We start from the raw sequence: 442503 nt of genomic DNA, 5'->3' as shown, positions 1-442503 counted from the left end.
CAATCGAATCCGGGTTCACAGCCGGAGCCGGCGCTTGATGTGATCACCATCGGCCGTTCCTCGGTCGATCTTTACGGCCAGCAGATCGGTTCGCGGCTGGAGGATATCGGCTCCTTCGCCAAGTCGGTCGGCGGCTGCCCAGCCAATATCGCCATCGGCACGGCTCGGCTCGGCCTCAAATCCGGCCTCATCACCCGCGTCGGCGACGAGCAGATGGGACGCTTCATCCGCGAGCAGTCGGCGCGCGAAGGTGTGGCGACAGACGGCATCGTCACCGACAAGGAGCGGCTGACGGCGCTGGTGCTGCTGGCGGTCGAGGCCGAGGGCGTGTCGCCGATGATCTTCTATCGGTCGGATTGCGCCGACATGGCGCTCGATGAAGGCGATATCGACGAGGATTTCATCAGATCCTCGCGCGCCGTTCTCGTTTCCGGTACGCATTTCTCGCGGCCGAATACGGAGGCTGCGCAGCGCAAGGCGATCCGCATCGCCAAGGCGAACGGCCGCAAGGTGATCTTCGACATCGATTACCGGCCGAACCTCTGGGGCCTTGCCGGCCATGCGGAAGGCTTCGAGCGCTACGTGAAATCCGACCGGGTCTCCTCGAAGATGCAGGAGACCCTGCCGGATTGCGACCTCATCGTCGGCACCGAAGAGGAAATCCTGATCGCTTCCGGCGCCGACGACGTGCTCGGCGCGCTGAAGGAGATCCGTCGGCTGTCGCCGGCGACGATCGTGCTCAAGCGCGGCGCCATGGGCTGTATCGTCTATGACGGGCCGATCGCCGACGATCTCGAAGCCGGCATCATCGGCCAGGGTTTCCCGATCGAGGTCTTCAACGTGCTGGGCGCCGGCGATGCCTTCATGTCCGGCTTCCTGCGCGGCTTTCTGCGCGACGAGCCGCTGGAGACCTGTGCCACCTGGGCCAATGCCTGCGGCGCCTTCGCCGTCTCCCGCCTGCTCTGCTCGCCGGAATATCCGACCTGGGCGGAACTCGACTTCTTCCTGACGACCGGCAGCAAACACCGGGCGCTGCGCAAGGACGAGGCGCTCAACCATATCCACTGGGCATCGACCCGGCGCGGCGAAATCCCGCTTTTGATGGCGCTGGCGATCGACCACCGTTCGCAGCTCGTCAGCGTCGCCGATGAGCTCGGCGTCGGCCATGAGAAAATCGTCGCCTTCAAACGGCTGGCGGTGGCGGCAGCGGCGCGGGTTTCGAACGGCCGCGACGGCTACGGCATGCTGATCGACGAACGCTTCGGCCGCGACGCTTTCTTCGATGCGGCGACGAAGAATTTCTCCTGGATCGGCCGGCCGGTGGAATTGCCGGGCTCGAAGCCGCTGCGCTTCGAATTCAGCCAGGATATCGGCTCGCAGCTTGTGGAATGGCCGCTTGGCCATTGCATCAAGTGCCTGTGTTTCTATCATCCTGATGATCCGGCTGACTTGAAGACGGAGCAGCAGGAGAAGCTGCGGACGCTGTTCGAGGCCGCCCGCAAGGTCGGCCGCGAGCTGCTGGTGGAGATCATCGCCGGCAAGAACGGGCCGCTCACCGACGATACGATCGCAACCGCGCTGGAGGAGCTTTATGCGCTCGGCATCAAGCCGGACTGGTGGAAACTGGAGCCGCAAGCATCCAGTGAAGCCTGGAAGAAGATCGATGCAGTGATCGCCAAAAATGATCCATGGTGCCGCGGTATCGTGCTCCTGGGGCTCGAGGCGCCCGCCGACGAACTGATCTCCTGCTTCGAGGCGACGCTGGCAGCTCCCTCCGTGAAAGGCTTTGCTGTCGGGCGGACGATCTTTGCCGATCCGGCGCGCGCCTGGCTTTCAGGCGAAATGAATGATGAGGAAGCGATCGCCGATATGGCCGGCCGTTTCCGACACCTGACAGAAGCGTGGTTGAAGACGCGCGGGCATCAGTAGGAATCGAAATAAGACCCCTCCCCAACCCCTCCCCACAAGGGGAGGGACTTAACTTGGGGCACCCGCCTCACGCCATGAGCGAGCGTCCCTTCGGACGAGACGTTGCGGCGAGAGTTTGGAGAGCCCGGCAGGTTAGCCCCTCCCCTTGTGGAGAGGAGTTGGGTAGGGGAAAACAGATAGAGAGTCAAAAGTCCGGGAGGACCCGATGGGCAAGACGATACGGTTGACGATGGCACAGGCCGTCGCGCATTTCTTGAAAGTACAGATGACGATCGTCGACGGCAAGAAAGTGCCGATCTTCGGCGGCGTCTGGGCGATCTTCGGTCACGGCAACGTCGCCGGCATCGGCGAGGCGCTCTATCAGGTGCGCGAGGAATTGACCACCTATCGCGCTCACAACGAACAAGGCATGGCGCATGCCGCGATCGCCTATGCCAAGGCGAATTTCCGCACGCGCTTCATGGCCTGCACGAGTTCGATCGGCCCCGGGGCGCTGAACATGGTGACGGCCGCCGGCGTGGCGCATGTCAATCGTATTCCCGTTCTCTTCCTGCCGGGCGACGTCTTCGCCAACCGCGCGCCAGATCCGGTGCTGCAGCAGATCGAGGATTTCGGCGACGGCACGGTTTCGGCCAATGATGCCTTCCGTTCGGTTTCGCGCTATTTCGACCGCATCACCCGACCAGAGCAGATCATCTCGGCGCTGAAGCGCGCCATGCAGGTCCTGACCGATCCCCTGGATTGCGGCCCGGTGACATTGTCGCTCTGCCAGGACGTTCAGGCAGAAGCCTTCGATTATCCGGAAAGCCTGTTCGATGAAAAAGTCTGGACGACCCGCCGGCCGCAGCCGGATGCGGACGAGCTGGCGAATGCCATTGCGCTGATCAAGGCGTCGCAGAAGCCGGTGATCGTTGCCGGCGGCGGCGTGCTTTATTCGCAGGCGACGAAGGAGCTTGCCGCCTTTGCCGAGGCCCATGACCTTCCCGTCGTCGTCACCCAGGCCGGCAAGTCGGCGATCAACGAGACCCATCCGCTGGCACTCGGCTCGGTCGGCGTCACCGGCACGTCGGCGGCGAATGCGATCGCGGAGGAAACGGACCTGGTCATCGCTGTCGGCACGCGCTGCCAGGATTTCACCACCGGCTCCTGGGCGCTGTTCAAGAACGACAACCTCAGGATGATCGGGCTCAATATCGCCGCCTATGACGCGGTGAAGCACGACAGCCATCCGCTGGTGACTGACGCCCGCGAAGGGCTGAAGGCACTGTCGGCAGGGCTTTCGGGGTGGAAGGCGCCGGCAGCCCTCGTCGAGAAGGCGGCTGCGGAGAAGAAAGTCTGGATGGAGGCCGCCGACAGGGCGATGGCGACGACCAATGCCGCCCTGCCCTCCGATGCGCAGGTGATCGGCGCGGTGACGCGCACGCTCGGCGGCGAGAATACGACAGTGCTTTGTGCTGCAGGCGGCCTTCCCGGCGAATTGCACAAGCTTTGGCCGGCGACGGCGCCGGGCAGCTATCACATGGAATACGGCTTTTCCTGCATGGGCTATGAGATTGCCGGCGGGCTGGGCGCCAAGATGGCGCATCCGGAACGGGATGTCGTCGTCATGGTCGGCGACGGTTCCTACATGATGATGAATTCCGAGCTAGCGACCTCGGTCATGCTTGGCCTCAAGCTCAATATCGTCGTGCTCGACAATCGCGGTTATGGCTGCATCAACCGGCTGCAGATGGGAACCGGCGGCGCCAACTTCAACAATCTGCTCAAGGACTCCTATTACGAGGTGATGCCGGAGATCGACTTCCGCGCGCATGCCGAAAGCATGGGCGCCATCGCCGTCAAGGTCGCCTCGATCGCCGAGCTGGAGCAGGCGATCGCCGACTCGAAGAAAAACGACCGCACCTCGGTCTTCGTCATCGACACCGATCCGCTTGTTACCACGGAGGCCGGCGGCCACTGGTGGGATGTCGCGGTGCCTGAGGTCAGCCCGCGCGAACAGGTCAACGAAGCGCGCAAGGGCTATGTCGAAGCACGCGCCGCCCAGCGCATCGGCTAATCTATCGCTATCATTTCTCGGAAGAGCGTCCCGGCTCTTCCGCAATGCTTTTAAGGAGAATGTTGATGAAGGCCAAACTCGGCATGTCGCCCATCGCCTGGTGGAACGACGATCTTCCTGAGCTCAGCGACGATGTGTCCCTGGAGGAATGCCTGCGGCAATCACGCGGTGCCGGCTTTACCGGCATGGAAAAGGGCCGCCGCTTCCCCGACGATCCCGAGGTGATGCTGCCCATCCTTCGCGCCGCCGACGTCACGCTGTGCGGCGGTTGGTTCTCGGGCACGCTTGTTGACGAGGAGCTTGCTGCCAACAAGGACCGCATCGCGCCGATGATCGAACTGTTCAAGGCCGTCGCCGCGCCCTGCATCGTTTATGGCGAAGTCGGCCGTTCCATCCAGGGCGACCGCTCCAAGCCGCTCGCGACCAAGCCGCGTCTTTCCGATGACGAGATGAAGGCTTATGCGCACCGCGTCACCCAATTCGGAGAATGGTGCGCCGAGCAGGGCATGCCGCTCTCCTACCACCATCACATGGCCGCCGTGGTCGAAACCGAGCCGGAACTCGACGCCTTCATGCGCCATTCGGGCGAAGGCATCCCGCTGCTGCTCGATGCAGGGCATTTGGCCTTTGCCGGCGGCGACGTGCTGCGCGCCATCGAAAACCACCACGCCCGCATCAACCATGTTCACGTCAAGGATATCCGCAAGCCGGTGGTGGATGGGCTGGATCGCAGCCGGCAGTCCTTCCTCGATGCAGTGGCGCTTGGCGCCTTCACGGTGCCGGGCGACGGCTCGCTCGATTTCGGCGCCATCGTCCAGCGGCTGGCCGATGACGGCTATGAAGGCTGGTTCGTCGTCGAAGCCGAACAGGATCCACGCAAAGCCCCGCCGCAGAAAATGGCCGAGATCGGTCACGCCGAGTTGATGCGCGTCATGACGGCTGCTGGCTATACCGTGGAAACGGAAGGCTTCCCCAAGGGATCATAAAGCCTGGTTGTCCGGAGCCTCCTCCCACAAGCGGCGCGCCTTTTCGGGCCGCTGGAGCAAGAAGCCCCCTCATCCGCCCTCCGGGCACCTTCCCGGTGAGGAGAAGAGGAACAGAAACGGCGCGGCATGTCCCCTCTCCCCTCGGGGAGAAGGTGGCAGCAGCCGGATGAAGGGTCTGCACCCGCCAATTTACGAGGAAAAACACCAATGCCAAATCTCAAGGTGAAACCGTCCGGCACCCACGGCCGCGTCACGCATGTCACCCCGGAAAATGCCGGTTGGACTTATGTCGGCTTCGATCTGCATCGAATGAAGCCGGGCGAGACCGTTTCGGGAGAGACGGGCGATCGGGAAGTCTGCCTCGTCTGGGTGACCGGCAAGGGCAAGGCGTCCGCCGGCACAAAGGATTTCGGCACGCTCGGCGGCCGGATGAACCCGTTCGAAGGCGCACCGCATGCGCTCTACATCCCGATGGAATCGACATGGTCGGTGACGGCGGAGACCGATCTGGAGCTCGCAGTCTGCTCCGCACCCGGCGGCGGCACCTATCAGGCGAAGGCGATCCCGCCCGGCACGCACCCGCAGGTGACACGCGGCAAGGGCACGAATGTGCGCTACGTCAACAATATCATGCCGGAGGACGACAGTTCGGCGCATTCGCTGCTGGTCGTCGAGGTGATCACGCCGGGTGGACATACCTCCTCCTACCCGCCGCACAAGCACGACCAGGATGACCTGCCGAACGAGAGTTTCCTGGAAGAGACCTATTACCATCGGCTCAACCCGCCGCAGGGCTTCGCTTTCCAGCGCGTCTATACCGACGATCGTTCGCTCGACGAAGCGATGGCGCTCGAGGACGGCGATGTGACGCTGGTGCCGAAGGGCTACCACCCCTGTGCCGCCTGCCATGGTTACGATCTCTACTACCTCAACGTCATGGCCGGCCCGCAGCGGATCTGGAAGTTCCACAATGCCGCCGAGCATGAGTGGCTGATGAAGGCGTGAAGGCTTCTTCAGATCGCTAAATAATCTGACAGCGCGAAACTGCCGCTGATGGTTCACTGCCTCCATCCAAACACGGATGGAGGATCACCATGCACAGCTCGAATTTCACGATACCGGCGCGAAATATTCGCTCTTCGCGCTCTATACGGCCAGGCCTTTTTCTTGCGATCATCACCGCTGCCCACTGGCTGGCACGCAAGGTGAGCGAACGACGCAACCTGAATGCGTTGATGGAACTTTCCGATGAGCAGCTGAAGGATATCGGCCTTTCCAGGGGGCAGACGGAAAGCGACGTCCACGTCTATAGTCGCTACTGAAACGTCAGCGTGATACCATGCCCTACAGCGTAGCGCGTCTTTTCAGACGCGCGAAGAACGTCGTAGCATTTTGAACCGCTGCATAATTCTTTCAATCGATCCCGATTTAGGGAATTATGCGGTCGGTCGCCTCGTCGGGCGGCCGTCTGACCCGGAACACGCAATGTCGCAGTTTTCAACAGCGCCGCTCCTGAAAACGAAGACGGTCACCATTCGTGACATCGTCTGCAATGGCGAGTGCCGGCACAAAAGCGACGAGGAATGCGCCCACAGGACGAGCCTCGTCTATCCCTATCGCGGCGTCTTCATGCGGCATGTCGGTCGCAATGATACGGTGGCCGAAGCCAATCAGGTCTTGTTCTTCAATACCGGCCAGGGATATCGGATCAGCCATCCCATCGAGGGTGGCGACGCCTGCATCGATCTGGCAATCGACGAATCCATGCTCGAAGAGCTTACCCCGAAGGAGCAGGTGCAGCCCGGCCCGCCCTTTGCCTTCCGCCGCCAGCGCCGGCGGATCGATCCGCGCGCGCAGGCCCTGGTCGCTCTCCTGCGTCATGGTCTCAGCCGCAACGTCGCCGAGACGCTGGAGGCGGAAATATTGGCGCTGACGCTGGTGCGCCGTTCGCTCGGCGAGCGCACATCGCATGCGGCGGGTGCCAGTGCCGGCCGGCAGAAACTCGTCGACCGTGCAAAGCTGGTGCTTTCCTCCGATCTCGCGCGGCGCTGGACGCTTTCGGAAATCGCCACCGAAGTGGGCGTCTCGCCCGTTTATCTCACCCAGGTCTTCCAGCAGGTCGAGGCGACGCCGCTCTATCGCTACCAGCTGCGGCTGCGGCTTGCCCGCGCGCTCGATCTGCTCGGCCAGTATGAGGATCTGACGGCGCTCGGTCTCGATCTCGGCTTTTCCAGCCACAGCCATTTCAGCGCTTCCTTCAAGCAGTCTTTCGGGCAGACTCCAGCCGAATTCCAACGCGCGGCGCAGCTGCGGCGCAGGTGAAAGCCTACCGCGCCGCCATGTCTTTTCGAGAGCCGCAAGCACGCCGCAGCACTTTGAATGATGCAGGATGTCGATCGCTAAAGATTTCGACAGCGGCAATCCGGTGTTCGATGGTCTTATGAGCCTGTCCCGATCGCGGGACGATCAACCGGAGGATCACCAGATGAAGAAGACTACGTGCGCTGCCTGCGACTGCGAACTCGGCGCGGAGACCATCACCGTCAAGCTCGGCGGCAAGACTGTCGAGGTCTGCTGCCAGGAATGCGCCGAGGCGCTGAATGAGGCGGAAGCCGCGACATCGGCCGCTTCGAGCAGCAAGGAATAGACGACATCAGGCAAAAGCCGCGCGGCTTTTCCGTCTATATCTTTGTATTTCGCAATTCCGGACGCAAAATCGCTGCGCACTTTGCTGGAATTGCTTCAGACGGGCAGAAGCCCGTAACGCCAGCCGCGGCGTTTTGCATTCTGCGACAGCACCAGGAAGGCAAGGATGAACATGCCTGCCTCGGCAAAGACCGGCACCATCCAGATCCCCTGCTCGCCGAAGACGAAGGGCAGCAGGAAGGTGAGCGGCAGGGTGAGCAGATAGGGCCGCGACAGGCCGAAGATCGCCGCGCGCGGCGCATCGCCGATCGACTGGAAATAGGATGACAGGATCAGCATCTGCCCGAAGAGAAAATAGGCGCCGATCGTCCAGGGCAGAATTCGCCTGACCTCGGCGATGATCGCCGGATCGGCGACGAAGAAGGCGCCGAGACGGCCAGCCAGCAATTCGACGGCGATCTCCACCAGAGTGCAATAGACGAGTGCTGCGAGCATGGCGATCTGCAGGCTGCGGCCGACGCGGAGCCCGAGGCCGGCACCATGATTGTTGCCGGTGACCGTCTGCAGGGCGATGCTGAGGCCAAGCAGCGGCAGATAGGTGAAGGTCATGATCCTCGTGATGATGCCGTAGGCAGCCACCGTCGCGACGTAGTCATGCGTGCTCCAGAGCGAGATGTTGATCAGAATGGCGGCCGAGGCCAGCGATATGCCGATGAAGCCGAGGCTCATGGGCGCGCCGAAGGCGACGATGCCGCGCCATTCGGCAAGAGCCAACCCTCGGGAAGGCCTCAGTGCCGCCGGCCGACGCCAGCGATAGGCGAGCACGGCCGCAAGACAGACGAATTGCGATGCGATGGAGCCGGCTGCCGAACCGAGCACACCCCAATGCATCACCGCCATGAACAGCCAGTTGGCGAGGATGTTGAGCAGCGAGGCCGACAGCGTCACCAGCGTCATGAAACCAATCTTGCCTTCGCAGCGCAATCCGTCGAGATGCAGCGACAGGAAGAAGCTGACCGGCGCACAGGCGATCATCGCGCCCATGAACAGCATGGCGCCATGGGCAACAGTGGCATTGCCGGCGGCACCGGCATCGATGATCTGCCGGCCCATCGCCCAGTAGACCAGATTGAGGATGAGGGTAACGGCGAGCGCCAGCGCATGCGCGCCGGCAAACACCCGACGCGCCCCATCGCGATTTCCGGCACCGAGCCGGCGGGCGAGGATGCTCGCCATGCCGTTGGAGACGAGCGATTGCAGGGCGACCAGCAGCATCAGCCCGGGGAAAATCAGGCTGACGGCGGCAAGCGCGTCCGGGCCGACATAGGCACCGAGGAAGTAGGCGTCGACGACGGTGAACAGGCCGTTGACGGTGGTGATCGCGACGATCGGTGCCGCCGTCCTGATGAAGACGCCGGGCAGCCAGCCGGTGAGAAAGGCATTGCCTTCGGAAAGATCGGTCATGGGGAAATCCGTGCGATAGGAGGCAGGGTCCGATCCGGCTTAAAAGTCATGCGGATCCGGACGACCTCAAAAGGATAAAAACAATCTAGAGATCGAGCACCAGATGCGGCACGCCGTTCGAGGTCTTCCTCGGCGACACGCCGTCGGCATCGATCTGCGCGTTCACACGCCGGCGAAAGGCCGAAAAACTCTCGAAGGTGACGACATCTACCGGTTCGTCGAAATGGATGGTGATCCTGTGGAGGTCGCCGCCCGGTAGGGCCGAAAGCGCCAGAACTTCGCCGGTGAACGGCTGGTTGAGATAACGGCCGCGAATATGCGCGCCGACGAAGAGCAGCGTCTTCGGGCTAGCATTGGGCCTTGCCGCAAGGGCTGCGAGCGTGTTCCAATCGCGCGCGCCGTGCTGGCGGGCAATCACTTCCAGGGCCGCACTGTGGGTCAACGGGGTGCCGCGATCGTTCATCGCCTGGCGCAGCCGCTTGGCCTGGGCCTTCAATTCGTCAATGGCAGGATAGGTCGTCGTCATGGAGTGAGCCTTCGCAAGGCATGCTCTTCGACTGCAGATGGGAGCTCGCATTACCGCCAGTCAGCATGCACAAGGGGCCGTGACCATGATCGCGAGGGCTTCACCATGGATTTTCATCCGCGAGCGGCCGGTGCCTCGAACCGGCCCTGTGTATGCGCGAACGCCGCCGACATGTCAAGAATGGCGCATGTGCATCAGGAATGAGCAAATTTGGGGCAAATCTGCACGAAATCGGTGCGATTTTCCCGCAAGTTTCACAGAAGCATTCAATCTTAGCGATGTTCTTCAGCAAGTGTCAGCATTCTTCCGCTAATATCCTGTCGTAGAACAAGCGGAGGCTAAAAGGGCCTTTCAGATGCACCTCGACACAGAACACCCCAAGCCGGAACGTGCTTACAGGGAATTCAATCTCGACAGACCCGGCAACATCATCTTCGTCGGCCATCACCTCAGCACCGGGACGCAGGTGCGCTGCCTGATCCGCACCATCACGCTTGCCGGCGCATTGCTCGAAGTCAGCCCGAACCTGGACATGCCGAGCCATTTCTTCCTCGAAATCCTTGGCATCCATGACGAGATCGGTGCGACCATGGTCAAGCGCGACGGCGAATTGGTGACGATCAGCTTCAATATGCTGATCAATCCTGAATTCCTGCACCACGTGTTGCGACTGAACTTCGAAAGCTGAGGTTTTTCCCGATCTGTGAATCATCGGGGCGCGGCACCTTTGTTTCGCCGCCCCGTCTTGCGACGAGACGCACGATTGCCGGAACGGCCCAGAGAAATCCGCGCCATTCCGGACGATCGAGCGGATCGGCCAAGGGATCGCGGCGGATCCGGCGATTGCGGATTTCGATTTCCCTGAAGAGAACAACCCAGTTGAGATCCATTGCTTCATCCTCCATCTATTGTTGGAGCACTTGAGCTAAGTCTTCGCACCCTTCCGATGTAGAGGCGCGGGGGAAAGGGGGTTTTCATCCATGAAAGATGCCAGCTGGGACGACCTGCAACTTTTCTTCCATGTTGCGACCGGCGGCGGGCTTTCTGCGGCGGCGGTGCGTACCGGGCTCAGCGCGCCGACGATCGGCCGGCGCATGCTGGCGCTCGAAAGGGTGACGGGCCGATCGCTGTTCAGCCGCGGTCCCACCGGTTATCTGCTGGCCAAGGACGGGCAGGAGCTGCTCGATCGCGTGCGGCTGATGCAGGATGCGGCGCGTGCGATCTCCGACTGGCGCGGCGAGGTGCTGACGCTGCCGATCGTCTCGACGGCCGCCGACAGCTGGACCTCGCGCTTCGTCGCCGACCATCTGGCCAGCGTCTGGACGCCGAAGGACGGCTTCCGCATGTGCTACAAGACCTGCGATACGAGCGTCGATTTCACCTATCGCGAGGCGCATATCGCCGTTCGCCACAGCCGGCCGGACAGCGGTAACGTCGCGATCCGCCGTTCGGTCAAGGTGGCGCATGCGGCCTATCAGGCGGCCGGTAATGACGAGGCCAACTGCAACTGGATCTCGCTCGGCACCGATAGCGCCATCACGCCGGCCGACAAATGGACTTTCGAACAGCCGGATTCCTGGATCACCAGTTGGACGAACACGCCGCATATGCTGTTTTACCTGATCCGCGGCGGCGCCGGCCGCGGGGTTCTTCCCTGTTTCATCGGCGATCAGGAGCGCAGGCTCGTCCGCGCCGGGCCCGTGATCGACGAGCTGACTTACGAGATGTGGATCGTTGCGCATGACGACGAACGGCAACGGCCGGAGGTCAGGATTGTCATCGACCGCCTGGCGGCGCTCTTTGCCGATCATGAGGAGCTGTTTGCCGGGCAGAGATCATCGGCATGACACGAAAACGCGGGCCTCTCGACCCGCGTTTCCTCAGGGTGCCGCTAGAGCGGTAACCGCTCTATCCTTCTGTTTCTACGCAATTCCGGACGGAAAACCGCTTCACACTTTTCCTGGAATTGCTCCAACGGCTCAGGCGGCGAGATGCCGCTCGATCTCGTCGACCGGCATATTGGTATAGTCCTTCGCCACTTCCGCGGTGATCATCGCCTGCGTATCGGCGCGGAGTGCGGGCCGCAGGGCGCCAAGCGCCTTCGGCGGTGCAACGAGGACGATGCGACGGGCATTCTTTTCCTGCACCAACTCGTCGAGCTTCTCCGCCACATGTTTCAGAAATTCGGCTTCGGCCTGATCCTGCCAACTGGTCTCCTCGACAGCGCTGCCGCTGAGTCCGTCTGCAGCATGGGTTCGGCCAGGCTTATCGGCGCCAATCTCGCGATCCGGCGCGCTCGGCTGCGTCAGGGTTTCCAGCACCTTCAGGTTCACCAGTTGGGCATCGCCGGCATTCTGCATGATCAGAGCCTTGGCTCCATCGCAGACCACGACCCATGATTCCCAAGGGATTTTGACATCAGTCATCTTCAACTCCTCGCTGTCGTCATTCGAAGCGCGCCGTGCTTCATCGATCAAGGCACAACGCTCGGCCATTGAAAGAGTTCGGGAAAATTGCGCCGAAATCGAACGGGGCGGCGATCCGGCCGGCCTTTGCTGCGTAGAAAGGCCAAGTTCGGGAGATTGACGATGAAGACATCACTGCTCGCCTATGCCGGCACCTTTCTCACCCTTCTCATCTGCGACGGGATATGGCTCGGCCTCATCGCCCGCAACTTCTATCGCGACCAGTTGGGAGCGCTGATGCTGCCTTCACCCAATCTGGCGGTCGCCGCTCTGTTCTACCTGTTCTTCGCCGTCGCGGTGGTTGTGCTTGCCGTGCTGCCGGCGCTGTCGGCGGGCTCGATTGCCACCGCGTTTCTTCATGGTGCCATTCTGGGACTGGCGGCCTATGGCACTTATGACATCACCAATCTCGCCACGCTTCGCAACTGGCCACTCGCCATGAGCCTGGTCGACATGGCCTGGGGCACGCTGCTGACGGCGCTGACCGCCGCCGGCGGATATCTCGCCGTCAGATTTTTCGGCTGAAACGGGAGCCTCCTGTATCATTCCTTAAACCGGAATGGAATTCAGGAATTATGCAGCAGTTCAAACCGTTACAGTATGCTTTGCGGCTCTCGAAAAGACGGCGCCGCTGTAGGAGATGAAAGCCGCGTCCCAATAATGAACATCTGGGCGTCCCGCTTGGGAACAAAATTTGAACTCGTTAAAATTGTAATTTTATATTTGACGAATGTGCAAAACATTCATGTGACCTTGGTTGGAGCAAGACCCCAGCTTGAATGAAATCAAGACCCAAAATGTGCCCTGTCTGACGGAGAATGTGAATGACTATGCTCCGCGCTACACACCTTGCCACGGTCAAGTCCGCTGTCTACGACCTGCGCTGGGAAGAATTCAGCGTCAAACGGCCAGCCCGCATCGTCGCCGTCCGGCCGTGCCTCACAGGCGTCTCCATGCGAAGCGCCGAGATCATCGATATCTCCCAGGGCGGCGCCACCTTCATCGTCTCGACCACAGCCGGTCTGCCGAAGCATTATTATCTCAACATTCTCGGCCTCGCCTATCGCATCGGATGTGCCGAGGTCTATCGCCATAAGGAACGCATCGGGGTGCGGTTCATCAACATCATGGACCCCGAGGTTCTGCGCCGGGTCGTGCGCACCGATTTCCTTGTCGGCAACATGGAAGCAATCGCCGCCCGACGCGCGCCGATCTTCCGCGCGTGAACCGGCCCATAACAGGCTTATTGCAGAAATAATCTTGCTTGCGTTGGCCGTGCCCGGGCCTATTGTTGCGCCGATTGTCAATATGTCCGGGAAACTGCCTTCGCATGTCCGCCTTTTCGCGCTTCACACCTCTTGCCAGCGCCCTGCCCTCCACAGTTCCCTTCGTCGGTCCCGAGGCGATCGAACGCCAGCGCGGACTTGCCGTTTCGGCGCGCATCGGCGCCAATGAGAACGGCTTCGGCCCAGCCGCTTCCGTGTTTGCCGCGATGCGCGAGGAGGCCGGCAATATCTGGAAATACAATGATCCGGAGAATTTCGCGCTCAGAGAAGCGCTTGCCGCCCATCTCGGCGTCCCCTCCACCAATATCGCCATCGGCGGCGGCATCGACGAATTGCTCGGCCAGATCGTCCGGTTGGTGATCGAGCCGGGCGCGCCCGTCGTCACCTCTCTCGGCGCCTATCCGACCTTCAACTTCCATGTCGCCGGCTTCGGCGGCCGACTGGTGACGGTTCCCTACGCAAACGACCGGGAGGATCTGGGCGGGTTGCTCGATGCCGTGAAGCGTGAGAATGCGCCGCTCGTCTATTTCGCCAATCCTGATAATCCGATGGGAAGCTGGTGGGATGCCGACAGCATCGTCGCCTTCGCCCGGGCGCTGCCTGAGACGACGCTGATGGTGCTCGACGAGGCCTACAGCGAGACGGGACCGGCAGATTCGCTGCCGTCGATCTCTTCGCTCATCGACCTGCCGAACGTCGTTCGCACCCGCACCTTCTCCAAGGCCTACGGACTTGCGGGCTCGCGCACCGGCTACGCGATCTCGACTGCAGGCACGGCGCAGGCCTTCGACAAGATCCGCAACCATTTCGGCATGAACCGGCTGGCGACGGCAGCAGCGCTCGCGGCGCTGAAGGACCAAGTCTATCTCGTCGAGGTGGTCGGGAAAATCCATGCGGCGCGGGAGCGGATCGGCGGCATCGCCCGGGCGAACGGCCTCGTCCCCCTGCCCTCGGCAACAAATTTCGTGGCGATCGACACAGGGCGCGACGGCTCTTATGCGCGGTCGATCGTCGACGGCCTGATAGAGCACGGCGTCTTCATCCGCATGCCTGGTGTGGCGCCCCTCAACCGCTGCATCCGCATCAGCGTCGGGCCGGAGGCGGATATGGCGCTGCTCGAACAGGCTCTGCCGCAGGTTCTGAAAAAGATCGGCCGATAAAACAGAAGAACCGCGGCCGGTGGAGGAAATCCGGTCGCGGTTCTCTTCTCCCGGCGTCGGCCCCGTCCAAGGCGCCCCGCCAGCCCCCTCTTTTTGAGGTTGTTATTGCTGCTCTTGTCGAATTCCTGATCGGAGACGGTTTTAGTGAACCGTCATCCACTCGCGGGCGGCGCGCAGCGCTGCCACGAGCTGCATCTTGTCCATGGCGGCGGCCACGTCGGCACGAAGCTCGGCGGCGCGATCGTTGCCCTTGATTGCGGCGATGTTCAGCCATTTGTGGGCTGCGACGAGATCGACTTCGCAGCCGCGGCCGGTCGCATACATCAGACCCATTTCACAGAAGACATCGGCGCTGTTGTCGCCACCCATGGTGGCCGTTTCAGCATTGTGCATTTCAAAGCGTGCCATCGGTTTTATCCCTGTTAGCCTGTTTATGACTTACCCTGTTTTACCTCTGGGCCTTGCCGTCTATCGCGGCTTGCGGCCCTTGCGGTCCGGCGGGTTTGCCCCGCTCGTTTGATGGCTTCACTATGCCAAGCGGCCTTCAAAAAACGCCTAAAATGCATGATTAATTTGCGACAAACAAAGTGCAAATGCTTGGTAAATTTGGATTTTTGTTAAACATCAGACTCCTTGCGAATTAAGGATTTTCGTTTGAATTTTACGAAAGATTCAGATTTGAAAATAAACGGATCATTCATCATGAAATCAGCAGGCGATATCTTTACAAGCTCGCCGCATGGCTTTTTTCTCCCGTTTCACCCGATCCGCAGAGCAGCGATCGGCCTTATTTACCTTTACGTTTGCGTCAGTTATTTTCGCGACGATCAAGGACATCATGGAGGAAAAGATGATCCGCAGCTTCGTTCTCGCCAGCATTATTGCAGTGATTGCGGGTATCGCGCATGCCGAGGAGCCGATCGTCGGCAACTGGAAGACGGCCGCCGGCGATACGGCGGTGATCGCATCCTGCGGCGGCAGTTATTGCGTGACGCTGAAGACCGGCAAATATGCCGGCCGAAAGATCGGCACGCTTGCGGGAACCGGCGGCAGCTATGCCGGTGAGATCACCGACCCGGCCGCCGAGAAGACCTATAGCGGCGCAGGCAAGGTTTCCGGCAATTCGCTGAGGATGCAGGGCTGTGTGATGAAGGTCCTCTGCAAGTCGCAGACCTGGACGCGGCTCTGAGGCCATAGGGCGCCTGCGCAACGATCTCAAATGCAGAAGCATGCCGACGACGCGGCGGCATGCTTCGAAGCCCCTTGCGGCCACTCCTCCGCTACGCCACCCGGCGAAGTCGAATGGTGTCGAACTCCCCCGGCGAACCATTCCTCATCCTCTTCGCAACCTGGCCGAGCCTGTCCGGCAAGCTGAACGGCGGATGAACCGGTATCTCAGCACTCGTTCAGCCGTCGCATGCCAAAACTCTTCTCACGATAGAGTTGCGTATCGGGGACAAGGGGATGAACATCTATATTCTGGCAAGACGCTTTAGCATCATCACGCTGTTTGCGGCGATCTTCGCGATCACGTTTTCGGCAGTCGTGGTGCATAATGGCGGCGGCGGCGCACAGTCGCATTTCGGGGCAAGCTACACCTGCCTGGAGAGAAACGGTACCTTCTGCGCGCCTACGGTGCGGTGACTAAAGCGCATCGTGCGATGCGCTTTAAGTCTTTGGTTTATGCATGTCGTTGTCCCAAAACGGCTGCGCACTTTTGGGCGACAGGCATTCGCACCAGACAGGCAAGAGGATAAAAAATCGGAATCCGCCGGCGCGCGTCGTTTGCTTGTCAAAAACAACTCTCTATAATGCGTCATGAACAAACGAATCTCCCCTCTGTCGCCCCTCGACATATCCTCTCCACCACCTTTCCAGCCACAGAGCTTTGATGATCCCGCCAAGGCCGTCGAGACGCTGACGGCGCTTTACGAGCGCAATACCGCGTTCCTCATCCAGAGCTTCGCCGAACTTGCGCAGGGCGCTCCGATCTCCTCCCGCTACCGCGCTTTCTATCCGCAGGTCAGCATCGAGACGACAAGTTTCGGCCATGTCGATTCGCGGCTTTCCTATGGTCATGTCACGGCACCCGGCATCTATACGACGACTGTCACCCGTCCGAAGCTCTTCAAGCATTACCTGAACGAGCAGCTGGCGCTCTTGATGAAGAGCCATAATATTCCTGTCATCGTCTCGGAATCGACGACGCCGATCCCCTTGCACTTCGCCTTTGGCGAAGGTGCTCATGTGGAAGCATCGACCAACGCATTCGTCGACATTCCGATGCGCGATATCTTCGACACGCCCGACCTCAACACCACCGACGACGAGATCGCCAATGGCGAATATATCCCGCCGCCGGGAGAGCCCTCGCCGCTCGCGCCGTTCACCGCGCAACGCATCGACTATTCGCTCGCCCGATTGTCGCATTATACGGCGACGCATGCCGAGCATTTCCAGAATTTCGTGCTGTTTACGAACTACCAGTTCTATATCGACGAATTCTGCAGCTGGGCGCGCAAGCTGATGGCGGAGGACAGCGACGGCTATACCGCCTTCGTCGAGCCCGGCAATGTCGTCACCCTTCCCGGCTCGAACGCGCCGGAAACGGATGCAGCCCTCACCCGCCTGCCGCAAATGCCGGCCTACCATCTGAAGAAGAAGGGCCATGCCGGGATCACCATGATCAATATCGGTGTCGGCCCCTCCAACGCCAAGACGATCACCGACCACGTCGCCGTCTTGCGCCCGCATGCCTGGCTGATGCTCGGCCACTGCGCCGGTCTTCGCAACAGCCAGCGGCTCGGCGACTATGTTCTCGCCCATGCCTATATGCGCGAGGATCATGTTCTCGACGACGACCTGCCGATCTGGGTGCCGATCCCGGCGCTGGCTGAGGTGCAGGTGGCGCTCGAAGCCGCCGTTGCCGAAATCACCGGCTATGAGGGTTTCGAGCTGAAGCGCATCATGCGCACCGGAACCGTCGGCACGATCGATAATCGCAACTGGGAACTGCGCGACCAGCGCGGGCCGGTGAAGCGGCTCTCCCAGGCGCGCGCAATCGCGCTCGACATGGAATCGGCAACGATTGCCGCCAACGGCTTCCGCTTCCGCGTCCCCTATGGCACGCTGCTCTGCGTCTCCGACAAGCCGCTGCACGGCGAATTGAAACTGCCGGGCATGGCGACGGCCTTCTACCGCACGCAGGTCAACCAGCATCTGCAGATCGGCATCCGCGCCGTCCAGAAGCTTGCCGCCATGCCGAAGGAAGCGCTGCATTCACGCAAGCTGCGCAGCTTCTTCGAAACGGCGTTTCAATAAGATATCAGGCGCGGCCCGGCCTTGTCCGCCCGGCCGCGCACTGTTCTCAAGCGCTTGCGGCAAGCTGCAGCGCTTCGATCAGGCCCGCAAACGCCGCCAGCACGATCACAGTCCTCACCAGTACCTTCATCACCTCGGCAATCTCAACCGGCGGCATCGTGCGTGCGCCACGTGTGACGATCAGATGTGCTATTCCGATTTCAAACATGCTCATTGCTCCATCTCCTCGATGTTGTCAGATGAAGCCTTGTCGAGCGCTGCCTCGGCCTTTCGACATTGCGATCGACGAAAAGATATTTTTCTTCCCTGTCGAAAAGCGCCTAGGCTGTTCGTCCAAGGGCTGTGAAAGCACAGCACGGAGGACAAGGAATGAAATATCTTTGCCAGGTCTGGTTCGACGGCACGGTGCTGTCGGCCATGTCGCAGGAAGAGAAGAACAAGCTCGATCGGGATTCGCTCGCCTATGACCGCGATCTTGCCGACAGCGGTCATATGATCGTTGCCCAGGCGCTGCAGGCGCCGCAATCGGCGGTCACGGTTCGTGTGCGCGGTGGCGAGATGTCGGTCACCGACGGTCCCTTTATCGAGACGAAGGAGGCGCTTGGCGGCTTCATTCTGATCGACGCCAAGGACCTCAATGACGCGATCCGCGTTGCGGCCGGCATTCCGCTAGCAAAGCTTGGCGCGATCGAGGTTCGCCCCATCCATGAATTCGGCTGAGGAGGTGACGCCATGAAGTTTCTGGGCCAGATCTGGTTCGATACCGAAAAGAGCAAGCGGGTTACGCCAGAGGAATGGGAGGCCGTCACCCAAGAATGCATCGTCAGCGACGACAGCTGGCGCGAAAGCGGCCATATGTTGAGCGCGCTGGCGCTCTACGAGCCGGAGCAGGCCGTGACGCTCAGGGTTCGCAATAGCACCGTTGCCGCGACGGACGGTCCTTTCGCCGAAATCAAGGAGCATCTCGGCGGCTTTGTTGTGATCGAGGCCAGGGATATGGAGGAAGCGAAGGCGATCATTTCCACCTTCCCGATCCTCAAATATGCATCGATCGAAATCCGGCCCGCCTATTCGATCAAGGATGGGAGATAGCCATGCGCTTCGTCTGCCTCATCTATAATTCCGCCGATACGGACGGCACACTCAGCCAGGTCGAGGGCGATGAGCTTGTCAGGGCGCATTTCCAGTATGACGAGGAACTTCAGCGCAAAGGCATCATGATCCATTCCGATGCATTGGAAGGTCCTGACTGTGCCTCTGTGTTGAGGGTGCGCGATGGCACTCTGTCTTCGACCGACGGCCCATATGTCGAGACCAAGGAGCATCTGGCCGGCATCTACATCATCGAGGCGGCCGATCTGGAAGATGCACGCAAGGTCGTCGCGGGCATTCCGAGCGTCCGGGTCGGGTCGATCGAATTGCGCCCGGTGAGACTGCTCACCCTGCCGCAGTGAGGGTCCACCGTTGGAACAGGTGATCGAGGATATCTACCGACAACATTCGCGCCGGGTTCTGGCGACGCTGATCCGCCTGCTCGGCGATTTCGACCGGGCAGAGGAAGCGCTGCACGATGCCTTTGCGGCGGCGGCGCGGACATGGCCGGTTGACGGCATGCCCAACAATCCCGTCGCCTGGCTGGTTTCGACCGGCCGCTTCAAGGCGATCGACCACCTCAGGCGGCGCGCGCGCTTCAACGCCTCGCTGCAGCATATCGAGGACGGCCTTTACCCTGATGGCACAGAAGCGGAGATCGGCGACATGGAACCGATCGAGGACGACATGCTGCGGCTGATCTTCATCTGCTGCCATCCGGCTCTTGCCGCCGATGCACAGACCGCGATGGCGCTGCGCGAGGTCTGCGGATTGACGACGGAAGAGATTGCCCATGCCTTCCTGGTGCCGGCGCCGACCGTCGCGCAGCGCATCGTGCGCGCCAAGAACCGCATCAGGACGGAGAATATCCCTTATGAAGTGCCTGTCGGGGCGGAGCTTCCGGAGCGTCTCGACCGGGTGCTGCACGTCATCTACCTCGTCTTCAACGAGGGCTATTCGGCATCCTCAGGCAGCACGATCGTCCGCGCCGACCTGACAGCAGAGGCGATCCGGCTAGCGCGGCTGCTGGCAACCCTGCTGCCGCATCCGGATGTCGCAGGCCTGCTGTCACTGCTGCTCCTGCAGGAGTCGCGCCGTGCTGCCCGGCAGGATGTCGATGGCGCGCTGGTGCTGCTTGCCGATCAGGATCGCTCGCGCTGGGACCGAAGCAAGATTTCAGAAGGGCTTTCGCTGCTCGCAAGCGCCCTGCGCGCGCCTGATATCGGCATCTATACGGTCCAGGCGGCGATCGCGGCGGAACACGCGAAGACCGGCAGCACCGAGGAAACGGACTGGCGGCGCATCGCCTTCTATTACGACCTGCTGATTGCCGCCCACCCCTCAGCAATTGCCGAGCTCAACCGCGCCGTGGCAATCGCCATGTCCGAGGGGCCGGGAAAAGGACTGGCGCTTGTCGACGCCATTCTCGGCAAGGGGGAACTGACGACCTATCACCTCGCCCATTCGGCGCGGGCGGATTTTCTGCGCCGGCTCGGACGCCGGGCCGAGGCGATTCAAGCTTATGAAACGGCGCTGACATTCTGCCGGCAGGAGCCGGAACAGGTCTTTTTGCGCAAGCGCATTCTGGAGCTTACGACCTAGCCTTGCCGCCACGTCCGAGCGGCAGTGAAATCGCAGTTCCGGTCAGCGCCGAGACGATGATCAGCAGGTGGGCATTGACGCTCGCCTGCGCCAGCGCGGCCAGAGCCAGCCGCTCGCTTGAGGCGCCCAAGGCGATGGCGCCCGCGGTGATGCCGGCCGGATAGGTGCCGACGCCGCCCGGCGCATGCATCGGCAGCACGGAGGAGAGCTCACCGCCGAGCGCGCCGCCGAAGCTTGCCGCCATCGGCAGCACGCCCATCAGGCCGAGCGCCCATGCCAGCACCATCACCTTCACCAGCCAGTTGACGATGGTCATCGCCCAGGCGCGCGCGAAGGCGATGGCATCGAGCGGCAAGCCGTTTTCGATCTCGGCGACGAATTTCTGCGCTTTCTTCGGCAGCAGCTTCGCGGCAAGGCGCAGCAGCGGCTTGCGGGCAGCGAAAGCTGCGACCGGCAGCAGCAGGAAGGCTGTCCAGAGCGACCAGGCAACAGCCGCATCGGCTGAAGCGACGGCAAAGCCGATGCCGGCAGCGGCCAGGAGGGCGTGCAGGTCGAGCAGCCGCATGACGAAGAGCGCCGAGGTTCCGCGCGTCAGCGGAATGCCGAATTCGGTGCGCATCAGCAACGGAAAGCTGGTCTCGCCGGTGCGGAAGGGCAGCATGATGTTCAGCAGGTTGTGGATCTGCGTGACGCGGAAGAGGACCGCGAACCGGCCAGCCGTCTCGTTCGGAAAATAGTCATAGATGCGCCAGGTGCGGAGGAAATAGGTGCTCGTCAGCAGCACAAGTGCGCCGATGACGGGACCTGCGCCGACATCGGCCCACTGCCTGATGATGACAGGCCAACCCCAGAACCATTGGATGAAGAGGCCATAGGCTGCGACGATGACGACCGTCAGAACGGTCATGCGATTGCGCATAAACCAGGATTGCCGGCTTTCAACGATCGAACTCTTCATGTAGTAGGCATTCCTCGCTTGGGTCGGCATGGGCCTGGTCCCGTCGCCAAGCCTTTTAAGAGACCAGGCCTTTTAAGAGAAATGAAGGTTGCGCACAACGGCGGAGTGATGGCGATGGCGGTGAAAACGCTTCCACGCCGACGATCTGAGCGGCCGACCGGTAAATGATGGCGCCTTGCCGGCTTGACGTGGAGATCGATGTTGGAGCGGATTACCAGAAGCGTTACGAGCGCAAGCATTTTTCTGGCAGGCTATTTCCTGCTGAACATCGCGCTGCGCATCGCCTTGCCGCATACGCTCGATCTCGACGAGGCGGAGCAATCCTTCTACTCGCAATACCTGCTTGCCGGCTACGGCCCGCAGCCGCCCTTCTACAACTGGATCCAATATGCCATCGTTTCGGTGACCGGCATATCGATGTGGGTGCTCTCGGTGCCCAAGAACATCATTCTCTTCGGCTGCTATCTTTTCTACGGGCTTGCTGCCCGCGAGGTGCTGAAGAGCCGTTCGCTCGCTGCCGTCGCCATGCTCAGCCTGATTACTCTGCCGCAGGTCGGCCTGATGGCGCAGCGCGAATTGACCCATACCGTCGCCCTGCTGTTTGCGACCTCGCTCTTCCTCTTCGGTTTTTTCCGCACGCTGCGCCAGCCGACGATCGGGAGCTACCTCATCATCGGCATCGCCACCGGCATCGGGCTCATCTCGAAATACAATTTCGCCATCCTGCCGGCGGCCGCCCTCATCGCCGTGCTGCCGGACCGGGAATGGCGCAGCCGTCTCATCGACTGGCGTTTGCTGCCGGCGATCGCACTCGCCATTCTGATCGTGCTGCCGCATGCGCTCTGGCTGCCTGACAATCTCGCCAGCGCCTCTGCGCCGACACTCGAGCGGATGACCGCCGAAGACCTGGCTCCCGCCGGCCTTCCCCGCATCGGGCAAGGCTTGCTGTCTCTCGTCATCGCCGTCCTCGGCTTCGTGGCATTGCCGGTCGTTGTCGTCGCAGCCGCCTTCCGGCGCGACTTCTTTCGCGCGCTCTCCTCTTCCAACCCGATGGTCCGGGTGATCGAGCGAATGATGATAATCAGCCTGATCGCATTCGTCGGCGTGGTCCTCTTCGCCGGCGCGAGCGACATCCACGAGCGCTGGCTCGACCCGTGTCTGCTCGTCCTGCCGATCTATCTGTTCCTGAAACTGGAAACTGCTGGTCTTGATCTTTCCGCCGGTCTTGCCCGCTTCCGGCCCGTGGTGCCGGTCTTCATGATCGTCATCCTGTCGATCCTTCTCTTCCGGATCGTCGGCATTCAATACATCGGCACTTATACGAGAACGAACGTACCCTTTTCCGGCTACGTGGCTGAATTGACAGCGACCCGCAGGCCGGTTCTCATCGTCGCGGGAACCAAGTTCGTGGCCGGCAATCTGAGGCTGGAGTTTCCCGATGTTCCCGTCGTGATACCGTTCTTCCCGGGTCCTGGGGTTCCCGAATATGCGGCCGCGAAGGGGCCCGTGCTCGTCATCTGGCGCGGCGAGACTGCAGATGACCCAACAATTTCCCCCAGCTTCGCCAACGATCTCGTCAAATCGGGCATTCATCTGCAGGAGTTGAACACGCTGACGCTGCCCTATCTCTTCGGTGACGGCAAACGTAGCTTCTCCATTGGTTACTCCTGGGTGGAGGGCGGCGCGAAATAGCGCCCGGTCTGCCCAGCCGATTGCGGGGAAACCGGCATTGCCCGCTGGCAACGGGCGGACACTTCATGTAGTAGCCTTCCGCAAGTGCGGCGACAGCAGTAAAGCTTGCTCGGCCGTCCGGCCTTTTGGAGATGAAAGTTGCAGACAACGGTAGAGCCCATTCGCGGTACGAATGACCCGGTACAATCGCTCGAGCTGTCGCTGGTCGTGCCCATTTTCAACGAAGAGGAAAGCGTCGGCCCGCTTATCGAGCGTGTCGTGGCTGCGATGGCCGCCTACCCCCATCGCTGGGAGCTGATCCTTGTCGATGACGGCAGCACTGATGCGACGCTGGTCAACGCCCGCAAGTACGTCGGTCTTGAGGGGCTGGCGCTCAGGATCGTCGAACTCCAGCGCAACTTTGGCCAGACTGCCGCCATGCAGGCCGGCATCGACACCGCCCGGGGCCGTCTGATCGCGACGATGGACGGCGACTTGCAGAACGACCCGAAGGACATTCCTTCGATGGTCTCCGAGCTGGAACGGCGTGAACTCGACCTCTTGGTCGGCTGGCGCAAGAACCGCAAGGACGGTCTGCTCTTGCGCAAAATCCCCTCCTGGTGCGCCAACTACCTGATTGGCCGCATCACCGGCGTCAAGCTGCATGATTACGGCTGCAGCCTGAAGATCTACCGTGCTTCGATCATCAAGCAGGTGAAGTTGATGGGCGAAATGCACCGCTTCATCCCGGCCTGGGTCGCCGGTGTCGTGCCGAGCTCGCGCATCGGCGAGATGGCCGTCACCCACCATGCCCGCGAGCACGGTGTTTCGAAATACGGTATTTCGCGCACCTTCCGCGTCATCCTCGATCTGCTGTCGGTGATGTTCTTCATGCGCTACAAGGCGCGGCCGGGGCATTTCTTCGGTTCGCTCGGCCTCGGCCTCGGCGCGCTCGCCATGCTGATCCTGCTCTATCTCAGCTTCGACAAGTTCATCTTGGGCAACGATATCGGCACGCGCCCAATGCTGATGGTCGGCGTCGTGCTGCTGCTGTCGTCGGTGCAGATGATCACCACCGGCATCCTGGCGGAAATGATTGCGCGCACCTATTACCGCGACGACGCCTCTCCGAACTACATCGTGCGGCAGATCTTCGACGATCAAAGCCAAGCCTAAGCCGGCAGCACGATGCTGGAGCGCGCGACGAGTACGATCAGAACCGCGGGCCTGCTGCTTGCGGCCTATTTCGTGCTCAACATCGCGCTGCGCATCGCGCTTCCGCATTCGCTGGAGCTCGATGAAGCCGAGCAGTCTTTCTTCTCGCAATATCTGCTGGCGGGCTACGGCCCGCAGCCGCCCTTCTACAACTGGATGCAATATGCCGTCGTTTCGGTGACGGGCATGTCGATCGGCGCGCTGATCGTTCCGAAGAACATCCTGCTGTTCCTATCCTATCTCTTCTACGGCCTTGCCGGGCGACGCGCGCTGAAGGACGAGGCGCCTGCCGCCGTCGGCATGCTGGCGCTGATCACCCTGCCCCAGGTCTCCTACATGGCCCAGCAGGACCTGACCCACACGACGGCGCTGCTCTTTGCCAGCTCGCTGTTTCTCTACGGCTTCTTCCGCACCCTCGACCGGCCTGACATGGCGAGCTATCTCCTGCTCGGGCTTGCGACCGGCATCGGGCTGATCTCGAAATATAATTTCGCGCTGATGCCTGTCGTCTCCTTGATCGCCATCCTGCCCGATGCCGAATGGCGGCGCAGGGCGTGCGACTGGCGCATGCTGGCCGCGATCACTGTCGCGCTCGTCATCGTCCTGCCGCACGCGATCTGGCTGCAGGGCAATCTCGGATTCGCCTCTTCCGACACTCTGGTCAAGATGGCTGCCGGCAGTGAACCGGCCGGCGCCGTGCGGATCGGCAAAGGCCTTCTCGCCTTTCTCGTCGCCATCATCGCCTTTGCAGCGCTGCCGGTCGTGATCTTCGCCGCCACCTTCCGCCGGGATTTTGTCCGGGCGCTTTCGGCGGGCAATCGCTGGACTGGGATGATGGAGCGGATGATGCTCGCAAGCCTCGCCGGCATCGTTCTGATCGTGTTGTTCACCGGCTCCACCACGGTTCGCGAGCGCTGGCTGGACCCGTTCCTGCTGGTGCTGCCGATCTATTTCCTGGCGAAAATGCAGGCGGCCGGGCTCGACCTTTCCGCCGGGCTGCGCCGCCTCCGGCAGGTCGCGCCGGTGCTGATGGCCTGCGTGCTGATCGCACTCGGCTTTCGTGTCGTCGGCGCCGGGCTGATTGGCGCCTACAGCAGGCCGAATGTACCGATGGCCGGTTTTTCGCGCGAGATGACGCGACAGGCGCAACCGGCGCTGGTGATCGCCTCCGACACCTATATCGGCGGAAACATGCGGTTGCAATTTCCCGATGTGCCCGTCGTGATCCCGGATTTTCCGACACCCGGCATTCCGGCCTATGCCGAGGCCAAGGGGCCGGTGCTGATCGTCTGGCGCGGCAAGAAGACGGCGACGGCTGCGGATGCGGTCATGCCGGAGCGGTTCTCATCAGCGCTGACGGCGGCCGGCATCGCGCTGCAGGAGATCGGCTCGCTCTCGCTTCCCTATTATTTCGGCCGCCAAGGCGATAATTTCGCGCTCGGCTACGCCTGGGTTCGGCCGGAGACCAGATAGAATGACCGAGACCAACCGTCGTGACATCAGTTGGATTTTCGTTCTGCTGGCCGCCTATTTCGTGCTTCAGGTCGGCGTGCGGCTCGCAACCTCGCATTCGCTCGATCTCGACGAGGCCGAACAGGCCTTCCGCTCGCAATGGCTTGCCGCCGGCTACGGCCCGCAGCCGCCCTTCTACAATTGGCTGCAATACACCGTCTTCCAGTTTGCCGGCGTCTCGCTTACCGCCCTTTCTATCGTGAAGAACCTTCTGCTCTTCATCTCTTACGTGCTGTATGGCCTGACCGCGCGACTCGTGCTGCGCGACAAGGCGCTGGTGGCGATCGCCACATTCGGGCTGCTGACCATCCCTCAGATGGCTTTCGAGATGCAACGCGACCTGACGCACACGGTCGCGGTGTTCTTCTCGGCCAGCATCTTCTTCTACGGCTTCATTCGCACCCTGAAGCAGCCGAGCCTGGGCTCCTATCTCATCGCCGGCATCGGCATCGGTTTCGGCCTGCTTGCCAAATATAATTTTGCGATCCTGCCGGCGGCAGCCCTGATTGCCGCGCTTTCGGATGCGCGCCTGCGGCCGCGGATCTTCGACTGGCGGCTGGTGCTAACGGCGGCAGTGGCGCTCATCATCATCCTGCCGCATCTCTTCTGGCTGAAGGACAATCTCGATTTCGCCACCGCACGCACCCTGGAGAAGATGACCGCGAGCGGCCATGCGAGCTACCTCACACAGGTCGCCATGGGCGTCAGTTCGCTGGCTCTCGCCATCATCAGCTTTGCCGGATTGACCGTGGCGGTGTTCGCGGTCGTCTTCGGCAGGAGCCTTCGTCCGGCACTGGCTGCCGGTTCGCAATGGACGCGGCTGCTCGAGCGGATGATGCTCGTCTTCCTGGCCGGCATTCTGCTTCTGATCGTCTTCGGCGGTGCAGCCGGCATCAAGGATCGCTGGCTGGTGCCAATGCTCTTCATCCTGCCGCTCTATTTCTGCCTGAAGATCGAGGCCGCAGGCGTCGCGACAGACAGGGCGTTCCGGCGTTTCATACCCATCGTCGCCGTCATCATGATCGGCGTGCCGGCCACCCTTTACGGCAGTGTCGCGGCCGCACGCTTCACCGGCCATTACGAACGGCTGAACAGGCCTTATGCCGGCATGCTGGACATCCTGCGCAAACAGGCCGAACCGGCGGCGATCCTTGCCGGGGACAGCCTGCTCGCCGGTAATCTCAGGCAGGATATTCCCGGCGTGCCGGTCCTCTCGGTGGATTATCCCGGCTTCAACCCGGATCTCTCCAGTCGGCGGCCACTTCTCCTGGTGTGGCTCCTCCCGCAGAAGGGGGGAAGCGAAGCGCTTCCGCCTGATATGGCTGAATGGCTGCAGGCCAATCTCGGCGCGTCCGCACCGCAGGCGTCGGTGATCGACGTGCCTTATTTCTATGGGCGCGGCGACGACCGCTATCGTTTCGGCTATGCCTGGGTCAACCAGCCGGGCTGAGCGGCATCAGGATTTCAGTTCCTTCCAGGCCAAATCCAACGCCAGTTTCGTGATACTTGCTATTTCAATCACTTCAGTGTCGCTGATGGCCAACTACGGCGAGGCCAGCACGCGATTGCGGGTTGCTCTACTATGCTTGGAGACGACTGGGCCATCGGTTCGTTGGCCTATCCATCTTGATTGAGTATTGTAAAAGTATTGTATTTGTCACATAATCAGAGCAGGGAGTAAATTTACATGGCACGGGCAAAAACCTTTTCCCTTGGCGATACCTATGACGGGATCCTATCGGATCTTGTCCGCAATGGCCGGTTCGGCACCGAAACCGAGGCCGTGCGGGCAGGCATCCGTATGCTCGCCGACCACGAGCTGAAAATACAGGCGCTGCGTAGGGACATTCAGGCGGCGGACGCCGAGATCGAAGCCGGCCTCGGCAAGGAATACGCTACCGGCGCGGATCTCCTCAAAGACGTCATGAACGAAAGCTAGGGCCATCAAACCGAAACGCCTGATTATCGCTCCATCCGCCATTGAGGATCTGCGGAATATTCGGCGCTATATCGCCGAGAGCAGCCCCCACTACGCGCAGGAATTCATGGCCGATCTGACCGCGAAGATCGCCTGGATCGCCGAAGTGGACTTCACCGGATCTCCCCGCGACCACATTGCGGAAGGCCTGCGCGGCCTGCCCTATCGGAACCGCTGCATCTATTACCGCTCCTATCACGACCGCATCGTGGTCCTGCGCGTGAAACACGGTGCCGAAGATATCAAGCCGCAGGATTTTGAACTCTAGGCCCGAAGGCTTTCGCTAGACTGATAGCGGCTTTCCCTATGGCTGGCTCGACGAGCCGGGCAGAGCGCAATCAGGATTTCAGCTCCTTCCAGGCCAAATCCAGCGCCAGCCTGGTAATCCTCGCCATCTCGTCCACCTCGGCGTGGCTGATGACGAGCGGCGGCGAGGCGAGCATGCGGTCGCCGGTGGCGCGCAGCACGAGGCCGTTCGCCAGCGCGTGGTTGCGCACCAGCGCACCGACCTCATCGGGCTTGGCATAACGGGTGCGCGTGCTCTTCTCGGCGGCAAGCTGCAGGCCGCCCATAAGGCCGATGCTATCGGCCTCGCCGACCAGATCATGTTCGGCGAGCGCTGCCCAGGCCCTGCCGAAATAGGGACCGATATCGTCGCGCACACGTTCGACCAGTCTTTCCTCCTCGATGATGCGCAGATTTTCCAGTGCGGCGGCAGCGCAGACCGGGTGGCCGGAATAGGTGAAGCCGTGGTTGAAGTCGCCGACATCGTTGATCAGCACATCGGCGATGCGGTCGCTGACGAGCACGCCGCCGATCGGCAGGTAGCCGGAGGAAAGCCCCTTGGCGATCGGCGCCAGATCGGGCTCGACGCCGAAATACTGATGGCCGAACCAGGCGCCCAGCCGGCCGAAACCGCAGATCACCTCGTCGGTCACCAGCAGGATATTGCGCGCCTTGCAGATGCGGTCGATCTCCGGCCAGTAGGTCTCGGGCGGGATGATGACGCCGGCAGCGCCCTGCACCGGCTCGGCAACGAAGGCAGCGACATTCTCCTCCCCGAGTTCGTCGATCTTCACTTCGAGCTCGCGGGCAACCTTAAGACCGAATTCGGCGGGTGAGAGATCGCCGCCCTCGCCGTACCAATAGGGCTGGCCGATATGGACGATGCCCGGGATCGGCAGGTCGCCCTGCTCATGCATGAATTTCATGCCGCCGAGGCTGGCGCCGGCGACGGTCGAACCGTGATAGCCGTTCTTCCTCGATATGACGATCTTCTTCGACGGCTTGCCGATGGCGCTCCAATAGACGCGCGCCATGCGGAACCAGGTGTCGTTCGCCTCTGAGCCGGAGCCGGTGAAGAAGATGTGGTTGAACCGCTCCCCGGCATGGGAAGTGACCTTTTCCGCAAGCAGTGTCGCTGGCGTCGAGGTCGTGCCGAAGAAGGTGTTGTAGTAGGGCAGCTCATTCATCTGCCTGGTGGCGGCGTCGGCGATCTCCCGGCGGCCATAGCCAATATTGACGCACCAGAGGCCGGCGAAGCCATCGAGATATTTCCTGCCGTGATTGTCGAAGATGTAGACGCCCTCGCCGCGCTGGATGATACGCGCGCCCTCGGCATTCAGCTTCTTCATGTCGGCGAAGGGATGCAGGTGGTGCGCAGCGTCGATCGCGGCAAGATTCGAGGGTGGGTAAGTATCGGGCATGACTGGTAAAAGACCCTCGCGGATTGAAAGGCTGATGTCGATGAGATAGGAGCTTGGCCTTGTCCCGGAGGATTTTCAAGGTCATGGCGAGCGACAGGATGGACGGCAAGGCCGACGGCGGCGATCCGCGCTTCGAGATCCTGATCGTCGGCATGAACGGCGACCTGCGCGGCAAGCAGCTTCCGCCCAGCGCCGAAGACAAGGTCTGGGCCGGTGACATCCGCCTGCCAACGTCGACGCAGTCGCTCGACATCTGGGGCGACGATAATGACGATCTCACCGGCCTGTCGCTGACGATCGGCGATCCCGACGGCAAGGTCGTCCCCGACCGGCGTAGCCTGGCGCCGATGCCCTGGGCGCCTGAGGGCTCGATGCAGGTGCTCGCCACCATGCATGAATTCGACGGCAGCCCGAGCTTCATGGATCCACGCGCCATCCTCGCTTCGGTGGTCGAGCGCTATGCGGCGCGCGGGCTGACGCCCGTCGTCGCCACCGAGCTGGAATTCTACGTGATGTCGGGAGACTGGCGCGAGACCGGACGACCTTGCCCGCCCGAAAGCCTCACCTATCGCGGCGAGCCGAACGGTTTCCAGCTCTACGACATGAGCGCCGTCGACGCGCTCGATGGCTATTTGCAGACGCTGAGGGCCTATGCGAAGGCGCAGGACCTGCCTGCGGATGCGACAACGGCGGAGTTCGGTCCGGGCCAGTTCGAGGTCAACCTGCTGCACCGCGCGGACGCGCTGGCTGCCGCCGACGATTGCCTCTATCTCAAGCGCATCGCCGAACAGGCGGCGCGCCGGCACGGGTTGAAATCGACCTGCATGGCCAAGCCCTATTCCGAACATGCCGGCTCCGGCCTGCATGTGCATGCGAGCATCATCGACGGGCAAGGCCGCAACATCCTCGATGCCAAGGGCGGCGAGCCGAAGCTGCTCAAATCGGTGACATCAGGCCTGCTCGATACCATGCGCGCGGCGCAGCTGATCTTCGCCCCCTTCGCCAATTCCTACCGCCGCTTCCAGCCGGGCTCGTTTGCGCCTGTCGATCTGACCTGGGGCAGCGGCCATCGCGGCACGGCGATCCGCATCCCCGACAAGGATGGTCCGGCCGCACGCATCGAACATCGCGTCGCCGGCGCCGACGCCAATCCCTATCTGCTGCTGGCGGCGATCCTCGGCGGCATGCTCGCCGGCCTCGACGGCGAACTCGACCCCGGCGAAGAGACGACGCCCTCGCACATACCTGCGAATACGACCCGACTGACGCATGATTTCCTCAGCGCCGTCGAGACCTTCCGCACCTCGCCCTTCATCGCCGATATCGTCGGCGCACGTTATCAGGCGCTCTACGGCGACACCAAGCGCAAGGAAGCGCTTGCGCATCTGCGCACGGTTTCTGATTTCGACTACCGCACCTATCTGCCGCGGCTCTGAAATTACGCGGCGGCCGACTTACGCGGCGGGCTCGCGACGTTCGCTGGCGTCCACCTGCGCGGCGAGACCCTGCTTGACGAGAACCTTCAATTCGCCCGGATGCAGCCGGATCGAGACATCGCGTTGGAGCGGCAGCAACTCGCCGTCCATGACGCAATTGGCTTTGGAGCGCAGTTTGGGGAAATGCAGGTGCACCTCGGCCGGGTGCATCACCATGACATCGGCATTCTCGCGGACCTTGCCGCGCAGCATGTCGATGGCGAGACGGGCGACGCCGAGAGGCTTCAGCGGATTTGCCGTATAGAAGCCGAGTTCGCCGCTTGTCAAATTATCGGCGTAGAGCAGCGCATTCTCACCGAAGGGATTGTTGGAGACTGATATCGCCGACACCCTGCGGCGCTCGCGCATGCCGGCCGCCTCGAACTCGACCTCGAATTCCGGCGGATTGAACACGACGCCCAATGCCGCCTTCGTGCTTGCCCGGATCTTGCCCAGCCGGGAACGATAGCTGTAGGCGTTGCGGTAGCGCACCATGCGGGCATGCAGGCCGGCGGAAAACTGGTGGATGAAGGGCCGGCCGTTGGCGCTGGCGATATCGACATTGTCGACCTCGCCGGAGGCAAGCACATCAAGCGCCTGCCAGATATCGAGCGGCACACGCAGCGAGCGGGCAAAGAGGTTCATCGTACCGGCAGGCACGACGCCGAGCGCAATGCCGTTTTTCCAGGCGATCGATGCCGCCGCCGAAATCGTGCCGTCGCCGCCGCCGGCGACGATGCCGTCGATATCATCGCGCTTGGCCGCCCGCTCCATGGCGGGGATGATTTCCTTTCCGGAGAAGACGATGGCGTCGAAATCGTGCCCCGCTTCGCGGAAAGCCGCCTCCGCCCTCTTTTCGTAGGCCAGCATATCGGTGGTCTTGAAGGTACCGCCGTCGCGATTGAAAAAGCCTACAAGCTTCATGAGAGCTCCCGTCTGTGGCGCGGAAATGCTCCTGCCTTGCCCTTGAGATGGTTGCAGTATCGGCGATTTCAAGCGCAGCCATCTTTCCGGAGAAAGGGCAGAAATGCAAAAATTGCAATAGACGTATGCACATAGCAGGACGCTGCACTGCAAAAAATGCACTCGACGGCAGCCGAGAGGTCACGGATAGATGGCGTATCGGAGACATCGTCTCCACCTCCCGCCATTTCCACCGATCGGCTCGCGGCCGCGCCTGCGCCAGGGGCCATTGCCAAGCAGAAACCGCCTCGAGGAGCTCTCGTGAGTGAGATTGCCGCCAATATTTCGGTCGATAGCCGGAACTCCATTGATAGCCAGGATGAAAAGCTGCCATCGGCAATGACCGTGGCGCTGGTTCAGCTGGCGCTCGCCTGCGGCGGCTTCGGCATCGGCACCGGCGAATTCGCGATCATGGGGCTGCTGCCCAATGTCGCCGAAACCTTCTCGGTCACCACGCCGCAGGCCGGTTACGTCATCAGCGCCTATGCGCTCGGCGTCGTCGTCGGCGCACCGGTGATTGCCGTGCTCGCCGCGAAGATGGCGCGCCGCACGCTGCTTTTGATGCTGATGCTGATCTTTGCCGCCGGCAATATATCAAGCGCCATGGCGCCGACCTTCGAAAGCTTCACGCTGCTGCGCTTCGTCAGCGGCCTGCCGCATGGCGCTTATTTCGGCGTCGCGGCCCTTGTCGCCGCCTCGATGGTGCCGGTGCATCGCCGCGCCCGTGCCGTCGGCCGTGTCATGCTCGGCCTGACCGTTGCGACACTTCTCGGCACGCCGTTGACGACATTCTTCGGCCAGTCGCTCGACTGGCAGGTGGCGTTTTTCTCGGTTGGCGTGCTCGGCCTGCTGACGGTGGCGCTGATCTGGTTTTACGTTCCGAAGGACAGGGTTTCCGAGGAAGCTGGCTTCCTGCGTGAACTCGGCGCCTTCCGCCGGCCGCAGGTGTGGCTGACGCTCAGCATCGCCGCCGTCGGTTACGGCGGCATGTTCGCGATGTTCAGCTATATCGCCTCGACGACGACTGAGGTGGCGATGCTGCCGGAAACAGCCGTCCCGATCATGCTGGTCCTCTTCGGTGTCGGCATGAATGCGGGCAATTTCATCGGCTCGTGGCTCGCCGACAAATCGCTGCTCGGCACGATCGGCGGGTCGCTCATCTATAATATCGTCGTGCTGACCACCTTCTCGCTGACCGCCGCCAATCCCTATATGCTGGGGCTTTCCGTTTTCCTCGTCGGCTGCGGTTTTGCCGCCGGCCCGGCGCTGCAGACGCGGCTGATGGATGTCGCCGCCGATGCGCAGACGCTTGCTGCCGCTTCCAACCATTCCGCCTTCAACATCGCCAATGCGATCGGCGCCTGGCTCGGCGGCCTCGTCATCGCCGGGGGCTACGGTTTTGCGGCGACCGGCTACGTCGGTGCAGCGCTATCCTTTCTCGGCCTTTTCGTCTTTGCAGCCTCGCTACGCCTCGAGCGCCGCGACCGGAGCGCGCAGGCCGTCTGAGGCCAGGCGCAGCTCGCGGCCTTCCGGGCTGCAGAAGACATAATCGTCACCCCAGGCGGCCAACGCCTGGATGACAGGCTTCAGCGTCAAGCCGAGCGGCGTCATTGCATATTCGACCCTTAGCGGCACGACCGGATAGACGGTGCGTGATACCAGACCGGATTCTTCCAGTTCACGCAGTTGCTTGGTCAGCATGCGTTGGGTCACGGCCGGCAGCTTACGCCGCAATTCATTGAAGCGCAGCGTTCCTTGCATCAGATGAAAGAGGATGACGCCCTTCCACTTCCCGTCGAGGTAAGTCAGCGTCGCTTCGACCGGGCAGCCGGGGAAATTCTTGACGAGCTTGGCGCGCGGCAATGACATTTTACAGTATCCTTTTGGGTACTACGTACAGAATTTGTGCATTCTTGCGTTGTCAGACCATAGTGCGCATCTAGCTTCCGTGCAACGAACACAGGAGTTTCCCATGCGCGCCGTCGCCTATAAAACGCCCCAGCCGATTTCCGCCGAGACCTCGCTGATCGATGTCGAGCTGCCGACGCCGGAGGCAAGAGGCCACGATCTGCTCGTCGAGATCAAAGCCATTTCGGTCAATCCCGTCGACGTGAAGGTGCGCGCCCATTCCGCGCCGCCCGCAGACGAACTCAAGGTGCTCGGCTGGGATGCCGCCGGCATCGTCAAGGCCGTCGGCGCCGATGTCACTCTGTTCAGGCCCGGCGACGAGGTATTCTATTCCGGCGTCATCAGCCGCCCGGGCAGCAATGCCGAATTCCATCTCGTCGACGAGCGCATCGTCGGCGCCAAGCCGAAGAGCCTCGACTTCGCGGCCGCGGCCGCCCTGCCGCTCACTTCGATCACGGCCTACGAAGCGCTGTTCGACCGGCTGAAGGTGCAGGACGCGGTTTCGGGAGCGGCACGCTCCATCCTGATCATCGGCGGCGCTGGCGGCGTCGGCTCGATCGCCATTCAGATCACCCGGGCATTGACCGACCTGACGGTGATCGCCACGGCCTCGCGACCGGAAACGCAGGACTGGGTGAAGGAACTCGGCGCGCATCACGTCGTCAACCATTCCCAACCGATCGCGCCGCAGGTGGCAGCGCTCGGCCTCGGCGCGCCGGGATTCATATTCTCGACCACCAATACCGACAGCCATATCGGCGAGATCGTCGAAGCGATCGCGCCACAGGGCCGCTTCGCATTGATCGACGATCCGAAGACGCTCGACATCGTGCCCTTCAAGCGCAAGGCCGTCTCCGTTCATTGGGAACTGATGTTCACCCGCCCGCTCTACGGCACGCCCGACATGATCGAGCAGCACAAGCTGCTGAACAAGATTTCCGAGCTCGTCGACGGCGGAAAGATCCGCACGACGCTTTCAGAGATCGTCGGGCCGATCAATGCGGTGAATCTCAAGACAGCGCATGCCATGGTCGAAAGCGGCAGGATGAAGGGCAAGGCGGTGCTTGCAGGATTCTGAGATTGTGGCCAGGAGGGCCGGTGTTTTCGGACCCGCAAGCTCACATAGACCATACCCGTCCATAATGCCGCATCGCAGGGTGCGGCATTATGGCGTTAAGCATTTACCCCGCTTGACTTTTTTCGCGTTCGGGACCACCTAGCATCACACGTGGACGACACTCGTCAGCCACGGATTTTAACGGAGCCATCATAACGATGCCAAGCGACAGTAGCAGTCGATTGCCTTTGCCGTACGCGGCCCTCGTGCGCTGACCGACTCCTGTCGGCTCGCCCGATCGGACGCTACGGCGGATCGACGGAAAGGCGAGCCTCAAATGAATATCAATCGCTTCCCCCTTCGGGCAGGCCATGCCGCCCGTGCCTTTATCAACAACAGCCGCGGCGCAACGATCGCCGAACGCGTCGAATCGTTGAACGCGCTGAGCGTCCAAGACGCCGGGCGTATCTTGTCCGGCATGGCGCTGGACTATGCCGTCAACATTCTCGACCGGCCGGAGCTTCGCAACGCCGCACAGATCCTGGCGCTAATGGGCGCCGAGGACGCCGCACGGCTGCTGCACGGCATGTCCAACGACCGCGTCGCCGACGTGCTGCTCGAACTCGACGGCGAGACCCGCGCCCGGCTGTTCTCCAGCCTCGACGAGCCGGTGCGCATCGCGATCCAGCATCTGATGGGATATCCGCCGCGCACGGCCGGCGGCATCATGACGACGGAATTCGTCAGCGTGCCTGACAGCTGGAGCGTCGCCCGCACACTCGACCATGTACGCCAGGTCGAACGCTCGCGCGAGACCGTCTACGCCATCTATGTGCTCGACGAGGTCAGCCATGCGCTGCTGCATGTGGTGACGCTGCGTCGCCTCATCACCGGCGAGCCGGACGCTTCGATCCTCTCTGTGGCACAGAAGGGCGCGCCGGTTTCGGCGGATCCGCTGATGAAGCAGGAGGATGTCGCCCGGCTGATCCGCAAGCACGACCTGCTCGCCCTGCCCGTCACCGACGAACATGGCCAGATGCTCGGCATCGTCACCGTCGATGACGTGATCGACACGATGATTGCAGACACGACGGAAGCGGCCCAGAGGTTCGGCGGCATGGAGGCGCTCGGCCAGCCCTACATGAAGATCAGCTTTGCCGGCATGATCCGCAAGCGCGCCGGCTGGCTCGCTGCGCTGTTCCTCGGCGAGATGCTGACGGCAAGCGCCATGCAGCATTTCGAAGGCGAGCTGGAAAAGGCCGTGGTGCTGACACTGTTCATCCCGTTGATCATGAGCTCGGGCGGCAATTCCGGTTCGCAGGCGACCTCGCTGATCATCCGGGCGCTGGCGCTCGGCGAGCTGAAGCTTTCGGACTGGTGGAAAGTGCTCTTGCGCGAACTGCCGACCGGCGTCGTGCTCGGCGCGATCCTCGGCCTGGTCGGCTTCATCCGCATCGTCTTCTGGCAGTCGGCCGGGCTCTACGATTACGGCCCGCACTGGCAGATGGTCGCCGTCACGGTGTTTGCCGCCCTGATCGGGATCGTCACCTTCGGCTCGATCTGCGGTTCGATGCTGCCCTTCGTGCTGCAGAAGCTCCGGCTCGATCCGGCCAGCGCATCAGCCCCCTTCGTCGCCACGCTGGTCGATGTCACCGGGCTCGTCATCTACTTCTCGGTGGCGCTGCTCATCCTCAGCGGGACGCTGCTCTAACCCGCAAGCAAGCCCCGAGGGGAATTATTTTCCCTCGGGCAACTTCAACGGCCCATGCGTCTTCATGCTGCGGATGGCGAAGTTCGAGCGGATGTCGCTGACATTCGGCAGGGTCAATAGCGTTTCCGTCAGAAGCCGTTCGTAGGCGGCGAGATCCTCCACCACCACTTCGGCGAGGAAATCGGCCGTGCCTGAAATCAGGAAGCAGGAGACGATCTCGGGGATGGCGAGCAACGCCTTCTGCTGCGCCTCGGAATTTTCGCGGCTGTGCTGGACGACCTTGAATTCGACGAAGACGGTCAGGCCGAGACCGACCTCCTTGCGGTCGATATCCGCCGTGTAACCGCGGATGATCCCGGACCGTTCGAGATTGCGGATGCGGCGCAGGCAGGGCGACGGCGAAAGATTCACCTTCTCGGCAATCTCGACATTGGTAGCCCGCGCATCCTCCTGCAGGCACTTCAGTATGGCGATATCAAATTTATCGAGATTTGGCATTTTCGCGATCCCCATCGGCATCAATTGGCAGAAGATTGCGCATAGCATGCTTTTTGAGCTAGAGATAGCAAGGACATGCCTTGGCCTCTGGCGCTAATCTTTTCCTCAACCGGACAGGCTCCGGACGGAGGAAAGGATTAAAACGATGACCACCATTGCTTTCACGAACGACAAGTCGCCGTCGCAGGTACTGGGTTATGCCGGCGGCACTATTACCGTGCTGATTTGGGCGACATGGTTTCTTGTCACCCGCCACAGCGCCGCAACGCCCCTCGGCTCGATCGATATCGGGCTGATCCGCTTCGGAATTCCGGCGCTGGTGCTTTCGCCTGTCTGGCTGAAGACGGGACTGCTGCCGAAGGGCCTGCCGCTTCACCTTCTGGCGATCATGGTGTTCGGTTCGGGCGCCGTCTTCTTCCTGCTGACCACGCTGGCAATCCATTCCACGCCGGCGGCCTCTTCGGGGATTCTGCTCGGCGGCTCGATGCCGCTCGCCGCGGCGCTGATCGGGATTGCGCTGTTTCGCGAAAGACCTGACGGCACACGCATCGCCGGGCTTATCGCAATCGTTGCCGGCGTGCTGATCCTGCTCACGCGCAGCCTTGCAGACGCCTCGCTGCCATGGACGAGCTTCGTGCTGCTGCCGGCCGGCGCCATTCTCTGGGCAAGCTATACGCATGCCTTCCGCCGCTCCGGTCTGACCGCCGTACAGGCAAGCGCCCTGATCGCCGTCTGGTCTTTCCTGATCATGGGCGCGCTTGCCCTCACCTTCGGCATCTCGCTGCCAGAGGCTACTCTCCCGGAGATCGGCCTGCAGGTGCTAAGCCAGGGCGTTCTTTCCGGCCTCGTCGCCATGGTCGCCTACGGCACCGCCGTCAGAACACTCGGCGGAACACAGGCTGCCGCCTTCACGGCGCTGACGCCGGTTCTCGCTACGCTTGGCGGCGGCTTGTTGCTTGGCGAAGCAATCGGCATGACGGAAATCAGCGCCGCCGTGATCACCGGCATCGGCGTGGCGCTGTCAACGGGTATCGCCACGCCACGCCGCTGAAATCCAACAGCAACAGCAGATCGAAAGCCGCCTGCAGCCATCGCTGCGGCGGCTTTTTCAATGGAGAGGGCGTCGTTACCGAGCTTGGAACGGACACGTCAGGCCTGGATGACGACGACCCTGGCGCCGACTTCGACGCGGCTATAGAGGTCGATCACATCGTGGTTCATCATGCGGACACAGCCGCTCGACATGGCAAGACCGATCGATTGAGGCTGGTTGGTGCCATGAATGCGAAAATGCGTGTCGTTGCCGCCGCGATAGAGATACATCGCCCGCGCACCGAGTGGGTTGTTCGGGCCGCCCGGCATGCCGCCGGCAAGCTTGCGATAGCGCTCTTCGCGGCGCTGCATGTTTTCCGTCGGCGTCCATTTTGGCCACTCGGCCTTGCGGCCGATATAGGCGTTACCAGCAAATGCCAGCCCCTCGCGGCCGACACCGACGCCATAACGCATCGCCCTGTTATCACCGAGGACGTAATAGGCGCGACGCGCAGGCGTGTCGACGACCACGGTGCCGGCAGGATGCGTGGTTTCGTAGGCCACCTCCTGGCGGCGGAGCTCCGGCTTGATCTTGTCGATCGGCACCTGCCTCAACGGGAATTTTTCATCCGGAAGTGCGGCGTAATTCGTCTGGCTGTTCAGGCCGGTCGAAGAGCAGCCGGCCACGAAAAGCGGGAGAGCGATCAGGAAGCCCCGGCGCGAGATCGTCATGAATGTGTCCTTAGTGCGTCAACACGATGTCGCAAGCTAAGGAAATTATGGTTAACGAACGGCTAACAGCCTCCAGCAGGAGGCGATCACGAAGTCGTCAGCGCGTGGAAATTGTCGGCCGCGACGATAAATCCGCCTCACATATTCGGGTAGACCGGCCCCTCGCCGCCCTGCGGCGGCACCCAGTTGATGTTCTGGTTGGGGTCCTTGATGTCGCAGGTCTTGCAGTGCACGCAGTTCTGGGCGTTGATGACGAAGACGTCCTTGCCGTCCTTCTCAACCCATTCATAAACGCCGGCCGGACAGTAGCGCGTCGACGGGCCGGCATAGATGTCGTGTTCCGAACTCTTCTGCAGCGCCATGTCCTTGACCTGCAGATGCACCGGCTGGTCTTCCTCGTGATTGGTGTTCGACAGGAACACCGAGGACAGGCGATCGAAGGTCAAGACGCCATCGGGTTTCGGATAGGCGATCGGCTTGTGCTGCGAGGCCGGCTCCAGGCTCTCAGCATCGGTCTTGCCGTGCTTCAGCGTGCCGAAGAAGGAGAAACCGAGGAGCTGGTTCGTCCACATGTCGAGCCCGCCGAGCGCCACGCCGAGCGCGGTACCGAACTTCGACCACAGCGGCTTGACGTTGCGCACACGCTTCAGGTCGCGGCCGATGTCGCCCTTGCGCCATTCATTCTCGATCTCGATCACGTCGTCATGGCTGCGGCCGGCGGTAATCGCCTCGGCGATCTTCTCGGCCGCCAGCATGCCCGACAGCACCGCATTGTGGCTGCCCTTGATGCGCGGCACGTTGACGAGACCGGCCGAACAGCCGATCAGCGCGCCGCCGGGGAAGGAAAGCTTCGGCACCGACTGGTAGCCGCCCTCGGTGATGGCACGCGCCCCATAGGACAGCCGCTTGCCGCCCTCGAAAGTGGTGCGGATCGCCGGATGCGTCTTGAAGCGCTGGAATTCCTCGAAGGGATAGAGATAGGGGTTCTTGTAATTGAGGTGGACAACGAAGCCGACGGCCACCAGATTGTCTTCCAGGTGATAGAGGAAGGAGCCGCCGCCGGTCTTCATGCCGAGCGGCCAGCCGAAGGAGTGCTGCACCAGGCCCGGCCTGTGGTTCTCGGGCTTGACCTGCCAGAGCTCCTTGATGCCGATGCCGAATTTCTGCGGTTCACGATCCTTCGAAAGGTCAAACTTGGCGATCAGCTGCTTGGCGAGCGAGCCGCGCACGCCCTCGCCGATCAGCACGTACTTGCCGAGCAGTTCCATGCCGCGGGTATAGTTCGGGCCGGGCTCGCCGTTCTTCTCGATGCCCATGTCGCCGGTGGCGACACCGATGACGGCGCCTTCGTCATTGTAGAGCACTTCGGTTGCGGCAAAGCCCGGATAGATCTCGACGCCGAGTTCTTCGGCCTTGGTCGCCAGCCAGCGACAGACGAGCCCAAGCGAGACGATGTAGTTGCCGTGGTTGTTCATCAGGGGCGGCATCAGCACATTGGGCAGGCGAACAGAGCCGGCCGGACCGAGCAGCAGGAAGTGATCGGCGGTGACTTTGGTCTTAAACGGATGATCGGCCTCGTCGCGCCAGCCGGGCAGCAGCCGATCAATGCCGATCGGATCGACGACGGCGCCAGAGAGGATATGCGCGCCGACTTCCGCGCCCTTCTCCAGCACGACGACGGAGAGCTCCGGATTGACCTGCTTCAACCGGATCGCCGCCGCAAGGCCGGCAGGACCGGCGCCGACGATCACCACGTCGAATTCCATGCTCTCGCGTTCTGGCAGCTCAGTCGTCTCGGTCATTCACTCGTCTCCGCTTGGCGGCACGCGGCCGTCATCCCCGTCATGGCACTTTCTTGTCAAAACGAGAAAGCATTGTCGAGCCGGGATACGACAGCCAATCTTCCAATTCGCACAATGATGACGCCTCGTGCGGCAGAATTACATAACGCTTACGTCAACGTCAATTATCAAACGCTGCCGAACCGGTCACATCCCCTTTCCTTTTCCGCCGCTTGCGCCTTATACATCGCTCAAAGCTATCGGAGGACAATCATGGATCTCGGCATCAAGGGCAAACGGGCACTCGTCCTCGCCTCCTCGCGCGGCCTCGGCCTCGGCATCGCCGTGGCGCTGGCGCGGGAGGGCGCAAACGTGCTGCTCTGCGGGCGCAGCGGCGAACAGCTGGAGGCCAATTGCAAGGCGATCAATGGTGAAGGCAACGGCCGGGCCGACTGGATCTGGGCCGATCTCGGGGACGAACGCTTCGTCGAGATGACGACGACGGCGGTGAAGGAGAGGTTCGGCGGGCTCGATATCCTCGTCAACAATACCGGCGGACCAACGCCCGGCACGACTGAGGACATGACGGGCGAAAAGCTCGAAAGCTATTTCCTCTCCATGGTCGCGCGGGTGATCACGCTCACCAATGCGCTGCTGCCCGGCATGAAGGCGCAGGGCTGGGGCCGCATCCTCACGGTTGCCTCATCCGGCGTGATCGAACCGATCGCCAACCTGGCGCTGTCGAATACGCTGCGCCCGGCCCTTGCCGGCTGGAGCAAGACGCTTGCCTCCGAAGTGGCGGGCTTCGGCGTCACCACCAACCTGCTCTTGCCCGGCAGCATCCTGACGGCGCGGCTCGACGATCTCGACGGCGCTGCGGCAAAGCGGACCGGCAAGAGCCTCGAGGAGATCCGTACCGACAAGGAGGCGCGCATTCCGGTCGGCCGCTATGGCAAGGTCGAGGAATTTGCCGCAACGGCTGCCTTCCTATGCAGCCAACCGGCAAGTTATATCACCGGCTCGCTCATCCGTTGCGACGGCGGCGCGGCGCGGTCCGTCTGACCATTCCCTCTCAGCCGACGTGGGCCGCCGTCGCCCATGTCGCCACACTTCGGATCATCTGTTCGACGTTCGCCGGATCATCCGCAAGTTCGGCGAGTTCGGAAAGCCGATGGAATCCCGTCAGGACTGCAATGCGCCGCCGGTCGAGCCTGCGGCCGGTCAGCATTTCATAGGCCGATATGATGCGGGCGGTCAGATCGGGCGAAATGAAATTCGAGTAGATGAATTCCTGATGCAGCGGGCCAAAGCCTGAATCGGCGAAATCATAAATGCCGTTCAGCCTCCTTTGCGCATGATCGAAGGCCATGTTCCAGCCATGACCGTCGAAGAAGCCGTAGATGTTGCCGTAAGGGTCGGGCGGCAAGGCTTCGAAATCTGAAATAATGGCCTGCGCAAAGCTCCTGATGTCAGGCGGCAGCAGCGGCAAAGCCTTTATTCGCACCGTATCGGGCGATTGCCATGGCTGGATCGTTCCTGCACCGGCCGACCGTATGCGATCGACATCGAGCACATGCAACTCGGCGTAAAAACGCGCGAGATCTTCCGCGAGGCGCTGACGATCGCTTTCGCCAAGCGCATCGTAATCTTCGGCAATGAGATGTTCGCCCTCGAGCTTGGCATGGCTGGAGAAGATCGGCGGCCCGTCGTGAATGCGCATGTCGGGAACCGCCATCGACAGCGACGGTCGAACAATGTCGAGCAAGGCGGCTTCCTTCACAAGCGCTCTTTCCGCGCCGAGATTGCGGGGAAACTTGAAGATCAGCGTGTCATCGACGTCGACGGCAAGCGAATCCCAGCCCCTCGCCGCCAGCTTGAAGACGGAGGCCGTCAGTTCAGGAAATATGCTTGTTATGAGAGAGCGAAATTCGCTGGTGTCCAACTCGGTCATGACGACCTGCCTTCTTGGTTTTTCCCGTGTTCTTCCCGCGCGCTGAACGGCAGGCGGATCGACATCGCCCTCTGCCGAACCGCTTGCGTCTCTGCCGCCAAACGGCATTGGGTAACACTGACGCTATATTAGTATAGTTTGAATATTACGGAATATTCATTACAAAAATTTAAGCCGTTATAACCACTTAGTGATCACACCCCGGGAATTATGTCTTTTTTGCGCCGCAATATAAGTGGCTCAATCGGGGCATAATATTCGCAACCTTGCTCCCGCAACCTTGCCCAAAGACCGGTCTCGCCCATGAAGAAATTTTGGATCACCGTCAGCGTTATCGCAGTTGCCGCCGTCGGCGTCTGGCAATTCGGGAATATGGTCTCTTATGCCTCCCGCATACCCTACCTCTCGCAGTTCACCAAGCAGCCGGAAGCCAGCAATGGCGGCGGGCAGCAGGCGCAGGCCGATCAGGTGCAGGCCAATCAGGCGCAGGATGGTGGGCAGCATCAGGGCGGCGGGCGCAGACGCGGCGGCGGCCCAACCGTCGTCAAGACTGTTGCAGCCGTGAAAACGACGCTGCCGATGGATGTGACGGCGACCGGCTGGGCCGATGCCGATGACAATACGACCATTGCCGCGCAGGAACAGGGTCTGATCGTCAGCATCGATGCCGAGGACGGAGCGACGGTTAAAGCCGGCGACCTGATCGCCAAGCTGGACGACCGGACGGCCAAGGCGACCGTGGACAAGGACAACGCGATGATCGTGCGCGACACGGCAACCCTTTCGGAAGCCGCGACCGCATTGACCCGCGCGCAGGACCTCTTCGACCAGAAGGCCGGCACCCAGCAGGCCCTCGACCAGGCCGTAGCCGCCCGCGATACCGCCGCGGCCACGGTGGAAGCCGACAAGGCGTCCCTTGCCTCCGATCAGATCATACTTGAGCACACCGACATCCGCGCTCCCTTCGACGGCCGGCTCGGCGATATCGCCATCAGCAAGGGCGCTTTCCTCAATGCCGGCGCGGCAATCGTCACCATCGCGAAATACGATCCGATCTATGTGAAATTCCACCTGCAGGAGCGCTACCTGCGTGAGCTGAAGAAAGCCCTGGCGGCCGGCCCGGTCGAGGTCAGCACTTCTCCCGATTCCACCAAGGGCGAAGTTCGCAAGGGCGAGATCAGCTTCTACGACAACACGGTCGACACCGCCTCGGGCACGATCCTCGCCAAGGCGAAATTCGAGAATGCCTCCGGCGCGCTCTGGCCCGGCCAATCGGTCAATATCGTGGTGCACTTCAACAATGACGAACAGCAGGTGGTGGTGCCGACGGTTGCCGTCAGCCCCGGCCCGGAGGGTTTCTTCGCCTTCGTCGCCACGGACGGCAAATCGCATCTGACGCCTGTCACCGTCGCCCGCGCAAATGGCGGCTTCACCGCCATCGCCTCAGGTCTTTCGGAAGGCGACCATGTCGTTGTCGAAGGCCAGGGCCAGCTCAGCGACCAGCAGGCCATCAACGAGCAGTTCAACGAAAAGACGCTTGATGTCGCCTCCGCCGAAGAGCCTCAGCAACAGCAGCAGTCCGAGACGATCGCGGTGGGGGCTGAGCAATGATCCTCCCTAATTTCTGTATCCAGCGTCCCGTCGCGACGACGCTGCTGGCCATCGGCGTCATTCTGGCCGGTCTTGCCGGTTACCAGCTCGTGCCGGTCGCGGCACTGCCGCAGGTCGATTTTCCCACCATCAACGTTTCGGCGCAGTTGAGCGGCGCCTCGCCGCAGACGATGGCGACCTCGGTTTCGACGCCGCTGATCAAGCAGTTCGAGACCATTCCCGGGATCACCGAAATCAGCGCCTCCAGTTCGCTCGGCAGCACCAGCATCGTGCTGCAGTTCGACCTCAGTCGTAATATCGATGCGGCCGCAGCCGACGTGCAGGCCGCGATTTCGCATGCCACCCGGCAACTGCCCGACAATCTGACGACGCCGCCGAGCTATCGCAAGACGAACCCCGCCGATGCGCCTGTCATGCTGCTCTCGGTGCAGAGCAACACCATGCCGCGCAGCAAGCTTGACGACATCGCCGAGAACATCATCTCGCCGTCGCTTTCGACGCTTCCCGGCGTTGCCCAGGTCAGCGTCTACGGTGCGCAGACCTATGCCGTGCGCGTCGAGGTCGATCCCAACAAGCTTTTGACCCGCGGCATCGGCATCGACACCGTCAACAAGGCGCTTGCTGCCGCCAACAGCCAGCAGCCTGTGGGAACGCTGCAGAACAATTCGCAGAGCATGACCATCACGGCGAACACGCAGCGCACCAGCGCCGAACAATTCCGTTCGCTCGTCATTGCCAATCCGAACGGCGCGCCGATCCACCTCGGCGATATTGCCGACGTACAGGACAGTGTTGAGAACCAATATACCGGCAGCTGGTATGACGGCCAACGCGGCATCATCCTCGCCATCCAGCGCCAGCCGGACGCCAACACGGTCGATGTCGTCGATGCTATCAACGCCAAGCTGCCGCAGCTTCACGCTGAAATTCCGCCCTCGGTCAACACGGTCGTCATGAACGACGCCGCAAAGCCGATTCGCGATGCCATCTCCGATGTGAAGTTCACGCTGCTCCTGACGATCGGCCTCGTCGTTCTCGTCATCTACCTCTTTACCGGCCATGCCACAGCAACGATCATTCCCGGGCTTGCCGTTCCGCTGTCGCTGATCTCGACCTTCGGGATGATGTATGTGCTGGGCTATAGTATCGACAACATCTCGCTGCTCGGGCTGACGCTCGCGGTGGGGCTCGTGGTGGATGACGCTATCGTCATGCTCGAAAACATCCTGCGCCATGTCGAAGAAGGCATGCCGGTGCGGGAAGCGGCGATCAAGGGTGCGGGCGAAGTCAGCTACACCATTATTTCCATGTCGGTTTCGCTGATCGCGGTGTTCATCCCGATCCTGCTGATGGGCGGTGTCGTCGGCCGCGTGTTCAACGAATTCGGCATGGTGGTTGCGATCGCGATCATCTCCTCGGCAATCGTCTCGCTGACCGTCACGCCGATGCTCGCCTCGCGTCTGTCCAACCCCCAGAGCCGCCCGCCGCTCATCATCCGCATTTTCGATGCCGGCTTCGAGCGGACGCTGCGCGGCTATGACAGGGCGGTCGGCTGGTGCCTTCAGCATCGCGTCATAATCCTCGGCGTTTTTCTCGGCTCGGTGGCGCTGACGATCTATTTCTTCATGGTGCTGCCGACGAGCTTCTTCCCACAGGAGGATATCGGCCGCCTGACAATCAGCACGCAAGCCCGGCAGGACATTTCCTATTCCGCGATGTCGGCGCTGCAGCAGCAGGCGGCAGCCGTCGTGAAAGCGAACCCGGCAGTCAACCATGTGATGTCGACGATCGGCGGCAACCCCAACAAGCCGCAGAACAACGGCTCGATGTTCGTCGAACTCAAGGACAAGAAACAGCGTGCGCCGCTTGACCAGACGCTGCGCGAGCTGCGCACGGCGATCAACAAGATCCCAGGCTTACAAGCCTTCGTGACGCCGAACCAAAGCCTGCGCTTCGGCGGCCGCCAGACCGCCAGCCAATATCAGTTGGTCGTGCAGGCGCTGAACGTCGACCAGACCAACCTCTGGTCCGGCAAGATCCAGGCAGCGATGCGCAAGGATCGTCTCTTCACCGACGTGACGTCGGACGCCCAGAACAACGCCCTGCAGGCCAATATCGTCATCGATACCGAGCGGGCAGCCGCCTACGGGATCGACAACGACACGCTGCGCACGACGCTACAGGAATCCTTCAGCGGATATTCCGCTGCGGAAATCCAGTCGACCGGCGACAGCTACGACGTTATCGTCGAATACGACACGAGCAAGCCCTGGGATGATCAGAAGCTCTCGGAAATCCGTGTCGCATCGGCCAATGGCAGCCTGGTGCCGCTTTCGAACTTCGCGCATGTCGAGCGCACTGTCGGCCCTGTGACCATCAACCAGACGGGCCAGCTCGTCTCGACCACCGTTTCCTTCAACCTGCCGGAGGGCGTATCGCTCAGCGACGCGACGGCCAGGATTGATCAGATCAAGACGGAACTCAGCATGCCGGCCGACGTCTTCACGTCCTATGGCGGTACGGCTGAGATTTTCGAGCAGTCGCAGGGCAATACGCCTTATCTGATCCTGGCGGCGGTGCTGACCATCTATGTCGTGCTCGGCGTGCTCTATGAAAGCTTCATCCATCCGCTCACCATCCTGTCCGGCCTTCCGGCCGCGGCATTCGGTGCGCTGTTGGCGCTTGATATCATGGGCTTTGACCTGTCGATCATCGCCCTTATCGGCCTCTTGATGCTGATCGGCATCGTCAAGAAGAACGCGATCATGATGATCGACGTGGCGGTGGAGACCATGCGCACGACCGGCGAAAAGGCGACGGTAGCGATCCACGAGGCCTGCGTGCGACGCTTCCGGCCGATCATGATGACGACCTTCTGCGCCCTGCTCGGCGCCTTGCCGATCGCGCTCGGCACCGGCGCAAGTTCGGAACTGCGCCAGCCGCTCGGCATCGCCGTCGTCGGCGGCCTGATCGTCTCGCAGATGCTGACGCTCTTCATCACCCCGGTCATCTTCGTCGAGATGGACCGCTTCGGAAACTTCCTCGGCCGCCTGATCGGCCACAAGAAGGTTGAGGAGCCAGAGCTGGAAGAGGCAAGGGCGATGGCCGCCGAGTAACGGCGGTCTGCAAGCCTCGGCTCTGCTGATTTGCCTGGAGACTTGCCTCTTCTCTCAAGCTTGGAGAAGAGGCAACAGCAGCATGTCAGCGAGGATATGGACCTTCAAATCCTCTTGAATGTGTCACGCCCCTGTGGCATCACGCGCCCTCCTGAATCCGGGCGCTCCTGCGCCCTTTCGCGGAGCGATGCTCCGTCTCCAATAACAATCGGCATGAAGAGGTGCGGGCATGGCTCAGGCGCTGGGTTTCGACTTCGGCACGACGAATACGGTTCTCGCCATGGCGGATGGTGGGGCGACCCGCTCGATGGCGTTCACGAGCACGACGGGTACCGCCGACAGCATGCGCACGGCGCTTTCCTTCATGAAGGATGCCCAGCTCGGCGCGTCAGCACTGAAGGTGGAAGCCGGCCATGCGGCGATCCGCCAATTCATCGACAATCCCGGCGAATGCCGCTTTCTGCAGTCGATCAAGACCTTTGCGGCGAGCGCGCTGTTCCAGGGCACGCTGATCTTTGCCAAGCGGCATAATTTCGAGGATCTGATGGAGGTCTTCGTGCGGCGCCTGCGCAACTACGCCGGCGACAACTGGCCTTCGGACGTCAGCCGCATCGTCACCGGCCGGCCGGTGCATTTTGCCGGCGCCAGCCCCGATCCGGCGCTGGCAACCGAACGCTACAATGCGGCGCTGTCGCGCTTCGGTTTTCCCGAGATCCACTATGTCTATGAGCCGGTCGCCGCCGCCTTCTACTTCGCGCAGAACCTGAAGCGGGATGCCACCGTGCTGGTCGCGGATTTCGGCGGCGGCACGACCGACTATTCGCTGATCCGCTTCGAAACCGTCGCCGGCAAGCTGACGGCAACGCCGATCGGCCATTCCGGTGTCGGCGTCGCCGGCGACCATTTCGACTACAGGATGATCGACAACATCGTCGCGCCGCTGATCGGCAAGGGCAGCCATTTCAAAAGCTTCGACAAGATTCTCGAAGTGCCGTCCAACTACTATTCCAGCTTCGGCCGCTGGAACCAGCTGTCGATCTTCAAGACGACGCGCGAATTCGAGGATCTGAAGAAGCTGGTGCGCACCAGCCTAGAGCCGGAAAAGCTCGAAATCTTCATCGACCTCATCGACCATGACGAGGGCTACCCGCTCTATCAGGCGGTGTCGGCGACGAAGATGGCGCTGTCGGCTTTGGAGGAAGCGTCTTTCGATTTCGCGCCGCTTGGTCGCGGTGGACATCGCAGCATCAAGCGGAGCGATTTCGAAGGCTGGATCGCCGACGATCTCGCCCGCATCGAAGGCGCGCTCGACGACGTGCTCGACAAGACCGAGACGAAGCCTGCGGAGATCGACAAGGTGTTCTTGACCGGCGGCACCTCCTTCGTGCCGGCGGTGCGCCGCATCTTCACGGAACGCTTCGAGCACGACCGGATCGAAAGCGGCGGCGAACTGTTGTCGATCGCCCATGGTCTGGCGCTGATCGGCGAACGCGACGACATCGCACAATGGACTGTGCAATAGCGCCGACAAGGGCGGGCAATCTGCCGCCCGCCCTTTCAATGCCCCTGTCACTCCGCTAGACTTGCCGCATGATCTCCGCCAACGACCTTTCCCCCGCCGAGCTTGCAGCGCTTCTGCATTTCCATGCGGATGCCGGCGTGGAATGGCTGCTGGAGGAAGAGGCGATCGACCGCTTCGCCGAGTTCGAGGCGATGAAGGCCGCCCGCCGCCCGGCGGCGGCGCAGCAGCAACATCCTGCCGCTGGGGAACGCCCTGCCCCAGGTCAGGCACCGCCGCGTCCGAATGCAGCGACGCGCCCAGCGCCTGCCGAACGCGCAGCGTCCGGTCCGCAGCCGGCAATCCCGGACGGCGAGGCGGTGCAGCAGGCGCGCTTCGTCGCCGAAACTGCGCGATCGCTTGTCGAACTCAAGACCGCGATTGAAGCCTTCAGCAGCTGCAACCTCAAGCACAGCGCCCGCTCGACCATCTTTGCCAGCGGCGATGCCGAAAGCGGGATCATGGTGATCGGCTCGGCGCCGAGCGCCGAAGACGATCGCGAAGGCATGCCCTTCTCGGGGAAATCCGGCCAGCTGTTCGACAAGATGCTGGCCGCGATCGGGCTGAAGCGCTCAGCCATTCTGCTGACGCAGGTCATCCCCTGGCGCCCGCCTGGCAATCGCGCGCCCTCGGCGGCGGAAATGGACATCTGCCGACCCTTCATCGAGCGGCAGATCGCGCTTGCCGAACCGAAGGCGATCCTGCTGCTCGGCAATTTTTCGGCGCGTTTCTTCTTCGGCGAAAACGATACGATTCACGGCCTGCGCGGCCGCTGGAAGGAGATTGCCGTTGCAGACTGTGTCATTCCTGCCATAGCCAGCCTGCATCCGCAGGATCTGTTAACCGCACCTGTAAACAAGCGGCTGGCTTGGAACGACCTGCTCGCCTTTCAAGCGAAGCTTAAGTCCCTCTCTTTGCTTAGAAATTAGCCAAAGTTGAATAATTTGTGAATCAATCCATGCGTTTTTCGCATGGCTGCATCCCGCCGTGATGCATTGCGGAATCTATGCTGCATCGCAATATCAGCTGTGTCTTGGGAGGAATCACAGGAACCAAGGCCATGAACAAGCGTTTTCGTCCTATCCATAGCGGGTTTGAAACCCTTCGCCTCGCCGGCGACCAGGTTCGTTCCACTCAAGGCTACAGCCGTTTCGGCTTTGCCACGAACGAACAGATGATTGCCCGCGGCACCGGCATCAACAGCCGTACGGCGCGCCCGAACGCGATTTTCTCCGACTTCCAGCAATATTGAGCAGGAATTCAACGTGTCGCAGCGTCCTTTGCGCGTCTTAAAAAGACGCGCAGCGCTGTAAGCGCTTCGCCTACCCTTCGTATCAAGAGTGCCCCAACATGTCGACGATCCTGATATCGCTTCTGCGCAACATCGAAACCTTTGAGCATATCCGCGTTGCCGTCTGTGCTGCGCGGGAATATGAGCGTGAGCTTTCGGTCAAGCCGGCCGACGCCGGATGCCGCATTGGCGCAGGCACTGCGGCAATCGTTCTCTGATCAAATTGCCATTTCCTCGATTTGGGCCTTTGCCCATTCGAAGGCCTCGTCGACATAGGCGAACTTGACCGCCTGCCAGGCGCAATATTCCTCGACGAAATCCCGCGATATCCAAAGATGCGTCTTGCGCGGCTCGTCATACCAGCCGACGCAGCCGCGTTGCGCCGCCTTTGCCAGCAGCCGCTGCAGATGAGTGCGCGACATCATGAAATCAGCAGCAAGCGCGCGAGTTTCGACGCGGCCGACGGACAATCTCCCCGGCTCGCTGCTTTCCATATCCATCCGGGCGATGAAATTGTCGACGACGAGGCCGCCGGCCTCCGTCCAGAGGAACAGCGCCACCTGTTCCGGCGGTTCGCGCCAAGCGGCATCTTCGAGGCAATGGCGGGCAATGCGCGGCTGAATGAGCCGCATCAGTGATGGATTTGCCTGGAAAAAGGCTGCCCTTTGACCGCCGTCGAGCAGGTCGAGTGCACCGAGATTGGAGAAAAGCCAGGCAAACATCCCCTGATGGCTGACATCGGCCGGTTCGAAATGACGAGGTCGCCGCCGCTCGTCGCCGGGCGTGTGGGTTATGAAGCGGTAGGTATAGAGTTCCTCGATGAAGGCGAGCACGGTGTTGCGGCTCGCCACCTTGTGCGCGGTGATGCGCCCCGTCAACCGCACGGCGGTGAAACCCGACGTCGGGTCGCGCGGATCATATTCCAGGTGGAGAGCATAGGCAGTCTGGGTCAGAAGCCAGCGTTGATGCGAGGCAAGCAGTCGCGCCAGCCGCGGACCGGCGTCGAACATGCCGCGCATCTGCCCAGCCAAAAAGCGAATGCTCATCAGAAAGGAAGAGTTCCCCACCAATTGCTCCGCTGTGAATGCCATTATGCTTTTCTCCACCTCCGCTCGCCGGCCGGCGTTCGGAGCAACGACACCCAGAGCTCCTCCGGCATCAGCGGCCATTCAGACATGCACAGCTTGGAATAAATGATACTCTCTCATGTTCAACAACCATATTCCTCAGGTCCGCGATATCCCAAGAATTCGCCATTCTTTTCACTCGTTGAGAGCAAGTTTCAAGCCACCGCAATCTTCGCGTTAAAACCGATATTGCGCGCTGGCGGGCGTCAGGCTTGCGGCGTCGTGGCCTTGCGCGCCTCCCTCTGTTCGATGCCCAGCTGATGCTCGCGATAGATGATGAAGATGCCGGCGGCGACGACGATGGCGGTGCCGATCAGCATGGTCACGCTCGGCACGTCGCCGAAGACGAAGTAGGCAACGATGCCACCGAGCAGGATCGAGGTATATTCGAACGGCGCGATGGTGGAGACATCGGCATGGCGGTAACTTTCCGTCAGCAGAATCTGCGCGACGCCGCCGCAGAAACCGGCCGCGATCAGGCAGAGCGCTGTCGGCCATGGCAGGATGAGCCAGCCGAAGGGAAGAGAAGCCAGCGAAAAGACCGAGGCGGTGATCGAGAAATACAGCACGATCGTCGCCGTCTTCTCCTCTTCGACGAGGCGGCGCACCTGGATCATCGCCATGCCGCCGAGAACGGCCGAGAACAGCACGCAGAGCGCGCCGACGGCCTGCTCCGCCTCCATGCCGCCGTCGCGAAACAGCGTCAGTTTCGGCCAGGACACGATGGCAACGCCGACGATGCCGACCAGGACGGCGCTCCAGCGATAGATGCGCACGGTCTCACCGAGAAAAACGGCAGCGAAGATGACGGCGACGAGCGGCAACGCGTAGCCGAGCGCGATCGCCTCCGGCAGCGGCAGATGCAGCAGGCCGTAGAAACCGAAAGCCATCGACAAGATGCCGATCGTGCCGCGCCTGAGGTGACCGATTGGATTGGCCGTGTAGAAGGCGGCGCGCAGCTGCCTGTTATAGGCGAGATAGGCCATGATCGGGAAAAGCGCGAAGAACGACCTGCAGAAGGTGACCTGACCTGGCGGGATGTCTGAGCCGGCCAGCTTGATGAAGGTCTGCATGGCCAGGAAGACCACGACCGACGAGACTTTCAGCGCAATGCCTCTCATCGGGTTTCTGAGAACCGAGTGCATGATCCTGGCTCTTAATACTGCTCAAGCGGAATGGGGGGACGCGTTCGACTCGGGAACGCAGCGGGCGACGTCTTCCATCGTAGCGAAAGAAAAAACCGATTGGCGAAAAAATCGCGAGCAAGGCGGGAGAATCGCAAATCGCCTTTCAGCCGCGGGCTCAATCGTGCCGTATGTGCGCCACAGCTCCGAAATCACCCTCTTTTCAGCCATTCCCCCTAAAATGTTCACCTCTGACTGCTCGGCGTTAACCAATTGAAAACCATAGGCAAGCATCGTTTTTTATCGCTGATCTCGAAATTTTCTTCACCACACAAACAATTGCCCGCTCCTTCCAGGATCATATTTGATGAAGCCGCTTAGCGCCGAAACCATTGCCCAGTCGCAGAATGCGACACCGCGGTCCATGCGCGTCGTCACCGACGGCATCAGCACTGACCTCGAGCGCTTCAGCGCCGACAACACCCATATCGTCAAGCAGATCAAGCTGCTGGCGATCAATGCGCTGATCGAGGCGGCCAGAGCCGGCGAGACCGGAAAGGGCTTTGCCGTCGTTGCCAACGAAGTGCAGCGACTGGCGCAGATCGCAACCGACATTACCGGCAGGTTCGAGAGCAACGTGGTCGGCCGCATCGGCCTCAGCCGCGCCATGGCCGATGCGCTGGTCGAAGAGATGGAGGGCGTTCGCCTCACCGATCTGGCGCAGACGCTGGTGCAGCTCATCGTCCGCAATCTCTTCGAGCGCACGGCCGATGTGCGCTGGTGGGCGACGGACCCGTCACTCTGGCAGGCGCTGCAGAACCCGAGCCGGGAAACCGCCGCCTTTGCAGCGGAGCGTCTCGGCGCCATCAACCGCTTCTACACCGTCTATCTCGATCTCGTCATGACCGATCTGTCGGGCAAAGTGGTCGCATCCGCCAATCCCAAGTTCCAGCGCAAGATCGTAGGCACGAGCCTTGCCAGCGATCCGTGGTTCCGCGCAGCGTCGGCCTGCTCCTCCGGCGACGCTTATATCGTCGACGACGTCAAAGGGAGCCCGCTGCACGATAACAGGCATGCGCTCGTTTATGCCACAGGCATCCGCGAAGCGGGCAAGCTCGACGGGCGGCTGGTCGGCACGCTCGGCGTCTATTTCGACTGGCAGAACCAAGGCCAGGCGATCGTCGAGAAAGAGGCGAACCTGCCGCCGCAGCTGGCGGAAAGAACGACGGTCATGCTGCTCGACGGCAAGAGCCGGGTCATCGCCACCACCAATCCCGCCTTGCTCTTTTCCCATTTCGCGCTCGCCAATCCGTCCGGCCAGGCGAAAGGCAGCTACTACGACAATAACGGTTCGATCGTCGCCTTCGCGCGCACTCTCGGCTACGAGGATTACGACGGGCTCGGCTGGTACGGCGTCGTCGTGCAGCAGACCGAAAACGACGCGACGATCAAGGCCGCACTCAATCTGAAGTAGAGGACTTCCCCCGTCAGCTGCGTTCATCCGTATCCAATAAGATATTTTGCCCGCGAACTTGGTGTTCGCGGGCAATTTGCTTTAAGTTTAGTTCAGACTTTAATGTAATCATGCCCGGCAAAATTTATGGCAGAGTGCGCCCGCCTCTGTATTCCGCGGTTGTCCAATAACGGTCTTCAGGAAACACCATGCGAACAGATACCGGCCAGGTCATTCATCTGGCAGATTACCGTCCCACCGACTTCGTGCTGGAACGCGTGGACCTCACTTTCGAACTCGACCCGACGGAGACAAAGGTCGAGGCGCGTCTCATTTTTCATCGTCGCCCGGGCGCCGATCCGGCGGCGCCGATCGTTCTCGACGGCGACGAACTGACGCTGTCGGGGCTTCTGTTAGACCAGGTGGAGCTGGACCCTTCACGCTATGACGCAACCCCGGAAAGCCTGACGGTGCGCGACCTGCCGGAGAGCGCCCCCTTCGAGCTGACGCTCACCACCGTCATCAACCCCGAGGCCAATACCAAGCTGATGGGCCTTTACCGCACCGGCGGCATCTACTGCACGCAGTGCGAGGCGGAGGGCTTCCGCCGCATCACCTATTTCCCGGACCGGCCCGACGTGCTTGCGCCCTTCACGGTCAACATCATCGCCGACAAGGACGCCAACCCACTGCTTTTGTCGAACGGCAACTTCCTCGGCGGCGCCGGCTACGGCCCCGGCAAGCATTTCGCCGCCTGGTTCGACCCGCATCCGAAGCCGAGCTACCTCTTCGCGCTCGTGGCTGGCGATCTCGGCGTCGTCGAAGACACGTTCACGACCATGTCCGGCCGCGAGGTGGTGCTGAAAATCTATGTCGAGCACGGCAAGGAACCGCGCGCAGCCTATGCCATGGACGCGCTGAAACGCTCGATGAAATGGGACGAAGAGAGGTTCGGGCGCGAATACGATCTCGATATTTTCATGATCGTCGCCGTCTCCGACTTCAACATGGGCGCGATGGAGAACAAGGGCCTCAACGTCTTCAATGACAAATACGTCCTTGCCGACCCGGAAATCGCGACCGATGCAGACTATGCCAATATCGAAGCGATCATCGCGCATGAATATTTCCACAACTGGACCGGCAACCGCATCACCTGCCGCGACTGGTTCCAGCTGTGCCTCAAGGAAGGCCTGACGGTCTATCGCGACCACGAATTCTCTTCCGACCAGCGCTCGCGCGCCGTCAAACGCATTGCCGAAGTGCGCCACCTGAAATCGGAGCAGTTCCCGGAAGACGGCGGCCCGCTCGCCCATCCGGTGCGGCCGACGAAATATCGCGAGATCAATAATTTCTACACGACGACCGTCTACGAAAAGGGCAGCGAAGTCACGCGCATGATCGCGACGCTGCTCGGCAAGGACGGCTTCAAGAAAGGCATGGACCTCTATTTCGACCGCCATGACGGCCAGGCCGTGACGATCGAGGATTTCGTCAAATGCTTCGAGGATGCAAGCGGGCGCGATTTGACGCAATTCTCGCTCTGGTACCATCAGGCCGGCACGCCGCTCGTCACCGCATCGGGCAGCTATGATGCGGCGGCCGACACCTTCACCCTGTCGCTCGAACAGATGATCCCGGCAACGCCCGGCCAGCCGAGCAAGGAGCCGATGCATATTCCGCTCAGCCTCGCGCTGTTTGGCGAAAACGGCGGCAAGATCGAGCCGACCTCGGTCGACGGCGCGGAATATATCGGCGAGGTGCTGCATCTCACAGGCCGCACCCAGACGGCGATCTTCCATGGCATCGCCTCGCGGCCGGTCGTTTCGATCAACCGCGGCTTCTCGGCGCCGATCAACCTGCATTTCGACCAGAGCCCGGCCGATCTCGCTCTTCTCGCCCGCCATGAGACCAATCATTTCGCCCGCTGGCAGGCGCTGACCGATCTGGCGCTGCCGAACCTCTTGAAAGCGGCACGCGACGCCCGCAAGGGCAAGCCTGTCGTCTGCGAGGCAACCTTCATCGAGACGCTGATCGCAGCCGCCGCCGACGAGGCCCTCGAGCCCGCCTTCCGTGCCCAGGCGCTGGCTCTGCCGAGCGAATCCGATATCGCCCGCGAACTTGGCGGCAACAACGATCCCGATGCCATCCATGCCGGCCGGCAGGCGATCCTGAAACAGATCGCCGATGCCGGAAAGGATGTCTTTGCCGGCCTCTACGCCGCGATGAAGACATCAGGCGATTTCAGCCCGGATGCGAAGAGCGCCGGACTGCGCGCACTGCGCAATACCGCCCTCACCTACCTCTCTCATGCCGAGCAGACGCCGGCCCGCGCCAAGGCTGCCTTCGATGCGGCCAACAACATGACCGATCTCAGCCATGCGCTGACGATCCTCGCCCATCGTTTCCCCGACAGCGCGGAGACCAGCGAAGCGCTGGCAAGCTTCCGCGACCGCTTCGCGGAGAACGCGCTCGTCATCGACAAATGGTTCGCGATCCAGGCCGGTATTCCGGGCGCCAAAACCCTGGAACGGATCCGCGCCCTGATGGACGATCCGCTCTTCAAGCGGAGCAATCCGAACCGGATGCGGGCGCTGGTCGGCACCTTCGCCTTTGCCAATCCGACCGGCTTCGGCCGCGCCGACGGCGAAGGCTACCGCTTCCTCGCCGATCAGATTCTCGATATCGACGAGCGCAACCCGCAGCTTGCCGCCCGCATTCTCACCTCGATGCGCTCCTGGCGCTCGCTCGAACCGACACGTGGCGATCACGCCCGCTCGGCGCTGATCGAGATCGAGCGGGCCGCCGATCTTTCGACCGACGTGCGCGATATCGTCGAGCGCACGCTTAAAGGGTAATTTGATTCGACCGGCCGTCCCGAAAAATTCGGCGGCCGGTCGCCCAGCTCCCCCGAATCACCTGGAAAAACCCGAAATTATAAATAGTTAACGGATTTTTACCTTTGCCTCTGGACAAGGCGAATCACCCATGATTCTCTAGGTCAGGTTCGAGCGAGCGGCGCGCGAATCACATGAGGGACAAGGCGAAGAGATGATGGACGTGCGGCGGGCAACCGTGGCCGGAGGACGGCTGCGTGTCGAATTTGACGGGCTGAAAGCCTGGCGCGACAGCCTTTCGGGCCATGCGACATCGGAACCACTTCTCCGTTATCTGCCGAAGGCCGAGCTCGTCTTGAAGCGGGCCATTCCGGCACTGATCGTCGCCTTCCTCTCCGTCGTCGCCGCCTCGCATTTCTTCGGCATGATGAGCGAATATGGGCGCCTGGAGGCCTCGGCGCGCCATGCCACGGCCCTTTCGGCGGCAACCGCCTCTGCCGTGTTTGCCGATGCGACCGACATCTTCGACCGCGGCGATATCGCCGAGGCGCAGGCCCGCCTCGCTAAATTCCTGCCGCAGGACCGGCTGGACAACGGCGCCTTCGTGCTGCTCGTGCAGGCAAGCGGCAAGGTTTTCGCCGCAACCACCGCCGGGCTCTCGCATGTGGGCACCAATGTCGGCGATTTCTTCCCCGAGGTTTCGGCGATCCGGCGTTTCGGCGATCGCGCCGACGTCATCGAAACGACGATCGGCGGCGTACCGCATTATGCCGAGATCACGCTGATGGGCAATGCCGGCGGTTATATCGTCGCCGCCACCTCGCTCGACGAGATCGGCCGGCTCTGGCGCGAGGAACTGGCGCTCAACGTCACGCTGTTTGCCGGCATCTCCTCGATCCTGCTCGTCATCCTCTATGCCTATTACACGCAGGTGAAGCGCGCCCGCGATGCCGACGACATCTTTCTGGAATCGAACCTGCGCGTCGAGACGGCGCTGTCGCGTGGCCGCTGCGGCCTCTGGGACTTCGACTTCGAGAACCGCGAATTCTTCTGGTCGCGTTCGATGTACGACATGCTTGGCCTGCCGGGTTCCGACAAGACGATGGGCTTCGGCGAAGCCGCCCGGCTGATGCATCCCGATGACGGCGGGCTCTACGAGATCGCGCGCGCCATCGGCAAGGGCGCTTCCGGCCAGGTCGATCAGATCTTCCGCATGCGCCATGCCAGCGGCCACTATGTCTGGATGCGGGCGCGTGCCCAGGTGATCCGCAGCAATTCCGGCCGCATGCACCTGATCGGCATCGCCATGGACGTGACAGAACAGCATCGGCTCGCCCAGCGTTACGCAGAAGCCGACCAGCGCCTGGCCGACGCCATCGAATGCACCTCGGAAGCCTTCGTGCTCTGGGACAAGAACGATCGGCTCGTCATGTGCAACACGCATTTCCAGCAGGCTTATGGCCTGCCGGACAGCGTACTCGTGCCCGGCACCGAGCGCTCGACCGTCAATGCGGCCGCCGCCCGTCCTGTCATCGAGCGGCGGATTTCCGATGCGGACGGCTCCGGCTATTCGCGTACGACGGAAGTGCAGCTTGCCGACGAGCGCTGGCTGCAGATCAACGAGCGACGCACCCGCGACGGCGGCAAGGTCTCGGTGGGAACAGACATCACGTTGATGAAACGTCATCAGGAGCGGCTGCGCGAATCCGAACGCCGGCTGATGGCGACGATCGGCGATCTTTCCGCCTCGCGCCAGACGCTGGAGACCCAGAAATCCGAGCTGTCGACGGCCAACGCCAACTACCAGGCGGAGAAGGAACGCGCCGAGGCCGCCAACAAGGCGAAATCGGAATTCCTCGCCAACATGTCGCACGAGCTGCGCACGCCGCTCAACGCCATCCTCGGCTTCTCGGAGATCCTGCAGAACCAGATGTTCGGCCCGCTCGGCTCGCTGAAATATGACGAATATGCCCGCGATATCCATGACAGCGGCAAACATCTGCTCAACGTCATCAACGACATTCTCGACATGTCGAAGATCGAGGCCGGCCATGTCAGGCTGCATTGCGAGCGCATCGACCTCGTACCGCTGATCGAGGAAAGCCTGCGCTTCACCGCCATGCCCGCGGCTGAAAAGAACATCGTCATCGAACAGCGCATCTGCTCCGGCCTGACGCTGATGGCCGATCGCCGGGCAATGAAACAGGTGCTGCTCAACCTGCTCTCCAATGCGGTGAAGTTCACCGACAATGGCGGCCGCATTGCGTTGCGTACACGCCGCGTCGACGGCGCCGTCTTCGTCACCATCGCCGACACCGGCATCGGCATTCCACGCTCGGCGCTGTCGAAGATCGGCCAGCCCTTCGAGCAGGTGCAGAGCCAGTATGCCAAGAGCAAGGGGGGCTCCGGCCTCGGGCTCGCCATCTCCCGCTCACTGACCTCGCTGCACGGCGGCCGCATGAAGATCCGCTCACGCGAAGCGGTCGGCACCGTGATCTCGCTGCGCATTCCCGACGATATCTAAAGCGCGTCGCGATCCTTCAGATTCGCTTGCCACGCTTTAGGTCTTTGGTTTTGCTCATGTCGTTGTCGCAAAACCGCTCCACACTTTTGCGCGACATGCTTTAGGTTCAGATCAGAGCCGGCCTTTGTCAGCCGGCTGATGCGGCGGTGAAAACCGCCAGCTGAGCGGCGAAAGCGCGCTTGTATGCCGGCCTCGCTTCGCCGCGGGCGACATAGGCGGAGAGGTTCGAATATTCCTCCAATATAGCAGATCCCTTCAACCTGAGCAGCACCGACACCATCAGCAGGTCGCCGGCGCTGAACGCCCCATCGAGCCAGTCGGCATCGCCAAGACGACGGGAGAGGTCGCTCAACCGTTTTCGGATGCTGCCCTCGGGGGCAGAAAGGCGCTGGTCGTACCAAGGCTTGTCGCGCTCGAGGATCATGACGAGAGCGCGGTCGAAGATCGGTGGTTCCACCGTGTTGAGCGCGGCAAACATCCATGTGAGCGCCCGCGCCCGGGCATTCGCATCGTCCGGCAGCAGGCCTGCATGGCGCTCGCCGATATGGAAGACGATGGCGCCGGACTCGAATAAAGCGAGATCGCCTTCTTCATAGGTCGGGATCTGCCCGAAAGGCTGCAGCGCCAGATGCGCCGGTTCCTTCATCTCTTTGAACGAAACAAGACGAACGTCGTAAGGCTGGCCAACCTCTTCGAGCGCCCAGCGAACGCGCATGTCGCGCGCCAGACCCCTGCCGCGATCGGGCGACCGTTCAAAAGCGGTAATGGTAATCGTCATTGGTGTTCTCCATCGCTTGCCTGTCCTGAAGACGATTGGCTAAACGAGATTCCGACAGGCGATGCTCGCGATAATCCTCGCGGTTGTTCCATCTGATGTGAGATCAGGCTTTCACGACATTCAGGAATATTTTCCGAACCGCTTTCGAAAGCCGCTTCACCTCTCCTTCCAGCGTCTTGATGTCAGGGCAGTCGCCAGCGCGGCAGACGAGTTCGACGAGGCCCGCCGGCGCGTCCTTCGGATCGAACAGGCCGTCGATGGAGAGGCGGATCAGTTGCGAAAGGCCGGTATAAAGCGCGAAAGCCTCGAGGCATATGTCGAGATCGACGGTTGCCATCAGCCGGTCGCCAAGCACCTTCAGGGCTTCGCCGGTGCTCATCCCATTGACGGCAATGCCGACACCCCTGGTCGGCGCGATCAGCGCCAGGTACTGGGCGATGAATTCGAGATCGATGACGCCGCCGGGGATCAGCTTCAGGTCCCACGGGCCGGATGGCGGCTTTTCCTTGTCGATCAGTTCGCGCATTTCGGCGACGTCATGCGCCACCTTGGCAATATCGCGATCGGCCGACAGCACCTCCCGGACGATCAGTTCCGCCTCGGCGATCAAGCTCTCATTGCCGCAGATCAGCCGGGCGCGGCTGAGCGCCATATGCTCCCAGGTCCATGCTTCTTCGCGCTGGTACTTGCCGAAGGCATTGATGCGGGTGGCAACCGGCCCCTTGTTGCCGGATGGGCGTAGCCGCATGTCGACCTCATAGAGCACACCTTCGGCGGTCGGCGCCGACAAGGCGGCCATCAGCCTTTGGGTGATGCGGGTGAAGTAACGCGTCGCGTCGAGCGGCTTCGGCCCATCGGATTCGGAGGCCGCGTCGTCATAATCATAGAGCAGGATCAGATCGATGTCGGAACCGGCCGTCAGCTCGAAACTGCCGAGCTTGCCCATGCCGGCGACCGCGATGCGCCCGCCGGGATAATCGCCATGTGCTGCCCGCATCTCGCTCACCACGGCATCGAGTGCTGCTGCAATGACGAGGTCGGCGAGATGCGTGAAGGCGCGTGCGGCCATCACGCCGTTGATCGCACCAGTGAGCAGGCGGATGCCGATCAGGAAGCGCTGCTCGGCGGCGAAGATGCGCAGCCGGTCGAGCACCTCTTCATAGTGGCGCGCCTGGGCAAGCGAACCCTTCAGCCGTTCACCGAGATAATCACGCGTCGGCAGCTCGGCCATCAGGCCGGGATCGAGCATGCCATCGAAGACATGCGGCTTGGCGGCAATCACCTCGGCAAGCCGGGGTGCCGAGGACATGATGTTGACGATCAGCGACAGCAGCGCCGGGTTGCTGCCGAGCAGCGAGAAGAGCTGGATGCCGGAGGGAAGGCCGGAGATGAAGCTGTCGAAGCGCAGCAGCGCCTCGTCGGCGCGCTTGCTTTCGCCGAAGACCCGCAGGAGCAACGGCGCCAGCTCCGTCAGCCTTTCGCGCGCCTCCACCGATTGTGTCGCGCGGTAGCGGCCGTAGTGCCAGGTGCGGATGATGCGGGAAATGTCGGACGGCCTGGTAAAACCGAGTTTCTTCAGCGTCTCCAGCGTATCCGGGTCGTCGCCCTGGCCGGTGAAGACGAGGTTGCCGGTGTCGGTGGAAAGCCTGCTCTCCTGCTCGAAAAGATGGGCATAACGCCGCTCGACCGTCTTCAGCACGCCGACCAGCCGTTCGGAGAAGCTCGGCGTGTCGGAAAAGCCCATCATGAAGGCGATGCGCTTCAGGTCGGCATCCGTTTCCGGCAGCAGGTGGGTCTGCTCGTCGCGCACCATCTGGATGCGATGCTCGACATCGCGCAGGAACCAGTAGGCCTCCGTCAATTCGTCACGGGTCTCCGCGTCGATCCATTTCGCCTTGGTGAGTTCTCCGAGCGTTTCTTCCGTCGCCCGGCCGCGCAAGGCCGGCATGCGGCCGCCGGCGATCAGTTGCTGCGTCTGGACGAAGAATTCGATCTCGCGAATACCGCCGCGGCCGAGCTTGACGTTATGACCCTTGACCGCGATGGCGCCGTGGCCCTTGTGTGCATGGATCTGCCGCTTGATCGAATGGATATCGGCAATCGCCGCGTAATCGAGATATTTGCGGAAGACGAAAGGGGCAAGGCCGCGCAGGAAATCGCCGCCCGCCGTCAGGTCGCCGGCAACGGCGCGCGCCTTGATGAAGGCCGCCCGCTCCCAGTTCTGGCCCCTGCCCTCGTAATAGATCATCGCCGCATCGACCGGGATCGCCAGCGGCGTCGAACCGGGATCGGGGCGCAATCTGAGATCGGTGCGGAAGACGTAGCCGTCGGCTGTGCGCTCCTGCAGGATGCGCACCAGCCGGCGCATCATCCTCGGGAAGACCTCGATCGCGTCGTCCGGGTCGGGCACGATACCGGCCTCTTCGTCGAAGACGACGACGAGGTCGATATCGGAGGAATAGTTGAGTTCGGATGCGCCGAGTTTGCCCATGCCGAGCACGATCAGCCCGGAGCCGTCGCTCGGTGCTGCCAGATCCCGCAGCCGCAGCTTTCCACCCTCATGCGCCGCCAGCAGCAGATGGTCGATCGCGGCGGCAACCGAAGCTTCGGCAAGCTCACTCAGCCAGGCTGTCGTCGCCCGGCCGTCGAAGATGCGCGCGAGATCGGCGAGTGCGACGAGGAAAGCCACCTTGCGCTTGATGATGCGCAGCCTGCTCATCACCACGGATTCCGAAGGCGCCGCCCCCTCGCCGTCCCGTTGCCAGCAGCGCCGCGCCTCGGCGACCAGCGCCTCGATCTGCGGCTCCAGCGGTTCGGTGATGGCGCCGGCGAGGATGGCGGGATCGAGATTGACAATTTCGCGCAGATAAGGCGACAGTGTCAGCACGGCGGCAATGAAATCGCGAAGCGGGCCTTCCGTCTTCAGCATCGCAGCCACCGACGGCTCACTCCTGCCGGCCTCCTGAAGGTCGGCCAGCGCCAGCTTCAACTCCGTCTGGTTCAGCGGACGCAGCAGCCCTTCGGCGACATCCTTCAGGCCATGCGTCGATTTCGTCAGCATACGCTCTCCCTCTTTCGCGCCTCAGGAGCGGTCCCGCAGAATCGCGGGAACGCCTCCTTCAACCGGCATTAAACTAGGGTCTCGGCGGAAAACCGCCAATACGCGATTCAGCCGATCATCGGCATCGAACCATCAGGCAGCCTTGGCCGGGAAGATCATGCTGACGGTCAATCCGCGCTGTTCCGGCTTATCAGGATCGGTATCGGAGAGTTCCAACCGGCCATTGTGCAGCTCCATCACCGCTTCCACCAGCGAAAGCCCGAGCCCCGTCCCGGGCTTCGACCGGCTTTCATCGAGGCGGACGAAGCGCTTCACCACGTCGTCTCGCCGGTCGGCCGGAACGCCCGGTCCGTGGTCGGCCACGGAAAGGCAGATGCCGTCCGGGCGGCGGGCGAGTTTCAGCGATACCTTGCCCGCGCCTTCGGTATCGGCGGAATATTTGATGGCATTGTCGAGCAGGTTGAAGATCGCCTGGCCGATCAGCTCGCGATTGCCCTGCACCTCGACATCCGGTTCGATGCTGGAGCTCAGGCCGAGCCCGGCCTCCTCCGCCGCCGGTTCGTAAAGCTCGGCGCTATCGGAGACGATGGCCGAAAGCTCGACTGGCGACATTTCAGCCGCGACCGATCCGGCCTCGACGCGGGAGATCATCAACAGCGCGTTGAAGGTGCGGATCAGCTGATCCGATTCGGAAATGATGCCTTCGAGCGCGGTGCGCCGCGTCTCGCCGTCGGCGATATCGAGCGCATCGGCCGCCTTGTTGCGCAGCCGCGTCAGCGGCGTCTTGAGATCATGGGCGATGTTGTCGGAGACCTGCCGCAGGCCCTCGTTCAGCTTCTCGATGCGCTCCAGCATGGTATTCAAAGACATCGACAAGCGGTCGAATTCATCGCCCGATCCGCCCACCGGCAGGCGCTGCGACAGATCGCCGGCCATGATCTTCTTGCTGGCATCCGACATGCGGTCGATGCGTTTCAGCGCGTTGCGGCCGATGGCGAACCAGATGATGATCGCGCCAAGCCCCATGATCGCCAGGGCCACCATCAGCGCCTGGCGCACCAGCAGACGGAAACGCTCGGGGTCGCCGAGGTCGCGGCCGATCAGGATTCTGAGGCCATTGTCGAGCACGAAGATATTGGCGATCGCCCTATGGCGGCGCTCGACGCCGCTGTCGGTATAACGCTGGTAGCCGAAGGGCGCGGAAGTCCAGCCGATCTCCTCGAAGACACCCGGCTGCACCGAGGCGACGTTGCCGGCGAGAATATCGCCCGAGGGGCCGGCGATGATGTAGAGGTTGGCGCCCGGCTGGCGGGCACGCCGCTCCATCGTGCGCAGCAGAAGGTTCATGCCGCCGGTGTCGTAGGCGCGCTGCACCTGCTCCACCTCCTGCCTGACGGCGTCGCGGATCTGGCCCGTCAGCAGCCGCTCCGACATCGCCGTCACATAGAAGACGAGCGTCGCGGCGCAGATGGCGAAAAGCAGGATGTAGAGTGCCGAAAGGCGGACTGCAGTGGACTTGAAGAGAACCTTGAAACGGCTCATCCCTCATCCTTGATCATATACCCCGCGCCGCGAATGGTCTTCAGGAGCGGCTGGCTGTAGTCCTTCTCGATCTTCGAACGCAGGCGCGAGACATGGACGTCGATGACGTTGGTCTGCGGGTCGAAGTGATAGTCCCAGACGTTTTCGAGCAGCATGGTGCGGGTCACCACCTGGCCGGCGTTCTTCATCAGATATTCGAGCAGGCGGAATTCGCGCGGCTGCAGCAGGATCTCCTTGCCGCCGCGGCGCACCTCGTGGGAGAGCCGATCGAGTTCGAGATCGCCGACGCGATAGACGACGTCCTGATCGGGCGTGCCCTTGCGGCGGCCGAGCACCTCGACGCGCGCCAGCAACTCGCTGAAGGCATATGGCTTCGGCAGGTAGTCGTCACCGCCGGCACGAAGACCGGTCACGCGGTCATCGACCTGGCCGAGCGCGGAGAGGATGAGGACCGGCGTATGGATGGCCTTGCGGCGCAACTCGCTGATGACGGAAAGCCCGTCGCGGCGCGGCAGCATGCGGTCGATGACGATGACGTCGTAGGTATTTTCCGACCCCATGAACAGGCCGCTCTCGCCGTCGCTGGCGTGATCGGCGACGATGCCCGCCTCGCGAAAGGCTTTCGTGAGGTAGACCGCGGCTTCGAGATCATCTTCGATGATGAGAATCTTCATGCGGCCGACATTACCCACCAGCTGCGTTTCGGCAAGGCTCAAAGCATCTTCCTGCGGGGCGGCGCTCATCGCGATCATCCTTCAAAGGTCAGAAGAATCGAGCCGCGCGGACTTTCGTCCGCACGGCTCCAAGTTGTCTTAGGGATCAGCCCTGGCCGTTGATCGGAAGCGCTACGAAACGGCTTCCTTCGTTGGACTGGATCTGGAAGAGCGCGCGGGTGCGGCCGTCCTTCTTGGCCTGGTTCAGCACCCTGACGACCTCGTCGGGGCTGGAGACCTCCTGGTTGTTCACCGAAGTGATCTTCTCGCCTTCCTTGATGCCCTTGTCGGCAGCGTCGGAGTCCGGGTCGATGCCGGTGATCGCCAGGCCCTTGCCGTCATCGGAAGGGCCGACCGTCAGGCCGAGATCGGCAAGCGCCTTCTCGGAAGCCGGTGCCTCAGGCTGCTGCGGCTGGCTGTTGTCATCGGCAGACGCATCCTTCTGGTCGATCGGCAGCGTGCCGAGTTCAACGGTGAGAGGCTGGGCCTTGCCGGCGCGCCAGACCGAAAGCTCGACCTTGCTGCCCGGCTGCATCGCGCCGATGCGGCGGCTGAGATCACGGGCATCCTTGATCGTCTCACCATTCAGCGCGGTGACGACGTCGCCGGCCTTCATGCCGGCCTTGTCACCCGGCGATCCGGCCTGCGGGGCAACGACCAGAGCGCCGCTCGGCTCGGAAAGGCCGATGGATTCGGCGATGTCCTTGGTTACCGGCTGAATCTGGACACCCAGCCAGCCGCGCGAGACCTGGCCATCCTTCATCAGATCGGCGACGACGTCCTTGGCGGTCGAGGCGGGAATGGCGAAGGCGATGCCGACGCTGCCGCCCGACGGCGAGAAGATCGCGGTGTTGATGCCGACGACTTCGCCGCTGAGGTTGAAGGTCGGACCGCCGGAGTTGCCGCGGTTCACGGCGGCATCCACCTGCAGGTAATCGTCATAAGGACCGGAGCCGATATCGCGGCCGCGAGCCGAGACGATGCCGGCCGTGACCGTGCCGCCGAGACCGAAGGGATTGCCGACGGCAACGACCCAGTCGCCGACGCGGACATTGTTGTCGTCGGCCCAGTTGACGTAGGTGAACTTCTTGCCCTTGCCGTCGACCTTCAGCACGGCGAGGTCGGTGCGCGGATCCTTGCCGATCAGCTTGGCATCGAGCTCGGTACCGTCATTCATGACGGCGACGAAGGCCTGGCCATCGGAAACGACGTGGTTGTTGGTGACGATATAGCCATCCTCGGAGATGAAGAAGCCAGAGCCCTGGGCAACGGGGCGGAGGCGACCCTTGCCGCCCGGACCATTCGGACCACCATTCGGTCCGTTCTGGCCGAAGCGCTTGGGATGGCCCTGCTGGTCATTCGGATCCTGGCCGAACTGCTTGAAGAACCGCTTCAGCGGATGATCGTCGGGAAGGTCGTCGAAGCCGCGGCCGTTGAAATCGAAGGAGAAGCCGTCATTGTTGTCGGAGACGGGATTGACGCGGTTTTCGACCCGGACGGAAACGACGGCCGGCGAAACGGCGTCGACGACATTGGCGAAGCTCGGAACGGCAGGCGCCTGAACCTTGACAGCTTCGGCATAAGACCGGGTGATTTCGAGCGGAACGCCGGTTGCGAGCACAGCGGCTGCGATACCGGCAACGGTAGAAGCCTTGAGCACGGTGGCGAGGGACGGACGTCCGTTGAAATTCTTGAGCATTGGAGCACCTTCTCTTGTTCTTAGATCTTCAGACCGGCGACGCCGGATCAGTCGATGACTAAGGATATAGGACGCCGCACCTTACTGCGAACTGTCCGGCCAATGAAAAGTTGGTAATGTTTGGCAAAGGGCCAAACGCATATGGTTTGTGCCGAAGGCTTGACCTCTTGGGTGAAGCCCTCGCCGCTAAACGCGAGACGAGCGATCAGCATATTTTGCATGGTGTAAGTGTCCGTCCAAGAACGGCGGCTGGTCCTGAGGAGTGGCTTAATAGCGGCGATCAGCTTTTGAACCGCGCAATCGTTTAGGGATGTTCTGCGGGCCTAAACCGCCGCCCATCGAATTCAACTAAGACGACGCCATGGAAGGGAAGCCCAGCCACTATCAACTCAGAGATTAGGCCATTGTCACAAACTGCCACTTTTCGCTGATCGTCAAATTCGCAAGACACTTCGGCTTGACCGGGAGCCCGGTACTTAAACTTTTCACCCTTGAATAAAATTGTCGCGCCATCGTCCGAAAATACCGGTGGCATTCTGGCGCAGCCAGAGAGCAGCCCTGCTGCCAACACCGTCAACACACTAAGGAACTTGGGGATTTTGAGAGCAGCATAGGTCATTGATCTGATTTCCAGCCATAGGGCGCCTCATGTCCTATTCGTCATCGAATGCAATAACATGAATGTCTGGAAGTTCCTGTATTGCGACAAATACGGAGAGGTCGAATGGTCTGGACACCCTCTACCCGGCGTCAACATGATAGAAGCGGCATGCGCTACGCAAGCGATATGGCAGATCGCGAATGGAGCATGATCGAGCCGTTCATGCCAGCTCATCCACGGCAACGTAGATCTGCGGCCATCCGCCGGACAACTTCAGGAACTCATTGTTGCGACCAATGAATTGCTATCGCTTCTGAAAACTTAGCCTCAAGTCGGCGTCCTTTTATAGCGTTGCCGCCGGCGGGCCGCCTACTTTTTCAAAAGCTCGCTCAGCTTCGCCTGCTCGTCGGCCGTCAGCTTGCTTCCGGTCGGCTTGCCGACCCTGTTGCGGGCAAAGACCAGCAGTGACAGCCCGCCGGCGAGGACCAGCAGCAGCGGTGCGCCCCAGAGCAGCCCCGTCTTCATGCTGACACGCGGCTTCAAAAGCACGAACTCGCCGTAGCGCGAGACGATATAGGTCAGCACCGCTTCGTCGCTGTCGCCGTCGGTGATGCGCTCGCGCACCAGCAGGCGCAGGTCCTTGGCCAGGTCGGCGTTGGAATCGTCGATCGACTGGTTCTGGCAGACCATGCAGCGCAGTTCCGCCGAAAGGGCGCGGGCGCGCGCTTCGAGCGCCGGATCGGCCAGCACCTCGTCCGGATTGACGGCAAAGGCGGGGGCGGCCATCAGCAGCAAAGCGACAGCCAGGAGGAGACGGCGCATCATTCGGCCGGCTCCATTGCAGGAGCTGCCGGCTTTGCCGGCTTCGCCTTGCGGCGCGGGGCGCCGACACGCAGGCGCCGGTCGCTGAGCGAGACAAGGCCGCCAAAGGCCATGATCACCGCTCCACCCCAGATGCAGAGAATGAACGGCTTCCACCAGATGCGCACGACGATGCCGCCATCCTTGGTGGCGTCACCGAGCGATACGTAAAGCTGGCTGAGCCCGAAGGTCAGGATGCCCGCCTCCGTCGTTGGCATCTGCCGGGCGGTATAGAGCCGCTTGGCCGACCAGGTATCGGCAACCGCGACACCGGCACGACGGATGGTGAAGTGGCCGCGCTCCTCGGTATAGTTCGGCCCGGTCCCCGGCTGCATGCCGTCGAAATGCAGGCTGTAACCGCCAGCCTCGGTCACCTCGCCGGGCTTCATCTCGATGACGTGTTCGCTCTGGAAGGTCGTCACCGCGACGATGCCGAGCACGGTGACGCCGAGCCCGGCATGGGCAAGCGCCGTGCCGAAGGCCGAACGCGGCAGGCCGGAAAGCCGGCGCCAGGCAAGGCTGCCCGCGACCTTGCCGATGCCGGCGCGATACCAGAGATCGGCGACCGCACCGAGGACCAGGAACAGCCCGGCAGCCAGGCCGAGGACGGCAAGCACCGGCCCGCCATGTTCGATGTAGAAGAAGACCACTGCGGCAAGGAAGGCGAGGCCTGCGACGACATAGAGCCGCTGCAGCGCGCCGAGCAGATCGCCGCGCTTCCAGGCCAGCATCGGCCCGAACGGCACGATGACGATCAGCGGCGCCATCAGCAGGCCGAAGGTCAGGTTGAAGAAAGGCGGTCCGACGGAGATCTTGTCGCCGGTCAGCGTTTCCAGCAGCAGCGGATAGAGCGTGCCGGTGAGCACCGTGCCGCAGGCGACCGTCAGGATCAGATTGTTGACGACGAGCGCGCCCTCGCGCGAGATCGGCGCAAACAGCCCGCCGGCGGCGAGCTTCGGCGCGCGGAAGGCAAACAGCGACAGCGCCCCGCCGATGAAGATCAGCAGGATGCAGAGAATGAAGACGCCGCGGGAGGGGTCGCTGGCAAAGGCATGCACCGAGGTCAGCACGCCGGAGCGCACCAGGAAGGTGCCCATCAGCGACAGCGAGAAGGTGAGGATGGCGAGCAGCACCGTCCAGATCTTCAGCGCCTCGCGCTTTTCCATGACAAGCGCCGAATGCAGCAGGGCGGTGCCGGCGAGCCATGGCATGAAGGAGGCGTTTTCCACCGGGTCCCAGAACCACCAGCCGCCCCAGCCGAGCTCGTAATAGGCCCAGTAGGAGCCCATGGCGATGCCAAGCGTCAGAAAGGTCCAGGCGGCCAGCGTCCAGGGCCGCACCCAGCGCGCCCAGGCGGCGTCGATGCGTCCTTCTAGCAGAGCAGCAACGGCAAAGGAGAAGCAGACGGAGAAGCCGACATAACCGAGATAGAGCAGCGGCGGGTGGATCGCCAGACCAACATCCTGAAGCACCGGGTTGAGATCGCGGCCCTCGGCCGGCGCCGGGTCAAGCCGCAGGAAGGGATTGGAGGTCAACAGAATGAACAGCGTGAAGGCGACCGAAATCCAGGCCTGCACGGCCAATACGTTGGCCTTCAGCGTCTCCGGCAGATTGCGGCCGAAGACGGCGACCAGCGCGCTGAACAGCGTCAGGATCAACAGCCAGAGCATCATCGATCCCTCGTGATTGCCCCAGACGCCGGAGTATTTGTAGAGCAGCGGCACCAGCGAATGCGAATTCTCCCAGACGTTTTTGACAGAGAAATCCGAGACGACATGGGCATAGGTCAGCACGGCGAAGGAGAAGGTGACAAGCGCAAACATCGCCAGCGAGCCAACCGTCGCCACATCCATCATCGCCCGGTCGTGACGACGGGCTCCGATCACCGGCACGATGGAGAGGATGAGCGCCGTGGCCAGCGCCAGCATCAGCGCGTAGTGGCCGATCTCGATGATCATGGCGTCGCCTTCACTTCCTGCCCCTGAACTTGTTTCCCCTGAGCTTGTTTCCCAGAGTTTTCCTGGCCCTGAGCTTCCTGGCCTTGGCCTTCCTTCCACAGCCCCTGGGCTTTGAGCCTGTCGGCCACGTCCTTCGGCATATAGGTCTCGTCATGCTTGGCAAGCACGGTGTCGGCGACGAAGACGTTCGTTCCGGCAGTGAACATGCCTTCGGTGACGACGCCCTGGCCCTCGCGGAAGAGATCGGGAAGGATGCCGGTATATTTGACCTTCACGGCATTGGTGCTGCCGTCTGTAACGGCAAATTCCACCGTCGAGCCGGTGCCGCGCACGACGCTGCCTTCCCCGACCAGGCCGCCAAGACGGATGCGGGTTTCCGGCGCCACCGGCGTCTTGGCCAGATCCGCCGGCATGTAGAAATAGGCGACCGACTGGCTGAAGGCGAACATCACCAGCAGCACGGCGGCGAGGATGAATCCCATCCCGCCCGCAATCACCGCGAGGCGCTTCTGCTTGCGCGTCATTGCGTCGCTCCCTCCGTGGCTATGCCGAGTTCCCTGGCAAGCGCCAGCAATTGCCTGCCCTGTTCGCCGGGCGGCGGAAAGGCCGCAAGCCCGCGCTTCAGGGCGCCGGCGGCGCGATCCTTATCGTTCAATACGGCGTAAGAGCGGACGAGCCGCATCCATCCCTCGAAATTGTTCGGATCCTCGCTGAGCTTGGCATCGAGGCTTTCGACCATGCCGCGGATCATCTGCTGCCGGTCGCCGGCGTTCATGGTCTCGGCTGCCGCCACATCCTGCTGCGTGGGATTGCCTGGGGCACTTGGATTGGTGCCCGGGGCAGCCGAACCGGCGCCCGGGGCAGCCGAACCGGCGCCTGCCGGCGCGCCGCCGTTCATGGCGATATGCTGGTTGACCAGCGGCAGCCAGGGCGCATCGGCGGGCGATTGTTTCGCCAGCGCCTCGAAGGCCTGGCGCGCCTCATCGGGCCGTCCCGCCTGCTCCATGCTAAGGGCGATATAGAAGCGGGCGCGCGGATTGTCAGGCTCCAGCATCAGCGATTGTTCCAGCACCTGGCGCGCCTCCTCCGTCACCACCCCATCGGAGACCGCCATCAGCGTCTCGGCAAGGCCATCGAGCCGGACCGGGCTCGGGCCGAGAAGCCGGATGGCGTTGCGGTAGGCCACTTGCGCGTCGTTGACGCGCATCGTGCGGAAATAGATCGGCGCCAGCACGTCCCAGCCCTTGCCGTCATCAGGTTTCTCAGCCAGGTGCCGTTCCGCCTTGGTGATCAGCACCGCCACGTCGTTGCCAGGGTTTTCCAGCCGCGCTTCGAGCGGCTGCGAGGGCAGGTCCGGCCTGCCCGTCGTCAAATAAAGACAGAGGCCGAGAACCGGCAAGAGCAGGAGGACGAAGGCCTCGGTGAAACGGTGATGCCGCGCGGGTTTCGGTGTCTCAGCCGGCTCGTCAGCAGACACGGCGATCAGCCGCCGACCGATTTCCGCCCTGGCATAGTCAGCCTCCTCCGGGGTGATCAGCCCGCCATCGAGATCGCGGTCGAGTTCGCGCAACTGGTCGCGATAGACCGCCGTCTCGCCCGCACGGATATTATCCGCCGCCTTCGCTCCGCGCAGAAGGGGGTAGAGCAGGATGACGGCGAGGGCTGCCGTCAAAGCGGCAACGAGAATCCAGAACAGCATGTCGCCCAAATACGTGAAGCGCGCCTTCATTCCAACTGCCAAAGCCGGAATGACGAAGATTTGAGGCTAGCACATAATCCCTATGTGCTGGTTTAAAGTGATAGAGCGTCCTTAGCTCGTCCTGTCGGACGCGCGGCGCTCTATAAGCCGCAATTCAGAGCGGTGACCAGCTACCGTCGTCGTTGCGGCAGGCAGCGCCCCGCGCCACCGTGTCCTTGCCGTCGACGGTCAGCGTGTGGGTGTATTGCCTGCAGTTCTGCGAACCGACCTGATAGGGCGCAGCCGCAACGACCTTGCCGATCACGTCCTTGCCGGTCCAGAGCACAGGCTGGCCGACGGCGGCCCCTTCCAAGGCCCGATATTCCGCCTCGAGCGCCCGCTGCTTGTCGCTGTCGTTCAGCGTCACGCCGCTGCGGCCGACGATGCCGCCCTGCAGCGCGGTGATGAAGGCAGCCGATGCCGAGGGCTTGCTCGAAAAAATGCCGCGCGAGGCGGCACTCTTCGTCGTCGTGCAGCCGGACAGCGCGACGGCGACGAGAAGAGCGGAAGCGATCATGCCTTGCGAGCGTAAAATCATTGCGTCGAACCACGATCAGGGGTCAATTTCAGCCGATCGAAGTGCAGCGTCCCCGTGTCAGCATTAAGGCAAAGCATGCTATGCATTTGCCAGTATCTTTGTGACATCAAGCAGTTGCTCATGCAACATCCTTTGTGACGCCAGGCAGGATAAGCTTCGCCTTCAGCCCGCCCCATTCACCTCGGGAAAGCTCGAGCCGTCCCTGGTACTCATTGGAAATCTCGGTGACGATCGAAAGGCCGAGCCCGGTTCCCGGCTTACTTTCGTCGAGCCTGCGGCCACGTTTCAGCGCCTCGCGGATCTGATCCGGCTCCAGGCCCGGCCCGTCATCCTCGACGGCGAGCTCCACCCAGTGGCGGCGCGCGCTCGCCTCAACCCCCTTCACATCCTCGCCGGCCTCGACGGCCGAGAGCCGCACCCTGCTCTTGGCAAAACGCGCCGCATTTTCCAGGAGATTGCCGACGGTCTCCTCGAGATCCTGCTGCTCCATGGCAACGGCCAGATGCGGCGGCGAAACGACGAGATCGAATTCGGTATCGACGTTCAGCCGGCGCATGACGCGCACCAGCCGCTCTAGCGCCGGCTCGGCATCGGTGCGGGCGAGCACGGATTCGCGCTGCGCGGCAATGCGCGCCCGATTGAGATAGGACTGCACCTGCCCCTGCATCGATTCCGCCTGGCTGCGGACCAGCTCGCCATGGGATTTCTCCAGGACGCGCGCCTCGTTGAGCAGCACGGCGATCGGCGTCTTCAGCGAATGCGCGAGATTGCCGACCTGCATGCGGGCCCGCTCGACGATGCGGCGGTTGCTGTCGATCAGCGCATTCACCTCGTTGGCGAGCGGCAGGATTTCGCGCGGGAAGTCGCCTTTCAGTTGCTCGCTCTCGCCGGCGCGGATACGCTCCAGTGCGGCACGCGCCTTGTCTAGCGGCTTCAGACCATAGAGAATCGCCAGGGCGTTGACGATCAGGCTGCCGACGCCAAAACCGGCAAGCGCCAGATAGAGGCTGTGGGAAAAGGTGCGCACGTCGTCCTCGACGACATCGACATTGCCGGTGACGCGGACGCGTGCCGCGCGCCCGTCGGTATCAAGCACCACTTCGGTCTCGGCCACCTGCACACGGTTCCCAGAGGCATCCGTCACCTGATAGTACCGCTCGTAATTCTTGTCGAAAGGCGCCTCGACGACGGAGGGAACCGGGATGAGCGCCGAGCCGAGCGAAGGCGAGACCAGCGGTGCGGTCGTATAGGTGCCGAGCGGCTCCACCACCCAGTACCAGCCGGTCTTCGGCTGGGCAAAGCGCAGGTCGCCGAGCTGCGGGCTGCCGCTGAGTGCGCCCTGATCGCCGATCGTCACCGAATTGATGACATTGTAGAGCTGCGCCCTCAACAGATCCTGGAAACCGCGTTCGGCGCTCTTGCGGTAGAGGGTGGAGATCAAGAGGCCGATCACCACCAGCGCCACCGTCGACCAGACCGTGGTCAGCAACAACACACGTGCGGTGAGCGACTTAATTCGCATGTTTCGGCGCTTGGATGCGGTAACCCAGACCGCGCACCGTTTCGATCAGGTCGACGCCCATTTTCTTGCGCAGGCGGCCGACGAAGACTTCGATCGTGTTGGAATCACGGTCGAAATCCTGGTCGTACATATGCTCGACCAGTTCCGTGCGCGAGACGACCTCGCCCATGTGATGCATGAGATAGGAAAGCAGCCGATATTCGTGCGAGGTCAACTTCAGCGTCGTGCCGTTGACCGTCGCCTTCGAGGATTTGGTATCGAGGCGTACCGGCCCGCAGATGATCTCGGATGAGGAATGCCCGGCCGCACGCCGGATCAGTGCCCGAATGCGGGCCAGCACTTCCTCGACATGGAAGGGCTTGGTGACGTAATCGTCGGCACCGGCATCGATGCCGGCGACCTTGTCGCTCCAGCGGTCGCGCGCCGTCAGGATCAGCACCGGCACGCCGCGGCCGGCGCCGCGCCATTTCTCAAGAACGGTGACCCCGTCCATCTCCGGCAGGCCGATATCGAGGATGATGGCGTCATAGGGTTCGGTGTCGCCGAGGAAATGGCCTTCCTCGCCGTCGAACGCCTGGTCGACGACATAGCCCGCCTCCTTCAGCGTGTCGGCCAGCTGCCGGTTCAGATTAACGTCGTCTTCGACTACCAGGATGCGCATCGGTCCGCCTTCGTCCGCTTCAAATCGATCAATGTCCTGAATAAGCCGATTCCGCCTACATCGGAACCTTTACCGTGACTTTGCGTGGGCGCTGGCCGTTGCCCTGCACAAGAACGGTGATGATGCAGGTATCGCCCACCGGTTGCACGGACAGCAGCTGGCCGCCGGTCTGCTCGACGACCTGGGCTGCGGCGGCGCTGCAATCGCCTCCGACACGCACGACAAAAGTGCTCGTGGCGTCCGGTGAGGGCGCCGATACCACCAGTCCGGCGGCCAATGCTGCGACGCTCAGAGGAAAGGCCATGTGTTATGCTTTCAAGGTAATGCCAACTTGCCCCGAATATGTACTCACGCGACCTGAATGGCAAATGAATGCGCTGTAATGCAGGGTGTTTAGAACTGTTCTCGACTGTTCGGGACAGCCTGTTTCAGCGCCCCAAAACGATGTCCTCCAGCCTTGGAATCCACGCGTTCTTTATCACCTCTCGTAAAGGTGGGGAGCCGGCGGGACCGACACCATAGTCTTTGTCTGCGAATCGTCCGCGCTCTTCTCATTCCTGCCGACCGCAGCTTTCACCGGCCGGTTGAAACTGTTATGTCCTTGCTGCCCCCGCATTTCAGACCGTTTCAGCACCAATGCCAAAATCCTCCCGCTTCCGCTCGGCGCAGACGGTCACCGTCCTTGCCGTTACCCAGCTGATCGGCTGGGGCACGACTTTCGACATGCTCGGGGTCATGGGCCGCGTCGTAGCGCCGGATCTCGGCCTGGCGAACGAGGTGGTATTTGCCGGCCTGACGATCATGATGGTGGTCAGCGCCATCGTCGGTCCCGCGACCGGCCGATGGCTCGGCCGCTATGGTGCTGCCCGAGTACTTTCGGCCGCCTCGCTGACCTTTGCGCTTGGCCTGCTTCTGCTTGCCGCCGCAAACGGCATCGTGCTCTATGCGAGCGCCTGGGTCATCATCGGCATCGGCGGCGCATTTGGCCTCTCGGCACCAGCCTATACCGCCGTCGTCGAGCGCGAGGGGGCGAACGGCAAACGCGTCATCGCCATCCTGATGCTGTTCACCGGGCTGTCGAGCGCCATCTTCTGGCCGATCCTCAGCCTGCTCAACGAGACGGTCGGCTGGCGCCTCACCTTTCTCGTCTGCGCGGCGCTGCAATTCTTCGTCTGCTTGCCGCTGCATCTTTTCGCCCTGCCGAAACCGATCGCAACGCATGTCGAAGGCGGGGCGGCTGAAATCGCCCCGGTGCCGCTATCGAAAGCGGCGCAGCGCAAGGCCTTCTTGCTGATTGCCGCGGCGACGACGATCTCGACCTTCATCACCTTCGGCATCTCCCCATCGCTGCTCGAGATCTTCCGCCAATCCGGCGCCTCGCCGGCCGTTGCGCTGCAGCTCGGCTCGGCGCGCGGCGTCATCGGCATCTCGGCGCGTTTCCTCGACATGCTGCTCGGCCGGCGCGGCAACCCCATGCTCAGTGCGATCACGGGTATCAGTCTGGTGATGTTCAGTTTCCTGACAATGCTGGTCGCCAGCCCGTCGACACCGCTGCTCGTCACCTTCATCCTGCTCTACGGCTTCGGTGCCGGCGTCATGACCGTCGCCCGCGCGTTGCTGCCGTTGGCGCTGTTTTCACCGCGCGAATTCGGACTGCAATCGGCCAGGCTGTCGCTGCCGCAAAATCTCGCCAACGCCATCGCCCCGGTCATCTTCACCGCCATCCTCGACCGCGCCGGCACCGGCCCGGCGCTCGCCGCCTGCGCCGTTCTCGCGGCATTGTCGCTCACCTTCGTGCTGATGCTGATGGCGCTGGTGCGCGGCGCCCGCGCATCCGAGTCAGCCATTCTTAATGTCTCCTGATTATCACCCACGCATGGACGAAAGCGGCTTTTAGCCCGCGCGCCGCAACCGCTGCGGCAACCAGACCATGAACCAACAGCCCCTTTTGATGAATCTTTTGAATCGCTTGCCGCCGCTTTTTCGAAAGTTGAGTTCGGTGGCTCAGAAGCTGAGTCAGCTTCGCAACGATCCGAATCCGGACAGTCAGTCATCCATTTGAAATTTCAATTGAATGTAGCCTGGCAGTTAAATGCTTTGGCAATTCAGAGCGGCCGCGTCACCGCCGTGCGGCTGTCGTAATCGGCGGCGATGCGCTTTTCCCGGAGTGGCCGCACGCGCTCGATCGAGAGCTGGTAATCGGGATGCGCCTTGTAGGCGGCAAGGGCCGCCTCATCGTCGAATTCGCCATAGACCACAAGATCGATCTCGGTGCCCAGCTGATCGGTCTTCACGTTGGTGCCGATTTCCAGCAGCCGCGCATGCGGAATGCCGGTCAGAATCGAAAGCCCGGCCCTCACCTCCTGCAGATGTTCCTCCTGCACAGTGAAGAAGACGATATGACGGATCACGCGGAAGCTCCTGTCAGATTTATCAAAATGATGGAGCGACCTTGGCGCATCCTATCGGATGCGTGGCGCTCCAGGCGTCAGCCGGGCGATAACATGCGAGCCCCAGGCCTTCAACCGCGCGAGCATGCCCTGCGCAGCATCGGGACGTATCGCCGCATCGAAATCCATGGCGTAAGCTGCGAGTTTTTCCGCCCGGTCGGTGCCATTGACGATGCGGCGCGCATTCACCCAGTCGGCGGTCGTTGCATTCAGATGATCGGCGAGCTTGTGGCCGGTAAAGCTGCCCTGCAGCATGCCCTCGATCAGGATCGTCACCGCCGCATCCATCTCCATCGCCCGGTCGGGTTCGGCAACGAGGTCGATCCCCGTCAGCGCACTCATCGCCTCATAGTTCCGCTTATGGGTGAGCTGCACCAGGCCGCGGCCGAGCCAGCTGCAGCCATCCTCGTCCGGCCGCCAGTAGGGCGTCTTCACCCAGGAGAGCCGGCCTGCGGCAAAGGCCGTCTCCAGGATCTCGACCGCGCGCGCATCGCTTTCCGCCAGCGTCTCACGCACCGGCTGCATCGTATAGGCAGTCTCGTGATAAGCGGTTGCGAGGATATAGGCGAGCCACCGCCGGTCGGCATCGGCAAACCGTTCTTCCCAAGCGTCGAGAATCGCCGTGATGCCCACTACCTGAGGCTGAGTCAGGTTTCCTTTGAAGAGTCGGTGCCGTACCGTATCGAAAAAGAATGCCCGGTCCATGTGGACAACCATTCCGCGCTTCCCTCGAAATATCATGGTTAAAACCGTCTTAATCGATTAAATTCCATTTAATCGTTTAAAGTGTTTAAACCACTGATTTACACGCCTTTTGTCTTATGCAATGCATCTTCTTGCCCCGAAGCCTTACCACGAACAGAGGAGACTTCCGATGCAGACGCCCGCCAATAGCCAAACCACCATTCCTCAGCATGTCGTCGATCAGATGGAAAACGAATGGCGCCAGGTTCGCCCTGAACGGGAAAATACGCGCCCGGCCCAGCAGCCTCAACAACAACGCTGAAATACACGCAAAACGTTACCAATGTAAGCTCGAGCGCCGCGCTGCGCTCGATCAATGCCCCGGCCAGTCGATGTGGCCGGGTGAATTTTTCACAGTTGCAATCAACGTCCCAGCGGTTTGCCCCCTCATCACATTACCGCCCCTCATCGCATCACAGAATCAAACCGTTTCGCCAGCGTGTCCAATGATCGGGTAAAAACCATCCTGTCGTCCAGCGCGCGCGACAGCACCAGCGCGCCTTGAATGCCCGCGACGCCCTCTTCGGCGAGCGTTTGCGCCTCCCCCTCGGGGCAGCCTGCCCGCATCAGCGCCGAACGCAAGGCGTCGATCCAGCGGATGAAATAATCGCCGATCGCTGCTGAAAACCGCTCGCGGGTCTCGTCAAGCGCAAAGGCGCCGACGAGGCAGATGCGACGACCGGAGCGGAAATAATCGCTCACATTCGTCCACATCGCGGCGATCGCCTGATCGGCGTCGTCCTTTCTTAGCGGCTGATAGATCGCATGTTCGAACCAGGCATCGACATCGGCGAGCACGGCGCCCGCCATCTCCTCCTTGCCGCCGGGAAAGAAGTGGTAGAGGCTGCCCTTGCCGATGCCGGTGCGTTCGGTGATGCGGCTGAGTGACGTGCCCTCATAGCCGAGCTCGCGGAAGATTTCCGCCAGCAGCGGTACGATGTCGGCGCGTTCGTAGACGGTCTTCACCCGCGGCTTCCTTGGCTTGTTTAGAGGCCGAGTTCGGTCAGACCGGGATGGTCGTCCGGTCGTCGGCCGAGCGGCCAATGGTACTTGCGCTCCGATTCCCGGATCGGCAGGTCGTTGATGCAGGCGAAGCGGCGTTGCATCAAGCCGGCGGCGTCGAACTCCCAGTTCTCGTTGCCATAAGAGCGGAACCAGTTGCCGCTGTCATCGTGCCATTCATAGGCGAAGCGCACGGCGATGCGATGATCGGTGAAGGCCCAGATCTCCTTGATCAGCCGGTAATCCAGCTCCTTTGCCCATTTGCGGGTGAGGAAGGCGACGATCTCGGCGCGGCCGGTGATGAATTCGGCACGATTCCGCCAGCGGCTGTCCGGCGTATAGACGAGCGAGACGCGCTCGGGATCACGGCTGTTCCAGCCATCCTCGGCAAGACGGACTTTCTGGGTGGCGGTCTCAAGGGTGAAAGGCGGGACGAGGCTGGACATGAACTCTCCTGTACTGATTGGTTATTGTTGTACCTATCGGTACACTCGTTGGCAAGCTGGCTCGAAGCGACGTTTCGCCTCAGAGGTCGCGATGCTGGCTCCATCGCAGCGGCAGGGCGTCCGGGCGAAGCACGATCGCTTCGGGCGTGAAGCGCCACAGCCGTTCCGCCCGTTGAAAGGTGGCGATCTCAGGCGAATCCAGCAGCACCTCGACCTTTCCCGTCATCTGCAGCATGTCGCCGCTTTCGAAATCGATGAACACCAGCCCCGCCTTCGGGTTGACGAGGAAATTACCGAGCGTGTTGAAGAACCGATTGCCGGGAAAGTCGGGAATGGTCAGCACGCCGTCGGCGCCGATATGGACGAAGCCGGCATTGCCGCCGCGATGGGACACGTCCACCTGCCGCTCGCCATTGTCGCGGTCGACATAGGAGGCGACGAAAAACGTATCGGCGCCCTCCACCATCTGTCGCGCCCGATCGTCGAGTTGGCCGGAATGAATGGGTGGCATCGTCGTGGGCATATCGGGATCGCGGACGAAGGCGGAAGAGCGAAGCTGGATATATTGCGGACAATTGCCAAAGCTCTGGCCGACGCGCACTTGGAAAGCTCCAGCATCCGTCCTGCGGATCACGCCGTTCAGCCGGTTGCGCCGCCGGGTCTCGAGCTGGATGCCGAGCATCGCGATCGCATCGCCGTCCTCCATGCCGGCGTCGGCAGGATCGGCTGCGTCGCGCGGCAGGCGGACCTCGAGAATCTCCGGCTCCGGCGAAGCCATGAAACCCGGGCGCTCAGCCCGCACCGTTGCCCAGACATCGCCCTTGGCATCGACGGCGCCGAGCACGACGAAAGGCAGCATCGGAAAGAAGGCGCGGTGCTGCTCCGGCATGGCCTTGCGGACGAATTTTCTTCCCGGCCCATCCATGCGTTCAGCGACACCGACACTGCGCTGCATGGCGAGTTCACCCACATGCCAGGGCGATGTGGCGTCCTGTCTTGTCTGCTCGAGCATCACGGCCTCCTTTTGAGCACCATTTGGGGAACCGGGACAGCGACCTGCCCCGGCGGCTTGTCACGCGGCAAGGCCGATCTTGGTCTTGCGAAAACCGACGAAACCCGGCAGCGCCTCAATGCGCGCAAGCCAGGCACGAACGCCTGGATAGGCCGAGATATCGACATTACCCTCCGGCGCATTGGCGATGTAGCTGTAGAGCGCCACGTCGGCGATCACAGGATTGTCGCCGAGCAGGAAGCTGCGGCCGTGGAGCTCCGCCTCGATCAGCGCGAGAATGCGGTGCGCCCGGCCGATCACCTCGTCGGTGCGGAAATCGGCGCCGAATACGGTGACCAGGCGCGCAGCACATGGTCCGTAGGCGATCTCGCCTGATGCAACCGAGAGCCATTTCTGTATCCGCGCCGCGGCCACCGCCTCTTCCGGCAGCCAGTCGGTGCGGCCGTATTTGCGCGCGAGATAGACGAGGATGGCAGAGGAATCGGCAATGACCGTGCCATTGTCGTCTAGCACCGGCACCTGGCCAAAGGGATTGAGCTTCAGAAAGTCCGGAGCCTTGTGGGCGCCTGCCGCCATGTCGACCTCGACCAGTTCATAGGGCACGCCAAGCAGCGACAGGAACAGGTGAGCCCGGTGCGAATGGCCGGAAAGCGGGTGATGATAGAGTTTCATGATGGTTCCTTTGGTCTTCTAATCGACGGGACGCGGTTGCCGATGGCCGCTTCGAACCATCTGCTACATAATTTACTGCCTTCCATCTGACTGCAGTAGAATGCTAATCTGGAAGGCATGTTACCAATTTATGGAAGGATAGAATGGATCGCCTCGACGCCATGACCGTGCTCCTTGCCGTCGTCGAACAGGGCACCCTGTCGGCCGCCTCACGGCATCTGCGATCGCCGCTCGCGACCGTCAGCCGCAAGGTTTCAGAACTGGAAGCACATCTCAACGCCCAGCTGCTGCAGCGGAGCAACCGGAAGATCACGCTGACTGAAGCCGGCCGCTCCTATGTCGAGGCGGCGCGGGAGATTCTCGATCGGGTGGAAGAGGCGGAACGGACGGCAGCCGGTGAATACAGCACCCCGAAGGGCGAGCTGACGATGACCGCACCGATCGTCTTCGGGCGGCTGCATGTCCTACCCGTCGTCGTGGATTTCCTGAAAGCCTATCCCGATATCAATCTGAGGCTGATGCTTGGCGACCGGTTATCGAACCTCGTCGAGGATCATATCGACGTAGCGCTCAGGATCGGCAACCTGCCGGACAGCAACCTGATCGCCACAAGGCTCGGCGCGATCCGCCGTACGGTCTATGCCAGTCCGGATTATCTGACGCGGCACGCCCTGCCCCGGCATCCAGGCGATCTCGCTGGGCATGACTGCGTCACCTTCGAGGGTATGGCCTCGATGCTAAGCTGGACATTCACCGAGGGGAAACATGATCTCGCAGTGCCGATCCGCTCGCGGCTGGCCGTCAACACTGCCGAGGCCGCGGTCGATGCGGCTGTCGCCGGCCTCGGCATCACCCGCGTGCTCTCCTACCAGGCCGCACGCGCCGAGATGGCCGGCCTGCTGGTGCCGCTGCTCCAAGATTTCGAACCGCCGCCGGCGCCGGTGCATCTCGTCTATCCCGCGCAGGGACTGGTGCCGCTGAAGCTGCGGGCGCTGCTCGATTTCGCGACGCCGCGCCTGCGCGCTACGCTGAACAGGCCCTAAAGCGCGTCGCGATCTTTCAGATTCGCCCCTCGCGCTTTAGGTCTTTGTTTTTACGCATGTCGTTCTCGCAAAACCGCTGCACAGTTTTGCGCGACATGCTTAGGCGAGCTTGCCCTCTTCCGCCTTGTAGAAATACTGGCTGGCGACCAGCCAGCCCTTCAGCGGCCGCAGCGGCGGAATGCAGGTGGCGAGCATGAAGGGACCGGTGACCAGAAGCTGCACCCAGATCGGCGCCGAAAAGGCCACCTCCAGCCAGACGCCGAGCAGCACGCTCGGGATGCAGGCGAAGCAGATGACGAAGAAGGCCGGGCCGTCGGCCGGATCGGCGAAGGAATAATCGAGGCCGCAAACCTCGCATTCCGGCTGCAGCGTCAGGAAGCCCTTGAACATATGACCTTGGCCGCAGCGCGGGCAGCGCCCCCTGATACCGGTCTGTATCGGAGGAAGTGGGGGATATTCCGTATCCATGACGATCTCGCTTTTCTGTGCCGCAGACATTGATGCGATCAATGCCCTATAATGACTGCACGCAATATAATTACATTGGAAGGAAATTACCAGTCAATTCGCCAGAATGCCGCAGAGCTCCCAGCGCAGGCCGGCAGCAAGCTGACTGCAGATTTCCGAAGCAGCATTTGGGTGCGGCCGATCTGATTCTTGACCGCTTCCGGCTTTTGTCAGTGCCTAATCAGCCCGTGGCGGAATTCTGCGTCAGAAGAACGACGCCGCCATCTCAGGCGGGCCTTCCAGCGCATGGGCCATGAATTCCAGTGCGCCCTGCAGTTTCTCCCGGGTGATCGGTCCGCCAAGGCAGACGCGCACGGCCTCGGGTGCCGTGCCCTCGACCGTGAAGGCATCGCTTGCGACGACGCCGATGCCGGAAGAACGGGTATGGCTGCCGAAGGTGGAGCGGGTCCAGCCGTTGGAGAGCGGCAGCCAGATGTTGAAGCTGATCGGATCGGCGCGGTAGCTGCCGGCCGGCAGGATGGCAGCGACCATTTGCTGGCGGGCGGCGGCCTCAGCGCGGATGAAACGCAGGATCGTATCGGCCGTGCCGTCCTCGATCCAACGGGTGGCGAGCGCCACGGTCAGTGGCGAGGCCATGACATTGTTGGCGCGCATGGCGCTGACGAAGGGCCACACGGCCTTGCTGTCAGGCGCCACGACATAGGCAAGGCGCAGACCCGCGCCGATGCATTTCGCCAGCCCGCCGATATGCCAGGTCAGATCGGGCGCCATGGCGGCGAGCGGCGCCGGGCCTTGCTGCGGAATGAAACCGTAGGCATCGTCTTCGACGATCGGTACATGATATTTGCGGGCGACGGCGCAGATCTCCTCGCGGCGCCTGGCCGGGATGGTCAGCGTCGTCGGGTTCTGCAGCGTCGGATTGAGATAGAGCGCCTTCGGTTTCAATCTCTCACAGGCGTCTGCAAAGGCATCCGGCAGGATACCGTCCTCGTCCATCGGCAAGCCGACCAGATTGAGCCGCAGCTGGGCGGCGATCGAGCGCATGCCGGGATAGGTGATGATTTCCGAAAGCACGGTTTCGCCCGGTTTCGCAAGCAGGCCGAAGATCGCCAGCAGGGCCGGATGGGCGCCGGGTGTGACGAAGATGCGCTCTTGCGAGGGCACCAGCCCGCGACGGCTGAGCCAGGAGGCAGCAGCCTCCTTGTCCATGCTGGAGCCGCCGAAACCCTGGTAGCGCAAAAGCGGAATGAGGCTCGCCGCCACCGCCGACATGCCCTCGCGCATGCGGGCGATCAACTCGGGGTCGTCCGGTTCCGGGGGCATGTTCATCGAGAAATCGACGATGGAGGCGCGGCGGGGATCGGGCGTAGCGTCGGGCGCGAATCCCTGGCGCTCCTTGTCCGCGCCACCGGTGACGAAGGTGCCTCGGCCGACATGCGAATCCACAAGCCCGCGCTTCTGCGCCTCGACATACCCTCTGGCCACCGTCGTGAAATCGACATTCAGCCGCTTGGCGAGTTCGCGTTGCGGCGGCAGCCGATCCCCAACCACCAGATGCCCGCTGCGCAGATCCATTTCAATCACATCCGCGATCGCCATATAACGGGGGCTGCTGCTGCGGCTGAGATCGGGATGCCAGTCTTTCATGTCGTGATCCGTGTCAGTCTGATTCCTGATGAGATTGACCGTATATTGTTGCACAGGGTCGCTGTCACGAAAAATGTCGCGCCTCCGAGTCCGGAGAGCGACGCAGGACGGAATGCCACAGCTTTTGCGCACGCCTTGATACGTTTAATGACGGATTGTCGCCGGATTTGACTACTATTTGCGCAAATACAATCTGGCATGGCGACCGCGCTGTCGCAGGCCGATTTCGGCAGCGTGCGCGCCAATGACGCTTTCACCCGAGAGGGCCCGGGTGAGGCGCGAGGACGGCAAGACAATCGGCCGCGTCTTCAGCGCGCATTGACGAGGGTTTGCCGCGCGCTATGGCTTCAGGCGTGCGCCGCGAAAGCGTCAATGCCGGTCAGCCTTGCCGACAAGATCCACAGGCGTGCCGCCTCCTCGGGATCGACTGCATGGTCGCTGACGCCGCCGGGATCTCCATCGGTTGCGCGGATGGCGACATCGCAGTCCTCGCAATAGAGGCCTCCGATACCGTCGAGTTGCGGTGAGGTCGCCGCCCAAACCTGGGTGGCGGCCCCCTGGGATGGCGTCTTGAATGTCGGGTCAATCGGATTGCCGTCCGCATCGATCCAGCCGGCACCGACCATTTCCTCCTTTGCGAGATAACGCTGCAAGGGGGTAAAGATCTTGCCCGGGTGCAGCGAGAAGGCGCGGATGCTGGTGTCGCGCCCGAGCCTGTCCAGATGCACGGCGAAAAGTGCGTTGGCGGTCTTCGACTGGCCATAGGCCTGCCATTTGTCGTAACCGGTCTCGAATTGCACATCCTCCCATCGTATGGCCGAGTTGTGATGGCCACCGGAGGAAACCGAAACGATGCGAGCGCCGCGCGAGATCGCCGGCCAAAGGCGGTTGACCAAGGCGAAATGGCCGAGATGATTGGTTGCGAATTGTGCCTCCCATCCGTCGCCGACACGCGTTTCCGGGCAGGCCATGATGCCGGCGCTGTTGATCAGAATGTCGATGCTGCGGCCAGACGCGACAAACCGCTCGGCAAAGACGCGAACGCTTTCGAGGTCGGAAAGGTCGAGCCGATCAATCTCTACGCCATCGATACCGGCGACCGCGCTACGCGCCGCCTCGATGCTCCTTGCGCCGATGGTCACCTGAGCGCCAGCGCCCGCCAGAGCGCGTGTGGTTTCGAGCCCGAGGCCGGAATGGCCGCCGGTGACGATGGCGCGCTTGCCGGAGAGATCGAGACTGGCCAGAACCTCGTCGGCAGTCGTGTGGGCTCCAAATCCGGAGCCGATGGGGACTTGTTTGTCACTCATGATAATTACCTTTGTTCTGCGACGTTACCGTCGCTCGGGACGACGGTCGCGAGAATAAGGCGTGGCCTCCAGACGATCCATGCGCTAAAGTCCAACATATCTTCGCCATCGTCCGGATTTTTACATGGACCCGTTATCCGATGTTCTCGCATTGCTCAAACCGCGCAGCTATGTTTCCGCGGGGCTTGACGCTGGCGGCGCCTGGGCGATCGATTTTCCGCCCCCTGATGGCATCAAGTTCAACGCGGTGATTTCAGGCGCGTGCTGGCTGAGCGTCGATGGCGTCCCCGAAGCTGTCCGCCTGGAGGAAAGTGACTGCTTTCTGCTGACGAGCCGCCGAGCTTTTCGTCTCGCCAGCGATCCGGCTCTCGAAGCGATCCCGTCCGATGCGATCTATTCGATCGCCCGCGACGGCATTGCGACTTGCAACGGCGGCGGCGATTTCTTCCTGATCGGCAGCCGTTTTTCCTTTTCGGGAGGAAATTCGGACATCCTTCTCGGAATCCTGCCGCCGATCGTCCATGTGAAGAGGGATTCCGATCACGCCGCCGTGCTGCGTTGGTGCCTCGATCGGATGACGCGCGAATTGCGCGACCAGCAGCCGGGTGGCTTTCTGATGGCGGAGCATTTTGCTCATGTCATGCTCATGCAGGTGTTGCGCCTCCATGTCGCATCGCCGAATGCGCGCGGCGTCGGCTGGCTTTTCGCGCTTACCGACCGGCGGATCGGCGCGGCTATCGGTGCCCTGCATGCCGATCCAGCCCGCAAGTGGACCTTGCAGTCGCTGGCTGAACGGGCCTCGATGTCCCGGTCCAGTTTTGCTCTCCACTTCAAGGAAATGGTCGGACTTGCGCCGATGGATTATCTGACGCGCTGGCGCATGCTTCTCGCAGGTGACCGATTGACAAACTCGGCCGAAGCAATTGCCGGTGTCGCCCTGTCGCTCGGTTATGAATCCGAAAGCGCATTCAGCACCGCTTTCAAGAGAGTGATGGGATGCTCGCCGCGGCAATATGGTCGCGCTCAGCCGCCCGCCGGTGCCATGCGAGATAGTCTCGGCCCTCAGTGAAACCTTGATTGGTGCAGGCATCGGAGGGAGGTCGCGCGTTGGCCTGCCGAAATTCCGTCCGATACGGTCTTGCACCCGCCGTCCATTCTCTTACCTATCAAGGAAGAATGCGCCGGATTTCGGCCTTTCGCGCCGGTGCCCATCGGGATGAAAGCATGAATATCGATCCGATTTTGCGGTCAGTCGTGGCCGTCCGTTCCTCCATTCCGGAGGATGCATTCACGGCGGAGACGCTGGGCACTGTCCGGGAGGGCAGCGGCGTGGTCATTCGCGACAACGGGCTGGTGCTAACCATCGGTTATCTCATCACCGAGGCCGAAGAGGTCTGGCTGACGACCCATGAGGGGCGCGTGGTTCCCGCCCATGCACTTGCCTATGATCAGGAAAGCGGCTTCGGCCTGGTGCAGGCGCTTGGACCCCTGAATGCGCCTGCGGTGGATCTCGGCGACGCGGCGACGGCCAAGGCCGGCGATCCCGTCGTGCTGGCCGATGGCATCGGAGAATTCGTCCAGGCAAATATCGTCGCCCGGCAGGAATTCGCCGGCTATTGGGAATATCTGCTCGACGAGGCGATTTTCACGGCACCAGCCCATCCCTCATGGGGCGGTGCAGCACTGATCGGTTCGGACGGCAAGCTTCTCGGCATCGGTTCGCTTCGCCTGCAGATGAGCGATGGCGACGAGGTCGCCGATATCAACATGGTCGTGCCGATCGACCTTTTGCCACCGATCCTCGACGATCTCTTGAACCGCGGCCAGGTCAACAAGCCGCCGCGGCCCTGGCTCGGCGCCTTCTCCGCCGAGAGCAATGGCGGCGTGGTGGTCATGAGCGTGGCCGAAGGCGGACCGGCCGCCCAGGCGGGCCTGCGTCAGGGCGATATCATTTCGGAGATCCGCGACGAAGAGGTCGATGGCCTGGCCGATTTCTACCGCAAGCTCTGGAGCAGCGGCCCGGCCGGCGCCGAAATCCCCATGCGGATCCTCAGGAACGGCCGGGAAGCCTGGCTGCGCATCAAATCCGCCGACCGCAACAGCTTTCTTAAGAAACCGCAGCTGCAGTAAGGTCGCGCCAACGTCGTGAAAGCCGCTGGCGCTCATTCGAGCGGATTGTCCGGCATCCTTATCCCGCCTCAAAGATTTTCAGATGTGATCGTCAGGAAGCGCACCGGCTCGGCGCTGACCTCCACCTCGATGAGACCCAGCCTGTTCAGGGCCAGGTCTATCGATCGCCTCGCCTGCACCTCCGGCGCCTGGTCGAGCACGATCGACATGATGCCACGGCTGAGATAGTCCTGCGTCTCTCCCGTCAATTCGTGGCCGACCCAGAACGGCCGCCTAGCCTTGTTTGCCTCGAGCACCCTGGCAACGCCCTTGTTGTCGCCGCCTGCACTATAGACGCCGATGATGCCGGGTTCGCGCCGGAGGGCCGCTTGCAGCAGCTCGATGGCATTGTGCTCATCATCAAGGTCGAACATGACCTCGATGAAACGATGCTCGTTTGAACCCTCATTCGAAGCCTTGTCGGCGAGATAGCTGGAGAAGCCGCGGATCCGCTCCTTATGGTTCTCATAGGCGCCGCTGTGGCAGAGAGCGACGAACGAACCGGGGCGCTGCGCCAGCATGCCCGACATGTAGTGAGCCGCGGTGCGTCCGGCAGCGTAGTTGTCGATGCCGACATAGGGCAGTTCCGGGGCAGGACGGGTCATGATCTGGACGACGGGAATGCCGAGACCGGCCGCCTTGCGCACGCTGGTGACGACATCGGCATGGTCGGGCGCAACCACGATCAGCGCCGACCGGCGTGCCGTCGGGTTGGCGATATAGCGAGCGAATTGCGCCGGCTCGTTCTCGCGGACGAAGGTGCGGTGAACGACAATGCTGTCGTCGAGCGAGGCGGCGATGCGCTCGAACGCCCGGTTCAAACGCGAATAGAAGCTGGTCTCCGGACGAACGAGGATCACCTCTATCCGGATCAGGCCGCGATGGGCGACCGGCAGGCTCAGCCGGTATTCAAGCCGTCTTGCCGCCAGGAACACCTTCTCCACCGTTTCAGGCCGCACGCCGCCGCGGCCGTTGAGGACGCGCTCCACGGTCGCGGTGCCAACGCCGGCCTGCCTGGCGACATCCTTCAAAGTCACCTTCATCAAGCTCACTCACTCCCAAAGCTGACACAGCAGAGCACCGGGCTGCTGCGCGGTCAATGATCAAATTTGATCAAGGAAGCATTGGAGCATGGGGGCGCCGCGGCAGTATCGTGCTGGCAATCCGGGAGGAGCACCGGACGTCCGAAACAAACGAGATCAAGGATCATCCGCCGGCCCGATGCGGCCGGGGGATGACGGAGGAACCAGATGAAGATCGCACTCGACCCGCATATGCACCGTCACCTCAACCTGCGCGACCTCTGCCGCAAGGCGGCAGAGCTCGGCTACGAGCATATCGAGCTTTCACCGCGTGACGACTTTCTGCCCTGGTGGGTGCGCCCGCGGGCGCACAAGGAACGCATTGCGGAATTCAAGGCGGCCCTGAAGGATCACGGCGTCCAGCTCGCCTCGATCCTGCCGATGTACCGCTGGGCGAGCCCGCATGAGGACGAGCGGCAAGCGGCAGTGCGCTACTGGAAGGAAGCGATCACGATCGCCGCCGAAATGGGCTGCGATACGATGAACTCGGAATTTGGCCGCGGGCCGTCGCCGGATCGCAGCCACCGCGCCAGCTGCTGCGGCGGCATGCATACCCACGAACACAGCGAGGCTGCCTGGTGGCGCTCGATAGAAGAGCTCGTTCCGGTGTTCGAGCGCGAGGGCGTCACGCTCAACATGGAACCGCATCCGGAAGACTGGTGCGAGACGCTGCACCCGGCGATCGACATGCTGAAGACCATCGGCTCGAAGAACGTCAAATTCCTCTATTGCGCGCCGCACACCTTCTATTTCGGCGACGACATGGCGCGGATGATCCGCGATGCCGGCCCGCTGATTGCCCATGTGCATGTGGCCGATACCTATAACCACAAGGCGTCGTCAGGGCTGCGCTACATCATCAATCCGCCGGGCGCCAAGGTCACCATCCATCAGCACATGGATATGTACCAGGGCGAGATCAATTGGGATGTCTTCTTCTCCTCGCTCGCCGCGGTCGGGTTCGACGGCATCATCACCGCCTGCGTCTTCGGCTGGGAGGAGCGCGCCGACGATTCCGGCCGCTTCATGCGCTCTGAAATCCAGAAATATGTCGACAAATACTGGCCCGGGAAACTTGGCTGATCGTCAGCATCCGCCCCGGCACCCCACTATCAGGAATAAAACCGTGACCATCACGATTACGACCGCCCCCTGCTGCTGGGGCGTGGACGACGTCAACAATCCAAACCTTCCCGCCTGGGAACGCGTCTTCGACGAGGCGGCAGCGGCCGGCTATGGCGGCCTCGAACTCGGGCCTTATGGTTACGTGCCGCTCGATGATGCGCTCGTCGCCAAGGCGCTCTCCGAGCGCAATCTCTTCATCGTCGCCGGCACGATCTTCGACGATCTCGTCTCTTCTCAAAATCGGGAGGCATTGCTGCGACAGACGGACGAAATCTGCGCCGTCATCACCAGGCTGCCGCAGCCGGAACAGATGGCAGGCCAGCGGTTCAGGACCCCCTATCTCACGGTCATGGACTGGGGGCACGACGAACGGGACTATGCCGCCGGCCATTCCGATCGTGCGCCGCGTCTCGACAAGGCTTGGGCCGGGATGATCGCCAATATCACGGCGATTGCCGAACTCGCTCGGCGCAAATACGGCGTGCGCGCCGTCATCCACCCGCATGCGGGTGGCTATATCGAATTTGCTGATGAGATCGAGCGGGTGGCCGCCGACATTCCGCAGGAGGTCGCCGGCTTCTGCCTCGACACCGGCCATAGCTATTATGCCGGCATGGATCCCGTGGAGATGCTTCGCCGCTATGCCGACAGGCTCGACTACGTCCACTTCAAGGACATCGACCAGACGGTATTCGACCGTGTGCTTGGCGAGAAGATCCGCTTCTTCCAGGCCTGCGGACAGGGCGTGATGTGCCCGATCGGCCGCGGCGTCATCGATTATCCCGCCGTCAGACGGACGCTCGAGGAGATCGGTTATCACGGCTTCATCACCGTCGAGCAGGAGCGCGATCCGAGGAATGTCGCCGGCAGCCTCGAAGATGTGAAGCAAAGCCGCGATTACCTCAGGTCGGTCGGATTCTAGCGCATTTCCGTTTTTCTTCGAAACACGGAAACGCTCCATCTCTCTGTTTTGCGCAATTCCGGACGCAAAACCGCTGCGCATTTTTGCTGGAATTGCTGGGGAAAAAACTATGACGAATGACAGGAGAAAACCGATCCGCTGGGGCATGGTCGGCGGCGGCAGAGGCAGCCAGATCGGCTATATTCATCGCTCGGCAGCGCATCGCGACGACGTCTTTGCCCTTGCGGCAGGCGCCTTCGATATCGATCCGGAGCGCGGGCGCGCCTTCGGCGTCGATCTCGGGCTCGACGAAGCCAGGAGCTACCGGGACTATGCGACGATGTTTGCGGCCGAGGCCCGGCGGGCCGACGGCGTCGAGGCGGTGTCGATCGCAACACCCAACAATACCCATTTCGCGATCTGCAAGGCAGCACTCGAACATGATCTGCATGTGATCTGCGAAAAGCCGCTCTGCTTTACGATCGCCGAAGCCGAGGAGCTGAAGGCGTTTTCGGAGGCGCGCGGCCGTATCGTCGGCGTGACCTATGGTTATGCCGGCCACCAAATGATCGAGCAGGCGCGCGCGATGGTCAGGAATGGCGATCTCGGCGAAATCCGCATCGTCAACCTGCAATTCGCCCATGGTTTCCATAGCGCTGCGGTGGAGGAGCAGAATCCCGCGACACGCTGGCGCGTCGATCCGAAATTCGCAGGGCCCAGCTATGTCCTCGGCGATGTCGGGACCCACCCGCTTTATATCGCCAAGGTCATCCTGCCGCACCTCAAGATCAGGCGGCTCTTGTGCACCCGCCAGAGCTTCGTCAAAAGCCGCGCGCCGCTGGAAGACAATGCGGTGACCCTGATGGAATATGACAATGGCGCGATCGCCACCATCTGGTCGAGCGCCGTCAATGCCGGCTCCATGCATGGCCAGAAGATCCGCATCGTCGGCTCGAAGGCCAGCATCGAATGGTGGGACGAGCGGCCGAACCAGCTGTCTTACGAGATCCAGGGCGAACCGGCCCGCATCCTCGAGCGCGGCATGGACTATCTCTACCCCGAGGCCAGGATCGACGACCGGATCGGCGGCGGTCACCCGGAAGGTCTCTTCGAAGCCTGGGCGAACCTCTATCGCCGCTTCGGCTTTGCCATCAACAATGTGCGAGGCCTTGCCCCTGCGGGGATCGAAGACCTCGTCTTTCCCGATGTCGATGCCGGACTGGAAGGGGTGCGCTGGGTGGAAAACTGCGTGCGGTCCGCCGATTCTGGCGGGATCTGGCTGGATTACAGCTAGGATCCTCTCCTCAGATGGCACCGTATGCCGGCTTTACACGGCTGCGCTGGAGATCTGTCCAAGAACGCCTTCATACCCCCTCTCAGATAAGCTGATCGTCATCTTCCGTTGCCTGGGGCGCGCGGCGACGCGTGCTGTCGTTGGCGGCTTTCTTATGCTCGTCGGCAGCTGCCTCGCGGATTTTCTGGAAGCGGTTGTCGCCCGCGTCTTCTGCGGCTGGCTGCGGGTCGGTCTTTTTCACGAAACGGATCATGGGTCATTTCCTGCTTTGACAGTGGCAGCGCTCCGCACCATATCGGAGCGCTCTGGAAAATGGTGTCAGACGGCAAGCGCGGTGGCGCAGGCTTGAACACTTCGGCTGTCGGGTGAGGTTTGCCCAGGCATGGTCGCCCAGCCGCCGGCCTCGACAAACTGACGCTGCTTGTAGCCTTCGGTAATCGCCTTGAACTCGATCAGTTTAGCGCTTGCATCCGGCGCCGCATTGAACCGCTCGACGCAAATGGCGGACGCCAGCTCTCCGCGTGCGATGTCGCCGGCGGCGGCTGCCGCTTTGCTTGATGTGCCGCCTGTTACCCAACCTCCCCAGCTGAATCCGATGATCATCGTGGCGATCGCCGTGACGACGCAGGCCCAGGCGAGAAGCGTCTTGGATGGCTGATAACTGTCGAAACGCTGGGTAATCGATGTCTTGCTGCTGCTCTGCACGGACATTGGAATTCTCCTTGTCTGTTGTTCGGATTGTGCCATCCGGCGACGCCGGAACGGTTCAGGCTGGCCTCAGTATCCCATAGCGCCCATGCCGCCATTTCCGGCAGCAGACGCAGTGTCTCTTGCGGGAATGTCGGCGATCATCACCTCGGCGGTGATCAGCAGCGCCGCGATCGAACCGGCGTCCTGCAGAGCGGTGCGCACGACCTTGGCAGGATCGACGATGCCGGCCTCGATCATATCGACATAGGTCTCCGTCTGTGCGTCGAAGCCCTGATTGTGATCATTGCTGCCGGCGAGTTTTCCGACGACGATCGAGCCCTCGAACCCGGCATTGTCGACGATCTGCCGGATCGGGGCTTCGAGCGCCCTGAGCACGATCGAGATGCCCGCCGTCACGTCGGCGTTCTCCCCGGTCAGTCCCGTCAGCGCCGACTTCGCGCGCAACAGTGCCACGCCGCCGCCGGGCACGATGCCCTCTTCGACCGCCGCACGGGTGGCGTTCAGCGCATCGTCGATGCGGTCTTTCTTTTCCTTGACCTCCGTCTCGGTCGCGCCGCCGACGCGGATGACCGCGACGCCGCCGGCGAGTTTCGCCAGGCGTTCCTGCAGCTTTTCCTTGTCGTAGTCTGAGGTGGTGTCTTCGATCTGCGCCTTGAGCTGCTGGATGCGCGCCTGGATGGCCGCTTTCTCGCCGGAGCCGTCGATGATCGTGGTGGTCTCCTTGTCGATCAGCACACGCTTGGCGTGGCCGAGCATATCGAGCGTGACGTTCTCGAGCTTGATGCCGAGATCCTCGGAAATCATCTGGCCGGCGGTCAGCACGGCAATGTCTTCCAGCATGGCCTTGCGGCGATCCCCGAAGCCCGGCGCCTTGACGGCCGCGACCTTCAGGCCGCCGCGCAGCTTGTTGACGACAAGCGTCGCCAGCGCCTCGCCTTCGACGTCCTCCGAGATGAGGAGCAGCGGTTTACCGGTCTGTACGACGGCTTCCAGGATCGGCAGCATCGCCTGCAGGCTGCCGAGTTTCTTCTCGTGAACGAGGATATAGGGCTCCTCCAGTTCCACGCGCATCTTCTCGGCATTGGTGACGAAATAGGGCGAGAGATACCCACGATCGAACTGCATGCCTTCAACGACATCGAGTTCGGTCTCGGCGGTTCGCGCCTCTTCGACTGTTATGACGCCCTCATTGCCGACCTTGTCCATCGCCTTGGCGATCATCTCGCCGATGGTGGCGTCGCCATTGGCGGCAATGGTGCCGACCTGTGCGATCTCGGCTGACGATTTGACCTTCATCGCCCTCGCCTGGATTTCCTTGACGACGGCGGTAACGCCGAGATCGATGCCGCGCCTGAGATCCATGGGGTTCATGCCGGCAGCGACGAGCTTTGCGCCTTCGCGGAAGATGGAGGCGGCAAGCACCGTCGCCGTCGTCGTGCCGTCGCCGGCAAGATCATTGGTCTTCGAAGCCACCTCGCGCACCATTTGCGCGCCCATGTTCTCGAACTTGTCTTCGAGCTCGATCTCCTTGGCGACGCTAACGCCGTCCTTGGTAATGCGCGGTGCGCCATAGGCCTTGTCAATGACGACGTTGCGACCCTTCGGGCCAAGCGTCACCTTGACGGCGTTGTTAAGCAATTCGACGCCGCGCAGCAGGCGGTCGCGCGCGTCGGTGGAGAATCTGATTTCCTTGGCAGACATGATGTTTCTTCCCAGTTCGATCTTGAGATGCGGGTCGGAAATTCGACCCTCAGGCGGCTTTGTCAGCAGCCGCTTCGGTCTTTTCGACGATGCCCATGATGTCGGTCTCCTTCATGATCAGAAGGGTTTCGCCATCGATCGTGACCTCTGTGCCCGACCATTTTCCAAACAGAATGAGATCGCCGACCTCGACATCGAGCGGGACCAGAGTGCCGCTTTTGTCGCGCAGGCCCGGGCCGACTGCGACCACTTCACCTTGCTGCGGCTTCTCCCTGGCGGTGTCTGGAATGATGATCCCGCCCTTGGATTTGACATCGCCTTCCGCACGTCGAATGACGACGCGGTCGTGAAGTGAACGGAATTTCATAGAGGTCTTTCTGCTGCCGGCGCGTATGGCGGCTGCAGTACATAAATAGCACCCGTGGCACTCGATTGATAGGAGTGCTAATAAATATTGTTCACCAAGGGAATTTCTTGAAAAATTCAGGAAATCAATTTGAACGGATATTTTGTATTAATCCAGAAATGAAAAGAATTTTTTCGCCGTCGCGCTCAATTTTATTTAGCATATCGTGACCTTAATTTAGCGTTTTTTATAGATAAATCCGAATTATCTTGATTTGAACTCAATCAAGGCGCAATGATAGGCCTCGTCGATTTGGCCGACTTGGCTTCGCGGTGTCAGAGACCTACGACCCGCCATCACCACTGAATTCTCGATAGCGAATGTATGACGTCGTTCCGGCGTTCATTTCGCCTGTTCCGATCCGGAATGAGCTTGGCGCTGACCGCGGATGTACCGGCAGCCTCGAGTTCGTCCGGCTCGGATCTCAACGATACAGGAACGCTTCAGTGTATTCCTGCGGAGGCCTCAGCCGTGACAAGTCGCACCACAGAAACCGTCGTCCGTTTTTCATCTCCATTCCGCCTGCCCGGTTTCGACGGGGCGCAGCCAGCCGGAGAATACCGCGTCGATTATGACGAGGAATTGATCGATAGCGTTTCCAGGCTTGCCTGGCGACGGGTCGGCGCCTTCATCCACTTGCCGGCGATCGCCGCGCAGAGTTCGACGCAGCAGATGATGCCTGTCCACCTGTCAGATCTCGAAACCGCGCTCGAAAAGGACCACAAACTGTCATGACCGCTACGCGCATCCCGCAACGCAATGGACGCTCGATCCGACGCGAGGCAGCAACACATATCTTCAAGGTGGGGCAGACCGTCCGGGTGAAGGACGGGTTCCTGGTCGTTCCCTCCAAGCTCCCCGAGACATACCGCATTACCGCTACGCTGCCTCTGAGAGGAAATGTGCTGCAATACCGCATCCGCAGTGACGATGAACGTCATGAGCGGGTCGCGACGGAAGACAGCCTGGAACTGGTAAACCTATCGCCCGCCGGCAGCGGCGCAACACTGATCGAGAGGACGTTTGGCCATGGCCACGGCCCGAATGACGAAAGGTTGACATCGTGAACAGCCATGAAGACGAAGCCGAACGAAGACGGAATGCCTTTGCCGTCGGCACATGGGAAGACAAATGTGGCGCGTCCGGTCGCTACTCCATGGAGATCGAACACGACCGCCGGATCGAATCCGCCCGTTCGTCGACCGTCTATCGTGTCTCAGCAGGCGTTCCAGTGCTCGCCGACCATGCCATGACCGGCAAGAGCCGTTCGGAGGCCGGGAAAGACATGATGTCCTTCAATCTTCTCAACATAGGATACCGGAAGGAATGGCTCAGGCTGTCGGACGCCGCTCGGAGTGCTCGTGAGACCCCGCCGGTTCAACCGTGGCGCTAGCCTTCCTGAACCAAAGCCGTAGCTTCGATGCGGCGAGAAATGCTGTGCGCTTCGTCGGCCATGACGGCATGTTCCAGGTGTTGTTCTTCATCGAGGTTGGCGCTCTGGCGAAATCCGACACCGCATTGCAAAGAACCGGGCCTTCGGAAACGAATTGGCTTTCGTTATTCGACGCCCTGCGCAACTCCATTCAGGACGTGGCACACAAAGCCTATTCCTACCGCCGCCGCGCTTTCTATACTCTAACTGCGGCGGATTTCCGCTAGGCGGATCCGGACGCGCGAGAACGCTCCATGTTGATCCGTTACGGCTATGAAATTACGCTGACCTGCCCGCAGCCGACCGCATTGGTATGCCTGTTGTCGGTTCATGATGATCGTGCGGCCGACATCAGAATTCCGGAAACGGTCTTCACCACGCCCGATGTTCCCACATCGACTTATCGCGACCTCTTCGGCAACCGCTGTCTCCGGCTGATTGCCCCGGCGGGCGACCTGACCATATGGGGCGATGCGACGATCGAAGACGACGGCAAACCCGACAGGTCGCTGCCAGGCGCCAGGGAACTCCCGGTTTCGGAATTGCCGGATGATTGCCTCGTCTACCTGATGGGCAGCCGCTATTGCGAGACGGATCGTCTCAGTCAAATTGCGTGGGATATGTTCGGCACCGTCTCACCGGGCTGGGGCCGCGTTCAGGCGATCTGCGACTTCGTTCACGGCCATATCCAATTCGACTACATGCAGGCGCGATCGACGCGGACAGCCTTCGAGGCGTTTCACGAACGTGTCGGCGTCTGTCGCGACTTTGCGCATCTCGCAGTGGCGTTGTGCCGTTGCCTCAACATTCCTGCCCGATATATCAACGGCCATCTCGGCGACATCGGTATTCCGGTCGTCGATCCGATGGACTTCAGCGCCTGGATCGAGGTCTTCCTGGACGGTGCATGGCATACATTCGATCCGCGCAACAATACGCCGCGGATTGGTCGTATCATCGTCGCACGCGGGCGCGACGCCGCCGACATACCGCTCATCAATTCCTTCGGTCCGCATGTGCTGAAGGCGTTTCGAGTCTGGACCTATGAGGTGACGAACCTGCAACAGATGCAAAGCGTCGCCGGGGGCGCTGTTTAGAACGAGACCCGGGCGGATGCGCGGCAATGTCCAGCCTCAGGCTTTGCCGCAGGCGCCTGCAGTCGGCGGACTGCCTGTCCCACAGTAGCTCCTGGCCGAACTGCGCCCTCCCCCAAAATCACGTGACAGCGTTGCTCGCCTTGTCTTAACTAGCACATTGCCGGTTCAGGGCCGACTCGCACCGAAAGCCGGTGCGGATGTCTTCGAGTGGAGGGCCACTTCTCGCTCGGTCTCAAAAACATAATGATCGGCCGGAGATCGATCCCGGCGTGCCGGTCCGCGTTGCCGACCGCTCCGGGCCGCTTGGGCTTGCGCTGAAAAGCGGCAATTTCGGCGCCCCCGATTTCTTCGCCAAGGCGCTGGGCAGGATCGCCGGCCATGAATGATCCGCACCCACGATACGGGCCCCTTCGTTGACTTAAAGCGCGTCGCAATCTTTCAGATTCGCTCCTAGCGCTTTAAGTCTTTGTTTTGCGCATGTCGTTGTCGCAAAATCGCTGTAGACTTTTGCTCGACATGATCTGGTTGAAAGATGTTGGCGTCGAGCCATCTTGGGTGTGAGCAATCCTTCGGGGATTAGCGGAAGATAGGGAGTTCGCAGTTGATGTTGGATCATATCTCCATCGGCGTAAAAGACCTCGAAAGAGCTCGCCGTTTCTACGATGCGGCGCTGGCGCCGCTCGGATATGAGCGCCTGTCCAATTCCGACACCATGATCGGCTACGGCCCGGAAAGGGTCGGGCTCTGGGTGATGCAGGTCGAACAGCCCGTGGTTGCCGACATGCGATCCGGGCTGCATTTCTGCTTCGTCGCGCCTGATGAGGCCGCGGTCGATGCCTTTCACGCGGCGGCCGTCGCATCCGGCGGCACGGATAATGGTGAACCGGGTGTGCGGCCGGATTATGGGCAATTCTATTACGCCGCCTTCATCATCGACCCGGACGGCTACCGCCTCGAAGCGTATTTTCACAAAGGCGAGCTGTAACCGGCCGCCCTAACCTTTTGTTTTCACGCAATTCCGGACCGCTGCGCAGTTTTGCTGGAATTTGCGCTGTCTTTTGTTCTGCGCAATTCCGGACGCAAAACCGCTGTGCACTTCTGCTGGAATTGCTTTAGGCCGCGGCTCTCGAGATCGATACGCAGCAGCCGGAGGCTTCGAGCGCCTGGCTGGCGACGTCGAGGAACAGGCGACGGAACCAGCGCGCCCGGCCGTCGGCCTGGTCGACGCGGCGATAGAGCATGGTTACGGGATCGGCCGGCAGCGAAAGCGGCGGCTCGCAAATCGTCAGCCCATGCAACTGCGCCATGCAGCGGCCGATCGACTCCGGCACGGTGGCGATGGCCGGCATGGCCCGCAGCGCCGTCGGCAAGGCGGAAAAGCGCGGTACCGTCGCCACCACCTGTCTGACGTGGCCGGTGCGGCTCAGCGCGATGTCGATGCTGGTCGCGGCATTGCCTTCGAACGAGACCGTGACATGCGCGACATTGGCAAAATCCTTGAGGCTCAGCGGCGCCTTTAGCCGGAGTTGAGCTTCGTCATAAATGCAGATCGAGGCCTGGTCGAACAGCGGCGCACGAATGTGCCAGGAGGCCGGTTCGTCGTGCACGGAGACGCTGAAGTCGAAGACGCCCTCGTCCAACCGGCGCGCGGCATCGCGTTTCTCGGAGGCGACGCCGATCAGCCGGGCGCCGGGTGAAAGCTGAAGAAGACGGGCGGCAAGCGGGCCGAAGAAGGCCGATTCGAGATTGTCACACATGCCGATGCGGAACTCGCCCTGCCAGCTTGCCGGATCGAATTCGGCCTGCGGGCGGATGGCGCGCTCGATGCCCGACAGCGCATCCTCGATCGCCGGGGCGATGGAAAGAGCGCGCGGCGTCGGCTGCAGGCCGCGGCCGACACGCACGAACAATTCGTCGTCCAGCGCCTCGCGCAGGCGCCGCAAAGCGGCCGACAGGCCGGGTTGGCCGAGCAGCAGCCGTTCGGCGGCACGACTGACGTTGCGCTCCTGCATCAGCACTGAAAAGGCCAGCAGGAGATTGAGGTCGATCTTGCGAAGCGTGACATCATTCATCATCATCAGTAATACCTGGCATGGCTACTATCAATTTGCAATAGGAAAGGAAGCTGTACATTTTCTCGTTCCCTGCCGCCCGGCAACCTCCCCCGATGAGGCGGCAGCAAAGAAGGAACGATTTCGATGACTCTTTCAAAATCGCCAAGCGGGGCGGGGCTGGCATTGCTGCTGCTCTGCGCCGCCAATTTTCTCGACGCCATGGACGTCTCCACCATCGGCGTTGCCTTGCCTGCCATCCAGGCCGAACTCGGCATGGAGGCGACATCGCTGCAATGGGCCGTCAGCGCCTATGTGCTCGGCTATGGCGGCTTCCTGCTGCTCGGCGGCCGGGTCGCCGACGTCTTCGGCCATCGCCGCGTCTTCCTCTGGTCGCTGGCGATCTTTGCCGCCGCCAGCATCGCCGGCGGTTTCGTCGATAGCGGGCCGACACTGATCGCCGCCCGCTTGATCAAGGGCATTGCCGCCGCCTTCACGGCGCCAGCGGCCCTTGCGCTGCTGCTCTCCGTCTTCGGCGAGGGAACCGCACGGGCAAAGGCGCTCGGTGTCTTCTCCTCCACCGGCGCCGCCGGCTTCGTGCTCGGCATGGTGCTCGGCGGTGCCGCGACGATCTTCAGCTGGCGGGCGACGCTCGTCATGGGCGCGCCCGTCGCCATCCTGACGCTCGTTGTGGCGCCGCTGGTGCTGCCCGCCGACCCGAAAAGGGCGGGACCGAGACCTGCCTTCGACTGGGCCGGCGCGCTGACGATTACGCCCGGCCTGTTGCTCTTCGTCTTCGGCATCACCAATGCCGCGGCCGCCGGCTGGCAGGCGTTCCCGACCTGGGGTTCGCTCGCCGCGTCGCTGGTGCTGATCCTGCTCTTCCTCGTGGTCGAAGCGCGCCATGCCGATCCGATGGTGCCGCTCGGCATGTTCCGCCGCGCCAAGCTCCGGCATGCCAATGCGATCGCCGCCCTCTTCCAGGGTGCCTATGTCGGCTTCCAGTTTCTGGCGACGCTCTACTATCAGAACGTCATCGGCTGGTCGGCCTTCACGACGGGCTTCTGCTTCGCCCTCGGCGGTGTCTTCGTGATGTTCCTGGCGCCACGTTTTGCGACGGTCGCGCAAAATCGCGGTGCTACCCGGCTGATGGCAGTGGGTGTCGGCCTGCAGGCCTTCAGCTACATCTTCTGGGTGACCGCACTCGGACATGTCGATCCGATCCTGCTCGTCGTGTTCTCGCAGATCCCGCTCGGCCTCGGTTACGCCCTGACCTACCCCTCGGTGCAGGTTGCGGCCCTTTCCGATGTGGAGGATGACAAGGCGGGGCTCGCCTCCGGGCTACTCTTCGCCTCCTTCCAGATCGGCGGCGGCATCGTGCTTGCGGCCGCCTCGGCGGTCTTCGCCGCCGCACCGCATTTCGGCTGGAACCCCTATGTCGCCGGCATCGCTTTCGTGGCATCGCTTGCGGTGGCGATCACGCTGCTTGCAGCCGCCGGTCCGCGGCCATCGGCCGCCCGGAGGCCTACCTATCAAGCGGCGGAATGATCCTCACAGCCCGCACTCTGACCGGTGCGGGCTGCTCATGAACCGGAGCTAAATCTGCGGCAAGAATCCCGTTGCGTTGCCTGGGCGAAAGGCGCATGGTCGCAACTTCGGCAGCCATTGAACGGGCGCTGCCGACTGAGGATCTTGGTATCCTCGCCCCGATGAAAGGAGGACCGATGTCTTCCACTTCCGAAAAATCGCATCTGACCTCATCCGATCTCGACATGCTTCAGGGCGTGCTCGACGACGCCGGTTACGACGCCAGAATCCTGATCGACGACGAAAGGGTCTTCAACGTCGCGGCCGTGCTGCTGATCAGGCTGTTCGAGGAGGGCGTCACCTCTCCGGCCCTGCTCTCGCTGGCGCTCGAACACCATTTCGGCAAGCTGAAGACGCCGCCGAAACCGGTAACCCCCGTCTTTAACCGATATGCGATACAAGGATTGCCCCGCGAAGACGCGCCGGCAAGAGCGCCGCGGGTCTTTTCAGACGCGCTAAGGACGCTCTAACACTTTGAGTTTGCGCGTAATCCATTCGGAAATCGATTCCGATTTCGGGGTTATGCGCTAGCGGCAAGCGAGCCGCTCGGCTCCGAAGGATTATTGTGCGGAAAACCCTCTTGCTTTGTATCTGCGTCGCAGCGGCCGGTTATTTCGGATGGGTGCAGTTCGGGGCTTACCAACAACGGCAGCAAGCTAGGGATTTTGCCGACATCGACAGGGAGCGCCGGGTGGCGCTCCTGGAAATCGATGGCTGCCAGGCGCAAGTGGATATGCTTTTGTCGATGACAGACCGCCTGCTCAAGGCCGGCGGCATGCTGGTACCGCTCGATATCGGACGGGACATAGAACTCTGTTTGGCCCGCGGCATCATGTCGACATCGGGCCGATCGGAGATGGAAAGAACGAAGCTGATCCGCCTGTTTCCCTTAGAATAGGATGTCGTCCGAAAACCGCTGACACTTTTCGGCATCATGCTCTTGCGGATTGAACCCTGTGGAAATATGGCTTTCCTGCGGCGGTGGCCTTAATGGCGACTCAATTTTACGCTAAGAGGATGGCTCGCTGATTTGGCCGATGCGGCATTTGCGGTGACCGGAGTTCCGGCCCGCCATTTTCCCGATCGCGAAAGCATGGTGACGTCCCGTCTCAACGTCGGGTTTGGCTTTCGGTGACCTCTCCGGTCATCCGCCTCCAGACTGCGATGCGGTTTCAGCAGGCATCATTTTCATTCCATCCCTGCGGCCCGGTGTTGTCGGGTTGCCCCTCATGACGATCCCGCGATCTCTGATCGCGACCGACAAGCGGGGCGAATACCACGCAGGCTGCGGCTTTCAATTTCGATCTAAAGGGAGATTTTATCGATGGCAAAAGGACAAGTAAGAAGCAATCGCGAGGTCCGGAAGCCGAAGAAGGACAAGCAGGCAGCGAAGGTGGAAAGCACATTCGCCAATCAGATGAAGACGGCGACCAAAACCGCCCCGCAGGGCAGTGCTCCAAAGAAATAGAACCTCTTATCGAGCCCCCGCTCCGCCCCCGTGCGCATAACAGCGCAAGTGATAGCGCGTCTTGTCGAACGCGCCGCGCTCCGGCGTGACACCATCACCCATTGACATGTTTTCAGAAAAACAGGAATTGCTGCAACCATGACCACTCTTCATACGATGTACCACTTCGACTATCCGCTCTTCCTCATTCGCTCGGCCGTGGTGATTGCACTCGGCTTTTCGGCGATCGTCGCCTTTCACGGCGTCACTCTGTGATCGAATCTGCGCGCCGCAGCGAGTGCGAGGAAATCCAAGTGGCCCCTTTGGGCGAGCCCGGCGACAACCCGGAGCGATCCGAAAACCCGGATCGATCCGCAGAGCAAGCCGAGCTTTTCGCTGAAAAACGCTGGCTGAAAATCCTTGCCGGATATCGCCAGCCACGAGCCGGACGCAGCGCTTTCGAGCTTGTCGTCACCGTCGTCCCTTTCGCGCTGTTCTGGGCTACCGCATGGGCAGCGGTTCATTACAGCTTCTGGCCCGGCCTGATCCTCGTCCTTCCCGCCGCCGCCTTCCTGCTCCGGCTGTTCATGATCCAGCATGATTGCGGCCACGGCTCGTTTTTCGCCCGTCGCCGCGTCGACGACTGGGTTGGACGCACGATCGGCATCCTGACGCTGACGCCCTACGACTATTGGCGCCGGGCGCATGCGGAACACCACGCCTCGGCTGGAAACCTGGACGAACGCGGCGTTGGCGACATCGAAACGCTGACGATCGCCGAATATAACGCGCTGTCGCGCTGGGGCCGGCTCGGCTACCGGCTCTACCGGCACCCGATCGTGATGTTCGGGATCGGACCGGCATGGCTGTTCCTCTTCAAGCAGCGCCTGCCTTTCGGCATGATGCGCTCCGGCGCCCTGCCCTGGGTCTCGACCATGGCGACCAATCTTGCCATCGCACTGGTCGCCGCGCTGCTGATCTGGGCGGTCGGGATCGTCCCCTTTTTACTGGTGCATCTGCCGACCGTTCTTCTGGCAGGTGCTGCCGGCGTCTGGTTGTTCTATGTGCAGCATCAATTCGAGGAAACACATTGGTCGAAGAAGCCGGACTGGCAGTTCCAGCATGCGGCCCTCCACGGTGCCTCGCATTACGACCTGCCGCCAGTGCTGCGCTGGATCACCGGCAATATCGGCATCCACCACGTGCATCATCTGTCGAGCCGGGTGCCCTACTACCGGCTGCCGGAGGTGCTGCGAGACCATCCTGAGCTTGCCGATATGGGCCGCATCACGCTCATGGAAAGCCTGCGTTGCGTCAAGCTGGTGCTGTGGGACGAACAGACGAAGCGACTGGTCTCGTTTCGCGACGCAGCGCGCCTCGCCGCCGCCCGGTAACGGGCTCGAGAGCGGTTTAGACGACATCATGCTCCAATTCAGATTTTAGGCCGATCCGGCCTAAAATCATGCTGCTCTAGCGATAACCCGTTACGTCAGCCGGTCTGCCGGGCTCCTGCACTTCCACCATGTAGCGCCAGCAATCCGGCCGCGAACCGTCGATATCGTCGAAACCATAGGTCTTTGCGATTGCGCCGCTCGATAGCGACTGGCCGTTCCAGCGGGCGCGGTCGGGATCGGCGGCGATGGCCGCAACGGCCCGGCCGACGAAGCGCGGGGTTTCGGAAATGGCGAAATGCGGCTGTACCTTGGTCGCCTCGCGCCAGTTCTCCTCGCGAACACCGTAGGCATCCAGCATCATTTCGGAACGCAGCCAGCCAGGCGTGATCGAAACGGCGGTGGCGCCGTGTTTTTCCAAATCTTGCGCATGCGCCCAGGCCATGCGGGTGACACTCGTTTTGACGAGGTCGTAAAAGGGCGAAAGCCGGTAATGCGTGGCATTGTAATCAGCCGTGCCGTCGGTCATCTCCACCAGCAGCCCGCCGGGCCGCTCGATCATCAGCGGCAGGGCGTAATGGGCGGTAATCAGATGCGTCTCGATGCCGAGCCGCAGCATGCGCAGGCCGTTGTCCAGCGAATGCTCCCAGACTGATTTGTCCCATTCGAACAGTTTCTCGCCGCCCCAGATGTCGTTGACGAGAATATCGAGCCGGCCGGCCTCGCCGCGGATGCGGGCGACCAGCGCCTCGACCTGTTCCTCGACGAGGTGGTCCACTTGCACGGCAATGCCCCTGCCGCCTGCTGACGTCACCAACTCGGCCGTCTCCTCGATCGTCTCCGGTCTCATATATTCGGATTGCTGAGCGCGCGTCGTGCGCCCCGTCACGTAAACGGTGGCGCCGGCGGCGCCGAGTTCCACTGCGATGCCGCGGCCGGCGCCGCGCGTAGCACCCGCCACCAAGGCCACTTTCTCCCGCAAGTTCGCTGTCACTTCTCCATCCTCCACGCTAGAACGGCCTTTACGCCGTCATGGAAACCGCCCGGGTTTATCTCTTTGTTTTTACGCAATTCCCGGCAAAACCGCTTCGCGCTTTGCCTGGGAAAACCGCTTCCCACTTCTCCTGGAATTGCTTCAGCTGGCGCTCCTTGTATATAAACGAATGATCGTTTACAATGACGGCGAATGCAAGGGAAATTTCATGCCGCGCCGCCGCACACTTTCCGATGAACAGCTTCTCGCCATGGTGCTGGCGCTGATTCAGGCCGAGGGGCCGGATGCGGCGACCTTTGCGGCGGTGGCGAAAGCAAGCGGCCTTTCCGGCTCGACGCTGGTGCAGCGTTTCGCGACGAAAGCGGCGATGCTGCGCGCCGCGCTGCTTTACGCCTGGGACAGGCTGGATGCGGAAACGGCGCGGCTTGCCGGGACGGTGCCGAAAACGCCGGAAGGCGCCATCGCGCTGCTCGTCGGCTTGTCGCAGGATTACGGCGACAATGCCGCCGCCTATGGTGAGGGGCTGCTGGTGCTTCGCGAGGATTTCCGCGATCCGGTGCTACGCGCCCGAGGGGCCGCCTGGGGAACAGCACTGACAGCGGCGATCGCTCGGTGTTTCGGATCGGCGACCGCGCCGGAAACGATCGCCCGGCTGATGCTGTCGCAATGGCAGGGCTCGCTCATCTGGTGGGGTTTTGGCGCAGAGGGTCCGGTGGATAGCTATGTGGAGACGGAGCTTCGGCGCTTCCTCGCGGCAATAAAGCCCTGAGCCCGCCTAGAGCATGATGCCGAAAAGTGTCAGCGGTTTTCGGACGACATCATGCTCTAACTATTTAAAATCATCCTGTTCTAGGCTTCCTCATCGTCCTTCTCGCCCACGGTCAGCGGCCAGTCGACCACATAGTCCTCGAGATCGTCGATATCGATTTCATTTTCGTTGATCGTGCGGCCTCGCGCAGAAATACCGGCGGCATGGACGGTCTCCGGGTCACCGGAGACGAGCGGGTGCCACCAGTAGAGGTCGTGGCCTTCATTGATCAGCCGGTAGCCGCAGGTCGGCGGCAGCCAGGCGATATCGGGCACGTTCTCCTTCGTCAGTTGCACGCAATCCGGCACGAAATCCCAACGGTTCTCATAGCTCGAGCAGCGACAGCTTTCGCCGTCGAGCAGCTTGCAGCTGACCGAGGTGAAATAGATATCGCCGCTATCCCATTCCTCGATCTTGTTGAGGCAACAGAGACCGCAGCCGTCGCAGAGGCTTTCCCACTCGGCGGCGGTCATCTCGGCAAGCGTCTTGCTCTTCCAGAAGGGCAGATCGTTCATCGTCGTTTCATGCAACAGCGGCCCGCAAATTCGCGTGACCCTCATGCATCTCTCTTGTTATCGGCCGCAAAATCAATCAATCCTTCAGTATACTCCTGGTACTCGGAGAATTCTCTCCTGGTATCGGAGAGATTTGCGGCCATATGCGGGCCTCGCGCTTTCGTCGGATATGACCGAAGCGCGATCAGGCGGGAATACAGGACGTGCAGGATCCGGACAACCCAGGAAATGGGCCAGGAAATGGGCCCGAAAACGGGCCAGAAAAAAGGCCCGGAAAAGCGGCGAACGAGGCGGCGGACAAGCGGCCGGCGAAGAGCCGTCACCTTCTGCTGCGCATCGATTCCTGGATCGATTCGACCGTCTGGAACGCCGGCTTCCGCGCCGCCGAGATCTGGGAAGACATCACCATCTTCTTCCGCCGCTTCCGCGTGCGCGGCTGGAAGCGCATGGTCTTCGAACTTGCCGGCGAAGGGCTGACGCTCGGGGCGGCCGGCTCCGTGCTGATGCTGCTGCTTGCCCAGCCCGCCTTCGAGGCGACCAAGGAGGACTGGCGCAACCGCGGCGATTTCGCCGTCACCTTCACCGACCGCTACGGCAACGTCATCGGCCATCGCGGCGTGATCCACCAGAATTCCGTGCCGATCGACGAACTGCCGGATTCGCTGATCAAATCGGTGATCGCCACCGAGGACCGGCGCTTCTTCGACCATTTCGGTATCGATTTCATCGGCCTCTTCCGCGCCATGAGCGAGAATGCGCGCGCCGGCGAAGTCGTGCAGGGCGGCTCGACGCTGACGCAGCAGCTCGCCAAGAACCTGTTCCTGTCCAATGAACGCTCGATCGACCGCAAGGTCACCGAGGCGTTCCTGGCATTGTGGCTCGAGGCGAACCTTTCCAAGAAGGAAATCCTCTCCACCTATCTCGACCGCGCCTATATGGGCGGCGGCACTTTTGGCGCGGCTGCGGCGGCACAGTTCTATTTCGGCAAGAACATCACCGACGTGAACCTTGCCGAATCCGCCATGCTCGCCGGCCTGTTCAAGGCGCCGGCCAAATATGCGCCGCATGTCAACTTGCCGGCGGCGCGTGCACGCGCCAACGAGGTGCTGACCAATCTCGTCCAAAGCGGGCTGATGACCGAGGGTCAGGTGATCGCCGCCAGGCGCAACCCTGCCACCGTCGTCGATCGCAACGAGGTGGAATCGCCCGATTTCTTTCTCGACTGGGCCTTCGACGAGGTGCAGCGGCTTTCACCGCGTTTCCACCAGCATTCGCTGATCGTGCGCACGACGATCGACATGGGCATCCAGCAGGCGGCCGAGGATTCGGTCGAGACGTCGCTGCGCGAATATGGCGAAGCCTATCACGCCAAGCAGGGCGCGATGGTGATGATCGAAAACGGCGGCGCCGTGCGCGCCATGGTCGGCGGCCGGGACTACGGCGAGAGCCAGTTCAACCGCGCCACCAGGGCGCTCCGTCAGCCGGGATCCTCCTTCAAGGTCTACACTTATTCAGTGGCGATGGAGAGCGGGATGACGCCGCAGACGACGATCGTCGACGCGCCGATCTCCTGGGGCAATTGGAGCCCGCACAATTATGCGAACCGCTATGCCGGCCGCATCACGCTTGAGACCGCGATCGCCCAGTCGATCAACACCGTGCCGGTGCGGCTCGCCAAGGAAAAACTCGGTATTCAGCCGATCCGGGCGATGGCCAAGAACCTCGGCGTCGAAACGCCGATCCGCGATGACGTCACCATCCCGATCGGCACGTCCGAGGTGACGGTGCTCGACCAGGCGACGGCCTATGCCACCTTCCCAGCCGGCGGCTACCAGTCGCGCCGCCACGGCATCACCCAGATCCTCGATTACGACGGCGACGTGCTCTACGATTTCGACCATGACGAACCGGCGCCGAAACGCGTGCTGTCCGAACAGGCCGACGCCTATATGAACCAGATGTTGTCGCGTGTTCCCTATGTCGGCACGGCGCGCAAGGCCGCACTCGACAACGGCATCCTGACGGCCGGCAAGACCGGCACGACCCAAGCCTATCGCGACGCCTGGTTCGTCGGGTTCACCGGCAATTACACCTGCGCCGTCTGGTTCGGCAATGACGACTACACCTCGACCAACGAGATGACCGGCGGCTCGCTGCCGGCGATGACCTTCAAGCGTGCCATGGACTACGCCCATCAGGGCGTCACGTTGCGCGCCATCCCCGGCGTCGACCCCCCCCTGCCTTCGGAAAAGGATCTCGCCAAGACCGCTGCCGCCAAGCCGCAGGACGGATTGCCGCAGCTTATCCGGCCGCGCATGCTCTCGGTTCAATCGACTGACATCCTCAAGAAGCTCGGCGAAAAGCTGAAGGATGCCGCCCCGCTCGCGCCGGCGAAGGTGGCGAGCGCGGAGTAGTCACGCGCCGATCCCGAAATCAGCATCCATCCGCATCGATGCATCGGCCTGAATGCCGCTGCCGCATACGGCATGACCGTGGATCAATCGGCCTCTATGGCACGGCTTGGCATTCCACCCTGCCAGAATCAGTGGTAACCCTTTCATCCGATATGGTTTCCAAGGTCATGACGTGTTTCGATTTCCCCTTTTTATCGCGATCACGCTGATCGTCGCCTTTGGCGGCGGGATCATGATTTCGCTTTATGCGCTGGATGCGACACAGGGCTTTGGGGCGATCAAGCTCGGCGCCTGGGAGGCCTTTCCGGCGTTGCAGACGGTCGAGGCCGATCCTTATGCCAAGTCGCACCGGGCACGCGCCGGCAAGCTGCTCTACGGCAGCGCCGAGGGCCTGACCTTCACGGCGAGCGTCGACGACGACGGCGCGCGGCTGAATGCCGGCTGCCGCTACCGCATTAGCGGGCAGACACCGCCTGCCCGGCTCTGGACCCTTTTTACCGCCGACAATGGCGGCAATCCGGCGGCGGTGACGACCGGGCATCCCTCAGCGCTGAATTCCTGGACGGTGCTGCGCCAGCAAGACAGCAGCTTCTCGATCGACATATCCGCCGTCGCGCAGCCGGGCAACTGGCTGGCCTTGCCACGGGCCGGCACCTTCCGGCTGGTGCTGACGCTGTTCGACACACCGACCGCCGGCAGTTCCGGCGTGATCGACCTCGCCATGCCGAAGCTCACCAAGACCGGATGCGGCAATGCTTAGGATATTCTTCGCCGTCCTGACCGGCCTTTTCGGCGCAGCCCTGCTGCATCTCGTCATCATCCTGTCGCTGCCGCATTTCACCGGCAGGGATGCGGCGACCCGCGTGGAGGCGGAGGGCGATCTCAACAATTTCTACCTGCTCGGCAACCAGTATGACGAGGCAGGCCTTGCCAATGGCGACCCCTTCCTGCGCACCGCCGTCTGCTCCTTCGATGTCGAGGATGCACCGGTGCATTTCACTGCCAAGGGCAATGTGCCCTTCTGGTCGATCGCGATCTATGACAGCGCCTCCAACGAGGTCTTCAGCATGAACGACAGGACGTCGGTCGGCGGTGCGCTCGATGTGCTGGCCGGCAGTCCGATCCAGCTGACCGACCTGCGCAAAAACCTGCCACAGGAGCTGCAGCAGGCGATCCTGGTGGAAATGGCACGGCCGGACGGTTATGCCGTGCTGCGGACGCTGGCGCCGCAGGCGAGCTTCGATGAGGCCGCGCGCAACTTCCTGACGGAAGCCGGCTGCGAGCAATTCGCCGCTCGCTGAGGTTGAAAAGCGCTTACTTCTTGTTGACGCGCGGCGCGGGCGCCGGACGATGTTTCGGGCTCTCGGCCAACCGCTCGTAGCGGACGCCGGTGAACCAGAGGATCTTGGCTTCGCGGGGCTCCTTGTCCGGGCGACGCGGCGCCCGCGGCCGCCGATCCGCCAATGCGACTACTATTGCCATTCTCGTCTCCATGCACTGCCCGAGACGGATGAACTTGCGATGGATTTCACCCTGCCCGCCAATGTGCGAGCCGGCGCGTCCTGCAGTGCCGGGATAACCGGACCGAGGGCATTCGCGCCTTTCCCACGGCACCTGATTGAAATACCGTGATGCGGAGTTTCAACGATCCAACTGCTCAAATCGCGTCGTTCCTATCCGAATTGAGACACATGACAGTTAACAGTTTACTAATGTTCGGTAGATGCCAAATACAGTTCACCTCACTTCCCCTTTAACGCTCGAAGAGTTGATTTGGTTTCACGCCGCCCGCGCAAAGGCCCGGATGGGGATCGGCGCGTAAAATTAGAAACAATTCATATAGTTGGCATTGACGCGGCAATCTGCCTGCCAGAAAAGGGGCGATGTTGCAAAAATGCCGCATGAAAATATTTAATTGCGAGGCGCTCAGATGCGCGTATGTTCGCTCATGTCGATCACACGTTTCCGGGCACCGATCGATCGGGAATCTTCCTCGCTCTTGCCGGAATGCGGAGGGTAAACGGTGTCTTTGCTGGTGAATTCATCTTTCTCGCCTGAGGATCTCGACGTTCTGCGCAGTGCTCTCGATGCCTGGTGCGCGGAACGGCACATCGACATCAAGAGCGTCGAGGCGCAGTTCGCCGCATCAGCAGCACTCGACCTCTATCAGGCCGGTCACGACAGCCGCGAAAAGCTGCTGCACGCGCTGCGCGATCACAGGATCGCCTAAACTTTCCACCATCACTTCGGCGATGAGCAATCCTCAGAGCGCCCTTCCAAACCGTGCATTTTTATATTGCCGGCTAACCATGCCTGGACACGCTAAGCGTGTATATTTCTGTTGCTTTTTAATAAAATCTTCAGCATGCATTAACCCTACCGGTGTAGGATTTGTTCATAACCGTATGGCCTGACATGCGTTCCGCCAGCGCATATCGGCCCATGGTCCCCTTGTTCTGCGTTTTCGGGGTGTTTTTGTGCGTGACCGGTTTCGAGACCTAGAAGGCCCCTTGGCCGTCAGGAAAAAGGACGTGGTGTTAATGGCGACTGTCAGCAGTTTCGAGAACCTGTCTCATCCGACACGGTCCGAACTGCGCCAATTTGCCGAACTTTTCATGCCGCTGTTCCAAGCCTCCTCCGACGAGGCCAAGCGCCAGGCGGTCGCAGCGCTGTCCCAATGCGAGAACATGCCGGCAGCCGTAGCACTGTTTATCGGCAACCAGCCGATCGAGATCGCAGCCCCTTTTCTTGCCGCCTCCAAGGCAATCGCCGACGATACGCTGATTACCATCGCGCGCATGCAGGGTGCAGCGCATGTCAAGGCGATCGTCAGCCGCGATTCACTCTCGCCAAAGGTCATCGATGCGCTGGTGGCGCTGCGCCAGAGCCAGCCGCGGCCCGCGGGCGCATCGGCGCCGATCATGGAATCGCCAGCGGTCCCGCTTTCGCCAGCGCCGGCCGAGACCAACGAGGCGGATGCGCTGGAAGAACAGCGGGTTGCCAATGAAGAGGCGTTGCGCGAACGTATCCTCGGGCTTGCCGGTCATCTCGGCCGTGCCGACGAAGACAGGCTCGGTCTGCGCACGCTCACCGACATTCAAGAGGCGCTGCTGGTGCGCTTCGCGCGCTCACGCGAGGCAACGCATTTCGCAACAGCACTTGCCGATGCGCTTTCCGCCAGCCGCTGGCTTGCCGAGCGCATCATGCTCGACCTTTCCGGCCAGCAGCTTGCCACTACACTGACGAGCCTCGGCATGGGCTTTCTCGATGCCGTCTTCGTGCTCGAAAGGCTCTATCCGCACCTTGCCGAACAGCAGCACAACGTCACGCGGGGCTGGATGGTGCTCGATGCGCTCGACCCGGAAGAATGCCACGAACGCGTCGAAGCCTGGCGGCGTGCCGATCGCTACACCTACAGGCACGACGTGCCCAATGTGCCTGCACCTCAGGAAACGCCCAACCACCGCTTCATCCGCCAGGCGCCGCCGCAGCGCGACATGCGCATCATGGGACGGCGGTCTCGCTGAGCCGCGGGCTGACCTTGCCACATATCAGCGGTTTGAAATGGCGCTGACCTGACGGCTGCCTCCGGCCGTCATCCGCTGTCCCTGACAAGGGGGATCATATCCCCCAGTTCATCCGCCTCCAGCTCGACGATCCAGAGATCGGGATCGAATTTGCGTTCGCGCTCCAGCATCGCGCGCACCGCTTCCGGTTCGCTGCGCAACAGGCGGATCTCGAACAGGCGGTCGCCGGCCTGGCCTTCGTCGAAAGCGGTCTGCGGCGCCGGCGCATAGAGCGTTTCCAGGCCGTCGCGGAAGTGCTGACGGATGAAGATCGCACCCGCTTCCTCCGCACCCTTCTTCTCGACGGCGGCGAAATCGCCGCTGGCGAAGACGCGGCGCAGCAGGGCTGAAACGAAGATGTCGGCGCGTAATCTCATCGGTGCGGTATAAAGCATGTCGCGCAAAAGTGTGTAGCGGTTTTGCGATAACGGCATGCGGGAAAATAAGGACTTAGAGCGCGAGGAGCGAATCTGAAAGATTGCGATGCGCTAGCCCCGGAGCGCCGGTGGCGGCAATGCAGGGTCAGAGCTTGACCCCAGGGGTCAGACCTTGATTGCCAGCCGCAATCCTCCCCAATGCCGTCCCCGGACGGTGATCGGAGCGGAGATATCCTTCATCATCACGAAATTACCGCCACCCATGTCGCGCCTGTAGGTCTGGACGAGGAAGGGCGCGGTGCTGCGGCCGGCGGCAAGGCCGACGCGATCGGCGAAGATGCGGCGATTGCGGCAATTGGCGGTGTTCCAGACGCTGTCGCCAGGTCGCTGGGCTTGCGAGAATTTCCGGTTGTGGGTCGGCAGATAGCCGTTCTCGTCGATCGCCGCGCAGAAGGCGATGCGCTCGTCCAAGGCTGTGACGGGTTCCTGGATCGGCGGCAGCAGGCGGTCGGCGAGTTCGGTGAAGGCTGCCATCACCTGTGCCGGATCGGTGCCCTGTATCGGCCGATACCGTCGGTCGAAGAGAGCATCGAGCCCGATCTGCCCTTCCGCGACGGCGCGCTCGAAGGCGCCGGAAATCTGCCTTGCCACCGACTGCGCTTCCTCGATCCAACGGCTGTCGGCGGTCTTGACGCCGGCACTCGCCGTCAGCTGGATCAGGGTTTCCGAGAGGCCGACGACGCTGTCGACGCGTTTTGCCGCCTGCTGCAGCCTGATATTCGAGCCGGCGACCTCGGCCGACATCTCGCCGAGTTTCTCGACGAAGCCAGCGCATTGCTGGTCGACCGCCTCGGTGGTGTTGGCCATGACAGTCGAACTGTCGAGGATGCGGGTGATGACATGTTCCATGTTTTCGAAGGCGCCGCGCATCGCTTCCGACTTGTCACGCACGCCTGCGGCACTGTCGCGCGCATCGCTGCCGACGGCCGACAGCCGGTCGATCTTCACCCGCAGCTCGTCGAGCGTCTGCTGGATGGAACCGGTCGCCTTCGAGGTCTGCAGCGATAGCGCCCGGACTTCGGTGGCGACGACGGCGAAACCCTTGCCCGCATCGCCGGCGCGTGCCGCCTCGATCGCGGCGTTCAGCGCCAGCAAGTTGGTCTGGCGGGCGATGGTGCTGATCTCCTCGGCGATATTGTCGACATCGGCAAGCGACTTGGAGAAGCCGGCGATCTCAGCGCCGATCTCGTTGGAGGACTGGACCATGTGGCCGATCTCGACGACGGAGCCGGTCAGGCGGTCGGCCGATTCTTTCAGCATGTGGCGGGCCTCGGCCGCCGTGCGGTCGGTCTCGCGCAGCGATGCGGCGACCGAGCGATTGGTCTCGGCAATCGACAGTGCAGTGCGAGTGACATGATCGAAGGCGGAGGCATGCCGGGCCGACATCCCCGCCATGTCCTGGATGGCGCCGGCGATATCGACGAGATCGATGCCAAGCGTGGAGGCTTCTTCGGCAAGACGCTGCAGGATGTGGCGCAGCGCCTCGGGATCGGGGCCTCCCGCTTTGACCGCCGGTTCTCCGGCCAGATCGTCTATCGCCTTCAGCGCATGCATGCCCGACGCTCCCCCGTCCCAATCAGAAAAGCTTCAGGCAACATGGTTAACAAGTTGCAAACAGCCGCAGCACCTTAGACTTAGGTTGTAGGGAAATCGAACTCCGTGACTGTGGGCCGGCCGTGTGGCGCCCCATCAGCTGGCGATGAAGCCCGTCAGCCGCTCGCTCAGCTGCCAGAGGCGCTCGGCGAGTTCCGGATCGGTTGCCCAAGGACGGACGCCGAGCATCTCGGTCGAATCGCCGGGAACGGCGGTGGCGATATCGCAGTTCTCGCAATAGACGCCGCCGAGACCGTCGAGCTTCTCGCTGACGGCGCACCAGACGGTGGTCGAAGCCCCCTGCTCTATCGTCTTCTTGTTGTTTTCCGGATCGATGACCGGCTTGCCGTCCTCGTCGACATAGCCGCTCGCCTTGAGGAAGTCGCTTGACTGATGGCGGACCAGATTGGTGGTGACGATACCGCCGGGATGCAGCGAGAAGGCCCTGATACCGTGCTTTGCACCCAAAGCATCCAGTGACACCGCAAAGAGAGCATTTGCCGTCTTCGACTGGCCGTAGGCGAGATAGGGCGCGTATTCGCGGTTCTCGAAATTCGGATCGTCGAAATCGACGCCGGCGAAGACGTGGCCGCGCGAGGAGACGGCGACGACACGCGCACCCTCGGCCTTCACCAGCGCCGGCCAAAGGCGGGCAGTGAGCTGGAAATGGCCGAGATGATTGGTGGAGAACTGCGATTCGTAACCGCGGGCATCACGCGTCAGCGGATTTGCCATGACGGCAGCATTGTTGATGAGAAGATGCAGGGGCTCGCCGCTTTCGAGGAAGCGGTCGGCGAAGTCGTCGATCGAGCCGGGGTCCATCAGGTCGAGCTTTTCCAGCGCAAGGCCGGGAATGCTTTCCACGGCCGCCTTGGCTTTTTCGAGATTGCGGGCGGGGACGACGACCCTGGCGCCGGCTTCGGCGAGCACACGAGCCGTCTCGAGACCAAGACCGGAATAACCGCCGGTGACGATCGCGACCTTGCCTGAGAGATCGTGCCCGACAATGACCTCCTCGGCGGTCGAGGCCGCACCGAAACCGGATCTGATGGGAGCCTGTGGAGTGGACATGACATGCCTCCGTTGTGCGTGATGGCCTTATGTACGCCCGGGAAATGGGATTCTGAATGCTTGCAAATCCCGATTTCCTGCTTCATCGTTCAAAAATGACCAGCGATCCGCTCTCCGAAATGCTCAATCTGCTTGATGCGCGCTGCCTAGTGTCCGGTGGGCTGATCGCCGGCGGCGCCTGGGCGCTGCGTTTCCCCCGGCCAAACCGGATCAAGATCAGCGCGGTCGCCAAAGGGCGCTGCTGGCTTTGCCTCGACAATGGCAGTGAGCCCATTCTGCTCGAGGCAGGCGACGTTGCGCTTCTGAACGGCCGGCACTCCTTCATCCTGGCGAGCGACCTTGCCGTTGCGCCCACTGACGCGGTCGGCGCCTTCAAGGAGAAGGTTGACGGCATGGCGCGCCAGGGCGTTGGCGAGGATTTCCATTATCTCGGCGGCCACATCGCGCTCGGGCCGCAGGGCATGGAGCTGCTGTCCGACGTGTTGCCGCCGCTCATCCATGTGCGCGCGGCCCTTGCCGAAGCCGGGGTGCTGCGCTGGCTGCTCGACCAACTGGTGCGGGAGATGGCGGCAAAGCGGCCCGGCGCCCTGCTCGCCTCGACCCAGCTTGCGCAGTTGATGTTCGTCCTGGTGCTGAGGGCGCACATCATGAGCTCGGCGCCACTGACGGTCGGCTGGCTCCGAGCCTTCGGCGACGATCGCATTGCACCGGCGCTGCGGCTGATGCATGGCGATCCCAGCCGCTCCTGGCAGCTTGGCGAATTGGCAACGGCGGCCGGCATGTCGCGCACGAGCTTTGCGCTGCGGTTCAAGACAGTGGCGGGGGTTGCGCCGCTCACCTATCTCACCGGCTGGCGCATGCGCCTTGCCGAACGCGAGCTGCGGGAGGGCAGCATGCCGGTTTCGGCGCTGGCGCTTTCGCTCGGCTATACATCCGAAAGCGCCTTCAGCAACGCCTTCAAGCGGATGACAGGTATCGCGCCGAAGCGCTATCGCGTGGCGATGTCCCGCGAGGCCGGGCCGATCGAAGAGGCGGTGGATGTCGAGGGCCAGGCGATGACGCCGCATTACCGGCTGTTGAAGGCGGCATCTTAATGGTTAGAGCATTTCCGTTTTTCTCCAGGTCGCGGAAATGCTCTATCTTTTTGATTGCGCAATTCCGGACGCAAAACCGCTGCGCACTTTTGCTGGAATTGCTCTATATCGCCCCGATTTCCTTGAGTTTCTTCAGCACCGCCTGGTTCGGCTCACCGTCTTCGGGCAGGTTGTAGTGCTTCTGAAAATGGCGGATGGCCGCGCGGGTCTGCTCGCCGGCAACGCCGTCGACGCCGACATTGGCATAGGCCATGTTGGAAAGACCCTTCTGGATCTTCAACACCAGGTCGACATTGGTGATTTCGCTTGAGGGAACCTGCTTTGCGGCTGACGGAGCCGTTTTGACTGTCTTTTCAGCGCTACGGATCGCCGCCGCCACCGGGTCTTCCGCCGCTGCCTTCGAGCTTACATCCTCGGGCGGCTTTTCGGCGGGCACGGTCGAAGGCCCCGCGGCATCGGTCTTTAGCGCTGCCAGTACCTCCGGCGTCGGATCGCCGGTCTGGCTCATGCCGACGGTCTCTTCGAAGAACAGGATGGCCGCACTGGTGCGCGGGCCGATGATGCCGTCGGGAATGCCGTTATAGAGGCCGCGGCGCACCAGCTGCTGCTGGATATCCATGACCAGCTGGCTCGGCTGTTGGCCAGGTGCGGCAGGCGCCGGCGTCGCATTGGTGGTGGCGGCGTCCTGCGGCCGTTCGATCCGGAATGTGGTGACCTCGCCCTGTTGCTCCTCGGCCGGGCGGCGGGCACCGAGCACGGTTGGAGACTGCGGATCACGGGTGCGGAAAATCGGATGCGGATGCAGGCCCGGCTGATACCAGAGCGCATTGGCGGCGACGAAGGAGAAGATGACGACGAAGGTGATCGTGCCGCCGGCGACCGACGGATTGCGGCCAATGACGCCGCCAAGCACGGATGCGCCCTGCAGGCCGAGCCCGCCAAGGGCGGCCGCACCTGACATCAGAAGGCCCGGCTGCTGCCGTCCCCTTTTTCCCTTAGGCGATTTTCGCTTGCGCGCGGCCATCGAAACGCCCCTCTTCCAATTCTGCGCCTGTATTGACCGCGCCCTTCAGCCGCGGCGGAAACTCGACAGTCGCGCCATGACCGGCGTCTTCGGCGTGCTGGGCACCCGAGCCGTCCACCGCGATCTCGATGGTGATGATGGTGCCTTCGCCGGGTTGGCTGGCAATGGCGAAATGCCCGCCATGCAGCGCCACCAGCCCCTTGACCAAGGAGAGGCCGAGGCCGGAGCCTTCGAACCGGCGGGTATAGTCGTTCTGGATCTGGACGAAGGGCTGGCCGAGCAATGCCAGCTTGTCGGCCGGGATGCCGATGCCGGTATCGCTGACCGTCAGCTTGAGGATGCCGTCGCGCGCTGCCGCATCGACCGAGACGACGCCGCCGGCCTCGGTGAATTTTATGGCATTGCCGACGAGATTGATGAGGATCTGCTGGATAGCGCGCTGATCGGCGACGATCTCGCCGAGATCGCGCTGGATACGGCTCGTCAGCGTGAGGCCCTTGGTCTTGGCCTGCAATGCCAGCATCGATTCGCAGGATTTGACGGAGCTTGATATATCGAAGGCTTCGAGGATCAGCTCGTAGCGGCCCGCTTCAATCTTGCTCATGTCGAGCATGGTGTTGACGACGGAGAGCAGATGCGCGCCGGATTCGCGGACCAGGCCGACATATTCGCGCTGGCGGTCGTTTTCGAACTTGCCGAAATATTCACCGATCAGGATATCGGAAAAACCGAGAATGGCGTTCAGTGGCGTGCGCAGCTCATGGCTGACGGCGGCGAGGAAGCGCGACTTGGCGTCGTTTGCGGATTCGGCATCGGCCGCGCGGTTCTGGGCTTCGTCACGCAACTGCTGCTCGACGGAGACATCACGCAGCTGGGCAATGATGGCGGCAAGTTCGCCATCGGCATCGCGCCGGGCAGTCATGTCCATTCTGAGATAGGCGAACTGGCGTTGATCGCGCGAGACCGAGGGCCGGTCGAGGCGCAGATCGACGCTCTGAGCATCCTCGCCCCGGCGCAGGTCATCAAGCGCCTGCAGGAAAAGGATGCGGTCGGAGACATGCACCTGCTCGAGGAAGCCCCTGCCCTTGGGATCGCGCATCCAGGCAAGGAAATCGCGCCGGTCGCGGCCGCCGACCGTCGCCACACTGCCGTGCGGGTCTAGGAAGAAGACGAGGCCGGGGGTGGCTGCAAGGAAGAAATCCTCGGCCGACTGCGTGGCGATACCGGCAGACGAACCCTGACGGGCGAGCGCGATGCTGCCGACAGCGGAAAAGAGAAAGGCGGCGCAGACCATGGCGACACCCGCCGGCAGCGCGACGGCCGGACTGGTGACTGCCGAAAGGCCGATAGGAGCGGCAACGAGAGCGGCCGACGAGAGCAGCACGAGGCGGCGCAGGATCGCGAGTTCGCGTTGGCGTGCGGCTTCGCCGCCGCCCGTCCGGGAGAGCCAGCTTGTCGCTGCCCGGTCTACGAGGGCCGTCATCCAGCCGCCAATGTTACTCAATACACGCACGCAATACCCGCCCGAAAGGCTGTCGATCGATCCGGACAATAGGCCTTGGCGACTTAAAGAAAGGATAAGGCAAAAGCGCTGTTCACAGGCTGAAACGGCCGAAATTCCCGTTTTGAAGCATCTGGAAGGCTCTTTGCCTTTTGTGGTTAATAGCAGGTAAGCGACGGATTTTCCTCATATTTCAGCATTGCGTTAACTCTTGTGGCAAGGCGAGCTAGCAAAAGCCCTGCAATTGCAAGCAGGTGCTGCCCTGATGCTTAACGGCGATCGCTCGCATTCGACTAAAATGCGGCTCAAATACCGTTCGCTAAAATTTGAACTAAATTTGCCGCAAATGCGCGTGAGTTTCGAAAAGCGGCATTCGCAACTTGGCGGTAGGGTGAAAACACACCGGACAACCGGCCTGATTCGGCGACAAGAACCGGACGGGGAAAACAGGATGGGCGACGACAATGTGGTTTCTGATCAAAGGATCCTTCTGGTTTGGCCTCGTGCTCGTGCTTCTTTCCGTCTTCAGCACGGAGAGTTCCGACAAGTTGGCCAACGGCCCGCAATTGCAGCTTTCCGACGCGTTCACGGCGGCAAGTGGCGCCTATGACTATCTCACCGGCATGTGCTCGGAAAAGCCCGAGGTTTGTGCCAAGGGCGCCGAAACCTTCACCGCGCTCGGCTACCGGGCCCGCGAGGGCGCCCGCGTCGCCTACGAACTTCTCGACAGCCAGTTCAAGGACGAAGCGCCGGCGACCGCAAAGCTTGTCGAACCGCAGATGCCGGTGGCGCTCAACATGCCTTCGCTGGCAGCACCTGCTATCCAGGAAAAGATGCGCGAGGCAAAGGCTGCACTCAACCAGCCGATGCCTTACCGCCCGCCCGTCGAGGATAATGCCTCTCCTGAGACGGTGGTAACCGGCGCGATCCCGCTGCCGACGCCGAAGCCGGCGACCTGACAAATTTTTCGCGGGCATTCGTCCGCAATACCTTTCGGTTTTATAGCTTGCATCGGCGGTCCGCATGACGCGGAGATACCCCATGCCTGACGTGCCTGCCCTGTTTAATTCAGCATGTTGCTGCGCCGTGAGGATGCCCATCCCTCACGGCGTTTCTTTTGCGGTTCAGCTTTTGATGGAAGCGCAGAACCGCTCCAATCTTTTGTGTACGCAATTCCCGGCAAAATCGCTGCGCGCTTTGCCTGGAATTGCTTTAGCGGTTCAAATCTGCCGGTCTTTCACCTATATGCAGTTCTAGAGCATTTCCTCACGCATTCCGGACGCAAAACCGCTGCGCACTTTTGCTGGAACGGCTCTAACAGTGAAAGGCTTCTCCATGGCATCCCTCGACCAGATCATCGACGACTTCGCTTTCCTGGACGATTGGGAAGACCGCTACCGCTATGTCATCGAACTCGGCAAGGCGCTGCCCGACCTGGCCGAGGCGAAGCGCACCTCCGAGAACAAGGTGATGGGTTGCGCCAGCCAGGTCTGGCTGGTGACGCATACGACAGGCGATCCCGACAACCCGGTCATGAGCTTCGAGGGTGATTCCGACGCCCATATCGTGCGCGGCCTCGTCGCCATCGTGCTTGCCACCTATTCCGGCAAGACCGCATCCGAGATCGCCGGGCTCGATGCCTTCGAGATATTCTCGAAGATCGGCCTGGTGGAGAACCTGTCATCGCAGCGCTCGAACGGACTGCGCTCGATGGTGAACAGGATCCGCGAAGAGGCAAGAGTGCGCGCCGCGGCTTGACCGCGATGATGGCTGATCGGCCTTCGGAGCCACAGCCGATCGATTCGGACAGCGCGCCTGCCTTCGCACATCGAATACATTAACACTTGCTGATAGTATAGGAATACATTCTAAGCCTGTCGGCAAAGCATAAGACAGGGTCGCTCAGACTATCTTAGCGCCCGTCCGAATCATCTGGGAAGGGTTGGATTACCAGCGCGATTCAGCTTTTGATAGAAGCGCAGAACCGCTCCAACCTTTCGTTTTACCCAACTCCCGGCAAAACCGCTTCGCGCTTTGCCTGGGAAAACCATTTCGCACTTCCTGGAATGGCTCTATCGAGATTATTTTCCTCGCCTTGAAAAGGCACACAAAAAAGCCGGGCACAAGACCCGGCTTTTTGTCGTCGATGCTTTCGAAAAAGCTCAGCCGCGGCCGCGCTTGCGGCGCTGCCCGAGGCCCATTTCCTTTGCCAGGCGCGAACGCGCTTCGGCATAAGCGGGCGCTACCATCGGGTAATCGGTCGGCAGGTCCCACTTCTCGCGGTATTCTTCCGGCGAGAGACTGTGATGCGTCATCAGGTGACGCTTGAGGGACTTGAAGTTGCCGCCGCATTCCAAACACGTGATCTGCTCGTCCTGTACGGACTTGCGGACAGAAACTGCAGGCTTCTGCTTTTCGACGATCGCCGCAGCAGGCTGCGGTACGGACGTGTTGCTCAGTGCCGAATGCACGTCGGAAATCAGATTGGCCAGGTCGCTGACCGGTACAACATGGTTGCTGACATAGGCCGCGACGATGTCGGCTGTCAGTTCCACAAGCAGCTCCGGCGCATTGCCGGTCGCTATATCCGTCATATTTTTTCTCCTGTTAGCATGCACAAACGGTCTTTGACTGACATGCCAAAGACCCGCCTCGTAGAAGCGAACAGCAAAAGCACCGGAAGCGACCTTCTGTTTCGAAAAACGTGAAATCCACCCCTAGATTCCGAAGAGCGAGACCTGTCCTTATACTGCCTGATTGGAAACCGCTACGTCATGCTCCAGGCTATGGCCTCAGTTTAGACATTAAAAATCAAAACTGAGGGACTTGGAAGCAGTACGATTGCAATTCACAATCAGAACTCTACTTGCATTTTCAAATACCATCGTTTGACCAAAAGGCCAATTATTATTTGTCGTTTTTCTTGAGAAAAAATGACAGATGAAGAATTGAGGGGCATTCCGCCAAGCTTTACTCACAGCTTCCTGTGCATAAGTTTTGCATAAATCTGGTAAAGTCGCTGAACAGAATAGGCTCAGCGATCCCTGATATCGTCACGGACCGAGAGTTCACCGAGATCATATCCTGAACGGTGGGCAGCTCTGGCAAGCAGATGGGCAGAGACCGGCGCCGTCAGCAGGAAAAAGATAAAGCCGGCGATGGCGCGGGCGAGAATCGCCAGATCTTGCGAATAGAGGCCGGCGGCGAGGAGCAGTAGGCCGGAGCCGACAGTCCCCGCCTTCGAGGCCGAGTGCATGCGCGTGTAGAGATCGGGCAGCCTGACCAGGCCGATCGCCGCTGCAAGAGCAAAGAGCGCACCGACGATCAGCAGCAGGGCGGTGATGGCAGCCACGATATAATCGATCATCGCTTCTTGCCCCCTGCCCGCTTTTGCGTGTTGCCATTTGCCGCAGATGCAGACGGCTTCGATTTGATGTTGCCGCGCGACAGCACAAAGCGGGCGAAGGCGACGGTCGCCAGGAAACCGACAAGGCCGAGCGAGATGGCGATATCGATATAGAGCGAAAACCTGGTCTTGACCGCGATGACCGCTATGAAACCGATGGCGATGCCGGTCAGCATGTCGAGGGCGAGGATCCGATCCGGCAATGTCGGGCCGGCAACGACGCGCCAGACGGCGAGGATCAGCGCCAGGCCGAGGATGACGAGTGCGGTCGAGGATGCGACCGCGATGATGGCGGCAGGTGTGATCACCGGAAAGCCTCCATGATCTTGCGTTCGAAACCGTTGGCGATATCACGTTTGGTTGCCTCAGGATCGGAACAATCGAGCGCATGGACATAGAGCGTGCGGCGATCTGTGGAGACGTCGACCGAAAGCGTGCCAGGTGTCAGCGTGATGAGGTTTGCGAGCAAAGTGATCTCGAAATCGCTCGTCACCGTCAGCGGGAAGGCAAAGATGCCGGGCTTCAGCTTCATATCGGGCGAGAGGACGGTGACCGTGACCTTCCAGGCCGACAGCGACAATTCCTTGAGAAACAGAGCGGCGAGCGAGAGCACCGGGCGGAAGCGGGGGATAATATATTCCTTGCCGCCGAAAGATTCGCGGATGATGACCAGCGCCAAGGCCCCAAGCAGCAAGCCGAGGACTAGATTGTGCAGCGAGGCGCTGCCGGTGACGGTGACCCAGGCAATGGCAAGCAGCAGGTTGAAGAGGAAGAAGATCACGGCGCACCTCCTACCGGGAAGACCGAGTGAAGATAGGCCTGGGGATCGGCAAGGCCGGCAGCTGCCGATTGCGACAGCGCCAGCAGCTGTTCCGGCAGGATGCCGAAGCCGACGACCAGCGCTGTCAGCGCGGCGAGCGGCAGACCGGTGCGCCACCTCGGTCCGGACGGCGTCAGTGCTATGGCCGCCGGGCGCCAATAGGCGAGCAGGAAGAGGCGGCCGAAGGCGATCGTCGTCAGAAAACCGCCAACCAGGATCGAGGCTGCCAGCCACCAGGCGCCGAGATCGAGCGAGGCCTTGACGAGAATGACCTTCGGCCAGAAGCCGGAAAAGGGCGGCAGGCCACAGGCGGCAAGGAAGAGCACGAGGGAGAGCGCGGTGAAGCCGCCGCTTTGCCTGTACAGCCCGCCGAGGGCCGACAGTGAAAAGCCGCCGCCGCGACGGGCGATCTCGCCGGCGGCAAGATAAAGCGCCGTCATCAGCACCATGGAATGGAGCGCATAGAAGACCGCACCGCTGATGCCGCCTAGCCCGCCAAGCGCGACGCCCGCAAGCATATTGCCGATGCCTGATATGACGACATAGCCGAACAGCCTGCGAATATCGTTTTCGGCAAGCGCGCCGAGAGCGCCGACGAGAATGGTCGCTGCGGCGGCGAGCGCGATCACCAGGCTCAACTCCTGGCGTTCCACCGGTAGCAGCATGACCATCACCCGGATCAGCGCGTAGATGCCGACCTTGGTCAGCAGGCCGGCAAACAGTGCCGACACGGTGATGCGCGGCGTATGGTAGGCGGCCGGCAGCCAGAAATTGACCGGAAAGGCCGCCGCCTTCATGCCGAAGGCGAGCAGGAAGAGGCTTGCCAGCGTCATCAGCGGCGCCGTGCCGCGCAAATCCGCAGCTTTTGCTGCGATATCGGCCATGTTGAGGGTGCCGAAGGCGGCGTAGAGGATGCCGACGCCAATCAGGAACAACGTCGTGGCGATGAGATTGAGCACCGCATATTTCAGCGCGCCGTCGATCTGCTCACGTTCGGAACCAAGGATGATCAGCCCGAAAGAGGAGATCAGCAGCACCTCGAACCAGACATAGAGATTGAAGACATCGCCGGTGAGAAAGGCGCCGGTGACGCCGGCCATCAGCAGCATCAGCAGCGGGAAGAAACCATATCGCCGGCCGCTCTCACCAATATCGGCCAACGCATAGATGCCGCCGGCGAGCGCGGCAAGGGCTGCGGTGAAGGCCATCAGCGCACCGAAGAGATCGACGGTGAAGGCAATGCCGAAGGGTGGCAGCCAGCGGCCCATGACCATGGTGAGCGGCCCTTCGGCGGCGACCTTGGCGAGCAGTGCCGCATCGATCAGCGCCAGCGCGGCAAGGCCAGGGATGGCAAGCCAGGCCTGCAGGCGGGGATAGCCGCGCAGCATCAGCAGGACGGCACCCAGCGTGATGCAATGGGCGACCGGCAGGATGGCGAGCCAATGGCCGATCGGCACCGGGGTGGTGATCAGGGCGGCGGAGAGATCGACGGTAGAGGTGGGGGCGGCCATGCGATCAGGTTTCTTTTCCGGTCGGCGAGGCTTGCTCCCTCTTCTCCCCAGCGGGGAGAGCGACTGTCTTGTTTGTCAAGCGTTTTGCCATGGTCGTCCGTCCCTTATGATGGCGTTGAGGATGGTGAGCAGCTTGCGCATGGTTGCGACGGTGGCGACGATCTTGGGCTTGCCGGCCGCGACCAGCCTGTCGCGGAAGGCCTTGAGGTCAGGGTTGTATCGGCTGGCGACGAGGGCGGCCATGAATAGGACGGCGCGTACCTTGCCGCGGCCGCTGCCGATGAAGCTCTTGCCTTTCCATTTTCCCGACTGCCGCGTCCATGGGGCAAGACCAGCCAGCGAGGCGATCTGGCGCCGGTCGAGGCTGCCGAGCTCGGGCAGTTCGGCCAGCAGCGTGCGCGCTGTTGTCGCTCCGACACCCGGCACCGAGGTCAACAGCGCCTCGCGCACCCGCCAGACCGGCGACTTGCGGATATGGCTGTCGAGATCGGCATCGAGGCTTTCGAGCTCGCGCCGCAAGGCTTTCAGCAGGCGCTTGATGCTTTCCTGCGCCTGCTTTGCCAGCGCCATGCGCAACCGGTTCTCCTCGGCCACGACCATCTGCACGATCTGGCGCCGGCGAGCCACAAGCTCGGAAAGCGCCTGTGTCTCGGCATCGCGCAACGGCCGGATCTCGGGCTTCGTCGCCAAAACGAAGGCGGCGATGACGGCGGCATCGATCGGATCGGTCTTGGCCCTGCGGCCGATCGCATGGGCATAGGCGCGCACTTGCGCCGGATTGACGACGAGCACCGTCAATCCGGCTGCGGACAATCCGGCAACCGCCAGCATCTCGAAGCCGCCGGTCGCTTCCAGCGCAATCGCATCAACACCAATGCCTTTGAGCCGCTCGGCCAGTTCATCGATGCCGGCATGGTCGTTGCCGACGGCAAAGACCTCTTCTTGCGGCAGGATCGCAACATCCAGGCGCTCTTTCGAAACGTCGATCCCAACAACAATCTCCATCTGATCCCATCCTTGCCTAATCGGGCTTTGCTTTCGCAAGCGGCCCTGGCGACTGTTCGGGTTCAATGGAACGGCGGACGGAGACCCAGGCTCTCCCACGGGCTTGGTGTCCCAAAGGTGCATCGGTCTTCCATCCGCCACCGCAACAGGCATTACAGCGCCAGGAGCGGATAAAGGGAAGTTACAAAGGTGCCCGTCGGGGCGGATGAGGGGGGTGAGGAGCATTGGCGACGAACGCCCGAAGCGTAAGCGAAGGGCCATGTTTTCGCCACAACGAAGGATGACGTGTGCCGTGCTGCCCCCCTCATCCGACCCTTCGGGCCACCTTCTCCCCGCTGGGGAGAAGAGGGAGATTGCCGGCAGCGCTTCAGCCCAAATTCGCATAGCCATTCTCAATACCCCAATGGCGGCAGCGGCCGGTCGTCGGGCTCGGCGGCACGCATATCGCTGGTGTTGTCGGTGCCGAGGTCCTGATAGGCGCGGTAGGTCAGCACCAGCAGGAAGGCAAGGAAGGAGAAGGAGATGACGATCGCCGTCAGGATGAGGGCCTGCGGCAACGGGTTGGCGGTGCCTGCGGGCAAACTGTCGAGACCCAGCGGGATGATCGGCGGCACCTCGCGCGTCAGCCGACCGCCGGTAAAGAGCAGCAGGTTGACGGCATTGCCGAGGATGGCGATGCCGAGCATGATCCGGATCGAGAATTTCGACAGCATCAGATAGATGGCGGCGGCAAAGAACAGGCCGACGAGGATCGCGAGAAGCGGCTCCATCATTCCACCTCCTTTTCCTCGAGCGCCAGTGCGATCGAGATGATGGCGCCGAGCACGACGAGATAGACGCCGACATCGAAGAGCATGACGCTCGACAGCGGCACCTCGGCGCCGAAAAGCGTCGGATAGATCCAGAGGCCGGTCATGAAGGGAACGTCAAACAGGATGGAGAGAAGACCGGCCGCTGTCGACAGGAGCAGACCGAAGCCGGCAATCGACAGCGGATGGAAGTACAGTGCGCGGCGAACGGCGCCAACGCCGCGGGCAATGCCGTAAATCGCCAGTCCCGAGGCAGCGATCAGCCCGCCGATGAAGCCGCCGCCCGGCTCGTTATGGCCGCGCAGCAGCACGAAGACGGAAAAAAGCAGCATCAGCGCGGTGAGAAACGGGGCGACGGTGCGGAAGATGAGGGTGTTCACGGCACTCAGCCCTCCGCCGCGGGATCATTGGCGGCAAGCTTGCGCTCGCTGCCGGCGCGGATGCGGATCAGCGCCAGGATGGCAAGGCCGGTGACCGCGACAACGGCGATTTCGCCGAGCGTGTCGGTGCCGCGGAAATCGACGATGATGACGTTGACGACGTTGGCGCCGTGAGCGATCGATTTGGAATAGGCGTTGAAGAAGGCCGTCAGCGCATCGTTGAACGGCGCCTCGGTCGCCCGCATCAGCACAAGCGTGAAGCCGAGGCCGCAGACAAGCGCCAGCGCTCCGTCGAAGAGCTTGCGGCCGAGCGGCCGCCGATCGGCGGGAGATAGGCGAAGCCTGGTCATGACCAGCGCGAGGATGACCACCGAGAGCGTTTCGACCATGAACTGGGTAAACGACAGATCCGGCGCGCCGAACAGCAGGAAGATGATGGCAACGGCGAAACCCTGGATGCCGAGCGAGACGATCGCCGTCAGCCGGTCGCGGGCAACCAGCACGGCGGCAAGGCCGAAGGCGGCGATCAGGAAGACCGCCCATTCATAGAGCCTGACATCGGCCGGCCAGGCCGGAAGGCGCGGCAGTTCGCCATAGACGACTGGGGGGATGATGAGGATGGCGGCAACGCAAAGGAAGCTGCAGGTGACATAGATCTCCAGCCGCCCCGGTTGGAGCACACGCATGAGGCGGCCGGCGAAGCGGACAAGGCCCGATATAGCGACATCAAAGCCATGGTCCGGCCCACGGCCTGCCGCGCGCAAGAAGACGGCCATCAGGACACGGGCGCGCGCGAGCTGCCAGTAAACGCCGATACCGAGCAGCACGGTCAGGGCAGAAAGCGCCAAGGGCAGGCCGATATGCGGCGTCAGCGAAATATCGATGTCGACGGGTGTCTGGCGGATGGCGGATGCGATCGGCGAGGACAGGACGGTATGGGTGAAGGTCGAAAAGATCGCCGCGAGCAGGCCGAGGACGGCGAGAACAGCCGGTCCGAGCCAAAGCAGGACAGGTGCTTCGTGCGGAGGTTTCGGCGTCTCCACCGGCCGGCCGAGGAAGGGTTTCAGCGCCACGGCGAAGGCGACGGCGAACATCAGCGCATTGCCGAAGACGGTTATCGCGGTAAACGTGATCGCGCGGACATCGGCACCGACGAGTGCCGTGTAGATCTCCTCCTTGGCGAGGAAGCCGAAGAAGGGCGGCAGGCCGGCCATCGAGAAGGCCGCCGCAAGCGCGATCATCCAGGTGAGCGGCATCGCCCGCATCAGGCCACTGAGCCTGGTGATATCGCGCGTGCCGGTCTCGTGATCGATGATGCCGGCGACCATGAAGAGCGCGCCCTTGAAGAGGGAATGCGCCACCAGATAAAGCGCCGCCGCCTCGACCGCATGGTCCGAGCCGAAGCCGATCAGCATGACGAGCAAGCCGAGCGAGGAGACGGTGGTATAGGCAAGCTTGAGCTTCAGGTCGGTCTGGCGGATGGCGAGTGCGGTGCCGACCACCAGCGTCAGCCCGCCGAAGAAGGGCAGAAGGATTTCCCAGGCAGGGGTTGCCCCCATGACGGGATTGAGCCGCATCAGCAGATAGACGCCTGCTTTCACCATCGTCGCCGAATGCAGATAGGCCGAAACCGGCGTCGGCGCCTCCATGGCGTTCGGCAGCCAGAAATGAAAGGGAAATTGCGCCGACTTGGTGAAGGCGCCGCCCAGGACCAGAAGGAGGGCCGCGAGATAGAACGGGCTTTCGCGCACGACATCGCCCGTTCCGATGAGCCGCGACATCTCAGTGACGGCTGAGATGTCCCAGAGGAGCAGCAGGCCGGCCAACAGGCAAAGCCCTCCCCCGCCGGTCACAACAAGCGCCTGCAGGGCAGCGCGGCGAGCCGCCGCACGTTCGTGATCGAAGCCGATCAGCAGGAAGGACGTGATCGACGTCAGTTCCCAGAAGACGAAGAGCATCAGGAAACTGTCGGAAACGACGACGCCGAGCATCGCGCCCATGAAGAGGAAGATGAAGGAGAAGAAGCGGCCCTGATCCTTGTGTCCCTTGAGATAGCCGCCGGCATAAAGCACGATCAGGGTGCCGATACCGGTGATCAGCAGCGCGAAGGCCAGCGACAGGCCATCGAGGAACCAGGAGAAGGAGAGATGAAAACTCGGCACCCAGGAATACCCGCCGGTGACGACCTCGCCGCGCGCGATCTTGGGAATGAAACGCAGAAAATGCAGGAAGGCGAGCAAGGGAGCGATCGCCAGGAGCCAGGCACCGTTTGCGCCGAAGATGCGAATGACGAGGGGAGCGGCAAGAGCGCCGACGAGCGGCAGACACAGGGCCAGAAATGTCAGAGCCGTGACATCGGCCATGTCTCCTCCTCTACTGCATGAATCAAAATATTACAGTCCCTTGCACGTCCGACAAGACGCGCGGCGCTGTAAAGGCAACAGACGAAAAGCCAGCGAAAACCGGCCTGTCTTCTGGCTTAGGCGAAACGGGGGAGCGTCTCAAGCGATTTCGGCCGCAAGCCGCACTGCATGGCGATGTTCGAAGCCGATCAGGCCATCGGTCGGGAAAGGCGCGTCAGCAGGCGGGTGATGCAACCGTGCAGGATGAAGACCAGAAGCGTCAGCGGCCAGAGCAGGCAGGCGAAGAGCCCGGCGAGACGATGGAGCGTCAAGCCGTCATGGTTGGCCCAGCCTTCCAACAGCGTGACCGCCATGGCGGCCACGGCCACCAGGCCGTAGAGCAGGACGATTGCTGCCTCAAACACCAGTGATTCTCCAATGCACGTAACATTAACCCTAACAGGAAACCCCTAACGGATGTAAAAGCAAGCGTCTTACTCCAATTGCGGTATGTCGCCAATCTCATGGCGCGGCGCTGGAGACTTGATGAAGTGAACGCGGCGCACCACATTTTGCGCAAACGGAAACGCCCCTCGGCGAAAGGAGCACCTCATGTCCGAAACTGCGACCACCGCCAAGATCCACAAGACCGATGCCGAATGGAAAGAGCAGCTCACCCCCGAGCAATACCGCATCACGCGCCAGCACGGCACCGAACGCGCTTTTACCGGCCCCTACTGGGACTCCTTCGAGACGGGGCTTTACCGCTGCGTCGGCTGTAATGCCCCGCTTTTCCGCTCCGACACGAAATTCGATGCCGGCTGCGGCTGGCCGAGCTATTTCGAAGCAGTGTCGCCCGAAGCGGTGATCGAGCATCGCGACACGACCCACGGCATGGTGCGCACCGAAATCCGTTGCGGCAGCTGCGACGCCCATCTCGGCCACGTCTTTCCGGACGGCCCACCGCCGACCGGCCTGCGCTACTGCATCAACGGTCACTCCATGGTGTTCGAGCCCGGGAAGTAATCGCCCGGCCGAGCAAGCGGCAAGCGGTTCATTCGGATGCGACGAGCCCCTCATCCGGCTGCCGCCACCTTCCCCCCGCTCGCGGGGCGAAGGGGGATAGCCGCAACCTCTCCGCTCCTCGCTCACCTCTGGCAGGGCACGTCCCCTCGCCCCGTTTACAGGGTCCGAAGGACGGGTCGAGACGAGTGGCTCCACCCCTGTAGGGTTAGGGTGAGAGGCAATCATCAACACTGAAAGACGCCTGCGTAGCTCGACCATACGGCCGGCGAGCCCCCGATCATTCGTGCTCAGCGGGACAGGGCCAGGTTGTCGGTGCGGAGAGGCCGGCCGGCAGCTTGGTCGAGGCATCGCCGCAGGCAAGATCGATCTGCGCCTGTTCGAGCCCGGTTGCGGCCGAGAGGTCAAGGCCTTCGATGTGGGTCAGGAACATGAAGGCGCGATCGAACATCGGCGTGGTTTCGAAGGTCGCGCCGGAGAGATCGGCACGGGAGAGATTGGCGAACGAGAATTTCGCCCCCGTCAGCACCGCCTTGTCGAAATCGGCGCGGCCGAGCTCGGCCTTTTCGAAGCTCGCGCCGGCGAGCCGGGCGCCGGCGAAATTGGCGCGCTGCAGCTCGGCGCCGGCAAAGGAAGCGCCATCGGCGGCGATATTGGCGAAGCTGGAGCGATAGGCCTCGATCTTGGCGAAGTTGGCGCCTTCAGCGTGCGCGCCCTCCAATGAGGCACGCACCAGCGTCGCTTTCTCCAGATTGGCGGATTTGACATTGGCCCCGGCAAGGTCGGTCAGCGAGAAATCGGTGCCGACGAGGTTGGCGCCTTCGAGATCACTGCCCTGCAACATCAGGTTCTTCTTGGTGCAATCCTGCCAGTCGAGCTGCGGCGAGGCCATGCTGCCGCAATCGGCGGCCCGGGTGACAACCGGCGGAAATGCCAGAAGGACGAGGGCAAGGAGACCGAGCGACGATCTTTGCATTGCCATTGAATTAATCACCCCCATAACGCTTACAATACGCTTCAGGCCGCTTTCCGCGAAGCAGGCCGCTTCCACATTCTTACACAGCTCAGACTACAATAAAAAGATGGCGCGCGCCGTTCACAATGGCTTTGCCTGATGGGTCTGGGGCTTTGCCTGATGCGTCTGGGGCTTTGCCTGATGCGTCTGGGGCTTTGCCGGGCAGGCAGGTCAATCCGCCTTGCCGGGCAGGTGGATCAATCCACCTTGCCGGGCAGGCGAAGTTCCATGCAGGTCAGGTCCAGCCAGCGGCCGAATTTGGTGCCGACCTCGGAAAATCTGCCGGCGATGCGGAAACCGAGCTTTTCGTGCAGCCTGATCGAGGCGGTGTTCTCGGCCTCGATGCCGGCAATCATCACATGGATATTGCCGGCCGCAGCACGCACGATCAGCTCCCGCATCAGCCGCTCGCCGATGCCGCCACCGCGGCAATCCTTGTCGACATAGACGGAATGTTCGACCGTGTGGCGGTAGCCGTCGAAGGCGCGCCAATCACCATAGGAGGCGTAACCCGCGACCTTGCCCGACATTTCGGCGACGATGACGGGAAAGCCGCGCGCCTTGCGCGCCTTGAACCATTCCAGCCGATTTTCGAGATCGACCAGCGTGTCGTTCCAGATCGCCGTCGTGTGCTCGACGGCGTGATTGTAGATATCGCGGATGGCAGAAAGATCGGCTTCGGTGGCGTCGCGGAGTAGGACAGCGTCTGTCATGATGCTCGGGTTCATATTGTTTGCGAAGGCGGGCATACGCCCCGCCTCGAGAGATGTAAACGGCGGACGCAAAACAGGAACGGCTTCGGGCACATCAGTCGTTCAGAGGCCTGGTGGCGACAGGCTGAAACAGGTGAAGACGGCCGAATAATGCACGGCCGCCGCGGTGACGACGAAGCCGTGCCAGATGGCGTTCTGGAAGCGCAGCTTCTCCCAGACATGGAAGATGACGCCGAGTGAATAGATGACACCGCCGATGACGATCAGCAGCATCGAGGCGGCGGGAATGCGCGAGGCGACGGGCTCGGCCACCAGAACGCCGCTCCAGCCCATGGCGAGATAAAGCAGGATGGCAAGACGGTCGAAACGCCCGGGAAAGACGCATTTCAGGATAATGCCGACGGCGGCGAACAGCCAGATCGCGACCAGCATGAACAAGAGCAGCGGATCGTCGGCGCCACGTTCGAGGAACGGCGTGTAGGTGGCGGCGATCAGCAGGAAGATCGCCGAATGATCGAAGCGGCGCAGATACCATTTCGTGCGCGAGACCGGCCAGGCGTTGTAGGAAAAGGAAATGGCAAGCGTCAGCACCAGCCCGACGCCGTAGATCCAGGCGGCGGCGAGCGCGCCGTAGGAACTCCAGACCGTGGCGTAGAAGATCAGCACGGTGGCGCCGATCAGCGCCAGCACGAGACCGACGCCATGGACGATACCGTCGGCGATCAATTCGTATCTGTCATAAGCCCAGCGAATGCCGTTGAACTCGGCCATGCACGCCAATCCGTTTGATACCCCGATTGCAATCGTCTCATCGAACGGACGGGCGCGCAACTGCGGCAAAGCGCACGGGCGGTAAATCTTCGTGACAGGCTGCACTTGCGCAAGATCAAACCTTCTGCCGGTCGACCAGCACCGAGCATTTGGCATGGCGCACGACCCGGTCGGCAGTGGCGCCGATAAAGTAGTTGGAAAAGTCGGGAACGTGCGAGGCGACGATAATCAGGTCGGCGCCACGGCTTTCGGCAGTCGAGATGATGGCTTTGGCGGGCGGACCGTTGGCAATTTCGACGGTTGCCGTGACGCCGGCTGCGGCGATCAGCGCTTCCAGCTTCTCGCGGCCGTCCTTCATGGCGTCCTCGACCATATTGGCCGGCAGTTCGATCGCGACATAGCTCGGCACATCTTCGATGACGTTGAGCGCGATGATCTCACCGCCGTCATCGAGCAAGGACGCGGCCTTGCGGAGGATCTTTTCTCCCTTGTCGATGCCGCCGAGCGCGATCGCTACGATGATCTTCCTGTACATGGCTTCCCTCCATGACTGAGATGTATAAGTTTCCTCTAAAGAAGATATGGGCGCATTGATCGCGATCAAGTGGACACAAGTCATCGTCAACATCTGTTCAACGCTTCATCCTCAAAAACGGATCTTCTGTGAACAATCGGAATGGGCCATATAGGGATCAAGTACGGCAGCCGAGGGGAGATTAGAGGCGAATGAACCGGCGAAACTTCCTCGGGCTTGCCACAGGCGGCATGTTTGCCGCCACCGCCGGTACGCCTTCCATCTTACAGGCCAATTCAGAGGCAGGAGAACAATCCATGACGACCGAAACTTCCTATGCGCTGACGCGGCCCGCCTATATCGACCAGTCGCATCTCGTCGTCACCGACCTCGGTCTCGTTTCCGGCTTCTATCAATCGATGCTCGGCCTGAAGGTGATCGAGAAGACGGCGAGCGGCGAAGTGCTGGGTGTCGGCGATCTGCCGCTGCTGACGCTGACGACCACAAAGAATGCGACCATCGCGCCGCGCAACGCCGCCGGCCTTTTCCATACCGCCTTCCTGATGCCGAACCGGACCGAGCTCGCGCGCTGGCTGCGCCATGCGGCACAGAACAATGTCGTTCTCGACGGCGCCTCGGACCATCTCGTCAGCGAAGCGATCTATTTGTCCGATCCCGAAGGCAACGGCATCGAGATTTATGCCGACCGGCCGCACGAACAATGGAAATTCCACCAGGACGGCATGGTGGAAATGGCGACGCTGCGCCTCGACCTGCAGGCGCTCTACAACAGCGCGCCTGATGAGCGCTGGGACGGCATGGCTGTGGGGACGGCGATCGGCCACCTGCATCTGCAGGTCGGCGACATCCCGCAGGCCGACGCCTTTTACCACGACGTCCTTGGCCTCAAGCTGATGGCGCGCTATCCCGGCGCGAGCTTCTTTGCGACCGGCGGCTACCATCACCATCTCGCCGCCAATATCTGGAACAGCCGCGGCGCCACGGCACGCGCCGGCAACATGACCGGGCTTTCGGACTACAAGGTCCGTTTCAACGACAAGGCGACGCTGGATGCGGCGGTCTCCAAACTCGACGCGCTGGAGATCAACAGCGAGAAGCGCGACGGCGGCGTGTTCCTGAGGGATCCCTGGGGCATCGGCCTGACGCTTTCGGCGTAACTCCTGCAACAACGGATCAGCCCTATCGGTTGAAGGAATAACGGCGGAAATCGGCCTGCTTCGGTTGCACGCCGGACGGCAAAGGGCGCCAAATGCTGTGCACCTTCACGTGCACCGCGCCACATTGTCACACCCTTGAGGAACCGGAACCCTATCGGCGCGTTTCCGTGAGGAAGCAATGGGGCTTCGGGGACCTCACCGCATGGGCATCGCCAATGGCATCCGCAAACAAGCAAAGAAGATCGCCATCGGCGAACGCCACACCAGCGCCTGGGCGCAGTCGCTGAAGGAGGCGGCCGAAGAGTTGCCGCCGCCACCGCTGCACCGGCTGGAAAAGGATGGGCTCGACGTCAGCATGGCCTGGGCGATCATCGGCATCTTCGGCATTCTTTTCCTTGCCGCCGTCTATCTGATGTCGCTGATCCTCATCCCGATCACGCTTGCGGTCGTCGTCGGCATGATCCTCGGCATGGCGGCAGAAAAGCTCAGCAGGATGGGGGTGCCGCGGCTTGCCAACGCCTTCATCCTGTCAACCAGCGTGGCGCTGGTGATCTTCCTGTTGATCAACTCGCTCGCCGACCCGCTGATGACGCTTGCCAATGAGGGTCCGGCCTTCGCCGAGCGGACCATAAACCGCGTCATGCCTTATCTGGAGCGCATCAGATGGCTGCATATCACGCCGGCGACATTCGAAAGCGGGTCGATGTCGATCGGTGCGCTGCTCGAAAACACTGGCAACGTGCTGCACGTGGTGACAAGTAGCCTGACGCCGGCTCTGGTGCAGGGGATGATCTTCTTTGCGGCGCTGCTGTTCTTCCTCGCTGGTCGGGTCAACCTGCGCAAGACGATCATCATGACCTTCCGCACCCGCACGCAGCGCCTGGCGGCGATCCGTGTCATCAATGCCGTCGAGCAGGTGCTCGGCTTCTATTTCGCCACGGCCTCGCTGATCTATGTCGGGCTCGGCGTGGTCATGACTGTCATTGCCTATGCCGGCGGGCTGTCTGCCCCGGTGCTCTGGGGCTTCTTTGCCTTCCTGTCGAGCTTCATCCCCTATCTCGGCATCACGCTGATGACGTTTGCCGTCGCGGTCGCCGGCATCCTGACCCATGACGGCCTCCTTATCGGCCTGATGCCGGCCGCAGCCTTCTTCACCGTGCATCTGCTCATGGAGAACCTGATCTTCCCCGCAGTGATGGGACGGCGGCTGGAAATCAATCCCTTCGTCGTCTTCCTCGCCATCCTGTTCTGGACGTGGATGTGGGGCGCCGTCGGCGCCATGCTGGCGCTACCGCTCTCGCTGATCGTCATGACTGTCATTGACGAACTGCTGATCGAGGAAAAGCCGCAGCCGCAGTTGCCGAAATGATCAACCGGGGGGACGTCAGTGGCATCTGATCTCGATCTTGCCGAATCCGATCACGACCAGATGGTGAGCGGCCGTTCTCTCTGGGGGAAGAGCGGCATACGGCCGGAATGGCGGCCGACCGAGGAGAGCTTTTCCACCGACGTCGCCGTGATCGGCGGCGGCATCACCGGCGCATTGGTTGCCGAACATTTGACGGCGCGCGGTTTTTCCGTAGCGGTCATCGACCGGGAGGAGCCCGGTTTCGGCAGCACCGCGGCGAGCACGGCGATGCTGCAATGGGAAATCGACAGTACGCTCACCGAGCTTGAGGATTATTACGGCTTCGAGCGCGCGGCCGGCATCTACCGCCGCAGTGGTGCCGCGGTCGCCGGCCTTTCCAAACTGATCGCAGCAAACGGGATCGCCTGCGGCTTCCGGCCGCGCAACACGCTCTATCTCGCCGCCAATCGCGAAGGCGCGCGCGACCTCTTGGAGGAGCGCCAGCTTCGTCGCCGGGCGGGCCTGCCCGGCGTCTATCTCGAACATCCCGATCTCTTCACACAATTCGAGCTCGACCGCGATGGTGCGATCTATTCGCCGGGTTCGGCGGAGTGCGATCCGCTGCTTCTGACCTGGGCCTTGATCGAGATGGCGTTGCGGCGCGGTGCGCGGCTGGTGAGCGCTTCCGTGGCTGCGCTTCACAGCGAAGGTGGCCGCGTCTTGGCGGAAACGGATGGAGGGCACGTCATCGAGGCGCGGCATGCGGTGCTTGCGACCGGCTATTCGATGCCGGGCCTCGACATGCCGAAGCTGCACCGGTCGAGTTCGAGCTGGGCGCTCGCCACCGTGGCGCAGGATCCGGCGAATTTCTGGCGCGACAGAGCGCTGATCTGGGAGGACAGCCACCCCTATCTCTACATGCGTACGACGCCGGACAATCGCATCGTCGCCGGCGGCGAGGATGACGAGACGAGCGACGCGCAAACGCGCGACCGCAAGCTGCCGGCCAAGATCATCGCAATCCAGGAGAAGATGAAGCGGCTGTGGCCGAAGGCGGATACACGCGTCGCCCATGCCTGGTGCGGCACCTTCGGCGAGACGACCGACGGCCTGCCGCTGATCGGTCCGGTGCCGGAGATACCGCATGTGTTCGCAGCCTATGGCTACGGCGGCAACGGCATCACCTTTTCCTATCTCGCCGCACAGATGATCGGCGCCATGCTCGTAGGCATGCAACGGGATTGGTTCGAGGATTTTGCGGTCGACAGGGATGGGCCGGGTTTGGCGCGCTTTCATTCGGGAATGCATAGAAGCGAGACGGAAAGCCAAAGGCGCTGAAATTTCAGTCGTCTAGCTGGCTTGCTTTCTTGCACTCATTCGCAATTCTTCAACATGTTTAGCCACTTCGCGAACGTTTGGGATACCGATAAAGGCGAATTTTTTGACGCTATCCCCGTCTCCCTCCCGGCGAAAAGTCAGGGTTCCCGAGCGGTCCCATTTTTCCCGTACCTCCACAACGTTGATGGCCGTTGGTGCTATCGTCGTTGCTCGGCGCCTGATCAGATTTCGAACGATGAGAAGCCTGCGATCGGTGGCAGCGTAAGCGGTTCGGCCCGTAGCGATCATCTCGAAAACCGCGCCCGCTATGGCCGCGACACCGGCCAGTAAAAAGACTCCGGGGAATATGATGCCCATTATTCCATCCGCCTTTTCGACGATGGCAAGCGCATTGTCAGCCGGTAGAAAGCCAGCGCAACCGGAGATCACACAAATTAGGCCGATAATTAATTCAGGACACTTGGAAACGAAAGTTCCCCAGGCACCTGGTTGCCCTGTCCAGACAACAATTTCGGAGGGATGAAGCTCATTTTGAATTTCGCCTTCGACATTCCAAATCGCACGAGGCATGCGCTCCCCTACGTCCCCTCAACCGAAAAAACAAAAACAGCATTATTCGTTTTCCAGGGGTGAGCAAGCGAAGAGATCCGAAACCCTACTCGGTCGTCTTGTCGTCGCCGGTGTCCTCGACATCCTCGAGGCGGACGAACTCCGTGCCCTTGGCCTTGAGATCGACCAGCGCCTTGGCCACGCCCTCGCCGGCCGCATGGGTCGGCTGGTTGACGTGGGAGATGACGACGTCGCCGTCCTTGGCCGAGGCGATGCGTTTTTCGGTGATGACAGCCCCGAGCAGCGAGCCGCCGTCGCCGTTCACCGAATAACCGGCAATGCGATAGCCCATGGCGCGGATCTCGCCGATGGCGGAAAGATCGTATTTGGCAGTCGAGCCCCTGAACCAGTGCGGCGCCGGAATGCCGGCCGCGACCATGGCGGCAGCGCCGCCTTCGACTTCCTGCCGCACCGCCTGCCGCGAGCCGGCCGACGCGATGCCATAGATCAGCGTTGGCGTGTCGACGGCCGGAATATGGTTCTGGCCGTGGTTTTCGAGTTCGAAGAGATCGGGATTTTGCAGAAACACGCCAAGTGCTTCGGGATTGCGCTTCAGCCAGCGGCCAGTGACGAAGATCGTTGCCGGGATGCGTTCACGCACCAGCGTCGAAAGGATGCGCTCGTCCGCCTGCCCCATGCAGGCATCGAAGGTCAGCGCAATGCGGGCATGGCCTGCGATATTGGAACGGGCGATGTGCAGATGCGGCTCGACGAGCTTTGGCGCCGGCGCCTTCGGGGCCGGACTAACCGCCGTCGGCACGGCTGACGGAATTCCGTCCGCGAATGCAGCGGAGATACTGACGAGAAGGAACGCCGAAGCGAGCAGGATGCGGTTCATACGACGGATTTCTATGATTCGAGCTGCCGATTTTAGCGACAGCTCTCCCCCGGCGCCATGCGGCCGGTTGTCACCGCAGCGGCTTGGACGGACAGGGCAGCATCAATCATAGAGATAATACTTGTCCCACTTCTCGCGCGGCACCTTCTCGCCGATCTCGTAGTTGAGTTCGCGCACGTTGATATGCTGCGGACCGGTGATGCAATTGTAGGAGAGATGGTACCAGTCGCCCTTGCTGCGGAAGACAGCACCCGGCGCGTCCAGCGAATTGTCGCCGGGGATCGGGTCCTTGAAGGTGTAGGCGATCACCTTGTCGGGCTTGAAGCCAGTGCTGTCCTTGTTGATGCGGCTCATCGCCTCGGTGTCGCAGCTCTGTTCCAGGCGGGTCGAGGGATCGAGTTTTTCCAGCTGCTTCTTGATGGCGGGATCGACGGCAAAGGCGGGGGCTGCAAGGCTTGCGAGGGATACAAACAGGATCAGACGTTTCGGCATTGCGGAGAGAATCCCTTACTGTTCTGCAATTTCTACCCTACCGCCGACAGCTTGCCGGGAGCTTGGCACGTGCAAATTCACTGAGATAGCGGACTTTCTTAAATATTGTGGTGACATCAAGGCAAGGTGGGCAGAGCGTCCTCCTTGTCTGTGGAAGGTCATCTGCGCCCTTGCCGCACCCTTGCCGCTTGATCCGGCGGCGGCGCGCCTCTATCTCTTGCCAACCCGACATTCCGACCCGGAGCCATTCCTTGTCCGTTTTCAAGAGCCTGCCGACACCGCCTGCCGCACCGAAGAAGCCCGTCTCCGATACGCGCCACGGCATTACCCGCACGGACGACTATGCCTGGCTGCGCGCCGACAACTGGCAGGCGATGTTCAAGGATCCGTCGATACTCGACCCTGAGATCCGCCGGCATCTCGAAGCCGAAAACACCTATATGAACGCGGCGATGGAGGACACCAAGCCGCTGCAGAAGGTGCTGTTTGCCGAAATGCGCGGCCGCATCAAGGAAGACGACAGCTCGGTTCCGATGAAAGACGGCGCCTATGCCTACGGCACCTTCTATGTCACCGGCGGCGAACAGCCGCGTTATTTCCGCATCGCCCGCGACGGCAATGTCGCCGACGAGGCGATCCGCACGGTGCTGCTCGACGGCGACAAGGAGGCGGCCGGCAAGGCCTATTTCCGCCTCGCCGGCCTCGACCATACGAGCGACCACAGCCGCGGCATCTGGGGCTATGACGACAAGGGCTCGGAGTTCTTCACGCTGCAGGTGCGCGACCTCGAGACCGGGCAAGACCTTGCCGACCGGATCGAGAATACCGGCGGCGGCGGCGTCTGGGCGCCCGACGGCAAGAGCTTCTTCTATTCGGCGCTCGACGAAAACCACCGGCCGTCGAAGGTGTTCCACCATATTCTCGGCCAGCCGCAGTCGGAAGACCGGCTGGTCTATGAGGAAGCGGATGCCGGCTTCTTCATGGGCGTCGGCGGCTCGCTGCTCGACGATTTCATCTATATCGACATTCACGACCACGAGACCAGCGAATACCGGCTGCTATCGACCAAAGACCTCACAGCCGAGCCGAAACTGGTGGCGGCACGCGAGGAAGGCATCGAATATTCGCTGACCGAAGGCGGCGACGTCTTCTACATCCTCACCAATGACGGCGGTGCCAAGGATTTCAAGATCATGGAAGCGCCGGTCGACAATCCGGTGAAAGAGAACTGGCGCGAAGTGGTCGCCCACAAGCCTGGCACGCTTGTTATCAGCCACATGGCCTATGCCCGCCATCTTCTGTGGCTGGAGCGCAAGGACGGGCTGCCGCAGATCATGATCCGCAATCGGGAGACCGGCGAGGAACATGCGATCGCCTTCGCCGAGGAAGCCTATTCGCTGGGGCTGCAGGGCGCGGCGGAATATGACTCGGATATCATCCGCTTCTCCTATTCGTCGATGACGACGCCGTCGCAGCTCTATGACTACAACATGGTGACGCGCGAGCGCACGCTGCTTAAGACGCAGGAAGTGCCGTCCGGCCACAATCCCGACGACTACGTCACCCGCCGTGTCTTTGCGCCGGCATGGGATGGCGAGAAGGTGCCGGTCACCCTGCTCTATCGCAGAGATACCCCACTCGACGGCAGTGCCCCCTGCCTGCTCTATGGCTATGGCGCCTACGGCATCACCATTCCGGCTGGCTTCAATACCAATTGCCTGTCGCTCGCCGATCGCGGCTTCGTCTATGCGATTGCCCATATCCGCGGCGGCAAGGACAAGGGATTTTCCTGGTACGAAGACGGCAAGATGGACAAGAAGACGAATACCTTCAAGGACTTCGTCGCGGCGGCCGATTATCTGAATCAACAGAAGTTCACGTCTTACGCGAAGATCATCGCCGAGGGCGGATCGGCCGGCGGCATGCTGATGGGTGCGGTTGCCAACATGGCGCCGGAGAAGTTCGCCGGCCTCATTGCCGCCGTTCCCTTCGTCGACGTGCTCAACACCATGCTCGACGACACCTTGCCGCTCACCCCGCCGGAATGGCCGGAATGGGGCAACCCGATCGACAGCAGGGAAGAATACGAGCAGATCGCATCCTACTCGCCCTATGACAATGTCGGCGCAAAAGCCTACCCGCCGATCCTGGCGCTCGGCGGCCTGACGGACCCGCGCGTCACCTATTGGGAGCCGGCCAAATGGGTAGCGAAGCTGCGCGACAAGACGACCGGCGGCGCGCCGATCCTGCTCAAGACCAACATGGACGCCGGCCACGGCGGCGCCTCCGGCCGCTTCCAGCGGCTGGAAGAGATCGCGTTTGAATATGCGTTTGCGATCAAGGTTGCCGGCAAGATGTAAAGGTTTCGGAGGAGCCGATGACGGTCTTTGTTGCATTGCTTCGCGCCGTCAATGTCGGCGGCACCGGCTCTTTGCCGATGGCCGAGTTGAAGACGATCTGCCAAGGCCTGGGCTTTTCCGACGTCAAGACCTACATCCAGAGCGGCAACGTGCTTTTCCGTTCGGATGAAGCGGAAAAGACGGTAGAGGAGCGGCTTGACGAGGCGCTCGGCAAGACGATGGGCAAGCGGCCGGGCGTGATGGTGCGCCGCCGCAAGGAACTCGATGGGATCGTTGCCGACGCGCCCTTTCCTGATGCCAAGCCGAACTTCCTGCTCGTCTATTTCCTGCCTGAAAAGGCGCCCGGCGATGCACTGCGATGGTGGCGCCCGACGGCGAGGAGGCGAAGCTCGCCGGCCGGGAAATCTATGTGCACTATCCCAATGGTTCCGGCCGCTCGAAGCTGAAGCTGTCGGCGCTGAAGCCGGGGACATCGCGCAATCTCAACACCGTGCGCAAGCTCGCGGACATGGCGGCGGCGATGGAGGACGGGGACTGAGGAGGTTAGCGCAATTCCGGACGCAAAACCGCTTCGCACTTTTGCTGGAATTGCTTTAGGCCCTCGGCATCGCTGCCACCGGCAGGAAGAGCATCCTCACGAAGGTGCGGAGCATCAGCACCTGCTCGGCCAGCGTGTTCGGTTCCTTCAGCGTCTTCGACAAAACGATGCCGCCTTCCAGGACGGAGGACACCATGTCGGCGAGCTGGTCGACGTCGACGGGTTCGCGCAGCGGATAGACAGCCACGATGTCCCGGAGCATGCGGCCGAAACGGCGCCGCCAGGCAAGCACCGCATTCCGGTTGATCTCCTGTATCTCCCGGTCGAACAGCCGTTCGTAATAGCAGATGCCCGCCACAAGGCAGCCGGGATGGCCGTTCGGCAGGTCGGAGAGCAGTTCGGAAAGCAGCTTCAGGCCGAGCAGGAAGGATTGCAGCGGATCGTCGGTCAGATCGCGCGCGCGGCTGAAGATCTCATCATAGATGCGCTCGTCATTTTCGATGTAGCGGTTGAGCAACGCCTTGGCGAGTTCGTTCTTGTCCCTGAAATGATAGAAGAAGCCGCTCTTGGTAATGCCGGTCTCGGCGATCAGCTCCTCGATGGAGGTGCCGCCGAAACCCTTCTGCAAGACTGCCGCTTCGGCCACATCGAGGATGCGGGTCCGCGTTTCCTCGCCCTTTCGCATGTCCCCTCCTGTACCGCCGGTACAGTTTTCAGCGCCACTCGTTCAAGCTTTCTTACGCCCCCGACGGCTTCGGCTGAAGCAAGCGATTGATATCAATCGGCAAAAGCCAAAACCGCCTGGAGTATACCGCAAGTCGCCTAGTTTGACAGCCGATTAAGCGCCAGAACATAATTCATCGACGGCAGCCAATCGGGGGCCGCGAGGGAGAGGCTTCAACAATGGCAAAGTACAGAAACGGTTTGCCGCAGCTCAAAGGCGGCACCTTCATTACCGACGGCGGCATGGAAACGACGATGATCTTCCAGGAAGGGATCGAGCTACCGCATTTCGCCGCCTTCATATTGCTGTCTTCCGAAGACGGGCGGCAACGCATGCGGAATTACTATCGCCGTTATCTCGATATCGCACGGCGGCACGGCACGGGCTTCGTGCTCGATACCGCCACATGGCGGGCCAATCCGGACTGGGGGCAGAAGCTCGGCTATACCAGCCAGGCCCTGAAGGCGGTCAACGAGAAAGCCGTCGACCTGCTCGTCGACTTACGCAGCGCCTATGAGCGGCCGGAGCAGCCGATCGTCATCAGCGGCGCGATCGGCCCGCGCGGCGACGGTTACAAGGCAGGCTTCATGGATGCGGCCGAAGCGGAAGACTACCACGCCTTTCAGATCGGGGCTTTTGCCGGCACGGAAGCCGACATGGTGAGCGCCTTCACGCTGACCAATATCGACGAGGCGATCGGCGTGGCGCGGGCAGCACAATCGCTCGGCATGCCCTCGGTCATCTCCTTCACGCTCGAGACGGATGGCCGGCTGGTGACAGGCCGCAGCATTCAGGAGGCGATCGAAACGACGGATGCGGCGACCGGCGGAGCCCCGGCCTATTACATGATCAACTGCGCCCATCCGACACATTTCGAAACAGCGCTCGATCCTGGAAGCACTTGGGTGAAGCGCATTTCCGGCATCCGCGCCAATGCCTCGACCATGAGCCACGAGCAGTTGGACAATAGCGAAACGCTGGATGCGGGCGATCCCGAAGATCTCGGCCGCCGCTACCGCAAGCTCATCGACCGCATGCCCGCGGTGCGTGTGCTTGGCGGCTGCTGCGGCACCGACCACCGCCATGTCGCGGCGATCTGCGAGGCATGCCTGCCGCAGGCGGCGTAACGACCTGAGAGGGAGGAGACGTTGTATCCGGCTAGGGTATGCCGTGTCAGCCTTTGGCGGCGGCGCCTTTCCTCTGTTTGGCCTTGTAGCCGGTGATCTCCTCGCCAGCAGTCGGCGAGAAGCGCAGGTTCCAGAAGGTCGCGGTGATCGAGATGATCGTGACGACGATGAAGGCTGCCGAGAAATCGCCAAGGGCCGGCGTCTCAGTGCCTGACAAGGCCATGGAGCCGTGCAGCGCCAAGGCGCCGATGCAGATGCCGAGCGACAGCATCAGCTGCTGGAAGGTGGTGTAGAAGCTCGTGGCCGAGCTCATCCGCTCCTTGCTGATCTCGTCATAGGCAATGGTGTTATAGGCCGTGAACTGGAATGACAGGAAGAAGGCGCTAAGCACCAGGACGACGAAGATCAGAGGCATCGGCCAGTCCGGCCGGAAGGCGGCACAAAGGCCATAGCCGATCGTCCCGAGGATACCGTTGAGGATGAGGCTCCTGCGGAAGCCCAGCCGGCGGAAGACAAACTTCGCCATCGGCTTCATGGCGAGAGCGCCAAGCGCGGTTGCGATGATAATCTGGCCGGCGGCGGCGGCAGACAGGCCGAAGCCGATCTGGAAGAGCAGCGGCAACAGGAAGGGCTGCGCCCCCTGGGTGATGCGCGTCAGCGAACCGGCGATGACCGACGTGCCGAAGCTCGGCACCTTCATCAGCGAGAAATCCATGATCGGCGACGGGTGCTTGCGGGCATGTCTGAGATAGGCGATGCCGAAGAGCAGGCCGATGGCGATCAGGAAGATCGAGAAGGCGCCCTCGCCTTCATGGCTCGACATTTCGAAGCCGAAGAGCAGCGAGCCGAGCGAGATGCCCGAGAGGACGAAGCCGATCGTATCGAACGGACCACTTGCCTTGCCCTTTACCTCGTCGATGTAGATCGAGACGAAGATCATACCGATGATGCCGATCGGCACGTTGATATAAAAGATCCAGCGCCAGTCGAGATAGGTGACGATGAAGCCGCCGAGCGGCGGGCCGACAATCGGGCCGATCAGCGCCGGCACCAGCAGCCAGGACATGGCGCTGACCATATCCTTGCGGTCGACGCTTCGCATCAGCACCAGGCGCCCGACCGGCATCATCATCGCGCCGCCGATGCCCTGAAGCAGCCGCGCCAGCACCAGGAAGGACAGCGTCGGCGCCAGCGCGCAGAAGATGGAGCCGACGACGAAGACCGCGATCGCCGAGCGGAAAACGGTGCGGGAGCCGAAACTGTCGGCCATCCGGCCGCTTGCCGGAATGAAGATCGCAAGGCTCAAGAGATAGGAGGTCAGGGCGATCGACATGGCCGGGGCGCTGACGCCGAAATCGCGCGCCATGGTGGGCAGCGCAGTCGCAAGCACGGTCGCATCGATGTTTTCCATCAGCATCGCACTCGCGACAATCATCGCGATCACCCGGAAATTGGGCGTGGCGCGCCGAACCATCGGCGCCTGGTAAATCTGATCCGACATCGTCCGGGATCACTCGCGGTGGCGCGGCGGAGCACACAAGGCAGCAAGGCCGCGGGGGGATGACATGGCGCAAAGCCAAGGGGAGACGATTTGCTATACGCCCGCGATCATGGCGGCGCTATGTCGTTTATGGCAAAGCTGCTTTGACGAGAGGTAAAGGCAGATCACGATTCCTTGCATGGGTCTGATCTTCGTGAAGGTCTTCCCCGGCTTGCGCGGCATGCATCCTAGCCCTACCTATGAACCATGACCTCCGCCCTGCAGAAAAACCGGCCCGGTGCGGCCTTTCCGTTCGACAACAGCTATGTTGGTTTGCCGCCGCACTTCTTTGCGGCGCAAGTGCCGACTGCGGTGGCGGAGCCCTGGTTGATCAAGCTCAACGAGGCGCTCGCCGCCGAACTCGGGCTCGACGTCGAGGCCTTGCGCCGCGACGGCGCGGCGATCTTTTCCGGCAATCTCCTTCCCGAAGGGGCCGAGCCGCTGGCGATGGCCTATGCGGGGCATCAGTTTGGCGGCTTCTCGCCGCAGCTCGGCGACGGGCGGGCGATCCTGCTCGGCGAAGTGGTCGACCGCAACGGCAAGCGCTACGATATCCAGCTGAAGGGCGCCGGGCCGACACCGTTTTCGCGCCGTGGCGATGGCCGGGCGGCACTCGGACCGGTGCTCAGGGAATATATCATCAGCGAGGCGATGTTTGCCCTCGGCATTCCGGCCACGCGGGCGCTGGCGGCGGTGACGACAGGCGAGCCGGTCTATCGCGAAGAGGTGCTGCCGGGCGCGGTTTTCACCCGCGTCGCGGCAAGTCATATCCGCGTCGGCACGTTCCAGTATTTCGCGGCCCGGGGCGACACCGACGGCGTGCGGGCTCTGGCCGATTATGTGATCGACCGGCACTATCCCGCATTGAAAGAGGCCGAGAACCCCTATCTCGCGCTTTTCGATGCGGTCTGCGAACGCCAGGCGGCGCTGATTGCCCGCTGGCTGCATGTCGGTTTCATCCATGGCGTGATGAACACGGATAATATGACCGTCTCCGGCGAGACGATCGATTTCGGCCCCTGCGCCTTCGTGGATGCCTATGATCCGGCGACCGTCTTTTCATCCATCGATCAGCATGGGCGTTACGCCTATGCCAACCAGCCCGGCATCGGCCAATGGAACCTCGCAAGGCTCGGCGAAACGCTGCTGCCGTTGATCGACGCCGAGCCCGACAGCGGCGTCGACAAGGCGAATGTCGTGATCAAGAGTTACGGCGAACGGTTCCAGGCGCATTGGCTGGCCGGCATGCGCGAAAAGATCGGCCTTGCCGGCGAAGAGGACGGCGATCTCGACCTGGTGCAGGCGCTGCTGTCGCTGATGCAGGCGCAGGGTGCCGATTTCACTCTGACCTTCCGGCGGCTGTCGGATCTTGCCGGCGATGACGCAGCAGAGCCCGAATTTGCGGCGAGTTTCCGCGAGCCGGACGCCTGCGGCGCGTGGCTGACGCAGTGGCGCGAGCGGCTGTCACGCGATCCGCAGACGGCCAGTGAGCGCGCCATTGCCATGCGCAGCGTCAATCCGGCCTTCATTCCGCGCAATCACCGGGTCGAACAGGCGATCGAGGCCGCCGTCGAGAACGGCGATTTTTCCCTGTTCGAGGCGCTGCTGGGCGTGCTTTCGAAACCCTATGAGGATCAGCCTGGCTTTGCCGCCTATCGGGAACCGCCGAAGCCCGACGAACGGGTGCTTGCGACCTTCTGCGGAACGTGACGGGCGCTCTCGCCCGTTTTGGTGGCGCAGTTACGCCATAGCGATCCGCTTCCATCCGGCCCGACGCCCCGTTCGGCGCACCGGCACCCTGCGGCAATTGTGGCCGTTGAAAGGCATCTCCTTCGCGCTATCTGCCGGATCGGCGGGACTTTTCCGCCGATCCTCCACCCCGGCTAACCTCAGCGGGAGACAGCCTTATGGCGATCGTCATCACCTCCATTTTCTTCATCATCATCGGGCTGGCTCTTGGCGGCGGCGGGCTGTGGCTCGTCACGCTCGGTGGCAGCGTCTTCTATCTGTTCGCCGGGCTGATGTTCCTGATCACCGCCGGGCTGCTGCTGGTGCGCAAGGCGGTGGCGCTCTGGGTCTATGCGGTGCTCGTCGTTGCTGCGCTCGCCTGGGCGATCTGGGAGGTTGGCTTCGACTGGTGGCAGCTCGGGCCGCGCGGCGGCATGATCATCCTGCTCGGGCTCTGGCTGCTGACGCCATGGATCCGCCGGCCACTCGGCCTGCGCAGCCCGACGGGCATCGCCTACGCCGCGAACCCCTGGCCGCTCGCCGTGCCTGTCATCCTCGCCATCCTCGTCGCCCTCTATTCGATGACGACCGACCCGCATGACCTTGCCGGCGAGCTGCCTAAGGATACAGTTGCCGCCAACCCCGCCTTCGGCGGCAGCGTGCCGGATGGCGAATGGCATCAATATGGCCGCACGGCCTTCGGCCAGCGCTATTCGCCACTCGACCAGATCACCGCCGAGAACGTCTCCACCCTCAAGGAAGCGTGGCGATACCAGACCGGCGACGTCAAGCGGCCGGACGATGTCGGCGAGACGACCTATCAGGTGACGCCACTCAAGGTGAAGGACACGCTCTATCTCTGCACGCCGCATAACTGGGCGATCGCGCTCGACGCCAAGACCGGCAAGGAGAAATGGAAATACGACGCCAACTCCGGCATGAACCCCGACCGGCAGCATCAGACCTGCCGCGGCGTCACCTATTATGCCTATCCTGCCGTTGCCGCCGGCCAGCCCTGCGCCGAACGCGTCTACCTGCCGACCTCCGACGCCCGGCTGATCGCGCTCGATGCGGCGGACGGGAAGGTCTGCACCAGCTTTGCCGACCAGGGCGTGCTGCATTTGGAAACCGGCATGCGCTACAACCCGGCCGGCTATTATTATTCCACCTCGCCGCCGGTCGCGGTGGCGGGCAAGATCATCGTTGGCGGGGCGGTGAACGACAATTATTCGACCGAGGAACAATCCGGCGTCATCCGCGCCTTCGACATCAACACCGGCGCGCTGGTCTGGAACTGGGATTCCGGCAATCCCGATGTGACGACGCCGATCACCGGGGACCAGACCTACACGACCAACTCGCCGAACAGCTGGTCGGTCTTCAGCGTCGACGAGGCGCTCGGCATGGTCTACATCCCGCTCGGCAACCAGGTGCCCGACCAGATCGGCATCAACCGCAGCGACAATGTCGAGAAATTCTCCTCCTCGATCGTCGCGCTCGATATCGCCACCGGCCAGATGCGCTGGGTGCGCCAGACGGTGCATCACGATCTCTGGGACATGGACGTTCCGGCCCAGCCGGCGCTGATCGACCTGACGAAGCAGGACGGCACGACCGTTCCCGCCCTCGTCGGCCCGACCAAGCAGGGCGATATCTATGTGCTCGACCGGCGCAGCGGCGAACCGATCATTCCGGTCAAGGAAATCCCGGCGCCTGATGGAGCGGTCTCGGGCGACCGGACCTCGCCGACACAGCCGATCTCGGACCTCACCTTCTCGCCCGAGCAGCTTCAGGAAAAGGACATGTGGGGCGTGTCGCTGTTTGATCAGCTCGCCTGCCGCATCGACTTCCACCGCTACCACTATGAGGGCCGCTACACGCCGCCTTCGCTTAAAGGAACGATCGTCTATCCCGGCAATTTCGGCACCTTCAACTGGGGCTCGGTGGCAGTGGATCCGGAGCGGCAGATCATGTTCGGCATGCCGACTTATCTCTCCTTCACCTCACGGCTGGTGCCGGCCGCCGACATTCCGCCGCGAGGCCAGGACGAGAAGGGCAGCGAACAGGGGCTCAACCGCAATGACGGCGCGCCCTACGGCGTCTTCATGGGCCCCTTCCTCGGACTGCTCAAAATCCCCTGCCAGGCGCCGCCGTGGGGCTATGTTGCGGGCGTCGACCTGCGCACCGGCAAGATCGCCTATATGCATAAGAACGGCACCGTGCGTGACATGACGCCATTGCCGCTGCCCTTCAAGGTGGGCGTGCCGGGGATCGGCGGGCCGATGCTGACCAAGGGCGGCGTTGCCTTCCTGGGGGCTGCGGTCGACGACTACCTGCGCGCCTATGACGTGACAAACGGGCGAGAGCTCTGGCAGGCGCGGCTTCCCGCCGGCGGCCAGGCGACGCCGATGACTTATACGGCTGATGACAACAAGCAATATGTCGTCATGGTCGCCGGCGGCCACGGCTCGGTCGGCACCAAGCCCGGCGATTACGTGATCGCCTATACGCTGCCTTGATCGGGAGCCCTCCTCCAGCGGGACAAAGGCCCCTCCCCAACCCCTCCCCACAAGGGGAGGGACTAACCCGTGGCGGGTCCCTGCCGCCAAAATACGTCGCCACATGCTGCATCGTCAGGAATGAAATGCGATGGGTGCCACACAGCAGCCCCTCCCCCCTGGGGAGGGGTTTTCACACGCGACAACTGTCGATCACCCCCTTCGCATTTTCCCACTCACACCATCTCGACGACCATGCGGCCGACTTCGGCAAAGATCGGGTTGAGCTCCTTCACCGGCACGGTCGTCTCGCTGATATAGACGGCAGCGACGATCGGGCCGCGATCCGGCGGCCAGATTACCGCGATATCGCCGAGCGAGCCGTTCGGGCCGGTGCCGGTCTTGTCTCCGACCTTCCAATCCGCAGGCAAGCCGGCCCGCAGCCGTTCCTTGCCTGTGGTGCTCGCCACCAGCCAGGCGATCAGCCTGTCTGAGGAGGCTTCGGTGAGGACCGAGCCGAGCGTCAGGTTGCCGAGCGTGTCGAGCATCGCATCCGGGGTCGTCGTGTCGCGCGGATCACCCTTCCGGCCCTCGTTCAACGTCGGCTCGGTGCGGTCGAGACGCGTCGTGCCGTCACCGATCGAGCGCAGCCAATCGGTCAGCCCGGCCGGACCGCCGAAACTTTCGAGCAGCAGGTTGCCGGCGGTGTTGTCGCTGACGGTCACCGCCGCCTCGCAGAGTTCGGCAAGGGTCATGCCATCGGTTCCGGCATGTTTTTCGCTGATCGGCGAATAATCGACGAGCTTGTCCTTGCCGTAGCTCACCCGCCGATCGAGGTTCTCCTCGCCCTTGTCGGCCCGGGCAAGCACGAAAGCGGCGGCCAGCGCCTTGAAGGTGCTGCACATCGGAAAGGCCTCGCTGCCGCGATAGCCGAAGGAGATGCTCGTCTCGGTGTCGAGCACCGAGACCCCGAGGCGGCCGCCGGTGCGTTTTTCCAAAGCGGCAAGGCGGTGTTCGATATTGTCCTCGCCCTCGCCGGCACTCTCTTTGGCACTCTCCTTGGCCCCCTCCTCGGCATTGGCTCGAAGCGTCAGCACGGGCAGGCACAATGCCGAGCCTATCAGCATGCGGCGGGTCAGACTGAGATCCATGAAATCCTCCGGCGAATCAGGAGGACAGAGCTAAGCAGCGATTGCGGCGACTTGTCGTCCCCGCGGCGATGTTAATCGTCCGCCGAGCGATGCTAATCGTCCGTCGGGCGATCTTGTCGTCCGCCGAGCGTCTCCGCCCGCCCCGATCATGCGGCACGCGTGACCTCGACCGTCACATGCGACAATTCCTCCAGCGCCGAGAGCCTGCCCTTGTAGAAAGCCGGATCGCGCGGCTGCGAGGTGAGGACGGCGACGATTGCGGCATGATGGCCGGGGCCGACCTGCCAGACATGCAGATCGGTGATCCGGTCGTCCTCCGTCTCGATGGCGCCGCGGATTTCGGCCGGCAGCGTCTCGCCTTCGGAAATGACGTCGAGCAGGACGCCGCCGGAAGATTTCATCAGGCTCCAGGACCAATTGGCGATCACCAGCCCGCCGACGATGCCCATCAGGGGATCGAGCCAGAGCCAGCCATAGAGGCTGCCGAGCGTCAGCGCCGCGATGGCGAGTACCGAGGTCAGGGCATCGGCGATGACATGCAGATAGGCGGAGCGGATATTGTTGTCGCCAGTCTTTGCGTGGTGGGCACCGTCGCCATGACTGTGATGCGCATGGTGGCCATGCCCGTGATGGCCATGGTGATGGTGCGCATGATCGCCATGCGCGACATGGCCGCCGCCAGCCAGTAGCCAGGCGCTGACCAGATTGACGGCAAGGCCGATGACCGCCACGGCGATCGCCTGGGCAAAACCGATCGGCACGGGATTGGAAAGGCGCAGCATGCTTTCCCAGGCCATGAGCAGGGCGATCAGGGCAAGGATGATGGCGCTGGCGAAGCCGGCGAGATCGCCGAGCTTGCCGGTGCCGAAGGTGAAACGCGGATTGCGCGCCTGCCGACGGGCGAAGAGATAGGCGAGTGCGGAAATCAGCAGAGCACTGGCGTGGGTCGACATGTGCCAGCCATCGGCGACCAGGGCCATGGAGCCGTAGACGGTGCCGGCGGCGATTTCCGCCACCATCATCACTGCCGTCAGCGCAATCACCAGCCAGATGCGCCGCTCGTTGCGCGTATGATCGGCGCCGAGGAAGACATGATCATGTTCCAAGGCATTGATTCCAGCCTTCTCGATTCCGGCACTCATGACAGGCTCCTTCGTCGCCGCGCTTAGAGCGGTTCAGCGTTTCATGAAAACGCAGAACCACTCTAAGCTTTTGTTTTTACGCAATTCTCGGCAAAACCGCTTCGCGCTTTGCCTGGGAAAACCGCTTCACACTTTTGCTGGAATTGCTCTAGCGCATATAGGTTCTCAAGACTTCCGATATTTCCTCGACCGCCTCCGCCCTTGCTGCATCGTCGGCCGCATTCAGCACATGCTCACGCAGGTGATCGTCGAGAACCTCGCCGGTCAGCCCGGTCAGCGCGCCGCGGATCGAGGCGAGCAGTTGCAGGATCTCGCCGCAGGGGCGCTCAGCCTCGAGCGCGCGCTCGACCGCCTCCATCTGCCCCTTCAGGCGGCTGATGCGGGCGACGAGCTTCTTTTTCTGCAGGGTGGTGTGGGACATGATGGGTTCTCATATAATATAGGGGGGTATGTTATCAAGAGCGAAGCCGGGGTTCAATGCCGGTGATGGGCTCCGATCCGCCATTGACAAAGCCCGCGTTTCCGACGATCTATGATCCATGATCAAGAACGCGCACCAGAGCCGCTCGTATTTTTGGCTGTACCTGTAAAGGGCGGCTGGACAAGATCATATTGTCAACAAGCCGCCGTCAGGCGGCTTTGTTGTATCGGCAGCGTCCTGACGGCAGAATATCAAAGGACGCGAAGACCATGACCGAAATCGAAGACAGCGAAATTTCACTGATGCGCCCATCGGTGGTGACGATCCGCGCCGCCAAGCCGCGCGACCTGCCCGAACTCGGCGAGATGATCGCCCTGCTTGCCACCCATCATGGCGATGCGGCTGCCACAACGGCAGAGCAGCTGGAGCGTGACCTCTTCGGCCCGCTACCCTGGATCAATGCGCTCGTCGCCGAAACCAGCGAAGGGCTGATCGGCTACGCCATTCTCGTGCCGCTCTACAGGGCGCAGGAAGGCAAGCGCGGCATGGACCTGCACCACCTCTTCGTGCGTGACGGCCATCGCGGCCACGGCACTGGCCAGTTGCTCGTCGACCGGGCGCGCGAGACCGCGCGCAATGCCGGCTGCGGCTACCTCTCCGTCAGCGCCGCGACCGGAAACGTGCTGGCGCACCGCTTCTACGAACAGCTGGATTTCACCGCCCGTCCGGTGACCGGCATGCGCTATATGCAGTCGATCGCTTGAGAAGAGCGTTCGATAAGTGCATTCCCAGCATGGCCCTTGGATGATCCATTCGGTGTCGGTTTGTTTCGGAAGCCGACACGATGGGCCATGGGATGGCCAGGCAGCCGTGGAATGACGCGCATTGCAAGGAAGGTCGTTTCAACCGATTGCAGGTTAGACCATGAATCAGCAAATCCGGCTTTTTGGCGCTATTGCGGTTCGACCCGCCGTTCTTCCTCTCATATCCCCGTTCGAAACGGCCACGGGATTCACGGTTGCGGTCAAGTGGGAGCTCAATCCTGTCGTAAAGAAGCAGATTGAAGCGGGGGAAGCTTTTGACGTCGTCATCACCAATCCGAACCTGGTTCAGGATCTGACCGCCTTGGGGAAAGTCAAGGCGGGGAGCCAGGTAGCGTTCGGCCGGATAGCAATGGGGGTGGCGGCCAAGGCAGGCAGCCGACCGCTCGGCATTGGGTCCGTGGAAGCATTTGCGCATGCGTTGAAGAGCGCCAGATCAATCGCCTACGCCAGTGAAGGAACCAGCGGCGGCTACTTCTCCGGTTTGCTGGAACGCTTGGGAATAGCAGATGAGGTCAAGCCCAAGCTGGTCGCCATATCAGGAGGGCAGACAGCACCGGCCGTCGGCCGTGGTGAGGCCGAGTTGGGGGTTGTTCCCGTGACATCGATTCTCGCCGCGGCTCCCGAGGTGATGCTTGTCGGTCAGTTTCCGGCAGAACTCCAAAGTTACATCGACTTCGACATCGGCATCAGCGCCGATTCAAAGGACGCAGAAGCTGCCAAGCAGCTGTCGGAATTTCTGACGTCGACGGCGGTTGACGATATCCTGGCGGCAAAGGGCGTCGAACGCCGCTAAAGAAGCGCGGGTTCTTGACGCGGGTACCAGCCGCCATCGCTAACGGCTCGGCACCGCCTTCAGATAGGCGGCGATTGCCTCGCGGTCGGAAGCCGGCAGATGGGCGATGTTCTGCTGCACATCGACCATTGAACCGCCGACGGAATCAAAATCGGGGGTGAAGCCAGTTTCGAGGTAGCTGGCGATATCGGCCTCGCTCCAGGAGCCGATGCTCTTGGAGGCCGGGGTGATATCGGGCACGCGGCCCTTGCCTTCCGGATTGGGCGCGCCGGCAAGCCACATATCGGCCTTGAAGCCGCCGAGCGCATCACGCGGCGTATGGCATTCGCCGCAATGGCCGGGACCCTCGACGAGATATTGCCCGCGCCTGATCTTATCGTCGCTCTTTGCCAGGGCGACGCGCGGCTGGTCGCTGAAATAGAGGAATTTCCAGCCGCCGAGCGCAAGCCGGATGTTGAAGGGGAACGACAGTTCATGCGGCGGCGCGACGTTTGCGCTCTTCGGCAAGGTTTTCAGGAATGCGAAGAGATCGTTGATGTCCTTGTCGCTCATGCGGGAATAAGAGCCATAAGGAAAAGACGGGTAGAGATGCTGTCCGCCCGGGCCGACGCCGCGCTTCATCGCATTGCCGAACTCGGCAAGCGTCCAGCCGCCGATGCCGGCTTTTTCATCGGGTGAGATGTTCGGCACGTGGAAGGTCCCGAAGGGGCTCTTCAGCGCAAGGCCGCCTGCAAGTGTCAGCTTGGCATCGCCTTGGGAACCGGGCGCGGCATGACAGCTGACGCAGCCGCCCGTCCAGAAGACCATCTGGCCGTTTGCCGGGTCGGGCGCGCCGAGACCCGCCCAATGGCTCTCCGGCAGCGGATCGGGTGCGGTGACGAGATAGAAGGCGCCCCCGCCGAGGACGGCGACGCCGATCAGACAGAGCAGTAACCGGATGAACCTGCGGACCATGCGCCGCCTCCCCTGTTGTCGACATTTGCGCCGTCGACCCACATAAGGCGACCCGCGCCGGCGGCAAGGCGGGCGCGGATCGCGTATCCGGAGCATTCCATTTTCCTCGCGTCAGGCGGAGGCAAGCCGCCCACCCTTGCTGGAATTGCTCAGTCGGTCTATCACTCCTTGATACGATAGGCCTTGTGACAGCCGCCGCAATTGGCGCCCAGCGTATTGACCGTGGCGCCGACGGCTGCAGCATCGGCCGGAAGCTGAGCGAGCGCAGTTTCGGCGTCAGTGGATAGCTTTGCGGCGCGCGCCTTGAAGTCATCCATGTTTTCCCAGACCTTCGGGCTGACCTCGGGATCGTTCATATCGCTGCCCGGCTTGAACTGATCGGGAAAGACCTTGGCAGTCGTGGCAATCGTCGTCAGCGCCGTCTTCACCGCCTCGGCGTCATAGGGTTTGGTGCCCTTGGCGATGGCTGCCAAGGCCCCGGCCGAACCGCCGATCTGCTTCATCAGCGCAATGCGCGAATCATGGGTGCCGTCGGCGGCGGTCACCGAACCGGCGGCTATTCCTGCCATCGCTGCGGCCGCAGCTACTGCTTTCCAATTCATATTCCTCTCCATTTCTCCTCGGCCAAGGTGGCCGATGGCCAATCTGCACCGGGAGCATGACAAAATCCATGCGTCCTGGCAGTCACGTTTTGCCGGAGCATCATAAAAACAATGTGATAGGCCTTGGCGTTCAGGCGCTTTTCCACCCCTGCCAGAGGCTGAAGGCGGAGACGACAACCAGCAGCAGTCCGGCGAAGCGGCCGACAAAGGCCGTAACGTCAGGATTGGCTACGAGCAGGTCGCGGCTGCGGCCGGCCGTCATCGCCAGCGAGCCGTAGATGGCAAACTGGGTGACGACAGTCATGACGCCCATGATCAGTCCCTGCATCCAGATCGGGCCATATTCCGGCCTGAGGAACTGCGGGTAGACGGCAAACATGAAGATATAGGCCTTCGGATTGACGAGACAGGTGACGGCGCCCTGGCGGAAAGCGCGCCAGCCGGAGCGCGCGGTTCCCGGCCCGACCGCCTCGACGGTGATCGAACTGCGGATCAGCGAAATTCCGATCCAGATCATGTAGGCGACGCCGGCAAAGAGCAGCACGTTGAAAAGCTGTGGCAGCATGGTGACGAGCACACCGACGCCGGCCGCGCCATAGGCCGAATGCACGGCGCCGCCGGCCATGATGCCGCCGGTCGCCGCCAGCCCGCGTTTGACGCCGCCGGTCAGCGAATTGGCGAGCACGAAGAGCATATCCATGCCCGGCACGATGATGATGCCGAAGAGAAGGGTGAAGAAGAGCCAGAGGTTTTCGTGGTAGTTCATGTCAGTTACCGCCTTGGGTTCTGCGGGCCGTTTTCAAGAGACCCTGATTGATTTCAATCCGATAGGCGGCTCTATACGGGAACCCAACTGACAGTGTATTGTCAGGAGCATGGCGGATGGGAGAGGTTAAATGCGCAAGGCCTCGCGGCTTTTCGAGATCATTCAGATCCTCAGGCTGGCAAGAAAACCGATGACGGCGGCTGTCATGGCCGAGACGCTTGAGGTAACCGTGCGCTCGATCTATCGCGACATCGCGGCCCTTCAGGCGATGCGGGTGCCGATCGAGGGCGGGCGCGGCATCGGCTACATCATGCGGCCGGGCTTCGACCTGCCGCCGCTGATGTTCTCGATCGAGGAGATGGAGGCGATCGTGCTGTCGCTGGCGCTGCTCGAACGGACGGCGGACGAGGAGCTGAAACAAGCCGCGCGCCGGGTGAACCAGAAGATTGCCGGCGCCGTGCCGGCGCCGCTGCGCCAGGCGATGGATAACAAGGCGCTTTATGCCTGGGGCTCGATCGCGCAGCCGGCAGGCTTCGATCTGGCGATCGTCCGCCGCGCGATCCGCGATGAACGCAAGCTGATGCTCGGCTACCGCGACGAACTCGGCCGCGCCAGCGAGCGGACGATCCGGCCAGTCGCGCTGATCTATTATTCGCAGACCGCCAATATCGTCGCCTGGTGCGAGCTGCGCCAGGCGATCCGCAATTTCCGCAGCGACCGGGTGGAGCGCTGCGCGACAGCTGAGGATTTCTTCAAGGGCGACGGCGACCGCCTGCGCGAACTCTGGACCAGCGGGTGGACGGAGAAGGCTGTGCCGGCTTGATGCGTGGTTTGCAGCACAGCTGTCCGGAGAATGCCGCAACGTCTCGACTCCCTCTTCTCCCCAGCGGGGAGAAGGTGCCCGTAGGGCGGATGAGGGGGCCGGCGAAGCCGGTCTTTCCAACAACGCCCATGCGGATTTCGACCGCGCTGGCGTCGTCTCAACCGTGTTCAGGACGCGGGGGAACGGCGTTACCGTCGGCGTGGCGGAATAGGTTTTACGTGAAGGATGTGCCGTGCAGCCCCTTGCATGTTCAATTTGCACTGATTGTTGGATGATCTGTGCGCACTCCGGCGGATGGCCATCCGCCGGAGTGCGGACGGCCGGGACCGCAGGCCCCTTGGCGTGAACCGGGGATGAGATTGGTCCGGCCGTCCTCGCGTTTGTCCTGAACAGATGATGGGGAGCAAGTCCCGCATGCAAGGCAAGGTTTCGTTCCAAGAAGACGCGATGCCGGTAGTTTATGCCGGTGTGGACGTGAGTAAAGAGTGGCTCGATATTCATCTGCATCCGCTGGGCGAAAGCCGGCGGTTTAGCAATGACAAGACCGGCATCCGCCAGCTGAAACGGCTGCTGGCCAGGCATCGGCTCGCAAGCATCGTGATGGAGGCAACCGGCAAGTTCCATCGCCCCGCCCATCGCTCGCTTTGGCTCGATGGCTTTGCCGTCGCCGTGGTCGATCCGCTGCGCGCCCGCATGTTTGCCCGTGCCTGCGGCTATCTCGCCAAGACCGACCGTCTCGATGCCCGTTTCCTGGCGCTCCTGGCCGAGAGCCTGCGCCCGCCGGCCGACACGCCGCCAAGTCCTCACATCGAGGCCTTGCAGGAGCTGGTCAATGCACGATCAGCAGCCAAATGCGACATCACCGCCCTGCAGAACCGCAGCAAGACTGCCACCACCGCCCTTCTGCGCGGCGAACTCAACCGCCTCGTGCGTCGGCTGGAACAGCATGTCGAACGTCTCGACAAAGAGATCGAGCGACGTGTCGGCGAGGATCCGCAGCTCTACCGCAAGGCCGAGATCCTCACCTCCATTCCCGGCATCGGCCGCGTCACGGCCCTGGCATTGATGGCCGGCATGGACGAGTTGGGCAGTTGTTCGGGCAAGCAGGCCGCCATGCTGGCAGGGCTTGCCCCAATCGCTAACGACAGCGGTGCCCGAACCGGACGTCGTTCCATCCGCGCCGGCAGGCCCGCACCCCGGCGCGCGCTCTACATGGCCGCCTTGTCGGCATGTCGCTACAATCCCGCCCTTGCTCGTTTTGCAGACACACTCAAAGCCGCAGGAAAACCAGCGAAGGTCATCCTGGTCGCCGTCATGCGTAAATTGCTCGTTCTGGCAAACTGCCTCCTATCTCACGATCGCCTCTGGACCCCAAATCCGCCTTGACAACCAACACAGATTCTCATCCGCCTGCCGGCACCTTCTCCCCAGGGGAGAAGAGGATATGGCGTGACCTCTCCGTTCCTCGCGCCCTCTTGCAAGGCGCGTCCCCCTTTCCCGCAAGCGGGGATCCGAAGAACAAGCCCGAGCATGGAGGTTGGCGACTCTGTCAGCCACCTGTCACAACCTAATAAGGCAGCGTGCGGCTCACCTCGCGGCCGAAGCCGCGGATTTCGATGCGGTCGGCTTGGACCTCGACGATCGCGAAGGCGTTTTTCGTCTCCGTGTCGACCACGCCCTTGAAATTGACGAAGTGACAGCCGCTGACCAAGCCGTAATTGCCGACGTGGTCGTGGCCGTTGAGATAGGCGACGACATTGCTGCTGGAGGCGAGCAACTCGACGATGCGCTCGCTGTCCCACATGCCGTGCTCGCTGGGCGGATGCACCGGATAGTGATTCATGACGATCACCTTCTCGCCGGCCTCGGCCGCTTTTGCGATTTCATCGCCAAGCCAGGCGAATTGTTCGTCGCTCAGCGCGGCATTCCAGCGATGGGCGTTCCTGGCACCCTTGGCCTGCAGCTCCGCCAGCATCTCTCCGGCCAGCGCGCGATGAGGATGGCCTTCGGGCGGCGCGAAGATGCTGACCTCATTGCCGTCGAGCACGATGAAGCGCCAGCCGTGGCGCGAGAAGCTGTAATAGGGCGCCGGCATGCCGAGACGCGCGGCGACGTCGGAGAGATGGCCCGGAGAGACCGAGAAATCATGATTGCCGAGCAGGAAGAGCGTCTCGTGCCTGAGCTTCTCATAGACCGGCAGGATATCGTCGAAGCTTGAAAAGCTGCGGTCGATGACATCGCCGAGCGTCATCACGAAGCTCAGCTCCTCGCCATTGAAGACCTCGATCGCCGCGGCGACCTTGGCGAGGCTGTTGGCGTAATAGCGGTCCATCGCCACGTGCGGCGCGATCGCCGCATATTGCGGGTCGGCGATGATGCCGAAGCGGAACAGGGGAGAAGCAGAGGAAGACATGGGGCGTGATTAGGAGCGGCCGATGACAGGGCTGTGACGACTTCGCGTGAAAACAAAACACCCGGCGCTTTGGGCGCGCCGGGTGCCGAGTTCGAAGATGCGGACGACATCGTCCGCCCATGGCGGCGAGTCTGGTACCGCTTACTTCGTGGCTGCTTCGTAGCGTTCCAGGACGTAGTCCCAGTTGATCAGGCTATCGACGAAGGCCTCGAGATACTTCGGGCGGGCGTTGCGATAGTCGATGTAGTAGGAGTGTTCCCAGACGTCGACGCCGAGGATCGGGGTGGCGCCGTGAACGAGCGGGTTTTCGCCGTTCGGGGTCTTGGAGATTTCGAGCTTGCCGTTCTTGACGGAAACCCAGGCCCAGCCGGAGCCGAACTGGGTGGCGCCGGCAGTGGCGAAATCGGCCTTGAACTTGTCGTAGCCGCCGAGATCGGAGGTAAAGGCCGCTTCGAGCTTGCCCGGCAGCTTGTTGCCGCCGCCGCCCTTCTTCATCCACTTCCAAAAATGGATGTGGTTGTAGTGCTGGGCGGCGTTGTTGAAGAGGCCGGCATTGGTGCCGAAGGACTTCTTGACGACGTCTTCGAGCGAGAGGTCCGAAAGACCGGCTTCGGCGGCGAGCTTGTTGCCGTTGTCGACATAGGCCTTGTGGTGCTTGTCGTGGTGGAACTCCAGCGTTTCCTTCGACATGAAGGGAGCAAGCGCTTCGTAATCATAGGGAAGTTCAGGCAATTCGAAAGCCATGTCAGATCTCCTCTTGGCAATAGATTGCGTCTCGGCAGGTGAGGCGGAACATAGGAGGGGAAAGGGGGAGAGGCAACCGGCGAATTATCAAAAAATGACCGGCCGGAGGAAAATTTGCCTCAGTTGCACGGTTGGAGTCGTGCGTAGAAATCGCCTGGGCAAATCAATGGGAATACCCGCCCCGAAAACCACTTTGCCTGTTATGGAGATCAACGGAGACCCGATATGAACAGGAATATAATCCAGCTTCTCACTGCCGCCGTACTGCTTTGCCTGGCAGGTGCGGCGCATGCCTCCTCCGATGACGCCTGGAAGCAGCTCGCCGCTGACGTCGAGGCCAAATGCAAGAAGGCAGCGGTCACGATCGAGAAGCCCAGCGCCACCGTCGATCCCTTCGGCAGCTCGCATTACGGGCTCGCCCTGGTGACAGGCAAGCCGAAAGGCGCCAAGGGGCTGATTGCCCAGATCTGCGTCTACGACAAGCAAAAGAAGACCGTCGAGATCGGCAGCGAGCTGGACGCCAAGACGCTTGGTCTCATGCCGGCAAAATAGGCCGCTATGAGGTTACTTACCGTGCTGGTTTGTGCCTTGCGTCACATTTCTGGGGAACCGAAGCCTACGCTCAGGAGTTGAAAGCCTGGGCTTTAGGGAGGTGCCGGCATGTCAGAGCTTCGCAGCAGGGCGGAAGATCAGCAGAAAATCTATCAGCGTTGGGCACCGGTCTATGACCGGGTGTATCGCGGCATCCTGCGTGATGGCCACCGCAAGCTTGCAGCCCTCGCCGCCGCGGCCGGCACCGATATCCTGGAGATCGGCGTCGGCACCGGCCTGACGCTCGGGCATTACCCGCGCCACTGCCGGGTAAGCGGCATCGACATTTCAGAACACATGATCGCGCGGGCGCGCGAAAAGGCGAGACGCGAGAAGCTGCAGCATGTGCAGGCGCTTGATGTGATGGATGCCCATGCGCTCACCTTTGCCGACCGGTCTTTCGATGCGGTCTGCCTGCCCTTCGTCATCACGCTGATCCCCGAGCCCGAACGCGCGCTCGACGAATGCGCGAGAGTGCTCAGGCCGGGCGGCGAGATCATCCTTGCCAGCAAGCTTGGCGACGGCGCCGGTCTGCAGGGCGCGATCGAAACGGCGGTGGCGCCGCTGGTGCGTCACATCGGCTGGTCCTCCGCCTTCCGTATTCACCGCATCGTCGCCTGGGCCGAGCGCCGCGGTGATTTCGCTCCTGCCGATATCCTGCCGGTCTTTCCGAATGGCTTCTTCAAGATTATCCGGCTGAAGCAGCACGGACTTGCCGCCTGAGACCGGAAACTTTTTCCCCGCGTCGCTTCTTCTGATGCTACCGTTTGTCTGAGGGGACTACATGACATCGGATTTCTTCGTCTTCATCGTCGTGGGTTTCTGCGCACAGATCGTCGACGGCGCACTCGGCATGGCCTTCGGCGTGCTGTCGACGACGAGCCTTCTCGCCTTCGGGGTGCCGGCCGCCAATGCCAGCGCCATGACGCATGTGGCAGAAATGTTCACGACCGCCGCGTCGGGCCTTTCGCATGCCTATCATCGCAACGTCGACTGGCGCCTGGTCGCGCGGCTTGCACCGGCCGGCATGATCGGCGGTGCGATCGGCGCCTATCTGCTTGCCAATATCGACGGCAAGGTGATCGAGCCCTTCGTGTCGGCCTATCTGATCGCGATCGGACTGGTGATCCTCTACAAGGCCTTTCGGCCGCCGCCGAAGCGGGATGTCCGCGACTGGATGGTGCCGCCCGTCGGGTTCTGCGGCGGCGTGCTCGATGCGATCGGCGGCGGCGGATGGGGGCCGATCGTCACCAGTTCGCTCGTCAGCCGCGGCCATGACCTGAAGCGGGTGATCGGCTCGACCAACTTCACCGAATTCGCCGTGACACTGACGATTTCCCTGACCTTCATGCTGACGCTTGGCTGGTCGGAGCTCAATTCGGCGATCGGCCTGATCATCGGCGGCGTCATCGCTGCCCCCTTCGGCGCGATCCTCGTCAAGCGGCTGCCGGTGCGGCCGCTGATGGTGGCGGTCTCGATGATCATCATCGGCACTTCGGCGATGCGGATCCTGTGAAGATCGCTGCGCTAGCGCATAGTGGAACAGCGTCCTTTGCGCGCGTCTGAAAAGACGCGCGGCGCTGTAGGGTTACAGATTCCGGCCGAAATAGACATCTACGGAGGCGATCTTGTCGCCGCGGAAGCGAAGGCTCTCGATGTTGCGGAAGCTGCCGCCGTCCCGTTTTTCGGCGCGGTAACGGATGACCGCCTCGTCGCCGTCGATCGCCAGGAATTCGATGTCGAATCCGCGGAAGACCGGCTCCTTCGGCCAGCAGCGCTCGAAATAGGTCGCCCGGTCGATGTGGTCGTCACGCGGACTGGAGAAGGTGAAATCCTCCGTCAACATGACGCCGACGATATCCTTGCGGTCGTCAAGATAGGCGGCGTAGAGATGACGGATAGTCTGCTCTCGGGATGTGCGCATGTCGCTCATGGCAATGTCCTCGGATTAACCGATTGCATGATGCAATCGGTCTTGTTCTAGCACTTTTACCTGGGAGGGTCCAGGTTGCAGCGGCAATTTCCAAAGACAGGCCACCAATGCGGAAGCGCCGTCTTGAAGGACGGGCCATAGCGCGGTTATATCAGCGCGTGCCCGCCCTGGAACGACGGGCGCATCCGCCGCTATGGCCTATGCGCTCGACCTCGAAAAGCTCGATCTTCAGGACAGATTTACCCGCGCCGATCTCCTCGTCGCGGCAAAGGGCACATCGTTTCATCAGGCGCGGTGGAACCCGCGCTCGCCGCATATTTCCTCAAATCGGAACCGATTTTAGGAAATATGCAGATTTCAAAGTGTTACAGCGTCCTTTGCGCGCCTTAAAAGACGCGCGGCGCTGTAGAATCAATGCCGAGGCCGAGAGAATGACCGATACGCAATTGGACGCCGCCAGCGCCAGGCCGGGCTCGGTGTACTGGAAGCGCAACCTTACCATCTCGCTCATCGGCTCCTTCACCACGATCGTGGCGATGACGCTGCTGCTTCCCTTCCTGCCGCTTTATGTCGAAGAACTCGGCGTCAGCGACCATGCGGCGATCGTGCAATGGTCGGGCATTGCCTATGGCGCCACCTTCTTCGCCGCGGCTCTCGTCGCGCCGCTCTGGGGCCGGCTCGGCGATATTTACGGCCGCAAGCTGATGCTGGTGCGCGCCAGCCTCGGCATGACGCTGGCGATCTCGCTGATGGGCATGGCCGGCAATGTCTGGCAGTTGGTGGCGCTGCGCCTCTTCGTCGGGCTTGCCGGCGGGTATGCCTCCGGCTCGATGGTGCTGGTGGCGACGCAGACGCCGAAGGACCGTTCGGCCTGGGCGCTCGGCGTGCTCTCCTCCGGCATCATGGCCGGCAATCTCGTCGGGCCGCTGATCGGCGGGGCGCTGCCGCCGATCATCGGCATCCGCGGCACGTTTCTCGCTGCCGGCGGCATGATCTTCCTCGCCTTCCTCGCCACGACCTTGCTGATCAAGGAAGAGAAATCGCCGGCTCGCGAGCAGGCGGCCAAGGCAAGCGGCGGCTGGAAATCCATTGCCGACAAGCGGCCCGTCATCGCGATGCTGGCAACGGGCATGCTCTTGATGTTTGCCAATATGTCGATCGAGCCGATCATCACCGTCTATGTCGCGCAGCTCGTGCCCGTCGAATCCCAGGTGACGATGATATCGGGCATCGTCATGTCGGCGGCTGCCCTCGGCAGCATTCTCTCGGCCTCATGGCTCGGCAAGCTCGCCGACAGGATCGGCCATTGGCCGGTTATTGCAGGCGCGCTCGCCGTCGCCGGGCTGCTGCTGATCCCGCAGGCCTTCGTCACCAGTTCCTGGCAGCTGATCATCCTGCGTTTCCTGATGGGTGTGGCGCTCGGCGGGCTGCTGCCCTGCATCGCCGCGGTCATCCGCCACAGCGTGCCGGATAGTGCGGCCGGCAGCATTCTCGGGCTTTCGATTTCCTCGCAATATGTCGGTCAGGTGGCCGGCCCCATCCTTGGCGGTTTTGTCGGCGGCCATATCGGCATGCGGGCGGTGTTCCTCGGCACCTCCGTGCTGCTTCTCGCCGGTGCGGCCTATGCCTGGATCGTGCGCCCGAGGGATGGGGAGACTCGGGACTCGTCCTAAGGATTATTGGCACTCCCGCAGATCAGCTCGACGCCTGACCGGGCGATCGCTTCCAACGTCTCGCGGCTGTCGCCGGCGCGGGCGCGGACGGCGAGCGAATGCATGACGGCGGAGGCGAGCCTGGCGAGCATCCGCGGATCGGCGCTTTCCGGAAGCTCGCCTCTTTCCACGCCAAGCCGCATGCGCTTTTCGATCTCGTCGTCGAAATCGTTGAGGCTGCGGCCGAGCACTTCACGGACCCGCTCATGCTGGACCGCCTCGGCCGATGCCGTACCGATCAGCAGACAGCCGCGAGCGGCGGTTTCACCGTGCAGATAGATCGCCAGCGCACCGGCATAGACGCGGGCGATATTGTCGCGCAGCGGCAGTGACGGGTCGAGCGCCTCGGCGAGCGTATTCATGCCGTCCTGCCGATAGCCCTCCAGCGTATCGAGATAGAGATCCTCCTTGTCGCCGAAGGCGCCGTAGAGGCTCGGGCGGTTGAGGTTGGTCGCAGCACTCAGATTGTCGAGCGAGGCGGCGGCAAACCCCCTGTCCCAGAAGACATCCTGCGCCTTGCCGAGCGCCGCCTTGGCGTCGAAAGCCCTCGGGCGGCCGAGCTTCTTCCCGTCTTTCATATTTGTACCGTTTCGCATTAAATTCTTGACGAGAGCTATTTTATGCGAAACAGTACAGATGTTCAACACTGTCGGCCGGCGGCATCGACCGCCTCCACAAGGAGAGGAAACCGCAATGAAACTTTATATGCACGCCGCGGCCTGCTCGCTTTCGCCGCACATCATCTGCCGGGAGCTGGGGCTCGATATCGAACTCGTCCAGGTCGACCGGCAGACCCACAGGGCGAGCACCGGCGAGGATTATCTCGCCATCAACGGCAACGGCTATGTGCCGGCGCTGATGCTCGACGATGGCAAGGTGCTGACCGAGGGGCCGGCGATCGTGCAGTTCCTCGCCGACAGCGTGCCCGAAGGGGCAGCCCTGTTGCCTGAGGTCGGCAACATCCGCCGCAACGAGGTGCAATCCTATCTCAACTTCATCACCGCCGAGCTGCACAAGCCGATGGTGCTGCTCTTCAATCCGATTTATTCCAGCGTTCATGGGGAGATCCGCGCGCTGATCTCGAAGCGGCTCGCCTGGCTGAACAGCCGTCTTGCCGGACCCTATCTCACCGGCGATACGTTTACGGTGGCGGATGCCTATCTCTTCGTCTGCCTGAACTGGTCGCCCTGGACCGACATCGATCTCAAGCAATGGCCGGCGCTGCACGGCTTCATGGCCCGTGTTGCGGCACGGCCGAAGGTGCGCGAGGCGCTGCAAGCCGAAGACCTCGAAGCCTTCGATGCCGACGGCGTCTATTTCGCGCCGCATGCCTATCTCGCTTCGGCCGGGCGGACGGGCTCGCCGGTGCAGCCTTGAACACGGCGCCAACCGGATGCGGGTAGCAAGCGGTGGGATTGCCGAGGCGCTCGGCTCTGTGAAGGCCAATTGACGATTTTCCACGCGCCGGCGATTATCCGCCGGCGCTTGATGATCCTTCCCGAACTTGCCGGATTATCGAAAGGCTGCGCCGACTGCATCTTGCCTCCCGTGAAAGCCGAAGAGCCGGCTGCCCAACAACAGGAGATGACAATGAGCAAGACGATGAAAGCCTACAGGGTCCATGCCTTTGGCCCGCCGCAGGCAATTGTAGCTGAAGAGATCGAACGACCCGTGCCCGGTGAAGGCGAAGCGCTGGTAAAGGTGAAGGCATCAGGTGTCGGTCCATGGGACGGCTGGATTCGCTCCGGCCACAGCGCCCTGCCCCAGCCGCTGCCGCTGACGCTCGGTTCCGACCTTTCCGGCATCGTCGAAGCCGTCGGGCCCGACGTGAAGCACGTGGCGCCAGGCGATGCGGTTTATGGCGTCACCAATCCGCGTTTCATCGGTGCCTATGCCGAGTATGCGATTGCCGCGGCCGGCATGATCGCCCGCAAGCCGGCAACGATCGGCGACATCGAAGCGGCATCGATCCCGGTGATTGCGGTGACGGCGCGCCAGGCGCTGTTCGACCATGCGAAGCTTGAATCCGGGCAGACCGTGCTGATCCACGGCGCAGCCGGCAATGTCGGCGCCTATGCCGTGCAGTTCGCCCGCAAGGCTGGTCTTACCGTCATAGCGACGGCGAGCGGCAGCGACATCGAGATGGTGCGCAACCTCGGCGCCGACACGGTGGTCGATTTCCGCAGCCAGCGTTTCGAGGAGGTGGCGGATGAGGTCGATGCCGTCATCGATCTCGTCGGCGGTGAAACACAGACACGCTCCGTTACGGTGCTGAAGCGTGGCGGCCGGCTGGTTTCGGCTGTCTCGCAGCCGGACCAGGAGCTGGCCAAGGCGCATGGCGTCGAGGCCTTCTTCTTCCTTGTCGAGGTGACGACAGCGCAGCTTGTCGAGATCGCGGCGATGGTGGATGCCGGCGCGCTCGTTACCCAGGTCGGCACCGTGCTGCCGCTTTCCGAAGCGATTGCCGCGCATGAGATGCTGGAGGGAACCCGGCCTCATGCCAAGGGCAAGATCGTTCTCACCGTTGCCGCATGAAAGAACGAGGAAAGGCCGGGCATCGTCCCGGTCTTTCCGCATTATCCGGCAATCAGTGCTTGTCGGGCACCGTCAGGTCCTTGTCCTTGGTGTCGACGATGAACACGGCAAGCAGGCTTGCCGGCTCGGTCCTGCTGGCGTTTTCGCTGACGGCATGCGCCGAACCCGGCATTTCGAAGAAATTCTCCCCTGTCTTGTAGATCTTCTCCGGTTCGTCGCCGACCTTGCTGCGGATTGATCCGGTGAGGATCTGCGCGTAGACGAAAGCCGATTTCGCATGGTGGTGGGCAACCGACTTGCCGCCTGGCGCATAAGCGACGATGAAGGCGACAAGGCTCTTGCCGGGGCTGTTCGGCAATTCATGGCGAAAGACCGGCGTCACCTTCTCGCCGTCGTCGGCATGGCCGATACCGAAACTTGCGGCGGCAAGAGAGGCCGCGACAAGAATGATCGTTGCAGATCGCCTCATGACTCTCTCCTTGAAAGGTGGCGCCGGCATGGCTCAACGCCAGTAATTGTTGGCAGCGGCGACCGTCTGGTAATTGATGGCGATAACCTGCGAGGCGGCGATCAGGCTGTCGGCATCGTCCTCGTAGATCACCCGTAGCTTCTTGCGGATTTCATCAGAGGGCTGGGTCATCTTGACGCCCATACGCGAAAGCTTGATCGCGAGTTCGAAACCCGCCTGCGGTGTCTCGGTGATAAGGCTTGGCAGCCATGGATCGCTCATCGTCGTTCTCAATGCGTCGGAAAGGAACGATCGCATTAGAGCCGGCGTGATGAATTTCCTCTTTGCCGATAGGCGCATGGATTGGACGTTTGGGACGAATTCAGCCGCGCTGCACACGCTCTCTTGTCTGAATCGGACACTTTTTTTTGCAGGTCGGGAGACGTGTCGCGAGCGGCGCGATTGCGGTTCGCGGCAGTCGTTCTATAGTGCGCGCGAGGTCCGGCTACGCCCCCTTTGCCGCGGCCCGTGCAAGGAGAGCGACCATGTCGGAGACCGGCGCCTACGGCCGGCAATTGGCTTCGCGGTTCAATCTGGAGGAGGTCCCGACCATCGTTTCGCGGGCCATCCGGAAAGCCAACCTTGCCGTCACCGAGATCCATTCCGAAGCAGACAGACGCGAGTTGTCGAAACCCGTCCCCTACGAGGATGCCTTTCTCATCACACTGCTGATGCGGGACTTTCCCAATCACCAGTGCTGGGAGGACGACCGGCCGGCCGCGGCCCGCAATCTTGCGGCCGGCGACATCATCTTCTACGACCTCAAGCGCCAGCCCTATGTGCTGACCGACGGGCCGCATCACTCCGTGCATTTCTACCTGCCGCGCCCGGTGCTGGACCAGGTGGCTGATGATGCCGAAGCGTTGAGGATCGGCGACCTCGCCTATAGGGCCGGCGCACCCGTTTCCGACGAAACGATGAAGCATATGATCCTTGCCATGCGTCATGCCTTTTCGCGGCCGGAGCAGATCGGCAGGCTCTTCGTCGACCAGATGGCGCTCGCCATGGCGACGCATGTGGCGGAAAATTATGGCGGCCTCAGACCCGAATGCCGGCCGATCCGCGGCGGACTGGCGCCCTGGCAGGAACGACGCGCCAAGGAGCTGCTCTCCTCAGGCATCGGCGGCAGCCTGTCGATCAGCGAGCTTGCACGCGAATGCAGCCTGTCGCAGCGGCATTTCTGCCGCGCCTTCCGGCACTCGACCGGGCTTTCACCGCATGCATGGCTGCAGAAGAACCGTATCGAAAAGGCAAAGTCGCTTCTTTGTCTGAAGGGATCGACACTGACGGAGATCGCCCTTGCCTGCGGCTTTGCCGATCAGAGCCATTTCACCCGCGTCTTCACGCAGCTTGCCGGCGTTAGTCCCGGCGCATGGCGACGAGCTGCCTGTTCGTCGGTCACGTGGCCGCCGCCGTAGGGCCAAAGCACTGACCTGGATTTGACTTCAGAGCGCGCTGACAGCCACCGGCAAAGCGCGCTTGTGAGTGGTCGCCCGATAGGCGGCGAGGATGCGGCGGCGGGCAATCTCGCCGACCGGCTTGCCTTCGAGGAAATCGTCGATCTCGTCATAGCTGACACCATAGGCCTCCTCGTCGGGACGCAGCGGGCGCTGGTCCTCGAGATCGGCGGTCGGCACCTTGAACACCAGGTCGTCCGGGGCGCCGAGCCGTTTTGCCAGCAGGCGGACGCGGCGCTTGTTAAGGCCGGCGAGCGGCAGAATATCGGCGGCGCCATCGCCGAACTTGGTGAAGAAACCCATGACCGCTTCGGCCGCATGATCGGTGCCGATGACGAGGCTGCCAAGCGCTCCGGCAAGGGCGAATTGGGCGATCATCCGCTGGCGCGCCTTGATATTGCCGAGGATGAAATCCTGCCGGCCGGCATCGGCAAAGGCGAGGCCACCGTCCTGCGCGGCGGCAAGCATCGCATCCGCCGGCGCCTTGATATTGACCACCATCGAGCGGTCGGCGCCGATCGTTTCCAGCGCCCTTCCCGCATCCGCCTCATCCGCCTGGACACCGTAGGGAAGGCGCACGGCAATGAATTCGGCCGCATGGCCGCTGTCACGCAGCTCGCGCACCGCCTTTTGAGCCAGCAGCGCCGCCGTCAGCGAATCGACGCCGCCGCTGATGCCGAGGACGTAGCCGCGCATGCCCGAGGCGACGAGATAATCCTTGAGGAAAGCAGTTCGCCGTTCGATCTCCCGCTCAGGGTCGATATCGGCGGCAACACCCAGTTCGCGGATGATCTCGCCTTGTTCGTCGAACAGCACAGTCATAAGCCTCTTCCTCCCCGCTTACGGAATTTCGGCGCCACTATGGCGAAAAGATGAGGGAAGACGAAACCGTTCCGGGCAGACCTGCCATGCATTTTATGCAAGTGGGCGTCGGGGGCTTAGGAATGAACTGCCTGACCTCACAGCAATAAGGCTGCCCCTCACCCTAACCCTCTCCCCGTTCTGACGGGGAGAGGGGACGTGCCTCAAGCAACGGTGGAAGGCAGTAGAGACGTTGCGGCATATCCCTTCTCCCCGCTGGCGGGCAGAAGGTGCCGGCAGGCGGATGAGGGGCGGACCGGAGATCTGGATTCTGCCAGCTGGATGGGCTTGCCCCTACCGCACAATCGTGAACAGCTCGACCGGATCGGCAAAACCCTTCAGCCTGTGCGCCCCGACCGACACCACATCCCCTGCCCCCGCTTCCTCGCGAAACGGCTCCGACATCAGCAGGGCCTCTCCCAATTCGCTGCAGGCGGTCTGGATACGGCTGACCAGATTGACGTCGCCGCCGATCAGGGTGAAGTCGAGGCGTCGGCCGGAGCCGACATTGCCATAGCTGACCTCGCCGTAATGCAAGGCGATGCCGGCCTTCACACCGATGCCCTCATATTGGAAATGGTCGATCTCCTCGAGGATGGCGCGGGCCGATGCCAGGGCCGCGCCGCAGGAATGGACCGCGTCGTAGCCCGGGAAGAAGGCGAGCACGGCGTCGCCCATGAATTTCAGCACCTCGCCACCCTCGCGGGTGATGGCCGGCACGATTCTGTCGAAATAGGCGTTCAGCAGGCCGAGCACGGTGCTGCCGGGCAGCCGGTTCGACAGCTCGGTAAAGCCGCGCAGATCGCAAAGCAGGAGTGCCGCCTCCATCGATTCGATCTCGTCGCGGCGGATGCGACCGGCCAGGATGCGGCTTGCCGTCAGCGGGCCGATATAGGTATCGAGCAGGCTGAGCTCGACCTGGCGCAGGATGCGCAACTCGCTGGTGTTGCGCAGCGCCGGCAGGATGCGCTCGATCACCTGACGCTCGGAGGCGGTGAAACCGCCCGGCCGCCGCGTGCCGAAGACGGCGGCGCTGACCGGACCGTCGACATTGCAGAGCGGCGCGATGACGAGCTGCATCAGGCCGCGATCGGCGAAGACATCGATATGCTGCCAGCGGCCATGCACGCTTTCGCCGGTATCGACGACCAGCGGTTCGCGGGTTTCCATGACCTTGCGCAGCGGCGTATTTGATATGGCGACGCGGGCGCCGTGTTCCCGGTCGTGGATCTCGACCGGCTCGCCCGGCGCCCAGGCGATGGTGCGGCCGATGAACTCGGGATGCAGGGTCATCAGATGCAGCGTCAACCGGTCGACCGGCAGGCCGAGCGCCTGAAGCCTGCGGCCGAGGCCGGAGACCAGGCCCGCTTCGTCGAGCGCGTGGCATTCGTCGCCGGAGAGCCATTCGATGATGGAGAGCAGTGCGCCGACACTGACGGCATGGCCGGCTGGCTTGGGTTGGAGTCTGTCGGTATCCGGCGCATAGATCGTGGTTGTCATGGCTTTCTCCTCCTTAAGGGAGGCGGGGCGCTAGTGAGCGCCGCCGCCGGAGAGTTGACCGGGTTTTCTCAGAAGCAGGCTTGCAAGCAGGGCGACGACCAGGGCGACGCCGAGCAGGAAGAAGGTGTCGCTGAAGGCCATGATATTGGCCTGCTTGCGTATTTTGAGCGCGATGGCGACGACGGCCTTGTGGCTGGCGAGCGCCTGATCGCTGACACCGTGGCTCATGAAGTAGCCGGTGAGCCTGGCAATGCGATCGCGGGTGGCTTCCTCGAAGACCGAGACCGAGTTGGTCAGGATATTCGAGTGGAACTGTTCGCGCTTCGACAGGAAGGTCTGCAGCGAAGCGATGCCGACGGCGCCGCCGAGATTGCGCATCATGTTGAAGAGTGCCGAAGCCGAACCGGCATTCTCCTGCTCGATGCCTGCGGTGGCGATCGCCGAAAGCGGGGTGAAAACGAGCGCCTGACCGATGGCACGGACGATGTTCGGCCAGAACAGCTGGTCGCTCGCATAATCGCCGGTCATGTGCACGTTCATGAAGTTCGAAGCGGCAAAGAGGGCAAAGCCGATAATGATCAGCAGGCGCACATCGAAACGCTTCATCAGCCGCGGCACCAGCGGGATCAGCAGCAGCTGCGGGATGCCGGTCCAGGCGAGAACCATGCCGATCTGCTCGGAATTATAGCCCTGGATGCGGGTCAGATAGATCGGCAGCACGAAGACAGAGCCATAAAGCGCAATGCCGAGCAGGAAATTGGCGACGATGCCGAAGCCGAAGTTGCGGCGCACCAGCAGGCGAAGGTTCAAGAGCGGCTGGGCGGTCTTCAGCTCGATGATCAGGAACAGCGTCAGCGAGACGGCGGCGATGACCGACAATCGGACGATGAAATCGGAGCCGAACCAGTCTTCCTTGTTGCCCTCTTCCAGCACGGTCTGCAGGGCGGCCAGACCGATCGCCATGGTGATGATGCCCGGCCAGTCGCCCTTGGCGAGCAGCTTGAGGTTCATCGCCCCGCGATCGAGCGAGGCCCAGAGCATGCCGACCATCAGAGCGCCAGGCACCAGGTTGACATAGAAGATATATTCCCAGCCCCAGTTCTCGGTGAGGTAACCGCCGATCGTCGGGCCGATCGCCGGCGCGAAGGTGGCGGACAGGGCAAAGAGGGCCAGGCCGATCGGCTGCTTGGCCTTGGGCAGCAGCGTGATGATGATGGTGAAGGCCATCGGGATCAACACGCCGCCGGAAAAGCCCTGAATGGCGCGCAGGATAATCATCTGCTGCAGATTGGCCGCGAAGGCGCAGGCAACGGAAAAGATGAGAAAGAGGATGGCGTTGGTGAGCAGGTAGTTGCGGAGCGAAAAGACGCGCGCCAGCCAGGCGCTGAGCGGAATGACGACGATCTCGGCGATCAGATAGGAGGTCGAAATCCAGCCACCGTCATCCGTGCCGGCGCCGATCGCGCCCTGGATATCAGCAAGCGAGGCGTTGACGATCTGGATGTTGAGGACGGCCATGAAGGCGCCTAGCGTCGAGCCGACAACGGCTGCCCACATGCGCAGCGGGCTCATGACGGCAGGTGCCGCGGGCGCTGCGGCGGCGGGGCGCGCCAGCGAATTGCCGTTTGCGGCGATCTGAAGAGTGGCCATGGCTTATCTCCTTCCGGCTCTCGCGGGAAACTTTCTCATGACGGGGTTCCGGTGATCATTCGGGGAATGATCGGGATCATTGGGGAATGATCGGGATCATTGGGGAATGATCGGGATCATTAGGCAAGCAAAGGAAGGATCATCCAGCGTGGCTGGATAATCCCTCTTCGGCCGCCCCAGAGGCTTGGGCAGGCTTGGTCTCGCCAACCTTGGTCTCGGCAGCTTGGGTTTGGGCAGCCTTGGTATCGATTTCCGGCTCGACCGACATGCCCGAGCGCAACAGGACGCTCAGCGCCTCGTCGTCGATGACGATCTTGACGGGGATGCGCTGGACAATCTTGGTGAAATTGCCGGTGGCGTTGTCCGGCGGCAGCAGCGAGAATTCCAGCCCGCTTGCCGGCGAAACGCTGTCGACATGACCCTTGATCGAGATATCGGGAAAGCTGTCGACCTTGATCTCGACCGACTGGCCGGGGCTGATATAGGTCAGCTGTGTTTCCTTGAAATTGGCGACGACATAGACCGCATGCAGCGGCACGACTGCCATCAGTTGCGTGCCCGAAGTGACATACTGGCCGACCCGGATAGACCGGGCGCCGACCGTGCCGTCAACGGCGGCGACGATGTCGGTATAGGAGAGGTTGAGCTCTGCCTGGTGGGCGGCGGCGGCCGCACGGTCACGCTGGGCGACGGTCTGTTCGCGCTCAGTCTGCAGCACCGGCACCTTATTCTGAGCCGTGACGAGGGCTGCCCGATCGCGCTCGACGGCAGCAGCGGCCTGGTCACGGGCCGACTGGGTCTGCTCGGCGCGAGACTGGGTGCCGGCGCCGTTGGTGATCAGGCGGGCCGAGCGGGCGGCATCGGATACTGCGAAATCCAGCGATGCCTGCGAGGCATCGATCGTGGCCTTGGCCTGCTCGATGACGGACTGCTGCAGGGCGATCTGGGCGTCGATATTGGTGATGGCGGCTTCCGCTGCCTTCACATCGGCCTTGGCCTGCGACAGCGCTGCCTGGAAGTCGCGATCATCGATGCGAGCGAGAACCTGGCCGGCCTTGACCGCGTCATTGTCGTTGACCAGCACTTGGCTGATATAGCCGGCGACCTTCGGGGCGATGGTGGTGTAATCGGCCTTCACATAGGCATCGTCGGTGGATTCGATGAAGCGGCCGACCGTCCAGTAGCGGTAGCCGAAATCGCCTGCGAAGGCGACGCCAGCAAGCAGTGCGGCTGCAAGGACGGCGCGCTTGACGATGCGGCGGCCGGTCTTTTTGGGAGTTTCCGCAACCGGCGCTTCGGTGGCCGGTGCTTCGGCAGCCGGCACAGGAGCCGCCTCGGCGGAAGGCGCCCTGGCGGCTTCCTCGGCCAGGATCTGCTCGGCCTGCCTCGCACTTTCGAAAACTTGCCTGTGGGGTAACTCGACCATCCTAATTCTCCTTCATCGTTGGCCTCCTCTGTGAGAGGCCCTGTTCGATGCGAAGGAAAATGCACCCTGACATTCATTTTGATAATCTGCTTAAATCGGGAAGGATCATCAACTCTCAGCGGATAATCCGAGGGCAATATGGATCGACTGACAAGTCTCACAGTCTTTGGCCGCGTGGTCGAATGCGGCGGTTTTTCCGCCGCCGCGCGCCGGCTCAACATGTCCGTCACGATGGTCGGCAACCACGTGCAATCGCTGGAGGACCGGCTCGGTGTGCGCCTCCTCAACCGCACGACGCGCAAGGTCAGCCTGACGGAAACCGGCAAATATTATTATGAGCGTTCGTCGCAGATCCTGGCCGAACTCGATGAGGCGGACCGGACGGCGGGCGCGCTGAGCACGACGCCGCGCGGGACGCTGAAGGTCTACACCAGCAGCGCCATCGTGCGTTTCCTGCTGCCTGTCGTCAGCGAATTTATGGAGCTCTATCCGTCGATCGCACTCGATTTCAGCGTCGGCGAGCGGATGGTCGACATGATCGAGGATGGATACGACCTGGTGATGCGCACGGTACCACCGCCGGATTCATCGCTCGTCGCCCGCAAGCTGACGCCGTGGCGCCATATGCTCGTCTGCTCGCCGGCCTATTTCGAGAGCCATCCGATGCCGAAGACGCCGGCCGAGGTCGCCGATCACAATTGCCTGCAATATGCCTATTACCCCTATGGCGACGAATGGCGCTTCGAGGATGGCGAGGGCAACAAGGAGAGCGTCAAGATCAGCGGCAACGTCGTTTCCAACAGCGCCGAGATGCTGCGCTTCCTGACGCTGACCGGGCGCGGCATTTTCCTGGCACCGAGTTTCGTCGTGTTCGACGACATCGCCGAAGGGCGGCTGATGAAGATCATGCCGGACTACCGGCCGGTGGAATTCAATATCAACGCCGTCTATCCCAACCGCAGCCATCTGCCGACGAAGGTGCGGCTGTTCATCGACCTCTTGGCGGAGAGATTTGCGGAGCATCGGAAGTGGATGACATGAGCAAGGCAAACCTCGGTGCAAGAGGCTGCCCTTCACGCAATAGAGCTGTCAGGCATAGCCGCAACCATTATCGGCGTTGAAGCTGTGAACCGGGCGGCGCGCCGTCAGACTGAATGCAGAAACGAGGGACAAGACCATGGTTGATTTGAAGAAGCATCTCGACGATCTGCGCAGGAAATTCGCAGATAGCGCCGAATTTTTCGATCCGCGATTCCGTCGGGTGGCTGAGAAGATTTTCAGCGGCGGCACGCGCGCGGCCCCCTATTCCGGCGTCTCGACCTTTGCGAGCCTACCCTACAAGGAGGTGAACTTCGCCGCTCCCGATTTTGGTGATCTGCAAGTCGCCGTCGTCGGCATCCCGATGGATCTCGGCGTCAGCAACCGGCCGGGATCAAGGTTCGGACCGCGGGCCGTACGCGGCATCGAGCGGATCGGACCCTATCACCACGTTCTGGATTGCGCCCCAGCCTATGACCTGCGTGCAGCCGATATCGGCGATGTGCCGTTTGCGAGCCGATATCGCCTGGAGCAATGCCATGAGAACATCGAGGCGGCCATCACAAAGATCGTCGAGGCGGGTGTCATCCCAGTCTCGGTCGGCGGTGATCACTCCATCACGCATCCAATCCTGAAAGCGGTCGGGGCGCGGGAGCCGGTCGGTCTTATCCATATCGACGCGCATTGCGATACCGGCGGTCCTTTCGACCAGAGCAAGTTCCACCATGGCGGCCCCATGCGCAACGCCGTGCTGGACGGCGTTCTCGATCCGACCCGCACCGTGCAGATCGGCATCCGAGGTCCCTCCGAATATCTCTGGGAATTCTCCTATGAATCCGGGATGACCGTCATTCATGCCGAGGAGATTTCCGGCATGGGCATTCCAGCCATCATCGAAAAAGCCCGACGCATTGTCGGCGACGGTCCGACCTATCTGTCCTTCGATATCGACAGCCTGGACCCGGCCTTTGCCCCCGGCACCGGAACACCCGAGCCCGGCGGTCTCACCACCCGGGAAGCACTCGAGCTGCTCCGGGGTCTCAAGGGGATCAATTTCGTCGGTGGCGACGTGGTCGAAGTCGCGCCGCAATATGACAGCACCACCAACACCGCCCAGGCGGGGGCTCAGTTTCTCTTCGAAATTCTAAGCCTGCTGGTGTTCAGCCCTTCAGTTCAGGGCCGGTGACGTCCGCGCCGGCGCTTGCACTTGCTGCGCGCCGGCCCTGCGCTTGCGCTCCGGGCGTTCGCCACTGCAATCGATTCACTGGATCGATTGCTCCCGCTTTGCGGGATCGTGGCTCACTCTTCACTCTCGCTTCTGCCGAAGGCCCAGTCCATGTAGAGTTCCAGCGCCTTGCGGGTGACTGGGCCTTCCTGGAGGTCGCGGCCGTCGAGACGGATGACGCCGACGACTTTGGAATAGTTGCCGGTGGTGAAGATCTCGTCGGCTTGCATGAAATCCTCGACGGAGAGCGTTGCTTCGTGCACGTCGAAACCGGCCTTGCGCAGCAGGCTGATGACGCGGGAACGCGTAATGCCGGCGAGGAAGGTGCGGTTGGCGGCCGGTGTCAACACCACGCCGTCCCTGACCATGAAGACGTTCGAAGAGGCGGTCTCGACGACGTTGCCGTTCAGGTCGCGCACCAGTGCATTGTCAAAACCGCGGCTGCGCGCTTCGGCGATCATGCGGCCGCTGTTTGGATAGAGCGAGCCGGTCTTCGCCTCGGTCATCGCCGTTTCCGGCGACGGGCGGCGATAGGGCGAGACGGTGAGGCTGGTGCCGCCATGGCCGCCCATCGGCGCCTCGAACAGGCAGAGCGCGAAGCGGGTCGAGTCCCCATCGACCGAGACGACGCTGCCCGGCGAACCATGTTCGCCCCAATACATCGGCTTGATGTAGATCGGTGTCGCGCCATCGAATTTTGCGACGCCTTCCCAGGCAAGTGCCACAATCTCCTCGGCTGTTTTCACCGGCTTCAGGCCCATGGCGAGCGCCGAGCGGTTGATGCGCTGGCAGTGCAGGTCAAGATCCGGCGCGATGCCGTCGAACCAGCGAGCACCGTCGAAGACCGTGGAGCCGAGCCACATGGCATGCGAGGTCGGCCCGATCAGCGGCGGATTGCCGGGGAGCCATTCCCCGTCGACATGTGTCCAGGTGGTTGAACGGGGTGTTGTATCGACGGCCATGATGGTTTCCTCCTGAAGCCGGAGAAGGAAAAGCCGCCACGGCTAGCCGGGTCAAGGACAAATCGGGGCAGGAAACGCGGAAGCAAGAAAATGCCGGAAGCGGGTGCGAAGCCGCAATATTCGTGCGCAGTCACACGGGCCTCAGCGATGGGTGCATCAGCAAAAATGATGGAATGGAAGGTTGGAATGGCTACTTGTCGCATGCGATGATGGGTGGAACCGCCGCTTAAGAGCGTCGCATCGACTTTTATCCATGCCACGCTCTTAAGCTCTTTTTTATGCATGTCATTATCCCGGAACCGCTGCACACTTCCGGGCGACATGCATTCGGCAGCAAGGGAAGACGCCGATGAAAGCCATGTTTTACGAAGCCTTCGAACAGGCGCCCGAAATCCGCACCGTTGCCGATCCGACAGCGACAGAGGACGGTGTCGTCATATCCGTTGGGGCCAGCGGGCTCTGCCGCAGCGACTGGCACGGCTGGATGGGGCACGACCCGGATATCCGGCTGCCGCATGTGCCGGGACATGAGCTTGCCGGGAGGATCGTCGCCACCGGCCGCGGTGTCATGCGTTTCAAGGTGGGCGACCGGGTGACTGTGCCCTTCGTTTCCGGCTGCGGCCATTGCGGAGAGTGCCATTCCGGCAACCAGCAGGTCTGCCCGAACCAGTTCCAGCCGGGCTTCACCCATTGGGGGTCGTTTGCCGAATATGTGGCGATCGATTATGCCGACACCAATCTGGTGCACCTGCCCGATACGATCGACGATGCGACGGCGGCAAGCCTCGGCTGCCGCTTCGCCACCTCGTTTCGCGCCGTCGCCGACCAGGCGCGCACCGGGCCTGGCGAATGGATCGCCGTGCATGGCTGCGGCGGTGTCGGGCTGTCGGCGATCATGATCGCCACGGCGCTCGGAGCGAATGCGATCGGCATCGACATTTCCGAGGAGAAACTTGCCTTTGCGCGGGAGTGCGGGGCGGTGGCGACGGTCAATGCGTCAGGCGTCGCCGACGTGGCGGAGGCGGTGCGCGAGATCACCAAGGGCGGCGCGCATGTCTCGATCGACGCGCTCGGCCATCCCGTCACCTGCTTCAACTCGATCAAGAACCTGCGCCGGCGCGGGCGGCATGTTCAGGTGGGGCTGATGCTCGGCGAGCATGCGACGCCGCAAATCCCGATGGCACAGGTGATCGGCCACGAGCTGGAAATCTACGGCAGCCACGGCATGCAGGCCTGGCGCTACGATGCCATGCTGTCGATGCTTTCGGCCGGAAAGATCGCGCCGCAGAAGCTGATCGGACGCCGTGTCAGCCTCGAGGAGGCCGTGCCGGCGCTGATGGCGCTGGATAAGGCAGAGGCCACGGGGATCAGCGTGATTACCCGGTTTTCATGAGGGAGCTTCGCCCTCCCCTCGAGTGGCGAGCAAAGGTGGGAGAGCAAGCGGGTTTCGTCCGATATTGTCTTGCTCCGGCTGAAAAGAAAGGGACCGAGACATTGCCACGATTCCGCTTCTCCCCAGCGGGGAGAAGATGCCGGCAGGCAGATGAGGGGGTGAGCGACGGCAGGAGCGAATGCGCTGAGCGAGAGCGAAGAGCAATAATGAATGACGTGCCGTGTGGCCCCCTTGCATGTTCAAACTGCATTCATTGTTTGATGATGGGTGCGACCCCTGGGGGATGGCCATCCCCCAGGGGTCGGACGGGCGGGACCGTAACCCCCTTGGCTTGAACCGGGGATGAGCCTGGTCCGCCCGTCCTTCGCGTTTGTCCTGAACAGATAGTGGGGAGCAGGTCCCGTATGCAAGGCAAGGTATCGTCCGAACGCACCGCGATGGCGACAGTTTATGTCGGTATCGATGTCTGTAAAGAGTGGCTGGACATTCATTTGCATCCTCTCGGCCGCAGTTTTCGGGTGACCAATGACACGGCCGGTCTGCGCCGCCTCAAGCGGGAGCTCGATGCGCTTGACCAGATGCCGCGCTCGGCGCTGCACATCGTCATGGAAGCGACCGGCAAGTGGCATCGCGCCGTTCAGCGTTCTCTGCATGCCGATGGCTTTTACGTGTCGGTCGTCGATCCGTTGCGCGCCCGGCTGTTTGCCAAAGCTTGCGGCTTTCTCGCCAAGACCGATCGGCTCGATGCGCGGCTTTTGGCCATCATGGGAGAAGCCCTCAAGCCCGCACAGACCCCACCGCAGGACCAAGCGCTGGAAGCCCTGCAGGAACTGGTCAATGCGCGATCTGCGGCCAACGGCGAACGCACCGCCCTGTCCAACCGGATGAAGACGGCCGTGACCGCCTTCCTGCGCAAGGAACTGACGCGCCGGCTTGCCGCGCTCGATACCCATATCGCAAGACTGGATGCCGAGATCGAGCGCAGCATCGGCGCCGAGCCCGAGATGCGCCGCCGCCTCGACATCCTCATCTCCATTCCCGGCATCGGAGCCGTCACCGCCGCAAGCCTGATCGCTGGCCTTTGCGAACTTGGCGCCTGCTCCGGCAAGCAGGCGGCCATGCTGGCTGGCCTTGCGCCGCTCGCCTGCGAAAGTGGCGAGCGGGCCGGACATCGCGCCATCAGGGGCGGACGCCCCGCACCCAGGAACGCCATCTACATGGCCGCCCTGTCCGCCTCCCGTCACAACCCCGACCTCGCGCACTTCGCCGAAAGACTGAAGAAGGCCGGGAAACCCAACAAGGTCGTCCTCGTCGCCGTCATGCGAAAGCTCATCGTGCTCGCAAATACCCTCATCACTAAAAACCGTATCTGGACACCAAATCCACCTTGACACCAAACACAGATGCTCATCCGACCCTTCGGGCCACCTTCTCCCCGCTGGGGAGAAGAGGGAGCAAGCCGCGACCTTAGCAGGCGGGCAACAGACGCTATTCAGCCACGCCGATCGAGGCGAGAAAAGCTGATGAAGCCGGGATCTTCGACTTGTCCTTGATCTCGATGATGAGGCGCGGGTTGCTTTCGAGCTTGGCAAGGGCTGCGAAGACGGCATGCCAGCGGATCGTGCCTTCGCCGAGGCTCCAGTGGCGGTCGGCATATCCGTCGGCATCCTGCAAGTGGACATGCTGCAGGCGATTGCCGGCGGCCTTGACGTAATAATCGACCGGCGGCGCACCGGTATAGCCATGAGCATAATGGGCATGGCCGGTATCTATCGAGACGGCGACGGCAGGCGAATTGAAGCTTTCGGCAAGCGCCACGCGAATATGCGGATCCTTGTCCTCGATGTTCTCGATGACCATGGTGCAGCCGATATCCTCGGCGCGCCGGACGGCGTCGCGCAGGGTCATGTGCGTGCGCTCGGCCAAAGCTTCGCGGGCGCCGGCATTGTCGTCGAGATTGTTGTAGGACCAGGACGTATAAGGGCTGTGGATGACCATATGGGTCGCGCCGATGGCGGCGCACACATCGAGGCCCTGCAGCAGGCGCCGGGTGACGATGGCGCGGATATCCGGATCTTCCGAGGCGATGGTGAAGCCCCAGAACGGGCCGTGAATGCCGAGGCGGCCGCCATGACCGTCGAGAAGCCGCCTGGCGCGGGCGGCAAGCGGCGCCCAGTCGCCGTTGAGAATCTCGGCATCGACGAAGCTCTGCAATTCGAGATCGCGGGACTTTTCGAAGAGCCAATCACGGTGAAGTTCGACTTCATCGAGCGTCATGGCGGCGCCGACGACGGGAAGAGAGGACATGGATGCGCTCCATCAATGTGAATGATCAATGTGAATGCCGGGACGGCGTGGAAGGACGGTCCCAGGGAAGGCCAAGAACAGCCGCCGCGTTCTATGCACCCCTTCTGTGTCGGCGGTATTACAGGCGCAGAACCTTTCGAACCCCTCCGGCCTCAGTCATTTCCGCATAGCTGATGCGGCATTGGCGGGCCTTGCGGAAACGACCCGAAGTACCGATATCGGCCCCGACAGTCTCGTGACGCAGTGGCGCGCGGGCGGCGCTGAATCCCTGGCAACGGAGCCGTTTGTTCAGCGCTTCGGCCGATATAGCGCGCTTCTTTGAAAGCGCTCGGCGATGTTACCCTCAACAACAGGGCGGGTTGTCAAAGGCGTCGCAAAGGTCTAACGGCTGCGCCCGCAAGAAAAAGCCCACAAGAAGAAGCCCTGTAAGAAAAAGAAAGAGACATGATGTCCAACTCATTTGTGAAAATTCCTGCGAGCGATGAGGCCAAGCGGTTTTTCGTCCTCGGCGACCGGGTCGAGCGGCGGCTTAGAATCAGCGGAACCTGGCTCAATATCTTCGACGTCACCGTGCCATCAGGCAGCCGGACGCCGAAACATGCGCATGCGAGCCCTGAAGTGTTCCGCATCCTCGAGGGAAACCTGACGATCTGGCGCCTGAGCGACAGCGGCCCCGAAGAGATCGAGGCCAGCGCCGGCGACATCGTCACCATCCCGCCCTTCATGGTGCACGGCTATTCCAACCGCGGAACCGTCCCCGTGGTCTTTTCCGCGGTCGTCGACCGGGACATGGCCGAATTCATCGAAGCGGAAGGCACGACTGAGCCACCGAAGGCCAGCCCCTCGGCCGACACCATCGCCCGCATGACGGCGGCTGCCAATGCCTACGGGATCACCATTCTCGCGGCCTAGCGGCCGCATCTGGTGGCGTCATTCCGCGGCCATGCTCTCCTCGCCCGGGGAGCTTGGCCGTAGAGCTGCAACTGCGAAGGAGGCGAGCTCAAGAGCTGACAGCTCACACTGGCTTGAAGGCAGTGCGCTAATAATTCTGGGGTCCCATAAGGAGATGATTGAGGCGCAAAAGCAGGCAGCGGCCGTGTCAACATTCCTCGGAGCAAACTCTTCAGTCGCGATGCCGGTAGCAACGAGCTCTCCCACATACGCTTGAAGTCGCTTCAGGTGGTCTCTGAATGATGGCCAATTGCCTTCTGCGGCGAGAACAATGAGGTCGAACATCTGGCTATCGCCGTGACGTGCTCGCAGCATCAAGCGGTGTTGTCCGAGCGCGGTTTCTTTCAGGCGGCTCGCCGCACTGGTGAGCTCGCCGCCAGCAAACGGGGTGAAGCAGAGGTCAGTTTCGAAGAAATTCCCGGCAATGGCATCCCAAATCGCCGCCTTGGAGGGGAAGATTTTGTACACACTGGCCGGCGACTTCCCCAGCAGTCGAGCGATATCGACGACGTTTGTTTTCGAGAGCCCGTACAGCCGGCACGCTGCCGTGCCGGCTTCGATGATCGAGGACAAATAGCCAGTCTGCGGCTGGTTTTTTACAGTCGTGCCAATTTCCATTTGCCAATCCTATCTAGTCCGCATGCTGGGCGGGTCTCAGATAGCGTCTGATCGAGGCGGTTGACGATCAGTACGCGATCTGGCCATCCACCATCTTTCCCCCATTCGAGGAGAGCTCTCGCTTCAGGATTTCTCGCGCCTCCGGGCTGATGACCGCGACTGGAGCCGCAACGGCTACGCGCGCTGCCGAGCCGGCGAAATTGGCCGCTGTCATCCCGATCTGATCGGCAACGCTCGCCTTTCCGCCCTCGAGGCTCTGCCCTGCCAGCCGCCGCCCGAGCAGGCGCACGATCTCAGGACTGTCTGCGAAGGCATTGTGGCCGAGCGGATCGTTCGTCGCGATGGCGCTCGTGTCGATAACGGAAACGCCGAGTTCGTCGAGAAGAGGCGCATAAGGTCTGAGATCGGACCCGCCGACGCGGTTGACGCCACCCGATAGCCAGCTCGACATCGCCAGCGCCTTGTCGCGTGTCGATGTCAAAATCACAAAGTGCGGCCGCTTCGGCCCCATCTCGGTGAACTGGCGACGGAACACGTCGATGTCGATGTCCGGCGATGCGAGAACGACGTTCTTCACCTTCGTCGGGATTGATTTCTCGCGCATGGCGACGCCGCGTAACGCCTCGGCCGCAAGCCAGCCGCCCATGGAATGGGCGAGGATCGTCACATCGGAGACGTCGGGACTTTTGACAGCCTGGAGGATCAGATCCTCCAGAGCCCGACGCGAATAGTTGGCGCTCTCCTTGTCGTAGAGGTAATCGAAGACACGGCCCCTTGACGGCCAGGTGAAGAGGATCGGCGCGGCGTCGGTTCCCGAGTCATGGACGATCTGCGCGAAGCGGAAGACAGCATCGGCGTAGGTGTTGTTGAAACCATGCACGAAAATGATGACCTGATGCTTCGTGTTTCGATTCTTCCGGTACCAGTCGAACGCCTGGCCCTCGGATTGCACCTTGGCAACCTGCGTGACCGCAAACTCCTTTTGCGGGTTGGGCGGCATGCGGGACGGCCACTGTACCTCCCCGATCTTGCGGTTCCGATCGGGCGGGATGGATACGTCGACGCTGTTAAGGGAAATCGCCGTCCCGCGGTCGCCGGAAAAGAGTTTGCCGGGATCCTCCGAAGGCTTGCGTGTTGTGGCGACGAGCATGGTGACCCGGCTCGTGCCGGCCGGGGCCACGGCGAGAGGCTGCAGGACATCCTGCACCCGGTTGGCGCAACCCGATGCAACGAGTGACAGGGCCACAAGGACCGGGACGGCGCGGCCCACGCGGGCAGCGATCGCCTTGACGAACCCAAATCCAAAGCCGGTGAGACCCTGGGCAATGTGCCCAGGGAGTGAGAGGGATGTGGTCATCTCAGTGCTGCTCGACTTCGCGAGGAATCCGGAACCAGGCGATGTAGAGCGCCGGCAAGAAGAGAAGTGTCAGCGCCGTTCCGACGACGATCCCACCCATCATCGCGTAAGCCATCGGACCCCAGAAAATCTCATGCGAGATCGGGATCAGGGCCAGCGTCGCCGCCGCGGCAGTAAGCATGATCGGTCGCATGCGGTGTTCGGTCGCCTCCACCACCGCCTTCCATGCCGACATTCCCTCTGCACGCAGCTCCTCGATCTGCACGATCAGGATCACGGAGTTGCGGATGAGGATTCCGACCAGCGCGAGCACGCCCAGCAGTGCGACGAACCCGAGCGGCGAGTTGCTGGCGAGCAGCGCCACGACGACGCCGATGAGCGCCAGCGGAGCCACCGAGAAGACCAGGAATAGCCTGTGGAAGCTCTGAAGCTGGATCATCAAGAGCGTCGCCATGATGACGAACATAGCCGGCGCCACCTTCGCAATCGGACCTTGCGACTTGGCGCTTTCCTCGACCGCGCCGCCGATCTTGACCGAATACCCGGCCGGTAGTGTCTTTTCAAATGCCGAAACCTTGTCGGAGAGCGCCTTCACGACGGTCGCCGGCTGCGTCGCATCGCCGATTCCGGCCTTGATCGTGATGGTCGGAATTCTGTCGCGCCGCCAGATTGTCGGCTGTTCAAGTTCGTAGTGGAAGGTTGCGACCGATGACAGCGGCACGGATTGACCGCTGCTGCTCTGCAGTTGCAGGTCAAGCAGGGTGTCGATCGAGCCACGCTCCTTTTCCGCGGCACGCCCGATGACATCGACCAGATAGATGTCGTCGCGGACCTGCGTCACGGCATTCCCCTGTACGACCGTGTTGAGCGCAGTGGCGATGTCCTGGGACGAGACGCCAAGCTGTCGGGCCTTGTCCTGCAGCACGTCGATTTTCACGACGCGGGCCGGCTCGTTCCAGTCGAAGGCAATGTTCCTGAGGGAAGGATAGGCGCCGACGATCGAGCCCAGCTTCTGTGCCAGGTCGCGCACCGTCTGCAGATTTTCGCCGGACACACGGTACTGGATCGGCTTGCCGACCGGAGGGCCGATGTCCAGAAGCTTCACGTAGGCGTCCGTCCCCGGAAAGGTCTTCTGAAGATAGGTTTCCATCTGCCGCTTCAACTTGTCGCGAACGTCGAGATCCCTGGTGACGATGACCGTCTGGCCGAAGGAGGCGACTGCCGGCTGTACGTCGAAGGAGAGTACGAAGCGCGGCGCACCCCTGCCAACATATGTCGACCAATGTTCGACGCCTTGGTTGCCGGCCAGCATCTCACGCTCGAACTGGGCCATCTGGCGGCTCGTTTCGGCGATCGAGCTGTTCTGCGGCAGGTTCCAGTCGACGATCAGTTCCGGGCGATCGGAGCTCGGGAAGAACTGCTGCTGCACCATCGACAGGCCGGCGATCGATCCCGCGAAGAGAAGGACCGTTGCGACGATCGTCATCCAGCGCCAGCGCAGACAGAATTGCAGAAGGCTGGAAAAAACTTTGGCAAACCGACCCTTGTGCTCGGCGTGCTTCTTCATCGTCTTCGGTAGAATGGTCACGCCGATCAGCGGCGTGAACACGACGGCGACCACCCACGATACGACGAGTGAAACCGCGATGACGACGAACAGGGTGAAGGTGAACTCGCCCGCGTTGCTCTTGTTGAAAGCGACGGGGATGAAGCCCGCGACCGTAACCAGAGTGCCGGTCAACATAGGAAACGCCGTCGATGTGTATACGTAGGTGGCGGCCTTCGTGAGACTGTCGCCCGCTTCCAGCCGTGCAACCATCATCTCGACGGCGATCATGGCGTCGTCGACGAGGAGGCCGAGCGCGATGATCAGCGCTCCAAGCGAGATGCGCTGCAGCGATATGCCGGTGTAGAACATGACCATGAACGTGATGGCGAGAACGAGCGGGATTGCGATTGCCACCACCAAGCCGGCCCTCATCCCCAGACTGATGAAGCTGATTGCGAGCACGATTGCGACCGCCTCGAACAGGGCTTTCGTGAAGCCGCCGACTGCCTCTTCAACCACTTTCGGCTGATCCGAGACCTGTTCGACGGCGACACCGACCGGCAGATCCTGAATGATCCGGGTCATCGTCTTTTCGAGCGCTTCGCCGAAGGCGAGCACATTGCCGCCGGTCTTCATGCCGATCGCCAGTCCAATCGCCGGCTTTCCATTGAAGCGGAAGAGCGACGTCGGCGGGTCGACGTAGCCGCGGGTGATCGTTGCGACGTCGGTCAGCGGGAAGAACCGGTCGTTTACCCGAAGGTTGATCCCGCGCAAGGTGTCTTCGGAAATAAAGCGCCCGCCGACCCGCAAGGCGACCCGCTCCGGCCCCGTTTCGACAAAGCCGGACTGGGTGACTGCGTTCTGCGCCTGGAGCGTGGCAATGATGGCGGAACGGTCGATGCCGAGGGCGGCGATCTTGCGGGTGGAGAACTCGAGGTAGATCACCTCGTCCTGTGCGCCGACGATGTCGACCTTGCCGACGTCGGGGATGTTGAGGATCTGCGTTCGGGCACCCTCTGCGAAATCGCGCAGTTCTCTCTGACTGAGGTCGTCTGCCGTGAAGGCAAAGATATTGCCATAGACGTCGCCGAACTGGTCATCGAAGAAGGGTCCGACCACGCCTTGGGGGAATTCGTGCTTGATGTCGTCAATCAAGTTGCGGACGCGCGACCAGGTGGGCTTTACGTCCCGCGCGTTCGTATCCGGCAGCAAATCGACGAAGACGATCGTTTGACCGGCAGTCGTAATGCTGCGGGTATGTTCCAGTTTGTCGAGTTCCTGGAGCTTCTTTTCGATGCGGTCGGTAACCTGCTGCGTCACCTCCTGGGCAGAAGCGCCCGGCCACTGGGCCTGGATCACCATCGTCTTGATCGTGAAGGACGGATCCTCCTCGCGGCCGAGTCCGAGATAGGCAAAGGCGCCCGCCACCGCGAACATGATCATGAAGTACCAGACAAGAGAACGATGCTCGAGCGCCCAGTCAGAAAGGTTGAATTTATTCACGGGCGTGGCTCCTGTCCGAGTTGCACTTTCTGTCCATCGGTGAGCTCATCGATTCCGGCTATGACGATCTCTTCCCCTTCCCGCAGCCCCGCTTGAACCAGGACAGAACGGGGGGCGGACGCCGGACCTTCCAGTTCAACCGTTCTTGGAGCGACAGTGGCCGTCGAGCGATCTACCACCCATACCTGGCTGGTCCCGCCTTCATGGCGGATGGCGGAGAGCGGCAGCATGATCGCCTGCTTCCCTTCTCCGACAACAAGCGGCGTCGCAGTGACCACGGCGCCAAGGCGGAAGATGTCCGGCGCCTGATCGATCCCGATCTTCAGCCGATAAGTGCGGGTATTGGGATCGGCCTGCGGTGCGATCTCGCGGACCACCCCAGTCGCCTGGATCCTGCTGTCGAGCTGGAGGGCGACATTGAAGCGGTCGTCCAGGCGAACGCGACTGAACTGCGCTTCCGGCACGTCGACGACCACGTCGCGCTGCTCGAGGCGTGCCAGTTTCAAGACCGGTTGGCCGGCCGAGACGGTCTGACCCATTTCCGCGGACGTGGCGGTCACGACGCCATCGAACTCGGCCCTCAGTTCGGCGTAGCCTAGCTGCTCATGCGCCTTCGCAAGGCTGGCCGTCGCTTTCGCAGCATTGGCGGTAGCCGACTTGAGCTGCTGCTCGGCAAGATCGTGATCGGCAACGCTCGCTGCATTGCTTTGGACGAGCCTTCGCTTGCGCGTTTCCGTCGTCGCCGCGTTCTCCAACTGCGCCTGGGCGTTGCGCAGTTCGGCTTCCGCGCTCCTGACCGCGAGCTGCAGAGTGAGAGGATCGATTTCCGCCAGGACATCGCCTTTGTGCACCAAGTCGCCGACATCGACCTTGCGAGAGACCATTCGCCCGAGCGTCCGAAACGCCAGGTCAGTCTCGATGCGGGCTCGCACCACGCCGGGCGAGCTTACCGCTTTGTCCTGTTCGGCCGCAGCCATGACAACTTTGACAGGACGGGGGGCCGGCTCCTCCCTCGCGACGGAGTTCTGATCGCAGCCTGCAAGCAGCGACACTGACAAAAGAAGCGGGAGAGAGGTGCATATGCGATTGAGGGTCATCTCACTTGCCTTCCCAGGCGACGGCCTGGCCTTCCTTGAGAAACTTTCCGCCTTCGGTGACGATCAGGTCTTGTGCAGCGACGCCGCCGGTGACGACGAAATCGCTCTGGCGGTACCGGTCGACCGAAATCTTCCGGAGCGAAACGGTTTGGTTTTGAGTGTTGACGAGCCACACGGCTGGTTCGCCTTCGGCTGATGCGATTGCGGTATAGGGCAGCACGATGCCGTCGCGCGGCGAGGCGCGCAGCTTGCCCACGACCGGCGTTCCGAGCGGCCATGGCGCGCCGTCCTGGAGCCCCACCTTGATCCGGATCGTGCCTGCCTTCGCGTCTATGACGGGCGAGACCTCGCGTATGCTGGCATGGACGTCGCGCGAGGGGTCGGAGACCGGTGCGACCTCGACGTCGTTCCGCGGCCGGCCATCCAGAAAGAATGCCTCGAAGACGTCGAACACCGCATCCCGCGGTCCGTCGTGGGCGAGCGTGAAGGCCGACTGAGCTGCTGATACCACCTGCCCGGCTTCGATGCCGCGCGCCGTGATGATGCCGTCTGCAGCCGCTTTCAACTCGGTGTAGGACAGCGCGTCCTCGCTCGTCGCGAGCGCGGCCTCGGCCGCCTCGAGGGAAGCCCGCGCACTCAGCAACTCCTTCTGTGCATCGTCAAAGACCGCCCGCGGAACGGCCTGCGACTGCAGGAGCGACTTGGCTCGATCGAAGGCGAGTGTCTTCTGCGCAACGATGGCCTGCGCCGACTCCAGCGCGGCGCGGGCGACGCTGACATCCGCCTGTTGTTCCGTGTCGTTGAGGCGGGCAAGGACGTCGCCGGCGTGGACATGCGATCCGACGTCGACCCTTCTCTCAAGAACCCGGCCGCTGACGCGAAAGGAGAGGTCGGTCTGAACCCTAGCCTTCACCTCGCCGGTGATTTCCGCACCCGGCTGATACTGAGCCTCGGCGGCCGCGACGACGCGGACCTGCTGCGGCGGCGGCACAACTTCGGCTTTTTCTTCGCAAGCAGCCAGAACTGCGCAGGCGAGACCAATTCCCAGCAATCGAAAGGACTGCATTTTTTGCTCCGGTACGGTTTGCGACCAAAAGGAGAGCCACGGTGTTCGCCGCAGTCTTCAATCTGATTGCGAATGAGGGCCATTTGCGATGTTGACAACGCCCACTTAAAGATTGGAGTGGGCAATGTCAACATCGCAAAGCAAAAATGTTGACACACGCAACATCGAGTTCGAGTGGAATGGCTGCAAGCCACTGGTCGCGCGGGATTTTCCGGAGGGTGGCTCCAGATCCGATGCGCTGCGGCCCCCAGCGTTCCCCCGCCTGCCTAACCGCCCCTCGCCCGAGGGGGCATTGAGAAGGTTGCAGACCGGCCGCGCGAGCGCCTGATTATGTCACGACACGACGTATGGCAGGCCGTCTAAGACCCCGTCAGCAGGTTCGACAGCGGGCGGGCGGTGGGCCTTGCTCAAAAGCCTCGAGCGTCGTCCTTCCTTCACACTGTCTCAGAACCGGGCGAGACGGTCCCCTGCCCGTCACCGGCCAAATGCTTACAGGGCGGCGCGCTTTGCCTCGGAGAGGTCTTTGCGACCTCATGAACCGCTTTCGCCCTCGCCATTGAGAGCCAGCGCAGAACGGATGCAATCAAGCAAAGTCTGTCCGTTGAACGGCTTTGTCAGACAGCCGACGACGTCCGCGCCCAACGCTGACGCGCCCATATTCTTTTCCGGGAAGGCGGTGATCAGAATAGTCGGAATGCTCTTGCCCAGCGCGACGAGCCGGCGGTGCAGATCGAGTCCGCTCATTCCAGGCATATTGATGTCCGTCACGAGGCAGGCCGTGCGGCGGACATCAGGAGATATCAAGAAATCATCTGCGGATGAAAAGGACTCGGCGTCAAATCCCATCGACCTCATGAGCCCCTTTATAGCGTCCCGTATCGACTCGTCGTCGTCGACGATCGCAATCAGAGGTCTCTTGGTTGGCACTGCCGCCTCCCAACTTCGCCGACCGGCATCGTGCCGAATTAGCGTTGTGGCGCGCTTGACTGGATGGATTTAGTATTGAACGGCGACAAAGGCGTCGCAAGCTATACAATCGTATAGCGTGTCTAAGACTTGCGCGACGAGCGCGGCATCGCCGGGCATGTGGCGCATCGGCATGCCACGGCAGACAGCTGGACGCGCAAGCGCTTTTGGGGCCGCCCGCATCTAGCCTTGTGGCCGAGGTAATTATCGCGCATTCTGGTGTGCGAAAGAGGACCCGTTTCGGCAATAGCGAAGGAGACAGGAGGAGTGTTCTCATCGCGTGACCGGCGCTATGCTTATGCTGGTTGGCCTCGCCCGCTGCCGCTGCAGTGGGGCTCGATAGTATATATTCCCAAGACGTCGAATCACCTTGGGAGTTCTGACGATTGACCGAGGCGCCAGCAACCATCATTGTCATCGATGATGACCCGGAGATCCGCGAGGCGCTTGGCAGTCTGCTGCGTTCCGTCGGCTTTGCCGTCAACCTCCTTGCTTCGGTCGGCGACTTCCTCAGATCTGGGCGACCCGACGGACCGACCTGTCTCGTGCTCGATGTCCGCCTTCCAGGGCAAAGCGGCCTTGATTTTCAGCTTGCGCTGTCGCGAGAAAATATTCAGTTGCCGATCGTCTTCATCACCGGGCACGGCGACATTCCCATGTCTGTCCAGGCGATGAAGGGGGGCGCCGTCGAGTTCCTAACGAAACCGTTCCGAGACCAGGATTTGCTCGACGCCGTTCACGTCGGCCTGGCGCGCGACCGCGTGTGGCTTGAAAATGAAAAGTCATTGGCGACGGTGCGCGCGCGTTTCGATAGCCTGACGCCGCGGGAGCGCGAGGTGATGGCTTTGGTGGTGACCGGACGGCTTAACAAGCAAATTGCCGGCGATCTAGGCGTGAGCGAGATTACCGTGAAGGTTCACCGCAGCCAGGTCATGCAGAAGATGGGTACCAGATCCCTGCCCGAACTCGCGCGTATGGCTGACAAACTGATGCTCGCGCCGGGAAAGCCGCAAACGCACTCGTAAGGGTCTTGGCTGCGCGTATAGGTTACCCCCTCCTCATTGGTAATCGAACCGTCCTGGTGGCCAATAGCGCCGGCGGGAGCTCTCCTCTATGATGCAGGCTCCTTTCCTTCTCCACCTCCTCCCAGGCCGTATCGGCCCGCCTTGAGCCTCCCTACCCCCGCGGGAGGCTCCTTTTTGGACTCAGAGCCGGCAGACACTTTCGACTTCAACACCGACAACGAATCGCACCTGACGGTACGACAGGCACGAAGCACGCCGATGTCGTGCTCGCCTTTTATCTTCGGCGACACCGCGGCCGTACCACCTGCCGGCCTGCCGGGTTAGACAAGGAGAGAGACTGTCGGCCCAGTCGTTGTCGGGCCACGGATGACGTCGCCGACATGTCAATCGCTGAGCGGAATTCGCTGATGGGTGTCGGTGCCGGTATTCCAAAGTATCGCAAGACGATACCACAGTATAATTTCCCGTCGTCCCTTCCATCGCTAGCCTCTACTCGTTGCCTCGGGACAGGCAGGTCGCGAATCCCCCCGTTGCTACCACCACGCTTCGGCGCTCCCTCCATCCGAAGCTCTGCGGGTCCACGATCCGCCTGACCGCCCAGCAGCCGTTGGGCGGTCTTTCGTAGCGGTGGACCACGTATCGAACGGGTGGGTGATGGCCGCTCGTTGTTGGGACGAACAGGCGAGATGTGGTAAGAAAGTGGGGAAGTGGTCGCGGTTCGTCATGTGCTCGCTTTGGCCAATTTGACGGACGGATTCCCGAAACGAAAGTGGCAGTGCCAGATGCGACAGGCGAGATGACGAAGTCGGCAAGCAGGCACATCCTCTTTCTTCGGTGTTGGTGGAGATGGGAGTTTGGAGGTTTTTTGGGAGGACGGTGAGCGCGTGCTCCATCGGGAACGGCGCCGGGGTGCCGACGGCAAGTGGAACCCGGTACTGGTCGTGCTTTCGACGCTCGAATACCCGACGCCTTCGAGCCTCGGCCGCCTCGACCATGAATATGCATTGAAGGATGAGCTCGATAGCGCATGGGCAGTGCGACCGCTTGAGTTGGTGCGCGAAGGCGGCCGGACCATGCTGGTGCTTGAAGATCCGGGCGGCGAGCCGCTCGCCGGGCGGCTCGGAATGGCTATGGAAACGGAGCTTTTCCTGCGCCTCGGGATCGGCATCGCCGCTGCGCTCCGTGGGGCCCACCAGCGCGGTCTCGTCCACAAGGACATCAAACCGGCCAATATCCTGGTAACGGGCACGGGCGCCGAGGTGCGGCTAACAAGCTTCGGGATCGCCTCGCGCCTCTCCCGCGAGCGGCAGACTCACGAGCCGCCCGAAGTGGTCGCCGGAACGCTCGCCTACATGGCCCCCGAACAGACCGGGCGCATGAACCGCTCGATCGATTCCCGCAGCGACCTTTATGCGCTCGGCGTGACACTCTACGAAATGCTGACCGGCAGCCTGCCGTTCTCCGCCTCCGACCCGATGGAATGGGTGCATTGCCACATTGCACGGCAGCCGACGCCGCCCAACGAGCGGGTGGCGGATGTTTCACCGGCAGTCTCGGCCATCGTCATGAAGCTGCTCGCCAAGACGGCCGAGGAACGATACCAGACGGCAGGCGGCGTCGAGCACGATCTGAGCCACTGTCTCAGCCAATGGGAAATGCAGCACCGGATTGACGCATTCCCACTCGGCGAACGCGACATCCCGGACCGCCTGCTGATTCCCGAGAAGCTTTACGGGCGAGAGCACGAGGTCGAGATCTTGCTCACTGCCTGGGACCGCGTGGTGTCGAGCGGCGCGCAGGAGTTGGTGTTGGTCTCTGGCTATTCCGGCATCGGCAAGTCGGCGGTGGTCAATGAACTTCACAAAGCTCTGGCGCCGCCGCGCGGCCTTTTTGCGTCCGGCAAGTTCGATCAGTATAAGCGCGATATTCCATATGCGACCCTTGCGCAGGCGTTTCAGAGCCTTGTCCGGGAGCTTCTCGCGAAGAGCGACGCCGATTTGGCACTCTGGCGCGAGACGCTGAGGGAGACGCTGGGACCGAACGGACGGCTGATGGTCGACCTCGTCCCCGATCTGAAGCTCATCATCGGCGACCAGCCGCCGGTCCCCGAACTTCCGCCACAGGAGGCGCAACGGCGTTTCGAGCTGGTATTCCGGCGGTTCATCGGTGTCTTCGCCCAGCCGGAGCATCCGCTGGCGCTGTTCCTCGACGATCTCCAGTGGCTCGACGCGGCGACGCTCGATCTGCTTGAAGATCTCTTGACCCGGCCGGATCTGCAACACCTGATGCTGGTTGGTGCCTATCGCGACAACGAAGTCACCGCCGCCCATCCGCTGATGCGGAAGCTCGACGCGATCAAAACCGCCGGCGGCAAGGTAGCGGAGATCACCCTTGCGCCGCTTACCAAAGACGATCTCCGGCAGTTGATTGCAGATGCGCTCCACTGTCAGACCGATCGTGCAGCCCCGCTCGCACAAATGATGCTCGACAAGACCGGCGGCAATCCGTTCTTCGTCCGTCAGTTCCTATTTTCGCTCGCCGAAGAGGGAATGCTCGCCTTCGATCATGACGCGGCATGCTGGTCCTGGGATCTCGGGCGCATTCACGCCAAGGGATACACCGACAACGTCGTGCACCTCATGGTCGGCAAGCTCGAGCGCCAGCCGCCCGAAACGCGGGAGGCGCTGCAGCAGTTCGCCTGTCTTGGAAACATAGCAGATATTGCGACGCTTTCGCTCGTCCTCGGGATACCGGAGGAAGAAGTCGCCGGCGCCTTATGGCCTGCCGTCGCTCATGAACTGCTCGAGGGGTTGGCAGGCGCATATCGGTTCGTCCACGATCGCGTTCAGGAAGCCGCCTATTCGCTAATCCCGGAGGAGCGACGCGGCGAGTTGCACCTCCGCATTGGGAGGTTGCTTGCGGCGAACACCGCGCCGGAGCTGATTGACGATTATGTTTTCGAGATTGTCAGCCAGCTCAACCGGGGAGCCGCACTGATCACCTCAACTAAGGAGCGCGAGCAACTGGCCGAGTTCAATCTGCTGGCCGGCAAGCGCGCAGCGGCGTCGACGGCATACGCCTCGGCACTCAACTATTTTGTTGCAGGCACGACGCTGCTGCCGGAAGACGCCTGGGAGCGCCAGCGTCAACTGACCTTCGCGCTTGAGCTGAACCGAGCCGAATGCGAGTTCCACCTTGGCGCGCTGCCGGACGCGGAGGAGCGATTAGCACAGCTTTCCAATCGTGCTGTCTGCTCCGACGATCAGGCTGCTGTCGCCTGCCTGCGCATCGATCTCTATGCTGCGCTCGGTCAGACCGGCCGGTCGGCCGCGGTCGGTCTCGACCATGTGAGGCAACATCTCGGCATCGACTGGGCGCCGCATCCGGCCGACGAGGAGGTTCAAAGAGAATACGGCCGAATATGGTCGCAGCTCGGCAGCCGCGCGATCGAGGAACTCATTGATCTGCCGTTGATGCGCGACCCAGCATCCGCCTCGACGCTGGATATTCTCACCCGGCTCGTTGGGGCGGTATGGCATACGGATGCGAATCTGGCTTGCATGGCAATCTGCCTGGCTGTGAACCTGAGCCTCGAGCGAGGCAACAGCGACGGCTCCTGCTACCATTATGTGTCGCTTGGCTATATTGCCGGACCGCGCTTCGGCGACTATGAGGCCGGATTCCGGTTTGGTCAGCTAGGCTGCCATCTGGTCGAAAAGCACGACCTGAAGCGCTTTCAGGCCAGGACTTACAAAGACTTCGGGGCTCACGTCATACCGTGGACGAGACATGTCCGAACCGGCCGCGACATCTTGCGGCGAGCGCTTGAAATTGCCAACCAGTGCGGCGACCTCACGTTTGCCGGATACAGCCATGTCAGTTTGAACTCGAACCTGCTGGCCGCGGGAGATCCGCTTATGGAAGTGCAGCGCCAAGCGGAGATTGGCCTCACGTTTGCGCAGGAGGTGCGGTTCCAGTTCGTGATAGATCTCGCCAGTGCGCAACTCGGACTCGTCCGGACGCTGCGCGGGTTGACCCGGAAATTCGGCTCCTTTGACGACGACGGATTTGACGAACTTGAGATCGAACGTCGGTTTTCCGAAAATCCGAATCTTGCGGAAACCTGCTACTTTGTCAGAAAACTGCAGGCGCGGTTCTTTGCCGGCGACTATGAGGCGGCCGTCGATGCGTCATTGCGGGCGCAGAGGCTGCCATGGACATCGGTGTCGCATTTCGAAGAAACGCCGGAGCATCATTTCTACGGTGCGTTGGCCCGCGCCGCATGCTGCGACTATGCTGTGGCTGAGCCGCGGGCGCGGCATACGGAGGCTCTGGTTGCCCACCACCGACAGCTTGAGATCTATGCGAAGAATTGCCCGGAGAACTTCGAGAACCGAGCCGCGCTGGTCGGCGCCGAAATAGCACGCCTCGAAGGCCGCGAAATCGACGCGGTGCGTCTTTACGAACAAGCGATCCGCTCGGCGCGCGCAAACGGCTTCGTTCATCATGAAGCCCTCGCATATGAACTTGCCGCCCGCTTTTACGCGCAGGGAGGCTTCGAGGATTTCGCACGTCTCTATCTCCGCAATGCGCGTGGCTGCTATCGGCGCTGGGGCGCCGACGGTAAGGTGCGGCAACTTGACCAACTCTATCCTGACCTGAGAGGGGAAGAGCGCGTTCCCTCTCCGACAAGCACCATTGGTGCACCGGTCGAACAACTCGATCTCGCAACCGTTATCAAAATCTCGCAAGCGGTGTCGGGCGAGATTGTGCTTCAAAAGCTGATCGACACCGTGTTGCGCACCGCCGTTGAGCAGGCGGGCGCCGAGCGCGGCTTGTTGATCCTGTCGCGTGGCGGTGAGTCGCGGATCACGGCAGAAGCCACGACGGGCGGCGAAACGGTCGTGGTGCAGATGTGTGACGAGATCGCGACAGGGACCGCCCTGCCGCAATCGCTCCTTCATTATGTCTTGCGCACAAGCGAAAGCGTGGTTCTCGACGACGCCATAGCTCAGAACCCATTTTCCGCGGACCCCTACATTTGTCAGCACCGTACTCGTTCTATTCTCTGTGTGCCGTTGCTCAATCAGGGCCAACTGGCCGGGGTACTCTATCTTGAAAACAACCTCGCCCCTCGGGTCTTTGCGCCGGCCAGGATCGCGGTGCTGAAACTGCTCGCCTCTCAGGCGGCGATCTCACTGGAGAATACCCGGTTGTACCGCGATCTCGCTGAACGCGAAGCCAGGATCCGTCGCCTGGTCAAGGCCAACATCATCGGAATCGTCATCTGGGACATCGAAGGTCGCATTCTTGAGGCCAACGACGCGTTCCTCCGCATGGTGGGATACGACCGAGAGGATCTTGCCTCTGGTCGGCTATGTTGGACGGAACTGACGCCGGCCGAATGGCGCGACCGCGACGCACGGGCCATCGGGGAGCTGAAGTTGATCGGGGCGGTCCAACCGTTCGAGAAGGAGTACTTTCGGAAAGATGGCAGCCGTCTGCCCGTGCTGATCGGCGGTGCCCTATTAGAAGAAAGCAGGAACGAAGGTGTCTCATTCGTCCTCGATTTGACGGAGCGCCGGCAGGCCGAAGAGGCGTTAAGGGAGAGCGAGGGAGCCCTGCGCGAGGCGCTGGGGCAACTGGCCCACGCAAACCGCGTCGCCACAATGGGGCAGCTCACTGCATCCATCGCCCATGAAGTCAATCAACCGCTCGCCGCGTCGCTCACCAACGCCCAGGCGGCCTTGCGCTGGCTCGGCAGCCATCCGCCGAATCTGGAGGAAGTGGCTCAGGCGCTCGGCCGGATCGTGGATAACGCCAATCGGGCCGGCGATGTCATTGGCCGGATCCGTGCCTTGGTCAAAAAGGAGCCCCCTAGCAAGGGGCAGTTCGACCTCAATGAAGCCATTCGTCACGTGATTGCCTTGACCGGCAGTGAAGTGCTCCGGCAAGGCGTCACGCTGCAGACCGAATTCGCGACGAGTCTCCCGTCCGTGGAAGGAGATCGCGTCCAGGTGCAACAGGTGGTCCTAAATCTGATCATGAACGCCATCGAGGCGATGAGCGGCATCGATGCGGAAGAGCGCGAGTTGCTGATCAGCACCGAGATAGCGGCCTCAGGAGGCGTGGTCGTCGGGGTACGCGACTCGGGTCCAGGCATGGACCCGCAGACCATGGACCGTCTTTTTGAGGCATTCTACACGACCAAATCCAGCGGCATGGGTATGGGCCTGGCGATCTGCCGTTCAATCATCGAGGCTCACGGGGGCCAAATGTGGGCCGCCGCCAATGACCCTCGTGGGGCACTGTTTCTGTTCAGCCTGCCTCTCCAACGAGATGAAACGATCGGCGCAAAGCCAGCCGACGAAATGGCGGTGTTGGGAAACTGCGTAGGACCAACACCCGGCTGAAGCACTCGCAGCAAGTAGGTCTCGCGCAGTCTCAAGGCCTTAGGCAGGGCCTCTGGTCTCCATCACGAGACGAACAATGTGCGGCCGGAGCTGGATTCATCTTCACGACGCCGCGATCGGGCCGATGGGGCGGTGGGGAGCATCCACATGTCTGAACCAGCTAGAAGGTGCCGGGCACCAAGCTCGATGATCCTCAATTCTGGACCCAAGACGCGGCTCTGGCTTAATGCATGGTCGCGGAAATCACTGAAGGGGTAAGACTCCCGAGGTCGTCCAGGAGACGGACAAGCCCGGCGGAGTAGCAAAAAAGACCGAACTGGGTTCCAGTAACGTATAGGGTAAAGACAGATCTCCAGGCGTGCATAGCTTGCCCCCAGGGACACTCGATCGTTTCGCGCGGCATGACGGCAAACATCATCAAATGAGCCTCCAAGTCTGTCGTCGGCAGTGATGAAATATCTGGCGGCGTGTGGAGCGGAGAGCCCGGAGCCCAAGGCCCGGCGTCCCCATATGCGCTGGGAAAAAGCGTCAATGGGACCAGCTCGATTTGGATGCGGTGGAGGTCATGTGTCATGGTGTCAATCCTTAGAAAGAACGCGGAGGAGCGAAGAGGCAAACGGTCCGACCCCATCGGCTCGCCGGCCACCTATCGTTGGCGAACCGGTCTCAAGTCTGTTCTTGATGCAGGCATCACGAGGCGTGATGAACTCCTTCGCGAGCTTGATGACATTGCCGCGCGGAATAAAGTGCCCTGACCGTAACAGGACGCCGCTCGACCGGCTATTGATCTTGAGGAAGGATCGGGTAGCGAAGAGGAGGGGATGCCTTATACAGGGGTTTAGGAGTCCCTCGTCGGGCCTGCTGCCGGAAATCAGACCACCACCCGCTCCTTGCCGATAAAATGCCCTCGGCCGAGCCGAGCATAGCACCCTAGCAGCCCGCCTGATGCTGCCTCCGTATAACTTGCGCATACACAAGTATGATGGCGGAGCTACGCGGCTTGTTTTACCTTTTGCTCATGAGTGCTGGCTTCCCCAGGCTGGTCATGTTGGCACCGGCGTCGGCAGCCATTCACTAGATGTGAGCTTTCCGGAGGTTGTCCATTCGGAGCGGATTTAGGAGACTGGAGTTACCACACCTCAGTTTTCCAGGATCACTCCGAATGAACATCCATAAGAATGCCCGACTGACCCCGTTGCGTCGAGAGGAAATGGCTTTGGCCGTTGCCAAAGGCCAAGTGTCCAAAGCCCAGGCTTCCCGCCTTTATGGTGTCTCGTCAAAGATCGTTTCGCGCTGGGTCGAACGGTTCAGGGCACAAGGACGCGCCGGGATGGCGGACCGCTCGTCCCGGCCCAAAATCAGTCCACGTCAGACGGGTCAGTCCTTGGCAGAGCGCATCGTCGCACTTCGCCGTCAGCGCCGGACAGGCAAGCACATCGCCATGGAAACAGGCGTGTCGCCCGCCACCGTCAGCCGCGTTCTCAGGCGTGCAGGCCTGTCACGGATGAAGGATGTCGATCCCGCCGAGCCGATTGTACGTTACGAATATGCCGAGCCGGGTGGTCTGATCCATCTCGATATCAAGCGCCTCGGCCGCTTTCATCGCGTCGGCCACCGCATCACCGGCAACCGGACCGGCCAAAGCAACTCGCGTGGTGTCGGCTGGGAATACGTCCACATCTGCATTGACGATGCCTCCCGCATCGCCTTTACCGATATCTTCCCCGACGAAACCGCCGTTAGCGCCATTGCCTTCCTCAAGGCGGCCGTCACCTATTATCAGAGCCTGGGCATCACAGTCACGCGGGTGATGACCGACAACGGCGCCTGCTACAAGGCCAAGGACTTCGCAACCACCTGCAAGGCACTCGGCCTCAAGCACATCCGCACCAAACCCTATACCCCCAAAACCAACGGCAAGGCGGAGCGCTTCATTCAGACGGCTTTGCGAGAGTGGGCCTATGCATGCGCCTATCCGTCATCCGAACACCGAAAAGCCCATCTGCCAAGCTGGACCCATATGTACAATTGGCATCGTCCGCACGGCAGCCTGAAATCAAAAACACCCATCAGTCGCCTCGGCCTCAACCGAGACAACCTCTTGAGCATCCACAGCTAGACGTTGGAACCATGGCCGATTTTCAGGTTCTAAAACCGTTAGGAAGGGACGCAGAATGCCGACGGTATCTCCGACTCCTATCACGCCTCCAGACGAGCGCGTTGTTACCGCCCGAGAAGCGCTTGAGCCCCTCTACGAGAGACTTGAGCTTCACACCGACGCCACCCTGCTGTCGGCGGCAATGGAAGCCGGATGGCCGGCCGACGAGGCAACGAAGGCGCTGGCTGCCCTTAGATTGCACGACGCCCTCAATATTCTTGGCCGAGGGAATTGAGGTCCAAGCATATCGATGCATAGCCCGACGGCCAAATGAAATGGCAGGCTTCGCAAAGTTCTAAAGGAATTGAACCGACGAGGGATTATCCGGAATTGGATAGTAAATGCCACCGCAACCGAAAGCGAACAAGTTACGGCTTTCGGACGCAGATGGGGTCCTCAGGCGGGGGGTCGGGAATCCTGGGTTTGCCGTGCTCGTTCACGCCAGCGTCAATTTTGATGATCATCCGAACGTCGGCTGCATTCTCCACACCGAATTCAGTTTCCAGCATCCGATGAACGCCCTAGTCGAAAGGATGTCGAGCTCAAGGTTTTCAGTCTGTCTGAGGGCCGTACGAGCACGCCGGTCATCGACCATTGCTTCTAACATCGTTCTGCAAAACACCAGAGGCTCTCTTGGTTGCCACGATTTAGTAGATCGACCAAATTATCGGCCTCCTCGGCGGTGAGCATGTCCATGACAAACCCATCGATGATGGCCGGCTGTCCGATGACTTTATCGACCACAGTCCAGTAAATATTGAGGTTCTTACAACGGGTATATCTCGGCGCTGCCATCGTGAACGGCCTCCGTGTGGTAATGACTTTCGTCAATTGTGAGCGGTCTACAAGACATGACTGCCCGGTGGCTCTTGGACATCTGCGAGGCTCATGACGCTAGGCGGCAGCTCGACAGAGAAAGAGGGCTCCCATTCAGCGGGTGGTAAAGGAACCGTTGCACCACAAAGAGTTAGGCGGCTCGTTGCCTTTAAGAAGGCGCTCACAGTAGAGCATTTTTGTACCCGCTAATGAAGAGATGCGTTGGAATCAGGCATGCTATCTATTCGTATAGCCTTCCAAAAGCTCGCATCGTCCCCATTGATGGCGAGCGGCACGTGGTGCCGCGGCTTGCACCTAGTTCCGCTCGTAGGTGTCCGGATGACCAATTCGAAGCTGCCTTCCGCCAGCCAAGAGTCTTGCACGTTCGGACTTCGGCTATACCCCCCAGGACAAGCCTGAAGATCTTGCGAGAGACGAATCCGAAGAGCTCCCGAGGGACGAACGCTACGACGCCGCGTTAGCAGAGCCCGGAGCGCTGCCGCGGGACGAACTCGAGGGATGCCTGCGCTCAGCAGCTCCTTCTGGACGTCATCAAAGGCCGCCCTCGGAACAGCCTGCGACTGCAGGAGCGACTTCGCCCGATTGAAGGCGAGCGTCTTCTGCGCAACGACGGCCTGCGTCGACGCCAAGCGCGGCACGGGCGACGATAATTTCCGCACCCGGCTGATACTGAGTCCCGGCGGCCGCGACGATGCGGACCTGCTGAGGCGGGGGCGCCACCTCAGCTTTCTCCTCGCAGGCAGCAAGGACTGCGCAGGCGAGACCAATTCCCAGCAATCGAAAAGACTGCATTTTTTGCTCCGGTACGGTTTGCGAAGAGAGCCGCTTGTTGATCGCCAGCTTCAATTTGCTGCGTGTAACAGGCCATCGTCCGATGTTGACAACGCCCACTTTGCATGCGTAAAGTGGGCGATGTCAACATGTCTAGGCCAAATATGTTGACACACGCAACATCGTTGCAAGATGAGCAGGCACGACCAGATCTCTGCTGCCACTGTGGATCGCACACCCACTAAAGGTGTGTCACCGGATATTCTCAAAGAATCCAATGGGATGTGATGAAACGAGTCGAAAAGAAAACATCAAGGGCGGAGCGGAAGGCAAGGCGTCCTGATGAAATACTGGAGGCCGCGTTCGAGGAATTTGCGGCGAAAGGTTATGCGGCAACGCGTGTCGAAGACGTCGCAAGCCGACTGGGGATAACAAAGGGAACGGTCTACCTCTATTTCCCGACCAAGGAAGTTCTTTTCCAGGAAATGTTTCGCCAGGCCTCGACGTCATCCGCGGACCTGTCGACCGCCATCGGCAGCCTTCGTGGATCCTGCGCCGACCGGATACGAGGCCTGCTGCTGATCTCCTATGAAAGCACGGCCAACGACCGAAAGACGAGAGAACTTCTGCGCTTGTCCCTCGCCGAAGGCACTCGCTTTCCCGAAGCGGTCGATTTCTATCATGGCAAGTTCATCGCGCCGACGCTTGCTGCCCTCACGGCCCTCGTCGAGCAAGGCGTGAAATCGGGAGAGTTTCGGCAAGACGCGGCGGCCCATGCGCCGGACGTACTCGCGAGTTCGATTTTTCACGTTGCCGTCTGGCGTCTCATGTTTGCGGGTCGAAAACCGATCGACGGCAAGGCAATTGTTGAGGCGCACATCGACCTCGTGATGAGCGGACTCGTGCAGCGTTCGGGACGCAGGTACTGATCTGGCGAAGTACGTCAGAGCGGAGGGAGCTTGGCAGTCTTCGATGCGTGGCAAGGCCGGATGCGTCGTGCGACGTCCGGCCTGAACCTCCTTCCGGTGCCGAGCGGAACCTAATTCCCGCCAGGCACGCGATCGTAATTCGACGATGGAACTTCACCCGTCACCAAGATATTTCCCTGGATCTTATAGACGATCCGTAGATTGGCGGCTGCGGCCTGAAGCCAACCGACCGCTTCTTCCGATGTCCATGCCGTACCCTCTGGCGGCAGGCTCTCAAACAGGCCGGCAATCAGAGGATTCACAGACGGGGAGCCGCTATTGCCGCCGCTTTGGTTCGTCCCGCCGCCAACGGACGGGCCGGAGCGGCTCTGATCCGAAGAGCTCGCATATACCTCGCCAGAAGAGCCTGAAGACCTGGCGTCAGACGAACCAGAAGAACCAGCGTGAGACGAACCCGACGATGCCCCGTTAGCAGAGCCCGCGCTGCCGTGGGACGAACTCGAGGACGCCGTGCCAGAGGAGCCCGTAGCGGAGCCAGACTGGTATCCATAGGAAGAATACGTCGTTCCGCCCGTGCTCGAGGCTGCCGCAGCACCGGTGACGACGCCTGCCGCATACCCGCCCAGGACGTAGGCTTCGCGGCGATAGTATCCACGCCCATAGTCTCCACCGCCATAGTCTCCACGGCCATACCCTCCGTGACCATAGTCTCCAACGCCGTGGTCCCCACGACCATAATAGCCACGGCCAAAGTATCCGTTGCCGTTGCCAAACACCTTGAGATCGCCAGAGTTGTTGACGGTGAGGTTGCCCGAGTCCTTTGCGGCGATGTTGCCCCCGGAGTTCATCAAGGCGCGGTTCCCATTGATGTTACCGCCTGAGTTCAGCGTGTTGCGGATATTTCCGGACAGGTTGCCCCGTCCGCGGCCAGGCCCTTCCGCCAATCGCCCCTTGGCGCCACCGACATTTGGCAGACGAGTACGAGGGTTCACCGGTGGACGGTTCTGCACGTGCATCGGCGGGCGGCCATGGGCCATCGGCGGACGCTGTATGCCGCCCATCTGTGGACGTGGCACCCCTCCCGGCCCTCCCGACGGCAGATGTGGTGGGCCTCCAGACGGCAGGGGCGGTGGGCCGCCGGGCGGCGGTGCAAACTGACCGAAGGCCGCGTCCGATGTAATGGCCGTCAAGGCGAGAAAAGCAAAGCAGGTGCGCTTCAGATAGGTCATCACTTGGCCCTTTCCGTTTCCGGCGCGGCGGCCGCAGTCGGCTCAATCTTTTTCACACCAGCGGGAGGTTCAAAGGTGAATTCGGAGTCGGACAGAGGGGATTTGGTCTGCCAACCCGTGAATTCGACAACGAAGCTGGGTTCCCCCTGCAGCAACGGGTATGTGACGACCAGACGATGCGGCGTCGCTGCGCCATTTTTCTCGACCCACAATTCGAGATCGATGCCGGACTTCTGAGAGAAAAACAGATGCCGACACTCGACGCCGTCGACGGTAGCCGTTCCCACCTGCCAGGCGGCCATGGCATCACTCAGCAGGACTTTGTCCGGAGAGGCTGCAAAAAGGACGCTGAGCGGAAAATCGACGTCCAGCTTGGTTGCTACCTCGTTGAGCGCAGATGGTATGTCGCCCGATGCGGGGATCGTCGCGTAGTTCTTGCTGTCGGGAAAGAAGACCGATGCCGCCTTGCCGTCGTAGAACAGATCATGCTTGCCGTCATCGCCGTTGAACTCGACGGCGATCCGGTCGGGACGACGCACCGTGATTTTCATCGTATGGAAGATGTGAAGCGGTTGTCCGGACTGATCCAGGTAAATGCTGATCGTTCTCGCCGTGATCGTCAGGTCGCTGGCAAGGAGCGTCTTTCCCATCTGCGCAACGGCGGTCGCGGCCTCGTCGCTGACCGCTTTTTTTACGGGCGGTGTCGGCTCATCCGCTCGGGCTGTCGGCAGCGCGGTGAATCCTACGATCATGCCGAGCGCGGTAGTCTGGAGCGCATTCCGCAATGTCGCGGTCACCCGGCGCACGCTTGCGCGGTCAACAGACGGACTGGTGGCGATAGACGGTCGCCGGGCCTTCAAGAGGGCCCGCCGCAAACCATTATAGACTTCCATGTTCATTTTCCTTTGATACTCAAGAACGTGATAGCGCGAGCCGACTGTGGCTCGTCGCGAGGTAGAGTTGGTCAGGGTGCTGGAGCGTTCCTGTCGCACAGCGCCGCAAAGGGCGTCGTGCGACCGCAACCGATCCTACTGCATGAACCAGCCGTGGCTCACGACCAGCGACTGGCCGGTCACCGCATTGGACCTGGCCGCCGCGAAATAGAGAACAGCGTCGGCCACATCATCGGTGCTGGTAAACTCGCCGTCGACCGTATCCTTGAGCATCACCGTCTTGACCACCTGCTCCTCGCTGATGCCGAGCTCCCGTGCCTGCTCCGGGATCTGTTTGTCGACGAGCGGCGTGCGCACGAAGCCGGGACAGACCACGTTGGCCGTGACGTTGTGCTCGGCTCCCTCCTTTGCCAGTACCTTGGCCCGTCCGATCAGTCCGTGCTTGGCCGTGACATAGGGCCCCTTCAGCTTCGAGGCTTCCTTGGAGTGCACGGAACCCATGTAGATCACCCGGCCATAATTGGCGGCATACATGTGATTGAGGCAGGCGCGCGTGGTCAGAAAGGCGCCGTCGAGATGGATCGAAAGCAGCTTTCTCCAGTCGGCAAAGGGAAAGTCGACCAGCGGCTTGACGATCTGGATACCGGCGTTGCTGACCAGCACGTCGATCTTGCCGAACCTGGCGACCACCTCGCCGACGGCCTTTTCCACCTGCTCCTCGTCGGCGACGTTCATCGCCACGGCGAAGGCATCGCCGCCCTTGCTCTTGATCTCGGCGGCCGTTGCGTTCGCGGCGTCAAGATTGAGGTCGGCGATCACGGGAATGCCGCCTTCGGCTGCGAAGCGAAGCGCGATCTCCTTGCCGATGCCGCTCGCGGCTCCGGTGACAATCGCCACTCTTCCATCAAATCGAGACATGGATAGTTCCTTTCAGTTGCGGGAGATCAGTCGTGTTGGAGGTAGTCGAATACGACCTCGCCGAGGCCGAGCGTCAGGTCGGCGATGTAGTGGCTGGCCGACGTGACCTCGCGCACGGGGAGACGCGCGACGTCGCACATCGCGTGTTCGAACAATTGCAGGGCTGCCGGGCCGGCCCATGCGCCCTTCAGGGTCACATCCTCGAGATAGTAGCGCACGAGTTCGCAAATCCGGGGCGAACCGTCGACGTCCGGGATGACCTTCAGCACGAAGGCGGGCTTCGCCATCGCCTTTGCCAGCGGCTCCAGCGGGAGCTCGCGATGCTTGTAGCCCATGGTCGCCCTCACGCAGAGAACCGAGCCATAGTGCAGCGTTCCGACGAGCGTCTCCTGCTCGTGCGACAGTTTCGGCGTTGCCAGCTTCTTCGGAAAGCCCCAGATCTCGCGGCCGCCGGCGATCGGAGAGTTGTCGTCAAGGTACATGGCATGCACGTAGCTGCCTTCCTGCACCTTGCCCGATGGCGTCGTGAAGCGCACCGGAATGACCTGCCCGGTTTCCGGCTAGTCGCCGAAGCCAGTTGAATCCGGCATGCGGATGAATTCATAGGCGACGGTGTCGCCGATCACTTCCAGCGGCTCCGGCACGACGGCGCGAAGGGTCTCCGGATCGGTCCGGTAGTGGATGACGACAAATTCGCGGTTGTAGAACTTGTAGGGTGGCCTCGGATAGGCCGGATTGTTGAGCGGCATCGCGAAGGCATTTTCGCGGACTGCGGCGATCTTCATGGTCGTGCTCTTCTCTTTGGGTGAAATCTCAATCGAAGTCGAAAATGGCGACGCCGTCCGGCGTGCCGGGCCGCTGCAGCACCTCGGGGTGGCGCAATGTTTGAAGGGCGTCGTTGTAGCCGGAGGCCCAGTGCTCCTCCATCGTCAGCCGGGAGAACTCGTAATCCTTGGAGCTCGCTTCGTATTTCTTGGCGCGATATATGAGCTGGACGATGTTGTAGACCTTCTCGTCGGCCTGATCGACGAGAAGCTTGATCTCCGGATCGGCTTGCAGCAGGGCGTCCTGCGGGACGAGCTCCACGAGATGGCCGAGTGCGCGGCGCAGCCGCTGCTGCGTCCTGAAATGGTCGGTCGCCGCGCGCGTGCGGCTCGAGAAGCGGATATCCTTCTGCCGTAGTTCGATTCCGAGCAGGTCACGCGGGAACTCGCCATTCGCGCTCCAGAGGTCAACCTGAAAGGCCAGCGTGTCCTGGCGCGGCGCGTTATCGAGGACCCATTGCAGCGGCGTGTTCGAGATAAGGCCGCCGTCCCAGTAACACTCGCCGTCGATCCTCGTCGCCGGGAAGCCAGGCGGCAGGGAGCCGCTCGCCATGATATGTTCGGGGCGGATATTGTGGGTCGTAGTGTCGAAATACTCGAAGTTGCCGGTGCGCACGTTGACGGCGCCGACGCTGAAACGCATGGCCCCTGTATTGATGCGGTCAAAGTCCACCAGCCGCTCCAGCGTCGCCTTCAGCGGTGCGACGTCGTAGAAGCTTTCCGCCTCGATGCTGCCGGCGGATGAAAAGAAAGGTGGCACCGGACGGGGCCTGAAGAAGCCCGCGGCGCCGTCCATAAGGGTGGCGAAGGCATGTGCCTGATTGAGCAGGCCACGCGCGAAATCACCCTGGAGCCCCATCGCCCCCAACATCGCCGAAAACAGAGTGGGAAACCCGTGAGCCGGGGCGGTTACCGTCTCCCAGAAGCTCCTGAGCGCCTCCACTCGTCTTTCGGGCGGATTGCCGGCGATCAGAGCGCTGTTGATGGCACCGATGGAGATGCCGGCGACCCAGTCAGGATGCAGACCGGCTTCGGCCAGTGCTTGATAGACGCCGGCCTGATATGAACCGAGCGCCCCTCCGCCTTGCAACAACAGCGCGATACGCTCGAATGGCGGACGCTCCGCCATGCGGTGCCTCTTGTTTTTGACGGGATGTTGAGCGGCCATCAATGTACCTTTTTTGTTGTAGCGTCCGTAGGCGCCGATCGCGTGCTCGTATTGCGCCGAAATAGCAGACGGAACGGGCGCGCCAGATGTTGACAACGCCCACTTAAAGATTAGAGTAGACAATGTCAACATCGCGCAGTCAAAAATGTTGACACGAGCAACTTAAAAACCTAATGGACGAATATGACCAAAGATATTTCCACCACAGAGCAGCGCCCGTATCATCATGGCGACCTGCACAGGGCGATCGTAGAGGCCGCGCTCGATGTCCTCAGCGAATCCCAGAGCACGGAATTTTCGCTGCGGGAGCTCGCCCGACGAGCGGGCGTCAGTCACAACGCCCCCTACAAACACTTCGCCGACAAGCGCGAATTGCTGGCCGCCGTCTCGGCAGTCGGATTTGAGCTCCTTGCGAAGCGGATGGCCGATGCGACGAAGGAACTCGACAGTCCGCGCGAGCGGCTGGCAGCTATAGCGCGCGCTTACGTTTGCGGCGGCGTCAACAATCCAGCGCTCTACAGATTGATGTTCGGCGGCTACCTTGGTGGCCAGGACAATGGGCGCCCTGCGATCGAAAGAACTGCGGCCTACAGCATGAAAGCCGTTGTGGTAGAGGCGATATGCGACGGCGCTCTTGGGCGCCTCATTCCCAACACCGCGGCAAACACGCGTATGATCGATGGTGCCATTCTAATATTCTGGTCGCAAATGCATGGACTGACCTTGCTGCTGGTAGACAGCCTCGTCGGCCCCAGCGGCAAGATTGAAGAGCTGAGCGAGGGCGTGTTGCAAGGCATGCTCGACGGATTGTCGAATTGTATCCCGGAAATACCAGTCGGCGTGTGGGTGGGGCCTCCGCCTGCCGAGTAGAACCTCCCAAGCCTCGCGCTGGTAAACCTTTGAATTTTTGACCAGCACGCCTGGGCATTGGGGCTGGTCGGCGATCCGCCCTGTTACTTACGTGTCGCGCGCCGGCTCGTTCCGAGAGGAGAACCTCATGGACGCATACATTTCTGCTCTGATGGGGCTCGCCGGCATCGCGATTGGCAGCCTGACCTCGTTTGCCACCACCTGGATGACGCATCGATCACAGGTGAAGGAAAAACAACGCGAGGCCGAGGCTGCCAAACGCGAAAAGCTGTTTTCGGATTTCATCGCCGAAGCGACGCGGCTTTACGGTGACGCAATAAGCCACCAGAAAGACGACGTTTCCGACCTCGTGCTGCTTTATGCACTGGTCGCCCAGATGCGTCTGATCTCATCCCGTCCAGTCGTGGATGCAGCCGAGCTCGCAATGGCAAGGATCGTCGAAACCTATTTGACGCCCAATCGCTCGCTCTCTGAAATCCGCGATCTTGCCCGTTCCGGCGCGATGAACTTTCTCCTCGATTTTGGTGAGGCTTGCCGGGCAGAATTGGCGACAGGGCACCTGGCTGTCGGACGATAGGATTTGCGGAACAGAGCCACCGGGCAGACAAAACCGGAATCGCGACCCAGGAAGGCCGCCGCTATAGGACGCTGCGATGAGATCCGCCTCGCGTCAGGTGTCGGCTCGGAAACGAGATCATTCATTCATCATCGCCTGCAATTTCAATCGGCTCATGAGTTCATCCAAAGCCGCTTCCACCGTTTTCAAAGCCGTATCGATGAGGATTGCATCGTGCCATTCGTCATAGGCTCTTTCGGAAGTCTCTTGCCATGTCGGCTTCACGAGACCTTCGACGTCAGTGAGGCGCGTTTCGACACGGTTGCGGTGCTCGGCTTTGTCCGAGCAAATGACCTCGACCTCCGCGGCCATCACCCCAGCCGCTTGTGCGACCGAAAGCCACGCCGACCGGGTTATCCGAAGTGGGTTGACGGAGTCGGCAATGACAGTCCTGCCAAGGGTCAGATTGTCTCCGGCAATACCGTAAGCCACGATATAGCCTGCAGGCCCGGCATCATCGGCTATTCCGGAAGCGCGGATTGCTTGCTCGATGGTATCGACGCGCACATGGACCGCATTCAACCGCTCGGCCAAAGCGCGGGCAATCGTCGTCTTTCCACTGCCAGGCAGACCGCCAAAGATAATGAGCATCGTGACCTCGGCGTTGGTTGCAGAAGCTCCACGAGAAAGTCAGATCAGCTCGCGGTCGCGCAATACTTCACCATTAAGGCCCGGTTCGCAATTCCTTAGTCAGCACCGGGTTATCACCACCGGCCTCAACGGCGGTCCACCCGAGCGCGCCGTAGAATCCGACGGCGTCTCGCGCCGCATTCACAACCAATCTCTCGACCCCGTGTTGTGATGCGAATTTTTCGAGGCCCGTCATGAGCATCCGCCCGTACCCTTTTCCCTGGCATTCCGCCCTGATCGCGACGGTTCGCACACACGCCGCCGCATCGTCCATCAGATCGAGGCGAGCCGCACCCACTGGCGTATTTTCAAGCAGAAGCGGCAAAGGGAAATACCCATCCCTTCGATCATCGGGATGGCTCGCATCATAGCCAATCAACCCGCGGGCCTCGAAAAGGACAGCGCGGCGGATGTCGTGGTAGGCGTTCCAGTGTTCATCCGCAGACACCTGGACGACTATCCAGGCGTCTTCGCCCTCGTCATTCGGAAATCTGGGCTCGTTCATCGATGGCCTCGACGATGCTCGTGGACAACCGGCCGGTAAAATCGGTGACGGCCTCACGGCTCGATAACAGGAATTTCGGACGGGAAAAGACCGAGAACAATCGCGCGTGCGTCTCGAAAGAGTTCCAGTTGTTCATTCTACTCCGGTATTCGGCCACCCACTTCAAAAGGCCATCGAACTGAGTTTGGGACTCGCCGCCCTGGATGCCTCGCAGCTTGATGTTGGCGATGCATTCTTCCTCCGGCAGATCAATCCAGATCAGGGTCGTCGTGCGGTTGAGGACCATGTTCGCCAGCTGCCCGTAAACGCCCTCCATGACCCAGGCATCGCGCTCGGCCGCCGCCCTGACCATCTCGTCCCGCAACGCTCTGTCGCGATCGATGCCGTAGCGCCCCGGCTCCCAATGCATGTCATCAAGGTGGACAACCGGATGGTGAAGCTGCTCAGCGATACGACAGGCGAGCCATGTTTTACCCGCGCCGCCGTTGCCCATGATGAGCATGCGGTCAAAGGCGGCTGAGGGATTGGGAAACGTCATCGGCAACTCCGAGGACTTTGCGCTGATGCTGGTTTGTGTGACCTTAGCGCGAGATATTGAATGCTTTCAAATCAAAATTGAGCGCGCGCCATCCTTGCAGCTGTGGCCGCTTGAGGAAAACAATGCTTGCCGCCTTCGAGGGCGCGTGTGGCGCGGCGCTCAGCAGCGTCGCGCGCCAAATGTCCTAGAACTCTTCCCAGTTGCCCTCGGTCGAAGCCGGTGCGGCTGAGGTGCCGAAGGCGGCTGCGAGCTTGCCGCCGAGTGCGCGCGCCGGCGAGGGAGCGGGCCTGGCATGGTCGGTGGCTGAGGCGGGAACCGGTCTGCGCGCCGCAAGCGTCGCCGCGACCGGGCGTGCCAACGGCCTGGCAATCGTCCGGGCGGCAGGAGCCGCGTTGGCCGTCTGGCCGAGATTGAACTGTGCCAGACGCTCCGAAAGGGCAGACACTTCCGTCACCAGCGTGTGCGAGGCGGCATTCGATTCCTCGACCATTGCGGCATTCTTCTGGGTCGACTGGTCCATCTGGTTGACCGCCGTGTTGATCTCCAGGAGACCCGTCGACTGTTCACGGGCGGCCTGGACGACTGCCTGGACGTTGCTGTTGATCTGCTGGACTTCGGCAACGATCGCCTGCAGCGCCTTGCCGGTCTGGCCGACGAGATCGACGCCACGCTTGACCTGGTCGCCGGACGAGGTGATCAGCGCCTTGATCTCCTTGGCGGCCGTCGCTGAACGTTGCGCGAGTTCACGCACTTCCTGTGCGACGACGGCAAAGCCCTTGCCGGCCTCCCCCGCACGTGCTGCCTCAACGCCTGCATTGAGGGCCAGCAGGTTGGTCTGGAAGGCAATATCATCGATCACGCCGATAATGTTGGAGATCGACTGCGACGATTGCTCGATGCCGGTCATGGCGTCAACGGCATTGCGCACGACCTCACCAGACTTTTCTGCACCATCCTTGGTGCGGCTGACGAGCGTTCCCGCCTCCTCGGCGCGAAGGGTGGAGTCCTTGACCGAGGTGGTGATCTGCTCGAGTGCTGCGGCAGTCTCCTCGACGGAAGCGGCCTGCTGTTCGGTGCGGCGGGCGAGATCGTCGGCGCCGGAGCGGATTTCCTCCGAACCGGCCTGAATGACGGCAGCGTTTTCGGAGAAAGAAATCAGGGCTGCCTGGAGCTTTTCGACAGACGCATTGAAATCGACGCGGATTTCGTCAAGGGAGTCGGTGAATGGCTTTTCCAGCCGGACGGTCATATCTCCATTGGAAAGGCTGGCCAGTCCGTTGCCGAGTTCGCTGACCGCGAACTTGATCGAATCCTCACGGGCGGCATGGAGGACGGAACGTTCCTGTCGTTCGATCTCTTCGCGGGACCGGGAGCTTTCCGCATCCGTTTCCAGCTTGATCTTCTGGCGATTGCTTTCCAGCAGGATGGCGAGGGAACGTGAGAGGTCGCCGATTTCGTCCTTCGCATTCTTGTCGCTCAGTTGCACGTCGAGCTGGCCATGGGCGATGCGATCGGTCTCGGCAATCACGCCCTCTATGCGGCGGATGAATTTGCGGGCAATGAGCCAGCCTGCGAGACCGAGCAGGAGGGTAGCGATGGCGGTGATCGCAACGGCGCTCCATGCCATGTTGTTGAGTTGGGCAAAGACGGTGGATTTAGGCACCGAAACGACGGCATACCAGTTGAGGTCATTCGTGAGCTTTACCGGATAGGCGACCGAGAAATAGGTCTGGCCGTCCGGGCCTGCGATCTCCTGCTCGACGCCGGGCTTGGCGATCAACTGATCCCAGCCGGCCGTGAGATCACCGCCATCCTTGATATTCTTGCCTGCGAGCTCGGCGGAGGGATGGCTGATGATGCTGCCGGCGCCTGTCACGAGGCTGAGATAGCCGGTCTCCATCGGGTGGACTGCCGAGATCGCCTTGTTGGCGTCGTCGAGCGAAATGTCCATGCCGGCGACGCCCAGCGCCTTGCCGTCGACCATGATCGGCTTGGCGACCGAGGTCATCAGCACGTCCTTGCCGTCGACCGCGTAGACATAGGGTTCGATGACGACGGTCTTTTTCTGGGTAAAGGGAAGCTGGTAGTAGTCTCCGGCGCCCGACACGCCATAATCGACCAGCGGCGTGTGCTGGATCTTGTCGCCACTCCTGACCCAGTAAGGCACGTAGCGGCCGGTCGTGTCGTGGCCGTCCTTGCCGACGAAATCCTTGTCCTTGCCGTCGAAGGCATTCGGTTCCCAACCGGTCCAAACACCGAGCGCCATCGAATTATCCTGCAGCATGTTCTTCAGCAGGTCGTCGGCGGTCGCACGATTGGAATTTCCGCCTTCCTTCATCGTCGACAGCGACGTTTCCAACGCATTGACGATGCCGAGCGCCACGCTCATGGATTTCTCGACGCTAAGCGCGTTGGTGGCAGCGATCTGGAGCATCTGATCGAGGCTCGATTTGCGCATATCGTTATAGGCGATGTAAAAAAGAACGCTCGATGCCGCGATCGTCGCGACGACACCGCAGGCTGCCACGGAAAAAATGTTGCGTCCGGTAGCCGATTTGAACTGCATGCGCTTACCTCCTCGAACGGGCAGGTCATCGATCGCGCACCGATCTATTCCGTCCCGGCTTCCCCCTGACCGAGAACTGATTTCGAGACGTGCCTGCACGTCGCGGAAATCGTTCGCAATATAAAGAAAATACGAAGAGGCTGTTAATTTACGGTGTATTGCGCCGGCTTTACCTATGACCGGGCAGCTCGCAGCGCCTCTTTTTAAGACGCGCAAACGCGATGCTGCTGCCGTTGGCGAAACTGTCACATCAAGACGCTATAAGGATTTTCGCCCGGCACCTCTTGCGTCGGCACTGTTTCACCGTCAAAATTGCGACATGCCTGACAGCGACCCATCCAGTACAAGCTCCGCCCCTTCCAACCGGGATCTCCCGACCGACGAAGCAGGCGACCACTGTAGACGGTGCGATGACCTCCGCCTCGCCTCAAGCATATCAAGGTTCCCGCAGAGAGCCGCTTCCCAGACCATTGTCGATGACGGGTGGCCGCGGGGCCTACCCGGTTTTACCGATGGCCCATGACTTTCACTTCAGAGGAGCGGTCTGATGCAACCTGCACTGATGTCAACACGATGAGGGAAAGACGATAGGCGATACGTATATACGTCTATAGAGCGTCCCTTCGAATGCCTCGCCGCTTCGCCCGATGAATGCGGCATTACAACCTCAAAGAATAGGGTCCCTGTGTTTCTGGAAATTGGAATTGTGGCGTTTCTCACCATCCTGAATGGTGTGCTCGCCATGTCGGAGCTGGCTGTTGTGTCTTCTCGAACGGCCCGCCTAAAGGTTCTCTCCGACAATGGAAGCAAGGGTGCAGCCCAAGCGATCAAACTTGCCGAAAATCCCGGTCGTTTTCTCTCTACAGTGCAGATCGGCATCACGCTGGTCGGCGTTCTATCCGGCGCGTTCTCAGGGGCCACGCTCGGCGGCCGCCTGAGCGGATGGCTGGAAGCCCAGGGGATGTCATCGACGGCGGCCGATGCCATTGGCGTAGGTTCAGTCGTTGTGGCAATCACATATCTTTCGTTGATCGTCGGCGAACTTGTTCCCAAGCAGATCGCATTACGGGAACCCGAAGCGGTTGCGGCCAAGGTCGCGCCCGCTATGGCGGTACTTTCAAAAATCGCGCTGCCACTCGTGTGGCTTCTGAACGCCTCCGGAAATCTTGTGCTCAAGCTCTTGGGCCAAACAGGAAAAGGTGGCGACAATGTCTCTGACGCAGAGATCAAAACTGTTCTGGCCGAGGCGCAGTCGGCTGGCGTTATTGAAAGCGAAGAGTCCGCGATGATATCAGGCGTCATGCGGCTGGCGGACCGCACCGCCCGAGCGCTTATGACGCCCCGGCGAGACGTCGAAATTATTGATATCGACGACAGCCTTGATGAAATTCGGACCCAGTTGCACCGGACGAAGCGGTCGCGGTTGCCCGTTCGAAAAGGCAGTTCGGACGAGGTGATCGGCATCCTTCCGGTCAAGGACTTCTACGACTCGATGTCCGAACACGGCACTGTCGACATCAAGGCTCTGACGCAAGACGTCCCGGTGGTTTCAGATCTTTCAACTGCCATCAATGTTATTGAAGCCATCAGGAAATCGCCCGTTCACATGGTGCTGGTTTTCGACGAGTACGGCCATTTCGAGGGGATTGTCTCGTCGGGTGACATTTTGGAAGCAATCATGGGGGCTCTCCAGGAGGGACCTGTCGATGAACAGGCCATCGCTCGTCGAGACGACGGTTCTTACCTCGTGTCGGGCTGGACGCCGATTGACGAGTTCGCTGAATTCTTAAACCTCAGGCTCGATGGCGATCTGGAATATCAGACTGTCGCCGGCCTGGTGTTGGAAGAGTTGAAACATCTGCCGGAATTGGGCGAGAGCTTCACGAGAGATGGATGGCGCTTCGAAGTCGTCGATCTCGACGGGAGGCGTGTGGACAAAATACTTGTATCGGCTGAGTGAAGATCGGCGGGTGCTTCGTCGCCGGCGACTTCGCCGATGAGATCGTCAAGCTCGATGGCCGCAACATCGACAAGATCCGCATCCACCACATGGACGATGTGGCCTGACAGCAGGAGTGAACGCCATGGCATGGTCCGCCAATCAATATGTGAAATTCGAGGACGAACGCACGCGACCGGCGCGTGACCTGTTGGCACAGGTGCCGCTGCAAAACATTCGTCATGCCATCGATCTCGGCTGCGGACCGGGCAATTCGACCGAACTGATCATCGGGCGCTATGGCGCGGCCGGCGTCTCCGGCGTCGACAGCGACATGAACATGCTGGAGGCAGCACGCAAGCGGCTTCCGGGCACTGCCTTCGTCGAGGCGGATCTCACCCGCTGGCAGCCGGACGAACCTGCAGACCTTTTGTTTGCCAATGCCGTCTTCCAATGGCTGCCCGATCATCTCGATATCTTCGACCGGCTGATGGACGGGCTTTCCGAAGGCGGCGTGCTTGCCGTGCAGATGCCCGACAATCTCGGCGAACCCTCGCATCTGGCGATGGAGGAAACGGCGCATGCCGGCCCGTGGAAGACTGCCTTCGAGGCGAAGAGCGTGCGCCGCAAGGCCCTGCCGCCGCCGTCCACCTATTACAGCCGGCTGATCGCCAAAGCTTCACGCGTCGATATCTGGCACACCATCTACAATCACCCGATGGCGAATCCGGCGGCGATCGTCGAATGGGTCAAGGGAACCGGGCTGATGCCCTATCTCGCCCACGCCGGCGAAGAGCATCGCGAGGCATTCCTGGCGGATTACCTCAAGCGGGTGGAAAAGGCCTATCCCAAGATGTCGGACGGGCGGGTGCTGCTGCGGTTTCCGAGGATCTTCATGGTGGCGGTGAAAGGGTAATCGGCCGCCCGCCAACAAGGTGACGTGAGCTCAGCCACTCCGGATGGTGTCAAATGCCTGTTATCCCTCGCCTGCATATGTTGCGGCAAAACCAGCGCGCAGTATAGTCGGCCGGAAAATCCAAGGAGATGACACATGGACGCTGCCCCTACCCCGCCGGTCACCCTCGTCATCTTCGGCGCCACGGGAGACCTGACGCGCCGCCTGCTGGTGCCGGCGATCATCAATCTGACACGCAGCCGCCTCGTCGGCGAGGATCTCCACATTCTCGGCATCGGCATTGAGCCGGGTGACGACGAATTCCTGCGCGGACGGCTCGACCAATTCCTCAGCCATCTGAGCGGCGAAGAGCCGACGGTGACGGACGAGGCCTGGGAAAGCCTGCGCCGGCGCATTTCGTATACGTCCGGGGATTTCACCAAGGACGATATTTTCGTCGAGATCGGCAAGCGGCTGGGGCCGAATGCCAATGCCGCTTTTTATCTCGCGGTGCCGCCATCCTTTTTCGGCACGATCGTCGAGAAGCTCGCCGCCCACGGGTTGACCGATGAAAGCGACCGCGTCTTCCGCCGCGTCGCCATCGAGAAGCCGTTCGGCACCGATCTCGCCTCGGCACAGGCGCTCAATGCGCAGATTCTCGCCCAGGTCGAAGAAAGCCAAGTCTACCGGCTCGACCATTTCCTCGGCAAGGAGACGGTGCAGAACCTGATGACGGCGCGCTTTGCCAATATGATGATCGAGTCCTTGTGGAATAACCGCTATATCGACCATGTGCAGATCACCGCCGCCGAGATCGTCGATGTCGGCAGCCGCGGCAAATTCTATGATGCAACCGGCGCGCTGCGCGACATGGTGCCTAACCATCTCTTCCAACTGCTGGCGATGATCGCCATGGAGCCGCCGAACAGCTTCGATGCCGAAGCAATCCGCAACGAGAAGAGCAAGGTGCTGAAGGCGCTGCGCATCTATACGCCTGAGGAGGCCAAGACGCATGGCGTGCGCGGCGCCTATGGTGCTGGCCCGCTCAATGGCGCCGAGCTTCCGGCCTATCGCGACACAAAGGACATCTCGCCCGACAGCAGGACTGAGACCTTCGTGGCGCTGAAACTCTATGCCGATACCTGGCGCTGGGCCGGTGTGCCCTTCTATCTCAGGACTGGCAAGGCGCTGACGGCGCGCGACACCGAGATCGTCATCACCTTCCAGCCGGTGCCGTTTGCGCAGTTTCGCGAGACCGAGGTCAATAGTCGCCTGCCGCCAAACCGGCTGGTGATCCAGGTGCAGCCCGACGAGGGCATGAGCATGGAAATCTCGATCAAATCGCCGGGGCTTTCCGTCGATACCGTGCCGGTCTCGCTCGATTTCCGCTATGCCGACAAATTCGATATCGCCAAGACGACCGGCTATGAATCGCTGCTCTACGATCTCTTCATCGGCGACCAGACCCTGTTCCAGCGCGCCGACGGCATCGAGGCCGGATGGGCGGCGGTGCAACCCTTCCTCGACATCTGGGCTGGGGATCAGAGCGTACCCGACGCTTACGCGCCGGGCAGCATGGGACCGGCCTGCGCCTACGAACTGATCCAGCGCGACAGGCGGCAGTGGCATGAACTCGGCGTTTTGTTGCACAGAAACGGCAAATAAAGACGGTTCTGCTTTCCAATCCGGGACTATCCCGTCAGCGGCAGGCGTCGCTTAGCGTACCGTTGCGCTCGGCCGCGCGGTACTGACGCGTTCCGGGCCGTGGGCAAGTGGGCCGATCCCGCGGAATGACGACGTTGATATCACCGGTTTCGACTGGATCGAGTGGAATCATCAGTGCGCCATTGGATTCCGCCCCCGGCACCGTGCCGGGCGGCATACCGCCGAAGCGGCCGCTATAGTCCATATCAGCAAGCGCCTGGGAGAAGGCCGGCGCGGCGAAGCCGAAGAGAATGATCGAGGTTGCTGCAAGAAACATACGCATGATGCTATTCCCTATGGTTTCAGCGATGCGACAGAAACAGCAGAACGACCTCATTGTTCCCCTGGAAGCGGGGGCAGAGCGGGCGATCTCCAGCTCAATAGCGCCAGCGCGACAGCAGTTTGTCGAGGCCTGTCGGATAGAGATCGATGCCGGCGTTGCGCAGCCTGCCGCGGCCGAACCAGCGCGCTGTCGCCGCCGTCTCGTCGAGTTCGCAGTAGCGGATTTCGTCGCGTTCGTAGAGCGATGCATCGGCTAGTTCGATGTCGGCGGCGAATATGAATTCGTGACCGGTCGCGCCATGATGCTCGTAGATGTTTTCAAGCAAATGCCAGGGGCCGACGATTCGGATATCGGTCTCGAGCTCCTCGGCGAATTCGCGGTGCAGGGCCTCTTCGCGGCTCTCGCCGAATTCGATCGCGCCGCCGAGCGGGCGAACGCCCTTGATGCGACCGCTGTCATCTTCCACTTCGGCGGCGAGGAGCTGATCTTTCCGCCAGGCGAGGCCGATCACCTTCACCCTGATCTGCTGCGATGGGCGCCAGACGGTCATCTGCTCTCCTTCCATAGGGACAACGCTTGCTTTTCACCCCGGTGACGAGAACAGTGAGCCCCGCAATAAAGCGAGGCTCCTGCAGATCCCTCGTCTCAGACGAACTGGCTGAGGCCCGGGACGGAAGCGACGACCTCGTCGACGACTTCCTCGCCGGCATATTGCTTGGCGATCGCGATGGTTTCCTTGGCAAGCGAGGTGATCTCGCCCATGCCGAGGCCTTCGCCCATTAGTTGCTGGCCGAGCCCCATGATGCCCCCGCCGCCGAGCGAGCTCATCAGCCCGCCAAGAAGACCGCCGCCGCCGGCACCTGCGCCGTTGAACTGGGCGACGAGATCGGCGCCGCCGGGGATCGCTTCGATCATCTTGGCAACCGGGCCATCGGCGGCCTCGCGCTGCAGGAAGCCGAGCATCATGCCGAGCGCCTTTTCGGCCAAATCAGGCGCAATACCCACGCGATCGGCGATCTGGGTCACAATTTCATTCATCGTCAGCCTCCTGTTTTTTGACGTTAACGTCAACGTTAATCGAGATTTGACCGCAACTCAAGCCGGCCCCTCCCCGGGCGGCACTTTGTCCAGTTTTGCTTTCAATGCAAACAGTTGTCCGCATCCATCTCCCTGCTTATAACAGGGAAACGATGGTTCGATGAAGGCGACAGAAGCAAGCCTTCTCATACAAATGGCGGCAGAGCCCCAAGGGAGCATTCCGAATGATCGAGGAAGGCAAGATTTTCATCGGCGCGAGCCGCAATCCCGATGACAGCATCAACAAGCCGGAATATCTCGACCTGAAATTCGGCAACCGCCACGGCCTCGTCACCGGCGCTACCGGTACCGGCAAGACGGTGACGCTGCAGGTGCTGGCTGAAGGCTTCTCCCGGGCCGGTGTTCCCGTCTTTGCGGCCGATATCAAGGGCGACCTGTCCGGCATCGCCGCCAAGGGCGAGCCGAAGGATTTCCTGACGAAGCGAGCCGAGCAGATCGGCTTCACCGACTATGAATTCGACCAGTTTCCGGTGATCTTCTGGGATCTGTTCGGCGAGAAGGGCCACCGGGTGCGCACTACCATCGCCGAGATGGGACCGCTGCTGCTCGCCCGCCTGATGGATGCCTCCGAACCGCAGGAAGGCGTCATCAACATCGCCTTCAAAATCGCCGACCAGGGCGGGCTGCCGCTGCTCGACCTCAAGGATTTCAGCTCGCTCTTGAACTATATGGGCGAGAACGCCAGCCAACTTTCCAACCAGTACGGGTTGATCTCCAAGGCGTCAGTCGGCTCGATCCAGCGGGCGCTGCTCGTTCTCGAACAGCAGGGCGCCGAGAATTTCTTCGGCGAACCGGCGCTGAAGATTTCCGACATCATGCGCACCAGCAACAACGGCTACGGCCAGATCTCGGTGCTGGCGGCCGACAAGCTGATGATGAATCCGCGGCTTTACGCCACCTTCCTGCTCTGGCTGCTCTCGGAGCTCTTCGAGGAATTGCCCGAGGTGGGCGACCCCGACAAGCCGAAGCTCGTCTTCTTCTTCGACGAGGCGCACCTGCTCTTCAACGATGCGCCGAAGGTGCTGACCGAACGTGTCGAGCAGGTGGTGCGGCTGATTCGTTCCAAGGGCGTCGGCGTCTATTTCGTGACGCAGAACCCGCTCGACGTGCCGGAAACGGTGCTCGCCCAGCTCGGCAACCGGGCACAGCATGCGCTGCGCGCCTATTCGCCACGCGAGCAGAAGGCGGTGAGGACGGCCGCCGATACTTTCCGTGCGAATCCGGCCTTCGATTGCGCCACCGTCATCACCAATCTCGGCACCGGCGAGGCGCTGGTCTCGACGCTGGAGGCCAAGGGCGCGCCTTCGATCGTCGAGCGCACGCTGATCCGCCCACCCTCCGGCCGCGTCGGCCCGGTGACCGATGACGAACGCCGGCAGATCATGGACAGGAGCCCGGTTCTCGGCGTCTATGATGAGGACGTCGACCGCGAATCCGCCTTCGAACTGCTGGCCGCGCGGGCGAAGAAGGCGGCCGATGCCGACGCCGCCAAGCGGGCGCAGGAAGAAGCGCCTCAGCAACAGGGCAGCACGACCTCCGGCTGGAGCCTGCCGGGCTTCGGCGGCAGCAATGACGACAACCAGGGCCGCGGTCAATCGCGCGGCCGAGCGCCCGGCTATCAGCGCGAAACGGTGGTGGAAGCGGCAATGAAGAGCGTGGCGCGCACGGTGGCGACGCAGGTCGGCCGGGCGCTGGTGCGCGGGATATTGGGTAGTTTGAAGCGGTAGGCGTTTCGCAGCAGAGTGCCACCTGCCCCTCATCCGCCTGCCGGCACCTTCGCCCCGTTTACGGGGAGAGGGTTAGGGTGAGGGGCAGTCTCTGGAAGAAGCCGCCCGGCGGCAAGTCGGCTGCTTTGCCTTGAACCTGATGCCTTTATTCCCTAAATTACCTGCCATCGACCATTTCAACAGGATGTGTGCCGCAATGGATTTCAACCCGATCGCAACGCCAGTTCGCCTTGCCAACGGGGAAATCCATATCCATGCCTGCATCCATCACTCTCTCCCAAATTTCATGGTCCGCGCCTGACGGGCGGCCGCTTTTTTCCGATCTCGACCTGAGTTTCGGGGCGGAGCGTACCGGTCTCGTCGGGCGCAACGGCGTCGGCAAGACGACGCTGCTGAAGCTCGTCTCCGGTGAGGTCCAGCCGCATTCGGGCACGGTATCCGTCAACGGCAGCCTTGGCGTGCTGCGGCAGAGCGTTCAGGTGACGTCTGAAGAAACGGTTGCCGATCTCTTCGGCGTGACCGATGCGCTCGCTATTCTTCGCCGTGCCGAAGCCGGCGAGGCAACGGCCGACGAGCTTGCAGCGGCGGACTGGATGCTGGAGGCGCGCATCGCCGCAGCGCTCAATCGGACGGGGCTCGACGCACCGCCGGAGACGCCGCTTGCCGTGCTCTCCGGCGGGCAGCGTACCCGTGCCGGGCTTGCCGCGCTTGTTTTCACCGAACCGGACTTTCTGCTGCTCGACGAACCGACCAACAATCTCGATCGCGAAGGCCGCGATGCGGTGATCGCGCTAATGTCAGGCTGGCGGGCTGGCGCCATCATCGTCAGCCATGACCGCGAACTGCTCGAAAGCGTCGATGCGATCGTCGAACTGACGTCGCTCGGTGCCACGCGCTACGGCGGCAATTGGAGCCATTATCGCGAGCGCAAGGCGCTCGAGCTCGCGGCGGCACGGCATGATCTCACTGACGCCGAAAAACGCATGGCCGAGGTCGCAAGAAAGGCGCAGGCGACGGTGGAGCGTCAGGCGCAACGCGACAGCACTGGGCGGAAGACGGCCGCCAAAGGCGGCATTCCGCGCATCGTGCTCGGCGGTATGAAGGAGCGAAGCGAAACGACGGGTGGCGACAATGCCCGTCTCGCCGACCGCCGGCGCGCGCAGGCACTGGAAGAGGCAAGGGCGGCGCGCGAGAAGATCGAGATCCTCCAGCCTTTGTCGGTCACCCTGCCGCCGACCGGGCTGCCCGCCAGCAAGATCGTGCTGAAGATGGATGGCGTGACATCGGGCTACCAGCCTGATGATCCCGTCATCCGCGATCTCTCCTTCGATGTGACGGGACCGGAGCGTATCGCCGTCACCGGCCGCAATGGCTCGGGCAAGACGACGTTGCTGGCGCTTATTACCGGCGAGTTGAAACCCTGGGCCGGCACGGTCAACGTCATGACCGACCTCTCGATGCTTGATCAGAAGGTCAGCCTGCTCGATCCGTCGATCTCGATCCGCGACAATTTCCGCCGGATCAATCCGCTTTCCGATGAAAATACCTGCCGGGCTGCGCTTGCCCGCTTCATGTTCCGGGCGGATCCGGCGCTGCAGACCGTATCGACGCTCAGCGGCGGGCAATTGCTGCGGGCGGGCCTTGCCTGCGTGCTCGGCTCGGCACCGCCGCCGCTGTTGATCCTCGACGAGCCGACCAACCATCTCGACATCGACTCGATATCAGCGGTCGAGGCCGGACTGCGCGCCTATGACGGCGCGCTGCTCGTCGTCAGCCACGACGAAACGTTCCTTCAGAGCATTGGGATCACGCGGCGGTTGGAACTGTCGCCCGCCGACCCGGGATAATTCCGGCTCATGCCTGCTGCCGGCCTCCGACGCGACGGCTCCGGCAGACGGCGACGATCAACGCGGTGACGCAGATCAGGAGTTCAAGAGCGCAGGTCCAATGCAACATGAAACTCACGACCCAATTGCTGTAGGTCGCCGGCACCGTCGTCAGCTCGAATTTCGACCAATCGAATGGCGCGAGCCAAAGCATGGGCGCAGCGACGGTATCCATAACCATGTGAAGCATGACGGCTGCGAAAAAGACGGCGGCCGTGGGAAGCCAGTCCGGCGTCAGTCGACCGATCGCCGGCAGGGCCGTGGCGGCGAAGCCGAGCCAAAAAAGCGGCCAGTGGGAGACATAGTCGTGATGGTGGACTTTGCCGCCGGTCAGGAAGAAATAGACCATGTCGAAATCCGGCAATACGCTGCCGATCAAAGGCTGCGGTCATGATGCCGGGTGCGGCGGACCGCTGCCGCGCGGCGCTCCCGAGAAGGTAGCCTGCCGGCAAATGGGCAATGAGCATGCGTCTTATTCTCCCGGTCGGTCCCGAAGAATTTTCTATGCGCGGTTTATGGCTAGAATCGGCACAGGTCCGGCTCCCTTGCCTCTTTTCGCGGGCAATGTTATTTGGGTCCCGCAAGCTTTTGAGAAAGGAGGATCACGCAATGCAATATTATTTTCGGTTTAATCGCCAGCGTGGTCCCGTCAACGCCCTGCAAATGCGTTTGCAGGGCTGACCAGAGACCGTTTCTCGACATCTCTTCCTGGTCTGCCCTTCGTGGCCAATGCGACGCCGTAGATGACAGCGCGCATTCCTCTCATTTGCCGGGCTCGAACCGCGCAATCCCGTGATGGCTGAACGCCCCCGGACCGCGCTTGATACCCGGTCAAGACCAGAGAACGATCATGACACTCATCAATATCCGCAGTCTCGGCGTGACGCTGGGCAATCCGTTGTTTTCCAAGCTCAATCTTGTCGTCAATGCCGGCGACCGCATCGGCCTCGTCGCCGCCAACGGCCGGGGGAAATCGACGCTGCTTGCCTGCATCACCGGCGCGCTGGAGCCGAGCGAGGGCGAGATCACCAAAGCGCGCGGGCTGACCGTCGGCCATGTCGCGCAGAATGTGCCGCCTGCCCTTTTCGACACGCCATTCTACGACGCGGTGCTGCAGGCGTTGCCGGCCGATCAGGCCGAAAGCGAAAGCTGGCGGGTCGACGTGGTGCTGGACTCGCTCGACGTGCCGGAGGCCATGCGCGGCCGGCCGCTCAAACAGTTGAGCGGCGGATGGCAGCGGCTTGCCATGCTTGCCCGCACCTGGGTGAGCGAGCCCGACGTGCTTCTGCTCGACGAGCCGACCAACCATCTCGACCTCGAAAAGATCGCGCAACTGGAGAGCTGGCTGAATGCGCTGCCGCGCGACGTGCCGGTTATCCTGTCCAGCCACGATCGCGCCTTCCTCGATGCGACGACCAACCGGACGCTGTTCCTGCGGCCGGAGCAATCGCCGGTTTTCGCCCTGCCCTACACGCGCGCACGCGCCGCCCTCGACGAGGCCGACGCTTCCGAAGCCCGGCGCTATGAGCGCGATATGAAGGTGGCGGAGCAGTTGCGCAAGCAGGCGGCCAAGCTCAACAATATCGGCATCAATTCCGGCAGCGATCTGCTCGTCGTCAAGACGAAGCAGCTCAAGCAGCGGGCGGAGAAGCTGGAGGATGCGGCAAAACCGGCGCATCTGGAGCGCTCGGCCGGCGCGATCCGGCTTTCCAATCGCGGCACGCATGCCAAGGTGCTGGTGACGCTGGAGGATGCGGCGGTGACGACGCCGGATGGAACGCTGCTGTTCAAGACCGGCCGGCAGTTCATCTGCCAGGGCGACCGCATCGTGCTGCTCGGCCTCAACGGCGCCGGCAAGTCGCGGCTGGTGTCGATGCTGAAACAGGCGATCGAAAGACCGGAGACGGCGCGGGACAGCATCAAGGCGACGCCGTCGCTGGTGCTCGGCTATGGCGACCAGGCGCTTGCCGATCTTACCGACACCGACACGCCGATCGGCACGATCATCCGCCGTTTCGATGTCGGCGACCAGCGGGCGCGGGCCTTGCTGGCCGGCGCCGGCATGACGATCGGCATGCAGGCAAAACCGATCGGCCAGCTCTCCGGCGGCCAGAAGGCCAGGCTCGGCATGCTGGTGCTGAGGTTGACCGAGCCGAACTTCACCCTGCTTGACGAGCCGACCAACCATCTCGACATCGAGGGGCAGGAAGCGCTGGAGAGCGAGCTGATGGCGCACGAGGCGAGCTGCCTGCTGGTCTCCCATGACCGCAGTTTCGTGCGGGCGGTGGGAAACCGGTTCTGGCTGATCGAGAAGAAGCGGCTGGTGGAGGTAGAGAGCCCCGAAGGGTTTTTTGCTTCGGTAAAGGGTGTGGGGTGACAGATGTTGACGGCATGCCGTGCCGCCCCCTCATCCGCCCTACGGGCACTGGCCGGGGCCCGAGCCACCGGTCTCGACCCGTCCTTCGGCCCCCCGAGGGGAGAAGAGGGAATCGAGACGCTGCGGCATATCTCTTCTCCCCTCGGGGAGAAGGCGGCGGCAGCCGGATGAGGGAGGCCCCACGGCACGCCGCCAACAATGCGTCAAAACCTACCGCTTCGGGGCCACCAGGCAGAAGAAGGCGCCTTGTGGGTCGGTGGCCTGGATGATCCAGCTGCCGCCGGGGACTTCCATCGGGCCGTGGACGACCTTGCCGCCGCCTGATGTGAGGCGTTCGGTTGCAGCATCGAGGGTCGGCACGATGAAATAATAGCACCAGAACGGCATCGGAAGGTTTTCCGGCTTGGTCATCATGCCGCCGATCTGCCTGCCATTGTAGGCGAAGAGATAGTAGACGCCCATCGGGCCCATATCGAATTCGCTGTCTTTCGTCCAGCCGAACCGCTTGGAATAGAAGGCCAGCGCCTCTTGGCCATTGCCGGCGTAGAGTTCGCGCCAGCCGATATTGCCGGGCGCATCGACGGCCAGTTCCGGCATGGGCTTGTCCATCGGCGCCGGCGTCATGATGCAGAGCACCGCACCATGCGGATCGGCGACGACGGCGAAGCGGCCGATGGTCGGGATGTCTTCCGGCGGACGGCGGACCGAACCGCCATTGGCGGCGAAATCCTTGGCCGACTGGTCGACGTCGTCGACGTCGACATAACCCGTCCAGTTCGGCGGAATGCCCTTGCCCTCGAGTTCAGCCGGAAATTCCATCAGGCCGGCGACGCCGATGCCGTTCGCCTCGAAGATCGTATAGGTGGGCATGCCCTCCATTTTCATTTCGGAGGTGGTCCAGCCGACGACCGAGCTGTAGAATTTCGCGGCAGCTGATGTGTCGGGGGTCATCAACTCGCACCAGATGAACTTTCCATGCGTCTCAGACATCATACTCTCCCTATTTCGACGCCCCTCTTCCGAGGCCTCATACGAGGCCCCTTTTTCGAGGTTGAGCGCCGTGGTTGTCAGATCCTGCGGGCGTAATGCGCTTCCATGAACTGCTTCCAGGAGCCATCCGGCTGTCTGGCGCTGGAGATAAAGGTGCGGTGATCGGCGTCGGTGAAGGTGATCTGCTCGCGGTAATCGGCAAGGCCCTCGCCAGTGAAGTCGGGCCCTGTCGTATAGAGGTCCAGCACATTGCCTGACGCGTCGACCTCGCCCTCATAGACCCACATATAGTCCATCATGCTGCCGATCCAGCTGCCGATGTACTTGCCTTTTGCGGCGTTGTAGCCGAGCGTCAGGATGCTGGTGGCCTCATTGCCGTCCGGCATGCGGCCGGTCCCTTCGGCGACGAACCAGATGCCGTGCAGCGAGCGGACGGTCTCGGTCCAGGGTTCGCCGCCCGTCATGTCGGGCGCGGTGACGGTCCAGTCGCCGACCAGTCTTTCCAGGAAGGAATGTTCCTTCAGCACTTCAGCGGTCTTCATCATCTCTTCTCCCTGAGTGATGGTGGCCTATGTCAGTGACAGCAGGATGGCGCCTTCGGGGCCTCCTGGTATTCGTCGTGGCGGCGCACGAAATTCATCGTGCTGTCCTCGTTGCGGCCCTTCGGCGCGCGGTCGAGGATCATCAGGGTGCCGATCAGTTCTTCCGGCCCGCGGGCATAACTCGAATAGGTATGGAAGACCTCGGCTTTGTCATTGCGATAGAAAGCGCTGAGGCCCGGCAGTTCGTCATTGGCATCAGCCGGCTGCATAGGCGTGAAATTGTAGAAGACCTTGTCTTTGGCAAGATCCTCCGGGCTGAAAGAAACGTGATAATCGAAATTAAAATCGCTGCCGAAGGAGGAGACCCAGGGAAATTTCCAGCCCATGCGCTGTTTATAGGCGGCGATCTTGTCGAGCGGTGCGCGCGAAACGGCGACCCAGGTGACGTCGTGATGGTTCAGATGCGGCAGGGCGCCATCGACATGATCCGACAGGAAGGAGCAGCCGGTGCAGCCGGCATCCCAATCCGGGCCAAGCATGAAATGGTAGATCAGCAGCTGGCTGCGGCCGTCGAAGAGATCGGCGAGAGATTTCCTGCCCTCCGGCGTTTCGAAGACATAATCCTTGTCGACCCTCACCCAGGGCAGCGCCAGACGGGCAGCGTTGACGCTGTCGCGCAGCCGCGTCGCCTCCTTCTCCTTTGCCAGCAGGGCACGGCGGGCTTCGAGCCATTCTTCGCGGGAAACAACCTCGTTCTGCATGAAATGCGCCCTCCTCCAGCGCTTGCCGGTGAAGCCGGCTCATCTCCTTCTCCTTGACTAAATACATTGATATCAATAGAAATGGAGCATGTCAAATTCGATCGAGATTCCCTTTTCCACGACGCTGATGGTGCGCGACACCTGCCTCTGCCTGCATGTGCAGCGGGCGGCGCGCGCACTTGCCCGGCTGTTCGACGACGCGCTAAGGCCGGCCGGGCTGACCAACGGGCAGTTTTCGCTGATGATGTCATTGAACCGGCCGGAGCCGCCGCCGATGGGACCGGTCGCCGCCCTGCTCGCCATGGACCAGACGACGCTGACGGCGGCGCTGAAGCCGTTGCAGCGCCAGGGTTGGGTGAAGGTGATGGAGAACCCGAGGGACAGGCGCGGCCGGCTGCTGAGCCTCACCACTGAGGGCAAGGCGGTGCTGGCAAGAGCGCTGCCGATCTGGGAAAGCACGCATGCGATGATCGACGGAAAGCTGCAGGATGGCAGCACCGCAAGGCTGCGGCAGGATCTGCAGGCGCTGTCATCAATGACGGGCGAAACGCCGAAGCCGGCCGGATAGTACCCTACCCGGCCGGCAGATGCGGCAGCCGAATATGGCCACCAACTTTTTAGATCGATCAGGCGACCGTGACCGGGACCTCGGTCGAGGTGCGCATGGCGTGGCTATAAGGGCAGACGATGTGAGCCGCGGCTGCGAGCTTTTCTGCGGTTTCGCGGTCGAGACCCGGGATGCTGACTGTCAGCGCCACTTCGATGCCGAAGCCACCGCCATCTTCACGCGGGCCGATACCGACCTTGGCGGAGACCGTCGTGTCTTCCGGAATCTTGACCTTCTGCTGACCCGCGACAAATTTCAATGCACCGAGGAAGCAGGCAGAATATCCGGCAGCGAAGAGCTGTTCGGGATTGGTGCCGGTCGCGCCGTCGCCGCCGAGTTCCTTGGGAACGGTCAGGGTCACGTCCAGAACGCCGTTTTCGGAAACGGCGCGGCCTGCGCGGCCGCCAGTGGCAGAGGCTTTGGTCGTATAGAGAATAGGCATGACGATCTCCTTTGGTTGGCCCTTCGATCGGGTTGGATTTTTAATATCGCGCAATTAAATTGTACGCAAGTGAATTTTGCAAATTGCATTTCGAATTCCAAAGGAGGACAATCTGGCCTTAGAACAGGATGATTTTAAGCAGCATCGGCCTAAAATCTGAATCCTGTTCTCAATTAAAGAGTTAGACATGATGCCGCCCGAAAACCGCGCACACTATTCGGCATCATGCTCTAGGGCAGTTCCAGCAAAACTGCGCAGCGGTTTGCGCCCGGAATTGCGTGAAAACAAAGGGATAGAGCATTTCCGTGATTCGAAGAAAAACGGAAATGCTCTGGGGATGATGGATATGAGAGCGCAAACGACGAAGACGATGGAGATACCGGAAGAGGAGAAGCGGCTGGAAAAGCAGTTGTGCTTCGCGGTCTACGCGACGGCGCATGCCTTCACCCGCGCCTACAAGCCGATCCTCGACAGGGTCGGCCTGACCTATCCTCAATATCTGGTGATGCTGGTGCTGTGGGAACGCGGCGAGCTGCCGGTGAAGATGATCGGCGAGCAGCTCGACCTCGATTCCGGCACGTTGTCGCCGCTGTTGAAACGGCTGGAACAGGGCGGGCTGATCAAGCGCATCCGCGACCTGCGTGACGAACGGCAGGTGATCGTGTCGCTGACCCCAAAAGGCCAGGCAATGAAGGGAGAGATCGATACGATCATGACGGCGATCGGGCAAGCCGCAGGCTGCACGCTTAAGGAAATGGCCGAGATGCGCGACATGCTGCATCGGCTGCGGGGCAATCTCGGGCGGCCCGGCACGGGCGACGGCTGAACGCATCACCCGGTAGAGCCGGCGTGCGCGCCGAGAGATCAGGACTGCGGCTTAGCCGGCGACCGGCGCTTCTTTGCAGGCGCCACCTTAGGTTCGGCCTCGGCCTCCTGCTGCAAACGCAGCGCCTTCAGCTTCTCCGTCTTCTTGTCACGGGCCGATGCCTCGGCGGCGATGATGGCGCGCGCCGTGTGATCGGTCGCTTCCGCCTTGTCGCGAGACGAGAGCTTGGCAGGATTGAAGAATTCTCCCTTGGTGGCGGTCATGTGCCCCTTTCCCAGGTGATGGCGGCGCTGTCGCATAATTCCTTAAATCGGAATCGGTTCAAGGAATTATGCAAAAATTCAAAGTGTTACAGCGTCCTTTGCGCGTCTCGAAAAGACGCGCGGCGCTGTAAGCCATGGCTCGACGGCAGAAACCATGATTCAGGCTGAACCGTGATTGCACGGTTGGGCCGTGATGCCACGGTGGGCCGTGATGCCACGGCCGGGATTAGCGGGTCGGGCGGAGAACCTTCTTCGGTGCCGGCAGCAGACCTTCGCGCTGCAGCTTCTTGCGGGCGAGCTTGCGCTGGCGGCGAATGGCCTCGGCCTTTTCGCGGGCGCGCTTCTCGGACGGCTTTTCAAAAGCGCTGCGCGCCTTCATTTCCCTGAACAGGCCTTCCCGCTGCATCTTTTTCTTGAGCACGCGGAGCGCCTGATCGACATTGTTATCTCTGACGAGTACCTGCAAAACGATATCCTTCCTGTCGCGGCGGCGAGGCCGCACTGTCCAAAATTAAAAACCCGGGCCAAAATAAAAAACCCGGGACTACTTCCCGATTTTGATGCTCGAAAACTTCAGCCAGGGTTCGGCGCCATCGGACTTGGCCGCCGCTTGGGGGGAAACCCTGGATGGCGATTCCCCGGTATCGATGTCGGCCTCAGTGATGCGGCGCTCGAAATTCTCTGCGTCGAACTGGACGCGGTACTGCACATGCCCATGGTCGTTGGGCAGGATGCTGGAGATCCGGCACCGCTTGTCGGCTTTCGCCGTGCGGGTGAGGCCGGACTTCAGCACGATCATGTCGCCGACTTTATAGTTTGGTCTGCCCATTTCAGCGTCCCTTCGACTCTTCGGCTGCTCAATCGGTCAATCAGAACGACCCGGGGGTCGCTCCGGAACGACCGAAGGCCATTCCGGAAAAGCCTGCGATCAAAGCAAAAAGGCCGGGCTCGTACCCGACCTCTTCCAGTCACTCAGCCCGCTGCCCGTATGGTCAGCTCGCTGGCATCTCTGGTCAGCCCGCTGCCAGTACATCCGTGGCCAGCTTGCTGCCAGCACATGGCCAGCCTAGGCGAATGACAAATCATGCGGCCTGAAGGTTGTCAGCCGAATTCTTGCCCGACTTCTTGTCGCGGACGAGATCGTAGCGGATCTTCTGACCTTCAACGAGTTCGCGCATACCGGCGCGTTCAACCGCTGAGATATGGACGAAAACGTCGGTAGAACCATCATCCGGCTGAATAAAGCCAAAACCCTTGGTGCCATTGAACCACTTGACGACGCCTGAATTCATAACGATCTCCTTTTCAACCGTTTGTGTTCGCCTGCGGAGAGATATCCGACAAGCCGTATCGATGTTGAGAGGATATCTGACGGTGCGCTCAAGCGCGTGGACAAAGGTCGCAAGCAATTCGATACGCACCATGTAGGATATTTAGCGAATTAAGCAATGGTATTTCGGAAAATAATTCTCTTGTGGGCGCAAAATGAAGCGCTTTCCCGGGGGGCAACGCACTTGCTTGCCCGGGGGCAAAGCAACTGCTTGCCCGGGGCAAAGCAGCCGCTTGCCTGGGGAAAGGGATTGATCCGAGGCGGCCGGATCGCGACCGCCTCGGTGAAAATTACTGCCAGACGACGATCGGCGCCTTTGTCGGAACGCGATCGTAGAGATCGATGATATCCTGGTTGAGCAGCCGCACACAGCCCGACGAGACGGCCTTGCCGATCGAGCGCCAATCCGGATTGCCGTGCAGGCGGTAGAGCGTGTCCTCGCCATTCGAGAAGATATAGAGCGCGCGGGCGCCGAGCGGGTTCTTCAGGCCCGGCTCCATGCCGCCGTTCTCGATCGAATATTTGACGAGTTCCGGCTGGCGGGCGACCATCTCGTTCGGCGGCTTCCAGCGCGGCCATCTCTGACGCCACTGGATGACGCCCGACCCCTGCCAGGCAAAACCTTCGCGGCCGATACCGACGCCATAGCGCATCGCCATGCCGCCATTCTGGACGAGATAAAGGAAGCGCGACGGCGTATCGACGACGATGGTGCCGGGGGGCTGGCCGGTGGGATCGACGACGCGCTGGCGATAATAGCGCGGATCGATCTGTTCGTAGGGAACGGCTGGAATGAGAAAGCCGCCGTCCTCGACGGGGCCATACATGACGGCAAGCTCGGCCCCGCTCGGCACGCTCGACGTTTCCGTCGACTGGAACAGCTGCATGGGCGAACGATAGATGATCGTCGTATCGCCTGATGTTACCGTGTTGGCTGAGGAGGCGCAGCCGGTAAGCGCGGAGGCTGCGGTTAACGCCGAAAAGGAAAGAAAGCTGCGGCGGGAAAGGTGTCTATCGAAGCTCATGACGCGGGACTGATTTCCTTATGATGCGGGAAGCGGAACAAACCTATGATTCGTCCAATGCCGGTAACGACATTAGGAAATCTATCGGCTTGCGCTAAATAAACCATAGCTTCACGCAGACGTGTCCGACCGGGAGCGGACGATATGGGCCGCGCTGTTGCAGCGCTACATCACAACGATCTCGGCCCTGGTAGGAATGCGGTTATAGAGATCGATGACATCCTGGTTCAGCATGCGTACGCAGCCCGACGAGGTGGCCTTGCCGATCGACTGCCAGTCGGGCGTGCCGTGGACGCGGTAGAGCGTATCCTGCCCGTCCTTGAAGATATACATGGCGCGCGCGCCGAGCGGGTTCATCAGCCCCGGATTCATGCCGCCATTCTCCGCCCCGAAGGGACGAACCTCAGGCTGGCGCGAAACCATTTCGACCGACGGCGTCCAGCGCGGCCATTTCTGCTTCCACTGGATGACGCCGCGGCCCGACCAGGCGTAACCGTCGCGGCCGAGGCCGACGCCGTAGCGCATCGCCTTGCCGTTGCCCTCGACGAAATAGAGGAAATGCGCCTTGGTATCGACGACCACGGTGCCGGGACGCTCGGCCGTCTGATAATCGACCTCCTGGCGCAGGAACTGCGGCTGCACGCGGCTGACCGGGATTGCCGGTAGGGTGAAATCCTCGTCACGAAGCTCACTATACATCGCCATATGCACGGGATTGGTCACCGGCAGGCCGTAGGTCTGGTGGAACTGTGTCTTGTAGAGCTCGCGCGTCTGCGGCACCGGCTGATCGGGGATCGGCCGCACCCGGCGCGGATCGACGCCGGGCGGCTGATAGAAGACCGGCGAGGTTTCCTGGACGAAGCGGGCGGGCGAATCGGCGGCGACATCAGGAATGAGGATGTTGCAGCCGCTCAGCGACGCAACTGCAATCACGAGCCCGGCAATCGGGAAGACCCGGCGCAGAAAATTCATGGAACCACCCTTATCAACGATCGGCAGACAGCGATATCTGCCGGAACGATGGCATCCGCGGCTGGCGCGAGGCTGGCGTTGGGGTGGAAAGGCAAGATCAGGAAACGACGAGCCCGCCGCCATCGATGGCGGGATCGCGTATCAATCATCCGTCACACTTAATCGCCGGTGCCGGCGTCGGCAAAACTCAGGCCGCCACTCCGTGGAAGAAGCGGATGCTCTGTTCGATCTCGGTCGGCAGCGCCGAGGTGTGGTTGCCGGCGACGGTTTCAGTCTCGATCTGAACGCCGGCGCCGCGGGCGCGGCGGGCAAGCAGATCGGCGCGATCGTTGAAATGCGGCTCCTCCGTACCGTGAACGACGCGGACCGGACATTTGAAGCTGTGGGCGTAGCACAGCGCCGAACGCACCTCGAATTCATGCGTATTGCTGTCGTCGAAGCGGATATCCTGCGGATAGCGGTTGAAGAAGCGGAAGGCATCGGGGTTGCCCGAAATCGGCGCGGCGGCGCGGAATTTATGGGTAGTCATCGCCGTCAGCATCGTCAGCGTGCCGCCGATGCTGTGGCCGGCGATGAACAGGCGTTCGGGATCGACACCCGGCAGATGCGCCAGGCGCTCGGTGGCGGCGAGAACGTCGTCGACCTCGTCGTAAAAGCCGGAGAAATTGCCCATCTGGCCGTTTTCGCCGCGCAGCGACGGCATCATCACGACATAACCGGCGTCCATATAGGGTTTCATCAGCTGCCAGTGACCGATGCCCATGGCATTGCCGCCATGCAGGAAGAGCACGGCAGGCTTGGCGGCGCGGTCGCGCTTGTATTTCGAGACCCAGGCCGCCAGTTCCAGTTCGCCGTAACCGGAGCGGTAGAAGATCTTGTCGGCATCGGCAGGCGCATTCAGCGATTCGTATTTGTCGGGCGCCGGGCCTTTCTGCAACAGCTTCGTGCGGAAATGGTGGCGGACCTTGGCGTAGTCGTGCTTGGCAAGGCGCGGCTCGTCCGGGACATCGAAAGCCGCCGCCATGCGCGGCAGGACAAGTGCACCGGCAAGACCCGCCAGAACGGCACGGCGTTGATGGAAAAAGGAATTTTGTTCACGCGAGCTCATAACGCAGCATCCATCATTTCCCCGGCCATTCTAAATGAGCATGATGCCGTCCGAAAACTGCTTACATTTTTCGGCATCATGCTCTGGAAAATCTGCACCGGAAGATCGCTGCCGCCAATACACATCGTGTTGAAAATATTGCCCTGCGTCATTTTGCGCAGGATCACCCCGGCTTGGCGTCGATCATGGCGATCAGCGTGCGCAGCCGGTCGGCCTCGTAGGAGGGCTTGTCGGGGCGAAGGCGGGCGATGCGGGGGAAGCGCATGGCGACCCCCGATTTGTGCCGGGTCGAGCGGTTGATGCCCTCGAAGGCCACTTCGACGACGAAGCCGAACTCCCTGTCGGCGCGCACGGCCCGCACCGGGCCGAAGCGCTCGGTGGTATTGTTGCGCACGAACTTGTCGAGCACCTCGAGCTCGGCATCGGTGAAGCCGAAATAGGCCTTGCCGACAGGCACCAGCTGTTCGCCGTCCTCGTCATCGGCCCAGACGCCGAAGGTGAAATCGGAATAATAGCTGGAGCGCTTGCCGTGGCCGCGCTGGGCATACATCAGCACCGCATCGACATTATAGGGGTTGCGCTTCCACTTGAACCAGGGGCCTTTCATGCGGCCGGCCTGGTAGACGCTGTCGCGGCGCTTGATCATCACGCCTTCGATGACCGGATCGGGCGGGGCAGCACGCAGAACGTCGAGCTCTTCCCACGACGAGAACGGCACGAGCGGCGAGAGATCGAAACGGTCATGGGGGGCGCGGTCGATGATCTCGGTCAGCCGATCGCGGCGATCGACATAGGCAAGACCGCGAACATCTTCCTCATCGTCGAAGAGCAGGTCATAGGCGCGGATGAAGGCGGGATAATCGCCAAGCATCTTCGACGTCACCGTCTTGCGGTTCAGGCGCTGCTGCAGATCGGAGAAGGTGCGGGTCGGGCTGTTGGAGCGGGCAGTGCCGCCGACCAGCAATTCGCCGTCGACGACACCGGAAAAATTGATTGCGTCGAGAACATCGGGAAAGGCGCCTGAAATGTCGTCGCCGGAGCGGGAATAGATCTTGCGCCTGTCGCCGGAGCGGGAGAGCTGGACGCGGATACCGTCCCATTTCCATTCGGCGGCGTAGTGGGCCGGATCAAGGCCGGTAAGGTCGCCCTCCTCCACCGCATTGGCGAGCATGACGGAGTGGAAGATCGCCGGTGTGGCCAGCACCGGTTTTTCGCCGCCACCCGCCAGCCATTCGAACAATGTCTGATAAGGCGGCTGCAGGCCATGCCAGAGGGTTTCGATCTCGGTGACGTCCTTATCGCCGAGATCGGCCAGCGCCTGCTTGGCAAGGCGGGCGGAAACGCCGATGCGCATGGCGCCGGTCGCCAGCTTGATGAAGGCGAAACGGCCAGACGAATCCAGCCGGTCGAGCAGGTCGCGGACGAAACTGCGCACTTCGGTACGGCCGAGCGCATTCATGCCGGTGACGACCTCGCCGAGACGCGGCTGGGCGAGTGCTGCGCGGTCTATATCCCTCTCATTGTCCCAGACGAGCGAAATGGTCTCGGCGAGATCGCCGACATAATCGTAGGAATAGCGAAACAGCACCTCGTCCATGCGCTCGAGCACCAGCTCGCGCAGCATGGCGGGCTTGACGTTGCGCACCTCCAGCGTGCCGGCGATGGCGGCAAGGCCATAGCCGCGGTCCGGGTCCGGCGTGTCGCGGAAATAGTCGGTCAGCAGCTTCAGCTTGCCGTTGCGGCTGGGGGTGAGCACCAGGCGGTCGAGGAGGTCGGCGAAGGCTTTCATGGGCGCCTCCCGGCTCGGGGGGAAGGCCCCTCCCCAATGGCATATGGAAAAGACCCCTCCCCAACCCCTCCCCACAAGGGGGAGGGACTTAACGTGCAGCTTTCGCCGGATGCCCCATCGAACAGCCAGTATGCGGTTGGTCTATTGGTTTGCGAGGCGGTGCCACGGTTTAGCCCCTCCCCCTTGTGGGGAGGGGTTGGGGAGGGGTTTTCAGCAACTAACTCCACTGTTAATCCCCCTCGTCCTCGTAGCCCACCAGATGCAGCGGTTTTGCCTTGATGCCCTGCAATTGGCACCAGCGCACCAGCGCCTCCTCGCGGCCATGCGTCACCCAGACCTCGGCCGGGTGCAATTCCCGGATGGTTTCCGTCAGTTCCGGCCAGTCGCAATGATCGGAGATGACGAGCGGCAGTTCGACGCCGAGCTGTTTGGCACGCTGCCGCACCATCATCCAGCCGGAGGCGAAGGCCGGCAGCGGCTCGTTGAAGCGCCGGGCCCAGCGGTCGGCGAAGGCGGATGACGGGCCGATGACGACCGCCCCCTTGAAGGCGGACTTGTCGCGGCTTTCGATCGTCGCCGGCAGCAGCTCGCCGAGATCGATGCCCTGCTCGATGTAATAGTCGCAGAGTTTTTCCATGGCGCCGTGGATATAGATCGGTTCGGCATAACCGGCATCGCGCAACAGCCGGATGACGCGCTGGGCCTTGCCGAGCGCATAGGCGCCGACGAGATGGGTGCGTTCGGGAAATTGCCGCAGCGATGCCAAGAGCTTGCCGATCTCGTCCATCGGATCGGGATGATGGAAGACCGGCAGGCCGAAGGTCGCCTCGGTGATGAAGACATCGCAGGCAACCGGCACATAGGCGGCGCAGGTCGGGTCCGGTCGGCGCTTGTAATCGCCGGAGACGACGATGCGGGTGCCATTCTTCTCGATGGCGATCTGGGCGGAGCCGAGCACATGGCCGGCCGGATGAAAGCTCACCTTGACGCCGTTGACCAGCAGCTCCTCGCCGAAGACGGCGGCCTGCTCGCTGGCGCAGAAACCGTCGCCGTAACGCAGGCGCATGATGTCGAGCGTCTGGCGGGTGGCAAGCACATTCACATGGCCCGGGCGGGCGTGATCCGAATGGCCATGGGTGACGAGCGCCTGCTCGACCGGCCGCACTGGATCGACATAAAACCCGCCTTCCGGGCAATAGAGCCCCTCCGGGGCGGGATAAAGCAGCGCATCAGGTCTCATGAAACGAGAGATAGCGGGAAATGGACGCGAGGCCAGAGGGCGGGAGGAAGGGACTGTGGAATGGACCGCGGCTCAAGGTCCGCGATCGTCATGAAATGTCCTTTTGTTTTGGCGCAATTCCGGACGCAAAACCGCCGCGCACTTTTGCTGGAATTGCTACCCCGTCTAGAAAGCCGACCACCACCGCGTTGAACTCAGCCGGCCGCTGCAGCGGCGCGAAATGGCTGACGCCTTTGAGATAGATCATCTCAGCGTTCGGAATGCCGCGGGCAAGATATTCGGCATGGTCGGGCTTGATGAATTCGTCGTGCTCGCCGAGGACGATTGCGACCGGCACGCGGATCAGGCCCAAGTCGGCGGCCTGATAGTTCGGCTCCGTTCGCATCATCAGGCTGACCGCCTCGACGAAGGGATTAAAATCGTCCGGCGTGGTGGACAATGCGGCATAATCCCTGGCGTGCCGGCTGAAGCATCGGTCGATGACCGGGGTCGGAACAAATTCCAGCGTGCCGCTCGGATCCATGTTGCAGGCAAAGAAGAAGACGCCCTCGACACGCGACGGCGCCGTCATGGCGAGGATCAAAGCGATGCAGGCGCCGTCGCTCCAGCCGACGATCGCGGCCTTTTCGATATGCAGTGCGTCCATGACGGCAAACACGTCTGAAGCCATCAACTCGTAGCTATAGGGACGGGCATCGCGGGTGCTTCTTCCATGGCCGCGGCTGTCGATCAGCACGACACGGCGGCCGCGGCGCAACAGTGCCGGGACTTGATGGCCCCAGTTGCCGCTGTGACCAAGGCCGCCATGCAGCAGAATGACAGGAGGACCGGCGCCGTAGGTCGCATACCAGATGCGGGCGCCGTCATGGGCGACATGACCTTCGACCACGGCCGGCGGCAACGGGGCGGCGCCATGCGCTTCGAAATGGATAAGCTCGTCGTCGTGTTGTGCCATAGCGATGAGAGTCCCGTCCGGCGAATAATCGATGGCATAGAAAAGCCGGAAAACAGCCCAAGAACAACCAGAATCGCTTTCTAGCCCTTGCGATGCAACCAGGGGATCAGCATTGGGCAGGAAGCTTTTCTATTGCGCGGCGGCAATCGCGCTCGCCTCGGCGGGCATTTACCTCGCCAATACCAGCCTGCTTGCCGAACATCGGCCGGGAAAACCGGTGCTGCTCGCCCATCGCGGCATCGCACAACGATTCGACGAAACCGATCTCAAGAACGACACCTGCACGGCAAGCCGCATGCTGCCGCCGAAACACGATTATCTGGAAAACACACTTCCATCGATGCAGGCAGGTTTTGCGGCGGGCGCCGATATCGTCGAGATCGACGTGCATCCGACGACGGACGGCCAGTTCGCCGTCTTTCACGACTGGACGCTGGACTGCCGCACCGACGGGCACGGCGTCACGCGCGAGCATTCGATGGCTGACATGAAAAGGCTCGACATCGGCTATGGCTATACCGCCGATGGCGGCAAGACCTTTCCCTTTCGCGGCCGGGGCATCGGCATGATGCCGACGCTTGCCGAGGTGCTGTCGAGTTTTGCGGATCGGCGCTTCCTCATCAACGTCAAGAGCCGCGATCCTTCCGAGGGCGAAAAGCTCGCCGCGGTGCTCAATGGACTTTCCCGGGAAAGACGAGCCGAGATCATCGTCTATGGCGGTGACGAGCCGATCGACGTGCTCCGCCGGATGGCACCCGATATCAAAACCGCCTCGCGCAAGAGCCTGAAGGGCTGCCTGTTCGGCTATATCGGCTATGGCTGGACCGGCCTGCTGCCGGACGAATGCAAACATGCGATGATGCTGGTGCCGATCAATATCGCGCCGTGGCTCTGGGGCTGGCCGGACCGTTTTCTCAACCGGATGCACGATGCCGGGACCGAGGTCTTCGTGCTCGGCCCCTATCGGGGCAGCGATTTTTCCACCGGCATCGACGACCCCTCGCAACTGGCGCGGCTGCCGCCAAACTATGCGGCGGGTATATGGACGAACGAGATCGAGGCGATCGGCAAGCTTGCCAAATAGAGCTTGAAAGACGTGGCATCGACCTGATCGATGCGGCGTCTTTCAATGTTTCCTTTTGTGCATGTCGTTCTCCCAAAACCGCTGCACACTTTTGGGCGACATGCACTAGAGACTGCGCGCCCGCAGCAATGCCGGGATCTCCTCCGGCGAGACCGGCTTGGAGAAGCGGAAGCCTTGCGCCTCCTCACAGTGCGCCTGGCGCAGGAAATCCATCTGGGCGTCGGTTTCGACGCCTTCGGCGAGAACCGAGAGCTTCAGCGTCTGCGCCAGCGAGATGACGGCCGAGGCGATGGCGACGGCGGTCTTGTCGCCCGGCAGGGCCTCGACCAGCGAACGGTCCATCTTCAGGCGGTCGAAGGGGAAGGTCTTCAGTGCCGCCAGGCTGGAGTAGCCGGAGCCGAAATCGTCGATCGACAGGCGAACGCCCAGCGCCCGCAGCGATTCCATCATGGCAAGCGCGCGTTCGGCATCGTGCATGACCACGCTTTCGGTGACTTCAAGCTCCAGCCAGCGGGACTGCAAGCGGTGGCGCTCCAGCGCCTCGGCGACATGGGTTGCGAAATCCGGATCGGCGAACTGTTTGGCCGAGACGTTGACGGCGATCGTCAGCGGCGGCAGGCCCATGTCTTGCCAAAGGCGCGCCTGACGGCAGGCCTCGTTCAGCACCCAGAGGCCGAGGGGGACGATGAGGCCGGTCTCTTCGGCGAGCGGAATAAAATTGACCGGCGGCACCCTGCCCTTGGCCGGATGGTTCCAGCGCACCAACGCCTCCAGCCCGGTGATGCGGCCGGTGGCGACATCGACCTGCGGCTGGTATTGCAGGAACAGCTGCTGGCCGGTAATCGCCTGGTGCAGCTCCTCCTGCTCACCGAGCGGCATTCCCACAGGCGTGCTGCCGCCCTCGTGATGTTGCAATGTATTGCGACCGAGCTCCTTGGCGCGGTACATGGCGCGGTCGGCATTGGCCAGAAGCTCTTCCGAGGTCGCGCCATCGAAGGGGAAGGCGGCAACGCCGATGCTCGAGGTGACGGTGATCTCGCCGTCCGCGCCGCGGATCGGCCGGTTGATCGCCTTCTGCAGATCGCGAAGGCGGCGCGTGATGCCGGCATCGTGGCTCGACTGGTGGACGAGCACGACGAGGAATTCGTCGCCGCCGAGACGCACCACCATATCGGACGCCCTGACGCTGTTGGCCATGCGGGCGGCGGTTTCTTTCAGAACTTCGTCGCCGGCGGCGTGACCGCGGCCGTCGTTGATGTCCTTGAAATTGTCGAGATCGATATAGGCGACAGTCACCTTGCGGTTGTTGCGTCGGGCCTGGTCGAGGATGCTCGCCAGCCGTTCCTTCAGGAAGGCGCGGTTCGGCAGGCCGGTGAGATCATCGTGATGGGCCATGAAATGGATGCGGTCATCGACGCGCTTGCGCTCGATGGCGATGCCGGCGATATGGGTGGCGAGCGCCACCAGCGTCATTTCGTGCTCGGTGGGACGGCGGACTTCCCGGGAATAGAGCGCGAACGTGCCGAGCACGTTGTTCTCCGACGTGGCGATCGGCGTCGACCAGCAGGAGCGGAAGCCGAACGGCGCGATCATCGCGCGGAAATCCTCCCAGAGCGGATCGACCGTCACATCCTCGACGATCACCGTCTGGCCGCGCCAGACGGCGGTGCCGCAGGAGCCGACCTTGGGGCCGATCGTGACGCCATCGATCAGGCGGCTGTAGCCGCCGGGCAGATTGGGAGAGGCGCCGTGATAGAGCCGCGTGCCTTCGCCGTCGAGCAGCAGCACCGATCCGTCAATCCCATCCAGCTGCGCCTCGATCATCAGCACGAGCGCCTCGAGGATCATCGGCAACGGCTCGTTGCGGGCGATCATTTCGAGCAGGCTCGCCTGGCCGCGATGCAGATCCTCCTGGCGCGTGCGTTCGGTGATATCACGGGAAACACCGATCAGGCCGACGATCTCGCCGCGATCGTTGCGCAGCGGTATCTTCGAGGTCAGCCGGCATATCGGTCTTCTGCTGCCGGGAAGGACGTAGGATTCCTCCATGTCGATGCGGGCTTCGCCCGTCGCCATGATCTGCTGCTCGATGTCGAAATGGCGGCGCGCCGTCTCGAAATCGAACAGGTCGAAGTCGCGCTTGCCGGTGATCAGATCGGCGCGCTCCAGGCCGAGGCTGCTGGCGGTGACGGCGTTGGCGAAAACGAAGCGGCTGTCACGATCCTTGACGTAGAGGAAATCCGGAAGTTCGTGGAGGATCGCCTTGAGGCGCAGGTTCTCGATGCCCTCGGAGAGGTGGTGGGCGGTTGATGCCATCATTGCCTCCGTCGCGGCGACGATGCGTCGCGTTTCGGCCGTCAGGGCATCGGTTGATTCCCATCGCCTGGCACCCAATTCGCGCATGACCCCATTCCCCTTGCGGCCGAAGGCCGTATCCCGCACTCGCCATAGAAATTCCCTTAAAAGTAGTCCTCATTTCCTTCGGCTTGCTTAAATGAAAGGGTGAACAAGAGGACAATATAAGCGGCGATATTCTGCCCTCCGCCGCGGCTGCAACTGCAATTTCGGCCCCCTGCTCTCAACCTGTGCCAAAAGAATACATGCGCGGCTGGCACATTTCCTGCTACGGGCGCATTATGACAAGCAATCCCCGGATGCCTTCACGCCGCGACATGCTTTTCTTTCTCACCGCCTCGGCCGTTGCGGGAGCGGCATCGCGCGCCCTCGCCTCGCCGCGGAGGGCGGCCGCTCAGCCTGATCTGCGCGGTGCGATCGACGCGGCGGAATATCGCGCCATTCCCGAAAGCGGCGACCGCAAGACCCGCAACCTTGAGCAGATGATCGAACAGGCGGCGCGCGAGAACGTGCCGGTGTTCCTGCCGCCCGGTACCTACCGGGTCTCCAACCTCACCTTGCCCGACAATACGCGCATATCAGGCGTGCCGGGCGCCTCGCGGATCGTCTATACCGGCGAAGGCCACCTGTTTTCGGCCGAGAACGTGCGGCGGATCGAGCTTTCCAATCTCGTCATCGACGGCGGCAACCGCAGGCTTGGCGACTATGCCGGCGGGCTGTTGCAATTCACCGGCGTCGACGAGGTGCTGATCGACAATTGCGAGATCGGCGGCAGCCGCAAACACGGCCTGCAGCTGGAGCGCTGTGGCGGGCGGATCGAGCGCAGCCGCATTTCGGGGGCTGCCCAATCCGGCCTTTACGCGGTGGATTCCACCACCCTCTCGGTCACCGGCAACACGGTTTCGGATTGCGGCAATGGCGGCATCCTGGTGCATCGCTGGAAGAAGGCGGAGGACGGCACGGTTGTCTCCGGCAACCGCGTCTCCAATATCCGCGCCAATGACGGCGGCACCGGGCAAAACGGCAACGGAATCAACATCTTCCGCGCCGACGGAGTGATGGTGGTGAATAACCACATCTCCGACTGCGCCTTCACGGCGATCCGCGCCAATTCGGCCTCGGACATTCAGATCAGCAGCAATCAGTGCCGACGTTCCGGCGAGACGGCGATCTATGTCGAATTCGCCTTCGAGGGTGCCGTCGTTTCCGCCAATATGATCGACGGGGCGGCAAACGGCATTTCGATCGCCAATTTCGACGAGGGCGGGAGGCTGGCGAGCGTCACCGGCAATGTCGTGCGCAACCTGACGCTGAAGGGCCCCTACCAGCACGAGGTCGGTTTCGGCATAGGCATTGCGGCGGAGGCCGATACGCTGATTTCAGGTAATGTGATCGAAGGCGCGCCGCGCTGGGGGCTGCAGATCGGCTGGGGTCCGTATCTGCGCAACGTCGTTGTGACAGGCAATGTGGTGCGCAAGGCCCCGGTGGGATGCGCCGTCTCGGTCGCCGATGGCGCCGGGACCGCCCTCATCACCGACAACATCTTCCAGGAAACCGCCGAAGGCGCGGTTTTAGGCTTCCAGTGGGAGAAGAAGGTGTCCGGCGAGATGGCGGGCGGCGGCTCGCCCTATGCGCAGTTGACCGTCGAGCGGAACCGCATTTCCTGAAGGCCATCAAAAGCTTTCATCGTCCCATCAGCCACCAGGACTTTTCCCACGCTGATCCGGCATTTACGGTCCCGCGGACAACATCGAGGGGATACGTTCATGCTGACAATCTACGGAGTCTATCGTTCGCGCGCCTCACGCGTCTATTGGATGGCGGAGGAGCTTGGGGTCGAATTCCGCTCGGTGCCGGTGCTGCAGGCACGGCGGCTGGCAGATCCGCTGTCTCAGGAGGCGCCGCTCAATACACATTCGCCGGAATTCATTGCCGTCAACCCGATGGCGCAGATCCCCAGCATTCGGGACGGCGACCTCGTCATGCACGAGTCGCTGGCGATCAATCTTTACCTCGCGCGTCGATATGGCGGACCGCTTTCCGGCCAAACCGTCGAGGAAGACGGATTGCTGACGATGTGGACGGTCTGGGCGGCTGCGGAGGTCGAGCCGCACACGGTGAAGATCGTGCTGACCTATGATAACGGGCTCGAAAACAGCGAAGGCGGTCAGCAGACGATCGCGGTTTCCTGCCGCTCGCTGCGCAGGCCGCTGGCGGTTCTCGAAGGCCACCTTGCCGGCCGGCAATGGATCGTCGGCGACCGCTTCACCGTCGCCGATCTCAACATCGCCGAGGTGCTGCGCTACGCCCAGACCGAAGAGGCGCTTATCCAAGCGCATCCGAATATCAAAGCCTGGATCGAGCGCTGCCAGTCCCGCCCGGCCTACAAGGCTATGCAGGCGACCCGCGGCAAGGAGCCGATCGAAGTTTGAGGACTACTGGAAAAGGGCGAGCGTGCCGGCCATTTCCTCGCGGATCCAGGCCTTGAAATCCTTGACCTTCTTCGGCTCGCGCGTGCCTTCGGCGGTGACGAAATAATGGCCGAAGCCGGTCCGCGCACGAATGCCGAAAGGGGCGGCGAGCCGGCCTTCAGCGAGCGCAAAGGCGGCAAGGGTCTGCCAGGCCAGCATGACGCCCTGGCCGGCAATCGCCGCATCGAGGCAGAGCGAGGCATCGTTGAAGACGTGGCGGGTTGGAAGGGTTGCGCCTGAGAGTCCGACCTCGCGCATCCAGACCTCCCAGGTGAACATGGCGTGGCCATCGATGATGGCCGGCAGTGCAAGGATATCGGCGGGTTCTTTCAATGTCGCTGCCATCTCCGGCGAACAGACGGGAAAGACCTCCTGTGCCAACAGCAGTTCGGCCTTCACATCCGGCCATTTGCCGCTGCCGACGCGAATGCCGATATCGACGTCGCAAAGGGCCGGATTGACGAGATTCGTCGTCGCATCCAGCCGCAGCTTGATGTCGGGATGACGCACGGCGAAACGATCCAGCCGATAGACGAGCCAGCGGGCGGCGAAAACCGGCGCCACCGAGATCGTCAGGATCGTATCGTCCTTGCGGCTCGCGATCGACACCGCTGCCGAAAGACGGGCAAACCCCTCGTCGAGCGCCAACAGCACCGGCCGGCCGGCTTCAGTGGCGATCATGCCCCTGGCGGTGCGCTCGAAGATCACCTGCCCGAGCTGGGCTTCGGCCTTGATGACCTGCTGGCTGACGGCGCCAACCGAGACGCCGAGTTCGTCGGCGGCGGCCTGGAGCGAGCCGAGACGCCCGACGGCCTCCAGCGCGCGCAGGCCGTTGAGATGGACCATATTCAAGTTCTTCATATAGTTTTTCTATAGCGCCGCCGCATTAATCTCAATTGAAAATCTGCCTATTGAAGCCGACATTGCAAGCATAGGCAATCCATTCAAACACAGTTCGTGAGACGGATAGGACAGCTTGGCCGGTGGAAGCCACTTTGCGATCATCCTTCTACGCCACTGAAGAAAGCGAGGCCTGCCATGTCATTGCTGAAGTTTTTCTTGAGACCTGCCCTTCCGGCGGGAAGCACAGGAACTGCCCCGGCTTGGAAGGACGATCCGTTGCGGCATCCTGAGGTCGAGCGCATGTCGATGCGCGAAATCGCCGATCTGCCGCTCGGGATGCCGGCCGGCTTTCCCAAAGAGGCCAAGCCGCCGCTGGCGAAATGCGCCTGAAGATATGGTAGGTTCGCCCTGGCAGAAAGGGCGGAACCATGGCCGGCAATGTCGATGCAATCTTCGAACGCCTGAAGCGCCTGGCGGCGGAAGCCGGGCTGCCTGATGTCGAGGAGAGCACCTCCTACGGCAATCCGGCGCTGAAGGTCGGCGGCAAGAGTTTCGTTGCGGTGAAGAATGCCGAGACGATCGTGATCTCGATTTCGCTCGACGACAAGGATCACCTGCTGGAGATGGCGCCCGACGTCTATTTTCAAACCGATCATTATGTCGGCTGGCCGCATCTGCCGGTGCGCGCCGCCATGATCGGCGACGAGGAACTGCGGCTGCGGCTGATCGGCGCCTGGCTGTTCCGGGCGCCGAAGAAGCTTGCCGCCGGATTTAAGGATCAGGCCCGATCATAGGCCAGCGCCCGCTGCACGGCGGGGCGCTGCAGCATGCGGGCGTGGTGGTCGCTCGCCTTTTCGAACCGGGCGGGATCCACCCCGTCGGACGGCAGCCAGTCGGTCATGACGAAGAGGTAGGGATCGGCGAGCGAATAGGCCTCCCCCATCACCCAAGGGCCTTCGAACATCGTCTGCTCGATCAGCGTGAAACAATCGGCCATGTTTTGCGGCACCTTGGCCTTCATCGCCTCGATGGCCGCCGGCTCGTCGGCCCAGCGGGAGCCGCGCGGGCGATGGGCATGGTTCACATGCACGGTCGAGCAGATATAGCTGTTAAAGGACTGGAGCCTGGCAAATTCGAAAGGATCGTCAAGCGGCGCCAGCTTGGCGGCCGGCGCGCTCTGGGCGATATAGGCCAGGATCGCCGGTGTTTCCGTCAGCACGCCATAATCGGTGATCAGTGCCGGCACCCGGCCCTTCGGGTTGATCTTCAAATAGTCCGGCGAACGCTGCTCGCCATCGCGGAGGCTGATCTTCTTGACTTCGAAGGCCAGGCCGGATTCTTCCAGGGCAATAAGGCTTGCGAGCGCGCAGGTTCCGGGCGCGTAGTACAATGTCAGCATGGTTCGCGACTCCCTTTCGGCAAGGGTTATAGCGCAGGGGTGCGCGGGTCGGAACTGGTGGGATTGGGTTTTGATCGTCCATCGGGACAAGGGTGGGTGCGTCGGGCGCGAGGGCATAATCGATGTGCCGCGTGGCCCCCTCATCCGACCCTTCGGGCCACCTTCTCCCCGCTGGGGAGAAGAGGGCGCAAGCCGGGCGCCCTCTTCTCCATTGCAACGCTTCAGAGGAGCGAGGCGCAGCCACGAGTCCGCTTCTCCCCAGCGGGGAGAAGATGCCGGCAGGCAGATGAGGGGGTGAGCGGCAAAGCCGCGAATGCTCTGAGCATGAGCGAAGGGCAAGGCACAGGCTCGCGACGCTGCAAACCCGGCTCAGCCGCAGCCCGGCACATCCTCCAGCCGGTGCCAGACCGGGATGCCGCGTTCCCGGGCGATGCGGACGTCGTTGTCCGCTCCCTTGGAATCGCCGGGCAGGCGCAGCACGCCTTCGCAGAGCTGCAGCAGCCGGCCGGCGACCGGGTGGAAGATCTCTTCGTAGAGCGCGTCGCCGACCGACCGGCCGCCGGCGGCATGCCAGATCGGCAGGGCCACCCATTCGCCGATCATCGGGACATGGCCGGCTTCAAACAGCGCGTGCGAAGGCGCTTCCAGCCGCTTCAGGTTGGCGGCCATCTTTTCCGGGTCGTCGCCCGTTCCGGACCGATAGGGCCCGGCAATCAAAATCAACATGATCCACTCCTTCGCTCCGCTTATGCGTGAGCACTCCCGGCCTCATGCACGGGATTTCGTGAAAATGCACGATATTTCTTGAATGTCGAGTCACTTCGTGCAATATCGGGCTATTCTGTTTAATTTCGTGCAGAGAGACGATGCTGACAACCCAACGCAAGACCCTCATTCTCGACATCCTGCGCCGTGACGGCCAGGTGATCGCCAAGCGCGTCGCCGAGGATTTCGCCCTGTCGGAAGACACGATCCGCCGCGACCTCAGGGAAATGGCGGCGGAGGGGCTGTTGAAACGGGTGCATGGCGGCGCGATGCCGCTGGCGCCAGACCTGCCGGATTTTACCGCCCGGCGCAGCGTCTCATCGCAGATCAAGGCGCGGCTGGGGGCGGCGGCGGCGGCGATGGTCAAGCCCGGTCAGATGATCTTCCTTGACGGCGGCACGACGACGGCTGAGATCGCCAGGCAACTGCCGCGCGACATGCCGCTGACGGTTGCGACCCACAGCCCGACGATCGCCGCCGAGCTGGAACACCACCCGACGGCCGAGGTGATCCTCACCGGCGGACGGCTCTACAAACATTCGATGGTGGCGACGGGAGCAGCGGCGATGGCGGCGATCTCGCAGCTTCGCCCCGACCTCTTCTTCCTCGGGGTGACGGCCGCCCATCCGGTGCACGGGCTTTCCACCGGCGATTTCGAGGAAGCGGCGATCAAGCGGCACATCGCCCGCTGCGCGGCTGAAACGCATGTGCTGCTGACCGAGGAGAAATTCGACCTCGTCTCGCCCTGCCCGGTTCTTGGCATTTCCGAGGTGGCGGGGCTGATCGTGCCGGCGGAGATGACGGCTGAACAGCTGAAACCCTATCGCGATCTCAACGGCGCAATCGCCGCAGCATGATGGCGCTGCGGGAGGGCCGAGGTGCTGCAGCATGCGGCAAGAGGCTTGCGGCAAGGGCCGCGATGAAGGCCGCCAGCACGGCATAGGCCGGCGCCATGCTGCCGGTTCCAAAGGTCAGCACCGTCTGCAGATATGGCTGCGCCAGAGCGATGACGACGGAAAGTGCCGGCATGTCGAGCAGGGTCCCGGCGATCCGCGACAGTTCCGGCATGAAGGCTACGCCGGCAAGCGCGCCGTAGACCGCCGTCAGGCGGAGTGTGAGGCGCAACGGCACCGAGGCTGCAAGCGGTATGTCGCCATCCTCGAGCGCAAACATGAGATAGGTGACAAAGGCCGCCAGAAACAGGAAGGCGACCGGCAGCAGCGCCAGCGTGGCGGGTTGCGTCAGAGCCGCCGCATCCGCTGCAATGAAGAGGAGGATCGGCGTGGAGGCAACGAACCAGATGGCGACGATCGGCCCCCAGAACCAGATGAGCGAGAGCGTGTGAAGACGCAGCAGCGTCGCCATGAAGAGTATGCCGATCGCGGTCCAGATGCAGGCGGGTTTGAGCACGCCCGATATCAGCCGGAGGGCCGGCTCGCAGGCGCCGGCCATATCGCCGCAACCGGACAGTTGGATCATGAGCCAGGTGATATAATCGAGGCTCAACGTGGCGAACAAGAAGATGCCGATACCCATCAGCATCCACCAGAGATAGCGGCCTGCAAACATGCCCTGCCCCCATGGCTTCCAGGACTGTGTTCACGTCGCCGCGAAAGGGTGCATCCGCGATCGCAGGACGTACCCTTTTTATATTAGGTAATTCTTATTTTTCTAATAACTTATATATGCAAGCTCGCACTCACCCGGCCAAGGCGGAGGTGACCCTAACATCGCCGACATGGATGCCGTTCCAATTGCGCATCGGCGTTGCGGCATAGGCCATCAGGCCCGCATGCACCTCGCTCTCCGTCTCGAAGAAACGGGCGAGCGTCGCCGCCACCATGGCTTCGGCGGCGCGGGTCATGCCATCCTCGCATTTGAGCGCAATGGCGATGCCCTTTTCCGGGATCGCGGCACAGAAGACGCCTTCGGCGCCTGTCTTGCAGAAGATGCGGCCTGGGGCGATCCGCATCAGCGCCGTGCAGGCGCGGCCGGAGCCGGCGACATAGAAGGGCTCGGCCATGCAGGCCTCGATCAGGCGGCGGGATGCCTTGGCGCGCAAGGGTTCCAGGCCGGTGCCGGTCGCCATTTTGGCAAAACCATGGGCCAGGCTGCGCAGCGGCACGGCATAGGTCGGGATCGAGCAGCCGTCGGTACCGCAGCTATCGGCGCCAATCACAGTGCCGGTCAGGCTTTCCATTGCCGCGCGGATCTCGACCTGCAGCGGGTGGAGATAACCGACATAGCCCTTTGGATCGAGGTCCTGATGGCAGCAGGCGCAGATGAAACCGGCATGTTTTCCCGAGCAATTGTTGTGCAGCGCCGTCGGCGCATCGAGCGTGCGAGCCTGCTGGATCAGGATCTTCTGGCTCATGGACCAGTGGGCGCCGCATTCCAGCGTTTCGATATCGCGACCGGCGCGCGACAGCATGGAGTGGGCCAGCGCCACATGCTCGTCCTCGCCATTGTGCGAGGCGCAGGCCAGCGCCAATTCTTTGTCACCGAAGCCATAGGCATCGGCAGCACCACTCTCGACCAGCGGCAGCGCCTGCATCGCCTTGCAGGACGAGCGCGGGAAGACCGTGGCCTCGATGTCGCCCAGCGAGAAGACGAGCTTGCCATCGCCATCGACGACAGCCACCGCGCCACGATGGCGACTTTCAACGAGCAGGCCGCGGGTGACTTCAACGGTGACGGGATTGGTCATGAGCTTTTATCCGGATGCTGGCGGGATAGCGCAGTCCATAACGCGTCACGCGACGAAAGCCAACGGGGTTGAAGCTGCCCCTCACCCTAACCCTCTCCCCGTAAACGGGGCGAGGGAACGTGCCCTGCGAGAGGTTGGTAGGGAACGGAGACGTTGCGGCATATCCCCTTCGGCCCGTTTACGGGGTCCGAAGGACGGGTCGAGACCCGTGGCTCGACCCCGGTTGGTGGCGGCAGCCGGATGAGGGGCTTTTGTGGTCTCGGCCCTACGTCAAACGCTGCCCTCGGGGCCGCCTGCGCTTTTCTATTCTCTTTCGACAACGATTTTCCGCAGGACACCGCCACTGTCAGGAACCTGGACTTCGATGGCTTTGCTCTTATTTCCGGGTTTCGCCTTGCCGCAAATTGCAATCGCAGCCCTCATGAGGCCTCTGTCAGTCATGCGTTCTCTGTCAGTCGGTATAACTGGCTTAAAAGTATCTGTGGCTTCTCTCGCCGATTCCCATGTCATCTGGAAACCACATCCCCTCATCACAAGATCCCGAAAGAAGTGTTGAACGAGCGGCCGACCGTCAGGGGCAACGCTACTGCAACCTGCAACGGCGAAAGAAAGCGCAACAGCGCCAACAAAGCGAAATTTCATTGTCCCCATCCAATTGATCAACCCCGGCGAGCACTAAGGGCAGAAGATTGATAGAGTCAATCGGCCATGAGCACGGCGAATTTACCAGTTGGAGGCTCAGCCTCGCCGCGGGCTCGGAGCGCGATCACATCGTCCAAATATTCATCACATAAATTGACCGAGGCGATCGAAAACTATCGTTTCTCTGATAGGTCCGATGCGGCTAAGAGTGGTGCATCAGGAACCGCTCCCCATGCCATCCACCTTTTCCTTGATCCTTCGCGACAACAGGATCCGTATTCCGACCGTGACACTCGTCGCGCTGGCCTTCACCTATGCTTCGACCGCGCCCTACCAGTCGATCATCGGGATCAACGAACTCGGCTTGAGCAATGGCGCCTATTCGGCGCTGGTGTTCTTCTCGGCAATCGTCAACGTCACAACCAGCCTGACGCTCGGCATCTGGTCGGACAGGCTGAAAGAGCGCCGGCCGCTGGTGCTGGGGCTTTGCGTCGCCGGCATGCTCGGCTTCGGGTCGATCGCGATCTTTCATAGCCCCGTGGTCTTCATCTTCTCCACGCTGTTGCTGGTGCCGATGAGCAATTCCACCTATTCACTGCTGTTCGCCAGCCTGCGCGCCAGGACCAACCAGATGGACCGCGGCCAGGGGGCGGCGATCACCGCAACGGTGCGGGCACTCTTTTCCGGCTCATGGGCGCTGGCGCCGGGGTTGATCGGCCTCTATCTCGTCAGTTCGCCGTCGATGACGCCGGCCTACGGGATCGCGGCATTGGCAAGCTGCACCTGCTTCTGCCTGTATTTCTTCTTCGCACCCCGAAATGGCGCCGCCGGCCCTGCCCCCGATCACGCCGGCTTCTTTGCTTCGCTGAAACGGATCTTCGTGCCGCATGTGCTGTCGCGCGTCACCGTCATGGCGATGCTGTTCGGGTTGCAGCGGCTGAACGCCATGCTCCTGCCGCTGATCATCACCCATGCGGCCGGTGGCACTGTGGTTGATGTCGGCTTCATGGCAGGCTTGACGGCCTTGCTCGAGATGCCGTTCATGATGATGTGGGGCTTTGCGCAGCGCCGCTTCCGGACCGTACATGTGCTTGCCTTCGGCGCGCTGATCTATTGCGTCTATCTGCTGCTGCTCGGTTTTGCTTCCGCGCCCTGGCACATCTACGCACTGCTTCTCTTCAATGCCTGCGGGGCGGCAGCGATCCTCAGCGTGCCGATCACCTATCTGCAGGACCTGATCGCGGACCGGCCGGGACTTGGAACCTCGCTGATCTCGCTGAACACTTTCATTGGGGTTGGCATCAGCGCCGGCCTCTTCGCCTTCGGCACCGCAATCACCGATTATTCCGGCACTGCCTTCGTCGGCGCGGCCGCGGGTCTGGCATCGATCGGAGTGCTGCTCTATCTCGAAAGCAGCCGGCGGCAGGCGCGGCAGTTGGCTTGAACCACGACGTTCCGATCGACAGGCGTCAACGCGGCGTGACGCGGTAGGCGCAGCGGCGGGCGCCGAGGAGGATGTGTTCACTGCGCTCGATATCGGCGCCGAGGACGGCGCGGAAGGTTTCGAGTTCGGAGCGGCAGAAGCCGCTGCAGGCGGCGGCGGCGGCGCAGATCGGGCAGTGGTTTTCGACCAGCATGAAGGAGCCGTCTGCCTCCTGCCAGTGATCAGCCATATAGCCCTCGCGGGTGCGAATCGCGGCAAGGGCCTCGACGCGCGAGGCAAGGTTGTCGGCATTGCCGAGTTCCTGCCGATAGCGCTGCAGCGTCTCGGCCTCGCGGGCGGAGATGACGGTATCGAGGGCTGCGGGGCCGAGCTGTTCTACGAGCGTGCCGAGGAGATTTGCCGTCAACTCGGCATGGCCATCCGGGAACTGGCGGTTGCCGCTGGCCGTGAGGTGCCAGAGCTGGCGCGGCCGGCCCCGGCCCGCGGCGGCAACGGTGACCGATTCCACCAGCCCCTCCTCCGCCATCTTCGACAGCTGCTGGCGGGCGGCCTCACCCGAAATGCCGAGTGCATCGCCGATCGCAGCGGCAAGCTGCGGGCCGTCGGTCTTTATCAGGATCAGGATCCGGTTGGCGGGGGACTGGCGCATATTTTCCAAGTCAAGTCTTGTTTTAATCAGGATGACGTGTAATTTTCCAATTTATAACTTGGAAAATAATCCTTCGCCAGCAAAAATATCGAGTTCCTCCCATGTCGGATATCGACCAGATCGCAGCCATCCCGAACCCCAGTTCCCTTTTCCGCCTCTTTCTGCCCGAGCACCTGCCGGCAACCTTGATGCTGGCCGGCGGCGTGACGCTTTATGCGGTGGAGAGTTACATCATGGCGACGATCGCGCCTTCGATCGTGCGCGATATCGGCGGCCTCGCGCTGTTTTCCTGGGTCACCAGCCTGTTCGTCGCCGCCGCGGTGCTCGGCTCGATCTTCGTCGCCATGCGGCCGCGCGGGATCGGACTTCGATCCGTCTATGTGATCGCAGCACTGGTCTTCGGCGTCGGCAGCCTGATTGCCGCAGCCGCACCGTCGATGCCGGTGGTGCTGATCGGTCGCGCGGTGCAGGGTCTGGGAACAGGCGCACTTGCAGCGCTCGGCTATGCCTTCATCCGCTTCGTTTATCCCGAGCCGCTATGGCCGAAGGCCTCGACGCTCTATGCGGCGATCTGGGGGGTCTCGACCGTCATCGGGCCGACACTCGGCGGCTTCTTTTCTTCGGGTCACGCCTGGCGCTATGCTTTCATCGTGCTCGTGCCGCTCGGGCTGCTGATGGCGTTCCTGGCGCCGCGGCTTCTGCCCGAGGTCGAGGACGACCGCGAGCAGGAGAAAACCCCGGTTGCCCAGATCGGACTGCTGCTTGCTGCCGTGCTAATGGTGAGTGCGGCCGGCGCGATCGAGACGACGGGCGCCAAAATCGCTTTGATCGCAGCCTCGGTCGTCGCGGTCGCCGGCATGCTCTTCATCGAGGGCCGAAGCCCGAACCGGCTCTTGCCGTCCGGCGCCGTCAGCCTTTCCCGGCCGATTGCACGGGTCTATCTGACGATGCTCGCCTTGACCGTCGTGCTCGTCAGCGATGTCTTTATTCCCTATTTCCTGCAGACCCTGCATGGGGTGGCGCCACTCGCATCGGGTTATCTGGTGGCGCTCGTCGCCCTCGGCTGGACATTCGCGGCCTTCCTCAGCGGCTCGCTGACTGGCAGACGGGCCTATGCGGCGATCGTCATCGGCGCTCTCATCGAGGCGGCAGCGACCGCTTGCCTCGCCGTCTTCCTGGCCAAGGACAATCCCGAGGGGCATATGCTCCTCATCGTGCCGGCGGCGATCGGCATGTTCATGATGGGCTTCGGCATCGGTCTTGGCTGGGCGCATCTCGTCGCCATGGTGCTGAAACTCGTCGCCGACAACGAGAAGGACAAGGCTTCTGCCGCGATCCCGACAATGAGTTCGCTCGGTGGGGCGTTCGGGGCCGCCTTTGCCGGCGTCATCGCCAATGGCGCCGGCCTCGTTCATCCCGGCGGCATATCAGGCGCGCTGTCGGCGGCGCACTGGCTCTATCTGCTGATGGCGCTGCCTGGTGTTCTCGCCCTCGGCGTGTCGCTGACATTACCGCGCCGCGCGTCCGATAGGACGCACTAAGAGCGCCCTATCTCTTTGTTTTGGCGCAATTCCCGGCAAAAGCGCTTCGCGCTTTGCCTGGCAAAACCGCTGCACACTTTTGCTGGAATTGCTCTAGCCAACGCGCAGCATGACCTTGCCGACATGGCTGCCGTCTTCCAGCAGCCGGTGGGCTTCGACAACCTCGTCGAAGGCAAAGACCTTGTGGATGACGGGCGCGACGGTGCCGGCGGCGAGCAGCGACCAGACCTCGGAGAGAAGATCGTCGCGGATGGCGCGTTTTTCTTCCGCCGTGCGCGGCCGCATGGTGGAGCCGGTGACCGTCAGGCGCTTGACCATGATCGGCGAGAGGTTGACCTTTTCGGCGATCGCGCCGCCGAGGAAGGCGATGATCGACAGGCAGCCATCCCTCGCCAGCGAGGCGATGTTGCGCTCGAAATAGGCGGCACCGATCATGTCGAGGATGATATCGACGCCGTGGCCGGTCTCGGCCTTGATGACCTCGGCGAAATCCTCGGTCCGGTAGTTGATCGCGCGTTTGGCGCCAAGCTTTTCGCAAGCCTCGCATTTCTCCTTCGAGCCCGCCGTCGCGTAGACCTCGGCGCCGAAGGCGCGGGCGAGCTGGATCGCCGTCGTGCCGATGCCGCTGGAACCGCCATGGATCAGCACCGTCTCGCCTTCCGTCAGCCCGGCCATCTGGAAAAGGTTGGCCCAGACGGTGAAGAAGGTCTCAGGCAAAGCTGCCGCCTTCACCGCATCATAGCCTTTGGGAAAGGGCAGGATCTGGCCTGCCGGCAACAGGCAATATTCGGCATAGGCGCCGCCATTGGCGAGCCCGCAGACCTTGTCGCCGACGGCATGGCCGCGGACGCCGGGGCCGACGGCAACGATTTCGCCCGACAATTCCAGGCCGAGGATCGGGCTCGCATCCTTGGGCGCGGGATAGCTGCCCTGGCGCTGGGCAATATCGGGGCGGTTGACGCCGATCGCCTCGGCGCGCACCAGAACCTGCCCGTCATCAGGCACGGGAAGCGGGCGCTTGCCGATCGTCATCACCTCCGGCCCGCCAAATGACGGCAGATCGACGAAACGCATATCCTGAGGCAATGGCATGACCGGCTCCTCCCTGGAACGGTTCAGCTTTTGGTGGAAGTGGGCGGAACCGCTCTAGCTTTTGTCTAAAACATAGGAAGTAAATCAGCCCCGGAGGCTTGGGAAGGCTTGATGTGGCAGAGGCGTCAATTCGCCTCGCCCACTGCATAAGTGCTACAGCGTCCTTTGCGCGTCTAAAAAGACGCGCGGCGCTGTAGGAGATGGAAGACCAGGCCTTCCTCGCTTTCCTTGGCGGCCGATTTGATGATGGCGATCTCGGCGCTGACGCGGTTGATATCGTCGATGACGAGGCCTCCCGGCAGTTCGATGACGCCGATCGAGCAGCGCATCAGCGGGAACAAAGCTTCGGCGCCGGTGCGGTCGTGACCGAGGATGCGGCCGGCGGCGCGGTCTTCGTCGGAATAGAGATCGCGCACGTCGTCGTGGAAATCGCTGATCAGCCGGTCGAGGATCTCCGTCAGTTCCTCCTTGGTCCAGCCGACAATGCCGATGAAGAAATCGTCGCCGCCGACATGGCCAAGGAAATGGCGCTCGGCGAAGAAATAGCGGCGCATCAGCGCGGCAAACAACGAGATCGCGTGATCGCCGAGATGGAAGCCATAGGCATCGTTGAACGGCTTGAAATTGTCGAAGTCGCAATAACAGAAGTGGCGGAGCTCATCGCCGTCGCGGCCGGACTGACGCATGAAATCGCGGATGGCGCGATTGCCCGGCAGGCCGGTCAGCGGGTTCTGGTCCTGCGCGGTCTTCAGCTGTTTCTCGTTGATGACCTTGATCAACGAGGCGGCGGAGACGACGCCAGCATAACGCATATTGTCGGTCAGGATCAGGCAGTTGCTGCCTTCCATATTGGCGAAGATCGCCATCAGCTGCTCGGCGTCGCTGTCGAGGCCGACGATCGGCGCCATCTCGACGAAATGCGAGATGCTGCGCTCATACATCTTGTTCTTCAGGAGATCGCGGCCGAAGGGCTGGTAGATATATTCCTTGAGGTGATGCTCGTGGATGATGCCGCGCGGCTCGTCATTGGCATTGAGGACGGGAAAGAAGGCCTGGCGCGGATTGCGCCGGAAGAGTTCGAAGACGCTGTCGATGCTGTCATTCTCGTAGACCGTCGGCAGCAGCTCGATCTGCTTGCGGATGAGGATTTCATCGAGCGACTGGCTGCCCCGCTTGCTCTTGCCGAGCTCCTGCAGATGCGGGAAGGACGGCGCCAGCTCTGATATATGCGTCGTCGGACGGGAGATGAACCAGCCCTGGACGAGGTCGACGCCATATTCGCGGCAGGCGATGAATTCGGCCTCGGTCTCGATGCCTTCGGCGATGACGCGCGTGCCGAGCACGTGGGCAATGTTGACGATGCTTTTCAAGAGATGACGCTTGCGCGGGCTGCGATCAATCTCGGCAACGAAATGACGGTCGATTTTGAGATAATCGACGGGATAATCGCAGAGCAGCTTCATCTCGCCATGGCCGACGCCGAAATCGTCGATCGCCAGCTTGAAACCGGCCTTGCGCAGCCTGGAAACCAGGCCGGAAAATTCCGGCACGCTGGTATTGTCGAAACGCTCGGAGAATTCGAAGCAGACGGAGGATGGCGGAATATTGGCCTTGCGCAGGTGTTGCAGCAGGGTCTCGACCAGGCTTTCGCCATGCGGGATGAGCCGGACATCGAGATTGAGGAACAGCGTCGAGGTGGAGAAATTCGACAGAGTCGCGAATTTGGCGAGTGCGCGGCTGGCGACCATCTGCTCGAGTTGCAGCAGTTGGCCGGCCTGGTGAGCCTCGTCGAGAATGTCGACCGGCGTATCATAGCCGATGCGGTCCTGGCCGCGCATCAGGGATTCGTAACCAAAGACCGTGCCGGTACCGGCCTCGACGATCGGCTGGAAGGCATTCTCGACGACGAGCTTGGCAAGGGTTACGATCTGATCGCTGGCGTAGCGGCGCAGGACATCCGGCGCGACGGTGGCAGCCAAGGACATGCCGGTCTTCATTGTGGCTGATCTCCACTGTGACTTGTTCTTTTTCGTCCGGAACATGCCGCAGAAGGGTCAATGAACTCTTTCGCCAGTGTGAAAGTTTTATGAAACGCGCAAGCGTGCCCTACGCGCTCCGCGTTTATTCAATTTTCCAATGCAATCAAATGCTTGCTCAGGCGGAGCGACGGCGCTCCGCCTCGTGATCGGCGAACATGTCGGCGACGCATCTGCCGCCGGATGGAGCGTCGTCGTCAAGAATATCGTCCCGGAACTCATTGAGCTTGCGGGCGGTATCCCAGAGACGCAGCGCCTCGCGAACGACCTCGCTGCTCGAGGCATAGCCGCCATTGTCGACGGCGGCGCGGATGCCCGCTGCCTGTTGCGGAGAGATGGAAACGGTGACCATCGGCATGAACTTCCTCCCTTTTCTGATCAGACAGAACCCTGCCTCTGGGGGACGCATGACCATTTTCAGCATTCTCGGCGATCTCGCCGGTGCCTTGGTGCATTCGCACATCGGACCGCCCGCTTGCCGGGATCGGCCCATAACCCCTTAAGTCTAATCCCCTGTCATAGCCTTGTCAAAAAAGAACGGCCGCTCTCCACAATCTCAACGGCGGATACCGAGGCCGAAGGCAATCACCGTCGAGCCCTGGACGATAAGATCGGCCGCCAGGAACAGGCCGAGGATCCACAGGCTGTTCACCGGCCAGCCGAGCGCGATGACGAAACCGGCAAGGGCGGTGATGACGCCGCTTGCGACAATCCAGCGCCAGCCCTTGACCGGCTTCATGCGCATGCCGACCCAGGTGCGGAAGACGCCGGCGATGACGAGGGCGAGCGAGAGAAACAGCGTCAGCGCCGCCGAAGTCAGGATCGGATTGACGAAGGCGCAGATGCCGGCAAGCACATAGAGCAGGCCGCTCAGCATCCAGAACAGCACATGATCCCAGCCGCGCACCTGGAAGGCGTGGACGAGATAGATCACGCCGCCGGCCAGCATCAGCATGCCGACATAATAGACCGAGACGACGGTGGCGAGCATCAGATTGCCGAGCGCGATCAGACCGCAGACGAGCAGCAGCACGCCGAGGCCGACGAACCAGATCCATTTCGACTGCAGCGAAGATGTCGGCGTTCCCTCGAAGACATCGGCCATGGCGCACCTCCTGTTGGATTCAACATATGCTGCAGCAATTTTTCAGGAAAAGATCTGCGCTAAATCAAATCGAAAAAGATTTTTATTGATTGATCAGTCAATCAAAAATAACTTAGCTCCGGTTCATAGGAGTTGGCGCGGTTTGCCGAAGGTCGGAATGGAGCGGGTGCGCCGCAAGGCGCTTGTCGATGCGGCGCTGCGGGTGATCGGCGATCACGGCTCGCTAACCGTCACCATGTCCGACATCGCCCGGCAGGCTGGCGTGTCGCCAGCCCTTGCCCATCATTATTTCGGCAGCAAGGAACAATTGCTGATCGAGACGATCCGCTCGCTTCTGAGACAATTGCGCAACGACACGGTGGCGGCGCTTAAGGCCGCCAGGACGCCGCGGGCGCGGCTTTCGGCCATCATCCGCGTCAGCTTCCATGCCGACCAGTTTGCGCCGGGCACGATTGCCGCCTGGCTTGCCTTCTACGCCGAAGCGCAGCGCTCGGAAGAGACGCGCCGTTTCCTGGTGATCTATGCCAGGCGGCTGCGCTCCAATCTACTGGCCGATCTGAAACTGCTGCTGCCCGCTGACGCCGCAGAACGCATCGCCGAGGGCGCTGCGGCGATGATCGACGGGCTCTATATCAGGCAAAGTCTGAAATCGGCGCCGATCGGCATTGAAGCCTCGATCGCGCTGACGGAAGATTATCTGAATGCGCTTTTGGCCACCGCCTCCCCCTCTCCCGGAGGGAGAAGGAACGACCACATCGAACCACCCAAGGACAAATGACATGAAAGCCCAGCCGAAAGCCTCGCACTTCATCGACGGCGAATATGTCGAGGATACCGACGGCACCGTCATCGAGAGCCTCTATCCCGCGACTGGCGAGGTGATCGCCCGGCTGCATGCCGCAACGCCCGCGATCGTCGAACGGGCGATCGCAGCGGCCAAACGCGCCCAGCCGGAATGGGCGGCGATGAGCCCGATGGCGCGCGGGCGCATCCTGAAACGGGCGGCCGAGATCATGCGCGAGAGAAACCGGGCGCTTTCCGAACTCGAGACGCTCGATACCGGCAAGCCGATCCAGGAGACTGTTGTCGCCGACCCGACCTCGGGTGCGGATGCTTTCGAATTCTTCGGCGGCATTGCGCCGGCCGGCCTCAACGGTTCGCATATCCCGCTCGGCCAGGATTTTGCCTATACCAAGCGGGTGCCGCTCGGTGTCTGCGTCGGCATCGGCGCCTGGAACTATCCGCAGCAGATCGCGTGCTGGAAAGCTGCGCCGGCGCTTGTCTGCGGCAATGCCATGGTGTTCAAACCGTCCGAGAATACGCCGCTCGGGGCGCTGAAGATCGCCGAGATCCTGCACGAGGCGGGACTGCCGAAGGGGCTCTTCAATGTGATCCAGGGTGACCGCGACACCGGGCCGCTGCTCGTCAACCATCCCGATGTCGCCAAGGTGTCGCTGACCGGCTCGGTGCCGACCGGCCGCAGGGTCGCGGCCGCCGCCGCCGGCAACCTCAAGCACGTGACGATGGAACTCGGCGGCAAGTCGCCTCTCATTGTCTTCGACGATGCCGATCTCGATTCGGCGGTCGGCGGCGCGATGCTCGGCAATTTCTATTCGACCGGCCAAGTCTGCTCGAACGGCACGCGCGTCTTCGTGCAGAAGACTGTTAAGGACGAATTCCTAAAGCGGCTGAAGGTCCGCACCGAGGCAATGCTGATCGGTGATCCGATGGACGAGGCGACGCAGGTCGGGCCGATGGTCTCCTGGGCGCAGCGCGAGAAAGTGATCTCCTACATCGAGAAGGGCAAGGCCGAGGGCGCGAGCCTGATTGCCGGCGGCGGCATTCCGAACAACGTCTCCGGCGAAGGCTATTACGTGCAGCCGACGGTCTTTGCCGACGTCACCGACGACATGACCATCGCTCGCGAGGAGATCTTCGGGCCGGTCATGTGTGTGCTCGACTTCGACGCCGAGGACGAGGTGATTGCCCGCGCCAATGCCAGCGAATTCGGCCTTTCCGGCGGCGTCTTCACCGCCGACCTCACCCGCGCCCACCGCGTCGTCGACCGGCTGGAAGCGGGCACGCTCTGGATCAACACCTATAATCTCTGCCCGGTGGAAATCCCCTTCGGCGGCTCGAAACAATCCGGCTTCGGCCGCGAGAATTCGCTGGCCGCGCTGGAGCATTATTCCGAGCTGAAGACGGTCTATGTGGGCATGGGGCCGGTGGTGGCGCCTTATTGAAGGGTGCAAGACCCCTCCCCAACCCCTCCCCACAAGGGGGAGGGGCTAGTATGCGGCACCGGTTTTATCCTCCTTCGGTCTCATCGCTTGTAGCGCTGATTTTGAAGTGAGGCGGAGCGGCAAGTTAAGCCCCTCCCCCTTGTGGGGAGGGGTTTGGGGCGGGGTCTTCGAACCGTTGCAAAAGAATCTAAGGGAACGTCATGCAACAAGCAGATTTCGTCATTATCGGCTCGGGCTCCGCCGGCTCCGCCCTCGCCTATCGCCTCTCCGAGGACGGCAAGAACAGCGTCATCGTCATCGAGGCGGGTGGCAGCGATTTCGGGCCGTTCATCCAGATGCCGGCGGCCCTTGCCTGGCCGATGAGCATGAAGAGATATAATTGGGGTTATCTGTCCGAGCCGGAGGCCAACCTCAACAACCGGCGCATCACCGCGCCGCGCGGCAAGGTGATCGGCGGCTCCTCATCGATCAACGGCATGGTCTATGTGCGCGGCCATGCTGAGGATTTCAACCGCTGGGAGGAGCTCGGCGCCAGCGGCTGGGCCTATGCCGACGTGCTTCCCTATTTCAAGCGGATGGAACATTCGCATGGCGGCGAAGAGGGCTGGCGCGGCGCGGACGGGCCGCTGCATGTCCAGCGTGGCGGCTTCACCAATCCGCTCTTCCGCGCCTTCGTCGAGGCCGGCAAACAGGCGGGTTTCGAGACGACGGAGGATTATAACGGCAGCAAGCAGGAAGGCTTCGGTCTGATGGAGCAGACCATCTTCGGCGGCCGCCGCTGGTCTGCCGCCAATGCCTATCTGAAACCGGCACTGAAGCGGGACAATGTCAGGATAGTCTACGGCTTTGCGCAGAACATCGTGATCGAGGACGGACGGGCGACCGGCGTCGAGATCGAACGCAACGGCAAGATCGAGGTGGTGAAGGCGAACCGCGAGGTGGTCGTCTCTGCCTCCTCGTTCAACTCACCGAAGCTCTTGATGCTGTCGGGCATCGGTCCCGGAGAACACCTGCAGGATATGGGCATTACGGTGAAGGCCGACCGGCCGGGGGTCGGCGCCAACCTGCAGGATCATATGGAATTCTACTTCCAGCAGGTCAGCACCAAGCCGGTGTCGCTCTATTCCTGGCTGCCGTGGTTCTGGCAGGGCGTGGCGGGCGCGCAATGGCTGCTCTCGCGCGGCGGGCTCGGCGCCTCCAACCAGTTTGAAGCCTGCGCCTTCCTGCGCTCCGCGCCGGGGCTGAAGCAACCCGACATCCAGTACCATTTCCTCCCGGTGGCGATCAGCTATGACGGCAAGGCGGCGGCGAAAAGCCACGGCTTCCAGGTTCATGTCGGCTACAACCTGTCGAAATCGCGCGGCAGCGTGAGCTTACGCTCCGCCGATCCCAAGGCCGATCCGGTGCTGCGCTTCAACTATATGAGCCATGCGGAGGATTGGGAGAAATTCCGCCACTGCGTGCGCCTCACCCGCGAAATCTTCGGACAGAGCGCCTTCAACAACTATCGCGGCCCGGAGATCCAGCCGGGCGAAGGCGTGCAGAGCGACGAAGAGATCGACGCCTTTCTGCGCGAACATCTGGAAAGCGCCTATCACCCTTGCGGCACCTGCCGCATGGGCGCCAAGGACGATCCGATGGCGGTGGTCGATCCGCAAACGCGGGTGATCGGCGTCGATGGCCTGCGTGTCGCCGACAGCTCGATCTTCCCGCACGTCACCTACGGCAACCTGAACGGGCCGTCGATCATGACCGGAGAGAAGGCAGCCGACCATATCCTCGGCAAACAGCCGCTGGCGCGCTCGAACCAGGAGCCGTGGATCAACCCGCGCGCCGCCGTCAGCGACCGGTGATGCGGAGCGCGCGCCAAAAAGCGAACCTCTTCTACTCGGCCGCTTCGCCCCGGTCTCGCTTTTCAGCGTTTTGCCACACTGCTTTGATGGAAACGTTCGACGGCGGTATCCATCCGCACCCAGTCATGTTTCGACTGCTCGAAAATCGACAGGACGGGGGCGGGGTAATGGCGGTCCGCCAGCGCGCCGACGGCTACGCCGATCATCGCCGGCAGCTTGTCGGCCGTCCAACAGACCGATGAGCCGCAGTTCGGACAGAAATAAATGTGCACCTTTCCGCCGCTTGCCCCATCGCGCGTGAACTCTTTCCTCGCCCCGGAAATGCTGACGGCCTCGGCCGGATAAAAGGCGCCGACGCCGAATGGCGCGCCGGTCCTCCGCTGGCAGTCGAGGCAGTGACAGGCGACAACCAGTTTTGATTGTTCCGGGAGCGTGAGTGTGAGAGCGCCGCAAGCGCACCGGGCATCGGCCATTGGAAAACCCTCCGTTTTCTGACGTGGGATCAGGTTGAGACTTCAAACCGGGATGGCGATTACTTCTTGCGATCAAGCTCGTTCGACAGCAGACACCGCAGCGCCTATCCCGGCAATCTGGAATTCGGCGTTTTCACGGAAGCAGAGCCGCTCTAACCTTTTCCGATGGGCGGCCGGATCTGGAAGCTGACCTTACGCCAGCAGCCGGGTGACTTCGGCGCTGTGCTTTGGGGCGATGGCATCGGCGATGGTCGTCGAGAACAGCACCTTGCGGGTGGCGTCGGCCACCTTGGCGAAGACGTGGCGGATCTGGCAGTTCTGTTCGCCGTCGCAATCGTCGCATCTGCGGTAAGCAGTGATCGAGAGGCACGGCAGCGGCGCGATCGGGCCGTCGATGATGCGCAGGATCTCGCCGAAGGTAATCGTGTGGGCGGGCTTCAGCAGGAGATAACCGCCCTGCTTGCCGCGACGGCTGGCGACGACGCCGTGATGTTTCAGGTCGAGCAGGATCTGTTCGAGGAACTTCTTCGGGATCTTCTGCTGCGCCGCGATATCGGAAATCATCACCGGTTCGTCGGCATCGGCATCAGCCAAGACCGTCAGCGCTCGCAGCGCATATTTCGCCTTTTGCGTAATCATTTTTGACCATCGACACACACAGGCGGCGCGAATTTCCGCACCGCTACGGAAGTACTTTCACCTCTATGGCACAACCAGCATGAACGGAATTTGAACGCGCCGGAGAAAGCCTTGAGAGACAAGCGTTTTGGCCTTGTTTTTCGCCCTCGGCCAAGCACGCTTAATCTATGCCAAAACCGCGCCTTCTGCACCATTTTCGGCATCACTTCAGATTTCGGATTGACAGGCTGCGTGTAACTCTACTATTTCTATAGACATTCGAGCTGCCGATGTGGATTTTCATCCGCAGGCGGCTGCTTTTCTGCATCGCGGCAGCTTCGGAGAGATATTTGCTCCTCCGGCCGCAGCTTTCGAAATCCCTTTTTCTGTCCGATCCATGCGTGAACTGCGATACTCCGGTCAACAAAGGACAGGATTCTCATGACTGCTATCAATACGATTGCGGAAGAAGGGCCGATTGCGGAAGCCGAGGCGCTGAACGACAGACTGGCAGGCCTCGACCTTGCCGGACGTCTGTCGCTGGTCTCCGGCCTTGGCGGCCGCGTGGTGTTCACGACGTCACTCGGCATCGAGGACCAGGTGATCACCGCCGAGATCGGCACGCACCGCCTGCCGATCGATATCGCGACGCTGCAGACCGGCCGGTTGTTTGCCGAGACGCTGTCGCTGATCGACGAGACCGAAAGCCAGTACGACATCCATATCCATCGTTTCGAGCCCGAGAAGGCCGATATCGACGCCTATGCGGCGCAATACGGCCTCAACGGTTTCTACGAGAGCGTCGAAGCCCGCCATGCCTGTTGCGGCGTGCGCAAGCTGAAGCCGCTTGCCCGTGCCCTCGAAGGTGCTGCGATCTGGGTCACCGGCCTGCGCCGCGGCCAATCGGCTAACCGCGCCGAAACGCCCTTTGCCGAATACGACGCCGAACGCCACCTGCTGAAGGTCAATCCGCTCGCCGACTGGGACCTGGAGGCGATCAAGGCCTTCGTTTCGGCGAACGGCGTGCCGGTCAATCCGTTGCACGCCCGCGGTTATCCCTCGATCGGCTGCGAACCCTGCACCCGGGCGATCAAGCCCGGCGAGCCGGAACGCGCCGGCCGCTGGTGGTGGGAGCAGGACGAAACGCGCGAATGCGGCCTGCACGTCGCCGAAGAGGCCGCAGCGATCGCCGCACAGTAAATCACCCCACGGCTTTCCCAATCAGGGCGCGGCGACCGCCGCAGCCTTGGGAAAGTCAACATTCCCTGGGAAAGCCAACATTCCCGGGGAAAGCCAACATCAAGTTTTGCGGCGAGCCGTAAACGACCGATAGCCTGGAGTAACACATGCCCGATAGCCGTCCGGATACGGAACTCAGCAATCCGCAGAGCGCCAAGGCGCCGCTCGACCCGCATCTGAAAGCGCTGGAAAACGAATCCATCCACATCTTCCGCGAGGTTGCGGCCGAATTCGAGCGTCCTGTCATGCTCTATTCGATCGGCAAGGACTCCTCGGTGCTGCTGCACCTGGCGCGCAAGGCCTTCTATCCCGGCCGCGTGCCCTTCCCGCTGCTACATGTGAACACCGGCTGGAAATTCTCCGAGATGATCGCCTTCCGCGACGAGACCGCGAAGAAGTATGATCTCGATCTGATCGAGCACATCAATCCGCGCGGCAAAGCCGAAAACATCACGCCGTTTACGCATGGATCGGCCGCCTTCACCGACATCATGAAGACCGAGGGGCTCCGCCAGGCGCTTGATGCCGGCCAGTTCGACGCCGCTTTCGGCGGTGCGCGGCGTGATGAGGAAGCCAGCCGCGCCAAGGAGCGCATCTATTCCTTCCGCACACCCGATCATCGCTGGGATCCGCGCAACCAGCGGCCGGAACTCTGGAACATCTATAACGGCATGATCCGCAAGGGCGAGAGCGTGCGCGCCTTCCCGCTGTCGAACTGGACCGAAGTCGATATCTGGCGCTACATCCAGGCCGAGGACATTCCGCTGGTGCCGCTCTACTACGCCAAGAAGCGGCCTTTCGTGGAGCGCGACGGCATGATGATCCTGGCTGAGGATCCGCGCCTGGAACTGCTGCCCGGCGAAGTTCGCCAGGAAGGCATGATCCGCTTCCGCACCCTCGGCGACTTCCCGCTGACCGGCGCCATCCGCTCACAGGCCACCACCCTCGAAGAGGTGATTGCCGAACTCGAAATTGCAACGGTGTCCGAACGCCAGGGCCGCGCCATCGATCGCGACCAGTCCGGCTCCATGGAAAAGAAGAAGCGTGAAGGATATTTCTGAGATGACTGCAGCCCAAACCGCCGTCTCGGCCGCCACTGTCGTCAGCCTGCCCGCCGCCGAGCCGCTCAAGGCCCAGCGCGATACCAGGCCGCTGCGCCTGATTACCTGCGGCAGCGTCGATGACGGCAAGTCGACCTTGATCGGCCGCCTGCTCTGGGACACCAAGGCGGTCAAGGAAGACCAGGCCGCCACCCTGCAGCGCGATTCCACCGGCAAGCAGAACGATCTCGGCCTGCCCGACTTCGCATTGCTGCTCGACGGCCTGCAGGCCGAGCGCGAACAGGGCATCACCATCGATGTCGCCTATCGCTATTTCTCGACCGACAAGCGCTCCTTCATCGTCGCCGACACGCCCGGCCACGAGCAATATACCCGCAACATGGCGACCGGCGCCTCGACCGCCGATCTCGCCATCCTGCTGGTCGATGCGCGCTTCGGCATTCTCGAGCAGACGCGCCGTCACGCGACGATCGCCTCGCTGCTCGGCATCAAGCAGTTCGTGCTTGCGGTCAACAAGATCGACCTGACGGGCTACGACCGCGCCGGCTTTGACAAGATCAGCCATGATTTCCGGGAATTTGCCCTGTCGCTCGGCGTCAAGCAGATCACCGCCATTCCGATGTCGGCGCTGAAGGGCGAAAACGTCGTCTATTCCGGCCAGGCCGCCATGCCCTGGTACAGCGGCCCGACGCTGGTGGAGACGCTGGAGCTTGCCACCGTGCGCTCGTCGCAGACGGTCGGCTTCCGCCTTTCCGTCCAGCGCGTCTCGCGTCCCGGCGAAAGCTTCCGCGGTTATCAGGGCACGGTTGCCGGCGGCTCGGTCAAGCCGGGCGACAGCGTCATGATCCTGCCGTCGGGCATGGTCGCCAATGTCTCGAAGATCGTCACCTTCGATCTCGTCCGCAATGCCGCCGTTGCCGGCGACGCGATCACCCTGGTGCTCGACCGCCAGGTGGATGTGGCGCGCGGCGACATGATCGTCTCGATCGACGCCCAGCCGCAGGTCGGCCTGGCTTTCGACGCACAGATCGTTGCCTTGCAGCCTGAGGGCATCGAGCCCGGAAAACGCTACTGGCTGAAGAGCGGCAGCCGCCGCCAGCGCGTTCAGGTGCAGCCGCTCAGCCAGCTGGAACTGAAGACTGGCACCTGGAACGCCGCCCAGCGGCTCTACATGAACGCCATCGGCAAAGTCCGGCTCATCTTCGACGAAGCGGCGATCTTCGACCCCTATGAGCAGAACCGGCTTTCCGGCTCCTTCATCCTGATCGATCCGGAGACCAACAACACGGTTGCCGGCGGCATGGTGACCGGCAAGCGCAGCGAACTCGGCGGCCTGCACAATGGCGAAGCCCGCGTCATCCTCTCGCTTCCGGCCGATCTTGCCGAGCAGATCATGGCAAGCGAACTCTTCGCCAGCCGCAGCCACGAGGCCGAGGTGCGTCGCATGACGGCCGCCGAAGCGGCCGATCTCTGGTCGAGCGCTGCAAGCGATATCTAACAAGGGATAAGGGATAAGGGGCCAGCAAGACTGGCCCCCCTCACTGCAGCCGAATCTGCTGGCTGGCCGATTCCCTGTCGGCCTCTACGGCCGCTAAAAAAATCAGAGTTTGCAGAAAACCGACTTTTTCAATTCACGATTCGCTGTTTACCGCTTGCCCGCGGGCCAATGTGGGGCCATTCTTAGATCGGATCCTGGCGGTGCGGTAAAACGAGAGGTCAGGCCCTGCAACGCTCAATCTCGACCTCGACGCACTTAACGTGGCGCCTTTTCTCGACTGATCCCCGAGCGAGGAGGTTGTCCATGTCCACGCACTATGTCGACCATCCGCTACAACCGGGCGACCGGGTCCCGAACGTTGTGTTTGATGCGATCTCGCGCGAGGGGAAGATCGCACTTGATGATTTTCGTGGCCGCAGCCCGTTGTTGATCGGTTTGTTTCGAGGCCTGCATTGTCCGTTCTGCCGGCGCCATGTCGCGGCCATGGCATATCTCAACCCGATGCTGCGTGAGAAAGGCGTCCAATCCCTGGCGGTGGTAAACACCCCGGTCGAACGCGCGCGGCTCTATTTCCGTTACCATCCGATACCCGATCTTCTTGCTGCATCCGACCCGGGACGGGCTTCGCACCAAGCCTTCGGCTTGGGCGAGGTCGGGATCGACACGGTCATGGCGATACGGATCGATCTTCCGGGCGAGTTGCCCGAGCCCATGGGCGTGATGGCAATGGACGAATTTCTCAACGAGAAGGAAGGATATCAAATTACGGAAGCCGATCAGCAGATGATGACTGCCGACCACGGGCAGCTTGTCGGTCAGTTCCTAATCGACCGGGAGGGCATCGTACGCTGGAGCTTCACTGAAGTTCTTGAGGCTGGGCTCCAGACATTCAAGGCACCGAATTCCGAAGAATTGATGTCGGTCGCTTCCCAAGTCGTGCATTGACAACGAAAAACTCGCTCGACGACCCACCGCCCGAGTGGTGCTCGGTGGGTTGAAGCATCGTTCGAGATGCTCATGGGTTCGCTGTTTACCGCTTGCTTGCTGGCGACTGCACTCCGCCCTTGGCCATAGATCGCCAGTGGAATTTGAAATCCAGCTTGCCGCAAAGAACCGATCAGAACATGAGACCGTGCGATGAGGTGTCCGCATCTGCTTGCTGCCTGAAGCCGTCAGATGGCTACCTTTAGACTTACGCATTTCTGCGATCTACATTCGAGTTTCTGTGAGCTTGAAATTATATCAGATCTCAGCCCCTTCGCATCGCCCATCCTAGCCATTTGCGGTTCGGGCCTGCGCTTCACCCCCCATTCAACGTAATTTCACCGTGCAAGCGGGAGGAGTTTCCATGGCCAATGCCCAATGCGCCTGCGGCGCTCTGAGACTGATGCTCAGCGAGCCACCACAATTGACAGCTCTCTGCCACTGTTTGGCCTGCCAGCGCAGAACGGGTTCGCCGTTCAGCGCAAATGCTTTCTACTCGATGGGCTGTGTCGAAATATCTGGAACGTCCACAGAATTCATTCGCACTGCCGAGAGCGGTCGCAAGGTCCGAATGCATTTTTGCCCGACGTGCGGCTCGACCGTCTATTGGAAGGCCGATGTTGCGCCGTCCTGGATCGGGGTGGCGGTAGGCTCCCTTGCCGACCCGGCCTTCGCGTCGCCTGCCATGTCAGTCTTCGAACAATCGAAACATCATTGGGTGCAGCTTGACGAAACGGTAGAACACTTTCAAAGCCTTCCAATCCTTCAAGAATGAATCGACGCCGGAAGGCCGGTAGCGCACCGAACTTCGGCTTTTGGCCTGAAGCGAACGTCGAACAAGACCTACGAGATCCGGGAGATCGTCTACTCCTTCGACAGCAGCCTGTGGAGCGCCTATGAGTATTAAGATCCAGATCGCGAGGGCGCAGCTCGGGACAGCCCTCGACCTGTTCATCCGGGACAGGGATCCCTATTCGGTCCACTCACTCGCCTGTGGTGGCAGTGAGATCGTTGAGGGCTTGGCAAAGGAAGCCGACCTCCCCTCGATTTCGACGCATATCCTGCAGACGATCCCCGACATCGATCAACGGAAGCTCAAGCGTCTTAGGAATCAGCACTGGAACGCCTTCAAGCATTTCTACGAGCAAGACGGCAAAACTGTCCGCGATGACGAAGCCCTAATGGCTGACTTCGCCGACGAAGCCAATGATGCCGTCCTCTTCGGCGGATGGCTCGACTATCTTCTGGTCATGACCTTGCCCCCAAGTTCTATCCAGTTTTGAGTTCGCTCCAGCGGTTTTTGGTTGCTGTTGTTGGTTCGGTAGCGGCGGGTTGCGGTGCGGAGCCATTTCGGCTGCGCAGCACCGCATCACGTCGCGGGTTGAGTGTCTGAGCGAATTCGGCCGGTGTCAGCCAGCCAAGGCCTGAATGCGGGCGTTGATCGTTGTAATCGCTACGCCAGTTTGAAAGCGCGGACCGGGCGTGAGCAAGCGACGAGAACAGAGTTTCATTCAAGAACTCGTCTCGCAGCCGCCCGTTGAAGCTTTCGATAAAAGCGTTCTGGATAGGCTTGCCAGGCGCAATGTAATGCCAGTCAACTTTGGTCCGGTCCGCCCATTGCAGGATCGCGTTGCTGGTGAACTCGCTGCCGTTGTCGCTGACGATCATCCTCGGCTTGCCGCGCTCCTCGATAATCCGGTCAAGCTCCCGTGCGACGCGAAGACCGGAAAGCGATGTATCGGCGACGAGCGCCAGGCACTCCCTCGTGCAATCATCGACGACGGTCAGAATCCGCAACCTGCGCCCATCGGTGAACTGATCCGACACGAAGTCTAGCGACCAACGATCATTGGCCACCATCGGCACCAGCATCGGCGCTCGCGTGCCTATCGCTCGCTTGCGACCGCCGCGCTTGCGCACCGTCAGTTTCTCCTCCCGATAGAGCCGGAAGAGCCTCTTGTGGTTCACGAGGTGACCCTCCCGCCGGAGCAGCACATGAATGCGTCGATATCCGAAGCGGCGACGTTCATGCGCCAACGCCTTCATTCGCTCGCGAAGCTCATGATCATCGTCGCGCCTGGTCTCGTAACGGACCGTCATTCGGCAAAAACCAATGGCTTTACACGCCCGCCGTTCGCTCATCTCATGATGGCTCATCAGATGCGCGACAGCTTTCCGCTTGGCCGCGGGCGTCACCACTTCTTTCCCAAAAGGTCTTTCAAGGCAGCATTGTCGAGCATCGCATCCGCCAGAAGCCGCTTCAGCTTCGTGTTCTCGTCCTCAAGCGTCTTCAGCCGCTTGGCCTCGGACACCTCCATGCCGCCGAACTTGGCCTTCCATTTATAGATGCTGGCATCGCTGACGCCATGCTTGCGGCAAAGCTCCGAGACCGGCGTGCCTGCCTCGTGCTCCTTCAATATGCCGATGATCTGTTCGTCTGTGAAACGATTGCGCTTCATCCTCTGGTCCTCTCAATGGGCCAGAGCTTACTTCAAAATGGATTATTTCAACGGGGCAAGGTCAGTCACCAAGCGGTTGCCAGTTGAAGCCCAGGTGTTTCAGGTGTGGTGGTACGCGACGAATCCGAAAAGCATGAACCCCGATGTCGATCCCTCGCCATGGCAATCTCTCTTTCCGAAGATCGATACGCAGTCTCGGGAGGAGCAGAAACGTCGTCTTAGGCGTGCGGTCGAGAGATGGCGGAATAGCAAAGGAATCCTCCGGGATCCTCGCACGGAGCTGGAACCTCTGTCTCCGAAGGCCTGACTTCAATCTGGCATCTCGGTATGGACATGCTTGAACGCTTCTATGAAAGCCCCCTGCAGATGCTTCGGTGGGATAGATAGGAAGGCGCAGGCGATCGCGGCGAAGGCTTCTATCGCATCCATCGGAGTGGTGAAATTCGTCTCGCTTCGTGCGATTCCAAGGATCTGCATGATCGAGTTGATCTCCTGGAACTCGACCGCATGGTTCAGTTGGTGACCGAATTTATTCCGTACCTTGTTGAGCTGGATGATCCCTGGGTCGCACGAAGGATGCGCTGGACTTGCCTGCAGGAAGCATCTTAGCCTTCTGCGCAAAGGTCAGCCGCAGTTCGTCGAAGTCCTCGATACCGAAGAACTCAGTGAGGTAGCTGTTCATAAAATTCTCGACGACCAAGTGCGACCGCAGCACACGGCCAATTGCATCGTGGTCCGTTGAAGCTAACTGGAGGAAGCGAGCGTTGTGCCGATGGAAGTCATCTTCGATCTCTTCCCAGTGAGGCTTCAACACAGCCATCGCTTTATCAATGCCCTCGATCTCGCGCATCTCATTCCTCCTTCTACTCACTTCTGGATCAGGTTAAATGGCTGATCGCCGATCGTCCCGCCAGGAATCGGGCGACTTTATGCTCGCTAACTGGAGCTTCGAGGATTGTCATGTCCGCTTCGAGTTCACTGCTTCCCCGCCAACTGAGCGCACTACTTCCCCCAGTGCGTTTTTCAGCGCATCGACGACGACGCGGACGGAGGGGACGTCTTTGATATCCGAATGGACAACCAGCCAAACCTCTCTTGTCAAAGGCTGTTCGGTCTTGATGCGCTGGAGACCGCTGGACTCCGGGACGGCGAAATCGGGGAGCATGACGACACCGGCGCCAAGGCGTGCGGTTGCGGCCTGAAACTCCAGAACGGACGACCGCACGGCGATCGGCCGGCTGGCGGCCAGTTCGATCAGCCGCAACTGCTGCGGTGAGGCGTTCATGGTTTCGTCGTAACCGATGAAGGTCCAATCCGACGGGGAAACCGTTTCGAGATAGGTCTTTGATGCGTAGAGATGGAAGCTTGTCTCGCCGAGCTTGGCAATGGCGTAGTCGCCGTCCTCGGGACGCGACATTCGCACGGCGATATCGGCCTCTCGTCGGTTCAGCGACGCGAGGCGTTTTTCTCCGACCAGCGTGATCTCAACACCCGGATGGTCTCGCCTGACGGCGGCGATCGGCTTTGCGAGCAGCACGCTTGAGAGAGCGGGTGGCGCGCTGATCCTCACATGGCCACGCAATTCCGTGGCGCTGCTGCGGCCAAGCTGCTCGATTGCCGCAGTCTGCGCGGCGACAAGAGCTGCGTGCCTGGCAACCTGCTCTCCGTCCGAGGTCAACATGATGCGCCGTCCGCGGCGGTCGATCAGCTTACGTCCCAGACTGGCTTCAAGCGACGAAACGCGCCGGCTGATCGTCGCATGTTCGACGCCGAGCTGCTTTGCGGCACCAAGCAACGTTCCCGACTGCGCGAGCGCCAGGAAATGCCGAAGGTCGTCCCAGTCGATCTTTGTGAATTCTCTCCCAATCATTGTGAAACAATAGGGAATTTTCACACATCACACCATCGGCTAATTTGTGCCCATGAAGGAGCACGAGCGATGACCGACCAAATCATATGGCTGAACGCCCCCGGTGACGTCACCCAGTTCCATGTCGAGGAGCATCACCATTCTGAACCTCCCTGTCATGGCGAGATAAAGATCCGTCATCAGGCGATCGGAACCAACTTTCTCGACGTCTATCACCGAAAGGGCCTCTATCCCATGCCGTCCTACCCCTCGGTGATCGGTGCCGAGGCGGCGGGCATCGTCGAAGACGTCGGTCCTGGCGTCTCCCTGTTCCAAAAGGGTGACCGCGTTGCCTATGCCGGGCCGCCGGTTGGCGCCTATCGCTCCACGAGGAACATTGCCGCCGAAAGGGCGATCAAGCTTCCGGATGCCGTTACAGCGAAAACGGCAGCGAGTTCGCTGCTCAAAGGCATGACCGCCTACATGCTGCTGAAGAAGACCTATGATGTGCGTGCAGGAACTCAGGTTCTGATCCATGCGGCCGCGGGCGGGCTTGGAAGCATCCTCGTTCGTTGGGCCAGATCGCTCGATGCCACCGTGATCGGGACGGTCGGCTCCTCCGAAAAGGCCGCACTCGCCGCATCTTATGGAGCCGATCACCTTATCGTTGGACGAGAGGCCGATATCGTCGGGGACGTGAAGCGGCTGACGAACGGGCTTGGTGTCGACGTCGCCTATGACGGGATCGGCGGCGACTCGCTTCTCAAAAGCATACGCTCTGTCCGACCATTCGGCATGGCAGTCACCATCGGTCAGGCCGCCGGTGCTATTCCACCGGTGCCCGTCGAGGAACTTCGCCCCGGCAAGGCACTCTGCCATCCGAGCATCATGGCCTGGTGCGCTGACATCGGACAGTATCGCGAGGCTGCTCTGGCTGCCGTCGGGGCGATGAAAACAGGGATCGTTTCGCAGATCGGTGCCGAATATCGTTTGGCCGATGTTGCCAAGGCGCACGAAGAGATGGAATCCGGACGCTCGGCGGGCAGTATTCTGCTGATACCCTGATTGCTCAGCGAAACAGCGCCGGCAGAGACCATGGTTCGGCGCTTTCCGATCGTCCCGGCGCGGGTTTCGACGTTCTGATCCGGGATGTCGAACCGATTTGTACCGCGCCTGACTGGGAGCCATTTATCCATAAAATGGCATTATGTTATGTATTTCAGATATCTACAGCCATAGAACCTGTTGAGATAGGGTGCCTGCCATCGAGGTGGGCTCTCGGCACAGGCCGACCGTCCTCCCCGCAAAATGACGCCTGGCACCGCAGTCGGCGTCAATGACAGGGAAAGGTTTGAAGCTCTATGTCTGCACATGAAAAGCCACTGATCGCGATTGCCGGTGCAACGAGCAAACAGGGGCGCAGCGTCGCCGCGGCACTCCTTGAGAGCCAACGTTTCCGGGTGCGTGCTTTCACCCGGAAGAAGGATTCACCTGAAGCCTTACGTCTGGAGGAACGCGGCGCTGAAATCGTAGCCGTCCCGCTCGAGCTTGGCCGTCAAAAGGACCTCGTTGCCGCCTTCAAAGGCGCTGATGGCGCATTTCTGATGACGCCGCCGATCGCCCCGCCGGAAACCATCGAGGCTCCTCTCGGCCGACAACTGGCGGATGCCGCCGTTGAGGCCGGCGTCGGGCATATTGTTTTCAGCACGCTTGAGAATGTCGACGAGATCACCAGGGGCAAGAAGTATGCGCCGCATTTTACCGACAAGGCGCGCGTAGCAGACTATATTCGCGGCCTGCCGATCTCCCATTCCTTCGTCATGCTGGCATTCTTCTACACGAATCTGCTCGAATATTATGTGCCGCGCATGGAGGGCGATACGCTCCTCCTGCCGGTTTATCTTCCTGAAGATTTTCGAGCACCTTTTGTCGATCCGCTGACGGCGACCGGGCCAGTCGTGCTTGAAATTTTCTCAAACCCCGAGCGTTACAACGGCAAAACGCTGCCGATCGTTGGCGACATCATTTCTCCGCGCGAAATGGTCGAAACCTTTCAGCGCGTGACCGGGCGCAAGGCCGCTTATCGAAACGCTTTCACCCGGGATGGCCTGCTGCACTATTTTCCAGAGTTTGCCGCCAACGAACTTCTCGTTCGAGAGATTCTGGGGATGGTCGAATATGCTGTCGACTATGGCTATTTCGGCAAGGAGCACGATCTTGAATGGAGCCGTCGCCTGAACCCCGACACGCTCAACTGGGAGCAGTATCTGCGGACGACGGGGTGGCGTGGCGATAAGCGGTCTTTCGGACTCTAAAGCGCGTCCCGATCTTTCAGATTCGCTTGTCGCGTTTTAGCTCTTTGTTTTTCCGCATGTCGTTAGCGCAAAACCGCTGCACACTTTTGCGCGACATACTTTAAATCATGACGACCGGATTCCCGGCAATTTGGAAATCTCGGCGACAAGAAAGTCGACCAGAAGCCGAACGCGGGCAATGGCGGCACGCTCCGGAACGATCAGCAAGCTCACCGGAACCGGTAAAGGACGATAGTCGCCAAGCACGACCTCGAGCTGGCCGTCGTCCAGAAGATCGTGGACCAACCAGAGGTGTGCGGGGCCAATGCCGCGTCCGGCGGCAAAGGCTTCGCGCGCCGCAAGCCCGTGATCGACGCGCAACTTGCCACTGACGGGGATCATCAGGCTTGTGCCATCGGGAGAGGAAAGAACGAGCTGATCGCTGCCGGCCACATTGGACATCACGACGGTTTCGTAGCGTGACAGATCGGCTGGGCGCTGGGGCCGTCCGTGGACGGACAAATAGGTCGGTGCGCCCACCAGCAGCCGATGGCTTTCGCCGAGCGCATGCAGTTTCATCGCGCTGTCGGCGAGAGGCCCAAGACGGAGTGCCACGTCGACGCCTTCGCGAACCAGATCGATACGCTCGTCCGTCAGGTTGAGGTCGACCCGGATGTCCGGATGCTTGTCCTGGAAATCAAAGATCAGGCGCGTGATGTGCATCACGCCGAGCGCTGCCGTACAAGAAAGCCGAACAGCGCCCGCCGGGGCCTGACGGGCATCTCTTGCTTCTTCAGCAGCCTGTTCGACCAGGCGCAATATCTGAAGGCAGTTCGTATAATAGCGGCTGCCCTCGTCGGTCAGGGTGACGCGTCGCGTGGTTCGGCTGAGAAGCGGTACGCCGACCGCCTGCTCCAGTTCATTGAGGTGCCGGGTTACTGTGGATTGACCGATACCCAACTCTCTTGCGACCATCGACAGGTTGCCGCGTTCGGCGACGCGAACAAAGGTGCGCATTCTGTCGAGAGACAGTCCCGCATTATCCATTTTTCAGCACAGTGATCGTCATTCCCTCGGTATAGGGAATAATCCGGGCTGTGCCTAGTTCGAGCAGATCGGCCGGATTGATCCGGCCGGTCGCTGTTCATCCGAATTTGACAAGGTTGAGGACAGGCAACGGCCCGCCGGGGAATTGCGCGAGCTTGCCGCCGATCGAAATCGGCCCGAGATCGATGCCGGCAAAGCCCAGTCTGGAGATCAGCGCCCCCACCTCGGCCTTCGATTGGGCATCGTCGCCGGAATAGAAGAGCACGCGGCTGCCGCCCTCGGCGCGGGGATCGACTGAAACCAGATGCGCCAGAAGATGGTTGAATGCCTTCACGACGCGAGCGCCGGGCACCAGGCTCGCGAAGACTTCCGTTGACAGGCGGCCATTCAGCTCGGCCGGCTTGAACAGCGGTCCTTCGATCGGATTGTTGGCGTCGATCACCACGCGGTCCGCCCAGTCGGGAAGACCCGTCAATGCCTTGGGAAGCTTTGACCAAGGAACGGCGACAAGGACGAGGTCGGCTTTCGCCGCCTGTTCGATCGTCCCCGCCGTAATGTGCGGCGACAGCTCCTCGGTCAGTTCCTGTAATGTGTCGGGGCCGCGACTGTTTGAGATCGTGGCAGCGATGCCGTTGCGGGCAAGGGCCCGGGCGAAGGCGGAGCCGATCTTGCCGGCGCCAATGATACCGATGGTCATTGCGATAACTCCATTGTTTGGTTTCGATGGAGCGAATATCGCCTCGTTATTCCCCTGTGATTAGACAGAATTGCCTGTTATCAATTTCAAGCATTCATTGAAAGTCATGGTATGGAGACGCTTGCAAACCTGGAATCCTTCGTACGCAGCGCCGAGCTTGGGAGCTTCTCCTCGGCGGCACGGCGGCTCGGCCTGACGCCGGCGGCGGTCAGCCGCAATGTCGCAGCACTTGAAGGCAACCTGAAGCTCAGGCTGTTTCAACGAAGCACCCGAAGTCTGACGCTCACGGAAGCAGGCGAGCGTTTTCTGCACGCAATCCGTGACCATCTGGACAGCCTGCAGGGAGCGATCTCGGAGGCATCGAACGAACAGTCCGAACCATCCGGCGTGCTGAAACTCAGCATGAGCCCGACACTCGGCATCGGCTACATCCTTCCGCTATTGCCGGAGTTCATGCAGCGATATCCGATGATCCGGCCGGAATGGATGTTCGAAAACAGACAGGTCGATCTGATCGCCGAGGGCTATGATGCGGCGATCGGCGGAGGGTTCGAATTGACGCCCGGCATCATCGCCAGGGCATTGGCGCCCGCTCATATTATCCCCGTGGCATCACCGGGATATATGGGCGATCGGGTTCGGCCTCATGATCCGTCCGGCTTGCGCGAACTCGACGGTATCGTCATGCGCTCGATGCGGACCGGTCGAATTCACCAGCGGCAGATGTGCAATCTTGCTGGAGATGAGCAGCCTGCGGCCTTGAAAGAGACGATCATCGTCAACGATCCCGCGGCAATGCGATCCGCCGCGCTGCTCGGCCTCGGTGTCGCGATGATCGCCAAGGCGGATGCTCTTGGTTATCTGGAGAGCGGCGAGCTGATCCGATTGATCCCGGCATGGTATGCCGATGCAGGCCCGATTTCGATCTATTATGCAAACCGCACCCTGCTGCCCTCCAAGACAAGGGTGTTCATCGACTTCCTGACGGAGGTTTTTCAACGTGAGCGGTGGCCGGAACGATTTGCAGGAACACTGGGCTGATCTCGGCAGACACAAAGCTGGCAGATCGTACCAGATTGCCGCGTCAAGCCGCGCTAGCGCGTCGAGCCGCGCGGGATGATGGAGAAGCCGCAATCGACCTTGTCTTCGCCGGGTGGTTCGTCGCGGACGGCGCGCAGCAGCATGTCGGCGACGCGGTAGCCGATTTCGTAGCGTGGAATCTGCACCGTCGTCAGCGTCGGCTGGGTGAAGGCTGAAAATTCCAGATCGTTGAAGCCGCAGATGCCGACATCCTCCGGCACGCGGATGCCGCGCGCGGTGCATTCGATGAGGACGCCGAGCGCTAGATCGTCGCTTTGGGCAAAGACGGCATCGATATCCGGCACGCGCTGCAACAGGCGGGCAAACAATTCCCTGCCGAGGCCGGTGCTGCTTCCCTCATTTCCGCCAATGGCGAGATCGGGATCGAAACGGCCGGCTTCCCGCATCGCGGCCTGATAGCCTTCCTTCCGGCGGCGCGAGCGAATATCCGTTCCGCGGCCGATGAAGCCGATCCTCTCATAGCCCCTCGACAACAGGAAACGGGTGGGTTCGGCGCCTGCCGCATGATGATCAAGGCCGACGACCAGCCTTGCCGGCTCCTGGCTGAGATCGGTGATATGGGCGATCGGACAGGTGGCATTCTCGATCAGCGGCAGGAGATCACGATAGGATTCGGCGCCGGCGATGATGACGCCGGCCGGCTTCTGCGTCAGGAAGGATCTGAGCTCGCCCGCCTCGCCGTCGGCATGATGGAGCGTACTGGAATATTGCACGCGGAATTCGGTGGCGCGCAAGCAATCCTCGATGCCGATCATCAGGCCGGCGAAGCCGTGCTGGTGCAAAGCGGGCGTGATGACGCCGATGATGCCGTTATGGAGGCCGGCGAGCGCCCGGGCGGCAAGATTGGGGATGTACCCCATCTCGTCTACAGTGCGCAGGATGGTCTGACGGAGATCCTCCGAGACGATTTCTGGATTGCGAAGCGCGCGCGAAATCGTGATGGGGCTGACCCCCACCTTCTTCGCCACATCGCTCAACTTCACATGCGCGCCGCGCCTGGCTTTCCGCCCCCGCTCCACTGCTGCCCTCATCCCCCCCTATACGTCGCCCGCGAGACTCGCTTGCCCTCGAATCGCGGCCTTTACTTTTTGAAGAAGAAATAATTTAGAGTCTACTAACATTTTATATTCGCAACAGAATCCGGAATACAATTCCAGAAAGAGCAACAGGATCGTCTGCCGGCAAATTACGGACGCATGCGGCGATCGGATCACCGCCTCCAGGAATAAGTCCATTTATTGTCGAATAAAAACATCGCGGCGGCGGCCAAGCGAGGCAAAATCAAGCCGGAATTTTTGAGAAGCTCAAACGCTGCGTGAGCGAAGATTAAATTCCAGTCATATCTTACAAATCGGCAATATAAACATGATCAAACTTTAATTTGTAAATCCGCTTGGTGGGATCATATGAATTCCGAGCGCCAATTCTTCTCTCCCCCCGGTCGCCGCCCCTCGACGACTGCGCATTTCCAGGAGGAATTGGCGCCAAACGCCATCCGACGCCAGGTCCCAAGACATGGAACCACGACGCCATCCAAAGCCAACGCTCTCGCAAGGGACCACCTTCCAAGGGATCACCACCATGTCACACATCCTCCGCAACCATCGCACCGCAGCCCTTGTCGGGGCCGCCATCATCGCCGGCGCGGCATGCCTGCCCTTCGCCATCAACGCCTCCAGCGCCTTTGCCGCGCCTTCGGATGCCGGCGGCGCTCTTGCCCCCAGCGGCTCCTTCGCGTCCATCGTCGATGCCGACAAACCTGCCGTCGTCACCATCACCACGACAATGAAGGCGACCGATGTCAGCGCCGGAGAGCAGGAGTCGCCAATGGACGAACAGTTCCGCCAGTTCTTCGAGGATCAGGGCATCCCGCTGCCGCACCAGGCGCCGAAAAACCGGCCGTCGCAGCAGGCAATGGCGCTCGGCTCCGGCTTCATCATCAGTACTGACGGGGTGATCGTCACCAACAACCATGTCATCGACAATGCCGTCGACATCAAGGTGACGCTGGATGACGGCACCGAACTGCCGGCCAAGCTGATCGGCACCGATCCGAAATCCGATGTCGCCGTGTTGAAGATAGAGGCGGGCAAGCCGCTGCAGACCATTGGCTGGGGCGATTCCGACAGGCTGAAGCTTGGCGACCAGATCCTGGCGATCGGCAACCCCTTCGGCATCGGCACCACTGTCACGGCCGGTATCGTCTCGGCGCGCGGCCGCGACCTGCACAGCGGACCCTATGATGATTTCATCCAGATCGACGCGCCGATCAACCACGGCAATTCCGGCGGCCCGCTTGTCGATCGCAGCGGCAATGTCGTCGGCATCAACACCGCCATCTATTCGCCGAACGGCGGCAGCGTCGGCGTCGGTTTCGCCATTCCCTCCGATGAGGCCAAGGCGATCGTCGCCAAGCTGCAGAAGGACGGCTCGATCGATCACGGCTATCTCGGCGTGCAGATCCAGCCGGTCACTAAGGATGTCGCCGATGCGGTCGGCCTCGACAAGACCGGCGGCGCGCTGGTCGCCGCCGTCACCGACGATACGCCGGCCGCCCATGCCGGCCTGAAGCCCGGCGATATCATCACATCGGTCGGCAGCGAGAGCGTCAAGACGCCGAAGGACCTGTCGCGCCTGGTCGCCGATCTTTCGCCGGGCGCCAAAAAATCACTCAGCGTCTGGCGCGACGGCAAGACCATCGATCTCAACGTCACCGTCGGCACCAATGAGGAAGGGCAGAAGCAGGCCGCGGCTGAAAGCCCCGACGCCCAAGACCAGAGCACCGGCCAGCCGAGCCTCGGCATCGGCCTTGCCGATCTGACGCCCGATGTGCGCCAGCAGCTCAACCTGCCGCGCTCGGTCAGCGGCGCGGTTGTCGCCAAGGTCAACCCGGACAGGTCGGCGGCTGCCGCCGGCATCCAGTCGGGCGATGTCATCGTCTCGGTGAACGACAGACCGGTCCACAATGCCCGCGACGTCAAGACCGCAATCGCCGATGCCGGCAAGGCCGGCCGCAAGTCGGTGCTGCTGCTCGTCGAACGCGACGGCAACAAGACGTTCGTCGCCGTGCCGTTTGGGGCAGCCTGACGGCCGCCCGAGTTTTACTGCAAACAGGAAAAGCCTGCTTGAGGCGGGCTTTTCGACGGACCGGAGCGGAAAAGCCTTGGAGCCAAGCACCGCTCAGTCGGCGGGAAATCCATAGGGCGCCGTCCGCTCCTCTATTTGCTGCTCATATTTCCTGCTCAGGGAGATTTCAGCTTCGTCCTCTTTGAGCGCATGCGGAATCTGCCCCTTTGGCCGTTTGCTTCCTGCTGTTTTACCGCATCGGATTGGCTGCGTTGCGCAGCCTCCAATTGCTGCCGCGTCGGGAGATCATGGTCGTAGGTAGAAGCGCTGAATGCAGTCGCATTATCGAACGGACCTTTGTGTGGACGCGCCAGACCATAGGCTTGGTTGTCAGTGCTATCGATCCCCTGCTCCGCTGACGATGACCGCGCTTGACGCGCCTGCGCTATGAGATCGTCTGCAGTCGGGCTTAAGGTTGCGATTTTTCGCACGAAGGCGATGATTTTGCTTTTCCTGGCCCTGTCCTTTTGATCGGCGTGAATCCCAGACATGTCTTCTTCCTTGCTCGTCATGTCATCGCAACGATCGATCGAGGGGTGCCGGCGACATCGCAGCAGGCCCGTTCACGGGATCTCGGACAGTCGTTCAGGCAGCCTGGTTTTGGGAAAGCGGTAAGCTGGCGGCCGCAGCGATGCGTCCGCACGCCCAGACGCCGTATAGTGCGCGATCCGATAGGCTTTCACCGGGGCGCCGCCGTCATCCTGCCACCTGGCAAAGGAGGCGTCTTCCATTGCCTGCGGAAGCGGGCCTGAACTCAACTGTGTCGCGAGATACATTTTCAGCGACGACCTCAACGCGGCTTCATCGACGACGCCCATCTGGAAACAACTAATGAGGAAACTTGTGGCGGTGATCTCACCATCATCGGCCGCGTGGGTTTCGCCGCCGCGAAAGCCGGCCTTTCGCAGGATACGATCGAGCATCCTCAAATTGTCGACACCGAAAAACTGATCTGATGTGGAAGACATGGCGTCCTCCTTCGTTGGGGCTAGGGTTGATTGGCGTCAGGGTTTACTGCCGCGCCCCAAGCAGCGGTGCCCGTATCGTGCCCGCCGATGAATCAGCTTGCGCTCATTACCACCTCACCGCAACCTCATTCGGCGGCGGCCATTGATAATGGCGTGGCGGAACCCATTTTAGTGACAGGAGGATTCGCATCATGCAGTTCAACGATGAAGCGACCCTCACGAAGCCGTCGGCACTGCCGGTGGAAAGGCGTGCACTGGTCGATCACCTGAGAGAGGCGATCGCGCGCCTGACACACGGGCTGGCAGCCGCCGGATTGCTGGAATTCGTGCCGCCTCTGCTGGAGATCAACAAAGTTCTCCGCGATATGACGGACGAAATTTCCCGTGCGGATTCGCTCTATTCCGATGAGGTTATCACGGGTACGATGCGCTTGATCAAGACATCGGAAGCTTTGCTTGAAAACCGGGTCATCGTGCAGACCATCCATTGAGATCTGCCGACGCTCGGACATGCAGGCAGGCTGGTGGCCAACCATCTGGCATCAAGCTGCTCGCTCCCTCGTGCATCCATCATCATCACCGGTGCCCGAGTTCCGCAGGTCGGCCGCGCCCACTTCCAAGGATAACCGCAATGACACTTATTTTCCCCAACAGAAGCCGCAGCTTCGACGAAGCGCGAAAAGGTGTCCGCTTCACCGGCTATGACGGCATGTTCGAGGTCAGGTTTCTGGTCGAAGAAGCAGCGCTCGGCAGCGCGGTCACCCACAATTCTTCCGAGGCCGCATACCTCAATGCCTTTGATGCGGCGCGTTCTTCCATTCAGGAGGCCGCATCGAGAGCCTATCAGCATCGACGCGGAAACAACTTCACGCTCACGGCCGCAGATTTTCGCTGATCGCGGGGAAGCGCCGAACGAAACGGCCGTCATCCTGCTACTGCCGGATGAGACAGGGGGAGCAAAGCATATGGTTTCCACACGATACCGCCCGAAAGACCTGAAGCTGGCGCGTCGCCATATCGTGAAGGCGGCGCATCGCGTTGCCGATCAGGAAATGCTGATCAGGAAACTATTGCGCAAAGGCAGACCCTCCGGATCGGCCTATGCGCTGCTCAGCAGGCTCTACGACGATCAACGGCAGAAGCTCGATCGGCTGAAACTGATCGAAGCGATGGTTGAGGTAGAAGGGCAATTGTGTATGGAAGTGCCCCGCAATCCCGGCACCTCCGCGCCGCCCTTTGCGATCGTGCACAGCAGCGGGATCTCACTGCCGGACCGGCAATCCGCCACGCCTTGCAGCGCAGATGATTGGCGCCCATATCTGGTGTAGTGGCAGTTTGTGAACGGGCGCTGCTTCCCGGGATAATCAGAGTTACCCGGCCCCAACCAAAGGAGGGCATCATGTCTTCCACGGTAAACATCCATTCGTGGAAACGCCTCGCCCAGCATATCGGCAGGTTCCGGTACATCGACTTTCTGGTGAAATCGACACCAGCAATCTGTCTGGCCTTTATCGTCTATATCATTCTCAACGATGTCTTCTGGTAGGCGCTGGAAGACTGTTGCGGCGAGCCAAGACGCTCTGCTGCCTATCGAATGAAGGGCTGAAACGCTGACGGAATTGGATAACGTGATGCAACTGCGAGAAATGGGTGAACAAGACTGCCTCGCCTTTCTGGCAGGCCACACCCGTGGCCACCTGGCATGTCTCGGCGACAAATATCCCTATATCGTTCCCATTCAGTATGCCTATGAAAAGGACCGGCTTTTCATATTTTCCATGCCGGGCCTGAAGATTGATCTATTGCGGGCCCATTCACCCGCCTGTGTTCAGGTTGAAGAATTCGGCGAAAACCGAACGTGGAAGAGCGTGCTTGTTCAAGGCACCTATGATGAGCTGACCGATACGCCGGCCCGGCATGACGAACGCCTCCACGCCTGGTCTCTCCTGCAAAAGCAACCGTTTTGGTGGGAACCCGGATCGCTTGCTCTAAACTCGGAAAGCGAAGACAACCCTGCTCCCTCCATATTCTTCGGCATTTCGATTGACGTGGTATCGGGAAGGCAAGTGGTTTAAGGTGCCGCCTTCAGACCTGCCGCGCCTCCACCATCGATTCTCGGCGCGGCTTTGCTGCACGATATATGGAACTCCAGACAGACACGGCTAAGCGCTGTCCGATACCAGCCTTCCCATAGGGGCGCGGATTGCTTGATGCATCTTACCAACGCGGCTTGCTGAACCAGCATCGCGTTCAATGCCACACGACCACCCACAGGGAAAACGATGACAGACGCACCCGAGACTGAAGCCCTTTTCAACATCACCGGACACTATGTGCAGGAATTGAAGACCGTTCTCGAAAGCGAGAAGATCATCGAAGGCGCCGACTACGAAAACAGCGCCTTCGACGAAAAACGACGGAACGAAGGACTTCACCTGCTGCGCTTCCACAAGACCGGGATCGCAGCGCAGGCGACGCAGATCTGGGAAAAACACAAGACGGCCCGAGCGCATCGATAAAACGGCACGAAGCCAGTTGTTCGACCGATGCCGGTTTGAGAGTGACGGTTCTCCGATCCTCGTTCCGGAGAAAATAGGCGCTGACATGACCTGATGTCCGGCGCCACATTGCCTTGAAAGGAAAAATCATGACCAATGACACAACGAAAAAGCCCCAGCCCGCCAAAGCGGCCGTGACTGACGGGCCCTACGACGTCATCTACTTCGCGAAGAAACACCGCATTTCCAACGAGGATGCCAAAGGCATCATCGAAAAGCACGGCGCCAATCGCAAAGAGGCTGATAAGGCCGGCCGGCGCATCAGCGTCTGAAGCCGCGCAAAGGACGCTGTAACACTTTGGATCGACGCATCGTGCTTCCGAAAATCGATTCCGATTTTCGGGCCGATGCGTTAGCCGCGGCTGGCTTGACATGCTTTCGATGCCACGATGCAACACAGCGGACGAATTAACCCTACTGGCTTACCTTAATATCAGCATGCGCTTGAATACGTCGGGGCCTATGCCATCGTAGCTTCAGGAAAACATTTCTGGTTCCTGAAGCAGCTCGCCGGAACCGTTGCCTGCCTTTCCGTGGAAAGACAGGCTTCCATGCATAGGGGCCGAGCTCAATCAAAATGGAGGGTATGCCATGAACAATGTCTTGGAATTTCGTGCAAAATGCCCGCATGTCGAAAGTCTGTCCGACTGTCGGGAAGCGCTTGAGCCGGCCGTCATGAAAATCGTCAGCGACGCCATCGGCAAGGGATATACGGCCGCTGAAGCCGCCATGGTGGTTGCCGATATCGCCGACGATTACATCCTCATGCTGTCGCGGCGCCCACGGCATTGATACGCTTTGCTAGCCCGCACCTGTGCCTTCGTGGGCCAGCGCAGGTGCTGAGGTCGACGCGGATCGGGGCGTCTTCGAAGGCGGGAACTTCGAACATCCAGCTGACGAACGACCGCTGGCAACAGCCGGGAGCAAAGCGCCTATCATCGTGCTTGCATCAGTGGACCGCGCAGCAACTGCAGGGGTGCAGTGGTACAGGAGACGAGACCTGCCGCGCGATCCGCCGGCAAAACCCCTGATCTTGTCGGAAGTTCCCCGGCAGAAATGCGACGCCGCTATCCCGGAAATTCCGCCTGGGGATCATCGACAACCTGGCCGGGCACGTTGCGACCGTCACACCGATAAGCTCCCGCCGGGCGAAAACCGACAGGCACATCACAACGCCAACGAAAAACCCCGCCGGAGCGGGGCTTTCAGCGGATCCAGGTGGAGCAAGCCGAACATTCGGCCGACGTTTCAAACAAGATCGATCACTTCAAAACCCGGCAAAAGCACCTCTTTCGCGAGCGTTCACGGCGCTACTCTGTTCCGCTCAATCTTTGAATCATCGCCGTAATGTAGCGTGTAATGATCACTTGCGACGCCTTCCGCGACGCCTCCCCACCTAACGCCACTTAGGCTGGCCCGGCGGAGCATTGGCCTGGATTTCATGGAGCGGTGCCCGAGAGCCCAGGAGCTTCTTCAGCTTCTTCTCCTCCGCCGGGCCGATCCCGAACTTGCGGCAATGTTCGGCGACATCGTGCTCTCGCGGGCCGGGAATACGAACTTGGCGATTGTTCATGGTCTTCATGACACTTCCTCCTTAAGAGGAAAACCGGCAGGCGGCCGTTTTGTTCGTTAGTGATGCCTAAAATTTAAGGGTTTGCTTGCTTCGGTTTGGGGCGAGTGAGAAAATGCCGGTCTGCTGGCGTTGTGTGGCTAGCCCTCATGCCAATAATCGAAAATCCGCCGAGGCGGCGTGGTGCAGTCAAGGAGCCAATCGGTCATGTCTGCTTGAAGAGCACCTGTCTTTCTCTCCAGAGATCACAGATCGAGCCGATCAATTGATCTTCAACCAATGCCGAAGCGCCGCCACCGCGCCATCGCTCGCATAAGCGATCATCCCCCCAATCGTCAGTCCCGCAAAGGCAATCAACCCCGATATTCCGTAACCGATCGTTTTCATCCGCTTCCACTCTTCAAGCGCCGGCCCGACCGCGTCGTGGTTCTTCTCGACGGTCTCCTTGAGGGTTTTGATTTCCTCGCGGATCTGAGCGTCCGCGCCGCCGCTGATCGCCATCCTGGTGTCGAGATGGGCAATCTGCCTGGCCTGCTCGTCGAGCCGCTTGTGGATCACGGCGCGGCTGTCATGGGCCCTCACCTTTTCGTCGCTGACCTCCTTGCGCAGAAGCGCGACGTTGTCCTCGATGCCCGTCAGTCTTCCCTCGACGCGCCCGAGAGCGCGGAGAATATCGTCATTCGATGTCATCTCTCTCAGTGCTCGCCTAGGGGTAAAATTTCAGCTTTTCGGATTGCGGCAAGCGGCTGACAAATCGCAAGATCCCTTGCAGCGTCGGATGGACATAAGACGAGACATCGAGGTTCATGCCGTGGGCCAGCAGCGCGGCATTGTCCTGGACGTTGGTGGCAAATATCTCCTGAACCTTATAGTCAGCCGTCCCGTCGCCATTGTCGATGCGGCCATAGGTGTTTCTCGACGTCCATTGACCAGGCTGATATTCGAACATGATGCGGGTGCCGTCCGGCACTGAAGCCGGCAGCTTGATCGTGTCCCACGTCGTCACGCCGTCCTGATTTCCAGGATGCCCGACGACGTTTCCGAGCGGAAACATTTCAGCGGCCGGCGACTTCGTCGGATCGATGTCCGTCGTGAAGGCGAGCAGCTGATCGATGACCTTGGCGTAACGAGAACTCGCCTTGATGGTGTTGTTCACCGTCGCCAAGGTGGTTGTCCATAAGGCGGGAACGGTATAGCCCGCGACCGTCCGGCCGCTGTCCGACGAAGGGGTCATGGTCGGAATTATGGTGACGCCGACGACATGGATGCCCGCCCCATAGCGCGTCTTGACGCGGTCGACCAAGCCGAGCTTGGCGTTCGACCATGTGCTTGCCGTGGCGCTGTTATCGTTGCGGCCGGACTGGTCGAGAACGAACGTCCAGATATTCTTGCCGCCGTTGTATGTGTCCCGGATCGCGTCGATCATGGCCCAGCGCTTGGTTGCCGACGTCGCCAGTTCCTGCACCGACTTCGAGCCGGGGACGCCCATGACGAGGGGTATGATACTGCCCCATAGCGGATCTCGTGCATCAAGCCAGCGCAGCCACATGCCCATGTTGCGCCTGGCATCGGCCGTGGCGGCAATCTCCTGGCGCTCGATGAGGCTATCGGACAGGACCATCGGAACCGGCCGGCCGTCCCACCCCTTGGCCAGAACCATTGCAGGGCCATAGGCAAGAGGCTGCGAGTTGCTCTCATTGCCGACCGTATTATAGAACGTGTCGCGGGCTGGCGTGCTCGCCGCGTTCGCCAGGGCCAGCGCCCGAATCGACGTCAGATCGGTGGCGGCCCAATATTTTTCGCCCCGATGGCGCTGGCAGCGATAGCCGCCAATATAGGTCTGCCCGATCGTACCGTGCCACACCGTTCGGATGCCGAAGACAGACCAGGCCGGCAGGGCGCTTGGCAGCGTCACCTGCCCGTAGACAATGCCGGTCGACGCCGTGACGGTCGCGGCCGCGTTGCCGCCGAAGAGCACCGGGTATTCCGTGCCATCCGGGTGAATGAAGAACACCTCATCGATCGCAATATCGGCATTCGGCAAGATCGTCTCCTGCGGCGCAAGGTTGCCCTCCGTGCAGCCGAAACCCACAAAGGGAATCAGGAAATCGTTGGTTTCGTAATCAGGTGAGCCGAAGAACAGCTTTGAACATTGATAGTTCAGGTCGGCCGCGTAAGTTTGCGTGAAACCCGCCGGCCAACGGGTGCCGGTGGCGGCCGGCATATAGCGGCTGGCATCCGGCACCCATGGCGGGGGCGCAAGGTCAGCTCCGCCCATCGGGTTCGTCAGGGCAAGCGAGATGGCATTCATCATCGGCGTGTTCCATATCTGCTGGTGAGGTCGTCGTAGAATTGAATGGTGCGCCCCTGGCGGGCGTTGGCACGGTCGAGCGCCTGGCGCTCGCGGGCAAGGATGGCGATGACAGGCTCGCCCTCGACGACAGGCGTATGCGCTTCCTGGCGGCGGAGATCATCCGGCAGCGGCGGCAGAGCGACGCCCGCCGCCGCCTGCCCTGTCGTCACCGCCGCCTTGTTCAAGCGCTCAGTGGCGGAGCAGCCACTGACGATCAGCAGCAGTGACAGCGCAAGCGCGGTTCTTTTCCGAAAGCTGAAGCTCATAAGATTGGATCTCGATTTCGAGTGTGTCTTTGGCGGCCTGCTCGGCGGCCTCGGCGGCCGCGAGACGCTTGCGGTGCTCTTCGCCGGCCTTAGCCGCCGCGTTGCGCTGGCGCTCCATCTCGGCAGCCTGGGCCTCGGCTGCGGTCTTTTCGGCAACGAGGATATAGCCGGCGCGCGCCTGCCTTGCCGCCGAGGGATAGCCGATCGAGACGGCATAGAGGTGATAAAGCATCAGGCCGGCGGCGATGCCGGCGCCCATCTTGAGCGTGTCGAGGATGGAGAACATCAGACGCCCTCGAGGCAGAATTGGCGCTCTTTCTGCCGGCGCCGCGTCAGGCCGGGAAAGACGATGCCGGCGGCGCGATTCCACTTCAAAAGCGCCTCGCAGCCTTCGGCCGCCCTGCCCTGGTTGATGAGCCTGACCGCGCTCGAGCCACAGGCCGCCTTGACGCCGACATTATAGGCAAAGGAGGTCAGCGCCACGAAGCGCGCATCCGGCAGGGGCACGCGCACGCAGCTTTCGATGCCGCTCGCATAGGTCTTAAGCTCCAGCGCCAGGAGCGCCCTGCACTGCTCCACCGTCTTGCGGTCCCCCGGCTTCACGCCATTGGTGCTGCCATAACAGATCGTCCACGGCTTCCCTTGCGTCGCCGGATCGGGATAGGCATTCTGGCGCAGCCCCTCGAACGATCCGACGAGCGCCACGGCCATGGCCGCGGCGGCACTACCCTTCTGCAGGCGGTTTGCCATTCAGATCTCCTGAGATTTGCTGCTGAACGAAGATGCGGGCGATGATCGCTGCCGCAGCGAAGAGCCCCGATGCCGTGGACATGGCGAGCTGTATGTAGAGGTTGCCGGACACCCAGCTGGCAGCGACGACGTTGGTGACGGGCTCAACGACGATGAAGAGCAGCCCCAGCGCCACGAGGCGCACCGACCAGGCGCGCCTCAGCACGGCGCGCCAGTTATGGACGAGCATGGAACGTCTCCGATGTTTGGAGGGGTTAAGCCGTGATCAGGTTCCGAAGGCGACGAAGAGCAATAGCCGCAGCGGCGTGCCGTCGATGTTCATGAAATCGCCTCGTTGAGGTGGATAAGTTTTGTGGAAGGTTGCAAATCTCCGCAGCCGGAGTCATTCATGCGGCGCTGGTCAAGCGGTAAGCCCTGCTAAAGCATTTGCGAATATTCTGCCCAGAACCACGAGGCCTGCCGAAGGAGGAAAGCGAATGCGTGTCTTCGTTCTGACTTTTGTTCGTCTCGGACCTGCTTTGGTCTATGCCATCGGTGCGGTATTTGCCGCCAGCATGCTACTGCTGGCCATGTATCCATCACGCCCGTTTGCTTGGGCGCTGTACCTGACGATGCTGCCGGTGTTGCGCTTACCTCTTATGTTACTTAGCGCGGCGGGGATGGGGGCGTGGGAACTTCTCATTGCGTTTGCGTCAATGGCGATTTTCGGCGTCTATCTTGCTTTTCATCCGAAACGGTTTCTTAGGGCACGCTTCGTTCATGCCCATGTTGCGCTGCTTGGGCTGGTGCTTGCCAATGCCGCTGCAAGCACAGCAGAAGCAGGTCGCAGTGGGGCGTCACTCCCCGCCGGTTATATCGACTGGTCACTGCCGTTGCCTACAGCGCTGCTCGGAACCGCGTTGATCGTCGTGGCCGCCCTCGCCTGCCTTTTCACTCACGCCGAGATCATCCGCCGCATCCGCATCCGGGCCAGAATTGATCGGCTGCTGGCGCATCGCGTGTCGTTGCATTGACAGACGCCGACGGCGGCGCGTCGGTGTAAATCACATCCCCAATAGTTGGTATTCACCAATTTAGCCGGTTGCGATTGCCATTTTCCGCAACCGTGCGAAGATGCGTTCAAACAACGTGGGGGTACAAATGAGCAATCGACACTTGATTATTACAGATGTCACCGGCCGGATTGGTATCTGTTCCTATTCAATACTAGTTGTATGGACCAAGATTGCGCGGACGATGACGACCGGCGACTATCCGTCCCGGGGCGTCGTATTCCTAATAGCTGAGATCGCTGCGATCTTATTTATCGGCATGATGTGTGTCGTGACCTTAACGAGAATGCCCCAAGTACGGTCTGCGCGCGGCGTTGAACCATACCTGGCGGCGATGGCAGGCACCTTCCTCTTCCTGCTGATCGCCTTCCTGCCTCCGCCAATGGTGTTGCCAGATACTGTGCGCCTTGCCGCAATGGTTTTGATGATCATTGGCTTCGTTTCATCGGCATATATGCTTGCGATCCTCGGCCGCAGTTTCAGCATAGCACCGGGTGCAAGAGCTCTGGTCACAACGGGGCCATATTCCATCGTCCGGCACCCGCTCTATCTGACCGAGGAGATATTCATTATCGGAATGATCCTATTCAGCTTTTCTCCGTGGACGGTACTTCTCGGAATCGTGCATTGGTGCCTGCAACTTCGCCGGATGAGTAACGAAGAGACGGTGCTCCGGGCGGCATTTCCAGACTACCGGTCATATGCCGAGCGCGTCCCCAAGGTGATTCCGTTTTTGCCCATGCGCGGCAAACGCGCCACGGCCACTGGATGATTTCCTCGCTAGGTTCCGGCCGAGAGGCGACAGCGCCAGAATGGAGATGATCAGCCGTCATGGCGGCAAAGGCCGGGGCGTCATCGGTCACACCATCCCCGATCGCTCCATAATCATCTGGGTTGTAAATCGTCATGGGTCTTTATCCTCTCTGCGGGTATTGGTAAGAGCTAGCTTAGGGTTGGATCGCATCAGTCATCATCACGCTTGCAATTCTCTACCTGCGCGCGCCGGACATTTGGCCGGCACGGTTTTGGGCTGAGGATTTGCTTGCATTTTGTCGCAGGCTCAGCACGGCGGGATTTCAGTCCTCTTCAAACCGTATGCTGGCTATCTGCACACCGTTCCGAGGGTTATCAGCTTGCGTCTCTATGTTTCCCGACAACCTATGCGCCGGAAGTATTCTTGTTTTTTGTACTGTTCTTCACTGGCTGGGCCGCGTCTCTAATAGCGAGAAGCGTCGGAGGATGGATCGGTGTTTGGGCCGGTGCATCCCTGGTCGTGACGCCCGCCGCCTGCCCTGTCGTCACCGCCGCCTTGTTCAAGCGCTCAGTGGCGGAGCAGCCACTGACGATCAGCAGCAGTGACAGCGCAAGCGCGGTTCTTTTCCGAAAGCTGAAGCTCATAAGATTGGATCTCGATTTCGAGTGTGTCTTTGGCGGCCTGCTCGGCGGCCTCGGCGGCCGCGAGACGCTTGCGGTGCTCTTCGCCGGCCTTAGCCGCCGCGTTGCGCTGGCGCTCCATCTCGGCAGCCTGGGCCTCGGCTGCGGTCTTTTCGGCAACGAGGATATAGCCGGCGCGCGCCTGCCTGGCCGCCGAGGGATAGCCGATCGAGACGGCATAGAGGTGATAGAGCATCAGGCCGGCGGCGATGCCGGCGCCCATCTTGAGCGTGTCAAGGATGGAGAACATCAGACGCCCTCGAGGCAGAAGGCGCGCTCTTTCTGCCGGCGCCGCGTCAGGCCGGGAAAGACGATGCCGGCGGCGCGATTCCACTTCAAAAGCGCCTCGCAGCCTTCGGCCACCCTGCCCTCATTGATGAGCCTGACCGCGCTCGAGCCGCAGGCCGCCTTGACGCCGACATTATAGGCAAAGGAGGTCAGCGCCACGAAGCGGGCATCCGGCAGGGGCACGCGCACGCAGCTTTCGATGCCGCTCGCATAGGTCTGCAGTTCCAGCGCCAACAGCGCCTTGCACTGCTCCACCGTCTTGCGGTCCCCCGGCTTCACGCCATTGGTGCTGCCATAACAGATCGTCCACGGCTTCCCTTGCGTCGCCGGATCGGGATAGGCATTCTGGCGCAACCCCTCGAACGATGCGACGAGCGCCACGGCCAGCCTGGCGACCAGCCGGGGATCCTCCTGCAGGAAGAACTCGGCCTGCGTCTGTGGACTGATCGCGCCCACCTCTTCGCCCTTCTGAGCCGCAAAGTTATAGAGCTTCTGCAGGCGGGTATTACGCCACGACATGATGCCGCCCGAGGTGCCCGGCTTTCCGCTTCCGCTCGGGTCAGACCAGGAGCTGTTGGCTCTCTTGGTCGAGAACTGGCTTTCGGACTGACCCGTCGAGGCGATGGCCGCCAGACCGTAAGGGTTGGTGACCTGGATGATCGATCCATCCCGCTGCTTATAACCGTCCACATGCGGGAAGACCCCGATGCGCTCTTCGGCATCGGCGACCGCCATCTGGTCGGCGTAATAGGCGCCCTCGACGCTCGCCTCGAAGGCTTCCGCCGGCGTCGAGGGATATTCGCGCTTCATGTCGCCGAGCTGGGTTTCGGCCTTCTTGACGTACCAGGCCTTCTGCCCATCCGTCAGCGTGATGCCCTGGTCGGCCAGGTTGCCGAAATACTTTGCGAAAGCATCGCTGATGATGACGCCTTCAGGCGCGATCGCATATTGCGGCTCCTTCCACCAGGGGAAGAAATGGAACTTGAAGTCCAGTTCGGTCAGCTTTGCCGCCTGGCGCTGCTTGACCTGGCCATCTTCGCAAAGTGTGTAGAAATGCCCTTCCTGGCCTTCCGCCGTGCTTTCGACGAAGACCAGCTGGCCGGCCTGCACCGTATTCAAAGCGCCGGTGCGGACTTCCCTCGCCTTCTCCGGATATTTCGCGCAAAGCTTTCCATATTCGGAAATATGAAGATATTGCAGCGTTCCCGAGCGCAGCGAGGTGCCGACACGAATGCTCGAATTGTTGCCAAGCAGCAGTTCGGTCTGGTTGCCCCTGACGACTGGCACGGCGTTGCGGATACCATCGGGCAGATTGTCGTAGGGGTATTTGATCTTGTCCCGGAAGATCGTCTGCACGTCGCCCAGCGTATGGGCGATCGTGCCGGCCCTGATATCCCGGTTGAAGACGCAGGCATCGAGCATGAAGATCTGAATGAAGGTCGTGAGGCCCAGCTGGCGGGCTTTCAGCAGCACATTGAGATAATGCATCTGCTCGAAAAAGGTCATCTGCGTCCAATTCATCTCGAACCTGACGCGTTTGCCCGATTTGTCGGTGATCCAATAGAGATTGTTCAGACGCCAGCGCCAGTCGGAAAACTGGTCAACCGCCGTTTGGAAGTCCGCGCGTCTTGCCATTGATATCTTCCAGCAACTGCGAAACCTCGCCGGTGACGACGCCATGGTCGGGCTCGACCTTGGAACCGTATTTCTTCGGCTTCAGTTTCTCGGCGACCCACTGACGGGTGGCGATGCGAAGCTGCGACCGGCGGATGGCTTCGCCATTCTCCTGCCAGCCGGTGGTCTCGCCGCTCGCGTTCTTCTTTTCGATCCAGTCGTCTGCACGATCATCGGCAATCTCGACCATCTCATCGACAAAGCCATCCGCCTGAATCTCGCGCGCCAGGGCGTATTTGGCCCGAAAACCGGCCTTGTCGTCATCGGCGAGCCAGGACAGCACGCTCGACATCGCCGGCATCGCTTCATCCCGGCAGATCGACCGGAGGCTTTCCCTGTCGGCGATGCGCTCGCAAATCCTGTCGGCAATCGCCTGGGTGAACTTGATGGGTCTGCCCATGAGGCGCCGCTTCTGGAGGGTTCTAGAACAGCGCGACGATGTTGGAGGCCGTGGTCCCGGTCAGCGCCACGATGGCGGCGTGAACCGGCAGGATCGTCCCGGCAGGCACGCTCCTGAAGATCACAGGATCCATGTCCCGGCGCGGCGCAATGGCAACGTCACCCGTCGTGCCGATATAAAGCGCGCGCGCACCGACGATGGCGGTATCGCTCGGCGTTACCACTGCAGCCCGCGAGGCCGGAGCAATCGAAGCGTCCATTGCAGTTCTCCTTGGAAGAGGCGAGCGCTACCCGGCCCGATCCCCAATGTGATCGAACATGAAAGGTCAGGCGGAAGAGGATGAGGGTCAATGATGATCTGGGGACGCCGGCCGGACGGTGACAGACACACCGATCGGAGGGCGGCGCCGACTTGGTCGACATCACCTTCTGGATTCAAATTTCGCAGCTTGGATTTACGGTAGTCATAACTGATTTGCCGGGGGGTGATCAACGGCTAATCGTGAGTCTCGCGTCAGTTCGAAACCGAGCCTGCTCGACCCGATGGTGCCAGATTGCTCTACCCCGCGCCGGCGGCAGATTTGTCGGAACACCGCCCCATACTCCGTCATCCTCGGCTCAGGTGTAAAGCCCGAGGATGACGGAGCAAGGGGTGGGCGCTGTGGAAAATCTGCGGTGGTGGCTCACTGAGGCTGACGGATGTTATTGACCGATCAGCGCGGTCTTGGCCCGCCTCGCGATCTGGTTCGGCATGTCACCGTACGATCGGAGGGCGGCGCCGACTTGGTCGACATTCCCTCTTAATTCAAATTTCGCAGCTTGGATTTGCGGTAGTCATAAATGATCCGCCAGGGGGTGATCAAGGGCTTTTGATTGCAGGTCAGGCGCCGGTTTGAAATCCGACCCAATCGGCGGCAGAACGCCTCACCGCTTTGCGAGCCTTCAGGTCCGGCGTACAATGAGCAGGCTGTTGATCAAACGGTGGAGAAGTTCAGTGAAAACCACGAGACTTTTTCTTTGCCTTGTCGCTTTTCTCGGCGCCACGTTCGCTGGAAACCCGGCTGATGCCGACGAATTGGTTCACTTCGAAAGCGCTCCCATCAAGCTCAGCCCGTTTCGAATACGCAAGGCCAATGAACTGGGAGAGAACCTCCCTCAACCGCAAGGCACGCCATTACTGGGATATGTGTCCCGCCCCCAAGGTGATGGTCCCTTCCCGGCGGTCGTCGTCATGCATGGATGCGGCGGCATGCGTTTGAGCGTCAAAGACCTTTGGCCGAAACGGCTGGTCTCATGGGGTTACGTCGTGCTGGTTGTCGATAGCTTCACCACCCGCAATATCAAGGACACGTGCCAAAGCTATCTGCCCGATCGCGTCTTCGACGCCTATGGCGCTTTGGACTTTTTATCTAAATCGAGCTTTGTCGATGCTCAGCGCGTTGCCCTGATGGGCTTTTCAGCGGGCGGCACGGCGACGCTGGAGGGAACAAAAATCGAAGGCAACGAACAGCTCATGGACCGCAAATTCAGGGCAGCGGTTGCCTACTATCCCCTCTGTGCGGCAAGTCAGGGCGATGCGACAGTGCCGACCTTGATCTTGAGTGGCGACCGAGACAATTGGAGCCCGGCCGACCGATGCCGCAAGAGGCTTGCCGGTCTGAGTGACAATAGCCCGCCCATCGAGCTCAATATCTACAAGGGTACCTACCACGATTTTGATGCCCCGGAGTTTAAGGTGGGGCGGAGGGTGTTTGGCCATATCGAAAAATACAATCCAGACGCCGCCGAAAAGTCCATCAGCAGCGTTCACACATTCCTTCAGAAATACCTCTCGAACTAACGCGCGTACTCGAAGCCTGTCGCCGGCGGGGCGTATGGCTGAAACATACCCCCAACCGCCGTCATCCCAGGCCTCGAGCCTGGGATCCATGCCGCTGCCGGCGAAGGCCGGCGTGGTTCGTCGGGCAAGCCCAAGGGAGCCGGAGTGCGGGTGAGCTCTCGGGCCAATACAGCGATGGCAGACGCAGTGACGCTGGTCGCGCGCCACTACCTCGATATCAGATGGTGCTCGGCCGCGCGGAGGTGGTGGATTGGCTGGCGGAAGACATAAACTCCTCGGCGGTCGGCAGTTTTCCCTGTGGGGTCAGGTCGTCGACGGCCTTGGGAAGATCGCGGCTCAGCCGATCGAGAATCTGCTGATGTGAAAGGCCGGTATTCGAAGCAATCTCGTTCAGAACGTCCGGGCCCAGTGCTTCGGCAAGCTGGCCGTCATTGATGTCGGCATTCTGGCCTGGCTGCACCCATGAGTCGATTTTGTCACCGTGACCGTTCTGCTGAAACGTCTTCAGCAGATCGCCCAGACCGCCGCTGACGATGCCGCCGGATGTCAGCCCGCCGAGCAGGCCGCCGAGACCACCCGAACCACCCAGTCCGCCAAGGATGCCCCCAAGCCCGCCCGGCTGCTGGTTTCCCGCGCCAGGCTGCTGAGGGTTCTGGATGCCCCGCAGGAGCTCCCCGATCTTGTCCCTGTTCTGGTAGCCGGCAACGGCAAGGACGGCGAGAAGCGCCTTCAATTGACCGCTCATCATGATGAATCCTCCAATGGTGCTTCAAAGATGCAGGCGGCCCAAAGCAGAGCGCTGCATGGGCAGCAATGTTCGGATTGCCCAAAGGTTCCGCGCCGGCCGCATTCGGTCGACGATCGCGAAGGCCGGCCGATTTTATTGCTCACGCCCCGGCTCAGATTTCCGGGCAGCCTCGCTGGTTGGCGAAGGTCATTCGCTCCGGTCCACGGCGCGTCATCCCCTGGACAACGATGCTGCGGGAAGACATGCGTATGATCTGCGCCCTGCGAAGTCCTTCGCTGCGTGCGATGTCGAGGGCGTCGTCCGGATCGCAGCCTTGCCGTCCGCGCCGGTCATATCGGTCATATCGCTCAGGGTCGCGATCACGATCGTAAACGCCCAGTCCGCCGGGGCCAATACGCAATTCCAAGTCCTGCGCGGCGGCGATCGTCGGCGAGATCGTCAGCCCGGTTATCGCGGCCAAGCCGACCAGGACAAACTGAAGAGATTGACGCATAACTTCCTCCCACGGTGTTATCACCATCGGAGTAGCAACATCGCCATGTGCGTTTTGTTCCTCAAGGCAAGAGGGCGTTGGATCACTCCGCAAGAACAGCCGGATGCGCACCACCTGAGCGGCGTAGCGACTGGCTATCGAAAAAACAAATTAGTATTGACTCATCAATTAGCATACGCTATTGATTTCTCCATGACCGAAGCCGTTTCCATCACCGTCGTCATGCGCGCGCTTGCCGATCCCACACGTCGGGCCGTGTTTGAGCAGATCGTCAACGCCGATGAGATCACCGTCGTCGAACTGACGCGGGCAAGCAGCGTCACGCAGGGCGCGGTTTCGCAGCACCTCAAGGCGCTGAAACAGGCGGGCCTCGTCACTGAGCGCCCCGAGGGCCGGAAGGTCTATTACCGCGCCGAGCCGGAAGGCCTGGAGCCACTTGTGGACTGGATGAGCCATTACGGCGTCTTCTGGCGCGACCGTTTTGCCAATCTCAGAACTTTGCTGAAGGAAATCGATCCATGAGCGACGCCGCATTGAAGCCCGACACGCAAGAGATCGTGGTTGACGAGGTTTTCCCGCATCGGCCGGAGACGATCTGGAAAACACTGACCACGGCCAATCTGATGGGCCGCTGGCTGATGATGCCGGCGGGCTTCGAGCCGGTGGAAGGCAAACGCTTCACCTACCAGACGACGCCGGCCGGCGCCTGGGACGGCACAATTCACTGCCAGGTGTTGGAGGTGAAGCCGAACGAGCGTCTCTCCTATGCCTGGAAAGGCGGGCATGAGGGAAATGCCGGCTACGGCTCCCCGCTCAACACTGTCGTCACCTTCATCCTGTCCGAGGTCGAAGCCGGCACCCGGCTTCGCCTCATCCATTCCGGCTTCGTCCTGCCCAGGAATGAAACCGCCTTCCAGAAGATGGGCGAAGGCTGGAAGAAGGTCGTGAAGAATATCGGCGCCATCGTCGACGAGACGGACTGAGGCGCCCGACATCGCGCTTGCCGACGCAACATTTTATTGGGCAGCGCTTCATCAGGAGAAAGATATGAGCAAGCCTTACACCGGCGGATGCGCCTGCGGTGCGATCCACTATGAAATCGCGGCCGAGCCGATTGCGATGAACGACTGCCAGTGCCGCGACTGCCAGGCGACCAGCGGCACCGGGCACGGATCCTATCTGACCTTCCCAAGCCGGCAGGCGGTGAAGCTCGACGGCAAGGCGACGCATTGGGACATGGTCGCCGACAGCGGCAACGTCAAGACGCGCGGCTTCTGCCCCGCCTGCGGCACGCCGGTCTACCTCACCTTCTCTGCCATGCCCGATCTCTTTACCATTCACGCCGCCAGCCTCGACGATCCCACCCGATACCAGCCGCAGATGGTGACTTACACCGTGCGCGGCCTCGCCTGGGACCGGGTCGATCCGGCGGTGCCGAAATTCGAGACGATGCCGCCGATGTGACGCTGGGGCAGCGGCCGCTCGAAACGCACAAGAGCGGCGGCTGCGCGGGCGATATCGAGCGCCCGCTCAAGCTGGTGATCCAGGCGATGCCCGGAGAGGTCAATTTCCGGCAAGACGCTCGATCGGCTCGGCGAGATCGAGCCAATGCGGACGATTGTCCCACCAATGAACATGATCCGGCGCGGGAAAGGACGGATCGGCGAATGTGCCGCCGGCGATGACGACGGTGCCGGGAAAATATGTTCCGGATTTCGAAAATCCGCCCCCGCCGCAGATCCGGCAAAAGACTTTCATCACATCCGGTGTGGTTTCGCCTTGCGGATACCACACGGAATATTCTCCGGCGACGACCCGGACATTTTCCTCGGGGAACCACACATTGTGCGCAAGCGCACTGCCGGATGCACGCTGACAACGCGTGCAGGTGCAGACGTGGTTGTGCACAGGATCGCCATCGACCTCCAGGGACAGGGCGCCACAGGTACACTTCGCATGAAAGATGGGCATAGGGGCAAATTCCGTGTTTCCTGACGGCAATCGATCCTACGACGCAGGAATCGACAAGGTCGATCATCAATTTACCCACGCTTTCGAATGCGACCAAGCGTCACCGGATGGAAGCCCCGTCGTCGCGGCGACGATGCATCGCCGTTTTCGAGAGATCCGGCTCACGCAGTCGCGCAAAAGTGTGCAGTGGTTTTGCGATAACGACATGCGTAAAAACAAGGACCTAAAGCGCAAGGAGCGAATCTGAAAGATTGCGACGCGCTTTAGAAGCGTTGCATGGCGGCACTCAAGGGAAGATGCCCGCCATTTTGAGTTTGTCGCAGAAGCTCGCTATGGCTTTCGCGACGCCCTGGCTGCAGGGAAACTTGAATGGTCGCGTGGCTTCCTGGGTCAAAATCGGCTCGCCCGTTGCGGCGTCACGGCCGGTAACATGCGTCGTCAGCAGGATGCCGCAGGCCGCGCCGGCAGCCTCGTCGATCGCCATCTGGACATCGCCAAGATAGGCATCGCTGGGGACGTCGATGATGAAGGCCGTGAAGTATCTCACGCCGCGGCTCCCCGCCACGGCCTTGGCCAGGCTTGCATGCGCCTCGGAAACCCCAATCTCCTTCTCCGGCGGCCACATCACATCACTTGCAGGCCACGCATCATCTTCCACGGCTTCGCCGATCGGCTGCTCACGCATATCCGCTCTCCATATCTTCGGTTTTCAGATGGCGGCCGCCGCGCCGATGTTCTTATTATGTTCTGATAACCAAGAGTGTCAAGACGGGTGTTTTGCTGTGAGTGTCCTTCCAGTGCAACCGCCGGAGCGTGGTGCAGGATCAAGAGATCTGCACCACGCTCCGGCCCTGTCTTCAACCCTCAATGCTTGAGCACGACCTTGCCCGGGGCTCCGGCTGCGACTGCATTCTGCGCCGCACCGATCTCCTCCAGGGTGAAGGTGTGGGAAATCGGGATGACCAGCAGGCCGCGCACGGCGGCATCCAGCACGGCGTCGAGCGTCGCCGTGTCGGTGCGGTGGAAAAGTTCATGGATGGTGAGACGGTCTCCGGCATTGGCGCCTTCCGGCACCGGAACGATGCTGGCGACCGTGCCACCGTCGCGGACATTGCCGATGAGGTTGCCGGCCACCGGGCCGGCAGCGCTGATCCCATAGGCAAAGTCCGGGCTTGCGGCAGGAAGCGTGATGTCGAGCGCTTCGCCGGCCAGTTCCCGGCCTTCGCTCAGCCGCTCGGGACGGACGCCGGCCACCGGCTTGGCGCCGATCTGCCTGAGATATTGGATGGCGGAACGGCCGACGGTGCCGAGGCCGCCGGAGACCAGAACCCGGTCGCCGGCCTTGACATCAAGCGCCTCGACGGCCTGGCGTCCGGTCAGCCCGGCCTTGACCAGCGACGCACCCTCTTCAAAGCTCAGGCCAGCCGGCAGTTTGGCGACGGATGTGGCGGGAAGCACGCCATATTCGGCATGGGCGCCTTTGCCGTTTGCCGCGAAATCGGCAACGACCCGGTCACCGACCGCAAAGCCGGTGACGCCGTCTCCGAGTACGGAGATGGTACCGGCCGCGTCGCCCCCGAGCACGGCCGGCAGCGGCAGCGGAATGAACTTGGCCATGAAACCCTGACGGAGAATGAGGTCGAAAGGATTGACGGCGGATGCCTCGATCTTGATCAGGACTTCGCCCGGACCAGGCGTCGGCGTCGGGATATCGCCGATTTCGAACTGATCGACATCGCCGTAGGATTTGAGAAGGGCGGCTTTCATCGTGGATCTCCAGGATTGTCGTCGCGTTTGGGCGTGAGGCCAGGCTGCCGGCCGGCAGCCCGGTATAGGCCGGTTCCCGCCGTTTAAGCCGTGGCCGGACGACGCGCGCTGTCGAGCGTCCATGCGCCACCACCGGCAAAGGCGATGTAGAGGAAGATGAAGCAGAACAGGATGGCGACTTCGCCCATGTTCAGCGCCGGCCAGAAGCCATAGGGCATGTGGCCCATGAAGTAGGCGGCTGCCATTTCGCCCGAAGCGATGAAAGCGGCGATGCGCGTTTGAAATCCGACGAGCATCAGGGCCGAGGTGATCACCTCGATGGCGCCGGCAATGATCATGATGGTCGGAAGCGGATAGGGCACGCCCTGAATCGGACCCGGAAATTGCAGGAATTTCATGGTCGCGTGTTCGAGGAAGAGAAGCGCGGTGATGATGCGCAGGATGGCGAGGACATATGGCGTCCATTTGCTGGTATCGGTCATCGGGATTTTCCAAAGAGGGTTGATGGGAGGGCTCAGGCGACGGATGCCGCCTTCTTCAGTTCCTGGTTTTCTTTCCAGAGCTTCATCGACATGGCGAAGACGCCGTCGACATAGTTCCGGTAGACCGTCATGCCGGCCGGATCGCGGCCTGCCTTGGCTGCAAAGAACGCAACGATGTCGTCGGATTCGGTGACGTATCGGCCGGGCTCAAGCTGCGCGGCGGGAAAGCTCACCTTGTCGAGATGCGGCTGAAGCTCGGCGCGGATCTTCTTCTCGTGCTCGCTGTCGGAAACGAAGTCGCGGGTTTCGACGTCCGGGGCCAGTCCCGATTCCAGAAGAAACAGGCGAACCTTGAGGCAGAAGGGGCAGTTTTCCTTGAGATAGACGATCGGCTTGAACGTTGCGCTGGTCATTGCGCATCTCCTTTTGATTGAGGGGCGGAGGGAACATCGCCGAAGCGGAAGCTCGATGCGGTCAGGCCGCCGGCGAAGTCTCTCTGGTGATAGGTGACGGCGCCCGGTTCGTCCTCGGCCGCACCCACCGCCACCATCAAGGGGATCAGGTGGTCTTCACGCGGATGCGCCGCGCGGGCGGCGGGGGCCTTCTCCCATTCGACAAGCCGCTCGGTGCGCTGGTCGAAGGGCGAGCGGATCAGCGTCTCCTGCAGCCAGGCGTCAAAAAGACGGGACGGACCGTGTCCGGCCGTGCCCTGTATGGCCGACAGGTTGTGGTAGCTGAGGCCGCTGCCGATGATCAGCACGCCTTCGTCGCGCAGCGGCGCGAGCGCCCGGCCGACCTTGAGATGCAGCGCCGGATCGTAACCGACATCCAGCGAGAGCTGGACCACAGGGATGTCCTCGTTGGGATAGAGCGGCTTCATCAGGCTGAACGTGCCGTGATCGAATCCGCGAGTGGGGTCGGGCCTGGCGTCGATGCCGGCGGAATGCAGCAGATCCTGCACGTGACGCGCCAGCTCGGGGGAGCCCGGCGCGCCATATTTGATCTGATAGAGATAGTCGGGGAAGCCGCTGTAGTCGTAGACCATGCCCGGGTTGCTGCCCGAAGAGACGGCAAAGCCCCTCTCCTCCCAGTGGCCCGAAACAACCAGCACCGCCTTGGGCAGATCTTGAAGTTCGGCCCGCATCTCGATCAGGGATTGCTCGAGCTTGTCGAAATTGCTGCGAAAGCCACCGGTCATGTAGGGCCAGGGCCGCCGCCGTGGCTGAGGAAATAGGTGGGCAGTCTCGATGTCTTCACGTCGCCATTCCTTTCGGCACCGCCGCATCGGCTGAACATCCGGCGGATCGATCGCCTCAGTCCGCCGGCCTTGTCAGAGACTGTCTTGATTTTCCCTGGATTGATCAATTGGCTTTGCGTACACGCATCATTTCCTCTAGGTTGATGATCATGGACACGATGATCAGCCTGCGGGTGTTTTGCCTGGTTGCCGAGCTCAAGAGCTTCACCGCGGCAGCACGCCGTTTGAACCTCTCGCCGGCGATGGTGAGCAAACATGTGATGCATCTGGAGACGCGCCTGGGAAGCCGGCTCTTGAACCGGACCAGCCGGAGTGTCACGCTTACCGAACCCGGCGCGCTTTATTTCAACCAGACACGACAGATGCTCGAAGGGCTCGACGAACTGGAAGCGTCGATCGGCAATGTCACGGTTGCGCCGCGCGGGACGCTCAAATTCAGTGCGCCCGTATGGGCAGCCAGTTCAGGCTTTGTCGATATTCTGGCCGAATACAACCAGCGTTATCCGGATGTCAGCCTGGATATGGATCTGAGCGGCCGGATCACCAATCTGGTCGATGAGGGCTTTGACCTTGCCCTGCGGGCCATGTCGTCCGAACGGCTCGATCCGGGTCTCGTTGCGCGCCCCTTGGCGACGATCGAATTCCGGCTGATGGCATCGCCGGATTATCTCAGGCGCTCCGGGCGACCCCAGAGCATCGCCGAGCTGAACGGCCATGCGCTGCTTCGCTATAATGGCATCAATATCAGCGAAAGCCTGCTGTTGGGCGGTCACAACGACCGGCATAAGGTCACCTTCCGCAATGTGCTGCTGAGCAGCAACGAGACACTTCTGCACTTGGCGGCTTTGCGGGGAATGGGCCTGGTCTTCCTGCCGGAATGGCTGGTGGAGGAGGATCTGAAAGCAGGCCGGCTCGAAGTGGTGTTCCCGGAGACGCTCGGCATCAGCAATACGCTGCATGCCGTCTATCCAAGCCGGAAATACCTTTCCGCCAAAGTCCGCACCTTCATCGATTTTCTCGTCCTGCGCTCGCCACAGGTATTCTGACGCGCGCAAAACGCCCGACCGGACAATTCAACCAGTTGCAGGTGTCACGGGCGTCGATACTCAGGGAGCCGTCTGAAACGTAACGGCAGGAACTGAACATTGACACAACCCGCAGCCGATAAGGTCCGCTTCAACTTTGTTACGCAATGTCCAAGGGATGATGGCTGCGGCGTTTTCGTCTTGCAGATGCTGACGGGCAAACCCTACGACCAGATTGCCGGCATGATCGATTGGGGCGTTCAGACCAATCATTACACAACGTGGAAGGAACTGCGCGGCGTCCTGACCGCGTTGGGCTGGCAGACTGGCGGATTACGCAAGGCAGAGAGCTGGGACGATGTTTGCGGCGTCGCGGTCGTCCATGTCGAAGGAGACCACTTCATCCTCTATGACGCCAATAACGGCGTCTTCTATGATCCGGGGCAACCCGATGGCCCCGATCTACAGAGCCGCCTCGTTCCTATGAACTACCTTCCAGTGCAATCGCCGGAGAGCGGTGCGTAAAAATGCAAAAGCGCGTCCCCAACCTCCGTCATCCCAGGCTCGCGGATACGGAAAGACACAGCCGTCGAGCAGCGTACTCACCCCAAATATGCAAATGAACCGAACCATGTTTGTCTCCAGCCGGCTTGATGCGAGGCTGATCCGGGCGTAATCCAGAACACAGCCACCCTCTCCTTCGACACCAATCTGAAACGACCCCATGGCGCACTCCCTCAACACAGCCCCATCGCCCGCCGGCGGCCCCAACCAGCCGAAACTTGATACGGACGACATCTGGCAGGCCCGCGTCGATCTGGCGGCCTGCTTCCGGATGGCGGCAAGGCTCGGCATGGAGGAAGGGATCTGCAACCATTTCTCGGCCGTCGTTCCCGGCTATGACGACCTGTTCATCGTCAACCCGTACGGCTACGCTTTCGCCGAACTGACGGCCTCGATGCTGTTGATCTGCGATTTTCACGGCAACGTCGTGTCGGGCAACGGGCAGCCCGAGGCCACCGCTTTTTACATCCACGCCAGGATTCACAAGAACGTCCCGCGCGCCAAGGCGGCGTTCCACACCCATATGCCTTATGCCACCGCCCTTTCCATGACGGAGGGCGATCCGCTCATCTTTGCCGGGCAGACCGCATTGAAATTCTATGGACGCACGGCCGTCGACCGCAACTATAACGGCCTGGCGCTCGACGCGCGCGAGGGCGATCGCATCGCGGCTGCGATCGGCGATGCCGACATCGTCTTCATGAAGCACCACGGCGTGATGGTCTGCGCACCGAATATCGCCGAGGCCTGGGACGACCTCTATTACCTCGAGCGTGCCTGCGAAGTGCAGACGCTCGCCCTGTCAACCGGACGCCAGGTCCTTGCCGTCGCGCCTGAGATCGCCGAAGCGGCGTACCGGCAAATGCGCGAAGGAGATCCGGAGTCGGCCCGGCTCCATCTGGAGTCCGTGAAGCGCGCGCTCGATCGCAGCGAGCCGGAATACAAGCGCTGAGCCCCGGCTTACGCGTGCGCCTGCCGCCAATGCGGATAGGTGACATAGGCGGTGAGCGCGCCTTCGTCATGCGAGCGGATGGTCACCGCTTCACCCTTGGGCATGTAGACGATCTCGCCTGGCCCGGCGGTGACTGTTCCCAAGTCCGTCGAGACCGATAGCTGCCCTTCCAGAACGATCATGACGTCGTCGACTTCAATCGTCTCGGTCAGGCTCTGGCCGGGCGCGTAGCGTCCATAGCCGATGGTGATCGGCCCTCCCTGCCGCTCGTCGACCAGATTGCCGACGAAGATGTCCGCCTCCTGCCCGGGGGAACGCTCCAACGCCACGTCGGTAACCGTGAACTTACGGATTTTCATCGTCTTCCTCCATCGCCGCGTGCAGAGGTAGCGCGGAAATCCAGCGCGCCAAGGGCTGCGGCACTCACGCCGACATGTCCTCATTCCAGCGGCGTTGCATCTCCTCAGGCGTGACCTGCTCGATGGTTTGCGACAACATCCAGCGATGACCGAAGGGATCAAGCACCTGCGCCACCCGCTCGCCAAAACTCTGGTCGGTCGCCGGGCGCAACATCGTCGCCCCGGCCGACAGCGCCTGCGCCAGTGCTTCGTCGGTCGACACCGTGTCCATGTGGAAGGTCACCGGCGAGCCTCCGACGGCATCGGGAGACAGGGCGCCGAAGTCCGGATATTCGTCTGCCAACATCATCAGTGTCTCTCCGAAACGCAGCTCGGCATGGCCGATCCGCCCGTCCGAAGGATCGGTCATGCGGAAGACTTCCGTGGCGCCGAAGGCCTCCTTGTAGAAGTCGATGGCCCGTGCCGCATCCTTGACGATGAAGTAGGCGCTCACTTTTCGGGCAAAACTCGGCATGGATGATCCTCCTTGACTGGGTTATATATTAACGTTACGTATCGTAAAGATATGAGTCAAGAGTGTAATGCAACACCGAAGAAACGAGGGCGGCCGCCAAGCGCTGCCGCGCAGAGGCGTGCCTTGGAGGCGGCCCATGAAATCCTGATGGCCGAAGGTTTTGGCCGCATGACGATCGAAGCCGTGGCGGCGCGGTCCGGTGTCGGCAAGCCGACGATCTACCGCTCCTGGGCCAACGCACAGGAACTGGCGATGGCCGCTCTGCTGGTCAACCGGCTACCGGAAGCGGAGGTTGGAGGGGGCACGGCGCAAGCGGCTCTCGGCGCGCAGATGAGCGGACTGGTGACTGCCTTTGCAAGCACGCGCGGACGGCAGATCACGATGGCACTTGCGGCCGCCGACCCGGAAAGCGAATTCACCAAGGCCTTCCGCAATCAGGTAATCCTGTCGAGCCGCAACGCGGGTCGTGTCATCCTGGAGGAGGCTCTGGCTCGCGGAGAGATCGTTCCGCCGCCTGATATGGAGGCGCTGCTCGACATGATCTACGGACCGGTCTTCTTCCGGCTGCTGGTCGGCCATCGCCCGGTCTCGCCGGAGTTCGGCGATGCGATCGTCAGGACCGCGTTGCGGGCCGTTGCACCGTCGGACGCGTGAGACATGCTTTAGCCGTGATCGTCGCCCAGTTCGCCAAGGTGGCGCTGGACCCACTTGATCTCCTGCGATGCCGTGCGCCCGAAATGCCGTTTGAAGTCGCGGCTGAACTGCGCCGGACTTGCGTAGCCGACCGAAGCCGCGACCTCGGCGATCGTTCTCGTCTGGCGCGCGATCATCAATCTTGCCTCGTGAAGCCGCATCGCCTTGACGTATTGCATCGGGCTGTTGCCGGTCAGACCCTTGAAATGGACATGATAGGACGGAACGCTCATGCCCACCTCTCTTGCCAGATCGGTGACCGCGATCTCCAGGCCATAGTTTTCCCGCAACCAGGCCAGGCTCTGAATGATCTTTCCGGATCTGCCCTTCTGCTGAAGGGCGGCGATCATCGCGCCGCCTTGCGGACCGACCAGGACGCGGTAGTGCAGTTCGCACAGAATGCCGGCGCCAAGCACATCCGTCTCGACGCTGCTGCGTAGCGCCGTCAGCAGGCGCAGCAGCACATCCTCGATATCGCCAGACATCCTGCTCGACACGAGACTTCTCGGCTCGTCGCCTGGCAGTTCGGCATGTTTTTCCACCTGCAATGCGATCTCGGCTGCCATCTGCATATCGAACTCGACATAGACCGCAAGCAAGGGCCGCTCGGGACTGGCCGTCGACGTCATCCGGAACGGGACGGGCAGCGACACCGCCAGATAATGCTCCTCATCATAGAGGAAGACTTCGCCTTCGAGGATGCCCTGCTTGCTGCCCTGCAGGACGAAAACCGCGCCCGGCTTGTAGAGCACCGGGATGTCTTGGAGCACCGCTTCGGTGCGCAGGATGCGGACGGAGTTAAGAGCGGTCGGATTGTATCCGTGACGCGGGGCGAGACGTTCGGCCAGCTCGACCATCTCCCCTCGCCTGGATGGGCCGCGATCGCCTTGCATAGGATTTGGCAACATATTCAGACAATCCGCCATCGAAGCACGTGGTTCTTCATACTATTTGTCAAATCATATCCTCAATCAAGGAATATCGCTGATGTCACGAAAGACCTTCTTCATCACCGGATCGAATTCCGGCTTCGGGCTCGCCATCGCTGCTGCGGCTCTTCAGGCCGGTCACAGGGTGATCGGCACCGTGCGCTCGCAGGCGTCGCTGACAGCGCTCGCCAAAACCCTGCCTGGCCTGCGGCCGGCCCTCTGCGACGTCACCGAGTTCGACCGGATCGATGATGTCGTCGGCCACGCGGAAGGCGAGCATGGGCCGGTCGACGTGCTGATCAACAATGCCGGCTACGGCCATGAAGGCGTGCTCGAGGAGTCGCCGATCGAAGAGATGCGGCGGCAGTTCGAGGTGAACGTCTTCGGCGCCGTCGCCGTTGCCAAGGCATTTCTGCCGCGGTTTCGCCAGCGACGCCGCGGGTTCATCGTCAACGTTACCTCGATGGGCGGCATGATCACGATGCCCGGCATCGCCTATTACTGCGGCAGCAAATTTGCGCTTCAGGGCATATCGGAGGTGATGCGGGCGGAAATGGCCCCGTTCGGGGTGCATGTGACGACCCTTTGCCCCGGCTCGTTCCGGACGGACTGGGCCGGACGATCGATGGTCCGCACCGAGCGGTCGATCGCCGATTATGATGGCCTTTTCGATCCGATCCGCGAGGCGCGACAGGCCGTCAGCGGCAAGCAGCGCGGCGATCCCGCCAAACTGGCCGCCGCGGTTCTAGAGCTCATCGAATCCGATAATCCGCCGCCGCAGCTTCTGCTCGGCAGCGACGCCCTCAAGCACGTGTCGGACAGGATCGTTCGCCTCCAGCAGGAGATCGAGGCGTGGAAGCCTGTCACCGTTTCGACCGACGGCTGACGGCGGAACATCAATCAGCCAGCCCTCATTGGATGATTTTCCCACCCTCGGCCGCCTCCAGCTTCCGCCTCAGCGCCTGTTCCTGTTCACATGTCTTGTGCGGGAAGTGTTCCCAACACCACCAGCGCGTTGGCACGGCCGGGGATGGGCTATTGCCCCAGCCTCCCCATTCCTTGCAGCCTGTGCCGTCAGCAAGCCGGTGCTCGCAATAATGCTCAACGATCACATTGGCGCCCGGTGCACTCGAATGGCCTTCGATGCTCATGGGTGCGCCGTCCTCCGTTTCCCGCTCTTGATGCTCTCATAGATCATTTCGAGCCGCCTTGAGGCGACGTAGGCACTGTCCTCGTAGCCAGCCGACGGCCAATCCAGTCGATGGCTGCCGTCTGTCGCCACGATCCAGAACCATCGATTATCGACCACTCCGCCTGCCTGTGACCGGAATATCCTTCCGATCTGGGTATCGCCGTCAAAAGCGACGTAATCGTCGCCGGGTTTCTCCCTCCAGGCGTGCCGCCATTTATATTTGATTTCCCGGCCGCTGACATATTCCCACGATTTCCATGTGATTTGTTCTGGCATGCGTCGTCCTGTCCTCTCGCGAGGGTTCTCTTTGACCGCATGGTTGATGGATGGCTCCCGCCCGAGCCGGTGAATTCAGATCAGCGTCGGTTCCGGATCGGGGTCGATCGGATCGATGATGTCAGCCGTGTCATTCTTGGGCGAACCCACATTGCGGCCGATCGGCCACATGGTCATCAGTTCCGCCGGGAACGGCTTCATCAAATCGGCCGGATCAGGCTCCGGCGATAGCCAGCGCTCGTAATCTTCGCGGTGCAGGACGACCGGCATGCGGTCATGGATCTGCGCCATCATCGCATTCGGCTCACAGGTCACGATTGCGAAGTTTCTGATGTCTACGCCTTCCGGGCTGCGCCAAATCTCCCAGATGCCGGCGAGCGCAAAGGGCGAGCCGTCAGCCATGGCGATCGCATAGGGCTGCTTGTTCTTGCCGGTGCCGAAGATATCCTTCCACTCGAAGAAGCCGTTGATCGGCACCAGGCAACGGCGCGACCTGTAGGCCGAGCGGAACAGGCCGTTGGTACCGATGCCCTCGCAGCGCGCATTGATCGGCGGCGGACGCCCTCCCGGCTTCATCCATGCCGGCATCAGACCCCAGCGAGCGCTGGCGAATACCGGCCCCATGATATCAGGTTCGCGGACCATGTCGCGAATGATGATTGGATAATCCAGCGTCGGCGCGCCGTTGTAGCGTGGAAATCGGTTCCCGAGCGCATCGATCGCACCACGCTCCGCGAAGGCGAAATTGCGCACCAGTTCCTCAAGCGAGGTCTTGATATAGACGCGGCCGCACATCCGGAACTCCATCCTGCATATTAGATGTTCCGATTATGTTCTGGTGGATCGAGGCGAGTCAAGGCCAGTCGCTACAACCGACGCCATCATCACTTTCGCCCGCGTCAAGGTGAAGCCGTTCACCGCCTCGACGACGGCCGATGGCAGAAAACTACATTCCGCTTGACAGCCTTCCTACTGGAAGGTAGATAAGAGCCATGAGCAATCTTTCGACGACGTCCGACGAAATCCTGGCCTCCGCCCGAACCCTGATCATGACCGGAGGCTATAACGGCTTCAGCTATGCCGATATCGCTGCCGTCGTCGGCATCCGCAAGGCCAGCATCCATCACCACTTTCCGAGCAAAACCGATCTGGTCCGCACGCTGGTCGTGCGATATCGCGAAGATGCGGAGGCGGGTATCGCCGGCCTCGAGCAACAGGTGCGGAATCCCCTAGCGCTCCTCAAAGCCTATGCGGGCCACTGGGCCCAGTGCATCGAGGACGCCAGCCGGCCGTTTTGCGTCTGCGCCCTGCTGGCAAGCGAACTGCCGGCGCTGCCGCCGGAGGTCGCAGCCGAGGTCAAGGCTTTCTTCCGCTTTGCTTCGACATGGCTGACCTCGGTGATGGAGCGAGGCTTGGCGGACGGGAGCTTGAAACTGTCGAGCGAACCGCGTGTCGAGGCTGAAGCCTTCATGGCCTCCGTCCACGGCGCCATGCTGTCAGCCCGTGCTTACGGGACCCCGGAGATCTTTGCCACCATTCTGGCCCCCACCCTGCAGCGGCTCACTCCGACCGCCGCTCGATAAAGTTCCGGACGGAATAAAGCCCGGAGCGACAACGACGTTCAGCGAAACTACCAACTAGTTGGAAGAACGATATGATCAAGAACATCCTCCCCGCCCTCGTGCTGGGGCTCAGCGCTATCGCGTCGACGGCACTTCCAGCGGCGCCTGTCCATGCCGAAGACCAGAAACCCGAGCAGATCCATGTCAGGGGCAGCATCGTCAATTACAGCGGCTCCGCTCTCAAGGTGAAGACCCGCGAGGGAGAGACCGTCGATGTGACGCTTGCCGATGGCTGGAAACTGGCGAGCGTCGCAAATGCTGCGGTCACCGACATCAAGCCGGGCGACTTCGTCGGCATCGCATCGCTGCCCAGCGCAGGCGGCGGCGATGGCGCGCTTGAAGTGCTGATCTTCCCGCCGGCAATGAAGGGCGCCGGTGAAGGCAGCTACGGCTGGGACCTCAAGCCCAACAGCAGCATGACCAACGCGACCGTGGCCGACGCAGTCAAGGGCGTCGATGGCCGCACCGTCACCGTCTCCTATCACGGCAAGGAAAAGAAGATCGCCATTCCGGACGGCACGCCGGTCGTGACCATCGCTCCGGCCACCAATGACGATCTCATTCCCGGCGCCGTCGTCTTCATCCCCGCCGAAAAGGCTGCCTCAGGCCCCCTCGCCCATCAGCTGCTCGTCGGGAAAAATGGCGTGGTCCCGCCCATGTGACCACGTCGTCGCCGGTCGGCCGGGCCGCCCCCGGTTCGACCGGCGATTTACCAGGGAATGCCGCCTGACCCGCAGGCGATGGACCCGAACGACGGAAAACGTCGTCTCGACAGCAGCCCGGCGGTGCTCCGGCAGTGCCGGCAAGCCCTGGAAACCCCATCGTGATGACGGACGCCGCCATGCATGACGGTGAGCCCGCCAAATCAGACACCATCACACACAGGAAAGAGATCATGATGACAACCGATCAAACCACCGTCGCGTCTGGCGACAGGGAAGAGTGGCTGACGCGCTACTACTTCACGCGAGCAGCCTTTTCCGCCATCTGGGTCGCAGCCGCCTTGACGGCCGGCCGCCAGTCGCTTGCCGTCGCGGCCGCTTTGCTGATCGTCTACCCGGCCTGGGATGCCGCCGCCAACCTCATCGACGCAGCGCGCAGTGGCGGCCTGGCAAACAACCGCAGCCAGGCGATCAACGTCGCCGTCAGCGCGGTGACGACAGCCGCCGTGTTCGTCGCGCTGACGATGAACATGAACTGGGTTCTCGGCGTCTTTGGCCTCTGGGCGATCTTTTCCGGCCTGCTGCAGCTTGGGACCGCTGTCCGGCGCTGGAAGACCAATGGCGGCCAGTGGGCGATGATCCTCAGCGGCGGCCAATCCGCGGTGGCAGGCGCCTTCTTCATCACCCAGGCGCAAATGCCGGAAGCGCCGTCCATTGCCAACATCGCCGGATATGCCGGCCTCGGCGCCTTCTATTTCCTGGTCTCGGCCGTCTGGCGGAGTGTTACGCAGATGCGGCGAAAGCGGGTCTGAGCCGACATGCGCCAATTGCGATGTGACACCGTCGATCAGCGGGGACCAACTGCCCAGTCGGGGAATTTGCGATAGTTGCAGGCGTTCATTGAGAACAACGCCACATCATCACCGATTTCGTGGCGCGAAAGCTCCCATTCGAAGGTGTCACGGTCATCGAAACCGTAAGATAACGCCATCGCGGTCAACTCCATGAAAGGCCCTGGGGGATACAGGGTGCCGTACACTGTCGCCTCATTTCCCAGGAATTTGCCTTTGATAACTCTCTTGATCTCCAAATCTGCCCTCACCGTCCGCGACGGAAAATTTTCTGTCAGCAGCAAGCCGGATTCGCCGATCGACAGCGATTTCACGCGCGCCTCAACCACGATCTCCGCTTTCGCCAGCAGTTCATCCTGAGGAGGGCATCGCGGCAATCCGGCTGCTGGTCTTAGACCCATAACCAATAAAGCAAGAATTGCTATGAAGCTCAGTCGGATATGCGGGTTCAGGAACGCTTTCGGCATCGGTGTCTTTCCTTATGCATAGGCGTGTCTATTTCGCCTCGATTGCGTGAGGCTGAAACGAACATCCTCATCCAATCGCATAAACCACCGCCTTATCCTGCACCGTGCAAGGCCCTGACACGACGCTGTCGCAGCTTTCCATCATCGGCCACGCCCTTCGGAGGCTTGGTCATGCGAAGGGCAGCCCGGCAAATGGCGAGCTTGAAAGTTCCAGTTTACTTTTCAGACTTTGGTAGATCCCTGCCCGGAAATCTCAACTGCCAGGTCTCGATCAGGAACACCGCGACAGCGCTGGCCGAATGAACGGCGAGCCTGGCAATTCTGGGATCCACTCTTTTGAAGCCCCGTTCCCTACCATGAGCGTCGCCAGCATGGGTCCGAAGTGCGCCGATTCCCTGCACCGCGTTGACAAGTCCAGAGAGCACAGCACGAACATCCGCAGAGATCTCGTCTGCCACACCTTCCTTTGTTGGCGAGAGTCCCAAGGGTTCTCGGACCGCCTTATAGACTCCGGCCAAATCCAGCTTTGTGGGGAACTCCACTTTTAATTCGACTAAGATCGATCGGCAGACGCTCTCGACCAAAGAGCAAGCCGCTGTGATTGCATCTTCCGGGTCATCCACTACGCCCTTCTTTGCACGCTCAAGGTCTCTGTTCACGGTATCAAAATCGATCTTAGTCCCAGCAGTTATGAGATTTGCGATCGAACCCACCTCGGTGAAAGCGCAAAGGCGAACCTTTCGCCCCTCTCTAACAAGCTGGAGACCATCGTGCTCCAAGCGGCGGTTCAAATACTCCATGACGCCCTCATGCCTCTCTGGCCGCTCGATGAAATCACGAGGGTCGGCAGCCTTTTCTATGAGGCGCTCAAGAGCGGCGTTGTCGTCCTTGAACCCCGCCAAAGTTGAAATGGCCTGTCGGGTAGCAATATGGCGACTGCCCGCATCCAGATTGAAAGGAACCTGGCAGGAGGCGAACCATTGTTCCAACTCCCATCCCCGCCGATAAAGCCCTATGGGTTCGTTGGGATCTGAGGCAGAGCCGCCACTGATTACCTGCGCGAGCGCCTCGATCGTATGTTCCGACAGCTCAATCCACATTTGCGCCCCCGACCAGTTGCTGCCTCTACCCAGCGGGCGATATAATCACCTCCCTGACGGTATTACTATGCCCGCCGCCGGCGACAGATAGCTGCAATCGATTTCTTCGAAGACAAGTGAACGGCACTCAAAGATAGGATGAACCGGCCTCGAATTTGGCCGAGGACATCTGCCAGTTCGGCAAAGTCATCCCTGCTCAACACAGCCCGACCATAGTCGTCTTCATTACCCGAATACGGCGGATCGAAGTAAAACGTCGACTGATAGTTTTGCCGCCCATTTGGTTGTCGAAACCCGGCCCACCCTCCGTCATCCCAGGCCTTGAGCCTGGGATCCATGCCCACTGCTGATCGAGACGAGAGTGGTTCCTCGGGTCAAGCCCGAGGAGGACGGAGGGTGGGTGGCGTCTGGAGCAAGGACAGCGGCGTATCCGGACATGATCGGCGACGGCTCTCCGTTGAAGATGCGCGGTCCACATCCGGTAGCCGATGCGCCAACCGACGGAATGTCATTCGCCACGGATAGCCGCGTTTCCTCCTGCATCCACGATCGCCTGAACAACAAGCGCGATGCGTTTGTCACGCATGCCGGGCCGAATGCGGCCTGAACGTTCGAGCTCGGCAAGCCCATGAAGGGCTGCCCAGAAGGTCTCGGTCACGATCTCCACATCGGCACAGAACGGCGACGCGGCTGCTGCAATGGCGTCGAAACCGGCCCGAAGTTCCGATCTCGTTTCCGCCTCGGCGAACTGCAGTTGGGTCGGCAGGATAAACATCGCCTCGTAGAGTGCCGGGCGACTGAGTGCGAAGGCAAAATAGGCCATGGCAACGTCCATGAGGGCATCCCGTCGCCCGTTCGCCCCGCCTGCCGCTTCCCGAAGAACGGTTGCGAGCTCCTTGAAGCCCTCGACTGCAACCGCGGCAACGATGGCGTCCCTGCTCGCGAAATGCGAATAGAGGATTGGCTGGCTGTATTCGATCTCCTTGGCCAGGCGGCGGATCGTCACGGCATCCCATCCTTCGCTCTCCGCGACGGCACGTGCTGCCGCGACAATGCGCTCTTCGCGCCCTGCCCTTTCCCGGCTTTTTCGCTCTGCGATCCCCATTGCTCAATCCCCATTCCCCTGCAGGCCCAGCACATCAAAGATTATACCAATGCTTGACTAACTAGCAATGCTAATGCATTTTACCTAGCAGTGCTAGTTTTTGTATCCACGATAGAAGGATCGTCTCATGCTTTGGTTTGCCAACGGGGCCGGGTTGCTGCTCGCCCTCGCTATTATCGCAATCGGCACTGGCTATATTGCCAGCCCGACGACCATGATGCGCAGTTTCGGCCTGCCGCTTCCCGAAGATGGCCCAAACGTCGCTTGGTGGCTCCGCCTCAAGGGCGTTCGCGATATCGTCGCGGGATTGCTCGTGCTGGCGTTCATGATGTGGGGTGCAGAACGCGAGGTCGGCATCGTGCTTTTGATCGAAGCGATGATCCCTGTGGGCGACATGCTGCTCATTCTCGCAGCGAAAGGTTCCACCAAAAGCGCCTTCGGCATTCACGGCCTCACGGCGGTGATCATGGTCCTGGTCGCCATCCCCATGATGATCGGGGCGCACTAAGATGGTTCACGTTCTTTCAATCTGGTTCCTGGTTGTCGCCTTCACAGGCGCAGGCCTTGTCAACACGATCGGCACGTCGGGGACGCGAAGCGATTTCGCCCGGTGGGGCTATCCGCGCTGGTGGGGTATCGTGACGGGTGGACTGGAAATTTTGAGCGCCGTCCTGATTGCGCTTCCTGTCAGCCGCTTTGTCGGCGTGGCGCTTGGGGCGGTCATCATCGCGGCTGCGGTTTTCACTGTTCTCCGCCACCGCGACCATGCACATCTTGCGCCGCTCAGCGTCTTTGTCACCCTGATTGCTGTTGCCGCGATCTCATCTTGAGCACGGCCGGAAAGGCGCTACTAGGTTGCGGCGAACTGTTGGCGATCAACAGGACGAGCACGATCCTCGTTTCTCGAGCCTCTTCTCCATAGGAACGCTTTGTGCCTATATTGGCGCTGCGCTGAGCACACCACGCCGCAACGGCCCGCGGTTGCCGCAAGCGTTCTGGTCATTGCCAAACCGGTGGGTACAGTCTGTCGTGAGCGCTACACGGTACTTGCTGATCTTGCCGCTGATGGCGGTCGTCGCCTACGTGGCGCTCGTGGGTTTGATCTATCTGTCTCAGCGAGCCCTGCTTTACCCCGGAGCCGGCGCCACACCTGCTCCGGAGCACGCGAGTTGGGGCGAGACGGTCCACATCAAGACGCCCGACGGAGAGATGCTTCAGGGACTGTACAGCCAGGGCGACAGCGACAAGCCCTGCGTGCTCCTCTTTTTCGGAAACGGTGACCGCCTCGGCAATTACGCGTTTCTCGCCCAGGCGCTGACCACGCGGAGGATTGGATTGCTGGCGATTTCCTATCGCGGCTATCCCGGATCGACCGGCTCCCCCAGCGAGCAGGGCCTGCTGACAGACGGGATCGCCGCGTTCGACTGGCTTTCGGCACACGGCGGAAGCGAGATCATTGTGCTGGGCCGGTCACTTGGCACTGGCGTCGCCGTGAATACCGCCGCGAAGAGGCCGGCCGCGGGCGTCATTCTTGTGTCTCCGTACCTGTCGGTACTGTCGGTTGCGCAGACGCATTATCCGCTCCTCCCGGTCGAGGTTCTTCTCAAGGATCCCTTTCGCTCGGACCTCAACATAGGCAAAGTAAGACAACCGAAGTTGTTCCTCCACGGCCGGCTTGATGATAGCATCCCGCTTTCTTCAGGGCAGGCGTTGTACCGCATCGCACCCGAGCCCAAGCGGATGTTGATCTATGACGGTGCGGGTCACAACGATATCTTGAATGATAGAATGGTCGGTGACGTCATCCGTTTTGTGGAAGCGCTGAAAGGAAACCGGCCCTAAATCCCGTCACGGACCGGAGCGGTTTCCCGGTCGTAGTGGGAGGCAATGCCCGGGAGCGGCTCGACCCGGACGTGGCGAACTTCGAAAAGATGCCGCCTATGCCCTGAGGTTCGGCCGCGACCGGCAATCAGCAATGCACCGTCGCCTCAAGCATGCGCCGGACGCCAATGAGGATAGGTGACATAGGCGGTGAGCGCGCCATCCTCATGCGAGCGGATCGTCACGCTCTCGCCCTTCGGCATGTAGACGATGTCGCCCGAAACAGCGACGTATCCTGACATGACTGGGCGCCCATCAACACCGACTTTTGCCCCCACGATTTCGCCCATGAAAGCCTCGCCGAGGTTCGAACTCGCGCTCTCAATTTCCAGCCATCGCTTCTGCCACCGCAGCGTCGGAGATTTCCTTTGCCACCTCTGATATCAATGACCTCAACCACCGATGAGCCGGATCGTTTCGATAACGGACATGCCATGCCAGCTCTACCGGGAAGCTGCCGAGATCGACCGGCGCGGGCAGGACTTTGAGACGCGGGTCGCGGGCAAGGCGATGGCAGATCAGCCGGGGCAGCGTCGCGCAATAGTCGGTGACAGCAACCATTTCCGGGACCGCCAGGAAATGGGTGACGGAGACCGAGACGTCGCGCCTGAGACCGGCCTGCTGCAGCATCTGGAACAGGCCGACGCGCATCCGGCCGGGCGGAAGCACGTTCACATGCCGCAGCCGCTGATACTGTTCCTCGGAGATGTTTTCGGCGATCTCGGGATGATCTCTGCGCACGACACAGGCCAGTCCATCATCCATGAGATGCTGCACGACCATGTTATCCGGCGGCTCGACGATCCGGCCGATCACCATTTCGGTCGCCCCGGATATCGCGCCGGTCTCGGCCAGATCATTGCCGAAGGGCGTCAGGCGCAGCCTGATCCCGGGAGCGCATTCGCGCAGCCGCGCCACGATCACCGGCATCAGAACAAACTCGACGTAACTGTTGGGGGCGATGGTGAACTGCCGTGTCGCCCGCGCCGGATCGAACGCCTGCTGACCGAGAATGACGTCATCGAGGCTCGCCAAGGCCCCGCGGATCACTGGAGCAAGTGCCTCAGCCATTTCAGTCGGCCTCATGCCATAGCGCTCGCGGATGAAGAGCGGATCGCGCAGCGTCTCGCGAAGGCGGTTCAACGCGTTGGAGACGGCTGGCTGCGTCATGCCCAGTTGTTCGGATGCGCGCGTGACATTGTGCTCTTCCATGAGCGCCACGAAGACAGGCAGGAGGTTGAGGTCATACTTCATCCAGATATATTGCCGAACGCATATCTGAAATCAAAGAAATAAATTTCCGGAATGAGAACGGCCGAGGCATGATCCCCTCATCGAAAGCAACGATCACATCTGTCTCGAAAGGATCTCCAGATGAAAATCCTCATGGTTCTCACCTCGCACGACCAACTGGGCAACACCGGCCGGAAGACCGGCTTCTGGCTCGAAGAGTTCGCCGCCCCCTATTATGCCTTCCTCGAAGCCGGCGCCGACATCACCGTCGCATCGCCCAAGGGCGGACAGCCGCCTCTCGACCCGAAGAGCGACGAACCGGACTTCCAGACCGACCAGACCCGTCGCTTCCATGCCGACCCGGATGCCCAGGCTGTGCTCGCCTCGACCGTAAAGCTCGCTTCGGTCTCCCATGACGATTACGATGCCGTGTTTTATCCGGGCGGCCATGGCCCGCTTTGGGATCTGGCGGAAGACAAGAATTCGATCGCCCTCATCCAATCGCTCTATCAGGCCGGCAAGCCCGTCGCCTTTGTCTGCCACGCACCGGGTGTGCTGCGCCACGTCAAGGCTGCCGACGGCACGCCGCTGGTTCAGGGCAGACAAGTCACCGGCTTCAAGAATTCCGAGGAAGATGGCGTCGGTCTGACCCAGGTGGTGCCGTTCCTCGTCGAGGACATGTTGAAGGAGAACGGCGGCTTCTACTCCAGCGGCGATGACTGGTTGTCCTATGCTGTCCAGGACGGCCTGCTGATTACCGGGCAGAACCCCGGTTCATCGGTGGAGACCGCCGGCATTCTGCTCGCCGCCGTAACAGCGGCCAAGGCCGCTTGATCAACATTCCCTGTGATAAAGCCAAGGGCGCCCGGGGGGAACCCGACGCCCTGGCCCCGCCCCGCCCCGCAGAAGCGTGACGAGCATCGGGAGTGTTCTCCATGGAACTGCATGTTGCACAGCAAGCACGATCTCTAACCCAACCGGATGATTGCAATCACTGGTCCGGCTTATAGTTTACAGGTTTCCGGCGACTCCACGCTAAATAGTCGTCGATTGGGGCTCGATCTTCGCGACGACCCGTTCTCTTAAAGATCATGCCCGAAGCAAGCAGATGTGGCTGGCGCAAAGGAACGCTCATGGCTGAAGCAGCCTTGATCGGTCCGATAGGCTCCATGGCATCGGATGATGTTTGAAAGATAACGACATGCGCAACACAATGGCAGCCGGTCTGGCCGCCATGATCGCCATGTACTTTCTCGGCGGCATGAGCGCGAGACATGAGATCTTTCCGTGGCCACAACTTTCCGCGCTGAGGAAAATGGTTGGCGGAGAGAAGGCGGCGGCTCCAAGTCGTTATACTTTCGACGACAAGGGAAGACTCACCGGGGATGAATCAAAAACGCCTGTGACCTGCCCGATTCAGACTGACCGAACTGCTGTCTTACTCATTCTTGGCCAATCGAACGCGGCCAACGACGGTGGACAACGGTACAGGTCAAATTATGGCGCGCGCGTTGTAAACGTCTTTGACAAACGGTGCTTCATCGCGGCGTCGCCACTTCTTGGATCGACCGATACCAAGGGAGAGTACTGGACGCTTCTTGGGAACAATTTGATCGCGTCCGGACAAAATGACAGCGTCATCCTCGCAGCTCTCGCATATTCCGGATCTGAGGTCGCACGATGGGCGACAGGCGGTGACCTCAATCCTGTGCTGGTCGATACAATGAAACAGCTTCAGGATTCCGGTTACCGGTTAACGAGCGTCCTCTGGGTGCAAGGAGAGAAGGACCTCGTTATCGGCACCACTGCGGAGACCTATCAGGAACGTTTCATGTCGATGGTTGACACGTTGCGTCAGCACGGCGTCGAAGCACCCGTTTACATTTCGATCGCATCGAAATGCCTCGAACCGAGCAACGGCGGCTTCAAGGAGCATATTCCAGACAATGCGATAGTACGGGCGCAACTGGCCCTGTCAAAAAGCGGCCATGGTATCCGAGAGGGCGTAAATTCTGACGCGTTACTCGATGCAGATGACCGCTACGACGATTGCCACATCGGGGGCACAGGCGCGGAGAAAGTGTCGCGGGCCTGGATGAACCTTCTGCGCGGCGATCGCCGTCTGGAAACTCGCGATAATCCTCCCTGAACCGGTTTTCGCGCCTTCGCGAGCGTCGGCCTCTGGCTCTGTCCGGTATTCGACACCTTGTCACTTGTGCCCCCGCAAGGCAGGGCGCCTCGTTAAGAGGCCGCCCTGTTGTTTGTTTCTTTTGCTGTTTAGAGTTTTCCCTCTGCCAGCAGTTCGCGGGTCCGCTTCAGCGTCGACAGCAGGGCGGCCTTGTAGCCCGTTTCGCCATCGAATTGTGCCTGCTCGGCCCGCTCTTCCGGGCCGTTCGGCTCCTTGCCGCGCAGGCCTATGTAGCAGTAGAAGCGCAGCTGCAGCTGACCTTCTTCATCCTCGAAGAGTTCGTTGATGATCGCTCCCTCGCGTGGCCCCGCCGCCTGAAAGAAGGTGACCTTGCTTTGCCGTTCCAGGGTGATGATCTCGCGCAGATCCTGCCCTGCAATCGTCGCTTCGCGCACGAAGTGGGTCGGGCTTTCCTCCACGACATCGCAGCGGGTGCAGAGACCGGCGGGAAGAAAGAGCCGGGCGTCGCGTGCCTTGCGTTCGAGACCTTGCCACGCCTCAGCACGCGTCAAAGGGGTTTCGCCTTCCGGGTTCACCGGAACTGTGGCTGTGGAATAGATCATGGTGATCGTCCTTTCGAGATCTGTCGCTTCCGTCAGGCGGAAGCAACAGTTTCCGCGGCGAAGGCGCGATAGGAGCGCAGCGGACGTCCGAGCAGGGCCGTCAGGCGCTCGACGTCGCCGGCCGCAGGCAGCATGCCGTCGGTCAGGAAGCGCTCGCCCATCAGGCGCATGTCGTAGGCCATCCAAGCAGGCATGAACTGCTTGAGATTCTGCTCGAAGCCCTCGGTATTGTCGCCGCCATAATGGATCGGGCGGGCGAGCACGTCTGACCAGATGGCGGCGATATCGGTTCCGGTCAGTGTCTGCGGACCGACGAGGTTGATCCGGTCGAGCGCCAGCGGCTCTGTAGCCTGTTCGCGGCGCAACAACTCAATCGCGGCGATCTCGGCGATATCGCGAACGTCGATCATGGCGAGACCCTTCGGCCCGATCGGCATCGGGTAGGCGCCGTAGCCGGTGATGACGTCTTTGACCGTCAGATCGTTCTGGATGAAGTAGGCCGGGCGCAGGATCGTCGCCTTGAAACCCATCTGCTCGATCATTCGCTCGACGCCGAACTTGCCGGCGAAATGCGGCACGTTCACGTAGAGGTCGGCGTGGATCACCGAGAGATAGACGATCCGCTCGATGCCGGCCGATCGGGCGACGTTCAGCGCAATCAAAGCCTGGGTGAATTCGTCCGGCACCACGGCGCTGAGCAGGAACAGCGTCGACACGCCGGACATGGCGTTGCGCAGCGAGTCGACGTCGAGGAAATCGCCCTGCACGACGCTGACGCCAGCCGGGAAATCGGCTTTCGATGGGTCGCGGACAAGAGCGCGGACATCGGCGCCGCGCTTGACGAGGTGTTCGACGACTTGGCGGCCAACATTGCCTGTGGCGCCGGTGACGAGAATGGTCATGGTCTTTCTCCGTGTTGGGTTGCTTGACACGTCGAATATGTGTGGTTCACTGGCAGCCCGATAGACGGCGATTTTAGACAGACCGTCTCACTGGTGGAACAGACATGGATCTTCTTGCGCTTGCCGATTTCAATCTCGTTGCCCGCCACGGTGGCTTCGGCAAAGCGGCACGGGCGACAGGCCGGCCGAAGGCGACATTGTCGCGCCGTGTCGCCGAGTTGGAAAGCGGTCTCGATCTGCGGCTGTTTGAACGGGGTGCGCGCAATCTGAAGCTCACCGAAGAAGGACGGGCGCTCTTCGAGCGGACGGGGGCGCTGCTCGCCGAACTGGACGAGACGGCAGTGGCGATTGCCTCGCGCGGTCAAAAACCCAAGGGAAGATTGCGGATCAGCGCACCTTTGCATTTTTCCCAGACCGCCATGGGGAGGATTGCCGCCGGCTTTGCCCTCCAATATCCGGAGGTGAGGCTTGAGGTGACGAGTGAGGACCGGCCTGTCGATATGATCGAGGAAGGCTACGACCTGGTCATCCGGGTCAATCCAGATCCGGATGAAAGCCTGGTCGGACGGGTGTTTCTCCGCGACCGGCTGGTGGTGGTGGCCAGCCCCGATCTTCCCCGCCCGACCGGTGGACTTGCCGCTCCTGGCGTTGCGCGCGGGGTAGGCGAAGTGCAAACTTGGCAGGTGAAGACATCAGGCGGCCGATCGACGATCAGGATCGAACCCGTCCTCACTTTGTCAACGCTGATCACGATCCGGGATGCGGTGCGCGCCGGCGTCGGTGCAGGACGTCTTCCGATTTCGCTGGTGAGCCATGACCTGGCGGACGGCACACTGGTCAATTGGGGAGATATCGACGGCCCCGAGATCGCTCTCTGGACGCTCTACCCCTCTCGGCGGCTGCTCAGCGCGCGCGTTTCGGCGTTCCTGGATTTTCTCAAACAGGCCTTCCCCAATGGGACGGCTGACGAATTAGCCGCCTATATTGGCAGGTGATGACACGCTTTTGCCGGTGTGGCGGGTCATCGCTTTCGACGTCAAAGGAACGTTTCGCGAAGAGCACGCGGCGGTCATTTACCCGCCGAACGCCGCGCGGCTTGTTGGGCAGCATCGGCTTGATGGCGGTCCATTCAGAATCGCTGAGTTCGTAGCGCATGATTCGAGGCTCCGGTTGCCGAGCTTGAATCACGGCTCGGGCAGCACTATCAACACGTAGTGGTTCGCGGCGGAGTCCCAACGCTCTGAATTTGCTTCCGGTTCCGGCGCAATAACGGACATGGCCAGACTTGTTGCCGGTTCGACCCGGTCGCGAATGACCCAACAGCGACATTGGCCCTAGCGGCAGCGTGGCGGTCCGTGGCCACCGGCCTCCAATTCCACGTCCGACACGTTAGCTTAGATGCGTCGCGTGAAGGCGCCGTCAACCACCAGATTGGCGCCGGTGATATAGCTCGCCGCTGGGCTCGCCGTGAATGCGACGACGTTGGCGATCTCCTCCGGCCTCGCCATGCGGCCCATCGGGATCATGGCAACCGCATTGCGAAAATGTTCGGGTTGCTCGCTCTTGATTTGATCCCAGGCACCACCGTCAAAGAACGTCGAACCGGGGCTGACGACATTGGCTCGGATACCCTTGGGTGCGACGGTCCGGGCGAGCGACTTGATGTAAAAGTGCAGCGCAGCCTTTATGGCGCCATAGGACACCTCTGTGTAAGCATTGAGTTCCGAATCCTCGACTCCCCCAATCGAGCCAATGGCGACGATGCTCCCCGCCCGTGATCGCTCAAGGTGCGGCATAACCGCCTCAACTGCCGTTACAGTGTGGATCAGATCGACGTCGAAGGCCGACTGGAACGCCTCGATACTAAGGCCGAAAGATAGGGCGCTGGCATTTGCCACCAAAATGTCGACACCGCCAAGCGCCGCCGCAGCGCTTTCAACCCAGCTCCGAAGTGCTGCTGGGTCTTTGACGTCCACGGACCGGCCCCAGGCCTTGCCTCCCTTGGATTCTAGTGCCTTGACCACGTCCTCAACGGCGTCGCCGCTGCGGGCACAAATCGCGACGTCGGCTCCCTCCAACGCAAGACGCTCAGCGATGGCAAGCCCAATCCCCCGAGTCGAGCCGGTTACCAGTGCCTTTTTGCCAGTGAGCTGCAGATCCATTTCATGGCTCCTCTAATCCGATATCCGTTGGAAATGCCGCTTTGTGAGGGTTAGGATGTTCTCTGCAGGGGAACGCGGCAAGACCCGAATCGGCATAATGGTCATATGAACGGCAGGATGCCATGATCGGTGATGCTTGCAGTTTTGGTGATGATCACGACTGGTAAGCCGGCAGCCGCAAACCCGCTTGATCGGCAACTCCGCTTTGGCACATAGCGTCGTTTCGCTGCTACGCGGCAACGCGTCGGCCATTGGGGTATAGCGGACTCTGTCAGGCTGTCAGTCCAGCAGATTTATGAGTTCACGGCCTTATGCAATTACGCCGGAAAGGCGCAGGCTGAGCGGCATTTCGATTCCAAAATAACAGGCCTTCCCAATGGCACGGCGAACGAGCTGGCCGCCTTCATCGGCAGGTGATGACCGCGCTTTGCCGGCCTCATGGATGAGCCCCGCGGCACACGATTCGTGGAGCGCGCCGCGGCTCAAATGAGATGACGGAGGGTGGGCGCGTGCTTTCGGGGGAAACCCACCGTCGAAGAAAAAGCTTTCCTGCATAATTCCTCGAATCAATGCCGATTTTAGAGTATAATTCGACAGTTTACCTAGAGGGCTGAAACGCCCTTGCGCGTCGACTTCGACGCGCGGTGCTGTAGAAGGAAAGATGAGCCAATGAAAAGGTTAGCAATCGTTACCCTGTCGCTGGTGACGGCGCTGACGAGCGTCCCGCCGGCCATGGCGTTTCCCAACGTTGCCATGCCTAAGATCGAAGCCGCAGAGGCACAGCCGGTCCAGTACAGACATCACGGCGGCGGCCACGGCCATGGCGGCTACTACGGGCATGGCGGCTACTACGGGCATGGACACCACGGTAGTAACAACGGCTGGGCCTGGGGACTCGGCGGGCTCGCGGCCGGCGCAATCATCGGCGGAATGCTGGCGCAGCCCTATTATGGCGGAAGCTACTACGGTCAGGGCTACTACGGCCAAGGCTACTACAATCAGGGCTACTACGGCCAGGGCTATTACGGATCGCCCTATTCCGGTTTGAGCTACTACGGGTCGACCCTTTACCGTCCGCGCTACTACGCGCCGCGCTATTACCGCCAGGTCTATAATGGCGGCAACGGACATACGAGCTGGTGCTATGCACGCTACCGGTCTTACCGGGCTTACGACGACACGTTCCAGCCCTATTACGGTCCGCGGCGGGCGTGCGTCTCGCCCTACTGATGATTGTGGGCATCGTTGGCGACCTCACCTGGCGCTCGTCCCGGAGCGCCGGCTATCGGATTCTTCGGCTTCTCCAAGGCGATTTGAACCGCTGGAGACGAGAGTATCCTCCGGTCAAGCTCGAGGACGACGGAGCTGGCCTGGGCTTTGCCGGCATCCAGACAGACCGAAAATGATGGAAAGGACAGAAATCGAAATAGAGTTTTCTTTCAAAAATCGCGAAACCGGCATTTTGTTTTTCATCTCTTGGTTTTATTAATAGCGCCATTCAGCTTATCCAAGCAGCAGCTCATTGCAATCATACGTGCCTGCGGCCGCCACCGCCTTCATGGTCTTTTCACCGCGGAAGCAGCCTGCCAGCAAAGCCCGATGGTACAGCGCCCATGCTCGATTTTAATCCGCTCTATTCGACCCCGCAGGTTGCGGCTATCGAACAGTTCATCAATCAGCACTATCCGTCTGCAGGACCGGTTTCCTGCCGGATGCTGCAACGCGGCTTGAATGATGTGTATCTCGCTCTCGGGAGCAACGGCGAGCGTTACGTGTTCCGGCTTTCTCATCGCCGCGCCCGCGGTCCGGCCGACGTCAAGACCGAAACGGCGTTCTTGGCGCATCTCTCGCAATCAGGCGTTCCGGTCGCAGCCCCCATCGCGACACGCGAGGGCAGCTTGTTCGTTGAGGGAGATGCGCCGGAGGGCGTGCGCCAGGCAGTGCTCTTCCGGGCGATCGACGGCCGCAAGCCGGATGCGGCGGATGCCGGCGATGCGCGGGCCAACGGGACGACTCTTGCTTTGATGCACAACGCCGCCGAGACATTTCGGCCGGACGGAGCACTCTATCGGCTCGACCTCGAACACTTGCTGCATCGGCCCCTCGCCCGAATATGCGATAGCGGCGTCGTGGACGACGCCGAGGTCCGCAGCAAACTTGAAGATATCGCGGCGCGGACCGCAAAGGCGATCGAAGCCTTCGTCGATTTGACGTCGACTTATTGCCATGGTGACTGTCACGGCTTCAATGCGCGGATCAACGACGCAAGCGAAGCCGTATTTTTCGACTTTGATGACGGCGGTCCGGGATATCTCGCTTACGACCTGTCGGTGTTTTTGTGGGCGCAAACATCCTTCGGCCGGAAGTCGACCGCCATGTGGGACGCATTCGTCGATGCCTATCGGGCCGTCCGGCCGATCACGCCAGACGACTTCGAAGCCGCCCACGGCTTCGTGATCGTCCGCCACATCTGGCTGATGGGCGAATACGCCAGCCGGGTACAAGAATGGGGAAGCGAGACCGTCGGTTGGATTGCCCGGGAAGCGAATTTCCTCAGGCAGTGGGAGTCCGAGCGATGCGTCGATCGCCTGTTCTGAATACAGTTCTGCTCAGCTCCGAGGATCGGACCAGCAGCCCCGAAGATGGGCAAGCTTCCACCTTCGCCCACTCCTGGTGCGGTACATTGCTTTGACGCGACGATCTATGCCAACGAGCCGTGAGAGCGCCAGGCCTAATATTCGCGTTGCGATGCGGCCCGCGTCACAGCCGCGTCCTCCATGACGTAGGTCGCATATCGATGGTCGCGGATCAGTGTTATCTTTTGGTCCCTCCATTCAAGCAGCATGAAGTAAGCAGGGGCCGCGGACGGCGCAGCCGAGACCAGCAATATTTCCCTGCCCTCCAGAAAAGCCGGTTCGATCCAAACCCGCGGATAATCTGCATAATAGGAAAAGAACCGGCCAACGTTCGCCGCACCGGAGACCTGTGGCCGTCGTGCCTGACGAAGCTGAACATCCTCGGCAAGCAGCCTGCGCAAGGCCGTCCAATCCCTCGCATTGAAGAGCGCTGCGAAATTCAGAACCTCGGCACTTGGGGGCAGCGGAACTTCGGACCCCGACTCGGAGATGGATCGCAATCCTGCCCGACCACGTGAGAGATGAGCTTTGACAGCATCGATACTCAGGCCCAATAGCGCGGCGATGTCTGCGATCGGCTCTCCCAGCACATCCTTGAGGATCACCGCGCTACGCTGCGGCACCGGCAATTTGGCAAAGTGAGCCAAGGCAATCCGCACCGTGTCCTGCCGAATCAGCGCATCCTCTGGATCAACAGCACTGACATCAGCTAGATCAAAGGCCGTCTCCAGCGGCTCTGACGGACGGGTACTTCGCTGGCGCAGCGCATCAATGGCGCGATTGTGAACAATGCGAAACAGCCAGGGTCGCAGCGGCGTGCCGGACGAGATCGAGCCGACCATCGCGAACGCACTGACTAACGCGTCCTGTATCACGTCCTCGCCGTCGATCACCGAGCCGACCAATCGGGCGGCATAGCGATGCAGTTCCGGGCGAACTGCATCCGCCTCCTTGGCCAGCGCCGCGTAGAGCGTGTTCTTCGCTTCTGCTTCGAGGGGAGCTTCATCCATCATTCGATGACCGTCACGCCTGTATCTCCACGCACGGCGTAGATCATAGCCTCTTCCAGCGCCGTGTTGCCGATCAGTTCGGCTACCGTATCGCCAAAGCCACGCGGTGTCATGTCCGGCCAGGTAGCGGCCTGTTCGGCGAATGTCCGGCCCGCCGCCGCAGCATAGCCGGAGATTCCGGCGTTGCCCACGCCGGTTCCTGCAAACATCTGCCGGGGAACAATGACCCGGAAACGCAGGTCCAGGCCGAGCTGGGTCGACAAGCCCTCAGCATATTTTGCAATGAACCACTGCGCCCGTTTTGCTCCTGCATAGCCTCCCGATAGCGGCGAGCCTTGCACCGCGGCTCCGCTGGAAACGAGAACGACCAGCCCGCCCGACGCCATCGGCAACGTCAGAGCGGCCTGGACCCAATGCAGGGCGGCCTTCACATCGACGTTCCAGTTGGTCGTGAACGCCTCCCAGCCAACACGGTCGATCCGTTCCATGGGCGGTTCCGCGCCGGCGTTCATGATGACGACATCAGGTCGTGTCTCTGACATGATCCTCTTTGCGGCGTCGGCGCTGGTCGCGTCAGCAGACACAGTCGTGACGGCGAGTTGCTCTCCCAGCGCTCGCAAAGTCGTCGCGTCGCGAGCCACGACGGTCACTTTAGCTGCGCGCGCGACAAACGCCTCGGCCATTCCGAAGCCCAACCCGCGGCTACCACCGACGACAACGATCCGTTTTCCATCCAAATCCATGTTCTTTTCCTCATTCGATCCAAACCGCACAAAGGCAGTCGCAACAAGGACGTTCGAATGAGCTGAAAAGAGTCATTATTTTCGCGCTCGTCATTGAGTTAGTTGTGTCGCCAAACCTTTACGGCTGAGATCAGCAGGATTGCGGCCAGGGCTGGCAGGAGGAAGGCGTTTAGCACCATGCCAAGCAAGAGGCCGCCGACAAAGGTGCCGACGATCGAGCCCCCCGCCATGACCAGCAGGAAGGTCTTGTTGCGGCCAAGGACCGAAAAGCTCTGATCGCGGCTGTAACGGGTGAACCCGACCAGCATCGTGGGCAGGCTTACGGCGAGGGAGAGGCTTCCGGCCAGTTTGATATCCGCCCCGAAAAGCAGGACCAGCGTCGGGATCAATAGCTCTCCACCCGCCACACCGAGCAGGGATGCCACAATCCCGATGATGAAACCCGCCACCACGCCTGCGATCATCTGGGCCACGCCCGTTAGAAGCGCCTGGCCGGCTGTCGCGTCGTGGCCTACGACCAGGACGACGGCGATCGCGACCAGCATGGCGGCAATCACCTTGTAGAGGGATTCCGACTTCAGGCGGGTTGCCCATCCCGCGCCAAACCATGCGCCGAGCAGACTCCCAGCGAGCAGGTTGACGACAATCGGCCAGTTCTCGGCGATCGTGCTGAAAGGCACAGTCGCAGCACGGAACGGGAGCGCGGTGGCAACAACGACCAGGCTCATGGCCTTGTTGAGGATGACCGCCTCAAGAGCCGCAAAATTGAACAAGCCGATCAGGAGAGGTAGCCGGAATTCCGCTCCTCCAAGACCAATCAACCCACCAAGGACACCGATAATTCCCCCGCCTGTAAAGGCCACGGGGAGATTTTGAGACTTGGGGGACGAGGCGGGCAAATCCTGAGACATCGATATAGTCCGTTGAAGATATCGCTATCCCTAACTGACATAATCGAATTCACCAAGATAAGGCTGGATTGCAAAGTCGGCTCAGGACTACCGACTTCGGAAAGCGCCGATAGGTGCCCATCATTTGATGATGAGGTGATCGTGGCAGGCCGTCAGCTCCGCACCTTTGACCGCAGCCAGCCCTGAAATTCCGTGGAAAGCAAACCCATCATAAGGTCGTCATGCCATTTGCCGTCCACGAAGGCGGTTTCGCGCTCTCGTCCCTCCACCACGAAACCACATTTCTGATAGGCTCGGATTGCGCGTTCATTGTAGGCAAGCACCCTAATTCCTATGCGATGGAGTTTGAGCTCTGTGAAGGCATGTTGCAAAAGCAGACGGATCGCCTCGCTCCCAAGTCCTTTTCCAAGGAGTGCTGGGTCATAAATGGCAACCGCCATTGATGCCCGCCGATCCTGGAAATTTAGGCTATGAAGTTTGATTTCCCCGATTAGGCGCTGTTCGAGTTCGATCATCCAGGCGTAGGGATTTTGGGCTTGGCCTTGGGCCCATTCTTCGGCTGCATCTCTCGTGATTGGTTTTACATCTGACTGGCTCACTCCGAACATTCTCGAAATGTCGGCGTCCGTTCCCAACGAAAACCGAGCCTCGGCATCATCAGGCGAAGCGGGTCTCAATCGCACCCCAGCACCTTTCAGAGAAATCATAGATGCCGTCCAACTTCAAAATGATCAGTTTGGCCAGTCTAAGCAAAACTCGTCCTGGGGCAATGATCGCTTGTGGCGCGATCCGGTCTTAATCGCTCGGCTGTCGTGCCCGAAGCATGCCGCTCACTGTTCCATCCCCAACAAGCCTTAAGATTTGGTAGGCCCATGGTTAACTTCGCGCTGGTCGTCGTTTAGAGAGCAAATTCGGATGCGCCACACTCTGTCACGACCCCGCTGCCAGACGGCCAGGGAATTTCCTCGAACTTTCCCCCCGTCCTCGGAGTATGCATTGAGGGTCCACGCTGTGTCATTCGATCCTCCCGACTGGAGAACTTGCAACTTCTTGTCCGGCACTCCCCCATGGGTCCACTCATGGTGAAGCGCCTCTATCGCTTCGCGGCCAAAAGCAGGAGCCGCGTAGGGCGAATACAACTGAGCATCGAGAGTGAACATTGCGGCGCAAGCAGCCGCGTCCCCTGCCCGATAAGAGGCTGTCATGCGATCCAACAAATCTTGAAAATCCGGCAACGGATCCATAAAGCGAGCCCAAACCTTAAATGAACGAAACACATCATACCATCGTTTCGAACCGACCAAAGCTGTTTGGCCTTGGTCTGCTGTTGGCGCAAACCTGCCGCAGTTGGTCCATTCCTTGAGCGATGGCTGTCCGACCATCAGCTCTGCACCTGTGACCGCAGCCAGTCCTGAAGCTTGTCCACCGCGTCAGACTTCCGATATCGCGGCTTCACCAGATAGAAGTGCGACCGCGTTTTGAGGGCGCCGTCGAAGACCTGCCTCAGCCTGCCCGCCTCGATGTCGGTCGAGACGAAGGCGCGGGTCGCCACGGCGATGCCCTGTCCGGCGATTGCAGCTTCGATCGCGTGCGATGTCTGCGAGAAGCTGATGCCCCGAAACAGCGTGGCATCGCCGCCGCCGAGGAAGCGATCGATATATTCGGGCCAGGAATTATGGGCATCGTGAAGCAGCGTGTAGTGCGAGAGTTCTTCTGCGTTGTTGGGCTCGGCTCCCACGGCGACGAGGCTCGGATTGCAGATGGCGATGATCTCCTGCTCGAACAGCAGTTCGGCTGCGAGGCCGGGACCGAAGGGAGGGCTGCCATATCGGACGGCGAGATCGACGCCGTCTGTCTGGAAGACGGAAATACGGTCCGTCGCCAGGATGTGGAGATCGAGATCGGGATGTCTCGCGGTGAAATCAGGAAGACGCGGGATCAGCCATCTCGAGGCGAAGGTCGGTGTCGTGCTGACCACCAGTTTGACCGGCTGAGGCTTCAGGTTCGCCGTCGCGTTTGCGAGCAGTTCGAAGGCGCGCCTGACGTCGGCGACGTAGCTTCGCCCCTCGCCCGTCAGCGCCAATGACTTCGGCAGGCGCTCGAACAATGTCACCCCGAGTTCCGCCTCAAGCCCGCGCACGTGCTGGGCGACGGCTCCCTGGGTGACGCCGAGCTCTTCGGCCGCGAGCCGGAAGTTCAGATGACGCGCCGCCACGTCGAAGGCCTTGAGGCCGTTGAGGGATGGAAGATTGCCGATCAGCATGGACATTCGATAGTTTTTCTACTGGGATATGTCACGAAAACTGGTTCGCTCTCGCTTGGAGCCCATGATATTCCGGGGATCAACGCCCGGCAATGGGTGCAAATCGAACAGGGAGAGCGACGATGGCAGTAGAAAAGGTAGCGATCATTACGGCTGGCGGCAGCGGCATGGGTGCGGAAGCCGCGAGGCGGCTGGCGGCCGATGGCTTCAAGGTCGCCATCCTGTCTTCGTCAGGCAAAGGCGAAGCGCTTGCCACCGAACTGGGCGGCATCGGCGTCACCGGCTCGAACCAGTCGAACGACGACCTCAAGCGCCTGGTCGACGCCACGATGGAGAAATGGGGCCGCGTCGACGCTCTCGTCAACAGCGCCGGCCACGGTCCCCGTGCGCCGATCACCGAGGTCACCGACGAACAGTGGCACGCGGGCATGGACATTTATTTCATGAACGTGGTCCGTCCCGTGCGGCTGGTCACGCCGATCATGCTGGCGCAGAAGTCGGGTGCAATCGTCAATATCTCCACCGCCTGGGTGTCCGAACCGTCGGCGATGTTCCCGACCTCGGCGGTGTTCCGCGCCGGGCTCGCCGCCTACACGAAGATCTATGCCGATACCTATGCGGGCGACGGCATCCGCATCAACAATGTGCTGCCGGGCTGGATCGACAGCCTGCCGGCGACGGAGGAGCGCCGCGACAGCGTGCCGATGAAGCGCTACGGCACCAGCGCCGAAGTGGCCGCGACGATTTCCTTCCTGGTTTCCGAAGGGGCGGGCTATATCACCGGCCAGAGCCTCAAGATCGACGGTGGCCTTACCCGGTCCGTCTGATCGGAATCGCTTCAACGCCAAGGAGAACAGCGATGTGCTGCGACTACGTCAAGGCCGGCGCGATCAAGAACGTTGAGGCGGCACAGTGACCCTCGCCGAGGTCGATGCATCGGCCTGGGCCGAGCTGGAAAGTGCTGCCACCGATCCGCAGTCGGCCTTCCGCTACCTGAACCTCTGTTCGGTCGACGCCGGCGGCCGGCCGCAAGCCCGCATGGTGGTGCTGCGGCGCGTGGATGTGGCGCGACGCCTCCTGGAAATCCATACGGATGTCAGAAGCCCGAAATGGCAGGAAATATCGGCCAATCCTTTGGTCACCCTCCTCGGCTTTGGCCCGCAGCCCGGAGTGCAGCTTCGCCTGCAGGGATCGGCCGAACTCCATGGACCGGCCAGCGAACGCGCGACTGAAGCCTGGAGCCTGCTGCCGCGATCGACGCGCAGTACCTATATGGGCGGGCCGCCGGGCGACGACATCGGCGAGCGGCCGGCGAGTGAGGCAGCGGTCGCAGACGCCGATGGACAGGCCTTCTTCGGGGTGCTGATATTCCGGGCCGAGACGCTGGACTGGTTCCAGCTGCGCCACGCCGACAACCGACGCGCAGTCTTTGCCTACGACAAACTGGGCGCGCTGACCTCCTCCCGCTGGGTCAATCCCTGAACGCCAGGCGACGTCGAAGCCGCCGATTGGTTTGTATCGTCCGCCACGTCTGGCTAATGGGCGAATACGCATTTCGGACGAAAGAGGCTATGCCTTGGAATCGAAGGGCTTTCCAAGGGCTGCAGATCGGATTCAAGATGCTGGCGGGGAAGGAGACCCCATGAGATCGATATACAGAGGAGGAACTGTGACGAAGACAACATTCCGATACAGTCCCGAGGTGAGCATCATGGCAAACTTACCGTCGTCGCCCGCAGCGATGAACTGCCTTAGGAGTACCGCAACGTGTCATCATCTGACAGGGACAACGACGAAAATCTCATTGCCTCTCTCGCTGGTGGACAAGCCGTCATAGACTGGTTCGGCTTCTGCCCGCGATTCCATGATGCATCCCTGGAGCGCCTGGAAATTGTAAATGGCAATGTCATCCTCGCCATCCGGGCATTCAGGATGACGGACAAACTTGATCCGCAACGTCGCTTCATTTGCGACCGCCATGCCCTTGTCACGCTACGGATGAGCGGAGTATCCGGCATGAGGCTGCATGGAAGTGCTGTCTCAATCATCTTCGATCTTAGAATCCGCCGACTTACTGCCGACGAGGCCGCATCAGATTGGGAAACATGTGCCGCGCCCGTCAAAGGCGACATCGAAGTTACATTTGGTACGTCGATTGGGCTCTATGGTTCGATATACTCGAAGGACTTGGCGTTTGAACTCCAGCCGATGCCTATATAACACCCACGGAGATGACGAGGAATACGCATCCTGGGAGGCTGCCGCCAAGGCCTGAAAGCCTCGACCGCCTTCGGCCCGCGCCGGGCAGCTAATAAAGTGTCCTTCGGTAGGCTTGTTCCAGGTCTTCGTCCATCTTTCGCATTTCATCCCCGTCCTTCGGCGCCCCTGTCGTCTCATCCAGAATGATCTTCATGAGCGAGGGCATCTCCGTGCGGTCCTGGAAATGATCCGGGCTCCACAGGCGGGACCGTCTGAACGCCTTGGCGCAATGCATGAAAACTTCGCTTACATTGACGATGATAGCGAGTTTCGGGAGACGATCAGCGACGCTCATGCTCGTCAGCAGTTGAGGATCATTGCTCAGACTTGCCCGCCCGTTGACGCGCAATGTGTCGTCGAAACCGGGGACAAGAAATAATAGCCCGACATTCGGGTTGGCGATGATGTTGCTGAGGGTATCAAGACGATTGTTGCCAGGTCGATCCGGGATCGCCAGGGTGCGCTCGTCAAGAACCTTGACGAACCCCGGAGGGTCGCCGCGAGGACTGACGTCGGCCTTTCCCTCCGAGCTCTGAGTGCCGATGCAGAAGAACGGCGAGCGCCGAATGAATTCCTGCGCGTGCTCGCCAAGAGAATTCTGACACTTCACGATTGCCAGAGCGTGGGTCGGCTCGAACAGCGCCCGAAGCGACTGCTCATCCGCGATGGCAAAATCTGGATTGAGTTGCAAGGCCGTCATAATCCCCTCCCGAAATCCCTCTCATCGCATGGCCGAACTGAAGGTCTGGAACCCTGACCTCGCTCGTCTCCGTCCGCGGATGTGATGTACGTACCTCAGAATGTATACATGAGTTGATATCCGGGATCAATGCGCCGGCGACAGAGTTACACTGCGGACCCGCGCAGCCGCGACGCCATTGCGCGTGCAATCTCCGCAGGGGCTTCGTCAGGAATGGCGAAGACGGAGCTGACGTTGATCTCGCAGAGAACGTAGGTGTCGTTGCCTGAAGCGTCTGGTGGCCCGTAAAGGAAATCGGCGTCCCAGATGATCGGCAACGACGTTGCTTCGATCCCAAGCGTCGACATCATTTCCGGCGTCCACTCGCTTTCCATTCTTGTCCTCAAGGTCTGGAACGGTTCTGCGGATGCTGGATGCATGATCCGCGGACCGGGCTGAAGTGGTTCCCGACCCGGTCCTGACGGTGGCGTCACCAGCGCCTTGACCAACTGCTGTCCGAAGCCCACGACCCTGCCTCCAGACATGTAGCAGCGGATCATGCCCTCGGGCAGACGGGACTGAAACGGCTGATCGACGATGCAGCCGCCCTCGGTGAAGTACATGTCGCAGCGGCAAATGAAGTCTGACAGATCGATGGTTTCAGGGACGCTGCCTGATTTCGCTTCCAGCACACTGATCAAGGTCGCATCGCCGGCGGGCGTTCCGGCGAGTTCGACCTTCCAGATACCTTGCCCGCCGTTGCCGCGGTTCTGCTTCAACACGCGCGGCCCGGCGGCCAGGAACGTTGGAACGAACGCCTGGCGGAGGTCCGCGCCGGTGCGATAGAGACGTGTGTCGACGCCCCAGCCGATATGCCTGGTCTCGTAGAGCACTTCCTTGACGCCCATCTTGAGGATCACGTCCGGATGCGAACTTACAAATCGGCCGGCTTCCGCCACCTGTCGCAGAAGCGGATCGAGGATCTTTCTCGTCTTTCCGTCGTCGAGCGGGTTCACCCAGACAAGCACGGCGTCGACGGCAAGGAGCTGTTCGAAGAACTCGTCGGCGAATTCTTCGTCGAAGACGGCGGGCTCCGGCGCAAGGCCGACTGCCGCGAGTTCTTCGAAGATCCGGTGGAAGCGGTTGTTCTGTGGCGTCGCCGCTCGCCGGGCTTGCCGGTCGCCGCGCCAGACGATCGCAATTCGTGGGGGCGTGTTCCTCATGGATGCAACTCTAACGACGGACAATCGCCTTGACTGAGCTTGCGTCCCTGCCGGCAGCGGACGTCTACCAGCGTCTGGGCGCCTGAGGTGCCGACGATCCGATTCAGCTTGTCAGGTTTGATTTCAAGAAATGACGGCATGGCGCGTCCTCCGTTGGTGCGGGTTCAAGGACGCGATTCTTCGGCCGTAGCCTCGTGGGGCGATCGCTGCCCCATGACCCGAAACTCTCAAAGCAGGATCGCCCTGTCAAGCGGCTTCAGTTTTCAATCCGCTGCTCGGAGACGACGCTCGCCACAACCTCGTCGGCGCCGTTCGGATAGACTGGAAGGTCGAGCGTTAGCGCTTCCTTCACGCCCTCGCGCTCGATCGCAAAGAACTTCCGCACCCGGCCTTGTCCCTTTTGCTCTCCAGAAGGCCGCGCTGCTTCTGTCGACGCGAAACTCCGTTCGAATGCGGCCGCGTCGGTCCCGGCGAACGCCATGGTGCAACTCTCGACGGTCTTTGGACCAACGGCCCCACGTGCGACCACCACCGCCTCGAAAGGAGAAGCGCCGTCCGAATTCATGAGCCAGCCTTGGAAGGTCGCTGGTTCCCCGAGAGGCTGAATGCCCATCGTCATGTCGCCCGCCAGATCCGGCCAGCCGCTTTCCCTGGCGAGTGCGACCGTCTGGTCGTAGCGCGGCCCGTGTTCGAGGCACCGCTCCGCGAACCGCTGGAACGGCGACTTCGTCTCCTCGCACTGGGCGACGCTTGCCGCCGCCAGCAGCGCTGCCGTCGCGCCAATCAGCACCATTTTTGTTCGACGCATCATTGCCCTCATGTAAACGCCAGCCAATTCGCTATCTCGACCGCAGCGACGGCAACCAGCACCGGCCCCGCGAGGCCACCCGTCGCGCGGGATACGGAACCCAGCAGCCGCGGCCACGTCCTCATCAGATAGGCGATGCGGTCGCGGAAAACCACGGTCAGGAGGGCGACCACGGAGAGCGTCAGCCCGACCCCTATCATCATGGTGAAGGCGAACAGCAGGCCGGTGACGACGACCTGATGGATCATGGCGAAGGTCATCACGAACAGGGTGAGCGGGCACGGCACCAGCCCGGCTGCTACCCCCATCAACGGCCCTTCGCCCTCCGCATGCGCGTGATCGTGCCGGAACAGAGCCGATGCCAGCATCCAGAGGCCGATGACGCCCAGCAGGGCCCGGCTGACGACTTCAAGGGTCGGAGACGATCCGGCGTCGACGAAGGAATGTGACACCAGCGGCAGGGCAAGAAGCGCTATGAGGACTGCCATCGTCACGTGCGTGAAGGAAAGCGCGAGCGATACAAGGAGCGCCCGGTGCGCCCTGGTGGAGGATCCGGCAAGGTAGGTGGCAAGAACGGACTTGCTGTGGCCGGGCGTCATTGCATGGACGGCGCCGAAAACGATGCCCATCGGCAGGAAGGCGAGGAACGACGCCCAGCCGCCGCCCGCAGCAAATTCCTTTATGTGGCCGGCAAAGGCGAGGTAGATCTCACGCTGGACGTCGACGATCTGCTGGAACATTACGCAAGCCCCGTCGTCGCTGCTGCAAGCACGAGATATCGCCCCACCTTGGCGATGGCCACCAGCACCAGGAAGGTCGGCAGGGGCTCCCGCAGGACGCCGGCCATCACAGTGATCGGATCGCCGACGATCGGCAGCCAGCTTGCGAGCAGCGACCACTTGCCGAAGCGGCGGTACCAGCCCTGCGCACGGTCGAGCGCTGCCGGGCCGATCGGAAACCATCGCCTTTCCCTGAAGCGTTCGATGCCGCGGCCGAGCAGCCAATTCGCTAGCGCGCCGAGCACATTGCCCAGGCTCGCGACGGCGAGGAGCCAGAAGGTGGAAAACTTCCCGGAGAGGAGAAGGCCGACTAGAACGGCTTCAGACTGCATCGGCATGATGGTCGCCGCCCCGAGCGCTGCGGCGAACAGTCCGAGATAGGCCAGCAGGTCGGCCATGCCGTCAAAGGTACTTGGTGATCGTCTTGAACTCGTCGATGGACTGCCGCTTGTCGCGCGGCAGGGCGCCAACGGTCTCTTCGAGGCAGTGATCGAGATGATCCTGGATCAGCGTACGCTTGGCGTTGATGATCGCCTTCTCCACCGCGGAGAGCTGCTGCGCGATGTCGAGACACGGCTTGCCTGCCTCGATCATCGTGATGACGCTCTTCAGATGACCCTCGGCCCGCTTCAGGCGCTTGACGATCTCCGGATGGGTGGCGTGGGTGTGAGGTTCGGTCATCGCGTCCATGTTCTCGATCCTTCCGAGGAGAAGGGCGCTCGACCTTACGCCGGGGACCGCCTCCGGGACAAGTCAGTGATGATGGCCTTCCGGCTCTTCCATTCGAAACGGAAGGTCGTCGACTTCGACGCCTGCCATCAGCTTCAGCACCGCGTCGAACTCGTGCGGCTCGGCCGGAGCGACGTTGCTGATCAAAGCGTGATGATCGGCCGGCGAAGGGAGCAGCGGCAGCCGCTCAACGACGCCATCGCGGGCGATCTCCACGACGGCCTCAAGTCCCTTCGCGTGTTTCGAAATGGAGAGCCGCATACGTTCACCCTCCGGCGTGTCGACAATCTCCAGGAATCCGGTCGCCAATCGGGAACTCACCGTGAACGCAGCGGGTGCGTGGTGATGCCCCTGGCCGCGATGGCTGGTGGGCGCTTCGGCGGCTGCTTCGGCGATCTGGATGGTTGCCGTACCAAGCGCCGGAAGATGTGCGTGAAGCTCATTGCGAAGCGTGGCCACGATGACCTTGGCATCCGCGACGGGCTTGTCGCCGCTGACCGAGATCGTAACGTCGGCATGGAGCCGGTGACCGATCCAGCGAGCCTTCACGTCCGTCAGACTACCAATGCCCGCGACATGTTCTGCTGCGTGACGGATCTCGTCTGTGATCCCGGGCTCGACGCCGTCGAGGCTGCGGGTAATGATGGCGCGCGCCGACTGCCAGACGATGCCGAAGATCGCGATGGTGATCAGCAGGCCGATGATCGGATCGGCGAGCGGAAAGCCGAACCAGACCCCGACGGCGCCGGCGACGACGGCCAGGCTCGTCAGACCATCGGTGCGGGCGTGGTAGCCGTCGGCGATCAGCGCGGCGCTGTTCATCTGCCTGCCGACACGGATGCGGAACACCGCCACGGCTTCGTTGCCGATGAAACCGATAACGCCGGCCACGGCCACAGCCAGAAGCTGGGTGATCGGCTGCGGGTTCAGCAGGCGGTCGATCGCCTCATAGCCGGCGACGATGGCGCTGAAGAGAATGATCAGCACGATCACCATACCGGCAAGGTCCTCGACCCGGCCGAGGCCATAATTGAAGGTTTTCGACGGCTTCCGTCTGACCAGCGTGAAGGCGATCCACAGGGGAATTGCGGTGGCGGCATCACCGATATTGTGGATGGTGTCGGCCAGCAGCGCCACGCTTCCCGACGAGAAGACGACGGCAAGCTGCAGAGCCGCGGTGATGGCAAGAATGACGAACGACCACTTGATCGCCCAGATGCCGCGCTCGGACGAGGCGATGCTGGGATCGACGACGCCGTGCGTATGACCATGGCCTCCGGCATCTCCATGCGAGTGGCCGTGCGAGCCGTGACTGTGGCCATGGGATTGACCGCCTTGGCCGAAACCGAACCATTCCCTGATGCTGGCGAACATTGCAGACCTTGATTGATTGTGCCGTTTACCTATCCCCCCGGAGGGGATGCGTCAAGTTGGTTTCTTGTGTGTGGATGCGGACAAGGTTATCGATTGCGGCATGATTCATCGCCGGGACAACAGATCGAGCATGCTCGCTTCCGCCCGAAAGCGCGGCCCATTTCTCTTTTGCTGAACAATCCCGTGTTTCCCGCGCAACTGGTAGAGGCAGGTTGAAAGCGTTGTATGGTGGAGGCCACGCGTCAGAAGCTGCCCACCGAAACCGCCGCGGGCGCCAAAATCATCGATCAGACAGGCCTAGGGGAAAAGCGTTCGGTCGCTCCTGCGCCATCAGGGAGGTTCTGACTGGAGTCGGCAACATTGCTAGAACCTCCCTGACGTCCTTTCAGCAAGGATCAGGAGAATCTAAGCCGGATCGTGTCGGGGAAAAGCCGGACTTAAGTCCGGCTGGCGACGTCAGGACACGCTGCTCATATGTTATGCGAGGTAATGTGAAGGTCCGTGGAGGGGCGGACAGGAGGAGAATATGAAGTTCGGCCCCGATAACTACAATCACGAAGAGCGCTGCTCGCAAGGCCACAGTTCGGCGTCCACCATCGCGACAATCGAAGCAACCCTTTCCGCCGATCCCGATATCGACAGCAGTGCCATCGAGATCAGGATGCTCGGCCCTGTCGTCCTGCTCGAGGGCTTTATAACCAACGCCGCAGACCGCGACAAAGCCATCTCGCTTGCTGCGATGATCGTCGGCTGGGAGAACGTCCAGGACCGGATGCTGAGCCGTTTTCCCACGCAATAGCCAGGCGGATCCCGAGAGCCAGGAATAAGGTCGGACCCGCCCCGGCGTGACGTCCGACGTCTGGAACACTTCCTCCATCTTTCGGTCGACGACGACATCCCGGTATCGGCGATCGACGACGCCCAGGGCCGGCGCTTCGTGCTTCGTGCTTCGTGAAGGTGTAGTCCTTTCGGGTGAGAAGCGGAACCGTCGAACCCGCAGGCGGGTTTGAGAGCCGGTCGCTCGGCTGGTTTTCACCCCGAAAACCGCTGTCTCCTATTAAGCCGGGCGGCCGCCCAGACTTGCAGGTCGACGGTCCTCTTGATCGATGTTGCAGATCCTCCAATTGGAAGAGGACGACAGCTCACCTGCTTCACCGATGCTTGCAGCGCCCGCGCCCGGCTTGCAAATCGATCACGGCCTTGAGGCTATTTCCAAGAATTTCTGCCAATATTCTCTTTTCCGTTCAACACGCTAACAGACTTCGGGCCTGTTTTATTCCAGGCCTCACATACCGCCTTGCCCGCGTCTCTCCCCCCCTTCCAGGTACGGCAGAACGTGTTGCCGGAAATGTGCCACACGCCGTCAATTGAGATTACATCTCCAGAATCGAGTTTAACCTGACCATGTGCGGTTCCGTCCTTGAGTACAGAAATCTCCCCACTGTAGCCCTCTTTTGGGCCGCCCAGCGCAATCACCTTGCCGTCTGAAAGCAGAGCCTGAAGCTCCTTTCCTATCATCGCGGTAGCAGCAATAGCTTGCGTTCCGAGAAACATCATAGATAGTACAGTCAGTATAGTTCTATGCATTGGCCAATTTCTCCCCTCTCCGCAAAGCACAGTTTCTATCCGACACATATGAACCACAAGTCATCTTTTGTAATTAGCTGCCAATCGCTTTACCGGAATAGCGAAGTCGCACGATATTTTGATAGTTTTCAGCAGATACATGGGAAAGGTTAGTTCATAGATTGTTGTTTTATTGAAAACTGGCGGGACAGGGGGAGAATATGAGGTTCGGCCCCGATAACTACAATCACGAAGAGCGCTGCTCGCAAGGCCATTGTTCGGCGTCCACCATCGCGACAATCGAAGCAGCCCTTTCCGCCGATCCGGATATCGACAACAGTGCCATCGAGATCAGGATGCTCGGCCCTGTCGTCCTGCTCGAAGGCTTTATAAACAAGGCTGCAGACCGCGACAAAGCCATCTCGCTTGATGCGATGATCGTCGGCTGGGAGAACGTCGGCCCCGGCATGAAGACCCACGTCAGGGCGGCCAGGTTTGCGAAGCCGGCTCCTGTTTGATCAGGCCGTGCGTCTGACCATTCTCGCCACAGCGATGAGGATGCAGGCTCCGATGAAGCCCGCGATCAGATAACCCAGCCATCCGCCAAGGACGACGCCGAAGAGGGACAGGATAAAGTTGGCGACGATGGCGCCGACAATGCCGAGAATGATGTTCATCAGCACGCCCATGTTGCTCTTCATGAGCATTTCGGCGAGCCAGCCGGCAATGCCGCCGATGACGATTGCGGCGATCCAGCCGATACCTGCACTTTCCATAGCAATTCCCCTTGTGAATGATGAGCGGCCGGCGCGGGCAATCACGTCTTGCAGATCCAGGCTAAACCGATTGCCAAGCGACAAGACTATAATCTTCGCCGCGGCAGTTGGTTCCATAACCCCCGCCCCAAAGCGCTCGCGTGCCCCTCCCCGATCGGCTTCGGGTCACTTGTCGGCCGCGGGCCAATCGTTTGCAGGCTCCTCTATGACGGCAACATCATCCTCTGCAGGGTCAGGATCGCGCTCAAGGGCTGCGCGCAGATTGCCGATCTCCTTGATGATCGTATCGAAAACGTCCTGCTGCCTGGCCCCGGCCACAACGCAGTCGTCGACGAGATCCTCCAGCTTGGCGCGAAGCCCGACCTTCCAATTATGTTTGCTCATGACCTTTTCCTCCTCTGATCGATCCACACGGAGCATTTTCGCTCGTGTGTTCCGCCGCCTTCTATGGCAGGCGGCGGAACACACGCTCAGGAGACAGTGATCGATGTGTGGCCCTGGTTGGCGGTTCGATCATCGCCAATCCTGTTCTGCGGGATGAGATCGCGGCGAACGGGTAAAGTGCTCTCCTGGCGTTTCCGCCCGCACCGAGAAATCGGAAAAACCGGTGCGTTCACCATCTCCGTCACGTCCGATTGGCACGCCGCGACCTCGGCGGATTAACCGATAGATGCAGCAACGGTTCCGCCCTGTCTGGACTCTTTGCGTCCGTGACAGTGTCTCGCCTTCACCATTCTACGACGTTGCAAAAGTCAGGAAAACAAGTGTCGCTCTAATCGGGAATTTCGCCTTCCCGAACCGTTAGAATACGGTCGATAAGACCCCATTCCAATGCTTCTTCCGCCGTCATGAAGCGGTCGCGATCCATCCCGCGCTCAAAGTCTTCATAGGAGCGTCCGCAATGCTCCGCGTAGAGCCGCGTCATGCGCTGCTTGGTCTTCGAAATTTCTTCGGCATGAATCAGCATGTCGGAAGCCTGCCCCTGGAAGCCACCGGATGGCTGGTGAATGAGGATACTGGCATTGGGCAAAGCAGCTCTTCCGCCGGCCTCGCCTGCCATCAGCAGGAACGATCCCATAGAACGGGCTGTCCCCATGCAAAGCGTATGAACCGGCGCGCGGATAAAGCGCATGGTGTCGTACATGGCGAAGCCGCTGGTCACGACGCCGCCCGGAGAATTGATGTAAAGATTGATCGGCTTCTTTGGATTCTCGGCCTCAAGGAACAGTAACTGCGCGCAGACCAGAGCGGAAACGGTATCGTTGACCTCGCCGTTGAGGAAGATGATGCGTTCGCGCAGAAGGCGGGAGTATATGTCAAAAGACCGCTCCCCTCTGCTGGATTGTTCTACGACCATAGGGACGAGTTGCATCGCTTCGCGCATCGGCGAACTCCAATCTTCCAGAAATTAAAGGGAGAGCTTGCCGCGTCAGGCGGCGAGCATGACGGGCGGACTGTTGCCGTTCGCGGCCGTTTTCGCCATCCGGTCAAGCCTCGCGTCGGTCAGCTCGTGGATAATGCGCAGGCGGGTACCGCCGGTCGCGTTCGGGACGATCGTGAACGTCACTGTGCTTTCAAGGAAAGGTGGAGCGTCGTCGCGCAGGCTATAACGGACTTCCTCGCCAGGTGTGATCGTGGCCGGGGTGGGATCGGCTAAAGCGTCTTTCGGCAACCAGTTTTCCCGAAATTCCGGAATGCTGATTGCACGCCAGACCTTTTGCGGCGGTTCATCCAGATCGAATTCCAGTTGGAACCCGTCTTTCTGCTCCTTGGCCTTTCCATCGTTCATTGGTCCATATCCTTCAGCAAGACCTTGAGAGCTTCGATGCGGGCAGGCCAGTAGGCGCGATATTTCGCCAACCATTGTGCGATGAGAGCCAGCCCCTCCGGATCGACTTCGTAATTCACGAAACGCCCCTGCCGTTCTTCCCTCACGAGCTTTGCGCTCCGCAAAACCGAGAGGTGTTGCGACATTGCCGGCTGGCTGATCTCCATGCCCTCACGCAGGGCACTGGCGTTCATGCCGCCCGCTGCCAGCTTCTCGAAGATCGTGCGGCGGGTCGGGTCAGCCAAAGCTCGGAAAATGTCATTCTCGATCATGCATACACATAAGCACACACTTATGCGATTCGCAAGTCTATTTCGCGATGGCTTTTCCGTTGTCGCGCAACTCCTGACTTTGCGACACTCCGGTCTTTCCTGAAAGGTTCGAGGATCCTCGCCGCAAAACTCTGTCGGTTTCTTGAAGGCAGCGGCTCAGCATCGCGGCGTCCTCGATTGCCATGCCTGCGCCCTACGCTGCGAAGCCGCGCGTTCGAGACAAACCGGTTTCCTTCAGTGGTGCAATCTTCTCTATCTTTTCCGTGCCTCAGCATCTGGGATCAAATCGGCCGTCCGACGTTCAAATTCTGCCCGTAGGATACAGTAAACTACCTTCCTTGCGAGAGCGCGATGCCGTAGCGTCACCTTGGAGCAAGACCTTTGCCTTGAATTTTCAACAAGCAGCACCGACCACGACTTCCAGGCGGAGACTTCTATCGGGTGCGCCGGTTCTCGCCGCGGTTTCCTATGCCGGCGTCGCGCGCTGCACCTATCGGCGAGCTGTCTTGTACTGAGGAACCAACCGCGCGGGGACGGAGCCGCCCGTTTTGTCACGGCGCAGCGCGGAAATAACCAAGACATCTGCAGGGGACAACACGCCTAAAGATCCAACCACATCAATGGGAAGCGCAGGAGGCTTGTGATGAAATCTCGCACGTTGTTGCTAACGTCATTTCTGATCTCAACCGGATTCTACATTGCGCCAATCCACGCGCAGACCATCACCGGCACCCCGGGCTCGCCCAGCGCCACGACAACCATCGACGGGAGGTACCTTCCCAATCCGCCGGAGGCATTCGGCGGTGAGATCAATCTCAGCGCCAAGGACTCGAAGCCCTATTGGCCGCCGCAAATCGTGCCGCCCAAGGGCGCGCCGAACATCCTCCTGATCATGACCGACGATGCCGGGTATGGAGTCTCAGGCACTTTCGGCGGCGTCATACCGACACCGGCGCTCGACCGGATCGCGCAGTCGGGACTGCGCTATACGCAGTTCAACTCCACGGCGCTCTGCTCGCCGACACGGGCAGCGCTGATTACCGGACGCAATCATCATTCGAGCGGCTTCGGTGTTATTTCCGAGCAAGCCACGGGCTATCCGGGCTATGATTCGGTCCTCGGCGTCGAGAACGCTACGATCGGCAACATTCTGAAGCAGAACGGCTACGCCACGTCATGGTTCGGCAAGAACCACAACACGCCGTCTTTCCAGTACAGCAGCTCCGGGCCTTTCGACCAATGGCCGTCCGGCATGGGTTTCGACTATTTTTATGGCTTCATGGGTGGCGACACCAACCAGTGGCAGCCCTATCTCTTCCAGGACCACACCCAGATTTTCCCCTGGGTTGGCAAGCCCAGCTACAACCTGATCACCGACGAGGCCGACAATGCGATCAACCACATCAAGCAGTTGAACGCGTCAGCGCCCGACAAGCCGTTTTTTGTCTACTATGTTCCCGGCGCCACGCATGCACCGCATCATCCGACGCCCGAATGGATTGAGAAGTTCAAGGGCAAGTTTGACAACGGCTGGAACGCCATGCGTGACGAGATATTCGCCAACCAGAAGCGTCTCGGCGTCATCCCGCAGAATACGCTGCTGACCGCCTGGCCGGACGACCTGCCGAAATGGGAAACGCTCGACCCCGAGAGCAAGAAGCTCTTCGCCCGGCAAGCCGAGGTATTCGCCGCCTACGTGGCCTACTCCGACAACGAGATCGGTCGGGTGATCCAGGCGGTGGAGGACGTCGGCAAACTCGACAACACCCTCATCATCTACATCGAGGGCGACAATGGCACGAGCGCGGAAGGGAGCACGCTCGGCACGCCGAGTGAACTGATCACCATCGAGGGCCTGACAGTTCCGGTTGCCGAGCAGATGAAGTTCTATGACGCGTGGGGTTCCGACCAGACCTACCCCCATATGTCGGTGGCCTGGTCATGGGCTTTCGACACGCCGTTCAAATGGACCAAGCAGGTCGCCTCGCATTTCGGCGGCACGCGGCAGGGCATGGCGATGTCGTGGCCGGCCCGCATCAAGGATGCCGGCGGCGTCCGCAACCAGTTCCACCATGTCATCGACATCGTGCCGACGATCCTGGAAGCTGCGGGCATTCCGGCGCCGGTGATGGTCAATGGTGTTGCCCAGAAGCCGATCGAAGGGGTGAGCATGGCCTATACCTGGGACAAGGCTAACGCCGAAGCTCCTTCCACTCGACAGACGCAGTACTTCGAAATGTTCGGCAACCGAGGCATCTACCACGTGGGCTGGTATGCATGCACAACCCCACCAGCCGCGCCCTGGCTGATGGGGCAGTCCGCGATGCCGGAAGTCGTCAACGGCTATAAATGGGAGCTCTATAATCTCGCCGAGGACTTCTCCCAGGCTAACGACCTCGCGGCGGTCAATCCCGACAAGCTGAACGAAATGCAGGAGCTATTCCTGCTGGAAGCCGCGAAGTACGGCGTGTTCCCGCTCGACAACTCTATCCTGGAGCGCCTCATGACACCCCGGCCAAGTGCGACCGCCGGACGAAACGTGTTCACCTATTCGGGCGTCATCTCCGGTCTGCCCGGCAGTAACGCCCCGAACATCGTGAACAAGTCCTACACCATCACAGCGGAGATCGAAGTTCCGGCAGATGGCACCGAGGGCATGATCGTCACCACGGGTGGCAAATTTGCCGGCTACGGCCTCTATTTGCTCAAAGGCAAGCCGGTGTTTCTCTACAATTTCATGGATATGGAGCGGTTCCGTTGGGAGGGCTCCGACGTGCTGGCGCCGGGCAAGCACACCATCGTGTTCGACTTTAAGTCGGACGGACCAGGCATGGCCAAGGGTGGAAGCGGCGTTCTGACGGTGGACGGCGAGGAGGTTGCCAGCCAGAAAATCCCGCATACAGTCCCTGCCTTGATGCCGTGGGACGAGACATTCGATGTCGGCTTGGATACGCGCACCGGCGTCGAGGACAAGGACTATCAGGTTCCGTTCGAATTCACCGGAACCATCGACAAGCTGACCGTGCAGTTGAACTGAGTTGAGCTATTGGCGGCTCTGACGCGAACCAGGGCCGCCAATGGCGAGACTGCTGAAAGAGGGAAACTGAGTGCAAGCGCAAAGCCAGTATTGTTATGCTCCACTCAGACTGCAACGAACGCGATCTTGACGGAGGCAAAGTTCTGAGGCTTGCCGGTCGTTGCGGTGGATTGGTCCGACCGACTGCTCTGGGTCGAAAGCAGACCTATCGCCCCATCATCATCCCCCATCATCATCCAATGGCGAAGGTAAACCGACGACCACCGATCGAGCCCGTGCCGCTTCCCTTCTCTCGCTTCGAACAGCGAGTAACGAGAAGGAGCCACTTTCGCCGTTACACGGTGAACGTCCCTTCGCTCGACTTTGGCCTTTGGCAGATCACAAACGCTGCACCAGCAAACCTGCCGCCAAGGCATGGAAAGCCTCGACCGCCTTTGGCAGCACGCTCTGCGGATCTTCGCTGGCGGCGATCCAGAGAGCCGCATTGAGAGCGGCGCCGCTCAGCAACCGAGCCGCCGCCTCCGGGTCAAGCGGCTTGAGGATGCCTTGGGCGATCAGGCGCCCCACAGTGCTCTTGGTCACCTGCAGGCAATTGTTCTGGCTCGGCCACTGCGAGGGATCCCCCAGCACCGCAGGTCCGTCGAGCAGGACGATGCGCTGGACTTCCGGATTGAGCGCCATCTCGATATAGGCGGCCCCCTCGGCGAGCAGGCCCTGCCAATCGTTGCCTGCGCCCGCCCCGATCTCCTGAGCGCGCACCGCCATCTCAGTGTCGATCTGATCGACCACCGCCGCCAGCAGCCCGCGCTTGTCCTGGAAGTTGTGGTAAAGCGCGCCCCGTGTCAGACCGACGTCGGCCGTCAGTTCATCCATCGACGCTGCGGAGTACCCCTTTTCCGCAAAAGCCTTTCGTGCCGCCGCGATCAATTTGACGCGGTTTTCCTGCATCGTTTCGCTGCGCTTCTTGACCATTCCATCTCTCAATTTCATATACGAAGCGTATATGGACTTGACATACGATGCGTACGCCCGCATATTTCACATACGAACCGTATACCAAATTTGGCGCGAGATGTGAAGCGTCACGCCGCGCTCATCGGTCGTTGTCAACAATGAAGAGAGATCAGAATGACCCAACGCGAAGCAATCTTTCCCGCCAACCGGCACGCTCTTTACGAGGAGCATGGCTATTCCGCCGCGATCCGATCCGGCGATCTGCTGTTTGTGTCCGGACAGGTCGGCAGCCGTCCGGATGGAACACCCGAACCCGATTTCGAAAGCCAGGTCCGGCTCGCCTTTGAAAACCTGAAGGCCACGCTGAGTGCCGCCGGGTGCACGCTGGATGATATAGTCGATGTCACCAGCTTCCACACCGACCCCGAAAACCAGTTCGGAACGATCATGGCGGTCAAGCAGGAGATTTTCAGCAAGCCACCCTACCCGAATTGGACGGCCATCGGCGTCAACTGGCTCGCCGGCTTCGACTTCGAGATCAAGGTCATCGCCCGTATTCCGTGAAGTCACTGACATCGCCGGGGCCGCATCCGTCACCCGCACGGAGTGCCGGCAGGACGCGCTTATAGGTGCATCTGCCAATAACAGAAGAGACCGTCTCATGACTGTCTCTTCATAGGCAATGTCCACGACATATCAGCGATGCTGGACGGCCGACGCTGCCTTGCGGATGACATCGATGACCACGTCGGGTTGAGAGAGCATCGGCACGTGGCTGCTTTCCAGCTCGGTCACCGTCGCGTTCATACGCTTGGAAACCCAGCGCTGAAGATCGGGGTGCACCGTGTGGTCCTGCGTCGCCAAGACGTACCAGCTTGGCTTGGACTTCCACGCGACCTCGTCGGCCCCGAGCTTTTGCTGGTTGAACAGATCGGCAACCGGCGCATAGTGCGTGGCCCATACAAGCTTCTGCTCTTCCTCCGAGAGGTCTCCGGCGAAGAACTTGGTTCCGCTCGGCAGCATCCAGGCCCGACCGTCCGCTGCCTCGACATGGTTGAAGATGTCCGACGGATACTTATTGAGCTGATCCTGCACGGTCTCGCCGACATCCGGGGCGACCGCGGCGATGTAAACCAGGCCAACGACACGCTCGTCGATGCCGGCGGCGGTGATCGTTGCGCCACCGTAGGAATGCCCGACGAGGATGACGGGGCTGCCGACACGATTGAGCGTCCGTTTAACCGTAGCCACGTCCTCCTCGTAGGAGTCCAGGCCGTACTGGACGGCGATGACTTCGTGCCCGTCCGCCTGCAGTGCAGGGATGACTTTGCTGAAGCATGAGCCGTCGGCCCAAATGCCGTGGCAAAAAACGATGGTGGGTTTTAGTGATGTAGACATGATCCTGTTCCTTCTTGGGTTGGGTCAATAATTCCGTTGGCGGGCAAGCGAGCCAACGGCTTCTTTCGAAGCTTTTGTGACCAGGCGATGTGCGCCAGGTCGAATTTGGTCGAACAGACACAGTCCGCTCAGGAATGGGCCGCTCAGGAATGGGCCGCTCAGGAATGGGCCGCTCAGGAATGGGTCGTCGTTTCGCCGTTGTGGCGAGGTCGTTCCGGAATATGTTGTTTCGAATGATGCTTCGGCTTGGGACCGAATTATCAGTCAAAAGACGCGGCGGCGTTGGCGATGAAATCGGCAACGGCTTTCGGTTGTGAAAGCATAGGCAAGTGGCTTGCCTGAACAACCATGATCTCGGCACCCATACGTTCGGCAGAGTCCTGCTGTACCGCGGGCGGAACCGTGTGGTCGAGCGTTGTGACCATGTACCAGGAAGGCTTGGTGTGCCACGCGCTTTTTGAGATCTTCTCTAATGTACTGCGTGTTCCAAGCGGTCCCTGAGTGGCGTAGACAATATCGGCTTCTGCGGTCGGAAGATCCTGGCCCAGGTATTTGCGCACCCCGTCGCGGGTGAGCGTAACATGCGCGTCGCCCCTGGGCCTCAGTTCGTTCACAACTGCCGCAGTCGCATAACCGCTCCACCAGTCGTCGACGGACTGGCCACTGTCTGGCGCAGCGCCGGCGATGTAGACGAGGCCCGCAACTCGGGTATGGTTGCCCGCCTCGGTAATGACCGCGCCACCATAAGACTGTCCGACGAGGATGACCGGACCGTCCTGCATTTCTATGGCGCGATGAACAATCGCCACGTCCTCAGAGAACGAGGTCAATGAAATCTGAACGGCGATTGCATCAATGCTTCGCTCTGACAGTAACGGTATAACTTTATTCCAAGCATTACCGTCGAGGAAATATCCGTGCACAAGAATAACGTTTCTAATATTCACGTTTATATCTCCTGCCTTGATGTCGTCCGTTGGCAATACATATGAACCACTTCGGAGATCAGGTCATGGCATTTTATTGCTGCATATGGGATGTTATTGCTTAAATTAAAACAATAAGACGAAAAATCTGTTTTTTTGCTTGATGTGTATCGAAGTTATCTCGCGTATATGGTAATTTATTGCTTGCTTTGTATATTATTGTTCGATCTCTGACAAATGCCGGCGGCCCTGCGCGCGTGCGTATGCAGCAGGGGTACTCCCTACGACCTTTTTGAAACGTCGGGTCAGGTGGCTTTGATCGACAAACCCAAGCTTATCGGCAATATCGGCCAACGATATTTCGGCTGTCTCGATCAATGACTTCGCTTGCTCAATTCTGCATTGCTCGACGTATCGCGCAGGCGTCATGCCAATCTCAGCTTTAAAAACCCGGATGAAGTGAAAGCGGCTGAGACCGGTCCGCTTGGCGAGCGAGGCGAGGTCAGGAAAGTCGTGTGTTGTCCGCCCAAGATGCTCGATTACCCGTCGGATGGCTTCCCTGTCGCTGATTTCACCGGTGTGATCGGAAACTGTATAAACACCATATGTTGTCACGAAATGCACGGTTAGCGCTTCAGCAAGGTGACGTAACAGAGGCATCCGCCATTCAAAATCCGGCTTGCGCATCTCCTCGAGGATCGCGCCGCCGATGTACAGTGCAAACAAATCGTTGGCGTGAAGGATAGAACCCGTCTGATCATCCCTGCCTCGGAGGGGCTCACGCAAGCGGGAGCCATCACCGAGTTGCTCTGGGTCGATACCGATCCGAAGCATCGGCGGGATAGCGCCTCCAAGCCGTGCTGGGCTACCGGCCGGGACGACAATCAGATCCCCTGCTCTGCACGATACCTCGCGGGACGCTATGTGCGTTTGAAAGCGGAATTGCCTTGATGATCCCAGCGCCACCAACACTGCATGATGATCACACCCAGGCACAACCAGTTCGACGCCGTGGCTCCCGTCTCTCACATCAAAGTGCAGGCCGCGAGAGGTAGACGACATGCCTGCCGTCGATATGGGCCAGCCGCCGAACTGGGCTCGGATTTCACCGATACCTGACAGCTCACTCTGGCCCTGAATCTTCATCTCTTTAGCTCCGTATTTAGGCCAGAATTTCCTTAGCGTGATACCGCCGCAAGAATCATGCACCGTTACGAACCTGCTGCGCAACATTCAACTTTGCTGCAATGCTCCGCCTTTTTAAGCGGCGCGATTACAGTTGGGATCATGGCATAGGGGCGAGGAAATGCCCTGAGGAATACGAATATTCGTGTCCGGCAAGGCGTCCGCCAGATCTGGCGTGACAGCTCCCGCTACACAGCAGAGAGTACGGGAGATACGGCCGTGATTGCCTTTTTCGCCAGACACGTGTCGGCATTGGCTTTGCTTGTTCGTCTTTACAAGGTGGCTCCATTCGACGGGCCAAGGCGCAGAACGACAGGAGGCAGAAATGCACAGGGCAAAGGTTCGTTTGGAAGACCGGGGGCTGGTCGAATGCCCACGATGGCATGACGGCGAGCTGTGGTTCGCGGATTGGACAAGCGGCGAAATCCTCGCCTTGAGCGAGCACGGAACTGTCAGAGTGGCGACAACCGCGAAAGCCCCGCCCCTGTCATTCGACTTCGGACCACAGGGCGACATGTACGTCGTTGCGTCCAGGGCATCGCATTTGCTGCGGTTCAACGGCTCCGCACTAGAAGAGTTCGCCGAGTTGGGAGCGAATGGCTGGAACGAGATCGTGATCGATCCGCACGGCCGCATCTACGTCAACGGCCCCGCGATCCTGCTGATACATCCAGACGGGACGGTCGAAACACAAGCGGAAGGCTTTCAGTTTCCGAACGGAATGGCTCTCTCGCCGGACGGGCGCACACTGGTTTGCGCCGAAAGCTGGGCGAAACGGCTGACATCGTTTGATGTCGCCGCCGACGGGCAACTTTCCCATCGCAGAGTTTGGGCCGATCTTCCCGGGCCGCCCGATGGCATATGCTTCGATGCTGAAGGCGCGATCTGGTACGCCGACGTACCCAATGCCTACTGCCGCAGGGTTCGTGAAGGCGGCGAACTCCTCGATGAAGTGAAGCTCGATCGCGGCGCATTCGCCTGCATGCTGGGTGGACCTGATCGAACCACCCTCTACATAACTGCCGCCAGATGGTTCGGGATGGACAAGATGGACCAGATGGGCGGAACTGGCCAGCTCTTGTCCGTCGAGGTCGAGACAGCCGGGGCGGGATGGCCTCACGGGTAGAGCCTTTCCGGGTTAGATTGAAGCATTCTGTTGGCTAGTGGCCGACTGCAGCCAGTCGCGGCCGCCAAAGCATGCTTAAATCTTCATTGCTCTTGCTGCCTGTTCTAAGTTCGCCCGCGCAATCGCGCGATGAAACGGTGCTATCATCGTAAGATAGATACGCCCCAGTCGATTATGGCAATGCACCACCGTACCCACGACCAGCTCGCGCCCATTTGCTGCATCGGTGCGAAGTTGGATCGTGACGCGGAAGTCGAGATGCGCGTCATCCTCACCCACGACCAACTCCGTCGCGCTCTTTGACAGCAGCGGGAAGTAGCCGATAACCGGCCCACGCCCCGCTGCGGCAAGACCGATGGCGCGCGACGATTTGACGCCGACTGTCGCCATCACCACATCGCGGATACGAGTGAGCGCACGAATCCACCCCGCCGGTCGCTCGAAGCCGGCGCGTGCCAGCACCTCCAGATCATCGCTTGCCCCCGCCGGCAGTCGAATTGCAAAGGCGTCTAAAAGGTCCGCGCCCGCGTAAAGCGGCGCAAGCACGCTGTTGCCAGGCATGGGCACGGCGCGCGCTTTGGTCATGCGTTTGGGTCCCGGATGCTGGAGTGGGGCGTAGCAATCGTGCAAGCAGGGTCAATCAAGATGTCTCCCCTCGATAGCCACCATCGAAAGCGCCGTGGCCTGGATATTCCTCGCTCATATCCGCTGCCTTACAAGGAGATCGATACGAACGTGAAATACCGCACGCCATTTCTAGTCAGACTCTAACGTATCACTTCTTTCCAGGGAACGGCGGGAAACTCCTGGCGCCCGGTTGCGGCGGAAAGCCGCTCCCCCACCCGGCACCTTACCAATCCGTAAGTTGTGGCCCAGCCGTCCTCTCGGCTAAATCTCGCCATCCAGGCATGCCGGGAACGATCGGGCTGATGCGAATCCTGCTTATCGAAGACGATACGAAGACGTCCGATTATATCGCCAAGGGCTTCTCCGAGGCCGGGCATGTCTGTGACGTGTTCGGCGACGGCCGCGATGGGCTGTTTCAGGCGCAGCGCGAAGCCTATGACGTCATCGTCGTCGATCGCATGCTGCCGGGTCTCGATGGCTTGGCGATCGTGCGTTCACTGAGGGCTGCCAAGGTCGGCACATCGGCGCTGTTCCTGACATCGATCGGCGGCGTCGACGATCGGGTCGAGGGGCTGGAAGCGGGCGGCGACGATTATCTCGTCAAACCCTTTGCCTTCTCCGAGCTGATGGCGCGCGTCAATGCGCTTGGCCGGCGGCCGCCGGTGCAGGAGCAGCGGACGGTGTTGAAGGTTGCCGATCTCGAGCTCGATCTGATCCGGCGGGAGGCCCGCCGCGCCGGCCAGGTGATCGAGCTGCAGCCGCGCGAATTCACCCTGCTCGAGGTGCTGATGCGCGGCGAAGGCCGGGTCATCACCAAGACGATGCTGCTGGAGCGGGTCTGGGATTTCCACTTCGATCCGAAGACCAGCGTCGTCGAGACCCATATCAGCCGTCTCAGGGCCAAGGTCGACAAGCCGTTCCAGATCCAGCTTCTGCACACGGTCCGCAACACCGGATACAGCCTGCATGCGCCTCGCTAGAACAGGAAAATCTCAAATCCTGTTCGCAATTTAAAGAGTAAGAGCATGATGTCGTCCGAAAACCGCGCACACTTTTCGGCATCATGCCCGGAAAGAGTGAGAGCATGATGTCGTCCGAAAACCGCGCACACTTTTCGGCATCATGCTCTAGCCTGCGCAGGAGCACGCCGTTCCGACTTGCGGTGACCTTCGGCGTGCTCTTCGTCGTCGCCTTCATCTTCAGCGGCGCGATCATCTATCACATGCTGCGGCTCGGCCTCGTGCGCGATCTCGAACAGTCGCTGGGCGAGATGAATTCGTTGATCGTCTCGACCTACGAGCCCAACGACACCCAGGACCTGATCAACACGCTGAACAATTATGCGAGCTTCCAGTCGACCTCCGACGGGCTTTATTCGCTGACGGATGCCGGCGGGCGCAAACTCGCCGGCAATTTCGCCGCACCCCGCATCCCGAACGGCGTCTATACCGTCACCTCAAGGGATGTCGGGCTGAAGGGGCATGAACGCTACCGGATGCAGGTCTCGACCATCGGCCCCTACAGCCTGGTGGTGGCGGAAAACTTCAACGATGTCGACGAGATGCTGCGGATCGTGCTGGTCAGCTTCGAATGGGCCGCCGCGATCGTCGTCGCGACCGCGATCGGCGGCGGCGTCTTTCTGGCCGTCCGCGCCCAGGCTCGGCTGGACAGGGTCGCCCACACCATGAACGACGTCTCCCTCGGCGCGCTCGACGCCCGCATTGCCATCACCGGCAACGGCGACGATCTCGATACGGTGGCGATCCAGATCAACGCAGCGCTGGAGCGGCTGCAGAGATTGGTCGAGAGTATGCGGCAGGTGAGCGCCGATATCGCCCACGACCTGAAGACGCCTCTGAACAGGCTGCGCCTGACGCTGGATGCCGCGGTGGCCGGAAACGACCAGCAGGCGGATGTTTCGGCGCTGCTTGACGAAGCAAGACACGAGAGCGACCGGATCAACGCCACCTTCGAGGCGCTGCTGCGCATTTCCCAGATCGAGGCCGGCGCCCGCAAGGAGCGTTTCCAGGCGACCGATATCGACGCCGTGCTTGCCGTCATTTCCGAGGTCTATGTCGATGTCGCCGAAGACGCGCAGATGGCGCTTGATATCACGGAGCGCTGTCCCGCTCTCATCCGGGGCGACCGTGATCTGTTGACGCAGATGATCGCCAACCTGGTGGAAAACGCGATCAACCACTGCCCGGCCGGAACCGACATCACGGTTTCGCTCCGCTGCCAGGGCGGCCGCGCCATCGTCTCGGTCGCCGATAGCGGCCCCGGCATTCCCGCCGGCGAAAGGGACAAGGTCTTCCGCCGCCTCTACCGGCTCGACAAGAGCCGGGCGACGCCGGGAAGCGGGCTTGGGCTCAGCCTCGTCAAGGCGATTGCCGACCTGCATTCGGCTGGGATCACCATGGCGGACAATCATCCCGGCCTCATCGTTTCGATCGGCTTCCCGCTGATGCCGGAGGGAGGATCCTAAAGCGCGGCGCGATCTTTCAGATTCGCGCTATTCGGCAGCAACTGCCACCAACTTTGTTCTGTTGAAAAACCTGACGTCGGGTTCCGGGCAGCCTGGGCCGGCCTCGCACCCTTCCGGATAGGACTCAAGCCAGCGGCGCGATGTTCTGATTGAGACGGAACATATTGTGCGGATCGAACCGTGTCTTCAGGCTCGCAAGCCGCTGGTACTTCTTCGGGCCATACGCATCTAAAGCTACGACCGTCCCGGCATCAGCCTGCTCGTTGACGTAGTTCCCGGCCATCGAGAGCTTCGAAAGCGATTTGCCCGTGATCCGTCCCCAAGCAATGCATCGGTCGTCATCGGCAGCGACGTCCCAGACCGGCTCTGCAATCCAGTAGTAGCTTGCACCTCTTCCCGTATACGCAGTTGCCTCGTCCGGTACATCGGAGACCGCTCCGCCAAGCTGCAACACGTTAATTTCGGAATCTGGCGTTGGCGCATCGGCGATTGCCAGCATGATCGCGTCTATGACTTCATCGGTGATTTCCGACCAGAATCCTCCCTTGCAATAATATCGTCGTGACCATGCGAAGTGCTCGTCGTTCCGGCTCTGCAGGCTGAGATAGGGCAGCTTGTCGACGCTTCCTATGCCGCCATCGGCAAGCGCCCCGAACGGCGACAGAACCGAGTGAGTGAGGGCAGCATCGCCTGACCAAACCGCTGTCACGCTGAGGCCCGTGGCTGTCGCGGTGAAGTTGAGCGTGAAGTCGCGCGGTTGGCCATGCGCGCGGTCGCGCAGCGCCTGTAGGGCTTGCCTCATGTTGGCCGCAGGATAGCTCCATTGGCCGACTACGATGGAACCAAGCGGATGCATCCCGAACCTAAATCGGGTGACTACGCCGAAGTTGCCACCGCCGCCGCGGATGCCCCAGAAGAGTTCAGGCTCAGACGTTGCGCTTGCCCAAACGACGTCGCCAGCCGCGGTCACGATCTCCGCGCCCAGCAAGCTGTCGATGGTAAGGCCGTATCTCCTGCTGGCCCATCCCATGCCGCCACCCAGGGTCAGACCTGCCACACCCGTATGCGAAATCACGCCTGCCGGTACCACGAAACCTTCGGGAACTGTCGCGCGATCGAGATCGCCAAGTAGTGCCCCGCCGCCGACCTCGATCGTGTGCGTATCTCGATCGATGGCAATGGCAGTTAGGTCCGATAGATCGAGAACAAGTCCCCCATCGCAGGTCGAGAATCCCGGAAGGCTGTGGCCGCCGCCGCGCACCGCAAGCAGGGCGTGAGATGCCGCCGCTGCATGCACGACCTTGCGGACATCATCTACACTTTGCGGGCGGACGATCGCAGCAGGCCGTCGATCGGCGACACCGTTCCATACTTTGCGATAGCGCTCATAATCCCGATGGTCCGCCGTGATGATAGGGCAGCGGTGTCCTACTAAAGAAAGTTCTCTCAGCAGTAAATTGGACATGTCGTGTCCCCCGACGCTCGCACAACTTCTAGCACTCCGTGATCGGATCCGGAATACCCTTCGATCGAGTAAACGTCAGCTGGCAGTTGCTACCGAACAGCGCAGATTCGCTCCTCGCGCTTTAGGTCTTTGTTTTCCGCATGTCGTTATCCCAAAACCGCTGCCCACTTTTGCGCGACATGCTCTAGGAAGTGTGGACTCTTGAGATTCCCAAATCAGCTTCGGTCTGATTCAATGCTGTCTTTTGGAGGCAGCCATGGGTGTTCTGGACCGTTTGATTCTTCGGGATGACCAGTGGGAGCGGATGTCGTCTCATATCATTGGCGATGATCGCACGCGCGGTTCGTCTGGACGTGACAATCGAATGTTTCTGGAAGCAGTCCTGTGGATCGTGCGGACGGGTTCGCCCTGGCGCGATCTGCCGGATGTGTTTGGTGATTGGAACAGTGTGTTTCGTCGCTTCAGTCGCTGGAGTCGGAAAGGCGTCTGGTGGCGTCTCTTCGAAGCGATGTCGGATGATAACGACTTCGAATATCTGATCGTCGACAGCACCATCATTCGCGCCCATCAGCACGCCTCGGGCGCAAAAAAGGGGCTGAAGATCAGGCCCTTGGCCGTTCTCGCGGCGGCCTGAGCACCAAAATCCATCTGGCGGTGCGTGGCCTTGGATGTCCTGTTGGTTTCCTGCTGACCGCCGGCCAGAAAGGCGATGCACCGCAAGCCGATGCCTTGATCAAAGAGCTGCCAGCCGATGTCGTCATGGCCGATACTGCTTACGACAGCGATCGGCTACGCAAAGTCATTGCCGACAAAGGAGCGCAAGCGGTCATCCCAAACAATCCATCACGCGCCCGAAAATATCCGATCGACAAGCAACTCTATGCCCAGCGTCATCTGATCGAGTGCTGCTTCTCCAAGCTCAAACAATTTCGACGCATCGCCACGCGATATGAGAAAACCGCCCGAAACTATCGGGCAATGATCGCAATCGCCGCAACGATCCTATGGCTCAGGTAACTGTCCACAGATCCTAATCCCTCATCCCGGAGGAGCGGTCCTGAGACCGCTCAGCCGCCATGCCGCGAGCCGGCTGAGGCGGGCTGCAAAGCGGCGCAGCTCAGCCGCGGCGCGATACGGCAGGACGCTCCACGGCCGGCGGCGGCCCAGCCGATAGGCCGAGAGCCCCGCCTGGATCTGGGAACAGGGATCCGCCCTTTGGCTGACCGGCAGCGGATCGACGAAGCAGGCGCTCAGCCCATCATCGAACTCCAGATCGAAGGCGAGATCATAGGGCAGACGCATGGGGACAAGCACACCGGCAATCCAGCCTGCTGCCTTGCGGTTGATCAGATAGGCGCCGGACCCCTTCTCGCGGGTGAGCGCGATGGCGAGCGAGCGCGACGCGGTCAGCGGCTCCACCTTGTGCTTTCGCCCGGAATTGACGGTCGACAGGCGCAGGATGTCCCAGCGCGCCTGGTGCTCGAGGGCGGCTTCGAGCAGCTCGGCCAGATCGTCATCGAAATCGAGATCGTCTTCCAGAATGAGCGCGAACTCGGCATGGCTGGCGAGGAACCGCTTGGCGCATTCGACGTGGCTGAGATAACAGCCGATCTCGAAAGGGTTCGGCCGGCGGCCGTGCCGGCTGAGATAGGCTGCTTCGTCAAAGCCCGGATGCGGCAGGCTCAGCCCTGCGCCATCGACCGCCGCCACGCGCTCGAAGGGAAGGCCGAAGCTTGCCAGCAGGCGCTCCATTCGAAACCTGCGCAAGGGCGCACGGTCGAGATTGATCAGGTAGGTATTCACCCGCAGGCTGACCGGATGAAGGGCCGGCATAAGGGCGGCAGGTGCGGCGCGCATGTTCATGAGAGAGCTGACCTCGACTTGGCATTGATGGCGCCAAGCCTGCGCTCCAATCTTCACGGGAACCTCGCTGGAACTATACATTTTGGTAAAGTGCAGCGGTCGAACGGCCGGGGCTGCATTCTTTACGGATTGGTATAGTGCCGGCAAAGGGCGGGTAAGAATGCCGCGCTACCAGCTCTCCAGCGGCACGCAGTGGACGCCTCCCTTCCCGCGATCGAAACGACAACCACCGCGCCTTCGATGACGACAGCGACCCACTGCGTGCCGTGCCGGATGACTCCTGGCTTGAGCAAGCCGCTCAGCGCCCACCACCCGCCCGGAGATCGCCGCCTGCGCTGGACCTTCTTCCCCCACTCGGCGGCGCGCGGCTCTCGCCGGCGAGACAAACCGCGGGAAAGGCCAGTGTCAGGCGACGAAGGCGTCGCTCCCGCCTCATTCGGCGGCATAACGATTCCCTCCTCGCCCGGCCGTCCGATTTGCAGGCCTCTCATGGCGGACGGCCTGCTGCAGACATGACAAAGCGCGCGTTTTGCGCTATTGCTCAACGCCGGAAATGATTGTCAGCCAGGGGGAGCGCCATGACCTCGTATGACTCTGACAAGGCCGCCAAACTTCACCGCGAATTGCATAGCCACCTGCCGCCGGAACCCGCGTTGCGTCTGAAAGCCCTGGAGACGGTCCTGACCGAAAAGGGCTTTCTCGGTGCCGATGCTGTCGACGCTTGGCTCGACAACTATGCCGAGAATGTCGGGCCGATGAACGGCGCCAAGGTGATTGCCCATGCCTGGACGGATCAGGCCTTTGCCGATCGGCTGGCAGAGAATGCGATCTCTGCCTTTGCAGAAGTGGTGCCAAGCGTCGAGCCGGATTACAATCTGCGCGCAGTCTTCAACACGCCGGATGTTCACAACCTGATCGTCTGCACCCTGTGTTCCTGCTATCCGCTCAGCATCCTCGGCATGTCGCCTTCCTGGTATAAATCGACCGAGTACAGGGCGCGTGCCGCCCGCAATCCTCGGGGCGTCCTTCAGGAGTTCGGCATCGTGTTGCCGGAATCGGTCGAGATCAGGGTGTGGGATTCAACATCCGACCGCCGTTACATGGTCATTCCGCAGCGGCCCGAGGCGACCGGAGGCTGGTCGGAAGAGCAGCTTGCGACGCTCGTGACCCGCAATTCGATGATCGGCACGGCCAGGGATCTCACGCCGGGGGCCGGGTGATGGATACCATTCACGATCTCGGCGGCAGGCAGGGATTTGGGCCGATCTTGCACCAGTTCGACGATGACGACGTCATGTTTCCTGAAGAATGGAAAGCGCGCCTCTGGGCGATTGCGATGATGTCGATGTCGAAACTCAGCCAGGAAGAAACCGGATGGACGCTCGACTGGTATCGTCACGTTCTGGAACGGTTGCCGCCGGACCTCTATCTCCGCTTCGACTATTTCGAAAAGTGGACACTGGCGATGATGGTCACGGCGATCGATGAAGGCATTGCCGATGTCCAGGAATTCGTGGACGGGCATGCAGGGTCTGCCCAGATGCAGCTGCAACATATGCCGCCGCAGACAGAGAGCGCAGCGACCTTTGACTCCTTCAAACCCGGCGACAGGGTCGTCGCCAAGCGAGATAGCGGTTCGATGCACACCCGTTTGCCATCCTACGTGCGAGGGCGCCGCGGCATCGTCGAAAGCGTGACAGGGCCGCAGCCTCTGCCGGACCGTTCCGCGACCGGCAGAATTTCCATCGAGCAGACCTACGCGGTTCGCTTCGATATGAAGGAGCTCTGGCCCGAAGCGGCTCTGAGCCGCGACGTGCTCCTGATCGACATGTGGGAGAGCTACCTTGACCCGGTCTGAGATTTCCCGTGGTTCGCTTCGATCTCGCGACCGAAATCCCGCCTTCCAGGAGCAATGGCATGCGCAAGTCGTTGCGATTGTCGAACTGCTGCTCGCTTCGGGAAAACTGGACGCGGAGGACTGGTCGCAAACCCTCGGCGCGGAACTCGAAAAGCGCGCCCGCGCTGGTGAGGCCGACGACGATGCGACCCATTACGGGGCGTTCAAGGCCACCCTCGAACGTGTTCTCGATCGCACTGGAATAGCGCCGCATTCGGAAGTGGATCGGCGCGAGAGCGAATGGCGCCGAGCCTATCTCACCACGCCGCATGGCAAGCCGGTGGCGCTCTCGGGCTAACGAGCCGAGGTTGGGGCCTGAGTTCAAACTTTGCCGACGAAGCGATCTCTGCCTGTTTGCAGGCCGATCGAGCAAGCTCCTGACACACACACGCAGATCTTCGAACAGTCTTCGGAAAGGGAAAATCTTGGCCGAGAATGATTATGATGCGTTCGCGGCGGCTTATGATGCCGATAACGAGGTCAATGCCTGGAATGCCTATTACGAGCGGCCGGCTATTCTTGCCCTGGTTGGCGACGTCGCCGGGCTTTCCGTGCTCGATGCGGGATGCGGCGGCGGGGCGCATGCGGCAGCGCTGCTTGAGCGCGGGGCTGTCGTGACCGGGATCGACGCCAGTGCCGGCATGCTGGAGATCGCGCAACGTCGGCTGGAAGGGCGCGCGCGGCTGCTATCGGCGGATATCAACGAACCATTGCCGTTTACGGACAAGGCTTTCGATCTGATCCTTGCCTCGCTTGTCCTGCATTACCTGCCCGACTGGTCGAGGCCCCTTTCGGAATTCAACCGGCTGCTGCCTGAAGGCGGTCGCCTGGTTTTTTCCACCCACCATCCGTTCATGGATCACGCCTCGACCGGCCGCGACAATTATTTCGAGACCTACAGCTTCGATGAGACCTGGCAGCGCGGCGGAAAGGATATCGCCATGCGCTTCTGGCATCGGCCGCTCCACGCCATGTTCGATGCGCTCAAGTCGGCCGGATTTCAGATCGATATCGTCAGCGAGCCCCAGCCCGATCCTGAAGCCCGCACGCTTTTTCCGCAGGCCTATCAGAGCCTGACGACCAAGCCGCGGTTCCTGTTCTTTTCAGTGGTGAAAGCATGACGACGGGTGCTGGGGTCTCCTGACTCTATCCGGCGTGGAGTTCCAATCTTTGCGCCCTCTTATCGGTCGTTAAGTCACCCGGTTTCTCGTTCTGAGAGCTGTCGGTCGACTACGAAAGCGGTAATGCCGCCTGTGAGCCGTTCAGGCGGCTAGCGTTCCCGCAATAATCGATTCTCAATACTTTCAGGGCGTCAGGTAAGTTGAGCGAGGATATCGTCAACGACACTTGGGACGGTACCCGTCGTGTCGATACTGATGCCGATGGGAAGATATTCCCGGGTATGATGGTAGCGGAGCACCAGCGCCCGCTCGGCCGGCTCGAAGCCCGGCTCATTCGGCCGCCCATCCAATCGTCGGTTCAAGGTCTCGACGTCTATATCGAGCACGAAAACCTTGTCGAAAAGGTCCAGGAATTTGTGGAAATTGCGCGAGCCGCCACAGAAGAAGGTGGCAGGATGGGTGGTGTCGGCAGCAATAGCGCGGACCTTGTCGACACGCCAGATCCAGTGGGCGTATACCCAAACGATGCGGTCCGCGCCTTCGGGTGGTCCTGCAAGTACCTGGCCCGTCTCGGGGTCGCCGACATAGGCCAAGACCCGGTCACCATGGACGACATGGTAGCCCCGCCGCTCCAGTTCGGTAGCGACAGACGTTTTCCCAGTGCCGGAACCGCCTTCGATCAGATAGTTCTTGATTCCCATAGGCGCCGCTTATCATGGCCTTCGATCTGGTGAGAAGACACTCTACCTGGGAACGCTTCGCCAACGAAATGACGGCCCCTCAGATTGGTAGCGATGGCAAATACACCACACTTGGTCTGCCAATCACGCCCAACTCTTCCCGGAAGGTGTCCGGCTGCGCAGAGGCCAACGCTTCTTGAAGCCGCATACCGGTGGAGCAAGGGACCTGTTCACCGACGCATCGGCGCGACGTAGGGGACATCGCCTTGAACGTTGATTTAGGCCGAGCCACCGACGCCAGGTCTTCACTGACAGGTTCATAAAGCTGCTGTGGGCAAGTCATTTCTTATCCACGGCAAGCGTCGCCGGCGACCTGCCGGGCGTCAGTCGCGCGAGATGGACAGCCCCGTGAGAAGCGGAGCGTAGGCGGCGAGCCTGCGGGATACGAACTCCGCGAAGAGCCGCACGCGCTTCGTCTTGCGTGTCTCCCCCTGTGTGAGAAGCCAGAGCGTTCCGTACATGTGCAGGTCGGTGCCCGGCACCCTCACCAGAAGGGGATCGGCATCTCCGACGAAGCAGGGCAGTGTCGTGATCCCGAGCCCTTGCCGTACAGCAACGATCTGCGCCTCGCCGTCCGTGGTCCTGAATGGAACCCCGGTGGTGCGAACCTCACCCTCGCGGACCCAATCCGGGATGCCATGAACGCTGATGACGATCCACCGGACGGGATCCGGCGCGCCCGCACGCCACGCTGCCAGCAGATCGCGGGACATGTAGATTGCGCCGAACAGCTCCGGCCCCTTCAGGCCGTGAAGATTGAGCGGCAGGGTTTTGCGGTCGTAGACGACGCGGATCGCGACGTCGGCCTCGCGGTTGGTCAGATTTGCCAGCTCGCCGGACGACACGATTTCCATCTCGATATCAGGATGCAGACGCGCGAAATCGGCGAAGTCCGGCATCAGCAGGTGTGTCGCAAGGGTCGGTGCCAACGTCACCCGCAAAAGCCCGCGCACACTCTGGTCGCGGCCGAAGACGCGCGTCTCCAGCTGGTGCGACGAGGCTTCCATCTGCTCCGCGAGCTGGAGGACCTCCTCGCCCGCAGCCGTCAGGCGGTAGCCCGAAGGCAGCTTTTCGAACATCTGCGCCCCGAGGCGTTCCTCGAGCTGGGCGATGCGTCGCAGCACCGTCGCGTGGTTCACCCCGAGGCGCTTGGCGGCAGCCCGCAATGAGCCTCCGCGCGCGGCGGCAAGAAAGTAGCGAACGTCATCCCAGTCGATCATGGTGCATTCCCGCGCCGCGCGGTGCGGCTTCCGAAGCCCGTTCTAGCACACTGACCCGGACTGTGCGCGAGTGTTGCGGCACTTGATCATCTGGATGGATCGTTTTTGCACCAGCGATGTGCGTGATTGCGCACTCCCTGCCCGACTTCGGCCAACCCACATCGGGGCTCTCGGGGACTTCCCCGTACAGCCGAAAACGCGTGAGGGCGAATGAAGGATGCATGACATGACCAGACTGAATGGAAAGACCGCTGTGATCACCGGCGGCGCTACCGGCATCGGCCGCGCCGCAGCCAAGCGCTTCATCGACGAGGGCGCGTTGGTCTTCATCTTCGGCCGCCGGCAAGAAGCGCTTGACGCCGCTGTGGCGGAGCTCGGGCCCAACGCGCGGGCGGTGAAGGGCTCGGTCTCGGATGAGGCCGACCTTGATCGCCTCTACGCCGCGGTGAAGGCAGAGCGCGGAACGCTCGACATCGTCTTCGCCAATGCCGGGGCGGGAAGCCCGCTTCCGCTCGGCCAGATCACCGCCGAGCACATCGACGAGACCTTCGACACCAATGTGAAGGGCACGATCTTCACGGTCCAGAAGGCGCTGCCGCTGATGGGCTCAGGCGGTTCGATCATCCTGACCGGATCGAGCGCCGGCACCACGGGAGCCCCGGGATTCACTGCCTACAGCGCGAGCAAGGCAGCCGTGCGCAATCTCGCGCGGACCTGGGCAGAGGACCTGAAGGGCACCGGCATCCGGGTCAACGTGCTGTCACCCGGGGCGACGGCGACCGAACTCGCGAAGGAGGCGCTGGGTGAGGAAGGCCAGAAGGCCTACGGCGCGATGACTCCGCTCCAGCGCATGGCCGATCCCGCGGAGATCGGGGCGGCGGCCGCCTTTCTCGCGTCGTCGGACAGCAGCTTCATGACCGCCAGCGAGGTCGCCGTCGACGGCGGCCTGGCGCAACTCTGAACCCCCGGCGCGATCGCGCGTCTGAGCAACACAACGAAGGATAGAACATCATGAAAAGACTTGAAGGCAAAGTAGCAGTCATCACGGGCGGAAGCAGCGGGATCGGATTGGCCACCGCCAAGCGGTTCGTGGAAGAAGGTGCACAGGTCGTGATCATTGGGCGACGCGAGAAAGCCTTACAAGAGGCCGTGGCGCTTATCGGGAAAAACGTGACAACAGTCGTGGGCGACGTCTCGCGCTTGGAAGATCTGGACCGGCTCTACGCCACCGTGAAGGAGAAACATGGTCACATCGACATTCTCTTCGCAAATGCGGGCGCAGGTACGGTCGCGCCGCTCGCGGCAGCTACTGAGGCCCATTTTGACCAGACCTTCGATGTGAACGTGAAGGGTCTGTTCTTTACGGTGCAGAAGGCCCTTCCCCTCTTCAAAGACGGCGGATCGATCATTCTGAACTCTTCGGTCTCGAATGTGATGGGGCTGCCAGCGTTCAGCGCCTACGCAGCCAGCAAGGCGGCTGTTCGCAGCTTCTCGCGGTCTTGGACCCAAGAGCTGAAGGACCGCAATATCCGCGTCAATACAATGAGCCCCGGCGCGATCGAGACTCCCGCCTTGGCGACAACGACCGGCCTCACCGCTGAGCAAGCCGAGGAGGCGGTCGCCCAGTTTGCTGCACAGATCCCAATGGGTCGCAGGGGCAAGCCAGAGGAGATCGCGGCTGCGCTGACGTTCCTCGCCTCCGATGAAAGCTCCTACATCACCGGTATAGATCTCGCCGTCGATGGTGGTTGGGCGCAGGTCTGACCCAGCGTCAACACAGGATCGGAGAAGCATTATGAGCTACTCAATTATAGGATTCGGCAATATCGGCCAGGCGCTTGCCAAGGCCTTTGCCCGAAACAGCATCGAAGTTTCCGTTGCAACCACGCGCGACCCGGAAAGCTTTGCATCCGATGCGGCTGCGATCGGCTCTACGATCATTCCCAAAACACTGGCGGAAGCCGTCAAGGCGGACATCATCTTTTTGGCTGTCCGTTTCGAGTCGCACCCGGAGGTCGCAAAGGCGCTTCCCACCTGGCAGGGGAAGACAATCGTCGATGTGACCAATGCCTACGGCGTGCCCCCGGAGGAACTTGGGGGACAACCGTCTTCCAGGTTCATCGCACAGGCGTTCTCTGGTGCGAAACTGGTCAAGGGCTTCAACCATTTGATCGCTGCCACGCTTGACCAGGATCCCGCCGCAAAGGGTGGCAGGAGAGTCGTGTTTCTGGCGAGCGACGATGACGCTGCCGCAGCGGAGATTGGTGCGCTCGCGAAAAATCTCGGTTTCGCGCCGATCGAACTTGGCGGTCTTTCTGAAGGCGGACTGCTTGTGCAGGCGCGCGGACATAGTTGGGGCCGGCTGATCTTCAAGGACTTGGTCAAGTTCGATTGACGAACACGACATCCCCGTCAGCAGCGACACGATGCACCCGATCGGATCGAGCGCGACCCGATCCGCAGAAAATGGAGAAGATGCCATGAGCATTGAGACGAACATCCAGACCGTGAAGGACTTCTTCGCCGCGATCGGCAGCAGTGACAAGGAGGCTCTGCTGGCGCTGGTCGCCGAAGACATCGAGTGGATCATTCCGGGCAAGGATTGGCCGCTGGCCGGAACGCACCGCGGACACGCGGGACTTGCGAATTTGCTCGAGACGGCATTCAGGTCGATAGAAACGTCCACGGAACCCCGGGAGTTCGTAGCGCAAGGAGACCGGGTCCTGGTCGTCGGCTTCGCGAAGGGAAAGATCAAGGCCACGAACAAGACGTTCGAGGACGACTGGGTCTTCGCCATCACGGTCCGGGACGGCAGACTGACCAACATCCGGGAATACGTCGACACGCAAGCGCTGGCGCGCGCCGCGCAGATGGACGCGTCCGGGCCGGCGTAGCGCTGGCCGACCGCGGCCCGCGCTCGTCGAATGCTCAACCGCAAAGGAGATTCCAATGTACGACCAATCCAAGCTATCCGAATTGATCCGGTTCGCACGCGTCGATGCGGGCTCCACCGTCATCGACGTTTACCCGGGCGACGGCGACTGGACCCGTCTCTTCTCCGACATCGTGCGACCCGACGGGCGGGTCTTCAGCTTCGTGCCGGCCGAAGTCGCTCACTTCAAGAACGATCCGGTCGGCCGCATGCGAACGCTTGCGATGGAACCGGGCCGAGCGAACGTCGAAGCCGTCTCGGCGGACCTCGTGGCGATGCCGGAGGTCACGCGGCCAGCGGATGTCCTGTGGCTGCATCTGTTTTACCACGATCTCCACACCGCCCTGATCCAGGCCAGGGGCGCGACGGCCGCCGCCTTCAATCGAGCCGTCTACGAGCGGCTGAAGCCCGGCGGGTCCTACGTCATCGTCGACCACGCCGCCGCCGTCGGGGCGGGTACGAGCGACGCGCAGTCGCTGCATCGGATTGAGCCTGCATCCGTTCGCGAGGAGGTGGAGGCGGTCGGCTTCGTACTGGACGCGGAAAGCACCGTGCTCGCGAACAAGGACGATTCGCACTCGATCAAGGTCTTCGATCCCTCGATCAAGGGAGAGACCGATCGCTTCGCCTATCGATTTTTGAAGATCTGACACTGAGCCATTCGGCAACGATGTGGTCGGCTCTCGTGCGGGAGGCGGCTTTGGTGTTCCTGCCGTTGAAAGAGCAGCGCCGGACGGCGGCTTGCCCCTTCTGACCGCCGGAAGCGGACAGGCCGTTGTCCACCCCTAAGCGGGCTTTTTCGTTATCGAAGGATAAGGCTGCTTTGCGCCGTCAATTCGGCCGTTCAGGGCTTCGGAAGCGATTCCTGAAAGCGGACCGCCCGTACCCGAATATATTGCGGAACCTCGCGACCGAATGTTTTTGCTCAGGTTGAAGCGTCGACCTCTTGGGCCAGTCTATAGCTCGTTGCGATCTTGTTGACCGATTGGTGGCAGACTATGGTGGGCGCTGTCTTCGATCGTGGAAGGAGCGCTTTGGCGTCGCCTTACGCCGTTACCCTGCTTCACTGCTAATGTAAGGACGACGCCCCGATGTCGAGAAGCAATGGGCAAAGAGGCATAGTTCAGCTTGCAGCGGGCGCAATTGCGTCCCTGGTCGCGGCATACTTGTTGGTCTGCTATTTTTTGATTCCTGAACTTTGGATCTTCCATGACAGCCGCCGTCTGGCGGGGTTCAGCACGATGGTAACGACCACGGAGCAGGACATTCCGGGCGATCCAATCAACGTCGGCTTGGTAGGGACCAAGGAGCAACTGATCCGGTCGTTTGTCGCGGCGAAATGGAATCCGGCGGACAAAATCACGCTGCGTACCTCAATCGAGATCGGATTGAGCGTGGCGCTCGACCGTCCGGATCTCGATGCTCCGGTCAGTGCGCTGGTGTTTGATGGCCGTAAGCAGGACTTGGCGTTCGAGAAGTCGGTCGGCCGGAGTGCGGACGAGCGGCATCACGTCCGCTTCTGGATGACGACGAGTCTCGAACCTGATGGCCGGCCGCTTTGGCTCGGTTCGGCGAGCTTCGACCGCGGCGTCGGCGTAAGCCACGATACGGGTGAAATCACGCATCACATCGGCCCGGACCTCGATGCTGACCGCGATCTTGTCATTGATGACCTGCAGAAGGCTGGGCAGATTTCAAGGACCTATACTCGAATGGGTATTGGAGCGACTAAAACAGGCAGGAACGGGGGCGGCGATCCCTATTTCACGGACGGGCAGGCACTCATTGGCGTGTTAAAAAACAACACGATCCAATAGCGGAACTGCCTCGTGCCACTTTCTGACGGTTGTTGTCAAAGCCCATCCGCTCATTTTGGAAACAGGAACGTCAGTCCCACTCGCACTCCCAGACCTTCCGGGCCATTGCCGGGTGCCGCTGCCCAATAGCGCAGCCCCGCTGTCAGGCTGATCGGCTGCTTGTCGATCTTCACCAATTTGGAAACCGTCAAGTTGATGGGAACGGACCATTCTTCGGTCTTCCAGTCATAGGTCGACTCGGTGTTCAGGGCGAACGTCCAGGCATCAAGCGTGGTAGGAAAGGAACGGCTGCAGAAACGTGTTGCTGATGTCATCCCGGTCGTCGTTGCCCGCGAATGACCAGATGTGATTGGCTAACACCCCATTGGTCCACGGGCCGTCCTGTTTTAGCGCAACGACCGTCGGACCCGCTGTCCATTTCTCGCCGCCCAGTAAATCGTCCGTCCCCTGGCCCGTCTAAACCGCGGCCCATTGGGTGTCACTCCATCCGGAGTCGGAGCGGGCGCATGTGCCAGCTATGACGGGTCTGGGTGTGGTCGAACACCGCAACCCACAGGTAGGTGCCGTCGCCGAGTGCGACATCGTACGTCGAGCCGGTGTCGAGCGCCCGCTTCATCTCGAGGTGCCACAGACCGTCGCTCCACCTGCCCACGGCGGCAACGTCGGCGCGGTCGCCCTCGATCGGCCGCCTGACCATGACACTCGGAACCATCGAGCCGTCGGGAAAGGTCGCGTCGAGCTCGGACGAGTAAGGTCGCGCCTCCTGCGCAGGCAACCACAACGGGGCCTCGTCGCTCGACGCGGGATCGACATCGACTTTCCCGTAGCGGGCGAGTACCGAAGGATCGGCCGGCAGGAAGCGCGGGACGACCCCGCCGTCGATGCGCCTGGAGATCGGACCTTCGAGCAGATCCCTCCAGTTCTGGAGGTAACCGCCGGCGCCGGGATCGGGCGCGTAGCCGCCGGCGTAGCGGTCGAGCGGCGAGTCGGACGGCAGGCGCAGCGGGCCGAAATAATCGTCCTCGGCCTGCCCTAAGGGGTCGGTCCGCACCGCCATCCAGTGCCACACGTCAAGGACCGGCCAGTCGTCCGCGTAGTGGAGGCCACGCTGACCGGACGCGCCCGGCAGGGTCTCAACCGGCCGCGGGCCGAGATGCGTCGCTCGCAGCGCGGCGAAGCGGTCGGCGTTCGACAGCATCACCGCGAACTTGTCCTCGTAGAAGTCGGTTTCGTCGGCGCGATAGAAGCCGTTCTGCACCATCCGCCACCCTGCGGCGGTCTTCTGCAGCGGAAGGTGCGTTAAGCTCCGCGTCGGGTCCCGCCACTCAAAGAGGAAATAGGCATGCGTGTCGTCGTGAACGGCCCTGACCGTGACGTTGGTACCGCCGGAAAAGAGGTTCGCGCCCCCAGCCGTCTCGATCGTCACAGCGTGCGCGTCCTGCCAGGCCGGGTCGTCGAAGGCGCCGTCGATGCGAGGGACGTCCTGGACCTTGCCAACCGCGAGCGTTCGCACCGTAAGCCAGTCGATCGTCAGCGCCACGGCGGCCAGCGCCAAGGCGGCGCCCGCCGCTGCCGCCGCGACGCCGAACGAACGGCGGGGAACCAGAATCGCGTAGAGTGCCCGCCAGCCGTCCAGGGCGAGCTGCGCCGAGACGTGGAGGACGACGTAGCCAGCGAGGCTAAAGGCGATCCAGCGGTGGAGGTGGGAGAGGCGCCACTCTGCGCGGTTCACCAGGTCCGAGTACATCAGCAGGCCCGTGGTACCGGCGGCGAAGACGAGCCCAAACGCCAGCCAGTAGATGAGGACGTTGACCGACTTCCACCGCCTTCGCGCGTCAGGCGACCGAAGACCGGCCCGTTGGCGCGCATCGAGGCGCACCCGCCCGACCTGCCGCGCCCGCACGAGGAAAGTGACATACCCAGCCGCAGCAGCCAGCAACGCACAGGCCGATGCGATGTGCCAGAGCAGCACCGCGCCCTGCGGCGCGATCCGGGCGGCAACGCCGCGCCACCACCCGGCCTCCAGCGCATCGGCCGCCACGCGGAATCCGGTGGCAAGGCTGACGAGGAGGAGCAGCGCGACCAGCCAGTGCAGCGCGACCGTCGGCGCGTCCCCCCGTCGCCAGCGCTGCGGTCGCCCCACCGCTTCTGCCGCGAGGCCGGGCTCGGTGATCGCCATAGGTCCCCTTCCGCTCGGCTCGGGCCGCGGCCGAGCGTGCCCCCCCCTTGACATCAGTTGCCGGTTTCGAAGAGCTTCACCTCCTCGAACGGCGTCGACGACCAGGGCCGGAAGCGGTTCAGCCGAAACACTGACGGCTTGCCGGGGGTCACCTCGACGACCAGATAGTTGTACTCCTCCTTCGGCGGCTGACCCTGCCAGTAAAGATCCTGGGGGTAGCCGTCCGGACGCGGGATCGCCGTCCGGCCAGGCAGGATCGGGTCCTGCTCGGCACCGCCGCCCCCCATGACGACGTACTTCACGCCATCCACATCGAAAGTCTCGGTCGTGTGGACATGCCCGTTGAAAACCACGAGCTCGGCGAAATCCTTCGCATAAGAGGCCAGCGTCGCGTGGGGGTTGGTGTCCTCCGGGATCGGCTCGAAGCCCGATCGGTTGTAGACGGGGTTGTGGAACACCACGAAGACGTTTCTGATGCCTTTCGCCTTGGCGTCGTCGAGCCAGGTGACGAGCTGCGCTAGCTGCTCCTGGTAGACCGGCCGCGTCGCGTCCCATCCAGAGGGCGCGAAACGGTCGGCCTTGCCGGTCCAGAGAAAGATGAACCGCGTATCGCGGAAATCGTAGGTGTAGATCAGCTTCTCGGACGAGACGCCGAGCTTGGCGAGATACGGCGCGGCGCTGAGCACGCCCTCGATCTGCGGATCCTCCCAGACCTCGTGGTTGCCGACCGAAGGGAAGTACCGCCCCTCAAGCCCGGCCGCGCGCATCTCGTCGTCCACCGGCGGAAGCTTGGACAGAAGCAGCCGATTCATCCGCTGCCAGTACGGGCTGTCCTCCAGCGTCTTCCCCTGTCCGCCCCACCAGACAACGTCGCCCGAGTTGACCACGAACGCCGCACCGCCATCGACGACCTCGCGCGCCACCTGGTTGCCGACCCAATCACCGCCGTAGTTCCGGTACATCACGGTCTCAACCCCGGGCGCCAGCTTGGTGTCCTCTACCGATGCCTCGGTTACCCAGCCGTCCTCGAAGGTGAGGCGGGCGACCTCCGACTTGGTGATGAACGGCATCTCGACGGTCTTGAGCCCGCCCGTGGTTGGGTCGAAGGTGATCTTGACGTCCGTCTTGATGATTTCCTCGGCGACCTTTTCGCCAAGAATCAGCGCAAAGCCGCTCGCCAGAGAGGCATAGATCTTGTCGAGATCCGACTTGCCGTAGGGTAGGTACATCATCGACCGGGAGTCGCCGTAGGCGACGAACTTGAACCCTTTCGCCTGGGCGAGCACGCTGGCTGGCGTTGACACCGTGAGGATCGCGGCGACCGCCAGAGGCGCCACGGCTGAGGCGACTGTTCTTATCTTGCGGAACCACTTGCTTAACGGGTGGCTCTCGATGGCGGGGCGCCGTTGAACCGCCGCCTTAGTCCCGTGGAGATCCTCAATGCTCATGTTTCGATTCCCTTCATTTGCTGGCGGAATGCAATCGGCAGGATCGTGCGCGATATCAGGCTCCAGTCCGCGTTGAGCGTGAACGGGATTACCGGCTGCACATTGACATAGGGTTTGTCGCCATCCTCGGAGCCGTAGCCCTGGTCCCAATTGAACTGGAACGGCACGCTGATCAGCGAGGCGATCGGGTTCGAGAGTTTCTTTGCTAGTTCCTCGCTGCTGTCCTCGGAGCGGGCTGGCTTCGCAAACGCTGCGATTGAAACGATAGTGGCAACAGGCGCTGCAATGCGAACGGTGAGCACAGGTCATCCCTCCCCTGTAATCGATAGGTCGATACATCGTCCTTCTGTCAAGGGTTGCCAATTGGATGAGGGGCAACAACTCGGCTGAAAGCACCTAAAGTCTGTAAAGCGCGCCGTCCGGCGAAGTCTGCTTAAGCTTGACGACGTTATCCCGCTTCCACGTATGGTCGGGCAGGCGATTTGGCCTGCCGCCCTGCTTCGGCATCAGTTGACGACCTGGATCTCACTCGGCCGCCATTCCTTTGTGAAGAACGGTTCAAGAGGGCTGTACAGGCGAAGGATCGCGAACCAGCCCTTTTTGGGATCAGTCTGTATCCAGTTGCCGCGTTTGACACCCGCAGGTTGGGTCGGGCTCAAGTAGACGGTTGTCGAACCATCAGCGTCGGCTTCTGCCACCGGCGAAGGATAGCTCTGGCTGCCAGCGCGCGGATAGCGTTGAGGTGTGTCGAGCATCGAGCGCGTCTGATTGTCGTAGAGTGTGAGTGACCAAAAGTTCGCTTCGGGAATGCCCTTTGGAAGGGTCACCTTGTAGGTCTTCGCCCCGTCGAAGTAGTTCTTGTCGGCATCCAACGCGTTGAAGAGATATTGTGACCCGATACCGGGCAGGCGCATCGCCATAGCGGGAGTTATGCCGGTGACGCCGTAGAAAAACGCGGTACGCCCATTCAGAGTCCGATAGCCCGTGGGCGGGAAGGGCTTAGCCCCCTCTCTAGTGATTTCGGGGATCGGCGTTTCAAACTCGGAGCCGGTGACGAACAAAAAATTGAACCAGGCCGAGCCAGGATAGTAGTACCAATCCGCCGCACGAGGCTTCATGAACAGGCTGCGCGAAGTTGCGTTGGCGAGCGCTGCCGCCTCGGTCAAAATCCGCTTCATGCGCTCGTCCGGCGAAAACTCCTTTCCCTTGATGATGCCGATGGCAGCCAGCGAACCCATCAGTTCGGGATCGAGCGCGGTGGCGGGCTCCTGCTGCACCACCTTGTTGATCAACTCGAAGGCCCCGAAGTCACCCGCAGGGATGGTATTGACTACCACGCCACTGCCTTCGTGGAACACCATCGCGGGAGGCTCAGAAACTTTGCCGAGCATGGTCTTGCCAGAGAGGAACTCTGCCACGCTCGTACCGACACCGCCAGCTTCATAAGGGTAGACCTTGGCGGTCGCCTTAATGGTTTCCACGGCTGGCTTTGGGTCGTTATTCTCGAGGAACGACCGACCGAGGATCATAACGCGAGTGGTTCGAGAATGTGCGACGTAGAAGCCGCCCTCCGGCACCGGGCCGGCGTAGTCCGGCGGCAGCAGAAGGTACTTGCCCCCTAAGCCGCGATCAGGTCCGGGCGCACCGAAGTCACTAACCCAGCGCCACCAGAAATCGTCAAGGGTGCCCAGCGACTTCGGGGGCGTCTCGAATACCATCGGACCGTTCGACAGGTCGATGAAGCCTATAAAATAGACCGTATCGGCATTTGCCGTCAGGAACAGCGATTTGGCGTCCATCAACTCGGAGAAGATCAGAAGCTCGTTGTCCTTGACCCCGATGCTCTGGAAACCTTCGTGGATCGCTGCCGCGTTCGCGCCTTGAAAGGTGTTCAGATAGGCGTCGAGGGCGTGCGTGAAGTCCAGGTTGTCATAGACCTTTTCCACGGTCTCTGGGCTGGGGAAGCCGTCCTTGAAGTCAAGGGTGCCGAGGCGCGTCTCGACTTTGTCCGGCGTGGTGATTGACGGAGGGATTACAGGGGCCGTCTGCGCGGCCGCCAAGCCGGGGATTGCCAGTGTCCCGACGCAGACGACAGTTGCCGCAACGAATCCGATTTGCTTCATCGCGTCCATCCATGTTTTTGACTACATTTCTCTGAACTCGTTGAATGTTGACGATCAGCCGGCGAGCCACCAGTGTCGCCACAATCCCAGCGTGACACTACGGTCCGGGTCGCCAGCTTGAAGTACGTTACAGTAAAACCGTCCGCTGGTCGATGTCTGTCCGATGATGCCGAAAAGTGTGCGCGGTTTTCGGACGACATCATGCTCTATTTCTTTGATTTAGATCAGGATTCAGATTTTAGGCCGATCGGGCCTAAAATCATTCTGATCTAGGTGGTCGAAGCTGTTCGAGCCGCCAACCGTCGAGGAGTTGGCGCTTTACGATCGGCAAACCCTTCCAGCCATCGCCGCCCTTATATGAAACGCCACAGCGCTGGGGGTATTCTCAGTCTGCGCAGCAGGCGGGTCCGGACCAACTCGCTCGTGAGGACGCCTCGCCTTCTTCCCCGAGGTGCCGGAGCACGAGAAGGTGGCGGAGCTGTTCCTGCCATTGAGTGATTCATCTTCGAAAGCGGATGAAATGTTCCAATCCATTGTCACCCATTGACGTGAACAGGTTTCACCCCAATACGGTCAGGCCAGCCAGACGACAACAGGAGTGCAATCGTGAGCGAACCGACCGTAGCAGATGCAACAAACCGCATTTATGAGTCGCTCCAGGCGGACAACGCCGACATCGACGTGCATATCGCGACTCTCAAGGCAGCGTTGACGCGGGCGGGTTTGAAAGAGGTCGTATTCGACCCGGCCAGGCTCGTGCAGAATAACCGTTCCGGCAGGAAGCGAATGCAGGCCTACTTTCGCCAGCGCGGTGTCATGGTGAATTTCTCAGCCTCGTGAAGCCTTCCAGACGGCTGTAATCACCCTCAGTGGGGGCTGACACCACGCATTGGCGTCGCCCTGCGGATGATCGTCCAGGCGCAGACGCTGAAGAGCCGTCCAACGAAGGGCCGGGAGCCTGCCGTGATCTCAGGGCTGCCGACGTCAGAGGGGCCGAATCCCTTCCGCCCAGGACATGCCGAACCACACCGCCGAATCTGGCGCCTTGCTCCACGCGATCAAGGTGTCGAGACCTGCGGTAACCGCGTCTCGTGAAAGCCCGGTCGCCACGATGTCGTCGATCGCTTCGTCGACGATGCTCGCAATGTTGCGAACCACATCCTCGAAATCGGGATCACCCGCGCAGCCGCCGAAGAAGACAAGCGTGTTACGGCGAGGACGTAGATCCGCCTGGTGAAGCAACTGCACGAGGCGACGCCCGACGATAGGGTCGTTGCAATGCGCGGAGCTGTCGTTGTATGCGTGCATCAAGACGATTGAGATCCTTCCCTTCAAGCAAGGGCCGGATCAATCCTCTCGCAGTTTTACCTCTGACGCACTCGTCATGCTGCCACCGGCTTCTGTGGCGTGGTGGTGGCGTGAAGCGCCGCATCCGCATTGATCACCGCTTCCGGTTGTGATCCGGCAGCGCTGGAAACCTGTACGGCTTTCGAGGCGAAACAGATGCCATTTTCATCAAACGCCGCCTTGATCATGACGAGGGCGCGACGGCGGACGGCGGCCTGCTGTCCTGGCTTTGTCTTGAGCTTCAGCCTCAGCTTGACGCCATACTCTCCGAACTCCTCGACGCCTTGCATCTTGAGCGGTTCGATGGTGATTGCCTTGAGTTCGGGATCTTCGGCCAGTTCAAGTCCGATCTTCTTGATGAGCTTGCGCGCCTTTTCCAAGTCAGAATCATAGGTGATCGTCAGTGACAGCTTCTCGATCACCCAATCGCGGCTCATGTTCTGGACAGCCCCGAGGACGCCGAACGGCACGGTGAATATTGGTCCCCGGCTGTGCCGCAGCTTCACCGAGCGCAGGCTGAAAGACTCAACTGTGCCCTTGTAACTGCCGCTCTCTATATATTCACCGACACGGAAGGCATCATCCAACAGATAGAAGACGCCGCTGAGGATATCTTTCACCAGCGTTTGCGCACCGAAGCCAATGGCAACACCGGCAATACCCGCGCCGGCAATCAACGGCCCGATCTGAACCCCCATCGCCGACAACGCCATCAGTATCGCAACGATGGCGAGCGTGGCCCAAAGAAAATTCCGCAGAATGGGCAAAAGCGTGTTGAGCCGGCTGCGCCGCTGCGTCTCCTCCGTTTGAACAACCACCGTATCGCGCACTTTTGCAATTTGATTATCTATGAGGGTGCGTAGGACCCGCCAGACCAAGTCCGCGACCAGAAGGATGATGACAGCAGAGATGATGCCATGAGCGACCCGGACGGGGGGCGTGTCAGCCGCGCTGAGCGCGACAAGGTCGATGTTCCACGCCCAAGCGAGGAGCAGCAACCCGGAAATGATCAGAATGAACCGGATGCCCCGACTGAGAAGAGTTGCGCCGGCACTCGGCGTTGCCGCGCCGATCCCGGACGAAGCAGGCTGTTGCAGCAGGTGGACAACGATCCGTTCTGCAATGGCGATAGCCCAAACGAGGCCGATCGCTATTGCAGCAAGCCAGAATAGCTGTACTGCGCCGAACGCCCACAAGCACCACAGCAGCACGAAATAGGTCGAGATGAGACCCACGGATGTCTTCGCGCGGACAAAAACCTCTCCATCCGTTGCAGCATCCGCGATCGCTGGCCCCGGCGCTCGCCTGACCGTATCGATGCCGACACCGAGGAGCCCCAATCCCAACGAATATGCGACAATCTCGCGGGCTTCGACTGAGAAGCCGAGAAGGCTCAGCGATAGTGTTGTTGCGTAGCTGACGGCGAGGATGATGACAACTAGACCGAGGCGCTGGGTCCAGAACCGAGCCGACTCGCCGTCCATCGGCACGATCCGAAGATCGTTCGCGTCCTTTCCCGGCGGCGACAAAAGAAATCGTAACACAGCGCGCGCGAGGAGCACGATGATGAAGGCGAGTAGACAAGCGAGCACGATCTTCTCGATGACCTCAGGCCAATAGTGCAGGGCCACGAAGACACCGATGCCAGCCGCCGCGACGACTGCGACGCGCCCGACGTCATGGGCGAGGCGGCTAGCGAGTGCCATCACTTGACCGCGCCTTGTCGCAACGTCCAGCTGCGCCACTCGGGTCATGAATCCCGATGTGGCACGCCGATACAGCCGCTCGGCACCGAAAGCGGCAGCTGCGAACAGTCCGAAAAGGCCGACAAGGCCAGCCAGACCAACCTTCTCGGCATCCGCAACAAGGATGGACCAGGCTGTTGCGAACTCATCAGGCAGCGTCGTCAGTGCCCGGGCGAGGCCATGGATGTGCGCCCGAACGGCCCCGACATAGTCGGCCAGTGGGTGAGAGAGATGCGGCGTCTGGGTGGTTATCGGGGGGACTTCAGTCGTCGCCGATGCGGCTTTGTGGGTCTCAAGCCATTTTTGAACTCCAGGATCGGCCAAAAGCGACAGAAGTGCCTCGACATTGGGTGGCAGCTGTTCGCTCGACGGTGCGGTATCGGCTCGCGCCACCAGCATGACCCCAAGCAGCATGAGGGCAGCAAGAATCAACACACGCATCGTGTTCGTCTCCAGTTAAGCGAATATAGTCCAACTTCCGCCATTCATCCGTGCCGTAAATCTCCTAGTATAATTGCGTGCGGATAGTCGTGCGACGAGTATCTTACACTAACCAACGCCCGGACGCGACATTTCGAGGCCGTCATCGGCGTGTTGTCGTCTTTGGTTACAGTGCCTGCTCGAGGATCAGCGCCTTTTCCTCGTCGGCCTGACCTTGCCCCCAAGTTTTATCCAATCTTGTGTTCGCTCCAGCGGTTTTTGGTTGCGATATTTGAGGTGGTAGCGGCGGGTTGCGGTGCGCAACCGACTTCTCCGCGCTCGGCGCCCTCGGCGGCTCCAGCCTCGGCAAGGCGAGGGATGGAGACAGCCTGATATTTCTGTTCGGCGTCCTGATGATGGTCGTCGGCGCTCTGATGCTGAAGCCTCGGAAGGCGGTGACGGTAGAGTGCCGTCCGGTCGACCTCAGGATATGCCTTGCCACCGCCGCCGTGGCACTCGCCGCCGGCGCTGCATCCGGCTTCTTCGGCATCGGCGGGGGCTTCCTGATCGTTCCGGGCCTCATGCTGGCGACGGGCATGCCGATGATCAACGCGATCGGCACATCTCTCCTCTCCGTCGGTGCGTTCGGACTGGCAACGGCTCTGAACTATGCCAGTTCAGGCCTGGTGGACTGGTGGCTTGCCGCCGAATTCATCGGCGGAGGCATCGTGCCGGTTTCCGGTGACATGACGAGCTTTCACGAACTAGTGATAGCGACGCGTGTAACAAATGTCGGGGAGATTGCGAACCTGAATATGCGCTCAACGAGAGCGTCTATCCATCATCGGAGAACGCAATGTCCATCAAATCCACCATCAACTCTGTCGTCCTCGCCGGCGCTGTCACCACGGCCCTTGCTTCGATGGCCGGCGCCGCACCGCTCACCAAAGCTGAGGGCGCCGCTGCAACCGCCGCTCACAAGGAAAAATGCTTCGGCGTTGCTCTGAAGGGCCAGAATGATTGTGCAGCCGGCGCCGGCACATCCTGCCAGGGTACCTCGACAGTCGACTTCCAGGGCAATTCCTGGAAGTTCGTACGGGGCGGCACCTGCACCTCCATCGTCCTGCCGAACGGCAAGCACGGCACGCTGAAGGCAATGTAATTTCTACACGCGACAGCGATGACAATGAGGAGGCGGAGAGACGCCATGACCACCGATCAAATTTCAACGACCGCGTCTGCGGCAACTACTCTCCGCTTTCCCCGCCATCCGATCGAGGGGCTCTCGGGGACGAGCTTCAAGCACGAGCATTTTGCCGCCATAGCCGCGGAGGGGCCTCATCGCGGGTTCTTCGAAGTCCATGCCGAGAATTACATGGGGGCCGGCGGGCCGCCGCATCGTATTCTCGAACAGATCCGCCGTGACAATCCGGTGTCGATCCACGGCGTGTGCATGTCGATCGGCGGACCTCAGCCGCTCGACCGAGCACATCTTGAACGTTTCCGCTCTCTCGTCGAACGCTACGAACCAGCTCTGGTGTCTGAGCACCTGGCCTGGTCGACGCATCGGACGACCTTCCTCAACGATCTCCTGCCCCTTCCCTACACACGAGAAAGCCTGGCGCGGGTTTGCGAGCATATCGAGGACGTGCAGGAGACCATCAGACGCCCGATCCTTCTGGAGAATCCATCCACCTATGTGACGTTCCGCCAATCGACGATGAGCGAGACCGACTTCATCCGCGCGATCGTCCGGCGCACCGGCTGCGGTCTTCTGCTCGACGTCAATAATGTATTCGTCTCCGCCACCAATCACGGGTTTTCAGCGCTCGACTACCTGTCCGATTTTCCCATTAATGCGGTTGGTGAGATCCATCTCGCAGGCCACGCCGAGCAGGCTGACGACGAGGACGAGCTGCTGCTGATCGATAGCCATGACGGTCCGGTCGCCGATGCCGTCTGGAAGCTTTACGAGATCGTCATTGGCCGTGGTGGCCCCATTCCAACGCTCATCGAGTGGGACAGCAACATACCCGATTGGCCGATACTGCGTGGCGAGGCCCTCGCAGCACAGGCGATCATGGATCAGCATGGTTCCATCGCGTTGCCGGATCAAAGTCATGCTGCGGCTTGATCCTCCATCTCGCCGCATAAAGCCCCTCACTTATGCGGCGGATTTTGCGCCGGCACTGACCAACCCGGACGCTGCGACGCCCGACGGCGTTGTCGGGCCAAACGGCAAGGGAGCGATCAAACGCTACAACGTCTACCGCAACAACGTCACCGTCAGTCTGATCGATGCCCTCGCCGGGATTTTCCCGGCGGTGCAACGCCTGACGGGGACGGAGTTTTTCCGCGCCATGGCGCGCTTTCATGTGCGCGCCACGCCACCGGCATCGCCGCTTCTCTTCGAATATGGTCGGGATTTTCCTGCTTTCATCGAACAGTACGAATATGCCCGGTCCTTGCCCTGGCTTCCCGACGTCGCCCGGATCGAACGGGCTTGGCTGGACGCCTACCACGCAACGGACGTCGAGCCGCTTGCCGCTGATGCTCTTGCTTCCGTTCCGCCGGATCGTCTCGGTGATTTGGTCTTTGCTGCGCATCCGGCAACAAGGATCATTCGGTCGGACTATCCGGCGCTGACGATCTTTGCCGCCAATCGCGGTGACGGCTCCATAAGCCCAATCGAAGTGGTCGACCCGGAAGATGCGCTCATAACGCGGCCGGATATGGAGGTGGCGGTGCGTCATCTTCCTTTGGGCAGCGCAGAGTTCCTGATTTCCCTCATTTCCGGCGAACCGCTTGGTGTCGCCGCAGCCAAGGCCATCGACGCTTGTCCGTCGTTCGACATCGCGGCCAGCGTGGCCGGCATGATCGAAGCGGGGGTATTTTGCGGCATCACTCTCGGAGACGCATGATGATATCGACCACCACCCAACAGACTTCCATCAAAGGCAGGTTTCAGCTGATCGTGACACTTATAGAGATGGCACAGAGACTGGTTCGGGCCTTTGCGCTGCCGAGCGTCGTTCAGGCAGTTGTGCGCCTCGCTCTGGCCGTGCCCTTTTGGAAGTCGGGCATTCTGAAGTGGGATGGTTTCCTGCAATTGAACGATACGGCGATCACATTGTTCACCGACGAATTCATGCTCCATTTGCCGGGCGGTCCCTATGCCTATCCGGCGCCAGTCACCATGGCTTTCCTGTCTGGCGCTGCCGAGATCACCTTTCCGATCTTGCTGGTCCTGGGTTTCGCTACCCGATTTGCGGCGACCGGCCTGCTGTTCATGACGTTGATCGTCGAGCTCACGGTGCCGGACGGATGGCCGATCCACATTACCTGGGCTGCGATGGCGCTGTCGCTCATGGCATGGGGACCGGGAAAGCTGTCGATCGACCATTGGCTTGCACATTGGTTTGGCCGCCGGGCTGCCTGATCCAGCTCTTGTGGCAGAGGGCGGCTTCGCAGCTTCCTGAAAGCAGATCTTGCTGGCGATCACGCTGGAGGTCGTCATTGCGCCGGCACTGGCTATTGCTCATCCCCTGTGCAAATGGCGGCAACAGGTTCAAGATCGGACATTCATCACCGTCATTGTACGACACCGGCCTTGCGTAGCCCTTCCACGACGAGCTCGAAATCGGCGGGGTTCTTGAAGGGCAAGACTTTGCGACGGTATTCCAGGGAGTAGTCGGGATTGACGCGCATCACCTCTTGCCACGTCGCGCGAGCCTCTTCGAAACGGCCGAGGTGCCCGTAACAGGCGGCCAGAAGCGCGCGCGAGACATCGGTGATGGGGTTGCGGCTGACGCGCTGCAGCAACAGTTCGACGGCCTCTTCGTACCTTCCCAGTTGGAACAAGGCCAAGGCCTGAAAGTGGAGAACGATATCCGGAAAATACGGGTTCAGGACACTCGCCCGATCGAAATAGGCGAGTGCCTCCCCGGATCTGCTCGAATAGATGAGTGCCTCGCCGAGGCTGACCTGCCCTTCGGCGAAGTTCGGATTGAGGACGATCGCACGCTCGGCCTCGCGGATGGCTCTATCGTGCTGTCGCAAGTAAAGACTGACAAGACTCAATGCCCAGTGTGCCACGGGATCGCTGTCATCCCGCGCTACCGCCAGCGTCGCCGCCTCTTCGGCCTGCTCGAGCGAGCGCTGCGGCACCGCGCTCCACCGGTTCAGGTAGTCGAGCCCGTGGGTCAGGGCGAGGAAGGCGTGCGCCGAGGCGAAGTACGGGTCCAGCTCGACGGCACGTTGCAAAAGGTCGCGGGCGTCGCTGTTCGTTTGCTTCGTCAGCCGGTGCCACAGCTCCCGGCCTCGCAAGAAGCAGTCATACGCCTCGGGGTGCCGGGTCTGCCCCGGCGCAAGTCTTTGCCGGTCGCCCTCTGTCAGGTTGACCGCCAGCGCATCGACGATCTGCTGCGTGACATCGTCCTGAACCGCGAATATGTCGGTGAGGTCGCGATCGAACCGCTCCGCCCATAGATGCCCGCCGGTGGTCGCGTCGATGAGCTGCGCGGTGATGCGTACCCTGTTTCCCGATTTGCGTACGCTGCCCTCAAGGACATGCCGCACGCCGAGCTTCGTGCCCACCTCCTGCACCTGGACGTTCTTGCCCTTGAACGTGAACGACGAATTGCGAGCGATGACGAAGAGCTGCGACAGCTTCGATAGCGCCGTGATGATGTCTTCCGAGATGCCGTCGGCGAAGTAGTCCTGTTCGGCGTCACCGCTCATGTTGGCGAAGGGCAGGACGGCGATCGACAGCTTCGGCGGCGCTGCCGTCGCCGGTTGGCCGGTCGCGGTTTCCGAGGTCGCGGCCAACTTGGTCGCTGCGCTGCCGACTTGCAGCGAATAGACCCGGATCGGCTCGGCGATGTTCTTGAGCTGGGTGCTGCCGAGGTCGCTGACCGAGAGGTCGAGCCTCGCCTTGACTTGGCGATAGGCATCCTCGGACAGGCAGATCGCGCCCGCCGCGGCGACGCCCTCCAATCGCGAGGCGATGTTGACGCCGTCGCCCATCAGATCGCCGTCGCTTTCCTCGACGACGTCGCCCAAATGGATACCGATCCGGAACTCGATGCGACGGTCCTGCGGGACGCCGCGATTGCGCTCCACCATAGCGTTCTGCACCTCGATGGCGCAGCGCACGGCGTCCACCACGCTGCGGAACTCGACCAGCGCACCATCGCCGGTGCGCTTCACCACCCGGCCGTGGTGCACGGCGATCGTCGGATCGATGAGATCGCTGCGCAGTGTGCGCAACCTCGCCAGGGTGAGATCCTCGTCGGCGCCAGCAAGCCGGCTGTACCCGACCACGTCCGCGGCCAGGATTGCAGCCAGCTTTCGGTTCTCGCTCATGGCGCTGTCTCCCAACTTCCAAGATAACAGGGAGACAGAGGGCAAGAAAGAACTTTCAGCCGCTGCTCAGAGCGATCCTGGTTGAGATCGCGTTGGCCATGGCTCATGTGGACGCAGCCGACGTTGCAGCCCCACGCAATGACTGCTCTGCCATGCTCCCGGCCGTCCAACGCGGTCGTCCCGAAAGCCCCCCTTCAGGGTCGGGTCACAGCGATGTCCGCACCCACCCGAATGTCCGCTCTTTGAAGATCCGCAGCCTGCAGTTGCCATTCCGCTATCGGCCCCGCATTTGGCGCATTCATGAGGTTACCGCCTACCTCCTTCGAGGTAATTGCAACTTTCGGTAAAGGCACTATGTCAAGTGCAGAAATTGGTCCGAGGGGACGAGCGGGCTCGGCTGGAAGAAGGGCAACACGGCGCTTCTTCCAGACGATGCCGATGGCAACAGCTGGATCATGAAGGGGTTCCAGCTGGGCTGAAGCCTCAGCACACGCACTGCCGCAGCAGCAAGCGCGATCATGGATGGGCGACGACAAGCCCTCGCCGTCAACACGCCTCCAGCATCTCACCTGAACCGCCGCCTTTGGCTTCGAACCGACTGTTGTCGATGAGGACATGATGATGATCAAACGTGCAATATCGCTCACGGTAGGACTTGTTGTCGGTCTTTCCCTTTCGGAGGCCGCTTTTGCTCAGGAGGCGATTTCGGAGCAGGAGGCGCATAACATCGGCGTCGATGCCTACGTCTACTTCTATCCGCTGCTGTCGATGGACGTCACCCGGAAGCAGTTCACCAATGTCGAGCCCGGCAAGGAGTTTGGCAAAGGGCCGATGAATATGTTCGTGAACGTTCCGGAATATCCCCCCGCCGATTTCAAAGGCGTCGTGCGTTCGAATTTCGATACGCTCTACTCCATTGCGTGGCTGGATCTTACCAAGGAGCCGTTGGTCATTTCGGCGCCGGATACGGCCGGACGCTATTATCTCCTGCCGATGCTCGACATGTGGACGGATGTCTTCGCGTCGCCGGGCTGGCGGACGACGGGAACGGCGGCGGGCCAGTTTCTCGTCACGCCGCCCGGTTGGACGGGGACGGTTCCGGACGGCGTCACGCGGCTTGCCGCGCCGACCCCGTATGTCTGGATCATCGGACGCACCAAGACGGACGGACCTGCGGATTACGCTGCCGTGCATGCAATTCAAGCAGGGTACCAGGTCACGCCGCTGTCTGACTGGGGCAAGGCGGTCCAGCCGGTCACGGCCAAGATCGACCCCAGCGTCGATATGAAAACGCCGCCGAAGATTCAGGTCGATACCATGTCGGCCGCGACATACTTCACCTACGCTGCCGAACTGCTGAAGCTGCATCCGCCCCACATGACCGACCAGCCGATCATCGCGCAGATGAAACGCATCGGCATCGAGCCCGGCAAGAGCTTCGACTTCGATAAGCTCGCCCCCGCTGTCAGGAAGGCGCTCGAAGATGCGCCCGAAGCGGCCCAGCAGCTGATGGCGTGGAAGTTGCCGACCCTTTCGCGCGTTGCGAATGGCTGGTCGATGAATACCGACACCATGGGCGTCTACGGAAATTACTACCTGAAGCGGGCGATCGTCACGCAATTCGGGCTCGGCGCCAATCTTCCTGAAGACGCGATCTACCCGCTGAACCTCGCCGACGAAACCGGCAAGCCGCTCGATGGCGCCAACAAGTACATGATTCACTTCGAGAAGGGAGCAACGCCGCCCGTGAACGCTTTCTGGTCGATCACCCTCTACGACACGGACGGTTTCCAGGTGGCAAGCGTGCTCAACCGGTTTGCGGCCAGCAGCTGGATGCCGTTCAAGATCAATGCCGACGGCTCTCTCGACATCTATTTCCAGAACGAGAGCCCCGGCAAAGACAAGGAAGCCAACTGGCTGCCCGCACCCAAGGGGGCGTTCAACCTCACCATGCGTCTCTACAGCCCAAAGGCCGAAGCCCTCACCGGCAAATGGAATCCCCCTCCGATCACCAAGGTTCAGGGATTGCCGAGCTTGACCGCTGAGTGAGGGGCCTCCCAATACCTTTGCCAGAGGTCGAGCCTCAGCTTCAGCGGATCTGCTCCGAACGTCACGCCGTGATTGGTGAAGTCGATGACCCTGTGGACGAAGGGGTCGTGCTGAGGCCATTTTGGCCGTGAGCCTCCATTGGGGTCACCGCTCGTTGCAAATTCGACCCAATAGGCACTCGCCAATGTGGCCATGGCCCAGTCGGCAGGCGTAACCTTGTCTTTCACCAGTGCGTCTGGAATGTCGAACGTAAACGGAATTTCGAAGCCGTGCAGAGTGCCTTTCCATGCCGGATCGTTGCGTAAGGCCTCGGCGACATAGGAGAACCGATACCACCACGTCGGCTGACCAGCGCGGATCATCTCGTCAGCGAGGTGGCGAGACGGTTCAACAAGTGTTTTGTCGGCCAGAACCTGCTGCTTCAGCTCATCGAGGGTCTGTTGGCCCGTGGGATCGTAGAGGCTGCGGGCTTCGGCTGCATGCTTCCCGAAGAGCGCGAAGAGATCGTCTTTCGTCGCGGCCTGACCGATACCGAGATCACGATCATTTGCCCCGATGATGACCGGAACCGGCGCTTGACGGCCTGCCGCAAAAGCCGCTTCCGGCGTTTCGAGCAAAAACCGTCCGTCAATAATCGCGCCTGAGATGCCGATGACGGGCTTGCCTGTCGACATTCCCGCCAGCACCTCTTGTGCCGATGCACCTTCGGTCAGCTTTTCCGCAGGCAGCGCCCGAAGCGCCGTGAGAGCCTCGGCATCGCTCCCGTTGATTCCCAGAGAAGCCGCATAGTCCAACGCGGTTTTCTCTGCTGCATTCAAAGGTGACAAAGGCGTGCTCTCAGCACGCGCGGTAGGCAGACCCGGTGACTGTAGAATGGCGCCCCGGAAAAGCCCCCGTGACAACGGCGATATCATGTGCGCCATCACCGAGCCGCCACCGGCCGACTCTCCGAATATCGTCACTTTCTTCGGATCACCGCCGAAGGCTTCGATATTTTGCTGGATCCATTTCAAGGCTGCAAGCTGGTCCATGTAACCATAGTTGCCGACGGGCTCGTCAGGGGCTTCCTTCGTAAGTGCAGGATGGGCAAAATAACCCAGCCGGCCCATGCGGTAGTTCATGCTGACGAACACAACTTTCCGGGCGGCCAGCTGACCACCGGGATACTGAGGGGTGTTTCCATGGGCAAGAGCGCCGCCGTAAATCCAAACCATCACCGGGAGGGGTATTTTGGAGCGCTTGGCGGGTGTCCAGACATTGAGAGTCAAACAATCCTCTGATTTCGGCAGGTCGTCGGCCTGCATACAGGACGGGCCGAAATCGCGGGCATCCTTGATACCGCTCCATGTCTCCATTGGTCTCGGATTGCGCCATCTCAGATCACCAACCGGCGGTGCCGCATAGGGTATGCCTTTGAAGCTGACGACCGTGCCCGACCTCTCACCCTTCAGCATTCCGCTGTCGATTGTAACGGTGTCGTCTGCCGCACCCAATCGTGGCGCGAACGTCAGTTGACACGATGCGACGGCCAAAAAGAGCAGGAACTTGCGACTGCCGTCCACAAACACTGCACTCTCCAACGCCAAGTTGAGACAGTTTGAGAGCAAAATACTCCCATAGAGCGGCAACGAAAAGGGACCGTCCGACGTCGCTAAAGTGCGCTATCGCTCCACGGCGGGTTTCGGCTCGATCCGCTCAGAGTTTAGCGAAAACGCATCCCCAACCTCTGTGATACCAGGCCCTGAGCCTACACGCACCGCCACATCTTCCCCGAACGACCAGGGAAACATGCCAGCGGCTTCCCGCCGCTGGTCTCCCTGATCGGCCCCTTGTGAGATAGGGCAGTACCCAAAATCCGTATTCGGGATGTCGGCGTCAGCGTCGCTCGAGCGTCCTTGGGAACATCAAGACCGTCCGCCCGCGCTCTCCGCTTGCCTGAACGAGCTTTTGCATCAATAGCCCACCCGCAGAGCGAATTCCCACCGCCCCAGTTTGGAAAAAGACCAAAGGAGATAAAAGTGTCTACATCAGTGCTCTTCATGTCCATGTCACTGGACGGGTATATCGCGGGGCCCAACGATGAAGTGGGCAATCCCGGCGGCGACGACTTTATGCGGTTGCACGAGTGGTACGGGGATTTTTCCCGACCGACCGGACCGGTCGGACAATTGTGGGACGAATGGAACGCGCCAGGTGCGATTCTGGCGGGTCGGCGAACCGTGGAGCAGGTCGATCACTGGGGCGGTGACAATCACGGTGTCGCGATCTTCGTACCCAGTCACAGGCCGCCCGGGCCATCCGTCGCCAATTATCCGTTGGTCAAATACGTGAGCGACGGGATCGAGAGCGCAATGGCGCAGGCGAAGGCCGCCGCCGGGGACCGGGACGTGTTGATGCTTGGCGCGTATACGGCGCAACGGGCGCTGGAAGCCGGCGTGCTCGACGAACTGCAAATACACCAGGTTCCAGTCTTGTTCGGATGTGGCCGCCGAATGTTCGAAGTCTTACCATCGCGCGTCGAGTTGGAGATCGTTCGGGTGATCGATACACCCGAGGCCACGCACATCCGCTACCGCGTCCGCCGCTGAGCCCGCCGCGACCTCTCCGTTCCCCGCCACGTCTCGCAGGGCACGTCCCCTCTCCCCGTCAGAACGGGGAGAGGGTTAGGGTCATATGCGCTAGGTTAGGCGGGCGCGGAGATCGTCGCATTGTTTTCGGCGTCGTCGCGGCGGCTCGCAGAGGTGGCGACGACTTCGTGTGAAGAGATTACAGACGGCCTGCCACAGAAGTGGTCCGCGGATGGCGGCGCAAATGGTGGCCAGGGCTATCTTCATGAGACGCCAGCGCGATGGGCTAGCCCGTGGGGTAGCCGCATCCAGAGGGGGGAGAGTCCGGGACTTGCCCGGCAATCTGTTCGGCGATGATGGCAACGATCAGTCTGGCGTAGAGCCATGCCCGGGCCAGTTCAGGCTTCTTGGCCGGCAAGCTGTCGAGGCCGGCCAGGCTCTTGAACCGTTTGAACGCCAGCTCGATTTGCCAGCGGAAGCGATAGAGGGTGAGGATGTCGGCCGGTGCAAAGGTGGCGGTCGGCAGCGAGGTCAGCAGCAGAATGTACTTCGCCGCCTCGAGACTGCGCGGATCGGGCTTTTTGCCGCGCTTGCGGGCGTCCTTGAGTAGACGCTCCTGCTCGGCTTGGGCCTGTTGCGGATCCTTGCGCCGGACAATGAGGCGCAGGACCAGTGGCGGCGGCGTCCCCGTCATGCCTTCGTGGACACGAACCTGCACCTCGCCTTCCTGCTCTTGCTGAGCGGCGAGCGCGGCAAACAGATCAAAGGGCTCGCCATTCGTCTGCAACAGGCGCAACGAGTTCCAGCCGGTCCGCACGATGAAGTCCGCACCGGCGTCGATCACCGGCCGCAGGTCGCGCGGCCTTGCATAGTAGCGATCGGCCAGCACAATATCGCCGGGTGCGTAGGTAAGGCGCTGAAGGTTTTCGCCACCATGGATGTCGGTCAACTCAAGCTGATCGACCTGAGCCGTTGCCAGGTCGTAGCCGACATGCAACCGCCATGTCGTGCGGTCAGCGCCCGGATGGCAGATCGACGTTCCATCGAGCACACGCAAGCGATACCCCGCGAAGCGCCCCGCCGGCGCTTTGGCCTGTTCGGCAATCAGCGCGGCCACGATGTCGCCAAGCCAAGGCGCCGCTTTGCACAGCCGCTCGAGCAGCGATGGGTCTGACAAACGGGCGATTCCGCCCACTTCGGCCCATGCACAGGTCTCGCGTAGCGACATGCCAAGGCCGCCATAGGCAAGCGCCAGCCGCAACAGCGTCTCGGCATTCTTGATTTCCCGCACCCGCGTAAAAGCACCACGCAACCGCGCCGTTGCTTCCAAGTCAAAATCCGCCGGAAGCCGCTCGCGCACTTCCGGCCAATGATCCAAAATCTCAGGACGAATCTTCATCCAAAGCTTGAATCACAACCAGATTCCTTATGTCCAGGGCTAAACCTAGCGCATATGAGGGTTAGGGTGAGGGGCAGCTCTCGGCGTGAACCGGATAGCGCGGGAGTCCGGGTTTTCGCGGCTATTGCTTGCTGTGATCATCGATGACGTCGGTTCGACGCTCCTCGCCTTTGCGGGTATCTTGTCCGTTGACCCGTCCGTTCGCCCGCGCCTAAGCTAGGCTATGGACGAGCCAGAAATTCCTCTTATCGGCGGCAAGGATTCGAATGTCGTGCGCATCGGCGAAACGGTGCGGCGCGGCGGACGTGCGTGGTCTCCCGCCGTTCTCGACCTGCTGCGGCACGTCGAGCTGCAGGGATATGATGGCTGCCCGCGTGCGCTCGGCCTCGATGACCAGGGACGGGAAGTCCTCACCTATATCGACGGTGACGTCGGCAATGGCGAAGGCTTCCTTCCCGATAAAGGTGGTCGCTTCGATCTCCGTCTCCCGGATTATGTCTGGCGCGACAGCGTCCTCGAGCGCCTGGGACAATTGCTGCGATCCTACCACGATGCTGCGGCCAGCTTCTCATGGAAAGATCGCGAATGGCGTCTTGACGCCCGCCACCCTGTTGAAACGGTCTGCCACAATGACCTGACGCCGTGGAATACGGTCTTTCAAGCAGGGCTCCCCGTGGCTTTCATCGATTGGGACGCGGCAGCGCCGGGACCGCGCGCCTGGGACCTCGGCTTTGTTGCCTGGCGCTGGGTGCCGTTCTGGCGTGACGAGAAATGCGAGGCGCATGGCTTGCAAACGGGCGTGCGCGAGAAAGCCCGGCGCTTTCAATTGCTGCTCGATGCCTACGGGATAACGCCGGAGATCGGCATCATGCAGGCCGGAATCGAACGGGTTCGGCAAATGCAGCAACATATGCGCAACCTTGCCGCAGCGGGCTCCGCATGGGAGATGGAATTGGCCAGCCGCGGCGTGCTTGACGAGGGGATGCTTGAGGTCGCCTGGATGGAAGACCATGCGATGGACCTGATCCAGCGCCCACGCGGATGAGCGTCGGGCCGAGCAGCTCCGGCGTCAACCGGCCCTCGCCCGGCCGCAAGCCCCCTGCTCGCCCACGAGAACAGCGGCGGCGGCATCTGGTGCAGGCGCGCTTTCGCTCTCCGAAGCCACTGAGATCTGACCGAAGCGATTTTGCCGACGGTGATGAAGAGCCGTCGGCGAAGCGCGCCCTTCCGGCCGTTCGGGCAGCGTTGGCGATATCCTAGAGCATGATGCCGAAAAGTGTGGTCGGTTTTCGGACGACATCATGCTCCAACTATTTAATTTAGAACAGGATTCAGATTTTAGGCCGACCGGCTGAAATCATCCTGTTCTAGGAGCTGCCGTTCCTCATCGCTTCCGCGGATGACCAGATCGGGTGGAATTCCGACTGGCGGCAAGCGGGGATCGGTGGTGTCTTACTTTACTGCCGAAAAGGCGGTCGGTGACAACAGCTGGCTAGAGATATTGGAGAGGATTTGCCCGTCGCGCTCTGACTCGTCGCGGGCCTCAAGCCATGCAGGATCAGTGGTGAAGGCTTTCCATTTCACCTCGCGATCGGCTAGCGATTCCCAGGCGATGAGATAGGTGAGACGCTGGCTGCTTTCGCCCACGATTGTGGTGAAGAAACCCGCCTGCTTGATGCCGTGCTTGTCCCATATTGCCAGCGTATGTTCGGCAAAGCGGTTGAGCAGCGCGGGCAATCGGCCGGGCAGGCAGTCGTAAATTCTGAGCTCGTAGATCACAGTCTTGCTTCCTTATGTCCCTTGAGAACGACCTATGTTTGGCACTTGCTCCCTGCGCCCACAATGTCCTCAAAACTTGCAGCAACGGCAATTTCACTGTGGATCCGTCAATATCCCTATTAGGACGGGCCCTGCAGGTATGTGCGAACCGCTAATCTTCTGTCAATCCGATCGCCTGTGTTTAGGCGTGGCAATTATGACCCCCCTGGTGATGAAGATCAGTGCTTGGCCTGCCCGGCGTGGCCGGGGTTGCAAAGGGTGCAGCGGCACGGCGCACCGACCAGCCCTCATCCTGAGGTGCGCAGGCCAAAGGCCGGAGCCTCGAAGGACGAGGGCGGGTGGCTGGACGCCAATCGCAGCATTGGCATATCGAGGCAGGCGGGAGGCCAGCCCCGTCCTTCGAGGCCCCTGCGGGGCGCCTCAGGATGAGGCTGGAGAGAGTTGCAGCCCCGGATACCAGACTGAGCCTTGCCCCACCCCATCACCCAGCCCTCGCCCCCCGCAACGCCGTCAACCCTCTCCGCAGCCACAGCAACTGCTGCGGCGGCATCTGGCGCAGGTGTTCGTAATCCATCACCGTGACGTTATAGACCGTGCTCCTGACCTGCGGGCCATCAGGGCAGCGGAGCAGGATGCCCTGCAGCGCCATCATGCGGTTGCTGGCCTTGCGGGCGCGGTCGGCGAAGGTTTCGGTCACCTCGCCTTCGTGGCCTTTGACTGAGAACAGCGATTGCGCCCGCGGGCTGGGGGCCGGGATGCCTGTCGTCTTATGGTAGCGGGCGATGGCCTCGGCATAGTCGTCGCCGGCCTGGCGCTGCTCGGCGGTGATCAGGCCGTCGAGGAACATGCGGCCGAGGGTGTAGCCGGCAAAGGGGCTCTTGACCGTCTCGTCATCAACCGTCCTGTTAAAGCCGTGGATGCGGCGGCGGGCGGATATCGCCACGCTGATATTCTCCTTCTCGGTTTCGAAGGGCTTGATCTTGCCGCAGGGAAAACGCTCGACATTCTCCTTGCGCGGACGGCCGGCGCCCTTGTTGACCCGTCCCGTCTTCACCTTGGTGGCCTTGCCGCCCATGCTGATCGTCCTTCTATCGAATGATGCCGTTTCTGAGTGCCGCGGCGACCAGCGCCGTATCCTTGAAGACGCCGAGCCTCGCCTTGGCGTTGGCAATGTGCGTATTCACGGTGATGTGGGAGATGCCGAGAATGGTGCCGATCTCGGCCGCCGACTTGCCCGCCGCCATCCAGCGGATAATTTCGGTTTCGCGTGGGGTGACGTTGCTCATGGCTCTGCAGGCCCATCGATGCACGGCACGCGCGGCATCGTCACATGCGCGCCTGACATGGTCACACGCGTCACGCGGTCGGGGTGCCGGATCGGCTGGACGGGTGGGCCTGCCTTCGGCTGCGGATGCCAGGTGTCCTGCCTCGAGGGGAACCTGTCGCGGTTGCGATGCGCCATGTTGATGACGGTGTTCTTCTTCGAGCCGAACAGGTTGGCGATCTCTCTCGCCGACAGCCCTTCCTTCCAGAGCTTTTCCGCCTTGACGATCTTGTCTTCCGTCCAAAAAGTGATGGTCATCTCACTGCCTCCTCGTGTCGTGCGGCCCTGGCAATGATCGGGTTGTCGGGGAACATCTTGGCGAGCTCCCGCTTGGCGCTGCGGCTGCCGTTGGCGGCGTCGCGCAGCAGCTGCATCTTGTAGGCCGGCACCTTCGGCTGCGGCGTCTCGGGCTCTGCCTCCATGCGCGGCCGGCTTTCCGCCTCGATCGCCGCCTGCTGATTGCGGCATTGCTCGGCAAAACTGGCTGAGCTCGGGGCAAAGGCACGGTTATGATCCCTGACCTTTCCGGAGATGAAGAGCTTGGCGGCCTGCCAGACCGCCTCCAGCGGGATGCCCTCGATCGCCACGAGATAGGCGCGGATCTGCATGTCGGGATCAGTGCCTGCGGACGCCGGGAAACCCGAAAGCATCCCAGCTATGATCTTCACCGGAGAGGAAATCTCTTGCGGCATCCACTGTCGTCCTTCTTGTGCTGCTGTTGATCGACCCGGCTTCCCTCGCCTTCTCCTTGAGGTACCAGTCGCATTTGATCGCCTGCCAGCCGCGGAAGATCTGCATCTCGGCGGCGCCGACCGGATCGCCGGTCATGAGATATTCCCTGGCCTGCATCCGCGCGGCATAAGCCGTCAGCGGCTTTTTCAGCGTGCGCTTGCGATGCTCGATGATCGCTGCCGCCAGCTCCTCCCCCAGCACCGGGCTGAGGATCTCCATGATCTCCTGGCTCGTTGTGTCCTTGCCCATGCGATGTCCCTTTCCCGGTTGAGATGGCCTCTTCAAACCCGCAGCCTCCGCCGCCGGCCGGCAAAATTGACCGGGGCGCCGGGCCTGGCGGCGCGGCGGGGAAACCGCCGGATCTCTGAGCCGGCATGGTCCTGCTGGGCGGTGTCGCCCTTTTCGGCGCTTCGAAGCCGGTGGATCTCGGTTTCCACAGACGGCACCGACCTCCCGAGGAGGGCCGCGATTTCGATGTAGTCCCGGCCGCTGCGGAAGAGTTCGAGCGCGTTCATGTGCGTGCTTTGCTGCGCTGGCGCGGCCTCGGCCTGGATGCTCATCGCTTGATCCTTCTTTCCGATTTCAAGCGCGGCTCGCCGTTCCCGCCGAAGCGGGTGGCTCGTTCCGTGCTTGATTTCAAATTCTTCGATGACGACCGGAGCCGGCTCTGGGAGCAAAGGCTCCGATCGTCTGCCAGGCCGCCGCCTGGGTCGGGCACGACATCGTCGCGCCGGTGGGCACGACAGAGTCGCGCCCGAGATACTGGCGTCGCCGAGGGAGGGCGACGACGCCAGCCACCGATAGCCGTCAGGGAGGGGCTGGGCTATCGGGGTTGGTGATCGGCAGAGCGCCGGGCGGGATCATCGTCTCGCTGAACTCTTCCGGGCGCGTCGGCCGATCGCAATTTTCGCAGTGGCGCTCGATCACCTCGGCGATCGACAGCGCCTTGCCGCACATCAGGCAGCCGGTGTAGCGGCCGCCGCGGCGCTGGAACTCGCCGGCGGGTGTTGCCGTGGCGATGGTCATATCGAGTCCACCTCCCGGTTGGCGTTCAGCACCTGCTGCAGGGCCTTGGCGAGAAACGGGATATCCTCGTTGCGAACTGATATCACAGACATCCGCCCTCCCCTTGGGCCTTGCGGCCGGTGAATGACGACGCCGGTCGGCATGACGTCCATGGCGAGCCGCTCTTCGCTTGAGATGGTGAACCTCATGCTATGGTCTCCCCATTCCGAAAGGCTGGACCGCTGTTGATGATGTTGCTGTGTGTCATGGCGATAAGGGTACAATTAATACCCTAGATGTCAAGCACATTAGGGCATGACATGTACCTTAATTTAGGGTATTTTTTATATCATGTTGAAAGATCAGGAACAATTTGAACGCGAAGAACGCGCAAAGCGCCTCGTCATGGCCCGAAAGAATGCGGGCTTTGCCGGGCCGAAGGCGATCGTCGATCGGCTCGGCTGGAATGCGAATGTCTACAAGGCGCATGAGTCCGGCCGCAACGGCTTCGGCATTGCCGATGCGAAGAAGTATGCCCGCGCTTTCAAGGTCAATCTCAACTGGCTGCAGTTCGGCACCGGCAACGCGCTCGATCCGGATGAGCTGCCCGCCTCCGTCGCCGATGTGCCAAAAATCTCCTGGGTCAGCGCCGGCCAGCTGAGCGAGCAGGCGCCGATCACCGATTTTTCGGAATTCCCGACGATCGCCGCCCTCGATCTTCCCGATGGCGAATGGATCGCGCTCGAGGTCGAAGGCAATTCGATGAACAAGATCTCGCCGCCCGGCTCGATCATTTTCGTCAATCTGCGCGACAAGCGCCTGGCGCCGAACGCGCTTTATGTCGTCGCCGACGAGACGGGGGCTGCAACCTACAAGCGCTATCGCCCAAACGACGACCCGCCCTTCCAGCCCGCCTCCTACGAGGACGTGCCGCCACCGGAATTCCAGGGCGCCGTCACCATCGTCGGCCGCGTCCGCCGATCGATCATCGAGATGTAGGGATGAGAGCGCAAGGCTCGGAATTAATGCCACGAATCAATCATATTTCAATAGGGAAAACAGGATGATCCGCCCTTCCTCACGCGCCGGCCGAATCTGGTTCTATATCGTCACACTAGCGGTGTTGCTCCTGGCGTACAGCGCCGTGCGCGAGATGTACGGCCTGTAGGATTTCGCTCCGAAGCTCGCCGATCCCCAGCCGGGATTACGAAGAGTATCGGGACGATTCATCCTCTGAAACCACAAATTGCGGAAGCTCCGGATGCCGTTGGCGCACCACTCGTCACCGCCGCGAGGATGGAGAACATGTCCTTCGGCAGCTTCTCCTCCCATGGACCTTAAAAATTCGGTGAGCCCAGATCCGCCTCGATCACCTCGTCGGTGATTTCGATTTCATGCGCATGGCCGGCCTCTTTTTTCTCGTAGCTTCATACTCCAACTTCAGTTCTCACTCCTCTCTCTTCAGCTTAGGAGGAGAAGGTTCCTGAAGGCTGGTGAGGGAGGGTTCCGGCCAAAGCTTCCCCCTACCCCATGAGCAAAGCCCATGAAGCCGGGAGAGCATTGGCCAAGTCCTGAAGGCCGGAGCCGGGATGGGACACGTGCCAGAGGGGCCATTCGCTTCGCCCTCGTCCTGATTTTCTGACAGCGCACTTAAGGACTTTCGCTTCCCGCGCCGCTGGGCTTCGTCAGCTCGGGAGTTGCACCCGGTCGCCCAATCACTGGCGACAGACATAGACCTACGATTCGTACCTCGCCAATCTTTGAGGTATTTTTTATACCCTTCGCCGTTGACGTGATCGGGTATTATTAATACCTTTCTCTCATAAGCCGATCAGAGGCGCGAGAGGACAGGCGATGCAGCACATCCGCAAGATCGAGACCGAGGAAAGCAGACGGGACGCCCGCTGGAATGCAGCGCGCACGATCGGCGACTGCCGCGCCTATATGGCGAACGAAGCTCAGCGCATGGGCGCCCTCGGCTTTGCGTTCCTCCGCCGCTCCGAACATTCGATCCGCGGCCCGTCCTGGCTGCGCGGTGCTGCGGCAAGCGTCGAGGAGCATTACCGCTATGCCCGCGAGATCATGGGCATCACCGATACCGATCAGCTTTACGCCTGAGGAGAACGGAGATGTCTGCCGCCAGTCCCGCACCAGAGCCATCGACCGAAAGCCTTCCCGCCGCCCGGCGGGCCGGAGCAACCGAAAAGACCCACGCGGAGGCCCGTGTCACCGCCGGGGCACCCGATCTGCTGAAGGCGCTGGTGGAGGCCGAACGCTTTTTCGATGGCAGCAAAGATCACGGCTGCCCGCTTCACCAGAAGATCCTCGCCGCCATCGACACGGTGAAAGGCTGCCCATCATGAGCGATTGCCTGATCAAGGTCTTTTCCGGCTGCGCCTGCCCGCCCGGCGAATGCGCTGAAAAGCCCACCACCCCGGCGCCGGTCACCTTCGTCTCATGGCGGACCCAGGCAATCGCCAGCCTCGCCTTCGGCTTCCTCGCGGCCATTGTTACGGCCGCCTGGATGGAGACGCAGTTCAAAACCCGGGATCTGCGAAACCAGGAACAGGTGTCATGGAAGTGAGCCAGGGCTTTTGCCAACACCGCCGCTCAGGAGCTGAACTTGATGTCGCTGGCCTTGGCCGCAGTAATGAATGCCCGCCGCACCTGCTCCGGCCCGGCGGCATCGTTGAACACATCAAGCACAAGCCGTTCGGCCGCCTTCGCCGCCGGCGTCTGCTCGGGCCAGTCGTTCAGCAAAGTGTTGCCGGCCTGAACGACATTATAGACCGTCCTCACCTTGCCATTGATGGTGATCTTCACCGGCTTGAACCTTCGTCGCCTGCTCATGATGCATCCCCCTCACGCTGGAAATACGCGACTCAACGAATCACCGCGGGACTCGTTCCGGTTGAGATGATTCTTTGTTCGCCAGCCGGGCGCCGAGCCCGATGTCCTCCGCCTGCATGACAGAGCACGGCTCGGATGCGTGCGAGAATGCGGCAGATGAAGCCCGAACCGGGAGGCAACACAATGGACCTTCAAAGTCTCGTCGCCGCGCATATGCCAAACCGCCGCCGCCCGACGCCGATGGGCGCCGCGGCCGAGGACCGATACTACCGAAATCAGATCACCCTGCCGCGCCTGAGCCTCCGGCTGCTCGGGCTGACTGCCGCGACCGCCGGCCTGACGCTGTTTCTGGCCGGCGTCGTCAACACATGAGGTGCCGTCATGCTCCGACAGACCGATCATGCTATGCTGCGATCCGTTGTGGGGGACCGCGCGATGGACGACAGCGAGGCTGAACGGGCGGCGATCATGGCAGTGATCCGCGCCGAAACCGAGGCCTGGCTGCAGCGCGACTTTGAGGCGCTGGCGAGCCACTGGGTGCAGTCGCCGCAGACCCGGCGGATGGAATACTTCGCCTCGCTCGGCGTCCGGGTGGACGAAGGCTGGGACCCGATCGCCGCGCGGATCAAGAAGATCGTCGAGCGATTCCCGGAGAAACACGCCTTTTCGGAGCGCGTGCGCTGGGAAAAGGTCAACATCGTCGTCGACGGCAACATGGCCTGGATGACCTTCGATCAGATCGGCAGCGACACCGGCGAGGATCGCAAGCGCCAGCTCCGGATCCTCCACCGGATCGACGGCGCCTGGAAGATCGGCTGCATGGTGATGATGGAGAGCAGCGTCGAGGAGGCGAGCTGCCCGCTGATCGAGGTCGACGCGGATGCAAGGATCCTCTGGACGAACCGGCTGGCGCGGGAGCGGATGCCTGGCCATCCCGGGCTCGTCGCCGCTGCCGGCCGCCTGCGTGCCCGGCAGCGCGAACGCGACCCTGCGCTGCGCGAGGCCGTGCGCATGGCGTTCCGCGAGCTGCAGAGCCAGAGACCGCTGAACATCGCGCCGAAGCAGGCCTGGGCGGTGGCGCTCGGCGAGGACGCCGCGGGGATTCCACTCCACTGCTGGGTTCTGCTCGAGGACGGCAAGACGCTGGTCTCCTTCGACGACGCCGAGACGCTGGTGCGCCGGATCGCCAGCGCGCGGGAGGTCTTCGGCCTCTCGCCGGCGCAGACCCGGCTTGCTCGGCTGATCGTCGATGGCCATGACCTCGCCGCCGCCGCCGATCGGCTCGGGGTCAGTGTCAACACGTTGCGCACCCAGCTACAGCGCATCTTCGACAAAACCGGCGTACGCAGCCAGGCGGCATTGGTGCGGGTGCTGTTGAGCGCTGGGGCTCCGAGCACATAGCCTCGACCGCGACCAATGCTCATGACGCGGCACCTCGCGCGAAACACGGCAGGACTCGCTCCGGTTGAGGCGCCTATCTTGCGTGTTATTGTTGATCAGAGAATCAATGAAATTTGCCGGTGGCTAAAACGTGCCAGAGCCAGAAAAACGTAGCGACAAGTTTACGTGGACATATGCCCTCTGGCTGTTGCCATTCCTGGCGCAAGATTGGCTATATTGGCTTCATCCCCAATGGGATTGGTGGACGATCAGCCTTATCATATGGGTACTGACCCTGATCGCCGTCGCAGGCTCCCTCTGCATCAATCTGGCGCGGCGACGCTGGCGGCGTCTCGTCTCTCTCCTCATCGCACCCCTTCTGTTGCTGGTCCTGCTCCGTATCCTCGCTGCTGTCGGCATAACGTCCGACAGCGTTCGATTTGCGCTGACCAAGCAAACGTATCTGGCAGAGATCGAACGAACCGATCTGCCGGGCGGAGAGCAACGATTCAGGACATTTGTCTGGGACGATACGTTCCTCGAGAAAACCTATTCGACGCTCGTCTACGACGAGAGTGATGAAGTCGCCTTGCCGAGTGGCGGGCAATCCACGGCCTGGCAACAGCGTGTCCAGACATCATGCTCGGAAAAGAAGGAATGCGTGGATCTCGATCCCGGTCCGGACGAGTACGTCAGCGTCAGAAAGATCGGCGAACACTTCTATCTTCTGGACAATTATCTGCCGAATGCGTTTCCTTAAGCTGCCGCCGCTGCGCCCTTGGAAAATTCCCCGTCTTGATTCCATCAGCGCCAATGTCTAATTTGACCATATATGGTCATTTAAGATAGGAGGCCGCAATGTCGACAATCAGCGTGGCAGAGGCAAAGGCCGGGTTCGCCGGTCTGGTGGATGAAGCGGCAAACGGGGAATTCGTGACGATCACGCGGCACGGAAAGCCCGCTGCCGTGCTCGTGTCCGTCGAAGCCGCCGAGGCGGCGAAAAGGGCTTTGAAGAAACCACGGCCGAATTTCGGGGATTTCCTGTTGACCTTCCCCGGCGGGGTCGAGCTGGAGCGGAACCCATCGAAAATGCGCGATATCGATCTGTGACCGCCTATCTTCTCGACACGAACATCATTTCGAAGCTCGCGCCGGGCAAGGTGGCGCCGTCCGATCCGGTGCGGGCATGGTTTCATGAGCAAGGCGAAGCCGATGCTCTCTTTCTGTCGGCTCTATCGGTCGCGGAGATCGAGAAGGGAATGCGGAACCTTCACCGCCGCGGCGGGATCGAGCGGGCAAAGCGCCTTTCAGCATGGCTGGACTTCATCACCGACAGTTTCGGGGATCGGATATTGCCGATGGATACTGTTGTCGCGCGCATAGTCGGCGCCCTGGAAGATGACGCCGAGAGTCACGGCCGTCATCCCGGCCTTGGCGATCTCATCATCGCGGCGACCGCGCGCGCCTACGACCTCACTGTCATTACGGAAAACCTGCGGCATTTCCAGCCGCTGGATGTCCCTGTCGATCTTCCCGCCGCGTTCCGGTCGGAATGATCCGAACCATCGCCGATCACGAGCCGCCCTTGATGTCGCTCGCCCTGGCTGCCGTTATAAACGCCCGTCGCGCCTGCTCGGAAGCACAAGCCTTGGCAGCTTTGACCGCAGCTCCTGCTCACGGCGCAGCGCCTCACGCACCGATCTGAACCTGATCTAAACCCGACCCTCCAAAAGAGATCGTGATATGGTTGGCGTCCAATTTGGAGGGGGAGCTATGCTGAAAAATCCTATAGTTGGACTGGCGGTTGGCGCGCTTGTGGTTTTTGCGCCCCACGCAGGTGCGACTGCCGATCCGCTCCCCAAAGGTTTTGAGCGCCACAAGTTCAACGGATCGGTCAGACCGGAGGTCAAGGACGGCGTGACCCGGTTTGAGATATTTGACCGTCAGTGTTCCAATGTCGACTATGGAGATGGACGCGGCGAAAATGATTGTCGCAATGGCAACGTCCGCTCAACGATACGCTATACGCGAGACATGAGGGTTGGCGAAAGCGTCGAATACAAGTTTGATTTCCGGCTCGATCCGACTTTTGCCTACAAGGGCTGGCACAACAACTCCGCAAATGGCTTTTATCCCGATGGCTGGGACAGCCATTTGCGCCTCGCGTCCTGGGAAGGACCGGCAATCCACAATTTCATCTACATGCTGAAAGCCGACACGCGCAACGGCGTGAACTTTCTCGCCCGCCAGTGCCAAAAACCGGAAGATTTCGGCAAATGGGCGAGATTCTCGCTGAAAATCCGATGGGCAAACGATGAGAGCGGATGGGTTACGGCAAGCTGCGACAACAAGGTGATCTACGCCGCCGAAGGCGAAGCAACCAACCAGGCTCCGCATTGCTGGGAATCGAACGAGTGCGAGCCGCAATCAAACCGCGACCCAAAATCATTCAACTTCATTCTTGGCCCGGTGATGATGGGTTGGGGCAATGAATGGAAGAACTATGACCATCATACGTCCCAATTTGACGTGGTGCAGCCGGATGGTATCGGCATCGATGTCCGCAATGTCAGTGTGACCCGCGGTGTCGGCGACTATTCCGCCGAACAGGCAGTTTTGCTCAAGACGTTGCAGCAGCAACTGGCTCATTTGGGCTGCAAGCCGGGGAATGTCGAGGGCAAGCCTGACAAGGCAACACGGCAAGCCGCGCTCTCTTGCCGCAAGTTCGAGAGCGGTTCGCTTCCCGAAGCGCTCAACCTCACGACACTGCAAGCCTTCGCTGACGCCTATGCCAAGCCGGAGACGGCAAGTCTGCCTTCGGGCAACGCCGCGGTTGGTACCGAAGACGTTTCGTCAAAACCGAGGACCTATATCAAGCTGGGCGAAATGCTCGCCCTGACGACAGGCAAAGACACCAAGGTGAATTCCGACTTCTTTGGCAAGATCAAGGGCGCCAAGAAGGGGCAGAACGAGCTGGACTTCATCATACTGGGTCAGTTCGACTACACCGACAACAGTTTCAGCCAGCTGTCATTTGTTCTGCAAGACAAGCTCTCCAAGACCGAAGTGAATGCGGCGGCTAAGTGCGGCTATGGGACGATCAGATTTCCAGACGGCACAGATCATGTGGAGATCGGCATGCAACGTTCAGGAAACACGTTCTCGTCGCCGCCAAGAACTGACTGCCTGATGCAAGCGCTCGGCAAACGACCGGCATCGCAGGTTCCCTACCTCACCAAGGGGTTTGCCGATCTGGCTAAATCAATGGTTTCCGACGGCGGCTGGAAGAAACTCAGGCATGAAGGTTTGAAGATATTTGTCAAACGTGTTGCGGATGGTGAAATCACAGTCGGCGGCTGAGATCACAGCACAGCGCGGCACGTTCCATCGGCCGCGGCTTCTTCCCCACCGCGTGCCGGTCGGAATGATCGATGCCGAACACTGCCACGCTCCTACCTGACCGCCACTCTCACTGCCATCGTGATCGCCATTGCCGAAAAGACCAGCTTACCAAACGGCGCTCACGAACGTGCTGCCCGCCATGAAGATGATTATGAGTGAGCCGGGTGTCCACAGTGCTGCGCGAATGTCATGAATCTGGGCGGTATAGTAGGCGATGAAGTGCAGCAGGCGCGTCACGACATAGCCATAAAAAAGGAATTGCGCGAGCAGCAGTGAAGGTGCTGTCGTCACGTATAGAAGTCCCGCCACAAGGAAATAGGGTAGGTTTTCGAGATCGTTGAGCTGAATGCGGCGGATACGATCAACGCGCTCGTTGGGAGCCAACTGGCTGTCATGCGGCCGTGGATTGGCCATCGTCTTTTTCATATCCTCGGGATTTCGGAAACCGCCATTTTCAGCGGTCATGCGGATAACAGTCAGCCACGACATCGCGACGCCCTTCAGAACCATCAATGCGGCCGCGATGGCATATGCCGCGAAGACAGGATTGGTCAGGCTCAAATGGTCCATGTGAAAATACCCCATCCCGTTTGGCAAGAAAATTAACTGCGGTACTCTTTTTAGACCAACGGTCTTAAAAGTCAATATATGGACGAATCTATTTGCCGCTGGTATATCTTACAGATCACCTCGATCGGAGTAACTTGTGCCAAGCAGTCAACAGAGCCGTACCGCCGAAGACAAAGCTGCCAGCCGGTTGGCTCGCCAGCAACGCCGCCGTGAGAGATCGCGCGAGGAAATCCTCGATGCAGCACGAAAAGTGCTGCTGAAGAGTGGTGTTGCGGCGATGACGCTTGAAGCCGTCGCCAGCGAGGCGGGCATCTCGAAGACGGGGCTGTACTACTATTTCAGCTCCAAGGACGCTCTTGTCTTTGAACTTGTGTTCAGCACACTCGAAGGCCATGCACAGGCGGTGCAATCCGCGGTCGCGACTGTTGAGACCGGAGGCGAGGCGCTCGGTGCGATCATGCGTGAAACGGTCCATGCCTACGCTCCGAAAATGGACGACTTCCGTCTTGCCTTCATGTTCGGCCAGGTTGCGGGGTCGGCAGGCGTTCAATGGTCGCCCGATCAGTTCGCCCGCATCCGCCCTCTCAACGCGATGATCTTCAGCGGAGCGGCCGCACTGATCGAAAAAAGGCAAACCGGCGGCGGGAACATCGAACCGAGGCTGCTCGCCTTCCTTGCCTATCTCTCTGCGCTTGGTCTGCTCACGATGAAGGGAATGGTCGAAGCGCAGGGTGATCCGTTGATCTACAGTGACGAACGGCTGATCGACGGCTTCACTCAACTATTCGCAGCCGTCGACCGCAGCTGATACATCGACACGGATCGATGCTGGATACCCGACCTGCCGGCATACCCGCTCAAGCGTCTGTACCACGTCTTCGCCTTTATAGCTGAAGCGAGCGTCGACTGCCGGCGAGAAGCGAGAGAAGGTATCGACGACCGTCAAAACCCTGATCTTGCGGCCGGTAGCCAACTGGTCGTGAACGAAATCCATGGCCCAGATATGGTTTGAATGGGTCGGTTCCGTGCGGTCAGCCCGCAGCTTCGCTTTGACCCGTCGCTTGGGAACCTTGTTGCGGAGCTGGAGGTCCATCTCCTTGTAAAGGCGATAGATTCGCACCGAATCGGCGAGCCCGTTCAAGGACGTCCAACGCGATCTTCTTGCCGATGCCCCGACCTTGGTGGCCTGGGGCCACGGCAATCGACCGGAGCAGGATATCGCGGCCCGCCGGTTCAAAACCGCCGGAACCGCAGACCGATCCGTTCTCGGCGGCAATGAAGAATATCCGCCCGACCCCTTGAAGATCGTCGGTGGGCAGGCCTGCGCCATCTAGCAAGGCCTTGAGGGCGGGGTCGGTTCCGCGGACCGGTTCGATCTCGATCATTGGAGCTTCTCCGGATCTCGAGGAGCGCAGCAACCCTCGGCCGTGCAAACGGGAGCGCCTATTTCATGGTGGGCCGCACGGCAGTCCTGCATCAGAAAGATTGACCATCGCAACGCCGAAATCCGCGGAATGTTCAAGTTTCGCAAATGTAGGACGAAACAACTGGACCTGCCAGTGGCACCAGCCTAGTTTGCGAGCTGTATCGGAGGCAGTTCCTGCTCCAGGAGTCAACACGAAACGAAGCTCTAGCCGACGACATTCGGCCTCGCGATAAAATGACGCTGAACCCCATGCTGCCGAAACACCGCCTCATCCTTCTGCGCCACGCCAAATCCGCCTGGCCTGACGGTGTGGCCGACCGTGAACGGCCATTGGCGGATCGCGGGCGCAAGGCAGCACGCGTCATCGGCACCTATATGGTGCGTGAAAAGCTGATCCCCGATCTCGCCCTCGTCTCGCCGGCCCGCCGGGCGAAGGAAACCTGGAAGCTCGTCCGCGGGGCCCTTTCGAAAAAGGTCTCCGAACGCGAGGCGGCGGATATCTATGAGGTGTCGGCCGAGCGCATCCTGGATGTGATCCGGGCCGTCGAACCTGGCATCCGCACGCTGCTCATCGTCGGCCACAATCCCGGCATGGAGAATGCAGCCTCGCTTATCGTGGCGGACGGTGATGCCGATGCCGTGGGACGCATGCAGGAGAAGTTCCCGACGGCGGGACTCGGCGTCATCGACCTCGATCTTGACGGATGGGGCGAGATTGCGGCCGGCACCGGTTATCTCGAACGGTTCGTAACCCCGCGATCCTTGGGATAATAAGGGCACTTTCCAGGTTGAATTTGGTGGACATGGTGCACGGCCCTGATTCTGCCCCACGCCGGTCCGAACCGGCCGTTTACGGCAGAATGGTTCCACAACACCGAATTGGTCGGAGAAGTCGTTCTCGTCAATGAAGCCGAAAATGGCCAACACCCTCTTTTTCAACGACGTTGCCCAAGCTCAACGATGTCGAGCCACTGGCCTATCTCTCAGACGTCATCACCAAGATCGTCAACGGGCATCCAAATAGCCAGATCGATGACCTGCTGCCTTGGGCCTATGCCGCAATGCACGAACTCAAAGCCGTGCCTGAAAACAGCGCTTACGATACATCGACATATGGGATTGTCCGTTTCTAACGCGAAGTGCGCGTTGCGATTGCTACGCGTTGGCTCAATGATGTCCCGCCCTGCATGATCTTATGACGCAATTTCCGTCAGATTTGATGACAATGTGGCCCCCGGCATTGGCGTCGGTAAGCCGCGCCGGATGTCATCGAAGAGATTCGACCCGGACCCGGAGCCGATATTCATCTAGGGTCAGGACCTATTAATCTGGCATCAACTGTGGGGACCAGTTGCCCTTTGGCTGCTCCTGCAAGGATCAGTAGGATGGGGCATCCTCATCGCGATCTGGGGCTTGCTTCCCGTCAGCAGCATTGACAATTTCCTTCGACCGTATCTGCTTAACCAAAACAGCAGCCTGTGCTTCTCGGCCTGTTTGGACTTATTGGCGGTGTCTTGGCGTTCGGCCTGATTGGGCTTTTTCTCGGGCCGACCTTGTTGGCGGTTGCCTACAACCTTTTTCTCGAGTGGGCTGCAGCGCAAACTAAAGACCGCATACAATCTGCGTCCCCGATCCCTGCTTCTGACCAGCATTTGGAATCTAGTAGATGATGTCGCAAGGAATGGTGCAGCATTCGGCGGAGGCCGGGTTTGTCGGCGAAAGCCGTAGAGTAGGGATATGTAGTTCCAGAGGTCGGTCTTGCGGTTCAAGGCGATCCGACGACCGCCCGTTCAAACGGTCGCCGGTTCAGCTATTTGGCCGCGTGCCAAACTCCCCCAACGCCATCGCCGTTGGCTTCACCGGCTTTCTTATCCTCGACATAGGTGTAGAGCGGCTTGCCCTCGTAGGCCCACATCTCTTTGCCATCCGCAGCTTTGACTAGAGTCCATTCGCCTTCTGCCTTGGCCTTGGCTCCGGCGTGGAACGCCGGCCACTTCTTCAGGCAATCCTTATCGCAGTTGGATTTGCCTTTTGTATCCTTGTCGAAGGTGTAAAGGACCATGCCCTTTTCAGTAGCCAGGACCTTGCCCATTTTCGTGTCCACCGTCTTGGCAGGCTCGGCCGCAAAAGCAGACCCGGCTAAAGCAGTTAACGCACCTATCGCGATCAATATCGTTCTCATGATTTTTCTCCCATTCGGCAGTGCCGGCGGAATGCCAGCAGTACCCGATCTAACTGACAAAAACGCCCAACTATGAAAGCAGTTCCGTCCACGGGGGGACGAACACGACAGGCCAGCAATGGTTATAACGTCCGCGAAGCGCCTATGACGGTTGTTAGCGGCAAAGTCTTGCCGTTGAGCCTGCTCGTGATAGCCGGTGACAAACATGCAGCCCAACAGGCGCTGTGCTCTACAAGCAACGTCACAAGATCGAAAACATGTTCGGAAAACTCAAAGACTGGCGTCGTATTCACACTCGATACGCTGCGCCCGCACCTTTTTCTCAAGCATATGCATAGCAGCGGCCGTCATCTTCTGGCTCTGATTAGTGAGTCCTGACCCTAGAGGCACTCATTGCTCGTCAGCTGGCGCCGGAGGTTTCCGCGTCCATCTGACCGGCCCGGGGGCCGAGGCGCTCCGTCATGTTGTGGAGGAGCGTGTCTCGGGCGGAGTTCTGAACGAGATCGATGGCAAGGGTCAGGGCGCGGTGGCCTTCGTTGCTATCGATGTCACAGTGGTTCCTTGTACACCACTGCTGAACCGCAGTGATGACGAGTTCGATGTCTTGATCGGACAATGTAATGAGGGATTGAAGCATTTCGATGCCTCCAAAATCCGATAGGAGCGCCCAGGGTCATGCCAAACGATGAGACCGATATCGCTAGTGATGAGCAGCAGACGTCGTCGCGTTGATCTTCAGCGAATGGGGGCTGTCAAACCTGGTGATCAGCAGCGTAGCCAGTTCCTCCGGCGTCCTGTGCCCTTGGCTATAAAGATCCATAGCCGCGCTGCAGAGCAATTGCGTTGCTCGTTCCGTCGGCGTGACGTGATTGTGCTGGTACCAGGTCCGAACAGCCTCCGAAAGCACGTTCACGTCTTTCGTCTGGAGCGAGAGATTGAAATCGATCATATCATCCTCCTACGCGTCGCCGCTCCGGGTTAGTCTTGAGTTGAAGCCCACATTAAAACTTAATCCAATGACTTCTCGATGCCAACTATCAGTGCGATTGCGCACAGTGGCCGCAGGGGCATCGGCACGGACGACCAAAGCATGCCCGATGCTGTTGATCTGAACGCTGCGGAACGGCAAAATAAATGACTTATCCTGCCGGGCTTTGAAGGATTTCGAATGCCACGCTTCTACTTCAACATTCTGTCTGAAGCAGGATCGCTCGACGACTGGGAAGGAACCGAGCTTGCTGATTTGGATGCCGCTCGCATTGAAGCGGTGCGTGATGCTCGCGCATTGATGAGCAGTGCCGTGATGCTTGGATATGACATTGCGTCAAGAAGCGTCGAGATCAGAAACGAAACAGGCGATATCCTGCTCGTGATGCCCTTTTCGGAAGCGGTTAAGCGAGTGGGCTAATCTACCTGGCGCAGTGCGGAAGACCCAGCACCTTTTCGTATTCGCGCTCCGGCACTCCATAGCAGCCACCGGCAATTTCGATCAATTTTTCCCTGTCCAGAATTCGCACGTTTCCGCGGGTCGATCGGATCGCGTGGACGCCCTCAAGGACGTGTAGTTCGTTGGTGACGCCCGAACGCCGGACACCCAGCATCAATGCCAGAAATTCATGGGTAATTGCCAGGTTGTTGCCTTCAAGGCGGTCGTGACACATCAGGATCCACCGAGCCAACCGTTCATGCATATTGTAGCGGGCGTTCGCAAGCGCCGAATGGGCGAGCTGCAGCACGGTTGTGTGAACATAGCGAAGGAAGAAATCCTTCATCTCGGGATCATCGGCGAGCGCGCGCTGAAACGTCTCCATCGGCACCATAATTCCCGACCCTGCGACTTGCATGAACGTGCGCGTGGGAGTGGTCTCTACTGCCAGGACGACGTGCATGCCGGATGCGCCTTCGGGCCCGATGTGGCCAATTTCCACCACCTCTTCGTCGGTGCTGCTGACAACCATGGATCCCAAGCCTCTTTCCAAGAAGCAGACATGCGTGGTTGGGACGTCGCTAGCAACAAGAACGTGCCTTAATGGAAGGTCGACGCGCTCCATCTCTCCCGAGAGGCGTGCGAAGCCGTCTACGCTCAACAATTTCAGTAGAGTGTTCTCGACGGTCGATTGGTCGAAGTGGTGCATAGCAGCTCCGCGTGGGGAGCTTGGATGTCAAGCCAAACGCCTGTGGGTATGGTGAAAGCTACGGGACGGCCAAAGATTTGGCTATAGGTCCCGCGAAAGTGTGCGTTTATGACAAAACCGCACATAAGCTACTGAAGTTGTTGATGATCAGCGACGATAGACCGGCAACGATGTTCGGTGTCGACCAAGAGACCTTAGCACATTTTGCCTCGGCATACGCGCTCATTGCGAAAGGACGAGCGATTCACAATACAAATATCTGCCTTTTATGGATTGTAGATATAAGTCGCAATCAACCTTGCCAGCCAAGTCGGCGGCAATGCGCTTCGGCGGTAAGGACGGCCGCCTTTCGGTCGGCATAGGGACCTGGCAGATAGATCGTGACTCCGCGGAAACTGACGATCACCGCCTTTGTCACGCTATCGAAGACGATAGCCATATCCGGCTCGTAGGCCATTTGTTTTCCTGACGGCGCTTACCCCATCGAGATGTGCTCTTATTCGAATGAAACAAGGTGCCGACATCAATCCTTCGAGCGCGGGGCGCTTGGTGCGGAACCGCACAGGAACTTTTCCGACTATCTATGGGTTAGGTCGCAAGGATCGCGCAGGTGCCCCCTCGTGACGGGGCCGTACGCCACCCCTTGCAGTGCGATCCGCCCGTTCCCAAATTGCCCCGTTTCGGCGGGGCTCCCTTTTGATCCACAGCGCGCAAGGCGCGAAAGGCCGGTCAGGGATCGCATGAATCAAACGGTGAAATCCGGGGGAATTTGGGCTGAGATCAGCAGAAACGAAAAACCCCGCCGGAGCGGGGTTTCTAGCTGGTCGGAGTGGAGTGATTCGAACACTCGACCCCCACGTCCCGAACGTGGTGCGCTACCAGACTGCGCTACACTCCGTGACCAGCGGCGCTTCTATAGAACAGCCTATCTGGTTGCACAAGCACCAAATTCCAAAAAGCCGGCGGAATTTTTGACGGGGTTGTGACAGGTTCGGGCGGCGGCGGCGGCTGCAAAAAGCCACACCTCCCGCAAATCGAACGGAAGTCTCAAAGGAGCAATTTTCTTTTGCGAGGTTCCGCGCTAAAGGGCAGACGGGACAGGCGAAACCGCTGCGACGGCGGCTTCGCAGCCAATGCGCTTGAGATCAGGGACGACACGATGAATTTCCGCACCATGACCGCGGCCGGGCTTGCCATTGCGCTTGCCGGATGCACGACCATTCCTTCCGCCGGCAATCCGATCGAGGCCCGCTGGGTCGGCAAATCGGCCGGCATCTTCTTTGCCGCCTACGGGCCGCCGATCAGCGACAGCGAGCAAGGCTCGACCACCGTCTATACCTGGCGCGGTGGCTACAAGACCGTGCGCATTCCGGCGAAATATGCCGAAGGCGCCGACGGTAAGCGCGGCAAGCAGATTTCGTCTGCCCGCACCGCCTATCTGCGCTGCCAGGCCGAAATCACCACCAGCTCCGACTACACGATCCGCGACATCCGCACCGTCGCCGACATCCCCGGCGTCAACGGTCCGTCCTATTGCGCCGAGTTTTTGGCGCCCGAACAGAAGTAACGGACGGTTTGTCCGAAATGCATAACAGGCGGCCGGGTGCCACCTGTTATGCTGACGACGTCGACAAATTCACGCTTGGGGCCGCCCCTCATCCGGCTGCCGCCACCTTTGCCGGGGTCGAGCCACTGGTCTCGACCCGTCCTTCGGACCCCCGCCTGCGGGGCGAAGGGACCATGCCGCGACCTCTCGATTCCCTCTTCTCCCCTCGGGGAGAAGGTGCCCGTAGGGCGGATGAGGGGGCTGGCCACGCCGGTCTTTCCAACCATGTGAGTTCCACAGCGCTCGCGTCGTCTCAGTCGCCGGATAGGTTGTTACGAGAGGGGTGTGCCGTGTGGCCCCCTCATCCGCCTGCCGGCACCTTCTCCCCGAGGGGAGAAGGGGTTTTGCCGCAAGCCCTCCGTTCCCCGCTGCCTCTCGCTGCCGGAACAGCCACGGCGATGCCTGGCACCCCCCTCTGCCCTGCCGGGCATCTCCCCCACAGGTGGGGAGATTGGCTGGGCTCACGGGCTTCCCCAAACAATCGACGTTTCAGCCCGGCGACACGGTAAGTGGGCAGGAAGAGCGCGCCACTTGTGATCTCCCCACCTGTGGGGGAGATGCCCGGCAGGGCAGAGGGGGGTGCCGCACGAAACCCCGAACCTACGCCCGCTTACGCCGCCTGCTCCCCCTGCACCGCACTTTCCGCCAGCTTGCGCGCCGCGACGAAATCCACCTTGCCGGAGCCGAGCACCGGCACCTTGCCGATATTGACCTCGGCCGGGACCATCATGTCCATGGCGCCCTTGGATTTGGCGAAGGCGAGGAATTCGGCGCGGGTGGCGGTGGGGGCGTCGGTCAGGAGCACCAGGCGCTCGCCCTTCTTGGCGTCGGGCAGCGAGGAGACGACCGAGAGGGCACCGGGCCAGAGTTCGGCGGCCAGCGTCTCGACGGCGGCGAGCGAGATCATTTCGCCGCCGATCTTGGCGAAGCGTTTGGCGCGGCCGCGGATCTTGACGAAGCCGTCCTCGTCGATGGTGACGATGTCGCCGGTGTCGTGCCAGCCGTCGACGAGCGGCTCGAGCACGCCGGGCTTTTCGGCGCGCAGGTACCCTGCCATGACATTGGCGCCGCGCACATGCAGCCGGCCGCCCTCATCGATGCCGGGCACCGGTTCGAGCTTCCATTCCATGCCGGGCAGGATTTTGCCGACCGTGCCCGACTTGTTGTACATCGGCGTGTTGATGGAAATCACCGGCGCGGTCTCGGTGACGCCATAACCTTCGAGGATGCGCAGGCCGAATTTTTCCATATAGGTCTGGCGGGTCGAGGCCTTCACCGGCTCGGCGCCTGAGAAGATATAGCGGATCGAACGGAAGTCATAGGGATGGGCCGTCCTCGAATAGCCGTTGAGGAAGGTATCGGTGCCGAAGATGATCGTGGCGTTGGAGACATAGATCAGTTCCGGCACGATGCGGTAATGCAGCGGCGACGGATAGAAATAAACCGGCACGCCCGAGATCAGCGGCAGCACGGTGCCGGCCGTCAGCCCGAAAGAATGGAACACCGGCAGGATGTTGAACACCTTGTCGCCGCTGTGGAAATCGATGCGGGCAGCGGCCTGGGCGGCGTTCGACAGGATGTTGCGGTGGGTGAGCACCACGCCCTTCGGCGTGCCCTCGGAGCCCGAGGTGAAAAGGATGACCGCCGGATCATCCGGCTGGCGCTTCGTGAGCGGCCGCGCCTTGCGGAGAAGCCCAAGGATCTTGTCCTTGAGTGAGATTTCGGCCCTGAGATCATCGAGCCAGACGATCGTCACCTGCTTTTCCATCTCGGCGATCACCGGCCCGAGTTTCGCCTGGGTGACGAAGGCGCGCGAGGTCAGCACATGTTTGACTTGCGCCGCCTTGCAGGCGGAGAGGATATTGGCGGCACCAGCGGTGAAGTTCAGCATCGCCGGCACCTTGCCCGCGCTCATCACGCCGAGAAGCGTGGCGGCGGCGCCATTGGCATTCGGCAGCATGACGCCGAGATTGGTTTCCGGAAACATGGTGCGGAATTTGGCGCCGAGCACGGCAGCCCCGGTGAGCAGTTTGCCATAGGTCAGCCGGCCGGTGACCGGATCTTCGACGGCAAGTTTCTTCATGCCGAATTCGTGGCCGGCCTGAATGACGCGATCGAGCACGGTGGACGAGGTATCGGCGGTCTGGAACAGCAGGTTCGACATCACCTGATAAAGGGCAGCACCCGCCGCCGTGCGGCGTTTGCGGCCTTTCAGCTCTGGCGGCACTTCGAGCTTCACCGGCTCGAGAATGGTGACCTTGACCTTGGGGAACAGCCGGCGGCGGATCTTGCCGTTGTCGAGATAGGAGAGATAGCTCTTCTCCAGCCCATCGATCTTCACCGGCACGACCATCGAGCCGGTCTTGTCGGCGACCATGGCGGCGCCATCATAGACCTTCATCAGCGTGCCGGTCACCGTCAGGCGGCCCTCGGGGAAGATGCCGATCGGGTTGCCGTCCTGCACCACCTTGATCAGCGAACGCGTCGCCATCGGCTTTGTCGGGTCGAGCGGCAGGAATTTGCACATCTTCAGGAAGGGCCGCACCCACCAGGCCTGGGCGATCTTGTAATCGACGGCAAAGGTCGGCTCTTCCTCGGTGATGGCAAGTGCCAGGGCGCCGTCGAGCAGGCTGACATGGTTGAGCGCGATGATCGGCGCGCGGCCGGCCTTCTTGATATTTTCGAGCCCCTCGACCTCGAGGCGCATGAAGGCGCGGAACATGATCGAGATGAAATCGCGGAAGGGATTGGTCGGCAGCGTCTTCAGCATCAGCCAGGCGACGGCAAAATTGATGATGCCGAGGCCGATCAGAATCTGCGGAATGGAGGCGCCCATCGCCTGGACGGCGGCGACGAGGCCGAGGCCGACAGTGATGAACAGGGCCGAGAGCACATTGGCGGCGCCGATGACGCGGGCGCGGCGGTCCTCATGCGCCCAGGTCTGCAGGGCGGCGAAGGTCGGCACGGCGATGAAGGCGCCTGATATGGCCATGCCGGCGAGATCGATGGCGACGCGGATGGTATTCTGGCCAGCGAAAAAACCGGCGATCGTCGTCGCATGGCTTGTGGAAGCCAAGCCCCAGAGGTTCCAGGCGAGATCGAGGCTGAAGAGGCCAAGCAGCGCCGTGCCGACAGGGGCCGGCAGCAGCACGATGCGGCCGGATGACATCCAGGCGGCAATGGCCGAACCGACGGCGACGGCGATGGCAAAGACGGTGAGATAAGCCGGCACGACGAGCTCGGAGCCGCCGAGCAGTTCGGTCACCATGGTCGGCAGGATGGAGAGAACGAAGGCGCCGACCAGCCAGAACCAGCAGTTCATCAGCGCCGAACGCCACAGGCGCTTATCGGCGCGGATTTCCATGACCAGGGTGTAGCTGGAGCGGATGACATTGCGGTCGATTTCCAGATCCGGCGCCTTGGAGCCGGTGGGCGGGATCATCCGGCTGGCCAGCCAGCAGAGCACCGAAAGCCCCATCATCATCGTGCCGAAGATCAGCACATTGTCGCCGCCGGAGAAGGCGAAGGCGGCGATGATCGTGCCGGCGAGGATGGCGATGAAGGTGCCGCCCTCGATCCAGGCATTGGCCTTCGGCAGGTCGCGGCGTTCGAGATGATCGGGCAGGATGCCGTATTTGATCGGCCCGAACAGGGCCGAGACGATGCCGAAGCCGAACAGCGCCGCCATCAGCACGAAGATGGAAGAGAAGGCCAGACCGATAACGGCAAGGGCGGCGACCGCGATCTCGCAGCGTTTCAGCAGCTCGGCAATTTTCGCCTTATCATGCTTGTCGGCGAGTTCGCCGCCGAGTGCGGAGAGCAGCAGAAAGGGCACGATGAGGATGACGCCGGCAAGCGTCACCAGGGCGGCGCCTTCACTCGCCGACATCTTGAAGAGAATGAGGAACACCAGGGTGTTCTTGAGGAAATTGTCGTTGAAGGCCGTCAGGAACTGGGTCCAGAACAGCGGCGCGAATTTCCTGGAGGTCATCAGATTCTGTTGCACGGGCTCGTTCCTCTTTCGACTGGCAGAGAAGGCCACAGAGTTGTTACGCAAAAGTTGAATGCGGTAACAACTCTGCGCTGTGGTTAACCAAGATCAATCTTCATCGTTACGATTGAACTTGACCAGGAGTTTCTCGGTGCGGGCATCCTCGACCTTGCGGATCAGCTTCTCGGATTCGGCATTGTCGCGCAGCGTCTTGGTGATATTCACCGTGGTCTGCACCAGCATCAGAATGCCCATGGCGAGATAGCCTTTGCCCCAGAGATCGAGCGGCATCATATAGAGGCCAAGCGCCAGCATGAAGGCGGCCGAGCCGAAGGAGATGTAGGAGAAGCTGACCCAGCTGGAAGAATGTTTCTGGAAACTGTCGTTCATATCAGTGGTCCCTATGGTTCGATGGATGGATGGATGGATGGTTGGATGGTTGGATGGATGCTATTTCAGGCAGCGGGCTTGATGCGGCTCTTCAGCCGCGCCAGCACATCATCGGCGGATGAGCGCAGCGGCGCGCCGAAGCCGGCATTGGCAAGCTTCTCGATGATGCCGGCCGGGCGGATGGCGCCTTCCATGTCCTTCAGGGCGGCGGCCGTCAGCTCATTCTGGCTCTGGCGCAGGCGAAGGCGGGCCAGCGTCTCTTCGGCATCGTCGAGCGTGGCAAAGCCTGGGCCGGCGACTGCGACATCGAGCTTCTGCGCCTCTTGCGTGGCACGCGCCAGCCGCTCGCCGCGCTGCAGCTCCTGCAGCCGCGCCTCGGAGGCACGGACGATGCCCTTCAGCTTGTCGATCGCGCTGGTGAACTGGCCCTGCGCCTTCTCGGACGCATCGCGCTCGGCTTCGAGATAGGCGATCGCCTCGGCCGCCTCGCGGGCCAGCCCCTCATTGCCCTTCGCCAAGGCGGCGGAGGCACGGATTTCGAGATCGGCGATGCGGGCAACGATCGTTGCATGCTGACCCTTCTCCTGCTCGTTCTGGGCGATGGCGACCGCCACACTGCGCCGCGCCGACTGGATCGACTGGGCGGCATCGCGGATCTGCTGGGAAAGCAGCGGCACGGCGTGATGATCGGCGAAAGCCTGCTCGGCATCATGCGCCCTGCCCCGCAACAAAATGGAAATCAGTTTGAACATTTCCTTCCTCCGGTTTATGAACGTTGTTCACGAGAGGTGTTATGCCAGAATCATGAACGTCGTTCAAGATAAATTTTGAACGACGTTCAAAAAATCGAAGTGGAATGGTGAATGGCCGGTAGGCGAGAAGAAAAACGCGAAGACCTGAAGGCCCGGCTGATCGAGGCGGCGCGCGAGCGGATCGCCAGAGACGGGCTGGCAAACCTCCGGGCCCGCGACATCACCCAGGATGCCGGCTGCGCGCTCGGCGGCCTCTACACGGTCTTTTCAGACCTCGCCGAGCTCGTCATCCACGTCAACTCCGCGACGCTGAAGGCGCTGGAGGCGAGGCTCACCCTGCCCGAGGCCAAAGACCGGCCGCCGACCGACCGGCTGCGCAACCTGGCGCAGGGATACTTGAGCTTCGCCGTCGAGCACCGGAACCTCTGGAAGGCGCTGTTCGAGCACTTCCCGCCGGAATCGAGCCCGACGCCGCAATGGCATCTTAACGAGCACCTCTTCCTGATGGACGTGATCGCCGAACCGCTGGCCGAACTGCAACCCGACATGCCCCCCGAAGACCGCGCCATCCGCGCCCGCACGCTGTTCGGCGCCGTCCACGGCGTCGTCAGCATCAGCCTCGAGGGCCGCTTCGTCGGCCTGCCGCTGGAGCGGCTGGCGCGGGAGGTGGATGAGCTGGTGCAGACGATTGCGGCGGGGGCGGAGCGGCGGCGGTAGAGGGCGTGGGTTGGCGTTTTGATCACCCAACATCCGGCCCAAGAGATCGGCGAGACCAGCCCCTCATCCGGCTGCCGCCACTGCCAGGGTCGAACCACACGTCTCGACCCGTCCTTCGGACCCCCGTAAACGGGGCGAAGGGAGATGCCGCGCCGGCTTCCTCCATCTCTACCCTCCGTTTGGCACGTCCCCTCTCCCCGTTTTTTTACGGGGAGAGGGTTAGGGTCATATGCGCTAGGTTTAGCCCTGGACATAAGGAATCTGGTTGTGATTCAAGCTTTGGATGAAGATTCGTCCTGAGATTTTGGATCATTGGCCGGAAGTGCGCGAGCGGCTTCCGGCGGATTTTGACTTGGAAGCAACGGCGCGGTTGCGTGGTGCTTTTACGCGGGTGCGGGAAATCAAGAATGCCGAGACGCTGTTGCGGCTGGCGCTTGCCTATGGCGGCCTTGGCATGTCGCTACGCGAGACCTGTGCATGGGCCGAAGTGGGCGGAATCGCCCGTTTGTCAGACCCATCGCTGCTCGAGCGGCTGTGCAAAGCGGCGCCTTGGCTTGGCGACATCGTGGCCGCGCTGATTGCCGAACAGGCCAAAGCGCCGGCGGGGCGCTTCGCGGGGTATCGCTTGCGTGTGCTCGATGGAACGTCGATCTGCCATCCGGGCGCTGACCGCACGACATGGCGGTTGCATGTCGGCTACGACCTGGCAACGGCTCAGGTCGATCAGCTTGAGTTGACCGACATCCATGGTGGCGAAAACCTTCAGCGCCTTACCTACGCACCCGGCGATATTGTGCTGGCCGATCGCTACTATGCAAGGCCGCGCGACCTGCGGCCGGTGATCGACGCCGGTGCGGACTTCATCGTGCGGACCGGCTGGAACTCGTTGCGCCTGTTGCAGACGAATGGCGAGCCCTTTGATCTGTTTGCCGCGCTCGCCGCTCAGCAAGAGCAGGAAGGCGAGGTGCAGGTTCGTGTCCACGAAGGCATGACGGGGACGCCGCCGCCACTGGTCCTGCGCCTCATTGTCCGGCGCAAGGATCCGCAACAGGCCCAAGCCGAGCAGGAGCGTCTACTCAAGGACGCCCGCAAGCGCGGCAAAAAGCCCGATCCGCGCAGTCTCGAGGCGGCGAAGTACATTCTGCTGCTGACCTCGCTGCCGACCGCCACCTTTGCACCGGCCGACATCCTCACCCTCTATCGCTTCCGCTGGCAAATCGAGCTGGCGTTCAAACGGTTCAAGAGCCTGGCCGGCCTCGACAGCTTGCCGGCCAAGAAGCCTGAACTGGCCCGGGCATGGCTCTACGCCAGACTGATCGTTGCCATCATCGCCGAACAGATTGCCGGGCAAGTCCCGGACTCTCCCCCCTCTGGATGCGGCTACCCCACGGGCTAGCCCATCGCGCTGGCGTCTCATGAAGATAGCCCTGGCCACCATTTGCGCCGCCATCCGCGGACCACTTCTGTGGCAGGCCGTCTGTAATCTCTTCACACGAAGTCGTCGCCACCTCTGCGAGCCGCCGCGACGACGCCGAAAACAATGCGACGATCTCCGCGCCCGCCTAACCTAGCGCATATGAGGGTTAGGGTGAGGGGCAGGCATCCGCACAGAGGGCCAGCCGTAAATCCTCACGCTGGGAGGACAGACCTGCGAAGCGCCACCAGCCATATTACCGAGCGGGAAAATTCATAGCCTCAATCCCGCTCCACATCCCGAAATATCCCGATCGGTAAATTCCCAGGGATCCTCACCTGGGAGGAGCGCGGGAACCCACACCCCAACTCCCGCATTGAGCAACCAGCCAAAAGCTGCTTGACTGCCCTACCCCCATCGCCGCGAAGGGAAACCCCATGAGCCGCATCTTCATCACCGGTTCCACCGATGGCCTCGGCCTTGCCGCAGCCCGCACCCTCATGAAGGAGGGCCATGACGTCGTGCTGCATGCCCGCTCCAGGGAGCGTGCCTCCGCCATCTCAGAGATTTCGCCCACCGCCCTCGGCATCGTCATCGGCGATCTCGCCAGCGCCACGGAAACGCGATCGATTGCCGAGCAGGTCAACGCCATCGGCCGCATGGACGCCGTCATCCACAATGCCGGCATCTACCTCGAAAGGAGCCGCGGCGAAACGCCGGAAGGCCACGCAAAGACGCTGGCGGTGAATGTGCTTGCCCCCTATCTGCTCACCGCATGGATCACCCGCCCCGATCGCCTGATCTATCTCAGCAGCGGCATGCACCGCAGCGGCAACAGCGCCCTTGACGATATCGACTGGAAGAAGCGGCCATGGAGCGCAAGCCAGGCCTACTCGGAAAGCAAGCTCTATATCGCCACCCTCGCCGCCGCCGTCGCCCGCCATTGGCCGGATGTTCTCAGCAACGCGGTGGACCCCGGCTGGGTGCCGACGAAGATGGGCGGCGCCGGCGCCCCCGATGACCTCGAAATGGGGCATCTCACGCAGACATGGCTTGCGACGAGCGATGCGGGAGCTGCGAAGGTCAGCGGCGGGTATTGGTACCATCGGCAGGGGCGGGAGGCGGCGGCAGAGGTTGCGGATGCTGGGTTTCAGGATGCGTTGGTGGGGAAGCTTGCTGAACTGACTGGCGTCCGGCTGTTTGCAGAGCGCGGGTGAGGCGCAAGGCCGGTGAGTTATCGGGAGTTGCGGGCGTTCCCGCTCGATGTTTGCCGGCAGGTTTTCCATCGCGCCTGCTCGCTCTTTGGCGCCATGCACGGCGTCAGCATCAGCGGAAGACCGCTTCGTTGTTGAATTTCTTTTCCGTTCTCAGCTCTCAGGGGTTTTTAATGCATCGGCAATAATTTCCGCTCATCAATTTTTGTAGGAGTTAGGTAAACACTTAGAGGCTAAGCGATGAGTTTTTTGATGGAAGGGCCGATCAGCCTGATCGCGCGATTGGTTCGATCAGAGGCTCTCACCAACGACGATTTGGTCCTGCCGAACGCCAATCGGGTCGCTTTCGAGTTCGATTCTATTGACGCGAGAATGAGTGCCGACGAAGCGCTGGCTACCATAGCGGATAGAGCCGATCGCTCTCGCCTAGCTGTGCTGAAGATTTTGACGACCGCGGAGAACTTTCAATACCTTGCGGACATTGGGAACGTTCGCGATGGCCAGTGGTATCGGATCAACTTGCTGCCGCGAGGAAAGAAGTCAGGACCTTTTGCTTGGGCGTCCTCATTGGGCGGCGCTGGCTATGAAGAAATTGTACCTCTGGTTCTGGACGATATCCAGTATCTGTTCTCGGAGGGCGATAGCCCCCTGAGCCCAATCGGAGCAGCAGTTGGAAATGAGCGGGCTCTAGCACAGGCGATTGCGGAGGCCTGCAAGTTTCCGGAAAGCGCAATCGGAAAGAGTCGTGCCGCGCGCAATCTCCTCAGCGGCGCGAACCTGCCTCACAAAATTGTCGTCCGAGATGTCGGGCAGGCGAGTTTCTGCAGCGCGATCGACCAGCACGGAAATGAACTCTTTCACTTGGATGCTGGCTGGCCGATCTCCTACAACAAAAAGACGACGTTCATTAAGCCGGAGCTGAAAGTTGCCGATGCCCCAGTGATCCTTTCTCACTGGGATTGGGATCATTTGCATGGTTATCACGCAATTGCGGGCCTTGCGGATGGCACTTGGATTGTGCCGGTGCAGCGGCTTGGACCGGGCGCCAAGTTGGTCGCCGAGAAGCTTGCCACCAATAATCGACTTCTGGGCGTGAGCTCTGCGAATGTGTCGGCTGGCCCCCTGCGCCTAGGGCGCTGCAAGGGTAAGGCGGGCAATCTCAATCAAACTGGCCTGTGCGTTCAAACAACCTTGCAATCGGGCAAGACGGTACTTTTTATGGGTGACGCCGACTACGATCTAGTTCGCCCGAGGTTGACGGCCCTGCCGGACTTTATCGTTGCCACCCACCACGGGGCCAAGTTTACTGGGTGTGTCGTCTCGCCACGTGGCAGCAGTGGTTGGTGCGTGGTTTCGGTTGGCAAGGGAAACGGCTATGGCCATCCGTCGCAGACGGCAATCACGAGCCACATGAGTGCTGGTTGGTCAATGAGCTTCACCTGCGAGCGAAATGGTGTGCCGCGAGGAAGCCGACACTTAGGCCCTTAGTAGGGCCCTAGACGATGGCGCAATGGATGCAACTACCGCAAGGACGTATTCGAGGCGGCACATTGCCTCGAATATGCCATTGCCGACGAAGAAACTTTTTCTCCGGGAACAACAATTGCGCTTGTTGGGATGGGCGGCTACATACAACCCTGGGGACTAGCAAGCTAGGTTTTGGGGGCCCATGGCCAAGGTATTCTTCACTTATGTCTGGGGTCAACCAGGTGACCCTGCCTGGCCGCTTACCTTCGCTGGTAAGGCCGAGCGAACGCATGCCAAGAAGCATCTTTCGGAAGGCGATATTGTCTTCACCGTGGGAACCCGTGGCACACCAACGCCGCCCGCCGATCACGGACGGGTGCTGGCGGCTTATATGGTCTCCGATCTTGAAGTGAACACCCGCGATTATGTAGATCCAAATTTGGACGACGCCTCGTGGATCCAGGCGGTCACTCGTTTTCCCGTCGCGTTGCATCCCGTAGGTGTTTGGGGAATCACTTCGGCCAACAACGTCTTTTCCACCCTCGTTGGCCCACTGACCCCGAAACATCATCTTCAGGGGCAATCGAGAATAGTCGAACTGGACCCGGTGACAGCCGAGCCGCTTCTTGCGCTAGAACGCCGGCAATTGCCAGTCGCTGTTCCAAAGACCGTGTTCGGGCAGGGACTCGTTGCCAAGGCGAACAGCAAGCTTGCTCCCAAGCATCAGGGCGTCTTTTCAGGAGCGTTCGCGCAGCACGAGATTTGGTATGTCTATGTGCTCGTACTGAAAGATGCCAAGCGCAAGGAGTTGGCCTTCAAGATTGGCTACTCCCACGATCCGGCTCTGAGGGCAGCCGCCCATAACATCCCGTTGGCCCCGGAGGTGACAGGGCTCAAATGGAGTGTCTACCTCGAACAACCGACGCCTTCTGAAGATTCCGCTAGGGTGGTCGAGCAGACTCTGCTGACTCGTTTCAGCAAAAACCGTCTGACGAGCAATGGCGAGATTGTCAGCGGTCTTTCCAGCACAACTATTGACGCGTCGATCGCCGACATCATGCGCAAACAGGAGACCGGCACGTGATCCCCGACTACCAAACCCTGATGCTTCCTGTCCTGCGCTTGGCTTCCGAGGGTGAAATGCGGGTTGCCTACGTCGCTGAGCGTATCGCCGATGATTTGGGACTGACGCCGGAGGAACGCGAGGAATTGTTGCCGAGCGGTCGTCAGCGGCTGCTGCACAACCGCATTCACTGGGCCAAATTCTACATGAGCAAGGCCGGGCTGATCGCGTCTCCAGCGCGCGGTCGTTTTCTCGCGACTGACAAGGGCAAGGCGCTCCTGGCCACTGCGCCGGAGCGGATCGACGTTGCCCTTCTAATGCGCGAGCCGGAATTCCGCGATTTCTATCGGAATGAAGGAAGTGCCGGAGGCGAGGAAAGCACGACCGTCGGGCCGGATCGCGCCACCCCCGCGACAACGACGCCGGAAGAGCAGATCGACGCGGCCCATGCATCCCTGGCGGCGGCTTTGCGGGATGAACTCCTTGAGCGGATACTCACCAACAGCCCGGCTTTTTTTGAGCAATTGATCGTCGATCTCCTCGTTGCCATGGGATACGGCGGCAGCCACAAAGACGCCGCCGCCCAACTCGGGCGCTCCGGTGACGGCGGTGTCGACGGCATCGTCAACGAAGACCGCCTCGGCCTCGACCGCATCTATGTTCAGGCCAAGCGCTACGCGCCCGGCAATCCAGTCAGTCGCCCGGACGTCAACGGCTTCGTCGGCAGCCTGGTCGGCCTGGGCGCCACCAAGGGTGTCTTCGTCACCACCTCAACCTTTAGCCAGCCGGCCCGCGATTACGTCAGGCATCTTGCTCAGCGGGTCATACTGATTGATGGCCGCGAACTGGCTGATCTCATGATAGAGCATGACGTCGGGGTGCGAGGCTATCGCATGGTCGAATTCAAGCGCCTGGATGAGGATTTTTTCAGCGAGGAATGATTGGAGAACTGCAGTTGTCGAACCCAACGACGTTGTAACGGGCACGGGAAATTATTCGCGCGACTTCATCCCTTGAAACCAACATACGATGGCACTGCAGAAATTGCGAATGCAGTTGTTCGCCAACCCGTGACGGCACCTGCGGAGGAAAACCACGAGGTCAGAATGGACCATCTGGCGTTGGCTGGGGCGCCTGGATTCGAACCAGGGATGACGGTACCAAAAACCGTTGCCTTACCGCTTGGCGACGCCCCACCAGAGCTTGAGCGGAAACCGCTTGCTCAAATCGACGCCTGATTAGCAAAGCTCTTCGCCTGTCACAATGACTAAGTTTAACCCGGCGCAGATTTATGCGCTGCGCAGCACCCGCCGTCGTGCTAGGAAGTGGCGACGTCATTGGCCCGAGATCATTCCTTCATGGACAGTCCCGCATTCGACCTCGCTTTCGAGCCGGCCTATGGGCAGGCCGTGCCGGTTGTTTCGGGTGTCGAGCGGGTGACAGTGAACAATCCCGGCCCTTTCACCTTTTTCGGCACCAACAGCTATATCGTCGGCTCTTCTTCCGTCGCGGTCATCGATCCCGGGCCGGAGGATGAGGCGCATTATCAGGCACTGATGGCAGCCCTTGCCGGGCGTGAGGTGACGCATATCTTCGTCAGCCACACGCATCGCGACCACTCGCCGCTGGCAAAGCGTCTGCAGGCGGCAACGGGGGCGGTGACGGTGGGCCAAGGGCCGCACCGGCCGGCGCGGCCGCTCAGGGATGGCGAGATCAATCCGTTCGCCGAAAGCTCGGATCTATCCTTCGTGCCCGATATTGCGCTCAGTGACGGTCAGACCCTATCGGGCGATGGCTGGGCGCTGAGCGCGGTGCTGACGCCGGGGCACACGGCCAATCATGCCGCCTTCGCGCTTGCGGGTCGCGACATCCTGTTCTCCGGCGATCATGTCATGGCCTGGTCGACCTCGATCGTCGCACCGCCGGATGGTTCGATGGCGGATTACATGGCCTCGCTCGAGCGGCTGATCGATCGCGAGGACCGGCTGTTGCTGCCCGGCCATGGCGGGCCGGTGACGCAGCCGGCAACTTTCCTCCGGGCGCTGAAGGCGCATCGCCTCAGGCGCGAGCAGGCGGTGCTGGCGCGGGTCCAGGCGGGCGACCAGCAGATTGCCGAGATGGTGAAGGTGATCTATCGCGATACCGATCCGAAGCTGCATGGGGCGGCGGCCCTTTCCGTGCTCGCCCATATCGAGGATCTCTTGGAGCGCGGCAAGATTGCGGCGGATGGGCCGCCTTCGCTTGCCGCCCACTACCGGCCGGCGCCATGAACATGAGGGTGGGTCATGAAGATGGGGAGATGATGATGCGGGCTCAAGCCGATTACAGCTATCGCGATGATCCTGATGTGCCCGCCTTTGCCGATGACCGGCCACTGATCGTCTTCGATGGCGAATGCGTGTTCTGCTCCGGCTGGGTAAAGTTCGCGCTGAAACATGACAAGCAGCAGCGATACCGCTTCCTGGCGGCGCAGACGCCGCTCGGCGCAGCACTCTACCGGCATTACGGGCTGCATGCGCGCGACTACGAGACCAATATCCTGATCGAAAACGGCCGCGCCTTCTTCAAGTCCGACGGCTCGATCCGCACGGTGGCGGGCCTCGGCTTTCCCTATTCGCTGGTCAAGATCTTCCGGCTGCTGCCGCGGCCGGCGGCCGATGCCCTCTATGAATTCATCGCCCGCAACCGGCTGAAGATTGCCGGGCGGCAAAGCTGCATGGTGCCGACGCCGCAGCAGCGAAGCCGTTTCATCACATGAGCGAGGACCGGTTTTCGCTGCTCATCATTGGCGGTTACGGCACATTTGGCGGGCGGCTTGCCCGGCTGCTTGGCGATGAACCGCGGCTCAGGCTGCTGGTTGCGGGGCGCTCGCTCGAAAAGGCTGACGATTTCGTTGCAGATCTCCGGACGCCGAAGGATGGAGCCGAGGGCCTGGGAACTAACAATCTCGGCGCGATGGTGCAGGCCGTCAGCTTCGACCGCGACGGCGACCTCATCGAACAGCTGACGCGGCTGAGGCCTGATCTCGTCGTCGATGCCTCGGGGCCGTTCCAGAGCTTCGGCAAGCATGCCTATAGGGTGGTCGAGGCCTGCATCGGCCTCGGCATCGATTATGCCGATATTGCCGATAGCACCGGTTTCGTCGCCGGCATCGGTGAGCTGGATGCGGCGACCAAGGCCAAGGGCGTCTTCGCGCTCTCGGGGCTCAGCAGCCTGCCTGCGCTTTCCTTCGCCGCACTCGATGCGATGGCGCCGCATTTCTCCCGGATCGAATGTGTCGCGGCGGGAATTGCCCCCTCGCCGCATGTGCGGATCGGGCTCAATGTCGTCAGGGCGATCGCGAGCTATGCCGGCAAGAAGGTTCCGGTGCTGCGCGATGGCCAGCCGGCCTCCGGGCGCGGGCTGATCGATGCGATGCGGGTGACGGTGGCGCCGCCGGGGGTTAAGCCGCTGCGCAGCCGCAAATTCCTGCTGGTGGATGCGCCGGATCTCAAGCTGCTGCCGGCGCGCTTTGCCGGCCTGCAATCGACTTTCACCGGCGTTGGCACGGAGCCGCAGCCGCTGCAGCGCATGCTCAGCCTTGCGGCAAGGCTCGTCCGCCTCCGGCTCCTGCCGTCGCTGCTGCCGTTTGCGCGGCTGCTGCAGCGCGCCAGCCACGCTTTCGCGATCGGCGAACATCGCGGCGGCATGTTCGTCCGCGTCGGCGGCGTCGATCACGCCGGACAGCGGCTGTCCTGCGGCTGGCATCTGATTGCCGAAGGTGATGACGGGCCGTTCATCCCGGTCATCGGCGTGGACGCGCTGGTGCGCCGGCTGCTGACCGGCACGCGGCCGGAGAATGGGGCGCGACCGGCGGCCGGCGAATTGCAGCTTGAAGATTTCGAAGCGGCCTTCCGGCGGTTTTCGATCACATCCGGCATCAGCATGGAAAACGAGGCGGCACCCCTGCCGCTCTACCAGAGGATCCTCGGCAGCGCCTGGGAGCGGCTGCCGCCCGCCCTCGCCGCCCTGCATGCTGGCGGCACGCGCGTCGCCTCCGGCCGGGCGCGGATCGAGCGCGGCGGCGGGCTGCTGGCGAGGATCGTCGCTCGGGTGATCGGCTTTCCCCCGGCGGCTGAGGATGTGCCGGTCACGGTGCGTTTCGTGACCGATGGCGACAGGGAGATCTGGACACGCGATTTCGGCGGCACGGTCTTCCGCAGCCGGCAAGTCGAGGCAAAGGGCCGCGAACGGGATCTGCTCGCCGAGGTCTTCGGGCCGTTCCGGGTGCTGATGGCGCTGGTGCCGGATGGGGAAAAGCTGCGGCTCGTCGTGCGCGGCTGGCGGTTCTGCGGGATTCCGCTGCCGATGTTTCTGGCGCCTGGCGGAGATACGTATGAGGAGGAGCGGGATGGGCGGTTCCACTTCCACGTGGAGATCGGCGGGCGGCTGACGGGGTTGGTGGTGCGGTATACGGGGTGGTTGGTGGTGGAGTGAGGGGGCGTGCGCCTTCGCGCGGATGGCTGCCCCTCACCCTAACCTTGGCGGCGGGGTCGAGCCCTGCGAGAGCGAGCGAGGAACGGAGAGGTTGCGGCATGTATCCTCTTCTCCCCAGCGGGGGTCCGAAGGACGGGTTGAGACGGGTGGCTCAACCCAGGCAAAGGTGGCCCGAAGGGTCGGATGAGGTGGCCACACGGCACGCCCTCTCATTTTAACTATCCCGCCATGCCGACGCGAGCGTGGTAGAATCCCGCATGAACGTCGTAAGGAAAGACCGGCTTCGCCGGCCCCCTCATCCGCCCTACGGGCACTGACCGGGGTCGAGCCGCGGGTCTCGACCCGTCCTTCGGACCCCCGCTGGGGAGAAGAGGGAACCGAGAGGTTGCGGCCCGAAGGTTGTCGAGTCCGCCGCACCGTATCCCGGCCCTTCGCTTAGGCTCAGGGCGTTCGCCGCTGCAATCGATTCACTGGATCGATTGCTGCCGCCTTTGGCGGCACCGCGGCTCACCCACCCGCAATTCCCAACAGTTCGGCATCCAGCGCCTTCAGATAATCGCCGGCGATTTCGGCGCTGAAGCCGAGGTCGTGTTGGCCGTAGCGGGAGGCGACGCGGATGTCGACGAAGGTGGTTTCGGCCTCTTCGCGCAGCCGAATGATGATATCGAAGCGCAGCCCGAGGATCAGCGTGCGGGTGGTGCCCTGCAGCGTCACGCCATTGGCGCCGCGGATCAGCTTGGCGACGTCGTCGTCATAGGGGCGCGGCGTCGGCACGGGGATGATATCGGGCGCATCGGCCACCGCATCGTCGCTCGCCTGCGGCGGCTTGACAGGCTTGTCCTCGGGATCGCGGCCGGGCGCGGTGTCGCCACTGCTCCTGGTGATGGTCATGCCGCTCATCTTGGCGACCTTGCGCACCGCTTCGAGCACCCGGTCGAGCGCGCCCTCATAGCGCCGGCCGGTGAGTTCGGGATAGGCAGCGAGCTGCATTTCGCGATCCTCCGGCGTCACGTCCGGATTGCGCTTCAGCCAGATCTGGTCGGAGTGCGGCGGCGACAGCCAGTCGGGTGCGGAGACCGGATCGGTGGAAACGTCGTAGATATCAGGCAGCGTCATGTAACGCTCGGTGGCATAGGCGCCGAGGCCGAGCGGAAAGGCGGCATAGATCAGCGCCGCCAGCGCCGCCAGCCCGCCTTCGGCCCCGGTCATCCAGAGGCTGCGCAGCCCGACTGCGGCAAGCAAGGCGGAAAGCAGCGCGCCGCCGGCAGCAGCAATCAGCAGCAGCACCAGATAGGGTGTGGCGAGGCCGCCGAAGCGATGGGCGATCATCACCGCCAGCGCCAGCACCAGGGAAAACGCCCCGAGCAGCCGCGAAAAGCGGGCGGCGTTGGAAACGGGGCGGTCGAAGCGGATGGCCATCAAACTTACCGGTTGCTCGTCAGCGCCCGCGCGTTCGACCACGCAAATCGCCTCAACCCTGTTTAGAGCATGATGCCGAAAAGTGTGAAGCGGTTTTCGGACGACATCATGCTCTATTCCTTGATTTAGATCCGGATTCAGATTTTAGGCCGGCCCAGCCTAAAATCATCCAGATCTGGGGCAAGATTCGGCTAAATTGAAACTATTGTCTGAGGCATTGCGTTGGAATCCACGGCGAAGGCCATGACGAAACGGCGGTTGCTTCATAAGCCCTTGCTGATATGTCAAAAAAAGGCCATTCTGCCGCGGTTTCATCTCCAGATATAGAGGAGAGACGGGATGATTTCACCCGAGATTGCAGCAAGGCCGCAGGCGTCTGCGCTTGGCGGGATCGACCACCAGTCCGAGCCGATGCTGCCGATGGAGCTGCTCGAGCTCGAACTTTCGCTCGAAGGTTATGCCGGTGGCGATGCCGGCTTCTGCGAGGCGGTGCGCCAGGCGGCGGCACGCTCCGGCGGCGAGCTGCTGTTCGACCTGCCGGCCGGCGGCCTGATCGATGATTGCCGGCGCATTGCCGTGCTGCGCATTCCAGGTGACGGCCAGGAGATGCGCGTCGTGCTGGCGCTGCTCGACGGCAACGGCACCGAGATCCGCATGCAGGCGCCCGACGAAGAGACCGCGCCGCTGGTGCGTTTCGCCGATGCCTTCATCGAACTGCTGGAGCGGATCTGAATTTCATTTTTTTACGCAATTCCGGACGGAAAACCGCTTCAACTTTTCCTGGAATTGCTCTACCGGCGCTCGGCCGCGGCTTCCGCAACGCTGCGGAAGGGAAACTTGCGCCCGCATTCGCACTTGATGACGAAATTTTCCTGGTGGTTGGACGGCCGCTGCACGCCAAAGCCGCGCGGCAGCTGATCGACCTTGAAATCGGGGTGCTTGCGCTTGGGATCGTCAACTTCCGAGGCTTCGGCAAAGCCCTCATTGCCGCATTGCGGACAGCTCAGTTTTTTCGAAAATCGATCGCGAAGGGCCATGCTCGTTCCACTGCTTCCGGCCTCTCATGGAGCGGCCCATGCTTTCCTCATACATAGAAAGGTGGGCCGGCGAAAGTGGAACCAAGTGCTGAGGCTGCCGTTCCTTTTTCGAAAAGGAGGCACTCATGCCCAACAAAGACCCGATCCCGACACCCAATACCGACACACCGCGCGGCCCGACGCCGACACCCGGCATTCCCGACCCCATCCAGCAAAAACCGCCGCTGACACCGGCGCAGGATCCGGCCGATACGAAGAACCCGCAGGATCCGCCGCTCAATCCGGCGCTGCTGCCGATCGGGGATCCGGCTGGGGCGGCGTGAAAGGGGTGAGCGGCAAAGCCGCGAATGCGCTGAGCGCAAGCGAAGGGCAAACGAACGGCCTGCCGAGCGGCCCCCTCATCCGACCCTTCGGGCCACCTTCTCCCCGCTGTGGAGAAGGGAATATGCCGCCACGTCTCGATTCCCTCTTCTCCCCTCGGGGAGAAGGTGCCCATAGGGCGGATGAGGGGGCTGCACGGTACACGGGCTCGCGTAGTCACCCAGCTCTCAGCGATCTCCTGGACCAAGAGCAGCTTGACGCCCTCGCCCGAATGGCCTTTCCTCTGAGAAAAGCATCCCAAGGAACACACACATGCGCATTCGTCTTCTCATCACCGTCCTGGCCACCATCGTCGCTGGGCTCTCGGCCTGCCAGACGATGACGCCGGAGGAGCGGCGGGCGGCGGATGAGCAGCGGTGCCTCGGCTATGGCTTCCGGCGCGGCACGGATGGTTTTGCCACCTGCCTGCAGCGCATCGATCTCGACCGGCGCGCCGAATCGCGGGCACAGAGTGCGGAGATGATGAACAACATGGCCTGGGAGCTGAACGGGCCTTATATCTACCGCGATCGCTGGCGGCATCACCACTGACTGCCACGGGCGCCCTGCCCCAGGCTCCACCGATATTTTACACGGTTGCCCGCAGGTCTTTCGGACCGCGCCTGATCTCCAGACTGCCTGCAATCACCGCCTGCGCCGCCGCCAACCTGGCGATCGGCACGCGGAACGGCGAGCAGGAGACATAATCGAGGCCGATCGTCTCGCAGAAGCGGATCGAGGCCGGGTCGCCGCCATGTTCGCCGCAGATGCCGAGCTTCATGTCGTTGCGGGTGCGCCTGCCGCGCTCGGCGGCGATGCTGATCAATTCGCCGACACCGTCGAAATCGAGCGAGATGAAGGGATCGTGCTCGATGATGCCCTTGCGCTGATAGGTGGGGATGAAGGCCGAGGCGTCGTCGCGCGAGATGCCGAAGGTGGTCTGCGTCAGGTCGTTGGTGCCGAAGGAGAAGAATTCGGCGGCTTCGGCAATCACATGGGCGCGAAGGGCCGCACGCGGCAGCTCGATCATCGTACCGACGAGATAATCGATCTTCATGCCGGCTTCGTTCATGACGTCGCCGGCGACAGCATCGATGTGCGCCTTGACGTAATCGAGCTCGGTGCGGAGGCCAACGAGCGGCACCATGATCTCCGGTACGACGGCTGCCCCGGTCTCCTTGGCTGCGGCGACCGCCGCCTCGAAGATGGCGCGGGCCTGCATCTCGACGATTTCGGGATAGGAGATCGCCAGCCGGCAGCCGCGATGGCCGAGCATCGGGTTGAACTCGTGCAGCGCATCGACGCGCTGGCGAAGCACGGATGCCTCCATGCCCATGGCGAAGGCGACTTCGGCCACCTCGTCGTCGGTCTTCGGCAGAAATTCGTGCAGCGGCGGATCGAGCAGACGGATCGTTACCGGCAGGCCGTGCATGACGGTGAAGAGGCCGGTGAAATCCAGCCTCTGCATCGGCAGCAACTTGTCGAGCGCCACGCGCCTGCCTTTCTCATCGACGGCCAGGATCATCTCGCGCATGACATGGATGCGCTCGCCCTCGAAGAACATGTGTTCGGTGCGGCAAAGGCCGATGCCTTCGGCGCCGAAGGAGCGGGCGGCCAGCGCATCGGCCGGCGTATCGGCATTGGTGCGCACCGTCATGCGCCTGGCGCGGTCGGCCCAGCCCATGATGCGGCCGAAATCGCCCGACAGCGCCGGCTGGATCATCGGCACCTCGCCCTTCAGCACCTGGCCGGCCGAGCCGTCGATGGTGATGATATCGCCCTTCTTGAGCGTCACGCCGACGCCGAGCAGCCGCTCATTGCGCACGTCGATGCGCATGGTGCCGGCGCCGACGACGCAGGGGATGCCCATGCCGCGGGCAACGACTGCCGCATGGCTGGTCATGCCGCCGCGGGTGGTCAGGATGCCTTCGGCGGCATGCATGCCGTGAATATCCTCGGGGCTGGTCTCGACCCTGAGCAGGATGACCTTACGGCCTTCAGCTTCCGCCTCGACCGCCTCTTCGGCGGTAAAGACGATGCCGCCGGTGGCCGCTCCCGGCGAGGCCGGCAATCCGGTGCCGATCACCTGGCGGGTAACGCGCGGATCGATTGTCGGATGCAGCAGCTGGTCGAGGCTGGATGGCTCGATGCGCAGCACCGCCTCGTCCTCGGTGATCACTCCCTCGTCGACCATGTCGACGGCGATCTTCATTGCCGCCCGGGTCGAGCGCTTGCCTGAACGGGTCTGCAGCATCCACAGCCTGCCGCGCTCGATGGTGAATTCGATATCCTGCATGTCGCGGTAATGGATCTCGAGCTCGGTGCAGATGCCGCAGAGCTCGCGAAACGCCTCCGGCATCAGTTTTTCCATCGAGGGCTTTTCGGAGCCGGAGGAAATCCGCCCCTCCTCGGTGATGCTTTGCGGCGTGCGGATGCCGGCCACGACATCCTCGCCCTGGGCATTGACCAGGAATTCGCCGTACAGCGCCCTCTCGCCGGTCGAGGGATTGCGGGTGAAGGCAACGCCGGTGGCGGACGAATTGCCGAGATTGCCGAAGACCATCGCCTGGATGTTGATCGCCGTGCCCCAGCCTTCCGGAATATTGTGGAGCTGGCGGTAGGTGACGGCGCGCGCGCTCATCCAGCTGGAAAAGACGGCGCCGACCGCGCCCCAGAGCTGAACTTCGGGATCCTGCGGGAATTCCTGCTCCAGCTCCTCCTCGATCAGCTTCTTGTAGAGCGAGACGATATGCTGCCATTCCGAGGCGCTGAGTTCGGTATCGAATTCATGGCCGAGCTTGGCCTTCTCGTCTTCCAGGATCTCCTCGAAGGCGTCGTTGCCGAGGCCCATGACGACATCGGCATACATCTGGATGAAACGGCGGTAGCTGTCCCAGGCAAAACGCGCGTCGCCGGCATCGTGGCCGAGCGCCTGCACGGTCTCGTCGTTGAGGCCGAGATTGAGCACCGTGTCCATCATGCCCGGCATCGAGACGCGGGCGCCGGAGCGCACCGAGAGCAGCAGCGGCTGGCTGACGGAACCGAAGTGGCGGCCGGTGACCGACTCGATCGCCGATATGCCGGCGCGTACTTCAGCCTTCACCGCATCCTCAATGTGGCGGCCGTTCTTGTAATAGGTGTTGCAGGCATCGCTGACGATCGTCAGCCCCGGCGGCACCGGCAGTCCAAGCGCGCACATTTCCGCAAGATTGGCGCCCTTGCCGCCCAGAATCTCGTGATCGCGCGCCCGGCCCTCAGCCTGCCCGTCGCCGAACCTATAGACCCACTTGGTCATCTTCCCCCCAACACCAAATCGGGATTAGCTTAATCCGTTGGTGTTGAAATGAAAATCGACAAATGCGGCAGAATGTTGCGCTGCACAATAAATCTTGGCTGCGGGCGGCGTTGAAACGGTTGAAAGGTGCCCAAACAGAAAACAAGGCACAAAAAAAGCTTTGCGGGACTGCAACAATGTCCCGCAAAGCCTTGTTTCCGTCCGGCCAGGAAAACCGGACGGGGGGTCCCTCAACCCAGGAACGGTTCAGCTTTTTATAAAAGAGAACCGCTCTGACCTCGTCTTACGCAATTCCTGGGAAAATGGATCGCTACTTCCCAAGATTTGCTCTCGGTTTCCGGTTCTTGCCCTCGCCCGGAAAACCGCACGCAAATTCGACAATGCGCAACCTTTGGTCGCTCGCTTTCCAGCAGAGTAATTAGGTTGCGTTGAAACAACTTCTAATGCAAGTCAGCGAAAAGAGCATCACCCAAATGGGGTACAGGCCGCAAGGAAGCCGACCTTTTTTGGTGTTTATTTCTTGTCAGTTGATTTTGCGCAATTTCTGGGCGCAAAACCGCGCCATACCTTTGCTGAAATTGCGTCTGTGCTCGCAGAGACCGCAAATGCTCTCTTCACATAACCTCAGGCAATCTCGCGCAGGCGCTCGGCCATTTGCAAGTCTACGGAGACGAGTTGGGAGACGCCCTGCTCGGCCATGGTGACGCCGAAGAGGCGGTTCATGCGGGCCATGGTGATCGGATTGTGGGTGATGATGACGAAGCGGGTTTCGGTGGAGGCCGCCATTTCGTCCATCAGATTGCAGTAGCGCTCGACATTGTGGTCGTCGAGCGGCGCGTCCACTTCGTCGAGCACACAGATCGGCGCCGGATTGGTGAGGAAGACGGCGAAGATCAGCGCCATCGCCGTCAGCGCCTGCTCGCCACCGGAGAGCAGCGTCATGGTCTGCGGCTTCTTGCCGGGCGGACGGGCAAGGATTTCGAGGCCGGCTTCCAGCGGATCGTCGGATTCGATCAGCTGCAGTTCGGCGGTGCCGCCGCCGAAAAGATGGGTGAACAGCCGCTGGAACTGGGCGTTGACGATATCGAAGGCGGCGATCAGCCGCTCGCGGCCCTCGCGGTTGAGGCTTTGGATGGCGCCGCGCAGCTTGCGGATCGCATCGATGACATCGTCGCGTTCCTTGATCAGGGCTTCGAGCTTCTCGCTCAGCTCCTTCTGTTCCTCGTCGGCGCGCAGGTTGACGGCGCCCAGCCGCTCGCGCTCGATCCTCAGGCGTTCCAGCTCGCGCTCGACTTCGCGCGGATCGGGAAGCGCCTGCATGGTCGGGCGCCCGGTCAATTGCAGCGCCTCGTGCGGGGCGACGTTCAGGACCTCGCGGATGCGGCCTTCGCTTTCCTGCCGCTTCTCGCGGGCCGAAACCAGGCGCTCCTCGGCGCGGCCGCGGCGTTCACGGCATTCGGCAAGATCCGACAGTGCCGTCGTCGCCTTTTGGTCGGCCTCGCGCTGGATCCGTTCGGCCTCGGCCAGCAGATCGCTGGCCTGGCGGCGCGCCTCCTCGGCCTTCTGCAATTCGCTGAGCAGAGCGCGGCGCTTGTCGTCGAATTCATCGGGCGCCAATTCGAGCTCGGCTGCCTCTTCACGCGCCTCTTCCTCGCGCTCGCGCAGCGTCGCGACATGATCTTCGGCGCTTGCTGCCCGCTGGCGCCAGGTCTCGCGCTCCTGGCCGATTGCCATGATGCGGCGCTGGCGGGCCTCGTTTTCCCTCGCCAGGCTTTCATGGCGGGCGCGGCTTTCAGCCAGCGCGCCGCGATCGGTCGCCACTTCCGCCTGCTGGAACCGCAGCCGCTCGTCGATATCAGTCAGATCAGGCGCGTCCTCCAGCTCGATGCGGGCATTTTCTTCCTGGATGGCGATCTCCTCCAGCTGCGTGCGCAGCTGGCTGGCGGCCTCGCTGACGACATCGCGGCGGCGGATGAGATCGCCGGAGGCACGTTCGGCAGCAACAAGCGCGTCGCGCGCGTCGGCGAGATGACGCGCCGACAGACGGCTCATGTCACGCGCCTCGGCAAGCCGACGCTCCTCGGCGCGGATCGCCTCGGCGGCGGCAGCCTGCCGCTCCTCGGCTTCGGCAAGCACGTCGCGGGCAAGGGCGGCTTCGCTTTCGAGTTCGGCCAGGCGGTTCTTCTGGGCAAGGCGCAGCGCCGCAGCACTTGGGGCATCGGCACCGGTGACGTGGCCGTCCCAGCGATAAACCGCGCCCTCTTTCGTCACCAGCCGCTGGCCGGGCTTCAGCGCTGCCATCAGCGACTGCGCCTCCCCTTCCACGACCAGGCCGATCTGGCGCAGGCGGCGGGTGAGTGCGGCGGGGGCGCGGACATGGGCCAGCAGCGGCGCAACACCGGATGGAAGTGCCGGATCGCCAGCGCCATCGCCATTGTCCGACCAATGGGCCGGCGCCTCGGCATCGAGCGGCGATTCCAGATCGTCGCCGAGGGCGGCACCGAGTGCGGTTTCGAAGCCGCGGTCGACCTTCAGCTCGTCGGCAACCGGCGGAAATTTGCCAGCCGCAGCACCGGCGGCGAGCATGCGGGAAATCGTCCGGGCCTCGGTTTCCAGCGCATTCAGGCTCGAGCGGGCCTGCTCGACCGGCGCGCGCGACAGCGCCTCGGTCTGGCGTGCTGCCGCCAGCGCCTGCTCGACCACCTGGACGGCCGCTTCCGCGTCGGCGACGGCAATCTCGCCGGCTTCGACGATGGCGCGTTTTTCGTCGGGATCGGGCAGGCCGGCGATCTTCTCGCCGACGGCTGACAGTTCCTGGTTTGCCTCATCCATCTGGCGTTCGAGGCGCATCCGCCGGTCGGTGAGATCGCGGATGGCGCGTTCCAGCTGGTTGCGGCCGGCGGCCGCCTCTGCGCGCTCGGCCGTCAGCTGGGTGAAGATGCGTTCGCTGTCGGCCAGTTTTGCCGCCGCGCCCTCGAAGGCCTCGCGGGTTTCCTCGGCATAACGGCCGGAATCGGCGAGGATCTCCGAAATCTCCGCCTCTTCGGCATCGAGTCTTGCCAGGATGACGGCATTGTCGGCCACCAGCCGCTGCTCGCGGCTTATATCCTCCGCAAGCTGGGCGAGACGGCGGGTCAGCTCGTCACGGCGGCGCAGGATGCGGCCGGCATCTTCTTCCAGCTGGCTTCTGGCGATCTGCAGGCGCTGCAGGGCGGCAGCCGCGCGCGCCTCGCCCTCGCGCAGTTCCGGCAGTTTCAGGCTGGCGATAGCCTGGTTCTTCGCCGCCTCCATCTGCATCTGCGCCTTTTCGGCGACGACGGAGGTCGCCTGGTTCAGCGCACTGTCGGCCTCGGCTTCTGCTTCCTTCGCCTGCACCCAGCGGATATGCAGCAGCATCGCCTCGCGGGCGCGGATATCGGCAGACAGCGTCTTGAAGCGGTTTGCCTGGCGGGCCTGCCGCTTCAGGCTCTCGATCTGGCTTTCGAGCTGCGAGGTGACGTCGTCGAGGCGCTCGAGATTGCCTTCGGCGGCGCGCAGCCGCAGTTCAGCCTCGTGGCGGCGGGAATGCAGGCCTGAAATGCCGGCTGCCTCTTCGAGCAACTGGCGGCGGGCCTGCGGCTTTGCCTGGATCAGCTCGCCGATGCGCCCCTGCCCGACCATCGAGGGCGACCGCGCGCCGGTGGAGGCATCGGCAAACAGCAGCTGCACGTCCTTGGCGCGGCTTTCCTTGCCGTTGATGCGATAGAGCGAACCCTGTTCACGCTCGATGCGGCGGGTGACCTGGATCTCGTCGCTGTCGTTGAAGGCGGCAGGCGCGGTGCGCTCACCATTGTCGAGATAGAGCGCCACTTCGGCGGTGTTGCGCGCCGGACGGTTTCCCGAGCCCGAAAAGATCACGTCGTCCATGCCGGAGGCGCGCATGTTCTTGTAGGAATTTTCGCCCATCACCCAGCGAAGCGCCTCGACGAGGTTCGACTTGCCGCAGCCGTTCGGGCCGACAACGCCGGTCAGCCCGCGTTCGATGATGAATTCCGTCGGCTCGACGAAGGATTTGAAGCCGACCAGGCGCAGCTTGTTGAACTTCATGCGGAAATATCCACGGCAGGAAGCCCCCTCATCCGCCTGCCGGCACCTTCTCCCCGCTGGGGAGAAGAAACTCGCAGTCGATGCCGTGCCCACATCATCCCTCGAATAATGGGAAGGAAAGGCCGGCGGCCTACCCCTTCTCCCCTCGGGGAGAAGGTGCCGGCAGGCGGATGAGGGGGCCACACCAGCAAACTGCGCTGAAAACGAAAAACGGGCGCACGGCTTTCGCCGTCGCCCGTTCTATCGAAACGATCCGGTTCAGAGCAGGCTGTCGATGAGCTTCGACATGGTGTCAACCGGCATGTCTCCAGAGTAGCGCTTGCCATTGATGATGAAAGTCGGTGTGGCGTTGACGCCAAAATCCTTGGAACCTCTTTCCCGCGTGGCGTTCACTTCATCCAGAAGCTTCTGGTTCGTCAAGCATTTCGTGAAGCTATCCTCAGTAAATCCGGCAAGCTTCGACATCTGCAGCAGTGCGGCGCGGCCATCATCGGCGGCGGCCCAGATCTGCTGCTGCTTGAAGAGCATCGAAACCATCGGGAAATACTGTTCCGGCGTGCTCAATTGTTCCGGATTGGAGGCGCTGCAGCGGGCGAGCATGAAGGCGGCGGCGGCGCGCGGGTCGAAGGGGAATTCGCGGATGATGAACTGCACCTTGCCGGCGTCGACGTATTTCTGCTTGATCGCGTCGAAGGTGGTGTTGTGGAAATGGGCGCAATGCGGGCAGGTCATCGACATATATTCGACGATCTTGACCGGGGCGTCGGCCTTGCCGAGCGCCATTTCGGGCAGCGCGCCGGGCTTCAGCACCTCAGTCATGTCGACATCGCCATCGGACTGCGGCATTTCGGTCGCCGCCGTGGCCGCCGTCTGCATGGTGTCGACATTGGTGCCGTCAGCCATGGTCTTGCCGGAGGACGAAGCATCGGCAGCGTCCTTGCTGTCGTTGCAGGCGACAAGCGCTACGGCAGCTGCGGCGATGGCGATACCGCTGAGCAGGCGGCGTTTCGTCAGTTGCATTTCGGACATCTGCATGGATTCCCCATAACTAATGAGATTGACGGCATGACTGTGCGATATAACGGCTGGCCGCCGCTCACAAGGCACGGATCACCAACTTCCTTCAAAGAATTGTGACCGCGGGAAGACGACTAGACCAAAAATTGCGAGATTGGTCCGCCTGCGAATTTTGCCGGTAGATGTCGCGACGGCTGACAGCCCGTATCGGCTGGTCGATGAAACTTAGTCGTCCAACCCGTAACGCGCCGTCAGCTCGGCCAGCGGCACGGTATCGCCCTCGTCGCGGCGAAGCTCTTCCAGGCGCCTTTCGCCAAGATAGACATCTTCCAGATCGTCGAGATGCGCGAGGATGGCTTGACGCACATAGAAGCTCTTGCTGCGGCCGGTACGCTTGGAAAGCTCAATCAGCCGCGCTTCGATATCAGGGGGCAACTGCAAGACCAGCATGACTTTTCTCCCGTCTGCTCTACAAGTATAACAGACGACCATTCAGAGGGATATTTTAATGCATTCTTTGACGAAGACTTTTCTCTATTACATGCTTATTGCCTCTGTAACATTGGCCCTGAACGTCACGAGCGCGCACGCCTTTGAAGACCGCGGCAATATTGTTTTCAATCAGATGCTTAAATGTCTAAAGCTGCCTGCGGACGCGCCGAGTGCTTATAACTTCATGGTTGTGGCGGTCATCAAAGACGGATCTGCCGACTTTTTATCCATCAACTTCCGCGCACCACCATCCGAATGGGAAAAAACGGCAGCCCCGTTGATCGCGGATGCGATCACACAGTGCGAGCCTTATAGCTCGATCTCGGGCAGGACGGAATTCGCTGTTACCCGCGAGCTTGTCGAAGCAGGATCAAAAAAAACTAAGCGCGTTGCGGGTTAAGTTAGGCGGTTTGCTCATCAGCGTTGATTTCCCCGCTTGCCCATCACCGCCGTGCCCAAGCGCTGGATCGCCTGGCGCAGCTTGTCGTTCTCTATCCCCTCCATCATGCCTTCGAGCTTGCGGGCGGCTTCGCCTTTCAGCGGTGGCGGGGTGCGGGAGCGGCGGATGGCTTGTGAAACCGGCTTCTGGACGATGCGGATCTGGTGGACGGCGGCAAAGCCGAAGAAGCTGTTGATGCGCTGGATGAGTTCGCCCTGGGCATGGGTGAGGAAGAGCGCGCGCGCGCCTTCGCAGGCAATCGTCAGCACGCCGGGGCGGAAGCCGCCGGTCTCATTGCCGCCGCGGGCCCAAGCGATCTTTTCCGGCCGGGTGCAATCGGCGAAGTCCTCGCCGGCGATTTCGCTCCACGAGCCGAGCAGCGCCGTGTTGATGCCGGCGCGGCGCGCGAGCACGGGATCGATCAGCCCGTTCGCCAGCTCGGAGATCTGCTTTGCACCTTTGCGTGGATAACTCATCGAAACCCTTCAGCGACGCCGCCAATTCGCATGCCAATTCGCACAGGCGACTTGATCGCGCGGCATTGCTTCGCCAAGTATAGGCACTTCCCCCCATCGCGGCAAATCATGACGATCACCACACTCGACACGCCCTTAGCCAAGCCCCTGCTCGACTGGTACGATCGCCACCACCGCGACCTGCCCTGGCGCGTTTCGCCTGGCATGGCGGCCCGCGGCGTCAAGGCCGATCCCTATCGCGTCTGGCTGTCCGAGGTGATGCTGCAGCAGACGACGGTGCAGGCGGTCAAACCCTATTTCGAACGGTTTCTGCAGCGCTGGCCCGAGGTGACCGATCTTGCCGCAGCCGAAAACGACGCGGTGATGGCCGCCTGGGCAGGGCTTGGCTATTATGCGCGGGCCCGCAACCTAAAGAAATGCGCCGAAGCGGTGGCGAACGAGCATGGCGGCGTCTTTCCCGACACCGAAGAAGGCCTTAAATCCCTGCCCGGCATCGGCGATTATACGGCCGCCGCCGTCGCGGCCATCGCCTTCAACCGGCGGGCGGCTGTCATGGACGGCAATGTCGAGCGGGTGATCTCCAGGCTCTATGCCATCGCCACGCCGCTTCCCGCCGCCAAGCCGGCGATGAAGCAGAAGGTGGCGCTGCTGACGCCTGAGACACGGCCCGGCGATTTCGCCCAGGCGATGATGGATCTGGGCGCGACGATCTGCACGCCGAAGCGGCCGGCCTGTTCGCTCTGTCCATTCCGGGGTGCCTGCGAGGCGCTCAAACTTTCCGATCCCGAGCTCTTTCCGGTCAAGGCGGCAAAGAAGGAGAAGCCGGTCAGATATGGCGCGGCCTTCATCGCGGTAACAGGTGATGGCGAGATCCTGCTGCGCCGGCGCATCGACAGCGGCCTGCTCGGCGGCATGACTGAGGTGCCGACGACGGCGTGGACGGCGCGCATCGACGGCGAGACCTCGGCCGCCGCCGCGCCCTTCGAGGCGGCATGGCAAGCCTCTGGCACCGTCATCCATGTCTTCACCCATTTCGAGCTCAGGCTTTCGATCTGGCGTGCGGCCATCGCTGCCAAGGTCGGCACGAATGACGGATGGTGGGAGCCGGTTACAAATCTTGAAGCCCAGGCCTTGCCGACCATCATGAAAAAAGCGATCGCAGCGGCTATTCCTCTCGCGTTCAAAACATCCAAGGGATGACCATGACCACCGACATAAGACATATCGTTTTCGATATCGGCAAAGTCCTTATTCATTACGATCCGCATCTTCCCTTCAGCCGCCTCATCCCTGATGAAACGGAGCGCAACTGGTTCTTCGCCAATGTCTGCACCCATGACTGGAACATCGAGCAGGACCGCGGCCGCACATGGGCGGAAGCCGAAGCGCTGCTGATCGAACAGCACCCGGAGCGTGAGGAGCATATCCGCGCCTTCCGCAAATATTGGCACGAGATGGTGCCGCACGCCTATGACGGCAGCGTCGCGATCATGGAAGGGCTGATCGCCGAGGGGCGTGACGTGACGATGCTCACCAACTTCGCCTCCGACACCTTTCGCGAGGCGCAGGCGCGTTTCCCCTTCCTGACCAAGCCGCGCGGCGTCACCGTTTCCGGCGATGTCGGTCTGATCAAGCCCGATATCGCCATCTACGAGACCCATACGAAAAGTTTCGGCCTCGACCCCGCTGCGACGATCTTCATCGACGACGCGCCGGTCAATGTCGAAGGCGCCAAGGCTTTCGGCTGGAATGCGGTGCTGTTTTCGGGGCCTGAGAAGCTGCGCAGCGATCTTGCCGCTTATGGATTGAAGGTCTGAACCCCATGGCTTTCGACCCCGCAGAAGAAATCGAACGTTTTCACGCCGCCATCAATGCCCTCGATTTTCCCGCAATCGAGGCCTATTTCGCCGAGGACGCGACCTATGTCTCGAACGGCGTCGGCAGCCTTGCCGGACGGGTTCAGATCATGGCCGCCTTCCGAAAATATTTCGACGACTATCCCGATCAGACGGCGGAAAATTCGCTGGTGGAAACGTTGACGCCGCTCTCCGGCCGGTCGGTCTGGTCGGTGCGCGCCACCCACAGCAAATCAGGCAAGCCGCTGATCCGCGAGGGCGAGGAGACGATCACCTTCAACGCGGAAGGGCGCGTCACACGGGTCGACGTCACCGATTACCAAGAGTTCTGATCGGGAGTTCTGACTGGAGCAATTCCAGCAAAAGTGTAGAGCGGTTTTGCGTCCGGAATTGCGCAAAAACAAAAAGAGGACGCCCGGGTTTGACCCCGGGCGCCTTGGTCTTCTTCCGCAACTGGAGGGAAATCGGAAGAAGGTGGTTTCGATCCGTAGAGGCGCTGCTCACTCCGCCTTTGCCAGATCACTGCGGATGACGGACCTGAGATCGTCGATCGGGCGCAGGGACTGCCCGTCTTCGAAATGCCAGAAGGTCCATCCGTTGCATGCATCGAGACCCTGCACCTTGGCGCCGAGACGATGAATGGAGCCGGCCTCGCCGCCGGATGCTACCGTGCCGTCGGCGCGGACGATCGCGCTATAGCGGCGCTTGGCGTCGGTCAGTACCTGGCCGGGCTTGATCAGGCCGCTTTCAACCAGCACGTTGAAGGCGACGCGGACTTCGGCCTTCTTGCCGGTCATGACGGTCAGTTCCGCCTTGCCGAGCGGCTCGACGGCGGCGATGCGAGCCGAGGCCGCATCGATATAATCCTGCTCACGCTCGATGCCGACGAAGTGGCGGCCGAGACGCTTGGCGACGGCGCCCGTCGTTCCCGAGCCGAAGAAGGGATCGAGCACGATATCGCCGGGCTTGGTCGAGGCCATGATGACACGGGCGAGCAGCGCCTCCGGCTTCTGCGTCGGATGCGCCTTCTTGCCGTCCTCGCCCTTCAGCCGCTCGCTGCCGTTGCAGATCGGGAAGAGCCAGTCGGAGCGCATCTGCACGTCGTCATTGGCGGCCTTCAGCGCATCGTAATTGAAGGTATAGCCCTTGGCCTTGGCGCTGGGGCTTGCCCAGATCATCGTCTCATGGGCGTTCTGGAAACGGCGGCCCTTGAAATTCGGCATCGGGTTGGTCTTGCGCCAGATGATGTCGTTGAGGATCCAGAAATTCAGATCCTGCAGCGTGGCGCCGACACGGAAGATATTGTGGTAGGAGCCGATCACCCAGATCGAGCCTGTCGGCTTCAGCACCCGCCGGCAGGCGAGCAGCCAGGCACGGGTGAAGGCGTCGTAGGCCTCGAAGGAGGCGAACTGATCCCATTCGTCGTCGACCGCATCGACCAGCGACTGGTCGGGACGATGCAGCGTTCCGCCGAGTTGGAGATTATACGGCGGGTCGGCAAAGATGATGTCGACGGAGTGGCTGGGCAAAGCTTCAAGGGCGCTGACGCAATCGCCCTTGATGATCGTGTCGACCCAGGAATCCGAGCGGGATCCCGGCCGGGGATCCGACTTGACGGAAGCCTTGAGGTCGGCAAGCGGAAAAACTGATGCCATTCTGATACTCACTCATACGCTCTACGCTTAACTGTCCGTTATGGTTACGCAACTTAGTTACCAAAGCCTGAAGCGGTGGCCGATTTCGGGAATTTATTCGGACGGCCGATGAGTGACCTGTAGACTTTGCCGACGCCGGCCGGCTGCCGAGCGGCGGCGAGAATGCCGCCGCCGGCGATCAGGCGGCGTCGTGAACCCTGCGGCTGTCGCCCGGCGCCTCGTCGCGTTCGAACATGCCGTAATCGCGAACGACACTGGCAATCCGCAGGCGATAATCGGCGAAGATGCCGCCGCGTCCGGCCTGCTGGGCTGCCCGGTGAGACTCGAGATTGCGCCATTCCTTCACCGCTGCCTCGTCGCGGAAAAACGAGAGCGACAGCAGCTTGCCGCGGTTCGTCAGGCTCTCGAAACGCTCGATCGAGATGAAGCCGTCGATCTTTTCGAGTTCGCCGCGCAACTCGCCGGCGAGATCCAGATATTTGTGGCGTTCGCCCATATAGGGCACGACTTCGAAGATGACGGCGATCATGGCAGCACCAGCTTTGCGTGGGGAGCGGAGACATTTTTGAGGAAGATGCGATCCTCCTTCAGGATGAAGCCTTCGCGTCGGGCAAATTCATAATTCTCACGGCCGAGCGGATCGGCGGCCAGCCTGGCGCGATAGGCTTCGTAGGCGGCGAGGCTTTCGATATTGTAGACGCCGTAAGCGGTCGTTGCCGATCCCTCGTGTGGACCGAAATAGCCGATCAGGTCGGCGCCGTTTCGCGGGATCGCCTGGCCCCAGTTGCGGGCATATTCGGCAAACGCCTCCTTCTTGAAGGGGTCGATCTGATAGCGGATGAAGCAGGTGATCATCGGTTTCTCCTTTGGCTGCCCACCCGTTTTCGCACATTGCCCGACGGCGATGCTTCGGTTACGATCGAACTATGAAGGAAGGTCCAGACATTGCGCAGATCGGCGCGCTCATCGGCGATCCGGCGCGTGCCAACATGCTGGCAGCACTCACCGGCGGCCGGGCGCTGACCGCGACTGAGCTTGCCGGCGTCGGGGGCATCACCGTGCAGACGGCGAGCACGCATCTTGCCAAGCTCGAGGCCGGCGGGCTGCTAA

463 protein-coding genes, 2 tRNA genes and 15 pseudogenes (2 of these 480 running past the window's edge) are annotated in these 442503 nt (G+C 61.4%); 229 read left to right on the top strand and 251 right to left on the bottom strand.

Going from position 1 to position 442503, the window contains the following annotated elements; genetic code table 11:
* The 7 genes from J3P73_RS08415 to J3P73_RS08385 form a co-directional block, all read left to right on the top strand.
* A protein-coding gene (locus J3P73_RS08415; RefSeq protein ID WP_018071032.1) for a bifunctional 5-dehydro-2-deoxygluconokinase/5-dehydro-2-deoxyphosphogluconate aldolase crosses the window boundary here: on the top strand, positions 1-1929 show its 3' portion. Its footprint begins 6 nt before the window's first position; the window shows 1929 of its 1935 coding nt (coding positions 7-1935); the start codon falls outside the window, past its left edge; it ends in the stop codon at positions 1927-1929.
* Positions 1930-2134: 205 nt separating this feature from the next.
* Positions 2135-3985, top strand: coding sequence for a 3D-(3,5/4)-trihydroxycyclohexane-1,2-dione acylhydrolase (decyclizing) (gene iolD, locus J3P73_RS08410; RefSeq protein ID WP_018071031.1), 1851 nt, complete (start codon positions 2135-2137; stop codon positions 3983-3985).
* A gap of 65 nt (positions 3986-4050) precedes the next feature.
* Positions 4051-4971 carry a myo-inosose-2 dehydratase gene (gene iolE / locus J3P73_RS08405; protein WP_207579868.1) on the top strand — a complete coding sequence of 307 codons (921 nt, stop codon included), beginning with the start codon at positions 4051-4053 and terminating at the stop codon, positions 4969-4971.
* Positions 4972-5178: 207 nt separating this feature from the next.
* A complete protein-coding gene (gene iolB / locus J3P73_RS08400) occupies positions 5179-5976 on the top strand; it encodes a 5-deoxy-glucuronate isomerase (RefSeq protein ID WP_018071029.1) in 798 nt (265 codons plus the stop codon).
* Positions 5977-6065: 89 nt separating this feature from the next.
* Positions 6066-6293, top strand: a complete 228-nt coding sequence (locus J3P73_RS08395; RefSeq protein ID WP_018071028.1) for a DUF1127 domain-containing protein — start codon at positions 6066-6068, stop codon at positions 6291-6293.
* A 163-nt stretch (positions 6294-6456) separates the two neighbouring features.
* A complete protein-coding gene (locus J3P73_RS08390; RefSeq protein WP_018071027.1) occupies positions 6457-7293 on the top strand; it encodes a helix-turn-helix transcriptional regulator in 837 nt (278 codons plus the stop codon).
* Between the two features lie 163 nt (positions 7294-7456).
* Positions 7457-7618, top strand: coding sequence for a hypothetical protein (locus J3P73_RS08385; protein ID WP_165418113.1), 162 nt, complete (start codon positions 7457-7459; stop codon positions 7616-7618).
* A 95-nt stretch (positions 7619-7713) separates the two neighbouring features.
* Here the strand turns inward: J3P73_RS08385 and J3P73_RS08380 are convergent, their stop codons facing one another.
* Positions 7714-9081, bottom strand: coding sequence for an MATE family efflux transporter (locus J3P73_RS08380; protein ID WP_207579867.1), 1368 nt, complete (start codon positions 9079-9081; stop codon positions 7714-7716).
* An 85-nt stretch (positions 9082-9166) separates the two neighbouring features.
* On the bottom strand, positions 9167-9607 hold the full coding sequence (locus tag J3P73_RS08375) for a glyoxalase superfamily protein (RefSeq protein WP_130655075.1): 441 nt from the start codon (positions 9605-9607) through the stop codon (positions 9167-9169).
* 355 nt (positions 9608-9962) lie between these two features.
* On the opposite strand from J3P73_RS08375, the gene J3P73_RS08370 reads away from it, so the two are divergent.
* The gene (locus J3P73_RS08370) at positions 9963-10295 is read left to right on the top strand and encodes a hypothetical protein (protein ID WP_018071023.1); all 333 of its coding nucleotides are present in this window, start codon (positions 9963-9965) and stop codon (positions 10293-10295) included.
* On the opposite strand, the gene J3P73_RS37510 is transcribed toward J3P73_RS08370, so the two are convergent.
* Entirely contained in the window at positions 10246-10497 is a 252-nt protein-coding gene (locus tag J3P73_RS37510) for a hypothetical protein (RefSeq protein WP_130672314.1), read from the bottom strand. The genes J3P73_RS08370 and J3P73_RS37510 overlap by 50 nt on opposite strands.
* Before the next feature lie 90 nt (positions 10498-10587).
* Here J3P73_RS37510 and J3P73_RS08365 point away from each other — a divergent pair, with 90 nt between their 5' ends.
* Positions 10588-11454 (top strand): LysR family transcriptional regulator, encoded by an 867-nt coding sequence (locus J3P73_RS08365; protein WP_024323751.1) that lies wholly within the window; start codon positions 10588-10590, stop codon positions 11452-11454.
* Positions 11455-11586: 132 nt separating this feature from the next.
* Here the strand turns inward: J3P73_RS08365 and J3P73_RS08360 are convergent, their stop codons facing one another.
* Complete coding sequence (locus J3P73_RS08360) at positions 11587-12033, bottom strand: baeRF12 domain-containing protein (protein ID WP_130672311.1); 447 nt, start codon at positions 12031-12033, stop codon at positions 11587-11589.
* 162 nt (positions 12034-12195) lie between these two features.
* Between J3P73_RS08360 and J3P73_RS08355 the strand changes: the two genes are divergently transcribed.
* The 3 genes from J3P73_RS08355 to J3P73_RS08345 all read left to right on the top strand — a co-directional run bounded on the left by J3P73_RS08355 (position 12196) and on the right by J3P73_RS08345 (position 14518).
* Positions 12196-12597 (top strand): DUF2177 family protein, encoded by a 402-nt coding sequence (locus J3P73_RS08355; protein WP_018071019.1) that lies wholly within the window; start codon positions 12196-12198, stop codon positions 12595-12597.
* Between the two features lie 299 nt (positions 12598-12896).
* A complete protein-coding gene (locus tag J3P73_RS08350) occupies positions 12897-13298 on the top strand; it encodes a pilus protein PilZ (RefSeq protein WP_003558031.1) in 402 nt (133 codons plus the stop codon).
* 104 nt (positions 13299-13402) lie between these two features.
* A complete protein-coding gene (locus J3P73_RS08345; protein WP_130672310.1) occupies positions 13403-14518 on the top strand; it encodes a pyridoxal phosphate-dependent aminotransferase in 1116 nt (371 codons plus the stop codon).
* A gap of 141 nt (positions 14519-14659) precedes the next feature.
* On the opposite strand, the gene J3P73_RS08340 is transcribed toward J3P73_RS08345, so the two are convergent.
* Positions 14660-14926 (bottom strand): SEL1-like repeat protein, encoded by a 267-nt coding sequence (locus tag J3P73_RS08340; RefSeq protein ID WP_018071017.1) that lies wholly within the window; start codon positions 14924-14926, stop codon positions 14660-14662.
* A 442-nt stretch (positions 14927-15368) separates the two neighbouring features.
* Here J3P73_RS08340 and J3P73_RS08335 point away from each other — a divergent pair, with 442 nt between their 5' ends.
* The 3 genes from J3P73_RS08335 to J3P73_RS08325 all read left to right on the top strand — a co-directional run bounded on the left by J3P73_RS08335 (position 15369) and on the right by J3P73_RS08325 (position 17839).
* Entirely contained in the window at positions 15369-15707 is a 339-nt protein-coding gene (locus J3P73_RS08335) for a DUF2147 domain-containing protein (protein WP_024323749.1), read from the top strand.
* A 275-nt stretch (positions 15708-15982) separates the two neighbouring features.
* Positions 15983-16162 (top strand): hypothetical protein, encoded by a 180-nt coding sequence (locus J3P73_RS08330; protein WP_018071015.1) that lies wholly within the window; start codon positions 15983-15985, stop codon positions 16160-16162.
* A gap of 174 nt (positions 16163-16336) precedes the next feature.
* Positions 16337-17839 (top strand): AMP nucleosidase, encoded by a 1503-nt coding sequence (locus tag J3P73_RS08325; protein ID WP_018071014.1) that lies wholly within the window; start codon positions 16337-16339, stop codon positions 17837-17839.
* A gap of 46 nt (positions 17840-17885) precedes the next feature.
* On the opposite strand, the gene J3P73_RS08320 is transcribed toward J3P73_RS08325, so the two are convergent.
* Positions 17886-18053, bottom strand: coding sequence for a hypothetical protein (locus J3P73_RS08320; RefSeq protein WP_207579866.1), 168 nt, complete (start codon positions 18051-18053; stop codon positions 17886-17888).
* A gap of 155 nt (positions 18054-18208) precedes the next feature.
* Here J3P73_RS08320 and J3P73_RS08315 point away from each other — a divergent pair, with 155 nt between their 5' ends.
* The 4 genes from J3P73_RS08315 to J3P73_RS08300 are packed head-to-tail and all read left to right on the top strand — an operon-like array spanning position 18209 to position 20533.
* Positions 18209-18559 carry a YciI family protein gene (locus tag J3P73_RS08315; protein WP_018071012.1) on the top strand — a complete coding sequence of 117 codons (351 nt, stop codon included), beginning with the start codon at positions 18209-18211 and terminating at the stop codon, positions 18557-18559.
* 12 nt (positions 18560-18571) lie between these two features.
* Positions 18572-18931, top strand: coding sequence for a YciI family protein (locus J3P73_RS08310; protein ID WP_024323748.1), 360 nt, complete (start codon positions 18572-18574; stop codon positions 18929-18931).
* Positions 18932-18933: 2 nt separating this feature from the next.
* Positions 18934-19293 (top strand): YciI family protein, encoded by a 360-nt coding sequence (locus J3P73_RS08305; protein WP_130655068.1) that lies wholly within the window; start codon positions 18934-18936, stop codon positions 19291-19293.
* Between the two features lie 10 nt (positions 19294-19303).
* Positions 19304-20533, top strand: coding sequence for an RNA polymerase sigma factor (locus J3P73_RS08300; protein WP_024323746.1), 1230 nt, complete (start codon positions 19304-19306; stop codon positions 20531-20533).
* Here the strand turns inward: J3P73_RS08300 and J3P73_RS08295 are convergent.
* Positions 20523-21491, bottom strand: a complete 969-nt coding sequence (locus J3P73_RS08295; protein WP_024323745.1) for a lysylphosphatidylglycerol synthase domain-containing protein — start codon at positions 21489-21491, stop codon at positions 20523-20525. The genes J3P73_RS08300 and J3P73_RS08295 overlap by 11 nt on opposite strands.
* 198 nt (positions 21492-21689) lie before the next feature.
* Here J3P73_RS08295 and J3P73_RS08290 point away from each other — a divergent pair, with 198 nt between their 5' ends.
* From J3P73_RS08290 to J3P73_RS08265, 6 genes are all read left to right on the top strand, one after another.
* A complete protein-coding gene (locus J3P73_RS08290; protein ID WP_075225976.1) occupies positions 21690-23183 on the top strand; it encodes an ArnT family glycosyltransferase in 1494 nt (497 codons plus the stop codon).
* A gap of 138 nt (positions 23184-23321) precedes the next feature.
* Positions 23322-24338, top strand: a complete 1017-nt coding sequence (locus J3P73_RS08285) for a glycosyltransferase family 2 protein (protein WP_024323743.1) — start codon at positions 23322-23324, stop codon at positions 24336-24338.
* 12 nt (positions 24339-24350) lie between these two features.
* Positions 24351-25850 carry an ArnT family glycosyltransferase gene (locus J3P73_RS08280; RefSeq protein WP_018071005.1) on the top strand — a complete coding sequence of 500 codons (1500 nt, stop codon included), beginning with the start codon at positions 24351-24353 and terminating at the stop codon, positions 25848-25850.
* Between the two features lies 1 nt (position 25851).
* Positions 25852-27339, top strand: coding sequence for an ArnT family glycosyltransferase (locus J3P73_RS08275; protein WP_018071004.1), 1488 nt, complete (start codon positions 25852-25854; stop codon positions 27337-27339).
* A gap of 237 nt (positions 27340-27576) precedes the next feature.
* The gene (locus tag J3P73_RS08270; RefSeq protein WP_018071003.1) at positions 27577-27828 is read left to right on the top strand and encodes a ribbon-helix-helix domain-containing protein; all 252 of its coding nucleotides are present in this window, start codon (positions 27577-27579) and stop codon (positions 27826-27828) included.
* 4 nt (positions 27829-27832) lie between these two features.
* Positions 27833-28135, top strand: coding sequence for a type II toxin-antitoxin system RelE/ParE family toxin (locus J3P73_RS08265; protein ID WP_029768329.1), 303 nt, complete (start codon positions 27833-27835; stop codon positions 28133-28135).
* A 70-nt stretch (positions 28136-28205) separates the two neighbouring features.
* Here J3P73_RS08265 and J3P73_RS08260 read toward each other — a convergent pair whose 3' ends face one another.
* Positions 28206-29573, bottom strand: a complete 1368-nt coding sequence (locus J3P73_RS08260; protein WP_207579865.1) for an aspartate aminotransferase family protein — start codon at positions 29571-29573, stop codon at positions 28206-28208.
* A gap of 83 nt (positions 29574-29656) precedes the next feature.
* On the opposite strand from J3P73_RS08260, the gene J3P73_RS08255 reads away from it, so the two are divergent.
* A complete protein-coding gene (locus tag J3P73_RS08255) occupies positions 29657-31009 on the top strand; it encodes a glutamine synthetase family protein (RefSeq protein ID WP_032995735.1) in 1353 nt (450 codons plus the stop codon).
* A gap of 18 nt (positions 31010-31027) precedes the next feature.
* Here J3P73_RS08255 and J3P73_RS08250 read toward each other — a convergent pair whose 3' ends face one another.
* Positions 31028-31972: a diacylglycerol/lipid kinase family protein gene (locus tag J3P73_RS08250; RefSeq protein WP_018070999.1), complete on the bottom strand. Its 945-nt coding sequence runs from the start codon at positions 31970-31972 to the stop codon at positions 31028-31030.
* Between the two features lie 300 nt (positions 31973-32272).
* Between J3P73_RS08250 and J3P73_RS08245 the strand changes: the two genes are divergently transcribed.
* Entirely contained in the window at positions 32273-33517 is a 1245-nt protein-coding gene (locus J3P73_RS08245) for an MFS transporter (protein WP_018070998.1), read from the top strand.
* Here the strand turns inward: J3P73_RS08245 and J3P73_RS08240 are convergent.
* Entirely contained in the window at positions 33476-33880 is a 405-nt protein-coding gene (locus J3P73_RS08240; RefSeq protein ID WP_207579864.1) for a winged helix-turn-helix transcriptional regulator, read from the bottom strand. The genes J3P73_RS08245 and J3P73_RS08240 overlap by 42 nt on opposite strands.
* A 103-nt stretch (positions 33881-33983) precedes the next feature.
* Here J3P73_RS08240 and J3P73_RS08235 point away from each other — a divergent pair, with 103 nt between their 5' ends.
* The gene (locus tag J3P73_RS08235; protein ID WP_018070996.1) at positions 33984-34997 is read left to right on the top strand and encodes a zinc-binding alcohol dehydrogenase family protein; all 1014 of its coding nucleotides are present in this window, start codon (positions 33984-33986) and stop codon (positions 34995-34997) included.
* A 316-nt stretch (positions 34998-35313) separates the two neighbouring features.
* A complete protein-coding gene (gene mgtE, locus J3P73_RS08230) occupies positions 35314-36687 on the top strand; it encodes a magnesium transporter (RefSeq protein WP_018070995.1) in 1374 nt (457 codons plus the stop codon).
* 24 nt (positions 36688-36711) lie between these two features.
* Here the strand turns inward: mgtE and J3P73_RS08225 are convergent, their stop codons facing one another.
* Positions 36712-37233, bottom strand: a complete 522-nt coding sequence (locus J3P73_RS08225; protein WP_018070994.1) for an Lrp/AsnC family transcriptional regulator — start codon at positions 37231-37233, stop codon at positions 36712-36714.
* Positions 37234-37330: 97 nt separating this feature from the next.
* On the opposite strand from J3P73_RS08225, the gene J3P73_RS08220 reads away from it, so the two are divergent.
* Complete coding sequence (locus J3P73_RS08220) at positions 37331-38236, top strand: DMT family transporter (protein ID WP_018070993.1); 906 nt, start codon at positions 37331-37333, stop codon at positions 38234-38236.
* Between the two features lie 98 nt (positions 38237-38334).
* On the opposite strand, the gene J3P73_RS08215 is transcribed toward J3P73_RS08220, so the two are convergent.
* On the bottom strand, positions 38335-38949 hold the full coding sequence (locus J3P73_RS08215) for a L,D-transpeptidase (RefSeq protein WP_164567912.1): 615 nt from the start codon (positions 38947-38949) through the stop codon (positions 38335-38337).
* 137 nt (positions 38950-39086) lie between these two features.
* The gene (locus tag J3P73_RS08210; protein ID WP_130686192.1) at positions 39087-40751 is read right to left on the bottom strand and encodes an electron transfer flavoprotein-ubiquinone oxidoreductase; all 1665 of its coding nucleotides are present in this window, start codon (positions 40749-40751) and stop codon (positions 39087-39089) included.
* A gap of 252 nt (positions 40752-41003) precedes the next feature.
* On the opposite strand from J3P73_RS08210, the gene J3P73_RS08205 reads away from it, so the two are divergent.
* Positions 41004-41792: an SDR family oxidoreductase gene (locus J3P73_RS08205; protein ID WP_130771290.1), complete on the top strand. Its 789-nt coding sequence runs from the start codon at positions 41004-41006 to the stop codon at positions 41790-41792.
* A gap of 10 nt (positions 41793-41802) precedes the next feature.
* Here J3P73_RS08205 and J3P73_RS08200 read toward each other — a convergent pair whose 3' ends face one another.
* Positions 41803-42681: a phosphotransferase family protein gene (locus J3P73_RS08200; protein ID WP_164567911.1), complete on the bottom strand. Its 879-nt coding sequence runs from the start codon at positions 42679-42681 to the stop codon at positions 41803-41805.
* Between the two features lie 303 nt (positions 42682-42984).
* On the opposite strand from J3P73_RS08200, the gene J3P73_RS08195 reads away from it, so the two are divergent.
* The 6 genes from J3P73_RS08195 (at position 42985) to J3P73_RS08170 (ending at position 50475) form a co-directional block, all read left to right on the top strand.
* Positions 42985-44292 carry an efflux RND transporter periplasmic adaptor subunit gene (locus J3P73_RS08195; RefSeq protein WP_130771288.1) on the top strand — a complete coding sequence of 436 codons (1308 nt, stop codon included), beginning with the start codon at positions 42985-42987 and terminating at the stop codon, positions 44290-44292.
* Positions 44292-47408 (top strand): efflux RND transporter permease subunit, encoded by a 3117-nt coding sequence (locus tag J3P73_RS08190; protein WP_207579997.1) that lies wholly within the window; start codon positions 44292-44294, stop codon positions 47406-47408. The genes J3P73_RS08195 and J3P73_RS08190 overlap by 1 nt, the downstream gene beginning before the upstream one ends.
* Positions 47409-47637: 229 nt before the next feature.
* Positions 47638-48930 carry an Hsp70 family protein gene (locus J3P73_RS08185; RefSeq protein ID WP_130771287.1) on the top strand — a complete coding sequence of 431 codons (1293 nt, stop codon included), beginning with the start codon at positions 47638-47640 and terminating at the stop codon, positions 48928-48930.
* Positions 48931-48998: 68 nt separating this feature from the next.
* Positions 48999-49895 carry a uracil-DNA glycosylase gene (locus tag J3P73_RS08180; RefSeq protein WP_207579863.1) on the top strand — a complete coding sequence of 299 codons (897 nt, stop codon included), beginning with the start codon at positions 48999-49001 and terminating at the stop codon, positions 49893-49895.
* Between the two features lie 131 nt (positions 49896-50026).
* The gene (locus J3P73_RS08175) at positions 50027-50218 is read left to right on the top strand and encodes a hypothetical protein (protein ID WP_003546802.1); all 192 of its coding nucleotides are present in this window, start codon (positions 50027-50029) and stop codon (positions 50216-50218) included.
* A gap of 98 nt (positions 50219-50316) precedes the next feature.
* Positions 50317-50475, top strand: a complete 159-nt coding sequence (locus J3P73_RS08170; RefSeq protein ID WP_165410320.1) for a hypothetical protein — start codon at positions 50317-50319, stop codon at positions 50473-50475.
* Here J3P73_RS08170 and J3P73_RS08165 read toward each other — a convergent pair whose 3' ends face one another.
* Positions 50476-51348 (bottom strand): hypothetical protein, encoded by an 873-nt coding sequence (locus tag J3P73_RS08165; protein WP_024322870.1) that lies wholly within the window; start codon positions 51346-51348, stop codon positions 50476-50478. It abuts the gene before it with no gap.
* 242 nt (positions 51349-51590) lie between these two features.
* Positions 51591-52529: a DMT family transporter gene (locus tag J3P73_RS08160; protein WP_130664351.1), complete on the bottom strand. Its 939-nt coding sequence runs from the start codon at positions 52527-52529 to the stop codon at positions 51591-51593.
* On the opposite strand from J3P73_RS08160, the gene J3P73_RS08155 reads away from it, so the two are divergent.
* The 4 genes from J3P73_RS08155 (at position 52528) to J3P73_RS08140 (ending at position 59322) form a co-directional block, all read left to right on the top strand.
* Positions 52528-52785, top strand: a complete 258-nt coding sequence (locus J3P73_RS08155; protein WP_163884982.1) for a hypothetical protein — start codon at positions 52528-52530, stop codon at positions 52783-52785. The two genes, J3P73_RS08160 and J3P73_RS08155, sit on opposite strands and share 2 nt — an antisense overlap.
* Before the next feature lie 90 nt (positions 52786-52875).
* On the top strand, positions 52876-53982 hold the full coding sequence (locus tag J3P73_RS38065; RefSeq protein ID WP_075224854.1) for a methyl-accepting chemotaxis protein: 1107 nt from the start codon (positions 52876-52878) through the stop codon (positions 53980-53982).
* A 188-nt stretch (positions 53983-54170) separates the two neighbouring features.
* Positions 54171-56819 (top strand): aminopeptidase N, encoded by a 2649-nt coding sequence (pepN, locus tag J3P73_RS08145; protein WP_207579862.1) that lies wholly within the window; start codon positions 54171-54173, stop codon positions 56817-56819.
* A 193-nt stretch (positions 56820-57012) separates the two neighbouring features.
* Positions 57013-59322: a PAS domain-containing sensor histidine kinase gene (locus J3P73_RS08140; RefSeq protein ID WP_018070978.1), complete on the top strand. Its 2310-nt coding sequence runs from the start codon at positions 57013-57015 to the stop codon at positions 59320-59322.
* 127 nt (positions 59323-59449) lie between these two features.
* On the opposite strand, the gene J3P73_RS08135 is transcribed toward J3P73_RS08140, so the two are convergent.
* From J3P73_RS08135 to J3P73_RS08110, 6 genes are all read right to left on the bottom strand, one after another.
* Positions 59450-60100 carry a glutathione S-transferase family protein gene (locus tag J3P73_RS08135; RefSeq protein ID WP_207579861.1) on the bottom strand — a complete coding sequence of 217 codons (651 nt, stop codon included), beginning with the start codon at positions 60098-60100 and terminating at the stop codon, positions 59450-59452.
* Positions 60101-60203: 103 nt separating this feature from the next.
* Positions 60204-63161 (bottom strand): bifunctional [glutamine synthetase] adenylyltransferase/[glutamine synthetase]-adenylyl-L-tyrosine phosphorylase, encoded by a 2958-nt coding sequence (locus J3P73_RS08130; RefSeq protein WP_130680863.1) that lies wholly within the window; start codon positions 63159-63161, stop codon positions 60204-60206.
* Positions 63162-63293: 132 nt separating this feature from the next.
* Positions 63294-64703 carry a sensor histidine kinase gene (locus J3P73_RS08125; RefSeq protein ID WP_018482542.1) on the bottom strand — a complete coding sequence of 470 codons (1410 nt, stop codon included), beginning with the start codon at positions 64701-64703 and terminating at the stop codon, positions 63294-63296.
* On the bottom strand, positions 64700-65455 hold the full coding sequence (locus J3P73_RS08120) for a response regulator transcription factor (protein ID WP_018482543.1): 756 nt from the start codon (positions 65453-65455) through the stop codon (positions 64700-64702). The genes J3P73_RS08125 and J3P73_RS08120 overlap by 4 nt, the downstream gene beginning before the upstream one ends.
* Before the next feature lie 67 nt (positions 65456-65522).
* A complete protein-coding gene (locus tag J3P73_RS08115) occupies positions 65523-67115 on the bottom strand; it encodes a Do family serine endopeptidase (protein WP_018482544.1) in 1593 nt (530 codons plus the stop codon).
* Positions 67116-67419: 304 nt separating this feature from the next.
* Positions 67420-67734: a hypothetical protein gene (locus J3P73_RS08110; protein WP_130664347.1), complete on the bottom strand. Its 315-nt coding sequence runs from the start codon at positions 67732-67734 to the stop codon at positions 67420-67422.
* A 105-nt stretch (positions 67735-67839) separates the two neighbouring features.
* Here J3P73_RS08110 and J3P73_RS37500 point away from each other — a divergent pair.
* A pseudogene (locus J3P73_RS37500) lies at positions 67840-67944 on the top strand (IS5/IS1182 family transposase); the annotation flags it as partial.
* 141 nt (positions 67945-68085) lie between these two features.
* On the opposite strand, the gene J3P73_RS08105 reads toward J3P73_RS37500, so the two are convergent.
* From J3P73_RS08105 to J3P73_RS08070, 8 genes are all read right to left on the bottom strand, one after another.
* The gene (locus tag J3P73_RS08105; RefSeq protein WP_018070971.1) at positions 68086-68541 is read right to left on the bottom strand and encodes a cytochrome c-type biogenesis protein; all 456 of its coding nucleotides are present in this window, start codon (positions 68539-68541) and stop codon (positions 68086-68088) included.
* Positions 68538-70535, bottom strand: a complete 1998-nt coding sequence (locus tag J3P73_RS08100) for a heme lyase CcmF/NrfE family subunit (RefSeq protein ID WP_130771283.1) — start codon at positions 70533-70535, stop codon at positions 68538-68540. The genes J3P73_RS08105 and J3P73_RS08100 overlap by 4 nt, the downstream gene beginning before the upstream one ends.
* A complete protein-coding gene (gene ccmE / locus J3P73_RS08095) occupies positions 70532-71059 on the bottom strand; it encodes a cytochrome c maturation protein CcmE (protein ID WP_130661272.1) in 528 nt (175 codons plus the stop codon). Before ccmE ends, J3P73_RS08100 begins: the two co-directional genes overlap by 4 nt.
* A complete protein-coding gene (ccmI, locus tag J3P73_RS08090; protein ID WP_422921328.1) occupies positions 71056-72234 on the bottom strand; it encodes a c-type cytochrome biogenesis protein CcmI in 1179 nt (392 codons plus the stop codon). The genes ccmE and ccmI overlap by 4 nt, the downstream gene beginning before the upstream one ends.
* 154 nt (positions 72235-72388) lie before the next feature.
* The gene (locus tag J3P73_RS08085; RefSeq protein ID WP_130661270.1) at positions 72389-72811 is read right to left on the bottom strand and encodes a hypothetical protein; all 423 of its coding nucleotides are present in this window, start codon (positions 72809-72811) and stop codon (positions 72389-72391) included.
* Between the two features lie 118 nt (positions 72812-72929).
* The gene (locus J3P73_RS08080; RefSeq protein WP_018070966.1) at positions 72930-74333 is read right to left on the bottom strand and encodes a sensor histidine kinase; all 1404 of its coding nucleotides are present in this window, start codon (positions 74331-74333) and stop codon (positions 72930-72932) included.
* Positions 74323-74994 (bottom strand): response regulator transcription factor, encoded by a 672-nt coding sequence (locus tag J3P73_RS08075; protein ID WP_003546765.1) that lies wholly within the window; start codon positions 74992-74994, stop codon positions 74323-74325. Before J3P73_RS08075 ends, J3P73_RS08080 begins: the two co-directional genes overlap by 11 nt.
* A 55-nt stretch (positions 74995-75049) precedes the next feature.
* Entirely contained in the window at positions 75050-75298 is a 249-nt protein-coding gene (locus tag J3P73_RS08070; RefSeq protein ID WP_017963587.1) for a hypothetical protein, read from the bottom strand.
* A 332-nt stretch (positions 75299-75630) separates the two neighbouring features.
* Here J3P73_RS08070 and J3P73_RS08065 point away from each other — a divergent pair, with 332 nt between their 5' ends.
* Positions 75631-76857, top strand: a complete 1227-nt coding sequence (locus J3P73_RS08065) for an MFS transporter (RefSeq protein WP_026170813.1) — start codon at positions 75631-75633, stop codon at positions 76855-76857.
* A 242-nt stretch (positions 76858-77099) separates the two neighbouring features.
* On the opposite strand, the gene J3P73_RS08060 is transcribed toward J3P73_RS08065, so the two are convergent.
* Positions 77100-77405, bottom strand: a complete 306-nt coding sequence (locus J3P73_RS08060; protein ID WP_007626707.1) for a Dabb family protein — start codon at positions 77403-77405, stop codon at positions 77100-77102.
* Positions 77406-77456: 51 nt separating this feature from the next.
* Positions 77457-78161, bottom strand: a complete 705-nt coding sequence (locus tag J3P73_RS08055; RefSeq protein ID WP_207579860.1) for a hypothetical protein — start codon at positions 78159-78161, stop codon at positions 77457-77459.
* A 157-nt stretch (positions 78162-78318) separates the two neighbouring features.
* Here J3P73_RS08055 and J3P73_RS38060 point away from each other — a divergent pair, with 157 nt between their 5' ends.
* Positions 78319-78450 (top strand): hypothetical protein, encoded by a 132-nt coding sequence (locus tag J3P73_RS38060; protein WP_003546730.1) that lies wholly within the window; start codon positions 78319-78321, stop codon positions 78448-78450.
* Between the two features lie 143 nt (positions 78451-78593).
* Here the strand turns inward: J3P73_RS38060 and J3P73_RS08050 are convergent, their stop codons facing one another.
* From J3P73_RS08050 to J3P73_RS08035, 4 genes are all read right to left on the bottom strand, one after another.
* Positions 78594-79154 (bottom strand): TetR/AcrR family transcriptional regulator, encoded by a 561-nt coding sequence (locus J3P73_RS08050; RefSeq protein WP_018070963.1) that lies wholly within the window; start codon positions 79152-79154, stop codon positions 78594-78596.
* A 20-nt stretch (positions 79155-79174) separates the two neighbouring features.
* Positions 79175-79636, bottom strand: a complete 462-nt coding sequence (locus J3P73_RS08045; RefSeq protein ID WP_017963583.1) for a nuclear transport factor 2 family protein — start codon at positions 79634-79636, stop codon at positions 79175-79177.
* Between the two features lie 79 nt (positions 79637-79715).
* Positions 79716-80648: a pyridoxamine 5'-phosphate oxidase family protein gene (locus tag J3P73_RS08040; RefSeq protein WP_018070962.1), complete on the bottom strand. Its 933-nt coding sequence runs from the start codon at positions 80646-80648 to the stop codon at positions 79716-79718.
* Between the two features lie 60 nt (positions 80649-80708).
* Positions 80709-81320: a glutathione S-transferase family protein gene (locus J3P73_RS08035; protein ID WP_018070961.1), complete on the bottom strand. Its 612-nt coding sequence runs from the start codon at positions 81318-81320 to the stop codon at positions 80709-80711.
* A gap of 143 nt (positions 81321-81463) precedes the next feature.
* Between J3P73_RS08035 and J3P73_RS08030 the strand changes: the two genes are divergently transcribed.
* Positions 81464-82363, top strand: coding sequence for a LysR family transcriptional regulator (locus J3P73_RS08030; protein WP_207579859.1), 900 nt, complete (start codon positions 81464-81466; stop codon positions 82361-82363).
* Positions 82364-82462: 99 nt separating this feature from the next.
* Here J3P73_RS08030 and J3P73_RS08025 read toward each other — a convergent pair whose 3' ends face one another.
* The 3 genes from J3P73_RS08025 to J3P73_RS08015 all read right to left on the bottom strand — a co-directional run bounded on the left by J3P73_RS08025 (position 82463) and on the right by J3P73_RS08015 (position 85785).
* Positions 82463-82831 carry a DUF983 domain-containing protein gene (locus J3P73_RS08025; protein ID WP_017990843.1) on the bottom strand — a complete coding sequence of 123 codons (369 nt, stop codon included), beginning with the start codon at positions 82829-82831 and terminating at the stop codon, positions 82463-82465.
* Between the two features lie 243 nt (positions 82832-83074).
* Positions 83075-84478, bottom strand: coding sequence for an aminotransferase-like domain-containing protein (locus J3P73_RS08020; protein WP_163884986.1), 1404 nt, complete (start codon positions 84476-84478; stop codon positions 83075-83077).
* Positions 84479-84825: 347 nt separating this feature from the next.
* Complete coding sequence (locus J3P73_RS08015; protein ID WP_163884987.1) at positions 84826-85785, bottom strand: SDR family NAD(P)-dependent oxidoreductase; 960 nt, start codon at positions 85783-85785, stop codon at positions 84826-84828.
* Between the two features lie 124 nt (positions 85786-85909).
* Here J3P73_RS08015 and J3P73_RS08010 point away from each other — a divergent pair, with 124 nt between their 5' ends.
* Positions 85910-86854 (top strand): AraC family transcriptional regulator, encoded by a 945-nt coding sequence (locus J3P73_RS08010; protein ID WP_024322850.1) that lies wholly within the window; start codon positions 85910-85912, stop codon positions 86852-86854.
* A 155-nt stretch (positions 86855-87009) separates the two neighbouring features.
* Positions 87010-87915: a S1C family serine protease gene (locus J3P73_RS08005; protein WP_024322849.1), complete on the top strand. Its 906-nt coding sequence runs from the start codon at positions 87010-87012 to the stop codon at positions 87913-87915.
* A 68-nt stretch (positions 87916-87983) separates the two neighbouring features.
* Here the strand turns inward: J3P73_RS08005 and J3P73_RS08000 are convergent, their stop codons facing one another.
* On the bottom strand, positions 87984-88997 hold the full coding sequence (locus J3P73_RS08000) for a LacI family DNA-binding transcriptional regulator (protein ID WP_018070954.1): 1014 nt from the start codon (positions 88995-88997) through the stop codon (positions 87984-87986).
* Between the two features lie 207 nt (positions 88998-89204).
* On the opposite strand from J3P73_RS08000, the gene J3P73_RS07995 reads away from it, so the two are divergent.
* The 3 genes from J3P73_RS07995 (at position 89205) to J3P73_RS07985 (ending at position 92356) form a co-directional block, all read left to right on the top strand.
* A complete protein-coding gene (locus J3P73_RS07995; protein WP_018070953.1) occupies positions 89205-90119 on the top strand; it encodes a sugar phosphate isomerase/epimerase family protein in 915 nt (304 codons plus the stop codon).
* A 43-nt stretch (positions 90120-90162) separates the two neighbouring features.
* A complete protein-coding gene (locus tag J3P73_RS07990) occupies positions 90163-91083 on the top strand; it encodes a TIM barrel protein (protein ID WP_130771277.1) in 921 nt (306 codons plus the stop codon).
* A gap of 109 nt (positions 91084-91192) precedes the next feature.
* The gene (locus J3P73_RS07985) at positions 91193-92356 is read left to right on the top strand and encodes a Gfo/Idh/MocA family protein (RefSeq protein WP_130771276.1); all 1164 of its coding nucleotides are present in this window, start codon (positions 91193-91195) and stop codon (positions 92354-92356) included.
* Positions 92357-92438: 82 nt separating this feature from the next.
* Here the strand turns inward: J3P73_RS07985 and J3P73_RS07980 are convergent, their stop codons facing one another.
* The 4 genes from J3P73_RS07980 to J3P73_RS07965 all read right to left on the bottom strand — a co-directional run bounded on the left by J3P73_RS07980 (position 92439) and on the right by J3P73_RS07965 (position 95135).
* On the bottom strand, positions 92439-92609 hold the full coding sequence (locus tag J3P73_RS07980) for a hypothetical protein (protein ID WP_018070950.1): 171 nt from the start codon (positions 92607-92609) through the stop codon (positions 92439-92441).
* A gap of 65 nt (positions 92610-92674) precedes the next feature.
* A complete protein-coding gene (locus tag J3P73_RS07975) occupies positions 92675-93067 on the bottom strand; it encodes a hypothetical protein (RefSeq protein ID WP_130655031.1) in 393 nt (130 codons plus the stop codon).
* A gap of 66 nt (positions 93068-93133) precedes the next feature.
* Positions 93134-94768: a chaperonin GroEL gene (gene groL / locus J3P73_RS07970; RefSeq protein ID WP_130699884.1), complete on the bottom strand. Its 1635-nt coding sequence runs from the start codon at positions 94766-94768 to the stop codon at positions 93134-93136.
* 49 nt (positions 94769-94817) lie between these two features.
* Positions 94818-95135 (bottom strand): co-chaperone GroES, encoded by a 318-nt coding sequence (locus J3P73_RS07965; protein ID WP_018070947.1) that lies wholly within the window; start codon positions 95133-95135, stop codon positions 94818-94820.
* A gap of 510 nt (positions 95136-95645) precedes the next feature.
* On the opposite strand from J3P73_RS07965, the gene J3P73_RS07960 reads away from it, so the two are divergent.
* The 6 genes from J3P73_RS07960 to J3P73_RS07935 all read left to right on the top strand — a co-directional run bounded on the left by J3P73_RS07960 (position 95646) and on the right by J3P73_RS07935 (position 98688).
* A complete protein-coding gene (locus tag J3P73_RS07960) occupies positions 95646-95909 on the top strand; it encodes a hypothetical protein (RefSeq protein ID WP_026170811.1) in 264 nt (87 codons plus the stop codon).
* Positions 95906-96241 carry a hypothetical protein gene (locus tag J3P73_RS07955; protein ID WP_018070945.1) on the top strand — a complete coding sequence of 112 codons (336 nt, stop codon included), beginning with the start codon at positions 95906-95908 and terminating at the stop codon, positions 96239-96241. Before J3P73_RS07960 ends, J3P73_RS07955 begins: the two co-directional genes overlap by 4 nt.
* Complete coding sequence (locus J3P73_RS07950) at positions 96238-96567, top strand: hypothetical protein (protein ID WP_018070944.1); 330 nt, start codon at positions 96238-96240, stop codon at positions 96565-96567. The genes J3P73_RS07955 and J3P73_RS07950 overlap by 4 nt, the downstream gene beginning before the upstream one ends.
* Positions 96558-96833 (top strand): DUF1488 family protein, encoded by a 276-nt coding sequence (locus J3P73_RS07945; protein WP_018070943.1) that lies wholly within the window; start codon positions 96558-96560, stop codon positions 96831-96833. The genes J3P73_RS07950 and J3P73_RS07945 overlap by 10 nt, the downstream gene beginning before the upstream one ends.
* A 27-nt stretch (positions 96834-96860) precedes the next feature.
* Positions 96861-97703, top strand: coding sequence for a transglutaminase-like domain-containing protein (locus J3P73_RS07940; RefSeq protein WP_018070942.1), 843 nt, complete (start codon positions 96861-96863; stop codon positions 97701-97703).
* 604 nt (positions 97704-98307) lie between these two features.
* Complete coding sequence (locus J3P73_RS07935; protein ID WP_207579858.1) at positions 98308-98688, top strand: VOC family protein; 381 nt, start codon at positions 98308-98310, stop codon at positions 98686-98688.
* Between the two features lie 127 nt (positions 98689-98815).
* On the opposite strand, the gene J3P73_RS07930 is transcribed toward J3P73_RS07935, so the two are convergent.
* The gene (locus tag J3P73_RS07930; RefSeq protein WP_024322841.1) at positions 98816-99778 is read right to left on the bottom strand and encodes a LysR family transcriptional regulator; all 963 of its coding nucleotides are present in this window, start codon (positions 99776-99778) and stop codon (positions 98816-98818) included.
* A gap of 123 nt (positions 99779-99901) precedes the next feature.
* Between J3P73_RS07930 and J3P73_RS07925 the strand changes: the two genes are divergently transcribed.
* The 5 genes from J3P73_RS07925 to J3P73_RS07905 all read left to right on the top strand — a co-directional run bounded on the left by J3P73_RS07925 (position 99902) and on the right by J3P73_RS07905 (position 104182).
* Positions 99902-101302, top strand: coding sequence for an MFS transporter (locus J3P73_RS07925; protein WP_207579857.1), 1401 nt, complete (start codon positions 99902-99904; stop codon positions 101300-101302).
* Positions 101303-101397: 95 nt separating this feature from the next.
* A complete protein-coding gene (locus tag J3P73_RS07920) occupies positions 101398-101811 on the top strand; it encodes a hypothetical protein (RefSeq protein ID WP_018070937.1) in 414 nt (137 codons plus the stop codon).
* A 95-nt stretch (positions 101812-101906) separates the two neighbouring features.
* A complete protein-coding gene (locus J3P73_RS07915; RefSeq protein ID WP_018070936.1) occupies positions 101907-102239 on the top strand; it encodes a hypothetical protein in 333 nt (110 codons plus the stop codon).
* Between the two features lie 426 nt (positions 102240-102665).
* The gene (locus tag J3P73_RS07910) at positions 102666-102809 is read left to right on the top strand and encodes a hypothetical protein (protein ID WP_003546677.1); all 144 of its coding nucleotides are present in this window, start codon (positions 102666-102668) and stop codon (positions 102807-102809) included.
* 302 nt (positions 102810-103111) lie between these two features.
* Entirely contained in the window at positions 103112-104182 is a 1071-nt protein-coding gene (locus J3P73_RS07905) for a fatty acid desaturase (RefSeq protein ID WP_174826964.1), read from the top strand.
* A gap of 76 nt (positions 104183-104258) precedes the next feature.
* On the opposite strand, the gene J3P73_RS07900 is transcribed toward J3P73_RS07905, so the two are convergent.
* Positions 104259-105173: an SDR family oxidoreductase gene (locus J3P73_RS07900; RefSeq protein WP_130717074.1), complete on the bottom strand. Its 915-nt coding sequence runs from the start codon at positions 105171-105173 to the stop codon at positions 104259-104261.
* Between the two features lie 208 nt (positions 105174-105381).
* Here J3P73_RS07900 and J3P73_RS07895 point away from each other — a divergent pair, with 208 nt between their 5' ends.
* Positions 105382-105942, top strand: a complete 561-nt coding sequence (locus J3P73_RS07895) for a TetR family transcriptional regulator (RefSeq protein ID WP_130655027.1) — start codon at positions 105382-105384, stop codon at positions 105940-105942.
* 80 nt (positions 105943-106022) lie between these two features.
* On the opposite strand, the gene J3P73_RS07890 is transcribed toward J3P73_RS07895, so the two are convergent.
* Positions 106023-106496: a YcgN family cysteine cluster protein gene (locus tag J3P73_RS07890; protein WP_024322835.1), complete on the bottom strand. Its 474-nt coding sequence runs from the start codon at positions 106494-106496 to the stop codon at positions 106023-106025.
* Between the two features lie 203 nt (positions 106497-106699).
* Between J3P73_RS07890 and J3P73_RS07885 the strand changes: the two genes are divergently transcribed.
* From J3P73_RS07885 to J3P73_RS07875, 3 genes are all read left to right on the top strand, one after another.
* Positions 106700-108910, top strand: coding sequence for a transglycosylase domain-containing protein (locus J3P73_RS07885; protein WP_207579856.1), 2211 nt, complete (start codon positions 106700-106702; stop codon positions 108908-108910).
* Positions 108911-109082: 172 nt separating this feature from the next.
* Entirely contained in the window at positions 109083-109670 is a 588-nt protein-coding gene (locus tag J3P73_RS07880) for a DUF1214 domain-containing protein (RefSeq protein WP_130655025.1), read from the top strand.
* Positions 109663-110211 (top strand): DUF1254 domain-containing protein, encoded by a 549-nt coding sequence (locus J3P73_RS07875; protein WP_012756667.1) that lies wholly within the window; start codon positions 109663-109665, stop codon positions 110209-110211. Before J3P73_RS07880 ends, J3P73_RS07875 begins: the two co-directional genes overlap by 8 nt.
* Before the next feature lie 13 nt (positions 110212-110224).
* On the opposite strand, the gene J3P73_RS07870 is transcribed toward J3P73_RS07875, so the two are convergent.
* A complete protein-coding gene (locus tag J3P73_RS07870; RefSeq protein WP_003546657.1) occupies positions 110225-110392 on the bottom strand; it encodes a hypothetical protein in 168 nt (55 codons plus the stop codon).
* Between the two features lie 541 nt (positions 110393-110933).
* Between J3P73_RS07870 and J3P73_RS07865 the strand changes: the two genes are divergently transcribed.
* Positions 110934-111140 carry a hypothetical protein gene (locus J3P73_RS07865; RefSeq protein ID WP_018070928.1) on the top strand — a complete coding sequence of 69 codons (207 nt, stop codon included), beginning with the start codon at positions 110934-110936 and terminating at the stop codon, positions 111138-111140.
* Positions 111141-111387: 247 nt separating this feature from the next.
* Positions 111388-112437: a DUF2336 domain-containing protein gene (locus J3P73_RS07860; RefSeq protein WP_018070927.1), complete on the top strand. Its 1050-nt coding sequence runs from the start codon at positions 111388-111390 to the stop codon at positions 112435-112437.
* Positions 112438-112505: 68 nt separating this feature from the next.
* On the opposite strand, the gene J3P73_RS07855 is transcribed toward J3P73_RS07860, so the two are convergent.
* The 3 genes from J3P73_RS07855 to J3P73_RS07845 form a co-directional block, all read right to left on the bottom strand.
* Positions 112506-112853 carry a DUF1491 family protein gene (locus J3P73_RS07855; RefSeq protein WP_026170809.1) on the bottom strand — a complete coding sequence of 116 codons (348 nt, stop codon included), beginning with the start codon at positions 112851-112853 and terminating at the stop codon, positions 112506-112508.
* 165 nt (positions 112854-113018) lie between these two features.
* Positions 113019-114467, bottom strand: a complete 1449-nt coding sequence (locus J3P73_RS07850; RefSeq protein WP_130771271.1) for a methyl-accepting chemotaxis protein — start codon at positions 114465-114467, stop codon at positions 113019-113021.
* A 135-nt stretch (positions 114468-114602) separates the two neighbouring features.
* Entirely contained in the window at positions 114603-115577 is a 975-nt protein-coding gene (locus J3P73_RS07845) for an oxidoreductase (protein ID WP_130771270.1), read from the bottom strand.
* 56 nt (positions 115578-115633) lie between these two features.
* On the opposite strand from J3P73_RS07845, the gene J3P73_RS07840 reads away from it, so the two are divergent.
* A complete protein-coding gene (locus tag J3P73_RS07840; protein ID WP_207579855.1) occupies positions 115634-116671 on the top strand; it encodes an AraC family transcriptional regulator in 1038 nt (345 codons plus the stop codon).
* A 103-nt stretch (positions 116672-116774) separates the two neighbouring features.
* On the opposite strand, the gene J3P73_RS07835 is transcribed toward J3P73_RS07840, so the two are convergent.
* Together J3P73_RS07835 and J3P73_RS07830 are read right to left on the bottom strand one after the other, a co-directional pair.
* A complete protein-coding gene (locus J3P73_RS07835; protein WP_164593711.1) occupies positions 116775-117695 on the bottom strand; it encodes a peptidoglycan-binding domain-containing protein in 921 nt (306 codons plus the stop codon).
* Positions 117667-119247, bottom strand: a complete 1581-nt coding sequence (locus J3P73_RS07830; protein ID WP_245002721.1) for a sensor histidine kinase — start codon at positions 119245-119247, stop codon at positions 117667-117669. Before J3P73_RS07830 ends, J3P73_RS07835 begins: the two co-directional genes overlap by 29 nt.
* Positions 119248-119660: 413 nt before the next feature.
* On the opposite strand from J3P73_RS07830, the gene J3P73_RS07825 reads away from it, so the two are divergent.
* From J3P73_RS07825 to J3P73_RS07815, 3 genes are all read left to right on the top strand, one after another.
* Positions 119661-120155, top strand: a complete 495-nt coding sequence (locus J3P73_RS07825; protein ID WP_130771266.1) for a DUF5330 domain-containing protein — start codon at positions 119661-119663, stop codon at positions 120153-120155.
* 82 nt (positions 120156-120237) lie between these two features.
* Complete coding sequence (locus tag J3P73_RS07820) at positions 120238-120453, top strand: hypothetical protein (RefSeq protein WP_130655021.1); 216 nt, start codon at positions 120238-120240, stop codon at positions 120451-120453.
* Between the two features lie 78 nt (positions 120454-120531).
* Positions 120532-120954 carry a SufE family protein gene (locus J3P73_RS07815; RefSeq protein ID WP_075224831.1) on the top strand — a complete coding sequence of 141 codons (423 nt, stop codon included), beginning with the start codon at positions 120532-120534 and terminating at the stop codon, positions 120952-120954.
* A gap of 404 nt (positions 120955-121358) precedes the next feature.
* Here the strand turns inward: J3P73_RS07815 and J3P73_RS07810 are convergent, their stop codons facing one another.
* From J3P73_RS07810 to J3P73_RS07765, 10 genes are all read right to left on the bottom strand, one after another.
* Complete coding sequence (locus J3P73_RS07810) at positions 121359-121790, bottom strand: Ros/MucR family transcriptional regulator (protein WP_003557810.1); 432 nt, start codon at positions 121788-121790, stop codon at positions 121359-121361.
* A gap of 440 nt (positions 121791-122230) precedes the next feature.
* The gene (mnhG, locus tag J3P73_RS07805; RefSeq protein WP_018484375.1) at positions 122231-122563 is read right to left on the bottom strand and encodes a monovalent cation/H(+) antiporter subunit G; all 333 of its coding nucleotides are present in this window, start codon (positions 122561-122563) and stop codon (positions 122231-122233) included.
* The gene (locus tag J3P73_RS07800; protein WP_018497342.1) at positions 122560-122910 is read right to left on the bottom strand and encodes a cation:proton antiporter; all 351 of its coding nucleotides are present in this window, start codon (positions 122908-122910) and stop codon (positions 122560-122562) included. Before J3P73_RS07800 ends, mnhG begins: the two co-directional genes overlap by 4 nt.
* Positions 122907-123383: a Na+/H+ antiporter subunit E gene (locus J3P73_RS07795; RefSeq protein WP_018070916.1), complete on the bottom strand. Its 477-nt coding sequence runs from the start codon at positions 123381-123383 to the stop codon at positions 122907-122909. The genes J3P73_RS07800 and J3P73_RS07795 overlap by 4 nt, the downstream gene beginning before the upstream one ends.
* A complete protein-coding gene (locus tag J3P73_RS07790) occupies positions 123380-124933 on the bottom strand; it encodes a Na+/H+ antiporter subunit D (RefSeq protein ID WP_130771265.1) in 1554 nt (517 codons plus the stop codon). The genes J3P73_RS07795 and J3P73_RS07790 overlap by 4 nt, the downstream gene beginning before the upstream one ends.
* A 75-nt stretch (positions 124934-125008) precedes the next feature.
* Entirely contained in the window at positions 125009-125938 is a 930-nt protein-coding gene (locus J3P73_RS07785) for an IS110 family RNA-guided transposase (RefSeq protein WP_207579854.1), read from the bottom strand.
* A gap of 392 nt (positions 125939-126330) precedes the next feature.
* On the bottom strand, positions 126331-126708 hold the full coding sequence (locus tag J3P73_RS07780) for a Na+/H+ antiporter subunit C (protein WP_032989519.1): 378 nt from the start codon (positions 126706-126708) through the stop codon (positions 126331-126333).
* Positions 126708-127127 (bottom strand): Na(+)/H(+) antiporter subunit B, encoded by a 420-nt coding sequence (locus J3P73_RS07775; RefSeq protein WP_024322824.1) that lies wholly within the window; start codon positions 127125-127127, stop codon positions 126708-126710. The genes J3P73_RS07780 and J3P73_RS07775 overlap by 1 nt, the downstream gene beginning before the upstream one ends.
* 5 nt (positions 127128-127132) lie before the next feature.
* Positions 127133-129490, bottom strand: a complete 2358-nt coding sequence (locus J3P73_RS07770; RefSeq protein WP_207579853.1) for a putative monovalent cation/H+ antiporter subunit A — start codon at positions 129488-129490, stop codon at positions 127133-127135.
* A gap of 188 nt (positions 129491-129678) precedes the next feature.
* The gene (locus J3P73_RS07765) at positions 129679-129894 is read right to left on the bottom strand and encodes a hypothetical protein (protein WP_017963533.1); all 216 of its coding nucleotides are present in this window, start codon (positions 129892-129894) and stop codon (positions 129679-129681) included.
* 187 nt (positions 129895-130081) lie between these two features.
* On the opposite strand from J3P73_RS07765, the gene msrB reads away from it, so the two are divergent.
* Complete coding sequence (msrB, locus tag J3P73_RS07760; protein ID WP_017959622.1) at positions 130082-130495, top strand: peptide-methionine (R)-S-oxide reductase MsrB; 414 nt, start codon at positions 130082-130084, stop codon at positions 130493-130495.
* A gap of 277 nt (positions 130496-130772) precedes the next feature.
* Here the strand turns inward: msrB and J3P73_RS07755 are convergent, their stop codons facing one another.
* The 4 genes from J3P73_RS07755 to J3P73_RS07740 form a co-directional block, all read right to left on the bottom strand.
* Positions 130773-131474, bottom strand: coding sequence for a pentapeptide repeat-containing protein (locus J3P73_RS07755; RefSeq protein ID WP_018497347.1), 702 nt, complete (start codon positions 131472-131474; stop codon positions 130773-130775).
* A 230-nt stretch (positions 131475-131704) separates the two neighbouring features.
* Positions 131705-132256, bottom strand: coding sequence for a GNAT family N-acetyltransferase (locus J3P73_RS07750; RefSeq protein WP_012756644.1), 552 nt, complete (start codon positions 132254-132256; stop codon positions 131705-131707).
* Positions 132257-132322: 66 nt separating this feature from the next.
* Positions 132323-132991: a PAQR family membrane homeostasis protein TrhA gene (gene trhA / locus J3P73_RS07745; protein ID WP_064245549.1), complete on the bottom strand. Its 669-nt coding sequence runs from the start codon at positions 132989-132991 to the stop codon at positions 132323-132325.
* A 115-nt stretch (positions 132992-133106) separates the two neighbouring features.
* Positions 133107-133526, bottom strand: coding sequence for a universal stress protein (locus J3P73_RS07740; protein ID WP_130661252.1), 420 nt, complete (start codon positions 133524-133526; stop codon positions 133107-133109).
* Between the two features lie 296 nt (positions 133527-133822).
* Between J3P73_RS07740 and J3P73_RS07735 the strand changes: the two genes are divergently transcribed.
* The 3 genes from J3P73_RS07735 to J3P73_RS07725 all read left to right on the top strand — a co-directional run bounded on the left by J3P73_RS07735 (position 133823) and on the right by J3P73_RS07725 (position 137369).
* The gene (locus tag J3P73_RS07735; protein WP_130672266.1) at positions 133823-134683 is read left to right on the top strand and encodes a VOC family protein; all 861 of its coding nucleotides are present in this window, start codon (positions 133823-133825) and stop codon (positions 134681-134683) included.
* Positions 134684-134885: 202 nt separating this feature from the next.
* Complete coding sequence (locus tag J3P73_RS07730) at positions 134886-136052, top strand: AI-2E family transporter (protein WP_018070905.1); 1167 nt, start codon at positions 134886-134888, stop codon at positions 136050-136052.
* Between the two features lie 18 nt (positions 136053-136070).
* The gene (locus tag J3P73_RS07725) at positions 136071-137369 is read left to right on the top strand and encodes an NAD(P)/FAD-dependent oxidoreductase (protein ID WP_207579852.1); all 1299 of its coding nucleotides are present in this window, start codon (positions 136071-136073) and stop codon (positions 137367-137369) included.
* Positions 137370-137381: 12 nt separating this feature from the next.
* On the opposite strand, the gene J3P73_RS07720 is transcribed toward J3P73_RS07725, so the two are convergent.
* The 3 genes from J3P73_RS07720 to J3P73_RS07710 all read right to left on the bottom strand — a co-directional run bounded on the left by J3P73_RS07720 (position 137382) and on the right by J3P73_RS07710 (position 139308).
* Positions 137382-137939, bottom strand: coding sequence for a PH domain-containing protein (locus J3P73_RS07720; protein WP_207579851.1), 558 nt, complete (start codon positions 137937-137939; stop codon positions 137382-137384).
* Between the two features lie 85 nt (positions 137940-138024).
* The gene (locus J3P73_RS07715) at positions 138025-138816 is read right to left on the bottom strand and encodes a polysaccharide deacetylase family protein (protein WP_075224826.1); all 792 of its coding nucleotides are present in this window, start codon (positions 138814-138816) and stop codon (positions 138025-138027) included.
* A gap of 102 nt (positions 138817-138918) precedes the next feature.
* Positions 138919-139308: a DUF930 domain-containing protein gene (locus tag J3P73_RS07710; protein WP_018070902.1), complete on the bottom strand. Its 390-nt coding sequence runs from the start codon at positions 139306-139308 to the stop codon at positions 138919-138921.
* A 251-nt stretch (positions 139309-139559) separates the two neighbouring features.
* Between J3P73_RS07710 and J3P73_RS07705 the strand changes: the two genes are divergently transcribed.
* Both J3P73_RS07705 and J3P73_RS07700 read left to right on the top strand, forming a co-directional pair.
* A complete protein-coding gene (locus J3P73_RS07705) occupies positions 139560-141668 on the top strand; it encodes a S9 family peptidase (protein ID WP_207579850.1) in 2109 nt (702 codons plus the stop codon).
* 17 nt (positions 141669-141685) lie between these two features.
* Positions 141686-142206, top strand: a pseudogene (locus J3P73_RS07700) (DUF1697 domain-containing protein).
* 55 nt (positions 142207-142261) lie between these two features.
* Here J3P73_RS07700 and J3P73_RS07695 read toward each other — a convergent pair.
* A complete protein-coding gene (locus J3P73_RS07695; protein ID WP_018070899.1) occupies positions 142262-142891 on the bottom strand; it encodes a TetR/AcrR family transcriptional regulator in 630 nt (209 codons plus the stop codon).
* 218 nt (positions 142892-143109) lie between these two features.
* Here J3P73_RS07695 and J3P73_RS07690 point away from each other — a divergent pair, with 218 nt between their 5' ends.
* Positions 143110-144057 (top strand): homocysteine S-methyltransferase family protein, encoded by a 948-nt coding sequence (locus tag J3P73_RS07690; protein WP_130771261.1) that lies wholly within the window; start codon positions 143110-143112, stop codon positions 144055-144057.
* 46 nt (positions 144058-144103) lie between these two features.
* Here J3P73_RS07690 and J3P73_RS07685 read toward each other — a convergent pair whose 3' ends face one another.
* On the bottom strand, positions 144104-145558 hold the full coding sequence (locus tag J3P73_RS07685) for a DHA2 family efflux MFS transporter permease subunit (RefSeq protein WP_130771260.1): 1455 nt from the start codon (positions 145556-145558) through the stop codon (positions 144104-144106).
* Between the two features lie 246 nt (positions 145559-145804).
* Between J3P73_RS07685 and J3P73_RS07680 the strand changes: the two genes are divergently transcribed.
* Both J3P73_RS07680 and J3P73_RS07675 read left to right on the top strand, forming a co-directional pair.
* A complete protein-coding gene (locus J3P73_RS07680) occupies positions 145805-147307 on the top strand; it encodes a protein adenylyltransferase SelO (RefSeq protein WP_130771259.1) in 1503 nt (500 codons plus the stop codon).
* Between the two features lie 197 nt (positions 147308-147504).
* Entirely contained in the window at positions 147505-149844 is a 2340-nt protein-coding gene (locus J3P73_RS07675) for a glucose/quinate/shikimate family membrane-bound PQQ-dependent dehydrogenase (RefSeq protein ID WP_207579849.1), read from the top strand.
* Positions 149845-150059: 215 nt separating this feature from the next.
* Here the strand turns inward: J3P73_RS07675 and bla are convergent, their stop codons facing one another.
* From bla to dmeR, 3 genes are all read right to left on the bottom strand, one after another.
* Entirely contained in the window at positions 150060-150974 is a 915-nt protein-coding gene (bla, locus tag J3P73_RS07670) for a class A beta-lactamase (protein ID WP_018484397.1), read from the bottom strand.
* Positions 150975-151120: 146 nt separating this feature from the next.
* Positions 151121-152116, bottom strand: coding sequence for a CDF family Co(II)/Ni(II) efflux transporter DmeF (gene dmeF / locus J3P73_RS07665; RefSeq protein WP_130655008.1), 996 nt, complete (start codon positions 152114-152116; stop codon positions 151121-151123).
* Between the two features lie 148 nt (positions 152117-152264).
* Positions 152265-152537 (bottom strand): Ni(II)/Co(II)-sensing transcriptional repressor DmeR, encoded by a 273-nt coding sequence (dmeR, locus tag J3P73_RS07660; protein WP_003546569.1) that lies wholly within the window; start codon positions 152535-152537, stop codon positions 152265-152267.
* 269 nt (positions 152538-152806) lie between these two features.
* Between dmeR and J3P73_RS07655 the strand changes: the two genes are divergently transcribed.
* Both J3P73_RS07655 and J3P73_RS07650 read left to right on the top strand, forming a co-directional pair.
* Entirely contained in the window at positions 152807-153301 is a 495-nt protein-coding gene (locus J3P73_RS07655; RefSeq protein ID WP_075224819.1) for a GNAT family N-acetyltransferase, read from the top strand.
* 160 nt (positions 153302-153461) lie between these two features.
* The gene (locus J3P73_RS07650) at positions 153462-154154 is read left to right on the top strand and encodes a molybdate ABC transporter substrate-binding protein (RefSeq protein WP_075224818.1); all 693 of its coding nucleotides are present in this window, start codon (positions 153462-153464) and stop codon (positions 154152-154154) included.
* A gap of 39 nt (positions 154155-154193) precedes the next feature.
* Here the strand turns inward: J3P73_RS07650 and J3P73_RS07645 are convergent, their stop codons facing one another.
* The 3 genes from J3P73_RS07645 to J3P73_RS07635 all read right to left on the bottom strand — a co-directional run bounded on the left by J3P73_RS07645 (position 154194) and on the right by J3P73_RS07635 (position 156476).
* Positions 154194-155108 (bottom strand): cytochrome c, encoded by a 915-nt coding sequence (locus J3P73_RS07645; RefSeq protein WP_130771257.1) that lies wholly within the window; start codon positions 155106-155108, stop codon positions 154194-154196.
* 161 nt (positions 155109-155269) lie between these two features.
* On the bottom strand, positions 155270-155710 hold the full coding sequence (locus J3P73_RS07640; RefSeq protein ID WP_018484403.1) for a c-type cytochrome: 441 nt from the start codon (positions 155708-155710) through the stop codon (positions 155270-155272).
* Positions 155711-155840: 130 nt separating this feature from the next.
* Positions 155841-156476, bottom strand: a complete 636-nt coding sequence (locus tag J3P73_RS07635; RefSeq protein ID WP_024322806.1) for a LysE family translocator — start codon at positions 156474-156476, stop codon at positions 155841-155843.
* Between the two features lie 130 nt (positions 156477-156606).
* Between J3P73_RS07635 and J3P73_RS07630 the strand changes: the two genes are divergently transcribed.
* Both J3P73_RS07630 and J3P73_RS07625 read left to right on the top strand, forming a co-directional pair.
* Positions 156607-157299 (top strand): helix-turn-helix transcriptional regulator, encoded by a 693-nt coding sequence (locus J3P73_RS07630; protein WP_018484405.1) that lies wholly within the window; start codon positions 156607-156609, stop codon positions 157297-157299.
* A 414-nt stretch (positions 157300-157713) separates the two neighbouring features.
* Positions 157714-158685: an IS110 family RNA-guided transposase gene (locus tag J3P73_RS07625; RefSeq protein WP_207579848.1), complete on the top strand. Its 972-nt coding sequence runs from the start codon at positions 157714-157716 to the stop codon at positions 158683-158685.
* Positions 158686-158866: 181 nt separating this feature from the next.
* Here the strand turns inward: J3P73_RS07625 and J3P73_RS07620 are convergent, their stop codons facing one another.
* Together J3P73_RS07620 and J3P73_RS07615 are read right to left on the bottom strand one after the other, a co-directional pair.
* A complete protein-coding gene (locus J3P73_RS07620; protein ID WP_130771253.1) occupies positions 158867-159712 on the bottom strand; it encodes a metallophosphoesterase in 846 nt (281 codons plus the stop codon).
* A gap of 141 nt (positions 159713-159853) precedes the next feature.
* Entirely contained in the window at positions 159854-160456 is a 603-nt protein-coding gene (locus J3P73_RS07615) for a superoxide dismutase (protein ID WP_003546549.1), read from the bottom strand.
* Between the two features lie 225 nt (positions 160457-160681).
* On the opposite strand from J3P73_RS07615, the gene J3P73_RS07610 reads away from it, so the two are divergent.
* The 3 genes from J3P73_RS07610 (at position 160682) to J3P73_RS07600 (ending at position 162563) form a co-directional block, all read left to right on the top strand.
* Positions 160682-161008 (top strand): hypothetical protein, encoded by a 327-nt coding sequence (locus J3P73_RS07610; RefSeq protein ID WP_024323952.1) that lies wholly within the window; start codon positions 160682-160684, stop codon positions 161006-161008.
* 108 nt (positions 161009-161116) lie between these two features.
* Positions 161117-161770, top strand: a complete 654-nt coding sequence (locus tag J3P73_RS07605) for a class I SAM-dependent methyltransferase (protein WP_018070884.1) — start codon at positions 161117-161119, stop codon at positions 161768-161770.
* 61 nt (positions 161771-161831) lie between these two features.
* A complete protein-coding gene (locus J3P73_RS07600; protein ID WP_018484352.1) occupies positions 161832-162563 on the top strand; it encodes a sulfite exporter TauE/SafE family protein in 732 nt (243 codons plus the stop codon).
* A gap of 72 nt (positions 162564-162635) precedes the next feature.
* Here J3P73_RS07600 and J3P73_RS07595 read toward each other — a convergent pair whose 3' ends face one another.
* On the bottom strand, positions 162636-162980 hold the full coding sequence (locus tag J3P73_RS07595) for a nuclear transport factor 2 family protein (RefSeq protein ID WP_024323951.1): 345 nt from the start codon (positions 162978-162980) through the stop codon (positions 162636-162638).
* Positions 162981-163411: 431 nt separating this feature from the next.
* Between J3P73_RS07595 and J3P73_RS07590 the strand changes: the two genes are divergently transcribed.
* Positions 163412-164653, top strand: a complete 1242-nt coding sequence (locus J3P73_RS07590) for a multidrug efflux MFS transporter (protein WP_130771252.1) — start codon at positions 163412-163414, stop codon at positions 164651-164653.
* On the opposite strand, the gene J3P73_RS07585 is transcribed toward J3P73_RS07590, so the two are convergent.
* Complete coding sequence (locus J3P73_RS07585) at positions 164650-165270, bottom strand: TetR/AcrR family transcriptional regulator (protein ID WP_207579847.1); 621 nt, start codon at positions 165268-165270, stop codon at positions 164650-164652. The genes J3P73_RS07590 and J3P73_RS07585 overlap by 4 nt on opposite strands.
* Positions 165271-165385: 115 nt before the next feature.
* Here J3P73_RS07585 and gstA point away from each other — a divergent pair, with 115 nt between their 5' ends.
* Both gstA and J3P73_RS07575 read left to right on the top strand, forming a co-directional pair.
* A complete protein-coding gene (gene gstA / locus J3P73_RS07580; protein ID WP_130672249.1) occupies positions 165386-166069 on the top strand; it encodes a glutathione transferase GstA in 684 nt (227 codons plus the stop codon).
* Positions 166070-166276: 207 nt separating this feature from the next.
* Entirely contained in the window at positions 166277-167227 is a 951-nt protein-coding gene (locus tag J3P73_RS07575) for an NADP-dependent oxidoreductase (protein ID WP_245002736.1), read from the top strand.
* A gap of 52 nt (positions 167228-167279) precedes the next feature.
* On the opposite strand, the gene J3P73_RS07570 is transcribed toward J3P73_RS07575, so the two are convergent.
* Complete coding sequence (locus J3P73_RS07570) at positions 167280-167696, bottom strand: cupin domain-containing protein (RefSeq protein WP_130661234.1); 417 nt, start codon at positions 167694-167696, stop codon at positions 167280-167282.
* A 33-nt stretch (positions 167697-167729) separates the two neighbouring features.
* On the bottom strand, positions 167730-167957 hold the full coding sequence (locus tag J3P73_RS07565; RefSeq protein WP_130661233.1) for a hexameric tyrosine-coordinated heme protein: 228 nt from the start codon (positions 167955-167957) through the stop codon (positions 167730-167732).
* 263 nt (positions 167958-168220) lie between these two features.
* Between J3P73_RS07565 and J3P73_RS07560 the strand changes: the two genes are divergently transcribed.
* Positions 168221-169153 carry a helix-turn-helix domain-containing protein gene (locus J3P73_RS07560; RefSeq protein ID WP_207579846.1) on the top strand — a complete coding sequence of 311 codons (933 nt, stop codon included), beginning with the start codon at positions 168221-168223 and terminating at the stop codon, positions 169151-169153.
* A gap of 27 nt (positions 169154-169180) precedes the next feature.
* On the opposite strand, the gene nadE is transcribed toward J3P73_RS07560, so the two are convergent.
* From nadE to J3P73_RS07540, 4 genes are all read right to left on the bottom strand, one after another.
* Complete coding sequence (gene nadE, locus J3P73_RS07555) at positions 169181-170014, bottom strand: ammonia-dependent NAD(+) synthetase (protein WP_130661231.1); 834 nt, start codon at positions 170012-170014, stop codon at positions 169181-169183.
* Positions 170015-170347: 333 nt separating this feature from the next.
* Positions 170348-171553: an adenylate/guanylate cyclase domain-containing protein gene (locus tag J3P73_RS07550; protein WP_130771249.1), complete on the bottom strand. Its 1206-nt coding sequence runs from the start codon at positions 171551-171553 to the stop codon at positions 170348-170350.
* A gap of 30 nt (positions 171554-171583) precedes the next feature.
* On the bottom strand, positions 171584-173203 hold the full coding sequence (locus tag J3P73_RS07545) for an MDR family MFS transporter (protein WP_130771248.1): 1620 nt from the start codon (positions 173201-173203) through the stop codon (positions 171584-171586).
* 139 nt (positions 173204-173342) lie between these two features.
* The gene (locus tag J3P73_RS07540; RefSeq protein ID WP_130717058.1) at positions 173343-174629 is read right to left on the bottom strand and encodes an HlyD family secretion protein; all 1287 of its coding nucleotides are present in this window, start codon (positions 174627-174629) and stop codon (positions 173343-173345) included.
* Between the two features lie 138 nt (positions 174630-174767).
* Between J3P73_RS07540 and J3P73_RS07535 the strand changes: the two genes are divergently transcribed.
* Together J3P73_RS07535 and speB are read left to right on the top strand one after the other, a co-directional pair.
* A complete protein-coding gene (locus J3P73_RS07535) occupies positions 174768-175670 on the top strand; it encodes a LysR family transcriptional regulator (RefSeq protein WP_130691209.1) in 903 nt (300 codons plus the stop codon).
* 136 nt (positions 175671-175806) lie between these two features.
* Positions 175807-176853 carry an agmatinase gene (speB, locus tag J3P73_RS07530; protein WP_130697714.1) on the top strand — a complete coding sequence of 349 codons (1047 nt, stop codon included), beginning with the start codon at positions 175807-175809 and terminating at the stop codon, positions 176851-176853.
* Between the two features lie 113 nt (positions 176854-176966).
* Here speB and J3P73_RS07525 read toward each other — a convergent pair whose 3' ends face one another.
* Entirely contained in the window at positions 176967-177854 is an 888-nt protein-coding gene (locus tag J3P73_RS07525; protein WP_130691213.1) for a branched-chain amino acid aminotransferase, read from the bottom strand.
* Positions 177855-178203: 349 nt separating this feature from the next.
* On the opposite strand from J3P73_RS07525, the gene J3P73_RS07520 reads away from it, so the two are divergent.
* Both J3P73_RS07520 and J3P73_RS07515 read left to right on the top strand, forming a co-directional pair.
* Entirely contained in the window at positions 178204-179247 is a 1044-nt protein-coding gene (locus J3P73_RS07520) for a zinc-dependent alcohol dehydrogenase family protein (RefSeq protein ID WP_130691215.1), read from the top strand.
* A gap of 404 nt (positions 179248-179651) precedes the next feature.
* Entirely contained in the window at positions 179652-180638 is a 987-nt protein-coding gene (locus J3P73_RS07515) for an IS110 family RNA-guided transposase (protein ID WP_027689168.1), read from the top strand.
* A gap of 97 nt (positions 180639-180735) precedes the next feature.
* Here J3P73_RS07515 and J3P73_RS07510 read toward each other — a convergent pair whose 3' ends face one another.
* Entirely contained in the window at positions 180736-181554 is an 819-nt protein-coding gene (locus tag J3P73_RS07510) for a sugar phosphate isomerase/epimerase family protein (protein WP_130691217.1), read from the bottom strand.
* Positions 181555-181998: 444 nt separating this feature from the next.
* Between J3P73_RS07510 and J3P73_RS07505 the strand changes: the two genes are divergently transcribed.
* Positions 181999-182466, top strand: a complete 468-nt coding sequence (locus J3P73_RS07505; protein ID WP_130771246.1) for a cupin domain-containing protein — start codon at positions 181999-182001, stop codon at positions 182464-182466.
* Between the two features lie 18 nt (positions 182467-182484).
* Here J3P73_RS07505 and J3P73_RS07500 read toward each other — a convergent pair whose 3' ends face one another.
* The 6 genes from J3P73_RS07500 to J3P73_RS07475 form a co-directional block, all read right to left on the bottom strand.
* Entirely contained in the window at positions 182485-183123 is a 639-nt protein-coding gene (locus J3P73_RS07500; protein WP_130771245.1) for a TetR family transcriptional regulator, read from the bottom strand.
* Between the two features lie 67 nt (positions 183124-183190).
* Complete coding sequence (locus J3P73_RS07495; protein WP_130763384.1) at positions 183191-184480, bottom strand: alpha/beta hydrolase; 1290 nt, start codon at positions 184478-184480, stop codon at positions 183191-183193.
* Position 184481: 1 nt separating this feature from the next.
* On the bottom strand, positions 184482-187532 hold the full coding sequence (locus J3P73_RS07490; protein ID WP_130771243.1) for an efflux RND transporter permease subunit: 3051 nt from the start codon (positions 187530-187532) through the stop codon (positions 184482-184484).
* Positions 187529-188629, bottom strand: coding sequence for an efflux RND transporter periplasmic adaptor subunit (locus tag J3P73_RS07485; protein WP_018497375.1), 1101 nt, complete (start codon positions 188627-188629; stop codon positions 187529-187531). Before J3P73_RS07485 ends, J3P73_RS07490 begins: the two co-directional genes overlap by 4 nt.
* Position 188630: 1 nt before the next feature.
* On the bottom strand, positions 188631-189695 hold the full coding sequence (locus J3P73_RS07480) for an efflux RND transporter periplasmic adaptor subunit (protein ID WP_075224797.1): 1065 nt from the start codon (positions 189693-189695) through the stop codon (positions 188631-188633).
* A 531-nt stretch (positions 189696-190226) separates the two neighbouring features.
* Entirely contained in the window at positions 190227-190622 is a 396-nt protein-coding gene (locus tag J3P73_RS07475) for a response regulator transcription factor (RefSeq protein WP_018070862.1), read from the bottom strand.
* Between the two features lie 425 nt (positions 190623-191047).
* Between J3P73_RS07475 and J3P73_RS07470 the strand changes: the two genes are divergently transcribed.
* The 4 genes from J3P73_RS07470 to J3P73_RS07455 all read left to right on the top strand — a co-directional run bounded on the left by J3P73_RS07470 (position 191048) and on the right by J3P73_RS07455 (position 200492).
* Positions 191048-191686 carry a response regulator transcription factor gene (locus J3P73_RS07470; protein WP_018070861.1) on the top strand — a complete coding sequence of 213 codons (639 nt, stop codon included), beginning with the start codon at positions 191048-191050 and terminating at the stop codon, positions 191684-191686.
* Positions 191687-192540: 854 nt separating this feature from the next.
* Positions 192541-198099 carry a trifunctional serine/threonine-protein kinase/ATP-binding protein/sensor histidine kinase gene (locus tag J3P73_RS07465; RefSeq protein WP_207579845.1) on the top strand — a complete coding sequence of 1853 codons (5559 nt, stop codon included), beginning with the start codon at positions 192541-192543 and terminating at the stop codon, positions 198097-198099.
* 1162 nt (positions 198100-199261) lie between these two features.
* Positions 199262-200218 carry an IS481 family transposase gene (locus tag J3P73_RS07460; protein WP_130825004.1) on the top strand — a complete coding sequence of 319 codons (957 nt, stop codon included), beginning with the start codon at positions 199262-199264 and terminating at the stop codon, positions 200216-200218.
* A 55-nt stretch (positions 200219-200273) separates the two neighbouring features.
* On the top strand, positions 200274-200492 hold the full coding sequence (locus tag J3P73_RS07455) for a hypothetical protein (protein WP_130721697.1): 219 nt from the start codon (positions 200274-200276) through the stop codon (positions 200490-200492).
* Positions 200493-200857: 365 nt separating this feature from the next.
* Here the strand turns inward: J3P73_RS07455 and J3P73_RS07450 are convergent, their stop codons facing one another.
* Together J3P73_RS07450 and J3P73_RS07445 are read right to left on the bottom strand one after the other, a co-directional pair.
* Positions 200858-201052 carry a hypothetical protein gene (locus J3P73_RS07450; RefSeq protein WP_018070855.1) on the bottom strand — a complete coding sequence of 65 codons (195 nt, stop codon included), beginning with the start codon at positions 201050-201052 and terminating at the stop codon, positions 200858-200860.
* A gap of 512 nt (positions 201053-201564) precedes the next feature.
* Positions 201565-201886, bottom strand: a pseudogene (locus tag J3P73_RS07445) (efflux RND transporter periplasmic adaptor subunit); the annotation flags it as partial.
* A 266-nt stretch (positions 201887-202152) separates the two neighbouring features.
* Between J3P73_RS07445 and J3P73_RS07440 the strand changes: the two are divergent.
* A complete protein-coding gene (locus J3P73_RS07440) occupies positions 202153-202794 on the top strand; it encodes a TetR/AcrR family transcriptional regulator (protein ID WP_075224795.1) in 642 nt (213 codons plus the stop codon).
* Positions 202795-204022: 1228 nt separating this feature from the next.
* Here the strand turns inward: J3P73_RS07440 and J3P73_RS07435 are convergent.
* The 4 genes and pseudogenes from J3P73_RS07435 to J3P73_RS07420 form a co-directional block, all read right to left on the bottom strand.
* Entirely contained in the window at positions 204023-204916 is an 894-nt protein-coding gene (locus J3P73_RS07435; protein WP_207579844.1) for a DUF2092 domain-containing protein, read from the bottom strand.
* 135 nt (positions 204917-205051) lie between these two features.
* Positions 205052-205834: a 3-hydroxybutyrate dehydrogenase gene (locus J3P73_RS07430; RefSeq protein ID WP_207579843.1), complete on the bottom strand. Its 783-nt coding sequence runs from the start codon at positions 205832-205834 to the stop codon at positions 205052-205054.
* A gap of 26 nt (positions 205835-205860) precedes the next feature.
* Positions 205861-206619: pseudogene (locus J3P73_RS07425) on the bottom strand (acetoacetate decarboxylase).
* A gap of 28 nt (positions 206620-206647) precedes the next feature.
* Positions 206648-207826, bottom strand: coding sequence for a patatin-like phospholipase family protein (locus J3P73_RS07420; protein ID WP_130685218.1), 1179 nt, complete (start codon positions 207824-207826; stop codon positions 206648-206650).
* 183 nt (positions 207827-208009) lie between these two features.
* On the opposite strand from J3P73_RS07420, the gene J3P73_RS07415 reads away from it, so the two are divergent.
* Together J3P73_RS07415 and J3P73_RS07410 are read left to right on the top strand one after the other, a co-directional pair.
* On the top strand, positions 208010-208696 hold the full coding sequence (locus tag J3P73_RS07415; protein ID WP_024323851.1) for a TetR/AcrR family transcriptional regulator: 687 nt from the start codon (positions 208010-208012) through the stop codon (positions 208694-208696).
* A gap of 127 nt (positions 208697-208823) precedes the next feature.
* Positions 208824-209273 carry a hypothetical protein gene (locus tag J3P73_RS07410; RefSeq protein WP_024323852.1) on the top strand — a complete coding sequence of 150 codons (450 nt, stop codon included), beginning with the start codon at positions 208824-208826 and terminating at the stop codon, positions 209271-209273.
* Positions 209274-209390: 117 nt separating this feature from the next.
* On the opposite strand, the gene J3P73_RS07405 is transcribed toward J3P73_RS07410, so the two are convergent.
* From J3P73_RS07405 to J3P73_RS07390, 4 genes are all read right to left on the bottom strand, one after another.
* On the bottom strand, positions 209391-209903 hold the full coding sequence (locus J3P73_RS07405; protein ID WP_207579842.1) for a P-loop nucleotide/nucleoside kinase family protein: 513 nt from the start codon (positions 209901-209903) through the stop codon (positions 209391-209393).
* Positions 209904-209976: 73 nt separating this feature from the next.
* Positions 209977-210447 (bottom strand): GNAT family N-acetyltransferase, encoded by a 471-nt coding sequence (locus J3P73_RS07400; RefSeq protein ID WP_130685214.1) that lies wholly within the window; start codon positions 210445-210447, stop codon positions 209977-209979.
* Positions 210422-210985, bottom strand: a complete 564-nt coding sequence (locus tag J3P73_RS07395; RefSeq protein WP_207579996.1) for a P-loop NTPase family protein — start codon at positions 210983-210985, stop codon at positions 210422-210424. The genes J3P73_RS07400 and J3P73_RS07395 overlap by 26 nt, the downstream gene beginning before the upstream one ends.
* A gap of 184 nt (positions 210986-211169) precedes the next feature.
* Positions 211170-213551, bottom strand: coding sequence for a methyl-accepting chemotaxis protein (locus tag J3P73_RS07390; RefSeq protein ID WP_207579841.1), 2382 nt, complete (start codon positions 213549-213551; stop codon positions 211170-211172).
* Positions 213552-214236: 685 nt separating this feature from the next.
* Here J3P73_RS07390 and J3P73_RS07385 point away from each other — a divergent pair.
* From J3P73_RS07385 to zwf, 3 genes are all read left to right on the top strand, one after another.
* Positions 214237-215511 carry a hemolysin family protein gene (locus tag J3P73_RS07385; protein ID WP_018070831.1) on the top strand — a complete coding sequence of 425 codons (1275 nt, stop codon included), beginning with the start codon at positions 214237-214239 and terminating at the stop codon, positions 215509-215511.
* A gap of 124 nt (positions 215512-215635) precedes the next feature.
* Positions 215636-216406, top strand: a complete 771-nt coding sequence (tam, locus tag J3P73_RS07380) for a trans-aconitate 2-methyltransferase (RefSeq protein WP_130661211.1) — start codon at positions 215636-215638, stop codon at positions 216404-216406.
* Between the two features lie 135 nt (positions 216407-216541).
* Positions 216542-218050: a glucose-6-phosphate dehydrogenase gene (zwf, locus tag J3P73_RS07375; protein ID WP_024324043.1), complete on the top strand. Its 1509-nt coding sequence runs from the start codon at positions 216542-216544 to the stop codon at positions 218048-218050.
* A gap of 34 nt (positions 218051-218084) precedes the next feature.
* On the opposite strand, the gene J3P73_RS07370 is transcribed toward zwf, so the two are convergent.
* The 3 genes from J3P73_RS07370 to J3P73_RS07360 form a co-directional block, all read right to left on the bottom strand.
* The gene (locus J3P73_RS07370; RefSeq protein WP_130661210.1) at positions 218085-218426 is read right to left on the bottom strand and encodes a hypothetical protein; all 342 of its coding nucleotides are present in this window, start codon (positions 218424-218426) and stop codon (positions 218085-218087) included.
* Between the two features lie 40 nt (positions 218427-218466).
* Entirely contained in the window at positions 218467-218922 is a 456-nt protein-coding gene (locus tag J3P73_RS07365; protein WP_130661209.1) for an NUDIX hydrolase, read from the bottom strand.
* Between the two features lie 95 nt (positions 218923-219017).
* Positions 219018-219410 carry a hypothetical protein gene (locus J3P73_RS07360; protein ID WP_003546502.1) on the bottom strand — a complete coding sequence of 131 codons (393 nt, stop codon included), beginning with the start codon at positions 219408-219410 and terminating at the stop codon, positions 219018-219020.
* A 224-nt stretch (positions 219411-219634) separates the two neighbouring features.
* Between J3P73_RS07360 and J3P73_RS07355 the strand changes: the two genes are divergently transcribed.
* Entirely contained in the window at positions 219635-221197 is a 1563-nt protein-coding gene (locus tag J3P73_RS07355; protein ID WP_130661208.1) for a helicase HerA-like C-terminal domain-containing protein, read from the top strand.
* 254 nt (positions 221198-221451) lie between these two features.
* Positions 221452-223044 carry an ABC-F family ATP-binding cassette domain-containing protein gene (locus J3P73_RS07350; protein ID WP_207579840.1) on the top strand — a complete coding sequence of 531 codons (1593 nt, stop codon included), beginning with the start codon at positions 221452-221454 and terminating at the stop codon, positions 223042-223044.
* A 7-nt stretch (positions 223045-223051) separates the two neighbouring features.
* Here the strand turns inward: J3P73_RS07350 and J3P73_RS07345 are convergent.
* A pseudogene (locus tag J3P73_RS07345) lies at positions 223052-223550 on the bottom strand (metal-dependent hydrolase).
* Positions 223551-223933: 383 nt separating this feature from the next.
* Here J3P73_RS07345 and J3P73_RS07340 point away from each other — a divergent pair.
* Positions 223934-225460, top strand: a complete 1527-nt coding sequence (locus tag J3P73_RS07340; RefSeq protein WP_207579839.1) for an ABC-F family ATP-binding cassette domain-containing protein — start codon at positions 223934-223936, stop codon at positions 225458-225460.
* 210 nt (positions 225461-225670) lie between these two features.
* On the opposite strand, the gene J3P73_RS07335 is transcribed toward J3P73_RS07340, so the two are convergent.
* The 3 genes from J3P73_RS07335 to J3P73_RS07325 all read right to left on the bottom strand — a co-directional run bounded on the left by J3P73_RS07335 (position 225671) and on the right by J3P73_RS07325 (position 227753).
* A complete protein-coding gene (locus tag J3P73_RS07335) occupies positions 225671-226450 on the bottom strand; it encodes a VOC family protein (protein WP_024322696.1) in 780 nt (259 codons plus the stop codon).
* 77 nt (positions 226451-226527) lie between these two features.
* The gene (locus tag J3P73_RS07330) at positions 226528-226995 is read right to left on the bottom strand and encodes a DUF1579 domain-containing protein (protein WP_207579838.1); all 468 of its coding nucleotides are present in this window, start codon (positions 226993-226995) and stop codon (positions 226528-226530) included.
* A 29-nt stretch (positions 226996-227024) separates the two neighbouring features.
* Complete coding sequence (locus J3P73_RS07325; protein WP_018068144.1) at positions 227025-227753, bottom strand: DUF899 domain-containing protein; 729 nt, start codon at positions 227751-227753, stop codon at positions 227025-227027.
* A gap of 88 nt (positions 227754-227841) precedes the next feature.
* Here J3P73_RS07325 and J3P73_RS07320 point away from each other — a divergent pair, with 88 nt between their 5' ends.
* On the top strand, positions 227842-228321 hold the full coding sequence (locus J3P73_RS07320) for a MarR family winged helix-turn-helix transcriptional regulator (protein WP_130763360.1): 480 nt from the start codon (positions 227842-227844) through the stop codon (positions 228319-228321).
* Positions 228322-228379: 58 nt separating this feature from the next.
* On the opposite strand, the gene J3P73_RS07315 is transcribed toward J3P73_RS07320, so the two are convergent.
* Complete coding sequence (locus tag J3P73_RS07315; RefSeq protein WP_018068146.1) at positions 228380-228802, bottom strand: organic hydroperoxide resistance protein; 423 nt, start codon at positions 228800-228802, stop codon at positions 228380-228382.
* A 337-nt stretch (positions 228803-229139) separates the two neighbouring features.
* On the opposite strand from J3P73_RS07315, the gene J3P73_RS07310 reads away from it, so the two are divergent.
* Positions 229140-229628, top strand: coding sequence for a MarR family winged helix-turn-helix transcriptional regulator (locus tag J3P73_RS07310; RefSeq protein ID WP_018068147.1), 489 nt, complete (start codon positions 229140-229142; stop codon positions 229626-229628).
* Between the two features lie 38 nt (positions 229629-229666).
* Here the strand turns inward: J3P73_RS07310 and J3P73_RS07305 are convergent, their stop codons facing one another.
* The 10 genes from J3P73_RS07305 to J3P73_RS07260 form a co-directional block, all read right to left on the bottom strand.
* Positions 229667-229891: a hypothetical protein gene (locus J3P73_RS07305; protein ID WP_018068148.1), complete on the bottom strand. Its 225-nt coding sequence runs from the start codon at positions 229889-229891 to the stop codon at positions 229667-229669.
* Between the two features lie 226 nt (positions 229892-230117).
* Entirely contained in the window at positions 230118-230357 is a 240-nt protein-coding gene (gene rpsU, locus J3P73_RS07300; RefSeq protein ID WP_003546477.1) for a 30S ribosomal protein S21, read from the bottom strand.
* Positions 230358-230435: 78 nt separating this feature from the next.
* Complete coding sequence (locus J3P73_RS07295) at positions 230436-230720, bottom strand: hypothetical protein (protein ID WP_003557652.1); 285 nt, start codon at positions 230718-230720, stop codon at positions 230436-230438.
* A 253-nt stretch (positions 230721-230973) separates the two neighbouring features.
* Positions 230974-231183 carry a cold-shock protein gene (locus J3P73_RS07290; RefSeq protein ID WP_003546468.1) on the bottom strand — a complete coding sequence of 70 codons (210 nt, stop codon included), beginning with the start codon at positions 231181-231183 and terminating at the stop codon, positions 230974-230976.
* Positions 231184-231511: 328 nt separating this feature from the next.
* Positions 231512-232246: a L,D-transpeptidase family protein gene (locus J3P73_RS07285; protein WP_018068151.1), complete on the bottom strand. Its 735-nt coding sequence runs from the start codon at positions 232244-232246 to the stop codon at positions 231512-231514.
* 165 nt (positions 232247-232411) lie between these two features.
* Complete coding sequence (locus J3P73_RS07280) at positions 232412-233218, bottom strand: L,D-transpeptidase (RefSeq protein ID WP_130771234.1); 807 nt, start codon at positions 233216-233218, stop codon at positions 232412-232414.
* Between the two features lie 187 nt (positions 233219-233405).
* Positions 233406-234326, bottom strand: a complete 921-nt coding sequence (locus tag J3P73_RS07275; protein WP_018068154.1) for an alpha/beta hydrolase family protein — start codon at positions 234324-234326, stop codon at positions 233406-233408.
* Positions 234327-234489: 163 nt separating this feature from the next.
* Positions 234490-236115 carry a cisplatin damage response ATP-dependent DNA ligase gene (locus tag J3P73_RS07270; protein ID WP_207579837.1) on the bottom strand — a complete coding sequence of 542 codons (1626 nt, stop codon included), beginning with the start codon at positions 236113-236115 and terminating at the stop codon, positions 234490-234492.
* Positions 236116-236344: 229 nt separating this feature from the next.
* The gene (locus tag J3P73_RS07265) at positions 236345-237355 is read right to left on the bottom strand and encodes a ligase-associated DNA damage response exonuclease (RefSeq protein WP_130664295.1); all 1011 of its coding nucleotides are present in this window, start codon (positions 237353-237355) and stop codon (positions 236345-236347) included.
* An 88-nt stretch (positions 237356-237443) separates the two neighbouring features.
* Complete coding sequence (locus J3P73_RS07260) at positions 237444-238310, bottom strand: alpha/beta fold hydrolase (RefSeq protein ID WP_207579836.1); 867 nt, start codon at positions 238308-238310, stop codon at positions 237444-237446.
* A gap of 112 nt (positions 238311-238422) precedes the next feature.
* Here J3P73_RS07260 and J3P73_RS07255 point away from each other — a divergent pair, with 112 nt between their 5' ends.
* Positions 238423-239394, top strand: a complete 972-nt coding sequence (locus J3P73_RS07255; protein ID WP_207579835.1) for a glycerophosphodiester phosphodiesterase family protein — start codon at positions 238423-238425, stop codon at positions 239392-239394.
* 105 nt (positions 239395-239499) lie between these two features.
* On the opposite strand, the gene J3P73_RS07250 is transcribed toward J3P73_RS07255, so the two are convergent.
* Positions 239500-241797 (bottom strand): sensor domain-containing protein, encoded by a 2298-nt coding sequence (locus tag J3P73_RS07250; protein WP_207579834.1) that lies wholly within the window; start codon positions 241795-241797, stop codon positions 239500-239502.
* Positions 241798-242048: 251 nt separating this feature from the next.
* On the opposite strand from J3P73_RS07250, the gene J3P73_RS07245 reads away from it, so the two are divergent.
* Together J3P73_RS07245 and J3P73_RS07240 are read left to right on the top strand one after the other, a co-directional pair.
* Positions 242049-243416: a TIGR03808 family TAT-translocated repetitive protein gene (locus J3P73_RS07245; RefSeq protein ID WP_024322705.1), complete on the top strand. Its 1368-nt coding sequence runs from the start codon at positions 242049-242051 to the stop codon at positions 243414-243416.
* Positions 243417-243515: 99 nt separating this feature from the next.
* Positions 243516-244181 carry a glutathione S-transferase family protein gene (locus J3P73_RS07240; protein ID WP_075224777.1) on the top strand — a complete coding sequence of 222 codons (666 nt, stop codon included), beginning with the start codon at positions 243516-243518 and terminating at the stop codon, positions 244179-244181.
* A 3-nt stretch (positions 244182-244184) separates the two neighbouring features.
* Here the strand turns inward: J3P73_RS07240 and J3P73_RS07235 are convergent, their stop codons facing one another.
* On the bottom strand, positions 244185-245081 hold the full coding sequence (locus J3P73_RS07235; protein ID WP_075224776.1) for a LysR substrate-binding domain-containing protein: 897 nt from the start codon (positions 245079-245081) through the stop codon (positions 244185-244187).
* A gap of 177 nt (positions 245082-245258) precedes the next feature.
* Between J3P73_RS07235 and J3P73_RS07230 the strand changes: the two genes are divergently transcribed.
* Both J3P73_RS07230 and J3P73_RS07225 read left to right on the top strand, forming a co-directional pair.
* Positions 245259-245453, top strand: coding sequence for a hypothetical protein (locus tag J3P73_RS07230; RefSeq protein WP_075224775.1), 195 nt, complete (start codon positions 245259-245261; stop codon positions 245451-245453).
* Between the two features lie 38 nt (positions 245454-245491).
* Positions 245492-245857, top strand: a complete 366-nt coding sequence (locus J3P73_RS07225; RefSeq protein ID WP_075224774.1) for an MmcQ/YjbR family DNA-binding protein — start codon at positions 245492-245494, stop codon at positions 245855-245857.
* On the opposite strand, the gene J3P73_RS07220 is transcribed toward J3P73_RS07225, so the two are convergent.
* Together J3P73_RS07220 and J3P73_RS07215 are read right to left on the bottom strand one after the other, a co-directional pair.
* The gene (locus J3P73_RS07220; RefSeq protein WP_075224773.1) at positions 245842-246462 is read right to left on the bottom strand and encodes a glutathione S-transferase family protein; all 621 of its coding nucleotides are present in this window, start codon (positions 246460-246462) and stop codon (positions 245842-245844) included. The genes J3P73_RS07225 and J3P73_RS07220 overlap by 16 nt on opposite strands.
* 369 nt (positions 246463-246831) lie before the next feature.
* Positions 246832-247188: a hypothetical protein gene (locus J3P73_RS07215; protein ID WP_003546432.1), complete on the bottom strand. Its 357-nt coding sequence runs from the start codon at positions 247186-247188 to the stop codon at positions 246832-246834.
* Between the two features lie 140 nt (positions 247189-247328).
* On the opposite strand from J3P73_RS07215, the gene J3P73_RS07210 reads away from it, so the two are divergent.
* Entirely contained in the window at positions 247329-248084 is a 756-nt protein-coding gene (locus tag J3P73_RS07210; RefSeq protein ID WP_018068167.1) for a DeoR/GlpR family DNA-binding transcription regulator, read from the top strand.
* On the opposite strand, the gene J3P73_RS07205 is transcribed toward J3P73_RS07210, so the two are convergent.
* Positions 248059-248796, bottom strand: a complete 738-nt coding sequence (locus J3P73_RS07205; protein WP_018068168.1) for a hypothetical protein — start codon at positions 248794-248796, stop codon at positions 248059-248061. The two genes, J3P73_RS07210 and J3P73_RS07205, sit on opposite strands and share 26 nt — an antisense overlap.
* Before the next feature lie 130 nt (positions 248797-248926).
* On the bottom strand, positions 248927-249934 hold the full coding sequence (locus J3P73_RS07200; protein WP_207579833.1) for an asparaginase: 1008 nt from the start codon (positions 249932-249934) through the stop codon (positions 248927-248929).
* Between the two features lie 874 nt (positions 249935-250808).
* Between J3P73_RS07200 and J3P73_RS07195 the strand changes: the two genes are divergently transcribed.
* On the top strand, positions 250809-252020 hold the full coding sequence (locus tag J3P73_RS07195; protein WP_018068789.1) for an MFS transporter: 1212 nt from the start codon (positions 250809-250811) through the stop codon (positions 252018-252020).
* A gap of 25 nt (positions 252021-252045) precedes the next feature.
* On the opposite strand, the gene J3P73_RS07190 is transcribed toward J3P73_RS07195, so the two are convergent.
* A complete protein-coding gene (locus J3P73_RS07190) occupies positions 252046-252669 on the bottom strand; it encodes a helix-turn-helix transcriptional regulator (protein WP_042941439.1) in 624 nt (207 codons plus the stop codon).
* A 101-nt stretch (positions 252670-252770) separates the two neighbouring features.
* On the opposite strand from J3P73_RS07190, the gene J3P73_RS07185 reads away from it, so the two are divergent.
* Positions 252771-254210 (top strand): MFS transporter, encoded by a 1440-nt coding sequence (locus tag J3P73_RS07185; RefSeq protein WP_018068791.1) that lies wholly within the window; start codon positions 252771-252773, stop codon positions 254208-254210.
* Between the two features lie 93 nt (positions 254211-254303).
* Here the strand turns inward: J3P73_RS07185 and J3P73_RS07180 are convergent, their stop codons facing one another.
* From J3P73_RS07180 to J3P73_RS07165, 4 genes are all read right to left on the bottom strand, one after another.
* A complete protein-coding gene (locus J3P73_RS07180; protein WP_018068792.1) occupies positions 254304-255302 on the bottom strand; it encodes an NAD(P)H-quinone oxidoreductase in 999 nt (332 codons plus the stop codon).
* Between the two features lie 173 nt (positions 255303-255475).
* On the bottom strand, positions 255476-257344 hold the full coding sequence (locus J3P73_RS07175) for a GGDEF domain-containing protein (RefSeq protein ID WP_024322717.1): 1869 nt from the start codon (positions 257342-257344) through the stop codon (positions 255476-255478).
* Positions 257345-257456: 112 nt separating this feature from the next.
* Positions 257457-257696: a ribbon-helix-helix domain-containing protein gene (locus J3P73_RS07170; RefSeq protein WP_012756551.1), complete on the bottom strand. Its 240-nt coding sequence runs from the start codon at positions 257694-257696 to the stop codon at positions 257457-257459.
* Positions 257697-257894: 198 nt separating this feature from the next.
* A complete protein-coding gene (locus J3P73_RS07165; RefSeq protein ID WP_018068794.1) occupies positions 257895-258443 on the bottom strand; it encodes an HdeD family acid-resistance protein in 549 nt (182 codons plus the stop codon).
* A gap of 142 nt (positions 258444-258585) precedes the next feature.
* On the opposite strand from J3P73_RS07165, the gene betI reads away from it, so the two are divergent.
* The 3 genes from betI to betA all read left to right on the top strand — a co-directional run bounded on the left by betI (position 258586) and on the right by betA (position 262539).
* Complete coding sequence (gene betI / locus J3P73_RS07160; RefSeq protein WP_197726565.1) at positions 258586-259221, top strand: transcriptional regulator BetI; 636 nt, start codon at positions 258586-258588, stop codon at positions 259219-259221.
* A 1-nt stretch (position 259222) separates the two neighbouring features.
* On the top strand, positions 259223-260686 hold the full coding sequence (betB, locus tag J3P73_RS07155) for a betaine-aldehyde dehydrogenase (RefSeq protein ID WP_130666835.1): 1464 nt from the start codon (positions 259223-259225) through the stop codon (positions 260684-260686).
* A gap of 200 nt (positions 260687-260886) precedes the next feature.
* A complete protein-coding gene (gene betA / locus J3P73_RS07150; protein ID WP_130771227.1) occupies positions 260887-262539 on the top strand; it encodes a choline dehydrogenase in 1653 nt (550 codons plus the stop codon).
* A 62-nt stretch (positions 262540-262601) separates the two neighbouring features.
* On the opposite strand, the gene J3P73_RS07145 is transcribed toward betA, so the two are convergent.
* Complete coding sequence (locus tag J3P73_RS07145) at positions 262602-263012, bottom strand: GFA family protein (RefSeq protein WP_018068797.1); 411 nt, start codon at positions 263010-263012, stop codon at positions 262602-262604.
* A gap of 192 nt (positions 263013-263204) precedes the next feature.
* Positions 263205-263651: an RrF2 family transcriptional regulator gene (locus J3P73_RS07140; RefSeq protein ID WP_003546399.1), complete on the bottom strand. Its 447-nt coding sequence runs from the start codon at positions 263649-263651 to the stop codon at positions 263205-263207.
* Between the two features lie 420 nt (positions 263652-264071).
* Here J3P73_RS07140 and J3P73_RS07135 point away from each other — a divergent pair, with 420 nt between their 5' ends.
* From J3P73_RS07135 to J3P73_RS07110, 6 genes are all read left to right on the top strand, one after another.
* Positions 264072-264830 carry a phosphoadenylyl-sulfate reductase gene (locus tag J3P73_RS07135; protein WP_018068798.1) on the top strand — a complete coding sequence of 253 codons (759 nt, stop codon included), beginning with the start codon at positions 264072-264074 and terminating at the stop codon, positions 264828-264830.
* Between the two features lie 146 nt (positions 264831-264976).
* A complete protein-coding gene (cysD, locus tag J3P73_RS07130; RefSeq protein ID WP_003546395.1) occupies positions 264977-265930 on the top strand; it encodes a sulfate adenylyltransferase subunit CysD in 954 nt (317 codons plus the stop codon).
* 1 nt (position 265931) lies between these two features.
* Positions 265932-267428, top strand: a complete 1497-nt coding sequence (cysN, locus tag J3P73_RS07125; RefSeq protein ID WP_018485203.1) for a sulfate adenylyltransferase subunit CysN — start codon at positions 265932-265934, stop codon at positions 267426-267428.
* 303 nt (positions 267429-267731) lie between these two features.
* Positions 267732-268373 (top strand): peroxiredoxin-like family protein, encoded by a 642-nt coding sequence (locus J3P73_RS07120; RefSeq protein ID WP_130771225.1) that lies wholly within the window; start codon positions 267732-267734, stop codon positions 268371-268373.
* A 403-nt stretch (positions 268374-268776) separates the two neighbouring features.
* Complete coding sequence (locus J3P73_RS07115) at positions 268777-269187, top strand: GFA family protein (protein WP_165418158.1); 411 nt, start codon at positions 268777-268779, stop codon at positions 269185-269187.
* A 121-nt stretch (positions 269188-269308) separates the two neighbouring features.
* On the top strand, positions 269309-269695 hold the full coding sequence (locus tag J3P73_RS07110; RefSeq protein ID WP_207579832.1) for a hypothetical protein: 387 nt from the start codon (positions 269309-269311) through the stop codon (positions 269693-269695).
* On the opposite strand, the gene J3P73_RS07105 is transcribed toward J3P73_RS07110, so the two are convergent.
* The 4 genes from J3P73_RS07105 to J3P73_RS07090 form a co-directional block, all read right to left on the bottom strand.
* Positions 269682-270871 (bottom strand): IS3 family transposase gene (locus J3P73_RS07105; RefSeq protein ID WP_130693083.1). Its coding sequence is split into 2 segments (ribosomal slippage): positions 269682-270622 and positions 270622-270871, totalling 1191 coding nucleotides; the frame shifts between segments, so codons are not numbered across the junction. The genes J3P73_RS07110 and J3P73_RS07105 overlap by 14 nt on opposite strands.
* Positions 270872-271180: 309 nt before the next feature.
* Complete coding sequence (locus tag J3P73_RS07100) at positions 271181-271348, bottom strand: hypothetical protein (protein WP_165422319.1); 168 nt, start codon at positions 271346-271348, stop codon at positions 271181-271183.
* Between the two features lie 52 nt (positions 271349-271400).
* Positions 271401-271721, bottom strand: a complete 321-nt coding sequence (locus J3P73_RS07095) for a hypothetical protein (RefSeq protein ID WP_130771223.1) — start codon at positions 271719-271721, stop codon at positions 271401-271403.
* A 108-nt stretch (positions 271722-271829) separates the two neighbouring features.
* Complete coding sequence (locus J3P73_RS07090) at positions 271830-272741, bottom strand: LysR family transcriptional regulator (protein WP_197729673.1); 912 nt, start codon at positions 272739-272741, stop codon at positions 271830-271832.
* Positions 272742-272810: 69 nt separating this feature from the next.
* On the opposite strand from J3P73_RS07090, the gene J3P73_RS07085 reads away from it, so the two are divergent.
* A complete protein-coding gene (locus J3P73_RS07085) occupies positions 272811-273785 on the top strand; it encodes a quinone oxidoreductase family protein (RefSeq protein WP_130771221.1) in 975 nt (324 codons plus the stop codon).
* Between the two features lie 296 nt (positions 273786-274081).
* Positions 274082-275035: an NmrA/HSCARG family protein gene (locus tag J3P73_RS07080; protein WP_130771220.1), complete on the top strand. Its 954-nt coding sequence runs from the start codon at positions 274082-274084 to the stop codon at positions 275033-275035.
* Positions 275036-275140: 105 nt separating this feature from the next.
* Here the strand turns inward: J3P73_RS07080 and J3P73_RS07075 are convergent, their stop codons facing one another.
* On the bottom strand, positions 275141-276061 hold the full coding sequence (locus J3P73_RS07075; protein WP_130771219.1) for a LysR family transcriptional regulator: 921 nt from the start codon (positions 276059-276061) through the stop codon (positions 275141-275143).
* A 97-nt stretch (positions 276062-276158) separates the two neighbouring features.
* Entirely contained in the window at positions 276159-276758 is a 600-nt protein-coding gene (locus J3P73_RS07070; protein WP_207579831.1) for an NADPH-dependent F420 reductase, read from the bottom strand.
* A 111-nt stretch (positions 276759-276869) separates the two neighbouring features.
* Here J3P73_RS07070 and J3P73_RS07065 point away from each other — a divergent pair, with 111 nt between their 5' ends.
* Complete coding sequence (locus tag J3P73_RS07065) at positions 276870-277799, top strand: LysR family transcriptional regulator (protein ID WP_130664287.1); 930 nt, start codon at positions 276870-276872, stop codon at positions 277797-277799.
* Between the two features lie 53 nt (positions 277800-277852).
* On the opposite strand, the gene J3P73_RS07060 is transcribed toward J3P73_RS07065, so the two are convergent.
* A complete protein-coding gene (locus tag J3P73_RS07060; RefSeq protein WP_024322729.1) occupies positions 277853-278890 on the bottom strand; it encodes a LacI family DNA-binding transcriptional regulator in 1038 nt (345 codons plus the stop codon).
* Between the two features lie 550 nt (positions 278891-279440).
* On the opposite strand from J3P73_RS07060, the gene J3P73_RS07055 reads away from it, so the two are divergent.
* Positions 279441-280946, top strand: coding sequence for a DegQ family serine endoprotease (locus J3P73_RS07055; protein ID WP_207579830.1), 1506 nt, complete (start codon positions 279441-279443; stop codon positions 280944-280946).
* Positions 280947-281101: 155 nt separating this feature from the next.
* On the opposite strand, the gene J3P73_RS07050 is transcribed toward J3P73_RS07055, so the two are convergent.
* Both J3P73_RS07050 and J3P73_RS07045 read right to left on the bottom strand, forming a co-directional pair.
* Positions 281102-281476 carry a hypothetical protein gene (locus J3P73_RS07050; protein WP_024322731.1) on the bottom strand — a complete coding sequence of 125 codons (375 nt, stop codon included), beginning with the start codon at positions 281474-281476 and terminating at the stop codon, positions 281102-281104.
* Between the two features lie 72 nt (positions 281477-281548).
* Positions 281549-281953 (bottom strand): hypothetical protein, encoded by a 405-nt coding sequence (locus tag J3P73_RS07045; protein ID WP_130687857.1) that lies wholly within the window; start codon positions 281951-281953, stop codon positions 281549-281551.
* 191 nt (positions 281954-282144) lie between these two features.
* On the opposite strand from J3P73_RS07045, the gene J3P73_RS07040 reads away from it, so the two are divergent.
* The 8 genes from J3P73_RS07040 to J3P73_RS07005 all read left to right on the top strand — a co-directional run bounded on the left by J3P73_RS07040 (position 282145) and on the right by J3P73_RS07005 (position 285303).
* Entirely contained in the window at positions 282145-282444 is a 300-nt protein-coding gene (locus tag J3P73_RS07040; protein ID WP_168252103.1) for a hypothetical protein, read from the top strand.
* A gap of 140 nt (positions 282445-282584) precedes the next feature.
* Positions 282585-282848: a DUF1488 family protein gene (locus J3P73_RS07035; RefSeq protein WP_018068814.1), complete on the top strand. Its 264-nt coding sequence runs from the start codon at positions 282585-282587 to the stop codon at positions 282846-282848.
* Between the two features lie 70 nt (positions 282849-282918).
* Positions 282919-283281, top strand: coding sequence for a hypothetical protein (locus J3P73_RS07030; RefSeq protein ID WP_027689702.1), 363 nt, complete (start codon positions 282919-282921; stop codon positions 283279-283281).
* 71 nt (positions 283282-283352) lie between these two features.
* A complete protein-coding gene (locus tag J3P73_RS07025; protein ID WP_017959492.1) occupies positions 283353-283499 on the top strand; it encodes a hypothetical protein in 147 nt (48 codons plus the stop codon).
* Positions 283500-283584: 85 nt separating this feature from the next.
* Positions 283585-284028: a pyridoxamine 5'-phosphate oxidase family protein gene (locus J3P73_RS07020; protein WP_026237102.1), complete on the top strand. Its 444-nt coding sequence runs from the start codon at positions 283585-283587 to the stop codon at positions 284026-284028.
* 207 nt (positions 284029-284235) lie between these two features.
* Positions 284236-284472, top strand: coding sequence for a hypothetical protein (locus J3P73_RS07015; RefSeq protein WP_018496385.1), 237 nt, complete (start codon positions 284236-284238; stop codon positions 284470-284472).
* A 128-nt stretch (positions 284473-284600) separates the two neighbouring features.
* Complete coding sequence (locus tag J3P73_RS07010) at positions 284601-284783, top strand: hypothetical protein (protein WP_018485189.1); 183 nt, start codon at positions 284601-284603, stop codon at positions 284781-284783.
* A gap of 319 nt (positions 284784-285102) precedes the next feature.
* Positions 285103-285303: a hypothetical protein gene (locus J3P73_RS07005; protein ID WP_018068819.1), complete on the top strand. Its 201-nt coding sequence runs from the start codon at positions 285103-285105 to the stop codon at positions 285301-285303.
* A 604-nt stretch (positions 285304-285907) separates the two neighbouring features.
* Here the strand turns inward: J3P73_RS07005 and J3P73_RS07000 are convergent.
* The 7 genes from J3P73_RS07000 to J3P73_RS06970 form a co-directional block, all read right to left on the bottom strand.
* The gene (locus J3P73_RS07000) at positions 285908-286093 is read right to left on the bottom strand and encodes a hypothetical protein (RefSeq protein ID WP_075225273.1); all 186 of its coding nucleotides are present in this window, start codon (positions 286091-286093) and stop codon (positions 285908-285910) included.
* 249 nt (positions 286094-286342) lie between these two features.
* Positions 286343-286771, bottom strand: coding sequence for a hypothetical protein (locus J3P73_RS06995; RefSeq protein WP_018068821.1), 429 nt, complete (start codon positions 286769-286771; stop codon positions 286343-286345).
* Positions 286772-286787: 16 nt separating this feature from the next.
* Entirely contained in the window at positions 286788-288395 is a 1608-nt protein-coding gene (locus J3P73_RS06990) for a hypothetical protein (RefSeq protein WP_027689700.1), read from the bottom strand.
* Positions 288392-288604, bottom strand: coding sequence for a hypothetical protein (locus tag J3P73_RS06985; protein WP_026170649.1), 213 nt, complete (start codon positions 288602-288604; stop codon positions 288392-288394). The genes J3P73_RS06990 and J3P73_RS06985 overlap by 4 nt, the downstream gene beginning before the upstream one ends.
* A gap of 19 nt (positions 288605-288623) precedes the next feature.
* On the bottom strand, positions 288624-288986 hold the full coding sequence (locus J3P73_RS06980; protein ID WP_027689699.1) for a hypothetical protein: 363 nt from the start codon (positions 288984-288986) through the stop codon (positions 288624-288626).
* Positions 288986-289450, bottom strand: a complete 465-nt coding sequence (locus J3P73_RS06975; protein ID WP_130681361.1) for a lysozyme — start codon at positions 289448-289450, stop codon at positions 288986-288988. Before J3P73_RS06975 ends, J3P73_RS06980 begins: the two co-directional genes overlap by 1 nt.
* A complete protein-coding gene (locus J3P73_RS06970; protein ID WP_024322739.1) occupies positions 289425-289679 on the bottom strand; it encodes a DUF7940 domain-containing protein in 255 nt (84 codons plus the stop codon). The genes J3P73_RS06975 and J3P73_RS06970 overlap by 26 nt, the downstream gene beginning before the upstream one ends.
* A 247-nt stretch (positions 289680-289926) precedes the next feature.
* Between J3P73_RS06970 and J3P73_RS06965 the strand changes: the two genes are divergently transcribed.
* On the top strand, positions 289927-290463 hold the full coding sequence (locus J3P73_RS06965; protein ID WP_018068827.1) for a hypothetical protein: 537 nt from the start codon (positions 289927-289929) through the stop codon (positions 290461-290463).
* Positions 290464-290590: 127 nt separating this feature from the next.
* Positions 290591-291274: a methyltransferase family protein gene (locus tag J3P73_RS06960; protein WP_207579829.1), complete on the top strand. Its 684-nt coding sequence runs from the start codon at positions 290591-290593 to the stop codon at positions 291272-291274.
* 549 nt (positions 291275-291823) lie between these two features.
* On the opposite strand, the gene J3P73_RS06955 is transcribed toward J3P73_RS06960, so the two are convergent.
* The 4 genes from J3P73_RS06955 to J3P73_RS06930 are packed head-to-tail and all read right to left on the bottom strand — an operon-like array spanning position 291824 to position 294557.
* The gene (locus J3P73_RS06955; RefSeq protein WP_027689699.1) at positions 291824-292186 is read right to left on the bottom strand and encodes a hypothetical protein; all 363 of its coding nucleotides are present in this window, start codon (positions 292184-292186) and stop codon (positions 291824-291826) included.
* Positions 292186-293859, bottom strand: coding sequence for a glycoside hydrolase family protein (locus J3P73_RS38135; protein WP_165422318.1), 1674 nt, complete (start codon positions 293857-293859; stop codon positions 292186-292188). Before J3P73_RS38135 ends, J3P73_RS06955 begins: the two co-directional genes overlap by 1 nt.
* The gene (locus tag J3P73_RS06935; protein ID WP_024322770.1) at positions 293825-294298 is read right to left on the bottom strand and encodes a terminase small subunit-like protein; all 474 of its coding nucleotides are present in this window, start codon (positions 294296-294298) and stop codon (positions 293825-293827) included. Before J3P73_RS06935 ends, J3P73_RS38135 begins: the two co-directional genes overlap by 35 nt.
* A gap of 22 nt (positions 294299-294320) precedes the next feature.
* On the bottom strand, positions 294321-294557 hold the full coding sequence (locus J3P73_RS06930) for a spike base protein, RCAP_Rcc01079 family (protein WP_024322771.1): 237 nt from the start codon (positions 294555-294557) through the stop codon (positions 294321-294323).
* Positions 294558-295255: 698 nt separating this feature from the next.
* On the opposite strand from J3P73_RS06930, the gene J3P73_RS06925 reads away from it, so the two are divergent.
* Positions 295256-296137: a dienelactone hydrolase family protein gene (locus tag J3P73_RS06925; RefSeq protein WP_130654938.1), complete on the top strand. Its 882-nt coding sequence runs from the start codon at positions 295256-295258 to the stop codon at positions 296135-296137.
* A 217-nt stretch (positions 296138-296354) separates the two neighbouring features.
* Here the strand turns inward: J3P73_RS06925 and J3P73_RS06920 are convergent, their stop codons facing one another.
* Both J3P73_RS06920 and J3P73_RS06915 read right to left on the bottom strand, forming a co-directional pair.
* The gene (locus J3P73_RS06920; RefSeq protein ID WP_018068858.1) at positions 296355-296885 is read right to left on the bottom strand and encodes a YidB family protein; all 531 of its coding nucleotides are present in this window, start codon (positions 296883-296885) and stop codon (positions 296355-296357) included.
* Positions 296886-297036: 151 nt separating this feature from the next.
* A complete protein-coding gene (locus J3P73_RS06915; RefSeq protein ID WP_207579828.1) occupies positions 297037-297378 on the bottom strand; it encodes a hypothetical protein in 342 nt (113 codons plus the stop codon).
* 192 nt (positions 297379-297570) lie between these two features.
* Between J3P73_RS06915 and J3P73_RS06910 the strand changes: the two genes are divergently transcribed.
* The 3 genes from J3P73_RS06910 to J3P73_RS06900 all read left to right on the top strand — a co-directional run bounded on the left by J3P73_RS06910 (position 297571) and on the right by J3P73_RS06900 (position 298842).
* Positions 297571-297900 (top strand): ArsR/SmtB family transcription factor, encoded by a 330-nt coding sequence (locus J3P73_RS06910; protein ID WP_018068859.1) that lies wholly within the window; start codon positions 297571-297573, stop codon positions 297898-297900.
* Entirely contained in the window at positions 297897-298361 is a 465-nt protein-coding gene (locus J3P73_RS06905; protein WP_024322774.1) for an SRPBCC family protein, read from the top strand. Before J3P73_RS06910 ends, J3P73_RS06905 begins: the two co-directional genes overlap by 4 nt.
* Before the next feature lie 64 nt (positions 298362-298425).
* Positions 298426-298842 carry a GFA family protein gene (locus tag J3P73_RS06900; protein WP_018068861.1) on the top strand — a complete coding sequence of 139 codons (417 nt, stop codon included), beginning with the start codon at positions 298426-298428 and terminating at the stop codon, positions 298840-298842.
* A 99-nt stretch (positions 298843-298941) separates the two neighbouring features.
* On the opposite strand, the gene J3P73_RS06895 is transcribed toward J3P73_RS06900, so the two are convergent.
* The gene (locus J3P73_RS06895) at positions 298942-299349 is read right to left on the bottom strand and encodes a GFA family protein (RefSeq protein ID WP_024322775.1); all 408 of its coding nucleotides are present in this window, start codon (positions 299347-299349) and stop codon (positions 298942-298944) included.
* 13 nt (positions 299350-299362) lie between these two features.
* Here J3P73_RS06895 and J3P73_RS06890 point away from each other — a divergent pair, with 13 nt between their 5' ends.
* A complete protein-coding gene (locus J3P73_RS06890) occupies positions 299363-299596 on the top strand; it encodes a hypothetical protein (protein ID WP_018068863.1) in 234 nt (77 codons plus the stop codon).
* A 39-nt stretch (positions 299597-299635) separates the two neighbouring features.
* On the opposite strand, the gene J3P73_RS06885 is transcribed toward J3P73_RS06890, so the two are convergent.
* The 5 genes and pseudogenes from J3P73_RS06885 to J3P73_RS06865 form a co-directional block, all read right to left on the bottom strand.
* Entirely contained in the window at positions 299636-300034 is a 399-nt protein-coding gene (locus J3P73_RS06885) for a hypothetical protein (protein ID WP_018068864.1), read from the bottom strand.
* 179 nt (positions 300035-300213) lie between these two features.
* On the bottom strand, positions 300214-301116 hold the full coding sequence (locus tag J3P73_RS06880) for an NADP-dependent oxidoreductase (RefSeq protein WP_024322776.1): 903 nt from the start codon (positions 301114-301116) through the stop codon (positions 300214-300216).
* A gap of 83 nt (positions 301117-301199) precedes the next feature.
* Positions 301200-301598 carry a DoxX family protein gene (locus J3P73_RS06875; protein ID WP_024322777.1) on the bottom strand — a complete coding sequence of 133 codons (399 nt, stop codon included), beginning with the start codon at positions 301596-301598 and terminating at the stop codon, positions 301200-301202.
* Positions 301599-301630: 32 nt separating this feature from the next.
* Positions 301631-302011 (bottom strand): glutathione S-transferase N-terminal domain-containing protein, encoded by a 381-nt coding sequence (locus J3P73_RS06870; protein ID WP_075225300.1) that lies wholly within the window; start codon positions 302009-302011, stop codon positions 301631-301633.
* Positions 302008-302855, bottom strand: a pseudogene (locus J3P73_RS06865) (DODA-type extradiol aromatic ring-opening family dioxygenase). Before J3P73_RS06865 ends, J3P73_RS06870 begins: the two are co-directional and overlap by 4 nt.
* Positions 302856-303005: 150 nt before the next feature.
* Here J3P73_RS06865 and J3P73_RS06860 point away from each other — a divergent pair.
* The 3 genes from J3P73_RS06860 (at position 303006) to J3P73_RS06850 (ending at position 305397) form a co-directional block, all read left to right on the top strand.
* A complete protein-coding gene (locus J3P73_RS06860; protein ID WP_197726765.1) occupies positions 303006-303902 on the top strand; it encodes a LysR family transcriptional regulator in 897 nt (298 codons plus the stop codon).
* A gap of 99 nt (positions 303903-304001) precedes the next feature.
* On the top strand, positions 304002-304406 hold the full coding sequence (locus J3P73_RS06855; protein ID WP_245002719.1) for a hypothetical protein: 405 nt from the start codon (positions 304002-304004) through the stop codon (positions 304404-304406).
* A 199-nt stretch (positions 304407-304605) separates the two neighbouring features.
* A complete protein-coding gene (locus J3P73_RS06850; protein WP_130654929.1) occupies positions 304606-305397 on the top strand; it encodes an aldolase in 792 nt (263 codons plus the stop codon).
* A gap of 8 nt (positions 305398-305405) precedes the next feature.
* On the opposite strand, the gene J3P73_RS06845 is transcribed toward J3P73_RS06850, so the two are convergent.
* Both J3P73_RS06845 and J3P73_RS06840 read right to left on the bottom strand, forming a co-directional pair.
* On the bottom strand, positions 305406-305756 hold the full coding sequence (locus tag J3P73_RS06845; protein ID WP_130661153.1) for an AraC family ligand binding domain-containing protein: 351 nt from the start codon (positions 305754-305756) through the stop codon (positions 305406-305408).
* A 64-nt stretch (positions 305757-305820) separates the two neighbouring features.
* Positions 305821-306270 (bottom strand): VOC family protein, encoded by a 450-nt coding sequence (locus J3P73_RS06840; RefSeq protein ID WP_018068872.1) that lies wholly within the window; start codon positions 306268-306270, stop codon positions 305821-305823.
* Between the two features lie 51 nt (positions 306271-306321).
* Here J3P73_RS06840 and J3P73_RS06835 point away from each other — a divergent pair, with 51 nt between their 5' ends.
* Positions 306322-306924, top strand: a complete 603-nt coding sequence (locus J3P73_RS06835; protein WP_207579826.1) for a TetR/AcrR family transcriptional regulator — start codon at positions 306322-306324, stop codon at positions 306922-306924.
* 8 nt (positions 306925-306932) lie between these two features.
* Here J3P73_RS06835 and J3P73_RS06830 read toward each other — a convergent pair whose 3' ends face one another.
* Positions 306933-307871 carry an AraC family transcriptional regulator gene (locus tag J3P73_RS06830; protein ID WP_207579825.1) on the bottom strand — a complete coding sequence of 313 codons (939 nt, stop codon included), beginning with the start codon at positions 307869-307871 and terminating at the stop codon, positions 306933-306935.
* 79 nt (positions 307872-307950) lie between these two features.
* On the opposite strand from J3P73_RS06830, the gene J3P73_RS06825 reads away from it, so the two are divergent.
* Entirely contained in the window at positions 307951-308778 is an 828-nt protein-coding gene (locus tag J3P73_RS06825; protein WP_207579824.1) for an oxidoreductase, read from the top strand.
* Between the two features lie 25 nt (positions 308779-308803).
* Here J3P73_RS06825 and J3P73_RS06820 read toward each other — a convergent pair whose 3' ends face one another.
* From J3P73_RS06820 to J3P73_RS06810, 3 genes are all read right to left on the bottom strand, one after another.
* Positions 308804-309043: a hypothetical protein gene (locus tag J3P73_RS06820; RefSeq protein WP_207579823.1), complete on the bottom strand. Its 240-nt coding sequence runs from the start codon at positions 309041-309043 to the stop codon at positions 308804-308806.
* Positions 309040-309360 (bottom strand): hypothetical protein, encoded by a 321-nt coding sequence (locus J3P73_RS06815; RefSeq protein WP_018067968.1) that lies wholly within the window; start codon positions 309358-309360, stop codon positions 309040-309042. The genes J3P73_RS06820 and J3P73_RS06815 overlap by 4 nt, the downstream gene beginning before the upstream one ends.
* 75 nt (positions 309361-309435) lie before the next feature.
* On the bottom strand, positions 309436-310155 hold the full coding sequence (locus tag J3P73_RS06810) for an SOS response-associated peptidase (RefSeq protein WP_018067967.1): 720 nt from the start codon (positions 310153-310155) through the stop codon (positions 309436-309438).
* 197 nt (positions 310156-310352) lie between these two features.
* Here J3P73_RS06810 and J3P73_RS06805 point away from each other — a divergent pair, with 197 nt between their 5' ends.
* The 3 genes from J3P73_RS06805 to J3P73_RS06795 all read left to right on the top strand — a co-directional run bounded on the left by J3P73_RS06805 (position 310353) and on the right by J3P73_RS06795 (position 312456).
* A complete protein-coding gene (locus J3P73_RS06805; RefSeq protein WP_130800630.1) occupies positions 310353-310943 on the top strand; it encodes a TetR/AcrR family transcriptional regulator in 591 nt (196 codons plus the stop codon).
* Between the two features lie 71 nt (positions 310944-311014).
* Positions 311015-311644: a hypothetical protein gene (locus tag J3P73_RS06800; protein ID WP_130686106.1), complete on the top strand. Its 630-nt coding sequence runs from the start codon at positions 311015-311017 to the stop codon at positions 311642-311644.
* Between the two features lie 233 nt (positions 311645-311877).
* Positions 311878-312456 (top strand): DUF308 domain-containing protein, encoded by a 579-nt coding sequence (locus tag J3P73_RS06795; protein ID WP_130800629.1) that lies wholly within the window; start codon positions 311878-311880, stop codon positions 312454-312456.
* Between the two features lie 35 nt (positions 312457-312491).
* Here the strand turns inward: J3P73_RS06795 and J3P73_RS06790 are convergent, their stop codons facing one another.
* The 3 genes from J3P73_RS06790 to J3P73_RS06780 all read right to left on the bottom strand — a co-directional run bounded on the left by J3P73_RS06790 (position 312492) and on the right by J3P73_RS06780 (position 315167).
* Positions 312492-312962: a hypothetical protein gene (locus J3P73_RS06790; protein ID WP_197729453.1), complete on the bottom strand. Its 471-nt coding sequence runs from the start codon at positions 312960-312962 to the stop codon at positions 312492-312494.
* A gap of 215 nt (positions 312963-313177) precedes the next feature.
* Positions 313178-314062, bottom strand: a complete 885-nt coding sequence (locus tag J3P73_RS06785) for an abortive infection family protein (RefSeq protein WP_130686104.1) — start codon at positions 314060-314062, stop codon at positions 313178-313180.
* Between the two features lie 508 nt (positions 314063-314570).
* A complete protein-coding gene (locus J3P73_RS06780) occupies positions 314571-315167 on the bottom strand; it encodes a TetR/AcrR family transcriptional regulator (protein ID WP_130800627.1) in 597 nt (198 codons plus the stop codon).
* A gap of 127 nt (positions 315168-315294) precedes the next feature.
* Between J3P73_RS06780 and J3P73_RS06775 the strand changes: the two genes are divergently transcribed.
* The 3 genes from J3P73_RS06775 to J3P73_RS06765 all read left to right on the top strand — a co-directional run bounded on the left by J3P73_RS06775 (position 315295) and on the right by J3P73_RS06765 (position 317009).
* Positions 315295-315675: a DUF4267 domain-containing protein gene (locus J3P73_RS06775; protein WP_024322799.1), complete on the top strand. Its 381-nt coding sequence runs from the start codon at positions 315295-315297 to the stop codon at positions 315673-315675.
* A 1-nt stretch (position 315676) separates the two neighbouring features.
* Positions 315677-315997, top strand: a complete 321-nt coding sequence (locus tag J3P73_RS06770; protein ID WP_018067958.1) for a DoxX family protein — start codon at positions 315677-315679, stop codon at positions 315995-315997.
* 199 nt (positions 315998-316196) lie between these two features.
* On the top strand, positions 316197-317009 hold the full coding sequence (locus tag J3P73_RS06765) for an alpha/beta hydrolase (protein ID WP_026170589.1): 813 nt from the start codon (positions 316197-316199) through the stop codon (positions 317007-317009).
* A gap of 146 nt (positions 317010-317155) precedes the next feature.
* Here J3P73_RS06765 and J3P73_RS06760 read toward each other — a convergent pair whose 3' ends face one another.
* On the bottom strand, positions 317156-317290 hold the full coding sequence (locus tag J3P73_RS06760) for a hypothetical protein (RefSeq protein WP_425328906.1): 135 nt from the start codon (positions 317288-317290) through the stop codon (positions 317156-317158).
* Between the two features lie 79 nt (positions 317291-317369).
* Positions 317370-318302 (bottom strand): LysR family transcriptional regulator, encoded by a 933-nt coding sequence (locus tag J3P73_RS06755; protein WP_207579822.1) that lies wholly within the window; start codon positions 318300-318302, stop codon positions 317370-317372.
* 120 nt (positions 318303-318422) lie between these two features.
* Between J3P73_RS06755 and J3P73_RS06750 the strand changes: the two genes are divergently transcribed.
* Positions 318423-319115 carry a type 1 glutamine amidotransferase domain-containing protein gene (locus J3P73_RS06750; protein WP_207579821.1) on the top strand — a complete coding sequence of 231 codons (693 nt, stop codon included), beginning with the start codon at positions 318423-318425 and terminating at the stop codon, positions 319113-319115.
* Between the two features lie 367 nt (positions 319116-319482).
* Positions 319483-320430 (top strand): sialate O-acetylesterase, encoded by a 948-nt coding sequence (locus J3P73_RS06745; protein WP_207579820.1) that lies wholly within the window; start codon positions 319483-319485, stop codon positions 320428-320430.
* Positions 320431-320558: 128 nt separating this feature from the next.
* On the opposite strand, the gene J3P73_RS06740 is transcribed toward J3P73_RS06745, so the two are convergent.
* Together J3P73_RS06740 and J3P73_RS06735 are read right to left on the bottom strand one after the other, a co-directional pair.
* Positions 320559-321032, bottom strand: coding sequence for an AtaL-like protein (locus J3P73_RS06740; protein ID WP_207579819.1), 474 nt, complete (start codon positions 321030-321032; stop codon positions 320559-320561).
* Between the two features lie 32 nt (positions 321033-321064).
* A complete protein-coding gene (locus J3P73_RS06735; RefSeq protein WP_207579818.1) occupies positions 321065-321934 on the bottom strand; it encodes an SDR family oxidoreductase in 870 nt (289 codons plus the stop codon).
* Positions 321935-322038: 104 nt separating this feature from the next.
* Between J3P73_RS06735 and J3P73_RS06730 the strand changes: the two genes are divergently transcribed.
* A complete protein-coding gene (locus J3P73_RS06730) occupies positions 322039-322929 on the top strand; it encodes a LysR family transcriptional regulator (RefSeq protein ID WP_130681289.1) in 891 nt (296 codons plus the stop codon).
* A gap of 399 nt (positions 322930-323328) precedes the next feature.
* On the opposite strand, the gene J3P73_RS06720 is transcribed toward J3P73_RS06730, so the two are convergent.
* Positions 323329-324096, bottom strand: coding sequence for an SDR family NAD(P)-dependent oxidoreductase (locus tag J3P73_RS06720; protein ID WP_018068115.1), 768 nt, complete (start codon positions 324094-324096; stop codon positions 323329-323331).
* A 669-nt stretch (positions 324097-324765) separates the two neighbouring features.
* On the opposite strand from J3P73_RS06720, the gene J3P73_RS06715 reads away from it, so the two are divergent.
* Both J3P73_RS06715 and J3P73_RS06710 read left to right on the top strand, forming a co-directional pair.
* Entirely contained in the window at positions 324766-325326 is a 561-nt protein-coding gene (locus tag J3P73_RS06715; protein ID WP_024323387.1) for a BA14K family protein, read from the top strand.
* Between the two features lie 383 nt (positions 325327-325709).
* Complete coding sequence (locus tag J3P73_RS06710) at positions 325710-326693, top strand: phosphotransferase enzyme family protein (protein ID WP_024323388.1); 984 nt, start codon at positions 325710-325712, stop codon at positions 326691-326693.
* Positions 326694-326827: 134 nt separating this feature from the next.
* Here J3P73_RS06710 and J3P73_RS06705 read toward each other — a convergent pair whose 3' ends face one another.
* The 6 genes from J3P73_RS06705 to J3P73_RS06685 form a co-directional block, all read right to left on the bottom strand.
* Positions 326828-327745, bottom strand: coding sequence for an RNA polymerase sigma factor (locus J3P73_RS06705; RefSeq protein ID WP_130686093.1), 918 nt, complete (start codon positions 327743-327745; stop codon positions 326828-326830).
* Positions 327742-328485 (bottom strand): SDR family NAD(P)-dependent oxidoreductase, encoded by a 744-nt coding sequence (locus J3P73_RS06700; protein WP_018068109.1) that lies wholly within the window; start codon positions 328483-328485, stop codon positions 327742-327744. The genes J3P73_RS06705 and J3P73_RS06700 overlap by 4 nt, the downstream gene beginning before the upstream one ends.
* A 98-nt stretch (positions 328486-328583) precedes the next feature.
* Positions 328584-329396 (bottom strand): sulfite exporter TauE/SafE family protein, encoded by an 813-nt coding sequence (locus J3P73_RS06695; protein ID WP_130686091.1) that lies wholly within the window; start codon positions 329394-329396, stop codon positions 328584-328586.
* A 152-nt stretch (positions 329397-329548) separates the two neighbouring features.
* Positions 329549-330103 carry a GNAT family N-acetyltransferase gene (locus J3P73_RS06690; protein ID WP_018068107.1) on the bottom strand — a complete coding sequence of 185 codons (555 nt, stop codon included), beginning with the start codon at positions 330101-330103 and terminating at the stop codon, positions 329549-329551.
* 147 nt (positions 330104-330250) lie between these two features.
* Complete coding sequence (locus J3P73_RS37495; RefSeq protein ID WP_231286858.1) at positions 330251-330556, bottom strand: Cif family virulence factor; 306 nt, start codon at positions 330554-330556, stop codon at positions 330251-330253.
* A 221-nt stretch (positions 330557-330777) separates the two neighbouring features.
* Positions 330778-331665: a LysR substrate-binding domain-containing protein gene (locus tag J3P73_RS06685; protein WP_207579817.1), complete on the bottom strand. Its 888-nt coding sequence runs from the start codon at positions 331663-331665 to the stop codon at positions 330778-330780.
* 116 nt (positions 331666-331781) lie between these two features.
* Between J3P73_RS06685 and J3P73_RS06680 the strand changes: the two genes are divergently transcribed.
* The 3 genes from J3P73_RS06680 (at position 331782) to J3P73_RS06670 (ending at position 333879) form a co-directional block, all read left to right on the top strand.
* Positions 331782-332486, top strand: a complete 705-nt coding sequence (locus J3P73_RS06680; RefSeq protein WP_130686089.1) for an SDR family oxidoreductase — start codon at positions 331782-331784, stop codon at positions 332484-332486.
* A gap of 85 nt (positions 332487-332571) precedes the next feature.
* A complete protein-coding gene (locus J3P73_RS06675; protein ID WP_207579816.1) occupies positions 332572-333141 on the top strand; it encodes a pyridoxamine 5'-phosphate oxidase family protein in 570 nt (189 codons plus the stop codon).
* A gap of 285 nt (positions 333142-333426) precedes the next feature.
* Complete coding sequence (locus J3P73_RS06670; RefSeq protein ID WP_130770245.1) at positions 333427-333879, top strand: hypothetical protein; 453 nt, start codon at positions 333427-333429, stop codon at positions 333877-333879.
* 88 nt (positions 333880-333967) lie between these two features.
* Here the strand turns inward: J3P73_RS06670 and J3P73_RS06665 are convergent, their stop codons facing one another.
* From J3P73_RS06665 to J3P73_RS06635, 7 genes are all read right to left on the bottom strand, one after another.
* Positions 333968-334618 carry a pyridoxamine 5'-phosphate oxidase family protein gene (locus J3P73_RS06665; protein ID WP_075225330.1) on the bottom strand — a complete coding sequence of 217 codons (651 nt, stop codon included), beginning with the start codon at positions 334616-334618 and terminating at the stop codon, positions 333968-333970.
* 146 nt (positions 334619-334764) lie between these two features.
* Complete coding sequence (locus J3P73_RS06660; RefSeq protein WP_130681269.1) at positions 334765-335820, bottom strand: Cj0069 family protein; 1056 nt, start codon at positions 335818-335820, stop codon at positions 334765-334767.
* A 256-nt stretch (positions 335821-336076) separates the two neighbouring features.
* Positions 336077-336613 (bottom strand): hypothetical protein, encoded by a 537-nt coding sequence (locus J3P73_RS06655; protein ID WP_245002718.1) that lies wholly within the window; start codon positions 336611-336613, stop codon positions 336077-336079.
* A gap of 23 nt (positions 336614-336636) precedes the next feature.
* On the bottom strand, positions 336637-337368 hold the full coding sequence (locus J3P73_RS06650; protein WP_024323397.1) for a HoxN/HupN/NixA family nickel/cobalt transporter: 732 nt from the start codon (positions 337366-337368) through the stop codon (positions 336637-336639).
* On the bottom strand, positions 337368-337805 hold the full coding sequence (locus J3P73_RS06645; RefSeq protein WP_024323398.1) for a YqaA family protein: 438 nt from the start codon (positions 337803-337805) through the stop codon (positions 337368-337370). The genes J3P73_RS06650 and J3P73_RS06645 overlap by 1 nt, the downstream gene beginning before the upstream one ends.
* Before the next feature lie 4 nt (positions 337806-337809).
* Positions 337810-338088: a metal-sensing transcriptional repressor gene (locus J3P73_RS06640; RefSeq protein WP_024323399.1), complete on the bottom strand. Its 279-nt coding sequence runs from the start codon at positions 338086-338088 to the stop codon at positions 337810-337812.
* A gap of 72 nt (positions 338089-338160) precedes the next feature.
* Positions 338161-339510, bottom strand: coding sequence for a cation diffusion facilitator family transporter (locus J3P73_RS06635; protein ID WP_024323400.1), 1350 nt, complete (start codon positions 339508-339510; stop codon positions 338161-338163).
* Positions 339511-340036: 526 nt separating this feature from the next.
* On the opposite strand from J3P73_RS06635, the gene J3P73_RS06630 reads away from it, so the two are divergent.
* On the top strand, positions 340037-340309 hold the full coding sequence (locus tag J3P73_RS06630) for a BON domain-containing protein (protein WP_024323401.1): 273 nt from the start codon (positions 340037-340039) through the stop codon (positions 340307-340309).
* A gap of 407 nt (positions 340310-340716) precedes the next feature.
* Here J3P73_RS06630 and J3P73_RS06625 read toward each other — a convergent pair whose 3' ends face one another.
* Positions 340717-341097, bottom strand: coding sequence for a hypothetical protein (locus tag J3P73_RS06625; protein ID WP_027689681.1), 381 nt, complete (start codon positions 341095-341097; stop codon positions 340717-340719).
* A 200-nt stretch (positions 341098-341297) separates the two neighbouring features.
* On the opposite strand from J3P73_RS06625, the gene J3P73_RS06620 reads away from it, so the two are divergent.
* Positions 341298-341594, top strand: coding sequence for a BON domain-containing protein (locus J3P73_RS06620; protein WP_130687780.1), 297 nt, complete (start codon positions 341298-341300; stop codon positions 341592-341594).
* Here J3P73_RS06620 and J3P73_RS06615 read toward each other — a convergent pair whose 3' ends face one another.
* The 6 genes from J3P73_RS06615 to J3P73_RS06590 form a co-directional block, all read right to left on the bottom strand.
* A complete protein-coding gene (locus J3P73_RS06615; protein WP_130672155.1) occupies positions 341595-341852 on the bottom strand; it encodes a GlsB/YeaQ/YmgE family stress response membrane protein in 258 nt (85 codons plus the stop codon).
* A gap of 165 nt (positions 341853-342017) precedes the next feature.
* Entirely contained in the window at positions 342018-342236 is a 219-nt protein-coding gene (locus J3P73_RS06610) for a hypothetical protein (protein WP_018068450.1), read from the bottom strand.
* Positions 342237-342624: 388 nt separating this feature from the next.
* Positions 342625-343236 (bottom strand): ATP-dependent Clp protease proteolytic subunit, encoded by a 612-nt coding sequence (locus tag J3P73_RS06605; protein WP_018485617.1) that lies wholly within the window; start codon positions 343234-343236, stop codon positions 342625-342627.
* Between the two features lie 45 nt (positions 343237-343281).
* Positions 343282-343641 carry an SRPBCC family protein gene (locus J3P73_RS06600; protein ID WP_130687778.1) on the bottom strand — a complete coding sequence of 120 codons (360 nt, stop codon included), beginning with the start codon at positions 343639-343641 and terminating at the stop codon, positions 343282-343284.
* A complete protein-coding gene (locus J3P73_RS06595; protein WP_026237162.1) occupies positions 343638-343952 on the bottom strand; it encodes an ArsR/SmtB family transcription factor in 315 nt (104 codons plus the stop codon). The genes J3P73_RS06600 and J3P73_RS06595 overlap by 4 nt, the downstream gene beginning before the upstream one ends.
* 37 nt (positions 343953-343989) lie before the next feature.
* Positions 343990-344136 (bottom strand): hypothetical protein, encoded by a 147-nt coding sequence (locus J3P73_RS06590; RefSeq protein ID WP_207579814.1) that lies wholly within the window; start codon positions 344134-344136, stop codon positions 343990-343992.
* 459 nt (positions 344137-344595) lie between these two features.
* On the opposite strand from J3P73_RS06590, the gene J3P73_RS06585 reads away from it, so the two are divergent.
* Positions 344596-346989 (top strand): arylsulfatase, encoded by a 2394-nt coding sequence (locus tag J3P73_RS06585; protein ID WP_130681261.1) that lies wholly within the window; start codon positions 344596-344598, stop codon positions 346987-346989.
* A gap of 378 nt (positions 346990-347367) precedes the next feature.
* Here J3P73_RS06585 and J3P73_RS06580 read toward each other — a convergent pair whose 3' ends face one another.
* Positions 347368-347979 (bottom strand): TetR/AcrR family transcriptional regulator, encoded by a 612-nt coding sequence (locus J3P73_RS06580; protein ID WP_018068457.1) that lies wholly within the window; start codon positions 347977-347979, stop codon positions 347368-347370.
* A gap of 138 nt (positions 347980-348117) precedes the next feature.
* Between J3P73_RS06580 and J3P73_RS06575 the strand changes: the two genes are divergently transcribed.
* Positions 348118-348507, top strand: a complete 390-nt coding sequence (locus J3P73_RS06575) for a RidA family protein (protein ID WP_018068458.1) — start codon at positions 348118-348120, stop codon at positions 348505-348507.
* A gap of 132 nt (positions 348508-348639) precedes the next feature.
* Here J3P73_RS06575 and J3P73_RS06570 read toward each other — a convergent pair whose 3' ends face one another.
* The 3 genes from J3P73_RS06570 to J3P73_RS06560 form a co-directional block, all read right to left on the bottom strand.
* Complete coding sequence (locus J3P73_RS06570) at positions 348640-349341, bottom strand: alpha/beta fold hydrolase (RefSeq protein WP_207579813.1); 702 nt, start codon at positions 349339-349341, stop codon at positions 348640-348642.
* A gap of 260 nt (positions 349342-349601) precedes the next feature.
* On the bottom strand, positions 349602-350288 hold the full coding sequence (locus tag J3P73_RS06565) for an alpha/beta fold hydrolase (protein ID WP_207579812.1): 687 nt from the start codon (positions 350286-350288) through the stop codon (positions 349602-349604).
* A gap of 195 nt (positions 350289-350483) precedes the next feature.
* Positions 350484-351413 (bottom strand): helix-turn-helix transcriptional regulator, encoded by a 930-nt coding sequence (locus J3P73_RS06560; protein ID WP_207579811.1) that lies wholly within the window; start codon positions 351411-351413, stop codon positions 350484-350486.
* A gap of 364 nt (positions 351414-351777) precedes the next feature.
* Here J3P73_RS06560 and J3P73_RS06555 point away from each other — a divergent pair, with 364 nt between their 5' ends.
* Positions 351778-352578, top strand: a complete 801-nt coding sequence (locus tag J3P73_RS06555) for an SMP-30/gluconolactonase/LRE family protein (RefSeq protein WP_164568035.1) — start codon at positions 351778-351780, stop codon at positions 352576-352578.
* A gap of 75 nt (positions 352579-352653) precedes the next feature.
* Here J3P73_RS06555 and J3P73_RS06550 read toward each other — a convergent pair whose 3' ends face one another.
* Positions 352654-353163: a DUF2867 domain-containing protein gene (locus J3P73_RS06550; RefSeq protein WP_164568036.1), complete on the bottom strand. Its 510-nt coding sequence runs from the start codon at positions 353161-353163 to the stop codon at positions 352654-352656.
* A gap of 344 nt (positions 353164-353507) precedes the next feature.
* On the opposite strand from J3P73_RS06550, the gene J3P73_RS06545 reads away from it, so the two are divergent.
* Entirely contained in the window at positions 353508-354185 is a 678-nt protein-coding gene (locus J3P73_RS06545; RefSeq protein WP_130666782.1) for a winged helix-turn-helix domain-containing protein, read from the top strand.
* Between the two features lie 104 nt (positions 354186-354289).
* Positions 354290-355690 (top strand): HAMP domain-containing sensor histidine kinase, encoded by a 1401-nt coding sequence (locus J3P73_RS06540; protein ID WP_164568037.1) that lies wholly within the window; start codon positions 354290-354292, stop codon positions 355688-355690.
* Between the two features lie 124 nt (positions 355691-355814).
* Here the strand turns inward: J3P73_RS06540 and J3P73_RS06535 are convergent, their stop codons facing one another.
* Positions 355815-357155 (bottom strand): FAD-binding oxidoreductase, encoded by a 1341-nt coding sequence (locus J3P73_RS06535; RefSeq protein WP_164568038.1) that lies wholly within the window; start codon positions 357153-357155, stop codon positions 355815-355817.
* A gap of 256 nt (positions 357156-357411) precedes the next feature.
* Here J3P73_RS06535 and J3P73_RS06530 point away from each other — a divergent pair.
* Positions 357412-358172, top strand: a protein-coding gene (locus J3P73_RS06530; protein WP_130691842.1) for an IS5 family transposase whose coding sequence is annotated in 2 segments (ribosomal slippage) — positions 357412-357739 and positions 357739-358172 — 762 coding nt in all. Because the reading frame shifts where the segments join, the coding sequence is not laid out codon by codon here.
* A gap of 21 nt (positions 358173-358193) precedes the next feature.
* Here J3P73_RS06530 and J3P73_RS06525 read toward each other — a convergent pair.
* Positions 358194-359018: a glycosyltransferase family 25 protein gene (locus tag J3P73_RS06525; protein ID WP_207579810.1), complete on the bottom strand. Its 825-nt coding sequence runs from the start codon at positions 359016-359018 to the stop codon at positions 358194-358196.
* A 578-nt stretch (positions 359019-359596) separates the two neighbouring features.
* Here J3P73_RS06525 and J3P73_RS06520 point away from each other — a divergent pair.
* The 4 genes from J3P73_RS06520 (at position 359597) to J3P73_RS06505 (ending at position 362036) form a co-directional block, all read left to right on the top strand.
* Positions 359597-360238 (top strand): nitrile hydratase subunit alpha, encoded by a 642-nt coding sequence (locus tag J3P73_RS06520; RefSeq protein ID WP_164568039.1) that lies wholly within the window; start codon positions 359597-359599, stop codon positions 360236-360238.
* Positions 360238-360876: an SH3-like domain-containing protein gene (locus J3P73_RS06515; protein ID WP_018068477.1), complete on the top strand. Its 639-nt coding sequence runs from the start codon at positions 360238-360240 to the stop codon at positions 360874-360876. Before J3P73_RS06520 ends, J3P73_RS06515 begins: the two co-directional genes overlap by 1 nt.
* Entirely contained in the window at positions 360863-361213 is a 351-nt protein-coding gene (locus J3P73_RS06510; protein WP_027689666.1) for a hypothetical protein, read from the top strand. Before J3P73_RS06515 ends, J3P73_RS06510 begins: the two co-directional genes overlap by 14 nt.
* 127 nt (positions 361214-361340) lie before the next feature.
* Positions 361341-362036 (top strand): class I SAM-dependent methyltransferase, encoded by a 696-nt coding sequence (locus J3P73_RS06505; protein WP_130661116.1) that lies wholly within the window; start codon positions 361341-361343, stop codon positions 362034-362036.
* Between the two features lie 191 nt (positions 362037-362227).
* Here J3P73_RS06505 and J3P73_RS06500 read toward each other — a convergent pair whose 3' ends face one another.
* Together J3P73_RS06500 and J3P73_RS06495 are read right to left on the bottom strand one after the other, a co-directional pair.
* Positions 362228-362737: a nucleoside/nucleotide kinase family protein gene (locus J3P73_RS06500; protein ID WP_207579809.1), complete on the bottom strand. Its 510-nt coding sequence runs from the start codon at positions 362735-362737 to the stop codon at positions 362228-362230.
* Positions 362738-363099: 362 nt separating this feature from the next.
* Entirely contained in the window at positions 363100-363996 is an 897-nt protein-coding gene (locus J3P73_RS06495) for a LysR family transcriptional regulator (RefSeq protein WP_207579808.1), read from the bottom strand.
* 226 nt (positions 363997-364222) lie between these two features.
* Here J3P73_RS06495 and J3P73_RS06490 point away from each other — a divergent pair, with 226 nt between their 5' ends.
* From J3P73_RS06490 to J3P73_RS06465, 6 genes are all read left to right on the top strand, one after another.
* Positions 364223-364957, top strand: coding sequence for an SDR family NAD(P)-dependent oxidoreductase (locus tag J3P73_RS06490; protein WP_207579807.1), 735 nt, complete (start codon positions 364223-364225; stop codon positions 364955-364957).
* Between the two features lie 50 nt (positions 364958-365007).
* On the top strand, positions 365008-365760 hold the full coding sequence (locus tag J3P73_RS06485; RefSeq protein WP_207579806.1) for an SDR family NAD(P)-dependent oxidoreductase: 753 nt from the start codon (positions 365008-365010) through the stop codon (positions 365758-365760).
* A 31-nt stretch (positions 365761-365791) separates the two neighbouring features.
* Positions 365792-366391 (top strand): NADPH-dependent F420 reductase, encoded by a 600-nt coding sequence (locus J3P73_RS06480; protein ID WP_207579805.1) that lies wholly within the window; start codon positions 365792-365794, stop codon positions 366389-366391.
* An 85-nt stretch (positions 366392-366476) separates the two neighbouring features.
* Entirely contained in the window at positions 366477-366890 is a 414-nt protein-coding gene (locus J3P73_RS06475) for a nuclear transport factor 2 family protein (protein ID WP_075226125.1), read from the top strand.
* A 55-nt stretch (positions 366891-366945) separates the two neighbouring features.
* Entirely contained in the window at positions 366946-367578 is a 633-nt protein-coding gene (locus J3P73_RS06470) for a class I SAM-dependent methyltransferase (protein ID WP_164599192.1), read from the top strand.
* A gap of 441 nt (positions 367579-368019) precedes the next feature.
* Positions 368020-368745 (top strand): LssY C-terminal domain-containing protein, encoded by a 726-nt coding sequence (locus J3P73_RS06465; RefSeq protein ID WP_163885012.1) that lies wholly within the window; start codon positions 368020-368022, stop codon positions 368743-368745.
* A gap of 50 nt (positions 368746-368795) precedes the next feature.
* Here the strand turns inward: J3P73_RS06465 and J3P73_RS06460 are convergent.
* The 5 genes and pseudogenes from J3P73_RS06460 to J3P73_RS06440 all read right to left on the bottom strand — a co-directional run.
* Positions 368796-369189 (bottom strand): annotated as a pseudogene (locus tag J3P73_RS06460) (transporter); the annotation flags it as partial.
* A 34-nt stretch (positions 369190-369223) separates the two neighbouring features.
* On the bottom strand, positions 369224-370924 hold the full coding sequence (locus J3P73_RS06455) for an ethylbenzene dehydrogenase-related protein (protein WP_207579804.1): 1701 nt from the start codon (positions 370922-370924) through the stop codon (positions 369224-369226).
* Between the two features lie 53 nt (positions 370925-370977).
* Complete coding sequence (locus tag J3P73_RS06450) at positions 370978-372372, bottom strand: metallophosphoesterase family protein (protein WP_085065912.1); 1395 nt, start codon at positions 372370-372372, stop codon at positions 370978-370980.
* Positions 372373-372380: 8 nt separating this feature from the next.
* Positions 372381-372659 (bottom strand): annotated as a pseudogene (locus J3P73_RS06445) (transporter); the annotation flags it as partial.
* A gap of 219 nt (positions 372660-372878) precedes the next feature.
* A complete protein-coding gene (locus J3P73_RS06440; protein WP_027689655.1) occupies positions 372879-374495 on the bottom strand; it encodes a DUF1254 domain-containing protein in 1617 nt (538 codons plus the stop codon).
* A 271-nt stretch (positions 374496-374766) separates the two neighbouring features.
* Between J3P73_RS06440 and J3P73_RS37485 the strand changes: the two are divergent.
* Positions 374767-374856, top strand: a pseudogene (locus J3P73_RS37485) (AAA family ATPase); the annotation flags it as partial.
* 242 nt (positions 374857-375098) lie between these two features.
* Positions 375099-375335 carry a hypothetical protein gene (locus tag J3P73_RS06435; protein WP_027689654.1) on the top strand — a complete coding sequence of 79 codons (237 nt, stop codon included), beginning with the start codon at positions 375099-375101 and terminating at the stop codon, positions 375333-375335.
* 144 nt (positions 375336-375479) lie between these two features.
* Here the strand turns inward: J3P73_RS06435 and J3P73_RS06430 are convergent, their stop codons facing one another.
* Together J3P73_RS06430 and J3P73_RS06425 are read right to left on the bottom strand one after the other, a co-directional pair.
* On the bottom strand, positions 375480-375803 hold the full coding sequence (locus J3P73_RS06430; protein WP_018068490.1) for a hypothetical protein: 324 nt from the start codon (positions 375801-375803) through the stop codon (positions 375480-375482).
* A gap of 74 nt (positions 375804-375877) precedes the next feature.
* Positions 375878-378028, bottom strand: coding sequence for a mechanosensitive ion channel family protein (locus J3P73_RS06425; protein WP_207579803.1), 2151 nt, complete (start codon positions 378026-378028; stop codon positions 375878-375880).
* Between the two features lie 293 nt (positions 378029-378321).
* On the opposite strand from J3P73_RS06425, the pseudogene J3P73_RS06420 reads away from it, so the two are divergent.
* The 5 genes and pseudogenes from J3P73_RS06420 to J3P73_RS06400 all read left to right on the top strand — a co-directional run.
* Positions 378322-378738 (top strand): annotated as a pseudogene (locus J3P73_RS06420) (TSUP family transporter); the annotation flags it as partial.
* Between the two features lie 125 nt (positions 378739-378863).
* Positions 378864-379169: a BufA1 family periplasmic bufferin-type metallophore gene (locus J3P73_RS06415; protein ID WP_026170632.1), complete on the top strand. Its 306-nt coding sequence runs from the start codon at positions 378864-378866 to the stop codon at positions 379167-379169.
* Between the two features lie 45 nt (positions 379170-379214).
* Positions 379215-380141: an MNIO family bufferin maturase gene (gene bufB / locus J3P73_RS06410; protein ID WP_164599201.1), complete on the top strand. Its 927-nt coding sequence runs from the start codon at positions 379215-379217 to the stop codon at positions 380139-380141.
* The gene (locus J3P73_RS06405; protein WP_207579802.1) at positions 380128-380928 is read left to right on the top strand and encodes an HvfC/BufC N-terminal domain-containing protein; all 801 of its coding nucleotides are present in this window, start codon (positions 380128-380130) and stop codon (positions 380926-380928) included. The genes bufB and J3P73_RS06405 overlap by 14 nt, the downstream gene beginning before the upstream one ends.
* Positions 380928-381446 (top strand): DoxX family protein, encoded by a 519-nt coding sequence (locus J3P73_RS06400; protein WP_207579995.1) that lies wholly within the window; start codon positions 380928-380930, stop codon positions 381444-381446. The genes J3P73_RS06405 and J3P73_RS06400 overlap by 1 nt, the downstream gene beginning before the upstream one ends.
* 152 nt (positions 381447-381598) lie before the next feature.
* On the opposite strand, the gene J3P73_RS06395 is transcribed toward J3P73_RS06400, so the two are convergent.
* On the bottom strand, positions 381599-383371 hold the full coding sequence (locus tag J3P73_RS06395) for an adenylate/guanylate cyclase domain-containing protein (protein ID WP_164594761.1): 1773 nt from the start codon (positions 383369-383371) through the stop codon (positions 381599-381601).
* Between the two features lie 621 nt (positions 383372-383992).
* Between J3P73_RS06395 and J3P73_RS06390 the strand changes: the two genes are divergently transcribed.
* A complete protein-coding gene (locus tag J3P73_RS06390) occupies positions 383993-385420 on the top strand; it encodes a DUF1254 domain-containing protein (protein WP_204341623.1) in 1428 nt (475 codons plus the stop codon).
* Here the strand turns inward: J3P73_RS06390 and J3P73_RS06385 are convergent.
* Complete coding sequence (locus J3P73_RS06385; protein WP_207579801.1) at positions 385390-386988, bottom strand: carboxylesterase/lipase family protein; 1599 nt, start codon at positions 386986-386988, stop codon at positions 385390-385392. The genes J3P73_RS06390 and J3P73_RS06385 overlap by 31 nt on opposite strands.
* 462 nt (positions 386989-387450) lie before the next feature.
* Here J3P73_RS06385 and J3P73_RS06380 point away from each other — a divergent pair, with 462 nt between their 5' ends.
* Positions 387451-388008, top strand: coding sequence for a dihydrofolate reductase family protein (locus tag J3P73_RS06380; RefSeq protein WP_018068502.1), 558 nt, complete (start codon positions 387451-387453; stop codon positions 388006-388008).
* A gap of 265 nt (positions 388009-388273) precedes the next feature.
* Here J3P73_RS06380 and J3P73_RS06375 read toward each other — a convergent pair whose 3' ends face one another.
* Positions 388274-389386 (bottom strand): IS4 family transposase, encoded by a 1113-nt coding sequence (locus J3P73_RS06375; protein WP_027689711.1) that lies wholly within the window; start codon positions 389384-389386, stop codon positions 388274-388276.
* A gap of 223 nt (positions 389387-389609) precedes the next feature.
* On the opposite strand from J3P73_RS06375, the gene J3P73_RS06370 reads away from it, so the two are divergent.
* A complete protein-coding gene (locus tag J3P73_RS06370; protein WP_130760571.1) occupies positions 389610-390431 on the top strand; it encodes a phosphotransferase in 822 nt (273 codons plus the stop codon).
* A gap of 407 nt (positions 390432-390838) precedes the next feature.
* Here the strand turns inward: J3P73_RS06370 and J3P73_RS06365 are convergent, their stop codons facing one another.
* From J3P73_RS06365 to J3P73_RS06325, 9 genes are all read right to left on the bottom strand, one after another.
* Complete coding sequence (locus J3P73_RS06365; protein ID WP_130664205.1) at positions 390839-391165, bottom strand: NIPSNAP family protein; 327 nt, start codon at positions 391163-391165, stop codon at positions 390839-390841.
* Between the two features lie 481 nt (positions 391166-391646).
* A complete protein-coding gene (locus J3P73_RS06360) occupies positions 391647-392240 on the bottom strand; it encodes a hypothetical protein (protein ID WP_130771174.1) in 594 nt (197 codons plus the stop codon).
* Between the two features lie 13 nt (positions 392241-392253).
* Positions 392254-392451 (bottom strand): response regulator transcription factor, encoded by a 198-nt coding sequence (locus tag J3P73_RS06355; protein WP_018069193.1) that lies wholly within the window; start codon positions 392449-392451, stop codon positions 392254-392256.
* Positions 392448-392747, bottom strand: coding sequence for a GcrA family cell cycle regulator (locus J3P73_RS06350; protein ID WP_018069192.1), 300 nt, complete (start codon positions 392745-392747; stop codon positions 392448-392450). The genes J3P73_RS06355 and J3P73_RS06350 overlap by 4 nt, the downstream gene beginning before the upstream one ends.
* Positions 392744-393139, bottom strand: a complete 396-nt coding sequence (locus tag J3P73_RS06345) for a hypothetical protein (RefSeq protein WP_018069191.1) — start codon at positions 393137-393139, stop codon at positions 392744-392746. The genes J3P73_RS06350 and J3P73_RS06345 overlap by 4 nt, the downstream gene beginning before the upstream one ends.
* Positions 393105-393470, bottom strand: coding sequence for a hypothetical protein (locus tag J3P73_RS06340; RefSeq protein ID WP_130654851.1), 366 nt, complete (start codon positions 393468-393470; stop codon positions 393105-393107). The genes J3P73_RS06345 and J3P73_RS06340 overlap by 35 nt, the downstream gene beginning before the upstream one ends.
* A 32-nt stretch (positions 393471-393502) precedes the next feature.
* On the bottom strand, positions 393503-393781 hold the full coding sequence (locus J3P73_RS06335) for a sigma-70 family RNA polymerase sigma factor (protein WP_130771172.1): 279 nt from the start codon (positions 393779-393781) through the stop codon (positions 393503-393505).
* Between the two features lie 247 nt (positions 393782-394028).
* The gene (locus tag J3P73_RS06330; RefSeq protein ID WP_130771171.1) at positions 394029-394247 is read right to left on the bottom strand and encodes a hypothetical protein; all 219 of its coding nucleotides are present in this window, start codon (positions 394245-394247) and stop codon (positions 394029-394031) included.
* Complete coding sequence (locus tag J3P73_RS06325; RefSeq protein WP_130771170.1) at positions 394244-394435, bottom strand: hypothetical protein; 192 nt, start codon at positions 394433-394435, stop codon at positions 394244-394246. Before J3P73_RS06325 ends, J3P73_RS06330 begins: the two co-directional genes overlap by 4 nt.
* 142 nt (positions 394436-394577) lie before the next feature.
* Between J3P73_RS06325 and J3P73_RS06320 the strand changes: the two genes are divergently transcribed.
* From J3P73_RS06320 to J3P73_RS06305, 4 genes are all read left to right on the top strand, one after another.
* Complete coding sequence (locus J3P73_RS06320; protein ID WP_207579800.1) at positions 394578-395225, top strand: S24 family peptidase; 648 nt, start codon at positions 394578-394580, stop codon at positions 395223-395225.
* Between the two features lie 855 nt (positions 395226-396080).
* A complete protein-coding gene (locus tag J3P73_RS06315) occupies positions 396081-396344 on the top strand; it encodes a hypothetical protein (protein ID WP_130664199.1) in 264 nt (87 codons plus the stop codon).
* Between the two features lie 11 nt (positions 396345-396355).
* Entirely contained in the window at positions 396356-396589 is a 234-nt protein-coding gene (locus J3P73_RS06310) for a hypothetical protein (protein ID WP_024323222.1), read from the top strand.
* Positions 396586-396810 carry a hypothetical protein gene (locus J3P73_RS06305; protein WP_207579799.1) on the top strand — a complete coding sequence of 75 codons (225 nt, stop codon included), beginning with the start codon at positions 396586-396588 and terminating at the stop codon, positions 396808-396810. The genes J3P73_RS06310 and J3P73_RS06305 overlap by 4 nt, the downstream gene beginning before the upstream one ends.
* 26 nt (positions 396811-396836) lie before the next feature.
* Here J3P73_RS06305 and J3P73_RS06300 read toward each other — a convergent pair whose 3' ends face one another.
* A complete protein-coding gene (locus J3P73_RS06300) occupies positions 396837-397076 on the bottom strand; it encodes a DUF982 domain-containing protein (protein ID WP_018069182.1) in 240 nt (79 codons plus the stop codon).
* Positions 397077-397259: 183 nt separating this feature from the next.
* Between J3P73_RS06300 and J3P73_RS06295 the strand changes: the two genes are divergently transcribed.
* The 6 genes from J3P73_RS06295 (at position 397260) to J3P73_RS06270 (ending at position 401816) form a co-directional block, all read left to right on the top strand.
* Entirely contained in the window at positions 397260-397448 is a 189-nt protein-coding gene (locus J3P73_RS06295; RefSeq protein ID WP_130654844.1) for a hypothetical protein, read from the top strand.
* Between the two features lie 9 nt (positions 397449-397457).
* A complete protein-coding gene (locus J3P73_RS06290) occupies positions 397458-398477 on the top strand; it encodes a LuxR family transcriptional regulator (RefSeq protein WP_130760567.1) in 1020 nt (339 codons plus the stop codon).
* Between the two features lie 130 nt (positions 398478-398607).
* Positions 398608-399216, top strand: a complete 609-nt coding sequence (locus tag J3P73_RS06285; RefSeq protein WP_130763294.1) for a hypothetical protein — start codon at positions 398608-398610, stop codon at positions 399214-399216.
* 98 nt (positions 399217-399314) lie between these two features.
* Entirely contained in the window at positions 399315-399566 is a 252-nt protein-coding gene (locus tag J3P73_RS06280; protein ID WP_003546085.1) for a type II toxin-antitoxin system Phd/YefM family antitoxin, read from the top strand.
* On the top strand, positions 399563-400012 hold the full coding sequence (locus J3P73_RS06275) for a type II toxin-antitoxin system VapC family toxin (protein WP_168275799.1): 450 nt from the start codon (positions 399563-399565) through the stop codon (positions 400010-400012). Before J3P73_RS06280 ends, J3P73_RS06275 begins: the two co-directional genes overlap by 4 nt.
* Before the next feature lie 217 nt (positions 400013-400229).
* Entirely contained in the window at positions 400230-401816 is a 1587-nt protein-coding gene (locus tag J3P73_RS06270) for a hypothetical protein (protein ID WP_207579798.1), read from the top strand.
* Between the two features lie 147 nt (positions 401817-401963).
* Here the strand turns inward: J3P73_RS06270 and J3P73_RS06265 are convergent, their stop codons facing one another.
* A complete protein-coding gene (locus J3P73_RS06265) occupies positions 401964-402428 on the bottom strand; it encodes an MAPEG family protein (protein WP_020397368.1) in 465 nt (154 codons plus the stop codon).
* 136 nt (positions 402429-402564) lie between these two features.
* On the opposite strand from J3P73_RS06265, the gene J3P73_RS06260 reads away from it, so the two are divergent.
* Positions 402565-403236 (top strand): TetR/AcrR family transcriptional regulator, encoded by a 672-nt coding sequence (locus tag J3P73_RS06260; RefSeq protein WP_244665956.1) that lies wholly within the window; start codon positions 402565-402567, stop codon positions 403234-403236.
* Between the two features lie 3 nt (positions 403237-403239).
* On the opposite strand, the pseudogene J3P73_RS06255 reads toward J3P73_RS06260, so the two are convergent.
* Both J3P73_RS06255 and J3P73_RS06250 read right to left on the bottom strand, forming a co-directional pair.
* A pseudogene (locus J3P73_RS06255) lies at positions 403240-403536 on the bottom strand (DDE-type integrase/transposase/recombinase); the annotation flags it as partial.
* Positions 403460-403813 (bottom strand): GNAT family N-acetyltransferase, encoded by a 354-nt coding sequence (locus J3P73_RS06250; RefSeq protein ID WP_075226015.1) that lies wholly within the window; start codon positions 403811-403813, stop codon positions 403460-403462. The gene J3P73_RS06250 and the pseudogene J3P73_RS06255, both read right to left, overlap by 77 nt.
* A 275-nt stretch (positions 403814-404088) precedes the next feature.
* Here J3P73_RS06250 and J3P73_RS06245 point away from each other — a divergent pair, with 275 nt between their 5' ends.
* From J3P73_RS06245 to J3P73_RS37480, 3 genes and pseudogenes are all read left to right on the top strand, one after another.
* Positions 404089-404625: a SixA phosphatase family protein gene (locus J3P73_RS06245; protein ID WP_018485093.1), complete on the top strand. Its 537-nt coding sequence runs from the start codon at positions 404089-404091 to the stop codon at positions 404623-404625.
* 179 nt (positions 404626-404804) lie between these two features.
* Positions 404805-404987, top strand: a pseudogene (locus J3P73_RS06240) (transposase domain-containing protein); the annotation flags it as partial.
* A 205-nt stretch (positions 404988-405192) separates the two neighbouring features.
* Positions 405193-405524, top strand: a pseudogene (locus J3P73_RS37480) (AI-2E family transporter); the annotation flags it as partial.
* 140 nt (positions 405525-405664) lie between these two features.
* Here J3P73_RS37480 and J3P73_RS06235 read toward each other — a convergent pair.
* Positions 405665-406036 carry a COG4315 family predicted lipoprotein gene (locus J3P73_RS06235; protein ID WP_018069172.1) on the bottom strand — a complete coding sequence of 124 codons (372 nt, stop codon included), beginning with the start codon at positions 406034-406036 and terminating at the stop codon, positions 405665-405667.
* Positions 406037-406266: 230 nt separating this feature from the next.
* On the opposite strand from J3P73_RS06235, the pseudogene J3P73_RS06230 reads away from it, so the two are divergent.
* A pseudogene (locus tag J3P73_RS06230) lies at positions 406267-406400 on the top strand (IS5/IS1182 family transposase); the annotation flags it as partial.
* A gap of 36 nt (positions 406401-406436) precedes the next feature.
* On the opposite strand, the gene J3P73_RS06225 reads toward J3P73_RS06230, so the two are convergent.
* Both J3P73_RS06225 and J3P73_RS06220 read right to left on the bottom strand, forming a co-directional pair.
* Positions 406437-406673, bottom strand: coding sequence for a hypothetical protein (locus tag J3P73_RS06225; protein ID WP_130762118.1), 237 nt, complete (start codon positions 406671-406673; stop codon positions 406437-406439).
* Positions 406674-406736: 63 nt separating this feature from the next.
* Complete coding sequence (locus tag J3P73_RS06220) at positions 406737-406985, bottom strand: hypothetical protein (RefSeq protein WP_130762117.1); 249 nt, start codon at positions 406983-406985, stop codon at positions 406737-406739.
* 219 nt (positions 406986-407204) lie between these two features.
* On the opposite strand from J3P73_RS06220, the gene J3P73_RS06215 reads away from it, so the two are divergent.
* Positions 407205-407444: a DUF6894 family protein gene (locus J3P73_RS06215; RefSeq protein WP_130691510.1), complete on the top strand. Its 240-nt coding sequence runs from the start codon at positions 407205-407207 to the stop codon at positions 407442-407444.
* A 1-nt stretch (position 407445) separates the two neighbouring features.
* On the opposite strand, the gene J3P73_RS06210 is transcribed toward J3P73_RS06215, so the two are convergent.
* The 3 genes from J3P73_RS06210 to J3P73_RS06200 form a co-directional block, all read right to left on the bottom strand.
* Positions 407446-408171 carry a Crp/Fnr family transcriptional regulator gene (locus J3P73_RS06210; RefSeq protein ID WP_018069168.1) on the bottom strand — a complete coding sequence of 242 codons (726 nt, stop codon included), beginning with the start codon at positions 408169-408171 and terminating at the stop codon, positions 407446-407448.
* 292 nt (positions 408172-408463) lie between these two features.
* The gene (locus J3P73_RS06205) at positions 408464-408628 is read right to left on the bottom strand and encodes a hypothetical protein (RefSeq protein ID WP_165417427.1); all 165 of its coding nucleotides are present in this window, start codon (positions 408626-408628) and stop codon (positions 408464-408466) included.
* 364 nt (positions 408629-408992) lie between these two features.
* Positions 408993-409069 (bottom strand) — tRNA-Pro (locus tag J3P73_RS06200).
* Positions 409070-409330: 261 nt separating this feature from the next.
* Between J3P73_RS06200 and J3P73_RS06195 the strand changes: the two genes are divergently transcribed.
* The gene (locus J3P73_RS06195; protein ID WP_024323212.1) at positions 409331-409738 is read left to right on the top strand and encodes a hypothetical protein; all 408 of its coding nucleotides are present in this window, start codon (positions 409331-409333) and stop codon (positions 409736-409738) included.
* Positions 409739-410387: 649 nt separating this feature from the next.
* Here J3P73_RS06195 and J3P73_RS06190 read toward each other — a convergent pair.
* The 3 genes from J3P73_RS06190 to J3P73_RS06180 form a co-directional block, all read right to left on the bottom strand.
* Positions 410388-413783: an acyl-[ACP]--phospholipid O-acyltransferase gene (locus tag J3P73_RS06190; protein ID WP_130664196.1), complete on the bottom strand. Its 3396-nt coding sequence runs from the start codon at positions 413781-413783 to the stop codon at positions 410388-410390.
* A gap of 93 nt (positions 413784-413876) precedes the next feature.
* Positions 413877-414158 carry a YiaA/YiaB family inner membrane protein gene (locus tag J3P73_RS06185; RefSeq protein ID WP_003557239.1) on the bottom strand — a complete coding sequence of 94 codons (282 nt, stop codon included), beginning with the start codon at positions 414156-414158 and terminating at the stop codon, positions 413877-413879.
* 65 nt (positions 414159-414223) lie between these two features.
* Positions 414224-414910, bottom strand: a complete 687-nt coding sequence (locus tag J3P73_RS06180) for a PspA/IM30 family protein (protein WP_130664195.1) — start codon at positions 414908-414910, stop codon at positions 414224-414226.
* A gap of 111 nt (positions 414911-415021) precedes the next feature.
* Between J3P73_RS06180 and J3P73_RS06175 the strand changes: the two genes are divergently transcribed.
* The 6 genes from J3P73_RS06175 (at position 415022) to J3P73_RS06150 (ending at position 421726) form a co-directional block, all read left to right on the top strand.
* Complete coding sequence (locus tag J3P73_RS06175; protein ID WP_130664194.1) at positions 415022-415627, top strand: TetR/AcrR family transcriptional regulator; 606 nt, start codon at positions 415022-415024, stop codon at positions 415625-415627.
* A 283-nt stretch (positions 415628-415910) separates the two neighbouring features.
* Entirely contained in the window at positions 415911-417023 is a 1113-nt protein-coding gene (locus J3P73_RS06170; protein ID WP_027689711.1) for an IS4 family transposase, read from the top strand.
* 455 nt (positions 417024-417478) lie between these two features.
* Positions 417479-418258, top strand: a complete 780-nt coding sequence (locus tag J3P73_RS06165; RefSeq protein ID WP_130681184.1) for an SDR family NAD(P)-dependent oxidoreductase — start codon at positions 417479-417481, stop codon at positions 418256-418258.
* Positions 418259-418495: 237 nt separating this feature from the next.
* A complete protein-coding gene (locus J3P73_RS06160) occupies positions 418496-419743 on the top strand; it encodes a ComEC/Rec2 family competence protein (protein ID WP_130664193.1) in 1248 nt (415 codons plus the stop codon).
* Positions 419744-419924: 181 nt separating this feature from the next.
* A complete protein-coding gene (locus J3P73_RS06155) occupies positions 419925-420806 on the top strand; it encodes a GIY-YIG nuclease family protein (RefSeq protein WP_130681182.1) in 882 nt (293 codons plus the stop codon).
* The gene (locus J3P73_RS06150; protein ID WP_245002716.1) at positions 420803-421726 is read left to right on the top strand and encodes a restriction endonuclease; all 924 of its coding nucleotides are present in this window, start codon (positions 420803-420805) and stop codon (positions 421724-421726) included. The genes J3P73_RS06155 and J3P73_RS06150 overlap by 4 nt, the downstream gene beginning before the upstream one ends.
* Positions 421727-421907: 181 nt before the next feature.
* On the opposite strand, the gene J3P73_RS06145 is transcribed toward J3P73_RS06150, so the two are convergent.
* A tRNA-Gln gene (locus J3P73_RS06145) sits at positions 421908-421981 on the bottom strand.
* A gap of 162 nt (positions 421982-422143) precedes the next feature.
* Here J3P73_RS06145 and J3P73_RS06140 point away from each other — a divergent pair.
* From J3P73_RS06140 to J3P73_RS06130, 3 genes are read left to right on the top strand one after another with little or no spacing between them, the layout of a single operon-like run.
* Entirely contained in the window at positions 422144-423055 is a 912-nt protein-coding gene (locus J3P73_RS06140; protein ID WP_024323059.1) for an MBL fold metallo-hydrolase, read from the top strand.
* A 29-nt stretch (positions 423056-423084) separates the two neighbouring features.
* Positions 423085-423543 (top strand): thiol-disulfide oxidoreductase DCC family protein, encoded by a 459-nt coding sequence (locus J3P73_RS06135; protein WP_130681180.1) that lies wholly within the window; start codon positions 423085-423087, stop codon positions 423541-423543.
* On the top strand, positions 423540-425261 hold the full coding sequence (locus tag J3P73_RS06130; RefSeq protein WP_130681178.1) for a saccharopine dehydrogenase family protein: 1722 nt from the start codon (positions 423540-423542) through the stop codon (positions 425259-425261). The genes J3P73_RS06135 and J3P73_RS06130 overlap by 4 nt, the downstream gene beginning before the upstream one ends.
* Positions 425262-425768: 507 nt before the next feature.
* Here J3P73_RS06130 and J3P73_RS06125 read toward each other — a convergent pair.
* Complete coding sequence (locus J3P73_RS06125) at positions 425769-426680, bottom strand: DUF1499 domain-containing protein (RefSeq protein ID WP_024323056.1); 912 nt, start codon at positions 426678-426680, stop codon at positions 425769-425771.
* A gap of 339 nt (positions 426681-427019) precedes the next feature.
* Here J3P73_RS06125 and J3P73_RS06120 point away from each other — a divergent pair, with 339 nt between their 5' ends.
* A complete protein-coding gene (locus tag J3P73_RS06120) occupies positions 427020-427412 on the top strand; it encodes a hypothetical protein (protein WP_017993220.1) in 393 nt (130 codons plus the stop codon).
* A 59-nt stretch (positions 427413-427471) separates the two neighbouring features.
* Here J3P73_RS06120 and J3P73_RS06115 read toward each other — a convergent pair whose 3' ends face one another.
* The gene (locus J3P73_RS06115) at positions 427472-427717 is read right to left on the bottom strand and encodes a hypothetical protein (protein ID WP_003557210.1); all 246 of its coding nucleotides are present in this window, start codon (positions 427715-427717) and stop codon (positions 427472-427474) included.
* A 125-nt stretch (positions 427718-427842) separates the two neighbouring features.
* Here J3P73_RS06115 and J3P73_RS06110 point away from each other — a divergent pair, with 125 nt between their 5' ends.
* The 3 genes and pseudogenes from J3P73_RS06110 to J3P73_RS06105 all read left to right on the top strand — a co-directional run bounded on the left by J3P73_RS06110 (position 427843) and on the right by J3P73_RS06105 (position 428629).
* Entirely contained in the window at positions 427843-428040 is a 198-nt protein-coding gene (locus J3P73_RS06110; protein WP_024323055.1) for a hypothetical protein, read from the top strand.
* 108 nt (positions 428041-428148) lie between these two features.
* A pseudogene (locus J3P73_RS38260) lies at positions 428149-428231 on the top strand (endonuclease domain-containing protein); the annotation flags it as partial.
* Positions 428232-428350: 119 nt separating this feature from the next.
* Positions 428351-428629 (top strand): hypothetical protein, encoded by a 279-nt coding sequence (locus tag J3P73_RS06105; protein ID WP_075224696.1) that lies wholly within the window; start codon positions 428351-428353, stop codon positions 428627-428629.
* A gap of 37 nt (positions 428630-428666) precedes the next feature.
* Here J3P73_RS06105 and ppdK read toward each other — a convergent pair whose 3' ends face one another.
* The 4 genes from ppdK to relB form a co-directional block, all read right to left on the bottom strand.
* Positions 428667-431372 carry a pyruvate, phosphate dikinase gene (ppdK, locus tag J3P73_RS06100; RefSeq protein ID WP_075224697.1) on the bottom strand — a complete coding sequence of 902 codons (2706 nt, stop codon included), beginning with the start codon at positions 431370-431372 and terminating at the stop codon, positions 428667-428669.
* Positions 431373-431996: 624 nt separating this feature from the next.
* Complete coding sequence (locus J3P73_RS06095; protein WP_130762113.1) at positions 431997-435458, bottom strand: chromosome segregation SMC family protein; 3462 nt, start codon at positions 435456-435458, stop codon at positions 431997-431999.
* A gap of 258 nt (positions 435459-435716) precedes the next feature.
* Entirely contained in the window at positions 435717-436487 is a 771-nt protein-coding gene (locus J3P73_RS06090; RefSeq protein WP_018484548.1) for a DsbA family protein, read from the bottom strand.
* A 213-nt stretch (positions 436488-436700) separates the two neighbouring features.
* Positions 436701-436925, bottom strand: coding sequence for a type II toxin-antitoxin system RelB family antitoxin (gene relB / locus J3P73_RS06085; protein WP_018495459.1), 225 nt, complete (start codon positions 436923-436925; stop codon positions 436701-436703).
* 58 nt (positions 436926-436983) lie between these two features.
* On the opposite strand from relB, the gene J3P73_RS06080 reads away from it, so the two are divergent.
* The gene (locus J3P73_RS06080; protein WP_130762112.1) at positions 436984-437367 is read left to right on the top strand and encodes a hypothetical protein; all 384 of its coding nucleotides are present in this window, start codon (positions 436984-436986) and stop codon (positions 437365-437367) included.
* Positions 437368-437384: 17 nt separating this feature from the next.
* On the opposite strand, the gene J3P73_RS06075 is transcribed toward J3P73_RS06080, so the two are convergent.
* On the bottom strand, positions 437385-437882 hold the full coding sequence (locus J3P73_RS06075; protein ID WP_018069144.1) for a DUF721 domain-containing protein: 498 nt from the start codon (positions 437880-437882) through the stop codon (positions 437385-437387).
* Positions 437883-437990: 108 nt separating this feature from the next.
* On the opposite strand from J3P73_RS06075, the gene mutY reads away from it, so the two are divergent.
* Genes mutY through J3P73_RS06060 form a run of 3 tightly spaced genes read left to right on the top strand, consistent with a single transcriptional unit; the run spans position 437991 to position 440070 of the window.
* Entirely contained in the window at positions 437991-439082 is a 1092-nt protein-coding gene (mutY, locus tag J3P73_RS06070) for an A/G-specific adenine glycosylase (protein WP_075224701.1), read from the top strand.
* 2 nt (positions 439083-439084) lie between these two features.
* Positions 439085-439699 carry an HAD family hydrolase gene (locus tag J3P73_RS06065; protein WP_207579797.1) on the top strand — a complete coding sequence of 205 codons (615 nt, stop codon included), beginning with the start codon at positions 439085-439087 and terminating at the stop codon, positions 439697-439699.
* A 5-nt stretch (positions 439700-439704) separates the two neighbouring features.
* Positions 439705-440070 carry a nuclear transport factor 2 family protein gene (locus tag J3P73_RS06060; RefSeq protein ID WP_018069141.1) on the top strand — a complete coding sequence of 122 codons (366 nt, stop codon included), beginning with the start codon at positions 439705-439707 and terminating at the stop codon, positions 440068-440070.
* A 168-nt stretch (positions 440071-440238) separates the two neighbouring features.
* Here J3P73_RS06060 and J3P73_RS06055 read toward each other — a convergent pair whose 3' ends face one another.
* The 3 genes from J3P73_RS06055 to J3P73_RS06045 all read right to left on the bottom strand — a co-directional run bounded on the left by J3P73_RS06055 (position 440239) and on the right by J3P73_RS06045 (position 442248).
* Positions 440239-441393 carry a site-specific DNA-methyltransferase gene (locus tag J3P73_RS06055; RefSeq protein ID WP_130785654.1) on the bottom strand — a complete coding sequence of 385 codons (1155 nt, stop codon included), beginning with the start codon at positions 441391-441393 and terminating at the stop codon, positions 440239-440241.
* Positions 441394-441571: 178 nt separating this feature from the next.
* Positions 441572-441922, bottom strand: a complete 351-nt coding sequence (locus J3P73_RS06050) for an antibiotic biosynthesis monooxygenase family protein (protein ID WP_130681163.1) — start codon at positions 441920-441922, stop codon at positions 441572-441574.
* A complete protein-coding gene (locus tag J3P73_RS06045; RefSeq protein ID WP_130681161.1) occupies positions 441919-442248 on the bottom strand; it encodes an NIPSNAP family protein in 330 nt (109 codons plus the stop codon). Before J3P73_RS06045 ends, J3P73_RS06050 begins: the two co-directional genes overlap by 4 nt.
* A 71-nt stretch (positions 442249-442319) precedes the next feature.
* On the opposite strand from J3P73_RS06045, the gene J3P73_RS06040 reads away from it, so the two are divergent.
* On the top strand, positions 442320-442503 hold the beginning of the coding sequence (locus tag J3P73_RS06040; RefSeq protein WP_207579796.1) for an ArsR/SmtB family transcription factor. It continues 503 nt past the right edge of the window; 184 of the gene's 687 nt are visible here — the first part of the coding sequence; its start codon is at positions 442320-442322; the stop codon falls past the right edge of the window.

Source organism: Rhizobium ruizarguesonis (assembly GCF_017357285.1).
Taxonomy (GTDB): Bacteria; Pseudomonadota; Alphaproteobacteria; order Rhizobiales; family Rhizobiaceae; genus Rhizobium; species Rhizobium ruizarguesonis.
The sequence above is the reverse complement of the archived record's forward strand: the minus strand, read 5'-3'. Positions and strand labels throughout refer to the sequence as shown.

What these genes read in the sequence shown, in the direction of transcription:
- iolD (WP_018071031.1), top strand. Translation starts at nt 2,135, where the DNA reads ATGGGCAAGACGATACGGTTGACGATGGCACAGGCCGTCGCGCATTTC.
- iolE (WP_207579868.1), top strand. Translation starts at nt 4,051, where the DNA reads ATGAAGGCCAAACTCGGCATGTCGCCCATCGCCTGGTGGAACGACGAT.
- iolB (WP_018071029.1), top strand. Translation starts at nt 5,179, where the DNA reads ATGCCAAATCTCAAGGTGAAACCGTCCGGCACCCACGGCCGCGTCACG.
- J3P73_RS08395 (WP_018071028.1), top strand. Translation starts at nt 6,066, where the DNA reads ATGCACAGCTCGAATTTCACGATACCGGCGCGAAATATTCGCTCTTCG.
- J3P73_RS08390 (WP_018071027.1), top strand. Translation starts at nt 6,457, where the DNA reads ATGTCGCAGTTTTCAACAGCGCCGCTCCTGAAAACGAAGACGGTCACC.
- J3P73_RS08385 (WP_165418113.1), top strand. Translation starts at nt 7,457, where the DNA reads ATGAAGAAGACTACGTGCGCTGCCTGCGACTGCGAACTCGGCGCGGAG.
- J3P73_RS08380 (WP_207579867.1), bottom strand. Translation starts at nt 9,081, where the DNA reads ATGACCGATCTTTCCGAAGGCAATGCCTTTCTCACCGGCTGGCTGCCC.
- J3P73_RS08375 (WP_130655075.1), bottom strand. Translation starts at nt 9,607, where the DNA reads ATGACGACGACCTATCCTGCCATTGACGAATTGAAGGCCCAGGCCAAG.
- J3P73_RS08370 (WP_018071023.1), top strand. Translation starts at nt 9,963, where the DNA reads ATGCACCTCGACACAGAACACCCCAAGCCGGAACGTGCTTACAGGGAA.
- J3P73_RS37510 (WP_130672314.1), bottom strand. Translation starts at nt 10,497, where the DNA reads ATGGATCTCAACTGGGTTGTTCTCTTCAGGGAAATCGAAATCCGCAAT.
- J3P73_RS08365 (WP_024323751.1), top strand. Translation starts at nt 10,588, where the DNA reads ATGAAAGATGCCAGCTGGGACGACCTGCAACTTTTCTTCCATGTTGCG.
- J3P73_RS08360 (WP_130672311.1), bottom strand. Translation starts at nt 12,033, where the DNA reads ATGACTGATGTCAAAATCCCTTGGGAATCATGGGTCGTGGTCTGCGAT.
- J3P73_RS08355 (WP_018071019.1), top strand. Translation starts at nt 12,196, where the DNA reads ATGAAGACATCACTGCTCGCCTATGCCGGCACCTTTCTCACCCTTCTC.
- J3P73_RS08350 (WP_003558031.1), top strand. Translation starts at nt 12,897, where the DNA reads ATGACTATGCTCCGCGCTACACACCTTGCCACGGTCAAGTCCGCTGTC.
- J3P73_RS08345 (WP_130672310.1), top strand. Translation starts at nt 13,403, where the DNA reads ATGTCCGCCTTTTCGCGCTTCACACCTCTTGCCAGCGCCCTGCCCTCC.
- J3P73_RS08340 (WP_018071017.1), bottom strand. Translation starts at nt 14,926, where the DNA reads ATGGCACGCTTTGAAATGCACAATGCTGAAACGGCCACCATGGGTGGC.
- J3P73_RS08335 (WP_024323749.1), top strand. Translation starts at nt 15,369, where the DNA reads ATGATCCGCAGCTTCGTTCTCGCCAGCATTATTGCAGTGATTGCGGGT.
- J3P73_RS08330 (WP_018071015.1), top strand. Translation starts at nt 15,983, where the DNA reads ATGAACATCTATATTCTGGCAAGACGCTTTAGCATCATCACGCTGTTT.
- J3P73_RS08325 (WP_018071014.1), top strand. Translation starts at nt 16,337, where the DNA reads ATGAACAAACGAATCTCCCCTCTGTCGCCCCTCGACATATCCTCTCCA.
- J3P73_RS08320 (WP_207579866.1), bottom strand. Translation starts at nt 18,053, where the DNA reads ATGAGCATGTTTGAAATCGGAATAGCACATCTGATCGTCACACGTGGC.
- J3P73_RS08315 (WP_018071012.1), top strand. Translation starts at nt 18,209, where the DNA reads ATGAAATATCTTTGCCAGGTCTGGTTCGACGGCACGGTGCTGTCGGCC.
- J3P73_RS08310 (WP_024323748.1), top strand. Translation starts at nt 18,572, where the DNA reads ATGAAGTTTCTGGGCCAGATCTGGTTCGATACCGAAAAGAGCAAGCGG.
- J3P73_RS08305 (WP_130655068.1), top strand. Translation starts at nt 18,934, where the DNA reads ATGCGCTTCGTCTGCCTCATCTATAATTCCGCCGATACGGACGGCACA.
- J3P73_RS08295 (WP_024323745.1), bottom strand. Translation starts at nt 21,491, where the DNA reads ATGAAGAGTTCGATCGTTGAAAGCCGGCAATCCTGGTTTATGCGCAAT.
- J3P73_RS08290 (WP_075225976.1), top strand. Translation starts at nt 21,690, where the DNA reads ATGTTGGAGCGGATTACCAGAAGCGTTACGAGCGCAAGCATTTTTCTG.
- J3P73_RS08280 (WP_018071005.1), top strand. Translation starts at nt 24,351, where the DNA reads ATGCTGGAGCGCGCGACGAGTACGATCAGAACCGCGGGCCTGCTGCTT.
- J3P73_RS08275 (WP_018071004.1), top strand. Translation starts at nt 25,852, where the DNA reads ATGACCGAGACCAACCGTCGTGACATCAGTTGGATTTTCGTTCTGCTG.
- J3P73_RS08270 (WP_018071003.1), top strand. Translation starts at nt 27,577, where the DNA reads ATGGCACGGGCAAAAACCTTTTCCCTTGGCGATACCTATGACGGGATC.
- J3P73_RS08260 (WP_207579865.1), bottom strand. Translation starts at nt 29,573, where the DNA reads ATGCCCGATACTTACCCACCCTCGAATCTTGCCGCGATCGACGCTGCG.
- J3P73_RS08255 (WP_032995735.1), top strand. Translation starts at nt 29,657, where the DNA reads ATGGCGAGCGACAGGATGGACGGCAAGGCCGACGGCGGCGATCCGCGC.
- J3P73_RS08250 (WP_018070999.1), bottom strand. Translation starts at nt 31,972, where the DNA reads ATGAAGCTTGTAGGCTTTTTCAATCGCGACGGCGGTACCTTCAAGACC.
- J3P73_RS08240 (WP_207579864.1), bottom strand. Translation starts at nt 33,880, where the DNA reads ATGTCATTGCCGCGCGCCAAGCTCGTCAAGAATTTCCCCGGCTGCCCG.
- J3P73_RS08235 (WP_018070996.1), top strand. Translation starts at nt 33,984, where the DNA reads ATGCGCGCCGTCGCCTATAAAACGCCCCAGCCGATTTCCGCCGAGACC.
- mgtE (WP_018070995.1), top strand. Translation starts at nt 35,314, where the DNA reads ATGAATATCAATCGCTTCCCCCTTCGGGCAGGCCATGCCGCCCGTGCC.
- J3P73_RS08225 (WP_018070994.1), bottom strand. Translation starts at nt 37,233, where the DNA reads ATGCTATGCGCAATCTTCTGCCAATTGATGCCGATGGGGATCGCGAAA.
- J3P73_RS08220 (WP_018070993.1), top strand. Translation starts at nt 37,331, where the DNA reads ATGACCACCATTGCTTTCACGAACGACAAGTCGCCGTCGCAGGTACTG.
- J3P73_RS08215 (WP_164567912.1), bottom strand. Translation starts at nt 38,949, where the DNA reads ATGACGATCTCGCGCCGGGGCTTCCTGATCGCTCTCCCGCTTTTCGTG.
- J3P73_RS08210 (WP_130686192.1), bottom strand. Translation starts at nt 40,751, where the DNA reads ATGACCGAGACGACTGAGCTGCCAGAACGCGAGAGCATGGAATTCGAC.
- J3P73_RS08205 (WP_130771290.1), top strand. Translation starts at nt 41,004, where the DNA reads ATGGATCTCGGCATCAAGGGCAAACGGGCACTCGTCCTCGCCTCCTCG.
- J3P73_RS08200 (WP_164567911.1), bottom strand. Translation starts at nt 42,681, where the DNA reads ATGACCGAGTTGGACACCAGCGAATTTCGCTCTCTCATAACAAGCATA.
- J3P73_RS08195 (WP_130771288.1), top strand. Translation starts at nt 42,985, where the DNA reads ATGAAGAAATTTTGGATCACCGTCAGCGTTATCGCAGTTGCCGCCGTC.
- J3P73_RS08185 (WP_130771287.1), top strand. Translation starts at nt 47,638, where the DNA reads ATGGCTCAGGCGCTGGGTTTCGACTTCGGCACGACGAATACGGTTCTC.
- J3P73_RS08180 (WP_207579863.1), top strand. Translation starts at nt 48,999, where the DNA reads ATGATCTCCGCCAACGACCTTTCCCCCGCCGAGCTTGCAGCGCTTCTG.
- J3P73_RS08175 (WP_003546802.1), top strand. Translation starts at nt 50,027, where the DNA reads ATGAACAAGCGTTTTCGTCCTATCCATAGCGGGTTTGAAACCCTTCGC.
- J3P73_RS08170 (WP_165410320.1), top strand. Translation starts at nt 50,317, where the DNA reads ATGTCGACGATCCTGATATCGCTTCTGCGCAACATCGAAACCTTTGAG.
- J3P73_RS08165 (WP_024322870.1), bottom strand. Translation starts at nt 51,348, where the DNA reads ATGGCATTCACAGCGGAGCAATTGGTGGGGAACTCTTCCTTTCTGATG.
- J3P73_RS08155 (WP_163884982.1), top strand. Translation starts at nt 52,528, where the DNA reads ATGATCCTGGCTCTTAATACTGCTCAAGCGGAATGGGGGGACGCGTTC.
- J3P73_RS08160 (WP_130664351.1), bottom strand. Translation starts at nt 52,529, where the DNA reads ATGCACTCGGTTCTCAGAAACCCGATGAGAGGCATTGCGCTGAAAGTC.
- J3P73_RS38065 (WP_075224854.1), top strand. Translation starts at nt 52,876, where the DNA reads ATGAAGCCGCTTAGCGCCGAAACCATTGCCCAGTCGCAGAATGCGACA.
- pepN (WP_207579862.1), top strand. Translation starts at nt 54,171, where the DNA reads ATGCGAACAGATACCGGCCAGGTCATTCATCTGGCAGATTACCGTCCC.
- J3P73_RS08140 (WP_018070978.1), top strand. Translation starts at nt 57,013, where the DNA reads ATGATGGACGTGCGGCGGGCAACCGTGGCCGGAGGACGGCTGCGTGTC.
- J3P73_RS08135 (WP_207579861.1), bottom strand. Translation starts at nt 60,100, where the DNA reads ATGACGATTACCATTACCGCTTTTGAACGGTCGCCCGATCGCGGCAGG.
- J3P73_RS08130 (WP_130680863.1), bottom strand. Translation starts at nt 63,161, where the DNA reads ATGCTGACGAAATCGACGCATGGCCTGAAGGATGTCGCCGAAGGGCTG.
- J3P73_RS08125 (WP_018482542.1), bottom strand. Translation starts at nt 64,703, where the DNA reads ATGAGCCGTTTCAAGGTTCTCTTCAAGTCCACTGCAGTCCGCCTTTCG.
- J3P73_RS08120 (WP_018482543.1), bottom strand. Translation starts at nt 65,455, where the DNA reads ATGATCGCGATGAGCGCCGCCCCGCAGGAAGATGCTTTGAGCCTTGCC.
- J3P73_RS08115 (WP_018482544.1), bottom strand. Translation starts at nt 67,115, where the DNA reads ATGCTCAAGAATTTCAACGGACGTCCGTCCCTCGCCACCGTGCTCAAG.
- J3P73_RS08110 (WP_130664347.1), bottom strand. Translation starts at nt 67,734, where the DNA reads ATGACCTATGCTGCTCTCAAAATCCCCAAGTTCCTTAGTGTGTTGACG.
- J3P73_RS08105 (WP_018070971.1), bottom strand. Translation starts at nt 68,541, where the DNA reads ATGATGCGCCGTCTCCTCCTGGCTGTCGCTTTGCTGCTGATGGCCGCC.
- J3P73_RS08100 (WP_130771283.1), bottom strand. Translation starts at nt 70,535, where the DNA reads ATGATCATCGAGATCGGCCACTACGCGCTGATGCTGGCGCTGGCCACG.
- ccmE (WP_130661272.1), bottom strand. Translation starts at nt 71,059, where the DNA reads ATGACGCGCAAGCAGAAGCGCCTCGCGGTGATTGCGGGCGGGATGGGA.
- ccmI (WP_422921328.1), bottom strand. Translation starts at nt 72,234, where the DNA reads ATGCTGTTCTGGATTCTCGTTGCCGCTTTGACGGCAGCCCTCGCCGTC.
- J3P73_RS08085 (WP_130661270.1), bottom strand. Translation starts at nt 72,811, where the DNA reads ATGATTTTACGCTCGCAAGGCATGATCGCTTCCGCTCTTCTCGTCGCC.
- J3P73_RS08080 (WP_018070966.1), bottom strand. Translation starts at nt 74,333, where the DNA reads ATGCGAATTAAGTCGCTCACCGCACGTGTGTTGTTGCTGACCACGGTC.
- J3P73_RS08075 (WP_003546765.1), bottom strand. Translation starts at nt 74,994, where the DNA reads ATGCGCATCCTGGTAGTCGAAGACGACGTTAATCTGAACCGGCAGCTG.
- J3P73_RS08070 (WP_017963587.1), bottom strand. Translation starts at nt 75,298, where the DNA reads ATGGCCTTTCCTCTGAGCGTCGCAGCATTGGCCGCCGGACTGGTGGTA.
- J3P73_RS08065 (WP_026170813.1), top strand. Translation starts at nt 75,631, where the DNA reads ATGCCAAAATCCTCCCGCTTCCGCTCGGCGCAGACGGTCACCGTCCTT.
- J3P73_RS08055 (WP_207579860.1), bottom strand. Translation starts at nt 78,161, where the DNA reads ATGGTTGTCCACATGGACCGGGCATTCTTTTTCGATACGGTACGGCAC.
- J3P73_RS38060 (WP_003546730.1), top strand. Translation starts at nt 78,319, where the DNA reads ATGCAGACGCCCGCCAATAGCCAAACCACCATTCCTCAGCATGTCGTC.
- J3P73_RS08045 (WP_017963583.1), bottom strand. Translation starts at nt 79,636, where the DNA reads ATGTCCAGCCTCGTCCCGCCTTTCACCCTTGAGACCGCCACCCAGAAA.
- J3P73_RS08040 (WP_018070962.1), bottom strand. Translation starts at nt 80,648, where the DNA reads ATGCTCGAGCAGACAAGACAGGACGCCACATCGCCCTGGCATGTGGGT.
- J3P73_RS08035 (WP_018070961.1), bottom strand. Translation starts at nt 81,320, where the DNA reads ATGAAACTCTATCATCACCCGCTTTCCGGCCATTCGCACCGGGCTCAC.
- J3P73_RS08030 (WP_207579859.1), top strand. Translation starts at nt 81,464, where the DNA reads ATGGATCGCCTCGACGCCATGACCGTGCTCCTTGCCGTCGTCGAACAG.
- J3P73_RS08025 (WP_017990843.1), bottom strand. Translation starts at nt 82,831, where the DNA reads ATGGATACGGAATATCCCCCACTTCCTCCGATACAGACCGGTATCAGG.
- J3P73_RS08020 (WP_163884986.1), bottom strand. Translation starts at nt 84,478, where the DNA reads ATGAAAGACTGGCATCCCGATCTCAGCCGCAGCAGCAGCCCCCGTTAT.
- J3P73_RS08015 (WP_163884987.1), bottom strand. Translation starts at nt 85,785, where the DNA reads ATGAGTGACAAACAAGTCCCCATCGGCTCCGGATTTGGAGCCCACACG.
- J3P73_RS08010 (WP_024322850.1), top strand. Translation starts at nt 85,910, where the DNA reads ATGGACCCGTTATCCGATGTTCTCGCATTGCTCAAACCGCGCAGCTAT.
- J3P73_RS08005 (WP_024322849.1), top strand. Translation starts at nt 87,010, where the DNA reads ATGAATATCGATCCGATTTTGCGGTCAGTCGTGGCCGTCCGTTCCTCC.
- J3P73_RS08000 (WP_018070954.1), bottom strand. Translation starts at nt 88,997, where the DNA reads ATGAAGGTGACTTTGAAGGATGTCGCCAGGCAGGCCGGCGTTGGCACC.
- J3P73_RS07995 (WP_018070953.1), top strand. Translation starts at nt 89,205, where the DNA reads ATGAAGATCGCACTCGACCCGCATATGCACCGTCACCTCAACCTGCGC.
- J3P73_RS07985 (WP_130771276.1), top strand. Translation starts at nt 91,193, where the DNA reads ATGACGAATGACAGGAGAAAACCGATCCGCTGGGGCATGGTCGGCGGC.
- J3P73_RS07980 (WP_018070950.1), bottom strand. Translation starts at nt 92,609, where the DNA reads ATGATCCGTTTCGTGAAAAAGACCGACCCGCAGCCAGCCGCAGAAGAC.
- J3P73_RS07975 (WP_130655031.1), bottom strand. Translation starts at nt 93,067, where the DNA reads ATGTCCGTGCAGAGCAGCAGCAAGACATCGATTACCCAGCGTTTCGAC.
- groL (WP_130699884.1), bottom strand. Translation starts at nt 94,768, where the DNA reads ATGTCTGCCAAGGAAATCAGATTCTCCACCGACGCGCGCGACCGCCTG.
- J3P73_RS07965 (WP_018070947.1), bottom strand. Translation starts at nt 95,135, where the DNA reads ATGAAATTCCGTTCACTTCACGACCGCGTCGTCATTCGACGTGCGGAA.
- J3P73_RS07955 (WP_018070945.1), top strand. Translation starts at nt 95,906, where the DNA reads ATGACCGCTACGCGCATCCCGCAACGCAATGGACGCTCGATCCGACGC.
- J3P73_RS07940 (WP_018070942.1), top strand. Translation starts at nt 96,861, where the DNA reads ATGTTGATCCGTTACGGCTATGAAATTACGCTGACCTGCCCGCAGCCG.
- J3P73_RS07935 (WP_207579858.1), top strand. Translation starts at nt 98,308, where the DNA reads ATGTTGGATCATATCTCCATCGGCGTAAAAGACCTCGAAAGAGCTCGC.
- J3P73_RS07930 (WP_024322841.1), bottom strand. Translation starts at nt 99,778, where the DNA reads ATGATGAATGATGTCACGCTTCGCAAGATCGACCTCAATCTCCTGCTG.
- J3P73_RS07925 (WP_207579857.1), top strand. Translation starts at nt 99,902, where the DNA reads ATGACTCTTTCAAAATCGCCAAGCGGGGCGGGGCTGGCATTGCTGCTG.
- J3P73_RS07920 (WP_018070937.1), top strand. Translation starts at nt 101,398, where the DNA reads ATGGTCGCAACTTCGGCAGCCATTGAACGGGCGCTGCCGACTGAGGAT.
- J3P73_RS07910 (WP_003546677.1), top strand. Translation starts at nt 102,666, where the DNA reads ATGGCAAAAGGACAAGTAAGAAGCAATCGCGAGGTCCGGAAGCCGAAG.
- J3P73_RS07895 (WP_130655027.1), top strand. Translation starts at nt 105,382, where the DNA reads ATGCCGCGCCGCCGCACACTTTCCGATGAACAGCTTCTCGCCATGGTG.
- J3P73_RS07890 (WP_024322835.1), bottom strand. Translation starts at nt 106,496, where the DNA reads ATGAACGATCTGCCCTTCTGGAAGAGCAAGACGCTTGCCGAGATGACC.
- J3P73_RS07875 (WP_012756667.1), top strand. Translation starts at nt 109,663, where the DNA reads ATGCTTAGGATATTCTTCGCCGTCCTGACCGGCCTTTTCGGCGCAGCC.
- J3P73_RS07870 (WP_003546657.1), bottom strand. Translation starts at nt 110,392, where the DNA reads ATGGCAATAGTAGTCGCATTGGCGGATCGGCGGCCGCGGGCGCCGCGT.
- J3P73_RS07855 (WP_026170809.1), bottom strand. Translation starts at nt 112,853, where the DNA reads ATGAGATTACGCGCCGACATCTTCGTTTCAGCCCTGCTGCGCCGCGTC.
- J3P73_RS07850 (WP_130771271.1), bottom strand. Translation starts at nt 114,467, where the DNA reads ATGCATGCGCTGAAGGCGATAGACGATCTGGCCGGAGAACCGGCGGTC.
- J3P73_RS07845 (WP_130771270.1), bottom strand. Translation starts at nt 115,577, where the DNA reads ATGTCCACTCCACAGGCTCCCATCAGATCCGGTTTCGGTGCGGCCTCG.
- J3P73_RS07840 (WP_207579855.1), top strand. Translation starts at nt 115,634, where the DNA reads ATGCTTGCAAATCCCGATTTCCTGCTTCATCGTTCAAAAATGACCAGC.
- J3P73_RS07835 (WP_164593711.1), bottom strand. Translation starts at nt 117,695, where the DNA reads ATGGCCGCGCGCAAGCGAAAATCGCCTAAGGGAAAAAGGGGACGGCAG.
- J3P73_RS07825 (WP_130771266.1), top strand. Translation starts at nt 119,661, where the DNA reads ATGTGGTTTCTGATCAAAGGATCCTTCTGGTTTGGCCTCGTGCTCGTG.
- J3P73_RS07820 (WP_130655021.1), top strand. Translation starts at nt 120,238, where the DNA reads ATGCCTGACGTGCCTGCCCTGTTTAATTCAGCATGTTGCTGCGCCGTG.
- J3P73_RS07815 (WP_075224831.1), top strand. Translation starts at nt 120,532, where the DNA reads ATGGCATCCCTCGACCAGATCATCGACGACTTCGCTTTCCTGGACGAT.
- J3P73_RS07810 (WP_003557810.1), bottom strand. Translation starts at nt 121,790, where the DNA reads ATGACGGATATAGCGACCGGCAATGCGCCGGAGCTGCTTGTGGAACTG.
- mnhG (WP_018484375.1), bottom strand. Translation starts at nt 122,563, where the DNA reads ATGATCGATTATATCGTGGCTGCCATCACCGCCCTGCTGCTGATCGTC.
- J3P73_RS07790 (WP_130771265.1), bottom strand. Translation starts at nt 124,933, where the DNA reads ATGGCCGCCCCCACCTCTACCGTCGATCTCTCCGCCGCCCTGATCACC.
- J3P73_RS07785 (WP_207579854.1), bottom strand. Translation starts at nt 125,938, where the DNA reads ATGGAGATTGTTGTTGGGATCGACGTTTCGAAAGAGCGCCTGGATGTT.
- J3P73_RS07780 (WP_032989519.1), bottom strand. Translation starts at nt 126,708, where the DNA reads ATGGAGCCGCTTCTCGCGATCCTCGTCGGCCTGTTCTTTGCCGCCGCC.
- J3P73_RS07770 (WP_207579853.1), bottom strand. Translation starts at nt 129,490, where the DNA reads ATGGCCGATGTCACGGCTCTGACATTTCTGGCCCTGTGTCTGCCGCTC.
- msrB (WP_017959622.1), top strand. Translation starts at nt 130,082, where the DNA reads ATGTCCGAAACTGCGACCACCGCCAAGATCCACAAGACCGATGCCGAA.
- J3P73_RS07755 (WP_018497347.1), bottom strand. Translation starts at nt 131,474, where the DNA reads ATGGCAATGCAAAGATCGTCGCTCGGTCTCCTTGCCCTCGTCCTTCTG.
- J3P73_RS07750 (WP_012756644.1), bottom strand. Translation starts at nt 132,256, where the DNA reads ATGCCCGCCTTCGCAAACAATATGAACCCGAGCATCATGACAGACGCT.
- trhA (WP_064245549.1), bottom strand. Translation starts at nt 132,991, where the DNA reads ATGGCCGAGTTCAACGGCATTCGCTGGGCTTATGACAGATACGAATTG.
- J3P73_RS07740 (WP_130661252.1), bottom strand. Translation starts at nt 133,526, where the DNA reads ATGTACAGGAAGATCATCGTAGCGATCGCGCTCGGCGGCATCGACAAG.
- J3P73_RS07735 (WP_130672266.1), top strand. Translation starts at nt 133,823, where the DNA reads ATGACGACCGAAACTTCCTATGCGCTGACGCGGCCCGCCTATATCGAC.
- J3P73_RS07730 (WP_018070905.1), top strand. Translation starts at nt 134,886, where the DNA reads ATGGGCATCGCCAATGGCATCCGCAAACAAGCAAAGAAGATCGCCATC.
- J3P73_RS07720 (WP_207579851.1), bottom strand. Translation starts at nt 137,939, where the DNA reads ATGCCTCGTGCGATTTGGAATGTCGAAGGCGAAATTCAAAATGAGCTT.
- J3P73_RS07715 (WP_075224826.1), bottom strand. Translation starts at nt 138,816, where the DNA reads ATGAACCGCATCCTGCTCGCTTCGGCGTTCCTTCTCGTCAGTATCTCC.
- J3P73_RS07710 (WP_018070902.1), bottom strand. Translation starts at nt 139,308, where the DNA reads ATGCCGAAACGTCTGATCCTGTTTGTATCCCTCGCAAGCCTTGCAGCC.
- J3P73_RS07695 (WP_018070899.1), bottom strand. Translation starts at nt 142,891, where the DNA reads ATGCGAAAGGGCGAGGAAACGCGGACCCGCATCCTCGATGTGGCCGAA.
- J3P73_RS07690 (WP_130771261.1), top strand. Translation starts at nt 143,110, where the DNA reads ATGGCAAAGTACAGAAACGGTTTGCCGCAGCTCAAAGGCGGCACCTTC.
- J3P73_RS07685 (WP_130771260.1), bottom strand. Translation starts at nt 145,558, where the DNA reads ATGTCGGATCAGATTTACCAGGCGCCGATGGTTCGGCGCGCCACGCCC.
- J3P73_RS07680 (WP_130771259.1), top strand. Translation starts at nt 145,805, where the DNA reads ATGACCTCCGCCCTGCAGAAAAACCGGCCCGGTGCGGCCTTTCCGTTC.
- J3P73_RS07675 (WP_207579849.1), top strand. Translation starts at nt 147,505, where the DNA reads ATGGCGATCGTCATCACCTCCATTTTCTTCATCATCATCGGGCTGGCT.
- bla (WP_018484397.1), bottom strand. Translation starts at nt 150,974, where the DNA reads ATGGATCTCAGTCTGACCCGCCGCATGCTGATAGGCTCGGCATTGTGC.
- dmeF (WP_130655008.1), bottom strand. Translation starts at nt 152,116, where the DNA reads ATGAGTGCCGGAATCGAGAAGGCTGGAATCAATGCCTTGGAACATGAT.
- dmeR (WP_003546569.1), bottom strand. Translation starts at nt 152,537, where the DNA reads ATGTCCCACACCACCCTGCAGAAAAAGAAGCTCGTCGCCCGCATCAGC.
- J3P73_RS07655 (WP_075224819.1), top strand. Translation starts at nt 152,807, where the DNA reads ATGACCGAAATCGAAGACAGCGAAATTTCACTGATGCGCCCATCGGTG.
- J3P73_RS07650 (WP_075224818.1), top strand. Translation starts at nt 153,462, where the DNA reads ATGAATCAGCAAATCCGGCTTTTTGGCGCTATTGCGGTTCGACCCGCC.
- J3P73_RS07645 (WP_130771257.1), bottom strand. Translation starts at nt 155,108, where the DNA reads ATGGTCCGCAGGTTCATCCGGTTACTGCTCTGTCTGATCGGCGTCGCC.
- J3P73_RS07640 (WP_018484403.1), bottom strand. Translation starts at nt 155,710, where the DNA reads ATGAATTGGAAAGCAGTAGCTGCGGCCGCAGCGATGGCAGGAATAGCC.
- J3P73_RS07635 (WP_024322806.1), bottom strand. Translation starts at nt 156,476, where the DNA reads ATGAACTACCACGAAAACCTCTGGCTCTTCTTCACCCTTCTCTTCGGC.
- J3P73_RS07630 (WP_018484405.1), top strand. Translation starts at nt 156,607, where the DNA reads ATGCGCAAGGCCTCGCGGCTTTTCGAGATCATTCAGATCCTCAGGCTG.
- J3P73_RS07625 (WP_207579848.1), top strand. Translation starts at nt 157,714, where the DNA reads ATGCAAGGCAAGGTTTCGTTCCAAGAAGACGCGATGCCGGTAGTTTAT.
- J3P73_RS07620 (WP_130771253.1), bottom strand. Translation starts at nt 159,712, where the DNA reads ATGTCTTCCTCTGCTTCTCCCCTGTTCCGCTTCGGCATCATCGCCGAC.
- J3P73_RS07615 (WP_003546549.1), bottom strand. Translation starts at nt 160,456, where the DNA reads ATGGCTTTCGAATTGCCTGAACTTCCCTATGATTACGAAGCGCTTGCT.
- J3P73_RS07610 (WP_024323952.1), top strand. Translation starts at nt 160,682, where the DNA reads ATGAACAGGAATATAATCCAGCTTCTCACTGCCGCCGTACTGCTTTGC.
- J3P73_RS07605 (WP_018070884.1), top strand. Translation starts at nt 161,117, where the DNA reads ATGTCAGAGCTTCGCAGCAGGGCGGAAGATCAGCAGAAAATCTATCAG.
- J3P73_RS07600 (WP_018484352.1), top strand. Translation starts at nt 161,832, where the DNA reads ATGACATCGGATTTCTTCGTCTTCATCGTCGTGGGTTTCTGCGCACAG.
- J3P73_RS07595 (WP_024323951.1), bottom strand. Translation starts at nt 162,980, where the DNA reads ATGAGCGACATGCGCACATCCCGAGAGCAGACTATCCGTCATCTCTAC.
- J3P73_RS07590 (WP_130771252.1), top strand. Translation starts at nt 163,412, where the DNA reads ATGACCGATACGCAATTGGACGCCGCCAGCGCCAGGCCGGGCTCGGTG.
- J3P73_RS07585 (WP_207579847.1), bottom strand. Translation starts at nt 165,270, where the DNA reads ATGAAAGACGGGAAGAAGCTCGGCCGCCCGAGGGCTTTCGACGCCAAG.
- gstA (WP_130672249.1), top strand. Translation starts at nt 165,386, where the DNA reads ATGAAACTTTATATGCACGCCGCGGCCTGCTCGCTTTCGCCGCACATC.
- J3P73_RS07575 (WP_245002736.1), top strand. Translation starts at nt 166,277, where the DNA reads ATGACAATGAGCAAGACGATGAAAGCCTACAGGGTCCATGCCTTTGGC.
- J3P73_RS07570 (WP_130661234.1), bottom strand. Translation starts at nt 167,696, where the DNA reads ATGAGGCGATCTGCAACGATCATTCTTGTCGCGGCCTCTCTTGCCGCC.
- J3P73_RS07565 (WP_130661233.1), bottom strand. Translation starts at nt 167,957, where the DNA reads ATGAGCGATCCATGGCTGCCAAGCCTTATCACCGAGACACCGCAGGCG.
- J3P73_RS07560 (WP_207579846.1), top strand. Translation starts at nt 168,221, where the DNA reads ATGTCGGAGACCGGCGCCTACGGCCGGCAATTGGCTTCGCGGTTCAAT.
- nadE (WP_130661231.1), bottom strand. Translation starts at nt 170,014, where the DNA reads ATGACTGTGCTGTTCGACGAACAAGGCGAGATCATCCGCGAACTGGGT.
- J3P73_RS07550 (WP_130771249.1), bottom strand. Translation starts at nt 171,553, where the DNA reads ATGACAACCACGATCTATGCGCCGGATACCGACAGACTCCAACCCAAG.
- J3P73_RS07545 (WP_130771248.1), bottom strand. Translation starts at nt 173,203, where the DNA reads ATGGCCACTCTTCAGATCGCCGCAAACGGCAATTCGCTGGCGCGCCCC.
- J3P73_RS07540 (WP_130717058.1), bottom strand. Translation starts at nt 174,629, where the DNA reads ATGGTCGAGTTACCCCACAGGCAAGTTTTCGAAAGTGCGAGGCAGGCC.
- J3P73_RS07535 (WP_130691209.1), top strand. Translation starts at nt 174,768, where the DNA reads ATGGATCGACTGACAAGTCTCACAGTCTTTGGCCGCGTGGTCGAATGC.
- speB (WP_130697714.1), top strand. Translation starts at nt 175,807, where the DNA reads ATGGTTGATTTGAAGAAGCATCTCGACGATCTGCGCAGGAAATTCGCA.
- J3P73_RS07525 (WP_130691213.1), bottom strand. Translation starts at nt 177,854, where the DNA reads ATGGCCGTCGATACAACACCCCGTTCAACCACCTGGACACATGTCGAC.
- J3P73_RS07520 (WP_130691215.1), top strand. Translation starts at nt 178,204, where the DNA reads ATGAAAGCCATGTTTTACGAAGCCTTCGAACAGGCGCCCGAAATCCGC.
- J3P73_RS07515 (WP_027689168.1), top strand. Translation starts at nt 179,652, where the DNA reads ATGCAAGGCAAGGTATCGTCCGAACGCACCGCGATGGCGACAGTTTAT.
- J3P73_RS07510 (WP_130691217.1), bottom strand. Translation starts at nt 181,554, where the DNA reads ATGTCCTCTCTTCCCGTCGTCGGCGCCGCCATGACGCTCGATGAAGTC.
- J3P73_RS07505 (WP_130771246.1), top strand. Translation starts at nt 181,999, where the DNA reads ATGATGTCCAACTCATTTGTGAAAATTCCTGCGAGCGATGAGGCCAAG.
- J3P73_RS07500 (WP_130771245.1), bottom strand. Translation starts at nt 183,123, where the DNA reads ATGGAAATTGGCACGACTGTAAAAAACCAGCCGCAGACTGGCTATTTG.
- J3P73_RS07495 (WP_130763384.1), bottom strand. Translation starts at nt 184,480, where the DNA reads ATGACCACATCCCTCTCACTCCCTGGGCACATTGCCCAGGGTCTCACC.
- J3P73_RS07485 (WP_018497375.1), bottom strand. Translation starts at nt 188,629, where the DNA reads ATGACCCTCAATCGCATATGCACCTCTCTCCCGCTTCTTTTGTCAGTG.
- J3P73_RS07480 (WP_075224797.1), bottom strand. Translation starts at nt 189,695, where the DNA reads ATGCAGTCCTTTCGATTGCTGGGAATTGGTCTCGCCTGCGCAGTTCTG.
- J3P73_RS07460 (WP_130825004.1), top strand. Translation starts at nt 199,262, where the DNA reads ATGAACATCCATAAGAATGCCCGACTGACCCCGTTGCGTCGAGAGGAA.
- J3P73_RS07455 (WP_130721697.1), top strand. Translation starts at nt 200,274, where the DNA reads ATGCCGACGGTATCTCCGACTCCTATCACGCCTCCAGACGAGCGCGTT.
- J3P73_RS07450 (WP_018070855.1), bottom strand. Translation starts at nt 201,052, where the DNA reads ATGGCAGCGCCGAGATATACCCGTTGTAAGAACCTCAATATTTACTGG.
- J3P73_RS07440 (WP_075224795.1), top strand. Translation starts at nt 202,153, where the DNA reads ATGAAACGAGTCGAAAAGAAAACATCAAGGGCGGAGCGGAAGGCAAGG.
- J3P73_RS07435 (WP_207579844.1), bottom strand. Translation starts at nt 204,916, where the DNA reads ATGGAAGTCTATAATGGTTTGCGGCGGGCCCTCTTGAAGGCCCGGCGA.
- J3P73_RS07430 (WP_207579843.1), bottom strand. Translation starts at nt 205,834, where the DNA reads ATGTCTCGATTTGATGGAAGAGTGGCGATTGTCACCGGAGCCGCGAGC.
- J3P73_RS07420 (WP_130685218.1), bottom strand. Translation starts at nt 207,826, where the DNA reads ATGGCCGCTCAACATCCCGTCAAAAACAAGAGGCACCGCATGGCGGAG.
- J3P73_RS07415 (WP_024323851.1), top strand. Translation starts at nt 208,010, where the DNA reads ATGACCAAAGATATTTCCACCACAGAGCAGCGCCCGTATCATCATGGC.
- J3P73_RS07410 (WP_024323852.1), top strand. Translation starts at nt 208,824, where the DNA reads ATGGACGCATACATTTCTGCTCTGATGGGGCTCGCCGGCATCGCGATT.
- J3P73_RS07405 (WP_207579842.1), bottom strand. Translation starts at nt 209,903, where the DNA reads ATGCTCATTATCTTTGGCGGTCTGCCTGGCAGTGGAAAGACGACGATT.
- J3P73_RS07400 (WP_130685214.1), bottom strand. Translation starts at nt 210,447, where the DNA reads ATGAACGAGCCCAGATTTCCGAATGACGAGGGCGAAGACGCCTGGATA.
- J3P73_RS07395 (WP_207579996.1), bottom strand. Translation starts at nt 210,985, where the DNA reads ATGACGTTTCCCAATCCCTCAGCCGCCTTTGACCGCATGCTCATCATG.
- J3P73_RS07390 (WP_207579841.1), bottom strand. Translation starts at nt 213,551, where the DNA reads ATGCAGTTCAAATCGGCTACCGGACGCAACATTTTTTCCGTGGCAGCC.
- tam (WP_130661211.1), top strand. Translation starts at nt 215,636, where the DNA reads ATGGCATGGTCCGCCAATCAATATGTGAAATTCGAGGACGAACGCACG.
- zwf (WP_024324043.1), top strand. Translation starts at nt 216,542, where the DNA reads ATGGACGCTGCCCCTACCCCGCCGGTCACCCTCGTCATCTTCGGCGCC.
- J3P73_RS07370 (WP_130661210.1), bottom strand. Translation starts at nt 218,426, where the DNA reads ATGAGGTCGTTCTGCTGTTTCTGTCGCATCGCTGAAACCATAGGGAAT.
- J3P73_RS07365 (WP_130661209.1), bottom strand. Translation starts at nt 218,922, where the DNA reads ATGACCGTCTGGCGCCCATCGCAGCAGATCAGGGTGAAGGTGATCGGC.
- J3P73_RS07360 (WP_003546502.1), bottom strand. Translation starts at nt 219,410, where the DNA reads ATGAATGAAATTGTGACCCAGATCGCCGATCGCGTGGGTATTGCGCCT.
- J3P73_RS07355 (WP_130661208.1), top strand. Translation starts at nt 219,635, where the DNA reads ATGATCGAGGAAGGCAAGATTTTCATCGGCGCGAGCCGCAATCCCGAT.
- J3P73_RS07350 (WP_207579840.1), top strand. Translation starts at nt 221,452, where the DNA reads ATGCCTGCATCCATCACTCTCTCCCAAATTTCATGGTCCGCGCCTGAC.
- J3P73_RS07340 (WP_207579839.1), top strand. Translation starts at nt 223,934, where the DNA reads ATGACACTCATCAATATCCGCAGTCTCGGCGTGACGCTGGGCAATCCG.
- J3P73_RS07335 (WP_024322696.1), bottom strand. Translation starts at nt 226,450, where the DNA reads ATGTCTGAGACGCATGGAAAGTTCATCTGGTGCGAGTTGATGACCCCC.
- J3P73_RS07330 (WP_207579838.1), bottom strand. Translation starts at nt 226,995, where the DNA reads ATGATGAAGACCGCTGAAGTGCTGAAGGAACATTCCTTCCTGGAAAGA.
- J3P73_RS07325 (WP_018068144.1), bottom strand. Translation starts at nt 227,753, where the DNA reads ATGCAGAACGAGGTTGTTTCCCGCGAAGAATGGCTCGAAGCCCGCCGT.
- J3P73_RS07320 (WP_130763360.1), top strand. Translation starts at nt 227,842, where the DNA reads ATGTCAAATTCGATCGAGATTCCCTTTTCCACGACGCTGATGGTGCGC.
- J3P73_RS07315 (WP_018068146.1), bottom strand. Translation starts at nt 228,802, where the DNA reads ATGCCTATTCTCTATACGACCAAAGCCTCTGCCACTGGCGGCCGCGCA.
- J3P73_RS07310 (WP_018068147.1), top strand. Translation starts at nt 229,140, where the DNA reads ATGATGGATATGAGAGCGCAAACGACGAAGACGATGGAGATACCGGAA.
- J3P73_RS07305 (WP_018068148.1), bottom strand. Translation starts at nt 229,891, where the DNA reads ATGACCGCCACCAAGGGAGAATTCTTCAATCCTGCCAAGCTCTCGTCT.
- J3P73_RS07295 (WP_003557652.1), bottom strand. Translation starts at nt 230,720, where the DNA reads ATGGGCAGACCAAACTATAAAGTCGGCGACATGATCGTGCTGAAGTCC.
- J3P73_RS07290 (WP_003546468.1), bottom strand. Translation starts at nt 231,183, where the DNA reads ATGAATTCAGGCGTCGTCAAGTGGTTCAATGGCACCAAGGGTTTTGGC.
- J3P73_RS07285 (WP_018068151.1), bottom strand. Translation starts at nt 232,246, where the DNA reads ATGAGCTTCGATAGACACCTTTCCCGCCGCAGCTTTCTTTCCTTTTCG.
- J3P73_RS07280 (WP_130771234.1), bottom strand. Translation starts at nt 233,218, where the DNA reads ATGAATTTTCTGCGCCGGGTCTTCCCGATTGCCGGGCTCGTGATTGCA.
- J3P73_RS07275 (WP_018068154.1), bottom strand. Translation starts at nt 234,326, where the DNA reads ATGAGCTCGCGTGAACAAAATTCCTTTTTCCATCAACGCCGTGCCGTT.
- J3P73_RS07270 (WP_207579837.1), bottom strand. Translation starts at nt 236,115, where the DNA reads ATGAAAGCCTTCGCCGACCTCCTCGACCGCCTGGTGCTCACCCCCAGC.
- J3P73_RS07265 (WP_130664295.1), bottom strand. Translation starts at nt 237,355, where the DNA reads ATGAGACCTGATGCGCTGCTTTATCCCGCCCCGGAGGGGCTCTATTGC.
- J3P73_RS07260 (WP_207579836.1), bottom strand. Translation starts at nt 238,310, where the DNA reads ATGGCACAACACGACGACGAGCTTATCCATTTCGAAGCGCATGGCGCC.
- J3P73_RS07250 (WP_207579834.1), bottom strand. Translation starts at nt 241,797, where the DNA reads ATGCGCGAATTGGGTGCCAGGCGATGGGAATCAACCGATGCCCTGACG.
- J3P73_RS07245 (WP_024322705.1), top strand. Translation starts at nt 242,049, where the DNA reads ATGCCTTCACGCCGCGACATGCTTTTCTTTCTCACCGCCTCGGCCGTT.
- J3P73_RS07240 (WP_075224777.1), top strand. Translation starts at nt 243,516, where the DNA reads ATGCTGACAATCTACGGAGTCTATCGTTCGCGCGCCTCACGCGTCTAT.
- J3P73_RS07235 (WP_075224776.1), bottom strand. Translation starts at nt 245,081, where the DNA reads ATGAAGAACTTGAATATGGTCCATCTCAACGGCCTGCGCGCGCTGGAG.
- J3P73_RS07230 (WP_075224775.1), top strand. Translation starts at nt 245,259, where the DNA reads ATGTCATTGCTGAAGTTTTTCTTGAGACCTGCCCTTCCGGCGGGAAGC.
- J3P73_RS07225 (WP_075224774.1), top strand. Translation starts at nt 245,492, where the DNA reads ATGGCCGGCAATGTCGATGCAATCTTCGAACGCCTGAAGCGCCTGGCG.
- J3P73_RS07220 (WP_075224773.1), bottom strand. Translation starts at nt 246,462, where the DNA reads ATGCTGACATTGTACTACGCGCCCGGAACCTGCGCGCTCGCAAGCCTT.
- J3P73_RS07215 (WP_003546432.1), bottom strand. Translation starts at nt 247,188, where the DNA reads ATGTTGATTTTGATTGCCGGGCCCTATCGGTCCGGAACGGGCGACGAC.
- J3P73_RS07210 (WP_018068167.1), top strand. Translation starts at nt 247,329, where the DNA reads ATGCTGACAACCCAACGCAAGACCCTCATTCTCGACATCCTGCGCCGT.
- J3P73_RS07205 (WP_018068168.1), bottom strand. Translation starts at nt 248,796, where the DNA reads ATGTTTGCAGGCCGCTATCTCTGGTGGATGCTGATGGGTATCGGCATC.
- J3P73_RS07200 (WP_207579833.1), bottom strand. Translation starts at nt 249,934, where the DNA reads ATGACCAATCCCGTCACCGTTGAAGTCACCCGCGGCCTGCTCGTTGAA.
- J3P73_RS07195 (WP_018068789.1), top strand. Translation starts at nt 250,809, where the DNA reads ATGCCATCCACCTTTTCCTTGATCCTTCGCGACAACAGGATCCGTATT.
- J3P73_RS07190 (WP_042941439.1), bottom strand. Translation starts at nt 252,669, where the DNA reads ATGCGCCAGTCCCCCGCCAACCGGATCCTGATCCTGATAAAGACCGAC.
- J3P73_RS07185 (WP_018068791.1), top strand. Translation starts at nt 252,771, where the DNA reads ATGTCGGATATCGACCAGATCGCAGCCATCCCGAACCCCAGTTCCCTT.
- J3P73_RS07180 (WP_018068792.1), bottom strand. Translation starts at nt 255,302, where the DNA reads ATGCCATTGCCTCAGGATATGCGTTTCGTCGATCTGCCGTCATTTGGC.
- J3P73_RS07175 (WP_024322717.1), bottom strand. Translation starts at nt 257,344, where the DNA reads ATGTTCCGGACGAAAAAGAACAAGTCACAGTGGAGATCAGCCACAATG.
- J3P73_RS07170 (WP_012756551.1), bottom strand. Translation starts at nt 257,696, where the DNA reads ATGCCGATGGTCACCGTTTCCATCTCTCCGCAACAGGCAGCGGGCATC.
- J3P73_RS07165 (WP_018068794.1), bottom strand. Translation starts at nt 258,443, where the DNA reads ATGGCCGATGTCTTCGAGGGAACGCCGACATCTTCGCTGCAGTCGAAA.
- betB (WP_130666835.1), top strand. Translation starts at nt 259,223, where the DNA reads ATGAAAGCCCAGCCGAAAGCCTCGCACTTCATCGACGGCGAATATGTC.
- betA (WP_130771227.1), top strand. Translation starts at nt 260,887, where the DNA reads ATGCAACAAGCAGATTTCGTCATTATCGGCTCGGGCTCCGCCGGCTCC.
- J3P73_RS07145 (WP_018068797.1), bottom strand. Translation starts at nt 263,012, where the DNA reads ATGGCCGATGCCCGGTGCGCTTGCGGCGCTCTCACACTCACGCTCCCG.
- J3P73_RS07140 (WP_003546399.1), bottom strand. Translation starts at nt 263,651, where the DNA reads ATGATTACGCAAAAGGCGAAATATGCGCTGCGAGCGCTGACGGTCTTG.
- J3P73_RS07135 (WP_018068798.1), top strand. Translation starts at nt 264,072, where the DNA reads ATGACTGCTATCAATACGATTGCGGAAGAAGGGCCGATTGCGGAAGCC.
- cysD (WP_003546395.1), top strand. Translation starts at nt 264,977, where the DNA reads ATGCCCGATAGCCGTCCGGATACGGAACTCAGCAATCCGCAGAGCGCC.
- cysN (WP_018485203.1), top strand. Translation starts at nt 265,932, where the DNA reads ATGACTGCAGCCCAAACCGCCGTCTCGGCCGCCACTGTCGTCAGCCTG.
- J3P73_RS07120 (WP_130771225.1), top strand. Translation starts at nt 267,732, where the DNA reads ATGTCCACGCACTATGTCGACCATCCGCTACAACCGGGCGACCGGGTC.
- J3P73_RS07115 (WP_165418158.1), top strand. Translation starts at nt 268,777, where the DNA reads ATGGCCAATGCCCAATGCGCCTGCGGCGCTCTGAGACTGATGCTCAGC.
- J3P73_RS07110 (WP_207579832.1), top strand. Translation starts at nt 269,309, where the DNA reads ATGAGTATTAAGATCCAGATCGCGAGGGCGCAGCTCGGGACAGCCCTC.
- J3P73_RS07100 (WP_165422319.1), bottom strand. Translation starts at nt 271,348, where the DNA reads ATGCAGATCCTTGGAATCGCACGAAGCGAGACGAATTTCACCACTCCG.
- J3P73_RS07095 (WP_130771223.1), bottom strand. Translation starts at nt 271,721, where the DNA reads ATGCGCGAGATCGAGGGCATTGATAAAGCGATGGCTGTGTTGAAGCCT.
- J3P73_RS07090 (WP_197729673.1), bottom strand. Translation starts at nt 272,741, where the DNA reads ATGATTGGGAGAGAATTCACAAAGATCGACTGGGACGACCTTCGGCAT.
- J3P73_RS07085 (WP_130771221.1), top strand. Translation starts at nt 272,811, where the DNA reads ATGACCGACCAAATCATATGGCTGAACGCCCCCGGTGACGTCACCCAG.
- J3P73_RS07080 (WP_130771220.1), top strand. Translation starts at nt 274,082, where the DNA reads ATGTCTGCACATGAAAAGCCACTGATCGCGATTGCCGGTGCAACGAGC.
- J3P73_RS07075 (WP_130771219.1), bottom strand. Translation starts at nt 276,061, where the DNA reads ATGGATAATGCGGGACTGTCTCTCGACAGAATGCGCACCTTTGTTCGC.
- J3P73_RS07070 (WP_207579831.1), bottom strand. Translation starts at nt 276,758, where the DNA reads ATGACCATCGGTATCATTGGCGCCGGCAAGATCGGCTCCGCCTTCGCC.
- J3P73_RS07065 (WP_130664287.1), top strand. Translation starts at nt 276,870, where the DNA reads ATGGAGACGCTTGCAAACCTGGAATCCTTCGTACGCAGCGCCGAGCTT.
- J3P73_RS07060 (WP_024322729.1), bottom strand. Translation starts at nt 278,890, where the DNA reads ATGAGGGCAGCAGTGGAGCGGGGGCGGAAAGCCAGGCGCGGCGCGCAT.
- J3P73_RS07055 (WP_207579830.1), top strand. Translation starts at nt 279,441, where the DNA reads ATGTCACACATCCTCCGCAACCATCGCACCGCAGCCCTTGTCGGGGCC.
- J3P73_RS07050 (WP_024322731.1), bottom strand. Translation starts at nt 281,476, where the DNA reads ATGTCTGGGATTCACGCCGATCAAAAGGACAGGGCCAGGAAAAGCAAA.
- J3P73_RS07045 (WP_130687857.1), bottom strand. Translation starts at nt 281,953, where the DNA reads ATGTCTTCCACATCAGATCAGTTTTTCGGTGTCGACAATTTGAGGATG.
- J3P73_RS07040 (WP_168252103.1), top strand. Translation starts at nt 282,145, where the DNA reads ATGCAGTTCAACGATGAAGCGACCCTCACGAAGCCGTCGGCACTGCCG.
- J3P73_RS07035 (WP_018068814.1), top strand. Translation starts at nt 282,585, where the DNA reads ATGACACTTATTTTCCCCAACAGAAGCCGCAGCTTCGACGAAGCGCGA.
- J3P73_RS07030 (WP_027689702.1), top strand. Translation starts at nt 282,919, where the DNA reads ATGGTTTCCACACGATACCGCCCGAAAGACCTGAAGCTGGCGCGTCGC.
- J3P73_RS07025 (WP_017959492.1), top strand. Translation starts at nt 283,353, where the DNA reads ATGTCTTCCACGGTAAACATCCATTCGTGGAAACGCCTCGCCCAGCAT.
- J3P73_RS07020 (WP_026237102.1), top strand. Translation starts at nt 283,585, where the DNA reads ATGCAACTGCGAGAAATGGGTGAACAAGACTGCCTCGCCTTTCTGGCA.
- J3P73_RS07015 (WP_018496385.1), top strand. Translation starts at nt 284,236, where the DNA reads ATGACAGACGCACCCGAGACTGAAGCCCTTTTCAACATCACCGGACAC.
- J3P73_RS07010 (WP_018485189.1), top strand. Translation starts at nt 284,601, where the DNA reads ATGACCAATGACACAACGAAAAAGCCCCAGCCCGCCAAAGCGGCCGTG.
- J3P73_RS07005 (WP_018068819.1), top strand. Translation starts at nt 285,103, where the DNA reads ATGAACAATGTCTTGGAATTTCGTGCAAAATGCCCGCATGTCGAAAGT.
- J3P73_RS07000 (WP_075225273.1), bottom strand. Translation starts at nt 286,093, where the DNA reads ATGAAGACCATGAACAATCGCCAAGTTCGTATTCCCGGCCCGCGAGAG.
- J3P73_RS06995 (WP_018068821.1), bottom strand. Translation starts at nt 286,771, where the DNA reads ATGACATCGAATGACGATATTCTCCGCGCTCTCGGGCGCGTCGAGGGA.
- J3P73_RS06990 (WP_027689700.1), bottom strand. Translation starts at nt 288,395, where the DNA reads ATGATGAATGCCATCTCGCTTGCCCTGACGAACCCGATGGGCGGAGCT.
- J3P73_RS06980 (WP_027689699.1), bottom strand. Translation starts at nt 288,986, where the DNA reads ATGTTCTCCATCCTCGACACGCTCAAGATGGGCGCCGGCATCGCCGCC.
- J3P73_RS06975 (WP_130681361.1), bottom strand. Translation starts at nt 289,450, where the DNA reads ATGGCAAACCGCCTGCAGAAGGGTAGTGCCGCCGCGGCCATGGCCGTG.
- J3P73_RS06970 (WP_024322739.1), bottom strand. Translation starts at nt 289,679, where the DNA reads ATGCTCGTCCATAACTGGCGCGCCGTGCTGAGGCGCGCCTGGTCGGTG.
- J3P73_RS06965 (WP_018068827.1), top strand. Translation starts at nt 289,927, where the DNA reads ATGCGTGTCTTCGTTCTGACTTTTGTTCGTCTCGGACCTGCTTTGGTC.
- J3P73_RS06960 (WP_207579829.1), top strand. Translation starts at nt 290,591, where the DNA reads ATGAGCAATCGACACTTGATTATTACAGATGTCACCGGCCGGATTGGT.
- J3P73_RS06955 (WP_027689699.1), bottom strand. Translation starts at nt 292,186, where the DNA reads ATGTTCTCCATCCTTGACACGCTCAAGATGGGCGCCGGCATCGCCGCC.
- J3P73_RS38135 (WP_165422318.1), bottom strand. Translation starts at nt 293,859, where the DNA reads ATGGCAAGACGCGCGGACTTCCAAACGGCGGTTGACCAGTTTTCCGAC.
- J3P73_RS06935 (WP_024322770.1), bottom strand. Translation starts at nt 294,298, where the DNA reads ATGGGCAGACCCATCAAGTTCACCCAGGCGATTGCCGACAGGATTTGC.
- J3P73_RS06930 (WP_024322771.1), bottom strand. Translation starts at nt 294,557, where the DNA reads ATGGACGCTTCGATTGCTCCGGCCTCGCGGGCTGCAGTGGTAACGCCG.
- J3P73_RS06925 (WP_130654938.1), top strand. Translation starts at nt 295,256, where the DNA reads ATGAGCAGGCTGTTGATCAAACGGTGGAGAAGTTCAGTGAAAACCACG.
- J3P73_RS06920 (WP_018068858.1), bottom strand. Translation starts at nt 296,885, where the DNA reads ATGATGAGCGGTCAATTGAAGGCGCTTCTCGCCGTCCTTGCCGTTGCC.
- J3P73_RS06915 (WP_207579828.1), bottom strand. Translation starts at nt 297,378, where the DNA reads ATGCGTCAATCTCTTCAGTTTGTCCTGGTCGGCTTGGCCGCGATAACC.
- J3P73_RS06910 (WP_018068859.1), top strand. Translation starts at nt 297,571, where the DNA reads ATGACCGAAGCCGTTTCCATCACCGTCGTCATGCGCGCGCTTGCCGAT.
- J3P73_RS06905 (WP_024322774.1), top strand. Translation starts at nt 297,897, where the DNA reads ATGAGCGACGCCGCATTGAAGCCCGACACGCAAGAGATCGTGGTTGAC.
- J3P73_RS06900 (WP_018068861.1), top strand. Translation starts at nt 298,426, where the DNA reads ATGAGCAAGCCTTACACCGGCGGATGCGCCTGCGGTGCGATCCACTAT.
- J3P73_RS06895 (WP_024322775.1), bottom strand. Translation starts at nt 299,349, where the DNA reads ATGCCCATCTTTCATGCGAAGTGTACCTGTGGCGCCCTGTCCCTGGAG.
- J3P73_RS06885 (WP_018068864.1), bottom strand. Translation starts at nt 300,034, where the DNA reads ATGCGTGAGCAGCCGATCGGCGAAGCCGTGGAAGATGATGCGTGGCCT.
- J3P73_RS06880 (WP_024322776.1), bottom strand. Translation starts at nt 301,116, where the DNA reads ATGAAAGCCGCCCTTCTCAAATCCTACGGCGATGTCGATCAGTTCGAA.
- J3P73_RS06875 (WP_024322777.1), bottom strand. Translation starts at nt 301,598, where the DNA reads ATGACCGATACCAGCAAATGGACGCCATATGTCCTCGCCATCCTGCGC.
- J3P73_RS06870 (WP_075225300.1), bottom strand. Translation starts at nt 302,011, where the DNA reads ATGACCAGCGCAACGTTCAAGCCGATCGTCTATCTCAAGGAAAACTGC.
- J3P73_RS06860 (WP_197726765.1), top strand. Translation starts at nt 303,006, where the DNA reads ATGGACACGATGATCAGCCTGCGGGTGTTTTGCCTGGTTGCCGAGCTC.
- J3P73_RS06850 (WP_130654929.1), top strand. Translation starts at nt 304,606, where the DNA reads ATGGCGCACTCCCTCAACACAGCCCCATCGCCCGCCGGCGGCCCCAAC.
- J3P73_RS06845 (WP_130661153.1), bottom strand. Translation starts at nt 305,756, where the DNA reads ATGAAAATCCGTAAGTTCACGGTTACCGACGTGGCGTTGGAGCGTTCC.
- J3P73_RS06840 (WP_018068872.1), bottom strand. Translation starts at nt 306,270, where the DNA reads ATGCCGAGTTTTGCCCGAAAAGTGAGCGCCTACTTCATCGTCAAGGAT.
- J3P73_RS06835 (WP_207579826.1), top strand. Translation starts at nt 306,322, where the DNA reads ATGAGTCAAGAGTGTAATGCAACACCGAAGAAACGAGGGCGGCCGCCA.
- J3P73_RS06830 (WP_207579825.1), bottom strand. Translation starts at nt 307,871, where the DNA reads ATGTTGCCAAATCCTATGCAAGGCGATCGCGGCCCATCCAGGCGAGGG.
- J3P73_RS06825 (WP_207579824.1), top strand. Translation starts at nt 307,951, where the DNA reads ATGTCACGAAAGACCTTCTTCATCACCGGATCGAATTCCGGCTTCGGG.
- J3P73_RS06820 (WP_207579823.1), bottom strand. Translation starts at nt 309,043, where the DNA reads ATGAGCATCGAAGGCCATTCGAGTGCACCGGGCGCCAATGTGATCGTT.
- J3P73_RS06815 (WP_018067968.1), bottom strand. Translation starts at nt 309,360, where the DNA reads ATGCCAGAACAAATCACATGGAAATCGTGGGAATATGTCAGCGGCCGG.
- J3P73_RS06810 (WP_018067967.1), bottom strand. Translation starts at nt 310,155, where the DNA reads ATGTGCGGCCGCGTCTATATCAAGACCTCGCTTGAGGAACTGGTGCGC.
- J3P73_RS06805 (WP_130800630.1), top strand. Translation starts at nt 310,353, where the DNA reads ATGAGCAATCTTTCGACGACGTCCGACGAAATCCTGGCCTCCGCCCGA.
- J3P73_RS06800 (WP_130686106.1), top strand. Translation starts at nt 311,015, where the DNA reads ATGATCAAGAACATCCTCCCCGCCCTCGTGCTGGGGCTCAGCGCTATC.
- J3P73_RS06795 (WP_130800629.1), top strand. Translation starts at nt 311,878, where the DNA reads ATGATGACAACCGATCAAACCACCGTCGCGTCTGGCGACAGGGAAGAG.
- J3P73_RS06790 (WP_197729453.1), bottom strand. Translation starts at nt 312,962, where the DNA reads ATGCCGAAAGCGTTCCTGAACCCGCATATCCGACTGAGCTTCATAGCA.
- J3P73_RS06785 (WP_130686104.1), bottom strand. Translation starts at nt 314,062, where the DNA reads ATGTGGATTGAGCTGTCGGAACATACGATCGAGGCGCTCGCGCAGGTA.
- J3P73_RS06780 (WP_130800627.1), bottom strand. Translation starts at nt 315,167, where the DNA reads ATGGGGATCGCAGAGCGAAAAAGCCGGGAAAGGGCAGGGCGCGAAGAG.
- J3P73_RS06775 (WP_024322799.1), top strand. Translation starts at nt 315,295, where the DNA reads ATGCTTTGGTTTGCCAACGGGGCCGGGTTGCTGCTCGCCCTCGCTATT.
- J3P73_RS06770 (WP_018067958.1), top strand. Translation starts at nt 315,677, where the DNA reads ATGGTTCACGTTCTTTCAATCTGGTTCCTGGTTGTCGCCTTCACAGGC.
- J3P73_RS06760 (WP_425328906.1), bottom strand. Translation starts at nt 317,290, where the DNA reads ATGTCAGGATACGTCGCTGTTTCGGGCGACATCGTCTACATGCCGAAG.
- J3P73_RS06755 (WP_207579822.1), bottom strand. Translation starts at nt 318,302, where the DNA reads ATGAAGTATGACCTCAACCTCCTGCCTGTCTTCGTGGCGCTCATGGAA.
- J3P73_RS06750 (WP_207579821.1), top strand. Translation starts at nt 318,423, where the DNA reads ATGAAAATCCTCATGGTTCTCACCTCGCACGACCAACTGGGCAACACC.
- J3P73_RS06745 (WP_207579820.1), top strand. Translation starts at nt 319,483, where the DNA reads ATGCGCAACACAATGGCAGCCGGTCTGGCCGCCATGATCGCCATGTAC.
- J3P73_RS06740 (WP_207579819.1), bottom strand. Translation starts at nt 321,032, where the DNA reads ATGATCTATTCCACAGCCACAGTTCCGGTGAACCCGGAAGGCGAAACC.
- J3P73_RS06735 (WP_207579818.1), bottom strand. Translation starts at nt 321,934, where the DNA reads ATGACCATTCTCGTCACCGGCGCCACAGGCAATGTTGGCCGCCAAGTC.
- J3P73_RS06730 (WP_130681289.1), top strand. Translation starts at nt 322,039, where the DNA reads ATGGATCTTCTTGCGCTTGCCGATTTCAATCTCGTTGCCCGCCACGGT.
- J3P73_RS06720 (WP_018068115.1), bottom strand. Translation starts at nt 324,096, where the DNA reads ATGGATCTGCAGCTCACTGGCAAAAAGGCACTGGTAACCGGCTCGACT.
- J3P73_RS06715 (WP_024323387.1), top strand. Translation starts at nt 324,766, where the DNA reads ATGAAAAGGTTAGCAATCGTTACCCTGTCGCTGGTGACGGCGCTGACG.
- J3P73_RS06710 (WP_024323388.1), top strand. Translation starts at nt 325,710, where the DNA reads ATGCTCGATTTTAATCCGCTCTATTCGACCCCGCAGGTTGCGGCTATC.
- J3P73_RS06705 (WP_130686093.1), bottom strand. Translation starts at nt 327,745, where the DNA reads ATGATGGATGAAGCTCCCCTCGAAGCAGAAGCGAAGAACACGCTCTAC.
- J3P73_RS06700 (WP_018068109.1), bottom strand. Translation starts at nt 328,485, where the DNA reads ATGGATTTGGATGGAAAACGGATCGTTGTCGTCGGTGGTAGCCGCGGG.
- J3P73_RS06695 (WP_130686091.1), bottom strand. Translation starts at nt 329,396, where the DNA reads ATGTCTCAGGATTTGCCCGCCTCGTCCCCCAAGTCTCAAAATCTCCCC.
- J3P73_RS06690 (WP_018068107.1), bottom strand. Translation starts at nt 330,103, where the DNA reads ATGATTTCTCTGAAAGGTGCTGGGGTGCGATTGAGACCCGCTTCGCCT.
- J3P73_RS37495 (WP_231286858.1), bottom strand. Translation starts at nt 330,556, where the DNA reads ATGTTCACTCTCGATGCTCAGTTGTATTCGCCCTACGCGGCTCCTGCT.
- J3P73_RS06685 (WP_207579817.1), bottom strand. Translation starts at nt 331,665, where the DNA reads ATGTCCATGCTGATCGGCAATCTTCCATCCCTCAACGGCCTCAAGGCC.
- J3P73_RS06680 (WP_130686089.1), top strand. Translation starts at nt 331,782, where the DNA reads ATGGCAGTAGAAAAGGTAGCGATCATTACGGCTGGCGGCAGCGGCATG.
- J3P73_RS06665 (WP_075225330.1), bottom strand. Translation starts at nt 334,618, where the DNA reads ATGACGGCCTTGCAACTCAATCCAGATTTTGCCATCGCGGATGAGCAG.
- J3P73_RS06660 (WP_130681269.1), bottom strand. Translation starts at nt 335,820, where the DNA reads ATGAGGAACACGCCCCCACGAATTGCGATCGTCTGGCGCGGCGACCGG.
- J3P73_RS06655 (WP_245002718.1), bottom strand. Translation starts at nt 336,613, where the DNA reads ATGGTGCTGATTGGCGCGACGGCAGCGCTGCTGGCGGCGGCAAGCGTC.
- J3P73_RS06650 (WP_024323397.1), bottom strand. Translation starts at nt 337,368, where the DNA reads ATGTTCCAGCAGATCGTCGACGTCCAGCGTGAGATCTACCTCGCCTTT.
- J3P73_RS06645 (WP_024323398.1), bottom strand. Translation starts at nt 337,805, where the DNA reads ATGGCCGACCTGCTGGCCTATCTCGGACTGTTCGCCGCAGCGCTCGGG.
- J3P73_RS06640 (WP_024323399.1), bottom strand. Translation starts at nt 338,088, where the DNA reads ATGACCGAACCTCACACCCACGCCACCCATCCGGAGATCGTCAAGCGC.
- J3P73_RS06635 (WP_024323400.1), bottom strand. Translation starts at nt 339,510, where the DNA reads ATGTTCGCCAGCATCAGGGAATGGTTCGGTTTCGGCCAAGGCGGTCAA.
- J3P73_RS06630 (WP_024323401.1), top strand. Translation starts at nt 340,037, where the DNA reads ATGAAGTTCGGCCCCGATAACTACAATCACGAAGAGCGCTGCTCGCAA.
- J3P73_RS06625 (WP_027689681.1), bottom strand. Translation starts at nt 341,097, where the DNA reads ATGCATAGAACTATACTGACTGTACTATCTATGATGTTTCTCGGAACG.
- J3P73_RS06620 (WP_130687780.1), top strand. Translation starts at nt 341,298, where the DNA reads ATGAGGTTCGGCCCCGATAACTACAATCACGAAGAGCGCTGCTCGCAA.
- J3P73_RS06615 (WP_130672155.1), bottom strand. Translation starts at nt 341,852, where the DNA reads ATGGAAAGTGCAGGTATCGGCTGGATCGCCGCAATCGTCATCGGCGGC.
- J3P73_RS06610 (WP_018068450.1), bottom strand. Translation starts at nt 342,236, where the DNA reads ATGAGCAAACATAATTGGAAGGTCGGGCTTCGCGCCAAGCTGGAGGAT.
- J3P73_RS06605 (WP_018485617.1), bottom strand. Translation starts at nt 343,236, where the DNA reads ATGCGCGAAGCGATGCAACTCGTCCCTATGGTCGTAGAACAATCCAGC.
- J3P73_RS06600 (WP_130687778.1), bottom strand. Translation starts at nt 343,641, where the DNA reads ATGAACGATGGAAAGGCCAAGGAGCAGAAAGACGGGTTCCAACTGGAA.
- J3P73_RS06595 (WP_026237162.1), bottom strand. Translation starts at nt 343,952, where the DNA reads ATGATCGAGAATGACATTTTCCGAGCTTTGGCTGACCCGACCCGCCGC.
- J3P73_RS06590 (WP_207579814.1), bottom strand. Translation starts at nt 344,136, where the DNA reads ATGGCAATCGAGGACGCCGCGATGCTGAGCCGCTGCCTTCAAGAAACC.
- J3P73_RS06585 (WP_130681261.1), top strand. Translation starts at nt 344,596, where the DNA reads ATGAAATCTCGCACGTTGTTGCTAACGTCATTTCTGATCTCAACCGGA.
- J3P73_RS06580 (WP_018068457.1), bottom strand. Translation starts at nt 347,979, where the DNA reads ATGAAATTGAGAGATGGAATGGTCAAGAAGCGCAGCGAAACGATGCAG.
- J3P73_RS06575 (WP_018068458.1), top strand. Translation starts at nt 348,118, where the DNA reads ATGACCCAACGCGAAGCAATCTTTCCCGCCAACCGGCACGCTCTTTAC.
- J3P73_RS06570 (WP_207579813.1), bottom strand. Translation starts at nt 349,341, where the DNA reads ATGTCTACATCACTAAAACCCACCATCGTTTTTTGCCACGGCATTTGG.
- J3P73_RS06560 (WP_207579811.1), bottom strand. Translation starts at nt 351,413, where the DNA reads ATGAAGATTCAGGGCCAGAGTGAGCTGTCAGGTATCGGTGAAATCCGA.
- J3P73_RS06555 (WP_164568035.1), top strand. Translation starts at nt 351,778, where the DNA reads ATGCACAGGGCAAAGGTTCGTTTGGAAGACCGGGGGCTGGTCGAATGC.
- J3P73_RS06550 (WP_164568036.1), bottom strand. Translation starts at nt 353,163, where the DNA reads ATGACCAAAGCGCGCGCCGTGCCCATGCCTGGCAACAGCGTGCTTGCG.
- J3P73_RS06545 (WP_130666782.1), top strand. Translation starts at nt 353,508, where the DNA reads ATGCGAATCCTGCTTATCGAAGACGATACGAAGACGTCCGATTATATC.
- J3P73_RS06540 (WP_164568037.1), top strand. Translation starts at nt 354,290, where the DNA reads ATGATGTCGTCCGAAAACCGCGCACACTTTTCGGCATCATGCTCTAGC.
- J3P73_RS06535 (WP_164568038.1), bottom strand. Translation starts at nt 357,155, where the DNA reads ATGTCCAATTTACTGCTGAGAGAACTTTCTTTAGTAGGACACCGCTGC.
- J3P73_RS06525 (WP_207579810.1), bottom strand. Translation starts at nt 359,018, where the DNA reads ATGAACATGCGCGCCGCACCTGCCGCCCTTATGCCGGCCCTTCATCCG.
- J3P73_RS06520 (WP_164568039.1), top strand. Translation starts at nt 359,597, where the DNA reads ATGACCTCGTATGACTCTGACAAGGCCGCCAAACTTCACCGCGAATTG.
- J3P73_RS06515 (WP_018068477.1), top strand. Translation starts at nt 360,238, where the DNA reads ATGGATACCATTCACGATCTCGGCGGCAGGCAGGGATTTGGGCCGATC.
- J3P73_RS06500 (WP_207579809.1), bottom strand. Translation starts at nt 362,737, where the DNA reads ATGGGAATCAAGAACTATCTGATCGAAGGCGGTTCCGGCACTGGGAAA.
- J3P73_RS06495 (WP_207579808.1), bottom strand. Translation starts at nt 363,996, where the DNA reads ATGATCGACTGGGATGACGTTCGCTACTTTCTTGCCGCCGCGCGCGGA.
- J3P73_RS06490 (WP_207579807.1), top strand. Translation starts at nt 364,223, where the DNA reads ATGACCAGACTGAATGGAAAGACCGCTGTGATCACCGGCGGCGCTACC.
- J3P73_RS06485 (WP_207579806.1), top strand. Translation starts at nt 365,008, where the DNA reads ATGAAAAGACTTGAAGGCAAAGTAGCAGTCATCACGGGCGGAAGCAGC.
- J3P73_RS06480 (WP_207579805.1), top strand. Translation starts at nt 365,792, where the DNA reads ATGAGCTACTCAATTATAGGATTCGGCAATATCGGCCAGGCGCTTGCC.
- J3P73_RS06475 (WP_075226125.1), top strand. Translation starts at nt 366,477, where the DNA reads ATGAGCATTGAGACGAACATCCAGACCGTGAAGGACTTCTTCGCCGCG.
- J3P73_RS06470 (WP_164599192.1), top strand. Translation starts at nt 366,946, where the DNA reads ATGTACGACCAATCCAAGCTATCCGAATTGATCCGGTTCGCACGCGTC.
- J3P73_RS06465 (WP_163885012.1), top strand. Translation starts at nt 368,020, where the DNA reads ATGTCGAGAAGCAATGGGCAAAGAGGCATAGTTCAGCTTGCAGCGGGC.
- J3P73_RS06455 (WP_207579804.1), bottom strand. Translation starts at nt 370,924, where the DNA reads ATGGCGATCACCGAGCCCGGCCTCGCGGCAGAAGCGGTGGGGCGACCG.
- J3P73_RS06450 (WP_085065912.1), bottom strand. Translation starts at nt 372,372, where the DNA reads ATGAGCATTGAGGATCTCCACGGGACTAAGGCGGCGGTTCAACGGCGC.
- J3P73_RS06440 (WP_027689655.1), bottom strand. Translation starts at nt 374,495, where the DNA reads ATGAAGCAAATCGGATTCGTTGCGGCAACTGTCGTCTGCGTCGGGACA.
- J3P73_RS06430 (WP_018068490.1), bottom strand. Translation starts at nt 375,803, where the DNA reads ATGCACGCATACAACGACAGCTCCGCGCATTGCAACGACCCTATCGTC.
- J3P73_RS06425 (WP_207579803.1), bottom strand. Translation starts at nt 378,028, where the DNA reads ATGCGTGTGTTGATTCTTGCTGCCCTCATGCTGCTTGGGGTCATGCTG.
- J3P73_RS06415 (WP_026170632.1), top strand. Translation starts at nt 378,864, where the DNA reads ATGTCCATCAAATCCACCATCAACTCTGTCGTCCTCGCCGGCGCTGTC.
- bufB (WP_164599201.1), top strand. Translation starts at nt 379,215, where the DNA reads ATGACCACCGATCAAATTTCAACGACCGCGTCTGCGGCAACTACTCTC.
- J3P73_RS06405 (WP_207579802.1), top strand. Translation starts at nt 380,128, where the DNA reads ATGCTGCGGCTTGATCCTCCATCTCGCCGCATAAAGCCCCTCACTTAT.
- J3P73_RS06400 (WP_207579995.1), top strand. Translation starts at nt 380,928, where the DNA reads ATGATATCGACCACCACCCAACAGACTTCCATCAAAGGCAGGTTTCAG.
- J3P73_RS06395 (WP_164594761.1), bottom strand. Translation starts at nt 383,371, where the DNA reads ATGAGCGAGAACCGAAAGCTGGCTGCAATCCTGGCCGCGGACGTGGTC.
- J3P73_RS06390 (WP_204341623.1), top strand. Translation starts at nt 383,993, where the DNA reads ATGATCAAACGTGCAATATCGCTCACGGTAGGACTTGTTGTCGGTCTT.
- J3P73_RS06375 (WP_027689711.1), bottom strand. Translation starts at nt 389,386, where the DNA reads ATGAAGATTCGTCCTGAGATTTTGGATCATTGGCCGGAAGTGCGCGAG.
- J3P73_RS06370 (WP_130760571.1), top strand. Translation starts at nt 389,610, where the DNA reads ATGGACGAGCCAGAAATTCCTCTTATCGGCGGCAAGGATTCGAATGTC.
- J3P73_RS06360 (WP_130771174.1), bottom strand. Translation starts at nt 392,240, where the DNA reads ATGGGCGGCAAGGCCACCAAGGTGAAGACGGGACGGGTCAACAAGGGC.
- J3P73_RS06355 (WP_018069193.1), bottom strand. Translation starts at nt 392,451, where the DNA reads ATGAGCAACGTCACCCCACGCGAAACCGAAATTATCCGCTGGATGGCG.
- J3P73_RS06350 (WP_018069192.1), bottom strand. Translation starts at nt 392,747, where the DNA reads ATGACCATCACTTTTTGGACGGAAGACAAGATCGTCAAGGCGGAAAAG.
- J3P73_RS06345 (WP_018069191.1), bottom strand. Translation starts at nt 393,139, where the DNA reads ATGCTTTCGGGTTTCCCGGCGTCCGCAGGCACTGATCCCGACATGCAG.
- J3P73_RS06340 (WP_130654851.1), bottom strand. Translation starts at nt 393,470, where the DNA reads ATGGGCAAGGACACAACGAGCCAGGAGATCATGGAGATCCTCAGCCCG.
- J3P73_RS06335 (WP_130771172.1), bottom strand. Translation starts at nt 393,781, where the DNA reads ATGAGCATCCAGGCCGAGGCCGCGCCAGCGCAGCAAAGCACGCACATG.
- J3P73_RS06330 (WP_130771171.1), bottom strand. Translation starts at nt 394,247, where the DNA reads ATGACCATCGCCACGGCAACACCCGCCGGCGAGTTCCAGCGCCGCGGC.
- J3P73_RS06325 (WP_130771170.1), bottom strand. Translation starts at nt 394,435, where the DNA reads ATGAGGTTCACCATCTCAAGCGAAGAGCGGCTCGCCATGGACGTCATG.
- J3P73_RS06320 (WP_207579800.1), top strand. Translation starts at nt 394,578, where the DNA reads ATGTTGAAAGATCAGGAACAATTTGAACGCGAAGAACGCGCAAAGCGC.
- J3P73_RS06315 (WP_130664199.1), top strand. Translation starts at nt 396,081, where the DNA reads ATGCAGCACATCCGCAAGATCGAGACCGAGGAAAGCAGACGGGACGCC.
- J3P73_RS06310 (WP_024323222.1), top strand. Translation starts at nt 396,356, where the DNA reads ATGTCTGCCGCCAGTCCCGCACCAGAGCCATCGACCGAAAGCCTTCCC.
- J3P73_RS06305 (WP_207579799.1), top strand. Translation starts at nt 396,586, where the DNA reads ATGAGCGATTGCCTGATCAAGGTCTTTTCCGGCTGCGCCTGCCCGCCC.
- J3P73_RS06300 (WP_018069182.1), bottom strand. Translation starts at nt 397,076, where the DNA reads ATGAGCAGGCGACGAAGGTTCAAGCCGGTGAAGATCACCATCAATGGC.
- J3P73_RS06295 (WP_130654844.1), top strand. Translation starts at nt 397,260, where the DNA reads ATGGACCTTCAAAGTCTCGTCGCCGCGCATATGCCAAACCGCCGCCGC.
- J3P73_RS06290 (WP_130760567.1), top strand. Translation starts at nt 397,458, where the DNA reads ATGCTCCGACAGACCGATCATGCTATGCTGCGATCCGTTGTGGGGGAC.
- J3P73_RS06280 (WP_003546085.1), top strand. Translation starts at nt 399,315, where the DNA reads ATGTCGACAATCAGCGTGGCAGAGGCAAAGGCCGGGTTCGCCGGTCTG.
- J3P73_RS06270 (WP_207579798.1), top strand. Translation starts at nt 400,230, where the DNA reads ATGCTGAAAAATCCTATAGTTGGACTGGCGGTTGGCGCGCTTGTGGTT.
- J3P73_RS06265 (WP_020397368.1), bottom strand. Translation starts at nt 402,428, where the DNA reads ATGGACCATTTGAGCCTGACCAATCCTGTCTTCGCGGCATATGCCATC.
- J3P73_RS06250 (WP_075226015.1), bottom strand. Translation starts at nt 403,813, where the DNA reads ATGATCGAGATCGAACCGGTCCGCGGAACCGACCCCGCCCTCAAGGCC.
- J3P73_RS06245 (WP_018485093.1), top strand. Translation starts at nt 404,089, where the DNA reads ATGACGCTGAACCCCATGCTGCCGAAACACCGCCTCATCCTTCTGCGC.
- J3P73_RS06235 (WP_018069172.1), bottom strand. Translation starts at nt 406,036, where the DNA reads ATGAGAACGATATTGATCGCGATAGGTGCGTTAACTGCTTTAGCCGGG.
- J3P73_RS06225 (WP_130762118.1), bottom strand. Translation starts at nt 406,673, where the DNA reads ATGCTTCAATCCCTCATTACATTGTCCGATCAAGACATCGAACTCGTC.
- J3P73_RS06220 (WP_130762117.1), bottom strand. Translation starts at nt 406,985, where the DNA reads ATGATCGATTTCAATCTCTCGCTCCAGACGAAAGACGTGAACGTGCTT.
- J3P73_RS06215 (WP_130691510.1), top strand. Translation starts at nt 407,205, where the DNA reads ATGCCACGCTTCTACTTCAACATTCTGTCTGAAGCAGGATCGCTCGAC.
- J3P73_RS06210 (WP_018069168.1), bottom strand. Translation starts at nt 408,171, where the DNA reads ATGCACCACTTCGACCAATCGACCGTCGAGAACACTCTACTGAAATTG.
- J3P73_RS06205 (WP_165417427.1), bottom strand. Translation starts at nt 408,628, where the DNA reads ATGGCCTACGAGCCGGATATGGCTATCGTCTTCGATAGCGTGACAAAG.
- J3P73_RS06195 (WP_024323212.1), top strand. Translation starts at nt 409,331, where the DNA reads ATGAATTTCCGCACCATGACCGCGGCCGGGCTTGCCATTGCGCTTGCC.
- J3P73_RS06185 (WP_003557239.1), bottom strand. Translation starts at nt 414,158, where the DNA reads ATGAACGACAGTTTCCAGAAACATTCTTCCAGCTGGGTCAGCTTCTCC.
- J3P73_RS06180 (WP_130664195.1), bottom strand. Translation starts at nt 414,910, where the DNA reads ATGTTCAAACTGATTTCCATTTTGTTGCGGGGCAGGGCGCATGATGCC.
- J3P73_RS06175 (WP_130664194.1), top strand. Translation starts at nt 415,022, where the DNA reads ATGGCCGGTAGGCGAGAAGAAAAACGCGAAGACCTGAAGGCCCGGCTG.
- J3P73_RS06170 (WP_027689711.1), top strand. Translation starts at nt 415,911, where the DNA reads ATGAAGATTCGTCCTGAGATTTTGGATCATTGGCCGGAAGTGCGCGAG.
- J3P73_RS06165 (WP_130681184.1), top strand. Translation starts at nt 417,479, where the DNA reads ATGAGCCGCATCTTCATCACCGGTTCCACCGATGGCCTCGGCCTTGCC.
- J3P73_RS06160 (WP_130664193.1), top strand. Translation starts at nt 418,496, where the DNA reads ATGAGTTTTTTGATGGAAGGGCCGATCAGCCTGATCGCGCGATTGGTT.
- J3P73_RS06155 (WP_130681182.1), top strand. Translation starts at nt 419,925, where the DNA reads ATGGCCAAGGTATTCTTCACTTATGTCTGGGGTCAACCAGGTGACCCT.
- J3P73_RS06140 (WP_024323059.1), top strand. Translation starts at nt 422,144, where the DNA reads ATGGACAGTCCCGCATTCGACCTCGCTTTCGAGCCGGCCTATGGGCAG.
- J3P73_RS06135 (WP_130681180.1), top strand. Translation starts at nt 423,085, where the DNA reads ATGATGATGCGGGCTCAAGCCGATTACAGCTATCGCGATGATCCTGAT.
- J3P73_RS06130 (WP_130681178.1), top strand. Translation starts at nt 423,540, where the DNA reads ATGAGCGAGGACCGGTTTTCGCTGCTCATCATTGGCGGTTACGGCACA.
- J3P73_RS06125 (WP_024323056.1), bottom strand. Translation starts at nt 426,680, where the DNA reads ATGGCCATCCGCTTCGACCGCCCCGTTTCCAACGCCGCCCGCTTTTCG.
- J3P73_RS06120 (WP_017993220.1), top strand. Translation starts at nt 427,020, where the DNA reads ATGATTTCACCCGAGATTGCAGCAAGGCCGCAGGCGTCTGCGCTTGGC.
- J3P73_RS06115 (WP_003557210.1), bottom strand. Translation starts at nt 427,717, where the DNA reads ATGGCCCTTCGCGATCGATTTTCGAAAAAACTGAGCTGTCCGCAATGC.
- J3P73_RS06110 (WP_024323055.1), top strand. Translation starts at nt 427,843, where the DNA reads ATGCCCAACAAAGACCCGATCCCGACACCCAATACCGACACACCGCGC.
- J3P73_RS06105 (WP_075224696.1), top strand. Translation starts at nt 428,351, where the DNA reads ATGCGCATTCGTCTTCTCATCACCGTCCTGGCCACCATCGTCGCTGGG.
- ppdK (WP_075224697.1), bottom strand. Translation starts at nt 431,372, where the DNA reads ATGACCAAGTGGGTCTATAGGTTCGGCGACGGGCAGGCTGAGGGCCGG.
- J3P73_RS06095 (WP_130762113.1), bottom strand. Translation starts at nt 435,458, where the DNA reads ATGAAGTTCAACAAGCTGCGCCTGGTCGGCTTCAAATCCTTCGTCGAG.
- J3P73_RS06090 (WP_018484548.1), bottom strand. Translation starts at nt 436,487, where the DNA reads ATGTCCGAAATGCAACTGACGAAACGCCGCCTGCTCAGCGGTATCGCC.
- relB (WP_018495459.1), bottom strand. Translation starts at nt 436,925, where the DNA reads ATGCTGGTCTTGCAGTTGCCCCCTGATATCGAAGCGCGGCTGATTGAG.
- J3P73_RS06080 (WP_130762112.1), top strand. Translation starts at nt 436,984, where the DNA reads ATGCATTCTTTGACGAAGACTTTTCTCTATTACATGCTTATTGCCTCT.
- J3P73_RS06075 (WP_018069144.1), bottom strand. Translation starts at nt 437,882, where the DNA reads ATGAGTTATCCACGCAAAGGTGCAAAGCAGATCTCCGAGCTGGCGAAC.
- mutY (WP_075224701.1), top strand. Translation starts at nt 437,991, where the DNA reads ATGACGATCACCACACTCGACACGCCCTTAGCCAAGCCCCTGCTCGAC.
- J3P73_RS06065 (WP_207579797.1), top strand. Translation starts at nt 439,085, where the DNA reads ATGACCACCGACATAAGACATATCGTTTTCGATATCGGCAAAGTCCTT.
- J3P73_RS06060 (WP_018069141.1), top strand. Translation starts at nt 439,705, where the DNA reads ATGGCTTTCGACCCCGCAGAAGAAATCGAACGTTTTCACGCCGCCATC.
- J3P73_RS06055 (WP_130785654.1), bottom strand. Translation starts at nt 441,393, where the DNA reads ATGGCATCAGTTTTTCCGCTTGCCGACCTCAAGGCTTCCGTCAAGTCG.
- J3P73_RS06050 (WP_130681163.1), bottom strand. Translation starts at nt 441,922, where the DNA reads ATGATCGCCGTCATCTTCGAAGTCGTGCCCTATATGGGCGAACGCCAC.
- J3P73_RS06045 (WP_130681161.1), bottom strand. Translation starts at nt 442,248, where the DNA reads ATGATCACCTGCTTCATCCGCTATCAGATCGACCCCTTCAAGAAGGAG.